Origin of the sequence: Variovorax paradoxus B4 (assembly GCF_000463015.1) — a bacterium.
Classification (GTDB): Bacteria; Pseudomonadota; Gammaproteobacteria; order Burkholderiales; family Burkholderiaceae_C; genus Variovorax; species Variovorax paradoxus_E.
In genome coordinates this window covers 5,263,356-5,705,523 of record NC_022247.1, presented here as the reverse complement: position 1 = coordinate 5,705,523, position 442,168 = coordinate 5,263,356, and the positions used below count along the sequence as shown (strand labels likewise).

Here is a 442,168-nt window from a genome sequence, read left to right as displayed (position 1 = left end):
GCGGCCTGCTCGGCGCGCCGCGCCACCGCGCTGCAGCGCAAGGAGATCGTGCGCTGCGCCGAGCTGATGGTGAAGGCCGCCCACCGCGGCGACCTGAACGACTACATGCAGGCCGACCGCGCGCTCGACTTCGTCAATCACCAGGCGAGCCACAACGATTCGGCGGTGAAGGCGGTGACCCCGCTCATCGTTCAGTGCCGGCGCTTCTGGTACGCGTACCAGCATGAAGGCGAGATCGTGGAAGGCGCGAATGCGCACCTCGAGCTGGCGCAGGGCATCGCGACCGGCGACGAGGCGGCCGCGATTGCCGGCGCCAACCGCCTGATGGACTACCTCGAGCTTTTCGCCCGCAAGATCATCGACAAATAGGCCGAAGGGCCTCGTCCGCTGCACCGGGGAACTACGCGTGATCCGGCGCGGCCTTCGGCGCATACTGGCCCGATGGCCGTCGCACCCCGCGCCCAACCCGAGGACTTCTTCACCACCGAAGAGTGGCAGTCGCTCACCACCCGCTCTTCATGGAAGGGCCTGTGGCTGGTGGCGCACTGCTGGGGCGTCATCGGCGCCGCGATGCTCGTGGGCATCGTCTGGCCGTGGACCGTGCCGCTCATGGTGCCGATCGTCGGCGCGCGGCAGCTGGGGCTCTTCATCCTCATGCACGATGCGGCGCATGCGGGCCTGCACCGCAGCCGCAGGGTCAACGACTGGGTGGGCCACTGGCTGTGCTCGTCCACGCTGCGCGACTACCGGCCCTATCACCTGCAGCACCACCGCTTCGTGCAGCAGACCGGGGACCCGGACCTCGTGCTGTCCGCGCCCTTCCCGATCACGCGCGATTCGATGTGGCGCAAGGTCGTGCGCGACCTGAGCGGCCAGACCTTCTACAAGCAGCGCTTCGGCCACATTGCCGAGGGCATCCGCCATCGCGCACCCGGCGAATCGGCCTGGAAGGCATTGGGGCGGGAACTGGCGAAAGACAGGCGCTTCCTCGTCGGCAACGGGCTCGGCTTCCTGGCCTTCGCGCTGGCCGGGTACGGGTGGGCGTGGCTCCTGATGTGGCTGCTGCCGATGGCCACCTGGCTGCCGCTCGTGAGCCGCGTGCGCAACATCGCCGAGCATGCGCTGGTGGCGCAGAACGAGGCCGATCCGCTGCGCCAGGCGCGCACCACGCACGCCGGCTGGTGCGAGCGCGCGCTGGTGGCGCCCTACTGGGTCAACTACCACTGCGAGCACCACATGTTCACCAGCCTGCCCTGCTGGCGCCTGCCGAAGGCGCACCGCCTGCTGCTGCGCCGGGGCGCCACCGCGCGCATGGAAGTGCAGCCCGGCTACCTGAGCCTGCTGAAGCGCGCCGCCTCGGCCCCGGCCGCCTAGCGGATCGCGGGCGTTGCCTCAGTCTTCGGCCGGCGCCGGTTCGGGCCCGGGCCAGCCCAGCAGCTCGGCCAGCCGCTGCACGATCCAGCCGGCCTCGGCCGCCGACACGCCGGCCTCGGGCGTGGCGAGCCCGGCATGGATGCGCCGCAGGATCTCGCTCTCGATCGGCACCTCGGTGTGGTGCTGGATCTGCGCGTGGCCCACGAGGTGGCTGGCGAGGTCTTCGCAGATCTCGTAGCGTTCGCGCACCACGCCGATCGGCTCCGAGAGGCGCTGGCGCGCATCGCTGTAGACCGCGAAGAACGAGGGCGGAATGAAGATCTGGTTGTCGTCGGACATCGCGGATTGGATTGATGGCTGTCCCAATGACAAAACGCGCCCGAGGGCGCGTTCGTCGTGGCTCTTGCGAGCCTGCGGGGGCTGGATCAGCCGCCCTTCTTGGCGCGCTTGCCGGGGTTCTTCTTGCTGCGCGTGGCGGTGCCGCGTTCCAGGCTGACCTTCTGGCCGCCACCGGACTTGGTCAGGGCGTAGCCGGGCATGGGCGTCGGCTTCGGGGTGGCAACGCGGTCGGCTTCGGTACGAATTTTCTTGGGCATGAAAAGCTCGGGTAAAAAAGTGATGTTCGAGGCTCAATTAGGCCACAGCGGGGATTTTGCCTGCCAGAAGCCGAAGCAACCGGCATGACAGGGTTTCTTTCAGAGCTCCAGCAGGCGCACTTTCACGCTCTTGCCCTTCACGCGGCCGCTCGAGAGCTTGCGTGCCGCTTCGGCCGCAATGGCGCGCTCCACGGCCACGTAGGTCGAGAACTCGTTGACGTTGATCTTGCCGATCTGGTCCTTGGCGTAGCCGCAATCGCCGGTCAGCGCGCCCAGCACGTCGCCGGCGCGGATCTTTTCCTTGCGCCCGCCCACGATCTGCAGCGTGGCCATGGGCGGCGCGAGCGGTGCGCCCTTGGCCGGCGTGAGCTCGGCCAGTTCGTGCCATTCGGATTCGCGGCCCTGCAGCTGCTCGATCTTGCCGACGCTGCCCATCTCGTCCATGCTGGCCAGGTTCAGCGCGAGGCCCTCGGCGCCGCCCTGCTGGCCCACGCGGCCGGTGCGGCCGATGCGGTGGATGTGGATTTCGGAATCGGGCGTCACGTCGACGTTGATCACGGCTTCGAGCTGCGCGATGTCCAGCCCGCGCGCCGCCACGTCGGTGGCCACCAGCACCGAGCAGCTGCGGTTGGCAAACTGCACCAGCACCTGGTCGCGCTCGCGCTGCTCCAGCTCGCCGAACAGCGCCAGCGCGCTGAAGCCCTGGCCCTGCAGCACCTCGACGAGGTCGCGGCACTGCTGCTTGGTGTTGCAGAAGGCCAGCGTGCTCACGGGGCGGAAATGGTCGAGCAAGAGGCTCACGGCATGCAGCCGTTCGCTTTCCTTCACCTGGTACCAGCGCTGGCGGATCTTGCTGCCTTCATGCTGTGCCTGCACCGTGATCTGCTGCGGGCTCTTCATGAACTGCTGCGCGAGCTTGGCGATGCCTTCGGGGTAGGTGGCCGAGAACAGCAGCGTCTGGCGCTCCTTGGGGCACTGGCGCGCCACCTTCACGATGTCGTCGAAGAAGCCCATGTCGAGCATGCGGTCGGCTTCGTCGAGCACCAGCGTGTTGAGTGCCTCGAGGTTCAGGTTCTCGCGCTCCAGGTGGTCCATGATGCGGCCCGGCGTGCCCACCACGATGTGCGCGCCGTGCTCCAGGCTGGCAATCTGCCCGCGCAGCGCGACGCCGCCGCAGAGCGTGACCACCTTGATGTTTTCCTCGGCGCGCGCCAGGCGGCGGATTTCGGTCGTGACCTGGTCGGCCAGTTCGCGCGTCGGGCACAGCACCATCGCCTGGATGGCGAAGCGGCGCGGGTTCAGGTTGGAAAGCAGCGCCAGCGCAAAGGCGGCGGTCTTGCCGCTGCCGGTCTTGGCCTGCGCGATCAGGTCCTTGCCGAGCAGCGCCGGCGGCAGCGCGGCCGCCTGGATCGCCGTCATCTGCGTGTAGCCGAGCTGCGTGAGGTTGGCCAGCATCTGGGGCGAGAGCGCCAGCGTGGCAAAGCCGTGGTCGGCCTGGGCCTGGGGGCCGCCGGCTGTGGAAGGGGATGTGGTCATCGTTTTGCAGCCGAACGGCCGCAACAAAAACAAAGGCCTCGCCAAGCGCCCGCCGCGGGGCGCTTGCCAAGGCCCTTCGTCCGTCGCGGATCAGCGGCGAGGTGCGTTGTTGTTGCCGGAGTTGGTCGGCGGCGGGCCGCGACGCTCCAGGTGGCGGAAGGTGATACGGCCCTTGGTCAGGTCGTAGGGCGAGAGTTCGAGCGACACCTTGTCACCCGCCAGGATGCGGATGTGGTGCTTGCGCATCTTGCCGCCGCTGTAGGCGATCAGCTGATGGCCGTTGTCGAGCGTCACGCGGTAGCGCGAGTCGGGCAGGACTTCGGTCACTGCGCCGTTCATTTCGATCAGTTCTTCCTTGGGCATGGGTGATTACCTCTGAATTCTCGTTCGATGTGTGTTGGAGATGAAGATGGGCGTGATTGTTTCAGCCCGCGCACGGCAAGGCGAGCGGCGCACGGCGGGGGTGGCGTTCGCGCACCCAGCCGAGGCCCTGGGCGACGGCATAGCGCGCCGCGGCGGCGTGGCTGGCAAAGCGCGGCGTGAAACGCATCACGCGGTCGTGCATGCCGCTGCCCCGGCCGGAGCGGATCGAGACGGACGCGGCGAAATTGCCGTCGTCCTGGTGGCGAATGAGCGGGGAAACAAGGTACTTGCCCACCGCGATACTGTGTTGAATGATGTCCATGAAGCCTTGGCACCGTGCGCAAGAAGTGTGCGCAAAATGCCGAAAAAATAATTGAAAACGGGCGTGGGCCGGCCGGAATGGCGCGGCGGACGCGCTATTCGCTTCAACAAGAACGAAGGCAGTGGTGGCAATCATGGGCGCCCGGTCTGGCGCTCCAACACACTGTGAAGCCGGCTGAAAGTGAAGGGGCCTGAAAAATCCAAGGGACAGTACAGGTCAGCCGGCGTAAGGACGAAGTGCTTCGTCGTGGTATCGAAACGAACCCGCCATTATAGCTTGACGGGCATGACAGTTGCTCGTCTTAAAAGCGAGCCCGGGCAGGATCGTGCCGCAAGGGACGGTCGCTCCTGCGATGCTTGCTATTGAAAACATAGCGAAACATGGTGCTGTCAGGCCGTCAGCGGTGATGTCGACGATGAAAGCGCGGCCCGCGACTTGTGGGCTGTGCGCAACATCAGGCCCAGTCCCGTGAGCTGGCAGGCTGCGCCGACCCAGCCCACTGCGCTCACGCCGACCAGTTCGATCACCGCGCCGCCCAGCGCCGAGCCTGCCGCGATGCCGAGGTAGACCGCCGAGGCGTTGAGCGACAGCGTCATCGGCGCGCGGTCCGGCGCCAGCCGGATCAGCCGCACCGCCTGCGCCGGGCCGAAGCCCCAGCCCGCGAAGCCCCAGAGCGCCGACAGCCCGACGACCAGCGGCAGCGCCAGGCCGCGCGGCAGCATCTGCGCCGAGAACGAGAGCCCGCCCAGGATCAGCACCAGCATCAGCGCGAAGCCCTGCGCCACGCGATCGGCACCGAAGCGGTCGGTGGCCCACCCGCCGGCCGCGGTGCCGATGGCGGCCGCCACCCCGATGGCGCAGAACACGGCGCTCACGCCCTCTGCGCCGAAGCCCAGCGTGCCCGCCAGGAACAGCGCGATGTAGGTGTAGAAGCTGAAGCCGCCGGTGGCCCACAGCGTGGTGGTCAGCAGCGCCGGCAGCACGCCGGGTTCGCGGGTCACCGAGAAGGACGGCATGCTGCGCGCGGCGGCCGATGCCGGTGCCCGGCCGCGCGGCAAACCGATGGCCAGGCCCCAGGTCGCCAGCGCCGCCACTGCGGCGATCAGCAGGTAGGCCGTGCGCCAGCCGCCCCAGCCCGCGATCCAGGCGCCCAGCGGCACGCCGAGCGCGACCGCCACCGTACCGCCGCCGGTCACGATGGCGAGCGCCCGGCCGCGCAGCGCCGGCGACACCATGGCCGCCGCCACTGCGCTCGCGGTCGGCAGGAACACGCCCGCCACCAGGCCCAGCGCAACCCGCGCCAGCGCCAGCTGGGCGAATCCCTGCGCCATCGAGGCGGCCAGCGTGAGGCCCGAGAAGGCCGCGAGGCTGGCGATCAAAAGGGGCCGCCGGCCGAAGCGTGCGCACAGCGCGGCCATCGGCGGTGAGCCGATGGCGTAGCTCAGCGCGAACAGCAGCACCAGCTGCCCGGCGCGCGTGGCGCTCACTTGCAGGTCGGCCGCCAGCGCCGGCAGCAGGCCGGCGACCATGAAGCTTTCGGTGCCGATGGCGAAGGCGCCGAGCGCGAGCCAGGCGAGGCCGAGGGGCAGGCGTTCTGCGGGCTGCGGCTGCGGGGCAATGCTGGAATCGGTGTTCATGGCGGGACTCCGGTGAGCGTGCTGAGGCCTTCAGAATAGGCTTGCAGGCGGCTCTTCAAAAGAACCACAATTGGCAAGATTCATGGATCCACTTTTTCGAGCTCGCCATCCGCCTGCCGGGCGCCGGCTCGCGCAATCTGCTGCGCGAGCTGCACCGTCAGCTGCGCGTCGCCATCCTCGACGGCCGGCTGCAGCCCGGCGCGCGCCTGCCCGCCACGCGCGCGCTCGCGCAGCGCCTGGGCGTGTCGCGCAACACCATGCTCGCGGCCTACGACCTGCTGCTGAGCGAGGGCTACCTGCTGGCGCGCCCCGGGGCCGGCACTTACGTGGCCGACACGCTGCCGCCGTCGCGCCGCGGCCGGCCTTCCCGCACGGGAAGCGCGGCGGGCCGGCGCGACCCGCGGCTGGTACCGCTGAACGTGCCCGGCGCCGACCTCGCGCCCACGCTGCAGCCCCAGCGGTCGCGCGACGACTTCCGCGTCGGCCTGCCCGACATCGGCGCCTTTCCCTTCGACATCTGGCGCCGCCTGTCCGACCGCGCGCTGCGGCGCCTGGCGCGCGAGCCGGCCGACTACGCCGACCCGCAAGGCCAGGCCGCATTGCGCGAGGCGATCGCAAAGCACGTGTCGTTCACGCGCGCGGTCGGCTGCACCGCCGGCGACATCGTGGTCACGGCCGGTGCGCAGCAGGCCTTCGGGCTGCTTTCGCGCATCCTCGTTGTGCCGGGGCGCACGGTGGTCGCGGTCGAGCAGCTCTTCTATCCCTCGCTGCGCGAGGCGATGACGGCCGCGGGCGCCAAGGTGGTCGCCGTGCCGACCGATGTCGAGGGCCTGTGCGTGGACCGCCTGCCGTCCGAGGCGCGCGTGATCTGCGTGACGCCCTCGCACCAGTTCCCCACCGGCGTCGCGATGTCGCCGCAGCGGCGCGCGGCGCTGCTGGCCTTCGCACGCGCACGCCATGCGGTCGTGATCGAGGACGACTACGACAGCGAATTCCGCTTCGCCGGCCGCCCGCTCGACGCGCTGCAGACGCTCGACCGCGCCGAGTCGGTCTTCTATGTCGGCACCTTCTCGAAGAGCCTGTTCCCCGCGCTGCGGCTCGGCTTCGTGGTCGCGCCGCCGTGGGCGCGCGCGGCGCTGGTGCGTGCGCGCGAGCTGGCCGACTGGCATGGCCCGGTGCTGGAACAGGAGGCGCTGGCCGCCTTCATTGCCGAAGGGCACCTGGCGCGGCACATCCGCAAGATGCGCAAGATCTACGGCGCGCGCCGCACGGCCTTGCTCCAAGCGCTGGTGCGCCATGGCGCAGGCCGGCTCGAAGCGATTCCGTCCAACGCGGGGCTGCACCTGTCGGCCTGGCTGCGCGGCGACACGCGGGCCGACACGGTGGTCGAGCGCGCCGCGGCAGCGGGCATCACGCTGCCGCCGCTGTCGCGCTTCGCGCTGGACCCGCAGGCACCCGGCGTGCCCAACGGCCTTGCGTTCGGCTACGGCCTGATCGGCGAATCGCAGATCGACGGCGCGGTCCGGCGGCTCGCGGCGCTGCTCTGAAGGGGCTTCAGCCGATCCCGAGCATCCGCCGGTTCGCGGCCACGTCCACGCCGCCCGCCGCGAAGTCGTCGAAGGCCCGGTCGGCCACGCGGATGATGTGGTCGGCGATGAAGGCGGCCCCTTCGCGCGCGCCGTCCTCGGGGTGCTTGATGCAGCACTCCCATTCGAGCACCGCCCAGCCGGGGAAGTCGTACTGCGCCATCTTCGAGAAGATGGCCTTGAAGTTCACCTGCCCGTCGCCCAGCGAGCGGAAGCGGCCCGCCCGGTTGATCCAGCTCTGGAAGCCGCCGTACACGCCCTGCTTGCCGGTCGGGTTGAACTCGGCGTCCTTCACGTGGAAGATCTTGATGCGCTCGTGGTAGTGGTCGATGTAGGCCAGGTAGTCGAGCTGCTGCAGCATGAAGTGGCTCGGGTCGTACAGCAGGCAGGCGCGCGGATGGTTGTTCACGCGCTCCAGGAACATCTCGTAGCTCACGCCGTCGTGCAGGTCTTCGCCCGGATGGATCTCGTAGCCCACGTCCACGCCCGCCGCGTCGAAGGCATCGAGGATCGGGCGCCAGCGGCGCGCGAGTTCGTCGAAGGCCTCCTCGATGAGTCCCGGCGGGCGCGGCGGCCACGAGTAGAGGTACGGCCAGGCCAGCGCGCCCGAGAAGGTGGCGTGCGCCGTGAGCCCCAGGTTGGCCGAGGCCTTGGCCGCGAAGTGCAATTGCTCCACCGCCCATTGCTGGCGCCGCACCGGGTCGCCGCGCACCTCGGGCGCCGCGAAGCCGTCGAAGCCCGCGTCGTAGGCCGGATGCACCGCGACCAGCTGGCCCTGCAGATGGGTCGACAGCTCGGTGATCTCGAGGCCGTGCCCGGCGAGCGTGCCCTTGACCTCGTCGCAGTAGGTCCTGCTCTCGGCGGCTTTCTTCAGGTCGAACAGGCGCGCGTCCCAGCTCGGGATCTGCACGCCCTTGTAGCCCAGCCCGGCGGCCCAGCCGGCAATGCCGTCGAGCGAATTGAACGGGGCTTCGTCCCCGGCGAACTGGGCCAGGAATATGGCCGGGCCCTTGATCGTTTTCATGGCTTGTCTTCCTTCTTGGTCGTGGCGGCGTTGAAAGCATACTTGGCGTGTCGTCCGACCCCGTGCGAGAGGCCAAAGCGTCACAATGGACTTTCCTTTTCGCACAGCACGCCCTGCTCGTCCCGCGATGCCGCAACCAGTTTCCGCCCGGCTGAAGATCGGCTTGTCCGCCTGCTTTTCCCATGCCGATCCGGCGCGTTCGCTCTTCACCAACAAGACGCTGCAGTACGTCGAGCAGTCCATCGCGCACTGGCTCATGTCGGCCGGTGCCATGGTGGTGATGGTGCCTTGCCCCACGGGTGAAACCGCCCGCGGCGACACCAAGCTCTCGCACTACGCCGAATGGCTCGACGGCGTCGTGATGCACGGCGGCGCCGACGTCTGGCCCGGCAGCTACGGCGAGGTGCCGCTCAAGGACGCATGGGTGGGCGACCGCATTCGCGACCTGTACGACCTGGCCTTGGTCGAGGCCTTTGAACAGGCCGGCAAGCCCATCTTCGGCGTCTGCCGCGGGCTGCAGCTGATCAACGTTGCCTTCGGCGGCACGCTCTACCAGGACATCGAGGCGCAGCACGAGCACCCCGAAACCGTCCGTCACCGCGACCCGGTGACCTACGACCAGAACTTCCACCAGATCGAGATCGTGGAGGGCACGCGCCTGGCCAAGCTCTATCCCGAGGTGAAGACCGCCAAGGTCAACAGCATCCACCACCAGGGCGTGAAAGACCTCGCGCCGGGTTTCGAGATCGAGGCCTGGAGCCTGCCCGACCGCGTGCCCGAGGCCATCCGCCGCAGCGCCGACAAGGGCCGCAGCTACATCGCCGCCACGCAGTGGCACCCCGAATTCCACAAGTACGGCAGCACCGAGACGGTGGACGACACGCCGATCCTGCACGACTTTCTGTGGGCTTGCGCCACCGCGAAGGTCGCGCCGCGTACCGTGCCGGATGCAGGGCACGGCCGGATCCGCGACCGCGCGGCGCGGGTGCTGCGCCAGGCGCTGCTGCGGCGCTGACGGGCGACGGACTGGCGATTGGCCGGCGCTGGCTAGCGCCGCTCGGAACGGTTCGTGTTGCCGCTGACGCCCGCATCGATGGTGCCGAACACCGTGACGCCGCTGCCCGACGACGAGGTGGCACGGTCGCTGTTGCCTGCCGACCCTGCGCCGGCGCAGCCCGCCGCCAGGGCGCCCATCGCGATGGCAAGAACAGCTGCAATGAATGGCTTCACGGAAAACTCCAGGCAATGGTGAGACTTGCGGCCACTATAGGCCGGCGCTTTTCCGGCCCTGTAACAACACACCCGCCGGCGGCAGGGTTGTTGTCGATCAGCGCGGATCGGTCGCCAGCAGCATCGCCACCATCGACTGCAGGTCCTGCCGCAGCCGCGCCGCGCCCGCTTCGTCCAGCGCCAGCGTGGCCTCGTCCATGTAGAGCTTGCGGTTGACCTCGACCTGGATGCTGTGCCGGTGCCCGGCCGGCCGGCCATGCCGGCGCACCAGTTCCACGCCCTTGTAGGGGTGGTTGTAGTCCACGCTGTAGCCGCGCGCGCGCAGGTGCTCGCAGATCCTTTGCGACAGCGCCGGGTCGGCGGTGCTGCCGTCGCGGTCGCCGATCACGAAGTCCGCATGCACGAGCCCCGGGAAATCGGTGGCATGGCTGCCCGCAATCGCCGGCATCGAGTGGCAGTTGATGTGGATGCTGTAGCCGTGCCGCGCATGCGCCGCGTCGATGGCCTCGGCCACCGCCGCGTGGTAGGGCCGCCAGCAGTTGTCGATGCGCCCGCGCACCTCGTCCACGCCGAGCAGCCGGTCGTAGATCGGCAGGCCCTCGTCGGTGAGCTTCCAGACCAGGCCCTTGCCGAGGCGCACCTTGGAAAGCACGCGCGGGTCGGTCGACAGGGGCTCGCTCCAGGGGCCGTCGAGCAGCGCGGTGTCCAGCTCGGTGGTGTCGCGGTTGGCGTCCAGGTAGCTGCGCGGAAAGTGCGCCTCGATCCACGCCGCGCCCATGGCGGGCGCAAAGGCATAGAGCTTCTCGACGTGCGTGTCCTCGGCCCGACGCAGCGTGGCCAGGTCGCACACGGGCCGGAAGTCCTCGGGGTAGACGGTGCCGCTGTGCGGCGAATCGAGCACCAGCGGCGTGTGCCCGGCGACGCTGGTCACCTGGGCGCGGGTTTGGATGAGCTTCAGAACAGGATGCATAGGCAGGCGAGATCAGTCCAATCGGATGCGGGCGAAGGCGGCGACTTTTTTCATCTTCTCGATCTCGCTGTCGATCTGCTTCGCGAACTCGGCCGGCGTGGTGCCCGACGCGTAGAGCCCCTGCAGCGCCAGGCGCTCGCGCACCGTGCTGTCCTTCAGCGCCGTGGCCACGGCCTGCTGCATGCGCAGCGCGATGTCGGCCGGCGTGCCGGCGGGCGCCACCAGCCCGAACCACGACGGATCGTTGTTGGCCGGATGGCCGAGCTCGCGGTAGGTCGGCACTTCGGGCAGCACGTCGAGCCGGCTGCTCCAGGACACGGCCAGCGCCTTCAGCTTGCCCGCCTTCACGTGCGGCAGCGACGAGGCCACCTGGTCGAAGTACACCGGCACCTCGCCCGCGAGCACGTCGTTGATGGCCGGGCCCGCACCGCGATAGGGGATGTGCACCATCGAGGTTCCGGTGCTGCTCTTGAAGAGTTCGCCCCACATGTGGCCGATGGTGCCGTTGCCCGGCGATGCGTACGACACCTTGCCCGGATTGGCCTTCAGGTACTTCACGAGTTCCGCGAAGCTGTTCACCGGCAGGACGCGCGGGTTGATGACGACCACGCCCGGCGCCTTCACCAGCTCGGTCACGGCGACGAAGCCCTTGACCGGGTCGTAGGGCAGCTTCTGGTACACGGCCGGGTTCACGCCGTGCGTGGAGAGCGTGGCCACGCCGAACGAGAGGCCGTCCGGCGCCGAGCGGGCCACTTCGGCCATGCCGATGGAGCCGCCGGCACCGGCGCGGTTGTCGATGACCACGGGCTGCTGGAGGATCTTGGCCAGCGGCTCCGACAGCACGCGCGCCGTGATGTCGGTGGCGCCGCCGGGCGGGAAGGGCACGATCATGCGGATCGGCTTGCCTTGCTGGGCAAAGGATATTCCAGGAGCGACAGAAACAGCGGCCAGGGCGGAAAGAAGATGACGACGTTGCATGGGGATTTTTCCAATGGGACGGAAGTAATGAAGCAAAAGTTGCTGCGTCACTTGAAGCAAAGGATAGACCAGCTAACATTCTGATTTGGAATGTTTTAATGGGCATCCCGCCATGTCGCTCCGCCGCCTCAATCCGCCGCTGAACCTGCTGCGCGCCTTTTCCACCGTGGTGCGCTTCGGCGGCGTCTCGCGCGCCGCCGAGGCGCTGCACCTGACGCAGGGCGCGGTCAGCAAGCAGGTGCAGGAGCTGGAGCGCTGGATCGGCGCGCCGCTGTTCGAGCGCAGCCGCAAGCGGCTGGCGCTCACGCCCGCGGGCGAGCGCTACGAGAAGGCCGTGCGCGCCGTGCTCGCGCAGCTGGAGGCGGCCACGCTGGAGTTCATCACCAGCGACGACGGCGGCGGCGCGCTGCATCTGTCCACCCTGCCCACCTTCGGCGCCAAGTGGCTGATTCCGCGCCTGCCCGATTTCCAGCGCCTGCATCCCCAGATCACGCTGCATTTCGTGCCCTTCGTGCACGGCTACGACTTCGAGCGGCCCGAACTCGACTGCGCCATCCTGTTCGGCGACGGCCACTGGCCCGGTGCGCGCTCGCACTACCTCGCGGGGCAGGACGTGGCGCTGATCGCGCCGCGCGCGGAGCTGGCCGAAGCCGCCATCCGCACGCCGCAGGACGTGGCGCGCTGCACCTTGCTGCGCCACGTGACGGTGCCGCAATCGTGGCTGCAATGGAGCGAGGCGCATGGCGTGCGCGGGCTCGATCCGCTCGCCGGCCCGCAGTTCGACCAGTTCCAGACCATGATCCGCGCGGTGATGGTGGGCATGGGCGTGGCGCTGGTGCCGCGCTGCCTGGTGCAGGACGAAATCGCCTCCGGGCTGGTCGACGAGCCGCTGCCGGGCGGCGGCTACCGCGGCGACCAGGGCTACTGGTTCTGCTACCCCGAGGGCCGCGGGCAACTGGCCACGCTCGACCACTTCCGCCGCTGGCTGCTGGCGGATGCCGATCGCAGCGCGGAAACGCCGCCGGCCCTCGCCTGACCGGCCCCGTGGGCTACTCGGGCTTGGCGCCCGAGGCCTTCACTGCGCCGCCCCAGCGCTGGATCTCGTTCGCCACGAAGCGGTCGAACTCGGCGCCCGTGGTGGGCGCGGGCTCGGAGCCCCGGTCGCGGATGAAGCGCGCCATCTGCTCGCTCTTCAGGATGTCGGTCACTTCCTGGTTCAGCCGCGCCGTGATCTCGCCCGGCGTGCCGCGCGGCGCCATCAGGCCGAGCCAGCCCACGGCCTCGAAGTCCCTGGTGCCGGCCACGCCGCTTTCGCGCACGGTGGGCACGTCGGGCAGCTGCGAGGAGCGCTTGGCCGAGGTCACCGCCAGCGCAATCGCCCTGCCCGCCTTGATGTGCGGCAGCGCGGCCGTCACCGAGTCGACCATCAGCGGAATCTGGTTGCCCAGGAAGTCCGACTGCGCCGGCCCGCTGCCGCGGTACGGAATGTGGGTGATGAAGACACGCGCGGCCGACTTGAACATCTCGCCCGACAGGTGCTGCGTGCCGCCGATGCCCGCGCTCGCATAGCTCAGCCTGCCGGGCTCGGCCTTGGCGCGCGCGGCCAGCTCGGCCATGCTGCGGATGCCGCTTTCGGGCGTGGCCAGGAACACCAGCGGCACCGTGGCGACGAGCGAGATGCCCACCAGGTCCTTGCGCGGGTCGAAGCCCGGCTTGGCGTAGAGCGTCTGGTTCACCGCCATCGCACTGCCGGCCACCACCAGCGTGTAGCCGTCGGGCGGCGAGCGCACCACGAAGTCGGTGCCGATGTTGCTGCCGGCACCGGCCTTGTTGTCCACGATCACCGGCTGGCCCAGCCGCTTGCCGAGCTGCTCGGCCAGCGCGCGCGCGAAGATGTCGGTGGCCTGCCCGGGCGGGAACGGCACCACCAGCTTCACGGGCCGGTCGGGCCACGCCGCGGCCTGCGCCAGGCCGGCCGTGCCGGCAAGCAGCAACGCCGCGGCGCCGGCAACCAGGCCGGCGGCGAAATGCCTGCGCCCCGCCCTCATGGCGCCGAGAGGTGCTTGCCCACGATGCCCGCGAGCTCGAACATCGTCACCTGGTCCTTGCCGAACACCGGCTTGAGCTTGGCGTCGGCATTGATCGCGCGCTTGTTGGCCGCGTCCTGCAGGCCGTTGGCCTTGATGTAGTCCCAGAGCTTCTTGATGACCTCGGTGCGCGCCACCGGTTCGGCGCCGATCACCGCGGCCAGCGAGTCGCTGGGCTTCAGGCCCGCACCGGGCTTGCGCGGCGCCGCGGCCTTCTTCGCGGCCGGCGCCTTCTTGGCGGCGGGTGTCTTCTTCGCCGCCACCTTCTTGGCCGCCGCGGTCTTGCCGGCGGCCGGCGCCTTGCCGAAGGTCTTGCGCGGCGGGAACTTGCTGCCGCCTTCGCGCGGCGCGAATTCGAAGGTCACCTTGCCCTCCTCGGCGTTCCAGGTCAGGAAGGCCTTGAAGGCGCGGCGCGTGCGCATGCTCACGAACTTGTCGAGCAGGTCGGTCTTGCCGGTGGCGAGCAGCTTTTCCATCTGCGCGCGCTCCACCGGCTGCTGCAGGATGATCTTGCCGGTCTTGAAGGTGCAGCTCGGCGTCGGCTGCGCGGTGGTGGGCACCGACTTCTCGCAGACGTAGTTGCTGCCGTGCTCGAACACCGGCGCGCCGCAGACCGGGCACGGGCCCACCGTGTCCTGCTCGCTGAAATCGACGATCTCGCCGGTGTCGGCGTTCTTGTCGTCGCCGAAGTCGAACTCCAGCTTCCAGTTCTTCGCCTCTTCGTCGTACTTGAGGACGATCTCGGACGTGAACGGCCAGCCGGCCTTGGAGCGAAAGCCCTCCAGCGGGCCGATGTGCTTGTCGCGCAGCAGCACTTCCGCCTCGGCCACCTCGAAGGTGCGCCCCGCCGGCGACTTGCCGAACGAGAAGCCGCAGGGTTCCTGCCCCGCCTTGCCGGTGCAGCTGTAGCGGCGGTAGTTCTCCTTCACCACGCCGCCGCAGTTGGGGCATGGGGTCGACAGCGTCGCGTAGTCGCCCGGCACGGTGTCGCGGTCGTATTCCTTCGCCTTCTTGACGATGTGCTGCGTCATCTCGGCGATCTCGCGCATGAAGGCGTCGCGGCTCAGCGCGCCCTTCTCCATCTGCGCCAGCTTGTATTCCCACTCGCCCGTGAGCTCGGCCTTGGAGAGTTCCTCCACGCCCAGGCCGCGCAGCAGCGTCATGAGCTGGAAGGCCTTGGCTGTCGGGATCAGCTCGCGGCCTTCGCGCAGCATGTACTTCTCGGTGATCAGGCCTTCGATGGTGGCCGCGCGCGTGGCTGGCGTGCCCAGGCCCTTCTCCTGCATGGCCTCGCGCAGCTCGTCGTCGTCGATGGTCTTGCCGGCGCCTTCCATCGCGCCCAGCAGCGTGGCTTCCGAATAGCGTGCCGGCGGCCGGGTCTTCAGCGCCTTCAGGTCGGCCGATTCGGTCTTCACCGTCTCGCCCGGCTTCACCACGACCAGGTTCTTGCCGTCCTTCTCGTCGTCGTCATTGATGGCTTCCTTGCCCCAGATGGCGAGCCAGCCCGGCTTGACCAGCACCTTGCCGTCGCTGCGGAAGGGGTACTTCTTGCCGCCGGTTTCCACCGTGCTGATGCGGGTGGTCACCTGGAATTCGGCGCTCGGGAAGAACACCGACAGGAAGCGGCGCACCACGAAGTCGTAGAGCTTCTGCTCGGCGTCGGAGAGGCCGCTCGGCGCCTGCAGCGTGGGAATGATGGCGAAGTGATCCGACACCTTGGCGTTGTCGAAGATGCGCTTGTTCGGCTTCACGTAGCTGCCGTCGACCGCCTGCTGCGCGAAGGGCGCCAGGTGCTTCATGCCGCTGGCGGCGAGCATCTTCATGGTGTCCTTCACCACCGGCAGGTAGTCTTCGGGCAGCGCGCGCGAGTCGGTCCGCGGATAAGTCAGCGCCTTGTGGCGTTCGTACAGGCTCTGCGCCAGCGCCAGCGTGGTCTTGGCCGAAAAGCCGAAGCGGCCGTTGGCCTCGCGCTGCAGCGAGGTCAGGTCGAACAGCATCGGCGAGGCCTGGGTGGTGGGCTTGCTTTCCTCGGTGACGGTGGCGGGCTTGCCGCGCGCCGCATCGGCAATCTCGCGCGCCTCGCGCTCGCTCCACACGCGGTCGGCGCGGATCTCCGCGTCGGCCGTGCCGTCGGGGCCCGGCGGCGGCTTCTTGAAGTTGGCGTCGAACCACTTGCCGGGGTACTGGCCGGCCTCGGCCTGGAACGCGCCGTGGATTTCCCAGTAGTCGCGGCTCACGAACTTGCGGATCTTCTCCTCGCGCTCGACCACCACCGACAGCGTGGGCGTCTGCACGCGGCCCACCGTCGTCAGGAAGAAGCCGCCGTCGCGCGAATTGAAGGCCGTCATGGCGCGCGTGCCGTTGATGCCCACCAGCCAGTCGGCCTCGGAGCGCGAGCGCGCGGCGTCGGCCAGGCCCTGCATCTGCTTTTCGGTGCGCAGCGCGTCGAAGCCGTCGCGGATGGCCTGCGGCGTCATCGACTGCAGCCACAGGCGCTTGACCGGCTTGTTCAGGCCGGTCTTGCCGCCCGCGTACTGCTCGATCAGCCGGAAGATCAGCTCGCCCTCGCGGCCCGCGTCGCAGGCGTTGATGAGTTGTGTCACGTCCTTGCGCTTGGCCTGCTTGACCACGGCGTTCAGGCGCGTCTTGGTCTTGTCGACCGGCTTCAGGTCGAAATGAGGCGGAATCACCGGCAGGTTCGCGAAGCTCCACTTGCCCCGCTTGACGTCGAACTCCTCGGGCGCCTGGATTTCGACCAGGTGGCCGACAGCGCTGGTCACGACATAGCTGTCGTTCTCGAAATGCTCGTCATGTTTGTCGAACTTGCCGGCCACCGGCGTGAGTGCACGGACGATGTCCTGTGCCACCGACGGCTTTTCTGCGATTACCAAAGTCTTTGTCATCTGAGGGCTCTCTATACTCTGCGGCTTCCCGCGTGTGCACACGCGCACACGCGCATGTGTGCATATTCAACCTAACAGACTTCGGCGATGCCTTCCAAATCCCCACAATTCGCCGGCCGCCGCATCCAGATGCGGCGTTCGGATGTCCACGGCAACGGCGTGTTCGCCGTGGACGACTTGGCCGAAGGCGAGACGCTGATCGAATACAAGGGCGAGGTCATCAGCTGGAAAGAGGCGCTGCGCCGCCATCCGCACGACCCGGCCCAGCCGAACCACACCTTCTACTTCCACATCGACGACGGGCGCGTGATCGACGGCAACGTCAAGGGCAACGCGGCCCGCTGGATCAATCATTCGTGCGAGCCGAACTGCGAGGCCGACGAGATCAATGGGCGCGTTTATATCAAGGCGCTGCGCAACATCGCCGCAGGCGAAGAGCTCAACTACGACTACGGCCTGATCATCGACGAGCCCTACACGCCGAAGCTGCTGTCCGAATTCCCCTGCTGGTGCGGCTCCGAGAGTTGCCGCGGCACGCTGCTGACGCCCAAGGACGAAGACGAGGAAAAGAAAAAGAAGAAAAAGGCCAAAAAGAAGGCCGACAAGAAAAAGGCCGAGAGGAAGGAAGCCAAGAAGGCGGACAAGAAAGCCGAAAAGAAGGCTGACAAGAAGTCCGAAAAAAAGAAGTCCGGGAAGGACGAGGCCGGCAAGGGCTGAGCATGGACACCAAGGCTGGCTGGTTCGAAGACCGGATCGCCGCGGCGGTGGCGCCGCTGCTGCCCGGCTTCGCGGTCGAGGCCGTGGTCGAGATCGATTCGACCAACACCGAGCTGATGCGCCGCGCGCGCGCCGGACGTGTCGCGCCGGTGCTGCTGGTGGCCGAGCGCCAGACCGCGGGGCGCGGCCGGCTCGGCCGGCCCTGGCAGAGCGCACAGCAGAGCGAAGAAAAAACCGCCGCCTCCCTCACCTTCTCGCTGGGCCTGCCGCTCGCGCCGCGCGACTGGGCGGGCCTCTCGCTGGCCGTGGGCGTGAGCGTGGCGGAAAGCCTCGATCCCTCGGGCGACGCCAAGGTTGCGCTCAAGTGGCCCAACGACCTGTGGGTGAACGACCGCAAGCTGGCCGGCATCCTGATCGAAACCGCCATGCCGCACACGGGCCGTGCCGATGTGCCGGCCCCGCCGCGCTACCTGGTGATCGGCATCGGCATCAACATCGGCCCGCGCGAGGCCGATGGCATGCGCACCCCGCCGGCCTGGCTGCGCCAGTGGCGCCCCGATGCCGCCGCGCCCGAGGTGCTGGCCGCGCTGGCCGCGCCGCTGGTGCGCAGCGTGCAGGTCTTCGAGGCGCAGGGCTTCGCGCCGTTTGCCGAACGCTTTGCCGCGCGCGACGCCTTGCGCGGCCGGGAGGTTCAGCTCAGCGACGGCAGCTTCGGCCTGTGCGAAGGCGTGGCCTGGGGCGGCGAGCTCCAGGTGCGCACGGCCGACGGGCTGCAGCTGGTCTCGAGCGACGAAGTCAGCGTGCGCCCGCGCGGCATGGCGTTCTGAGGCTGGCCATCATGAAGCTGCGCCTGGTGCTGATGGCCCTGCTCATCGCCAACCTCGGCTACTGGCTGTGGTCGCGCGGCGACCTTGCCGGCTTCGGCCTGGCGCCGGCGGGTTTCAACGAGCGCGAACCGCAGCGCCTCGCGCGCCAGGTGCATCCCGAGTGGCTCCAGATCCGCAAGGACGCCAAGAGCGCACCCTGAACGCGCTGCGTTTCAGGGCGCGGCTGCTTCGCCCTCGAAGCGCACCGTGAAGCGCGCCCCCGGCGGCTGCCGGCCCGGATGGGCGTCTTCCAGCTTCACCTGTGCATGGTGCTGGTTGGCGATCTCGCGCACGATCGGCAGGCCCAGCCCCGAGCCGTCGGCCTCGTTGCCGAGCACGCGGTAGAACGGCTCGAACACCAGCTCGCGGTCGGCCTCCGCAATGCCCGGCCCGTTGTCCTCCACCTGCAGCAGCACCACGTGGCCGAAGGGGTCGGCCAGCACGCGCGCGGTGATCACGCCGGGGTGCTCGGCCGTCGAGGGCGTGTAGTTGATCGCGTTGTCGAGCAGGTTGCGCACCAGTTCCTTCAGCAGGGTCTGGTTGCCTTCGATCACCACGCCGGGTGCGCCCGCCTCGGCGCCGTCGTAGCCCAGGTCGATGCGCTTCTCGATCGCGCGCGGCACCGCTTCGCGCACCACCTCGATGGTGAGCCGGGCCAGGTCGCAGGGCTGGCGGCCGGTGCCGGCGCCGGTGCTTTCGGCGCGCGCGAGCGAGAGCAGCTGGTTCACCGTGTGGGTGGCGCGCACGCTGGCGCGGCCGATCTGCTTGAGCGACTGCTTGAGCTCGTCGGCATTGGCGCCCTCGCGCTGCGCCAGGTCGGCCTGCATGCGCAGGCCCGCGAGCGGCGTCTTGAGCTGGTGCGCCGCATCCGCCAGGAAGCGCTTTTGCGTGTGGATCGAATCGTTGAGCTTGTCCAGCAGCTCGTTGACCGACGAGACCAGCGGCACCACTTCGAGCGGCACCGACGATTCGTCGAGCGGGCTCAGGTCGCCCGGGCGCCGCTCGCGGATGCGCGCCTCCACCACCGACAGCGGCTTGATGCCACGCACCAGCGCCAGCCAGATCAGCAGCACGGCCAGCGGCAGGATCGCGAACTGCGGCAGCAGCACGCCCTTGATGATCTCGGTGGCCAGCACCGACTGCTTCTCGCGCGTCTCGGCCACCTGCAGCAGCGCCGGTTCCGTGTCGCTGTCGGGGCCGGCGAGCCAGAGCGAGGCCACGCGAACCGACTTGCCGCGCATCTCGCCGTTGCGCAGCGTGACCACGCCGGGGACCGGGGGCTCGTCGGTGCTGGGGTGCGGCACGTCGGGTTCGCCGCTGAGCAGCGCGCCGTGGCTGTCGAGCACCTGGTAATAGACGCGGTCGGCGCCGTCGGCCCGCAGGATCTCGCGCGCCGGCTGCGGCAGCACGAACTGCGTCTGCCCCTGCTGCACCGTGACCAGCCGCGCCAGCGTCTGCACGTTGTATTCGAGCGCGCGGTCGAAGGGCGCATTGGCAATGCCCTGCGCCACCAGCCACGTCACGCCGATGCTCACCGGCACCAGCAGCAGCAGCGGCGTGAGCATCCAGTCGAGGATCTCGCCGAACAGGGAGCGCTGCGCGCGCTGAAAAAGTTTCAAAGGACTCGCCCCCGGAGGTCTTCGCGCACTACGTGTGGCGCGTCAAGGAATCTTCTCGAGGCAGTAGCCGAGGCCGCGAACCGTTGCAATGCGCACCGGCCCCTTCTCGATCTTCTTGCGCAGGCGGTGGATGTAGACCTCGATCGCGTTGAGGCTCACTTCCTCGCCCCATTCGCACAGGCGCTCCACCAGCTGGTCCTTGCTGACCAGGCGGCCCGCGCGCTGCAGCAGCACCTCCAGCAGGCCCAGTTCGCGCGCCGAGAGCTCGACCATCTTGCCGTCGATGGTGGCCACGCGGCCGGCCTGGTCGTACACCAGCGGGCCATGCTTGATCGTGTTGCTGGTGGCGCCCATGCCGCGCCGCGTGAGCGCGCGCACGCGCGCCTCGAGTTCCTGCAGGCTGAAGGGCTTGGCCATGTAGTCGTCGGCGCCGTGGTCCAGGCCCTTGACGCGTTCCTCCACGCTGTCGGCCGCGGTGAGCACCAGCACCGGCAGCTGCGAGCCGCGTGCGCGCAGCCGCTTCAGGATCTCGATCCCATGCAGGTTCGGCAGCCCGAGATCGAGGATCAGCAGGTCGAACTCGCTGTGCGTCATGAGCGCGGTGTCGGCCTGCGATCCGTTCGCCACATGGTCGACCGCCGCGCCCGAGGTGCGCAGGCTGCGCAGCAGGGCATCGGCCAGCACCTGGTCGTCTTCCGCAATCAGAATCCGCATAGCCACCTCCGGCCGGTTCGGGCGCCGCGCCGGCGCCGCGTTCACATATGTCTCCGTGGCCGAGTCTAGCCCCCCGTGTAGGCTTCCAGTCCGATGGTTACCACGGTGGCGACGTCGTTGCCCACGCTGGCGCGGAACTCGCGCTCGGCCTGCGTCACCGCGCTGCGGAAGGCGTCGAGCCACGCGAGGCCGTCGGTGGTGAAGAGCACGCGCCGCGCCCGCGCGTCGAGCGGGTCGGGCCCGCGCGTGACCAGGCCCCAGGCCTCGCACTGGTCCACCAGTGCGCCCATCGCCTGCTTGGTCATGCCGGCCCGCCCGGCCAGTTCGGTCAGGCGCGAGCCTTCGCGCGCCAGGTGCCGCGTGATGTGGACGTGCGCGGCGCTCACCTGGGCGCGCGCCGCGAGGTTCGACAGCGCCAGCGGCACGTCGACGTCGTGCGCCATGAGTTCGAGCACGCGCTCGTCGAAGCGGCGCATCGCATGGCCCAGCAGGCGGCCCAGGTGGGTCTGCCGCCAGGCGTCCGGATCGGTCGGAAAAGCGCTTTCGGCCATCGGCTAAATGGTAAAGCAAACTGACCAAAAAATGGGTTTACTCAAACCAACGAGCCTCTACACTACTGTTCAAGCATCCAGCCTGTAATTAAAAGCAGATGGACTGCAGTCACACACAAACCGTTGATTTTCAAGGAGATTTCTTCATGGACGCACTCGTCAAAGGCACCAGCATCTCGGTCGCAGGCAGCGAAAAGGCCAAGGCACTGCAGGCCGCGCTGGCGCAGATCGAAAAGCAGTTCGGCAAGGGCACGATCATGCGGCTCGGCGAGGGCGAGGCGCTCGAAGACGTCCAGGTGGTTTCCACCGGCTCGCTGGGCCTGGACATCGCGCTGGGCGTCGGCGGCCTGCCGCGCGGCCGCGTGATCGAAATCTACGGCCCGGAATCCTCGGGCAAGACCACGCTCACGCTGCAGGTCATCGCCGAGATGCAGAAGCAGGCCGGCACCTGCGCCTTCGTCGATGCCGAGCACGCGCTCGACGTGCAGTACGCCCAGAAGCTCGGCGTGAACCTGTCCGACCTGCTCATCAGCCAGCCCGACACCGGCGAGCAGGCGCTCGAAATCGTCGATTCGCTGGTGCGCTCGGGCGCCGTCGACCTGATCGTGGTCGACTCGGTCGCCGCCCTCACGCCCAAGGCCGAAATCGAAGGCGAAATGGGCGACTCGCTGCCCGGCCTGCAGGCCCGCCTGATGAGCCAGGCGCTGCGCAAGCTCACCGCCACCATCAAGAAGACCAACTGCATGGTCATCTTCATCAACCAGATCCGCATGAAGATCGGCGTGATGTTCGGCTCGCCCGAAACCACCACCGGCGGCAATGCGCTGAAGTTCTACGCCTCGGTGCGCCTGGACATCCGCCGCATCGGCACCATCAAGAAGGGCGACGAGGCCATCGGCAACGAAACCAAGGTCAAGGTGGTGAAGAACAAGGTGTCGCCCCCGTTCAAGACGGCCGAGTTCGACATCCTGTTCGGCGAAGGCATCAGCCGCGAAGGCGAGATCATCGACATGGGCGTGACCGCCAAGATCCTCGACAAGTCGGGCGCCTGGTACGCCTACAACGGCGAAAAAATCGGCCAGGGCCGCGACAACGCCCGCGAGTTCCTGCGCGAGAACCCCGAGCTGTCGCGCGAGATCGAGAACAAGGTGCGCGAGTCGCTGGGCATTCCGCTGCTGGCGGCCGATGCCAGCGCTCCCGCCCCCGAAAAGGCCGAGAAGCCCGCGAAGGCGGCCAAGGCCGACAAAGCCGACAAGGGCGAATAAGCAGGCGGGCACGCACGGAAGCGGCGCATGGCTTTCGGCGCCCCCTCCCTCAAAGGCCGCGCGCTGCGGCTCCTGAGCCAGCGCGAGCATTCGCGCGCGGAACTGGAGCGCAAGCTGGCAAAGCACGAAGAAGCGCCCGGCGAACTGGCGCGCGCACTCGACGAGCTGGCCGCCAAGGACTTCATCAGCGAGCCGCGCGTGGTGGCTTCGGTGCTGAACCAGCGCGCCGCCCGGTCGGGCGCGCTGCGGGTACGGCAGGAACTGCAGGCCAAGGGCATTGCGCCGGAAGCCATCGCGGCCGCCGTGGCCAGCCTTCAGGACACCGAAGTGGCGCGCGCCACGGCCCTGTGGCGCCGCCGTTTCGACGCACCGCCCGCCGATGCGAAGGAGCGCGCCAAGCAGACGCGCTTCCTGCTGGCGCGCGGCTTTTCGGGCGCGGTGGTGGCCAAGGTGCTCCGCAGCGATTTCGACGAAGACTGACGGCCGGCCCCCGCGGCCCCGGCCTGCCAGGGCCGCGGCGCTCAGAGCGCCAGCATCAGCTTCAGGTTCTGCACCGCGGCGCCGCTCGCGCCCTTGCCCAGGTTGTCGAGGCGCGCGATCACCACGGCGTGGCGGTGGTCCTCGTTCGGGAACACGCGGATCTCGAGATTGTTGGTGTCGTTGAGCGCCAGCGCGTCGAGCTTGCCGTCGTCGGTGGGCGGCAGCACCTTGATGAACTGCTCGGGCGTGTTGCTGCGCGCATAGTGCGCGGCCAGCGCGTCCTGCAGGTCGCCGGCCTTCGGCTTGCCGGGCAGCAGGTCGAGGTGCAGCGGCAGCTGCACCAGCATGCCCTGCTTGAAATTGCCCACCGAAGGAATGAAGACCGGCCGGCGGGTGAGGCCGGTGTACTTCATGATTTCAGGAATGTGCTTGTGCTTGAGGCCGAGCGCGTAGGTCTCGAAAAGCGGCGCTTCGCCCTTCTCGTAGGCCTCGATCATGGACCGCCCGCCGCCCGAATAGCCGCTCACGGAGGGCAGCGAAATCGGGAAGTCGGCCGGCAGCAGGCCGGCGTCGACCAGCGGGCGCACCATGGCGATGGCGCCCGTGGCATAGCAGCCCGGGTTGCCGACGCGGTCGGCCGCGGCCACGGCCTGCCAGTGGCCTTGCACCAGTTCGGGAAAGCCGAACACCCAGCCGGGCGCCACGCGGTGCGCGGTGGAGGCGTCGATGATCTTGGGCTTCTTGCCGGGCAGCTGGTCGATCAGCGCGACCGATTCGCGCGCCGCGTCGTCGTGCAGGCACAGCACCACCAGGTCGACGCCGGCCATCAGTTCGCGCTTGGCGGCCACGTCTTTTCGCAGCTCGGGCGCAATGCTCACGAGCTCGATCTGCGGCATCGACTGGAGCCGCTCGCGAATTTGCAAGCCGGTGGTGCCGGCTTCGCCGTCGATGAAAACCTTGGCCATATCGAAGTATGCGTGGAGGGGCTAGAAGAAAGTACGTATTGACCGCAAGGTCGCGTCGGGCATTGGTGCGCCGCACCATGATACAGTCCGCGGTTGTTCGCCGCCCCCAGCCGTCAGGCTGCCGTCGCCCGCGAACAACAGAGCCAAAGACGCCTCAGACCCCAGATCCCCCGTTCTCAACCTCCTCCTTCCGAGAGACATCCCTCATGAAGATTCACGAGTACCAAGGCAAGGAAATCCTTGCCAAGTTCGGCGTGCCGGTGCCGCGCGGCATCCCGGCCTATACGGTTCAGGAGGCGGTCGAGGCCGCCCAGAAACTTGGAGGCCCCGTGTGGGTCGTCAAGGCCCAGATCCACGCGGGTGGCCGCGGCAAGGGCGGCGGCGTCAAGGTGGCCAAGTCCATCGAAGACGTCAAGAAGCTCGCCGGCGAAATCCTCGGCATGCAGCTCAAGACCCACCAGACCGGCCCCGAAGGCCAGAAGGTGCGCCGCCTCTACATCGAAGACGGCGCCGACATCAACAAGGAATACTACGTCTCGGCCGTGACCGACCGCGCCACGCAGAAGGTCGCGTTCATCGCCTCGAGCGAAGGCGGCATGGACATCGAGGAAGTGGCCCACTCCTCGCCCGAGAAGATCATCACGGTGTTCGCAGACCCCGAAAAGGGCCTGACCGACGAACAGGCCAAGCAGATCGCCGACGGCATCGGCATGCCGGCCGACTCGACCGCGCAAACGGTCGACATCCTCAAGAAGCTCTACACCTGCTACATGGAGACGGACGCCTCGCTGGTCGAGATCAACCCGCTCAACCGTGACAGCAAGGGCAAGGTCATGGCGCTGGACGCCAAGTTCAACTTCGACAGCAACGCGCTGTTCCGCCACCCCGAGATCGTGGCCCTGCGCGACCTCGACGAAGAAGACGCGGCCGAAGTCGAAGCCTCCAAGTTCGACCTCGCCTACATCAGCCTGGACGGCAACATCGGCTGCCTGGTGAACGGTGCCGGCCTGGCCATGGCCACCATGGACACCATCAAGCTGTTCGGCGGCGAGCCGGCCAACTTCCTGGACGTGGGCGGCGGCGCCACCCCCGAGAAGGTCACCGAAGCCTTCAAGATCATGCTGAAGAACAAGAACGTGGAGGCCATCCTCGTCAACATCTTCGGTGGCATCATGAAGTGCGACACCATCGCCACCGGCGTGATCGCAGCCTGCAAGGCCGTGAACCTGCAAGTGCCGCTGGTCGTGCGCATGAAGGGCACCAACGAAGTCGAAGGCAAGAAGCTGCTGGCCGATTCGGGCCTGCCGATCATCAGCGCCGACACCATGGCGGACGCGGCCCAGAAGGTCGTCGCAGCAGTCAAGAAGGCCTAAGGAACAAGTCATGTCGATCTACATCAACAAAGACACCAAAGTCATCACGCAAGGCATCACCGGCAAGACCGGCCAGTTCCACACCGAGAAGTGCCAGGAATACGCGAACGGCAAGAACTGCTTCGTCGCGGGCGTGAACCCCAAGAAGGCCGGCGAGTCGATCTTCAACATCCCGATCTTCGGTTCGGTGAAGGAAGCCGCCTCGCAGACCGGCGCCACCGTGTCGGTGATCTACGTGCCGCCGGCAGGCGCGGCCGCCGCCATCTGGGAAGCCGTCGAGGCCGACCTGGACATGGCGATCTGCATCACCGAAGGCATCCCGGTTCGCGACATGCTCGAAGTGCGCAACAGGATGAAGGCCAAGGAAGCGGCCGGCGGCAAGAAGACCCTGCTGCTGGGCCCGAACTGCCCCGGCCTGATCACGCCCGACGAAATCAAGATCGGCATCATGCCCGGCCACATCCACCGCAAGGGCCGCATCGGCGTGGTCTCGCGCTCGGGCACGCTCACGTACGAAGCCGTGGCGCAGCTCACCGAAATCGGCCTCGGCCAATCGTCGGCAGTCGGCATTGGCGGCGACCCGATCAACGGCTTGAAGCACATCGACGTGATGAAGGCCTTCAACGACGATCCCGACACCGACGCCGTCATCATGATCGGCGAAATCGGCGGCCCCGACGAAGCCGACGCGGCCCGCTGGTGCAAGGAACACATGAAGAAGCCGGTGGTCGGCTTCATCGCCGGTGTCACCGCTCCTCCCGGCAAGCGCATGGGCCACGCCGGCGCGCTGATCTCGGGCGGTGCCGACACGGCCGATGCCAAGCTCGCCATCATGGAAGAGTGCGGCTTCACCGTGACGCGCAACTTCTCGGAGCTCGCAAAGCTGCTCAAGGCACAGCTCTAAACCGCCCCAGCAGTTTCTCCGCGCACCACGCAAAAAGAAAAAGCGCCCGCAATCTGGATTGCGGGCGCTTTTTTCACTACAACACAGTGGAACAAGAGACATGGAACTCCTTCAAAGCACCGACTTCTGGATCGGCCTGATCAAGATTGTCTGGATCAACATCATTCTTTCGGGCGACAACGCCGTGGTGATTGCCATGGCGGCCCGTTCGCTGCCGCCCGCGCAGCAGAAAAAGGCCGTGCTGTTCGGCTCGGGCGCGGCCGTGGTGCTGCGCATCGTGCTCACGGTGGTGGCGGCCAAGCTGCTGGCGCTGCCCTATCTGCAGATCGTCGGCGGCCTGCTGCTGCTGTGGATCGGCCTGCAGCTGCTGAGCGAAGAAGAAGAGGGTGATGGAGAAGCCAAGGAATACGGCAGCATGATGGCGGCCGTGCGCACCATCCTGCTGGCGGACCTGGTCATGAGCCTGGACAACGTGATTGCCGTGGCGGCCGCCGCGCAAGGCAACATGGTGCTCCTGGTGCTTGGCCTGGCCATCAGCATTCCGCTGGTGATCTTTGGCAGTACGCTCATGATCAAACTCATGGAACGCTTTCCGATCGTCGTCATGCTGGGCGCCGCCCTGATCGGCTGGGTCGGCGGCGAAACCATTGCAAGCGACGTCTCGCTGAAAGAGGTGCTGGTTGCAAACCCCTGGCTGCACTATGCGGCGGCAGCCGCCGGTGCATTGTTCGTGGTGGCCGCGGGCCGCCTGCTTCAGCGGCGCGCGCAGGCCGCGGCGGGGCGCTGAAACCGTCGCGCGTCGACGCTTCTGAAAATATATGGCAAGTGTCGGCGCGTCCCTTTTTTCTACCCGGCCCCATCTCGTGTGGGAGTTTGCGGCGCTGACCGACGTCGGGCGCGCGCGGGCCCACAACGAGGACGACCTGCGTGTCGACCCCGCGCTCGGCCTGGCGGTGCTGGCCGATGGCATGGGCGGCTACAAGGGCGGCGAAGTGGCCAGCGCCATGGCCGTCTCGCTGGTGCAAGCCAGCTTCGCGCGCTGGTTCGCGCAGGCCGGCTTGCAGGCGCCTGCGCGGGTGGTCCGGCGCGCCTTGCAGGCGGCCACCGACGAGGCCAACTCGGCCATCCTCGAGGCCGGCATGACCAATGCCGAACTCCAGGGCATGGGAACCACCCTGGTGCTGGCCGCCTTCCGGCCCCAGCGCGTGCTGGTCGGCCACATCGGCGATTCGCGCTGCTACCGCCTTCGCAACCACAAGCTCGAGCAGCTCACGCGCGATCATTCGCTGCGCCAGCAGCAGCTCGACGCCGGCGCCATCACGGCCGAAGAAGCGCTGATTTCACCGCACCGCAACCTGGTGACGCGCGCCATGGGCGTGGAGCCCCAGGTCGTGCTGGAAATGCACGAGCACACCGCGAGGCCCGACGATCTCTATATGCTCTGCTCCGACGGGCTCAGCGAGATGGTCCCGGATGCGCAGCTTTTCACGCTTTTGAATCACGATGTCGAGCTTCAGCAGAAAGCATCACTTCTGGTCGCCGTTGCCAACGACAATGGCGGCCGGGACAATATTTCAGTTGTCCTGGCAAGGGCGCGCGTCGGCAGCGCGCCTGAATAAGAACATCCATTCAGGGAGTCGGCAATGCCGAAGATGATCATTTCGATCGATGGCACTGTCATCGGGCAAATGGCGCTTGCCAAAGACCGGACCACGCTGGGGCGGCGCGCCTACAACGACATCGTGCTCGACAATCTTGCCGTCAGCGGCGAGCATGCCGTGCTGCACATGCGCGGTGGCGACGTCGAAATTGAAGATCTCAACAGCACCAACGGCACCTACGTCAATGCGATCGTCGTCCAGAAGCAGCAGAAGCTCAAGGACAACGACGTCATCGAGATCGGCGGCTGCCGCCTGCACTTCCGGGCGCGCGGCAGCCAGGCCAGCGAGGCCGGTTCGAAGCGCAATGCGCGCGGCGAGTACCCGGCTTCCGTCCCCCTCTCTGCCGCGCCCACCGAAGCCGGCGCGCTGCTCGAACTGGGCATGCCGGTGCTGCGCGTTCTTTCCGGCGCCGACCAGGGGCAGGAAGTGCCGCTGCAGAAGGTGGTCACCACCATCGGCAAGCCCGGCGTTGCGGTGGCGGTCGTCACGCGCCGCCGCCAGGGCTACATGGCTTCCGCCATCATGGGCGGCGTCACGCTCAACGGCGCTCCGCTCGGCGCCGACCCCGTCGAGCTGCAGGAAAGCGACGTGCTGGAACTCGGCGGCGCCACGCGCATGCAGTTCGTGCGCGTCTGATTCTCCCGGCGCGGAGCCAAGGGTGCAGCACCAGTGACCGCGCTGAGGCGCCACTGGCCGCGCATTGCCATCACCCTGCTGCCGGTCTTGCTGGCGCTGGCACATGCCACCGGCCTCTGGCGCCTGGATGCCATCGACCGGCTCGACCACCTGATCTACGACACGCGCCTGCGCGCCACCATGCCGGGCACGCTCGACTCGCGCATCGTGATCGTCGACGTCGACGACGCCAGCCTCACGCGGCAGGGGCAATGGCCCTGGGCGCGCGACAAGCTGGCCCGGCTCACCAGGGAACTCACCGGGCGCCAGCAGGTGGCGGTGCTCGGCTTCGACGTGATGTTCGTCGAACCCGACCGGAGCTCCGGCCTCGACAAGCTGCGCCACATCGCGCGCGGGCCGCTGCGCGAAATGCCGGGCCTGGCCGCGGAAATCGACCGGCTCGCCCCCACGCTCGACAACGACGCCGCCTTTGCCGCCGCCATGCAAGGCCAGCGCGTGGCGCTCGGCTACTACTTCACGCGCACCGAAAAGCCCGGCGCCAAGGGCCAGCTGCCGCCGGCCCCGGTGCTGCAGGCCGAGGCCTTTCCGCCGGGCCGCGGCTACGCCACGGGCTGGAACGGCTTTGGCGCCAGCCTGCCCGTGCTGGCCGCTGCCGCGCCCGCGGCGGGCTTTCTCAACACGCTGGTCATGTCGACCGGCGACGGCGTCATTCGCGCCGTGCCGCTCATCGCCCGCTATGAAGGCGACCGGGCGCGGCCCGGCTACTACGAGTCGCTGGGGCTCGCCGTCTACCGGCTCGCCAGCGGCACGCCGCCCGTGCGGCCGGCCTTTGCATCAGGCGGACCGGGCGGCGCCGCGCCGCGGCTCCAGTCATTGCTGGTCGGCGGCCTGCGCATACCCGTCAACGAAGCCGCTTCCATGCAGGTGCCGTTCCGCGGCCCCGGCGGCGCGCAGGGTGGATCGTTCCGCTACGTGTCCGCCGGCGACGTGCTCGAAGGGCGGCTCGCGCCGGGCGAGCTGAAGGACCGCATCGTGCTCGTCGGCGCCACCGCGCCGGGCCTGCAAGACCTGCGCGCCACCCCCGTGGGCGCCGCGTTTCCCGGCGTCGAGGTGCATGCCAACATCGTCTCGGCCATGCTCGACCACCGCCTGCTCGCGGTGCCCGACTACGCCCCCGGCTACGAAGTGCTCAGCGTGCTGGCCGCGGGGCTCGTGCTCGCGCTGGGCCTGTCGCTGCTGCCGGCCCCGCGCGCCGTGGTGCTTGCCATTGCCACGGTCGCGGCCCTCGTCGGCGTGAACGCCTGGCTCTACCAGCGCCACAGCCTCGTGCTGCCGCTCGCCTCCGCGCTGGCCATGGCGGCGCTGGCCTTTGCCTTCAACATGGGCTGGGGCTACTTCATCGAGTCGCGCGCGCGCCGCGGCCTGGTGCGGCTCTTCGGCACCTACGTGCCGCCGCAGCTGGTCGACGAAATGCTCGTCACCCCCGGCCGCTACAGCATGCGCGCCGAAAGCAAGCACATGACCGTCATGTTCTGCGACATGCGCGACTTCACCCGCCTGTCGGAGCAGATGGCCCCGGCCGAGCTGCAGGCTTTTCTCAACACCGTGTTCAACCGGCTCACCCACGTCATCAGCACCCACCGCGGCACCGTCGACAAATACATGGGCGACTGCGTCATGGCCTTCTGGGGCGCGCCCATCGACACCTCCGACCACGCCACCCTGGCCGTGCGCGCCGCGCTCGAAATGGCTGAGGCCGTGCGCGACATCAACAAGATCCACCGCACCACCGGGCGCCCCGAAATCAGCGTGGGCATCGGCATCAACAGCGGCGTCATGAGCGTGGGCGACATGGGCTCGGCCGCGCGGCGCAGCTACACCGTCGTTGGCGATGCGGTCAACCTGGCCTCCCGCCTCGAAGGCCTGAGCGTGCACTACGGCGTGGAGATCGTCGCCAGCGGCACCACCCGCGAACTCGCGCCCGGCTTCGTCTGGCAGGAGCTCGACAGCGTGCTCGTCAAGGGCAGGGCGCAGGCCGTGGCCGTGTTCACGCCGCTGGGTGCCGCCACTGAAGAAACCGAGGCGCCAACGCCTGCCGCACTGCAGCAATCCGCGCAGCTGCAGCGCTGGACCGAAGTGCTTGCCGCCTACCGCCGCCAGGACTGGGCGGTGGGCCGGAACTTGCTGGATCCGCTGCTGGCCGCGGATGCCAAAAAAGTCCTTTACCAGCTCTACGCACAACGATTAGCCTCCATGGCGTTGCGGCCCCAAGACCCCGAATGGGACGGCGCAACCCGGTTCGAAACCAAATGACGGCAGAAGACACAAGCAGAGGGTCTCTCACAATGCAGGTTCGCGTGCTGGGTTGCTCGGGCGCCATTGCCAAGGACTGCCGGACCACCTCGTTCCTGATCGACACCGACCTGCTCGTCGATGCGGGCACCGGCGTGGGCGACCTCACCCTCGAGGAAATGGCCAGCATCGACGACGTGGTGCTCACCCACAGCCACCTCGACCACATCGCCGCGCTCCCCCTCATGCTCGACGCCGTGGGCGGCCGCCGCACCCGCTCGCTGCGCGTGCATGCGCTGCGCGCCACCATCGAGGCGCTGCGCGCCCATGTGTTCAACAACGTCATCTGGCCCGACTTCGAGAGCATTCCCAGCCCCGAGGCGCCCTTCGTGAGCTTTCACGACATTGCGGTGGGCCAGGTGCTGCAGCTGGGCACCGCCGCCCCCAAGCGCATCGAGGTGCTGCCGGCCGTGCATACCGTGCCCGCCTGCGGCTTTGCCGTGAGCCGCGCCGAAGGCGGCGCCAACTGGGTCTTCACCGGCGACACCGAGCGCAACACCCCCTTCTGGGACCGCCTCAACGCCCTCGACGTGGCCATGCTCGTCATCGAGACCGCCTTCAGCAACCAGGAGCACGCCCTGGCGGAACGCAGCCTGCACCTGTCGCCCGGGGCGCTGGCCGACGAACTGGCGCATATCGATCCGGGCAAGAAGTTTCCGATCTACATCACCCACACCAAGCCTGCGGAAACCGAGGAGATCATGTGGCAGATCGAGCACCTGGCCGGGCACCAGGTGGCGGGGCTGGCGCAGCGGGATATTCGGTGGCTGAAGGCGGATGGGGTGCTGACTTTTTGAGTCGGTGGGCGCTGGAGTAGTGACAAATTTGTCACGACTCGTGGCATTTAGAAGCCAATTGTGTCGCTCAATGTAACTAGGATGAATGGAAAGTGCTCAGTTCCGGCGGCGTGGGGCCTCGAAACGGGGTGGCACAGATGCTGCGGAAGCTACTGCGCTCCGGGCTTGGTTCCCGGGCTCTACCAACCAACTTGGAGTTTTTGAATGAACCGTCGTTTGATTGCGCGTAACGTGCAAAAGGGTTTCACCCTTATCGAATTGATGATCGTTGTGGCGATCATTGGTATTTTGGCTGCTGTAGCTCTGCCCGCCTATCAAGACTATACCGTTCGTGCACGCGTTACCGAAGCACTGGTGATTGCATCTGGCGCCAAGGCAAACATCGCTGAAAATGCCGCCAATGGCGCGTCGCTCGATGCTGGCGTTGAGCCGATCGCTGCTGCTTCTGGCCTGAAAAACCTTTCGACGATGTCCACGGCAACGGCTAGTGGCGTGATCACTTTGGTGACCACTGCTGCCGCAAAGAGCTTGACTCTCACCCTCACTCCAACGTCGAACGGCGCGGCGTTAGTTAACGGCACATTGCCGGCCGGCCCGATTAAATGGACCTGCACGGTCACGGGGCAGGCGAATAACAAATACGTGCCGACCGAGTGCCGTATCTAAGCAAGCGGACCCGTGTAAAAAAGCCCCGAAAGGGGCTTTTTTGTTTGGTGAAAACAGGTGCAACACTTATTCTCGAAGATCTCGCTGGCTCCTTGTTGGACATTTCTAGGGGCTGCGCTACTCTCTTTTTGTTGGCTTCTTCCCAACCACACCCAACCTTGGACATCTTTTCATTCAGATGCCTGGGCCGCGAGCGTATGGGCTGTTGTCGCCTGCGTCGTTCTAAGCCGAGCACCACGTACTTTTAAATGGCATGGACTGCCTGCCTTCGTAGCCTTGATAACGATAGTTCCTGCATTGCAATTCTTTGTTGGTCTCTTGCCGTTCTCCGGCCAAGCTTGGATATCAACTACATATTTAATAGGTTTCTTGTCGGCACTATGGCTTGGTCAGCAATGGTATGTGTGGCAGCCGGTTCGGCTCGGAAATTTTTTATTCTTGGCAATTGGTATTGGTGCAACATTGTCAGTTGGATTGCAGCTCCAGCAATGGTTAGGGGTGGCGCGAGATGGCACCTTGGATGTCTGGGTAGCCAGCGACTCGGTCGGTGCGCGTCCATTTGCAAACATGGGGCAAGCAAACCAGCTCGCAACCCTGCTGCTTTGGGGGCTGCTTGCTTGCGGTTGGGCTCGATGGCAGAGATACATCAGATCTTCCATCGCGATTCTATTGGCTGTATTTCTGCTTTTCGGCTTGTCGCTAACTCAATCTCGCAGCGGCGCCTTAGGGGTGTTGGCAATGGTCATTGCCACTTGGCTGTGGCGCGGGCTATGGTGTGAGAAGAGAAAAATCGTTCCCGTTATGGTAACTGCATTGGCGGGTTTCTATGCGCTGTTCTTGTTGCTGATTCCGCTTCTAAGTCAAGAGTTAATGTTTGATGCTCCTGCGGCCCTAATGGATAGGGCTAATGGCGAGCTTAGACCAAAATTGTGGCTGCTACTTTTGGATGCGATCCAACATCATCCTCTTTCAGGCTATGGATGGAATGAAGTCGTTCGTGCGCAATTGCTAGTCGCCAACTCGCACCCTGTGCTCGGATATCCATTTTTTCAATCTCACAATTTATTTTTTGATTTTTTGATTTGGACGGGAATCCCAGTGGGGGTGTCAATAAGTGTCGTAATATTGGCTTGGGTCGAAATTGCGGCGCGACGTATAAGCGAGCCTCCGCAACTGTTCTATTTCCTGATGATTCTCGTAGTTGGTATCCATGCATTCTTCGAATTGCCACTTCACTACGCATATTTTCTACTGCCGGTGGGCGTGGCGATGGGGGCATTGAACGGGGGGCTGAGAATATGGGAGCTGAAACTGCCCGTGATCCTAGGAAAATTTCCAGTTGCGGTTGCCTTGGTGTTGGGCGTTGGATTGCTCGCTATAGTCATAAGGGATTATTTCGAGATCGAAGAAACGCATCTGTCAATGAGGCTTGAGCGATCAGGCATCGTGAATGCAAGAGGTCCGCGGTTGCCAGACGTCTGGATTTTGAATCAACTAATGGAGACTCAACGATTCATTAGATTCGAACCCTCTGTTGGTGCATCGATGGAGCAATTGAAGTGGGCTGAAGATATGGTGGCTCTTGTCCCAAGTCCGCGTGGATTCATAAAGGTTGCGATATTGTTTGGAATTAATCAAAGGCCGGAAGAATCAAAAAACTGGTTGCGACGAATGTGTCGAGTTGTCTCTCGGGAACAGTGTGCTGCCGGACCGGAAAAATGGTCGAGCGAGAAAAATAATTATCCCCAATTAAAAAATATTGACTGGCCTGTCCCATAGCGCACGCCGCTAAGCGAATTTCGAGAAAGCCAAGATCGCTACGAGCAGAGGTGAAGTTGAATTTTACTGAAATTCTTAGTTGGCCTCGCTCCAAAAAGCGGGCTACAGTAGTCTTGCTGGATATATTTCTGGCGCTCCTTTCCATGTGGCTGGCCTTTACTCTGCGGCTGGACGTTCTTCATCTGCCAATTGGAGTCGAATGGATTGCCTATATAATCTCGCCAATGCTTGCAGTGCCAATTTTTATAAAATTTGGCTTATACCGTGCAATTTTCCGTTATACGGGGATGGCTGCTATCCTTGCCACCAGTAGGGCAGTGGGAGTTTATGGATTGGCACTTGCGCCATGTATTTGGACGCTGTTTTATTGGGAGGGTCTTCCGCGAAGCTTAATTGTTCTGCAACCACTTGTTTTCCTGTTGCTTGTCAGTGCGAGTCGAGCACTTGGCTGGCAGTGGTTGCAAGGTGTCAATAAAAACCCGAGCAATGGTTTATTGATTTATGGAGCAGGTACGGCGGGGGCGCAAACCGCAGCCGCCTTAGTGGGGGCGCAACAGTACGTCTTGATCGGCTTTATCGACGATGACCCTGCTAAGCATGGGAGGACTATCAACGGAGTGCCAGTTTTTCCCTCGGCTAAGGTCGGGCGTGTTGTCGAGGAAAATTCCATCAGCGATATTCTTTTGGCGCTTCCTAGCGCAAGTCGTCAGAGGCGTAATCAGATTATTGGGCAACTGCAAGCACTGCCGGTTCGTATTCGTTCCTTGCCTGGTCTTGCAGATCTCGCAAGTGGGCGTGTGTCTGTAGATGATTTTCGCGATTTGGATATCGAGGACTTGCTGGGGCGGGAGCCTGTCCCCACAGATATAGAAGGAGCGCGGATTTTTAGTCTTTCAGGTCGCGTAGTACTTGTAACCGGCGCGGGTGGCAGTATCGGCGGAGAACTCTGTCGACAGATATCTCTTTCCAATCCGAGCAAACTCTTACTCGTCGACCATAGTGAATATGCGCTTTATCGCATTCATCAAGAGCTGTCTAACTCAAACCTCCAAAAGGACGGGGTAATCAAGATTTTGCCGTTGTTGGCCAATGTTTGCAATTTTGAGCGCATGGACGCTATATGTCGCATACATAAACCATCTGTTGTCTATCACGCCGCAGCTTATAAACACGTACCACTGGTCGAAGCTAACGGGAGTGAAGGTGTGATCAATAACGTCCTCGGGACTTTGAATATGGCGCATGCCGCCATTAATTCAAAAGTCGAGCGTTTCGTTCTGATATCCACCGATAAGGCAGTCCGTCCGACCAATGTGATGGGCGCCAGCAAGCGTATTGCAGAAATGGTTCTGCAGTCAATCGCCGACACGGGTGGCCACCCTTTCCATGAACTAACCAAAAGTCAGCCCGTTGTTGCGGGGAAGCGCTGTAATACATGTTTCTCGATGGTTCGTTTCGGTAACGTGCTGGGCTCGAGCGGCAGTGTTGTTCCTCTTTTCCGACACCAGATTTCTGAGGGCGGACCCATCACGGTTACGCATCCGGACGTCACACGTTACTTTATGACCATTTCGGAAGCCGTTCAGTTGGTCCTTCACGCAGGGGCGATGGCCGAAGGGGGTGATCTCTTTGTACTTGATATGGGCGAACCGGTCAAAATTCTGGACTTGGCTGCTCGAATGATTGCGCTGTCTGGACGCACGATACGCAATGCCGCCCGTCCAACCGGCGATATTGCTATTGCGTTCACCGGCTTGCGTCCGGGTGAGAAGCTGTATGAGGAACTGCTAATCGGAGAAAATCCACTGCCCACTCGACATCCTCGAATCATCCGCGCCCGGGAGGATTTCATGAAGTGGCCTGTCCTTAGCCAGCACTTGCAGGAGCTGCTGAGTGTGGCCCGAGACGGGAACGTTGAAATGATGAAAGATGCCTTGTGTACTCTGGTGCCCGGCTATGCCCCCGAGGGAGTTTCAATTGAATAGCGCGAGCTCAGCCGAAATCAAATTGGCGATCATTGGCCTGGGGTACGTCGGCCTCCCGCTCGCCGTTGCATTCGGTAAATTGATGCCTGTTCTCGGTTTCGATGTGGACACTCGTCGTATCGAGGATCTCCGGGTCGGCTATGACAGGACGCTCGAAACCGAGGCCTCAGACCTCAGTGCGGCGAAACTTTTCACGCCGACCTCGGATGTTGCTGATCTTTTTGGGTGCAATGTCTTCATTGTTGCGGTGCCCACTCCGGTCGATAGCGCCAACCGACCCGACTTGGGCCCGCTGCTGAGCGCCAGCGAGACAGTTGCGAGCGTCATGCCGTCGGGTGCGATCGTCATCTACGAATCGACCGTGTATCCGGGCGCGACCGAGGAAGTTTGCGTGCCGGTGCTTGAAAAAGTTTCGAACAAAGTCTTCAATCGCGATTTCTTCTGTGGCTACAGCCCCGAGCGCGTAAACCCGGGGGACAAGGTCAACACGCTGACTAAGATCAGAAAAATCACGAGCGGGAGCACTCCAGAGATTGCCGACATTGTCGATCGCCTCTACAGCCGTATCGTCACTGCGGGGACTTACAAGGCTGGCAGTCTCAAAGTTGCCGAAGCTGCAAAGGTCATCGAAAACACGCAGCGCGACTTGAACATTGCGCTGATGAATGAACTCTCCGTACTCTTTGAGCGGCTCGGCATCGACACCCTCGAAGTGCTCGAAGCCGCAGGCAGCAAATGGAACTTCCTGCCATTCCGTCCAGGCTTGGTCGGCGGCCACTGCATTGGCGTAGATCCCTACTACCTCACATACAAAGCGGAGCAGGTCGGCTACATCCCTCAAATCATTTTGGCGGGCAGACGTATCAACGACAACATGGCGCGTTATGCGGCCCGCAATACCATCAAGCTGATGCTGCAGGCGGGTATGGATGTAGCGCGCTGCAAGATTGGCGTGATGGGCATCACTTTTAAGGAAAACTGTCCCGACATTCGAAACAGCAAGGTTGTCGACTTGATACGCGAACTCCAAGCATGGGGCGCGCAAGTTGTCGTGGCCGATCCGTGGGCCAACGCAGAGGAGGTGCAAGCTGAATACAGCTTGAAACTCGATGTCATCGACGAGCACAACCCCGTCGATGCCTTGGTGGTTGCGGTGGGGCACGCTGAATATCGGGAGCTTTCGCCCCAGCTCTTGCGCCGCTATTGTCGGCACGATGCACCGGTACTGACCGACGTCAAATCGCTTTATGACCGACACGAGGCCGCACGCGCAGGCTTCATTGTGTTCAGGCTTTGAGGACTACATGAAAAGGAACTTCGCACTGATTGGCGCTGCGGGCTACATCGCGCCGCGACATATGCACGCGATCAAAGAAACGGGTAACACCCTCGCTGTTGCTTATGACATCAACGACTCGGTTGGCATCATCGACAGTCTCGCGCCTGATGCGGCATTCTTCACGGATTTCGAATCGTTCTATGAGTATGCCCATTGCTTGCGGCGTAGGCAGGCGACGGCGCTGGACTACGTCTCGATCTGCTCTCCAAACCACCTGCACCATCCGCACATCGCAGCGGGATTGAGGTTGGGATGTGACGTAATTTGCGAAAAACCACTGGTGCCGACGCCTAGCCTGCTCGATGAACTCTCGCTCGTCGAAAGCGAAACAGGGAAAAGCGTGTTTACAGTCCTTCAACTGCGCCACCATCAGGCCATCTTAAAGCTGCGCGACAAGGTTGCGAGCGCGCGGCCCGATACCAAATTTGACGTGGACCTTAGCTACATCACCTCTCGTGGAAAATGGTATGCCGCTAGTTGGAAGGGAGATCCACGCAAATCATTCGGTGTGGCCACAAATATCGGTGTGCACTTCTTCGACATGCTGCATTTCATCTTTGGGAAGCAGCAAGCCAGCGTGGTGCATTACAACGCTGAGCACAAGGCAGCCGGGTTTCTGGAATATGAGCGAGCGAGGGTGCGATGGTTTCTTTCCATTGACGCCAGTGATCTACCAGTGGAAGTCAAAGGCAAGACCACTTATAGATCCATCACGGTGGACGGCGAAGAACTGGAGTTTTCCGAAGGGTTCACGGACCTTCATACCATGAGCTACGTCGAGATCCTGGCGGGACGGGGATACGGGCTTGCCGATGCGAGGCAAGCGGTCGAAGCAGTAAATGCTATTCGCAACTCCAGGCCAAATCCGTCGCATGCAGAAAGACATCCTTTCACACAGAGGTTGCTCGCGTGAACTTGATCCATGCGACGGCCATCGTCGACGCTGGAGCGCAAATCGGGACGGGGACCCGCGTCTGGCATTGGGTGCACATCAGTGCAAGTGCAGTAATCGGAGATGATTGTTCGCTGGGACAGAGCGTCTATGTAGGCAACGATGTACATATTGGCCGCAACGTCAAGATCCAGAACAACGTCAGCGTATATGACGGAGTGACCCTGGAAGACGAGGTGTTCTGCGGTCCGAGTATGGTGTTCACGAACGTCTACAACCCTCGTTCAGGAGTGAGTCGCAAGAGCGAATATCGAAAGACGCTGGTGCGACGAGGTGCGACGCTCGGAGCGAACTGCACCATTGTCTGTGGGGTGACTATCGGCTGCTATGCATTCATCGGTGCTGGCGCTGTCGTGAACCGCAACGTGCCTGACTTTGCGTTGATGCTCGGCGTGCCTGCGCGGCCAGCAGGGTGGATGAGTCGTCACGGTGAGCGATTGAAATTCGTCGGTAGCACTGCAACCTGCGCCACTACCGGGGAGAAATACATGTTACGTGAGGGCTTGTGCGTACTGGTCGAGGCTTCACAATGAGAGAGAAGATGGAGTTTGTGGACCTCAAGGCTCAGTACAAGGCACTGAAAGTTCAGATCGACGAGCGTATTCAGCGCGTCCTCGATCATGGGCAATACATCATGGGCCCCGAGGTTGCCGAACTGGAGGGCAGGCTTACCGCGTTCACCGGTGCCAAGCATTGCATTACCGTGGCCAGCGGAACCGAGGCGCTCTTGATCTCGTTGATGGCATTGGGTCTGAAGCCCGGTGATGAGGTGATCACCACGCCATTCACTTTTGCCGCGACTGCCGAGGCAATTGTGCTGTTGGGAGGCAAGCCGGTATTCGTGGATATCGAACCGGACACCTGCAACATTGATGCGCAACTCATCGAAGCAAAGATTACGCGACGTACGCGCGCCATCATGCCGGTGAGCCTTTATGGGCAGTGCGCCGACATGGACGAGATCAATGCCACTGCCGCGCGCCATGGCTTGGCTGTGATCGAAGATGCCGCTCAAAGCTTCGGAGCTAACTACAAGGGGCGTAAGAGCTGCAATCTCAGCACTGTCGGATGTACGAGCTTCTTCCCGAGCAAGCCGCTGGGCTGCTATGGCGACGGAGGAGCAATCTTCACGACCGATGATGGGTTTGCGCAGGCATGCAGGGAAATCCGGGTGCATGGGCAGAGTGCGCGATATGTGCACACTCGAGTCGGTGTTGGTGGGCGAATGGATACGATCCAGTGCGCGGTGGTGCTCGCGAAACTCGAGCGGTTCGAATGGGAACTACAACGTCGTCGCAAATTGGGTGAGCGCTACAACGCCTTGCTTGCCAGCTCGGCCGTTGACTTGTTATCCGTTCGACCCGATCGCGACTGCGTCTGGGGTCAATACACGGTGTTCGTTGAGAAGCGAGCTGAAGTGCAAAGCGCGCTATTCGCGCGCGGTATCCCAACGGTAATCCACTATCCCAATCCGCTTCACACACAGCCGGCATACGCAGAGTATCGAACTGGGGAAGACGACTTTCCACATAGCGTCTCTGCGGGCTTGCGTGTCATGAGCCTTCCGATCAGTGCAGATTTGGATGAGGTAGATCAGCATCGAGTGGCGCAAGCTCTGATCGACGCCTCGTCGCGATGAAAAACTCTCCACGGTCAAAATCTTTTGTGCGCTCGACGCCTTTCGGTTGTGTGCTTGACTGATATGGCTTCGCGGCTGCGAGTCGATACGGCCTTGTACGGGACCGCGGTTCTTACAGATCGATTGATGGGGTTTCTGCTCCTGCCGCTGCTCACTGGTGGGATGAGCCCGTCCGATTACGGAGCTTGGACTCAGACCGCGGTCGCTGCTGGTCTGTTAGTTCCTTTGGTTCTATTTGCGAGCCCAACGGTCGCTGTGCGCTACTTCTCCGGGCAAGCGCTGGCGGCTGCGCGATGGCGGTTTTTCTTGCAGCTTGGTGCATTTGCCCTTTTGCTGCTCGCTGTATGCGTTGTCACGGGGTTTGCATGGCCGGCAATTTGGTCATCAATCGTCTTTGGCGGCCTCGAACATCAAAGCCTTGTACCCGTTCTCTTGACGTTACTAGCGGCTGAGGCGGCTATCGAGTTCAGTATTGGCTGGTTGCGTACGATTGGGCGGATCGGAGTGGTGGCGGCAGCGTTGGTCCTTCGGAGCGTGACACGTTATTTGGTCGTGTTTCTGCTGGTTGATGGTGCTCGGGGGGCGCTGATCAATTGGCTAGGTAGCTACGCGATCGTTCAAATAGTATTAGCGTCGGCGGTGTTGGCCGCGACTGCCTGGATCCTTCGATGCTCGCCTGGCATTGCACCGAAAGTTGCGCGATCACCGAAGCTCGGGGAACTATTGACCTTTGCTGGTCCGCTAACTGTTCTTGCACTGTTCACGTCGCTCAATAGCCTTCTTGATCGCTTCGTTCTGGTTCGATGGCTCGGCTTGGATGGTGTGGCCATTTATGCCGCAGCAGTTTCACTCTGTACAATCCCCGCGGCGTTCTATAGCGTCCTAGGCTTTACTCTTTTTCCAGAACTATCCCGCCAGTGGCATGGCCGGCGTCTCGAGGATGTGTCTAAGCTAGTGACACTGGCACTGCGCGTATTTCTGTTCTTTTGCCTCCCGACTGTCGCTATGCTTTTCGTTGGGGGTAGCTGGGCCCTACAGTTTTTGACGAATGAAGCATATCAGGCACCGCTTGAAGTGTTCCTATTTTTGGGATTGGCGGTCAGTGCATTTGGTATCTATCAAATTCTTCTCTACGTGTTGCTATTGGATGGAAGGAGCCTGCAGATACTATTGCTGGCAATACTAGCTACAGTTATCAACTTGGCATTAAATTACCTTTTGGCCAGTCGCTGGGGAATGTCCGGTGCCGCAGTGGCTGCCGCTACGTCGAATATTGTGATGGTCGTTGTAGCAATACACATTACTCGAAAGATCCTTCCGTGGAGCTTCCCGTGGCCTGATATTTTAGGAATCGGAGCAAGGGCTGCATTGGCTGCGATGCCATTTGCTGTATTTGCATTTTATGCTGTTCTTTCCGATTTTTTTGGCATGATCGCCATCATGCTAGGGGCGGTGTGTTATTTGATCTTTGATTGGGTTCATCCCGCCTCGATAGTACGTAGCATGTTGCGCCGATAAACATTTCTCCACTTATCCAATGATTCGCGACGCCTACGCTGAGCAATTCAATCTGACACGACATGATTACCTCGCCAGCCTCGACATGGTGACTTGGCTTCGGCACTATCACGTAGTGCGCGATCTACTAGCCGCTGCTCCGAAAGCAGTACTAGAGGTGGGGGCCGGCGATGGTGTAGTTCGGCGTTGCGTCCTACCGATGGTGGAGTCTTACACTGTGTTCGATATCAATGCGCGGCTTCAGCCTGACCATGTTGGGGATCTGAAAATCGGAGATCCCGCATTGACGCATCGGTTCGACGCGGTGGTCGCAACAGAGGTCATGGAGCATCTCCCATTTTCCGATTTTCCCGCTTGTCTCGCCAATCTTCATGCTTGGCTCCAACGCGGTGGCAGAGCTTTCGTATCTTTACCGCACAGAAAAAGTAGCTTCGCCGTCCTGACGCCTCGACAAAAATTTCGAACGTGGCGGTTCCCCAATGGGCTATTGAGCCTGAGCGAGGCATACAACCGGTTTATTCGTCGGCGCATCTGGATCGATCCGCATCATTGCTGGGAGATTGGTGACGGCCGTGTGAAATTTTTGGATGTGGAGCGATGTTTCGTCGAGGCCGGCTTCAGGCCTTTGAAATGTCTGGCTTTGCCCTATTGTGACTATTGGGTTCTGGCTAAAGCCGAAGAGGCATCCATGTGATGGAGCATCCGGATCTTCATGTTTTAATGCTCGCATATTTTTATCCGCCGTTGGGCGGGGCTGGTGTTCAGCGTTCTCTTAAATTCAGCAAATACCTTCCCCAGTTCGGGTGCTATCCTAGCGTTATCAGCAGTGAAAGTGGGGCTTACATTAATGACCCAAGTCTACTTGCTGAAGTGCCATCGAGCAGCACGATAATTCGGTTGCCCCATACGCCTATCGTGACCAAGCTCATGAAATGGAGGCAACGACCTGACAAGGGCGGACGATCGTCCAACCAACCCCTCTCTGGCTCTGCTCCCGCTTCTTCCGGCAGTTGGCGCCAAGCTTGGGGAGACACTGCGTTGAAGACGATTCGCTCTCTTCAATATCCGGATGACAAGGCAGCTTGGGGTAGTCAAGCGAGTCGGGTCGCAATGGAGTTGGTTAGGAAAAACCCTATAGACTTGATTTTTTCAACTTCACCACCAATTTCTGCTCACTTGGCTGCGATGCATGTTGCGCGACGTGCTAATTTGCCATGGGTGGCAGATTTTCGCGACCTTTGGACATCCAATCCAGCATATGACATGCCTGCATGGCGTCGCTCCTTAGATATAAGGCTCGAGAACAAGTTGTTGGCTTCGGCAGATGGCGTCATCACTGTGTCAGAGCATCTGGCGTCTATGCTTCGTATTCGTCGTCCATCTAAGGAGAAGGATACCGTTTTAGCCATAAGCAATGGCTATGACGAGGCCGATTTTTCGCATGCATTGCCATTACCTCGGAAATCAGAGACATTTCGAGTGGTGCATGCTGGCACTTTCTATGGGCATCAATCCCCAGATGAATTTTTGAACGGCGTAGAACGGCTCTTTCAACTTGAGCCGGAGGCACGCAAGCGACTTCGACTTCGATTCGTCGGAAATGTTGGAGCTAGGTTCGAACGGACGTTAAGCGAATTCAAGGCACGTCATCCTCAAGTGCTAGAGCTTACCGGGTACGTTGAACATCCTCGAGCGATTGCCGAGATGTTGGCCGCTGACGCTCTCTTGCTGGTCATCGGAGGAGATGCAAAATTAGCGGAAGGGGTGATGACTGGAAAGTTATTTGAATATCTTCGTGCGGGACGGCCGGTACTGCAGGTTGGTGCAGTTAATGGAGAGGCTGCGCGTCTTCTACAAAATACCGGCGCAGGAATTGCCGTAGCCGCGGACGATGCTGCAGAAATAGCAGCTGTTATTTCGCGCTGGGTGGCCGGCGCTGCGCCTAAGCCCCAACCCGCACGTGCCTCAATTTATGAAAGAAGAGCCCAAACTGCTCGGCTGAGCGAATTTCTGGCCACCGTTCATGAGCGTTTTCATGGACGAAATTGAACGAATTAAAAGCCGTTACGAAGAGCGCGATGCGAGCGCCAGGCTAACCGGTTTCTGGTCGATTAACAATCCAGCAATATTGCATATCGCGCAGGAGCGAGAACGAAGGGTGTTATCCATGCTGAATTCTCATTCGATTGATCTTTCTCCAATGCGCGTGCTTGACGTGGGATGTGGATTTGGTATCGAGTACCCGAACTACTTGCGGTGGGGTGCTAAGGCCGGAAATATATGGGGGGTCGATCTTAGCTTTGCGCGATTGCTGTATGCGCACCAGCGTTTAGGCATGCCAGTAGTGCAAGCATCAGGTGCTCGGCTTCCTTTTCCGGACAGAAGCTTCGATCTGGTCGCGCAGAGCGTGGTGTTCAGTTCCATCGTTGACGAATCCATTCGACGCGCAACCGCAGAGGAAATGGTTCGCGTGGTACGGCCCGGAGGCTACGTTCTTTGGTACGACGCATTTCGATCACGAGCCAGGGATCCACATTTTCGATGTGTGACTCGTAGGGAAATTGCGAATCTCTTCTTGGGTATTGACTGGTCCTTTGCCACGTTGACTAGCGATGTTGGCGTAAGTAATCGAGCACAACGTTGGCTCGGGGGGTGGTCCTTATCTTTAATCGACGCTTCCCGATTGCTGAGAACACACCTGCTCGGACTTGGGAAGAAAAAGTGAAAACGCATCTCTGCTTGATTGGGGATGCCGGAAGTATCCATTTACGGCGCTGGGCTCAAGCGATGGTTCAGCGTGATTTTCGTGTCAGCGTCATAAGTACCTCGGTCGCGTCGATCGAAGGGGCGGAGATCATTGTGCTGCCCCTCCCTCGGCGAGCTTGGGATTGGTTCTTGCGACTGGGTGCTCTGCGACGTGCGGTACGTTCGCTTGCACCAGATATCGTTCATGCGCACTATGTAACTAGCTATGGATTGTGGGGCGCCGCCAGCTCCGGACGGCCCTTGGTACTTACCGCATGGGGCAGTGACATACTTGTTACGCCCCGTCGGAGTCACGCCTTGCGGATTCTGACTGGCTGGATTTTGAGGCAGGCTTCGCTAATTACCGCGGATTCCCGTGATGTTCTAACTGAGATTGGACGGTATCGGCCAAGCGGGTCATTGCACGAGATTTTTTGGGGCGCTGATGTCACGCAGTTCCATCCGAACCCATCAGATCGCCGACCCGGATTTCATGTTGCGAGTATGCGAGCGTGGGAGGCCAACTACCAAATCGATGTAATAGTCGAGGCGTTTTCTAGATTCCTAGCGAAATCTCCACAGTGTGATGCGACGTTACACCTGTTCGGGGGAGGCAGCCAAGAAAATAGTTTGCACTCTTTGGTCGAGAGGCTTGGGATCAGCAAGCACGTCATCTGGCACGGCCTTCTTCCCCCGCACGCCTTAGCGCACGAACTTGCACTTTGTGATGTATCAATATCGGTCCCCCAAAGCGATGCGACATCGGTGTCCTTGTTGGAATCGATGGCCTGTTCGTTGCCGGCGATCGTCTCCGACCTTCCCGCGAACCGGCAGTGGATTGATGCTTCTGGAGGCTATGTCGTGCCGGTAGGTGATGTGGATGCCGTGGCCACATCACTATGCGAGGTTTTTGAGAACCCTGCCGTGCGAGAACAAAAGGGCGCATTCAATCGGAAGAAGATTGAAGAAGTCGGCTCATCGAATCAACAAATGGATCTGATGGCGGTGCTGTATGCCAGTCTTGGTCGGTGTCGAAAAAACGAACGCGTTACATCGGCTTCAGGAAAGCGATGAACTCCTTGAGTTGCAACTCTCGGATGCTGTCTGCATATGTGCAGCGGCGCGAGCTAAGCCAAGCTGATGCTCACTCTACAAGTGTGAGACCGGGGCTGTTGTTGTGAGAATTCTCTTGATCAATCACTATGCTGGCTCCCCTCTGCATGGCATGGAATACAGACCCTACTATCTAGCAAGAGAGTGGGTCAGGGCTGGTCATGAGGTGTGTGTGGTCGCCGCTTCCCATTCGCATGTGCGCAGAGTGCAGCCGCCAGTGGACGAGGGCGCTGTTGAGCAGTTGATTGACGGGATACGCTATTGCTGGCTGCCCACCCCAGCTTACGTGGGAAACGGTGTCAGCCGCCTTCGAAATGTCGGGTCTTTCGTAAGGCAGTTGTGGCGCGATGCCGCCGACTGGGTAACTAAAGTTCGACCTGATGTTGTGATCGCTTCCAGCACATATCCGATGGATTTTTGGGCCGCTCGGCGCATCGCTCGTTGTTGTGGGGCCAAGCTCGTCTACGAGGTGCACGACTTGTGGCCGGCCTCACTGATTGAATTGACCGGCATGTCCGCCTTCCATCCTTTTGCCTTGTTGTGTCAGAAGGCCGAGAACGACGCCTATCGCGACGCCGATGCCGTGGTTTCAATGCTGCCGAAGGTCGCCGAGCACATGCAGGCACACGGGCTAGACCTGCGGCGCCTGCATATTGTGCCGAACGGTATCGCGTTGGATGATTGGCAAGACGAAGGTGGCGAGCTCGAACCAGATTTGGCGGGGCAGTTGCGTGACTTCCAAAAGGCCGGAAAAACCATCGTGGGGTATGCGGGATCTCACGGAATGCCGAATGCGCTAGATACGCTTCTTGATGCAGCTACATTGCTGCGTGACCAGGCGATCGCATTCGTTCTTGTTGGCGATGGCCATGAAAAGCCAAGACTCGCGCGACGTGTCTTTGATGAGGGCCTGTCCAACGTCGCTTTATTTCCACCGATTGGAAAATCGCAGATTCCTTCCTTTCTTAGGAGGCTTGATATCGCCTATATCGGATGGAAGCGTGTATCGATTTATCGATTCGGCATTTCCCCGAATAAGCTCATGGACTACATGATGGCGGGATGTGCCGTCTTGCATTCTGCGGACGCGGGCAACGACCCGGTGGCAGAGGCAGAGTGCGGGCTGACCGTTGCCCCCGAATCGGCTACCGCCGTTGCCGAAGGAGTCAAGGCGCTTGCCGTATGTTCAGTTGAAGAGCGAGCCGCTATGGGAGCGCGCGGGCGGGCTTTCGTCATTTCCCGGCACAGCTATCGAATGTTGGCGCAGCAGTTTATTAATGCGGTTCACTCATCATGATGGATAAGGAGAGTCATGATGAGCTGTTGGGCGTTGTGCAACGCTATGCGCGCCGTCTCAGAGTTGATGGCAGGTACAGCATGCTTAAGTCTGATGTGTGGCATACAGTGCACGAACGACAGCGTGCCATGATTGTCCTGTTTTTAGCAATCGGATGGCTTGATCTGGAGAGAAGGCGACTGATTGAAGTGGGTAGCGGAAGCGGGGGCAACTTGCTCGAGCTCTTGCGCCTGGGTTTTGATCCCTCGAACTTGAGAGGCGTCGAGCTACTGCCTGAGCGCCATGCGCAAGCGCGCCGTTTGTTGCCTGAAGCCATCGCATTGCACCTCGGTGATGCCATGAAGCTCCCGGTCGATGCTGAGTCGCACGACGCCGTGCTGGTGTCGACCGTTTTTTCCTCGATCCTGGATGACGTGTTTCAGCAGCAGCTCGCAGACACTCTGTGGGATTGGGTGAAACCCGGAGGCGGGGTGCTCTGGTACGACTTTACTCTCAACAACCCGCGCAATCCCGATGTACGTGGCGTTCCATTGCACCGCGTGAGAGAGCTGTTTCCCCGTGGCCGCGTGGTGTCCCGGCGCGTTACCCTGGCGCCCCCTATTGCGCGCCGTGTTACACGTGTGCACCCCTCCCTTTACACCTTCTTCAATGCCATTCCGTTGCTGCGTACGCACGTGTTGGCGTGGATCGAGAAACCTTTACATTGACCGACCGCATCCATGCCGCCAGAACTTCCTTTCCTGCCTTTTGCATTGCCCGATACTGGTGAAGAAGAAATCGCAGAGGTTTCCGAGGCCATTCGTTCCGGCTGGATCACAACGGGGCCGAAGGCTAAGCGCTTCGAGCGGGACTTCGGCATGTTCCTTGGAGATACCCAGCTACATTGCATGGCTGTCAATTCTGCAACTGCGGGCCTTCACTTGGCCTTGGAGGCGCTCGGCGTTGGTCCAGGTGACGAAGTCATCACCACAACGCATACCTTTACCGCCACTGCAGAAGTAGTTCGTTATCTCGGTGCCGATGTGGTGCTAGTTGATGTCGACTGGCGCACGCTATGCATCGACGTGCGACAGCTCGAGGCGGCAATCACGACGCGCACTAAGGCAGTCATTCCTGTTCACTATGCCGGGCTCTCCGCGGACATGACTACGTTGATGGCAATTGCGTGTAAGCACGGGCTCAAGGTAGTGGAGGACGCTGCGCATGCACTCCCTACGACATCCGACGGTCGGCTTGTAGGAACACTTGATTCTGATATCACTGTGTTCAGTTTTTATGCCAATAAAACCATCTCTACCGGCGAGGGAGGCATGGTGGTGACTCGGGATACGAGTTTGGCCGAGCGTATCAAAGTCATGCGCCTGCACGGCATCAACAGAGATGCGTTCGATCGCTTCCGCTCGACCAAGCCTGCTTGGTACTACGAGGTGATTGCTCCCGGCTTTAAGTACAACATGACGGACATAGCTGCTGGAATGGGAATTGCGCAGCTCGCAAAGCTGCCGCGCTTCGTTGCGCGTCGGCAGTATCTGGCCGAGCGCTATGGCGAACGACTGGCTTCATTGCCGTTGTTGCTTCCCGCCTTACCTCCGCCCGGTGAAATACACGCATGGCATCTGTACGTCATCCGCCTTACGGAGGACGCGACCATATCGCGTGATGCCCTAATCCAAGCCTTGTCGGACAAGGGCATCGGGACCAGCGTGCACTACATACCGCTTCACCGCCAGCCTTACTGGCGCGATCGCTATGGGCTGAATGCGCAGATGTTTCCCCACTCGGAAGCCGCGTATCAGCGGATGCTCAGCATCCCTCTGTTTACCGCCATGGATGACTCAGACCAAGATCGGGTGATCGCGGCGCTGTACGAGCTATTGAGTTGAATGAAACTGATGGCTAAACGGGCATTCGACATCGGCATGGCACTGATGGCTTTGCTGGTCTTGTCGCCGATCCTCGCTGCCATAGCTATCTGGATCAAACTCGACTCGCCAGGCCCCGCGCTGTTCCGTCAGGAGCGGGTCGGCTTGGGCGGTAGGTGCTTCCAGATTCTCAAGTTCCGCACCATGCGGCAGTGCTCTGAGACGAATGGATCCCTGATCACGGTCGGCGAAGATGCACGTATTACACGAGCCGGGTCGGTCTTGAGGCGATACAAACTGGACGAGCTTCCGCAGTTCTTTAATGTGCTGCGCGGCGAAATGAGCGTGGTTGGCCCTCGGCCCGAGGTGCCGCGTTATGTCGCACTCTATTCATCGGACGTGAAGAGCATTGTCTTGAGTGTTCGGCCTGGCATTACCGATCCGGGATCCTTGGCGTTCAGAGAAGAGTCCTCACTGCTCGCGAAAGCGCCTGATCCGGAATCGCACTACGTAAATGTGGTCGTGCCGATCAAACTCGAGCATAGCATTCAGTACGTGCGTACGAGAAATTTCTGGAGTGACATCCAAATCATTGGAAGAACACTAGCAGCGATTTTTCGCGGATAGAACGAATCGCCATGCAAGCTGGGTCGAACCCGTCAGTCAATCAAATTGCTAGACTGAGAACGCGAATAGACGATCATCCGAGTTCTTGGCGTGCCGCTGGTGCGATCAACGCGCTGGAAGCCCCGCTTGCGAGCGATAGGCGTGCGTTAGGGCATATAGTCGAAAACCACTTCGACCCGCTGGTGCGACTTGACGGCACGGCCATCGACTTCGCCAGGAGAAAACTCCGCGGCCATGAAGGCCTCGCGTGCCACTTGCTCGAAGGCGGGAGGGAGTGTCGGCTCCTCGGCATCCACGCGCTGAACGCGACCTTGTTCGTCAATGAAGAGCGACAGAATGCCGACCAGCCGGGCGCTCACTATTTCACCGGGCGGAGGTTCGAGGACGATGGTCGTCTTGGGCATAGGCGGCATTGATAGCCTCTTGCGTGGCAAGTAGCTGTCGCTTTCAACCTCGACCATGACTGCGGGAGGAAGCGCGGCAGGCGGCGCGTTTGACGACCGCTCCTCCTCGGATGCGGATGCACGGCCGGACGTATGAACCACTTCGGCCGCCTGAAGGGACTCACGGGGCGGTAAAGGCAAAGGCGAGGGTGGCGCAGGAAGAAGGGGGACCGTTCGCACCCGCATGGAGGAGGCAGCGTCTCCGATCACACCCGTCGGCGCACCTTTCGGGGCGACAGGCGAAATTCGCGACGAAAGCACTGCGGCGTGAAGCGCCAACGAGAGCGCCGCGCTCACAAAAAGTACGTATCGCATCCTTGCCTGGCCCGGCGCATGCCGGGCCAAGACCGCTTTCATCGAAGTTCAGTCCACCAACTCGCGCCAGGAGGTTCTATGTACGCTGCCGGAGCCGGACGATGTCGCCACCGGCGGCGTCTCGATCACGTTGTCGCCATTGCTCTTCTGGTAAATGATGCGGGCATTGCCGTTGCTGTCCTGCACCCAGGTCATGCCCATGATCAGCCCGTCGGTGCTGAAGAGCCCGCCGGCCGGGTTGGTCGTGACAACGCCGCCATTGGCCACATTGAGGTAGTAGCGCCAGGCCGTGCCGCCCGACGCGCAGGCATCACCGTTCGGGATGGCGGTGGCAACCGACAGGGTGCTGAACTGCAGGCCCAGGTTGGTATTCACGCGTTCACGCGAATGCGGCAGGTCGATCCACCAACCGCCCTTGGTCGCCCAGTTGACCGACGTGTTGGATACCGAGGCCGATGTCGCAGTTGCCACAGGGCCATTCAACGTGAATGTCTGCCTGACAAAGTTTTCAGTGTCGGCGCGCACGTCGCTCCATCCGGTGGCGGTCAGCGTGTCCCTCACCGCGTAGATGCTTTGCTGCGTCGAATCCGCAATGTCTGACGAACCCAGGTACCGGCCCGTCGCAACCACGACCACCGGCTTGCCTGAAATCTCCACGGTTTCCGGTTTTGTGGTGATCGGTTGCGGCGTCGAGTCGTTGATCTGGAACTTGGCGAGCCGCATCGCTGCCCGGTTGGGTTGCAGGAGCCCGTCGATGTCGAAGCGCCAGAGGTTGCCTTGCTGATCGCCGCCGTAGAAGCGCTTGGCTGTGTTGTCGCTGGAGCTTTCGATCCAGGCGTTGATCTTTGCGAGGCCGCTCGGGTCGGTGCTGCTGCCGTCGCTGGTGGGAATGTCCAGCAGCAGGGCGCCGGTGTTGGCATTCAGAACGTAGAGGTGGCCTTTGCCGTCGCCATTGGTGTTGTTGTAGCCGGAAGCAAAGGCAACGATCCAGGTGCCGTCGCCGCGCTTTGCAATCACCGGGTTGCCAAAGCTCAGGCCCAGGTTGGGATCGGTGAACTCCCAAAGAGCCTTGGGATCGTTGGGGTCGGTGATGTCGAGTGCGTAGTAGCCGCGGCCGCCGCTGTTCAGGCCGCCAACAACAATGGTCTTCCAGGCGGTTCCAACCTTGATGTCGCCCATGACCGGTGCTCCGTCCACGGAGTATTGGTGCTTCGCTCCATAGCTCGTGTCGGCCATCTTGTAGAGGTTGGGCATGACCGTGCCCGGAACATAGGCCCAGAGTTCAGTGCCGCCCGCGCTGCCGGTGGCGGCCGAGAAGGCGTGCAGCATGCCGTCGTTCGAGCCAACGTACACCACGGGTGCGCGCGTTGACTGCGCCGTAACGAAATCGGCGTAGCCGGCGTCGGCGTAGCGGAAGGGCGGTTTTCCAACATAGACGGGGGCGCCGTTGATGATGTCGCCCAGCACATGTTCGCGTTTGCGATAAAGCGCGGCGATGCTGTTGTTGGAGCCGTCGACGCTGGCGGTTTCGTAGGTGCGTACGCCGCGCAGGTAGTTGACGAGGTTGGCACCATTGTTGGCCAGCGTCTTGTTGCTGTCAGAAAGCACCGAGCACTGCGCGGCAATGAGGGTCTGGCTGCAGAGATTGTCGAAGTAGCCCCTTTGTGCGGTGCTCAGGTTGCCGTATTCGAAGCTCTGGAGAGCCGAACCGTTGCTGAAGTAGATCCTGCGGTCAGAAGCAGCCGTCGCATCGAGTCTTGCCTGTGCAGACCACGTGGCGGTATTCGCAATGACGCCCGTTGAACCGTTGATTGCAAAGGCCTGCAGATCGCCGGTCCACAGCTGCGTGGTGTAGCTGGCCCGAAAGACCAGGTTGTTGTCACCGGCCACCAGTTGGAGCGAACTGGTCGATGCCGTAGCACCCGAGCCCGAGACCTGCTGCACCGACGTGACGACGCCGTTGATGGCTTCGCTCAGCGCACTGGCATTGAGTGCCGAGTAGTACTGGCCGCGGCCATTGACGGCTGCGTGCCACAGGTCGTCGACGTTGGTGGCATTACCGCCCTGACCGTCATCCAGGTCCGCGCCTTCGGGCACGGGCCAGCTCAAGCTGCCACTGGTCAGATCTACGTAGGAACCTGCGGTTTGGGTCAGGTAATTCTTGTCATAAGGCAAGGTGCCGCTCACGCCAAGGCCAATCGTGAACGAATTCATGTGCTGCCATGCGGCCTTGTCGCTTCCCACTGGGCGCACGATGTTGCTGCAGACATCCTGGCTGCTGCCGGAGCTGCTCGAAGTGCAATTGCCGAGCGCACTGGTGCGCAGGTCCGTCGCGAAGTAGTACTGGGCAACGTCGGCCAGCGTGTTGCCGGTACCGCCCGAGGTGGACGGTGTTTGGGTTGGCGTGCCTGTAATAGGGGCCTGGGCAACCGGCGTCGTGTTGGTTATGTCTGCCGGTGTAGACCATGCACTCCAGGCTCCTGCGACTGGATCCGAATAGACCGTTACGTCATCACCCTTGGCTGTCTGGTAGGTTGTGTTCGCGGTTCCGGTCGTGAAGCTGCTGCTGGCGGTGGGAGGGCCATTGCCTGTGAGCGACTCGGTCGGTGTCGCGGTGCTGATCCAGGCGGAAGTGACTGGCGTGCTGGTGCTTCTGGACGTCTCGACACCGTCGGTTGTCACTACCGTCTCGGAGTAGGACGAGGTTGCCGATTGAGGCGTTGTCCGGGTTCGGGTTTGCGTCTCGGTGTAGCGCTGATTCGTACGCGTGGTGACGGCATACCGTCCCCTGTTCGGATTGTTGGGCTTTGGCGTTGAGGAAATAGTGGTGGAGGTGCGCGTCCAGATCCTGGTTTGCGTCTGCGTGGACACCGAATCTCTCGTCAGCGCCTGGGTGTAGGGCGTCACGGTTGTGACGATGACTTGGGCGTCGTCCCGCATCGGGCGAGCCTCGGTACCGTCTTGCTGCCCGATCTCACTGGTACCGTTGAGCTTCAGGCCCTTGGTCTTGTTCCAGTAGCCGTCCGTCGAGAGGAGCGCATAGTTGCGTTGGCAGGAGTACTGGACCGGGTCGTAGCTCTGGTCAGGAGCTTTGTTCGCGAAGTACCGTCCCGCCTTGGACAGGGCCGAGCGCAACGGTGTCCACCCGTTTGGCGAGGCACTGTAGAGGCTGTTGTAGAAGTTTGTTTTTTGCGCCAGATCGAAATCTTTGACATCGCGAAAGTAGTTGTCGCCATCCACCGCGGTTCCATCACTGATTGTGCTGAAGCCAACGCGATAGCTCGAGTCGAGCGCCGCGATCGCCCGGCCCATGGCGGTACGCATCAACAGGTAGCGCTTGCGGTAGTACGAATACCAGTTGGCGTAGTTTTGAGCTTCGGCGGAAGCGCTGGTGACCGTCACCGGGTGAAAAAGACTGGTCGACGAGTTGGTCGAAGTCATGCATTCGTTGTAGAACGTGTTTCGAACGGCTCCGCTGCTGGTGTACGCCCAGCCCATCTTGGGTTGAGTGCCGCTGTATGTGTAATAGAGCCGGTTGTTCAGATTGACCGTTGAACTCGACGCGTCATAGCCATCGCTACGCGCTGCCGTAAAAACCGCATTGGGATAGGACGTTCCATCCGCGTTGAGCGGTGGCGAATAGGTCATCTCGGGGTCGTAAGCCACACCATTGCATTGTGCGGAGCGGTATCCATACTTGCCGCTGGACATTTGGTCCGGCATGTAATCATTGTCCATACTCCCCGAATCGTCCAGAACGAACAACAGGTTCGGCTTGGCTTGAACGGCAGGCAGCGTGGCCAGCGGCTGGTTCGACAGGTCTGTGGAGGCCGCCTCGACAACGGGGGCGAACAAACCCACCAGAAATGCACAGACCATCACCGCACAGCAGATGGCCTGCCTTTGGGGCTTTCGATCGAGGACAGGAGTGAGTCTATTTTTCATGGTGTTGGGTTTTCCGTCTGGCGCCGGATCGGCGCTCCCTCATCAGAAATGGACAATGGTTTCGGTGAAGCTGGCTGTGTTGCGCGCGCCCAGCACGCGCACCACGATGCGGTAGTACGGTCCGGATGCACCACCGGCAAAAGGCTGCTCGGCGTAGTTCATTTCGCCCTTCTTGGTCACGCTGGCACCGCTGCTCGAAATCGGCTTGGCGCAGCTGATGCTTGCATCCGTGAGGTAGTTGCCTGGTTTGGAGCAGAGCCTGAAGATGACGAAGCGTGCGTTGTTGTTGTTGATGGTGCCGGCATCCGCGGTCGTGACGGTGCAGCCGTTGTATGTGCCTGTCGTGGCGGACTGGCAGGTATTGCCATCCCAGTCGATCAGTTGGCGGTTGTTGCTGGCGGCAAGTTGCCGGCCGGTTACATCGATCGGCGGTTTTGCCGTGACCCCGTCGGCAGCAAGCTCCTGCGTGCTTGCGTAGTAGCCACTCGAAGCAGCGTCGGTGTTCAGGCTGGCGCTGTTGGCAGTCAACCAGTCAATGGCCTGGCGCGCGGCCTGGTCTGCGGACGAGGTGGCATCCTGCTTGAAACCCATGTTGCCGAGCAGGAGCGTGCTGGTATCTACCGAACGCACCAGCGCCAACGTTGCAAGCAAAAGCGCGACCAGGGTCAGCAGAGCAAAAAGCAGTGAGACGCCGCGCTGAGGGCTCTGGCGTCGGGAAAGATTCGATGGTCTGATTTGCATGGCGATGGCTCAGGAATTCCAGAGAACGTTGCGCAGCGGCACGATCGTGTCGTAGACCTTGAAGCGGTAGTGCTCCCATTCGGGGACGTGGCTCACCTTCAGTCCAAGGCACTTGCTGGCGCCATGGCAGGTCGTAGTGCCTGCGATGGTGGCGTTGGCACCGACATCCCACTGAGGCGCCCCCGCTGTGACGGTCTCCTTCTCGTACTGGTTGCTGCGCGCCACTACTGCAATACGAATCGCGAGCACTTGCAGCCAGCCGGCGTTGGTGGTGGGCGTGGAGTTGTCGTAAGTGTCGACAACGCCGTCGCCATTGGTGTCCTTGCCGTACATGGCCTGGACGTTGACGATCTGCGGATAGAGTTCCAATGGCGGGTCGGTCAGCGCTCCGTTCACAGGGGAGCGTTCGACCATCTGGAGGCTATTGGCGCTACTGACCGAGTAGCTGCGATAGACCATCGAACCCATGTTCAGCAGATAGCTGCCCGACGCGTATCCACTCGTCGGAAATATGCTGTTCTGGTTCCATTTGCTCGCAGCGGTGGCGGCGTGGGGTACGCGTGTAGGGCCCAGTGTCGTGGCTGGAGATGTTGTGTCATTGGTCACGCTGAACAGCGCGCAACCCATGCCGGTGCCTTGTATTTTTGGCACGGCGATCATCATGTTGCCGACCACGGCGCCGAATGAGGATGCCACCTCGAAGTAGTTGCTGGACTGCGGGTGGTCTTCCTTGAGGACCATGGGGGCCGAAAAGTTCGTGGTCCGGCCTTGCAAGACAGTGATCGTGTCCGGTGCGTTGGTGTCGGTTTCGGTGCCGTTGGTGATGACGATTGGGGCTAGCGGAAAGACGAACGACGCGCCGCCCGCGTCGTACTTTCCCGTCACCGGGCAGCCGAGTGCATCCGGGCTGGCCGCTGCACCGTAGCCCGCCATCTGCACATCGCGTTGAAGAGTGAAGAGCGACAACGCGCCATTGACCTGCGCATCGCTGCCCATGGTGATCGAGCGCTTCTTGCCTTCGGCGAGCGCGAGCACCTGGCTGATGACCAGCACTGTGAGCAGACCCAGGACAAGGCCGACCATGAGCTCGACCAGGGTGAAGCCCCGCTGGGAACGATGCTTGGAGAAGATGTATTTAGCGGTTCGCATCTCAGTGGTCCATGGCGCCATGCGCCTTCCGCGCCGCATGAAACGCGGCTTTAATTGCTGCTGCGGCGTCCGGCACAGAGGTCGGTTCAAACTTGGTGCGTTTAGCCCGTATCTCAGTGGGACCCGCGGCTCCACGAGCACCCCGTACTGTCGCCTGGGGCTTCGCGCCCTTGAGCACGCATCCTAGAGTTCGATGACGTGGGCCGCACGCCGATGTCGCCGCGCATTGGAGGCGATCATGGAAGTCATTCATTCCCGCTGCGCGGGCCTGGACGTTCACAAACAAACCGTGGTGGCGTGCGTGCGCATCGCTGGCGACGGCCCCCCGTTGCAGGAAGTGCGCACCTTTGCCACCACCACCTCGGCTCTGCTGAGCTTGTGCGACTGGCTCGACTCCTTCCAGGTCGAGGTGGTCGCCATGGAGGCCACCGGGGTGTACTGGAAGCCGGTGTGGCATGTGCTCGAAGGCCACTTCGAGCTGGTGCTGGCCAACGCCGCGCACGTGAAGAACGTGCCCGGGCGCAAGACCGACGTCAACGACTCGATGTGGCTGGCCGACCTGTTGGCCCACGGCCTGATCCGCGCCAGCTTCGTGCCCCCGGTGGCCGTGCAGGAGCTGCGCACGCTCACGCGCACGCGCAAGCAGCTCGTGCGCGAGAGGAGCGCGCACGCGCAACGCATCGAGAAGGTGCTCGAGGACGCCAACCTCAAGCTCAGCGTCGTGCTCAGCGACATCCTGGGCAAGAGCGCGCGCGCAGTGCTGCAGGCCATCATCGACGGCCAGGACGACCCGCAGCACCTGATCTCCTGCATCGGCCGCGTCAAGGCCAGTCGCGCCGAGTTGCTGGAGGCGCTGCGCGGGCGCGTCAGTACGCACCACCGCTTCATGCTCAAGCTGCACCTGAGCCATATCGACGCGCTGGACCAGGCCATCGCCGCCATCGAGAAGGAGGTGGGCCTGGGGCTCGAGCCGTTTCGACAAGCCGCCAAGCTCCTGAGCACCATGCCGGGCCTGAGCGCTGTCAGCGCCCACGTGATCGTGGCCGAGATCGGCATCGACATGTCGCGATTTGCCACGCCCGGCCACTTGCTGTCCTGGGCCTGCCTGTGCCCGCGCAACGACGAGAGCGCCGGAAAGCGCCGCTCCACCCGGCTGCGCCGCGGCGGCCAATGGCTCAAGACCACGCTGGTGCAGGCCGCCTGGTCCGCCGTGAGGGTCAAGGGCGGCTATCTGCAGGCGCAGTTCCATCGGCTGCGCGCCCGACGCGGCGCCAAGAAGGCCATCATCGCCGTGGCCGCCTCGATGCTCACCGCCGCTTGGCACATGCTGCGCGACGGCACCGAATGGCATGACCTCGGTGCCGCTCACTTCGACCGCGCCGACGCTCACAAAACCGCCAACCGCCTGATCCGACGACTTCAGCAAATCGGCTACGCGGTGCAACTCACTCCGGCTGGATAGGAAGCGTTTCATCCTAGTTCGCAGCCTTGGAGACGGTGGTGTGCGTGACGTACTGGTGCGTTTCGCCATTCGGCATCGTCCAGCTGATGGTGACGGCGACATCGCCAGAGCTTGCGTTGACGGTGACGGCGCCGGTTCCACGAGGCAGGCTGCTGCTGACCTTTCTCTGCCATTCGCTGCATCGAGCTTGGGAGGCGCAGCCGGTGCCGTCATAGCTCGCAAGATTGGTGAGGTCGGACCACATGCGTCCATTCAATTCGCTGGCCAGGTAGGTGGCATCGGCGCGCACCTTGGAATCGGTCTGCGCTCGCGTCATCGATGCCTGCAGGCCGACCAGCCCGAGCACGCCGAGCATGAAGATCAGCAACGCCACGAGCACTTCGATCAATGCGACGCCTCGAGCGTGCCGGGCCTCGCGGGGATCGCACCGCGCATGGCGGATTCGGCCGGGCGTACGCATGCGATTCACTCGGTTCAGCATTTGCGGGGATCCTTTGCCGTGCTGTCGACGATGGCCGGTTCGCACATGCGCACCGAGCCCGAGGGCGAGACAACGATGCGCAACGCGCGGGTGCCTGTAGTAGTTCCGGTCACGTCAATCTGGCCAATGGCATCGCTATTGGCAATGCGCCCAAAACCATTGAAGGTGACGCTCGTGCCCTCGGTCGATCCGTCTGCGGCTTGAACCGCCGCCACCGTGACTCTTCCGCCGGTGTCTCCGGCGGGACGTCCTGTAACGATCATGGGAGAACTGGTCGTCGACGGGGCGTCGGCGCAATGTCCGATCGGGGAATTCACGCTCACGATCCATGCGCCGCTGGCACCCGAGAGAGAGCAGTCATCGCTCAGCACTGCCGGGTCGTCGAGCGACACCAGCCAGAGCGACACATTCTGGTTGCGGCGCACAGCTTCGCCGCGCGCCAGTTGGAGCCCGTTTTGCAGCGAATCGGCAACGTTGCGAATGCGGGTGTTTTCCAGCCAAGTGCCGATGCTCGGCATGACGGCAAAGAGGATCAGCGCCAACACCGCGATGGTGACGATCAGTTCGACCAGAGTGAAGCCGCGTTGCCGCATGGTGATCGACATGGTTCGATCAGCAAGCGCTGCTGCTTGTAAGCCAGCACGATTGGGTTACGGTGCTGCCTTTGAACTGGGTGGTCGCGCGGTCGCCATTGTGGTTGAGGGTGTAGGTGTGTCCGACCGCTTGCCCCGCGCTTCCGGTGGCGGTGATGACGTAGTTCTGCTGGCTGTTCGAAGTCGAACAGGTGTAGCTGAAGTACTTGGCGCCGGAAGGCGTAAAGGCGGCCGCGGCATTGGCGGCGCAATTGGTTCCGGAAGGACCGTAGTTGCGGTTGTCCTGGTAGTACTGCTCCATCGTTGCCCGGTAGGCGGACAGTGTGTTGAATGCCTCCGGCAACTGGCCGCGGCGCACATAGTCGTTGTACGCAGGAATCGCGATCGAGGCCAGGATGCCGATGATCGCCACAACGATCATCACTTCAATCAGCGTGAAGCCGGACGAACCGCCCCGTGCCTGGACAGCGTGACGCAGATAGCTTGCTTGTTTCTTCAAGAGGACACCTTTCGGACCGATTCCGGGCCTTCCGCCAGAGGGCGGGCAACAGTTGCAGACAGCTGTCAAAGAATGTCTCTAATTGTGTTTTTCTGCAAAACCGCTCGTCTCCCACCTGCCGCCATTCGTCGGCCCGGCCGGTCGGCACAATCGGCGGAATGACTTCCCGCGCAGCGGCTGCCGAGGCGGTCGCTCTCCCATCTAAGGCCATCGGCGCCCTGCGTGCCGGGTTGGTCGCGTTCCCGTTTCTCTGCCCGCTCGTCGCCGGCCCTTCGGTCCAGGCCTGGCAGTTGCTGGCCACCTGGGTCTGCCTGGCGGGGATGCTTCTGGCCATTCCGGCCTCCGTGCCCGCGCGTGGCATCTGCGCCTGGCTGGGCGCCGGAGCGGCGGCGATCGTGCTTTTTTCCTCCCCGTACGCCACCGCCGCCGCATGGCTGCCCGCCGTGGTCGTGCTCGCCGCCATGGCGGCCGCGGCTTGCGTGGGGGCGGGCATGGCGCGCGGCGGGCCGGCCACGTCGGGGGTGCTGGCAGCGGGCGTACTCGCCGCCGGCCTCGTCAGCGCGGTTCTGGGCCTGCTCCAGTACTACGGCCTGGCCGAGCCGCTGGTACCCTGGACCACCACGCCCGCGTTGGGCCAGGCGTATGGCAACCTGCGCCAGCGCAACCAGTTCGCCACGCTGATCAGCATGGCGCTGGTGGCTGCCCTCTGGATCTACGCGGCGCAGCCGTCAGCGCGCATACGCCGCTGGCTGGTGGCGGCCGCGTTGCTGCTGCTGGTGGCCGCGGCGGCGTCCACCTCGCGCACCGGCCTGCTCCAGCTGCTGTCGATCGTGGGCGTTGCGGCGTTCATCGCGCGGCGGGAGCGCCGAGGTGCGGCCCTGGATGGTGCCGGCGCGCCGCCCTTCAGCCTGCCGCCGCCGCTGGTGCTGCTGGCGATGGTGCCGGTCTACTTCGCCATTGCCTGGCTGCTGCCGCAGCTGGCGGCGGGCGAGGTCGAGGGCATGATGCAGCGCCTGAAGGAGGGCGCGCCGGGCGACCACACGCGGATGATCCTCTGGCACAACGTGCTCTCGCTGATTGCCGCGCATCCGTTGACGGGGTGGGGCTGGGGCGAACTGGGCTTCGCGCACTACAGCACGCTGTACGACGGGGCGCGCTTCCCCGAGATCCTGGACAACGCGCACAACCTGCCGCTGCACCTGGCGGTGGAAATGGGCATTCCGGTGTCGGTGCTGATCTGCGGCGGCTTCCTCTGGATGGTGATGGCGGCAAGGCCCTGGCGCGAGCGCGATCCGGTGCGGCTCATGGCGTGGGGCATGCTGGGCGCGATTGCGCTGCACAGCCTGCTCGAATATCCGCTCTGGTACGGGCCGTTCCAGCTGGTGTTCGGGCTGTGCCTGGGCATGCTGTGGCCGGCGCGGGGTGCCGGCATGGCTTCGACGCGGCAGCGCTTCATGGCCCGGTGGCGCGAGCCGCCGGTCTTGTCTTCCATCGCGGCCGCGGTGCTGATGGCGGTGGTCGGCTATGCCACCTGGGACTACATACGCATCAGCCAGATCTACCTGCCGCGCGACGAGCGCCTGCCGGCCTATGAAGACGGCACGCTCGCCAAGGCCAGGAATTCATGGCTCTTCGCAAGACAGGTCGACTTTGCCGAACTGACGCTGACGGCAGTCACCCCGGCCAACGCCGCCGCGATGCATTCATTGGCCGAGCGCACGCTGCATTTCTCGCCCGAGCCGCGCGTGATCGTCAAGCTGATCGAGAGCGCCGAACTGATGGGGCGCGGCCAGGAAGCCCGCGATCAGGCGGAGCGTTTCCGCATCGCCTTTCCGGCGGAGTACGAGCGCTGGCTGAAGGGACTGCCCGTGGACAGGCTGGCGCCTTAGCCTTCAGGGCCTGCCAAGTAGCTCCCCGACTTGCCCCCATGCTTTTCCAGCACATGCACGTCGGTGATCCGCATGCCCCGGTCCACCGCCTTGCACATGTCGTAGACGGTGAGCAGTGCCACCTGCACGGCGGTGAGTGCTTCCATCTCGACACCCGTCGGCCCCACGGTCTCGACCGTGGCGGTGCACACCACCTGCGGCGCATTGCCTTTCTCGGCCAGCGCAAACGCCAGCGCCACGCGCGTGAGCGCCAGCGGGTGGCACAGCGGGATCAGGTCGCTGGTTTTCTTGGCCGCCTGGATGCCCGCGATGCGGGCGATGCCGAGCACGTCGCCCTTCTTGGCGGTACCCGATTCGATCAGCGCCAGCGTGGCGGGCTGCATCTCGATGCGGCCCGTGGCCACGGCCACGCGATGGGTGGCGGGCTTGGCCGCGACGTCGACCATGTGGGCCTGGCCCTGGGCGTCGAAATGGGTGAGGGAACTCATGTGTGAACGATCGGTGTGGAGGTGCATCATACGAGCCCGAGCCATGGACGAGGAATGCCGCGCTTGACTCCCTTTGCCACCAAGAAGACTTCTGCCGCGCCCGCTTTGCGGTCGCTCTGCGCTACCGTTTTAATAGCGTGCCAGGTTCTGCTGCCGGTTCCGGCCCGCGCGCAGCTGCAGGTGCTGCCAGGCTTGGGCGACGGCGGCGAAATGACGGCCAGTGCCGAGCGCCAGCTGGGCGACCAGATTGCGCGCGAGCTCTACCGCGACACCGACTACATCGACGACCCGGTGATCGCCGCCTACGTGCAGGACATCTGGCAGCGCCTGCTGGCCGCCGCACGCCAGCGCGGCGAACTCACGCCCGAGCTCGACGAGCGCTTTGCCTGGACCATCCTGCTGGGGCGCGACCGCAACATCAATGCCTTTGCGCTGCCGGGCGGCTACCTGGGCCTGAACATGGGCCTGATTGCCACGGTGGGCAGCCGCGACGAGCTGGCCACGGTGCTCGGGCACGAGCTGTCGCACGTCACGCAGCGCCACATCTCGCGCATCATGAGCCAGCAGGGCAGGCAGATGCCGCTGATGCTGGCCGGCCTGATCCTCGGCATGATCGCGGCCAGCAAGAGCCGCAATGCCGATGCGGGCCAGGCCGTGATGATGGGCAGCCAGGCGCTCTTCATGCAGAACCAGCTGAGCTTCTCGCGCGACATGGAGCGCGAGGCCGACCGCGTCGGCTTCGGCGTGATGACGCAGGCGGGCTTTGCGCCGCAGGGCGCGGCCGCCATGTTCGAAAAGCTGCAGTACGCCGCGCGCCTCAACGACAACGGCTCCTATCCCTACCTGCGCAGCCATCCGCTCACGTCGGAGCGCATCTCGGACATGCAGGGGCGCTTCCAGTTCCGCCTCGATGCGGCCCCGGCCATGCCGCTGGCCATGGACCACGCCATGATCGCCGCGCGCGCCCGCGTGCTCACGCGGCCGGGCGTCGACGTGCTGCGGCTGTGGGTCGATGCGGCCTCCAGCGGCGAGTTCGCGAAGAGCAGCGCGGCCCAGCAGGCCGGCACGCTCTACGCGGCGGCGCTGTCGGCCAAGGAGCTGCGCGACTTCCGGGCCGCGCGCGCCCTGGCCGAGCGCCTGACGGCGCGCACCGCCGAGGACGCCTCGGCCGCCAAGCTGGCGCGCTGGCTCAACGCCGAGATCGAGCTTGCCGGTGGAGGCGCCGCAAAGGCCGCCGGCCTGCTCGACGCCAAGTCGAAGGAACGTCCGGAGATGCTGCTCGCGGCCGATACCGCCGTGGCCACGCGTCAGCCCGCGCCGATGGTGCCGGTGCTGCGCGACTGGGTGGCCACGAATCCGCGCGACGCCACCGTCTGGCGGGCCCTGGCCAACCTGTACGGTGCGCAGAACGATGCCGTGCGCGCGGTGCGCGCCGATGCCGAGGCCAACGTCGCCATCCTCGACTACCCGGCCGCCCGGGACCGCCTCAAGGCCGCGCAGGAGCTGATCCGCAAGCCCGGCGCGCCCATCGACCATTACGAGGCGTCGATCATCGACACCCGCGCGCGGGCCGTGGAGGTGCTGGTGAAGCGGCAGGCCGAGGAGCCGCCGCTGAAGTGAGCGAGGAGCGCCCGCTGCCCGCCGCCGGCTCAGCGCTTGGAGAGCAGTCCGCCCAGCGCGGCTTCGATGACCAATCCAAGCAGCGAATAGATCAGCGAGCCGATCAGCGCCGCCACGAAGCCGCTCACGTGAAAACCGGTCAAGAGGCCCGATGCGGCCCAGAACAGCAGCGCGTTGATCACGAACAGGAACAGCCCGAGCGTGACGATGGTGACCGGCAGCGTCAGCACCACCAGCACCGGCCGGACGATCATGTTGAGCAAGCCGATGACGGCCGCGGCAATCAGCGCGGAGCCAAAGCTGCTGACCTGGACGCCGCTGTAAAGGTAGGCCACTGCCAGCAGCGCAACGGCGCTGAGCAGCCATTTGATGATGATGCGCATGCCGCAGGATACCGCAGCAGCCCCAAATGGCAACGAGCCCCGGCGCGTTGCCGCACCGGGGCTCGTTGGGAGGGGCGGTTCGCCCTTATTCGGCCAGTTCGTTCGCAAGCACCAGCAGCGCGCCCATGCCCATCACGGCGCCGGGAAAGGCCCAGCCCGATTGGCGCGGCGTCTGGTCGAGCGTGACCGGCTCCAGGTCGACGCCGATCTTGGGGCGGCGCGCATCGACCACGTGCGTGGCCGAATGCTCGCGCTTGAGCTGCTGCGTCAGTTCGGTCAGCGGGCCCTTGGCCAGCACCGGCGTCACCTGTCCGCCATTGCGCTCGAGCAGCGGCAGCAGCTGCGCCTGCACCTTGCTGAACCACTTGGCGCGCCAGTTCTCGCGCGCGCTGTGGCTCACCCACTTGCTGATGCGGTGGGTCATGCGCGGAGCGCACGCCACGAGCACCCAATGGCGCGCCACGACGCTGTTGGCGTCCGGAGCGAGTTCGGCGAACTGCTCGGCCGCATAGCCGGCATCGTCGACATACAGAATGACCTTTTCCATGGGTGCTCCTTCAAGTAGCTAGAGTGGCAGAGACCGGGCAGCAAGGGAAGAGCATTTTCGCTGATCCCCTGCTGGCGGCCATCAGCTCGACGTTGCGGCTTCTGCCGGCTTGTGGCGGGCCTGGCGCACGGCCACCCACTTGCCGACGGCCAGCACCAGCAGCGCGCCGGCAATGCCCGCGGCGTACCTGATGGTGTCGGTCTGCGGCAGCTTCGGCACCCAGGTCCAGGCTGCGGTGTTCGCCAGTGCGGGGTCGGACACCGCCATGGTGCCGGCAATCCAGCCCAGCAGCATGCCGCCGAGCGTGATGATGACCGGGAAGCGGTCCATCAGCTTGATGACCAGCTGGCTGCCCCAGACGATGATCGGGATGCTCACCAGGAGGCCGAAGATCACCAGCGGCATCTGGTGGGCCTGGCCGGCACCCTGCGCGGCACCGGCAATGGCAATCACGTTGTCCACGCTCATCACCAGGTCGGCCACGATCACGGTCTTGACCGCGCCCCACAGCTTGTCGCTGCTCTGGATGTTGCCGTGCGCGTCGTCATGGTCGGGCGCCAGCAGCTTGATGCCGATCCACACCAGCAGCGCGGCCCCGACCAGCTTGAGGAACGGAATGGCCAGCAGCGTGAGCGCGAAGAAGATCAATATCACCCGCAGCACGATGGCACCGGCCGTGCCCCACAGGATGCCCTTGGTGCGCTGCGCGGGCGGCAGCTTGCGGCAGGCCAGGGCAATGACGACGGCGTTGTCGCCACCGAGCAGGATGTCGATCATGATGATCTGACCGACCGCGACCCAGAATTCCGGGGTCATGAACTGTTCCATAGATTCCTCTTGTCTTCGCGCGGTCCGTCCATCCTGGGCTGGATGGCGCCGGTCCGGCGCATGCGTTGCATTTCGATCCATCCCGTGCGGGAATGGCCGAAGCGATGGCGAAGACCGGGCGATGACCGGGGATTCAGGAACGCTTCGACCAAACCTGCGCAGGTTCAAATCGAAGGTCTTGCTCGACAGCGCGCGCCCTGAGGGCACGTGTTGTCCGGCAGGCCGGAAGTGTTGTGCTTCGTATTGACGACCTGTCGATTGCCGCCGTGGTGCACGGCGGTTGGGAGCTACTCCCCTTCGTGAGCGGAATTAGAGCATCGAGACCCTGTTCTGGCAACCTCAAAATTTTTCGGCTTCAAAAAGAATGCTCTCGAAAGCCTTGTGATTACTGGTGCTGTCGCTACGTGTTTTGTAGCGCATATAACCTTCGACTGACGCGGGACATTGCCGGACTATGATCGCCGCTCGCTGTTTTTTCTCTCTTCATGGCCGCCATTCACATCACCGACATCGAGGCCGCCATCAACCATTGGCGCGAGAAGAGTCCTTCGCCCGACGGCATCACGCTGGCGCCGGAATTGCGCGCGCTCGCCGAGGTCTACGCGCTGATGGTGTTCCACCACGAGGACGAGGTCGACGAGTTCGGCTTCCCCGAAAAGGCCTGGGCCGCCTGGCTCGACTGGTACCACGGCACGCCCGACACCCCCTGCATCGCGATCTGCTCCACCAGCCAGGGCGACGACCTGTGCAAGGGCTGCGGCCGCAGCTTCGACGAGGTGCAGCACTGGCCCGCCATGACGCCGGCCGAAAAGCGCGTGACCTGGCGCCGCATCACCATGGAAGACTCGGCCTGGCGCTTCAACAAGTACGCGGAGCGTGCGCGCGAGGCCGAGCCCCCGCAATGGCCCGATGATCCCGCCGAGCCTCTCGGCCCCGACGACACCCCCTGAAAGAGGCCACCCCATGCGCCGCCTCGCCCAGGCACCGAACCTCGCGATCGCGGCCCTGTGGGTGCATGCGCTGCGGGAAGAGGGCGTGGAGGCGACGGTGCAGCGCGAATACCTGGGCGCCGTCATGGGCCAGCTGCCGCCCGACCAGTGCCTGCCCGAAATCTGGATCGACGACGAAGCGCAGTTCGAGCGCGCGCAGCAGGTGCTGCATGCGGCGCAGCATCGGCCGCAGCGCAACTGGCAATGCATCTGCGGCGAGCGCATCGAAGGCGGCTTCGAGCAGTGCTGGCACTGCGGCGCGCTGATGCCGGCGGTCTAGGGCTACTTCCAGCGCAAGAGCTCCACGTCGATGCTGTTCACGCCGTCGCCCAGCGTCAGCGTGTTCTCCTGGATCGTCGCCTGCAGCTGCATGCTGCGCTGCGCCAGCGCGGCCAGCGCCTGGGAGGCCTCCGTCGGCACCCGGTAGACCTGCAGGTTCTGCGGCCGCGTGAGCTTGTTCTCGATGCCGCGCCACCAGATCTCGGCGGCGTGGTTGAAGCAGTAGACGATCACCTCGTCCGCCTTGCCGCAGGCCTTGATGATGGGCTTGTCCTCGGGCTGGCCGACCTCGATCCAGAGCTTGGTTTCGCCCGTGAAGTCGCGCAGCCAGACATCGGGCTCGTCCACGTTCGACAGGCCGGCGCCGAAGGCCAGCGTGCCGTCGCCGTTGCACACGTCCTGCAGCTTGTGCGCGTTGAGCGCGAGCGCGACGAGCCGGATCATCATCCGCTCGTCGGTCTCGCTCGGATGGCGCGCCAGGGTCAGCGCATGGTCGGCGTAGTAGCCGTGGTCGATGTCGGCCACCGCGAGGGCGGCCTTGAAGATGGTGGATTTGAGGGCCATGGGTGCGCGAGTGTATGCGCCCCCACGGGCCGCGTCAGAACGCCACCGAGGCCTGCAGGTACAGCGTGCGCGGCGGGCCCACGTACTTGCCGCCGTTGTTGTCGACCGAGCGGTTGTAGTAGCGGCGGTCGAACAGGTTCTTGATGCCCACGGCCAGCTTCAGGTTGCTCATCGAGGGGCCGAAGTCGTAGCCGGCGCGCAGGTTCATGGTGGCGTAGCCCGGAATGTTGCCGAGCCGGCCGGTCGCGTCTTCCATCGTGACGTAGTTCGCGCCGTCGTCGGGCGAGCCCGGCGAGCGCTGCTTCGACTGCGCGTACACGTCGGCATTGAAGGTCCACGGCCCGCGCTCGTAGCGCGCGCCGAGCGTGGCCACCTGGCGCGAGTAGAAGGGCAGGTCGCGGCCGGCAAAGGCCCCGGCCTTGGCGATGGCCTGCGTGTAGGTGTAGGTCGCGGACACCGACAGGCCCTTGAGCGAATCGCTCAGGCTGCCGAGCTGGTAGCGCAGGGCCGACTCCAGGCCGCGGTGCCGCGTGGCGCCCAGGTCGGTCCACTGGCCGACGTCGCCGGTGATGGAGCGGGCCAGCTGCAGTTCCTTGTCGAAGTTGATGTTGAACAGCGTCAGCTCGCCGCTCCAGGCCTCGCCTTTGTAGTGCGTGCCGATCTCGTAGGTCTTGGCCTTCTCGGGGTGCAGGCCGCTGGTGGACTGCGCGAGCTGCGCGTACTGCTGCGGCCCGAACGACACGCCGGCGTTCGCGAACACCGACCAGCGCTCGGTCATGCGGTAGAGCACCGACAGCGTCGGCAGCACCTCGTTGGAATCGATCTTCGGATAGTTCGCGCCGGTGACCCGTCCGTTCGACAGGGTGAAGACGTCGTTGTGCGAGCGGATCGATTCGTAGCGCACGCCGGGCGTGACCGTCCAGTTGCCGAAGTCGATGCGGTCGTCGATGTAGACGGCGTGGGCAGTGGTGCCGCCCTTGCTGGATTGGTACGCGGGCTGGGCGAGGGCATAGGCGTCGAAGCCCGGGCTCGGCCGATAGTAGGCGCTGCGCGTCGCCACCTCGGAGGCCTCTTCCTTGAGGTAGCGCGCCCCGACGCTGATTTCCTGCACCACGCTGCCGGAGTCGATCAGGCGCGAGTAGCGCGGCTCGAAGGCGTAGGTCTTGTAGTTGCGCGGCGCGGTGGTCAGTCGCCGCTTGCCGGCATTGGCGCCGGTGCCTTCCTGTTCGAGGTAGCTGCTGCGGTAGGAATCCGTGTAGTAGCTCAGCATCTCGAACTTGTTCACGCCGTCGTCGTGCGTGTACTTGATCGAGCCGTCGGTGCGGCGCCCGGTGAATTCGTCGAACGGGCGGTCCGACTGGAACGGGGTGGCCGCGAACTGCGCGGTGGTCAGCCCGCCCGGCATGCGGCCCTTGCCCTCGAAGTGATGCAGCGTCACCGCGATGTCGTCGGTCTTCGACAGGCGGTAGGCGCCCTTGAGCATCAGGTCGTCGATGCTCGCGTGGTCGTTGCTCTGGCGAAAGCCGTCGCCGTGCGTGCCCGAATAGAGCAGCGCCAGACCGAGGCCGTTCTCGTTGGTGCCGCCGATGAACAGGGTGGGCGAGGTCTTGGTGCCGCCGCCGTGGCCCGCGCTCTCGACGCCCACGCCCACTTCGCCCGCGAACTGCTTCGGAATCGAGCGCGTCACGAAGTTGATGATGCCGCCCACGTTCTGCGGGCCGTAGCGCACGGAGCCCGCGCCGCGCACCACGTCGACCGCCTCCAGGCTGCCGAGCGACAACGGCGCCAGCGACAGCTGCGGCTGGCCGTAGGGCGCATAGGCCAGCGGCACGCCGTCCAGCAGGATGGTCGAGCGCGGCGACAGCCGCGAGGTGAGGCCGCGCACGCCCACGTTGAGCGAGATGTCGCTGCCGCCGGTGCCGTTGCTCTCCTGCACCTGCACGCCGGGAACCTGGCGCAGCGCCTCGCGCACGCTGGTGGCGCCGCTTTCCTGGATCTGCGTGCGCTCGATGATGCTGCGCGCGCCCGGGTGCTCGAGCACCTTGGTCTCGCTGGGCGTGCCGAGCCAGTCGCCCGTGACGGTCACCGCCTCCAGCGACTTCGCGCCGGATGCGGAGCCGGCCGGCTCGGCTTCGGCCGCCAGGCTCTGGAAACTGATGGGGAACAGCGCCATGACCAGGGCGGCGCATTTCTTTTGCTTGAACAAGGGTTCGTTCTCCTCGGATATCAAAAATCGATCGGTCGCCGCAACGTCCCGTTCAGGACGTCGTGCGCTTGTTGTCGTTGGAAGGGGCGATGCCGCGCGCCGCGGCGGCCACCGCGCGCCGCCGCCACCAGAGCCAGATGCCGCTCAGGCCCAGCCCGCCGAGCGCCAGGCCGAGCAGCGCCGTGACCGCCTGGTGCACCGGCCCGCCCAGCACGCCGGTGTGCAGCGGATAGATCACCACCACCGCGCCGTTGCCGGCGTCGAGCTCCTGCCAGCGGCGCACCGCCAGCACCTCGCCGGTCAGCGGATGCAGCCACACCGAGCTGATGCCGTTCGGATGCGGATCGTCGGCCAGCCGGAAGCGCACGCGCATCGGGCGGTTCGGCTTGGCCGGCACCTGCACATAGCCGATCGGCTGGCCCGGGAACACGCTCTTGGCGCGGGCGACGAGTTCATCGAGCGAAAGCCGGGCGCCGCTGGCCGTTCCCTTGGGAACCGTGGGCGGCTTGAGCGGCTCCTGGCCCATGGCGGCGGAAATGAAGTTGCCCAGGGGCCGCCACGCCATGTAGGCGCCGGTGAAAACCGACACTGCAATCAGCAGCCCGAGCACCGCGCCGCCGGTGCGGTGCAGGTCGAACAGCCCGCGCAGCAGGCCGCGGTTCAGCACGATGCGCAGCGAAGGCGGCCAGCGCGCGGGCCACCAGAGCACCACGCCGGTGATCAGCAGGAACAGATAGGCCAGCGCCACGAAGGCCAGGATGCCCTTGCCGGTGTCCTCCAGCAGCAGGCTGCTGTGCAGCTCGAAAAGCAGGTTGTAGGCGCCTTCGTGCGAGCCGCGGCGGCCTTGCTCCGCGCCGGTCGCGGGGTCGAGGTAGAGCGTGCCTTCCCAGGGGCCGCGCACCAGCACCCAGAGCGTCTCGCCGGGGTTGCGCGGCGGGCGCAGCGTGAAGCTGGTGTCGGGGCCGAACTCGGCCAGGATGCGCTGGCGCAGCGGCTCGAGCGGCAGTGCGGGCGCATCGCCAGCGCTTTGCGCCGCGAAGAAGGCGGGGTGCGCGTAGCGGTCGACCGGCAAGGCCACGACCAGCATTGCGCTAAGCAGTGCCGTCAGGGCCAGGACCGGGCCGAGCGTCAGGCCTGTCCAGCGGTGGATCTTGAGCCAGAGGCGTCTCAGGGGGGCGCGCAGCATGAACAACAGGGGCTTCGACAAAGCCCCGTCTGGGTTGTTGGCTGGCGCGCCGCATGCGGCGCGTTGGCTGGATGGGTGGGTGACACGAAGCAAACAGCCGCCCTGGGGCGGCTGGTGCATCGACGTGCGGGAACGCTAGATTCTACTGGCGAGCTCCGCCGCCTTGCCGGTGTAGCTGGCCGGCGTCATGGCAAGCAGCCGTTCCTTTTCTGCCTCTGGAATGTCGAGCGAGCGGATCAGCCCGTGCAGCGCCTCGGCCGTCACCGTCTTGCCGCGCGTCACTTCCTTGAGCTGCTCGTAGGCGCCCTGCACGCCGAAGCGGCGCATCACCGTCTGGATCGGCTCGGCCAGCACTTCCCAAGACGCGTCGAGGTCTTCGGCCAGCGCTTCTTCGTTGAGCTCCAGCTTGCCCAGGCCCGTGGCCAGGCTCGCGTAGGCCAGGGTGGCATAGCCGAAGGCCACGCCGATGTTGCGCAGCACCGTGCTGTCGGTGAGGTCGCGCTGCCAGCGGCTGATCGGCAGCTTCTCGCTCAGGTGGCGCAGCACCGCGTTGGCCAGGCCCAGGTTGCCCTCGGCATTCTCGAAATCGATCGGGTTGACCTTGTGCGGCATCGTCGAGGAGCCGATCTCGCCCTTCTTGAGCCGCTGCTTGAAGTAGCCCAGGCTCACGTAGCCCCAGATGTCGCGCGAGAAGTCGATCAGGATGGTGTTGGTGCGCGCCACCGCGTCGAACAGCTCGGCCATGTAGTCGTGCGGCTCGATCTGGATGCTGTAGGGCTGGAAGCTCAGGCCCAGGCCGAGCGGCGCCGGCGTTTCGATCACCTTGCGGCTGAACGCCTCCCAGTCGAAATCGGGCCAGGCCGCGAGATGGGCGTTGTAGTTGCCCACGGCGCCGTTCATCTTGCCGAGCAGCTGCACCGAGGCAATTTGCGCGCGCGCCTTCGAGAGCCGCACCGCCACGTTGGCGATTTCCTTGCCCACGGTGGTGGGGCTGGCGGTCTGGCCATGCGTGCGCGACAGCATCGAGACGCCGGCGAACTGGTGCGCCATTTCGCGCAGCTTGGCAATCAGCCCGTCGATGGCCGGCAGCATCACCTTCTCGCGTGCGGCCTGGATCTGCAGCGCATGGCTGGTGTTGTTGATGTCTTCGCTGGTGCAGGCGAAGTGCACGAACTCGGCGGCGGCCAGCAGCTCAGGCCGGGCTTCGAACTTGGACTTGATCCAGTATTCGACCGCCTTCACGTCGTGGTTGGTGGTTTTCTCGATGTCCTTGATGGCCAGTGCATCGGCCTCCGAGAAGTGGGAAACCAGCCCCAGCAGGTACTTGCGGGCGCCGCCCGTGAGGGGCTTGAACTCGGCAAAACCGCAGTCCGACAGCGCGATGAACCACGCCACTTCGACCTGCACGCGCCGGTGCATGTAGCCCTGTTCGCTCATCAGCGGGCGCAATGCCGCGAGTTTGGCCGCATAGCGGCCATCAAGTGGGGAGAGGGCGGAAACGGTGGAGAAGCTCATTCCCCGAATTTTAGGTGGCTTGGCGCCGATGCACGTTCGCCACGGATCGGGGCCCGCTCTTTTGCCCTTCCCCTAAAATGAACATGAACAAACGTTATCAAAGCAAGGGGAGAGAGCTTTCATGAAACTGATCGGATCGGCCGCCAGCCCTTATGTGCGCAAGGTGCGCGTGGTGCTGGCCGAAAAGCGGCTCGACTACCAGTTCGTGATCGAGGACGTCTGGGCTGCCGACACCGCCATCGCGCGCTCCAACCCGCTCGGCAAGGTGCCTTGCCTCATCATGGAAGGCGGCGAGGCGATGTTCGACTCGCGCGTGATCGTCGAATACCTCGACACCCTGTCCCCCGTGGGCAAGCTGATTCCCCAGCAGGGCCGCGAGCGCGCCGAGGTCAAGACCTGGGAGGCGCTGGCCGATGGCGTCATGGACGCCGGCGTGCTCTGGCGCCTGGAGGCCACCTGGACCGGCCGCAGCGACGGCGAGCGCAGCGCCGCCTGGATCGAGCGCCAGCGCGCCAAGGTCGAAGGCGGCATCGCGGCCATGGCCAAGGGGCTGGCCGACAAGCCCTTTTGCAGCGGCATTCACCTGAGCCTCTCGGACATCGCCGTGGGCTGCGCGCTGGGCTGGCTCGGGCTGCGCTTTCCCGAGATCGACTGGCGCAGCCAGCACTCCAACCTCGCAAAGTTGTACGACAAGCTGATGCTGCGGCCCAGCTTCATCGACACCCAACCATGAAAAAAGGCGCCTCAGGCGCCTTTTTCGATTCAGGGCGCCGGTGTTGCCGCGCCCCGCCCCTGAGGGGAAATACAAAAATGCTGCGAGGCGCCCCGACGCGAAGGAGGGAGGGAGGGAGGAGGAGAAGAATCGCCTCGGGATTTCGACCAGACAAGACGCCCAGAAGACCTCGCAACATGAAAAACTGGAAGGCATTGGCTGCCCTCGCTCGGTATGAGCACAGTGTGCCAGCCCGGTTCCCCCTCCAGTGGTAAACGTTTGTGACCGTTAGTTCACATTGGCAAGGCCGTCAGCTCCCGGCCGCGAGCTGGCTCTCGATGACCTTGACGAAGGCGCTTTCGTCGGGCGCCGTCATGCTGGACCAGGCCTGCACCACCTTGCCGTCCCGCCCGATGAGGTATTTGTAGAAATTCCACTTCGGCGTGGTGCCGGAGGCCAGCGCGAGCTGCTTGAACAGCGGGTTGGCATTGGCTCCACGTACCGACGACTTCGCGAACATCGGAAACTTCACGCCGAAGGTGCTTTCGCAGAAATCTGCAATTTCCTTGTTCGAACCCGATTCCTGCGAGAAATCGTTGGACGGAAAGCCCAGGACCACCAGCCCGCGCGAGCGGTATTTGCTGTCCAGCGCCTCCAGCCCCTTGTATTGCGGGGTAAAGCCGCAGAAGCTCGCGGTATTCACGACCAGCACCACCTTGCCGGCGTACTGGCACAAGGATTGTGGTTTTTCATCCTGCAACCGCGGGAAGGTGTGTTGCAGGATGGCCGGGCAGGCCGCGGCGGCAACGCCGTCGGCAGGGAGGGCAGGGGGCGCGGAGGGCGCCTGGGCGGCCGCCGTGCCAGCGGCGAACAGGCATGCGGCCAGGGCGGCGACCGGAGCGCAGCGCCTTGGCGCCGACCATCGGACAGGGATTCGCATAGGGGGCTCCTGGGACAAAAAGGTGTGCATTTCGCGTCATAAGACCGCGCTTATCCACACATCATCGCGCGTCTGTCATGGGTGCGCCAAACGGGCCGACTAAAATCGACGGCCTTAGAAAGACTTTGATGCTTTATCCGGAACTCTTCAGACAACTCGAATCTGTCCGCTGGGACATGGACAAGGACATTCCCTGGCAGTCGTTCGATGCTTCGCTGCTGTCGGAAGAGCAGGCGCAGACCATCAAGATGAACGCCATCACCGAGTGGGCGGCGTTGCCGGCCACCGAGATGTTCCTGCGCGACAACCGCCACGATAGCGATTTTTCCGCTTTCATGTCGATCTGGTTCTTCGAGGAGCAGAAGCACTCGCTGGTGCTCATGGAGTACCTGAAGCGCTTCAGCCCCCAGCATGCGCCCACCGAGCAGGAACTGCACGAGGTGCGCTTCGACTTCGACCCGGCCCCGCCGCTCGAAACCCTGATGCTGCATTTCTGCGGCGAAATCCGCCTCAACCACTGGTACCGCCGTGCCGCCCAGTGGCACACCGAGCCGGTCATCAAGCACATCTACACCACGCTGAGCCAGGACGAGGCCCGCCACGGCGGCGCCTACCTGCGCTACATGAGGCGCGCGATGGAAAAGTTCGGCGACGAGGCGCGCGCCGCCTTCACCAAGGTCGGCGTGCTGATGGCCAGCGCGCGCCGCACCGCCCAGGCGCTGCACCCGACCAACCTGCACGTCAACAAGTCGCTGTTCCCGAACGACACCATCCAGAGCCGCATGCCCGATCCCGACTGGCTCGAGCATTGGCTCGACAAGCAGATCAAGTTCGACGCGGTCTGGGAAAGCAAGGTCGGCGAACGCATCCTGCACAACCTGAGCCTCTTGATGAACCGCAGCTTCAAGACCGTGCAGGAGCTCAACCGCTACCGCAAGGAACTGGCCGCCACGCTCGGCCCCAAGCCCGAATACCAGGGCGCATAACGGCTGTCTGTCACAAACCCGGTGGGTCGCCCGTCTTGTGAGCATGGACGACCCGACCCTCGCCTTCAACAGCCGCCGCCGCCGCCTGCAGGGCATCGCCTACCGCATGCTCGGGTCCGTCGCGGAGGCCGAGGAAGTCGTGCAGGACGCCTGGCTGCGCTGGCATGAGGCCGACAAGGCCGCCTTCGACAGCGCCGAAGCCTGGCTGGTCACCGTGGTCACGCGCCTCTCGATCGACCGGCTGCGCGCCGCGAAGGTCCAGCGCGAGCACTACATCGGCCCCTGGATGCCCGAGCCCACGCTGACCGACGGGCCGGACACCCCGGAACAATTGCTCGAGCGCGCCGACAACATCTCCGTGGCCTTCCTGGCCGTGCTCGAGCGCCTGGCGCCCGAGGCGCGCGCGGCCTTCCTGCTGCGCGAAGTGTTCGACGCCGACTACGACGAGGTGGCCCGCACGCTGGGCAAGACCGAGGCCGCATGCCGGCAGCTGGTGCACCGCGCCAAGGCGCAGGTGCAGGAGGCGCGCCCGCGTTTCCAGGTGCCGCGCGAAACCCACCAGCGCCTGCTGCGTGCTTTCGCCGATGCGGCCGCGCGCGGCAGCCTGCAGGACCTGAAGGCGCTGATGGCGGAAGACGTCGAACTCATCGGCGACGGCGGCGGCAAGGTGCAGACCTTCAGCAAGATGCTGCGCGGCAGCCAGCGCCTCGCGCAGCTCTACTTCGCGCTCTGGCGCCGCATGGGCGCCTCGGTGCGCATGGAACTGGCGGAGATCAACGGCGAGCCCGGGCTCTTGCGCTTCATCGACGGCCAGCTGGAATCGGCCCAGACCTTCGAGATCGAGGGCGAGCGCATCGTGCGCATCCGCGCGCAGCGCAACCCCGACAAGCTGGCGCGCATCGCGCAGCATTTTTCCCCGAAATAATTCGCGCGGCGTGTCACAGGGCCGATGGCTGGCCCGTCTTCAACAGGTAGCAAGCAGATTTTTCATCTCAACCACCTGGAGTACATGCCATGAGCAACACCGCCCCCCGCCTCACCTGGTTCAAGATCGCCCCCAAGGCCTTCCAGGCCATGATCGCCGTCAACGGCGCCATCGAATCGTCCAGCCTCGGCAAGGTGCTGATCGACCTCGTCTTTGCCCGTGTCTCGCAGATCAACGGCTGCGCCTACTGCCTCGACATGCATGTGCGCGACCTCCGTCAGCAGGGCGAAGACTGGCAGCGCATCAACAGCCTGGCCACCTGGCGCGAAGTGAATTTTTTCAGCGAGCGCGAGCGCGCGGCCCTCGACTGGGCCGAAATGCTGACGCGCCTGCCGGACCATCACGAAGCCCGCGACGCCGAGTTCGAAGCCCTCCAGGCGCATTTCAGCGAACTCGAAATCGTCGAACTCTCGATCGCGATTGCGCAGATCAATGCCTGGAACCGCATGGGTGTGGGCATGCGCGTGCCGGTGGCGGCGAAGGCGATGCCCTGAGGCATCGGCTCCGGTACCGGCCGCGGCTTTCGAGAGGAGGTCGCTGTAGAATGCGACGAACTATTCATTGGAAAATTCAATGAGCGCCGCATCAAGGTCGATAGAGACCGGCGAGTCCGAACGGGCGGCCCTCGTCCGACAGGTGCTAGCCCAGGGACCAAGGCCCGTCGCCGAACTGTTGGCTCGCCTCCAGGTGAGCCAGGCAACTTTCTCTCGAACTATTCAGAAATTTGGTCGCGAAGTGATTCGGTTCAGGGAGCCCGGCGTGCGCACACCGCGGTATGCGCTCGTGCGAAGCGAACCTGTCCCCTCTCCCCAGCCCGTCTTTCGAGTGGGCGAGGACGGCCGGGTCACCGAGGTGGGCACCGTCACCTTCCTGCGTGGCGGCACCTGGGCTGATCTGGGCGGACCGGACAGCCGCTTTCACGAGGGGCTGCCGCCCGCAATGGCGTTCGCGGCACCGTCCGGCTACCTTGGAGCGCGCATTGCGAGGGCCGTGGCCGCGGAGATCGGCGTGCCGTCCTCGCTTCGGGACTGGTCTGACGACCACCGTGTGAAGTTCCTGTGCTCGGTCGGTTCGGACGTGGCGGGTTCGCTGATGTGGGGTGCGAGCTCGTTCGCTGCCCACATGGCCTCGCGGCAGGTCGCGCCGATCGCGGCCGCCGATATCCCCCGGGCCTACCAGGACCTGGCGAACGCCACCAGCCAGACGGGTGCCGGCAGCAGCGCGGGCGGCGAGCAGCCCAAGTTCACCTGCGAGACTGAGGCCCGTGGGCATCTCATCGTGAAGTTTGCCCGCGCCGGAACCCGGTCTTCGGAGATGCTCATCCTGGAAGAACTGGCATTGCGTGCGCTCGACGAAGCCGGGATCGAGGCAGCGCCAGCGCGCTATTTGGAGATCGGCGGATATGGCTTCCTCGAAGTCGAGCGCTTCGACCGCGTGGGGCGGTTCGGCCGGCGGGGAATGATCTCCGCAGGCGCGATTGATGACGAGCTGTTCGGGATGCGGGACAGCTGGCCGTCGTTCGCACAGCGCTGCGAGGAGGCTGGAATGCTCGGGTCGAGCGCGGTGCGGCAAGTCCTCGTCCTGACCGCCTTTTCGGAGCTGATTGGAAATGGGGACCGCCACTTCGAGAATCTCTCGCTGATGACCGACGAGCGCGGGCGGCCCGTTGACGTGGCACCCGCCTACGACATGCTCCCCATGATGTACGCGCCTGTGGGCGGCAGCATCGAGCCGGAGTTGCGGCTCGTCAGCCCTTCGTTCCAGTCGCTGGGTGCCAGGCCCGAGGTCTGGGAGCCGGCGTTTCAGGCCGCCCACGCCTTCTGGACGAAGGCCGCCGGGGATGACCGGCTGTCCAGGGCGATGCGCAAGATCAGCGCCGGCAACGCTCGGCAGGTGGCCGAGGTGGTTGCGCCGTTGCTTCCTGCGCGCGAGGAGCCGGTCGATCGACCGCGCTGAGACCGGGCAAGACTAGCGGCGCTCGACCACCATCGGTGCGATGCGCAGGCTCTCGCGCAGCTGCGTGACGGCCTCGCCGGCCGCGCTGCGCGAGGGGAAGGGTCCGGCCTGCAGGCGGTGCGTGCCGGCTTCGCTGAACACGCGCAGCTGCGGCGCCAGCGCGGGCAGGCCGCGGGCGGCCTGGTTCTGCAGGCTCTCCGCGCCGTCGCGCTCGCGGAAGGCGCCGAGCTGGACCCAGAAGCCCGCTGCCGCGGCGGACGATGAAGCGCGCGCCGCCGCCGCCGAGACCGCGATGGGCGCCGGCGCCGGTCCCGCGGGCGGCGCCATCGGCGCAAGGTCGGTGACCACGATCGCCTGGCGCGGCGATGGGACTTCCGGCGCGGGTGCCGGCGGCGCAGCCTGCGAGACCTGCTCGGCAGGCGCCATCGGCGTCTGCGGCACGACCGGCATCGTCGAGGCCGATGGTGCAGCGTTCATCGCCACCGGCGCCACCCAGGCCGAGGGCACGGGCACCGGCGCAGCCGCCTGCGACGCCGAGGCATACGCCGTCCCCGAATCGCGCCGCCACGCGCCTGTCCGGATGTCTTCGTTCGTGATGCGCTCGATCTCCACCGGCGCCACGCCGCGCAGCAGGTCGAGCTTGAGCGCCGCCGTGTAGCTCAGGTCGATGATGCGGCCGTCGACAAAGGGCCCGCGGTCGTTCACCCGCACGATCACCTCGCGCCCGTTGGCCGGATTGCGCACCCGCACGTAGCTGGGCAGCGGCAGCGTCTTGTGCGCGGCCGTCATGGCGTACATGTCGTAGGGCTCGCCGCTCGCGGTCGATACGCTGTGGAACTTGCGGCCGTACCACGAGGCAATGCCCGATTCGCGGAACGGCCGGTCGTCGGTGATCGGCTGGTAGGCCCGGCCCAGCACCGTGTAGGGCTTGCTGGTGCCGCCGCTGTTGCGGATGGCTTCGACGCGGGGCTCGGCATCCGGCACGCGGTCCAGGTCGGACGGGATGTTCGTGCCGGGGCCGTCGCGGCCGCCCAGTGCGCCGCCGCCGCTGCGCGTGCCGCTCGCGCAGCCCGCGAGAAGGACGGCGACGGCCACCGCGCAGGCCGCCAGCGCGGGGGTGGCGAGGGAGCGGGCGCGCTCAGCCAAATACCGCCTTCCACAGCGCCAGCATGGCATCGCGCTCGGCGGCCAGTGCGGGCGGGGTGACCTGGGTCGGTTCTTCATTGAGGCGCGCGCGATGCTGCACGCGCCGCAGTTCGCGGTACGCTGCGGCGGCGTTGCGGCCGACGCCTGCAGGCAGCAGACCGGCTTCTTCCGCCCGCACCAGCAGCGCGATGTTCCCGACGTTGGGAATCAGCTCCGGATGCTCGCCCGAGGCCGACAGCACCAGGAACTGCACCGCGAACTCGGCGTCCACCATGCCGCCGGGGCTGTGCTTGACGTCGAAGCGGTCGGCCTTCACCGGCCGCGCGCCGCGCAGCTTGTTGCGCATGGCGATGATCTCGGCCTTCAGCGCCTCGCGGTCGCGCGGCGCCACCAGCACGGCCTCGCGCACCTGGTCGAAGCGCGTGCCCAGCTCGGCGCTGCCGAGCACGAAGCGCGCGCGCGTCATGGCCTGGTGTTCCCAGGTCCATGCGGTATTGCTGCCGCGCCCCAATTGGTAGCGCTCGTAGGCTTCGAAGCTGGTGGTCAGCAGGCCCGAATTGCCGTTCGGCCTCAAGGCGGTGTCGATCTCGAACAGGTCGCCCTCGCGCGTCTTCACGGTGAGCCAGTTGATCAGCTTGCGCACGTAGGCCGCGTAGACCTCGCCCGCGCGCTCGTCGTCGTCTTCGTAGACGAACACGATGTCGAGGTCGCTGCCGTAGCCCAGCTCCTTTCCACCGAGCTTGCCGTAGCCGATGATGGCGAACTGCGGCAGCTCGCGGTGCCTGTTGCGCACATGCGGCCAGCACCAATGGGCCGTCACGCGCAGCGTGGTGTCGGCCAGCGCGCTCAGGTCGTCGGCCACCTGCTCCACCGTGAGCCGGCCGTCCACGTCGCGCGCCAGCGTGCGGAACACCTCGGCATGGTGGGCGTGGCGCAGCAGGTTCAGCAGGCGCTCTTCGTCGGCCTCGCCGGTGCGGCTGAGCGAGGCGTGGCGCGCCTCGAGCTCGCGCTCGAACTCGGCCGCCATGAAGCGGCCCGACAGCATTTCGTCGCTCGCGAGCTCGTCGATCACGCCCGGGTGCTGCATCAGGTAGCGTGCCGGCCACTTCGCGGCGCCCAGCAGCCGCAGCAGCCGTTCCTGCACCGCGGGCCGCTCGACCAGCAGCGCCAGGTAGCTTTCGCGCCGCAAGAGCGGCTCGATCCAGTCGGCCCAGCGCAGCGCGGCATCCACATGGCGCGGGGTTTGTCCGGGGCCGTCGCCATCGGGCTCCTTCAGCCAGTGTCCGGTGCGCTGCACCAGCTGGCGCAGCCGTGCCCGCGTTTCCTCGCGCAGGGCCAGCACGCGGGGCTGCTCGCACCAGTTGCGGATGCGGTCGGCAAAAGCCGGCGGCAGATCGTCGAGCAGGTCGGCCAGGTCGGTGGGCGCGGCCGCCTTCTTGCCGTTGCATTTGCCGTTGCAGGGCTTTTCGCCGCCGAGCAGCTTGTCGAATTCCTGCGCCACGAACTCGCGGTGCGTGTCGAGCTGCTCGAGGAATGCGCAGCAGCCGATGTCGCCCATGGTTTGCGCGATCCAGCGCAGGTCGTCGTCGGCCACCGGCAGCACGTGGGTCTGCTGGTCGTCCAGGTACTGGATGCGGTGCTCCACGCGGCGCAGGAACTCGTAGGCCGCGGCCAGCGTGTCGGCGGTTTCCTGCGGCATCAGGCCGGCGCGCGCCAGCCGCTGCAATGCGTCGAGCGTGGGGCGGGTGCGCAGTTCGGGGAACTGCCCGCCGCGCACCACCTGGAGCAGCTGCACGGTGAATTCGATCTCGCGGATGCCCCCGCGCGAGAGCTTGACGTCGTTGGCGCGCTCGGGCCGTCCGGCGCTGCGGCGGGCCGACTGCTCGCGGATCTGCCGGTGCAGCGTGCGCAGCGAATCGAACACGCTGTAGTCCAGGTAGCGGCGGAACACGAAGGGCAGCACCGTGGCGCGCAGGCCCTGCGCGAGGCCTTCCGTGACCACGTCGCGCGGCGCGACGACCCGGCTCTTCATCCAGGCAAAGCGCTCCCACTCGCGGCCCTGCACCTGAAAATACTCTTCGAGCGCGTCGAGCGACACCACGCTGGGCCCGGAATTGCCGTTCGGCCGCAGCGCAAGGTCGACGCGGAACACGAAGCCGTGCTCGGTGATGTCGCCCACCAGCGCATAGATGCGCTTCACGGCGCGCGAGAAATATTCCTGGTTCGAGAGGCGGCCGCGGCCATCGGCATCGCCGCGGGTCTCGCCGTCCAGGTCGTACAGGTAGATCAGGTCGATGTCGCTCGACACGTTGAGCTCGCGCGCGCCGAGCTTGCCCATGCCCACCACCCAGAGCTGCGCGCGCTGCCCCTCGGGGCCCAGGGGGGCGCCGTGCACCGCGTCGAGTTCCTGGCAGGCGTCGCGGCAGGCGACGTCGAGCGCGAATTCCGCGAGCTCGGTCACGGCGGTGGTCACCACGGCCAGCGGCGCCTGGGCATCGCAATCGAGGGTTACAAGCCGTTCCATCACCAGCTGCCGCACAATGCGCAGCGCATCGCCGACGCCGTCCCCGCGTTCGCGCAATGCCTCGTAGGCCTTCGACATCGACTCGCGCCGCGGCGCGCCAGGGGAAAGCAATGCAAGCTCGGCCGCATACCTGCGGCGCAGGCGCTGGACGAAGCGCGAATAGGAAGAGAACGCGACCTCGGTCGCTTCTGTCGATGGCGTGGCTGGCAACTGGTTCACACTGGTGTGGGTTTCCGTGGAACCCCTCTGAATGCTGGCGGTCATAATTCCGGACACAGCGCGATCCTCAATGAACGACACGGCGTCTTCCCCTTCACGTCTGCTCAAGATCACCGCTGCGACGGCGCGCTGGCTGTTGGGTTTACTGATCGCTGCATGGCTTCTGCTGGCACTGTCAGTGGTTGTCCTACACGCGTGGATTGTGCCGCGAATCGGCGATTACCGTGGCGCGCTCGAGGCACAAGCCAGCAAGGCCATCGGGGTACCCGTGCGCATCGGGTCGATCACCGCCCGTTCGGATAGTCTGTTTCCCGTCTTCGAACTGCGCGACGTGGTGCTGCACGATGCCCAGAAGCGAGAAGCCCTGCGCCTCGTGCGGGTGGTGGCGAGCGTGTCGCCGCGCTCGTTGTGGCGCCTCAATTTCGAGCAGCTCTACATCGAGGGGCCGCAGGTCGACGTGCGCCGCGACGCGCTCGGCAAGCTGCACGTGGCCGGCCTCCACATGTCCACCGACACCACCGGAGAGACCCGCGCCGCCGACTGGTTTTTCGCCCAGCGCGAGCTGGTGGTCGAGGGCGGGACCGTGCGCTGGACCGACGAGCAGCGCCAGGCCGAGCCCCTGCTGTTGACCGACGTGCGCTTTGTGGCGCGCAACAGCGCCCGGCGCCACGGCCTGCGGCTCGATGCCACGCCGCCGGTCGGATGGGGCGAGCGCTTCACGCTGCGCGGGCAGTTCCGCCAGCCGCTGCTGTCGGTGCGCTCCGGCCGCTGGCAGACGTGGGACGGCCAGGTCTATGCCGACCTGCCCTACATGGACGTCACCCGCCTCGGCCGCTATGTCTCCCTCGACGCCCGCATCCGCGAAGGCAACGGCGCGCTGCGCCTCTGGGCCGACGTGAAGAGGGGCCAGATCGTGGGCGGCGCAGCAGACCTCGGGCTCAACCGCATCGACGCCTCGCTGGGCCGGGGCCTGCAGCCGCTGGTGCTGCGCTCGGTGACGGGACGGCTTGCTGGCCAGCTGAACGACGAAAAGCTCGAGTTCTCGACCGCCGCCCTGCAGTTCGACACGGCCGACGGCATGCGCTGGCCCGGCGGCAACCTGTGGCTGCAGCATTCGCCCGCCAAGGGCCGCACGCCGGAGCAGGGCGCCCTGCGCGCCGACCGGCTCGACCTGGCTGCGCTGGCCCTCATTGCCGACCGGCTGCCGCTGGGCGATGCCACGCACCGCGTGCTCGATGCCTATGCGCCGCGCGGGCTGGTCGAGCGCATCGACCTGAACTGGCAAGGTTCGCTGGGCGCGCCCGAGCGCTACCAGGCCAAGGGGCGGGTCAGCGGCCTGCGCGTCGCGTCGCAGCCGGCTCCACCAGCGGCCACCGCCACCCCCGCCCCGCCGGCCACCGCAGCCAGACCCACTGGCGCTGCGCCTGGCTCCCAACGGCCGCACGCCGGCTCGCCCGGCCTGAGCGGCGCCACCATCGAGTTCGATGCCACGCACACCGGCGGCAACGCCGCCCTGTCGATGGCGCAGGGCACGCTCGAATTTCCGGGCGTGTTCGAGGAGCCGGTCATCCCCATCGACCGGCTCGCGGCCCAGCTGCAGTGGAAGCTCGACAAGGGCCATGCGCAATTGCAGGTTTCCAAGCTGCGCTTCGCCAATGCCGATGCCGACGGCGAAGCCGAAGCCGACTGGCGAACCAGCGATCCCGCCGTGTCCGCCGGGCGGGCGCTCTACCCCGGCGTGCTCGACCTGCAGGGCAAGCTGACCCGCGCCGACGGCACGCGCGTGTTCCGCTACCTGCCGCTCGAGATTCCCCAGCACACGCGCGACTACGTGCGCGATGCGGTCACGAAGGGCACGGCCAGCAGCGTCGACTTCCGCGTGCGCGGCGACCTGCACGACATGCCGTTCATGGACCCCAAGCAGGGCGAGTTCCGCATCGTGGCCAAGGTGGCCGACGTCAACTACGCCTATGTGCCGCCGACGTCGGCCATCGCCGCGTCGACGGCATCGAAGGCGCCGGCCTCGGCGGCCCGCAGCGGTGCGCCTGCGCCGGCCTGGCCCGCGCTCACCGGGCTCTCGGGCGAGCTGGTGTTCGAGCGCGCGGGCATGCTGGTGCGCAACGCGCGCGGGCGGCTGGCGGGCGCGACCGGCATCGAGGTGACCAAGGCCGAGGCGCAGATTGCCGACATGTCGCACCATGCCGCGCTGCTGCGCGTCGATGCCCAGGCCAAGGGGCCGCTCGGCGAACTGCTGCGCGTGGGTGCGCCGCTGGCCGGGGAAACCGGCGAGGTGCTGTCGCGCGCGCGCGCCACCGGCACGGCCGACTACCGCCTGCATCTCGAACTGCCGCTTGCCGAACTGGACGCGGCCAAGGTCCAGGCCAGCATCGCGCTGTCCGACAACGAGCTGCAGCTGGTGCCCGAGGCGCCGTCCTTCACCCATGCGAAGGGCGTCGTCGGCTTTACCGAAACGGGCTTTTCGCTGGCCGGGGTCAACGCCAGGCTGCTCGGCGGCGACGTTCGCGTCGAAGGCCGCGGCCGCTTTGCCGGGCCCAACCGCGAGGTGGCACTGAAGGCGCAGGGCACGGCAACGGCCGAAGGCCTTCGCGCTGCGCGCGAGGCCGAGTGGCTGGCGCGCATCGCGGCCAAGGCGAGCGGCAGCGCGCCTTACGCGGCCACCTTCTCGATGCGCGACGGCGCGCCGGAGTTCACGCTCACCAGCACGCTGCAAGGCCTGGCCCTGCAGCTGCCCGCTCCGCTCGTGAAGGCGGCGGACGAACAGATGCCGCTGCGCATCGAGAAGAAAGTGCTGCAGCGCGAAACCCGGGCGGGCGCCGCCGTGGCGGTGCAGGACCAGCTCTCGATGGAGCTCGGCCGCATCGGCGCCGTTCAGTATGTGCGCGACATCTCCGGCGCCGAGGCGCGGGTGCTGCGCGGAAGCATCGGCATCGGCCTTGCCGCAGGGGAGACCGCCAGCGTGCCCGACAAGGGCGTGCTGGCCAACGTCAACGTCGCGAAGCTCGACATGCCCGCGTGGCAGGCGCTGGTCGGCGACACCGGAGGCGGCGCGGCCGAAGCAGCGGGCGGCGCCGAGCGCCCCGAAGACGCGGAAATGGGCTACCTGCCCACGCGCATTGCGGTGCGCGCGCAGGAGCTCGGCATCGCAGGGCGCACGCTGCACAACGTGGTGCTCGGCGGCACGCGCGACGGCGCGCTCTGGCGCGCCAACATCGACGCCACCGAACTGAGCGGTTACGCCGAGTACCGCCACGCCCAGGCCGGGCGGCTCTATGCGCGGCTCGCGCGGCTCAAGATCGCGCCCACCGAGGCCAGGCAGGTCGAAACCCTGCTCGACGAGCAGCCGGGCACGCTGCCCGCGCTCGACATCGTCATCGACGACTTCGAACTGCTGGGCAAGCGGCTCGGCCGTGCCGAAATCGACGCCGTCAACCGCGGCGGCGCGGGCCGCGAATGGATGCTCAACAAATTGAGCTTCACCATGCCCGAGGCCAATTTTTCGGCCAAGGGCACCTGGGCCGCCGCACCGGGCGGCACGCCGGGGCGGGCAGAGCAGCGCCGCACGGCCATGACCTTCAGGCTGGACATCGCGGACGCGGGCGACCTGCTCACGCGCTTCGGCATGTCCGGTGTCCTGCGGCGCGGCAGCGGGCGGCTCGAAGGCGACGTCAACTGGCGCGGCTCGCCGTTCTCGCTCGACTATCCGAGCCTGAGCGGGCAGCTTCAGGTCAACGTCGAATCGGGCCAGTTCCTCAAGGCCGATCCCGGGCTCGCCAAGCTGCTCGGCGTGCTGAGCCTGCAGGCGCTGCCGCGCCGGCTCACGCTGGATTTCCGCGACGTCTTCAGCCAGGGCTTCGCCTTCGACTTCATCCGCGGCGACGCGAAGATCCACAACGGCGTCGCGAGCACCAACAACCTGCAGATGAAGGGCGTGAACGCGGGCGCGCTGATGGATGGCTCGGCCGACATCGTGCGCGAAACGCAGAACCTGCGCGTGGTGGTGGTGCCCGAAATCAACGCGGGCACGGCCGCGCTGGTCGCCACAGCGATCAACCCCGCGATCGGCCTGGGCACCTTCCTCGCGCAGTGGGTGCTGAGCAAGCCGCTTGCGGCCGCCGCCACGCAGGAGTTCCATATCGAAGGCACCTGGACCGACCCCAAAATAGCCAAGGTGCCACGATCCATCCTGCCGAACGTACCTGGCCTTCCCGCGGCGCCGGCCGGCGGGCAGGGCAAGAAAACGGAGACCACGCAATGAAAGTCGCAGCCATCCAGATGGTGTCGGCCATCGCCCGCGAAGCCAACCTCGCCCGCGCCCACGGCCTGCTCGCGCAAGCCGCCGCGGCCGGCGCCGAACTGGCGGTGCTGCCCGAGTATTTCTGCATGATGGGCGCGCGCGACACCGACAAGCTGGGCCTGCGCGAGTCCGCCGGCGCGGGCGCCGTGCAGGGCTTTCTTGCCGATGCGGCGCGCGAGTTCGGGCTCTGGATCGTGGGCGGCACGCTGCCCCTCGAAAGCGGTGACGCCGAGCACGTGTTCAACAGCTCGCTGTGCTATTCGCCCGCTGGCCAGTGCGTGGCGCGCTACGACAAGATCCATCTCTTCTTCTTCGACAACGGCACCGAGCGCTACGACGAGCGCCGCGTCATCGCGCCGGGCGCCGCCCCCGTGGTGTTCGACCTGCCCTCGCGCGACGGCCACCGCTGGCGCGTGGGCATGAGCGTCTGCTACGACCTGCGCTTTCCCGAGCTGTACCGCGCGCTCGCCAGGCAGGGCGCCGAACTGCTGCTGGTGCCCAGCGCCTTCACCCGCACCACGGGTGCCGCGCACTGGGAAGTGCTGCTGCGCGCGCGGGCCATCGAGAACCTGGCCTGGGTGGTGGCGCCCGCGCAGGGCGGCACGCACGAGAACGGCCGCCACACCTGGGGCCAGTCGATGGTGGTCGACCCCTGGGGCACGGTGGTGGCGCAGCAGGCCAGCGAAGAAGGCGTGGTGCTGTTCGACCTCGATGCCGGGCAGATCGAGCGCGTGCGCGCGCAGCTGCCCGTCTTGTCCCACTGCGTGCTCTAGATGGAGGAGGCCTTGGCTGTCGCACCGCCGCGGTGGGCGCTGTCGGCGTTTGCGCGCCTGCGCTCGCTCTGGCAGCGCTGGTTCCTCTGGCTGATCCTGGCCGTGCTGGTGTCGGCGCTGCTGGTCACTGTGGTCTGGCTCGCGGGGCGGCACGAGGTCGAGCAGGTGCAGGCGACACTCGACCGCGACACCGCCGATGCGGTTTCGGATCTTCGCATCGGCCTGCAGCGCAACGCCCAGAGCCTGCGCGCCACGCAGGCCTCGGGCCTGGACCGCACGCATTGGCCTGAAGCCGCGGCCTCCCTGCTGCGCGAGCACCGCGAGTGGATCCGGCTCGAATGGCGCGACGCCGCGCTGCGTCCGCTCGAAGCAGTGAACACGCCCTACCGCATGCGCCTGGTCGCCGACGAGAGCCGCGGCGCCGACCAGTCCGACGTGGGACTCGCCTGCGCGGCCGCGCGCAAGCTCGGTGCGCCGGCCTATTCGCCGAGCCACTACGTGCCGATACTCGGCGGAGGCGGCGTCGAGGTGATGGAGCTTTGCGTGCCGATCGACGCGGGCGGCTTCCTGGTGGCGAGCTACTCGCTGCGCGACACGCTCATCGAGCTGGTCGGCCACACGCTCACGCGCGGCCAGGAAGTGGCCTTTACCGAGGCCGACGGCACGCGCCTGGTGGCGCTCGGCACCTCGCGCCGCACGGGCACGCGCGTCTTCACCTCGCAACAGCTGATCGACCTGCCCGGTGCCGCGCTGATGCTGCGCGTCGACGGCTGGCGGGCCGCGCCCGATCTTTTTCCGAACGTGCTGACGGCGCTGGTCACGGCCATTTCGATTGCGCTGGTCTCGGTGCTGGTGCTGCTCGCGCGCGACACGCGCCGCCGGCTGCGCGCCGAACGCGACCTGGCCGACGCGCTGGCCTTTCGCAAGGCGATGGAAGACTCGGTCATCACCGGCCTGCGCGCACGCGACCTGCAGGGGCGCATCACCTACGTGAATCCCGCGTTCTGCGAAATGGTCGGCTTCAGCCCCGACGAACTGATGGCCGGCAGCGGCGAGGCCCTCGAAGCTCCCTACTGGCCGACCGAGCTCGCGCACGAATACCAGCAGCGGCAGGCCCGCCGGCTGGCCGGCGGCATGCCGCCGCGCGAGGGCTTCGAGTCGGTCTTCATGCGCAAGGACGGCACCCGGTTTCCGGTGCTCATCTTCGAAGCCCCGCTGATCAACGCGCAGCGCGTGCAGACCGGCTGGATGAGCGCCTTCATCGACATCAGCGAGCAGCGCCGCATCGAGGAACTCTCGCGCGCCAGCCAGGAGCGCCTGCAGGCCAGCGCGCGGCTTGCCACCGTCGGCGAGATGGCCTCGCTGCTGAGCCACGAGCTCACGCAGCCGCTGGCCGCCATCGCCAGCTATGCGACGGGGTCGCTCAACATGCTCGGGCCCCACGCCAAGGGCGAGCAGGCCGAAGTGGCCATGGCGGTGCGGCGCATTGCCGAGCAGGCCGATCGCGCCGGCCAGGTCATCCGCAGCGTGCACGACTTCGTGCGCCGCCGCGACCGCACGCGCGAGGCGGTGGCGCCGCAGGCGCTGATCGATGCGGTGCTGCCGCTGGTGCGGCTGCAGGCGCGCAAGCTCGGCGTGAGCATCGAGGTGGTGCTCGAAGACCGCTTGCCCGCGGCCGTGTGCGACCGCACGCTGGTCGAGCAGGTGCTGCTCAACCTGGCACGCAATGCCATGCAGGCCATGGACACGCCGGACCACGTGGGCGACCGCGTGCTGCGGCTGCGTGTGTCGCGCGTCGTCGCGGTCGGCGGCCCGGGCGCGGAGGACGCCCGGCGCTGGCTGGAGTTCTCCGTGGCCGACCTCGGCTGCGGCATCAGCGAAGAGGTGGCGGGCCGCCTCTTCACGCCTTTCTTCACCACGCGGGCCGACGGCATGGGCCTTGGCCTGAGCCTGTGCCGCACGGTGGTGGAGCAGCATGGCGGTGTGCTCATGTTCGAGCCCAACCGCCCCCGGGGCACCGTGTTCCGGTTTACCCTGCCGAGTACATGATTCACCCCCAGGCTTCGCGCTCGTTTTTGGAATTGAAATGCAACCGCTGATCGACGGTCTGATCTTCATCGTGGACGACGACGCCAGCGTGCGCGAGGCGCTGGCCTGGCTGCTGCGTTCGCGCCGCCTCGAGAGCGAGCACTTCGCGAGTGCCGAGGCCTTCGAGCTGCGCCTGGCCGAAGGCCCGCTGCCCGAGCAGCCGCTGTGCCTGCTGCTGGACGTGCGCATGCCCGGCACCAGCGGCCTGGTGCTGTTCGACCGCCTCGCGGAGCGCGGCCTGCTGGACGCCATGCCGGTGATCTTCCTGACCGGCCATGCCGATGTGCCGACGGCGGTGGATGCGGTGAAGCGGGGTGCCTTCGACTTCTGCGAGAAGCCGTTCTCCGACAACGCCCTGGTCGACCGCCTCGAGCAGGCGCTGGGCGCTTCGCTGCGGGCGCTGGAGGTGCGGCGCGTGCGGCGTGGCCTGGCCGGCCGCATCGCCGAACTCACCGACCGCGAGCGCGACGTGATGCGGCTCGTGGTCGAGGGCCTGCCGAACAAGCTGATTGCCGATCAGCTGGCGATCAGCGTGCGCACGGTGGAGGTCCACCGCGCGCGCGTGTTCGACAAGATGGAAGTGAAATCGGCGGTCGAGCTGGCCAACCGCCTGCGGGATCTCTAGGAGATCAGACCTTTTCCGCCACGAAGATCTCGACGCGGCGGTTCTGGGCCCGGCCTGCCGGCGTGCTGTTGTCGGCCAGCGGTTCGCGCGAGCCGCGGCCATCGGTGGTGATGGCCGTGGTCGAGACGCCGCGGCTCACCAGGTGGTTGCGCACGCTGTCGGCGCGGCTCACCGAGAGGCGCTCGTTGCCTTCCTCGCTGCCGGTGTTGTCGGTGTGGCCCACCACGCGCACGCTGGCCGCGGCGGCACTGCGCAGGCCTTCGGCCACCTTGTCGAGCACCTGGGCCAGGTTGCGCTTCACGTTGGCGCGGCCCACGTCGAACGACAGTTCGTTGGGAACCACGAAATGCAGCTGGTTGTCCGCGGTCTGCTCGATCACCACGCCCGTGCCCTTGGTCGAATTTTCCAGCTCGGTCTTGAGCGCCGCCAGGCGCGTGGTCCAGCTGTTGGCTGGCGCAGCCGCCTGGGCGGCCGGCGCGGCGGCCGATTCCGGCGCGGGCGATTGCGAGGCGCACCCCACAACGAACAATGCGGCCGCAGCCGCACCCGAAACAACAAGCTTCCTCATGAGTTTTTCCCTCTTTGTGAACATGAAACGATGACGATGGGCGCCGGCCGCTCCCGCACGGCCGGCTTTCTTTTTATTTATTTATTTATTTGTCCAATGATCCGGTCAGCCCCGCGGCGCGCGCTCGCCCACGTAGATTTCGACGCGGCGGTTCTGCGCCCGGCCGGCATCGCTGTTGTTGTCGGCCACCGGTTCGTGCGAACCGCGTCCCTCGATGCGGAAGGCCGCGGCACTCACGCCGCGCGCCACCAGGTAGTCGCGCGTGCTTGCGGCGCGGTCGACCGACAGCGGGTTGTTGATGGCGTCCGAGCCGGTGCTGTCGGTGTGGCCGATGATGCGCACCTCGGCGTTCGGGTTGTTGCGCAGGCCGCTCGCGAACTGGTCGAGCACCGGCGCGAAGTTGGGCTTGATGTTGGCGCGGCCCACGTCGAAGGAGACGTCGCTCGGGATCGCGAGCTTGAGCTCGTTGTTCGGGGTTTGCGTCACGGCCACGCCGGTGCCCTGGGTGGCGGCTTCCATCTGGCGCTTCTGGTTTTCCATGCGCTGCGACCACAGGTAGCCGCCGAGCGCGCCGGCTGCGGCGCCGACCACGGCACCCGTGCCGATGGCGCCGCGGTTGCCGCCGGTGGCGGAGCCGATGGCCGCGCCGCCCAGTGCGCCGATGCCGGCGCCGATGCCGGTGTTGCGCTGGGTGTCGGTCATGCCGCCGGCGCAGCCGGACAGGACGAGGGCGGCAGCGGTGGTGGCGAGTACAAACTTTTTCATGGCAATCCCTTTCAAGGTTGAATCAGGCGGGCCACAGCTTAGCCTCGGCAAGCACGCGATGGTACGGCCTTCCCAGCTTGCAGGAAAGAAGAAAACTTTCTCCAAAGGCCCGTGAATGCTGCGATGATTGCTACTAAAGTAATAGCTGATGGCCTGTTCTCCGACATTCCGCTGCGGCTTCTGGCTACGCAAGTAATTCACGCTTCGGGCGGGCGATCGGTCTTTTCGTCGGCTCCGTTGCCATCGGCGGCTTCGTCGTCGTGCAGTTCGCCCTTTTTTCGACCGGAAAACATGGTCCACCAGACGATCAATATGAACACGAGTCCGGCCCCAAGGGCTTCAAGCAAAATCAAACCCATGAGAAATGGACTCCAGTGGCTGGTTGGGCTCGCGATCGTAACAACGCTGGCCGGCTGCTCGATCGCCCCGCGCGCGCCCGACACGCCACCCCGCGCCGACGTTACGCCGCCGCGCGACCTCGGACCGCTGACCGGTTCGCTGGCCCATCCCAAGAGCCGGTGGGTGCCCGTCGGCTGGTCCGAGCTGCCGGGTTTCGGCGACGACCCGCTGCACGAAGCCTGGATTGCGCTGCTCGCCAATTGCGCGCGGCCCAACGCCGCCTTTGCGCCGCTGTGCCGCGACGTGCGCCAGCTGGCCATCGCCACGCCGGAGGAGCAGCGCCAGTGGATGACCGACAGGCTGCAGCCCTATCGCGTCGAGTCGCTCGCGGGCTCGAGCGAAGGCAAGCTCACGAGCTACTACGAGCCGGTGTACGAAGCTTCGCGCGTGCCCACTGCCACTTTCAGCGTTCCGATCTACCAGGCGCCGGACGGACTGGTCCCGCGCCGGCCCTGGTACACCCGGCAGGAAATCGAAACCCTGCCCGAAGCCCAGGCCGCGCTGCGCGGCCGCGAGATCGCATGGATGGCCGACCCCATCGACGCGCTGATGCTGCACATCCAGGGCTCCGGGCGCCTTCGCATCACCGAGGCCAACGGCATCCAGCGCACCGTGCGCGTGGCGTTCTCGGCCACCAACGAGCAGCCGTACAAGAGCGTGCAGCAATGGCTGATCGCCCAGGGCGTGGCCAAGGTCGGCAAGTGGCCCGACGACACCAAGGCATGGGCCGCGCAGAACCCGCAGCGCGTGACGCAGCTGCTGTGGAGCAATCCGCGCTATGTGTTCTTCCGCGAGGAAACCATGAGCGAGCTCGACGCTGCCTTCGGCCCGCGCGGCGCGCAGGGCGTGCCGCTGACGGCGGGGCGCTCCATTGCGGTCGACCGCGAGAGCATTCCGTACGGCACGCCGGTCTGGCTCGCGTCGAGCGGGCCGGCGGCGCAGCTGCAGAAGCTGGTGGTGGCGCAGGACACCGGCAGCGCCATCCTGGGGGCCGTGCGCGCGGACTACTTTGCCGGCACCGGTGCCGATGCGGGGCGCCTTGCCGCCAGCATGAACCAGCCGCTGCGCCTGTGGGCGCTGTGGCCCAAGCAGTAAGACTTAGGAAGTAAGCAGACTGTCATTCCGTATTCACGGCGATGTCATGGGCGGTTTCTAGCATGGGGTGTTTTTTTTCCAATACCCCACGAGATCCTCCATGTCAGACCGCATTGATTTCAACGACGAAGACTCCAACCGATCCGCCAATCCCACATTCGACAGCGTGCTGACCAGCCGGCTCAACCGGCGCGGCCTGCTGCTGGGCGGCGTCGGCTCTGCCGTGCTGACTGCCTGCGGCGGCGGCAGTGGCGGCGGCGTGGCATTCCCCATCATTCCCCCGGCACCTGCGCCGGCACCTGCACCAGCCCCCGGACCTGCGCCCGGACCGACCGAGAAACTCCTGGGCTTCGGCGCCGTATCCAAGAGCCTGGCCGACAGCGTGCTCATTCCCGCCGGCTACAGCGCCAGTGTCTTGTATGCCCTGGGCGATCCCTTGACCGGCGCCACGCCGGCCTATGCCAACGACGGCACCGACACCGGCTTCGAGAACCGCGGCGGCGACCACCACGACGGCATGGAGTGGTTCGGCCTGGGCGCCGACGGCAAGCGCTCCGACTCGAGCATCGATCGCGGCCTGCTCGCGGTGAACCATGAGGCAACCACCGACGAAACGCTTTCCTCGTTCTTCCTGCACGCCAACGGCGGCACCACCACACTGCCTCGCCCGGCAGCGGAAGTGGACAAGGAAACTGCCGTTCACGGCATCGCGGTCCTCGAAGTGCGCAAGGACGGCGCCGGCAAATGGAGCTACATCCAGGATTCGGCCTTCAACCGCCGCGTCACGCCCTTGACCGAGATCGACATCGCCGGCCCCGCGAAGGGCGACGCGCTGATGAAGACCAAGTACTCGCCCACAGGCGTGAAGACGCGCGGCACGCTCAACAACTGCGGCACCGGCAAGACGCCGTGGGGCACCTTCCTCACCGGCGAGGAGAACTGGTTCGGCTACTTCACCCGCGCCGCAGGCGACGATGCCGCGCGCGGCAACGATAAGAGCGTGACCTCGCTCAAGCGCTACGGCCGCAACGCCGGCGCGACCAGCCGCCACGGCTGGGAAACCGGCGGCGCTGACGACAAGTACCAGCGCTGGAACATCAGCAAGACCGGTGCTTCCGTCGACGGCACGGATGACTACCGCAACGAGATGAACGGCATGGGCTTCGTCGTCGAGTTCGACCCGTACAACAAGTCGAAGCTGGGCGTCAAGCGCACCGCACTGGGCCGCTATGCGCACGAGAGCATCGCCTTCAGCAAGCCGGTCGCGGGCCAGAAGGTGGCCTGCTACATGGGCGACGATGCGCGCAACGAGTACTTCTACAAGTTCGTTTCCGACGCGGTCTGGTCCGAGGCCGATGCCAACCCGGCCGATCCGCTCGCCACCGGCGCCAAGTACCTCGACCAGGGCACGCTCTACGTGGCGCGCTTCGATGCCGACGGCGCGGGCACCTGGCTGGAGCTGTCGCTGTCGAACCCGGCGGTGGCGGGCTTTGCCGGCTATTCGTTTGCGAACCTGGCCGACGTGGTGGTCAACGCGCGCCTCGCCGCCGACGCCGCGGGCGCCACCAAGATGGACCGCCCCGAGTGGTGCGCCACCAACCCGGCCAACGGCGAGGTCTACCTCACGCTGACCAACAATAGCAACCGGCGCATCGAGCCGGCCTCGTCCTCGCAGCTGGCCCCCGATCCGGCCAATCCGCGTGTCTACACCGACTTCAAGGGCGCGACGGCGCAATCCGGCAATCCGAACGGCCACATCCTGCGCATGGCCGATGCTGGCGGCAATCCGGCGAGCACCAGCTTCCGCTGGGACGTCTACGCCTTCGGCGCCGAGTCGGGCGCCAATGCCGACACGGTCAATCTCTCGAAGCTCACAGCCGACCAGGACTTCTCCAGCCCCGACGGCCTGGTGTTCAGCCGCTCGACCGGCATCTGCTGGATCCAGACCGACGACGGCGCCTACACCGACGTGACCAACTGCATGATGCTGGCCGCGCTGCCGGGCCAGGTCGGCGACGGCGCCAAGAAGACGCTGACCTACCAGCGCGCGGACAGCACGCAGTACACGGTCGACACCATGATCGGCAAGCAGCCGACGGCGGACACGCTCAAGCGCTTCCTGGTAGGCCCTTCGAGCTGCGAGCTCACCGGCCTCTGCGAAACGCCGGACGGCAAGGCGATCTTCGTCAACATCCAGCACCCGGGCGAAAGCACCAAGCAAGCCGACCTGACGGATCCCTCGAAGTACACCAGCCAGTGGCCTTCCAATGCGGGCTATGGTGCAGGCAAGCGCCCGCGCTCGGCAACCATCGTCATCACCAAGGATGACGGCGGACGCATCGGCAGCTGACGACGGCCGGCGATGAACCAGGCCGCCCACGCGGGTGGCTGGCTCACCCTTTGAACTGAAGCGGCGCTCCCGGCAACGGCAGCGCCGTTTTGTATCTGACCTGCTTGAGCGCAAAGCTCGACCGGATCTTCTCGATGCCCGGAATCGGCGTGAGCTGTTCCAGGATGAACTTCTCCAGTGCCGCCATGTCGGCCACCGCGATGCGGATCAGGTAGTCGCTGTCGCCCGTCATCAGGTAGCACTCCATCACCTCGTCATGCTCGGCAATGCGCTGCTCGAAGTCGGCGAGCGACTGCTTGCTCTGCGTCGTGAGGCTGATCGAGATGAACACGTTGAGCCCCAGGCCCAGCGCCTTGGCGCTTGCGAGCGCCACATAACGGTCGATCACGCCATTCGCCTCGAGCATCTTCACGCGCGCGAGGCACGGGGAGGGCGAGAGGTGCACGCGCCGCGCCAGTTCCACGTTCGACAGTGCGCCGTCGCGCTGCAGCTCGTCAAGGATGCGCAGGTCGATCGTGTCCAGTTGCATGAAATGCCGCCAAATAAAGAATTGCCGGAATTTTATGCTGCGATGCTCGCATGGGATTGGCTGCACCGGTAGCTAATTTGTCGCAGGGCGGCCTAAAGTGCCGGCATGAACGCCCCGATTTCCGCCGACCAGATGCGCGCGCTGCTGCTCGACACGCCGCTCTCGCACGACCCCGATCCCGCAGAGACCGCCGAATGGCGCGACGCCTTCCTGGCGCTGGCCCAGGCGCACGGGCCCCAGCGCGCCCGGCAGATGCTGGCGGAGCTCGCCCGCCTTGCGCGGCAGCAACGCATCGGCTGGCAGCCCGAGCTCGCGACGCCTTACGTCAACACCATTGCCGTGGAAGACCAGCCGCCGTTCCCGGGCGACCTCGCGGTCGAGGAAAAGCTCGCCTCCCTGATGCGGTGGAACGCGCTCGCGATGGTGGCCAGGGCCAACCAGGCCTATGGCGAGCTCGGCGGCCATATCGCCAGCTATGCGAGCGCGGCCGATCTGTTCGAGACGGGCTTCAACCATTTCTTCCACGCGCGCAAGGACTCGGGCGAAGGTGCGCACCGCGGCGACCTCGTGTTCTTCCAGCCGCACAGCGCACCCGGCGTCTATGCGCGTGCCTACCTCGAAGGCCGCCTCGGCGAAGAAGACCTGAAGCACTATCGCCAGGAACTGACAGCGCCCGCATTCACCGAAGGCAGCGGCGCGCGCGGCCTCAGCAGCTATCCGCATCCGTACCTGATGCCGGACTTCTGGCAGTTCCCGACCGGCTCGATGGGCATCGGCCCCATCAGCTCGATCTATCACGCGCGCTTCATGCGCTACCTCACGCACCGCAACCTGCTCGACTGCGAAGGGCGGAAAGTGTGGGGCGTGTTCGGCGACGGCGAGATGGACGAGCCCGAATCGATGAGCGCCCTGACGCTGGCCGCGCGCGAGAAGCTCGACAACCTCGTGTGGGTCGTCAACTGCAACCTGCAGCGCCTGGACGGCCCGGTGCGCGGCAACGGCCGCATCATCGACGAGCTCGAAAAGCTCTTCGCCGGCGCGGGCTGGAACGTCATCAAGCTGGTCTGGGGCAGCGACTGGGACGGCCTCTTCGCGCAGGACGCCAGTGGTGCGCTGGCGCGCGTGTTCGCCGAAACCGTCGACGGCCAGATGCAGACCTTCGCGGCCAAGGACGGCCGCTTCAACCGCGACAACTTCTTCGGCCAGAACCCCGAGCTCGCGCGCCTGGCCGAAGGCATGACCGACGAGCAGATCGACCGCCTGAAGCGCGGCGGCCACGACCTCGTGAAGATCCATGCGGCCTATGCCGCCGCTGCCGCCCACAAGGGCCGGCCCACCGTGATCCTCGCCCACACCAAGAAGGGCTACGGCATGGGCAGCGCCGCGCAGGGCAAGATGACCACCCACTCGCACAAGAAGATGGGCGACGTCGACCTGCTGGAATTCCGCGACCGCTTCAGCCTGCCGCTGACCGATGCGCAAGCCATTGCGATGGACTTCTACCGTCCGCCCGAAGACAGCGCCGAGATGCAGTACCTGCGCAGCCACCGCGCCGCACTCGGCGGTGCCATGCCGCGACGCGAGACCGCGTGCGAGGCGGTGCCCAAGCCCGACATCGCGAGCTACGCGCAGTTCGCCACCGCGGCGGCCGGCAAGGAAATGAGCACCACCATGGCCTTCGTGCGCATGCTGGGCAACCTGCTGAAGGACAAGGCGCTGGGCCCGCGCATCGTGCCCATCGTGGCCGACGAGGCGCGCACCTTCGGCATGGCCAACCTGTTCAAGCAGGTCGGCATCTATTCGAGCGTGGGCCAGCGCTATGCGCCCGAGGACATCGGCTCGGTGCTGAGCTACCGCGAAGCCACCGACGGCCAGATCCTCGAGGAAGGCATCAGCGAAGCCGGCGCCGTCGCCAGCTGGACGGCCGCGGCCACCAGCTACAGCGTGCACGGCCTCGCGATGCTGCCCTTCTACATCTACTACTCGATGTTCGGCTTCCAGCGCGTGGGCGACGCCATCTGGGCCGCGGCCGACCAGCGCGCGCGCGGCTTCCTGCTGGGCGCCACCTCGGGCCGCACCACGCTCGGCGGCGAAGGCCTGCAGCACCAGGACGGCAGCAGCCACCTCGTGGCCGCGACCATTCCCAACTGCAGGGCCTACGACCCCGCCTTTGCGGGCGAGATGGCGGTGATCGTCGATGCGGGCATCCGCGAGATGCTGGTCGAGCAGAAGGACGTGTTCTATTACGTCACGCTCATGAACGAGAACTACGCCCAGCCCGATGTGCCGCAAGGCGCGGAGGCCGGCATCCTGCGCGGGTGCTACCGCTTCGGCGTGTATGGGCCAATCTCGGGCAAGGCGAAGAAGAAGGTCACGCTGATGGGCTCGGGCGCCATCCTCACCGAAGTCGTCAAGGCCGCGCAGTTGCTGGCCGACGAAGGCATCGAGGCCGAGGTGTTCAGCGTCACGAGCTGGAGCGAGCTTGCGCGCGATGGTCTGGCCTCCGAGAAGCGCGCCATCGCGGGCGAAAAGGAAGTCGGCGTGCCGTTCATTGCGCAGCAGCTCGGCGCCGGCAAGGGCCCGATCGTTGCCGCCACCGACTACGTGCGCGCAGTGCCGGAGAGCGTGCGCGCCTTCCTGCCCGGAGGCCGTCGCTATCTCACGCTGGGCACCGACGGCTTCGGGCGCAGCGACACGCGCGCGGCGCTGCGGGAGTTCTTCGGGGTGGATGCGGCGAGCATTGCGAACGCGGCGCGGCACGCACTCGGCTGAGTCTTCCGGGGGGTGCCTTGTCGGTGCCTTGCCGCGCGGGCCTGCGTTAGAGTCGCAGGCCCCATCCCTTTCGCGCCCATGACCGCCCGCTTCCAATCCATCGCTCCCGGTGCCCGCCTCGCCGACCAGGTGGCCGACGCATTGGCCGCCGAAGTGCGCAGCGGGCGCCTGTCCGAGGGCGACCGCCTGCCGACCGAGAGCGCGCTGGCCGCGCAGTTCGGCGTGAGCCGCACGGTGGTGCGCGAGGCGGTGTCGCGGCTCAAGTCGCTGGGGCTGCTCGATTCGCGCCAGGGCAGCGGCGTGTACGTGCGCGCCGCGGGCGTGGAGCCGCTGCGCTTCGAGATGCCGCACGTGGCGTCGCGCGAAGCGGTGATCCAGATGGTCGAACTGCGCCGCGCGCTCGAGGCCGAGGTGGCCGCGCTCGCGGCCGAGCGCCGCACGTCCGACGACGTGCAGCGCATCCGCGCGGCCATCGACGCGCTGCATGCGGCCGTGGCCGCGGGCGGCAATGGCGCCGAGGAAGACGTGCGCTTTCACAGCGCCATCGCCGAGGCCGCGCGCAACCCGTTCCTGATCGGCACGCTGCAGTACCTGCGGCAGTTCCTGCACGGCGCCACGCGCGTCACGCGCGCCAACGAGGCGCGCCGTGCCGACTTCGCGCGCGAGGTGGCGCAGGAGCACGCCCGCATCGTCGAGGCCATCGAGGCCGGCGATGCGCTGCGGGCCCGCGAGGCGGCCAAGTCCCACATGGACAACGCGATCCGCCGCATCGAGCAGGCCGACCCCGCGTTCTGGCAGCAGGAGGGCGCGCAGCTCGCGCGGCCGCTGGTCGAAGGCTGGCCGGTCGGCAGCTGAGCCGCGACACACAAGGAAACCAAAAAGGCGCCGCAGACGGCGATGCCTTCGGGTTTACCCGAGGCAAAGCTCCGAAATCAAATTTGTATGATGACCTGACAAATAAGGCGGCAACCGCGCGCGAGCCAGCGGTGGCAAGGCCTCTTTTTCATCCAAAGCGGGACAACCCTTTTCATGACTTCCTCCACCCTTCCGGCGGGCGCAATGCCCGTGTCCGCCGATGCCGCGCTCGAGAAGCGCGCCTACGCCAAGGTGTTCTGGCGCCTCGTTCCCTTCCTGATGCTGTGCTATGTGGTCGCCTACCTCGACCGCGTGAACGTGGGCTTTGCCAAGCTCCAGATGGGACAGGACCTGGGCTTCAGCGAAACGGTGTTCGGCCTGGGCGCGGGCATCTTCTTCCTGGGCTACTTCCTGTTCGAGGTGCCGAGCAACCTGCTGCTCAGCCGCGTGGGCGCACGCATCTGGATTGCGCGGATCATGATCACCTGGGGCTTGCTGTCGGCATGCTTCGTGTTCGTGGAAACGCCGACCAGCTTCTACATCCTGCGCTTTTTGCTCGGCGTGGCGGAAGCGGGCTTCTATCCCGGCGTGATCCTGTACCTCACCCACTGGTATCCGGCGCACCGGCGCGCGCGCATCATCGCGGTCTTCATGTCGGCCATTCCGGTGGCGGGCATCTTCGGCAATCCGCTGTCGGGCTGGATCATGGACGCCTTCCACGGCGTGTCGTCGATGCAGGGCTGGCAGTGGATGTTCATCATCGAAGCCGTTCCGGCCGTGCTCGTGGGGGTGATGGTGCTGCTCTACCTGGACAACGGCATCCAGCATGCGCGCTGGCTCTCGCCCGAAGAAAAGAGCCTGCTGCAGCGCGAGGTCGAGCGCGACCAGGCGCATGGCGCCAAGGGGCCGCACTCGGTGGCCGCCATGTTCCGCGACATGCGCGTGTGGTGGATGGCGCTCATCTACTTCGCCTTCGTGATGGGCCAGTACGCGCTGACCTTCTGGCTGCCCACGCTGGTCAAGGCCACGGGCGTGAAGGGCAACCTGCACATCGGGCTCCTGAGCGCCATTCCGTTCATCTGCGCGATCGTCGCGATGAACCTCTTCGGCCGCAGCGCCGACCGCCGGCAGGAGCGCCGCTGGCACCTGATCGTGCCCGCGCTGATGGGCGCGGTGGGCTTCACGGTGGCCGCGTCGTACACGCAGAATACGGTCGTGTCGCTCGCATTCCTCTCGCTCGCCGCGGCCGGCGTGCTGACCTGCGCGCCGCTCTTCTGGTCGTTGCCCACCGCCTTTCTCTCGGGCACGGCGGCAGCGGCCGGCATTGCGGCCATCAACTCGGTGGGCAACCTCGCGGGCTTCGCGAGCCCGTACCTCATCGGCTATCTCAAGGACCTGACGGGCAGCACGCAGATCGGCATGTACGTGCTGGCCGGTGCGCTGGTGCTCGGGGCCATCGGCGTGTGGCTCACGCCCAAGCAACTCGTCAACCGTTGATCGAAAGAACCCCCACATGACTTCCAACACCAACACACCCGTCGTCGGCGTCGTGGGCCTCGGCGCCATGGGCAGCGGCATGGCGCAGTCGCTGCGCCGCGCGGGCCACGCGCCGCATGTGTTCGACGTGCGCTTGGACGTGGCCGAGGCCTTTGCGCGCGACGGCGGCGTGGCCTGCGACACGCTGGCCGCGCTCGGCGCGCAGTGCGACATCGTGGTTTCCGTGGTGGTCAACGCGGCGCAGACCGAGTCGGTGCTGTTCGGCGACGCCGCCACGCCCGGCTGCGCGGCGTCGATGAAGCCCGGCAGCCTGTTCGTGATGTGCTCCACCGTGGACCCGAACTGGTCGGTCGCGCTCGAGGCGCGCCTGGCCGCGCAGGGCATCCTGTACCTCGACGCGCCGATCTCCGGCGGCGCCGCCAAGGCCGCGAGCGGCCAGATGACGATGATGACCGCGGGCACCCCCGCGGCCTACGCAAAGGCCGGCGCCGTGCTCGACGCCATGGCGGCCAAGGTTTATCGTCTGGGCGACCGCGCCGGGGCGGGCAGCAAGGTCAAGGTCATCAACCAGCTGCTGGCCGGGGTGCACATTGCCGCGGCCGCCGAGGCCATGGCGCTGGGCCTGCGCGAAGGCGTGGACCCGGCCGCGCTGTACGAGGTCATCACGCACAGCGCGGGCAACAGCTGGATGTTCGAGAACCGCATGGCGCACGTGCTGGCGGGCGACTACGCGCCGCTGTCGGCCGTCGACATCTTCGTGAAGGACCTGGGCCTGGTGCTCGACGTGGCGCGCGCCAGCAAGTTTCCGCTGCCGCTGTCGTCCACCGCGCACCAGATGTTCATGCAGGCGTCCACCGCGGGCTTCGCGCGCGAGGACGACAGCGCGGTCATCAAGATTTTCCCCGGCATCGAACTGCCGGCCCCTGACAAGAAAGCCTGAAGAAGGAAGACAAGCACCATGAACATCCTCATCACCGGCGGCTGCGGCTTTCTCGGCGCGCGGCTCGCTCGCACGCTGCTTGCAGGCGGCCCGCTGGCATTGGCCGGCGGCGCGGCCCAGCCCATCTCGCGCGTCACGCTGGCCGACCGCGTGGCGCCGCCCGCCGACCTGCAGGCCGATGCCCGCGTGCAGTTCGTGCCGGGCGACCTGTACGAGCAGGCCGCCAACGGCACGCTGCCGCTGGCCGACACCCACGCGGTGTTTCATCTGGCCGCGGCCGTGAGCGGCGAATGCGAGGCCGACTTCGACCTGGGCATGCGCAGCAACCTGGACACCACGCGTGCGCTGCTCGATGCCTGCCGGCGCGCGGGCCATGCGCCGGTGTTCGTGTTCTCCAGCTCGGTGGCGGTGTTCGGCGATTCGCCCGAGCAGCGCCTGCCCGCGGTGATCGAGGACACCACGCTGCCCACGCCGCAGAACAGCTACGGCATCCAGAAGTTCATCGGCGAGCAGCTGGTGGCCGACTTCACGCGCAAGGGCTTCGTGCAGGGCCGCAACGTGCGGCTCATGACGGTCTCGGTGCGGCCGGGCCGGCCCAACGCCGCGGCCTCCAGCTTCCTGAGCGGCATGCTGCGCGAGCCGCTGGCCGGTGAGCGCGCGCGCTGCCCCGTCGCGCCCGAGACCGCGGTCGCGCTCGCATCGCCCGGCAACACCGTCGCGGGCATCGTGCGCGCGGCCACGGCCAGCGCCGCCGAATGGGGTGCACGCACCGCCGTGAACCTGCCGGCGCTGACCACCACCGTGCGCGAGATGGCCGATGCGCTCGAGCGCATCGCCGGCAAGGACGCCACCGGGCTGATCGACTGGGAACCCGACGCGGCCATCGCGAAGATCGTGACCAGCTGGCCCAGCCGCATCCATGCGGCGCGCGCCGAGGCGCTGGGGCTGAAGGCCGACGCAAGCTTCGACGCCATCCTGCGCGACTACGTGCGCGAGAACCCGCAGGCGGTGAAGCTGCCGGTGGCAGCAAAGGACTGAGCCATGGCCAAGTTAGTGCTCGGCTGCATTGCCGACGATTTCACAGGCGCCACCGACCTGGCCAACAACCTCGTGCGGGCCGGCATGCGCGTGGTCCAGGCCATCGGCGTGCCCGCCACGCCGCTCGATGCGGAAGTCGATGCGGTGGTGGTTGCGCTCAAGTCGCGCACCATCGCACCGGCCGAGGCCATCGCGCAATCGCTCGATGCGCTGCGCTGGCTGCAGGCGCAGGGTGCGCAACAGATCTACTTCAAGTACTGCTCCACCTTCGACAGCACGCCGCAGGGCAACATCGGCCCGGTGACCGAGGCGCTGATGGAGGCGCTGAAGTGCGACTTCACCATCGCCACGCCCGCCTTCCCCGACAACAAGCGCACCGTGTTCAAGGGCTACCTGTTCGCGGGCGACGTGCTGCTCAACGAGAGCGGCATGCAGAACCATCCGCTCACGCCCATGACCGACCCGAACCTCGTGCGCGTGCTGCAGGCGCAGTGCACGCGCAAGGTGGGGCTGATCGACCATGCGGTGGTGGCGCGCGGCGCGGCGGCCGTCACGGAGCGCATCGAGCAGCTCAAAGGCGAGGGCGTGTCGATCGCCATCGTCGATGCGGTGTCGAACGACGACCTGCTGCGCCTTGGCCCGGCGCTCGCGAAGATGCCGCTGGTCACGGCAGGCTCGGGCGTGGCCATCGGGCTGCCGGCCAATTTCGGCCTCGCGCCGTCGTCGCAAGCCAGCGCGTTGCCGGCGGCTGGCGGATTGCGCGCCGTGGTGTCGGGCAGCTGCTCGCTGGCCACCAACCGGCAGGTGCTCGACTTCATCCAGCGCGGTGGCGCGGCGCTGGCCGTGGATCCGCTGCGCATTGCCGCGGGCGTGGATGTCGCGGCCGAGGCGCTGGCCTGGGCCGCGCCGCTGATTGGCAAGCAGCCGGTGCTGGTCTATTCCACCGCCGAGGCTGGCGCCGTGAAGTCGGTGCAGGGCAAGCTCGGCGTCGGGGAAGCCGGCGCGATGGTCGAGCGCACCATTGCCGCCATTGCGCGCGGCCTGGTCGAGCGGGGTGTGCGCCAGCTGGTGGTGGCGGGCGGCGAAACCTCGGGTGCCTGCGTGCAGGCGCTGGGCATCGCGCAGATGCAGATCGGTCCGCAGATCGATCCCGGGGTGCCGTGGTGCCATGCGCGCACGGATGTTGAAGGCCTGCCTGTGCACATTGCGCTGAAGTCGGGCAACTTCGGAGGGGACGACTTCTTCACCAAGGCCTTTACAGTGCTGGCATGAGGTCCAACTCCGGTGTTAGCGCACTTGTCCTTTCGGGGCGTGCTCCCGCCGACGGGGCATGCGGCGAAGCGAATGTCCTCCGGCCTGCGGCCTCCCCCTTGATTTCGCTGCGCAAGGCACCCCATCGACGGGAGCGTTGGACAGAGCGGTCGGTGATCAGCGGTTCACCGGCAGCGTGCCCAGGTGCACAGGGCATCGGGTGCTCCCCGCAGCGAAATCAAGGAGGAGCCGAAGGCGGGGGACATTCGCGCAGGGGAGTACCCGGTGGCCTGTGCACACGTCCTGAATGCAATCCCAACAACGCACGGCAAATGAACTGACATGAAAGAAACCCAAGCCCGAGAAGAAATCTGCCGCGTCGGCCGCAGCCTGTTCGAGCGCGGCTACGTGCATGCCACCGCCGGCAACATCAGCATGCGGCTGGACGACGGTTTTCTCATCACGCCGACCGATGCCTGCCTGGGCTTTCTCGACCCGGGACGTCTGGCCAAACTCGATGCGCAGGGCCAGCAGACCGGTGGCGACCGCGCCAGCAAGACCATCGCGCTGCACACGCGCATCTACGCGGCCGCGCGCCGCTTCGATGCGCACACGGCCTGCGTGATCCACACGCACAGCACGCACTGCGTCGCGCTCACGCTGACGAATGCACCGGGCGACGAACTGCTGCCCGCGCTCACGCCGTATTTCGTGATGAAGGTGGGCCACGTGCCGCTCATTCCGTACCACCGCCCGGGCGCGCCCGAAGCGGCCGAGCTGGTGGCGCAGGCCATCGAGCGCCGGGGCGCGGCCGGCACGCCCATTCGCGCGGTGATGCTCGAACGCCTCGGCCCCAATGTCTGGCACGAGAGCCCGGCCGCCGCCATGGCCGTGCTCGAGGAACTCGAGGAAACCGCAAGACTCCAGCTGCTCGCCGGCCCCGCCAGGCCCGAGCCGCTCGGCAACGAACAGATCGATGAACTGCGCCGCACCTTCGGTGCGCGCTGGTAGCCAGTAGTAGTAAAAACACGCCATGCCCCAATTCGCAGCCAACCTCTCGATGCTCTATCCGGAGCTCGACTTCCTCGACCGCTTCGAAGCCGCCGCGAAAGACGGCTTCAAGGCCGTCGAATATCTTTTCCCCTACCCCTACGAGCGCCGCCAGATCGCGGCCCGCCTGAAGGACAACGGCCTGCAGCAGGTGCTCTTCAACGCCCCCCCGGGCGACTGGGACCGCGGCGAGCGCGGCCTCGCGTGCCTGCCTGGCCGCGACGCCGAATTCCGCGCAGGCATTGCCACCGCCATCGACTACGCGGTGGCGCTCGACTGCCCGCGCATCCACGTCATGGCGGGCCTGGTGCCCGAAGGCCTGGAGCGCGAGGCCGTGCAGCCCGCGTACGTGGACAACCTGCGCTGGGCCGCCGCCGAGGCGGCCAAGGCCGGCCGCGACGTGCTGATCGAACCCATCAACACGCGCGACATTCCACGTTTCTTCCTGAACCGACAGGACCATGCGCACGAAATCGTCGACATGGTGGGCGCGCCCAACCTCAAGGTGCAGATGGACCTTTACCACTGCCAGATCGTCGAGGGCGACGTGGCCATGAAGATCCGCAAGTACCTGCCCACCGGCCGCGTGGGCCACATCCAGATTGCCGGCGTGCCCGAGCGCCACGAGCCCGACATCGGCGAGCAGAACTATCCCTACCTGTTCGACGTGATCGACGAGGTGTCGGCGCAGTGCGGCTGGCAGGGCTGGGTCGGCTGCGAGTACCGGCCGAAGCGCGGCTCGGAACCCGGTGGCACCTCGGCCGGGCTGGGCTGGCTGCGGGCGTTGCAACAGCGCGCATGAAGCTCGAGTCGCTGCGCATTCCACTGCGGCTGCGAGGCTTTGCCGCGGGCGATGCGCAGGTCTTCGACGTCACGCTGGCCGGCGACAGGGTCGAGTCCGTCGTGCCGAGCGCGTCGCAGGCGCATGCACGCGGCACCTTGCTGAGTGCGCTGGTCGAGGCGCATGCGCACATCGACAAGAACTACACCGTGCAGGAGGCCGGCGCGGCCGAGGGCAACCTGTTCGCGGCCATCGAACGCATGGAGAAACACCGCGCGGGCTGGACCGGCGAAACGCTGCGACCGCGCATGGAGCGCGCGCTGCGTGAGGCCTGGCAATCGGGCACGCGCGCGCTGCGCACGCACATCGACTGGGTGCAGGGCGAGCCGCCCGCCGCGCTGGCGGTGTTCGAGGCCTTGCGCCATGAATGGCGCGGCCGCATCGAGCTGCAGTTCGTCTCGCTCACGCCGCTGGACCTGTTCGCCGATTTCGCGGCCGGCGAGCGCATTGCGCGCGAGGTGAAGCGCGCGGGCGGCACGCTGGGTGCCTTCGTCTATCGCAACGAAGGCCTGGTGCACAAGCTGGGCCGCGTGTTCGACCTCGCGCAGGAGTACGGCCTGGGCCTCGACTTCCATGTCGACGAGGGCCTGGACGCCGATGCGAGCGGCCTGCGCAGCATCGCGCAGCTGATGCGCGCGCGCGACTTCCGGCGCGGCGTGGTCTGCGGCCACTGCTGCTCGCTGGCCATGCAGGACGACGCCGTCGCCAACGAAACGCTGGCGCTGTGTGCCGGCGCCGGCATCCACATCGTCGCGCTGCCGACCACCAACCTGTATCTTCAAGGCGCCTGGAACCGCACGCCCGTGCCGCGCGGCATCACGCGCATCCACGAGGCGGCGGCACGGGGCTTGCGTGTGAGCCTGGCAACGGACAACGTGCAGGACGCCTTCTATCCCTACGGCAGCTACGACCTTCTGGAAACCTTCGGCCTTGGCGTGCAGATGGCGCACCTGGCGCCCGCGGGCGAATGGTTCGATGCGATCACCGTCAGCCCCGCGAAGGCGCTGGGTCTCGCGTGGGACGGGCGCATTGCGCCGGGCTGCCCGGCGGACCTGGTGCTGCTCGCGGCCACCGGCGAACATGAACTCGTCGGCCCGCGCGGGCGCCAGCGCACCGTGATCCGTGGCGGTCAAGCAATCCTGGAGCAAAAACAATGAGCATGGGCAAGCCAATGGCCAACTACGCCGCCGCCAAGCGCGTGGGCGATTTCGTCTTCATGAGCGGCGTGGTCGCGGTCGATCCGGCCACGCGCCGCGCCGTGGCCGGCTACGACGCCATTCCCGAGGAAGGCCGCACGACGCTGCAGGGCCTGGGCTATGCCACGGGCCAGATGTCGGTCGACATCTTCGAGGCGCCCATCGTGGCGCAGAGCTGGTTCGTGCTCGAGCGCATCCGCCAGATCGCGGCCGAGCACGGCGGCACCATGGAAGACGTGGTGAAGCTGGTGCAGTACTTCCGCCACCTGCCGCACTACGCCTTCTACAACCGCGTGCGCGGCCTGTTCTATCCGGTCGAGCCGCCGGTCAGCACGGTGGTCGAGGTGTCGCGCTTCCTGCCGGGCGACGAGGTGCTGGTGGAGGTGGAGGCCACCATGTACCTGCCGCAGCGCGCTACTTGACCCCTGCGCCTTTCAGCAGAAATTCGGTCACTTGCTCGATCAGGTAGCGCCGGTCCTTGTCGTCGCCGTCCTGCGCCACGTTGCGGAAGTAGGCGGCCTGGGTGGCGTGGTCGGCATAGAACTGCGTCACGGCCCAGATGTGGAACAGCACCAGCATCGGGTCGGCCTTGTCCATCAGGCCCTGGTTCATCCAGTTCCGGATCACGGCGGCGGCCTGGTCGGTGCGCTGCTTGCTCGTGTCCATCATGGTGTTGAGCACCGGCGCCCCGCGCATCATTTCGGCGGTGAAGATGCGCGAGCGCAGCGGGTGCTCGAAGGAGAACACCATCTTGCGGTGGATCAGGTCGCCCAGCACCTTGCGCGGGCCGAAGGCTTCGTCGGCGAAGCCGAACACCACGATCCAGTCGTTGAGGATGTCCTGCAGGATCTGCCGGTAGAGCGCTTCCTTGCTCTCGATGTAGTAGTGCAGCTGCGCCTTCGAGAGCCCGGCCTTGTCGGCAATGGCCTGGGTCGATGCACCGGCCAGCCCCTCGCTCGCGAACACCTCGATGGCGGCCTGGTTGATGAGGCCGAGCACCTGCGTGTACTTGCGCGAGCGGCCGCGCGTGGCGGGCGCCTCGCCGTCGCTTTCTTCGATGCTCACAGCTGAAGCACCAGTTCCCGGCCCTTGGCGCGCGAGCAGCACAAGGCCACCTTGTGGCGCCGCTCGCTGCCCGTGAGGCAGAAGTCGCGGTGCTCCGCGCCTTCGCCGTCGCCCTCGACCACGCAGGTGCCGCACAGGCCCTGCTGGCACGACACCGGGATGTCGATGCCGACTTCATGCAGCGCATCGACGGCGGTCTGGTCGGCGGCCACCGGCACGCTGATGCCGCGCTGCGCGAGCCTCAGCGTGAACGGCAGGCCGGTGCCCGTGTTCGCATCGGTCGGCGCGGCGAAGTATTCGGCGTGCAGCGTGTCCTCGGGCCAGTGCGCGGCCGCCTCGCGCACCGCATTCATGAAACCTCCGGGGCCGCAGACATACAGGTGCGTGTTCGGCGCGCGCTCGGCCAGCAGCGCATGCAGGTCGATGCGTTGCGAGGCGTCGCCCTGGTCGAGGTGCAGGCGCAGATGCGGCGCCAGCGCGGGGTTGTGCAGCGCGTCGGCAAAGGCCAGGTGCTCCTCGCCGCGCGCGAACACGCACAGCGTGAACGATGCGCCGCGCGCCGCGAGCGCCTGCGCCATGGCCAGCAGCGGCGTCATGCCGATGCCGCCGGCCATCAGCAGATGGTGCCCGGCCTCTTCGCGCAGCGGGAAGGTGTTGCGCGGCGCGCTGATCGCCAGCAGGTCGCCCTCGCGCACGCGCTCGTGCATCGAGGCCGAACCACCGCGGCTTTCGGCTTCGCGCTTCACGCCGATCACATAGGACGAGACGGCGTTCGATGGCGCGCGTGCCAGCGAGTACTGGCGCGAGAAGCCGCCGGGCATGTGCACGTCGATGTGCGCGCCGGCCTCGTAGCCCGGCAGCGCGCGGCCCCACGGGTGGGCCAGCTCGAAGGCCAGGATTTCCGGCGTCTCGCGCGAGATGCGTTCGACGCGGACGGTGAGCGTGCGTTCGAGGCTCATGGTGGGGTCTTCCTGCTAGATGCTCTGCAGCTTGCGCGCAACGCGTTCGATGAAATGGGTGCGGTCGCGCGCGGTGACGGCGTTCATGTCGTGCAGCTGCAGCCACGTCACCTTGCAGCGCCACGCGAACAGCGCCCGCAGCGCGCGCGTGAAGAGCCGCCGGCCCGGGTCGCCGATGACCATCACGAACCAGCGCGGCGAGCCGCCCGTGGTCACCACCGTCAGCCGCCGGATGTGCCGCATGCCCGACCTTGCGAGCTGTCCCTTGCGCTCTGCGGGCAGGAAGGCCACGCCCGGGAGCCACACGCGTTCCAGCCAGCCCTTGAGCATGGAGGGCGGCCCATGGAACCAGGTGGGGTAGACGAACACCAGGTGCTCGGCCCACAGCAGCGCTTCGACGTGCGGTTTCACGCGTTCGCGGATCAGTTCGGGGTTGTCGAGATAGGCGATGCGCTCTTCGCGCGTCAGCGTCGGGTCGAAGCCTTCGGCGTAGAGGTCGATGGCCTTCACGGGGTGCCGCGGTTCGAGCGCCTCGAGGGCGGTGCGGTAGAGCGCGTGGTTGAAGCTGTCAGGGTTCGGATGGCAGTGGACGACGAGCGTTTTCATGGTTGAGGGCCGGTTCGCTCAGGACTTGCAGTCGCTGGCGAGACGGGGTCAGAGCCCAAGGAGTGAAAGGCCGCGCGGAGCCTTATGGCAACCCAGGCGCCGGCATCTGACCCCGGCGCAAGCCCCGCGCGACCCACGGGAAGAAAAAAAGCGTGCTTACTTTCCAGCGAGCTTCTTGCGGACGTCGACACCCACGCCCTTGTTGACGAATTGCGTGGTCACGACCTTCGAGAGATCGATGTCGCCGGGCTTGTACAAGCCGGCCTTCACCATCTTGTCGTAGAAGTCCTTCACGCGGGCTTCGTCCATCGCGCCGATGCCCTTGGTGAGCGATTCGCCGCTGTCGACGATGCCCATCTTCTTCATCAGCTCGATGGAGCCCTGCGATGCGGCGACGGGCGAGTCGGGGTTGATCTTGGCGATCATCTCGTTGGCTGCCTTGTTGTCGCCATAGAGGTAGTTGTTCCAGCCGATGATCGAGGCCTCGACGAACTTGCGCACCGTCTCGGGCTTGGTCTTGACGAGGTCGGCGCGCGTCTCGACGGTGGTCGAGTAGGTCGAGAAGCCGTTGTCGGCCAGCAGCTGCACCACCGGGTCGAAGCCGGCCTGCGCCTTGATCGAGAGCGGCTCCGAGATGGCGTAGCCCTGCTGGATCGATTTCTTGTCGGCCAGGAACGGGCCCACGTTGAAGGTGTAGGGCTTGAGCTGCGAATCCTTGAAGCCGTGCTCCGACTTCATCCACTGCCAGAAGCTGAACTGGCCGTCCTTGCCGATGAAGGCCACGGGCGCCTTGGCCATGTCCTTGAAGGTGTCGAAGCCCTGGCCCGGGTGCGCGAACATGGCCTGCGGATCTTTCTGGAAGAAGGCCGCGACCACCACCGTGGGCACGCCGTTCTTCACGTTGTCGAAGGACTGCAGCAGGTTGCCGGTCATCAGGAAGTCGACCTTGCCGGCCGGCAGCATCGGCCGGTTGTTGACCATCGGGCCGCCCTGCTGGATCTCGACGTCGAGGCCGTATTTCTTGTAGGTGCCATCCACCAGCGCCTGGTAGAAGCCGCCGTGGCCGGCCTGTGCCTTCCAGTTGGTGGCGAACACCACTTTTTCCTGCGCCTGCGCGGCGAAGGCGGCGGCCGCGAGGGCGAGGCCGAGGGCGAGCGGACGGATTGTCAGAGCGGGAACGCGCATGGCAGTGGACTCCTGGGTTGAATGCGACGGGGTATTTTCATGTCAGCTCGCCATCGCGTGGAGGCGCTGCTGTTCAGGGCGTGTGCACAGGCCGCCGGGTACTTCCCTGCGCCCTGAAGGCCCCTTACGGAGACGAATCGAAGAACGGCTCTTCATGTCAACGCTCGACAGCCATATCGGAAGTCCAGCCACGCGTCTTGCCGGGGTTCATGAGCCCCATCGGATCGCTGCGCTTCTTGAACTCGATCTGCTGCGTGTCGATGGTCTTCATGCCGCCGTCCTCGATGGTCACGACATGCGGGTTGAAGATCTTGCAGCCGCCCTGCGACTCGATCTCGCGGATCACTTCGTACTGGTGGGCCTCGCCCTTCCAGCGCACCAGCAGGATGCCGAAGGTGGCGCATTCGCCGCCGGCCCGCGCGAAGTCCTGGTGCTGCAGAACATCGTCGCCGAAGATCTGCAGATGGCGTTCGACCACGGCCGGGTCGAAGGGCTGGGCGTAGGCCACCTGCAGGTAGGTCCAGCCGCGGTCGGCCTTGAGTGCCTGCAGCGTCGTGTGGTTGAACGCGCACTCGTAGGCGGGCGGCAGGCCGTCGGCGAGCAGTTCGGCCTCGGTGCCGGCGACCGAAATGGTGCCGCCTTGTGCGTCGGCCAGCGCACGAAAGTCCGCCATCGAACCGGGCGAGACCATCGCGAACGCCGCATGCCGGTCGCGCGGAAAGCGGTCGCGCATGGCCGTGTAGTAGGGCGAGAAGCGCGCCTCGACCGTCGAGAGCAGGAAGATGTCGAGCGTGGGCGCCTGCGCCGCGACGGCGAAGGACAGCGCTGCGCGATACGTTTCGAAGAGCACCGTGCAATGCACCCATTCGACAGCCGGGCTCAGCGCCACCTCCACGTCGAGGATCACGCCGTTGGTGCCGTAGGCGTGGTGCACCTGCTGGATCTCGTCGCCGTGCAGTTCGATCACGCGCGGCTCGCGCTCCACCGTCATGACGCGCGCGCGCAGCAGGTTGCCGGGGTCGCGCAGGATGCCGTGGCGGAACGAGCCGATGCCGCCGAAGCCGCCCGCGATGAAGCCGCCGATGGAGGCCGCGTGCCAGGTCGAGGGCCACATGCGCAGCGCCTGGCCGGTTTCGCGCGCCGCAAGGTCGATGTCATGCATGCGCGCGCCGGCCTCCACGCGGATGCGGTCCGGCTGGATGTCGAGCACGCGGCACATCTGCGTCACGTCGAGCACGATGCCGCCTTCGAGCGGCACGCACTGGCCGTAGTTGCCGGTGCCGCCCGCGCGCACGGTGAGCGGCAGCTTCCACTTGGCGGCCGCGGCCGCGGCCTGGCGCACATCGTCCTCGGTGCTGACCTTCACCACGAGGTCGGCCACGCAGCCCGCGAGCTGCGCTGTGAGGATGGGGCTGTACCAGTAGAAGTCCTTCGACAGCTGCTTGCGCTGGGCCGGCGCGGTGATGAGGTTGAGGCCGCGCAGGTCGGCGCGCACGGCGTCCCAATCGACGGCAGGCACGATGGTCCTAGCGTTCACGGCGCATTTCGCTTTCGTGCCAGTGGCCGAGCACCAGCCGCGACAGGGCTGCGAACACGATGAAGATCACGATGCCCAGCAGAGACACCAGCAGCAGCGCCGCGAACATCATCGGGATCTCGGTGCGGAAGCTCGATTCGAGGATGCGCGACGCCAGCCCCGTCTCCTTGCCCGCCGTGCCGGCCGTGAACTCCGCCACCACCGCGCCGATCAGGCTCAGGCCGCCCGCGATCTTCAGGCCCGCCATGAAATACGGCAGCGCGCTGGGGGCGAGCAGGTAGCGGAAGGTCTGCCACGGCGAGGCCTTGTAGAGCTGGAACAGGTCGCGCAGGTTGCTGTCGGCGCTTTTCAGGCCGATGACGGTGTTCGACAGGATCGGGAAGAAGGCCACGATCCAGGCGCAAAGCAGGAGCGCCGCCATGGTGCTCGATACGTAGATCAATATCAGCGGCGCGATCGCGATGATCGGCGTCACCTGCAGGATCACCGCGATCGGGAACAGGCCGATCTCCACCCATTTGAAGAGCGCGAAGGCAATGGCCAGCAGCACGCCGCCCACGATGGCCGCGCCGAGCGCGAGCAGCGTGAGCTTCACCGTGAACCACAGCGCGCTGGAGAGCGAGCCCCAGTTGTCGAACAGCGTGCGCAGGATCAGCGAAGGCGCGGGCAGGATGTAGTGCGGGATGTTGTTGGCGCGAACCATCCACTCCCACGCCAGCAGCAGCGCGATGACGATGCCCGCGGGCACCACGATGCGCAGCATCGACTCGCGCCGGCGCACCTTGTCTTCGTGCGCGCGCAGCGTGGCTTCGGAGGGCGCCATGTCCGCATCCGCGAGGGCGATGGGCTCAGTGATCGATGTCGACGCCATGCAGGGCTCCATGCAGGGATTGCGACACCGCCGTGCAGTGCGCGTTGTAGCGGCTCGAGGTGCGGAATTCTTCGCCGCGCGGGTAGGGCTCGTCGATGCGGATCTCGTCGATCACCCGGCCTGGGCGCGCGGCCATGACCACGATGCGGCTCGAGAGGTACACCGATTCGTACACGCTGTGCGTGACGAACACCACCGAGAAGCGGTGCTCGCGCCAGATCGCGAGCAGGTCGTTGTTGAGCTTGATGCGCGTCATCTCGTCGAGCGCGGCAAAGGGTTCGTCCATCAGCAGCAGGCGCGGATGCGTGACCAGCGCGCGTGCGATCGACACGCGCATCTTCATGCCGCCCGAAAGCTCGCGCGGGTACACGTCGGCGAAGCGCGAGAGGCCGACCATCTCGAGCACCTGCTGCACCACGGGCGCCGCCGCGTCGCGGCTCGTGCCGGCGAGCTTGAGCGGCAGCCACACGTTGTCGAACACCTTGGCCCAGGGCATGAGCGTGGGCTCCTGGAACACGAAGCCCAGGTCGCGGTCGCTCTGTGTCTTGCCCGTGTTGGCTCCCGACCAGTGCATGTCGCCCGAACTGAGCCGGGTGAGCCCGGCGATCAGCCGCAGCGCGGTGCTCTTGCCGCAGCCGGAGGGGCCGAGAAAACTGATGAAGTCGTGCTCGCCGATGTCGAGCGTCATGCCCTGCAGCGCGAGCGTGCCGTTGGCGAAGCGCTTGCTGACGTGGCGCAGGCTGACCAGCGGCGGCGTGGTGGATGGGGTGGGGCTTTCCATGGCGCGTTCCTTGGAGCGCAAGCCTAGCGCCAGGCGGGTTCGTTGGCGAGGCGCGACAGCGGGAAGCGGTCCACCTCGCGCAGCAGTTCGGCGAAGCGCCGCCCCACATGGTCGAGCACCGCGGCGCCCTTCTCGGCCGTGGCGCGCGTGGCATCGCCGGCCGCGCCCGCGGGATTGATGTCGTGCATCTGCCAGCCGAGCTTGCCGCTGGGCGTGATCGAGAGGAACCTGTTCTCGGCGGCCAGGTCTTCGGTCATCGAATGGAAGTTCTGGAACCGGTCGCGGCGCACGTCGTCGGGCGCGAGGTGCAGCATCACCGAGCTTTCGAGGTCGCCGGCATGGATGCCGTGCCGGCCTTCGTGCGCGGTGAAAAGCCCTTCGGGCAGGCCCAGCGTGTACCAGTTGGCGGCGACGACCATCATGTCGTGTTCTTCCCGCAGGTCGCGCGCCACGATGTCCATCACGCTCATCTGGCCGCCGTGGCTGTTGTAGAGCACCAGCTTGCGCACGCCGGCCTTCGCGACGCAGGCGCCGATGTCCTTCCACAGCGAAATCAGCGTGGTGGCCGAGACGGTGAGCGTGCCCGGATAGCGCGAATGCTCGTTGCTCTTTCCGTAGGCCACGGTCGGCAGGAACAGCACCGGCAGGTCGTCGGGCAGGTGCGGGAGGGTGGCGTGCACCATGCCGTCGATGGTGGCCGTGTCGGTCGACATCGGCAGGTGGGGCCCGTGCTGCTCGGTGGCGCCGACCGGCAGCACGGCGATGAGCCGTTCGCGGTCGAGGCGGGAGAACTCTTCGCTGGTCAGGTCGGACCAGAAGCGGCTGCGCAGGGGGACCGGATTCATCGTGGCATACCTCGTGGTGGCGGGCAGTAAGGGCGGGATGATGGTCTAAATTATCCGTTCGGTCAAAAAAAGGTGGCTTGGCAATAACCCCCATGTCACTGCCGCGTGAAATGCGGCGCCCACTTGATGGCGACCTTCCTTGGGCATATAAGTCATCCATGGTTCCTTGACTCGTCGCAAGACGGAAAGGGGGCGCTATGAAGAGACGCATCTACTGGCTGATGCCGGACCTGGCGAGCGCCAGGCAGGCGATGGACGATCTGGTGTGGGCGCGCATCGACGTTGCGCACATTCATTTCGCCGGACCGGAAGGCATGGACATGGCCGGGCTCCATGCGGCCAACGTGTGGCAGACCTCGGACCTCGTCCACGCCGCCAAGACCGGGGGGGTGGTGGGCAGTGCCTGCGGCATCGTCGTCGGCCTCGCGGCCGCGCTGCTGTTCCCGATCGTGGGCGACGGCCCCGAATGGGAAGTGGCTGTGCTGGTGGCCATCCTGGGTGGCGTGGTCGGCGCCTGGTCGGCCAGCATGATCGGCATTTCCATCCCGAGCCCCAGGCTGCAACGTTTCGAGGGCGCCATCGCGCAGGGGCAGATCCTGCTGATGGTGGACCTGCCGCGTTCGCGCGCGCGGGACATCGAGGCGCTGCTGCGGTCCGCGCATCCCGAAGCCCGGTTCGAGGGCGAAGAGCCGCAAGTCCCGGCGTTCCTCTGAAGCGCGCATGAGTCCTGAACCCATGCCGAGCCAAGGGAGCGCACATGATCATGGCTGTCGCCCTGTTGCTCATCGTGCTCGGCTCGGTGCTGTTTCACGTCTTCAATCCATGGTGGACGACGCCCCTTGCTTCGAACTGGCAGCTGATGGACGACACCCTGACCATCACGCTGGTGATCACGGGGATCTTCTTCGTCGCCATCAACGTGTTCGTCGCCTACATGCTGGTGCGCTTTCGCCATCGCGAGGGGCACCGTGCGGCGCATGAGCCCGAAAACAGGAAGCTCGAGCGCTGGCTGATCGGCGGCACCACCGTCGGCATCATGGCGCTGCTGGCGCCCGGCCTCGTGGTGTACGCGAACTACGTCAGGGAGCCGCACGACGCCCTCGTGCTGGAGGTGTTGGCCCAGCAATGGCAATGGCGCTTCCGCTTCCCGGGTGAGGACGGCAAGCTGGGCGCGACCGATGCGCGCTTCGTGAGCGCCACCAATCCGTTCGGGATCGACCCCGCCGACCCGCCCGGGCAGGACGACCTCCTGATCGCCGCCAACGAGGTGCATCTGCCGCTCGGCAAGCCGGTGCTGGTGCTGATGCGTTCGAACGACGTGCTGCACGACTTCTTCGTGCCGAACTTCCGTGCCCGGATGAACACGGTGCCGGGGCAGGTCAGCCGCTTCTGGTTCACGCCGACCGTCGCGGGCCGCTACGAAGCGCTTTGCGCGCAGCTGTGCGGCGTGGGCCATCCCAATATGCGCGGCTACGTGGTGGTGGAAGATCCGGCGAACTACAAGTCCTGGTACGCAGCGCTGCCGACCTTCGCCAAGTCGCAGGCCAAGGCGCCCGAGCCTCCGGCCGGCGCCGTGGCGGCCGGCGGCGGCACGCGCGTCGAACAGGGCCGCGCGCTGGCGGATGCCAAGGGCTGCGTGGCCTGCCACACGATCGACGGCAGCCCGCGCGTGGGGCCGACCTGGAAGGGCCTGCACGGCAAGACCGAAACCATGGCGGACGGCTCCACCGCGCTGGTCGACGAAGCCTATCTGCGCAGCTTCATCCGCGACCCGCAGGCCCGCCACGTGAAGGGCTTCCCGCCGGTCATGCCCAAGATCGAGTTGAGCGATGAAGAACTGGCCGCGCTGGTGGCCTATATCCAGAGTCTGGGCAGTCCGCCGGCGCAGGCTGCCGCCGAACAGAAGGCTCCGCGATGACTCCTCCTTCATCCATGGGGCACGCCGTGCCCCACACCGACGACGTCGGGCACCCCGCGCCGCAGAGTTTCCTGACCCGCTACGTCTGGAGCCAGGACCACAAGGTGATCGCGGTCCAGTACGCCTGCACCGCCATCGCGGTGGGCGTGGTGGGCGTGGTGCTGTCCAACCTGATGCGGCTGCAGCTCGGCTTTCCGGGCCAGTTCGAGTTCATCAACGCCGAGCGCTACTACCAGTTCGTGACCATGCACGGGATGATCATGGTGATCTACCTGCTCACGGCGCTGTTCCTCGGCGGCTTCGGCAACTACCTGATTCCGCTGATGGTGGGAGCGCGGGACATGGTCTTTCCCTACCTCAACATGCTGAGCTTCTGGGTCTACCTGCTGTCGGTGGTGGTCCTGATGGCGAGCTTCTTCGTCGCGGGCGGTCCCACCGGCGCGGGCTGGACGCTGTATCCACCGCAGTCGATCCTGCCCGGCACGCCGGGCCATGCGGGCGGCATCGTGCTGATGCTGGTGTCGCTGCTCATCTTCATCGTGGCGACCACGATGGGCGGCCTCAACTACGTGACCACCGTGCTGCAGGCGCGCTGCGAAGGCATGACGCTGCTGCGCATGCCGCTCACGGTGTGGGGCATCTTCGTGGCCACCATCCTCGCGCTGCTCGGTTTTCCGGCGCTGTTCGTCAGCGGCGTGATGCTGCTGCTCGACCGGACGCTGGGCACCAGCTTCTTCATGCCGGCGCTGGTGTCGATGGGCCAGGTGACGGGCTACAAGGGCGGCAGCCCGCTGCTGTTCCAGCACCTGTTCTGGTTCTTCGGCCATCCCGAGGTCTACATCGTCGCGCTGCCGGCCTTCGGCATCGTCTCCGACCTGATCAGCGTGCACGCGCGCAAGTGCATCTTCGGCTACCGCATGATGGTGTGGGCCATCGTCGCCATCGGCGCGCTCAGCGTGGTGGTGTGGGCGCACCACATGTTCGTGAGCGGCATGAATCCGTACTTCGGCTTCTTCTTCGCGACCACCACGCTGATCATCGCGGTGCCCACCGCGATCAAGGTCTACAACTGGATCCTGACGCTGTGGCGCGGCGACATCCACCTGACGGTGCCGATGCTGTTCGCGCTGGCCTTCCTGTGCACTTTCCTCATCGGCGGGCTCACGGGCCTGTTCCTGGGCAACGTCAGCGTGGACATCCCGTTGTCGGGCACCTATTTCGTGGTGGCGCACTTCCACATGGTGATGGGCGTGGCGCCGCTGCTGGTGGTGTTCGGCGGCATCTACCACTGGTTTCCCAAGGTCACCGGCCGCATGCTCGACGACCGGCTCGGCCGGCTGCATTTCTGGATCACCTTCCTCGGCACCTACCTGATCTATTTTCCGATGCACTACCTCGGCGTGCTGGGCATGCCGCGGCGCTACTACAACTTCGACGGCTACAAGTTCATCCCGCCCTCGGCATTCAGCCTGAACACGTTCATCACCGTGGTCGCGCTGATCGTCGGCGTGGCGCAGCTGCTGTTCATCGCCAATCTCGCCTGGAGCGCCTGGCGCGGCCGGCGGGCCGACGCCAATCCATGGCGTGCCGCCTCGCTCGAATGGCAGACGCCCGCCACGCCGCCGGGTCACGGCAACTGGGGCCCGCGGCTGCCGGTGGTCTACAGGTGGGCCTACGCCTATGGGGAGCCGGGGGCGGCGGAGGATTTCATCGCGCAGAACGCGCCGCCGGAAGCCGGGGCCGGGCAGCCCGAGCCGGAGGGCCAGAGCGAGGTCCGGGGAGCGTCGGCATGAGCGCAGCCACTGCCTTGAGCGCCCGCGGTGCCGACCGCGGCGGCCGTCCTCGCGATGCCCACGCGAGCGCGGCCAGCATCGGCCTGTGGGTCTTCATGGGCGTGGCCATCGCGCTGTTTTCCCTCTTCATCGTGGCCTACGTGGTGCGCATGAGCGGTGACGATTCGATGACGATCGCGCTGCCGTGGCAGCTCTGGCTCAGCTCGGCGCTGCTCGTGGCCGGCAGCGTGGCGCTGCAATGGGCCGGTGGCGCATCGCGCCGTCCCGGCCCGATGCGGGCCCGTCGCCTGCTGCTGGCGGGCGGCCTCTGCGCGGTGGGCTTCCTGGGCGCGCAGCTTTGGGCCTGGCAGGCGCTGCTGAGCGCGCAGGTGATGCCGGCCGGCAATCCGGCGGGCAGCTTCTTCTATCTGTTGACCGCCATGCACGGGCTCCACCTGGCGGGCGGGCTGGTCGGGTGGGCCTGGATGGCGAACGCCGCGTGGCCCGATCCGGCCAGGGCCGCATGGCGCATCGCGCTGTGTGCGCGCTACTGGCACTTCATGCTGGCGGTGTGGCTGGTGCTGTTCGCGCTGCTGGGCTGGGTGACGCCGGAGGTGGCGCGCTTCATCTGCGGCACATCCTGAGGAGGCATCTCGTGAACAACACCGCAACGATCGCAGCAACGCCCTTGAGTCCGACCCTCGCCGCCAGCGGCTGGCGCGGGCTGATTGCCGACTGGTCTTCCGATCGCCAGGCGTTCCACGTCTCGTGGGGCAAGGCGATGATGTGGATCTTCCTGCTCAGCGACACCTTCGTCTTCAGCTGCTTCCTGACCGGCTACATGACGGTGCGCGTCTCGACCACCGTGCCGTGGCCCAACCCGAGCGAGGTGTTCGCGCTCCATGTGGGGGGCGCCGACATCCCGCTGCTGCTGATCGCGATCATGACCTTCGTGCTCATCAGCAGCAGCGGCACGATGGCGATGGCCGTCAATTTCGCCTACCGCGGCGACCGCGTGAACGCCGCCGCGCTGATGCTCGTGACCGCGACCTTCGGCGAACTCTTCGTCGGCATGCAGGCCTTCGAGTGGTCCAAGCTGATCCTCGAGGAGGGCGTGCGGCCCTGGGGCAACCCGATGGGTGCGGCGCAGTTCGGCTCGGCCTTCTTCATGATCACGGGCTTTCATGGACTGCACGTGTCGGCCGGCGTGGTCTTCCTGTTCACGGTGGCCTTCAAGCTGATGCGCGGCGACTACGACAAGGCCGGCAACTACCAGATCGTCGAGATTGCCGGCCTGTACTGGCACTTCGTGGACCTGGTGTGGGTGTTCATCTTCGCGCTGTTCTATCTCTGGTGAGGACGACCATGAACCCCGTCTCAGGCCAGCAGCATCCGATCGGCCTCTACCTCAAGATCTGGGGGCTGCTGTTCGTGCTCAGCACGATGTCGTACCTGGTCGACTACTTCCATGTCGAAAGTTATCTGCGCTGGGCCCTGATCGTCGCCTTCATGCTGCTGAAGGCAGGGCTGATCGTCGCGGTCTTCATGCACATGGCCTGGGAGCGGCTGTCGCTGGTCTATGCCATCCTGGTGCCGCCCCTGTGCCTGCTGGTTCTGGTCGGGCTGATGGCGGCGGAGGGCGGCCACACCTTCCTGACGCGGCTGCAGTTCTTCCACTGAAGGCGTTGCGGCCGCTCAGCGCCGCACGATGTAGCGCGTGATCACCGGCGGTGTCTCGCCGACGTGGAACGCGAGCCGGCGTTCCCGCAGCACCATGTCGCTGGCCGTGGCGCGGTTGAAGCGGCGCAGGTGGTCGGTCCACGATTCGTCGACGATCTGCTCCACATAGCGGCTCGGCTGCGCAGTGTCGTGCAGCAGCTCCCAGCCGATGGCGCCCTGGCTCAGGCGCGCGCGGCGCGTCTGCTGCATCACGAGGTGGAAGGCCGCGGCGCGCGCCGGCTCGATGAGGTATTCGACCATGATCACCACGCGGCCGTCTTCCTGCGGCGCCTCGGCCGGCGGGCCGGCCGCCCAGCCCGCTTCGGCGGGACGGGTGTCGTCTTCGCCGACGCCGTCGGTCACCCAGCGCAGGGCCACCAGCATCAGCAGGGTGCCGCTGGCGGCGGCGATGGCGAGGCTCAGGTTCAGCGCCGTGACCGTGGCCACCTGGCCCCAGAGCGCTGCGCCGATCGCACTGGCACCCATGATCGCCATCTGGTAGGTCGACATGCCGCGCGCGCGCACCCAGTCGGGCAGCGCGAGCTGCGCCGACACCGAGAGCGAATTGGCCACCGTGATCCAGGCCATGCCGCCGAAGAACATCGCGGGCACCGCCACCCACGCGTTGGGCGCAAAGGCCATCACCGCGGTGGCGAGCGACTGCAGCACCGTGCCGCGCAGCACCAGCTGGTCGCGCCCCAGTGCCTGGCGCAGCCGCGGCAGGAACAGCACCGCGAGGATCGCGCCCGTGCCCATGGCGGCCAGCAGCAGCGTGAAGGTGCCGGCCCCGCCGCCCTTGAGATTGCGCGCCAGGAGCGGCAGCAAGGCGAGCAGGGCGGTCGAGTGGAAGAAGAAGATCGTGATGCGCGAGAGCACGGCCCGCATGCGATGCGACTGCCAGACGAACTGCACGCCCACGCGCATCGCGCTGATGAGCTTCTCGCGGCCCAGCGGATTGGGCGTGTGCTCGCGGCGCCAGCGCAGCACCACGAAGCCCGAGGCCACCGACAGCACCGCGTTGAGCGCAAACACCCACACGGTGCCCGCACTCGCGATCAGCACGCCCGCCGTGAGCGGCCCCACGATGCGCGAGGCGTTCATCGCAATGCCGTTGAGCCCGAGCGCCGCGGGCAGCTGCGGGCGGGGCACCAGCTCGGGCACGATGGCCGCGAACACCGGCCAGCGCAGCGCCAGCCCGATGCCGTTGGCGAAGGTGAGCGCCAGCAGCAGCGGCGCGGTCATCAGGTCGAAGGCCAGCGCCGCGCACAGCACGATGGCCGTGCCCGCCAGCCAGAACTGGGTGGCCACCAGCCAGCGCCGGCGGTCGAGGATGTCGGCCAGCGCCCCGCTCGGCAGGCCCAGCAGGAACACCGGCAGCGTGGAGGCCGACTGCACCAGCGCCACCCAGATCGGCGAGGTGGTCAGCGAGGTCATCATCCACGCCGCCGCCACGTCGTTCATCCACATGCAGATGTTGGCGATGAGCCAGGTGCTCCACAGCATGCGGAACACGGGCAGCCTGAGCGGCTCGAGCGCCGCCAGCTTCGGCGGCTGCGGCCGGGCCGGGGGAATGGGTGTCTCTTCGGGGGAAATCGGTGGCATGTCGCCCGATTGTGCCGATGCCGTCAGGGCCGGTCGGAAAACCGCGCGGTTTCCGCAGCGGATCTATCCCCTGTCGCTGCGCGCCAGGCGGTGTTCGAGCCGCCGCAGCATCGTGGTGAGCACGAGCGTCATCACCCAGTACACCACCGAGATCGCGAGGTACGGCTCCCAGTAGCGCGCATAGGCGCCCGCCACCGTGCGCGCGGCATAGGCCAGCTCGGCCAGGCCGATGGCCGAGACCAGCGAGGTGTCTTTCAGCAGCGCGATCGCGTTGTTGCCCAGCGGCGGCAGCATGCGCCTGAAGGCCTGCGGCAGCACCACGTAGCGCATCACCTGCATGGGCGTGAAGCCGATCGAGCGGCCGGCATCGAACTGCCCGCGCGAGATCGACTGGATGCCGGCGCGGAACACCTCCGAGATGTAGGCCGCCGAATTGAGCGTGAGCGCCACCACGCCGGAGATCAGCGCGCCATGCTCCTGCTTGAGCTCGCGCGCCAGGTCGCCGCTGATCAGGAGGCCGGTCGCCGGGTGGATGAACACCGGCATCACCGCAAAGTGGATCAGCAGGATCTGCACGAACAGCGGCGTGCCGCGGAAGAAGCTCACGTACACCGTGGCCGGCCAGCGCAGGAAGAAGCGCGCCATCCAGCTCCAGGGCGCATGGCGCGGCCGGGCGAGCCGCGCGAGCGCCAGGCACAGGCCCCAGCTCGCGCCCAGCAGCACGCACACCACCGTCATGCGCAGCGTCATCCAGGCGCCTTGCCAGAACAGGTCCTTGTATTCGACCAGGATGTCCCAGCGGAACCATCCGAACAACAGGATCGGCTGTTCCATCTACGACTCCCTCCCGCCCAGGCCGGACGCGCTCATCGGGCGTTCGGGTCCTTGTTGAACCACTTCTTGTAGATCGTGGCGTAGCTGCCGTCCGCGCGGATCGCGGCCAGGCCGGCCGTGAGCTTGTCGAGCAGCGCCTTGTCGCCCTTCTTCACGACGATGCCGAAGCCTTCCTCGGGGAAGGACTTGTCGTCGAGCGTCTTGAGCTCCGGGTTCTGCGCCACGCGGTAGGCGATCACGCCGTTGTCGCCCATGGCGGCATCGACGCCGCCGCCGGCCAGCTCGGAAATGATGAGCGGCGTGCTCTCGAAGCGGCGGATGTTGGGGTTGGTCTTGCCGAACTCGCGCGAGGCGATGTCGTCGGCCGTGGAGGCGCTCACCACCGCGATCTTCTTGCCGGCCAGGTCCTTCAGCGAGGCGACCGTGCTGCTCTTGGGCAGCGCGATCAGCTGGCGGGCCGCGAAGTACGGCGGCGTGAAGTCGTAGCTCTGCTTGCGCTTGTCGTTGATGGTGACGCCCGAGATCACGAGGTCGACGTCGCCGTTGTTGAGCGCGCCGAAGATGCCCGTGAACGGCGTGTTGACGACCTTGATCTTCAGGCCCTGCTGCTTGGCAATGGCGTTGATGATGTCGATGTCGAAGCCGACGATCTGCTTGTCCTTGTTCTCGAAGGCGAAGGGCGCGTAGGTGGCGCTGGAAGCCACGGTGAGTTCGCGGTTCTGGGCCTGGGCGCCGAAGGCGAGCGCGGCGGCGGCAAGGCCGAGCGCCAGGGCGCGGCGGATGGGGTTCATGGGAGTTTGTTCCTCTTGGTGCGCCGGCTGGCGGTGTTGTATGGGGCGGGCGGGAATTCTAGGTTGCAGCTAGCGTGCCAGATGCCCGAGCGGCCAGGCGCTGCTGGCTTTCACCTCGCCCAGCGAGAAGCTGGTGTGCAGGTCTTTCACGTTCGGCAGGTTCATGAGGTGCTGGCGCGCGAAGGCCGAGAAGCTGTCCAGGTCCTGCGCCACCACCTGCAGCTCGAAGGTGCCGGTGCCGCTGATGTAGTGGCAGGCCACCACCTCGGGCAGCTTGCGGATCGCGTCTTCAAGCTTGCGGGTGGCGTCGTTGGTGACGCGTTCGGTGTCCACGCGCACGAAAGCGAGCACGCCCAGCCCTATCTTGTGGCGGTCGATCTCGGCGTGGTAGCCCTTGATGAAGCCCGCCTCCTCCAGCGCGCGCACCCGGCGCCAGCAGGGCGCGGCCGACAGCCCCACGCGCTGCGCAAGCTCGGCGTTGGTGAGGCGGCCGTCGGCCTGCAGTTCTTGCAGGATTGCGAGGTCGAACTTGTCAATGCTTTCCATGGATGGCGATATTAAGCAAGATTCTTCCTGGAAGCTGCTTTTTTGGGGCACAGAACGCAAACACCTGTCGCGTGCCCCGGCATACACTTTGCGTGATCATGGGCTCGCGCCCTATCCGGGCACAGACCCACACCCCATCAGCCAGGCCCACACGGCCCTGCCACACGGAGACAGACAAACATGAACGCACCGCTGCCCGAGCACATTCGCCGCGCGCTGGAAACCGTCACGCTCGACGACAAATACAGCCTCGACTACGGCCGGGCCTTCATGAGCGGGGTGCAGGCGCTGGTCAAGCTGCCGATGCTGCAGCGCCTGCGCGACAAGCAGGCCGGCAAGAACACCGCGGGCTTCATCAGCGGCTACCGCGGCTCCCCGCTCGGCGGCTACGACCAGGCCCTGTGGAAGGCCAGCAAGTTCCTGAAGGAACAGAACATCGTCTTCCAGCCCGGCGTGAACGAGGAGCTCGCCGCCACGGCGCTCTGGGGCACCCAGCAGCTGGGCTTCTCGCCCGCGGGCACCAACAGGTTCGACGGCGTCTTCGGCATCTGGTACGGCAAGGGCCCGGGCGTGGACCGCTGCTCCGACGTCTTCAAGCACGCCAACATGGCGGGCACCACCGAATGGGGCGGCGTGATCGCGGTGGCGGGCGACGACCACATTTCCAAGAGCAGCACGGCCGCGCACCAGAGCGACCACATCTTCAAGGCCTGCGGCACGCCGGTGTTCTTTCCGACCAACGTGCAGGAAATCCTGGACCTGGGCATCCACGCCTTTGCCATGAGCCGCTTCTCGGGCATCTGGTCGGGCATGAAGACGATCCAGGAAATCGTGGAGTCGAGCGCCACGGCCATGATCGACCCGGACCGCGTCGAGATCGTCATTCCCACCGATTTCCAGATGCCGCCCGGCGGCCTGCACATCCGCTGGCCGGACCACGCGCTGGAGCAGGAAGCGCGCCTCATGCACTACAAGTGGTATGCCGCGCTCGCCTACATCCGCGCCAACCGGCTGAACCACAACGTGATCGAGGGCCCGAACGACCGCTTCGGCATCATGGCCAGCGGCAAGGCCTACAACGACACCCGCCAGGCCCTGATCGACCTGGGCCTGGACGACGCCACCTGCCGCCAGCTGGGCATCCGGCTGCACAAGGTGGGCGTGGTGTGGCCGCTGGAGGCGCAGCTCACGCGCGACTTCGCCACCGGCCTGCAGGAAATCCTGGTGGTGGAAGAAAAACGCCAGGTCATCGAATACCAGCTGAAGGAAGAGCTCTACAACTGGCGCGCCGACGTGCGCCCCACCGTGCTCGGCAAGTTCAACGAGCTCGACGGCGATTTCTCCGGCGGCGAATGGGCCATGCCCAACCCCACCGCCAACACGCTGCTGCGCGCCAACGCCGACCTGAACCCGGCGCTCATCGCCAAGGCGATTGCGCAGCGCCTGCGCAAGCTCGGCATCCTGGAGCAGGCCGGCGCCGACATGCGCGCGCGCATCGACGCCCAGATGGCCATCCTCGAAGCCAAGGAGCGCTCGATGGAGGTGCTCAAGCTGGGCGGCGTGCAGGGGGCCGACCGCCAGCCGTGGTTCTGCTCGGGCTGCCCGCACAACACCAGCACCGTGGTACCCGAGGGCTCGCGTGCCATGGGCGGCATCGGCTGCCACTTCATGGCCACCTGGATGGACCGCTCCACCATCGGCTTCACGCAGATGGGCGGCGAGGGTGTGCCGTGGGTCGGCCAGCAGCCCTTCACCACCGACCAGCACATCTTCGCGAACCTGGGCGACGGCACCTACTTCCACAGCGGCCTGCTCGCGATCCGGCAGAGCATCGCGGCCGGCGTGAACATCACCTACAAGATCCTCTACAACGACGCCGTGGCCATGACCGGCGGCCAGCAGGTCGGCGAGCGGCCCGAGGGCCACTCGGTGCTGCAGATCGCCGAGAGCCTGCATGCCGAGGGCGCCAAGAAGGTCGTCGTCGTCACCGACGAGCCCGAGAAGTACGAAGGCGTGAACATCCCCGGCGACCACGTGGCGGTGAAGCACCGCGACCTGCTCGAAGAGGTCCAGCTCGAATTCCGCAAGATCTCGGGCACCACGGCCATCATCTACGACCAGACCTGCGCCACCGAGAAGCGCCGCCGCCGCAAGCGGGGCACGGCCGTCGATCCGGCCAGGCGCGTGGTCATCAACGAGCTGGTCTGCGAGGGCTGCGGCGACTGCAGCGTGCAGAGCAACTGCCTGTCGGTCGAGCCGCTGGAAACCGAGTTCGGCCGCAAGCGCACCATCAACCAGAGCAGCTGCAACAAGGACATGAGCTGCCTCAAGGGCTTCTGCCCCAGCTTCGTCACGGTCGAAGGCGGGCAGCTCAAGAAGAAGGCCAGGGACAAGGCCGATTCGCCGCTCGCACTGGGCCCGCTGCCCGAGCCGGCCGTGCCGGTGCTGGCGCGGGACCAGGTGTGGGGCATCGTGGTGGCCGGCGTCGGCGGCACGGGCGTCATCACCATCGGCCAGCTGCTGGGCATGGCGGCGCACATCGAGGGCAAGGGCATCGTCACGCAGGACGCGGCCGGCCTCGCGCAAAAGGGCGGCGCCACCTGGAGCCATGCGCTGATCGGCGAATCGCAGGACGCGATCCGCACCACGCGCGTCGGCACCGCCGCGGCCGACCTGATTCTGGCGGCCGATCCGCTGGTGGCCGTCAACGCCGAAACCCTGGCGCGCATGCGCGAAGGGCGCACGCACGTGGCGCTCAACACGCACAGCACGCCCACGGCCGCCTTCGTGCGCAATGCCAACTGGGTGAATCCGCAGGACGACTGCGCGAACGAGATCGCGCGCGCCATCGGCGCCGATGCGCTCGGCACCTTCGATGCCGATGCCGCGGCCACCACGCTGATGGGCGACAGCCTCTATGCCAACCCCATGCTGCTGGGCTTTGCCTGGCAAAAGGGCTGGATCCCGCTGGCGCTCGAGTCGCTGATGCGCGCCATCGAACTCAACGCGGTGGCGGTCGAGAACAACAAGACCGCCTTCGCATGGGGCCGCCAGGCGGCCGCCCATCCGGACGAGCTGCAAAAGCGCCTGCGCCCGGGCCAGGTCATCGAGTTCAAGAAGCGCGAAACCGTCGAAAGCCTGGTGGCGCGCCGGGTCGAGTTCCTCACGGGCTACCAGAACGCGGCCTATGCCGGCGAATACCGGCAGTTCGTGGACAAGGTCCGGCAGGCCGAGTCGGCGCTGGGCAAGACCGCCCTGACCGAAACGGTGGCCCGCTACCTGTTCAAGCTCATGGCCTACAAGGACGAGTACGAGGTGGCGCGGCTGCACACCGACCGCAGCTTCCTCGACCGCGTCGAAGGCATGTTCGAAGGGCAGATGGGCAAGGATTTCAAGCTCAACTACCACCTCGCGCCGCCCATCATTGCGAAGAGGAACGCCAAGGGCGAGCTGCAGAAGCAGAAGTTCGGCCCCTGGATGCTCGCCGGCTTCAGGCTGCTGGCCCGGCTCAAGGGCCTGCGCGGCACGGCCCTGGACATCTTCGGGCGCACCGAAGAGCGCAGGACCGAGCGCGCGCTCATCGGCGAGTACCGCGCGAGCATCGAGGAGGTGGTTGCGGGCCTTGCCGCCGGGAACCATGCGCTGGCACTGGAAATTGCGAGCCTGCCCGAGCAGATCCGCGGCTACGGCCACGTGAAGGACCGCAACCTCGCCGCCGCCCGCACCCGCTGGAGCGAGCTGCTCGCCAAGTGGCGCCATCCGCAGCAGGCGCAGCGCGCCGCCGCCTGATTCTTCGAAAGGAAGCCGGCCCGCGGTGGCCGGCCAGCTCGCGCGGTTGCTACTGAAAAGAGAGCAAAGGACGCGCGGCTGGCGCCCCTGGAAAGCCCCGCCCCCCGCGCCGGATAAGCGCGCGGCGCGGGGCATTGCCACGAATACAATGCCCGCTGCTGTGCGCGGCCCACGCCGCTTCAAGCGCTGACTCGCGGCCTTTTCCTCGGGGCCGCGGAACCGCGGGCCCGGCCCGCGCTTCTGACATTCCTCTTCTCTCTGTTGGAGACTCTCTTGTTCATTTCCTCTGCTTTCGCCCAAACCGCGCCCGCTGCTTCCGGCGGTGGCGACATGTTGTCCTCGCTCGGCAGCATGCTGCCCCTGGTGCTGATGTTCGTGGTGCTGTATTTCGTCATGATCCGTCCGCAAATGAAGCGCCAGAAGGAAGCCCGCGCCATGATCGAAGCGCTGGCCAAGGGCGATGAGGTGGCAACGGCCGGCGGCGTGCTCGGCAAGATCACCTCGCTCGGCGACCAGTACCTTGGCCTCGAAATCGCCAACGGCGTGGAGATCAAGATCCAGCGCAGCGCTGTGGTCCAGGTCCTGCCCAAGGGCGCCGTCAAGCAGTAAGCCAAGCAATCAACGCGCGGCTCGGCCTTGCGCTTCGTGGCGCATGGCCTCAAGTCACGCCGGTGTCCCATCTCTAAAAAGTTTGTGAAAAGCGCGCGCTCATGAACCGTTATCCGGTCTGGAAGTACGCGATCATCGTGATCGTGCTGCTTGTGGGGTTGATCTACTCCCTGCCCAATTTCTTCGGCGAGGCGCCTGCCGTGCAGGTGTCCGCGGCCAAGTCGACCGTCAAGGTCGACGCAGCCACCCAGAGCCGGGTCGAGGAGGCGCTCAAGGCCGCCGGGCTCGCGCCCGACCTGCTCACGCTCGAGGGCGGTTCGCTGCGCGCGCGCTTCGCCACCCCCGACGAGCAGCTCAAGGCGCGCGACACGGTGCAGCGCACGCTGGTGCCCGATCCGGCCGATCCGCCCTATGTGGTGGCGCTGAACCTGGTCTCGCGTTCGCCGGCCTGGCTCACGGCGCTGCATGCGTTCCCGATGTACCTGGGTCTCGACCTGCGCGGCGGCGTCGACTTCCTGCTCCAGGTCGACATGAAGGGCGCCATCGACAAGAAGGCCGAGTCCTTCGCGAGCGACCTGCGCACCACTTTCCGCGACAAGGGCATCCGCGGCACCTCGGTGAGCCGCAACGGCCAGACGGTCGAGGTTTCGTTCCGCGATGCGGCCGCGCTGGAAGCGGCCAAGCGGCTGATCCAGGACCAGTTCCAGGACCTCTCCACCACCGACAGCCAGGACGGCAGCAACTGGCGCCTCGTGGCCACCATCAAGCCCGAAGCCGCGCGCCGGCTCCAGGACGCGGCGCTGAAGCAGAACATCACCACGCTGCACAACCGGATCAACGAGCTCGGCGTGGCCGAGCCGGTGATCCAGCAGCAGGGCCTCGACCGCATCGTGGTGCAGCTGCCCGGCGTGCAGGACACGGCCAAGGCCAAGGACATCCTGGGGCGCACCGCCACGCTCGAGATGCGCCTGGTGGACGAAAGCGCCGAAGGCCGCGCGGCCGAGCTGAGCGGCGGACCGGTGCCTTTCGGCTCCGAGAAATTCCTCGAACGCAACGGCCGCCCCGTGATCGTGAAGAAGCAGGTGCTCGTCACCGGCGAGAACCTCACCGACGCGCAGCCCGGCTTCGACCAGCAAAGCAACCAGCCCAAGGTCGACCTGACCATGGACGCCAAGGGCGGCCGGATCATGCGCGACGTGAGCCGCGAGAACTACAAGAAGCGCATGGCCATGCTGATCTTCGAGAAGGGCAAGGGCGAAGTGCTCACGGCCCCGTCGATCAACGGCGAGCTCGGCAACCGCTTCCAGATTTCCGGCTCGATGACGGTGGCCGAAGCCGCCGACCTCGCGCTGCTGCTGCGCGCCGGCTCGCTGGCCGCGCCAATGGAAATCATCCAGGAACGCACCATCGGTCCGAGCCTGGGCGCCGACAACATCGAGAAGGGCTTCAAGAGCGTGATGTATGGCTTCCTGGCCATCATGGTGTTCATGTGCGCCTACTACGCACTGTTCGGCCTGTTCTCGTCGATCGCGCTGGCCGTCAACCTGATGCTGCTGGTGGCCATTCTCTCGATGCTGCAGGCCACGCTCACGCTGCCCGGCATCGCGGCCATGGCGCTGGCCATTGGCGTGGCCATCGACTCCAACGTGCTGATCAACGAACGCGTGCGCGAGGAACTGCGCAACGGCGCCGCGCCGCAGGCGGCCATCCATGCCGGGTACGACCGTGCCTGGGGCACGATCCTCGACTCCAACGTGACCACGCTGATCGCGGGCATCGCCCTGCTGGCCTTCGGCTCGGGTCCGGTTCGCGGCTTCGCGGTGGTGCACTGCATCGGCATCGTCACGTCGATGTTCTCCGCCGTGTTCTTCTCGCGCGGCCTCGTGAACTTCTGGTACGGCCAGAAGAAGAAGCTCAAGACGGTGTCGATCGGCACGGTCTGGCGCCCCAAGACCGACGGCACTGCCGTGGCTGAAGGCAAGTAAAGGTCAAGGACAAGCGCCATGGAATTCTTCCGCATCCACAAGACCATCCCGTTCATGCGCCACGCGCTGGTGCTGAACATCGTCTCCTTCGTCACCTTCGCGCTGGCGGTGTTCTTCCTGCTGCACCGCGGGCTGCACCTGTCGGTGGAGTTCACGGGCGGCACCGTGATGGAGGTGGCCTACCAGCAGTCCGCCGACATCGGCAAGGTGCGCGAGGCCATCGGCAAGCTCGGCTATCCCGACGTGCAGGTGCAAAGCTACGGCACCTCGCGCGACGTGCAGATCCGCCTGCCGGCGCAAAAGGGCATGAACTCCGACCAGCAGAGCGCGCAGGTGATGCAGGCGCTCAAGACGGTCGATCCGTCGGCCACGCAGCGCGGCATCGAGGTCGTCGGCCCGCAGGTCGGCGAGGAGCTCACCACCAACGGGCTCAAGGCGCTCGGCATGGTGGTGGTCGGCATCATGATCTACCTGGCGATCCGCTTCGAATGGAAGTTTGCGGTGGCCACCGTGCTGGCCAACCTGCACGACGTGGTCATCATCCTCGGGTTCTTCGCCTTCTTCCAGTGGGAGTTCTCGCTCGCGGTGCTGGCGGCGGTGCTGGCGGTGCTGGGCTATTCGGTCAACGAGTCGGTCGTGATCTTCGACCGGGTGCGCGAGAATTTCCGGCGCTACCGCAAGATGAGCACGGTCGAGATCATCGACAACGCGATCACCTCGACCATCAGCCGCACCATCATCACGCACGGCTCGACGCAGCTGGTGGTGCTCTCGATGTTCTTCTTCGGCGGCCCGACGCTGCACTACTTTGCGCTGGCGCTGACCATCGGCATCCTGTTCGGCATCTATTCGTCGGCCTTCGTGGCGGCGGCCATCGCGATGTGGCTGGGCGTCAAGCGCGAGGACCTCGTCAAGGGCCCGACCAAGCGAGACGGCGGCTCCGAAGACGACCCGAACGCCGGCGCCGTGGTCTGATTGCGCCAGATCAGGGGAACGCACCGCGCAAGCCCGCAACCATGCCGCAGGTGATGCACACTTGTGCGGTTGCGCTTGCCGATGCAAGCTCTCGGTTTTCGCCGAAAAATAGAGTCCCGTTGGTCTTCCCGATCCATCAATGAGCATTGCGCGGTCCGCCTCCTCCCTGCAGCTCGCACGCGAGACGCGTGAGCGTTTCGTTCGTGCCACCGAGGGCGTCATCGTCCCGCTGGCGCAAGCGATACGGAACCGCCTGACGCAACAGGCTTCGGAAATCGGCAGTGCGCGCGCCATGCAGGAGAGCCGCGACGACTTCGTGGCGTTCCAGGGCCAGGCCTCGCAATGGGTGTCGCTCGCGCAGGCGGGTTGGCGCAGATCGGTGGGCGCCCCGGGTGCGGCGCCAGCCGCGTCGTCCGGCGCGAAGCTGCGGCTCGAACTCATCGATGACGATGCGATGGAGAGCAGCATCCTTTCGTCTCGCCTGGCGCAGCTGATTCATGACAAGGCCAGCTTCGAACTCAGCGACCTGCGGCTGCGCATCCAGTTTCTGGAGGGCACCAGCGAGCTCGACGCCCACGACGTGCTCAGGCCCGAAACCCTGGCCAAGCTGCTGGTGGACCAGTGGCTGGCGGCCGGCCTGAGCCGCACGCTGTGGGCGCGGGTGCAGGACACCGTGCAGCAGCAGCTCGTCGGCGTGGTCGTCAAGGCCTATGAAGACGCCAACGCCTTCCTGGTTTCCCAGGGCGTGATGCCCGAAATCGATCTCAAGAGCTTTGTCCGCCGCACCGGCAGCAGCAGCGGCGGCGGCAGTGCCACCGGACCGGCGACGATGCCGGCATCGCCCTACGCCGGCGGCGCGGCGCAGGCCGCGGGTGCCGTGCAGCGGCCGGGCAGCGCCGACACTTCCTCCCCGCAGGCAGGTGCTTTTGCGCCGTCCGCGCCGGCCTTCACCACGGGCGGCTCGCCGTTGATGGTCGCCCGCCAGCGCGCGCAGACGGCGCTGCTGAGCCTCAAGCGCTTCGTCGCCGCCCGCATCGGCGCGGAAACGCCGGCTTCGCCTTCGCCTTCGATGACGACGACGGGAATGGACGGCCATGCGGCCGCCGCGGGGTCCGCCCGCGCCGCCTCCAGGACCTTTGCCGGCGTGATCGCCGAGGCCGAGGCCGCCTACCGGGTGGCGGCCTCGCAGTACATGCAGGGGTCCGTGCCGGGCTCCGCGGATCAGGCCACCCTCATCCAGCAGACCGCCGTCGACCTTCGGCGGCGCAGCACGGAGCTCAAGAAAAGGGCGCCCACCACCGCCGACAAGGCCACGGTCGAGATCGTGGCGCTCATGTTCCAGGCCATCCTCGCCGAGGAGCGCATTCCTTTCTCGGCGCGCGTGTGGTTTGCGCGCCTGCAGATGCCGGTGCTGCGCGTGGCCATTGCCGAGCCCGAGTTCTTCGGCACGCTGCAGCACCCGGCGCGCATGCTGATCGACCGCATGGGCTCGTGCGTGATGGGCTTCGATGCCGCGGCCATCTCGGGCAGTGCGCTCGAGGGCGAGATCCGGCGCGTGGTGCAGGTGATCGAGCAGTATCCCGAAACCGGCCAGCGTGTCTTCAAGCTGGTGTTCGACGAGTTCGTGGCCTTCCTGAACCGCTATCTCACGCAAAGCGACGCCACCCAGCGCGTCATGAGCGTGGCGCAGCAGGTCGAACAGAAGGAAACGATGGCGATCCAGTACACCATCGAGCTGCGCAAGATGCTCAACGACATGCCGGTGCGCGAGGAGATCCGCGAGTTCCTCTTCAAGGTCTGGGCCGAGGTGCTGGCCATTGCCGCGCTGCGCTATGGCGCCCAGGGCGAGCAGACGGTGATGCTCAAGCGGGTGGCCTCCGAACTGGTGTGGGCGGCGAGCGCCAAGCCCAACCGCGCCGACCGCGCACGCGTGATCCAGGACCTGCCGCAGCTGCTGCAGCGCCTGCGCCTGGGCATGAACCTGCTGGGCATCATCGACGAGCCGCAGGAAGCCCACATCAAGGCCATCGGCGCCACCTTGTCCGACGCCTTCCTGTCGAAGACCGAAGCCATTCCCGCGGCCAAGATCGAGGCCATGGCCGAGCGCCTGGCGCATCTGGAAGATTTCGTCAGCGACGACGGCGGCGCCTCCAGCCTGCCGCTCGATGCAAACAGCATCGAACTGCTGCTGGGCGTGGATGCCGCCTCGATCGAGGTCGTGGCCGACACCGTGGGCGGCGTTCCGGCCGAAGACATGCTGGCGTGGGCCCACGAACTGGAGGTGGGCAACTGGTTCATGCTCGACCACAACGACCGCGTCAGCCAGGTGCAGTTCGTCTGGCGCAGCGACCGCAAGCAGCTGCACCTGTTCGCCTCGGCCGACGGCCGCAGCTTCCTGGTCCAGGTCGGCCGGCTGGCCAGCTACCTGCAGGCCGGCCTGCTGGTGCCGGCCGAGGAAGAAACGCTCACGGTGCGCGCCACGCGCGAGGCGCTGGCCAAGCTCGACGCCAACCCGGAGCGCCTGCTGAACTAGGCGCGCGCAGCCTAGTGCGCTGTACGCCCCTCGCGGCTTTCGCAGAGTTCGTCAAGCACCAGCGCGTCGGGCTCGATGCCGGTGCTCCAGTGCACCATCAGCACGATGATCTTGAGCTCGTCGAGCGCGACCGGATCGCCCGGCGCCGCCATGGCGCGCTCGATGACGATCTCGCGCAGACCGCAGGACAGCACGTTCGACGATTCGAGAAAGCCGATGAAGCCGAGGCAGTCGGCACCCAGGTGCTCCTGCTCGGCTTGCGAGTAGACCCGCATGGCGTCGTCCGATTGGGGCAGGGCCGCTTCGGGCGCGCCCCGCAGCGTGACCGTGGCCACGGCGTCGTCGTCGGCGCTTCGCTCGAGCTGCATGCCCTGCGTTGCAAGGCTCAGGCCGTCGAGCCAGTGCAGCGCATCGCGGATTTCTTCTGCCTCGAAGCCGTGGGCGCTGAGCTTGCGGCCCAGTTGTTCGGGTTCGGGGCAGGCATCGCCGCGCCAATAGTTTTCGTAGACAAACACGAGCACTTCGAACATGGGCCCAATATAGCCGAGGAAACCGTGGCTCGCCCCCAGGCTTCGTGCACTTCGTGTCATGCGCGCCAACCCCCTACCGGGGGCAACACCCGCGGCCCGGCAAAGCCGGTTCCGCGGTGTTTCACGAAAAAGCGGGCGCGGGCCCGGGCGTCAGCCGATGGCTGCTCTTTGAAACAGGCCGCCGGGCAGGCGCGCGACGTGGCCGTCGAGCTCGAGTTCGAGCAGCCTGGCCTGCAGCGCGGCGGCGCTCCAGCCGGTGCGCGCGCTCAGGGCGTCGAGACTCACGGGATCGAAGCCGAGGGCGTCCAGCAAGGGGTCTTCGCAAGCGGATGCGCCGCCGGCGTTCCCGTTCGCGGAAGCCGGCGTTGCCGCGCTGCCCGTGTGCAGCGACGGCAGCTGCTCGAGGATGTCGTTGACCGATTCGACCAGCTTCGCGCCCTGCCGGATCAGTGCATGGCAGCCGCGCGACTGCGGCGAATGGATCGAGCCCGGAATGGCGAACACTTCCTTGCCTTGCTCCGAGGTGAGCCGCGCGGTGATCAGCGAGCCCGATGCCAGCGCGGCCTCGACCACCAGCGTGCCGCGCGCCAGGCCGGCAATGAGGCGGTTGCGCTTCGGGAAATTCTGCGTGAGCGGAGGCGTGCCGAGCGGCAGTTCGCTCACGATCAGCCCCTGCAGCGTGATGCGGTGCGCCAGGTCGCGGTGCCGCGCGGGATAGACGCGGTCGAGGCCCGTGCCCACCACGGCCACCGTGGCGAGCCGCGGCGTGTCGCCGGCCGCATCGAGTGCGCCCTGGTGCGCGGCGCCATCGACGCCGAGCGCGAGCCCCGACACCACCGGCAGGCCCGCGTCGCCCAGCGCGCGCGCGAAGGCGCGGGCATTGGCCGCGCCCTGGGGCGTGGGGTTGCGGCTGCCCACCACCGCGATGCTGTGGCCGAGCTGGGTCAGGTCGAAGTCCGCGGCGCCGAGCACGTAGAGCATCAACGGCGGGTCGGCCATTTCGAGCAGCGAGGCAGGGTAGGCCGCATCGCCCAGCGTGACCAGGCGGCGCGTGGCGCCGTCACCGTGGCCCGGCTGCAGCCAGTGCCAGGTCTGGTCGACCTGGGCCTGCAGACCCTGGGGCGGCTGGTGCAAGGCATCGGCCTGCGCCGGCGACACCACCTGCCGCAGCGCCTCGCCCGTCTGCGCAAAGACGTTCTCGGGCAGGCCGAAGGCCGCCAGCAGCCGGCGCGCGGCGCCATCGCCGATGCCCGGCGTCAGTGAAAGCCGCAGCCAGCCTGCGAGTTCTGCTCGTTCCAAATGAAAGCGGAAAAAGAAAGCGGGTAAAAAAAGGAAAAGCGTCAGGGATTGACGAGGAAGTCGCCCGCACGCGGAGTGTCGGTGATCTCGAGCACCAGTGCGTAGGAAACCTTTTCGAACGGCCGGAACACCATCAGCAGGCCGATGCGTTCGTTGGGGAGCTTGATGGTTTCCTTGCGCGCGCCGGTCCGGTCGAGAATGGTTTCGCCGTTCTTCAGGATGGCCAGCACGTGGCCGCTGTCGATGCCGTCGCGGGTGCCCCTGTTGATGGCCACCACCTGGTTCTGGGCCGCGAACTGCACCGCGTTGCCATAGACCGAGATGATGCGGCCCTCGACCTGCGAGGAGGGGGCGCGCGGCACATAGCTCAGCAGCTGGCGCGGCGGTTCGGGCAGCAGGCGGTCGCCGGCGCGGATTTCCTCGCGCGCCGCGATGATGTCGATGCTGGCCGGCACCACGGTGATGACGTCCTTGTCTTCCGTGGTCTCGACCGTGGTCGATTCGCCACGCTTGAGCTGGGCCTTGCCCAGGTACTGCGCCTCATAGCCGAGGATTTCACCGGTTCCCGGGTCCTTCAGCGGCGTGGCGTTGCGGAACACGCGGAAATTCTTCAGCGGGCCCGGGGTTTCGAGCAGCGGCGTCTCCGCATTGCCGCGCGCATAGGCACGGTCGCCGCGCGACAGCAGGACCCGGCTGTCGTTGCCGGCGACGATGCGCGGCGCGGCCTGCAGCGTGTCGGCATCCACCACGATCGGTTCGCTGAGGAAGGGCTCGATGAGGCTCGGGTTGAGCGTGGGCAATGCCATGCCGGCCAGCGAATCGAAGCGCGTGCGCGGCGACAGCTTGATGGTGCCGCCGTCGGCGCTGCCGCCCGCGCCGCGGCGCATGGTCAGGCGCGCACGGCCGCCGGTCTTGTCCAGATAGAGGATCTGGCCCGGGTAGATGCGGTGCGGATTCGCGATTTCGCTGATGTTCATGCCCCACAGTTCCGGCCAGCGCCAGGGGCGCAGCAGGTAGAGGCGCGAGATGGCCCACAGCGTGTCGCCGGGCTTGACCGTGTATTCGTCCGGCGCGTTGGGCGCCAGTTCGCTCAGCGGAACGCCGTTCTGGGCGGTTTGCTGGGCGGTGGCGCGCTGCTGCGGCGTGACGGGATAGTTCTGCGCCCACGCCGCAGTGGTCGTGCCGCCGCTTATCACCGCAAGGGCTGCCAACGTGGCGAAAAGATGCGGGCGCTGGCGGACAGTGATTCGGAGCTTTTTCATGTCTGAATGGGTGAGCGTGCCACGTATCGGCACACATACGAATCTCACAATTTGCTACGAATTCTGCGCCCGAAGCCCTTTGGAGGGCAACGTTTTCAGGCGATCCGGACTCGCCGCGTCGCGGAATTGGCGAAAATAGCCACAACTTTCTCCCTGTTTCATGGCCAAACGAATCATTCTGAGTTACCCGGACAAGCGCCTGCACACGGTGGCCAAGCCCGTGCAGGGCGTCGATGCGCGCATCAAGGCCCTGGTGGCCGACATGCTCGAGACCATGTACGACGCCAGCGGCATCGGCCTGGCCGCGACCCAGGTCGACGTGCACGAGCGGCTGGTCGTCATCGACGTGTCCGAGGAGCGCAACGAGCCGCTGGTGCTCATCAACCCCGAAATTATCTGGGCAAGCGACGAAAAGGTGTTGAACGAAGAGGGCTGCCTCTCGGTGCCCGGCATCTACGACGGCGTCATGCGCTCCACCTCGGTCAAGGCCCAGGCGCTGGACGAGAACGGCGAACTGCGCACCATCGAGGCCGAAGGCCTGCTGGCCGTGTGCATCCAGCACGAGCTCGACCACCTGCTGGGCAAGGTGTTCGTCGAATACCTGTCGCCGCTCAAGCGCAACCGCATCAAGAGCAAGCTGCTCAAGCAGCAGCGTGAAGAAGCCAAAGAGGGCCGGGCATGAAAGTGCCCTCCCTGCGGTCCTGGGCACTCGGTCTTGCCGCCGGGCTGCTGCTGGCGGGCTGCGCCAGCGAACCCACGCGCATCGTTCCCGGCACCACCGCCGCCGAAACCCTGCAGCGCCTGGGCGCGCCCACGGGCCGCTACCCGCTCACCGGCGGCGGCGAACGCCTCCAGTATTCGCGCATGCCGGCGGGCTTCGAGGTCACCGACATCGACGTCGATGCCTCCGGCAAGGTCGTTTCCGTGACCCAGGTGCTCAGCGAGGCGCGCTTCGGCCACGACATCAAGGTCGACCAGTGGCGCCAGAACGACGTGCTCGCCTTCTATGGCCGGCCTTTTGAAACCAGCCGCGTCAGCTCGTTCGACGGCGTGGTCTGGACCTGGCGCTACAAGGCGGTGAACGAGCGCCGCATGCTCTATATCTACATCGACCCCACCGGCGTGGTCCGCCGCTATCACACGGGGGACGACCTCGCACTCGATCGGATCCGCGATTGACCCCGCTGAAGGTCGTTTTCGCGGGCACGCCCGAGTTCGCGCGCGTCGCGCTCGAAGCCATTGCCGCCGCCGGCCATGAGATCGCGCTGGTGCTGAGCCAGCCCGACCGGCCCGCGGGCCGCGGCATGAAGCTGCAGGCCTCGCCCGTCAAGCAATGCGCCGCCGCCCACGGCTGGCCGGTGGCGCAGCCGCGCAGCCTGCGGCTGGACGGCAAGTACCCGGAAGACGCCGCCGCCGCGCGCGAGTCGCTGCTGGCGGCCAGGCCCGACGTGATGGTGGTGGCGGCCTACGGCCTCATCCTGCCGCAATGGGTGCTCGACCTGCCGGCGCACGGCTGCCTCAACATCCACGCCAGCCTGCTGCCGCGCTGGCGCGGCGCGGCGCCCATCCACCGCGCCATCGAGGCCGGCGACGCGCAGACCGGCATCACCATCATGCAGATGGACGCCGGCCTCGACACCGGCGACATGCTGCTGCGCGAAGCCGTCGACATCGGCAGCGACAACACCGCGCGGCTGCACGACCGCCTGGCCGAGCTGGGCGGCCGGATGATCGTCCAGGCGCTGGCCGACATCGGCCGCCTCACGCGTACGCCGCAACCGGTCGAAGGTGTCACCTACGCCAGCAAGGTCGAGAAGCACGAAGCCCAGGTCGACTGGAACCAGCCCGCCGCCGCGATCGTGCGGCGGATCCGGGCCTTCGACCCGTTTCCGGGCGCCAACAGCCCGCTCGACGGCGAGACCATCAAGCTCTGGGCCGCGCACGCGGTGCCGGCCGAGGCCTCGGCCGCGCCGGGCACCCTGCTGGCCGTGACCGAAGCCGGCATTGCGGTGGCGGCGGCCGGCTCGGCGGTGATGCTCACCGAACTCCAGCGGCCCGGCGGCAAGCGCCTGGCCGTGGCCGACTTCCTGCGCGGCTTCGAGCTGAAGCCCGGGCAGCTGTTCGGCTGATGTTCTTTTCCCCGGCCATCCGCCGCCGCCCCGAATTCCGCGCCGGCATCCGCGACATGTCCTCGGCCGCGCTGGGCATCGGCGCCTGGGGCCTGATGACCGGCGTGGCCATGGTCAAGTCGAACATGAGCGTGCTGGAGTCGGTGGCCATGACGCTGCTGGTCTACGCCGGCAGCTCCCAGCTCGCGGCCATTCCGCTGCTGTTCGCGGGCGCGCCGGCGTGGGTGATCCTGGCCACGGGCTTTTGCGTCAACCTGCGCTTCGTGGTCTTCAGCCTGCATCTGCGGCCCTACCTCATGCACATGCCGCGCTGGCGCCGCATGACGCACGGGTACCTGACGGCCGACCTGAGCTACGCGCTCTTCACCAGGCAGTACGCGGCACCGCCGGCCACCCTCGCCGAGCAGCAGTCGCAAGAGGCCTACCTCACCGGCAACTACTTCGTGACCTGGTGCTCCTGGATGGGCATGAGCCTCCTGGGCATCGCGCTGGCCAATTTCATTCCGCAGAACTGGGGCCTGGGTTTTGCCGGCGTGCTGAGCCTGGTGGCGATCGTCTGCTCGATGGCCACCACGCGGCTGCGCGTGCTGGCCGCGCTGATCGCCGGCGCCACCGCGGTGGCGGCCCATGCCTTGCCGCTCAAGCTCAACATCGTCGTGGCCATTGGCGCCGCGGTGCTGCTGTGCTTCTGGCTCGAGAAGCAGTTCGGGCTCGACCCCGACGCGGAGGACGACAAATGAGCGGCATCACCGATCTGTGGACGATGGGCGTGATCGTCGGGCTGGCCGCGGTCACGGTGCTCACGCGCTGCTTCTTCTTCATCCTCGACCGGCCCTGGGGCCTGCCGGAGTGGGCGCACCGCGCGCTGCACTATGCGCCGGCCGCCGCGCTGGCGGGCGTGATCGCGCCCGAGATCGTGATGACCCAGGGCCACCTGATCACCACGCTGCACGACGCGCGCCTGTATGCGGCCGTGGTCGGCGCTGCCTATTACTACTGGCGGCGCGGCGTGCTCGGCACGATGCTGGCGGGCATGGCGGTGTACCTGCCCCTGCACCTCGGCCTGGGCTGGTAGCCGACGGCTGCCGCCGGACCTTTCCTTTCAGTCCAGCTTGACGCCGGCGGCCGCGATGATCTTGCCCCAGCGATCGCTCTCGGCCCGCGAGAGCTTGTAGAAATCCTGCGGCGTGCCCGGCAGGGCTTCGAAGCCGAACTCCGAGAACAGCTTCACCACCTTCGGTGCCTTCATCGCCTTGTGCAGTTCGCCGTTGATGCGCGCCACCGCTTCGGGCGGCATGCCGGCCGGGCCGATCAGGCCGTGGAACGCATAGGCGTTGACGTCGCTGAAGCCGGCTTCGACGAACGTGGGCACCTCGGGCAGTGCGCTCGCGCGCTGCGGCAGCGCGATGGCCAGCACCCGCACCTTGCCCGCCTTGATGATCGGCAAGCCCGAGGCCAGGTCGAGCATCATCGTGGGCACCTGGCCGCCCATCACGTCGGTCATGGCGGGCGCGGCACCCTTGTACGGCACGTGCGTGATGGTCAGGCCAGCCTTCTGCTTGAAGAGTTCCATCGCCATGTGGTGCGGCGAGCCGTTGCCGGGCGACGCATAGCTCACCTTCTCCGGGTTGGCCTTCACGTAGCGCACGAACTCGGCCACGTTCTTGGCGGGAAAGTCGGGATGCACCACCAGCGCCACGGGAAAGCGGCCGATGGCGCCGATGTAGGTGAAGTCGCTCGCGGGCTTGTAGGGCAGCTTGGCGAACATGTGCTCGTTGAAGAGCAGTGCCGCGTTCTCGGCCTGCATGATGGTGTAGCCGTCGGGCTTGGCCTGCATCAGCACCGAGACGCCGATGTTGGTCGACGCGCCGGGCCGGTTGTCGATGACGAGCGGCTGCCCGAGCGACGGCTGCATCGCCTCGGCCAGCGAGCGCGCCAGGTTGTCGGTGCCGCCGCCGGCCACGTAGGGCACGATCCATTTGACCGGCTGGCCCGGGTAGGCGGCGGGCTGCGCCGATGCGAAGGGGGTGGCCAGCGCGAGGGCCGCGGCCAGCAGGGGAATCATTCGCTTCATCGTCTCTTGTCTCCGTTGCTTGTTTTGAAATCTGTTCAGGTCATTCGCCGCGCAGCGTCTGCCACAGCTCGCGGTCGCGCTCCGCGGTCCACACCACGGGGTGCTCGATGCCGCGCAGTTCGTCGTACGCGCGCGAGACGTCGAAGGGCAGCACGTGCTGGAACACGGGCCAGCTGCCGAACCGCGGCACCATCGCCGCTTCTGTCCGCGCGAAGCAGCCCTTGAGCGTTTCGCCCGCGGCGATGCCGGTCTTCACGCTGTCGAGCAGCGCCCCGAGAAAGGCCTTGGTGAGCCCGATGGCCTCGGCGCATTCGGCTTCGCCCTGCAGCACGGCCCCGCGGCCCGGCACCAGCACGCGCGGCTTCAATGCGAGCACCGCATCGAGCGTGCCGGCCCAGTCGCCGATGTAGGCGTCGCCCGCGTAGACGCCGCAGTGGTTCTCCACCACGTCGCCCGAGAACAGCACGCCGCAGTCGGGCAGCCACGCGACCGTGTCGCCGCTCGAATGGCCGCGGCCCAGGGCCATCAGGCGAAGCTCGCGGTTCTGGCCGCGATGGGGGCCGAGCCAAAGGCTCATCTCGCCGTGGAAGCTCTGCGTCGGAAAGGTCAGGCCCGGAATCTCTTCGACGCCCGCGAAGAGGCGCGGGAAGCGGCCGACCTCCGAATCGAAATCGGCCTGGCCGCGCGTGCGGATCCAGTCCAGCGTGCCATTGCTCGCGATGATGGCCTCGACCTCGTCGAACGCGCTCGCGCCCATCACGCGCACCGCGTGGTAGTGCGTGAGCACGATGGTCCTGATGGGCTTGTCGGTCACCGTGCGGATGGCGGCCAGGAAGTCGCGCGCCATGCGCGGCGTGGGACGCGTGTCGATCAGCACCACCTGTTCGTCGCCGACGACGAAGCCGCAGTTCGGATCGAAGTCGCTGATGTAGCCATACACGTTGGGTGCGAGTTCGCGCAGTTGCGGCTTCTGCTCGCGCGTGTCGGAGGCCGAGGCAAAGGAGACGTTGGCGGTCATGGTGTGGTGGTTGTCGTGGGGTCTTCGGCCGCGGCGTGGATGCAGGCGAGCAGCACGGCCTGGTCGCCGCACTGGTTGGCCAGCAGCAGCACGAGGCGGGCGTTGAGGTCGGCGCTCTGCGCTTCGCCCAGGCCTTCGTGCGCGGCCAGCAAGGCGGCGTAGAAGCCGTCGGGGTCGGGGATGCGGGGCTCGGTGATCATGGGGCGTGGGGGTCGAGGGCGAGCGCCGTGCGCAGCGCCGTGGCGATCGCATGAGGCGTGGCGTGCGGCAGCGTCGCGGCGCGGTAGGCATCGGGCCGAACGAGGACGAAGCTGCCCGCGTCGTGGAGGCCGAGGTGGCGCGTGAGCTTCTCGTCGGCTTGCAGCGCCGGCAGCCCGCTGTCGCCGCCGATGGCCAGCAGGCGCAGCGGCAGCGACGCCGTGGCATCCATGGCCGCTTTGGCTGCGGCGCGCGTGGGTGCCAGCCACAGGCCCAGGCACTGCGTGCCCTCGGCCAGCAGCTGCATCAGCGTGGTCTCGCGGCCATCGGCCCGGCGCAGCGGAAGGTTCTGCACCGTACGGCCGCCTTCCGGCAACTGCGGCGCGGGCGGATAGTCGTTGGCGACCGACATGCGGCCGGTATTGACCAGGGCGCGCGCAAACGGATGGCGCGCCGCCAGCGCCACCACCGCGCGGCGCAGCGTGTGCTCGGCCGGCGAGCGCGGCGCGAGAAAACGCGCCGAGCGGCTGGTCACCTGCCGGTTCTGCTTCGCGGCGGGTTGCCGCTCCGCGTCGTAGCTGCCGAGCAGCGCATCGTTTGCCTGCCCTTGCGCGACCAGCGCCAGCTTCCAGCCGAGGTTCGCCGCATCCTGGATGCCGCTGTTGCCGCCGCGCGCGCCAAAGGGGCTCACCACGTGCGCGGCGTCGCCGATGAAGAACACGCGGCCGTGGCGGAAGCTGTCGAGCAGGTGGTCGCGGTAGCCGTAGGGGCCGATCCAGACGAACTCGAACTCCACGCCCGGCCCGAGCTGCTCGCGCAGCCGCGCGCCCGCCACCTCGGGCCGGCTGATGTGGGCGGTGTCGCAGTCCTCGGGCATCTGGTAGTCGATGCGCCAGACGCCGTCGGCCATCAGATGCTGCCAGACGCCGCGGCCTTCGTTGAAGGGCGCATCGACCCAGGTCCAGCGCTCGGTGGGCAGCGGCTTCTTGAAGCGCACGTCGCTGATGCACCAGCGGTCGGTGCTGCGCGAGGAATGCGCGTCGATGCCGAGCTGCGTGCGGATCGGGCTGTTGGCGCCGGTCGCGTCGATCAGCCGGTCGGCCTCGATCGTGTAGCTGCCTGCGGGCGTTTCGATGTCGATGCGCACGCCATCGCTCAAGGGCTCGACGCGCGTCACGCGGCTCTTCCAGCGCACATCGGTGAGCCCGAGTTCGAGGATGCGCTCGACCAGGAACCACTCGACGTAGAACTGCTGCAGGTTGATGAACGGCGGCTGCCTCGAGACGCTCTGTGCCTGCAGGTTGAAGTTGTAGACCTCCTGTTCGCCCGAGAAGGTGCGCCCGAACGACCAGGTGATGCCCTTGGCCGCGATGCGCTCGTAGATGCCCAGGCGCTCGAATATTTCGAGGCTCTTCTGCGCGTAGCAGATGCCGCGCGACGACGCGCCGCGCACGCCGACGGTGTCATCCTCGTCGAGCAGCACCGCGCGGATGCCGCGCTGCGCAAGATCGCAGGCCAGCGTGAGGCCGGAAGGTCCCGCGCCGACGATCACGATCGGGTGGCGAACGATTCCCGTACTACCCAGTTCCGGCGGTGGCGTGAAGGGCCAGACCGGCAACTCGTAGGCCGGCGCAAATGCAAAGGGTTCCATGTCTCTTCTACAGCGCGTGGGCGAATTCGGCGATGGCATCGGCCGCCTTGGGAATCAGCTCGGGTTGCCCCGCGAGATAGTGGTTGCCGCCCACGATGTCGACGTTGCGGATGCGCGCGCCGCCCGCGGCCATCCACGCATCGCGCGTGCTCGGGAAGGTCGACTGGTCGCCGGTGTAGGTCAGCAGCAGCGTGGGGCAGGTGGTGCGCGCGAGGTTGGCCGGCCCGTCGGCCTGCGAGCGCGAAGACCATTGCGAGAGGAACGCGGTGAGCGAGGTGGTGCGGCCCATCGCGTTGGCCGAATAGTTCACCTGGCGCGCGTCGCCCCACACGCTGCCCGGCAGGCGGTCGTTGGCGTCGAGCGACAGGTCCACGCAGCGCGGATCGGCATGCGTGCGATAGACGATGAAGGTCTGGTCGCGCGGCGCGCCTGGGGTGCTGCGCAGCAGCGCGAGGCGATCGACGCACCACTGCTCGATGCGGTCGAGCCGCGCCTTCTGCGCCGCACCGAAGTGCGCGAGAAAGCCGCGGTCGTAGGGCACGCGGTGGCGCGGGTCGTACATGTCGAGCTCGGGGTTCACCGAGAGGGGGTCGTGCTCGTCGGTGACCGACGGGTCGATCCAGTCGCGCATCAGCCGCGTGCGGCCCAGGTGCGCGGCGCACAGCGCGATGCCGTCCACCGGCGGCAGGTCGCTGGGGTGCAGGTGCGTGGGGTCGCCGTCGGGCAGGTGGGTGGCGGTGAGCTTCTCGGCCTGCGCCTGGTAGAAGCTCGCGAGCGCCGCGCCGCCGGAGTTGCCGACCAGGAACACCTTCTCGTAGCCGGCCGCGCGCAGGTACTGCACGCCGGCGCCCAGGTCCTGGATCGCGCGCTCCATCAGCAGCACGGTGTCGTTGCCCACGTAGCGCGAGTTCAGCCCCATGCAGCAGATGCCGCGCTCGGCCAGCGGGCCGATCAGGTAGTGGCCCATGAAGTTGCTGGTCGGATGCATCACGATGGCCGCGATCCTTTTCGGGCCCTGCGGCGCGCGAAAGGCGCCGAAGATGCGCGGGCGCAGCATCTGCAGGCCCGACTGGCTCTCCATCGACGCGCCGGGTTTCACGTCGATGACGGCGAGTTGCAGCTCAGACATGCGGCGCGCCCTTCGCTGCGTGCAGATCGGCCTTGCGCACGGTCCATGCATCGAGGTCCGCACGGGCGCGCAGCGCATGCGCCTCCATCTCGGCCTGCGGCACCGTCGGCGTGGTCAGCTCCACGCGAAGGCCGTTGGGATCGAAGAAGTAGATCGATTCGATGATGTGGTGGTCGGTCACGCCCAGCACTTCGACGCCCGCGCCTTCGAGCCGCGCCTTGGCGGCGAGCAGGTCGGCCACGGAATCGACCCGCAGCGCGATGTGGTTCACCCAGGCCGGCGTGTTGGGCGAAGGCAGCGCGGCGATGCCGTCGCCCAGGTCGAAGAAGGCGATGTACGAACCATCGCGCATCCGGAAGAAGATGTGCACGTAGGGGCAGTACTCGCCCGTGCTCGGCACGTGGTCGCTCTTGATGACGTGCGCGAGCGGCAGGCCCAGCAGGTCTTCGTAGAAGCGGCGGGTTTCCTCGCTGTCGCGGCAGCGCCAGGCGAAATGGTGCAGCCCGCGAACTGGCGGGGCCGCGTGGGCAGTCGTCGGCATGGCTTTGTCTCCGGTGAGCCGCTATTGGGCGATGCCGCGTCTTATGATGCAATCGAAATTAATTCATCGATTGATGAAATAACCATATGAATCTGACCCTGCGCCAGTTGCGCGCCTTCACTGCCGTGGCCGAGACCGGCAGCTTCACCGCGGCGGCGCAGCAGCTGCACCTCACGCAGTCGGCGCTCAGCGTGCTGGTGCGCGAGCTCGAGCGCGAGATGGGCGTGCAGCTGCTCGACCGCCACACGCGGCGCGTGCAGCTTTCGGAGGCCGGGCGCGAATTCCTGCCTTCGGTGCACCGGCTGCTTGGCGACCTCGCGGGCGCGGTGGCGGGCGTCACGGATTTGCGTGACAAGAGGAAAGGACTGTTGCGGCTTGCAGCGCCGCAGCTCATGGCCTGCACGCTGATGCCGCGCGTGATCGCGGTCTACCGCGAAGCGTTCCCCGACGTCGACGTGCGCCTGGCCGACACGCTGCCCGAGCACCTGCTGGCCGGCGTGAGGGCCGGCGACGTGGAACTCGCGGTGGGGCAGGACGTGGCCGTCGACGGCGCCGTCGAGCGCCGCACGCTGTTTCGCGACCGGCACTGGCTGATCTGCCCGCCCGGCCACGCCTTTGCGAAACGGCGCAAGGTGCGCTGGCACGAACTCGGCCCCTACACCTTCATTGCGCCCACGCGCGACTTCCGCCAGCGCGTGCTGCCCGAGCTGGCGCCGGCAGAGCGCGACTACATGCTGCGCCCCGGCACCCAGGAGGTGTCGTACATGACCACCGCGCTCGGCATGGTGGCCTCGGGGCTCGGGCTCACCGTGTGCCCGACCTATTCGGCGCCGCTGGTGCGCGCCCATGGCCTGCAGATGGTGCGGCTCGAATCGCCCGACTTCCACCGCGAGGTGTGCATCTACAGCGCGGCGCGGCGCAGCCTGTCGCCCGCCGCCGCGAGCTTCGTCGAGATCCTCGAGCGCTTTGCCAAGGCGCAGCCAAAGGGCTGAAAAGCATCGACGGGCCGCAAGAGGCGCATAGGGTGGCGCCGGGGCAAAACCTACAATGCAAGGCGACCTGTCTTCCACCACCTCCAGATCCATGAACGTCATTCGATTCACCGACCTCTGCGCGCAGGGCAAGGCCGCCGGCCAGCGCGTCTTCATCCGTGCCGACCTCAACGTGCCGCAGGACGATGCCGGCCGCATCACCGAAGACACGCGCATCCGCGCCTCGGTGCCCTGCATCCAGCTGGCGCTCGACGCCGGTGCCGCCGTGATGGTCACCTCGCACCTGGGCCGCCCCACCGAAGGCGAATTCAAGCCCGAGGACTCGCTCGCCCCCGTGGCCAGGCGCCTGGGCGAACTGCTGGGCCGCGAGGTTCCGCTGGTGGCCAACTGGGTCGACGGCGTCGACGTGAAGCCGGGCCAGGTCGTGCTGCTCGAGAACTGCCGCGTCAACAAGGGCGAGAAGAAGAACGACGAGGCGCTCGCCCGCAAGCTCGCCGCGCTCACCGACATCTACGTGAACGACGCCTTCGGCACCGCCCACCGCGCCGAAGCCACCACCTACGGCATCGCGCAGTTCGCCAAGGTGGCCGCCGCCGGCCCGCTGCTCGCGGCCGAGATCGACGCCATCACCAAGGCGCTGGCGCATCCCAAGCGCCCGCTGGTGGCCATCGTGGCCGGTTCCAAGGTCAGCACCAAGCTCACCATCCTCAAGAGCCTGTCGGCCAACGTCGACCAGCTGATCGTCGGCGGCGGCATCGCCAACACCTTCATGCTCGCGGCCGGCCTCAAGATCGGCAAGTCGCTGGCCGAGCCCGACCTGATCGACCAGGCCAAGGCGGTGATCGAATCCATGCGCGCGCGCGGCGCCGACGTGCCGATCCCGGTGGACGTGGTCACGGCCAAGACCTTCGCGGCCGATGCGCCCGCCACCGTCAAGGCCGCGAACGATGTGGCCGACGACGACCTGATCCTGGACATCGGCCCCAAGACGGCCGCGATCCTGGCCGCGCAATTGCGCGAAGCCGGCACCATCGTCTGGAACGGCCCGGTGGGCGTGTTCGAGTTCGACGCCTTCGCGGGCGGCACCAAGGCGATTGCCCAGGCCATTGCCGAGAGCAGCGCCTTCTCGATCGCCGGCGGCGGCGACACGCTCGCGGCCATCGCCAAGTACGGCATCGAAAAGCAGGTCGGCTACATCTCGACCGGCGGCGGCGCCTTCCTCGAAGTGCTCGAGGGCAAGACGCTCCCGGCTTTCGAGATCCTTGCCAAGCGTGCCGCGGGCTGATTTTTCGCGCCCGCACCGCGGTGTCCGCTTCCTGTAGTCACACAAAGTGTATACAGTAGCGGATACAAAATGGAGACCAGTTCAATGATCACGGATCGCCTTCCCCGCCACGCCACCAAGATCGTCGCCACGCTCGGCCCGGCGTCCAACACGCCCGAGCTGCTGGAGCAGATGATCCTGAACAAGGTCAGCGTGGTGCGGCTCAATTTCAGCCACGGCACCGCGCAGGACCACATCGACCGTGCCGCCATGGTGCGGGAGGCCGCGCGCAAGACGGGCCGCGAGGTGGCGATCATGGCCGACCTGCAGGGCCCCAAGATCCGCGTCGGCAAGTTCGCGCAGGGCAAGGTCTGGCTCGAGCCGGGGGCCAAGTTCGTGCTCGACGCCTCGCGCACCGAGCCCGGCGATACCGACGCGGTCGGCCTCGACTACAAGGACCTGCCGCGCGACGTGCGCCCCGGCGACAAGCTGCTGCTGAACGACGGCCTCATCGTGCTCACGGTCGACGCGGTGCGCGGCGAGGCGGTGCACACCACCGTGAAGCTGGGCGGCGAGCTCTCCAACAACAAGGGCATCAACAAGCAGGGCGGCGGCCTCACAGCGCCGGCGCTCACGGCCAAGGACATGGAAGACATCAAGACCGCGATGAGCTTCCAGGCCGACTACGTGGCGGTGAGCTTTCCCAAGAACGCCACCGACATGGAAATGGCGCGGCAGCTGTGCAACGTGGCCGCGGCCGAATTCGGCCACAAGCCGGGCCTGATCGCCAAGATCGAGCGTGCCGAGGCCATTCCCAAGCTGGAAGAAATCCTGCGTGCGAGCGACGGCATCATGGTGGCGCGCGGCGACCTCGCGGTGGAGGTGGGCAATGCCGCCGTGCCGGCGCTGCAGAAAAAGATGATCCGCATGGCGCGCGACATGGACAAGGTGGTGATCACCGCGACCCAGATGATGGAGTCGATGATCACCAACCCCGTGCCCACGCGTGCCGAGGTGAGCGACGTGGCCAACGCCGTGCTCGACGGCACCGACGCCGTGATGCTCTCGGCCGAGACCGCCTCGGGCCGCTACCCGCTCGAAACCGTGCAGGAGATGAGCCGCATCTGCGAAGCCGCCGAATCGGCCGAGGACAAGATGCTCGATGCCGACTTCAGCGGCAAGACCTACAGCCGCATCGACCAGTCGATTGCCATGGGGGCGCTGTTCACGGCCCACCATCTGGGCGCCAAGGCCATCGTCGCGCTCACCGAGTCGGGCTCCACGCCGCTGTGGATGAGCCGCCACCGCGCGCACATTCCGATGTACGCGCTGACCTCGCGGCTGGCCACGCAGCGCAGGATGGCGCTCTACCGCAACGTGCGCCCGCTGCTGATGGATTCGGAGAGCGACCGGGACACCGCGCTCGAGCAGGCCGAAGCCCACCTGAAGAAGCGCGGCATCGTGCAGACCGGCGACGTCTATGCGATCACCTGCGGCGAGCCGATGGGCGCCCCCGGCGGCACCAACATGCTCAAGATCTGCCGCGCCAGCTGAGCCCGCTCAGCCGTTGCGGAAGAGGAAGCTGTAGGCGTTGAGGGCGGGCACGCCGCCCAGGTGCGCATAGAGCACCTTCGAGCCGGCCGGGAATTCGCCCAGGCGCACCTTCTCGATCATCCCGTGCATCGACTTGCCCTCGTACACGGGGTCGGTCAGCATGCCTTCGAGGCGCGCGCAGAGGCGGATCGCTTCCAGCGTGCCTTCGTTGGGCAGGCCGTATTCGGGGCCGCCGAAGCGGCGGTCGAGCACCACGTCCTTGTCGGTGATGTCGCGGCCCAGCTCGACCAGTTCGGCCGTGCCCTTGGCAATGCGCACGATCTGCTCGAAGGTCTGCTGCGGCTTGGCCGAGGCGTCGATGCCGATCACGCGGTCGGCCCGGCCGTCAGCCGCGAAGCCCACCACCATGCCGGCCTGCGTGCTGCCCGTGACCGAGCAGGTCACGATGTAGTCGAACTTGAAGCCCAGCTCGGCCTCCTGCTGCCGCACTTCTTCCGCAAAGCCGACGAAGCCCAGGCCGCCGCGCGGATGCTCCGAGCAGCCGGCCGGAATCGGGAAGGGCTTGCCGCCGGCCTTGCGCACGTCGGCCATGGCCTCTTCCCAGCTCTTGCGGATGCCGATGTCGAAGCCCGCGCTGTCGAGCCGCACGTCGGCACCCAGGATGCGGGACATCTCGATGTTGCCGACGCGGTCGTACACCGCATCGGAATAGTTGACCCAGTTCTCCTGCACCAGCACGCACTTCAGGCCCAGGTGCGCGGCCACCGCTGCCACCTGCCGCGTCTGGTTCGACTGGATGCCGCCGATCGACACCAGCGTGTCGTAGCCGCCCTCGAGCGCCTCGGGAATCAGGTATTCGAGCTTGCGCGTCTTGTTGCCGCCGAAGGCCAGGCCGCTGTTGCAGTCCTCGCGCTTGGCGTAGAGCTGGACCTCGCCGCCCAGATGCGCACTCAGGCGCTTGAGCGGATGGATCGGCGTGGGGCCGAAGGTGAGGGCGTGGCGGGGAAATTTCTTGAGGTTCATCGATGTGCGCTCCAGGAAGGGGATGCCATCGATCGTAGAAAAAAGCCGTTGAAACGTGGTTGCAAACTTTGATGGAAATGCGAGTGAAAAAAAGACAAGATCGCTCTATCGAAGGTTTTTGGTTTGCAAAGAGACGAATGAGCACAACAAAGTTGCGTGCCACGCCGGCACAGGCGGCCGAAGCGGCGGCGGAACTCGACCGCACCGATCGCGCCATCCTGCGCGCCCTGCAGCGCGACGCCTCGGTGTCGAACGTGGCGCTGGCCGCCAAGGTCAATCTCAGCGCGCCCGCGTGCCTGCGCCGCGTGGAGCGGCTCAAGGCCGCGGGCCTCGTCAAGGGCATCGTGGCGCTGCTCGATGCCCAGGCGCTCGAGCTCGGCATGCTGGTGATGATCGGCGTGGTGCTCGACCGCTCGACGCCCGACTCCTTCGCCGATTTCGAGAAGGCCGCGCAAAAGGTCTCGGGCTGCCTCGAATGCCACGTGGTCACGGGCGAGTTCGACTACTTCATGCTCGTGCGAACGCGCGACAACGACAGCTTCAACCGGCTGCATGCCGAGCAACTGCTGTATCTGCCGGGCGTGCGGCAGATCCGGACTTTCGTGGTGCTCAAGCAGGTGCTGTCGACCACGCAGCTGCCCATCTAGGAGCGCCTGCGCCGCGTGTCAGTGCCGTCCCACAAGGGGGCTCGATAGAATTGCGGCAGTTTTCTCTCGTCTTTCCGCCTTCTTTTTCCCCTATTTCCGCGAGGTATTTCCCATGGCACTCGTCTCGATGCGCGAACTGCTGGACCACGCAGCCGCCAACGGCTACGGCATTCCGGCCTTCAACGTCAACAACCTCGAACAGGTCCAGGCCGTGATGGAGGCCGCCAAGGAAGTCGGCGCGCCCGTCATCCTGCAAGCCAGCGCCGGTGCCCGCAAATACGCCGGTGAAGCCTTCATCAAGCACCTGATCCAGGCCGCGATCGAGCAGTACCCGAACATTCCGCTGGTCATGCACCAGGACCACGGCCAGAGCCCGGCCATCTGCCAGGGCGCCATCGACCTCGGCTTCTCGTCCGTGATGATGGACGGCTCGCTCAAGGAAGACGGCAAGACGCCGGCCTCCTTCGACTACAACGTCGACGTGACCCGCAAGGTGGTCCAGCTGGCGCACAAGGTCGGCGTCACCGTCGAAGGCGAGCTGGGCTGCCTGGGTTCGCTCGAAACCGGCATGGCCGGTGAAGAGGACGGCATCGGCGCCGAAGGCGTGCTCGACCACTCGGCGCTCCTGACCGATCCCGAGGAAGCCGCCCAGTTCGTCAAGGCCACGCAGCTCGACGCGCTGGCCATTGCCATCGGCACCAGCCACGGCGCCTACAAGTTCACCCGCAAGCCCACGGGCGACATCCTGTCGATCTCGCGCGTGAAGGAAATCCACGCCCGCCTGCCCAACACCCACCTGGTGATGCACGGCTCGTCGTCGGTGCCGCAGGATCTGCTCGAGATCATCCGCAAGTACGGCGGCAACATGAAGGAAACCTACGGCGTGCCGGTCGAGGAAATCCAGGAAGCCATCAAGTTCGGCGTGCGCAAGATCAACATCGACACCGACATCCGCCTGGCCATGACCGGCGCGGTGCGCCAGTTCCTGGCCGAGAACCCCGAGAAGTTCGACGCCCGCGAATGGCTCAAGCCCGCGCGCGAGGCCGCCAAGCAGATCTGCAAGCAGCGCTACATCGAGTTCGGCTGCGAAGGCCAGGGCCCGAAGGTCAAGGGCGAGACGCTGCAGGTCGTCGCCGCCAAGTACGCCAAGGGCGAGCTCGCGCAAGAAGTCGTCTGAAACTTTTTTCGCGATTCGCAGGCCACCGTTCGCGGTGGCTTTTTTCTGCGCGCACAATCCGTTTTCCCCGTCACCCGTTTCCGCACAGCACTGCCCCATGACCACCGTCCACACCTCCTCCATCCAGAGCCTGCCCCTGCTTGCGCGCGGCAAGGTGCGCGACAACTACGCCGTCGGCGAAGACCGCATCCTGATGGTCGCGAGCGACCGGCTCAGCGCCTTCGACGTGATCATGGGCGAGCCGATTCCGGGCAAGGGCGAGATCCTCACGCAAATGGCGCTGTGGTGGTTCGACCGGCTCGGCCAGCTGTGCCCCAACCACCTGACGGGCGAAGCGCCCGAGAGCGTGGTCACGCCTGAAGAGGTGCCGCAGGTCACCGGCCGCTCGATGCTGGTCAAGCGCCTGAGGCCGATCCCGGTCGAGGCGGTGGTGCGCGGCTACCTGGCCGGCAGCGGCTGGAAGGAATACCAGGAAAGCCGCTCGGTCTGCGGCGTGCCGCTGCCCGAGGGGCTCACCAACGCCAGCAAGCTGCCGCGCCCGATCTTCACGCCCGCCGCCAAGGCCGCGGCCGGCGAGCACGACGAGAACATCAGCTACGACCGCGTGGTCGAAATCGTCGGCCCCAAGCTGGCGCAGCAGATCCGCGAGACCAGCCTCGAGATCTACGAAGCCGCCGCGCAGATCGCGCTGGGCAAGGGAATGATCATTGCCGACACCAAGTTCGAGTTCGGCCTGGACGAGGCCGGCACGCTGGTGCTGATGGACGAGGTGCTCACGCCCGACAGCTCGCGCTACTGGCCGGTCGAGGGCTACCAGGCCGCGCTGGCCGCCGGCACCAATCCGCCGAGCTACGACAAGCAGTTCGTGCGCGACTGGCTCGAAGCCACCAGGATCAACGGCAAGCCCTGGGACAAGACCCCGCCGGCGCCGCGCCTGCCGGCCGAGGTGATCGAGAAGACCGCGGCCAAGTACCGCGAAGCGCTGGAGCGGCTCACCGGCTGAGGAAAAGGGCGCGCCGCCTCAGCGGCTCGCCGAGTTCAGCGTTGCCACGGTGCGTCCGCCTGCATCGAGCAGCGCGAGCCGTCCCGGCCCGGCCAGGCGATAGGTCGCGGTGGTCTGCAGCGCCGAGATGAATTGCGCTTCGTTGGCACCGCGCACCGGGTCCGCACAGGCCATGCGGGTCGAGGCCAGCTGGCCGATGCGCAGCGTGATGCCGCTGCGCGTGAACGACCCCGACACGCGGTTGCAGCCGCCCGTTCCGCTGACGCGCCCGCTGTTGCGGTCGAACTGGATCTGCGCTTCGCCGCCGGGCGGCACGGGCTCGTCGCCCAACTGCACCAGGCGCCAGACCGGCCCTTCGATCGGCTCGTCGAGGCTGATGCCGCTGCCGCAGCCGGCCAGGGCGGCCGCCAGCAGTGCGGTCGCGAAAACGGGGAGCGCGATGCGGGCGCGGTGGCGGGCGGGGAGACGCATGGCCGGTTTGTCCTTCTCAATTGCAACAAGTTGAATCGTTGCCATCGTATGCGACGCCGCCCCGGCCCGCCAAGAGGTGTCCGCTCCCCCGCAATTTGCCGCCAGGCTCAGTTCAGCTCAGCACCACGCTGCTGAGGCGGCGGCGATAGGTGGCCACCACCGGATCGTCCGGCGGAATCTGCCCGTCCGCCACCTTCACCTTGGGCGGCTCGATCAGGTCGAGGACCGCGATGTAGGTCTTGCGCGCGAGTTCTTCGTTCCAGCTCTTGTCGCGCATCAGGATCTCGAGCAGCTCGTCCATGGCATCGGTCCACCGCTGCGCATCCATCAGCAGCTGCGCGCGGCCGAAGCGGGCGTCGAAGTCGCGCTTGCCGGCGGCAATGCGGGCGTCGAAATCGGCCAGGGTGGGCTCGGGGCCCGAGGCCGGCGCCGCAAAATCGATGGCATCCATCCAGCGCTGCAGCGAATCGAAGCGGCGCACCAGCGTGGTCCTGGCGATCACCGGCGCGAACGCCACCTTGGCGTCGTCGATGCGGCCCATCTGCAGCAGCAGCTTGACGCAGTCGAAGCGCGCGTCGTCGTTGGCCGGGTCGGTGGCCACCGCATGCTGCAGCCGCTCGAGCGCGCCCTCGGTGTCGCCTTCGGCCAGTGCTTCCTGGGCCGCGGCCTCCTGGGAGGCGGCTTCGACCTGCTCGGCGGCGGGCACGTGCTTGTCGAGGAATTCGCGGATCTTGTCGGCCGGAATGGCGCCGACGAAGCCGTCGACCGGCTGGCCGTCCTTGAACATCACGCAGAACGGGATGCTGCGCACGCCGAACATCTCGGACAGCTGCGACGAAATCTGCGGCACCTTGTCGGCGTCGAGCTTGGCCAGCGTGAAGCGCCCGGCGTACTCGGTTTCGAGCTTTTCGAGCACCGGGCCGAGCTGCTTGCACGGCCCGCACCATTCGGCCCAGATGTCGAGCAGCACCGGCGTGGCGACCGAGCCTTCGATCAGTTCAGCCTGAAAATTTTCGAGAGTGATGTCGATCATCGGGAACAACTGGGGGTGAAACGTAAAATTGGAACCATGAACGAAACCATTCAGGTCGGTGTAGTGATGGGCTCGAACTCCGATTGGGAGACGATGCGCAACGCGGTCGAGATTCTCCAGCAATTCGGGATCCAGCACGAAGCGAAGGTGGTCTCGGCCCACCGGATGCCCGATGCGCTCTTCGCGTATGCCGAAAGCGCCGCCGGGCGCGGGCTCGCCGCGATCATCGCGGGGGCGGGGGGCGCGGCCCATCTGCCGGGCATGCTGGCCGCCAAGACCACGGTGCCGGTGCTCGGCGTGCCGGTGGCCAGCCGCCACCTGCAGGGTGTCGATTCGCTCTACAGCATCGTGCAGATGCCCAAGGGCGTGCCGGTGGCCACCTTTGCCATCGGCAACGCGGGGGCGGCCAATGCGGCGCTGTTCGCGGTGGCCATGCTGGCGGTGAACGACCCGGCGCTGCGCACCCGGCTCGATGCCTTCCGTGCCGCGCAAACCGCCGCGGCCGAGGCCATGACGCTGCCGCCGCCGGTGGCGGATGCCGGCTCCGTGTCGCCCTTTTCGCCGCAGGGCGGGGGGGCGCTGTGAACGGCAACAACGGCCTTCCCATTCTTCCCGGCGCCACGCTCGGCGTGCTCGGCGGCGGCCAGCTGGGCCGCATGTTCGTCCACGCCGCCCAGCGCATGGGCTATTTCACGGCCGTGCTCGACCCCGACGCCGACAGCCCGGCCGGCCGCGTGAGCCACCACCACATCCACACCGACTACGCCGACGTCGACGGCCTGGCGCGGCTTGCGGGCCTGGCCGATGCGGTCACGACCGAGTTCGAGAACGTGCCGGCGCCCTCGCTGGAGAATCTGTCGGTGGCCCGGCCCGTGGCCCCCGATGCGGGCGCCATCGCCATCGCGCAGGACCGCATCGCCGAAAAGGCCCATTTCACGCGCTGCGGCGTGGCCTGCGCGCCGTACGCGGTCATCGAGACCGCGGCGCAGCTGGCCGCCGCCCCCGACGTGCTGCTGCCCGGGATCCTCAAGACCGCGCGCCTCGGCTACGACGGCAAGGGCCAGCAGCGCGTGTCCACGCGCGCCGAACTGGTCGACGCGTGGCAGGCCGCGGGCTGCGTGCCTTGCGTGCTCGAAAAGCTGCTGCCGCTCGAATTCGAATGCTCGGTGATCGTCGCGCGCGGCCGCGACGGGCAGCTGGTGCACTTTCCGCCCCAGCGCAACCTGCACCGGGACGGCATCCTGGCCGTGACCGAGGTGCATCCGCAGAACATGCCCAAGACCGTGGCGCAGGCGGCCATCAACTCGGCCAAGAGCATCGCCACCGGGCTGGACTACGTGGGCGTGCTGTGCGTGGAGTTCTTCGCGCTGGCCGACGGCTCGCTGGTGGTGAACGAGATGGCGCCCCGGCCGCACAACAGCGGCCACTACACCATGGAAGCCTGCGACGTGTCGCAGTTCGAGCTGCAGGTGCGCACCCTCGCGGGCCTGCCGCTGGCCGCGCCGCGCCAGCACAGCCCGGCGATCATGCTGAATCTGCTGGGCGACCTGTGGTTCACCGCGGGCGGCGACAAGCCGGTGGCGCCGCGCTGGAGCGAAGTGCTCGCGCTGCCCGGCGTGCATCTGCACCTCTACGGCAAGATCGAACCGCGCCGCGGCCGCAAGATGGGCCACCTGACCCTCACCGGCGCCACGCTGGAAAGCGTGCGCACCACGGCCTCCCAGGCCGCAACTGTGCTCGGCCTGCCGGCGCTGTCGGCGGCCGATCTCGCATGATCCTCGACGGCCAATCCCCCGAAGCCATTGCCGAGGCCGTGCGCGTGCTGCGCGCGGGCGGGCTGGTCGCGTTCCCGACCGAGACCGTCTATGGACTGGGCGCCGATGCCACCAGCGACATGGCGGTAGGCGGCATCTTCAAGGCCAAGGGCCGGCCGGCCGACCATCCGCTGATCGTCCACGTCGCGGCCGGCATCAAGGGCACCGAGGCGCTGTCGCGCTTCGCGCAGCCGTTGCCGCCCTTTGCGCAGAAGCTGGTGCAGGCCTTCTGGCCCGGTCCGCTGACGCTGATCGTCACGCGCCAGCCCGGCGTGGCGGCCGCGGCCGCCGGCGGGCAGGACACCATCGGTCTGCGCTGCCCCTCGCATCCGGTCGCGCAGGCCCTGCTCGAGGCCTGCGCCGAGCAGGGCGTGCCGGGGCTCGCGGGCCCGAGCGCCAACCGTTTCGGCCGCGTCAGTCCCACCACCGCGCAGCACGTGCACGACGAGTTCGGCGATGCGCTGCCGGTGATCGACGGCGGCGCCTGCGAGGTGGGCATCGAGTCGACCATCGTCGACTGCAGCCGCGGCGCGCCCGTGCTGCTGCGTCCGGGCCTGATCACGCGCGCGCAGATCGAGGCCGCCGCGGGCGAGCGCCTGAGCGACCGCGAGGTGCTCGAAACGCCCGATCCGCGCGCCTCCGGCACGCTGGAAGCGCACTACGCGCCGAACGCCAAGCTGCGGCTGATGGATGCCAAGGCCATCCAGGCCGGCCTCGACGTGCTCGGCCCGGGTGCGGCCCACATTGCGGTGTGGACGCGCGCCGAGGTGCGCAGCCATTCCCAGCGCGTGCTGCAGCGGCGCATGCCGGACGACGCGGTGGCGAGCGCGCACCAGCTGTTCGCGGTGCTGCGCGAGTTCGATGCGCAGGGCGTCAAGCTGATCTGGGTCGAGACGCCGCCCGACACGCCCGAATGGGAAGGCGTGCGCGACCGCCTTCATCGCGCTTCAATGGGCTAACCCCCAGGCTTCGCCCACTTCGTGTCGCTTCGCCCACCCCCTTGCAGGGGACAGTGCCAGTGGCCCGGCGTAGCCGGTTCCACGGCATTCCTGGAATAGGTCCTTCGAGGCCCTCGCTGGCTGCTAGCCGCCGGCGGCCAGCACGCCCTGGAAGAATCCTCGGGCGGAGGCCAGGCAGAACGGGGGCGCCAGGGTGCCGTGGTAGGCCAGGGTGACGGCCTGCGCCTTGTCGGCGTCGCTGCCGGGGGTGTTCTGCGCGAGGGTGCTCTTGGCCTGCGCGAAGCCGGCGCGCGCGGCGGAGTACGCGTCGGTGGTGCCCGAGTCCTCGAGGTCGACCACCGTCAGCGCCGCAGCGGGCATGCCCCGGGCGCGGAAGTAGCCGGCGGTGGCGCGGGTGCTCAGGAAATTCACGGTCGGATCGTTGGCGCCGCCGCACATGAGCACCGGCCGGGTCGGCAGCCAGTTGCGCAGATCGTTGGCGCGCGCCGCCTTGCGAAAGCCCACGGCCGGCCTGCAGTCCAGCGGCGAGGTTGTGCTCAGCGAGGCGGCCGTGGCGGGCAGCGCATTGCCCGGGCAGGGATTCGCCTGGATGTCGCCGGCCGCCTGCGTCAGGTAGCTCTGGCGGACGAGGTTGTTCGCGCCGTAGAAGATCGACAGCTCCGGGCTCACCGGGCCCGGCGTTGCACCGGCGGGAAACAGCGCGAGCTGCGGCAGCTTGCCGTTGGCATACAGCGTGGCGATGGGCGTCAGGCTGGGCAGCAGGGTGTCGATGCCGGTGGCGTACTGCGATTCGTAGATGTCGCTGGTGCTGCCGTAGACATCGCCGAACTGCTGCTGCCAGCTGGCCGAGAGCAGCGGCACGAAGAGCGTGCTGCCGAGCGCCGGCCAGCCCATGAAGGTGTAGTCCGCCAGCAGGCCGATGGCCGAAGGCGCCGAGAGCGGCGCCGACGCCGTCACCGCCCTGCCCGTGGCCTGCATCTCGCGGTGCGCCGCCATCGCCACGTAGCCGCCCTGCGAATAGCCGGTGATCAGCAGCGAGCCCGCGTCCGAGGCGTTGATGCCCGCGAAGGTCTTGCGCGCCGCGGTGAGCGCGTCGACCATGTCCTTGCCCTGCTGGTCGCCGTTGAGGTACGGGTGGTAGGCCAGCGTCGACTTGTCGTAGCCCGCGTAGTTGGGCGCCACCACGATGTAGCCCTGCGCCGCGAACATGGCGGCGATCGTGAGGCCTTCGCCGGCGGCCGGCTGCGTGGAGTCGGTCCATCTGGCAAGGTTGTAGTTGCGCGCGACGTTGGTGCCGTGCGCATACAGCACCACCGGCCGCGGCCCGTTGCAGGCCACGTCGGCGCCGGAGGGCAGCATGACCGCGGCGGTCGCGTTGGTGGCTTCGTTCTTGCCGCCGATGGTGCGGTACTCGAGATAGCGCACTTCGACCCCGCACTTGGGCGAGCCGGCCACCTGCAGCAAGGCCTTGCCCTGGTCGGTTGCCTGAAGGGTGGTCCTGAACTGGTCGGCCGACAGCTTCGCGGTCTGCTCGGGCGGGTCCGTGACGACCGAGCCGCGGCCAGTGTCGCCGGCCGGCGGTGGAAAGCCGATGCCGATGCCGCCGCCCCCCCCTCCACCGCCGCAGGCCGCCAGCAGCAGCGTGACGCCGCCGAGTGCCGCAATCTTGTGCAGCGGAGTGGAGAGTTGTCGTTGCGGCTTTTTCAAGGCATGGCTCCTGATGTTGTCGAATCGAACGGGCGCCCGATTCTGTGCAGCGCCATGGCCACGCGCAAGCGGCGTGTATACCTAGAGAAGTTTTCAGTACATGGCCGCCCCGCAGCGGCCGATGGCCGTCAGTTGTCCTGCGCCGCCCAGTCGACCAGTGCGTCGAACGCGGCGCGCGCAGCCCCGGCGTTCTCGCCGTTGGCAATCGCCACCAGCACGTAGCGGCGGCCGCTCGCACCGTGCACATAGCCGGCCACGCCGGCCGCATCGCGCAGCGAGCCGGTCTTCAGGTGGGCCGCGCCGCCCGAGCGCAGCGCGCGCTTCCTGAGCGTGCCGTCCACCCCCATGGCGGGCAGCGACGACACCAGCTCCGGCATCAGCGGCGAACGCCAGGCCACCTGCAGCATCCGGCCGAGCGCCGCCGCACTGATGCGCTCGTCGCGCGACAGGCCCGAGCCGTTGTCGAACACCGGCGGCGCCTCGCCGGTGCCGATGCGGTCGCGCCACCACTGGCCCAGCGCGCTGCGCGAGGCCTCGAAGCTGCCGCGGTTCTTCTGCGTGAGCCCGAGGGTGAGGAACAGCTGCTGCGCCATCACGTTGTTGCTGTACTTGTTGATGTCGCGCACCACCTCCGAAAGCGGCGGCGAGCCGAACTCGAACACCGGCTTGAGCCCGGCCGGCACCCGGCCGTCGCGCATCTGGCCGCCGACCCGGCCGCCCATCTCGGCCCACATGCCGCCAATGGCGCGCAGGCCGTAGGTGCGCGGGTCGGCATAAGCCACGGCCCAGCTCTTCTCGCCGCAGGCAGCCGGCAGGCCGCCCATGAACCGGATCCGGTTCGGGTCGCTGAAGTCGGGCCTGATCGCCGCGCGCCAGTCGCCGCATTCGCCGGGCGCGAGCGCCACCGTGGGCTGCATCGACACGCTGGCGAGCGGCGGCTCGTAGCTCACGCGCGCCAGCTGGCCGCCGCGCTCTGGCGTGAAGACCATGTTGACCGACTTGAAGTTGACCAGCAGCGCCTCGGGCGAGGCGTTGTAGGGCCGCAGCGGCTCGCCGTCGAAGGCGGCGGGGTCGTTCTCGATCGCGCCGTCGAAGGCGCTGCGGTCCAGCACGATGTCGCCGCTCACGGTGGTGATGCCCAGGCCCTGCACGCGCCGCAGCAGCAGCCAGGCCCGTTCCAGCACCAGCTTGGGATCGCCCTGGCCCTTGATGTAGAGGTTGCCGTTGAGCACGCCGTTGCTCACGGTGCCGTCGACATAGACCGGCGTGTTCCAGCTGTAGGCCGGCCCGAGCAGGTCGAGCGCGGCGTAGGTGGTGACCAGCTTCATGATCGACGCCGGGTTCACCGGCACCTGCGTGCGCCAGGCCAGGCGCGGCGGGCGCACGCCGTCGGCGTCGGCCACCAGCATCGTCACCGCGTCGCGCGGCACCTTGGCGCGCGCGAGGGCAGTCTCCACTTCGCCTGGAAAGGCCTGCTGTGCAAGGGCGCCCGGAACGGCCAGTGCGGTGAAGGACAGCGCGCAGGCGGTGCGAAGGAAGGAGAGACGAAGAAGACGCATCGTGCCGATTATCTCGGCGGAAAAACATGCAGTTGCGCGTGATACAGCAGCATCACCGTCTTGGCGTCGGCGATGCGCCCGTCCGCCACCATGGCCAGCGCCTCGTCGATGCCGAGTTCGAGCACCTCGATGTCTTCGCCCTCCTCGGCCAGGCCGCCGCCGTCGCCGATGCGCATCGACGGCTCGTATTCGGCCACGAAGAAGTGCAGCTTCTCGGTCACCGAACCCGGGCTCATGAAGGCTTCGAGGACCTTCTGCACCGCGCCCAGCCGCAAGCCCAGTTCTTCTTCCACCTCGGCGCGGATGCGCTCCTCGGGCGCCGCGTTGTCCAGCAGGCCGGCCGCCGCCTCGATCAGCAGGTCGTCATGCCCGTTGACGAAGGCCGGATAGCGGAACTGCCGCGTCAGCAGCACCGTGCGCTGCGCCAGGTTGCAGGGCAGCAGCGTGGCGCCGTTGCCGCGGTCGTAGGTCTCGCGGTGCATGCGCTGCCACTGGCCGTCGTTGCGCCGCCAGTCGAAGGCGGTGGTCTTGAGCGTGTACCAGTTGTCGGAAAGCAGGGTGACTTCGTGCACCCGGACGCGGTCGTGGAGGGTCATGGGACGCAGCTTAGGCGCAAATTCGTGCATAAACAAGAAAATTCGTGCAATCCTTGGTCCTGGCCGCTACCATCGCCAGATGCTCACCCGCCAGCGCAAGCAACACATCCTTTCGGTCCTGCAGCGCGACGGCAACGTCGTCGCCAAGTCGCTCAGCGAGGAGCTGGCGCTGTCGGAAGACACCATCCGGCGCGATCTGCGCGAGCTGGCCGCCGAGGGGCTGCTGCAGCGCGTGCACGGCGGCGCGCTGCCGATCGCCAGGGCCGAAGCCGACTTCGCGGGCCGCCTGCAGCTTGCGACCGCGGAGAAGGTGGCCATCGGCCGCGCCGCGGCACGGCTGGTACGGCCCGGACAGGTGGTCTTCATCGATGGCGGCACCACGGCCGTCCAGATGGCGCGGCACCTGCCGGCCAGCCTGCGCGCCACCGTGGTCACACACAGCCCGTCGGTGGCGGTCGAGCTGGCGGGCCACGCCGGCATCGAGGTGGTGCTGATCGGCGGGCGCCTCTTCCGGCATTCGATGGTGGCGGTGGGCGCCGCGGCCATGGACGCCATTTCGCGCATCCACGCCGACACCTGCTTCCTGGGCGTGACCGGCGTGCACGCCGAGGCCGGGCTGACCACCGGGGACGTCGAGGAGGCCGCGATCAAGCGCGCGCTCATGGCGGCCGCGGCCGAGACGGTGGTGCTGGCCTCGTCGGAAAAGATCGGTGCGGCTTCGGCCTGGGTCATCAACCCTGTCTCGGCCGCCACCAGCCTGCTGGTGTCGCCGGAAGCGCCGGCCGCCGCATTGGCGCCGCTGCGCAAGGCCGGGCTTGCCATCCTGCGCAGCGACGGCGGCTGATCGCCCGCATTGCCGGCCATTCGCCCCTGGCCGGCGCGGCCGCGGAGTGCCCTGGATAATCGGGGGATGCCCGCCATGCCCCGTTTCTCGCCCCGCACGCTCGGCATCGGCGCGGCCGTGGTCACCGTGCTGGTCTGGACCGCCTTCATCGTGATCGCCCGGGCTTCGGCCGCACGCTCGCTCACCCCGTTCGACCTGGCGCTGGCGCGCATTGGCGGTGCCAGCCTGGTGCTGGTGCCCTGGGGCGCCTGGATGGTCATGAAGGGGCTGCGGCAAAAGGACGGCACCGCGTCGTCGCTGTTCGGCCTGTCGCCGCTGTCGCTGCGCGTCACGGCCAGCGCCGGCATCTTCGGCGGCGTGGCCTACGCCCTGCTGGCCTACAGCGGCTTCTTCTTCGCGCCCGCGGGCCATGCCTCGGTGCTGATGCCCGGCAGCCTGCCGCTGTGGACCACGCTGCTGGCCGCCCTGGTGCTGCGCGACCGCATCACGCCGGGCCGCGCCTTCGGCCTCGCGCTGATCGTGGCCGGCGATCTGGTGGTCGGCGGGCGCAGCCTGCTGCATGCCTTCGACGGCGGCGAGGTCTGGAAGGGCGACCTGCTCTTCATGGCCGCGGCCTTCTGCTGGGCCTGCTACAGCGTGGTGGCGCGCCGCCACGGGCTGGACGCCGTGCGCGCGACCATCGCCATCACCGTGTTCGCGCTGCTGGCCTACGTGCCCGTCTACAGCCTGCTGGTGGCGGGCGGCGCGGTCGTGAGCCGCATCGGCTCCGCGCCCTGGGGCGAGGTGGCGTTCCAGATGCTGTTCCAGGGCGTCGGCTCGGTCGTCGTCTCGGGCATCACCTTCACGAAGATGATCCAGTACTTCGGGCCGGTGCGCAGCACCATGATCACCGCGCTCGTGCCCGGCCTCTCGGCCTTCGGCGCGGTGATCTGGCTCGACGAGCCGCTCCATTGGAACCTGATTGCCGGCCTGCTGCTGGTGACCGCCGGCATCCTGTTCGGCGTGCAGAAAGCAACAGCCGGTGGCCGCGCCGCTCCGCGGCCCGCGGTGCCGGCCACCGCCGCGGGGTGCCGCGATGCCTAGGCTCCTGGCTTTCGACACCAGTACCGAGCACCTGTCGGTGGCGGTGCGCCACGGCGAGCGCCTGTTCACGCACAGCGGGGCCGGCGGCGCGCAGGCGTCGAGCACGCTGATCCCGCTCATCCTGCAGCTGCTGGCCGAGGCCGGGCTCGAGCTGGCCGCGCTCGACGCCATCGCCTTCGGCCGCGGGCCGGGCTCCTTCACGGGCCTGCGCACCGCCTGCTCGGTGGCGCAGGGCCTGGCTTTCGGCGCCGGCGTGCCGCTGCTGCCGGTCGACACGCTGCTGGCCGTGGCCGAGGAAGCACGCCACGCCTTCGGCGCGCGCCAGGTGGTGGCGGTGCTCGACGCGCGCATGGACCAGCTCTATGCCGCGCGCTATGACTTCGATGGGGGCGGTGCGCTGGGCGGCGGCCTGGCCGACGAGCCGCTGCTGCTCGCGCCCGAAGCCCTCGAAGTGCCCGCCGGATGGTCGCTGGCCGGCAACGCCTTTGCCGCCTATGGACCTCGCCTGGCGCCGGCCGCGGCGCGCCACGAAGTGCTGCCGACGGCCACCGCCATGCTCCGGCTGGCGCCGGCGCTGCTGGCCGCGGGGCGCACGGTGGATGCGGCGCATGCCTGGCCGCTCTATGTTCGCGATAAAGTGGCGCAAACGACCGATGAGCGCGCTGCCATCAAGGCGGCCGCCCTGGCGGTTCCACCTGTTGCCAACACACCATGAGCGCCGTCCTTCAGCCCGTCGAAGCCCGCCTCGAACCGCTCACCGTCGAGCGGCTCGATGCCGTCTGCGCGGTCGAGCAGACGGCCTACAGCCATCCGTGGACGCGGGCCAACTTCATCGATTCGATGGCGGTCGGCTACCACTGCCAGTGTTTGCTCGCGCCAGTCTGCGTGCCGGACCTGGCCACGCCGGTGACCAGCCTCGGGGAAACGCTGATCGGCTATTTCGTCGCCATGAAGGGCGTGGACGAGGTGCACCTGCTCAACATCACCGTGGCGCCGGCCTTCCAGCGCCAGGGCTGGGCGCCGCTGATGCTCGAGGCGCTGACCGGATGGTCGCGCGCGCAAGGGGCGCAGTGGCTCTGGCTCGAGGTGCGCGAGAGCAACCGGCGTGCGCTCGACATCTACATGCGCCAGGGTTTCCGCAGCGTCGGCGTGCGCAAGGGCTACTACCCGGCCCATGAAGGCAAGCGTGAAGACGCGGTCGTCATGAGCCTGCGATTGAATGAATCAGGCTCTGCCTGGGGAGCCTTGCGATGAACGCGGTACAGACACTGAAGCTCGACGCCCGCCGGCGCGCGATGCTCGACGAGATGGGCGTGAAGGTCTGGTGGCCGATGCCCGAAACCGCCGAAGCCGCACCCGTTGCCGCGGCAGCGGCTGCGGTCGCCGCGCCGCCGCCGTCCGCCCGCGAGCAATCCGTGGCCGAAGCGCCGGCCGCTGCGCCCGCCCCGGCCGCAAGGCCTGCCGCAGCACCGGCCCCGGCGGCGCGCCCCGCGCCCGCGCTGCTCGCGCAGGGCGCCGCCGTGCTGGTCGACGCGCCGCGCCGCCTCTACGCCGAGGCCGCAGCCGAACCGGCCCAAGGCGGCTGGCTGGTGGTGGCCGACATGCCGCCCGAAGCCGACGGCCGCCACGGCGAGCCCTTTGCGGGCGATGCCGGCAAGCTGCTCGACAACATGCTGCGCGCCCTCAAGCTGCACGACGGCAAGACGCCGGTGCACCTGATGCGCACGCACCGCGGCGTGGGCGCCGGCCAGCCCGGCAGCCCGCGTCCCATGGACGAGGCTTTCGGGGAACATGCCGCCGCGCTGGCGCCGAGCCTGGTGCTCGCCATGGGGCCGCTGGCCGCCCAAAGCCTGATGCAAAGCACCGATCCGCTCGGCAAGCTGCGCGGCCGCGCGGTGCCGCTGCCCTCGGCCAACGGGGTGCCGGTGGTGGCCACCTACCATCCGGCCTACCTGCTGCGAAACCCGGCCGACAAGGCCCGTGCCTGGGCCGATCTCTGCCTGGCCGCTGAACAGCAAACACCGCCGAACTGAGGCGCGGCGGGCGGGTCCTTAAAATCGACCCCATGACTTTCCTCGACAAGCTGGCCACCGCACAGCAAAAAAACGGTTCGTTGCTCTGCGTGGGGCTCGATCCGGAGCCAGCCAAGTTTCCGGGGCAGCTCAAGGGCGACGCAAGCCGCATCTATGACTTCTGCGCGCGCATCGTCGACGCGACGGCCGACCTGGTCATCGCCTTCAAGCCGCAGATCGCCTATTTCGCGGCCCATCGCGCCGAGGCCCAGCTCGAACAACTGATGGAGCACATGCGCCGCAACGCGCCCGATGTGCCCGTGATCCTGGACGCCAAGCGCGGCGACATCGGCTCCACGGCCGAGCAGTACGCCATCGAGGCCTTCGAGCGCTACGGCGCCGATGCCGTGACCCTGTCGCCCTTCATGGGCTTCGACTCGGTGGCGCCCTACCTCAAGCACCAGGGCAAGGGCGCCTTCCTGCTCTGCCGCACCAGCAACCCCGGCGGCGCCGACCTGCAGGGCCAGCGCCTGGCGGACATCGAGGGCCAGCCCTTCCTTTACGAGCACGTTGCCAAGCTGGCGCAGGGCCCGTGGAACCTCAACGGGCAGCTCGGCCTCGTGGTGGGTGCGACCTACCCGGCGGAGATCGAGCGCGTGCGCGAACTCGCGCCGACGGTGCCGCTGCTGATCCCCGGCGTCGGGGCCCAGGGCGGCGATGCCGTGGCCACGGTGCGCGCCGGCTGGCGCCCCGATGCGCCGATCATCGTGAACTCGTCCCGCGCCATCATCTACGCCTCCTCGGGCGACGACTTTGCCGCCGCGGCGAAGAACGCCGCACGCACCACGCGCGACGCGCTGGAAGCCGCGAAGCCCTGAGAACCCTGTGGGTCAGGCGCGGCGCAGCCTGGTGAAGGCCTCGAATTCCCAGTTGCGCATGCCCAGCAGCAGCGTGTAGCCCTCGCGGTCCTTGGCGGCCAGCTTCTGGTCGGTCTGGTGCTGCTGCGCAAAGTCCTGCGCCACGCGCTGCAGGCGTTCGAGGAACGCGGGCGCGAGCGAGCGGCTGATCTGCCCGTGCACCAGCAGCAGCCCCTCGGCCGGGCCGTCGAAGCCGCCCGCGTAGTAGTCGAGCACCACGTTCTCGCGGAAGAACTCCATCACCGGGCCATGCGGCCGCCAGCGGAAGGTCTTGGCCAGCTTCAGCCGGTAGCGGTTCAGCGGGCGCAGCTCGATGATGCCGATGCGGTCCAGCTGTGCCAGGCAGCCGATGCACTCGGCCTCGCTGATCCGGTAGGCCGCCACGATCTGTTCCAGCGTCCACTGGCTCAGCACGCTGATGGCCACCAGCAGCAGCTTCTTGTCCTTGACCACCGCCTTTTCCTGCTCCTGCGTGAGCTCCTTCAGGAGCGGCTGGGCGTCGGCGACGCGGCGCGCCAGCTCGGCGAAGTCGATCTTGAGCGCACGGCAGATCGCGTCGACGCGCGACAGCGGCATGTCGCTCTTGGCCAGCATGCGCTTCACGCTGGATTCGGCCATGTCGAGCGAGCGCGCCAGGTCGGCGTAGGTCATGCGGGCGCTCTTGAGTTCGTTCTTGAGGGCTTGGACGAGGTCGACGGTGGTACTCATGGCGGCGTGGTTGTGAGGAAGGAGGTATTAAAAAAGGATACCGAAAGGTGTGAATTAGTGCCTCGTATCGATTCTCGATGCCTGTAGAGAGACTGGCAACTAAATTCCGCGGCTCGTACCCACCCACCACCGAGGACCGCCATGCCTTTGCCCACCCTCAGCCGCCGCGAGCGCGGATTGCTCTTCACCTTCGCGCTGCTCGCGCTGGTGGCCCTGTTCGGCCCGGCGCTGCCGGCGGCCGACGTGGCCATTGCCTCGGTGTTCGCCGACGACCGAAGCTGGCACGGCCTGCCCAACGCCATGGACGTCCTGAGCAACCTGCCCTTCGTGCTGATCGGTTTCTGGGGCCTGTACCGGCTCAACCGGATCGACCGGGCCCACCAGGAAGCACTGGCCCAGTTCCCGCTGGCGCCGCCGGCCAACGATCCGCCGGACAACACGCTCGACTGCGCCTGGCTCTTCTTCGCGGGGCTGGTCGCCACCGCCGCGGGATCGGCCTTCTTCCACCTGATGCCCGACGGCGCCCGGCTCGCGGCCGACCGCGCCGGCATGGCGGTGGCCTTCGCGGGGCTGATCGGCATTGCGGTCTGCGAGCGCGTGAGCCAGCGCGCCGGCTGGCCGGCCGCCTGGTTCGTGCTGATGGCCGGATTGCTCTCGGCGGAGGTGTTCCAGGAAAGCGGCAACGTGCTGCCCTGGGCCATCGTGCAGTTCGGCGGCATGGCGCTGGTGCTCACGCTCGCGCTGGCCGCGCCGATGCGCGGCGCGGTCGGGCTCAAGCTGGGCTGGGTGATCTGCTTCTATGCATTGGCCAAGGCCTTCGAGCTGGCGGACCACGCGATCTACGAGGCGACGCAGCAGGTGGTGTCCGGACACACCCTCAAGCACCTGACCGCATCGCTGGCGGGCCTGCCGGTGCTGGCGGCGCTGCGCAAGCTCGACATGAACTGGCGCGCGACCCTGCTGCGGCACAATCCCGACGCAGCCGCAATGACGGCATGAGGATGACATAGGCTCGCCCCCCGTCTTCGCGCACTTCGTGTCGCTGCGCCAACCCCCTACCGGGGGCAACACCTGCGGCCCGGCAGAGCCGGTTCCGCGGTGTTCCACGAAGAAGCGGGGACAGTGTGTGTAGATAACAAGAGGAGATGTTCCGAATGACAACCCCCGCCGCTGCTGCCACTGCCGCCACCGCGCCCCACGAAGCGAACGCCCACGCCAACCAGTTCGCCCTTCTCAAGCAGCGGCGCTTCGCGCCCTTCTTCTGGACCCAGTTCGCGGGCGCGGCGAACGACAACCTCTTCAAGTTCGCCTTCACCGTCATGGTGACCTACCAGCTCCAGCTGAGCTGGATGCCGCCGGCCATGGCGGGCCTGGCCATCGGCGCGCTGTTCATCCTGCCGTTCCTGCTGTTCTCCGCCACGGCGGGGCAGCTCACCGACAAGTTCGACAAGACGAAGATGATCCGCTTCGTCAAGAACCTCGAGATCGCGATCATGCTGCTCGCGGCCTGGGGTTTCGTCACGGCCGATGCGGTGGTGCTGCTGGGCTGCGTGTTCCTCATGGGCCTGCATTCCACGCTGTTCGGCCCGGTCAAGTTCGCCTACCTGCCGCAGGTGCTCGACGCGCGCGAGCTCACGGGCGGCAACGGCATGGTCGAGATGGGCACCTTCGTCGCCATCCTGCTCGGGCAGGTCGCGGGCGGGCTGCTGGTGGCGCTGCCGCAGGTCGGCCACGCCACGGTGGCGGTGGCCTGCGTGCTGCTGGCACTGGTCGGGCGCGGCGTGGCCCAGGCCATTCCGCGGGCGCCTGCCACCGACCCGGGGCTGGTGATCAACTGGAACCCGTTCAGCGAGACCTGGCGCAACCTCCAGCTCGCGCACGGCAACATCGTGGTGTTCCGCTCGCTCCTGGGCATCTCGTGGATGTGGTTCTTCGGCGCGGTGTTCCTGAGCCAGTTCCCCAGCTTCGCGAAGGAAGTGCTGCACGGCGACGAGCAGGTGGCCTCGCTGCTGCTGGTGGTGTTCTCGGTGGGCATCGGGGTGGGCTCGCTGCTGTGCGAGACGCTGAGCCGCCGGCAGGTGGAGATCGGCCTGGTGCCGCTGGGCGCCATCGGCATGAGCGTGTTCGCCATCGACCTGTACTTTGCGTCGCGTGCGCTGCCGCCGGTGGCGGTCATGGGGCTGGGCGCCTTCGTGGGCCAGGCCGCGCACTGGCGCGTGATGGCCGACCTGGCGCTGCTGTCGCTCTTCGCGGGGCTTTACAGCGTGCCGATGTACGCGCTGATCCAGCTGCGCAGCCAGCCCACGCACCGCGCGCGCATCATCGCGGCCAACAACATCCTCAATGCGCTGTTCATGATCGGCAGCTCGGTCATCGCGGGTGCATTGCTCGGCGCCGGCTTCACGATTCCGCAGATCTTCCTGTTCACCGGCATTGCCAACGCCGTGGTGGCGTTCTACATCTTCATGCTGGTGCCGGAATACCTGCTGCGCTTCATCGCGTGGATGCTGTCGCACTTCGTCTACCGCTTCGAGATCAAGGGCGACGAGCACATTCCCACCGAAGGCGCCGCGGTGCTGGTGTGCAACCACGTGAGTTTCATCGACGCGATATTGCTGATGGCCGCAAGCCCGCGTCCGATCCGCTTCATCATGGACCACCGGATCTTCAAGGTGCCGGTGCTCGGCTGGCTGTTCAGGCTGGCCAAGGCGATTCCCATCGCGCCGCAGAAGGAAGACCCGGCGGCCTACGAAGCGGCCTTTGCCAGGGCGCTGGGCGTGCTGCGCGAAGGCGACCTGCTGGCCATCTTCCCCGAGGGTGCCATCACGCGCGACGGCCAGCTGCAGCCCTTCAAGGGCGGCGTGATGAAGATCATCGAAAGCGCGCGCGCCGAAGGCATCGAGCCGCCGGTGATCCCGATGGCGCTGACCAACCTCTGGGGCTCGTACTTCAGCCGCATCGAGCTGCGCGGCGGCGAGAACGTGGCCATGGCCAAGCCCTTTCGCCGCGGCTTCTTCAGCCGCGTGGGGCTCCATGTCGGCCATGCCGTGCCGCCGGTCGAGGTGCGGCCGGAGGCGCTGCAGCAGCGCGTGAGCGGATTGCTGGCCGCGTAAGGCGCGGCTTTTCCGGCGCGCAAGGTGCCGGAAAGTATCTCTTCGAGATACCCGCAGCGGCTCAAACCGGAACTGGTCGAAGCATTCGAGTCCCGCGGTGCGGGAGCGAACCATCATTCGCTCACCTTCACTACGCCGCGAGGCACTCATGCAACCCTTCCCGTCCACCACCGTTTCGATCCAGCGCGATACGCGGGCCTGGCAGTTCCAGGCCTGGGCTTCCTTCGGGATCGCCGTGTTCCTGTGCGCCACCGGCCTGAGCTGGCTGCCGGGCGAGGCGCTGGACCGTGCGTTCATGGTGATGGGCTATGTGTTCTGCCTCAGCACCGCCTTCATGCTGGCCAAGTTCGTGCGCGACAGCCAGCACGCGGGCGCCGGCGGCACGGCGGGCCGCGACGTGCCGATGTGGCGCCTGGTGGTCTGGGGCAGCTTCTTCACCGCGATGGGCCTGACCGGCTGGGGGCTGGTCCGCATGGAGATCAACGACGCCTACAAGGCCTTCCTGGGCGTGAGCTGGCTGTTCCTGATCAGCTCGGCCTTCACGCTGGCCAAGACCCTGCGCGACCGCCACGAGGCCGACCTGATCGAAGCGCGGCTGCAAGGCTGCCGCGCCGCCCGCCAGGAAGCCGCGGCTGCCGGCTCGGCCGAATGAGCGCCGCCTTCTTCTTCATCATCAACCCACGAAAGACCGTCATGAAAAATCCGTTGCTGCGCTTCTGATCGCCGCCTGCACCGCGTTCGCGGGTGCCGCGCTGCCCCTTCATGCCCAGGCGCAGAGCGAGGCTTCGGCCGCACTCTCGCTGCTGCCGGTGGCCTCGGTCGTGGGTGCCGCTTCGGCGGTGGGCGCCTCTGCCACGGCCGTGGTTGCGCTGCCTGCCGCGCTCTCGGTGGGTGGCTCGATGCTCACGGTGGTGGCGGTCGAGGCCTCGGCCGATGGCACCGTCTACCTGCTGGCGCGCGCGTCGGATGGTGCGCGTGCCAGCGTCAAGGTGATGGGACGCGCCGCCAACGGCGTGTCGGCGGCGGTGGGCACGGGCGTCCTGGTCAGCGTGATCGGCAGCGGCGTCGTGCTGTCGGCCGCGGGCGAGGTGCTGGCCTTCGTGCCCAATGCCATCGGCCGCGCGCTGCTGCACAACGAGAGGCTGTCGTGAAGCGCGCGGTCTTCCCTGCGCTCCTGCTTGCGCTCGCGGTGGCGCTGCCGCTGCAGGCGCTGGCCGGCCGCTCCTGCGAGCAGGCCAGGCCGACCGCCGAACTGATCGTCAAGGGCATGCAGCTGGCGGAGCGCACCTCGCAGCAGCTCGATGCCGGCGGCGCGCGCGTCGTGCTGCTGGCGCGCGCCGGGCAGGACCTGGGCAAGTACGGCCTGCGCTATTCGCACCTGGGCATCGCCTACAAGACCGACGAGGGGCCATGGCGCGTGGTGCACAAGCTCAACCGGTGCGGCACCGCCGTCGCCGCGGTCTACCGCCAGGGGCTCGGAGAGTTCTTCCTCGACGACCTGTGGCGCTACGAGGCTGCCTGGGTCGTGCCTGCGCCTGCCGTGCAGGCGCAGCTGCTGGCCGCGCTCCACGAGCCGCCTGCGCGCATCGTGCGGCTGAACATCGCGCCCTACAGCATCGTGAGCTACGCCTGGGGCCAGAAGTACCAGCAGTCGAACCAGTGGGCGGTCGAGACGCTGGCCGCGGCGATGGAGCCCGCCACCATCGGCAGCCGCGCGCAGGCGCAGGCGTGGATGCAGTTCAAGGGCTACGAGCCGACCACATTGCGGCTCGGCCCGCTCACTCGCCTGGGCGGCCGCGTGGGCTCGGCCAGCGTGGCCTTCGACGACCATCCGAACGACAAGCGGTTCTCGGACCGCATCGAGACGGTGACGGTCGACTCGGTGTTCGCGTGGATGCCGCGCGCGGGGCTCGGCGCGGCGCCGGTGGCATTCAAGCTGCAATAAGAAATCCCTCTCTCACCGAAAGAATGAAATGAGCAAGTCATTGCGTCTGTCCGAAAAATGGTTTCGCCGCGGCCTCTGGCTCGTGGCGCTGGCGTTCGCGAGCTTCCTGATCGGGCTCGGCGGCGCCATCGTGGACGACCTGCCGCAGGTCGAACGGGCGCTCGAGCTCGATGACTTCATCGACCGCCCCGCGGCCGAGCCGCTGCGCAGCACCATCAAGGCGTCGGAGGCTACCGAGCTGCAGGCGACACGGCAGCTGGAGCAGGTCCGCCTGCAGCAGAGCGCCGCGCGGCAGGCGAGCGCCAACGCCCGCGAGACCTTCGGCAACTGGATCGCCACGCGGCGCGCCACCGCGCAGCCCGACCAGGACACGGAGCTGATCGCACGCACCAAGGCGCTCGATGCCTTCAAGCAGAAGGAAGACGAGGTCCAGCGCCAGGTGAATGCGCAGCAGCAGATCGTGCTCGACGCGCGGCAGGCCGAGCAGCGCGCCCGCGAGGCGCTGTCGCTGCTGGAGCGCGATGCTCGGGAAAAACTCGACGCCGAGTACCGCCGGGTCGAGCTGCGCGTGTTCGCCTACCGCCTTGCGCTCACGCTGCCGCTTCTGATCGTGGCCGGCTGGCTGTTCGCGAAAAAGCGAAAGAGCACCTACTGGCCCTTCGTCTGGGGCTTCATCTTCTTCGCGCTGTTCGCCTTCTTCGTCGAGCTGGTGCCCTACCTGCCGAGCTACGGCGGCTATGTGCGCTACGTGGTGGGCATTCTGGTCACGGTGCTCGTGGGCCGCTATGCGATCGTTGCGCTCAACGCCTACCTCGCGCGCCAGAAGCTCGCCGAGCAGCAGCCCGACCAGGTCCGGCGCGAGGAGCTCAGCTACGACGTCGCGCTCGCGCGGCTCGGCAAGGGCGTGTGCCCCGGCTGCGAACGCCCGGTGGACCTGAAGAACGACGAGATCGACTTCTGCCCGCACTGCGGCATCGGCCTGTTCGACCATTGCGGCCAGTGCGAGACGCGCAAGAGCGCGTTCTCGAAGTTCTGCCATGCCTGCGGTACATCCGCTGCGCCGCACGTGCCGCAGCTGGCGGCTGGCGGATCGGTTTCCGAGTCTGTGGATTCGTTCACGCCCGGCGGACCGCTGAAGCCGGCCGTGTAGCGGCGCCGCCGCATGCGCGTGCTACAACCGTCGGCTGCGGCACGCACGCGCGCTGCCGCGGTTTTCAGCCATCAACCTCGACGGAGCAGAAGCATGAGCATTTTCGGCAGCATCCTTTCCAAGATTTTCCCTTCCGCAAACGCCGCCCCCGCACCTGCTGCTCCGGCAGCTGCGGCGCCCGCAGGCGCACCCGCCGCCGCGGCACCGCCGCCCGCCATCACGGTGGTGGACGTCGAGGCCCTGCTCGACGGCATGCCCGGCGCGAGCAGCCTGAACTGGCGCACGTCCATCGTCGACCTGATGAAACTCCTCGGCCTCGACAGCAGCCTCGATGCGCGCAAGCAGCTCGCCGCCGAACTGAGCTACGGCGCCGACACCAGCGACAGCGCCAAGATGAACATCTGGCTGCATCGCCAGGTCATGACCAAGCTGGCCGCCAACGGCGGCAAGGTGCCGGCAGAACTGCGCGACTAGCTAAAGACGGCTTCTGCCGGAAAAGGCCATTTCCAGAAACACCGCGGAACCGGCTTTGCCGGGCCGCTGGTGTTGCCCCCGGTAGGGGGTGGGCGAAGCGACACGAAGTGCGCGAAGACTGGGGGCGAGCCTATTTATGTCCAACCCGCATCCACCACGTAATCTTGCGCGGTGCACATCTTCGAATCGTCGGCCGCCAGGAACAGCGCCATCGCGGCAATGTCCTCCGCCATCACGCGTCCCGGCAGGCATTGCGCCGCATCGATCTCTGCGGCCGACTCGGGCTTGACCCACAGCTTGATCTGCCGCTCGGTCATCACCCAGCCCGGCACGATCGAATTGACGCGGATGTTCTGCTTGCCCAGGTCGCGCGCCAGCGAGCGCGTGAGGCCGCGCGCGGCCGCCTTGCAGGCCTGGTAGACCGGGTAGCCCCGGCCCTTGATCATCCAGCTGATCGAGCCGAAATTGATGATCGAGCCGCCGCCCAGTGCGCGCATGTCGTCCGCCACCGCCTGCGCGGCAAAGAACTGGTGCTTGAAGTTGACGGCCACGAGGCGGTCGAAGTCCTCGCTCGTGACGTTGGCCATCTCGTGGCGCCGGTCGTTGGCGGCATTGTTGAGCAGCACGCCGATCGGGCCGAACTGCGCGCGTACCGCGGCGATGGTGGCCGCCAGTGCCGCCGTGTCGGTCACGTCGCATGCGATGAACAGTGCGGGCGTGTCGCCCTGCAGCTGCGCCGCGAGCGCGGTGCCGGCGGCCGTGTCGAGGTCGCAGAAGCCGACCTTCGCGCCCTGCGCATGGAAGGCCCGCACCAGTGCCTCGCCGATGCCGCTGGCCCCGCCGGAGACGAAGACGGTGCGGCCGGCCAGCGAGGGATAGCGGGCGGTGTAGGGCGAAAGTGGTGATGCGTTGGTCATGTGAATGCGGCAACTGCGATGGGGATGGGCGGCAAGCGTACCGGATGGGCGTGCCCCTGCCGCGCGCGGGGCCGCCGGCCGGCGTATGGCTTACGGCGAATGGCCGGCGCGGGCGCGCGTGGCTACGCTCCTTCTCCATGACGACGAACACGCTTCCCCGCCGCACCCTCCTTGGGTTCGCGCTTCTTCCCGCCGCTCTGGCGGTGCGCTCCGTGCGCGCCCAGGCGGCTGCGTCCGTGCAACTCTTCAAGGTGGTCTCGCCGCGCGACGAGGTGATCGTGGGCGCCGATGCGGCGCAGCTGGGCCCGGGTTCCAACCCCGCCGTGGAGCGGCTGGCCGCGCAGCTCGCGGCCAAGGGTCAGCTCACGCTGTGGCAATACGCCTCGCACAAGGACGCGAGCGGCGCGCTGGTGCAGGCGCCGCTCAGGCAGATCGTGGTCTTCAGGACCGAGCTGCTGCGCATCGAGCCCTACGCCACGCCGCTCGCGATCCAGCCGCCGAAATAGCCTTGCCCCGCCGCGTCAGACGCCGCGCGCGCGCTCCGACTTGAAGCGTGCGCGGAATTCCGTGAAGGTGCCCGCCTCGAGCGATTCGCGGATCTCGCGCATCAGGTTCAGGTAGTAGTGCAGGTTGTGGATGGTGGCGAGCATCGGCCCGAGCATCTCGGCGCAGCGGTCGAGGTGGTGCAGGTAGGCGCGGCTGAAGCCTTCGCGCCCGCCGTCGTTCCACGCCACGCCCGAGGTGCCCGCGCACGCATGGCAGGTGCAGCTCGGGTCGATGGGCTGCGGATCGTTCTTGTGGCGCGCATTGCGCATCTTCAGGTCGCCGAAGCGCGTGAACAGCGTGCCGTTGCGCGCATTGCGCGTGGGCATCACGCAGTCGAACATGTCGACGCCGTCGGCCACGCCCTGCACCAGGTCTTCGGGCGTGCCCACGCCCATCAGGTAGCGCGGCTTGTTCGCGGGCAGCCGGTGCGGCGTGTGGCCCATGATGTGCAGCATCTCTTCCTTGGGCTCGCCCACGCTCACGCCGCCGATGGCATAGCCCGGAAAGTCCATGTCGACCAGCGCGGCCAGCGACTCTTCGCGCAGGTTCTCGAACATGCCGCCCTGCACGATGCCGAACAGCGCGTTGGGGTTCTGAAGCCGCGCGAACTCGTGCTGGCAGCGCTTGGCCCAGCGCAGGCTCAGCTCCATCGAGATGCGCGCCTCGGCCTCGGTCGTGATGTGGCCCTTGGTGTCGTAGGGCGTGCACTCGTCGAACTGCATCACGATGTCGCTGTTGAGGATGGTCTGGATCTGCATCGAGACCTCGGGCGTGAGGAACAGCTTGTCGCCGTTGACGGGCGAGGCGAACTTCACGCCCTCCTCGCTGATCTTGCGCATCGCGCCCAGCGACCAGACCTGGAAACCGCCCGAGTCGGTGAGGATCGGCTTGTTCCACTTCTCGAAGGGGTGCAGCCCGCCGAAGCTGGCCATCACGTCGAGGCCGGGACGCATCCACAGGTGGAAGGTGTTGCCCAGGATGATCTGAGCGCCCATTTCCTCGAGGCTGCGCGGCATCACGCCCTTGACGGTGCCGTAGGTGCCCACGGGCATGAAGATCGGCGTCTGCACCACGCCATGGTTGAGCGTGAGCGTGCCGCGGCGTGCGTGGCTCGCGGGATCGGTCTTGAGAAGTTCGAACTTCAGGCGCGGCAGGGACGTGGTGGCGGTCATTTCTGGGGGGCGGCGCCGGCGTCCGGCAGCAGCATCAGGATGGTACGGTTGAAATCCTCGACGGCGAGCAGGCGGCCCTGCCGGTCGACGGTGATGCCGGTGGGGCGGCCCATCGGGCGCATGCCGGGTTTGGGGCTCCAGCCGGCGAGCCATTCGATCGGCTTGCCCGACGGCAGGCCGCGCGCATCGAGCTTGTAGCCCACCACGCGGTGGCCGGGCGGCTGGTGGCCGCGCCAGGCGACCAGCAGCTGGCCCGCGAAGCGGCTGTCCGCGGGCCCGGTGATCATCTGCAGCGGCGCGACGTGCGCGGGCCAGAGCATCAGCGGTGCCTCGGTGGCCTTGCAGTCGTGCCGGTTCTCGTAGCCGCGCGCGGGCCGCCGGTTGCCTACGCAATAGGGCCAGCCGTAGTCGCGCCCGGCCTGCAGCCGGTTCAGCTCTTCGGGCGGCTGGCCGACGTCTTCGTAGTCGATGGAATTCTCGCCCTGCAGCACGGTGCCCCTGGCGGGGCCGTCCTGCAGCACGGTCAATGCGACCGAATTGCGCAGGCCGGTGGCAAAGGGCTTGAAGCTCTGCAGCTTGTAGTCCGGCCCGGCGAGCACGGCTTCGTACACGGTGGCGCGCGGCTTCGGCCCGGCCAGGTCGGGGCAGGGCAGCGCGTATTGCTTCGACGACGCATCGCGGCAGGCATCGGAGTCGGAGCCGACATTGACGTAGAGCCGCCCGCCCGGTCCGAAGGCCAGTTCCTTGAGCGGATGCGTGCCGTCGCCCGGCAGGCCGTCGAGCACCGTCTCGCGCTGCAGCGCGCCGCCGGGCGGAGGGATCGGCGTGCGCCAGATCGTGCCCGACTCGCCGACGTAGATCTTTCCGTCGGGTCCGGCGACGAGGCCCAGGGGCCGGTCGAGCTGCTCGGCCAGCACGCTGAAGCGCGCACGGCGCGGCGCGGAGCCCTCGGTGGGCAGCACCATCTCGAGCAGGCGGCCCCGGCGCGGCTCCCACGATCCCATGTCGACGACCCAGTAGCGGCCCGGCGCCACCTCGAGGATGCGCCGGGGCGCACGCAGGCCCTGGGCCTCGTCGGCCAGCAGCGCGACGCAGGTGCCTGCGGGGCTGCCGATGTCGAGCCGCGCATAGCCTCCGCAGAGCCCCTGCGGCGTGTAGCCGCGTGCATGGACGGCCACCGGCAGCAGCAGCGCGCATCCGAATGCGAACGCGGCCAGCGAGGAACGGATGGCGCTGGTTTTCACGTGGAAGCGCGCGCCAGCAGCATGGCGTCGCCGTAGCTGAAGAAACGGTAATGCTGCGCGATGGCGTGGGCATAGAGCGCCATCACGCGCTCGTAGCCCGCAAAGGCCGAGACCAGCATCATCAGCGTGCTCTTCGGCAAATGGAAGTTGGTCACCAGCAGGTCGACGTGCTCGAACGCGAACCCCGGCGTGATGAAGATGCGCGTGTCGCCCGTGGCCTCGCCGCTCTTGGCCCACGATTCGAGCGTGCGCACGGTGGTGGTGCCGACCGCGACCACCCGGCCGCCGCGCGCCTTGCACTCGGCGATGGCGCGCTGCGTGGCCTCGGGCACTTCGTAGCGCTCGGCGTGCATCGTGTGGTCGGCGATGTTCTCGGTCTTGACCGGCTGGAAGGTGCCGGCGCCCACATGCAGCGTGACGCTGGCGCGCTGCACGCCGCGGGCTTCGAGTTCGGCCAGCAGGCCTTCGTCGAAATGCAATGCGGCTGTCGGCGCGGCCACCGCGCCGGGCACGCGCGCGAACACGGTCTGGTAGCGGCGCTCGTCGTCGACCGAATCGGTGTGCGTGATGTAGGGCGGCAGCGGCACGTGGCCGCAACGGGCCATCAGTGCATAGGGATCTTCGCCCGCGTCGCTCTCGAAGCCGAAGCGGAACAGCGCGCCATCTTCGTCCGGCCAGCGGCCCAGGAGCGTGGCGTGAAAGCCGCCCACCATCTCCAGCATCGTGCCCACCGGCGGCTTCTTGCTGACCTTCATGTGCGCCACCACTTCGTGGCCCTGCAGCACGCGCTCGACCAGCAGTTCGAGCTTGCCGCCGGTCGGCTTCTCGCCGAACAGGCGCGCCTTGACCACGCGCGTGTCGTTGAAGACCAGCAGGTCGCCCGCGCGCAGCAGCGAGGGCAGGCTCTTGAAGATGCGGTCGGCCGGGGTGCTGCCTGTGCCGTCGAGGAGACGGGAGGATGTGCGTTCAGGAGCCGGGTGTTGTGCCACCAGCTCGGGTGGCAGGACGAAATCGAAGTCGGAAAGCGTGAAGGCGCGCATGGTGCTTGAGGGCCGGACGGGCCCGTGCCAAGGAGGCGTGGAAAGTAGAACGTGGCCGGAGCCGGGCAGAATTGTCCCATGCCCGCTTCCGTGAAGTCCGTGCCGCCCGAAAAGACCACAAGCCCGCCCGCCGCCGCCCCGGCCGCGCCCGGTGCCGGGCTGAGCGCCGTGCAGCGCGCGCTGCGCAAGCTCGGCCTGGTGCGCGACATCGACTTCGCGCTCTACCTGCCGATGCGCTACGAAGACGAGACGCGCATCGTGCGCCTGGCCGACACGCGCGACGGCGACATGGCGCAGGTCGAGGGCTTGGTGACCGAATGCGAGGTGGTGTTCCGCCCGCGCCGGCAGCTGATCGCCACCATCGACGACGGCAGCGACACCTGCCAGCTGCGCTTCTTCAACTTCTATCCCTCGCAGCAGAAGCAGCTGGCCGTTGGCGCGCGTGTGCGCGTGCGGGGCGAGATGCGCGGCGGCTTCGTCGGGCGGCAGATGATGCATCCCACCGTCAAGGCGGCCGGCACGGCATTGCCGCAGGCGCTGACGCCGGTCTACTCGACCATTGCGGGCCTCCCGCAGCCGGTGCTCCGGCGCGAGGTGCGCTCGGGCCTGGCGCGCGCGGTGCTCGACGAGACGATTCCCGTGCAGATCGGATGGCGCGGCGCCTGGGACCTGCGCAGTTCGCTGACCTTCCTGCACTACCCGACGCCCGACGTGGCCATGGCCACGCTCGAAGACCACAGCCATCCGGCATGGCAGCGCATCAAGGCGGAGGAACTGCTCGCACAGCAGCTCTCGCAGTTGCAGGCGCGGCTGGAGCGCGCAGCGCAGCGTGCGCCGATGCTGCCTTCCTCGGCCGAGCCGCAGGCGAGCTCGCTGCATGCGCAGTTGCTCGCGGTGTTGCCCTTCGGCCTGACCGGCGCGCAGCAGCGCGTGGGCGAGGAAATCACGCGCGACCTCCGCCGCGAGATCCCGATGCACCGCCTGCTGCAGGGCGACGTGGGCTCGGGCAAGACCGTGGTGGCGGCGCTCGCGGCGGCGCGCTGCATCGACGCGGGCTTTCAGTGCGCGCTGATGGCGCCGACCGAAATCCTCGCGGCCCAGCACTTCGGCAAGCTGGTCGGCTGGCTCGATCCGCTGCTGGCCGAACGCGGCCTGCGCGTGGCCTGGCTCACCGGCAGCCAGAAGAAGAAGGAGCGCGACGCGATGTCCGCCGCGGTCGAGAGCGGCGAGGCGGCCTTGGTCATCGGCACCCATGCCGTGATCTCGGAGAAAGTGCGTTTCAAGAACCTCGCATTGGCGATCATCGACGAGCAGCACCGTTTCGGCGTGGCGCAGCGCCTTGCGCTGCGCGGCAAGGCCGTGGGCCATCTCGAGCCGCACCTGTTGATGATGAGCGCCACGCCGATCCCGCGCACGCTGGCGATGAGCTACTACGCCGACCTGGACGTTTCCACGCTCGACGAGCTGCCGCCGGGCCGCACGCCCATCGTCACCAGGCTGGTGGCCGACCACCGGCGCGACGAGGTGATCGACCGCATCCAGGCGCAGATCGCCCAGGGCCGGCAGGTCTACTGGGTCTGCCCGTTGATCGAGGAAAGCGAGGCGGTCGACCTGCGCAACGCCACCGAGACGCGCGACGAGCTGGCGGATGCGCTCGGTACGGCCGTCAACGTCGGGCTGCTGCATTCGCGCATGCCCACGGCCGAAAAGCAGGCGGTGATGGCCGCCTTCACGGCCAACGAGATCCAGGTGCTGGTGAGCACCACGGTCATCGAGGTGGGCGTGGACGTGCCGAACGCATCGCTGATGGTGATCGAGCATGCCGAGCGCTTCGGGCTCTCGCAGCTGCACCAGCTGCGCGGCCGCGTGGGGCGCGGTGCTGCGGCCTCGGCCTGTGTCTTGCTCTACGCGCCGGGCGACAGCGGCCGGGTCGGCGAAGCGGCCCGGGCCCGGCTCAAGGCCATGGCCGAAACCGGCGACGGCTTCGAGATTGCGCGGCGCGACCTCGAGATCCGCGGCCCGGGCGAATTCCTGGGCGCGCGCCAGTCGGGCGCGCCGCTGCTGCGCTTTGCCGACCTGACGACCGACGTGATGCTGCTCGACTGGGCGCGCGAACTGGCGCCGCTGATGCTCGACAAGCACCCGGACCTGGCCCAGCGCCACATCGATCGCTGGCTCGGCACCAAGGCCGAGTACCTGAAAGCCTGAACGCGCTCGCTCAGGCGGCGGGGCGGCGCGTGAAGGCCAGCAGCAGCCCGAAGCCGACCATCATGCCGCCGCTCACCTTGTTGAACCAGCGCATCGCGCGGCTGCCGTTGGCGAGCCGGCGCATGCGCGCGCCCAGCATCGCGTAGAGCGCGATCGCAACCACCTCGAGCAACAGGAAGGTCGTGCCCAGCAGCAAGTAGCTGGTGGCATAGGCCCCCGGCACCACGAACTGCGGAAAGAAGGCCGTGAACACCAGGATCGCCTTGGGATTGCCCGCCGCCACGGTGAACTCCTGGCGCACCAGCGCGCGCATCGAGGGCGGCGCTGCCGCGTCCGATGCCTGCGTCTCGGCCGCCGGCGCCGGGGCGCGCAGCAGGCGGATGCCGATCCACACGAGGTAGGCGGCGCCGATGTACTTGATGACGTCGAAGGCCAGCTCCGACGCGACCAGCACCGCGCCCATGCCCAGGCCCGCGATGGCGATCATGATGGCGAAGGCCGCGAGGCGCCCGCCGGCCGCGATGACCGCCGGCGAAACGCCGTGGCGCGCGCCGTTGGTGACCGACAGCAGGTTGTTGGGGCCGAAAGCCATGTTGATGGCGAAGCAGGCCGGCAGGAACAGCAGATAGGTGGACAAGGTCATGGCGGCACCGGTGTCGATGGGGCCACCATTATCCGCAGGCCGACCCCGGACAATGCCCGGTCACGGACGCTTGCGCATAATTGACGCAAGCTATGACTCTTACCGAACTCAAATACATCGTCGCAGTAGCCCGCGAACGGCACTTCGGCAAGGCGGCCGAGGCCTGCTACGTCTCCCAACCCACTCTTTCGGTGGCCATCAAGAAGCTCGAGGACGAACTCGAGGTCAAGCTTTTCGAGCGCAGCGCGGGCGAAGTCACCGTCACGCCGCTCGGCGAGCAGATCGTCCAGCAGGCGCAGAGCGTGCTCGACCAGGCCGCCAGCATCAAGGAAATCGCCAAGCGCGGGAAGGACCCGCTGGCCGGCCCGCTGAACCTTGGCGTGATCTACACCATTGGCCCGTACCTGCTGCCCGACCTGGTGCGCCAGGTGATTGCGCGCACGCCGCAGATGCCCCTGGTGCTGCAGGAGAACTTCACCGCCAAGCTGCTCGAGATGCTGCGTGCCGGCGAGATCGACTGCGCGATCATGGCCGAGCCCTTCCCCGACACCGGCCTTGCCATGGCGCCGCTCTACGACGAGCCCTTCATGGCGGCGCTGCCCACGAAGCACAAGTTCGCCGACCGCGAGTCGATCACTTCGGAAGAGCTGCAGAACGAAACCATGCTGCTGCTCGGCACCGGCCATTGCTTTCGCGACCACGTGCTCGAGGTGTGCCCCGAGTTCGCGCGCTTCTCGAGCAACGCCGAGGGCATTCGCAAGAGCTTCGAGGGCTCGTCGCTCGAGACCATCAAGCACATGGTGGCGTCGGGCATGGGCGTGACGCTGGTGCCGCGCCTGTCGGTGCCGGCCGAAGCGCTCAAGCCCAAGGTCAAGGGACGCAAGGAGCCCGAGCAGATGGTGCGCTACCTGCCGGTGCGCGACGCGCACGACCGCGATCCGCCGACGCGGCGCGTGGTGCTGGCCTGGCGCCGCACCTTCACGCGCTACGAGGCGATCGCGGCCTTGCGCAACGCGATCTATGCGTGCGAGCTGCCGGGTGTCAAACGGCTGTCGTAGAAATACGCGCACTTGGTCTGCGCGGCGGCCGTTCGGATTCATTCATCGCCGGGATAGAGTGACGCTGTTGCGAAGCCGCGGGTCGGCTTTCAGAATCAACGGCGTCCCGCAAACTTGAAGAAGGAATTCTCCGCCATGGCCAAAGCATCGAAGAAAACATCGTCGTCCTCTTCGCCCGGCAAGGTGCCCAAGAAGGGCGGCGCCCTGGTGGCGCAAGAATCCGGCAGCCGCAATGCGCCCATCATCAACATCGGCATCGAGCGCCAGGACCGCGCCGCCATTGCCGAGGGCCTGAGCCGCGTGCTGGCCGACACCTACACGCTCTACCTCACGACCCACAACTTCCACTGGAACGTGACGGGGCCGCACTTCAACTCGCTGCATGCGATGTTCATGGGCCAGTACACCGAGCTCTGGGGCGCCACCGACGTGCTCGCGGAACGCATTCGCGCCCTTGGTCACTACGCGCCGGGCTCCTACGCCGAGTTCAGCAAGATCGCCACCGTGCCCGACGTGCCCCAGACCCCGCCGAAGGCGATGGAGATGGTGCGCATCCTGGTCAAGGGCCACGAAACCGTGTCGCGCATCGCGCGCGAATTCATCCCCGTGGCCGAAGAGGCCGGGGACGACCCGACGGCCGACATGCTGACCGCGCGCTGCACCGTGCACGACCAGACCGCCTGGATGCTGCGTTCGCTGCTCGAGGACTGAGGGCCCGAGCCCGGGAACCCAGGAGCGGCACAATGGCCGCTCTTTTTTTGTCCGCCGCATGCTTGCCCGCCGTTTTGCGCTCTATCTCGACCTGATCCGCTGGAACCGCCCCGCCGGCTGGCTGCTGCTGCTCTGGCCCACGCTGGGCGCACTCTGGTTTGCGGCCGGGGGCTGGCCGGGCTGGCATCTGCTGGCCGTGTTCGTGCTGGGCACCATCCTGATGCGCAGCGCGGGCTGCTGCATCAACGACGTGGCCGACCGCGACTTCGACCGCCATGTGAAGCGGACCGCGCAGCGGCCGGTGACCCGCGGCGCGGTGTCGGTCAGGGAGGCGCTGGTGCTGGGCGCCGTGCTGGCGCTCCTGGCCTTCGGGCTGGTGCTCACGACCAACCGGCCCACCATCCTGTGGTCGTTTGCGGCGCTGGCCATCACGCTGGCCTATCCGTTCGCCAAGCGCTTCGTGTCGGTTCCGCAGGCGGTGCTCGGCATTGCCTTCAGCTTCGGCATTCCGATGGCTTTTGCCGCGGTGCAAGCCACGGTCCCGGTGTTTGCCGCCTGGCTGCTGGCCGGCAACCTGTTCTGGGTGCTGGCCTACGACACCGAGTACGCGATGGTCGACCGCGACGACGACCTCAAGATCGGCATGAAGACCTCGGCCATCACCTTTGGCCGCTTCGACGTGGCGGCCGTCATGGCGAGCTACGGCGTCTTCCTGGCCGTCTGGGCGTGGGCGGGCGCGAGCCGGGGCCTGGGGTCCGTGTTCTTCGCCGCCATCGGCATCGCCGTGGCGCAGGCCGCCTGGCACTGGCGGCTGATCCGCGAGCGCACCCGCGACGGCTGCTTCAAGGCCTTCCGGCTGAACCACTGGCTGGGCTTCACCGTGTTTGCCGGCATCGCGGCCGGCTACGCGCTGAAATAGATCGGGCGATCGGCGGGGCCGCTCAGGCCTTGCCGAATTCGTCGCCCAGCTCGGCGGCGCGCTTCTGCGCCGCGCGGATGGCGGCCTTGAACTTCGCCTTGACGTCGGCGCCCTCGAGCGAGGTGAGGGCCGCATGGGTCGTTCCGCCCTTCGACGTCACGCGTTCGCGCAGCACCGACGGCGGCTCGGTGGCGCTGTGCGCGAGTGCCGAAGCCCCGGTGAAGGTGCCGATGGCCAGCCGCTGGGCCTGGTCGAGCGGCAGGCCCATCTCGACGCCGGCTTCGGTCATTGCCTCGATGAAATAGAACACATAGGCGGGGCCGGAGCCGGACATGGCCGTCACCGCATCGAGCGCGGCTTCGTCGTCGACCCAGAGCAGTTCGCCGGTCGGCGCCAGCAGCTGCCCGACCAGGGCGCGGTCGGCGGCGTCCACCGCGGATCGCGCATAGAGGCCGGTCATGCCCTGGCCCACCAGTGCCGGTGTGTTGGGCATGGCGCGCACCACGCGTTCGCTGCCGAGCCAGCGCGCAATGCTGCCCGACGGAATGCCCGCTGCCACGCTCAGGTGCAGTGCGTTTGCTGCGAACGCGCGCACCGGGCCGGCGGCTTGCGCGAAAGTCTGCGGCTTGACTGCCCACACCACCACGGCGCAGCGCGAAAGGGCGTCGCTGGCCTCGGCGTGGGCGGCAATGCCGAAGGCTTGCGCGAGCTTGGTGCGGGCCTCCTCGAAAGGCTCGACCACCTCGAAGGCGCCGGCGGGCGTACCCTGCTTGATAAGGCCGCCGATGATGGCGCTGGCCATGTTGCCGCCGCCGATGAAGGCGATCGGAGGGAGCGGCGGCGGTGCGGTGCGGGGCAGGAAGGTGACGGCGATGGTCATGGTCGGTCGGTGTATTCGAATGCCGCGAACTGGGTTGTCTGCAGCGGGTTGAAATTGTCGTCGCTCACGACCACCAGCATGCGCTTGCCATCCGGCAGCGGCGGCCCCCAGCACATGCCTTCGGTGTTGTCGAGGCGCGAAAGGCCCAGCAAGGCAAAGTCGGCGACCAGGGTCTTCGCCGCGGCGCGGTGGTTGCCCGCGGCGAGCGCGTCGACAGCCAGCACGTCGGAAGCGTTGCGGGTATCGATCTCGTAGAGGCGCAGCGAGTTTCCGGCGCCGGTGGCATAGGCGCGCTCCAGCACCAGCATGCGGTCGGCGCCGAGCATCAGGATCTCGCTGATGCCGTTGTCCGCATGGCTGCCGGGAATCAGCGGCCGCAGCGGGATCGCATCGGGAACATAGGCAATCTGGCGCGTGGCCTGGCCGGTCTCCAGATCGACCCGGGTCAGCCGGCAGGGGCCGCCCGGCGCACGCGTGGTGGGAACCGGGCCGTCCTGGATCAGCGCGTTTTCCATGGCGAGCCAGGCGTGGCGGCCGTCGGGCGTCAGCGCCAGGCCCTCGAAACCCAGGTTGTCGCGCGGGCCGCGGCGCTGCGCCGGGTCGGGGTTGAACATGGCGGGCAGGGCGAACTCGCGCAGCAGGCGGCCGTCGCGCGCGGACTCGGACAAGGCCGGGCCGAATCCCCGTCCCACGTCGCCTTCGCTCGTCCAGAGCAGGGTACCGGCGCCCGGGCGCAGGCGCAGCGATTCGGGGTCCGGAACCGGGGTCCCCGGCTCGGCACGGCGCCGTGCGGGCCAGGGGCCGCCGCCCGGACGTTGCAGCTGCACGACACTCTTCGGTTCGGGCGGCTCGACCCAGGGAGGCGCCCATTGCGCCACATAGAAACGCGCAGGATTCAGGTCGGATCGATCGTCACTGAGCAGCAGGTACTCACTTCTTTCCGCGTCGTACTCGATGCCGGAGAGGCCGCCGGCTGTGGTGCCCTGTATATTCAGCCGGTGCGGCCAGTACGCCTCGGCCAGGCGGCGCAGCCGTCCCGGCGACGCCGGCGGAATGGCCGGGCTGCTGCAGCCGCCCAATCCCCATCCTCCCAGGCCCGCCGCAATGGCGGCCGTGCCGGCCAGCAGCCGGCGGCGCATGGGCGATGCGGGGGCGGATCGAGGGTCTGGAACAGGGGTGCGCACGCCGCCAAGTCTAGTTCCAGTCCATTTCGATCTCAGAAGGCAGTTGACATGCCTTGGCCTGCGTGCAACAATCGCAGGCTTCGCTTCAAAAAAGGCGAAGCTTTCAGCCCAAAGCGGAAGTGCCTCGAGTGGTTCGGGGTGCGGACGACGGGCCCAAGACTGACCGCAGCGTTTCCCTCCCGGAGGCGCATCGGTACAAGTTGGGAACTACTAGCAATGATCCAAACTGAATCCCGGCTCGAAGTGGCCGACAACACAGGCGCGAAGTCCGTCCTGTGTATCAAGGTGCTCGGTGGCTCCAAGCGGCGTTATGCCAGCGTGGGCGACGTCATCAAGGTGAGCATCAAGGAAGCCGCTCCGCGTGGTCGCGTCAAGAAGGGCGAGATCTACAGCGCAGTGGTGGTCCGCACCGCCAAGGGCATCCGTCGCGCCGACGGCTCGCTCGTCAAATTCGATGGCAACGCAGCCGTGTTGCTCAACGCCAAGCTGGAGCCGATCGGCACCCGCATCTTCGGACCGGTGACGCGCGAGCTGCGCACCGAAAAGTTCATGAAGATCGTGTCGCTGGCCCCCGAAGTTCTCTAAGGACAACAACGCCATGAACAAGATTCGCAAAGGCGACCAGGTCATCGTGTTGGCCGGGCGCGACAAAGGCAAGCGCGGCACCGTCTCGCTGCGCAAGGATGACTCGCACCTCGTCGTCGAGGGCGTGAACATCGTCAAGAAGCACGCCAAGCCGAACCCCCTCAAGGGTACGACCGGCGGCATCGTCGAGAAGATCATGCCCATCCACCAATCCAACGTGGCGATCTTCAATGCCGCGACCGGCAAGGCCGATCGCGTGGGCATCAAGATCACCCAGGGTGCTGACGGCAAGCGCGTGGCTGTTCGCGTCTTCAAGTCCAGCGGCGACGAAATCAAGTTCGCCTAAGAGGTACTCACATGGCACGTCTCCAACAACACTATCGCGAAAAGATCGCGAAAGACCTGACGGAAAAGTTCGGCTACAAGTCGCCGATGCAGGTCCCCCGCCTCACCAAGATCACGCTCAACATGGGCGTGGGTGAAGCTGTCGCCGACAAGAAGGTCCTGGACAACGCAGTTGCCGACCTGACCAAGATCGCCGGCCAGAAGCCCGTGGTCACCAAGTCGAAGAAGGCCATCGCCGGTTTCAAGATCCGCGAGAACCAGCCGATCGGCTGCATGGTCACGCTGCGTGGCGTGCAGATGTATGAGTTCCTGGACCGTTTCGTGACCATCGCGCTGCCGCGTGTTCGCGACTTCCGCGGCATTTCCGGCCGTGCGTTCGACGGCCGTGGCAACTACAACATCGGCGTCAAGGAACAGATCATTTTCCCCGAGATCGAATACGACAAGGTCGATGCCCTGCGCGGTCTCAACATCAGCATCACGACGACGGCCAAGACCGACGAAGAAGCCAAGGCGCTTCTCGCTGGTTTCCGTTTCCCGTTCAAGAACTGAGGCGAACCGTGGCTAAACAATCCCTGATCCAACGCGAACTCAAGCGCGACAAGCTGGTCGCCAAGTACGCTGCGAAGCACGCGGAACTGAAGGCAATTTCCAACGACGTGAAGAAGAGCGACGAAGAGCGCGCTGCTGCCCGCCTGGGCCTGCAAAAGCTCCCGCGCAACGCGAACCCCACGCGCCAGCGCAACCGTTGCGAAATCACCGGTCGCCCCCGTGGCACCTTCCGTCAATTCGGTCTGGCACGCGCCAAGATCCGCGAACTGGCCTTCAATGGCGACATCCCCGGTGTCACCAAGGCCAGCTGGTAAGCCAGGCAGGAGCAAACAACATGAGCATGAGTGATCCCATTGCCGACCTGCTGACGCGTATCCGTAACGCGCAGATGGTGGCGAAGCCCACTGTGTCGGTCCCGTCTTCCAAGGTGAAGATTGCGATCTCGCAGGTCCTGAAGGACGAGGGCTATATCGACGGTTTCCAGGTCAAGACCGAAGACGGCAAGTCCGAACTCGTCATTACCCTGAAGTACTACGCTGGCCGCCCGGTCATCGAGCGCATCGAGCGCGTGAGCCGCCCCGGCCTGCGCGTCTACAAGGCCAGTGCTTCCATTCCGCAAGTCCAGAACGGCCTCGGCGTCGCGATCGTCACGACCCCCAAGGGCGTGATGACCGACCGCAAGGCGCGCGCTACCGGCGTCGGTGGCGAAGTGCTGTGCTACGTCGCCTAACCGAGACATCGAGGAGTAACTGAAATGTCCCGAGTAGGAAAAATGCCGATCACCATCCCCGCAGGCGTGGATGTGTCGATCAAGGAAGACCAGATCAGCGTCAAGGGTACGGGCGGCACGCTCAACCTGGCACGCAATGCACTGGTCAAGATCGTCAGCAATGACGGCAAGCTGAATTTCGAGCCCGCCAACGAGTCGCGTGAAGCGAACGCGATGAGCGGCACGATCCGTCAGCTGGTGAACAACATGGTGGTTGGCGTGACCAAGGGCTTCGAGAAGAAGCTCAACCTGGTCGGCGTCGGCTACAAGGCTGCAGCGTCCAACAACAAGCTGAACCTGCAAGTCGGTTATTCGCACCCGGTCAACATCGACATGCCGCAAGGCATCACGGTGGCCACCGCGACCCCGACCGAAATCGTGATCAAGGGTGCTGACCGTCAGCGCGTTGGTCAAATCGCCGCTGAGATCCGCGCTGTTCGTCCGCCTGAGCCTTACAAGGGCAAGGGCATCCGTTATTCGGACGAGAAGATCGTGATCAAAGAGACCAAGAAGAAGTAAGGGGCAGCAAAATGATGTTGACCAAAAAAGCACAGCGTCTTCGCCGCTCGCGCCAGACCCGCATTCGCATCGCGACGCAGGGCGTGGCCCGTCTGACGGTGAACCGCACCAACCTGCACATCTATGCCACCGTCATCTCCGACGACGGCACCAAGGTGATCGCCACCGCATCGACGGCCGAAGCCGAAGTGCGCGCTGCGCTCGGCGGCTCGGGCAAGGGCGGCAATGCCGCCGCTGCAACGGCCATCGGCAAGCGCATCGCTGAAAAGGCGAAGGCTGCCGGTGTCGAGAAGGTTGCCTTCGACCGCGCTGGTTTCGCGTACCACGGCCGCGTCAAGGCGCTGGCCGACGCTGCCCGCGAAGCCGGCCTGCAGTTCTAAACGGACACGAGATTCAAAATGGCAAAGATTCAAGCAAGAACGCAGAACGAAGGCCCTGAAGACGGTTTGCGCGAGAAGATGATCGCGATCAACCGCGTCACCAAGGTGGTGAAGGGTGGTCGTATCCTCGGTTTCGCAGCGCTCACCGTCGTGGGCGACGGCGACGGCCGCGTCGGCATGGGCAAGGGCAAGTCCAAGGAAGTGCCCGCTGCTGTGCAGAAGGCGATGGAAGAAGCCCGTCGCAACCTGGCCAAGATCTCGATCAAGAACGGCACGCTGCATCACCGCGTGACGGGCCATTGGGGCGCTGCCTCGGTGGTCATGATCCCGGCCCCGAAGGGTACCGGCATCATCGCCGGCGGCCCGATGCGCGCCGTGTTCGAAGTCATGGGCATCACCGACATCGTGGCCAAGAGCCACGGTTCGTCGAACCCCTACAACATGGTTCGCGCCACGCTCGACGGATTGAAGAACTCGACGACCGCGTCCGAAGTGGCTGCCAAGCGTGGCCTGACCGTCGAAGAAATCTTCGCCTGAGCGCAAGCAATCGGAAGAGCATTCAAATGACGACGCAACAACAAACCCTCAAGGTGCAATTGGTCAAGAGCCCGATTGGCACCAAGGAATCGCATCGCGCGACCGTGCGTGGCCTCGGCCTGCGCAAGCTCAACAGCGTGAGCGAGCTGCAGGACACCCCGGCGGTGCGCGGCATGATCAACAAGATCAGTTATCTGGTCAAAGTTCTGTAAGAGAGACTGATATGGAACTCAATGGCATCAAGCCGGCGGATGGCGCCAAGCACGCCAAGCGCCGTGTCGGCCGCGGTATCGGCTCCGGTATCGGCAAGACCGCAGGTCGCGGTCACAAGGGTCAGAAGTCGCGCGCAGGCGGTTTCCACAAGGTCGGCTTCGAAGGCGGTCAAATGCCGCTGCAGCGTCGCCTGCCCAAGCGTGGCTTCAAGTCGCACCTGCTGAAGTTCAACGCCGAAGTCACGCTGACTGCCCTCGAGCAGCTCGGCCTGGCTGAAGTGGATGTCCTGGCGCTCAAGCAAGCCGGCCTCGTGGGCCAGCTCGCCAAGGTCGTCAAGATCGTCAAGACCGGTGAACTCACCAAGGCCGTCAAGCTGACGGGCGTGGGTGCAACCGCTGGTGCCAAGGCTGCGATCGAAGCAGCCGGCGGCAGCGTCGCCTGATCACACTGGACTGAAAGAAGTTCTTCGTGGCAACTAACGCGGCAACGATCGCAAAGACAGGCAAGTTCGGCGACCTGCGTCGCCGGCTCGTCTTTTTGCTGCTCGCGCTCGTGGTCTATCGGATCGGCGCGCACATTCCTGTGCCGGGCATCAACCCGGACCAGCTGGCGGCGTTGTTCCAGGGCCAGCAGGGCGGCATCCTGAGCCTGTTCAACATGTTCTCGGGCGGGGCGCTGTCGCGCTTCACCGTGTTCGCGTTGGGGATCATGCCGTACATCTCGGCGTCGATCATCATGCAGTTGATGACCTACGTGATTCCGACCTTCGAGCAATTGAAGAAGGAAGGCGAGGCGGGTCGCCGCAAGATCACGCAGTACACGCGCTACGGCGCGCTCGGCCTGGCCCTGTTCCAGTCGTTCAGCATTGCAGTGGCGCTCGAGTCGTCGGCCGGACTGGTCATCGCCCCCGGTTTCGGCTTCCGCCTGACCGCCATGGTGAGCCTCACGGCAGGCTCGATGTTCCTCATGTGGCTCGGCGAGCAGATCACCGAACGCGGCCTGGGCAACGGCATCTCGATCCTGATCTTTGCAGGTATCGCGGCCGGCCTGCCCGCAGCCATCGGCGGCCTGGCTTCGCTGGTGACGACCGGTGCGATGAACCCGATCATCGCGCTCTTCATCATCGCGGTCGTGGTGCTGGTCACCTACTTCGTGGTGTTCGTCGAACGCGGCCAACGCAAGATCCTCGTGAACTATGCGCGGCGCCAGGTCGGCAACAAGGTCTATGGCGGCCAGTCGTCGCACCTGCCCTTGAAGCTGAACATGGCCGGCGTGATTCCGCCGATCTTCGCCTCGTCGATCATCCTGCTGCCCGCAACGGTGGTCGGCTGGTTCAGCACCGGCGAAGGTGGTTTCGGCTGGATCAAGGACATTGCCGGCGCGCTGCGTCCGGGCGAGCCGATCTACGTGCTGCTGTACGCTGCCGCGATCGTTTTCTTCTGCTTCTTCTACACGGCACTCGTGTTCAACAGCAAGGAAACGGCCGACAACCTGAAGAAGAGCGGTGCATTCATTCCGGGCATTCGTCCGGGTGACCAGACCGCTCGCTATATCGACAAGATTCTGGTTCGCCTGACGTTGGCCGGCGCGGTGTACATCACCTTCGTCTGCCTGCTGCCCGAGTTCCTGATCCTGAAGTACAACGTGCCGTTCTACTTCGGTGGTACCTCCCTGCTGATCATCGTGGTCGTCACGATGGACTTCATGGCCCAGGTGCAAAACTACATGATGTCCCAGCAGTACGAATCGCTGCTGAAGAAGGCCAACTTCAAGACATCGTAGGGCTGTGAGTTTCAGTATTGAGAATTTGGGTATGGGCGGTGTACCGCCACGTTAAACAGTTTTAGGAGAATGAAATGAGAGTTTCGGCTTCGGTCAAAACCATCTGCCGTAATTGCAAGGTCATCCGCCGTAAAGGTGTGGTGCGTGTGATTTGCACCGACCCGCGCCACAAGCAGCGCCAGGGTTGATTGAAGAGTATTAGAGGACGCACATGGCACGTATTGCTGGCATCAACATCCCGCCGCACAAGCACGCTGAAATCGGCCTGACCGCCATCTTCGGCATCGGTCGCACCCGCGCCCGTCAAATCTGCGAAGCGAGCGGCATCGAATATTCGAAGAAGATCAAGGACCTGACTGACGCCGATCTCGAAAAGATCCGCGACCAGATCGCCTTGTTCACCATCGAAGGCGATCTGCGTCGCGAGACGACGATGAACATCAAGCGTTTGATGGACATCGGCTGCTATCGCGGCTTCCGTCACCGTCGCGGCCTGCCGATGCGCGGCCAGCGCACGCGCACCAACGCCCGCACCCGCAAGGGTCCGCGCAAGGCTGCGCAGTCCCTGAAGAAATAAGGATAGACCAGCATGGCTAAAGCACCTGCAAACAACGCCGCACAGCGCGTTCGCAAGAAGGTTCGCAAGAACGTTGCGGACGGCATCGCCCACGTGCATGCCTCGTTCAACAACACCATCATCACGATCACCGATCGCCAGGGCAACGCCCTGTCGTGGGCTTCGTCGGGTGGCCAGGGCTTCAAGGGCTCGCGCAAGTCGACCCCGTTCGCTGCGCAGGTCGCTTCCGAAGTGGCCGGCCGTGCTGCTGTCGAACAAGGCATCAAGAACCTCGACGTCGAGATCAAGGGCCCCGGCCCCGGTCGCGAATCGTCGGTGCGCGCACTGGCTGCGCTCGGCATCCGGATCAATTCCATTGCCGACGTGACGCCCGTTCCGCACAACGGCTGCCGTCCCCAGAAGCGTCGCCGCATCTGAGCGTCAGTCCGCAAGGCGCAGCCGGCTTTTGAGCGGCTGCGCATTTGTTTTTTTACTAAGCCCACCGCCATCCGCGTCTTCGCCGATGGCTCCCGCAGGCAACTGCGGCAGATGACACAAAGGAAAAATCGTGGCACGCTACCTCGGCCCCAAGGCCAAACTTTCCCGCCGTGAAGGCACCGACCTGTTCCTGAAGAGCGCCCGCCGCTCCATTCAAGACAAGGCCAAGTTCGATTCCAAGCCCGGCCAGCACGGCCGCACTTCGGGTCAGCGTACCTCCGACTACGGCCTGCAGCTGCGCGAAAAGCAGAAGGTCAAGCGCATGTACGGCGTGCTCGAGAAGCAGTTCCGCCGCTACTTCGAAGAAGCCGACCGCCGCCGTGGCAACACCGGCGCCAACCTGCTGTTCATCCTCGAATCGCGCCTGGACAACGTCGTCTACCGCATGGGCTTCGGCTCGACGCGCGCCGAAGCACGCCAGCTCGTGTCGCACAAGGCGATCACGGTGAATGGCCAATCGGTCAACATCCCGTCGTACCTGGTGAAGACCGGCGACGTGATCGCCGTTCGCGACAAGTCGAAGAAGCAGACCCGCATTGCCGAAGCGCTCCAGCTCGCCCAGCAAGTCGGTATCCCGGCCTGGGTCGAAGTGAACGCCGACAAGGCCGAAGGTACCTTCAAGAAGGTGCCCGATCGCGACGAATTCGCAGCCGACATCAACGAATCGCTGATCGTCGAACTCTATTCGCGTTGATTTTTTTGTTCCCGCGCACGTCGTGTGTGCGGGAGACAAGTTTTTGTTGTTCACGTTCCTGCCCCGTGCCTTGCTGCGGGTCAGGTGCTTCACCAGCCTTACCGGTGTAACGAGCCGGGGGTATTGAGAGGAAGTCTGCATGCAAACCACCCTGCTGAAACCCAAGACCATCCAGGTCGAGCAACTTGCCGCCAACAAGGCCAAGGTGACGCTCGAGCCTTTCGAGCGCGGCTACGGCCACACGCTCGGCAACGCGCTGCGCCGCGTTCTGCTGTCGTCGATGGTCGGTTATTCGGCCACTGAAGTCACGATCGCCGGCGTTCTGCACGAGTACTCGTCGATCGACGGCGTGCAGGAAGATGTCGTCAACATCCTGCTGAATCTCAAGGGCGTGGTGTTCAAGCTCCACAACCGCGACGAAGTCACGCTGAGCCTGCGCAAGGACGGCGAAGGCCCGGTGCTGGCATCGGACATCCAGACCCCGCACGACGTCGAGATCATCAACCCCGACCACGTGATCGCGCACCTGTCGCAAGGCGGCAAGCTCGACATGCAGATCAAGGTCGAAAAGGGTCGCGGCTACGTGCCTGGCACGATGCGTCGCTACGCCGACGAGCCGACCAAGTCGATCGGCCGCATCGTCCTGGACGCCTCGTTCTCGCCCGTCAAGCGTGTGAGCTACACGGTCGAAAGCGCCCGTGTCGAACAGCGTACCGACCTGGACAAGCTGCTGGTCGAGATCGAGACCAACGGTGCGATCACCGCCGAAGACGCCGTGCGCGCCTCGGCTAAAATCCTGGTCGAACAGCTGGCCGTGTTCGCGCAGCTCGAAGGCGGCGAACTGGCTGCATTCGATGCGCCGGCACCGCGCAGCGCACAGCAATTCGATCCGATCCTGCTGCGCCCTGTCGACGAGCTCGAACTCACCGTGCGTTCGGCCAACTGCCTGAAGGCCGAAAACATCTACTACATCGGTGACCTGATCCAGCGCACCGAGAACGAGCTGCTCAAGACCCCGAACCTGGGTCGCAAGTCGCTCAACGAAATCAAGGAAGTGCTTGCCTCGCGCGGCCTGACCTTGGGTATGAAGCTTGAAAGCTGGCCGCCGGCCGGTCTCGACAAGCGTTGATTTTTTGATGAAGAAGTGGGCCCACGAGGGCCCGTGCACCGGGCAGTACCTGATACGGCTGTCTGTTTAATAAAGTAAAGGAAAGCACCATGCGTCACGGACACGGACTCCGCAAACTCAACCGCACCAGCTCGCACCGCCTTGCGATGCTGCAGAACATGATGAATTCGCTCATCGAGCACGAAGTCATCAAGACCACGGTCCCCAAGGCCAAGGAACTGCGCCGCGTCATCGAACCGATGATCACGCTCGCCAAGAAGCCCACGGTTGCCAACAAGCGCCTGGCCTTCGACCGCCTGCGCGACCGCGACAGCGTCGTGAAGCTCTTCGGCGAACTCGGCCCGCGTTTCGCAGCGCGTCCGGGCGGCTACACCCGCATCCTGAAGATGGGTTTCCGCGTTGGCGACAATGCACCCATGGCGCTGGTCGAACTGGTCGACCGTCCTGAAATTAAAGAAGAAGCCGCCGAGCAAGGCGCTGCTGAATAAGGTATAATTCCATCTTGCCGCGCGATGGAGCAGCCTGGTAGCTCGTTGGGCTCATAACCCAAAGGTCGCAAGTTCAAATCTTGCTCGCGCAACCAATTTAAAAGGCCCTTTGAATTTCAAAGGGCCTTTTTTCTTTGGGTCGATGGATCCGCCCATGAAAATGCCCTCGCGAAGAGGGCTTTTTCATTTGTGCCGCGCAGGCGGCTTCTTTCGTACGGCTAGTCCGGAATGACCGCCGTGACCTCGATCTCGACCTTTGCGCGGTGCTCGACCAGCGCTGCCACCTGCACGCAGGTCATGGCCGGGAAGTTGCGCCCCATCGCGTCGCGATACACCGGGCCGAGCTCGCCGAGCCGGCGGCTGTACTCGTCGCGATCGGTCACATACCAGGTCATGCGCACCATGTGCTCGGGACCGGCGCCGGCTTCGCGCAGCACTTCGGCAATGTTGCGCAGCGCCAGGCCGCACTGCGCGATGAAGTCGTCCGACTCGAACTGCTGCTGCGCATTCCAGCCGATCTGGCCGCCGACGAACACCATGGTGCCGCGCGCGGCCACGCCATTCGCATAGCCCTTGGGGGGCAACCAGCCTGGGGGCTGCAAGAGTTTGTTCATCATGATGTGGTGTCGTTGAGTTGTCTCAGTTTGAATCGCTGGAGCTTGCCGGTCTCGGTGCGCGGCAGCACCGTCACGAACTCGATCTCCCGCGGGTATTTGAACGGTGCGATGGTGGCCTTCACATGGTCCTGCAGCGCCTTGACGAGCGCCGCATCGCCTTCATGGCCGGGCTTCAGCACGCAGAAGGCCTTCACGATCATGCCGCGGTCGGCATCGGGCTTGCCGATCACGCCGCACTCGGCCACGGCCGGGTGCTTGAGCAGCGCATCCTCGACCTCGGGCCCGCCGACGTTGTAGCCGGCGGTGATGATCATGTCATCGGCGCGTGCCTGGTAGAAGAAGTAGCCGTCGTCGTCCTGCACGAACGAGTCGCCGGGGTAGTTCCAGCCGTCCTTCACGTAGTCGACCTGGCGCGGATCGTCGAGGTAGCGGCAGCCCACGGGACCCTGCAGCGCCAGCTTGCCGACCTTGCCGCGCGGGACTTCGTTGCCCTGGTCGTCCACCACCTTGGCGGTGAAGCCGGGCACCACCTTGCCCACCGCGCCGCGGCGCACCTGGTCGCCAGCTGCGGAAATGTAGATGTGGAACACCTCGGTGCCGCCAATGCCGTCGAGCATCTCGATGCCGGTGGCTTCCTTCCACAGCTGCCGCGTGGCGTCGGGCAGTGCCTCGCCGGCGCTCACGCAGATGCGCAGGCTCGGCGCGCCGTGCTGCCGGACGAAAGGCGCCATCTGGCGATAGAAGGTGGGTGCCGTGTAGCAGATGGTCGCACCGACTTCGTTGATGAGCTTCACGAGACCTTCGGGCGTGAAAGGTGCATCGGCAAAGTACACCGAGGCACCGGCCCACATTGGAAACACCAGCAGCCCGCCGAGCCCGAAGGTGAAGGCCAGCGGCGGCGAACCGATCACGATGTCGTCGCTGCGCGCCTGGAGCACGTGGCGCGGCCAGGTTTCGCACATCGCGAGCACGTCGCGGTGCGTGGTGACCGGTGCCTTGGGCTTGCCCGTGGTGCCGGAGGTGAACGCGAGCAGGGCGATATCGTCCGATGCCGTGGGGCAGGCGGTGAACACGCCGCTCTTGCCCGCCGCGCGTGCCGACAGTGAATCGGGCGCATCGGGCTTGTTGAACGCAACCACGGACGCGAGCACGGGATGTTCCCGCTGCGCCAGCACGAGCTCGTCGAGCAGGCGTCCGTCGCACAGCGCCGCCACCGGGCGCGCCTTCTCGATGATTTCGCCCAGCTCCTTCGCGCGCAGCAGCGGCATGGTGGCAACGGCGATCAAACCGGCCTTCACCACTGCGAGCCACGACAAGGCCATGGCCACGGAATTGCCGCCGCGCAGCAGCACGCGGTTGCCGGGCAGGAGGCCCAGGTCTTCGGTCAGCACCTGCGCGATGCGGTTGACTTCGACGGCGGCCTGCGAATAGGTCAGCGTGCCGGCGGGTGAACGCAGCATCGGCCTGTCGCCGAAGCCCTTGGCGGGCGCCTTGTCCAGGAGCTCCTCGACGAGGTTCAGCTGGTCGGGCAGCTGCAGCTCCGGGAGGTCGTAGCGGAAGACCGGCAACTGCTCGGCGGGCGGCAGGCGGTCGTGAACGAAGCGGTCGACTTGGGCAGACACGGTGTTTATCCCCGCAAAACGGATTTGCCGATGATCAGTTGTTGAACTTCCGTCGCGCCTTCGTAGATGCGCAGCGAGCGGATGTCGCGGTAGAGGCTCTCAATCTTCGTGCCAACCTTCACGCCGAGGCCGCCGTGCATCTGCAGCGCCATGTCGATCACGCGGCTCGCGTTCTCGGTGGCGCACATCTTGGCCATGGCCGCTGCGGCGGATACGTCGCCCACCGCGGGTGCGCCGCGCCGTTCGGCATCGTCGCGCATCCATGCGGCGCGGTAGGTGAGCAATGCGGCGCTGTCGATCAGCGCGGCCATCTCGCCGAGCTTGGCCTGCGTGAGCTGGAAGTCGGCGAGCGTCTGGCCGAACATGCGCCGGCCCTTCGCATGCGCAATGGCTTCGGCGAGCGCGCGGCGCCCCATGCCGAGCGCAGCCGCGGCAACCGACGCACGGAAGATGTCGAGCGTGCGCATCGCGAGCTTGAAGCCGCCGTTGAGTTCGCCGAGCTGCGCCGTGCGCGGCACGATGCAGTTCTCGAAGCGCAGCGTGGCGAGCGGGTGCGGCGCCATCACGTCGATGTGTTCGGAAGTGTCGAGGCCGGACGCCGTCGCATCGACGATGAACGCCGTGATGCCGCGCGTGCCGCCCGCGGGATCGGTCTTGGCGAACACGCAATAGAAGTCGGCGATGCCGCCGTTGCTGATCCAGGTCTTCGTGCCGTGGAGGCGCCAGCCATCGGTGGTGGGTTCGGCGCGCATCGCCATCGCAGCCACGTCGGAGCCCGCATCGGGTTCGCTCAGCGCGAAGGCCGCGATCTTCTCGCCCTTGCCCACGGCCGCGAGGTACTGCGATTGCTGCTCGGGGGTGCCCGCCAGCGTGATCGCGCCGCTGCCCAGCCCCTGCATCGCGAACGCGAAGTCGGCCAGCGGCGAGTGATAGCCGAGCGTCTCTCGCAGCAGCACCAGCGCGCGCGAATCGAGGCGCTCCAGCGCGCCGCCTGCGCTGCCGGGCACGGCATAGCGCAGCCAGCCGCCGTCGCCGAGGCGGCGCACCCATTCGCGGCAGGCCGCGCGGTCGTCGCGTTCATCGACCTCCTGCGCGGCGCACCAGGGCAGCAGGTCGCTCGCGAGCGTGCGATGCGCTTCATCGAAGAACGGCAGCGCGAGGTGCGTTGTCGAAGGCGGTGCGGGAACCTTGGTCATCATGGCTCAATCCCCGCCGAACACGGGTTTGCGCTTGGCCGCAAACGCTTCGTAGGCGCGCTTGAAGTCCTCGGTCTGCATGCAGATCGCCTGCGCCTGCGCTTCGGCCTCGATGGCCTGGTCGATGGTCATCGACCATTCCTGCGACAGCATGGTCTTGGTCATGCCGTGCGCGAAGCTCGGGCCCTCGGCCAGTTCGCGCGCCACCTTGGTGGCGGCCTCGAGCAATGCGTCGCTTTCGTGCAGCGCATTGAAGAAGCCCCAGGCCTGGCCCTCCTGCGCCGTCATCGCGCGGCCGGTGAACAGCAGCTCGGAAGCGCGGCCCTGGCCGATCACTCGCGGCAGCAATGCGCAGGCGCCCATGTCGGCGCCGGCGAGGCCCACGCGCGTGAACAGGAAGGCGGTGCGCGTGGCGGGCGAGCCGTAGCGCAGATCGCAGGCCAGCGCGATCATCGCGCCGGCACCGGCGCACACGCCGTCGATGGCGCCGACGATCGGTTGCGGGCAATGGCGGATGGCCTTCACCAGGTCGCCGGTCATGCGCGTGAACTCGAGCAACTCCGGCATGCGCATGCCGGTGAGCGGGCCGATGATCTCGTGCACGTCGCCACCCGAGCAGAAGTTGCCGCCCGCGCCGGTCACGACGATCACCTTCACGTCGGTCGCGTAGGCCAGCGCGCGGAACAGGTCGCGCAGCTCGGCATACGAATCGAACGTGAGCGGGTTCTTTCGCTCGGGCCGGTTCAGCGTGATGGTGCCGACGCCCGCTTCGTAGTGCCATGCGAAGTGCTTCGCCACGTAAGGCGCCCTGGCCTCGAATTGCGCGTGCATGGGATTGCCCGCGCCGATGTAGTGCTTCATTCGGCCTCCGCCATCTGGCTGTGTGAGTGTTGCTTGACCTTGCCGAGCAGCTTGTGGAGCTGCGCGATCTCCTTGGCGCTGAGGCCCGCGAAGGCATCGACGATCCAGTCTTCGTGCTGCTGGGCCATCTCGTTGAAGAGCTTGCGGCCGCGCGCGGTGAGCCGCACGCGCCAGGCGCGGCGATCGCCCTCGACGTTGATGCGCTCCACCAGCCCTTCGGCCACGAGCTGGTCGGTGATGCCGGTCACGTTGCCGCCCGTCACCATCATGCGGCGCGAGAGCTCGTTCATCTTCAAGCCATCGGGCGAACGCTCGAGCTGCGACATCAGGTCGAAGCGCGGCAGCGTGGTGGCGAACTGCGAGCGCAGTTCGTTGCGCACCTGCTTCTCGATCAGCTGGGTGCAGGTGAGCAGCCGCAGCCAGAGGCGCAGGGCCTCGGGGTGCTCGCTGTGGGCGCGTGCTTCGAGGTCCATGTCAGTGGCGCCCGGCCGCCCGAAGGCACTGACGCGCCCCCTCGGGGGGCAGCGATACGCGAAGCGATGAGCGTGGGGGGTTCATTTCAGTGCGTCTCCTCGCTATTCTGGGTGGCAAGCGCGGTGGCCGCCATCTGCTGCTGCTTGGCGATCTCGCGGTAGAGCTGGTCGCGCCCGCTCAGGTATTGCTTGGGCCAGTCGACGTCGCGGCTTTGCAGCTTGGCGGCCTCGTGCAAGGTCCACGCGGGGTCCGCGAGATGCGGGCGGGCGATGGCGCAGAGGTCGGCGCGGCCCGCGGCGATGATGCTGTTGGCCTGGTCCGCGTCGGTGATGGCGCCGACCGCGATGGTCGAGATGCCGACCTCGTTGCGGATGCGGTCCGAGAACGGCGTCTGGTACATGCGGCCATACACCGGCTTGGCGGCGCGCGTGGTCTGGCCGGAAGACACGTCGATGAAATCGGCGCCGGCTTCCTTGAAGAGGCGCGCCACCACGACCGCGTCGGCGTCGGTGTTGCCGCCGGGCGCCCAGTCGTGCGCCGAGATGCGCACGCTCATCGGCTTGTCTTGCGGCCACACGGCGCGCATGGCGCGGAACACCTCGAGCGGGTAGCGGCAGCGCGCTTCGATGTCGCCGCCGTATTCGTCGGTGCGCAGGTTGGTCAGCGGGCTGATGAAGGCCGACAGCAGGTAGCCGTGCGCGCAGTGCAGCTCGAGCCAGTCGAAGCCGCATTCGGCGGCCCGACGGGTGGAATCGACGAACTGGTCGCGCAGCGTGTCCATCTCGGCGCGCGTGATCGCGGCGGGCAGCTGGTTCTGTTCGCCGTAGGGCAGTGCGCTGGCGCCGAGCACCGGCCAGTTGCCGTCCTCGAGCGGCTCGTCGGTGCCTTCCCAGCCCACGCGCGTCGAACCCTTGGGGCCGCTGTGGCCGAGCTGCATGGCGATCTTCGCGCTCGACTGCGTGTGGACGAAGTCGACGATGCGCTTGAACGCCGCTTGCTGCGTGTCGTTGTAGAGGCCGGTGCAGGCCGGCGTGATGCGGCCTTCGGGCGTCGGGCTCGTCATCTCGACGAACACCATCGCGGCGCCGCCGAGCGCACGTGCGCCCAGGTGCACCAGCAGGAAGTCCTGCGGAACGCCATCGACCGCGCTGTAGGTGGCCATCGGCGACACCAGGATGCGGTTCTTCAGCGTGAGCCCGCGCACCCTGTACGGCATCAGCATCGGCGCCACGGCCTTGCCGCCGGCCAGCCACTGCTCGTAGCCGCCCAGCCATTGCGTGTCGCGCACGCGCAGGTTCTCGTGGCTGATGCGCTGCGAGCGCGTGAGCAGCGAATACGCGAACTGCTCGATCTGCATGCCGGTGTAGCGCGGCACGTTCTCGAACCATTCGGTGGAATTGCGCGCGGCGTTCTGTATCTTGAGCACCTCGACGCTGCGGCGCGCCTCGTAGCCCTCGAGCACATGGTCCACGGTGCCGCCGCGCTCGAACTCGTTCGCGAGGTCGATCGCATCCTCCAGCGCGAGCTTGGTGCCCGAGCCGATCGAGAAGTGCGCCGTGTGCGCCGCGTCGCCCATCAGCACCACGGGGACCGAGCGCCCCTCGACGTCGATGCGGTGCGTCCAGTGCTCGCACACCACGCGCGGAAAGCGGATCCAGTTGGCCGAGCCGCGCAGGTGCGTGGCGTTGCTGATCAGCGCGTGGCCGCCCAGGTACCTGGCGAACAGCTTCTCGCAGAAGGCGATGGCTTCGGGCTGCTCCATCTGGTCGAGGCCGTGGGCCTTCCACACCGCTTCGGGCGTCTCGACGATGAAGGTCGAGGTCTTGTCGTCGAACTGGTAGGCATGGGCCTGGAACCAGCCATGCTCGGTCTGTTCGAAGGCGAAGGTGAAGGCGTCGAAGGTCTGGTGCGTGCCGAGCCACACGAAGCGGCAGTTGCGCAGGTCGATGTCGGGCTTGAACACGTCGGCATAGCGCTGGCGGATGCGGCTGTTGAGGCCGTCGCTCGCAATCACCAGGTCGGCGTTGTACTGGGCGGCGATCGCCTGGTCATCGGTGGCGTCGGTTTCGAAGACCAGATTCACGCCGAGCGCGAGGCAGCGCTCCTGCAGGATGTTCAAGAGCCGCTTTCGGCCGATGCCGCAGAAGCCGTGGCCGCCCGAGCGCACCTGCCGGCCCTTGAAGAACACCTGGATGTCGTCCCAGTGGTGGAACTCATGGCCGATCAGCGCCGCGGTTTCCGCATCGGCCGCGGCCAGGTTGGCGAGCGTCTGGTCGCTGAGCACCACGCCCCAGCCGAAGGTGTCGAAGGGGCGGTTGCGCTCCACCACGGTGATGTCGAGCGCGGGGTTGCGCGCCTTCATCAGCAGCGCGAAGTAGAGGCCCGCGGGACCGCCGCCGATGCACAGGATGCGTTGAAGGTCCATGGCGGGTGTGGCGGAAAGGCCGGCGGTGAGGCTGTTCATGATTGAATAGTTTAAGCATAAACATTTTGCTGTCAACGGGGTTGCTACCACAGCCCCCAGCCCTCCTGTTGCGCGGCGTCATGCAAAAAACTGAAAAAATCAATACCATGGCTCACCATGCAAAGCTTGATACCCAAGATCGAGTCGCAGCTTGCGTCGCTGCCCGTGCCCATCGCGCTGGAACTGCCTGATGGTCGGAGAGTTGCCAAGCCGGGGTCGCGCGTCACCCTGGCGTTCAGCGAGTGGTCGGCGCTGGCCAAGCTGGCGGCGCACCAGGTGGGGGCCATTGGCGAGGCCTACGTGGAGGGCCGGGTCCAGATCGAAGGCGCGATGCGCGACCTGGTCGATGCAACGGTCGGCATGCTGCCCGGCAACCCGGCAGAGACCAACACCACGTGGTGGACCCGCCTGCTGCGGCTGGCCAAGTCCCACAGCGCGCATTCGCTGAACAAGGATGCGGAGCAGATCCAGTTCCATTACGATGTTTCCGACGATTTCTACGCGCTGTGGCTCGACCCGCGGCGGGTGTATTCGTGCGCCTATTTCCGCACCCCCGAGCTGACGCTGGCGCAGGCCCAGGAGGCCAAGCTGGACCACATCTGCCGCAAGCTGATGCTGCAGCCGGGCGAGCGTTTTCTCGACATCGGCTCCGGCTGGGGTGGGCTGCTGCTGTGGGCGGCGGAGCATTACGGCGTCGACGCCACCGGCATCACCCTGTCGAAGAACCAGCATGCGCACGTGCAGCGGCTGATCGAGGAAAAGGGCCTGCAGGGCCGTGTGAGGGTGGAGCTGCGCGACTACCGCGAGCTTTCCGCCGACGCGCCCTTCGACAAGATCTCATCGGTCGGCATGTTCGAGCACGTGGGCGCGGCCAACATGCCCACCTACTTTCGCAAGATCCATTCGCTGCTGAAGCCCGGCGGCCTGGTGCTGAACCACGGCATCACCTCGGGCCAGCTCGACTACCGGCAGCTGGGCGCGGGCATGGGCGATTTCATCGAGAAGTACATCTTTCCGGGCGGCGAACTGCTGCACGTCACGCACGTGTTGCGCGAAACGGCCGCGTCGGGCCTGGAGATGGTCGACACCGAGAGCCTGCGCCCGCACTACGCGCGCACGCTGTGGGCCTGGTCCGACGCGCTCGAGGCGCAGCTCGACACGGCCCGCGAGGTGCTCGCGCATGCGGGCGGGCGGCAGGGCGAGAATGCCGAGCGCATTCTGCGGGCCTACCGCCTCTATCTGGCGGGCTCGGCCATGAGCTTCGAACAAGGCTGGATCTCACTGCACCAGATGCTTGCCACCAGGCCCGACGGCAGGGTCGAACATGGTGTTTTGCGCGGTTCGCAATCGGTGTACCCTTTTGCCCGTGACTACATCTACAAGTGAGTGAGAACAATCATGCTGTACCGATTCCAGTCCCGCGCTTCCCCTGACTTCGTGATGCTCGAGGTGCATGTACGCCAGCTGTTTGACATCGTCGGCAAGGCGCCCGCGCCCAAGGGCATCATTACCCTCGAGCAGATTCCCGCCGCCATCGCCGCGCTCGAATCCGCACTGGCACGCGAGGCCAGCAATCCGCACAACTACGACGACTATGCGGTCGAAGGCCACGCCAACGAGGCCGAGAAGCAGCACGTGGGCCTGCACCAGCGCGCAGCCCCGCTGCTCCACATGCTCAGGGATTCCCTGGCCGATAAAAAAGACGTGACCTGGAAGACCTGAGCGTCTGTCTTCTCATTTCAAGAAGCGCCGTGGAACCGGCTTCGCCGGGCCGCAGGCGCTGCCCCCTGCAAGGGGGGAGAAGCGACACGAAGTGCGCGAAGCCTGGGGGTTAGTCCACTTTTGCGCCGGAGTCCTTCACCACCTTCGCCCACTTCACGTGCTCGCTGGCAATCAGCTTGGTGAAGTCGGCCGGTGAATTGCCGCTCGGAATGGCGCCCTGGGCGAGCATCTTTTCCTTGATGGCGGGCGTGCCGAGCGACTTGGCCACTTCCTGCTGGATCCGGTTCACGATCTCGGGCGAAGTGCCGGCCGGCGCCAGCAGGCCGAACCACGAACTCGCCTCGAAGCCCTTGAGCGCCGGGCCGCCTGCTTCCTCGACCGTCGGAATGTCGGGCAGCGCGGGCGAACGCTTTGCGCTGGTCACGGCCAGGGCCGTGAGCTTGCCGCCCTTGATCTGCGCCATCGAGGAGGGCAGGTTGTCGAACATCACGTCGGCGTTGCCGCCCACCATGTCCAGCAGCGCCGGGCCCGAGCCCTTGTACGGGATGTGGGCCATGAAGGTGCCGGTCATGCTCTTGAAGAGTTCGCCCGCCAGGTGGATCGAGGTGCCGCTGCCGCTCGAGGCCATGTTGAGCTTGCCCGGGTTGGCCTTGGCGTACTTGATGAAGTCCTGCACGTTGTGGATGTTCAGCGCCTTGGCCTTGTCGGCGTTCATCTCCATGACGTTCGGAACGGCCGCCACCAGCGTGATCGGCACGAAATCCTTGATCGGATCGAACGGCAGCTTGGGATAGAGCGCGCGGTTGATGCCGTGCGTGCCGACCGTGCCCATCAAGAGCGTATAGCCGTCGTTCGGCGCGCGCGCCACGATCTCGGCGCCCACGTTGCCGCCCGCGCCCGCACGGTTGTCGACGATGAACTGCTGCCCGAACGCCTTCGACAGCTCGGGCGCGATGGCGCGCGCCAGGATGTCGGTGGTGCCGCCGGCCGCGAAGGGCACGACGATGCGCACCGGCTTGTTCGGCCAGGTGTTCTGGGCCCAGGAAGGGGTGGACGCGAGGGCGATGGCTGCGGCGGAAGCGGCAAGCGCAGCGCGGCGGTTCGTCTTGAAATTTGAAGAAGTCATGCGGGCGTTTGTACAGGGGAACCACCGCGCGCGTGGCGGGTAAAAACCCCGTGGGAACGCCGGTTATGCCACCTGCATCCGCTGCGCGAAGCGTTCGCTGCGAAAACGCTCCAGCACGAAGTCGATGAACACGCGCGTCTTCGCGGGCAGCAGCTTCTTGCTCGGGTAGTAGAGCCAGACCGCGCCCGCGTCGAAATGCCACTCGGGCAGCAGGCGCACCAGCTCGCCGCTGCAGAGGCCGCGTTCGACGAAGGGCATCGGCAGCATGGCGACGCCGAGGCCCATCAGCGCGGCATGCGCGATCGCTTCGGGGTCGTTGAAGATCGCGCGCGGCCGCGGCAGCTCCACCGTGGTTTGGTCGCCGCTCGCGTGCTGCAGCGTCCAGCTGCGAAGCCGGCCGGTGGGCGAGGAGCGACGCAGCAGCGCGTCGAGCTGCGCCAGTTCCGCAGGCTGCGCCGGCAGTGCGCGCCCTGCCAGATAGCTGGGCGCGGCCACCGCCACCACATGGATGCGCGCCAGTTCGCGCGCCACCACGCCGGGCGACAGCTCGATGCCGCCGCCGATGGCCGCGTCGAAGCCTTCGCCCACCAGGTCCACCTGCTGGTTGTCGAAGTGCCAGTCGGGGAGGATGGACGGATAGCGGGCCAGAAAGTCGCCCATCATCGGCAGCACATGCTCGCGGCCGAAGGCCTGGCCCATGCTCACCTTGAGCGTGCCGGCGGGCTGGCCGTCGTCCTTGGAGAGGCCGGCCACCGCGTCCTGCAGCGTGGCGAGCGCCCCGCCGATCTGGCCCAGGAAACGCTCGCCGCCCTCCGTCAGCGTCAGGCGGCGGGTGCTGCGCTGGAACAGCCGCACGCCCAGGCGGGTTTCGAGCCGCGCGACGTTCTTGCTGACCGCGGCCGGCGTGAGTCCGAGCCGGCGGGCGGCGGCCGAGAAGCTGCCGCTTTCGGCGCTCTGCACGAAGGACTGGAGGTGATTGAGCGGTTCCATGGGCCTATTTTCAACCAAGAGTTGAATCTGATTGGACCGATTGATGGCTACCGGAACAGTAATGAAATCCCGACACTGAAGGTCTTCCACCTCACAACACACAGGAAACCATCACCATGGCTCTCAGCAAATCCATTTCCCCCGTGCTCGCGGGCAAGGTCGCTTTCGTCACCGGCGGTTCGCGCGGCATCGGTGCCGCCATCGTGCGCCGCCTGGCCGAGGACGGCGCCGCCGTTGCCTTCAGCTATGCCAGCTCGAGCGCCCCGGCCGACGAGCTCGTGCGCAGCCTCGAGGCCGAAGGCGGCCGCGCGCTGGCGCTGAAGATCGACAGCGCCGATGCCGCAGCGCTCACCGCCGGCATCGACGAGGCCGCGCGCAAGCTCGGCCGCATCGACGTGCTGGTCAACAACGCCGGCGTCTTCCTGCCTGGCACCATCGACGATTTCTCGCTCGAGGATTTCGACCGCACGCTGGACATCAACGTGCGCGCCGTGTTCGTTGCGGCCAAGGCTGCCGTGCGCCACATGGGCGAAGGCGGCCGCATCATCAATATCGGCAGCACCAACGCCGAGCGCATGCCCTGGCCCGGCGGCAGCGCCTATGCGATGAGCAAGTCGGCGCTCAAGGGACTGGTGCAGGGCCTGTCGCGCGACCTCGGCCCGCGCGGCATCACGGTCAACAACGTGCAGCCCGGCCCGGTCAACACCGACATGAACCCGGTCGATGGCCCGAACGCCGCCGCGATGCACGGCTTGATGGCGCTGGCCCGCCATGCGCGCCCCGAGGAAATCGCCGGCATGGTGGCGTACCTCGCAAGCCCCGAGGCCGCCTTTGTGACGGGCGCCAGCCTCAACATCGACGGCGGCTTTGCGGCCTGATGGCTATCCGGCGCGCTGGACGGCGGCAATGAGCTTGTCCAGGGTCGCATCGAGGCGGGCGAGCTCGTCGGCCTCGATGCCCTCGAACAGCACGGCCTCGCGCTGCCGGCCCAGCACCCCGACGGTTTCGTGCAGCGCCTTGCCCGCCGCCGTGAGGTAAAGCCGGCTGCGGCGCCGGTCGGTGGGGTCGCCCAGGGGCTGCACGCGCTTGTGGCGCTTCAGGCCGGCCAGGGCGCGGCTCACCGCCATCTTGTCGAGCCCGGTGAGATCGGCGATCTGCGTGGCATTGAGCCCCGGCTGCGCGCCGAGCACCGCCATGGCACGCCATTCGTTGAGCGTGAGGTGGTGTTCGCGGCCCACCCTTTCGTGAAAGGGCCGCGCCGTGAGGTTGACCACCCGCACCAGCTTGAAGAACAGCGGGTCCATGGCGCGGCGGCTCAGCCCAGCAGTTTTCTCGCCGCGGCCGCGATGGCTTCGGGGCCGACGCGCGATTGCGCCTCCAGCACCGACGCATAGCCGACCGGAATGCGCGGCGCGCCGAGCCGCGCCACACGGCAGCCCGTGGCCTCCGCGGCGCTGGCGGCAATCTCCGCGCCGAAGCCCGCCACCTGCACCGCCTCGTGCACCACCAGCAGCCGCCGGGTGCGCGCGCACGACGCGAGCACCGTCTCGCGGTCCCAGGGCCAGAGCGTGCGCAGGTCGATCAGGTCGACCGCCATGCCTTCGGCCGCCAGCGCGTCGCAGGCCGCGGCACAGGCCTGCATCTGCCGGCTCCAGCTCACGAGCGTGAGCGCGTTGCCTTCGCGCACGCGCCGCGCCTTGCCGAGCGGCACGGCAATGTCTTCGTTCACCTCGCCGCGCAGGCCCCACAGCGTCTTGTGCTCGATGTAGACCACCGGGTCGCCGCACTGCAGCGCAGCGCGCAAGAGGCCGTAGTTGTCCTGCGGTGTCGACGGGCTCACCACCACCACGCCCGGCAGGTGCGCGAACCAGGCCTCGAGCGACTGCGAATGCTGCGCGGCCGAGGCGTCCCAGATGCCGCCGGGCATGCGCGCCACCAGCGGCACGCGGCCCTGGCCGCCGAACATGAAGCGGTTCTTGGCGGCCTGGTTCACCAGCTCGTCCATGCCGCAGAGCGCGAAGTCGACCACCCGCATCTCCACCACGGGCCTGAGGCCCGCGAGCGCCATGCCCACGCCGGCGCCCATGATCGCGGCCTCGCTGATCGGCGTGTCGATCACGCGCTCGGCGCCGAAGGCCTGCTGCAGGCCCTTGTACTGGCCGAAGATGCCGCCGCGGCCCACGTCCTCGCCGAGCACCACCACGCGCGGGTCGGCCTGCATCTCGCGCTGGATTGCGAGCACGGCGGCTTCGGAATAGCTCAGGTCGAGCCCGCCGCCGGGCCGCCCCAAGGCGGGCTGCGCCCCTCGGGGGCAGCGAGGACACGCCAGTGCCGAGCGTGGGGGCCTTGTTCATGTCCATTGGCCTGCCCCGGTGGTTTGCACGTCGGTGAAGGCAGCACCGGGCTCGGGCCAGGGCGCCGCCTCGGCGATGGCCAGCGCGGAATCGACCTCGTCGCGCGCGGCATTCTCGATGGCATCCAGCGTCGCGGCGGCCACGCCCATGTCCAGCAGGTGCCCACGCGCCCGCGCGATCGGATCGGTTTCGAGCGCGGCGGCCAGTTCGGCCGGATCGCGGTAGGCCGCGAGGTCGACCGACACATGCCCCTTCACGCGATAGGTCAGCGCATGCAGCAGCCGCGGCCCGCCGCCGCCGCGCACTTCGGCGACCAGCCGCGCGGCGGTTTCGTGCACCGCGAACACGTCGTTGCCGTCGACCTGCGTGGCCGCGATGTCCATCGACGCGGCGCGTGCCGACGCGCCGTCGCCCGCCGTCATCGGCCCGCTCGCGGTGGTGGCGCTCCAGCGGTTGTCCTCGCAGACGAAGAGCACCGGCAGCGCGTACACGCGCGCCCAGTTCAGCGCTTCGAGGAAAGGGCCGCGATTGATCGCGCCGTCACCGAAGAAGCAGACCGTGATGTCGTCACTTTTCCTCAGCAGCTTCTGCGCATGCGCCGCGCCCACCGCAATCGGCAGCCCCGCGGCCACCACGCCGTTCGCGCCCAGCATGCCGACCGAGAAGTCCGCGATGTGCATCGAGCCGCCCTTGCCGCCGTTGAAGCCGGTGGCCTTGCCGAACAGCTCGCACATCATGCGGGCGAGGTCGGCGCCCTTGGCCAGCGTGTGGCCGTGGCCGCGGTGCGTGGAGGTGAGGTAGTCGCTCGTGCGCAGATGCGCGCAGACGCCCGCGGGCACCGCCTCCTGGCCGGTCGAAAGGTGCAGCGGCCCGCGCACCTTGGCGGCGCCGGCGGCTTGCTGGCCATAGGCGCTCACGCCGCCCTGGCTGGCGGTTTCGGCGGCGTTTTCGAAGGCGCGGATGCGCACCATGGTGCGGTACAGCGCCGTGCCGCTGCTGCGGCCTGAATTGCTCGGATCCATCTTGTCTCCAGCGCCGTTGACATGGGCGTTCCGGCAAAAATCGTATCAAGCGTGACGACATGGCGTCACAGTGCTTACCCCTTGCGGTCCCTGGACGAGGGCGGTCTGAGAATGATTCTCAAGTGCATCAGTAGAATAGCGCCCCCGTTCGCACGATTCTTTCTCCGGGTGCTGCTCGCGTCGAGCGATGCAGCGCCCGCCCTGCCTTTCTCCATGCACAAGTTTTTACTGGCAACGCCTCTCGCGCTCGCGGTGACTCTTTCTCACGCGCAAGCCACCGATCCCGCCGCCGATGCGCGCGGGCAGCTCGGCACCGTCACGGTGGAATCCAGTTCGACCACCGGGTTCGTCGCCAATACCGTGGAGGCCGGCACGTTCCGCGGCGCCAACATCATGGACGTGCCCGCCACGGTCAACACCGTCACGCGCGACGTGCTGGAGCTGCAGGGCGCGGCCAGCATCTACGAGGCGCTGCGCAACACGGCCGGCGTGACGCGCCAGCAGAACGGCGGCGACACCTTCGACCAGCTCGTGATCCGCGGCATCGCGGTGGAGAACCGGACGAACTACCGGCTCAACGGCTCGCTCGCGATTCCCAACATCTCCGAGATTCCCATGGAGAACAAGGAGCGCGTCGAGGTGCTGAAGGGCGCATCGGCGCTCTACTACGGCTTCACCACGCCGGCGGGCATCGTCAACCTTGTGACCAAGCGCGCCGGCAGCGCGCCCGTGAGCACGGTGGGCCTCACGTTCGACGACCGCGGCTCGGCGCAGGCGCTGGTCGACCTCGGACGGCAGTTCGGCGACCAGACGCAGTACGGGCTGCGCATCAACGCGGCCGGCGGGCGCATCGGCTCCAACATCGACGACGTGGACGGCCACCGCAGGTTCGTGTCGGCCGCGTTCGACTGGCGCGTCAACAGCCGGCTCACGCTGAAGGCCGACATCGAGAACTACCGCAAGCGCATCACCGAGCAGGCCGGCATCACCCGGCTGGCGGCCGTCAACGGCGTGATCGCCCTGCCCGCCGTGCCCAACCCCGACAAGCTGCTCGGGCCGCCGTGGGCCGTGTTCGACGCCGAGGTCACCAACACGCAATTGCGCGCCGACTATTCGCTCGGCGACAACTGGGCGCTGACCGTGGAAGCCGGCCACTCCGAGGCCGAGCGCGACCGCCGGCTTGCAAGCTTCGGCAACTACAACGTACTGACCGGTGCCGGCCGCATCACCGGCAACGACCAGAGCCTGAAGCAGAGTTCGGACCTGCTGCGCACCGAACTGTTCGGCAGCTTCTCGACCGGCAGCGTGCAGCACGAACTCACGCTCGGCGCCGCGCGCAGCAAGAAGACGCAGGACCCGATCTTCCAGCGCAACTACGGCGGCGCAAGCACGGTGCAGAACCTGTACAACCCGGTTTCCATCGGCTATTTGCCGCTGACGGCGCGGCCGACCCGGCCCACCACCGGCGCCCAGGAGAGCGAGGAGCTCGGGCTCTATGCGCTCGACCGCATCACCTTCTCGCCGCAGTGGCAGCTGGTGGCCGGCCTGCGCCGCACCCATTACGAGAGCACGCAGGGCGCCAGCGCCACGATCCCGTCGATCGCCTACGACGTGCGCAAGACCACGCCGCTCGCTGCGCTGAGCTACAAGTTCACGCCCGCGCTGGTGGCATACGTCTCCTATGCGCAAGGTGTCGAGGAAGGCGAGATCGCACCCGCCGGCACCGCCAACCAGAACGCCCACATGCCGCCCGGCGTGAGCAAGCAGAAGGAAATCGGCCTGCGCTGGCTCACCGATGGCGGCATGCTGCTGTCGGGCGCGCTGTTCGACATCGAGCGCCCCGGCGCCTACACCAACAGCGCCAACACCTTCGTGGCCGATGGGCGCCAACGCTACCGCGGGCTCGAAGTCTCGGCACAGGGCCGCCTGACGCGCGAGCTCGCCTGGCAACTGTCGGCCCAGTCGCTCGACGCCGAGTTCCGCGGCATCAACGCGCAATACAACGGGAAGATGCCCGAGAACACCGCCAGGCAAACGGCCAGCGCCTTCCTCTCGTACGACATTGCCGCAGTGCCGGGCCTCTCGGTCAACGCGGGCGCCTATTACACGGGGCGTCGACCGGTGGACGACCTGAACCAGGCCTTCATCGGCGGCAACACCATCTTCGGCCTGGGCGCGCGCTACGTGACGCAGCTGTTCGGCAAGCGCACGCTGTGGCAGGTCAACGTCGACAACGTGGCCGACAAGCGCTACTGGGCGGCGGCCGGCACGCGGCTGGCCGTGGGCGCGCCGCGCAGCATCAAGGCCACGCTCAAGGTCGACCTTTGAACGAATCCGCAACAAGACGGCAGCGGCCCTGCACATCCTTCGGCGTTTTTCCATGGCTCTCCTGAGACGGTTCTGGTTCCAGGTCCACTGGTTCATCGGCATCACGGCCGGAAGCGTGCTCGTCGTGATCGGGCTGAGCGGTGCGGTGCTCTCCTTTCGCGCCGAGATCGTCGACGCGATCAATCCCGAACTGCGCCACATCCCCAATCCGGCCGGCGCGGCGGCGCTGCGGCCCGCGGCGCTCGCGGCGCAGGTGCAGGCGGCGCAGCCGGCACTGCGCATCGCCGCGCTCACGGTGTTCGCCGAACCCGGGCGGCCGGCGCGCGTCAACTTCGCGCCGCCCGAAGGCCAGCGCCAGGGCGAGGTCCGGCTGGTCGATCCCTGGACCGGCGCGCTGCTGCCCGTGCCCACGGGCGAGGCCTTCTTCGAGTTCGCCGAGCACCTGCATCGCTGGCTGCTGCTGCCGCGCGACGCGGGAAAGCCCGTCACCGGCACCCTGGCCGCGGGCCTGCTGATTCTTGCGCTGTCGGGCCTCTACCTGCGCTGGCCGCGCCGGCCGCTCGCATGGCGCGCCTGGTTGAAGCTGGACTTCGCGCTGACCGGCCGCGCGTTCCTCTGGAACCTGCATGCGGTGGCCGGCACCCTCGCGTTGCTGGCGTACCTGGCCTCGAGCCTCACGGGCATCTACTGGGCCTTCGATGCCGTGCGCACGGTGGTCGACAACGCCGCCGGCGAAGGGCGCGTGGTTCGCGCGCAGGGCATGCAGGCCGGCAGCGCGCCCGCCAAGGCGCAGGCGGCGCCCGACCTGCAGCGGGTATGGCAATCCTTCCTCGAGGAAACCGGCGGCGACTGGAGCCAGGCCACGCTGCGCCTGCCGGCGCGCAGCGCATCACAGGTGGAAGTGACCTACCTGCGCGCCCATCCCGAACACGAACGCGCACGCAACCGCGTCTACCTCGATGCCGCCACCGGCGAACCCACCCGGCACCGGCGCTATGCCGACAAGGCGCTGGCCGGCCGGCTGGTCAACAGCATCTATCCGATGCACATGGGCACCTACTGGGGATTGCCGGGCCGCATCGTGATGCTGCTCAGCAGCCTGGGCCTGGCGCTGTTCGCGGTCACGGGGTGGATGCTCTACCTCGGGCGCCGCCGCACGAAGCGGGCCGTGCGCGAGGAGCGCACACGGCTGAGCCCCCGGCTGCAGCCGCACGGGCCCGGCGCCGAGCCGGTGCTGCTCACCTTTGCGAGCCAGACCGGCCAGGCGGAGCGCATCGCACTGCAGACGGCCGCGGTGCTGCAATCGGCCGGCGTCGCGGTGGTGCTGCAGCCGCTGGTGCGCCTGAGCGTGGATGCGCTGCGGCGCTACCGCAAGGTGCTGCTGGTGGCCAGCACCTTCGGCGATGGCGATCCGCCGGACAGCCTGCGCGCCTTCGCGCGCCAGTTCGCGCGCCAGACCGGTTCCGGCCTGCAGCACGTGCACTACGGCTTGCTCGCATTGGGAGACAGGCACTACGCCAACTTCTGCGGCTTCGGCAGGGCGCTGGACCACCACCTGCGCGGCCACGGCGCGCAGGCACTGTTCCCGATGATCGAAGTGCACAACGGCGATGCCGGTGCGCTGGCCCGCTGGCAGCAGTCGCTGGCCGAAGCCTTCGGCGTGCTGCAGCCCGGTGCATGGAAGGCGCACGCACCGAAGGCGGCTCTTTTCGAGCCCTGGCGCCTCGTGCGGCGGACCCTGCTCAATGCCGGCAGCCAGGGCGATCCGCTCTTCGAGATCGAGCTCGCGCATCCCGGCGCGGGCGCCTGGGCGCCGGGTGCGCTCGTTGAACTGCTGCCGCGGCAGCCCGGCCACGCCGTCGAACAGTCCCTGCGCCGTGCCGGGCTCGACGGGCGAACGCCCGTGCGCTGCGATGGCCATGAGCGAACGCTCGAAGATGCGCTGGCTCGCAGCATGCTTCCCGCCGTACCGGCGGCCAGCGCGCAGGCAATGGCCGACACGCTGCTGCCGCTCGCGCCGCGGCGCTATTCGGTGGCCTCGATCGCGGCCGACGGCTGCGTGCAGCTGCTGGTGCGCCAGGCCCGCCACGCGGATGGCATGGGCGTGGCCTCGGGCTGGCTGACCGACGGGGCGCCGCTGGACACAGCGGTTGAGCTCCGCCTGCTGCCCAATCCTGCTTTCGCACGCGTCGACGATGAGGCACCATGCGTTTTCATCGGCAATGGCTCCGGCTTTGCCGGCCTGCGCGCGCATCTTCGCGAGCGCGTGCGGCGGGGCCACGCGCGCAACTGGCTGGTGTTCGGCGAGCGGAACGCCGCGCACGATGCCTTCTGCGCCCAGGAGATTGCGCAATGGCAGGCGGCCGCGGCGCTCGAGCGCGTCGACCTGGTGTTCTCCCGCGACCAGGCCGAGCGCCTGTATGTGCAGCACCGGCTGCGCGAGGCGGCCGGCCTGCTGCGCCAATGGGTGGCCGAGGGTGCGGTGATCTACGTCTGCGGCAGCCTCGAAGGCATGGCGCCGGGCGTCGACCTGGCATTGCGCGAGGTGCTGGGCGGGCCGGCCTGCGACGCGCTGGTGGCAGAGGGCCGCTACCGGCGCGATGTCTACTGAGCGGCTTCCCGCAGGCACTGCGCAAACTGCGCGGCGGCTGGCGGGCTGGCGCGCGGCTTGCGCAGGAGAAGGCCCACTTCGCGGTGGAAGGTGAGTTCGCCGAGCGAGAGCATGCGAACGCCTGCAGGAAGGGGAAGGTGCGCCTCGACCAGCGGAACGAGGGCAACGCCCAGCCCCTTGGACGTCATGTGGATGAGCCCGGGGATCTCGTCCAGTTCGATGGAATCCCTGACCGCGATGCCTTCGCGCCGAAGGAATCTTTCCACCATGCGGCCGCCGAACGATGCGCGGTCGTAGCGCAGGAAGGGCTGCTCCTGGATGAGAACGCGCCAATCCTTTCCCGGCAATTTCCTGGGCGCGATGAGCACGTACGGCTCCTGCACCAGCGATTGCCACGTCAGCTCCGGAAGGATGCCGAACGGCGGCCGGATGATCACCGCCGCATCGATCGCGCCCGAGTCGAGCTCGTCCATCAGCCGCATCGACACGCCGGGCGACACATGGACGCGCAGCAGCGGCAGTTCCTTGCGCAGACTTGCAAGCGCCCGCGCGACCAGCGTCGACTGCGTCGAGGCAATGGCGCCGATCCGCAGCAGCCCGCCGTTCGCGGCGTCATGGGGAAGCTCGCCGAGCTTGGCGTAGAGCGCGCAGATTTCCTCTGCCCGCGCCAGCGTCGTCTGGCCGGCCGCATTCAAGGTGGCGGAGCGCCCGGTCCGCTCGAAGAGCTCGAATCCCAGGGCTTCCTCGAGCCGCTTGACCTGGCTGCTGACCGCCGACTGCGTCAGGCCGATCCGCTCTCCCGCAGCGGCAAAGGTGCCATGGCGGCAGACGGCGATGAAGGTTCTGAGTTCGTTGATCATGAACCGAGCATCTCAAGAATCGATGCATGGTTCAATGATTCATCGCTTCGGATCATGCCCGGCGCGCACTATCGCGCTTCGTATGCTTCCATCGGCTTGTCGCTGGGACTGGCCCAGGCGGCCTTCGTCAAGGCGCTGGCCGGCAGCCCGACCTTCGAGTTGTGGGGAGGAATGGGCTGCATGAACCACTTGTCGTAGAGCCGCGCGGCTTCTCCGCTCCTGGCCAGCGACACCACGCTCTGGTCGACGAGCTTCTTGAACGCGGGGTCGCCCTTCGCAAGCATGATCGCGATCGGCTCGACGCTGAGAACCTGGTCGAGCAGCTTGTACTGCGCCGGCTCCCTGCTCTTGGAGATCAGCGTGGCAAGGATCTGGCCATCGGCCGCGAAGCCATCCACCCGGCTCGATTCGAGCAGCAGGAAGCCTTCGCTGTTGTCCTTGGCGAGCACTTCCGCGATTTCGCCCGCACCCTCGCGCTTGAGCTTTCTGAGGAGCTGGACGGACGTGGTGCCAGTCGTTGCGGCCACCGCCTTGCCGGAGAATTGGGCGGGCGACACGATGCCGGAGGCCGCCTTCACGGCAATGCGAACCCCTTCGACGTAGAGCGTGGGCGCAAACGCCACGTCTTTCTGGCGCGCCGTGTTGTTGGTCGTGGTGCCGCATTCGATGTCGACGGTGCCGTTCTGTACCAAAGGAATGCGATTCTGCGGCGTGACCAGCTGGTACTTCACGTTGATCTTCTCGATCTGCAGCGCCTTGCCGATGTCCGCAATGACACGCTCGCAGACCTCGACGTGAAAGCCTGTGTAGCTGCCCGGCCCCAGCGTGAAGGACATGGCGCCCGAGGCGTCGCGCACACCCATGGTGATGGCGCCGGACTCCCTGATCTTCTTCAAGGTGTCGGTTTGCGCACTGGCGCTTGCGACGGACAGCAGCAGTGCTGCGGCAGCCGCGGCTGCAGGAAGGCGTCGTGTTTCACGCGACGCATTCAGACGGCGAACAGCGAATCGAGATTCGCGAACGACTTCATCTCGATGGCATTGCCTGACGGATCGAGGAAGAACATCGTCGCCTGTTCGCCCGGCTCGCCCTTGAAGCGGATGTAGGGCTCGATCACGAAGCGGGTCTGGCGCGCGACCAGCTTGTCGGCCAGCGCCTGCCATTGGTCCATCGGGAGGATGGCGCCGAAGTGGCGCACCGGCACGTCGTGGCCGTCGACCGCGCTGCTGGCCTTGTGGCCGCATTCACCCGGCGCCAGGTGCGCGACGATCTGGTGGCCGTAAAAGTCGAAGTCGACCCACTCGGGCGCGCTGCGGCCCTCGGGGCATCCGAGCAGATCGCCGTAGAAGGCGCGGGCTTCGGCAATGTCGCGAACGGGGAAAGCCAGGTGGAACGGAATTCTCGCGGGGGATGCATTCATGGGGGCCATCGGTCTGTGAGTTCAGGATGGCCCGGACTTTAAGCAGCGCACCTCATAACCGAAAACGATATATTTTCTTGCTGAGCATCGATTTTCTCGATGCTCGATCCACCCGAGAGGCAGGCGCGTTCCCCCGGGAATTCCCGGGTGCCCAGCGCGTGGCCACGATGGGATAGTTAGTTCGCCCTTCAAACTAACTAATTTCTTACACGGCATTTCTTGCCGGGCACACCCTTCCAAGGAGAGACATCCATGCAACTCAAGCACACCCTGGCCGCCATGGCCTTCGGCCTTTCTGCCGTGGGCGCAGTGGCCCAGACCGTGGTCGGCGTGAGCTGGTCCAACTTCCAGGAAGAGCGCTGGAAGACCGACGAGGCCGCGATCAAGGCGCAGCTCGAGAAGCTCGGCGCCAAGTACATCAGCGCCGACGCGGGCGGCTCGCCCGAGAAGCAGCTGGGCGACATCGAGGGGCTGATGTCGAAGGGCGCCAAGGCGCTCATCGTGCTGGCCATGGACAAGGACGCGATTCTTCCCGCCGTCACCAAGGCCACGCGCCAGAAGGTGCCCGTGGTGGCCTACGACCGGCTGATCGAGGCGCCCGGCGTCTTCTACATCACCTTCGACAACGTCGAGGTCGGCCGCATGGAGGCGCGCGAGGTCTTCAAGGTCAAGCCCAAGGGCAACTACGTGATCATCAAGGGCTCGCCGAGCGACCCGAACGCCGACTTCCTGCGCGCGGGCCAGCAGGAGGTGCTGGACGCCGCGGTGAAGAAGGGCGACATCAAGATCGTCGGCGACGAATACACCGAAGGCTGGAAGCCCGAGGTCGCGCAGAAGAACATGGAGCAGATCCTCACCAAGAACGCCAACAAGGTCGACGCGGTGGTGGCTGCCAACGACGGCACGGCCGGCGGCGCGGTGGCCGCGCTCACGGCCAAGGGCCTGCGCGGCATTCCGGTGTCGGGCCAGGACGCCGACTTCGCGGCGCTCAACCGCATTGCGCTGGGCACGCAGACCGCGACCATCTTCAAGGACTCGCGCGAACTCGGCCGCGAAGCCGCCAGCGCAGCCATCGCGCTGTCGCAGGGCAAGCCGGTCGAAAAGTCCGCGCCCTGGAATTCCGGGCCGAAGAAGATCTCGCTGTCGTCGCGCCTGCTCACGCCGGTGCCGATCACGCGCGACAACCTCGACGTGGTCGTGAAGGCCGGCTGGATCAAGAAGGACGAGCTCTGCAAGGGCGTCCAGGCTGCCAGCGCGCCCGCGGCCTGCAAGTAGCAAGAAGAGCGAGCGGGCGCGAAGAAGCGCCTCCAACCCGCGCAGCACTGCCATGTCCGGCCGGCCCACGGGCCCGCCCGGGAGGCCGCCGCGCACCTGTTGTTCCTTCGAGAGGGTCTGAAAAAATGAGCAATCAAACGCCAGGCTGGTGGCGCCGCACGGGCGTCGACCTGCGGCTGCTGCTGATGAGCGTGCTGCTGATCGCCATGGGGGTCGTCTTCAATGTGATGTCGGGCGGCGTGTTTCTTTCGCCCGAGAACCTCTACAACGTGGCGCAGCAGACGGCCGTGGTGGGCATCGTCTCGACGGTGATGGTGCTGGTCATCGTGGCGCGCCACATCGACCTGTCGGTCGGGTCGGTGATGGGCTTCGTCGGCGTGCTGATCGCGTACCTGCAATACACATCGGGCTGGTCGTGGCCCACCGCCTGCCTGGCGGGCCTTGCAGTGGCGCTGCTTGTGTCGATCTACCAGGGCTGGCTCACGGCGATGCTGGGCGTGCCCTCGTTCGTGGTCACGCTCGGCGGGCTGATGTCGTTCCGCGGCGCCGCCTTCCTGGTGGCCGACGGCAAGACGCAGCCCGTGAACGACGAATTTTTCCAGCGCCTGGGCGGCGGCTACGACGGCGGCATCGGCACCACCATGACCTGGATCCTCGCGGCCTTCGTGGCGGTGGTGCTGTTCGCGCGCATGCTGCAGAAGCGCCGTGCGCGCGCGCACCACGAGATGCCCAACGAGCCGCTGTGGCTCGAGGTGCTGCTGACCGCGGTGCCCGCGGCCGTGGTGTTCGTCTTCGCGGCAGTCATGAACAACTACCAGATCGCCTCGAAGGACGCGCCGCAGGGCCTGCCGATCCCGGTGCTGATCTGGGCCGTGGTGGCGATCGTGCTGTCGTTCATCGTGCACCGCACGCGCTTCGGCCGCTACGTGTTCGCGATGGGCGGCAACCCCGACGCGGCGGCGCTGGTGGGCATTCCGGTCAAGCGCGTCACGCTGATGCTGTTCGCATTGCTTGCGGTGCTGGTGACGGTGGCGGCCATCGTGTCGATTGCGCGGCTGAACGCGGGCACCAATTCGCTCGGCACGGGCATGGAGCTGTACGTGATCGCGGCGGCCGTGATCGGCGGCACGGCGCTCGCGGGCGGCACCGGCTCGATCTTCGGCTCGGTGCTGGGTGCGCTCATCATGCAGTCGCTCGACAGCGGCATGCTGCTGCTCGACGTGCCCATCGGCAAGCGCATGGTGATCATCGGGCAGGTGCTGATCGTGGCCGTAGTGTTCGACGTGCTGTACCGGCGCAAGTTCGGGGAGAACTAGAGATGAAAGTGCGTTGGACAGAGCGGTCGTTGATCGCAAGATCAATAGCGGCGTGCCCTCGTGCGCAGGGCATCGGGTGCTCCCCGCAGCGAAATCAAGGAGGAGGCCGCAGGCCGGGGGACATTCGCGGAGGGGCGTACCCGGTGGCCTGTGCACGCGCCCTGAGCATCGGAACCCAGGGCGCAAGAAGCCCTTTCCACGGCACACCGCAAAAGGAATTCAAATGACCACGGTCGACACCTCGAAGCCCCTGGTCGAACTGAAGGAGATCCGCAAGGCCTTCGGCGGCGTGAAGGCCGTGGACGGCGTGAGCATCAACCTCCATCCGGGCGAAGTGGTTGCGGTGCTCGGCCACAACGGCGCGGGCAAGTCCACGCTCATGAAGATGCTCGCGGGCGCCTACCCGGTCGATTCGGGCGACACGCTGATCGCTGGCGAGAAGGTCCACATCCGCACGCCCGCCGAGGCGCAGGCGCTCGGCATCGAGACCATCTACCAGACCCTCGCGCTGGCCGACAACCTCGACTCCGTATCGAACCTCTTTCTCGGCCGCGAGAAGATGACGCGCTGGAACACGCTCGACGACCACTTCATGGAAGTGCAGGCGCGCAAGGTGTTCCAGCGCCTGAACAAGAACTTCACCAACATCCGCATTCCGGTGCGCCGCCTCTCGGGCGGGCAGCGGCAGGTGGTGGCGATCTCGCGCGCGCTGTACTTCAATGCGCGCATCCTGATCATGGACGAGCCTTGCGCCGCGCTCGGCCCCGAAGAGACTGCGATGGTCGGCGGCCTCGTGAAGCAGCTCAAGGCCGACGGCGTCGGCATCTTCCTGATCACGCACGACATGCCCGACGTGTTCTCCTTGAGCGACCGCGTCGCGGTCATGAAGAACGGCAAGCTGGTCGGCACCTACCGCACCGCGGTCGTCACCGAGGATGAAGTGCTCGGCATGATCATCGCCGGCAAGCGCCCCGAAGGAAAAGAGCAGGCCCACAGGTGAGCGAAGGCAGGGTGGCCCCATGACCATCGGCGACCAGCAGCTGTTGAAGCGCATGAACCGCAGCGTGCTGCTGCGGCTCTTGCGGGCCCGGCCCGGACTCTCCCGCGCGCGGCTTGCAAGCGAGAGCGGGCTCACGAAATCGACCGTGAGCCTGCTGGTGCGCGAACTGCTCGACGAAGGCTGGCTCAGCGAAGCGGGCACCACCGTCGCCGATGGGCTGGGACGGCCTTCGACGCCGCTGCAGATCAACGTCGGGGTGCGCGCATTGATGGGCGTCGAGATCGCCGTCGAGACGGTGCGCCTGGCCTGCGTCTCGCTGCAGGGCGACGTGCTGCATGCCGATACGCAGGCGCTGGCCGACAGCGCACCGGCCGGCGCGTGCGCGCAGGTCGCGCGCATGGCCGCGGCAGCGCACGGGCAGCTGAACGCACTGGGGCTGCGCCTGTCGAGCATCGGCGTCTGCGTGCCCGGCGCGGTGGACGACTGCACCGGCGTGGTCCGCTTCGCGCCCAACCTCGGCTGGCGCAACGTGAGCCTGCTGCCCGCGCTGGAAGAAGCCTTTGCCGCGGCGGGGCTGCCGGGCGTCACGGTGCAGCTGCAGAACGACGCCGATGCCGCCGCGCTCGGCGAGTACGAGTTCTCCGGCGGCGAGAGCGCGGACCCGCTGATCTTCGTGAGCTGCGACGTGGGCGTGGGGGCCGGCGTGGTGCTGAACGACCGCCTCTTCACGGGCGCGCAAGGCATGGCGGGCGAGATCGGCCACACCATCCTGCAGATCGACGGGCCGCTGTGCTCGTGCGGGCGCCGAGGCTGCGCCGAGGCCTTCTTCGGCTCGCGCGCGCTGGAACGCGAAGCGCCCGGTGCGGCGCATGCGGCTGCGTTCTTCGGCGTGCTGCTGCAGAACCTGTGGGTCACCTTCGATCCGCGCGCCATCGTGCTCGGCGGCAAGTCCTGCACCGGCCATCGCGGCCTGGCGCAAGCGGCCTTCGAGATGGTCGAGCGCCATGCCGACGCCGCCGGCATGCCCGCGCCCGATCTGCGCATTGCACGCTATGGCGAGCTTGCACCCGCCGTGGGCGCCGCCGCGCTCGCGCTGCACGAGTACCTCCGGCCGCTGCAGCCCGATGCGCGCGCGCGCCGGGCTCGCGCCGCGCGCGACGAATACCGAATACCTTCTGTTTAAAAGATCGCCGGCAAAGCCGCGGCGAGTCCGCTGTTGCACGGCGACATGCGCAAACCGCCTACGCGCATCGCTGTGGCCATGGCCTAGGTTCAAGAAAAAACCTGGAGCTCCATGCCATGCCCGATGCCGCCGCGCGCGTTCGTGCGCCTTCTTCTGCGCTGCTGAACATCACCGCCGTTGTCATCGGCCTCGCAGGCCTGGCCCTGGGGGCGGCAGGCGCGTGGCTCGTCGTGCTCGGCGGCTCGTGGTACTACCTGGCTGCGGGGCTCGGCCTGATCGTTGCCGCGGTGCTGCTTCCGCGCGGCAGCGGTGCAGGCCTCTGGGTCTATGCGGCCGTGGTGGCGCTCACGCTGGTCTGGGCCCTGTGGGAAGTGGGATTCGACTGGTGGCCGCTGGCGGCGCGCGGCGATGTGTTCTTCGTGCTCGGCGTGTTCCTGCTCACGCCCTGGGTGGCGCGCGCGCTCGGGCGCCGCAGCGCCGCGGGCCTGGCACCCGCGCGCGGCTTCCTCGGCGTGGTGCTGCTGGCCTTCCTGGCCGCCGCGGTGTTCTCGTGGACGCGCGATCCGACGCGCATGCAAGGCACCATGCCGCCGGCCACAGCGCCCGTGGCAGCCGCAGCGGGCGCCGCACCGGCCCCGGCGAAGGACGACTGGACGGCCTACGGCGGCAACGGACTGGGCCAGCGCTATTCGGCGCTCGACCAGATCACGCCGGCCAATGTCGGCGAGCTGCAGGAGGCGTGGCACTTTCGCACCGGCGACGTGCGCGGCCAGAGCGGCGACCCCGAGGAGACGACCTTCGAGGTCACGCCGCTGAAGATCGGCGAGCGGCTTTTTCTTTGCACGCCGCACCAGTCGGTGGTGGCGCTGAACGCGACCACCGGCGAGCAGCTCTGGCGCTACACGCCCGAGATCCGGCGTCCGCTGGCCTTGCAGCACCTGACCTGCCGCGGTCTGTCCTACGACCCGGGCCGCGCGGTGCGGCCCGCGCCGGCCGCGGCTGCTTCGCCTGCGCCTTCATCGTCGCCGTCCACTGCGGGCGGCGACTGCGACGCCAAGCTCTTCATGCCCACGGCCGACGGCCGCGTCATTGCACTCGACCCCGGGAGCGGCAGGCCCTGCATGCGCTTCGGCAGCGGCACGGGCCAGATCGACCTCTGGAAGAACATGCCCAACGTGAAGCCCGGCTCCTACTACTCGACCTCGCCGGTGGTGGTGACGCGCTCGCTCGTCATCGTGGGCGGCACGGTGCTGGACAACGTCTCGACCCAGGAGACCTCGGGCGTGATCCGGGCCTTCGACATCGACACCGGCGCATTGGTGTGGAACTGGGACTCGGGCAACCCGGACGACACCGCGCCCATCGCGGCCGACCGCAGGTACACGGCCAACTCGCCGAACAGCTGGTCGATCTCCAGCGTGGACGAGGCGCTGGGGCTGGTCTACGTGCCCACCGGCAACCAGCCGCCCGACCAGTGGGGCGGGAAGCGCACCGAAGGCGCGGAGCGCTACTCGTCCTCGGTGGTGGCGCTCGACCTGGCCACCGGCCGCGTGCGCTGGAGCTTCCAGGCCGTGCACCACGACCTCTGGGACTACGACGTGCCCTCCCAGCCCAGCCTCGTCGACCTGCGCATCGGCAGCGAGACGGTGCCCGTGCTCGTGCAGCCCACCAAGCAGGGCGAGCTGTTCGTGCTCGACCGCCGCGATGGCAAGCCCGTGATCAAGGTTCACGAACGGCCCGCGCCGCAGGGCCCTGCCGCGGGCGACCACACCTCGCTGACGCAGCCCGTGTCGGAGCTGTCCTTCGATCCGCCCGCGCTCACGCCGGCCGACATGTGGGGCGGCACCGTGTTCGACCAGCTGGCCTGCCGCATCGCCTTTCACCGGCTGCGCCACGAAGGCCGCTACACGCCGCCGTCGACCGAGGGTTCGCTGATCTACCCCGGCAACTTCGGCGTCTTCAACTGGGGCGGCGTGGCAGTCGATCCCGGGCGGCAGATGGCGTTCACCACGCCGGCTTCGCTGGCCTTCGTGTCGAAGCTCATTCCGCGCGCCGACGACACCTCGCTCTACGTGCAAGGCAAGAACCGGCCCGACGACAGCCTGCCCGCGCTCAACGAGAACTTCGGCGCGCCGTTCGCGGTCCAGCTCAGCGCCTTCACCTCGGTGTTCGGCCTGCCGTGCCAGGCGCCGCCCTGGGGCCACGTGGCCGGGACCGACCTGCGCACCGGCCGCGTGGTGTGGAAGCACAAGAACGGCACCGTGCGCGACAGCTCGCCGCTGCCGCTGCCCTTTGCGATGGGCGTGCCCAGCCTCGGCGGGCCGATGATGACGGCCGGCGGCGTGGCCTTTCTTTCGGGCACGCTCGACTACTACGTGCGCGCCTACGACGTCGCCAACGGCAAGGAGCTCTGGCGCAGCCGCCTGCCTGCGGGCGGGCAGGCCACGCCGATGAGCTACCGCGGCAGCGACGGGCGCCAGTACGTGGTGGTGGCCGCGGGCGGCCACGGCTCGCTGGGCACGCGCACCGGCGACCACGTGATCGCCTACGCGCTGCCGAAGCGTTGAGCGTTCAGTCCGGCGCGCGCGGCGTGCCCTTGTCCTCTTCGCGCCAGTCGCGCAACCGCCGGTACAGCGTGCCGCGCGACACGCCCAGTTGCCGTGCTGCCTGCGACACGTTGCCGCCCTGCGCCGCGAGCGTGTCCTCGATCAGTTTGCGGCTGTGCTCGCGCAGGGTTTCGCCCGGCGGCGGGTCCACCTGCACGTGGTGGGAGACGGCCGCCTGCGCATGCTCGTCCGCCGCCAGCGCCTCGACGGCCGTTGCAGGCTCGATGGACAACATCGCGCCGTTTTCGCCGGGCATTGCCACCGCATGCCTGAAATCCGCGCCGTCCGCTGCTGCCTTCAACCGCGCCTGCACCCAGACGCCGAGGCCGCTCGAAAGGCGCAGCGGCTGCGCGGCTTCGCGCCTTTCGAGCCGCAGCAGGCTGGCGAGGTCGTGGCCCAGCATCGATTCGACATCGCGTTCGCAGGCCTCTTCGGGCAGGCGCCCGATCAGCCGCGCGCCGGCGCCATTGAGCCAGGCGATGGTGCCGTCGGGCGCCACGCCGGCCAGCGCTTCCATCGGCGTGCCCAGCAGGCTGGGGCTGGCCTGGAAGCGCAGGATCAGGTGATCGCGCGACTGCGCCTGCAGCAGGCGGTTCTCGATGGTCGTGGCATAGAGCGCCACCATCGAGGCCGCGTCGAAGCCGAAGCGCCGCGCTTCCATCGTGATGTCGAGCACGCCCGCAAGCCGGCCCGCCACGTCGCGGATCGGGGCCGCGGCGCATTGCATCTGCGACAGCACGTCGAAGTAGTGCTCCGCGCCGTCGACGGTGCAGGCCTGCCCGGTGGTCGCCACGATGCCCGGCGCCGTGGTGCCGACGATGCGCTCGGAAATGTTCACGCCCACGCGCGCGGTCTTGCGCAGCACCGGCTGGTGCGCCGCGGCCGGCTGGTGCGTGACGTGCACCACCACGCCGTCGCCGTCGGTCAGGATCACGCGGCAGTCGGTGCCTGCGAGCGCGCTTTCCATGCTCGCGAGTTCCTGCCGCGCCACCTCGAGCAGCTCGCGGTTGCGCGCCAGCGTGGCGTGCAGCCGGCTTGGCGTGACCGCATCGAAAGGCACGATGCGCTGGCGGTCGCTGTGGTTTCGGGTGCAGCGCAGCCAGGACTGGATCACCGCTTCGCCGACCAGGCCCGAAGGCCGAACGCCTTCCTCGAAGAACTGCTGCCGCGCGAGCGCCACGCGCTGCGCCGGCGTGCTGGAAAAAAGTTGGCGCGGCGCGGTTGCCGTGCCCAGCCGTTCGAAAGCCATGCTGTTCGCCGCTCCTCGAAATGGGGAATCAGGAAAGGGAGATCGCTGCCCCTGTCGAATGTGTTCCGCAATGGAACAGCGCCGGACTGGGGAAATCCCGAGGGTGAACGCGAGTGCGGCGCGAACGATCCTTGCGGCACAAAGGAGACCCACGATGAAAAAGATCCACTCCGGTTTGCTTGTGCTCGCCGGTGCATTGCTGTGCCTGGGCAGCTCGCCCGTCGCGGCGCAGGCCTCGGCCGCCAAGCAGGTGAACGGCGACTTCATTCGCGCCAACGCGGCCCAGAAGAAGACGCCCGACTGGCCGAGCTACGGCCTGGACTACGCCGAGTCGCGCTTCAGCAAGCTCGACCAGGTGAACGCCGGCAACGTGAAGCAGCTGGGCCTCGCCTGGTCCTACAACCTCGAGTCCACGCGCGGCGTCGAGGCCACGCCGCTGGTGGTGGACGGCGTCATGTACGTCACCGCGTCGTGGAGCGTGGTGCATGCCATCGACACGCGCACCGGGCAGAAGCTCTGGAGCTTCGATCCGCAGGTCGATAAATCCAAGGGCTTCAGGGGCTGCTGCGACGTGGTGAACCGCGGCGTCGCGCTGCACGAGGGCAAGGTCTACGTGGGCGCCTACGACGGCCGGCTGATCGCGCTCGACGCCGCCACGGGGCAGAAGGTCTGGGAAAAGAACACCATCGAGGGGCAGAAGGGCTCCTACACCATCACCGGCGCGCCGCGCGTCTTCAAGGGCAAGGTCATCATCGGCAACGGCGGCGCCGAGTACGGCGTGCGCGGCTACGTCACGGCCTACGACGCGAAGACCGGCGAGCAGAAGTGGCGCTGGTTCGTGGTGCCGGGCGATCCGGCCAAGCCCTTCGAGGACGAATCGATGGCGCGCGCCGCCAAGACCTGGGACCCTTCGGGCAAGTACTGGGAAGCCGGCGGCGGCGGCACTGCGTGGGACAGCTTCGCCTTCGACCCCGAGCTCAACCTGATGTACGTGGGCACCGGCAACGGCTCGCCCTGGGCGCACAAGAAGCGCAGTCCCAAGGGCGGCGACAACCTCTACCTCGGCTCGGTGGTGGCCCTGAACCCCGACACCGGCAAGTACGTGTGGCACTACCAGGAGACGCCGGGCGACAACTGGGACTACACCTCCACCCAGTCGATGATCCTGGCCAACGTCACGTTAGGCGGCAAGGCGCGCAAGGTGCTGCTGCATGCGCCGAAGAACGGTTTCTTCTTCGTCATCGACCGCACCAATGGCAAGTTCATCTCGGCGAAGAATTTCGTCGACGTGAACTGGGCCACGGGCTACGACAGGAACGGCCGCCCCATCGAGATCGCCGCCGCACGCCAGAACGACAAGCCCGGCGACAGCATCCCCGGCCCCTTCGGCGCGCACAACTGGCACCCGATGTCGTTCAACCCGCAGACGGGCCTGGCCTACCTGCCGGCGCAGAACATTCCGATCAACCTGATGGACGACAAGGACTGGAAGTTCGACCAGAACGCACCCGGCCGCCCGCATGCCGCGCTGGGCTGGAACACCGCCATGTTCGCCAACGCCGAGCCGCCCAAGAGCAAGCCCTTCGGCCGCCTCGTCGCCTGGGACCCGGTGGCGCAGAAGGAAGCCTGGGGCGTGGACTACGTCTCGCCCTGGAACGGCGGCACGCTCACCACCGCCGGCAACCTGGTGTTCCAGGGCACGGCCGACGGGCGCCTGGTGGCCTACAACGCGAAGACCGGCGAGAAGCTCTGGGAGACGGCCACCGGCACCGGCGTGGTGGCCGCGCCCACCACCTACATGGTGGACGGCAAGCAGTACGTGTCGGTCGCGGTGGGCTGGGGCGGCGTGTACGGCCTCGCGCAGCGCGCCACCGAGCGGCAGGGCCCGGGCACGGTCTACACCTTTGCAGTGGGCGGCACCGCGAAGATGCCCGACTTCGTGCAGTACCGCATGGACAAGCTGGTGCAGGGCGTGAAGTACGACCCCGCCAAGGTCCAGGCCGGCACCATGCTCTACGTGAGCAACTGCGTGTTCTGCCACGGCGTGCCGGGCGTGGACCGCGGCGGCAACATTCCGAACCTCGGCTACATGGATGCGGCCTACATCGAGAACCTCGACAAGTTCATCCTCAAGGGCCCGGCCATGGCGCGCGGCATGCCCGACTTCACCGGCAAGCTCTCGGGCGACGACATCGAGAGCATCAAGGCCTTCATCCAGGGTACGGCCGACGCGATCAGGCCGAAGTGAGGCACGGCGCGGGCCGGTCAGCCCGCGAGCCGCAGCTCCTGGATCAGGCCCGCCACGTTGCCCACCTGCAGCTTGTCGTAGATCGACTGGATGTGGTTGCGCACGGTGGCGGGCGAGCGGTTCAGGATGGCCGCAATGTCCTTGTGCGTGTCGCCGCGGGCCAGCAGCTCGGCAATGGTGTGCTCGCGCGACGTCAGGCTGTCGGCCAGGCAGCGCCTGCGGCTCTTGAGGAACAGCAGGCGCTGCTCGACGTGGTGCGTGACCACGACCGCCCGTCCGCTGTAGCGCGCATGGCCGCCGAGGAAATGCTTCAGCAGCGCATCGGGCAGGGTCCGCCCGTGCCAGGACGGCCACTCGGCCTTCAGCGTCGCCTCGAAAGGACGGTCGGCGTGATAGAGCACGCCGCGCAGGTCGCCGATGGCGGAGCCGCCCGGCGCCTGGCCGCCGCTCTCCAGCCGGTCGAGGTGCACGATGCGGTTGAGCGCCAGCGCCTGCATCACGTGCGGCGCCAGGCTGGCGAGCAGCTGCCGTTCGTTCTCGGTGCCGTGCGCATCCGGGTCCGAGCGGAACAGGCTGAGCCAGTGCACGAAATTCGTCTGCGGATGCACGTCCGAGCTGATGAAGAAATTGGACTGCTCGAAGCGCTCGCCATATGCGCGCAGCTGCGCCTGGTCCTTGCGATGGAACCAGGCATTGGCGTTGAACGAGAGCGTCGACTTCGGCCGCTTGCCGACTTCCACCGCGGCGGTGTCGAGGTGCTTCACCTCTTCGTAGGCCGCCAGCATTTCCACCGGCTGGTTGTGCAGATGGATGGTGTGGATGTCGATGCCGCTGTCGGTGCGGGTGGCGGTGCCCCACATCGACGAGTCGAAGGCCAGCACCGGCTTGATGAGATCGAGCGCGGCATCCTGGAAGGCGTCGATCGGCAGCTCGTGCGAGAGCCGGTAGAGCCGCAGCAGCAACTCGCTGAAGTCGTGCAGGGCGGCTGGCCTGGTCATCGTCGAAGTTTTCCATCGCGCCTGCGCAGCGCGCATCCCATGTTCCGGTGATTCCATCCTGCGGCCCGCCGGCGGATTTCAAGAATGATGCATTTGCATCATTTTTTTTGGAAAAGTGAAAGCTATTGTTTGCGGACCCCGGATGGTCCGGGGCTTTCAACCTTTTCGAAGAGCCCACCGATGCCCTCTCTCACCCGCAAGATTCCCCATGCGCTGTCCGTTGTCACCCTGGCGCTGCTCGGCGCGTGCGGCGGAGGGGGCGCAGGAGGCGGCGGCGGGTTCAGCTTCATCCCGCCGGCTTCGAGCGGCGGCGACCCGCCCGCGGCGGCCGGCACCACCTTGAGCGGCACCGTCGCCACCGGCGCGGCATTTGCCGGCGCGGTGCTCACGGTGTTCGACCAGACCGGTGCCAAGGTCTGCGAAGTGACCACCACGCCCGAAGGCAGCTACAGCTGCTCGCTGCCCGCGGGCACCAAGGCGCCGCTGGTGATCCAGGCCGTGCGCGACGACCTCACCCTCTACAGCACCACCGCCAGCACCGCCACCGGCACCACCAACGTGACGCCGCTGACCACCATCGTCGTGGCGCAGCTCGCGCCCAACGGCGACCCGGCCAAGCTGGCCGCGGCGATCCAGGCCGACGCCGGCGCCGTCACGGCGGGATCGATCGGCGACCAGGTGGCCAAGCTGCTGGCCGCGCTGCAGCCGCTGCTGACCGCGCTCGATGCGAGCATCGATCCGATGAGCGGCGAGTTCCAGGCCAACGGTACCGGCCAGGACCGCGTGCTGGACGCGCTCAACGTGTCGGTGCGCCCCGACGGCACGGCATCCAACATCGAGATCACGGTGAAGGCGCTGCCCGCCGGCGAAGACAGCCCGCCCGTGTCCATCGTCTTTCGCAGCGGCGACGCCACCATTGCGGCGCTGCCCGCCATCGATGCCGCAACGCTGGTGCAGCCGCCCACGCCGGCCATGGTGCAGGCGCTGCTCGATCGCATCAATGCCTGCTATGCGCTGCCGCTCGCACAGCGGGTCGACAGCCCCATCGAGGCAGACGGCAATGCCTACGGCAGCGCCGCCAACGTGGTGGCGCCGGCCTGCCGCACGCTGTTCGTGAACGACGATCCGGCCAGCTTCGTGGCGGCCGGCGCGCCCATCGGCCGCGTGAGCAGTGGTGCGCGCCGCTCGTTCGAAAGCCTGTTCCGCTCCGGCCCCACCAACCTGAAGCACGACCGCGGCAACTTCGAATACTTCCACAAGAACGGCGATGTTGCGCTCACCTACCGCTGGACCGACGTTCTGGGCAACACCGACAACGACGTCTTCAACGCGAAGATCGTGGACGGCGCGCTGAAGCTCACCGGCAACAGCAACACCTACCGCGCCTTCGTGCGCCCGCAGCTCGACAAGAAGGACTTCCTGAAGCACCAGAACCTGGTGTTCCACTCGGTCGGCTACGCCGTTTCGGTCGACAACGTGCGCGACGGCAATGGCGACCCGGTTCTTTCGAAGGTGGTGGCAACGACCGCATCGCTGCCGGGCAAGGAACTGGTGCTGGTGCCCAAGGCCGGCCTCAACTCGCTGGTGCTCACCCCGGACGGCACGGCCGGTTCGGCCCTGAACTCGGCGGTGTGGCGCATGTCCGCACGCTACCTCGACCCGGCCCAGCCCGGCAGTCCGAGCGATTTCGACAACGCCAACCTCTTTGCCACGCCGGCGTACACCGACGAGGAACTCGGCAAGATCGCCGACCAGTCGGTGTGGAAGCTCGAATTCTTCCGCGCCGACGGTGCCACGCCGAACGTGGTGCAGTACGTGCGCACCTTCTCCCGCGTGCCCACCATCGCGGAAGCCGTGCAGACGCCCATGGTGGAGCTCACGCCCGCCCTGCGTGCCGAGGTGCTCGCGGAAAGCCTGGGCAGCCCGCGCGGCATCGTCTTTGCGGCCCCGACGCCTTCGGAGCCCAACAACGTCGACTTCAGCGCCGACGGCGGCCTCGACGGATGGACGGTTCCGGCCGGTGCGCTCGCGCCCACCTCGTTCAGCGTCTTCGGCAGGGCCCCGGGCGCTGGCGGCGCCCGCTTCAGCGAAACCGTCACCGTGCGCAGCACCGCGCGCAAGGCCATGGTCTATTGCCAGCCGGTGAGCGGCAGCGACACGCACTGCGTGCCGGCCGGCAACAGCAGCTGGCAGTACGCCCAGGGCTCCTCGATCAGCACCTTCGGCTTCACGGCCCGCACCGCGCGCCAGGTCGACGTGCGCAAGAACTTCGAGGCGTGGACGGTCACGCTTCCCTGATTTTTCCTGCTGTCACGCCATGAAAAAAGCCGCCGGACCCGAGGGCCGGCGGCTTGTTTTTCAGAGCGCGGGAAAAATCAGTCGGCGTACACGCCGGCAGCCTTGATGATCGGGCCCCACTTGGCGATCTCGGCCGAGACGAACTTCTTGTGCTCGGCCGGTTCCGTGCGCTTGTCGGCGATGATCACGGCGCCCAGTGCCTCTTCGCGCTTGACGAAGCCCGGGTCCTTCATGGCGGCCTTGATGGCTTCGTTGAGCTTCTTCAGCACCGGTGCCGGTGTGCCCTTGGGCGCGTACACGCCGTGCCAGATCGAGACCTCGAAGTCCTTCAGGCCCGATTCGGCCAGCGTCGGCAGGTCTTTGAGGGCCGGCGTGGTCAGGCGCTTGCTCGTGGTCACGGCGTAGGCCTTGACCTTCTTGGCCTCGATCTGCGACGTGGTGTTGGTGGTCTGGTCGCACAGCAGGTCGATCTGGCCGCCCAGCAGGTCGGCGATGGCCGGCGCGGTGCCCTTGTAGGGAACCGGCGTCATCTCGACCTTGAGCGCGCTCTGGAACAGCAGGCCGCACAGGTGCGACGCAGCGCCCAGGCCGGCATTGCCGAGGTTGATCTTGCCCTTGTTGGCAGCGATCCAGGTCGTCAGCTCCTTGTAGTTGTTGGCGGGCAGGGTGGGCTTGCCGATGAGCGTCATCGGCACTTCATTGACCATGCCGAGGTATTCGAAATCGTTCTCGACGTTGAACGGCAGCTTGCGGTAGAGCGCCGGCATCGTCGACATGCCGATGTGGTTGAGCAGCAGCGTGTAGCCGTCCGGTGCGGCGCGGGCCACCTTGGCGGTGCCGATGGAGCTGCCGGCGCCGGCGGTGTTGTCCACCACGATCGTCGTGCCCAGGGTCTTTTGCAGGGCTTCGGCCAGATCGCGGGCCACCCGGTCGGTGGGGCCGCCGGCGGAGAAAGGCACTACCAGCGTGACGGTCTTGCCTGCGGGGAACTCCTGGGCGTAGACGCCGGCGGCGGCAGCGGCGAACGCCGTGAATGCAAGCAGTTTCTTCATGAGTGTCTCTCGGGTTGGTGAATTGCAGAAACGGCCGCGATCATAAGGGCTGACCATGACCTGACAAATAGCGAATAGCCCTTAGGCATGGGCCGAAATCCGCCCCTTCCTGGGGCATGATGCGCGCTCGCAAGTCGCGCCTGGGGAGGCGCGGAGAAAAACCACAACACCGCAGGCCTTCAGGCCGCATCGAGGAGGAAATTCCAATGGATCCATGGGTCTATCCGCGCGAGCGCTGGCTCGGCAACATCACGCTCTGGCTCGGCCTGCTGGTCTGGGTGCTGCTGGTCCTGGGCACCCTGGGCATCGCGCTCGTCTATGTGCTGCTCGGCTTCATCGCCTACGTGTTCGCACAGTCGGCCGTCATCGCCTGGATCAAGGGCACGGCCGTGAAGCTCTCGCCCACCCAGCTGCCCGAGCTGCACGCCCGCTTCCAGGCCTGCTGCGGCCATCTCGGCATCGAGAACCCGCCCGAGGCCTACCTGCTGCACGGCGACGGCATCTTCAATGCCTTTGCCACCCGCTTCTTCGGCCGCAACTTCGTGGTGCTGCTGTCCGACGTGGTCGGCGCCATGGAAGCCCAGCCCGACGGCATCAACTTCTACATCGGCCACGAGCTGGGCCACATCCGGCGCGGCCACCTCACGGGCCACATCTGGCGCGCCCCGGTGCTCTGGCTGCCGCTGCTCGGCGCCGCCTATTCGCGGGCCCAGGAATACACCTGCGACCTGCACGGCGCCGCCTGCTGCAAGCAGCCCGACTCCGCGCCCCGCGCGCTCGTGGCGCTGGCCGCCAGCGCGCAGCAGTGGCGCCACGTCGACCTGCAGCGCTACGCCGACCAGTCGACCGGCAACAGCGGCTTCTGGGCCTCGTTCCATGAACTGATCGCCGGCTATCCCTGGCTCACCAAGCGTGTCGCGCGCGCCATCGACCCGGGCGCGAAGCTGCCGAGCCGCAATCCGGTGGCCTATGTGCTCGCGGTCTTCGTGCCGTACACCGGCCGTGCCGGCGGCGGCGCGCTGGCGCTCCTGGTGGTGGTGGCCATCATCGGCGTGCTGGCTGCCGTGGCCCTGCCGGCCTACCAGCAATACCAGTCGCGCGCGGTCGTCTCGCAAGCCTGGTCCGAAGCTGCACCGGTGCGCGAAGCGCTCGGCAACTACTACAAGCAGAAGGAAGAGATTCCCGATTCCCTCGCCGCCGCCGGCGCGCCCGAAACCCTGCCCGGCGGCTCGGAGCTGACGCTCGACCCGGACACCATGGTGGTCGAAGCGGTGCTTCCAAAGGTGAAGGGCACGCTGCGCATGGAGCCCTCGGCCACCGACGACGGCATTGCCTGGAACTGCGTGGCCGGCGACGACCTGCCGGAGAAGGCTCTGCCGGCCACTTGCCGGAAATAGCGGCAGGCATGTCGTAAGAGAAGGTTGCCGCCCGTCGAACTGTCCGACAGGCGGACCCGGCGGGCGCCGATGCGCGCCACGGGGGTGGGCTCTAGCCTGGATATTTCGCGAGTAGAAGGTCGGCAGCCCTGAGCCGGGATGCGTTGTTATTGGTATCTGATGCCAAGAACATGCAACTCGAGAACAGGACTGCCAGTGCCAAAGTGTACCGATGTGCCAGTGAGATTTTGCAAGGTTGGGCGTCGCGTCGTGGAGGCGGCGTTTGACGGCGGAGATATCGTCAGCGACGGTGGTGCGGTACTGCTCAAGCAAGTCGATGAGCGCATCGGCTTGACGCGCGCGGCGGCGCGCGTGTTCGCTGACGCACGGCGCAAGGCCAGCGTGCGTCACGACATTCGCAGTCTGCTCGCGCAGCGCGTGTACGGCTTGTGTTGTGGCTGGGAAAGTGTTTCGCAGCACAACACGCTGCGCCATGACCTGGCGCACCAAACGGCGGTAGGTCGTGTCGTTGAGCTGGCCTCGGCGCCGACGTTGAGCCGGTTGGAGACTTCGGCCACGAGCGAGCATGCCGCGGCGTTGCACGCTGTTTTGTTGGATCAATTCATCGCTAGCCGCATGACGACCCCCGACGAACTCGTGCTCGACATCGATGCCACGCACATCCCGCTGTACGGTGACCAGGAAGGCGCGCACTTCCACGCCCACTACGACAACTACTGCTACTTGCCGCTGTACATCTTCTGTGGGCAAGACATGCTCGCGTGCGTGCTGCGCCCGAGCTGGCGCGATCCGGCCAGCGTGCTCAGCGCGTTGATCAAGCTGATCGCGCGACGGCTGCGCCAGGCGTGGCCCGGCGTGCGGCTCGTGGTGCGCGGCGACTCCGGCTTCTGTCGCCCGAAGGCGCTGCGCCGCTTCGACGCCTGGGGCATTGACTACATCGTGGGCCTGCAGAAGAACTCCGCCTTGCTTGAACGCGTGGCCATCGCTGAACACGCGCTGGCCGAGCAGTACGAAGCCGTCGGCACGAAGCAGCGCCTGATCGGCGAGTTCCGATATGCAACGCGCAGCTGGGAGCGTGAGCGGCGCGTCATCGCGCGGCTGGAGCACGGCGCGCAAGGGCGCAATCCACGCTTCGTGGTCACGAGCCTGGAAGCGGGAGACGCCAAGTCGCTGTACGAGGACTTGTACTGCGCCCGCGGTGAGGCCGAGAACCGCATCAAGGAAGCGCAGATCGACCTGTTCGGTCGCCGCGGCAGTTGTCGCCGCTTCGCGTCCAACCAGATGCGCCTGCTGTTGGCTGCGCTGGCCTACACCTTGATGATCAACCTGCGCCGGCTGGCCCTTCAAGGCACGCAGTTGGAACGCGCGTGCACCGCCACCATCCGCGTCAAGCTGCTCAAGATCGGCGCCGCCGTGCTGCGCAATACCCGTCGCATCCGCCTGCTGCTGGCCTCGCACCACCCGCTCAAGCACGTCTTCCTCACGGCCGCTCGCGCACTGGCTCCATAGATCGCGTCGAGTGCTGTCCCCGGCACGTCGACAAACAACGGGGGTAAGGGGGCACTGCGTCTTCAGCCCCAGCAATGCGGCTGAAATCTCACTCATCGCGGTTGTATCGCGCGCTTCGCGCCCTACATTGATCAACTGCCATCGCGACACGTCACTCGCGAAATATCCAGGCTAGGGTGAAGTTTCATTGCCATCGAGAAAAACCACCTTCAAGGAGTGACTCATCCATGCCCACCATCTCTTCTTCACTGGACGGAATGAAGATTGCCGTCCTCGTGGCGGACGGTTTCGAGCAGGTCGAAATGACCGAGCCGCGCAGGGCGCTCGACCATGCCGGCGCGCAGACGCAGATCGTTTCGCCGCTCGACGGCAGCGTGCGCGCCTGGAAGCGGCTCGAGCCCGCCGACGCCTTCGAGGTCGACGTGCCGCTCAAGAACGCCAATGCCGACGATTTCGACGCGCTGCTGCTGCCCGGCGGCGTTGCCAACCCCGACGCGCTGCGCATCAACCAGAAGGCCGTGGCCTTCGTGCGTGCCTTCGTCGAGTCGGGCAAGCCCATCGCCGCCATCTGCCATGGCCCATGGACGCTCATCGATGCCGGTGGCGTGAAGGGCCGCAAGGTGACCTCGTGGCCTTCGCTGCGCGCCGACCTGCACAACGCCGGCGCGAAGTGGATCGACAAGGAGGTGGTGGTCGACCACGGCCTGGTGACGAGCCGCAGGCCCGGCGGCCTGCCCGCCTTCATCCGCGAGATGACGACGATGTTCGAGCTGGCGCACGAGGTGGCAATTCACTGAGCGTGCGGCGGTGCAGCGCGCACGCGGATGGGGCCGCGCGTTTCCGGTACGCTCCCCTCCCATGGCGGCATCCCCTTCGTTCGAGCGCGCGCAGCACTTGCCCGGAAATTTCGCATGGATCGCGGCGGCGGTCGAAGCGGCGCTGTTCGCGGTGAGCATGGCGGTGCAGCTGCTGCCTTCCTCGCCGCACAGCGAGCAGATGCGCGGCGTGTATGCGCAAGCGGGCGTATGGGTTCCGCTGCTGTCGCGTGTCGTGACGGTGTGGCTGCTGGCTGCCACGCTGGCGTGGTGCCATGCGCGCAAGGCGCTCGACGAGCGCGGGGCGGCCCGCATCGCGCAGCTTCGCCACCCCGCCGGCCGCTTTGGCGCCGTGTTCCTTGCGGCGATGGTCGTCAACATCCTTGCATTGACGCCGCTGTTCTACCAGGCGCAGGTGCTCTTCATGCCGGGTGGCCCGCTGCACGAACGCGTCGACATGTACGGCTTGCGCTCGATCATGGCCACGTCGGTGCTGGTCCAGTCGGTCATCCAGATGCTCGTGCTCGTCGCGAGCGTGTGGCTGGCCGCCCGTTTCGCGCTGCGCGAGCGCAGCACTGCGCTCGCGGACGCATCGCCCGGCGCGGCGGACGAGGGCGCAGGCGCGGCAACGCCTCGCCGCGCGGTGGCACTCGTGGCTGCTGCGACCTTCGTCTCGCTGCAGATGTGGATCGGCAACGTCGCAAGCGGCTGGGTCGGCACGTCGAGGGACTCGGAGGTGGTGCCGCTTCTTCTCGGCTGGTTCGCGGTGCCGCTGCTGGTCTGTGCGCTGGCGTTCTGGGGTGGGTGGCTCGGCGCCGCGCCAGGGCCTGCGCAACGCGTCCCTTTCGGGCCGTGGCTGCCGCGGTGTCGACCTTCGTGCTGCTGCAGATGGTCTGCGCCGGCCTTGCGATCGGCGGGCTGCTGTGGATCGCGAGCTTCTCGGGCAGCAGCGGCGGCAGCCGCCTTGTGGCGCTCGCCGTCGCGATGGCGGCGATCTACCTGGTGCTGCTGGTGGTGGCGATGCGCACGATCACGCGCCGGTTCTACCGCCGCTACTTGTAGCTGCGCGCGTCCTCGATCACCTTGCCGTCGTTCGGCAGGGTGCCCGGCGCCACCAGCTCGATGGTGCCGCGCAGCTTGGTCACTTCGCGCACCGCATCGGCAATGCGCGCATCGAGCCCGGCCGGTGCACCCGCGCATTCGAGCCTGAAGGTCATCCGGTCGTCGCCCATTTCGCCCGAGACCACGAGACGCGCGCGCTGCACTTCCGGAAAGCGCCGCGCGATCTCCGCCACCTGCGAGGGGTGCACGAACATGCCGCGCACCTTGGTGGTCTGGTCGGCGCGGCCGAGCCAGCCCTTGATGCGCTTGTTGGTGCGGCCGGTGGGGCAGGTGCCCGCGAGCACGGCGGAAAGGTCGCCGGTGCCGAAGCGCACCAGCGGATAGTCGGGGTTGAAGGTGGTCACCACGATCTCGCCGACCTCGCCATCGGGCACCGGGTCGCCGGTGCCGGGGCGCACGATTTCGACCAGCACGCCCTCATCGATCACCAGGCCTTCGCGCGCGCTGGTTTCGTACGCGATCAGGCCCAGGTCGGCCGTCGCGTAGCACTGCGTGCCCTGCACGCCGTGCGCGGCGATCCAGTCGTGCAGGCTCGGAGGAAAGGCTTCGCCGGAAACAAGCGCCTTGGTGAGCGAGGGCAGCTTCAGGCCCTTCTCCTCGGCCTTTTCCAGCAGGATCTTGAGGAAGCTCGGCGTGCCCGCATAGCCTTCGGGCTTCAGGTCGACCATGGCTTCGAGCTGCTGCTCGGTCTGGCCGGTGCCGCCCGCGAACACGGTGCAGCCCATGGCGCGTGCGCCGCTTTCCATGATGGAGCCGGCGGGCGTCATGTGGTAGCTGAAGCTGTTGTGGATGAGCTCGCCGCCGCGAAAGCCCGCGGCATGCAGCGCACGCGCGGTGCGCCAGTAGTCGCGCGCCTCGCCCTCGGGTTCGTAGATGGTGCCGGGGCTCGCGAACACGCGCGGCATGCGGGTGCCGCGGCCGATGGTGGAAAAGCCGCCGAAGGGGTCGTCCGCGCGGCGCTGTTTCTGCAGCTCGAGCAGTTCAGTCTTGCGCGTGACGGGCAGCTTTGCGAGTGCTTCGCGCGTGGTGATGTCAGCGGGCTTCACGTCGTCGAGGATCTTTGCAAACGCGGGCGCGGCGGTCTGGGCCTGTGCGATCTGCTTCGGCAGCGCGGCCAGCAGGTCGCGCTCGCGTTCGGCGGGGTCGCGGATCTCGAGGGCGTCGTAGTGGTCGGTCATGGATTCAATGCCCTTCTTCATGGGATGGCGAGCGCAGCGCAGCGGGTCATGCCAACCACCTTTTCCGGCGCTTGTAGCTCTTGACATCGCGGAAGCTCTTGCGGTCCGCACCGCCGACGCCAAGGTAGAACTCCTTCACGTCCTCGTTCTCGCGCAGGCTCCTGGCCTCGCCGTCCATCACGATGCGGCCGTTCTCCAGGATGTAGCCATAGTCGGCGTAGCGCAGCGCCATGTTGGTGTTCTGCTCGGCCAACAGGAAGGTCACGCGTTCCTTGGTGTTGAGGTCCTTCACGATCTCGAACACCTCCTCGACGATCTGCGGCGCGAGGCCCATCGAGGGCTCGTCGAGCAGCACCATGGTCGGGTTGGCCATCAGCGCGCGGCCGATCGCGCACATCTGCTGCTCGCCGCCCGATGTGTAGGCGGCCTGCGAAGTGCGCCGCGTCTTCAGCCGCGGGAAGTACGCATACACCTTCTCCAGCGTCTCCGCGATCGCCGCCTTGCCGTCCTTGCGCGTGTAGGCGCCGGTCATCAGGTTGTCCTCGATGGTCAGGTGGGCGAAGCAGTGCCGGCCTTCCATCACCTGGATCAGGCCGCGCTTGACCAGCTCGGAGGGCGACAGCGCCTCGATGCGCTCGCCGCGCAGCTCGATGCTGCCCTTGGTCACCGCGCCTCGCTCGCCGGCCAGCAGGTTGGACACCGCGCGCAGGGTGGTCGTCTTGCCGGCACCGTTGCCGCCCAGCAGCGCCACGATGCCGCCCTCGGGCACCACGAGCGAGACGCCCTTGAGCACCAGGATCACGTGGTTGTAGATGACCTCGATGCCGTTGACGTTGAGGACGATGCTGGGTGAACTCATGGTGCTTCCAGGGACTGGCGAAGGCTGGGGTGGGCTTAGCTCTGGCAGTCGGCGGGCGTGCGTGCCGTGAGCTTCTTCTCGGCCGCGTACTTGGCCGCGGTCGACTTCACGAGCGGCTTGATGATCTGCTCGTCGGCCTGCAGCCAGTCGGACGTGAACTTCCACGCCTTGCCGTCCCAGGTGTGGATGCGCGCCCAGGCCGCGCCCATGTGGTCGGTGCACGAGGTGCTGATCGGGCGCATCACGCCGGCGAAGCCCAGGCCGTCGAGCTTGGCCTGTGTGAGGTTGAGGTTCTCGAGCCCCCAGCGCACCTGCTCGCCCGTCATGACCTTGCCCTTGCCGAAGCGCTCCTGCGCGGCGCGGATGCCTTCCACGCCGAGCATCGCGCTCATGGCGCCGCGCATGTAGAGCACCTGTCCCACTTCTTCCTTCGGGCCGGTGCCCTGGTTCTTGTCGTGCAGCATCGAGACCACGTCCTTCACGAGCTTGGACTGCGGCTCGGCGCCGTGCTGCATGGTCACGGCGTTGTAGCCCTTGGCGCCGTCGCCCACGTCCTTCACGTCGGGTTCGGCGCCGGCCCACCACACGCCGTACATCTTCTCGCGCGCATAGCCGGTGGCCTGTGCTTCCTTGAGCGCGGTCGAGTTCATCACGCCCCAGCCCCACAGCAGCACGTAGTCGGGCCGCGCCTGGCGCACCTGCAGCCAGGTGGCCTTCTGCTCGACGCCCGGCGCCGTGACCGGCAGCAGCTGCAGGTCGAAGCCATGCATCTTCGCGCGCTCCTGCAGCAGCGGGATCGGCTCCTTGCCGTAGGGGCTGTCGTGATAGATCAGCGCGATCTTCTTGCCCTTGAGCTTGTCGAGGCCGCCTTCCTTCTTGGCGATGGCCTGGATGATCGCGTCGGCCGCCACCCAGTAGGTGCCGGCGATCGGGAAGTTCCACTTGAACACCGTGCCGTCGGCGCTCTCGCTGCGACCGTAGCCCACGGTCACCACGGGGATCTTGTCGATGGGCGCCTTCTCGGTGATCGCGAAGGTCGCGCCGGTGGACAGCGGCTGCACCAGCGAGGCGCCGCCGCCCTTGCCCTTCAGGCGCTCATAGCATTCCACGCTGCGCGCGGTGTCGTAGCCCGTTTCGCATTCCTCGAAGGAGAGCTTCACGCCGTTGATGCCGCCGCGCGCGTTCACCAGCTTGAGGTAGTCGACGTAGCCGTTGGCCCAGGGCGTTCCGTTCGGCGCATAGGCGCCGGTGCGGTACGACAGCACGGGGATGAACTGCTCCTTGGCCTGCGCGAACGCAGGGGCCGCGCCTGCCAGCGCGGATGCGGCGGCCACGGCGAGTGCGAGTGATTTCAGCTTCATGGTTGTCTCCTGGTTTTGTATGGGAAAGTCACGCTCAAAAAAAAAATGGGGGCGCAATCAATGAGGGAAGGGCCACAGGCGCAGCTTCTGCTTGCCCGTGGACCACAGCTTGGCCAGCCCGTGCGGCTCGACGATCAGGAACCACACGATGAGGCCGCCGAAGATCATCAGCTCCGCATGCGCGATGCCGACGGTCGAGATCTGCGCGCCGAACCAGCCGGCAATGACCGGCAGCGCCTGGTTCAGCACGATCGGCAGCACGGTGATGAAGGCCGCGCCGAAGAAGGCCCCGGTGATCGAGCCGAGCCCGCCGATGATCACCATGAAGAGCAGTCGGAACGACTGGTCGACCGAGAACGCCGCCGGCTCCCAGGCGCCGAGGTAGACGAAGGCCCAGAGCGCGCCGGCCACGCCGATGATGAACGAGCTGACTGCGAAGGCGCTGAGCTTGGCGTACATCGGACGGATGCCGATCACGGCGGCCGCCACGTCCATGTCGCGGATGGCCATCCACTCGCGGCCGATGGCGCCTCGCACCAGGTTCTTGGTCAGCACGGCGACCACCACCAGCACCACGAGGCACAGCAGGTACTTGCTCGCGGCGCTCTCGATCGGCCAGCCGAAGACCTGCAGATTCGACACCGACACCGATCCCGAGGGCGTGTCGAGCGTGAACCACTTGATGCGCAGGAACATCCAGTCGCTGAAGAACTGCGCAGCCAGCGTGGCCACCGCGAGGTAGAGGCCCTTGACGCGCAGGCTGGGCAGCCCGAACAGGATGCCGAACAGCGTGGCGCACAGGCCGCCCAGGATCAGCGCGGGAATCAGCGGCAGCCCGGGGAAGCGCACGAAGAAGTTGTAGGCCCCGTAGGCACCCACCGCCATGAAGGCGCCCGAGCCCAGCGAGATCTGGCCGCAGTAGCCCACCAGCACGTTCACGCCCAGCGCCGCCAGCGAGATGATCACGAAGGGGATCAGGATCGCGCGCATCAGGTAGTCGCTGGCCAGGAAGGGCACGACCGCGAACGCGAAGATCAGCACCAGGCCGATCGCCACGCGGTCCTGCAGGATCGGAAAGACCTGCTGGTCGGCGCGATAGCTGGTCTTGAACTGGCCGTTTTCCCTGTAGAACATGTTCAGACCCGATCAATGATTTTTTCGCCGAAGAGGCCCTGGGGCCGGAACAGCAGGAACACCAGCGCCAGCACGTAGGCAAACCAGATCTCGATGCCGCCGCCCACGTACGGGCCCAGGTACACCTCCGAGAGCTTCTCGCCGACGCCGATGATCAGCCCGCCGATGATGGCGCCCGGCACCGAGGTGAGGCCCCCGAGGATCACCACCGGCAGCGCGCGCAGCGCCACCGTGGTGAGCGAGAACTGCACGCCGAGCTTGCTGCCCCAGATCATTCCGGCCACGAGTGCCACCACGCCGGCCACGCACCACACGATGACCCAGATGCGCGTGAGCGGAATGCCGATCGACTGCGCGGCCTGGTGGTCGTCGGCCACCGCGCGCAGTGCGCGGCCGGTGCCGGTCTTCTGGAAGAACAGCGAGAGCAGCGCCACCAGCGCGGCCGCGATCGCGGCGGCGTAGAGGTCTTCCTTGTTGATCAGGATGCCGCCCTCGAACACCTTGTCGAGCAGGAAGATCGGATCCTTCGGCATGCCGATGTCGATCTTGTAGATGTTGCTGCCGAACAGGGTCTGGCCTGCGCCGTCGAGGAAGTAGGCAATGCCGAGCGTGGCCATCAGCAGCGTCGCGCCTTCCTGGTTGACCAGGTGGCGCAGCACCAGCCGCTCGATCAGCCACGCCACCGCGAACATCACCAGCCCGGCCACCGCGAAGGCCGCGACGTTGGCGAACCAGCGGCTCTCGATGCCGGTCCACATCGGGATCCATTCGGCAAAGCGCGCCATCGCGAGCGCGGCGAACAGCACCATCGCGCCCTGCGCGAAATTGAACACGCCCGAGGCCTTGAAGATCAGCACGAAGCCGAGCGCCACCAGCGAATACAGCATGCCCACCATGAGGCCGCCGAAGAGGGTTTCGAGAAAGAAGGCCATCAGTGTTCGACCCCCAGGTAGGCGCGGATCACGTTCTCGTTGCTGCGCACTTCGTCCGGCGTGCCGTCGCCGATCTTCTTGCCGTAGTCGAGCACCACCACGCGGTCCGAGATGTCCATCACCACGCCCATGTCGTGTTCGATCAGCACGATGGTGCTGCCGAATTCGTCGTTCACGTCGAGGATGAAGCGGCTCATGTCCTGCTTCTCCTCCACGTTCATGCCGGCCATCGGCTCGTCGAGCAGCAGCACCTGCGGCTCCATGGCGAGCGCGCGGCCCAGGTCGACGCGCTTCTGCAGGCCGTAAGGAAGCTGGCCGACCGGCGTCTTGCGGTGCGCCTGGATCTCCAGGAAATCGATGATCTGCTCGACGAACTCGCGGTGCTTCGTTTCCTCGCGCTCGGCCGCGCCCCAGCGGATCGCCTGCTGGAAGAGGTTGGATTTCATGCGCAGGTTGCGCCCCGTCATGATGTTGTCGAGCACGCTCATGCCCTTGAAGAGCGCCAGGTTCTGGAAAGTGCGCGCCACGCCCATCTCGGCCACCTGGCGCGAGTTCATGTGCTTGAAGGTGTGGCCGCGGAAAGTGATGGAGCCCTGCTGCGGCCAGTAGACGCCGTTGATGCAGTTGAGCATCGAGCTCTTGCCCGCGCCGTTGGGCCCGATGATGGCCCGCACCTCGTGCTCGCGCACGTCGAAGCTGATGTCCGTGAGCGCCTTCACGCCGCCGAAGCTCAAGGAGATGTTCTGCACGTCGAGGACGACGTCGCCGACTTTTCTGTTGCTGCTCATGCGGCCGCCTTCACGATGGGGAAGGTCCTGGCCTCGACGATCTTCAGCGTGGCATTCACCACGCCCGTGCGTCCGTCCTCGAACTTGACCTGGGTCTCGATGTACTGCTCGGTCTTGCCGCCGTAGAGCGCGCTGACCAGCACCGCGTATTTCTCGGCGATGAAGCCGCGCCGCACCTTGCGCGTGCGGGTGAGTTCGTCGTCGTCGGGGTCAAGCTCCTTGTGCAGCACCAGGAAGCGCGCGATCTGCGTCTCGCCCATGCCGTCCTCGCTCGCGAGGTCGGCGTTCACCTTGGCAATGCATTCGGCGATGAGCGCCAGCACCTCGGGCTTGCCGGCCAGATCGACGTAGCCGCCGTAGGCGAGGCCGCGGCGCTCGGCCCAGTTGCCCACCGCCTCGAAGTCGATGTTGATGGCCGCGCAGACCTCGTCGCGCCCGTTGCCGAAGCACACGGCTTCCTTGATCTGCGGGAAGAACTTGAGTTTGTTCTCGATGTAGTTGGGCGCAAAGATCGCGCCGCTCGCGAGCTTGCCCACGTCCTTCGCGCGGTCGATGATGCGCAGGTGGCCCTCGCTGTCGAGCACGCCGGCATCGCCGGTGTGGAAGTAGCCGTTGGCGTCGAGCACCTCGGCCGTGGCGTCGGGGCGCTTGTAGTATTCCTTGAGCACCGACACGCCGCGCACCAGCACCTCGCCGTCGTCCGCAATCTTGAGTTCGATGCCCGGCGCCGCGGTGCCCACCGTCTGCAGCTTGACCTTGCCGTCCTGCTGCAGGCACACATAGGCGCAGGTCTCGGTCTGGCCGTAGAACTGCTTGAGGTTGACGCCGATCGAGCGGTAGAAGCGGAACAGGTCGGGCCCGATGGCCGCGCCGGCCGTGTAGGCCACGCGGATGCGGCTCATGCCCAGCACGTTGCGCAGCGGCCCGTAGATCAGCAGATTGCCGAGGCCGTACATCAGCCGGTCGCCCATGCTCACGGGCGCGCCGTTGAGGATGTCCGCGCCCACGCGCTGCGCAAGCGCCATGAACTTCGCATACAGCCAGCGCTTCGGAGCCGCCGCGTCTTCCATGCGGATCGACACGGCCGTGAGCAATCCTTCGAAGGTGCGCGGCGGCCCGAAGTAGTAGCTCGGGCCGATCTCGCGCATGTCGTTCATCACCGTCTCGGTCGACTCGGGGCAGTTGAGCGTGAAGCCGCCCACCAGCCACTGCGCCACCGAGAACAGGTGGTCGCCGACCCAGGCCATCGGCAGGTAGCTCATGATGTTGTCGCCGGGGCCGAGCCTGTCGGTCTCCACGCCGCCGCGGCCCGCCGCGATGAAGCTCGCATGCGTCTGGCACACGCCCTTGGGCCGGCCGGTGGTGCCCGAGGTGTAGAGGATCACGCCGACGTCGGTGGCCTCGCCGCTCGCGACCGCGCGGTCGTAGTAGCCGACGTGGGTCTTGTCGAATTCGCGGCCCAGCTCGCGCAGCTGCTCGTAGCTCATGAGCCCGGGCTGGTCGTAGTGGCGAAGGCCCCTGGGGTCGTCGTAGATGATGTGGCGGATGCCGTGCTGCTGGTCCTTCTGCAGCTCGCGGCACTCGAGCAGCTTGTCGACCTGCTCCTGGTCCTCGACGATCACGAAGTCGATGGCTGCGTCCTGCAGCATGAAGACCATCTCGCTGGCCACCGCGTCCTGGTAGAGCGGCACCGGCACGCCACGCAGGCTCTGCGCCGCGAGCACCGCCATGTACAGGTGCGGGCGGTTGGCACCCACGATGGACAGGTTGTCGAAGGGTTTGAAGCCCAGGCTCGCGAGGCCGCAGGCCATTTCGCGCACCTCCTGCGCCACGGCGCTCCAGCTCCATGTTTGCCAGATGCCGAGATCCTTCTCGCGGATGGCGGGCGCCTGGGGCTGGGCCTGCGCATGCGCAAGCAGCAGACGGGGAAAGGTGGGGGCGGTGGTTTGCACAGTGGGCGGATCGTAGGCCCCACTTTGACGCCATGTTGTCGTTCCAACGACAATCCTAGGGACACTACTCCCCGGAGTTTCCCGATGCCTCACGGCAACCTCAATCAACACAACGTGCTGGGTGGTTCTATCAAGGACCGCGTTCGCCCCCCTAGCGCCGCCGAGCTCGACGGCATTCCCTGGCTGCCCACGCTCACACCGGCCGAGCGCCGCCGCGCCGAAGCCGCGCTGGTGGTGGGCGAAGCCGAGGTCGGCGACCTGGTCTGCCGCGTCGGCCGCTCGCCCACCTACTGGTTCGGCGTGGTCGAGGGCCTGCTCAAGATGAGCAACGACAACGCCGACGGCGGCTCCGTCACCTACACCGGCGTGCCGCCCGGCGGCTGGTTCGGCGAAGGCACGGTGATGAAGCGCGAGCCCTACCGCTACAACATCCAGGCGCTGCGGCGCAGCGTGGTGGCGGGCCTGCCGATCGAGAGCTTCCACTGGCTGCTGGACCATTCCATCGGCTTCAACCGCTTCGTGATGAACCAGCTCAACGAGCGGCTCGGCCAGTTCATCGCGGCGCTGGAGATCGACCGGCTCAACAACCCCGACGCGCGCGTGGCGCGCAACCTGGTGTCGCTGTTCAACCCGGTGCTCTACCCCGGCGTGGGCGAGGTCTTGCGCATCACGCAGCAGGAACTGGCCTACCTGGTCGGCCTGTCGCGCCAGCGCGTGAACGAGGCGCTCAACGGCCTGTCGGCAGAGGGGTTGATCCGCGTGGAGTACGGTGGGCTGCGCGTGCTCGACCTGCCGGGCCTGCGCGCGACCGCGATGTCGAACAAGAAAAACAACCGCTCACCGGAAACGGAAAATCCATGACCCTCAAAGACCAGCTCCAGGTCGTGCCCGCGAATGCGCAAGCGGCCTTCATTCCGCCGCCCGAGGCGCCAAAGGCCAGGGCCGAAGACACCGGCCCGACGCTCGAGGAAGCCATCGCGCGCAACGAGGCGCTCGCCGAGAAGATCGATGCCCTCGACGCCGTGCTGGCCAAGCCGCTCGCCGAGATCCTTGCCGAGCGCGAGAGGGCCGACGAGGCCGCGCTGGCCTGGGACCGTTTCGGCGCGATGTGGATGCTCTCGCAGCGCGCCATGCGCCGCGTGGCGCTCGACCTGGCGGCGCAGCTCGGCGTGAGCGAGGAAGAAGTCGTGGCGCGTGCGATGACCCATGCCAACGCGGTGCTCAACGGGGCCGACGAGGTCGATCTCGGCGGCACCATCGCGCCCGCACAGCTGCAGCACATCGCGCGCCATCGCAACTTTCTTCGCAAGCAATTCCGTAACGGCTGAGCCCCAAGGCCTCTCGATACCCCTTAACCTCCCGCCTTCGTTCCAGAAAGACCTTTCTCCGATGACCGCTTCTCACCTCACCCTCATCACCGGCGCCTCGCGCGGCCTGGGCCGCGCCATGGCCGAACAGCTGCTGCAGGCCGGCCACATGGTGCTCGGCATTTCGCGCAGGCCGGAGCCGCAACTCGCGGAGCTGGCGCAAAAGGCCGGCGCCGAACTCATCCAGTGGGAGCAGGACCTCTCCGACCCGGTCGCCGCATCGGCCCGCCTCTCGGCCTGGCTCAAGACGCTCGACGGCCAGCGCTTCGACAGCGTGACCCTGATCAACAACGCCGGCACTGTCGGCAACCCCGCGCCCCTGGCGAGTGCCGTCGAAGCCGAACTGTCGCTGGCGCTGCGCATCGGCCTCGAGGCGCCGATGCTGCTGACGGCCGCCTTTCTGGGCGCCACCCGCGAATGGCGGGGCGCGCGCAAGGTGCTGAACATCTCGTCGGGCCTGGGCCGCAATGCCATGGGCAGCCAGGCGCCCTACTGCGCGGCCAAGGCCGGCATGGACCACTTCTCGCGCGCCGTGGCGCTCGAGGAGGCCGCTGCGCCGAACGGCGCGCGCATCGTCTCGCTCGCACCCGGCGTGATCGACACCGACATGCAGGTGCAGCTGCGCGGCGCATCGGCCGAGAAGTTTCCGGACCGCACGCGCTTCGTGAGCATGAAGGAGGAAGGCCGGCTCGACAGCCCCGCCACCGCCGCGGCCAAGGTGCTCAAGTACCTGGCGCGCCAGGACTTCGGCCACAACCCCGTGGCCGACGTGCGCGATCCGGCCTGAGCGCCAGCAAGGCGAGCACACCATGGCCACCGCAAAGTCGATCGACACCGGCGACTACAAGCTCTTTCCGTCGCCGAGGAACGTGCACCGCGTCATCTTCGAGCACCAGGTCTTCGTGCCGTATCCGTACGCGCTGATCGTGATGGACGAGTTCTACTTCAAGGGCCGCTACAGCCTGTTCTCCGCCTGCCGCCTCAGCGACGGGAAGATGGGGCAGGTGGCGACCTTCGAACTCGCATCGGACGTCGACATCTTCGACAAGAAGTTCGCGCCGGACTGATCCGGCGCTGACCTACTGCATCGCGAACCGGTCGCGCTGCGCCTGCGCGCATTCGCCCATCACGGCCAGCGCGCGCTCCACCGTCGGTGTGCCCAGAACGAAGGGGTTCGCGGCCGGCGCGGGCTGCTGCCGCAGGGCGGCGAGCTTGGCTTGCGAGCCGTCGATGTTCGAATGGTTCGACAGCAGCACGTCGACACGCTGGCTCTGCGCGATAGCGCCCATGCGCTGCGTGGCGCCGATGTAGGCGTCCAGCCGCGGCACGTCCTTGCCGAAATTGAAGCCCGTGCCGCCCCAGAGCATCGCGCGGTGCCTGCGCCCGCCCGTGCTCACGTCGAACACGGGCGAGATCGTGCCCATGGTGTGGCCCGGCGTGAGGTACAGCGTGACGCTGGTGTCGCCGAGCGTGATGCGGTCGCCGTCCTTCGCCGAGATGTCGCGCTTGGGCGGCGCGCCCCAGATCGGCGTCGCGAATTCGAGCCTGGTCTCGGTCATGGTCCAGTCGGCCTCGCTCATCACCACGCGCGCGCGGTACTTCTGCGCGAGGTAGCCGGCACCGCCGTAGTGGTCGCCGTGGCCATGCGTCACGATCACGTACTTGATCTGCGCCGGGTCGAGCCCCAGCCTGCGCATGCCGCCTTCGATCAGCGACGCGGCCTCGGCCTGGGTGTTGAGCGCATCGATCAGGATGATCCCCTGCGAGGTCTTGATCGCCCAGGCGCTGACCCAGTCGGCGCCCACGAAGTACAGGTTGTCGAAGGCCTGGCCCGGCGGCGGCGCGGGCCGGTTGATGAAACCGGTGAGGCTCTTGTCGAGCGCGTCCTGCGGCGGCCGGGCGGCGGGGGCGGGTTGGCACAGGGTCAGCAGGGCCCTGAGGTCGGTGCCGGCCGCGCGCGTGGCGGTCGCCACATGGGTCGCCACGCTGGCCTCCGACGGCGCGGCGGCCAGCCGTGCGGTGGTGCCGGTCGAGGTCTGCGCGCAGCCCTGCGCCAGGGCGACAACCGCTGCCAGGGCGGTTGTCTTCAGCAGAAGGGCGTTCTTCGAATTCTTGCGCTGTGCTGCCATCGGTGTCTCCGTGCCGTCGCTGCGGCCTGTGGTGGAGACGCCATTCTGCGACGCCGGGCGCTTATTCGATGGTCGCGCCCGAGGCTTGCACGATGCCCTTCCACTTCTCGTAGTCGGTCTTCAGCAGCGTTTCGAACTGTTCGGGCGTCATGCTCTGCGGCTCGGCGCCCTGCGCGACGATGGCGGCCTTCATCTCGGGCGTGGCCAGCAGCTTGTTGACTTCGGTATTCAGCGTGGCGATCACGTCCTTCGGCGTCTTGGCCGGCACGAAGAGGCCGTACCAGGTGGACACGTCGAAGCCCTTGTAGCCGAGCTCGGCCACGGTGGGCGTATCGGGCAGCGAGGTGCTGCGCTTGGCCGAGGTCACGGCCAGCGGGCGCAGCTTGCCCGCCTTGATCTGCGCCAGCGCCGAGGGCACCGACGACACCATCAGGTCGACGTTGCCCGCGAGCACGTCCATCATGGCCGCGTTGGAGCCCTTGTAGGGCACGTGGCGCATCTTGATCTGGGCGGCGCCGTTGAAGATCTCGCCGGCCAGGTGGATGGTGGTGCCGTTGCCCGGCGAGCCGTAGGTGACGGTGTCGGGCGCGGCGCGCGCGGCTTTCACCACGTCGTCGAGCGTCTTGAACTTCGAGCTGGCCTGCGTGACGATCACCACCGGCGTGTAGGCCACGTGGGCCACGGCCGTGAGGTCCTTCACCGGGTTGTAGCTCAGGTTCTTGTAGAGCCAGGGCGCGACGACCATGTTGTCCTTCTGGCCCATCACGATGTCGTAGCCCGTGGGCGCGGCGCGCGCGGCCTCGGCAATGCCGATGGTGCCGCCGGCGCCGCCGCGGTTGTCGGGCACCACGGTCCAGTGGTTGGCCTCGGTGAGCTTCTGCGCGACCAAGCGCGCCAGGATGTCGGTGCCGCCGCCGGGCGGGAAGGGCACGACCATGCGAATGGGCTTGGCGGGGTAGGACTGTGCCTGCGCAGGGGCGGTGAAGGCCAGGGGAAGTGCCAGCGCGAGGGCCAGCGTGCCGAAGTGTCTGCGGATCATGGGTTTGCTTGTCTCTTTGTCTGAGCGATTCGGGGTTGCAGCAGTCGTGGATGGCGGTCACTGCACCGGGGGTGCAGTGTGCCGGAAGCGGGGCCGTGCGGATTCTTCATTCGCGATGGGTCCCATATCGGCCGGCGGGGTATTTTCCGATGGATTGACAGCGGCCCGCCAACGCCCAATACTCCACCAAATGGTTGAGTATTTTTGGCTCGCCCGCCGCGCTTCCACTGCGCGATGGGCTTCACAGGAGACTCTCATGCTCGGAAACATCGACGCGGTGGCCAATCTCGCGGTGAAGGACCTCGCTGTGGCGCGCCGTTTCTATGAAGACACGCTGGGCCTGGCGCAGGTCGATGCCGAGGGCGACGAGGTGATCGTCTACCGCAGCGGCAACTCCCGCATCAACGTGTACCGCTCGGCCTTCGCGGGCACCAACCAGGCCACGGCCGTGACCTGGCCGGTCGATGGCGACATCGAGCGCCTCGTGGCCGCGCTCAAGGCCAAGGGCGTGCGCTTCGAGCACTACGACATGCCGGGCGCAAAGCTCGAAGGCGACGTCCATGTCATGGGCGACATGAAGGTCGCATGGTTCAAGGACCCGGACGGCAACATCCTCAACCTCATCAACGAGTGAGGATGCCCCCGGGCCGAACCCGGTTCAGCCGAAGTTCTTTGCCGCGAAGTCCCAGTTCGCCAGCTTGGCCAGGAAGGTCTCCACGAACTTCGGGCGCAGGTTGCGGTAGTCGATGTAGTAGGCGTGCTCCCAGACGTCCACCGTCAGCACCGGGGTGTCGCCGGTGGTCAGCGGCGTGCCCGCGGCACCCATGTTCACGATGTCCAGCGAGCCGTCGGCCTTCTTCACCAGCCAGGTCCAGCCCGAGCCGAAGTTGCCCACGGCCGACTTCACGAACGCTTCCTTGAAGGCGTCGTAGCTGCCCCACTTGGCATCGATGGCCTTGGCCAGCGCACCGCTCGGAGCGCCGCCGCCCTGGGGCTTCATGCAGTTCCAGAAGAAGGTGTGGTTCCAGATCTGGGCGGCGTTGTTGTAGATGCCGCCGCTGGACTTCTTGACGATCTCCTCGAGCGTCATCGATTCGAATTCGGTGCCCTTTTGCAGGTTGTTGAGGTTCACCACGTAGGCATTGTGGTGCTTGCCGTAGTGGTACTCGAGGGTTTCCTTCGAGTACTCGGGTGCCAGCGCGTCGAGGGCGTAGGGCAGGGGTGGCAGGGTGTGTTCCATGGTGGGTTTTTCCTTTCGGGTTTAGAAATCGAATCGGATCAAGGCGCGCTCTTCGGGCTCACCTGGTAGGCGCAGCGCCGCGCGCCCGCGAGCACGTGCTCGACGCGGCTCACGCTCACGCCGGGCCCCAGCACCTCGTCGAAGAGCTGCAGTTCGCTGCGGCACAAGCCCGTGCAGGCCCGCGCCGCGGTGCAGATGGGGCAATGGTTCTCGATGAAGAGGAAGCCGTCGCCCTCGGACCGGAACTCGGCCATGTAGCCCTCGCGGCTGCGGATGTCGGCCAGCCGCTCGAGCTTGTCCCGGAGGCTGCGCGCGCCGCGCATGGCCTCGCGGTAGTTGGCGCGCATGGCCTCCTCGCGCGCGCCGATGAGCCGGTCCATGCCCTTCTCGCCGAACACGCTGATGACGGCGCTGATCATCTGCACCGTCATCTCGGCATGCGTGTCGGGAAAGCGTGCGTGGCCGGCGCCGGTGAGGCGCCATATCTGCGTGGGCCTGCCGCGGCCCGCGGGACGGCTCTCGGCATCGACCAGGCCCTCGGCCTGCAGCTTCACCATCTGCTGGCGCACGGCCTCCACCGTGACGTCGAGCACCTTGGCGATGTCGGGAATGCCGAGCGCGCCGCGGGTCTTGAGCGTGGACAGGATGCGGTCCGCCGGCTGGTGCGGCATCCAGCCGGGCTTGGCGTCGAGCGGGCGCGTGGTCATCTTTCTTATTCAAAGAAGTTGCTTTGATTATCAAGCGGCGGCCGAGGTGTTGTCGAGCACTTTGAAAAGGAGGGGACGTCTTTACGGTTTCTTTATGCGCCCCCGCCGACTCTGTTCCCCGTTTTTACGGGCGCCTGCCGAGACTCGAGTCCTTGTTTTCGCTTGAGGAGTGATGAATGGACTTCGTCTGGATGGGCGCCTTGCTGGCGCTGTGGGCCGTGGTGGCGGCCATGGCCGTGGGGCTGGACCGGCTCGGCGCGCCGAAGAACGCGGCGGCATCGGCGCAAGGGGACGCATCGTGATCGGCCTCGAAGCGCTCTATGGCTTCGGTGCGCTGGTGGCCGTGGTCCTGTTCGCGTACCTCGTGTTCGCGCTGATCTGTGCCGAGGAGTTCTGAGATGACTTCCTCCGCCTGGGGCCTGTTGGCTCTTTTCCTGGTCGCACTGCTGGTGCTGGCCTGGCCTGTCGGCAGATTCCTTGCCGCGCTCTGCAGCGAGCGCGTGCCGCGCTGGATGCAGCGCGTCGAGGCACCGCTCTACAAGATCGCCGGCACCAAGCCTGAGCAATCGATGCACTGGCTGCGCTACGCGCTCGCGCTGCTGGCCTTCAATGCCGTGGGCGCTCTTTTCGTCTACACCCTGCAGCGCCTGCAGGGCTGGCTGCCGCTCAATCCCGCGGGCATGACGGCCGTGTCGTCTGACTCGGCCTTCAACACCGCGGTGAGCTTTGTATCGAACACCAACTGGCAGGGCTACGCCGGCGAGTCGACCATGAGCTATCTCACGCAGATGCTCGGTCTCGCGGTGCAGAACTTCTTGTCGGCCGCCACCGGCATCGCGGTGGCCTTCGCACTGGTGCGCGGCTTCGCGCGCCGCGGTGACGGCAAGGGCCTGGTCGGCAACTTCTGGGCCGACGTCACGCGCATCACGCTGTGGGTGCTGGTGCCGGTCGCGTTCGTGCTCGCGCTGTGCCTTGCGGGGCAGGGCGTGATCCAGAACTTCGACGCCTACAAGACCGTGGACACGATCGAGACCACCGCCTTCCAGCAACCGAAGCGCGGCGCCGACGGCCAGCCGCTGAAGGACGCCGCCGGTGCCCCGGTGCTGGAAGACGCCACCACCAGGACGCAGGCGCTGGCCATGGGCCCGGTCGCTTCGCAAGAGGCCATCAAGATGCTCGGCACCAACGGTGGCGGCTTCTTCAATGCCAACTCGGCGCACCCGTACGAGAATCCGACCGCGCTCAGCAACCTGCTGCAGATGCTTGCGATCTTCCTGATCCCGGCGGCGCTGTGCTTCACCTTCGGCCGCGTGGTCGGCGACATGCGCCAGGGCTGGGCCGTGCTTGCCGCGATGACGATCATGTTCGTCATCGCCGTGATCGTGATCACGCCCTCGGAGCAGGCGGGCAACCCGCTGCTCGGTTCGCTCGGTGTCGACCAGATGTCGAGCGCGCTGCAGAGCGGTGGCAACATGGAAGGCAAGGAAGTGCGCTTCGGCATCGATGCCTCTGCGCTTTTTGCCGCCATCACCACGGCCGCCTCGTGCGGTGCGGTGAACGTCATGCACGACTCGCTCACGCCGTTGGGCGGCATGGTGCCCATGGTGCTCATGCAGCTCGGCGAAGTGGTGTTCGGCGGCGTCGGCACCGGCCTCTACGGCATGCTGATCTTCGCGATGCTCGCGGTGTTCATCGCGGGCCTGATGATCGGGCGCACACCCGAGTACCTCGGCAAGAAGATCGAGGTGCGCGAGATGAAGCTGATCTCCATCGCGATCCTGGTCACGCCGATTCTCGTGCTGGCCGGCACCGCCGTGGCCGTGGTCGCAGGCGCCGGCAGGGCCGGCATCGCGAATCCCGGCGCGCATGGATTCTCGGAGATCCTCTACGCGCTGACCTCGGCCGCCAACAACAACGGCAGCGCCTTCGCGGGCCTCTCGGCCAACACACCCTTCTACAACGGGCTGCTAGGCTTCGCGATGTGGCTCGGCCGTTTCGGCGTGATCGTGCCGGTGCTGGCCATTGCCGGCGCGCTCGCGGCCAAGAAGCGCCTGCCCGTCACCGGCGGCACGCTGCCCACGCACGGCCCGCTGTTCGTCTCTTTGCTGATCGGCACCGTGCTGCTGGTCGGCCTGCTCAACTACGTGCCGGCGCTCGCCCTCGGGCCGATCGTCGAACACCTCGTGCTCTGGAAATAAGGAGCGCACCATGACTGCCAAAACCAAAACATCTCTTTCGCTGTTCGATGCAGCGCTGGTCAAGCCCGCCCTTTGGGGCGCCTTCGCCAAGCTGAACCCGCGCACGCAGTGGCGCAATCCGGTGATGTTCATCGTCTACATCGGGAGCATCCTCACGACGCTGCTCTGGGTGCACGCGCTGAGCTTCCCGGGCGACACCGGCATGAAGCCCGCCTTCGTGCTGGCCATCACCATCTGGCTGTGGTTCACCGTGCTGTTCGCCAACTTCGCGGAAGCCTTGGCCGAGGGCCGCAGCAAGGCGCAGGCCGCCTCGCTGCGCGGCCTGCGCAAGGACACCTGGGCCAAGAAGCTCAAGGAGCCCCATCACGGCGCGGCGTTCCTGCCGGAGCAGGCGCCCAACCTGCGCAAGGGCGATGTGGTGCTGGTGGAAACTGGCGATGTGATCCCGCTCGACGGCGAAGTGATCGAAGGCGTGGCCTCGGTCGACGAGAGCGCCATCACCGGCGAATCGGCGCCCGTGGTGCGCGAATCGGGTGGCGACTTCTCGGCCGTGACCGGCGGCACGCGCGTGCTGTCCGACTGGCTGGTGGTGCGCATCTCGGTGAACCCGGGCGAGTCGTTCCTCGACCGCATGATCGGCATGGTCGAGGCGGCCAAGCGCCACAAGACGCCCAACGAGATCGCGCTCACCATCCTGCTGGTCGCGCTCACCCTGGTGTTCCTGATGGTCACCGTCACGCTGCTGCCGTTCTCGGTGTTCAGCGTGGAAGCCGCGGGTGCGGGCACCGTGGTGTCGCTCACCGCATTGGTGGCGCTGCTGGTGTGTCTGATTCCCACCACCATCGGCGGCCTGCTCTCGGCGGTGGGCGTGGCCGGCATGAGCCGCATGATGCAGGCCAACGTGATCGCCACCTCGGGCCGCGCGGTGGAAGCCGCCGGCGACGTCGACGTGCTGCTGCTCGACAAGACCGGCACCATCACGCACGGCAACCGCCAGGCCAGCGCCTTCCTGCCCGCGCCCGGCGTGCCGAAGGGCCGCCTCGCGCGTGCCGCGATGCTCGCCTCGCTGGCCGACGAGACGCCCGAAGGCCGCAGCATCGTGGAGCTCGCGCGCCGCGACGGCCTGGAGGTTGCCGCCGTCGAAGGTGCCCGCTTCGTGCCCTTCACCGCGCAGACCCGCATGAGCGGCGTCGACCTGCCGGCCGCACCCAACAGCCTCGACACCGACGCCATCCTGCTGCGCAAGGGCGCGGTCGATGCGATCCGCCGGCATGTCGAATCGCTGGGCGGCAGCGTGCCCGCCGAGATGCTGCGCGCGTCCGAGGAAGCGGCGCGCCGCGGCAGCACGCCGCTGGCCGTGGCCGAGGGCAACCGCGTGCTCGGCGTGGTTGAGCTCAAGGACATCGTCAAGACCGGCATCAAGGAACGCTTCGCCGAGCTGCGCCGCATGGGCATCAAGACCGTGATGATCACCGGCGACAACAAGCTCACGGCCGCGGCCATTGCGGCCGAGGCCGGCGTCGACGACTTCCTGGCCGAAGCCACGCCCGAGGACAAGCTGGCGCTCATCCGCCAGTACCAGTCCGAAGGCCGCCTGGTCGCGATGACCGGCGACGGCACCAACGACGCGCCCGCCCTCGCGCAGGCCGATGTGGCCGTGGCCATGGGCAGCGGCACGCAGGCCGCGAAAGAGGCCGGCAACATGGTCGACCTGGACTCGAACCCGACCAAGCTGCTCGAGGTGGTGGAGACCGGCAAGGCGCTCTTGATGACGCGCGGCTCGCTCACCACCTTCTCGATCGCGAACGACGTGGCGAAATACTTCGCGATCATTCCGGCGATCTTCGTCTCGACCTATCCGCAGCTCGGCGCGCTCAACGTGATGCGGCTCGCGAGCCCGTCGTCGGCGATCCTGTCTGCCGTGATCTTCAACGCGCTGGTCATCGTGTTCCTGATTCCGCTCGCGCTCAAGGGCGTGCGCTACCGGCCGGTGGGTGCTGCCGCGCTGCTGCGCCGCAACCTGGCCATCTATGGCCTCGGCGGCCTGCTCGTTCCCTTCATCGGCATCAAGCTGATCGACTGGCTGCTGGTCGCAGTCCATCTGGTCTGAGGAGACTTCCATGAACAACAATGGCAACATCATTCGTCCCGCCCTCGTGCTCTTCGCGCTGCTGAGCGCGCTCACCGGCCTGGTCTATCCGCTGGCCGTCACCGGCGCCGCCAAGGCGCTGTTTCCGTCGCAGGCGGCCGGCAGCCTGGTCGTGCGCAACGGCACCACCGTGGGCTCCAGCCTCATCGGCCAGAACTTCAGCGATCCGAAGCACTTCTGGGGCCGGCCATCGGCCACCGCGCCGCAGCCCTACAACGCGAGCGCTTCGGGCGGTTCGAACCAGGGACCGCTCAACCCGGCACTGGCCGATGCGGTCAAGGCGCGCATCGAGGCGCTGCGCGCCGCCGACCCGGGCAATACCGCGGCTGTGCCGGTCGACCTGGTCACGGCCTCGGCCAGCGGGCTCGACCCCGACATCAGCCCCGCCGCCGCGCAGTATCAGGCGGCGCGCGTGGCGCGCGTGCGCGGCCTGCCGGTCGAGCAGGTGAAGGCGCTGGTCGCCAGCCACACGCAGGCGCCGCTCTGGGGTTTTCTGGGCGAGGCGCGGGTCAATGTGCTGGCGCTCAATCTCGCGCTCGATGAAGGCGCGCCGATGCGCTAACCTGCGCAGCCACCGCCATGCCCGACGCCCGCCCCGATCCCGACGCCCTGCTTGCGCAACTGCGCAGCGACGAGGCGCGCGCGCTGCGCGGCAAGCTGCGCATCTACTTCGGCGCCAGCGCCGGCGTCGGCAAGACCTGGGCCATGCTCAGCGCGGCGCAGCGCGAGCACGCGACGGGGCGCGACGTGCTCGTCGGCGTGGCCGAGACCCACGGCCGCAGCGAAACCGCGGCATTGCTCGCGGGGCTCGACGTGCTGCCGCTGCGCGAGCTGGACTATCGCGGCCGCAAGCGGGCCGAATTCGATCTCGACGCCGCCCTCGCGCGCAAGCCGGCGGTGCTGCTGGTCGACGAACTGGCGCACACCAATGCGCCCGGATCCCGTCATGCCAAGCGCTGGCAGGACGTGCAGGAGCTGCTGGCCGCGGGCATCGAGGTCTGGTCGGCGCTCAACGTGCAGCATCTGGAAAGCCTCAACGGCACCGTCGGCGCCATTACCGGCGTGCGCGTGAACGAGACCGTGCCCGACACCGTGCTCGACGAGGCCGACGAGGTGGTGCTGGTCGACGTCACGCCGGACGAGCTCGCGGCGCGGCTGGCTGCCGGCAAGGTCTACCTGCCCCAGCAGGCCGAGCGCGCGGCGCAGAACTTCTTCCGCAAGGGCAACCTGATCGCGCTGCGCGAGATTGCGCTGCGCCGCACCGCCGAGCACGTGGAAGACGACGTGCGCGGCTGGCGCGTCGAGCAGTCGGGCGCGGCCGGCCGCAATGGAAAGGATGGGCAGGGCGGCGGACTGCAGGCGTGGAACACCTCGGGCGCGATCCTCGCGTGCGTCGGGCCGCACGAGGGCGCCGCGCAGACGGTGCGCACCGCGGCGCGGCTTGCGGGCCAGCTTAACGTGCGCTGGCATGCGGCGTACGTCGAGACGCCGCGGCTGCAGCGGCTCGCCGCCGAGGAGCGCGACCGCATCCTCGCGGTGCTCAAGCTTGCCGAGGAACTGGGCGCGGCCACCGCGGTGCTCACCGGCTCCGACGTGGCGGAGCAACTGGCCGAACAAGCGCGGCGGCTCAACTGCGCAACGCTGGTGCTGGGGCGCCCGGAGCCGGCCACCGGCTGGCGCCGCTGGTGGCCCGCCACGCCGATGCCGCTGCCGCGCGCGCTGGCCCGGCGCGCGCCCGCGCTCGACATCATGGAAGTCGGGCGCGCCGACAGCTCGCGCCGCTTGTCGCGCGCTCCCATCGCCGGCACACGCGCCGACGACGACGACCACGAGAAGGCGCCCGTCCATTGGCCGGGCTACGCGTGGGCCACGGCCGCCAGCGTCGCGCTCACGCTGGTCTGCACGCCGCTGGCCCGCGTGCTGGAGCTGTCCAACATCGTGATGCTGTTCATGCTGGGCGTGGTTGGCGTGGCCATGCGCTTCGGCCGCGGGCCCTCGGCGCTCGCAGCGCTGCTCAACGTGGCGGCGTTCGACTATTTCTTCGTGCCGCCGCGGCTGTCGTTCGCGGTCAGCGACGTGCAGTACGTGCTGACCTTCGCGATCATGCTCGGCGTGGGACTGCTCGTGGGCCAGCTGATGGCGGGGTTGCGCTTTGCGGCCGGCGTGTCGACCAGCCGCGAGCGGCGGGCACGCTCGCTGTTCGAGCTCACGCGCGAACTCTCGGCCGCGCTGGAGAGCACGCAGGTGGTGGCACTGGGCGCCGCCGCGGTGCAGGGGCACTTCGGCGGCCATGCGCTGGTGCTGGTCACCGATGCGGCCGACCAGCTCGTGCTGCCGAAGAGCCCGCCGGAGGGCTTCGATGCGCAGGTGGCCGACTGGGCCTTCCGCCACGGCCAGCCCGCCGGCCTCGCCACCGCCACGCTGGCGGCGCAGCCCTGGCACTACGTGCCGCTGCAGGCGCCGATGCGCGTGCGCGGCGTGCTCGCGCTGTCGCCGGCGCAGCCGCGCTGGCTGCTGATTCCGGAGCAGGCGCAGCAGCTCGATACGCTGGCGCGGCAGATCGCGATTGCGCTGGAGCGCGTGCACTATGTGGAGGTGGCGCAGCAGGCGGTGGTCGAGATGGAGTCGGAGCGCCTGCGCAACGCGCTGCTCGGCGCCATTTCGCACGACGTTCGCACGCCGCTCACCGCATTGATCGCGCTGGCCGAATCATTGCAGACGCTGCCGCCCGAAGCGCACGCCGAGGCGGCGCGCGCCATCGTGGCGCAGGCGCATGAGCTGCACGCGCTGGTCAACAACCTGCTCGACATGGCACGGCTCGAAAGCGGCATTGCGGGCGGCGCGGTGAACCTGCGGCGCGACTGGCAATCGGTGGAAGAGGTGGTCGGCTCGGCCATCCGCGCGGCGCGCCCCGCGCTCGGCAATACCATGGTGCAGACCGCGCTCGAGCCCGGGCTTCCGCTGGTCGAATTCGATGCCGTGCTGATCGAGCGCGTGCTGGTCAACCTGATCGAGAACGCCACCAAGTACGGCGCGCCGCCCATCGTGGTCGGCGCGCGGGCCGAGACCGGCACGCTGGTGCTTACGGTGCGCGACCACGGCCCGGGCCTGCCCGCCGCGCTCCTGGGCCGCGAGCAGAAGCTGTTCGACAAGTTCACCCGCGGCGAAACCGAGTCGGCCACGCCGGGCGTGGGCCTGGGCCTGGCGATCTGCCGGGCCGTGGTGAGCGCGCATGGCGGCGAGATTGCCGCGGCCAATGCGCAGGGCGGCGGTGCAGAATTCACGGTCACCCTGCCGCGCCGGGAGCCACCGGAACCGGCCGAAGAAGCACAACTCTGAACCCATGCCATCGCCCACCGCCATCGTGATCGAGGACGAGCCGCAGATCCGGCGCTTCGTGCGCGGCGCGCTCGAGGCCGAGGGCTGGCTGGTGCACGAGGCCGGCACGCTGCGCGATGGCCTTGCGGCGGCTGGCACGCGCCAGCCCGACCTGCTGGTGCTCGACCTCGGCCTGCCCGACGGCGATGGCGTGTCGCTGATCCGCGATGTGCGGGGCTGGTCGGCCGTGCCGATCATCGTGCTGTCGGCGCGCAGCGACGAGGCCGACAAGATCGCCGCGCTCGATGCCGGCGCCGACGACTACCTGACCAAGCCCTTCGGCACCGGCGAACTGCTGGCGCGCGTGCGCGCCAACCTGCGCCGCCCGCGCGCAGCGGGTGGTGGCAACGACGAGCCCGCGGACGCCCTGTTCCGTTTCGGCGAGGTCGAGCTGGACCGCGCCGCGCGCATCGTGCGCCGCGCCGGCGCGGAGGTGCATCTCACGCCGACCGAGTACCGATTGCTTTCAGTGCTCGTCGCCAACGCCGGCCGCGTGCTCACGCAGCGCCAGCTGCTGCGCGAGGTGTGGGGCCCGTCGCACACGGACCAGAGTCACTATCTGCGCATCTACATGGGGCATCTGCGGCAGAAGCTGGAAGCCGATCCGGCGCAGCCGCGGCATCTGCTGACGGAAACGGCCGTGGGGTATCGGCTGGTGGTTTAGCTGGCGGGCGCCGCGCTTTGTCGGGGGCACAGAGCCCTCACTCCAGCCCTCTCCCGGAGGGAGAGGGGACAAGACCGAATGCACGGCGTCGGGCTGTGTGTTTCTCCCTCTCCCTCTCCCTCCGGGAGAGGGCTGGGGTGAGGGCAGCGGCATTCACGCCGCGACGCCCTTGTTGGGGTTGAGCAAGAACTTCTCGCCAGTCGCCTGCTTCCCATACACGCCGATCGCATCGAGCTGCAGCGCTTCGAACAAGGAAACCTCCCGCGTGTAGTGGCTCGCAAACGTGGTCTTCAATTCAGCCACGACCCGCGCCCGCAGCCGCTGCACGCCTTCATCCCCGAGCTTCTGCAGGAACGGAAACAGCAGCCACCCGCCCATGCCCCACGCCATGCCGAAGTTGCGAACGAACTCCGTCGGCGAGCGGTCGAGGCCGCCGTAGATGTAGACCTGCTTGTGCGTGGTCGAGCCGTAGCGGCTGTATTCCTTGGCGGTGCGGTTCAGCGCCGCTTCCATGCAGCCGAGGATCTGTCCCGCGAGCTTGCCGCCGCCCGTGGCATCGAAGGCCAGCGTGGCGCCGGTCTCGACCAAGGCCTGCGTCAGGTCTTCGAGGAAGGTGGGCGAGCTCGTGCTGCACACGTACTTCGCGCCGATGCCGCGCAGCAGCGCCTCCTGCTCGGGCTTGCGCACGATGTTGACCAGCGCAATGCCGTCCTTCTGGCAGATCTTGTTGAGCATCTGGCCCAGGTTGGATGCGGCGGCCGTGTGCACCAGCGCCTTGTGTCCTTCGCGCCGCATCGTCTCGACCATGCCCAGCGAAGTGAGCGGGTTCACGAAGCACGATGCGCCTTCGGCCGGCGCCGTGCCCGCTGGCAGTTCCAGGCACTGGGCCGCGGCCACAGCGCGGTACTGCGAATACATCGCGCCGCCGATCGCGGCCACCGTCTTGCCCAGCAGCGCCTGCGCCGCGGGCGACGAACCGGCCTTGACCACCACGCCGGCACCTTCGTTGCCGACCGGCATCGACTGGTCCAACCGCCCGGCCATGGCCGGCATGGCGCGCTCGGGCACCGTGGCCGTCACGATGGGCCGCTCGGGCGTGCCGGAGACCTTGGCGGTGCCGATGTCGGCCGCGCCGAACAGCAGGCCCAGGTCCGACGGATTCATTGGCGACGCTTCGACGCGGATCACGACTTCGTGTGCCTGCGGTTCAGGAATCGGCTCGTCGTGCAGCGAGAGTTCGAGTTCGCCGTTCGCGCGGATGAGGGAGCGCAGTTGCAGTGCCATGGATGAGCCCCTTGTGGCCTCGTGAAAGAGGCGAGTTCGAAGGTGGCCCAGGGCCACGGGGCGGCCAGTATAGGAGCGGTGCGCGAAAGCTGCAGACGCCTTCAGGACACCGCAGGAATCACCGGCGCATGGGCCAGCGCATGGCCCATCTTCTTCGGGTCGAGGCGGTCGATGTAGCGCGGAATGTTGCGCCACAGCGTGTGGTAGCCGTAGCCGCCGCGGAACATCTCGAGGCGCGCGCTCTCCTTGTCCCGGCCCTGCACCGCCATGCGGTAGGCCGCCGCGACCACGCCGGTGCGGTCGGCGCCGTGCATGCAGTGGATCAGCACCGGCCCCTGCTTCTCGGCCTCGCGGATGGCCACCAGCGCGCGCAGCACCTTGGCGTCGTCGATCGACCAGGTGTTGATCGGCACGCGCACCAGGCGGATGCCGCTGCCCGCGAACACCTTCCGGTCGTCGTTGAAGGAGCGCAGGCTCACGATGGTGCGGATGCCCAGCGCCTTCAGCGCCGCCACGTTGGCGACGCGCGGCTGCGCGCTGCGGTACAGCGTGGGCGTGATGCGGTGCAGGTTCTCGACCCCGAGCGTGTCGAGCGGATCGGCCCAGTGCCCGGGGCGCGGCGCGGCGTGCGCCGCGGCGTCGCTGCTGTTCCTGCGCTTGTGGCTTCTCGCGCTCATTTCGCGCGCCGCCAGTGCCGCGTCACCAGGATCAGCAGGGCCACCGCCAGGCCGCCCCAGTAGTCGACCGGCGCGCCCCAGATCCAGTGCTTGTGCCAGAACGCATCCACCGCATTGAAGCGCGCCCAGCCGAACGCCGGGTTGATGATGAACCACAGGAAGTCTTCGCAGACCCAGAACACGATCAGGCCCGCCACGGCCAGCCCCGCGTCGCGCCACGTCCAGCGCCCGTTGAAGGCCAGCGGCGCGAAGAACACCAGCACCATGAAGGTGAAGACCCAGGCGTGGTAGCCCGTCATGGCGCGCCCGCCCCAGAAGATGTCGAGCCAGATGCTGTTCTCGATGCGCCAGGTGGGCAGCGAGGTGGCCCAGCCGGCGCCGCCTTCGATCTGGATCTCGGCGTTGGCAAAGAAGAAGGCCATCACCGCCACCCATGCCAGGTAGCCGAGCGTGCGGGCCACGCCCGTCTTTTCCACAGCGCCCGTCATGCGGCTTCGCCCAGCACGTGGCGCAGCACCGCGGCCGCCGCGCGCGGCTTGCCGAGCACGCGGCTGCGCTCGGCCATGGCCGCCAGCTTGGCGGGGTCGGCCATCAGCCGCGCCACCTTGTAGTCGAGACCGATGGTGTCGTAGGCGAGCCAGCCCGCGCCCTCTTCCATCAGGAAGCCGGCGTTGTGCTCTTCCTGCCCCGGAATCGGCGAGATCAGCAGCATCGGCTTGCCGAGCGCGAGGCACTCCGACACGGTGAGCCCGCCGGGCTTGGTCACGACGAGGTCGGCCGCGGCCATGAGCTTGTGCATCTCGTTCGTGAAGCCGATGGCGACCACGCGCCCCGGGTGGCGGGCGGCCAGGGCCTGGAGCCTGCCGAGGGCCTCGGCGTTGCGGCCGGCCACGGCAATCACCTGGAAGCCGCTGTCGCCGCCGAGCGAAAGCACGCGCTCGACCATGCTCGCCAGATCCCCGACGCCCGCGCCGCCCGAGGCCATCAGCAGCACGGGCCGCGCGGGGTCGAGGCCGAGCGCCGTGGCGCAGGCATTGCGCGCGAGCGCCGGCGCGTCGGGTTCGGAGAAAGCGGGCATCACCGGAATGCCCGTCACGTGGATGCGCTCCGCGGGAATGCCGCGCGCTTGCAGCCTGAAGGCCACTTCTTCCGTCGCGGCCAGGTAGCCCGCCATGCCCGGCACCAGCCACATGTTGTGCAGGTCGTAGTCGGTGATCTGCAGCCACACCGGGTAGTCGATGCGGCCGCGGTTGCGCTCGCGCATCAGCAGCTCGGCGGGCAGGAAGTGGGTGCAGATCACGGCGTCGGGCTTCTCGCGGCGTATTTCGCGCACCAGGGCGCCGGTGCTCAGCCGCTCGATGCCGCGGCGCAGGCGCTGCGAAGTCGAATGGTGCGGCGTGGCATCGGTGCGCTGGTGCAGGTACGACCACAGCTCGGGCGCGCGGTTCACGAGCTGGATGTACCAGTCGGTGTAAACCTTCCGGAAACCGCCGGCCACATGGGCCATGGCATCGATGTGGACTGCCGTGTGCGGCGGGGTCGATTGCACGGCGGCTTCGAGGGCTTGCGCTGCGCGCACGTGGCCGTTGCCGGCGCTCACACTGAGGATCAGGATTTTGGTCATGCGGGTGGGGGCCGTCGGCGGGCCATTGGCGCGCATTATCCCCATGCATTGCGACACATCCCGCAGGCGGCGTCCATCAGCGAAAATGCCGCTGCGCACCGCTTCACCGGGCGTGACCCGCCCCCAACCGACCGCGCCCCCGCATGACCGACGCCACTGCCCCGATCCGCCTCAACAAACGCATGGCCGAGCTCGGCCTCTGCTCGCGCCGCGAGGCCGATGAGTGGATTGCCAACGGCTGGGTGAAGGTGAACGGCAAGCCGGCCGAAATGGGCGTGAAGGTCATGCCGGCGGACCGCATCGAGGTCGACAAGGCCGCCAAGGGCCAGCAGGCGAACCAGGTCACCATCCTGATCAACAAGCCCATCGGCTACGTGAGCGCGCAGGCCGAAGATGGCCATGAGCCGGCGGTGACGCTGTTCACGCCGCAGAACCGCTGGGCCGAAGACAACACGCGCTTCTTCTTCAACCCCCAGCAACTGCGCGGCCTTGCGCCGTGCGGGCGGCTCGACATCGATTCGATCGGCCTGCTGGTGATGACGCAGGACGGGCGCATCGCGCGCCAGCTGATCGGCGAAGACTCGGTGATGGAGAAGGAGTACCTGGTGCGCGTGGCCTATCACGGCCTGGGCCAGCCCGCGCCCACCGGGCAGCTGGTGCGCATGGACGACGACGATCCCGTCACGACCAATGTGCAGGCGGTCTTTCCGCCGGCGATGCTCGCCAGGCTGCGCCACGGCCTGAGCCTCGACGGCCAGCCGCTCAAGCCGGCGCGGGTCGAATGGCAGAACCCCGAGCAGCTGCGCTTCGTGCTCACCGAGGGCAAGAAGCGCCAGATCCGCCGCATGTGCGAGCTGGTCGGCCTGAAGGTGGTGGGCCTGAAGCGCGTGCGCATCGGCAAGGTGATGCTCGGCAACCTGCCCGTCGGGCAGTGGCGCTACCTCGGTCCGCACGAGAAGTTCTGAGTCTTCGCCGATGGCCGTGGTGCTGAGCCAGCGCGCACTGAACCGGGCCACGCTGGCGCGGCAGATGCTGCTGCAGCGGCGCAGGGCGACGGCCGCGCAGGCCATCGAAAAGCTGGCGGGGCTGCAGGCGCAGGCGCCGAACCCGCCTTACATCGGTCTGTGGAGCCGGCTCGAAGGCTTTCGCCGCGAGCAGTTGACCGAAGCCCTGAAGAAGCGCCGCGTCGTGCGCATGTCGACGATGCGCGCGACCCTGCACCTGATGGCCGCATCGGATGCGCTGGCCTGGCGGCCGCTGCTCGAACCCGTGCATCAACGCGGATTGCAGGGCAGCAGCCATGCGCGGGCGCTCGAAGGCATCGACCGTGCGGCGGTGGTGCAGGCGGGCCGGGCGCTGCTGCGCGAAGGCCCGCTCACCAGCTCCGAACTCGGCCAGGCACTCGCGGCGCGCTGGAAAGACCGCGAGCCCGCCTCGCTCGCCGCACTCATCCGCAACAACCTGCCGCTGGTGCACCTGCCGCCCGCGGGCAGCTGGAACTCGCACCAGGGCGCACGGCTGCAGCCCATCGCACAGTGGCTCGGCGAATCCGCCGCCGATGCCGCGGCCGCCACGCAGGACGACCTGCTGCTGCGCTACCTGGCGGCCTTCGGCCCCGCTACGCTCGCCGATGCCGGCGCGTGGTCGGGCCTCACGGGCTGGAAGGCCGTGGCCGAGCGCCTGCGGCCGCAGCTGCGCATATTCATCGGCGAGCAGGGCCAGGAACTGTTCGACCTGCCGCGCGCGCCGCGCCCCGGGCCGGACGCGCCCGCGCCGCCGCGCCTCGTCGCCGAATGGGACAACCTGCTGCTCTCGCATGCCGACCGCAGCCGCGTGATGAGCGAGGCGCACCGCGCCCGGGTGTTCACCGTCAACGGCATCGTGCGCGGCACGGTGCTGCTCGACGGTTTCGTCGCGGGCGTCTGGAAGATCGAGCGCGCGAAGAACACGGCCAAGGTGGTGCTGGAGCCCTTCACCCGCTGGTCGAAGGCCGACCGGCTCGGCGTGCAGGAAGAGGCCATGCGCCTGCTGGCCTTCGCAGCGGACGGCGAGGGCGAGCGGCACGAAGTCCGCGTGCTAAGCCCCGCCTAAGACTGCGCCTCTACGCTGCGCCGCGGCGCAGGGCACGACCGATCATCCCGATCACGTGCTACCTTGCCGCCCAAGGAGTCGCCGCAATGCGTGTGCTGCTGGTGGAAGACGACGAGATGATCGGGCGCAGCCTGAAGCAGGCGCTCGAGGGCGCGGGCTGGTCGGCCGACTGGGTGCGCGACGGCGAACTGGCGCAAAGCGCGCTCGGCGACGGCGGCTACACCTGCGTGCTGCTCGACCTGGGCCTGCCGCGGCAGGACGGCACCGAGGTGCTGCGCCGCGCCCGCGAGCGCGGCGATGCCACGCCGGTGCTGGTGCTCACCGCGCGCGACGGCCTGGACGACCGCATCCACAGCCTCGACCTGGGCGCCGACGATTACCTGCTCAAGCCCTTCGAATTCCGCGAGCTGCTCGCGCGCATGCGGGCCGTGGTGCGCCGGCGCGACGGCGCCGCGCATTCGCTGATCGGCGGCAGCACGCTGCAGCTCGACCTGACCACGCGCGAGGTGCTGGTCGACGGCGCGCGCGAGGCGCTCACCGCGCGCGAGTTCGCGCTGCTGCACGCATTGCTCGAGCGGCCCGGCGCCATCCTCTCGCGCGAGCAGCTCGAGAACCGCATCTACGGCTGGGGCGAGGAAGTGACCAGCAACGCCATCGACGTGCTGATCCACGGCATGCGCCGCAAGCTCGGCGCCGATTCGATCCGCAACGTGCGCGGGCTTGGCTGGCGCGTGGCGGCATGACGGCCGCGCGCGGCCGCTGGTGGCGCCCGCGCTCGCTGCGCACGCAGCTCCTGTTCTGGCTCGTCACGCTGCACCTGGCGGCGGCGGCGCTCACGGCGTGGTTCACCTTCGTGGCCTATGGCGACCTGGTGCACAACGCGCTGGACGAACAGATGCGGCTGGTGGCCGATTCCTATGCGGGCAGCGGCCAGTCCAGGACCCCGCGTCCGCTCGACGGCAATGCCGCCCTCGTACGCGGCGCCTTCGTGGTCCAGATATGGAGCGCCGACGGCAGCACGCTGCGCGCGAGCTCCTGGCCGCCGCTGGCCGTGGTGCCGCTGCAGCCGCGGCCGGGTTTCAGCGATGCGGGCGCCGATGTGCCCACGCCTTCGCGCTGGCGCGTGTTCACGGCCGAACCCGCGCCGCGCGCCGACCAGCCGCGCGTGCAGGTGCTGCAGAACGAAGACTACCGCCGGCGCCGGGCGCTGCGCCGCGCGCTGCTCGAAGGCCTGCCCATCGCGCTGCTGCTGCCGCTGGCCTTGCTGATCCTCTGGCTCATCGTGTCGGCGGCTTCGCGCTCGCTGCGCGCGGTGGCGCGCGACGTGGCCTCGCAGGACGAGCGCAGCCCCACCGACCTGTCGCTGGCGCGCGTGCCGGAGGAGATCGCACCGCTGGTCCAGGCCTTCAACCACCTGCTGTCGCGCGTGCGCAGCGCCTTCGCCACGCAGCGCCGCTTCGTGCAGGACGCGGCCCACGAGCTGCGCACGCCGATGGCCGCGATCGGCCTGCAGATCGAGAACCTGCGCGCGCACGTGCCCGCCGGCGAGGCCACCGAGCGCTTCAACCAGCTCGAGGCCGGCGTCACCCGCGCGCAGCACCTGATCGAGCAGCTGCTGAGCCTCTCGCGGCAGGATGCGCCGGGCCGTCCCGCGTCGCGCGAGCCGGTCGACATCGAGACCCTGCTGCGCGAGAGCGTGAGCCAGCTGATGGTGCTGGCCGACGCGCGCCGCGTGGACATCGGCTTCGAGGGATCGATCGCGCCCATGGTGCAGGCGCCCGCCGCCGAACTGCGCAGCGTGTTCGACAACCTGATCGACAACGCGCTGCGCTATGCGCCCGAAGGCGGCGTGGTCGACGTGCGGCTGCACCAGGTCGACGGCCATGCGGTGGTCGACGTGCTCGACAACGGCCCGGGCATTCCGGTCTCGTCGATCGGCCGCGTGTTCGACCGCTTCTTTCGCGTGCCGGGCGCTCCGGCCGGCGGCAGCGGGCTCGGGCTGGCCATTGCACGCACGGCCGCCGAGCGCCATGGCCTGCGCATCGAGCTGCGCAACCGCGATGAAGAAGATGACGGCGGGCCGGGGCTGCTGGCGCGGGTGCACCTGCCGCCGGCGTCGTCGGCATCAGCGCCGCTCACGCCGAGCTAATTTCCTGCTCACGGCCCGCTCAGACCGGCTGCCTAGAGTGCATCCAGGCCCTGACACGCGCAGTTCGCGCGATGGCACGCGGCCGGAGACAAACCATCCAGGAGCACACACCATGCGCACTTCCCTCAAGCTTCTTGCCCTTGGTTCCGTTGCCGCGTTCGCGGCGCTCGGTGCCGTGAATGCATCGGCCGAGACCACCGACGGCTCGGACTACCACCCGCTGCAGATGAATTCGCCCGAGAACCCCGACGTGCAGGCCGGCGCGATGGCCGCCGCGCGGCCCAGCGGCACCGAGTCCATCGGCCAGTCGACCAGCGCGCCGGCCATGAACTCGATGATCGCGGTGTCCGACGTGCAGGCCGGCGCCTATGCGGCCTCGCACCCGACGGGCACGGAATCGATCGGGCAGTCGACCTCGCTGCCGCTCGTGCGGTCGGCCAGCGGCAGCTGATCGATCGCCCGGCGTTTTTTCAGTCGTCGTTGTTGCCGAGCAGCGCGCGGTAGATCAGCGCGCCGATGATCGCGCCCACGATGGGCGCGACCCAGAACAGCCACAGCTCCGACACCGCGTACGACGGGCCGAACAGCGCCGGGCCGGTGCTGCGCGCCGGATTGACCGAGGTGTTGGTCACCGGAATGGAGATCAGGTGGATCAGCGTGAGGCACAGGCCGATGGCCAGGCCCGCGAAGCCGCCGGCCGCGCGCTTGGCGGTGGCGCCGAGGATCACGATCAGGAACACGGCGGTCATCACCACCTCGCACACCAGCGCAGCGGTCATGCCGTACTTGCCGGGCGAGTGCTCGCCGAAGCCGTTGGTGGCGAAGCCGCCGATGTCGGCCCCGGGCTTGCCGGTGGCAATCAGGTAGAGCACGCCGGCCGCGGCAATGGCGCCCAGCACCTGCGACACGATGTAGCCCGCGAGCTGGGAGGCCTTGAACCGCCCCGCGGCCGCAAGGCCGATCGACACGGCAGGATTGAAATGGCCGCCCGAGATCGGACCGAGCGCATAGGCACCGGTCACCACCGTCAGGCCGAACGCCAGCGAGACGCCAAGAAAGCCGATGCCCAGGTTGTTGGGAAAGGCCGCCGCCAGAACCGCGCTCCCGCAGCCCCCCAGCGTGAGCCAGAAAGTACCAATGAACTCGGCCGACAATTTTTTGTAGGTGCTATGTTCCATCTGCTCCATCCATCCAGAAGTTGAAAAATTTGCGAGGCCCCGGGGCCATGCGCGGGCGGATTCTAGGAACGTAAACAGCATGCGTCACGCATGTTGTTGCACCTGGCGGAACCTGTTCACAGTTCAGCGGTCTTTTGTTTCTGACACGCGTTGCGTAAACAGCTAAAGGGCCTCGTCAGGGCGTGACGACGATCTTGCCGAAGGCGCCGCGTGCGAGGTGGTCGAGCGCATCGGGCAAGGCATCGAACGCGTATTGCGCCGCGATCACGGGCTCGAGCGCATTGACGTCGACGGCGCGCACCAGGTCTTCGAGCGCGCGGCGATGGCCCACGCCAATGCCCTGTACCGTGATGCGGCCGAGCACCATCGCGTAGTACGAAGCGCTGAGCGTCTCGCCGCCGAGCATGCCGATGATCGACACGCGCCCGCCCTGCGCCACCGCCTGGAGCGAACGATCGAGGTTCGGCCCGCTCGCGAGTTCGAGCACGTGGTCGGCGCCGCGGCCCTGCGTGAGCCGGCGCACTTCGGCTGGCCAGTCGCCCTCGCGCCTCAGCACCTCGGAGGCGCCCAGCGCCAGCGTCTGCGCGCGCTTGTCCTCGCTGCCCGAGACCACGATGGCGCGCGCGCCATGCAGCCGCGCGAGCTGCACGCCGAACAGCGCCACGCCGCCGGTGCCATGGACCAGCACGGTCTGGCCGGGCCGCAGCGCGCCGGTCTCGGCCAGCGCGAACCAGGCCGTGAGGCCGGCGCACGGGAGCGTGCTGGCTTGCGCGAAATCGAGCGTGGCCGGCGCGGCCACGGCCCAGGCCGCGTCGATCAGCACGTGCGAGGCCAGCATGCCCGGGCCGGGGCCGCCCATCGGCACGGCCTCGGCCGGCCAGTGGCTGTCGATCCAGCCGCCCCAGAAGGTGTTGACCACGCGGTCGCCCACGGCCAGGCGCTGCACGCCAGGGCCCGCGGCCACCACCGTGCCGGCCATGTCGGAGCCGGGCGTGAAGGGCATGTCGAACGTCATGCCCATGCCGTCGCGGATCATCAGGAGGTCGCGGTAGTTGAGCGACACCGCGCCCACCTCAACGAGGATCTGGCCCGGACCGGGCGTGGGCAGCCGCAGCTCCACCTGTTCGAGCTGCTCGCGGCCGAAGGAAGAAAGTTGCCAGCGCCTGAGCGTCCTGCTTGCCTGCATGAAAAAGCCTCCACGAAAAAGGAGCCTTCATGCTATTGGCGAGTTGATCTATCCAGTGGAGGATAATTTTCAACTTCATGGCGCCTGAAAGTATCCAATGAGTCCACGCCTGCAGGGCATCGAAGAGTTCGTGGCCGCGGTGGAGGCCGGCAGCTTCGCGCGTGCGGCAGAGCGGCTGCACGTCACGCGCTCCGCGGTGGCCAAGTGCATTGCGCGGCTGGAGGCGCGGCTGGGCACGCGGCTCTTCCTGCGCACCACGCGCAGCCAGAGCCTCACCGAGGAAGGCCACGGCTACTACGAGCGCTGCCGGCGCGTGCTGGCCGAGCTCGATGCCGCCGAAGCCACGACCGACGCCGCCCGCAGCACCGCGGCCGGGCTGGTGCGCCTGAGCATGCCGGCCATGCTGGGGCGCCTGAAGGTCGGGCCGCTGCTGCTGGCGCTGGCGCGGCGGCATCCGGGGCTGTCGCTGGAGCTTTCCTTCAACGACCGGCGCGTGGACCTGGTCGAAGACGGGCTGGACCTGGCCATCCGCAGCGGCGAGCTGGCCGACAGCGCCGAGCTGGTCGCGCGGCCGGTCGGCGTGCAATGGATGGTGCTGTGCGCTGCGCCCGCCTACCTGGCCGAACGCGGGCGCCCCGGCAGCGTGGCCGCACTCGGCGCTTCGTCCTCGACCTCGTCCTTGCACGAGGCGGTGCTCTACGCCCGCGATGGACAGATCTCGCCCTGGCGCTTTCGCGACGCCGAAGGCCGGCTGGTCGAAGTGGCGCTGCCCTCGCGGCTGCGCTGCGACAGCGCCGAAGTGCTGCTCGAAGCCGCCGTCGGCGGCATGGGGCTGGCGCGCCTGCCGGCCTGGCTCGCGGCCGACGCGCTGGCGGCCGGCACGCTGGTGCGCGTGTTCGAGGAGCCACGGCCTTTCGGCTTCGAGCTCAACGTCATCCGCTCGCGAAGCCGCTACCTGCCCCACAAGACACGCGTGGTGGTCGACTGGCTGGCCGAGCACCTGCCGCCGCTTCTGGCGGCCCGCTGAGCGGCTTTGCCCGCTATCCTCTCGTCGCCTTTCATCATTCAGTCACTCATTCATTTACCGGAGAACGCATGCGCCCCTTTGCCCTCAGGAACGTCGCAGTCCTTGCCGCATGCGCGGGCGCCATGGCCTTGCTTTTTTCTCCGGGCGCCGCGGCGCAGGGCACGGTGAATGCGCTGTGCAGCACCGACGCGGGCTGGTGCGAAGCGGCGGCCACGGCCTTCACGCGCGAGACCGGCATCCGGGTGCAGCAGGCGCACAAGGGCACCGGCGAAATCGGCGCCCAGCTGCGCGCCGAGGCGGCCAACCCCAAGACCGACATCTGGTGGGGCGGCACCGGCGATCCGTTCCTGCAGGCCGCCGAGCAGGGCCTGCTCGAAGCCTACCGGCCGGCCTACATCGACGACCTGCACGACTGGGCGGTGCGCCAGTACGCCATGTCGCAGAACATGGTGGGCGGCTTCTACACCAGCGCCATCGGCTTCGGCTTCAACACCGAGCTGCTCAAGCGCAAGAAGCTGCACGAGCCCAAGTGCTGGGCCGACCTGGTCAAGCCCGAATACCGGGGCGAGATCGAGATCTCGCATCCGGCCTCGAGCGGCACGGCCTACACCATCATCGCGGGCCTGGTGCAGCAGATGGGCGAGGACGCCGCCTTCGACTATTTGAAGAAGCTGCACCGCAACGTCACCAGCTACACCCGCAGCGGGCAGGCGCAGGCGCCCAACGTCGCCAAGGGCGAGGTGGCCGTCGGCGTGAGCTTCATCTTCGGCTTCGAGCGCTGGCGCTACGACAAATTTCCGGTCAAGACGGCCGCACCCTGCGAGGGCACGGGCTACGAGGTGGGCGGCATCGCGCTGGTCAAGGGCGCGCGCAACAAGGAGAATGCGAAGCGCTACTACGACTGGCTCATGAGCCCGGCCGGCCAGGCGATCGGCGGGCAGGTCGGCAGCCTGCAGTCGCCCGCCAACAAGACCTTCAAGCCCGATGCGCGCATTCCGTCGATGAGCGACGTGAAGCTCATCAAGTACGACTTCGAGAAATACGGCAGGGCCGCCGAGCGCAAGCGGCTGATCGACCGCTGGACCCGCGAGGTCGAGTCCCAGGCCAGATAAGGCCCGCGCAGGGCTTCACGCCGCCGCAAGAATCGGGGCCTATTGTTTTTCGGGGCGCAAGCCCCAACTCGCAGAGTTGGTAAGCCGGGCGCCCGGTGGCGGCCGTCCGGCTTAGAATTTTTTGGCTTCGACATTTCATCTTTCCCATGGCTGATTCTTCCAATACGAAACTCCCGTTCCAGGCCGAAGTCGCGCAACTGCTGCACCTCGTCACGCATGCGCTCTACTCGAACAAGGAAATCTTCCTGCGCGAGCTGATCTCGAACGCATCGGACGCCTGCGACAAGCTTCGCTTCGAGGCGCTCGACCACCCCGAGCTGTACGAGGACCAGTCCGAGCTGGACGTGCGCCTTTCCTTCGACAAGGCCGCGCGCACCATCACCATCACCGACAAGGGCATCGGCCTGTCGCGCCAGGAAGCCATCGAGAACCTCGGCACCATCGCCAAAAGTGGTACCAAAGACTTCGTGAGCAAGCTCAGCGGCGACCAGAAGGCCGATGCGCAGCTCATCGGCCAGTTCGGCGTGGGCTTCTATTCGGGCTTCATCGTGGCCGACAAGATCACCGTCGAATCGCGCCGCGCGGGCCTGCCGGCCGAGCAGGGCGTGCGCTGGGTGAGCGCCGGCGCGGGCGACTTCGAGGTGGCCGACATCACGCGGCCCGAGCGCGGCACCCGCATCACGCTGCACCTGCGCGACGACGCCGACGAATACCTCAACGCCTGGAAGCTCAAGCAGATCGTCGGCAAGTACTCCGACCACATCTCGCTGCCCATCCTCATGGAAAAGGAGGAGTGGAAGGAAGGCGAGAACGACCAGCCCGGCGACATGGTCAAGACCGGCGAATGGGAAACGGTCAACAAGGCCAACGCCCTCTGGAGCCGCCCCAAGAAGGACATCACGCCCGAGCAGTACGAAGAGTTCTACAAGGCCGTCAGCCACGACTACGAGGCGCCGCTCGCCTGGAGCCACAACCGCGTGGAGGGCAGCACCGAGTACACGCAGCTGCTCTACATCCCGTCGAAGGCGCCGTTCGACCTGTGGAACCGCGACAAGAGCGCGGGCGTCAAGCTCTACGTGAAGCGCGTCTTCATCATGGACGACGCCGAGGCGCTGCTGCCCAGCTACCTGCGATTCGTGAAGGGCGTGATCGACTCGTCCGACCTGCCGCTCAACGTGAGCCGCGAGCTGCTGCAGGAAAGCCGCGACGTGAAGGCCATCCGCGAAGGCAGCACCAAGCGCGTGCTCGGCATGCTCGAAGACCTGGCGAAAAAGCAGAAGACCGCGCCCGAAAGCGCCGAAGGCAAGATCGACGTGGGCTCCGGCGAATCGGTGCCCGCACCCGACCCGACCGAAAGCGCGGCCGACGTCACCGACGTGGTCGACAAGAAAGCCACGCCCGCCGCCGAGGCGGCGGCCGAGTACGCCGACGAATCCGGCAAGTACGCCAGGTTCTATGCCGAGTTCGGCGCCGTGCTCAAGGAAGGCCTGGGCGAAGACTTCGGCAACCGCGACCGCATCGCCAAGCTGCTGCGCTTCGCCTCCACCACGAGCGACGCGGTGAGCGTGAGCTTTGCCGACTACAAGGCGCGCATGAAGGAAGGCCAGGACGCGATCTACTACATCACGGCCGACACGCTCGCCGCCGCAAAGAACAGTCCGCAGCTCGAGGTCTTCAAGAAGAAGGGCATCGAGGTGCTGCTCATGACCGACCGCGTCGACGAGTGGGCGCTCAACTACCTCACCGAGTTCGACGGCACGCCGCTGCAGAGCGTGGCCAAGGGCGCGGTCGACCTGGGCAAGCTGCAGGACGAGGCCGAGAAGAAGGCCGCCGAGGAAGCCGCCGAATCCTTCAAGCCGCTGCTCGAGAAGCTCAAGGAAGCGCTCAAGGACAAGGCCGGGGACGTGCGCGTGACCACGCGCCTGGTCGATTCGCCGGCCTGCCTGGTGGTGCAGGACGGCGGCATGAGCACGCAGCTCGCGCGCATGCTCAAGCAGGCCGGCCAGCCGGCACCTGACCTGAAGCCGGTGCTCGAAGTGAACGCCGAGCACGCGCTCGTGAAGAAGCTCGACGGCTCGGCGCACTTCGACGATCTTGCGAACATCCTTTTCGACCAGGCGCTGCTGGCCGAAGGCGGCCTGCCGGCCGATCCCGCGGCCTACGTGAGGCGCGTCAACGCGCTGCTGGTGTGAACGCCCGGCCGCGCATCGCCCGTGCAGCCGCCGCCGTTGCGGCGGTGCTGCTCCTGGTGCTGGTGAGCGGCTGTTCGCACTATCACATCGGCATTCCGCTGGTGCCCGGGCTCTCGCTCGGGCTCGGCGCCACCAGGGACGGCAATTTCTCCGTCGGGCTCAACACCGGCTGGGGCCCGCTCGGCGCGGGCGTGGCGGTCAACGACACCGGCGTGGTGGCCGGCACGGCCGGCGTGGGTGTGGGCGTCGGCGTCGGGCCCATCGGCACCGGCGTGGGCGTTGGCAAGAGCGTGGTGCTGCACGATCCGAATGCGGGGAAAACCGGGTATGCGCCCGCGGGCGGCGCCGCGCCGGTCACCACGGCGGCCGCTGCGGGAGCGTCGCCTGTCGCTCCCGTGGCGCCGATCCCGCCGGGTGCATTGCCCGCTGCGCCGGTCACGGTCACCAAGGGCGGTGTGACCAGGCCGGTCGCAGCTCCCGCGCCGCAACCGCAACCTTCGGCGACGCGCGTGTCCTTCCGCCCGCCCGCCAATGCCGCCGCCGCCGTTGCGGCCGGCAGCCTCGGCACGCCGGGCAATCCCGTCGCGCCCTGATGGCCGTTGCCCGCGGCGCTGCGCTGGAGACCGCTCCTTGGAACTCAAGCAATGGCGATGCTTCGTCACGCTCGCCGAGATCGGCAACATCCGTCGCGCCGCCTCGCTGCTCGCCATCTCGCAGCCCGCGCTCAGCGTGCGGGTCCAGCGGCTCGAGGAGGCCCTGGGCTTTGCGCTCTTCGATCGCCAGGCGCGCGGCGTCCGGCTGACGGAACAGGGCGCACGCCTGCTGCCGCACGCCAGGCGCCTGTTGTCGCGCGCCGCCGAAACCGATGAAGCCGCGCGCGCCATCGGGCGTGGCGCCTTCGACCGGCTGGAGATCGGCGTCACGCCCATCGCGGCGCTGTCGTTCTTTCCCGATGCCATGCGTGCCTTTTCGGCCGCGCACCCGGGCGTGGTGCTGGCGCTCACCGAAGGGCTGTCGGATGAACTCGAGGAGGCCGTGGCGCACCGCAGGCTCGACCTGGCGGTGGTGCACCCACCGTCCTCGCGCGACGACCTCGTGGTGCGCGAGGTGGCCCGCGACCACTTCGTGGCCGTGATGCCGGCCGGCCATCCGCTCGCGGGCGCCGGGCGCATCGCGGCGGCCGACCTGCGCCAGCAGACGCTGGTCGGGGTGCGGCGGGACATCGGGCCGGTGGTGTTCGACCGCATCGCCGCCTACCTTGCGCGCGCCGGCATCACCACGCAGGTCAACCAGTGCGCGAGCTCGTCGATCTCGCTCGTGGGGCTGGTTGCGGCCGGTGCGGGCATCGGGCTGGTGGTGGAATCGCTCGCCTGCATTGCGCGGCCCGACATCCGCTTCGTTGCGCTGTCCGACGACCCGCCGAGCCTCGGCTATGCGATGTGCCACCGGCCCGACCTGCCGGCGGAACTGCAGGGCGCGTTCATGCAGGCTTTCCATGCGCCCAAGGCGGGCGCCGGCGTACGGCCCGAGCTATGAGGCGCTGGCGCTGGTCGCGGATTCGGGCAGGAAGCGCTCGCCCGGCGTGAGCGGCGCGTGCCGGTAGCTCGCCGGCGTACGGCTGAGCTTCACCGGCGCGCCGATGCCGCGGTAGCCGCCCTCCATCTCGACCACCATTTCGCGATGCGCGGTGTGCGGATGCTGGAGCGCCGCATCCACCGGCAGCACCGGCGCGGCAGGCACGCCCGCGGCCATCAGCTGCTCGACCAGCGCACGGCCGTCGAACGCGGCCATGGCCGCTTCCAGCTGCTGCTTGAGCCCTGCGCGGTGCACCGAGCGCGCGCCGGCCGTGCGGTAGAGCGGATCGTCGGCCAGCCCGGGCAGGCCGATGCAGCGGCACAGGCTGGCGAACTGGCGGTCGTTGCCCACCGCCACGAACACCGGGTCGGTGCCCGTGGCCAGCGCGTCGTAGGGATAGATGTTGGGATGCGCGTTGCCGGTGCGGCGCGGCGCGGTGCCGTCCATGAACCAGTTGGCCGCATGCGGATGCAGCAGCGAGAGCCCGCTGTCGTACAGCGCCGCCTCCACGAACTGGCCGCGCCCGCTGCGCTGGCGCTCCTGCAGCGCGAGCAGCACGCCGATCACCGCATTGAGCCCCGTCACCATGTCGACCACCGGCAGGCCCACGCGCAGCGGGCCGCCGTCGGCCTCGCCGTTGATGCTCATGATGCCGGTCATGGCCTGCACCGCGGCGTCGTAGCCGGGCAGCGCGCCCAGCGGGCCGTCGGCGCCGAAGCCCGAGACGCGGCACCACACGAGGCGCGGAAAACGCGCCGAGAGCGCCTCGTAGCCGATGCCCCAGCGCTCCATGGTGCCGGTCTTGAAGTTCTCGATCAGCACGTCGGCCTCGGCGACGAGTGCGAGCAGTGCTTCACGGCCTTCTTCCGTGGAGAAATCCAGGTGCTGCACGCGCTTGTTGCGGTTCAGGCCGTGGTAGTAGGAAGCCACGCCGTCCTTGAAGGGCGGGCCCCAGGTGCGCGTGTCGTCGCCCTGCGGCGGCTCGACCTTGAGCACGTCGGCCCCGTGGTCGCCGAGGATCTGACCGCAGTACGGTCCGCCGAGGATGCGCGAGATGTCGAGGACGCGGATGCCTGCGAGGGCACCTTGGGGGTGTGTCATTTCGGTGTTCCGTGCTTTTGTGTGTTGGGGCTTTTGCTTTTGTTTGTTTGTTCAGGGCGCGTGCACAGGGCACGCCGCTGGTGTACCGCTGATCAACGACCGCTCTTTCTAACGCTCCCGTCGTCGGGAGCGCGCCCCGAACAACAAGGCAACAAGGCGCAAATCAATCCAGCTGCGCGCCCGACTTCTTCACGACGTCCTTCCACTTGGCCGACTCGCTCACGATGAACTGCCCGAGCTTCTGCGGCGAGGTGTCGGCCGAGGCCTCGAGGCCCTGCGCCGCGAACATCTGCTTGACCTTGGGCGAGTTCAGCACTTCGGCGAAGGCCTGGTTGAGCCTGGCCACGCGGTCCGTGGGCGTGCCGGCCGGCGCCACGATGCCGAAGAACACGCTCACGTCGTAGCCCTTGTAGCCCTGCTCCGAAATCGTCGGCACCTCGGGCAGCGCCTGCGAGCGCGCGGCCGTCGCCACGCCCAGCGCGCGCAGCTTGCCCGCCTTCACGTAAGGCAGCGCGGTGAGGATGTCGGTGAAGGTCATGCTGACCTGGTTGCCGAGCAGGTCGTTGAGCGCGGGACCGGTGCCCTTGTAGGGGATGTGCTGCAGGTCGGTGCCGGCCACCGAATTGAACAGCACGCCCGCCAGGTGCGACGATGCGCCGTTGCCCGACGACGCATAGCTGAGCTTGCCGGGGTTGGCCTTGGCATAGGCGACGAGTTCGCGCACGTCCTTCACCGGCAGCGCAGGGTTCACCACCAGGATGTTCGGCAGGTAGCCGACCTGGATCACCGGCGCGAAGCTCTTGACCGGGTCGTAGCTGATCTTGCGGTAGAGGCTCGCGTTGATGGCGAGCGGGCCCGAGGTGCCGAACAGCAGCGTGTGGCCGTCGGCTTCGGCGCGCGCCACGTAGTCGGCGCCGATGTTGCCGCCCGCGCCTGCGCGGTTCTCCACGATCATCGGCTGGCCGAGGCGGTCCTTCATCTCGGCCGCCAGCGTGCGGGCCATCGCGTCGGTCGGGCCGCCGGGCGGGAAGGGCACGACCAGCATCAGGGGCTTGGCGGGGAAGGGGCTCTGGGCTTGCACGCCGGGCGCTGCGGTCAGCAGCGCGGCGCAAGCGGCCAGGGCCGCGAAGAAGTGGGTGAGGTGTCGCAAGGTGATGTCTCCGTTTTTCTGTCGTGAATCAGGCCGTGGCCCTGGCGGTGCGCGTGGTGGCGCTGTTCCAGTCCGCGGGCATCGCGTCGGGCGCGAGCGGGTCGCGCGGCAGCACGCGGTGCAGCAGCACCAGCTGGGCCCAGCGCAGGCGCGGGGCCGAACCGCTGCGCGCCGCCTCCCAGGCCATCGCGATGCTGCTCGTGCAGTGGTAGAGCGCCGAGGCGGCCTGGCGCGCCAGCACGTCGCCGCCTTCGCGGGCGGCCGTCTCGGCCAGCGCGGCGGCACGCGCCAGTGCATCGCGCAGCGCCTTCGCAAAAGCCGGTGCCAGTTCCGCATCGGCGAGCAGCTTCTCGCAGTGCGCGCGCAGCACCGGCAGCGAGCCCTCGCGCTTCACGGCGCGGATCACGTCCAGCGCCACGATGTTGCTCGTGCCTTCCCAGATCGAGCCCAGGTGCGCATCGCGCACAAGCCGCGGGTCGCTCCATTCCTCGATGTAGCCGCAGCCGCCGCGCACTTCCATGGCATCGCCCGTGACCTTGCGCGCGTCGCGGCAGGCTCGGAACTTGATGAGCGGCGTGAGGATGCGCAGCAGTGCGTAGGCATCGGGCTCGCCGGCATCGGAGCGCGCGAGCGCCAGCGCGGTCTGGCACACCATCGTGCGCGCCTGCTCGGCCGGCAGGCGCAGCTTGTCGAGCTGGCGCTGCATCAGCGGCATCTGCTCGAGCGTGCGGCCGAAGGCGCGGCGCTCGGAGGCGATGTACTCGGCCTCGGCCACCGCGCGTCGCATCAGGCCGGCGGCACGCACGCCGTTCGACAGGCGCGAGTTGTTGACCATGTCGGCCATCTGCACGAAGCCGCGGCCTTCCTCGCCCACCAGGTACGCGACGGCGCCTTCGAGGCGGATTTCGCCGCTGGCCATCGAGCGCGTGCCCAGCTTGTCCTTCAGGCGAATGATGCGGTAGTGGTTGAGGCTTTCGTCTTCGAGCCGGCGCGGCAGCAGGAACAGCGACACGCCCTTCATGCCGGGCAGGCCGTTGTCGGCGCGCGCGAGCACCATCGCGAAGTCGGCATCGGGGTTGGAGCAGAACCACTTGTCGCCGGTGATGCGCCAGCTGCCATCGGCCTCCTGCCGCGCCATCGTCGCGGTGGCCGCGATGTCGGAGCCCGCGGCCTGCTCGGTCATGAACATCGCGCCCTGCGCGAGCTCGTCGAAGTCCAGCGAAGTCAGGCGCGGCAGGTAGCGCGCCACCAGCTCGGGGCTCGCGAACTTCTTGAGCGTGCGCGTGAGCGAGTCGGTCATCGACACCGGGCAGCACAGGCCGAACTCGGCCTGCACGAAGAGATAGGTCAGCACGTACTTGACCAGCGGCGGCATCTTGCCCTTCCAGCCCAGCGTCTCGTCGCGGTGCGACATGGCGGCCAGGCCGAATTCGCTGAGCGCGAGGCGTTCCATCTCCACGTAGGCCGGGTGCTTGACGACCTTCTGCTCGTCCAGGCCGGTGCGGGTGCGCTGCTTCAGCGTGGGCGGGTTGCGGTCGGCGGTGCCGGCCAGGTCGTCGAGCAGACCGCCCGCGAGGCCGCCCAGGCGCTCGAAGTGCGGCTGCATGTGGGCCAGCAGGTCGCCGGGCAGGTAGAGCGCGAGCAGGGTGTGCAACTCGGCGTCGGTGCTGAACAGGTTCTGGCCGTGGCGGTCGGGAATCGGGTGCGCGTGCGCAGCGGTGGCGTCGTTCTGGGCCATGCGTTTGTCTCCTGGTTCGCCGCATTGTTGGTTTCCAGACGATCCGTGTCTAATATCGAATTGGTCTTGTTCGATTCGATTTGCCTATTCATGGAACTGCGACACCTGCGCTACTTTTCCGTGCTGGCCGAGGAGCTGCACTTCGGGCGCGCCGCGCGGCGCCTGTCGATCTCGCAGCCGCCGCTGTCGGTGGCGATCCGCCAACTCGAGGAGTCGGTGGGTGCGCGGCTGTTCGAGCGCAACAGCAAGGAGGTGCGGCTCACGCATGCGGGCGAGGCGCTGCGCATCTCGGCGCGGCGGCTGCTCCTGCAGGCGGAAGAGGCGGCGCTCGAAGCACGCGACGTGGCCGCAGGCTCGGCGGGGCGGCTGCGCATCGGCTTCGTCGGTGCGATGCTCTACCGTGGCTTGCCGCAGGCGCTGCGTGCGTTCCAGGCAAGGCATCCGGCGGTGCGCATCACGCTCGCCGAACTCAATTCGGGCGTGCAGATCGCCGAGCTGCTGCACGACCGGCTCGACCTGGGCTTCGTGCACACCAGCCGCATGCCGCCCGAGCTGCAGCACCGGCTGCTGCTGTCCGAGCCTTTCGTGTGCTGCCTGCCTGCGGGCCATGCGCTGGCGCGCAAGCGCGTGCTCGCGCCGGCCGACCTGCGCAGCCAGCCCTTCGTGCTGTTCTCGCGCGAGGCCTCGCCCGACTACCACGAGCGCATCCTGTCGATCTGCGCCGACGCCGGTTTCCTGCCCGAGGTGCGGCACGAGGTGCGCCACTGGCTCGCGGTGGTCTCGCTGGTGTCGCAGGGCATGGGCGTGGCGCTGGTGCCGCAGGCCATGCGGCATTCGGCCCTGCGCGGGGCGGTGTTCCGGCCACTCGACCGCGCGGTGGCGCAATCGGAGGCTCATGGCGTGTGGCGCAGCGGGCCGCCGAACGTGCTGGTCGAGCGGTTGCTGCAGGGCGTGGCGGAAAGCCTCGCGGCCGAGGCCCGTTCTCAGGCGTAGAGCGGCGCTTCCGCCATTTGCTCACACTGCTCCTGCAGCACGAGGATCTGGCCCTTCCAGTAGTCGCTGGAGCCGAACCACGGAAAGTTGATCGGGAAGATCGGGTCTTCCCAGCGGCGCGCGAGCCAGGCGCTGTAGTGGATGAGCCGCAGGGTGCGCAGCGGCTCGATCAGCGCGAGTTCGCGGCGGTCGAATTCGCGGAACTGCTCGTAGCCGTCGAGCAGCCCCGAGAGTTGCGAGGTGCGCTGCGCGCGCTCGCCCGACAGCAGCATCCAGAGGTCTTGCACCGCGAAGCCGGTGCGCGCATCGTCCAGGTCGACGAAGTGCGGGCCGCCGCCGGGCCGGTCGGTGGGTGTCCACAGGATGTTGCCGGGATGCACGTCGCCGTGGAGGCGCAGCTTGCGCGGCTTGAAGTCGGAGGCAGGGGCGTTCACCGCCAGTGCCGTGGCGGCAATCATGTCCAGCGCTTCGTTGCAGGCCTTTTCCCAGTCGCGCTGCACGTCGAGCGGTACCTTGTCGTTGGCCAGCAGCCAGTCGCGCGAGGCGATGCCGAAGGTCTGCAGGTCGAGCGGGGGCCGGGCCTCGAAGGGCCTGGCGCCGCCCACGGTGTGGATGCGCGCGAGAAAGCGGCCGACCCATTCGAGCACTTCGAAATCGTCCAGCTCCGGCGCGCGGCCGCCGCGGTAGGGGCTCACGCTGAAGGCAAAGCCGCCGTGGCGGTGCAGCGTGGCGCCGTCGAAAACCAGCGGCGCCACGGCGGGCACTTCGGCCGCGGCCAGTTCGAGCGAGAAGCCGTGCTCCTCGAGGATCTCGGCTTCGCTCCAGCGCTCGGGCCGGTAGAACTTGACCACCACGGCACTGCGGTCTTCCAGGAACACCTGGTAGACCCGGTTCTCGTACGAGTTCAGGCCCGTGAGCCGGCCGTCGCCGTGCAGGCCGAGCGTTGCCAGAGCGTCCAGCACCACGTCGGGCGTGAGGCTCTCGTAAGGATGGGTATTCGCGGGCGCTGCGGGGGAAAGGGTCATGCAGCGATTGTCGCTACCCCGGCCCCCGGAATGTCAGAGGCCGCCCGGTTGTTTGTAAAGCGAAAGGATATGGCCGACGCGCGGGTCGCCCTTGCCGGCCAGCACCTGCGCGTAGGCGGCCTGCACCGCTTCGCCGCCGTGGTGGTGCTCGGCGCGCAGCCAGGGGTTCCTGGCATCGGTCACGGTGGCAAGGAAGTGGTGCCATGCGGCCACCATGCGCCGGCCGAATTCGTCTGCGCCCCACTCGGCGGTGCGCTTCTTGATCTGCGCCGGCGCGAAGAACAGCGTGGCGCGCGGACCGGCCAAGTCCTTGCCCGCGCCCCTGGACGCGAGCTGCTCGACGTGCGTGCCGCCGATCGAGCAGCTGTACTTGAGGTTGGAGAAGCGCGCGTGGATCGCGTTGCGCAGGCCGGCGTTGCCGGCGAAGTCCACATAGACGCAGGGCGCGTCGGCCGCGATGCCGTCGAGCGCGTCGTAGGTGACCAGGCGGTGGTAGCAGCCCAGGCTTTCGCAGAAGGCCACGTTGGCGGGCGAGGTCAGGCCGATCACCTCGATGCCTTCGCGCTGGTGCAGCTGGAAGGCGGTGCCATAGGCCGTCTTGCTCGATGCGCTCGACAGCAGCATGGTGTTCGCGCCGAAGAAATCGTTGTCCGCCATGAAGTCGTCGATCAGCCACGAGGTGATGAACAGCGGGCGCAGCAGCGCCTGCACGTCTTCGGTGTCCGCGGTGTAGAGCGGGTCTGCGTTGCAGCGGAAGTACTGGTTGTAGACCGCGGGCAGCTCGGCGCGGTGCGGGGCGGCGTCGGTGAAGCGCCCGGGCGAGAGGCGGTCGGGGCTCAGCACGGCGCTCGACGACATCGGCCAGTAGCCGTAGAGCCGCTCGCCCACCGCCACGCCCGGGTGCTGCGACTGCACCACGCTGGCGAAGCCCCACACCGGGATGCTGCCCCAGCCTTCTTCCCCGGACGGGAAGAACTGCCAGTAGCTCATCGCATCGCCGAAGGCGGCGTAGGTGATGTTGTTGGAGGTGAGCGCAAAGAAGTCGATGCGCACGCGCACCTGGCCGTCGGCCAGCGGCTGGTCGGTGGCGGTGTGCAGTCGCGTGGTGGCGAGTTCGCCCTTGCGGATCAGGAGGCTGGTGGTGGTGCTCATGGTGTCGATCTCCACGGTGGTGCGAGTTGCGGGTGGCGCGTGCTGCAGTCACATTAGCCAAGCTTGATGAAAGGCGCTATCGCGTTTCCCTTTTCCGGGTCACCCGCGAGACAACGCCGGCCATGAAAAAAGCGCCCCGGCTTGTGGCCGGGACGCTTTTCTTTTTTTCTGCGCTGGGCGCGGAATCAGGCGATCGAGAGTTCGACGTCGATGTTGCCGCGCGTGGCGTTCGAGTACGGGCAGACCTGGTGAGCCGTGTCGACCAGCTTCTGCTTCTGTTCGGTGTCCAGGCCGGGCAGCGTGATGGCCAGCTTCACGGCGATGCCGTAGGCGGCGCCGCCATTCGTCGGGCCAAGGGAAACGCTGGAGTCGATGGCCACGTCCTCGGGCACCTTCACGCCGATCTTCGGGCCGACCGCCTTCATCGCGCCGATGAAGCAGGCGGCGTAGCCGACCGCGAACAGCTGCTCGGGGTTGGTGCCGGGCTTGCCCGAACCGGGCGAGCTGAGCTTGACGTCGATGGCGCCGTCGCTGGACTTGCCCGCGCCTTCGCGGCCGCCGACGGTGTGGGCTTCAGCGGTGTAGAGAACCTTGTCGAGCTTGGTGGTCATGGTGATTCCTTTGATGATGATGGAGGGGGGAGGTGAAATAGCTTCTCTCTCTTTTTTCGATCGAAGCGGGGGAGAAAACTGATATGTCTATGCCTGTCAGACTGCCTTCTTGATGCGATCGCGCAGCGACTGGATCTGCTGGGTGAGCGAAATGAGTTCCGGCACAGAACATTGGGCGGCAGCCATCAGGCATTCGGGCACATTGGCCGCACGGGCCTTGAGCCTGCGGCCAGCGGCAGTCAGCGTGATGTGCACGCGGCGTTCGTCGGCCACGTCTCGCACCCGGGCCACATAGCCGTTGGCTTCGAGCCGTTTGAGCAGCGGCGTCAGCGTGCCGGAATCGAGCGACAGGCGTTCGCCGAGCTCGGAGACCGTGGGGCCGTCTTGCTCCCAGAGGGCGAGCATGACGAGGTATTGGGGATAGGTGAGCTGCAGCTTTTCCAGGACCGGCTTGTAGAGGCGGGTCATGGCCAACGAGGCGGAATAGACGGCGAAGCAGAGCTGGTTGTCCAGCTTGAGCATTTCGTCTGTGGCTTGTGTGGTGCTGCGCATGGCTGGAATTGTAGTGCGCAATTGAATTGTGTGCAATGTAATTATTTTGGGTTCTGTTTTTGGTTTGGTTTTCGGGGCCGGGATTCCGCCCGGCGGCGGACTCACTTTCTTTTGGCGAAGCAAAAGAAAGTGAGTCGCCCGCCGGGGCGAGACCCGGCCCCCGAAGCCCAAAAAAACCTACCCCCGAAACCTCTTCCGAGTCAACGCCAAAGCCACCCAGAAAGCCGCAACCGCATACACAGCCAGCACCCCCGCATGCAGCCACCAGTCGGCCGGCCACTGGTCCATGAACAGCGGCCGCACCAGCGCCACCGCATTGGTCAACGGCAGCCACGCCGCCACGGCGCGCACGGCGGAAGGCAGTTGCTCCAGGGGAAAGAACACGCCGCTCAGGAACATCATCGGCGTCATGAACAGCGTGAAGTAATAGGTGAAGAAGTCGTAGCTCTTGGCAAGCGCATTGAAGATCAGTGCGATCGACGAGAAGGCGATGCCGGCACCGGCCAGAATCATCCACGCGACGATCAGCTTCGGACTGTGGCTGATGCCCAGCCCGAGCATCACGAACAGGATCGCGGTCACAGTGAAGATCGACTTGAACGCCGCCCACAGCATCTCGGCCAGCACGATGTCGTCGAGCCCCACGGGCGCGTTCATGATGCCGTCCCAGGTCTTCTGCACCTGCATGCGAGAGAACGCCGAATACAGCGCCTCGAAGCTCGCGGCATTCATCGCGCTCATGCAGATCGAGCCGCTCGCGAGGAACAGGATGTAGGGCACCTTCACGCCGTCCACCGCCACCTGCCCCACCAGCGCGCCCATGCCGTAGCCGAAGGCCACGAGCCAGATCAATGGCTCCGCGATGTTGCCGATCAGGCTCGGTATCGCGAGCTTGCGCCACACCAGCAGGTTGCGCAGGAACACGGGCCACCAGCGCAGCGAGATCTCGGGCGGGCGCCACACGGAACGGGCCGGCGGCGATGCCGCGGCAGAAGAAGGGCTTGCAGTCGTCGTATTCATGATCGTCGTGGTCTAGCCGTCTTCGCGGATCTGCCGACCCGTGAGCTTGAGAAAAAGGTCTTCGAGGTTCGCGGGCCGGTGGAAGGTGCGCAGGCCGCCACGCTGCGTGAGCGCATCGAGCAGCCGCCGTGCGTCCTGCGTGTAGAAGAACACCGTCTCCCCGCTCACCTCGACACGCGCCGCCATCGCCCTCAGCTCCGGCGACTCGGCCAGAGAGAGCGCGCCGTTGCCGTACACCTCGACCACGTCGGGCTCCAGGTGCTCGGCGATCAGGTCGCGCGGGCGGCCCTCGGCGATCTTGCGGCCGTGGTCGAGCACCAGGAGGCGCGAGCACAGGCGCTCGGCCTCGTCCATGAAGTGCGTGGTCAGCAGGATCGACTTGCCCTGCTGCAGCAGCACCTGCAGGCGTTCCCACATCAGGTGGCGCGCTTGCGGATCGAGCCCGGTGGTGGGCTCGTCGAGCAGCAGCAGCTTGGGATCGTTCACCAGCGCGCGCGCCAGCGAGAGGCGCCGCCGCATGCCGCCCGAGAGCTCGCCCGGCTTTGCATCGGCCTTGTGCGAGAGCGCCGCGAACTCGAGCAGCTGCGGCACGCGCTCGCGCACCTGCGCCTTGCTGAAGCCGAAGTAGCGGCCGTACACCACGAGGTTCTCGGCGCAGCTGAAGTCGGGGTCCAGCGTGTCGAACTGCGTCACCACGCCGAGCTGCGCCTTGATGGCCAGCGCGTCGCGCGGCATCTGCAGGCCGAGCGCGCAGATGTCGCCACCATCGGGCGTGGTGAGGCCCAGGCACATGCGGATGGTGGTGGTCTTGCCGGCACCGTTCGGGCCGATCACGCCCAGGCATTCGCCGGGCGCGATCTCGAACGACAGGTCGTCCACGACCGTGGTGCTGCCGTAGCGCTTGCAAAGGTGGCTGGCGTGGAAGAGAGGGGCGGAGGAAGAGGAAGAGGAAGAGGAGGGCACGCGGCCATTCTGACGCAGGCCCGCGATGCGTGCCGGCAGCGATTCAACCGATGGACAGGCGGCGCGGGTTCGGAGCAAGCAGTTGCCGGCACAATCCACGCCCATCGGCGTGTTCTCGCCGTGCTCGTATGTGCATATCGCGGGAGGCCCAAGGATGCTTCGTTTCCTGTTGGCGCTGGCTGCGCTGTCGGCGGCTCTGCTGCTCGGCGCCTGCGCGCCTTTCCATCGGCCGCTCGCGGCGGCGGACCGGGCCGGGGTCCGCGAGGTCGACGTGCGCGTGGTCGTCGCGCAGGAGAGCTTCATGTTCTCGGCGCAGGCGCCCGGCGTGAGCGCGGCCACCGGCGGCGGGCTGATCGGCGCGCTGATCGACTCGTCGGTGCAGCAGTCGCGGCAGAAGGAGATGAGCGCCGAGGTGGGTGCCATCGTCGGCCCATTGCTCGACTACGACTACCGCGTCGAAGCCGGCCTGGCTTTCGGCGAGCTGCTGAACGCGCCCAACGCGTTTGCGCTGAAGGTCGCTTCGTCGCAGGTGCTCGCGGGCATGCCGCCGAAGGCCGAGCATGAGGCGCGCATCGCGGCCACGAAGACCGGCCCCGCCTACCTCGTGCTGCTGCTGCAGTACGCGCTGGAGCCGGGGCTCGGCGCCTTCACCACGCGGACCACGGCGTTGCTCTGGCAAGCCGGCAACAGCGAGCCCTCCTATCGTTCCGCCATCATCTTCCAGACGCCGATCGGCGGCGGAACGCGCGCCACGGTGCTGCGCCGCCTGACCGCCAACGACGGCCGGGTGATCAAGGCCGTGATGCGCGATTCGGTCCGGCAGACGCTGCGCGTGCTGGGCATGGACCTGGCCGGCGCGCGTTCCGGCGCGGTGCGGACCGCGCGCTTCAACGTCAACGGCGCATGGGTCACGCTGGCCGGGCACAGCTTCGACGAGCAGCCCGGGCGTGTCGTGTTCCGCGACCAGGATGGCGCGATGTACTCGGTCCGGAGCACTGCGCCATGAAGAAGCTGCATCCGCACCGCGTCGGCACGGCCCTGTTCGTGCTCTGCGCCATGCCCGGCCTCTCCCACGCGCTGACCGAGAGCGAGCCGCTCGACATGGTCTATGAACAGGCGCCGGAACCGGCGCAGCGGCCCAACGGCCCGTCGGCGGAGTCGCTGCGCGCGCCGCAGGGCTGCACGCTCTATCTGCCGGCGATCGAGGATGCGCGCAGCAACCAGGTCCACGCGGGCCATCTCACGCTGATGATGCCGACGGTCCATGCCACGCCAAGGTCGGTGCAGTCGCTGCGCAGCGGCGATGCGGGTGCATGGACGCGCGACGCGCTGCTGTCGACGCGGCGCTACGGTTTGCGCACCGTTGCCGGCGCGCCGCTGTCGTCCGCCGCCGCGCGCCAGGCCACGGCCGTGGTGGCGCTGCGCCTGGCCCATGCATGGTCCGCGGGGCTCAACCTCGTGTCGCACGTGGTGCTCAAGGCCAGCTATTCCCTGCCCGGCGGCGAGGTCGCCACGCGGCTGTACCACGGCATGGGCACGCGCGCCAACTGGGCCAGCGGCAATGGCGAATTCATGTCGGTGCTGAACCTCGGCATGGAAGAGGCGGTGCGCGGCATTGCGGCGGATGCCGCGGCGCTGTGCGAGGGCCGGCCGCTGCCCGCGCCCGCCGCCGGGCAATAAATAGATAGACGGCTGCCTACATCCGAAGGCCGCTGAACTCGGTTTTCATCCAGTCGATGAAAGCCCGCGTGCGGGCCGGCAGCAGCCGCGCGTTCGGATAGATCACGCTCACCGGGCGCGGTGGCGGTTCGAAGTCTTCGAGCACCAGCTTCAGCCGTCCCTGCGCGACATGCGGCAGCACCTGGTAGGAGAAGAAGGTGCCGAAGCCCATGCCCGCGGCGCAGGCCTCGATGGCCGGGGCGAGGTGGTTGAACTCGAGGCGGCAGCTCGGCGTCACGCTGACGGTCTTGCCGCGGTCGTGGAACACCCACTGCGGCGGCGCGTCGACCCGGCCGCGCACGCAGGGTGCGCCATGGAGATCGCGCGGATGCTGCGGCGTGCCGTGGCGCGCGAGATAGCCGGGGCTCACCGCCACCACGCGCCGGATGGTGCCGAGCGTCTGCGCCACGAGCGAGGAATCCGCGAGCGGGCTGATGCGGATGCCCACGTCGATGCCTTCCTCCAGCAGGTTCACCGTGCGGTCGTGCAGCAGCACGGTGCAGCGCACCTTGTCGTGGCGCTGCATGAAGCGGGTGATGGCCGGCGCCACGTACATGTGGCCGAACAGCACCGGCGCGGTGATGGTGAGCTGGCCCGCGGGCTCGCGCGCCTCGGCCTTGAGCGCGAGGTCCGCGGCATCGGCCGCCAGCAGCACCTCGCGCGCGCTCGGCAGGTAATGGCGGCCCTCCTCGGTGAGAGAGAGGCGGCGCGTGGTGCGGTGGAACAGGCGCACGCCCAGGTGCGCCTCCAGCGCGGCGAGCGCGCGCACCACCGCGGGCAGCGAGGTGCCGAGCGCCTCGGCGGCGCGGGTCAGGCTGCCCTGGTCGGCAATCTGCACGAAGGTCTGCATGGCCTTGAAACGATCCATGGCGCGATTAAACCGGATTAAGCCGAATAACGCAGCAGTCAAATGCAAGAACGGCTATTCCTTCATTCAGCGCAAGAGAGAAGAATCCGGGTCACGCCCACTTCACATTCCAGAGGACCTCCCATGAATGCCATCGCTTCCCCTCCCGTACAACCCATCAAGCTCTACGGCAGCGCCATCTCGGGCCACGTGCACCGGGTGCGGCTGTTCCTCTCGATGCTCGGCCTGCCCTTCGAGGTCGTCGAGCTCGACCTGAAGAAGCGCGACAACCGCACGCCCGAGTTCCTGGCGCGCAACCCTTTCGGCCAGGTGCCGGTGATCGAGGACGGCGAAACCACGCTGGCCGATTCCAACGCGATCCTGGTCTACCTCAACGAGCGCTATTCGGCCGACCCGGCGCGCTGGATGCCGCGCGACCCGGTGGGCGCGGCGCGCGTGCAGCGCTGGTTCTCGGTGGCCGCGGGGCCGCTGGCCTACGGGCCGGCCGCCGCACGCGTCATGGCCCTGTTCGGCCTGGCCGCCGATCCCGCCGAGACGGTGACGCGTTCGCATGCGCTGCTCGCGGTGATGGAGATCCATCTCGGGCAGCAGCCCTTCCTGGCCGGGCCCGCGGCCACGCTGGCCGACATCGCGAACTATGCCTATGTGGCGCATGCGCCCGAAGGCCGCGTGTCGCTCGATGCGTATCCGCAGGTGCGCGCCTGGCTCGCGCGCGTGGAGGCCCTGCCCGGCTTCGTGCCGATGGTGCGCACGCCGGTCGGACTGGCGGCGGCGACTGAATCATGATCGCCGCGCCTTTCCACGCCGGCGAGCGCGCGCTGCAAACCCAGACGGGTTGGCGCGAGCGCATGGAGGCCGCGGGGCCGCGCGTGATCCGCGACTACATGCCCGACCAGCACCGCGAATTCTTCGCGCAGCTGCCGTTCCTCGTGGTCGGCAGCCTCGATGCCGACCTGCAGCCCTGGGCCAGCGTGCTCGCGGCGCCCGCGGGCTTCGCGCATTCGCCCGATGCCACGCACCTGCGCGTCGATGCGCTGCCGGCAACCGGCGATCCGCTGGCCGGGCAGCTCGCGCAAGGCGCCGCGCTCGGCCTGCTGGGCATCGAGCCGCACACGCGGCGGCGCAACCGCATGAACGGCACGGTCGAGGCGCTCGATGCCCGCGGCTTCATGGTCGCGGTGCAGCAGAGCTTCGGCAACTGCCCGCGCTACATCCAGGCGCGCGAGCCGGCGTTCGTGCCACCGCGCGGCGATGCGGCACCCGTCCAATGGCTCGACACGCTCGACCTCGACGCGCAGCGGCTCATCGGCAGCGCCGACACGCTGTTCATCGCCACGGCGTATCCGGACGATGCGGCCGCGGGCGACGAGGCCGATGCGCGCTCGCACGGTGTCGACGTGTCGCACCGCGGCGGCCGGCCCGGCTTCGTTCGCGTCGACGAAGGCGGCGTGCTCACGGTGCCCGACTTCAACGGCAACCGCTTCTTCAACACGCTGGGCAACCTGGTGGCCCATCCGCGCGCGGGCCTGCTGTTCATCGACTACGACAACGGCGATCTCCTGCACGTGGCGGCCACCGCGGAGCTGGTGCTCGACGGCCCCGAGATCGCCGAGTTCGAAGGCGCCGAGCGGCTGCTGCGGCTGCATGTGGAGCACGCACTGCGCCGGCCCGCCGCCTTGCCGCTGCGCTGGGGCGACGCTGCGCTGTCGCCGCACCTCGAAGGCACCGGACGCTGGGCTGCCGCGCGCGCCTGAGCGGCCTTCGCGCTCCCGTCAATGAAAGACGGGAATGCGCGCGGCGACCGAAGGCCGGTAGTGCCAGCCGCGTTCATGCATCGCCGCAAGATCGGGCGTGCGATGCAGCACGGCCTCGAGCCCTGCGGCGGCCAGCGTGCAGGCCAGCGCCTGGCCCGGGCAGGCATGTATGCCGTGGCCGAACCCCAGCATGCGGCGCCGTGCGCGCACGAGGCTGAAGCGCTCGGGCTCGGGGTTGAGCGCCGGATCGCGGTTGGCCGCGGCCAGCACGAGCAGCACCGCATCGCCTGCCGCCAGCGGCGTGCCCGCGAGAGTGACGGACTCGGCCACGAAGCGCCGTGTGTTGTGCACCGAGGGGTCGTGCCGTGCCGTCTCTTCCACGATCGCCTGCAGCCCGCCCCGGGTCGGCGCGGCCTGTTGCAGCGACGGTTCGCGCATCACCGCGATCAGGCTGTTGCCCAGCAGGCCGGCCGTCGCATCGCAGGTCTGCGAGAGCAGGCCGACGAGGTTTGCGAGCAGCGCGCGCGAGAGCGGCGCGCTGGCTTCGCCTTCGGCGAGCACGGCCGCGAGCAGTGTTCCTTGGCGCGGCGGCGTGCCTGCGGCCAGCGCCTCGAAGCGCGCCATGAGTTCGCCCGCGGCGGCGCTGGCGTCTTGCAGCTGCTCTGCCGTGGACAGCGGCGACAGGCAGGCGACGAAATCGCGCATCCACCGGTCCACCTGCGGCAGCGCCTCATCGTCAAAGCCCAGCAGGTGCGCGACGGCTCGCACCGGCATGGAGAACAGCGCGTCCGACAAAGGCTGCACCGGCACGCCATGCGCGACCCGCAATGCCGCCGTGCGGACGGCTCCCAGGTCCAGCCCGGCCAGCGCACGCTGCAGCGCAGGCCGATGGGCCTGGTGCGCCGTGCCGTCGTTCATGCGCACGAGATGGCCGAACACCTCGCCCGCCGCGCTGCCCGCAATGGCGCGCGGCACCGGTTCGGCCGCCGGCCGCACGCGCAGCGCGCCGTGCGCGAGCAGCAGCGATTCGATCACCTCAGCGCGGCTCGCGACCCACAGGCGCAGCGCCTCGTTCCACGCGAGCGGCGGCCCCGCGCGCAGCGCGGCATAGAAGGGATACGGATCGGCATGCGTGACGGCTGCGACCGGGTCGAGGGGCATGCCGTCGGAGGAGGGCGTGGAGCTTGTGTTCATGGCGCGCAGTGTGCCGCCGCTGCCGCCGTCACACTTCGGCCGTGAACGAAGTGTGGGATGCGGCGGCGTCTTAGGATCGGCGCATGGACACGACCCCTTCTTCCTCCGCTTCTTCATCGAACGCCGACATGCAGCTGGCCCGCCTGGCCGGCGCCATCGCCGAGCCCGCGCGCGCCCGCATGCTGAGCTGCCTGATGGACGGCCACGCGCGCACCGCGACCGAGCTGGCCGCCGTGGCCGAGGTGGCCGCGTCCACCGCAAGCGCGCACCTCGCGCGCCTCAGGCAGGAGCGACTGGTCGAGCTGCTCGTGCAGGGCAAGCACCGCTACTTCCGGCTGGCGGACGACAACGTGGCGGCCGCGCTCGAAAGCCTGATGGTGGTGGCCGGCGCGCCGCACGCTGCGGCGTTCAAGCCCGGCACGCCGAGCCGCCTGCGCGCCGCGCGCACCTGCTACGACCACATGGCCGGCACGGCCGGCGTCGCGCTGCACGACCGGCTGCATGCGCAGGGCTGGCTCAGCGGACTGCAGAGCGGTTCGTACGAACTCACGCCCGAAGGCGCGATCGCGCTGGAGAGCCTGGGCGTGGAGGTGGACGCGGTGCGCCGCTCCCGCCGGCGTTTTGCCTGCGCCTGCCTCGACTGGAGCGAGCGCCGCCCGCACCTGGGCGGCGCGCTCGGCGCGGCGTGGCTCCAGCTGTCGCTGCGCCGCGGCTGGGTGCGCCAGGAGCTCGACGGCCGCGCGCTGGCACTCACGCCCAGGGCGCAGCGCGAGATGCCCGAGCTCTTTGCCTGAAGGCGCGCGCTCAGGCTTTCAGCTTGAGGAGATAGATCATCGGCCCGGCCATTGCCAGGTCCAGGTCGAGGAAGCTCTCGAAATCCTTGCCTGCCATCCAGTACGCATCCCAGTTGTTGCGCTTGATGGTCTTCTGCCAGATGTCGGCCGTGGTGGCGCGGTGCACGGCCTCGAGCAGCACGGCCTTGCGGTCCGCCGGGACCTTCTTGCCGGTGAGCACGCCGCGCCAGTTGGCCAGGTCGGCGTCCACGCCCTGCTCGCGCACCGAGGGAATGCCCAGGAACGGCCGCTTCGACGACACGCCGATGGCGCGCAGCGTGCCGTTGGACAGGCCCGCGCTGAATTCGCTGAAGCCCGAGATGCCCGCCACCGCCTTGCCGGTGGCAAGCGCTTCCACCACCTGCGCGCCGCCCGGGTACGGCTGGTAGACCAGGCCCGCGGTGCTGCCGGCCACGCGGGCCAGCATGCCGGCGTACATGTGGTCCACGCCGCCGGCCGAGCCGCCCGCGATGACGGTCTTGGCTGCATCGGCGCGCAACTGGGCGATCAGGTCCTTGGGCGTCTTGATGGGCGAATCGGCCTTCACGGCCACCACCTCGTAGTCGCTGGTGAGGCGCGCGACCGGCGCCACCTGGGCCATGGTGACGGCCGGCTTCTGCAGCGCCACCGCGCCGACCATGACCATGCCGCTCATCAGCAGGGTGTCGGGGTCGGCGTCGTATTTCTCGACGTACTTGGCCAGGCCGATGGTGCCGCCCTTGCCGCCGATGTTCTCGTAGACCACCTCGCCCGCCGCGCCCGAGGCCAGCAGCGCCGCGCCGAGCGCGCGGCCGGTCTGGTCCCAGCCGCCGCCTTCGTTGGCCGGAATCACGATGCGCAGCCTGGAAACGAGTTGCGGCTCGGCCGCGCCAGCCAGGCGGGGCCACAGCAGTGCATGCCCGGCCCCGGCAGCGGCGGCCGCGCCCGCCATCCATGCATTGAAGTTGCGGCGAGAAAGCTTCCCGGGCGACGAACGAGGCATTTTGTTTCCAGTTGTGAGAAAGGTTTCCGGATGATGTCCGCGAAATGCGTCGCCCACCTACCTTCGAAGGTAGGTGAAAACCCTAGGCAGGCCCGGCTGTTACTGGAATGCGACCTCCGCGAAGCTGCGCAGTTTGCGGCTGTGCAGCCGGGTCGAACCCTGCTCGCGCAGGATGTCGATGGCCCGCATGCCGATGCGCAGGTGCTGCTCCACGCGCTCGCGGTAGAAGTGGTTGGCCATGCCCGGGAGCTTGATCTCGCCATGCAGCGGTTTGTCGCTCACGCACAACAAAGTGCCGTAGGGCACGCGAAAGCGGAAGCCGTTGGCCGCGATGGTGGCGCTTTCCATGTCGAGCGCCACGGCCCGGCTCTGGCTGAAGCGGCGCTGCGGCTGGTTGCCCGGCAGCAGCTCCCAGTTGCGGTTGTCGGTGCTCGCCACCGTGCCCGTGCGCATGATCTTCTTCAGGTCGGGGCCCGTGTAGCGCGTGACGTCGGCCACCGCTTTCTCCAGCGCGAGCTGGATTTCCGAGAGCGCCGGAATCGGCACCCACAGCGGCAGCTCCTCGTCGAGCACATGGTCCTCGCGCACATAGGCATGCGCCAGCACGTAGTCGCCGAGCTGCTGCGCGTTGCGCAGGCCGGCGCAGTGGCCCAGCATCATCCAGGCGTGCGGGCGCAGCACGGCGATGTGGTCGGTGATGGTCTTGGCATTGGCCGGGCCAACGCCGATGTTCACCATGCTGATGCCGCTGCAGTCTTCGCGCACCAGGTGGTAGGCCGGCATCTGCGGCAGGCGCGGCGGCGCCGTGCCCTGGCTGCCGTCGAGCAGGCCGCCGTAGCCGGTGCTGGCGCCGGCGGCCAGCCCGCGCCGGCGCGTGATCACGTTGCCGGGCTCGATGAAGGCGACGTATTCGCTCTTTTCATCGGCCATGGCCTCGTGGCCCAGGCGCACGAACTCGTCGATGTAGAACTGGTAGTTCGTGAACAGAACGAAATTCTGGAACCACTCGGGCGCGGTGCCGGTGTAGTGCCGCAGCCGATGCAGCGAGTAGTCCACGCGCGCGGCCGTGAAGAGCGACAGCGGCTGCGCCTCGCCCGCCTGCGCCTCGTAGGTGCCGTTGGCGATGCCGTCGTCCATCACGCCCAGGTCGGGCAGGTCGAACACGTCGCGCATCAGCGCGCGGCGCTCCTCGCTCATCGTGCCTTCGATGTGGTCGTTCTCGGCAAAGGAGAAGTGGATGGGAATCGGCTGCGTGCTGGTGCCCACCTCGATCTCGACCTGGTGGTTCTCCAGCAACAGGCGGAACTGGTCGAGGTAGTAGCGCGAGAACAGGTCGGGCCGCGTCAGCGTGGTCTCGTAGCGGCCCGGGCCGGCGACGAAGCCGTAGCTCAGGCCCGCGTTGGCCGGCGGCGTGTGGCGCGAGACGGTGTGCGTGTGCACCCGCACGAACGGGTAGCAGGCCCGCACCCGGCCCGGCAGCGCCTCCCCGGCCACGAAACGCAGCATCGATTCCCGCAGATGCGCCAGGCCGCCCTGGTAGATGGACTTGACCTGTTCGAGCGCCGCGGCGGCGTCGTTGAAGCGGGCGGGAGCGACGAAAGTGGGCATGTAGGGCATGACGGCATTGTGCAATGCGGCCGTGCCGGCCGCTGCCCCCGCAACAGGCTCAGGCGAGAAGACAGGCGAGCACCTTGGCCAGCATGTCGTTCACATCGGCCGCCTGCACCGCGCCCGGCAGTTCGACGTCGCCGTGCATCACGAACACCGGCTTGCCCCACTTGAGCCCCATCGCCATTTCCGACAGCGTGCCCATGTTGCCGCCGATGGCGACCAGGCACACGCCGCTGCGCGCGATGATGCCGTTGCGCATCTCGCCCATGCCGGTGGGAATGGCCACGCTGAGCCATTCGTTGGCGTTGCGGTCGTCGTCCTCGGGCAGGATGCCCACGGCGATGCCGCCGGCCTCGGCGGCGCCGCGCGAGGCCGCGGCCATCACGCCGCCGCGCCCGCCGCAGATCACCGCCATGCCCGCGCCGGCCAGCGCATGCGCCACGGCGTAGGCCGCCCCGCATTCGGCCGGGCCGCCGTCGCCGGGGCCGAGGATGGCCACCGGCTGGCGGTGGCGCGCCGGCCCCGATTGCTTCTGAGCCAGGCGCGCCAGCGCCTCAATGACCGGCGCCGGCAGCACCGCGCTCGCGCCTTCGCGTAAGGACATCGCCCACTCCCATCACGATCACACACACCACCATCAGTACCAGCGACAAGGCCGCTGCCACCGCGAAATCAGAACCACCGTCGCCCACCTGCGCGAGCAGCATCAGCGGCAGGATGTTGAGCTGCGTGCCCACCAGCGCCAGCGCCGTGCCATAGGTGCCCATCGCAATCGCGGCCACCATGCAGGCGTTCGACAGCACCGAGGGCATCACCTCGGGCACCACCGTGTCCCGGAAGGCCCGGGCACGCGAAGCGCCCAAGGTGCGTGCCGCCTGTGCCGGGCGCAGGTCGAGGTTGGCGAACACCGGGTACAGCGACAGCGCCACGCGCGGGATCAGGTAGTAGGCATAGGCGAAACCCAGGCCCGAGACGCTGTAGATCCAGCTGCCGATGGCCGCCGGGTCGCCGCCCAGCCCCGCGAGCAGCTGCGTCACGAAGCCCGCGCGCCCGAAAGCCAGGATGAAGCCATAGGCGATCACCAGGCCCGAGAAGGCCAGCGGCAGGCCCAGCAGGGCCATCATCCACTGGCGCCGGCCCTCGGGCTGGCGCGCGAGTTCGATGGCGATGCAGGTGCCCACCAGCGCCGAGATCGCGCCCGCCGCGAGGCCGAGGCCCAGCGTGTTGCGCAGCGCGCCCAGGAACAGCGGGTTGCCGAACAGCCGCCCGAAGGCACTGCCGCCGTCGCCGAAGGCCTCGGGCAGCAGGGCCGCCAGCGGCACCGCGAAGAACAGCGCCATGAAGGCCCAGGCGGGCCAGGCGCCAAAGCGTCGCATCACGGCCTGCCTACTTGCCCAGCGCGGCTTGCGCCCAGAGCTTGTCGACTTCGGCCTTGCGCTCCGAGGCCTTCACCACGTCGAGCGGGCGGATCTGCGGCGCGGCCGGCATCTTGGCCGCGACATCGGCGGAGAGCGGCGTGCCCGGCACGGCAGGCCGCACGAAGCCCTGCGCGAACAGCGACTGGCCGGCCTCGCTCATGATGAAGTTGAGCCACAGCTTGCCGGCATTGGGGTTGGGGCCGTTCTTCACCAGGCTGATGGCATACGGCGCGGCCACGCTGGCCTCCTTCGGAATCACCACCTCCACGGCATCGCCCATGCCGTCGACATGCTTGGCCTTGAGGCCGTCGTTCTCGTAGCTGATCCACACCGGGATCTCGCCCTTGAGGAACTTGGCGTACGGCGTGGTGCCTTCCACGCGCAGCACGTTGCCGGCCGAGTGCAGCTTGCCCAGGTAGTCGGTGCCGGGCTGCACGTTGTCGACGCTGCCGCCGTTGGCATAGGCCGCGGCAAAGGTCAGCACCTGGCCGATGCCGGTGGAGCGCGGGTCGAGGTAGACCACCGTGCTCTTGAACTCGGGCTTGAGCAGGTCGGCCCAGCCGGTCGGCACGTTCTTCACCAGCTTCTTGTTGACCAGGAAGGCGATGTTGAGCGTGTGGATGGTGAACCAGCGGCCCTCGGCCTCGCGGAACACGGGCGGCAGCTTGTCGAAGTTCACGGGCTTGAAGGGCGCGACCACGTCCTTCTTCGCGGCGTCGACGGCCGAGGCGGCGAAGTAGTAGGCGGTGTCGGCCTGCGGGCGGCGCTTGGTCTTTTCGAGCGCGACCACGGTGGCGGCCGAGCCGATGTCGTTGTAGGTCAGCTCGATCTCGGGATAGCGCTTCTTGAAGTCGCGGAACAGCGACTTCCAGTTGGCCCATTCGGGGCCGGTGTCGAAGGAGACGCACAGGCCTTCCTTCTGCGCCTCGGCATAGAGCGCCTTCTCGCCCGCGTAGAGCTCGGGGCCGTCGAAGGCGAAGGCGGTGCGGGCGGCGAGGGTGGCCAATGACAGTGCGGGCAGTGCGCCGGCGGCCTGGATCAGATGTCTGCGTTGCATGGGGTGGCTCCTTGGAAGGAAAAAAGATCAGTGATCGAGCAAACGGAGGTGTTCGGGCGCGATGGCAATCGCTTCGGCGGCGGGTCTTGCCGATTCGGCGAGGAAGGGCTTGGGTGCGCCCGCCACCTCGAAGTCGTAGCGCGTGAGCGCGCCCAGGTAGCGCTGCGCGCCGGTGCGGCCCGCGAGGCGGTTGATGCTGCCGACCGGCGGATCGGCCCGGATGTGCTCGGGCCGCACCAGCACCTGCACCGCGCTGCCGGCCGTGCGGCGGCCCGTGGGTGCGGCGAGTTCGGCAAAGCCGAGGTCCAGCCGGTCTGGCGCGCTGACCTTCGCGGGCAGGATCGTCGAGAGCCCGACGAACTCCGCCACCGCGCGGCTCGCGGGGTTCTCGTAGATGTCGCGCGGCGTGGCGATCTGCAGCAGCCGGCCATCCTTGAGCATGGCCACGCGGTCGGCCATCACGAGCGCCTCTTCCTGGTCGTGCGTGACCAGCAGCGTGGTCGCGTTGAAGCGCTGCTGGATCGACCGGATCTGGTCGCGCAGGTGGCCGCGCACGCTGGCGTCGAGGGCCGAGAGCGGTTCGTCGAGCAGCAGCGCACGCGGGTCGATGGCCAGCGCGCGGGCCAGGGCCACGCGCTGCTGCTGCCCGCCCGAGAGCTGCGCGACGGCACGCTGCGCGTATTCGCCCAGCCCCACGATGTCGAGCAGTTCCTGCGCACGGCGGCGTCGTTCGGCCACGGCCACCTTGCGCAGCTTGAGCCCGTAGGCCACGTTGTCGAGCACGCTCAGATGCGGAAACAGCGCATAGCTCTGGAACACCATGCCGATGTGCCGCTGGTGCACCGGCGTGCGCGACATGTCCGCGCCGTCGAGCGCGATGCGGCCGCTGTGGCCCGTCTCCAGGCCCGACACCAGCTTGAGCAGCGTCGACTTGCCCGAGCCGCTGGGCCCGATCACCGCCACCAGCTCGCCGGTGCGCACGTCGAGCGACACGTCGTGCAGGCCGTGCGTGCTGCCGGGATAGTTGTAGCTGACGTTGTCGAGGAGGAGGCTCATGCGCGTTGCTTCACAAGGGAGGAAGAAAGAAGCGCCGACGCGCTCGCCAGCACCAGCAGGATCACCGTGGCCGCACAGGCGAAACCGGTCGCGCCATAGAAGGCCTGCAACAGCACCACCGGATAGGTGCGGTTCTGGAAGCTCGTGAGCAGGTTCGACAGCCCGAACTCGCCCACCGAAATGGCCGCGACCATCACCAGCCCGCTGATCAGGCTTTGCCGCAGGCTCGGCAGCACGATGCCGGTGAACTGCTGCCAGCCCGAGGCGCCGAGCGTGGCGGCCGCCTGCTCGAGCCGGCCGAGGTCCAGGTGGCGCAGGTCGCTCAGCAGCGTGTTGGTGAGGTAGGGCAGCGTGAGGATCGCGTGCGCCGCGATCAGGAGCGGCATCGAGCCCAGCCAGGGCGCGAGGTCGGTGTTGAACACGATCATGTAGCCGAAGGCCAGCGTGATGGTCGGCACCGCGACGGGGGTGGCGCTCACGATGCGCGCCGCCAGGCTGCTGCCGCGCCGGGCGCCGTGGTACAGCGCATGGGCCAGCGGCAGCGCCAGCACGGTGTTGATCGCGCAGGCCGACATGGCCACCACGAGGCTGCTCACGAAGGCCTTGCGGAACGAGGTGTCGAGCCAGAGGTCGAGGTACCACTGTCCGGTGATGCCCGTGGGCAACAGCGTGTTGGTCCAGTTGCCGCCGAAGCTGCCGATCAGCAGCAGGGCGATCGGCAGCAGCAGGTACAGGCCGTAGAAAAGCGAGATGCCGCGAACCAAGGTGATGTCTCCCGATGTCTTGCGCAGCCGGCATACTTTCCGAGTGCGCTACTTCTTGCGCACGGCCGGTTGCCGCGCTCCAGCGAATTCTAGGAAGCACATGCGTACTTATGGGTGAAAGCTGGATGACGACGCTTGAGCAATCGGAAAGTGTTTTTCACGGAGCTTTCATCGACCGGAGCCATGCATGAAGCGCGACTGCCCCACCATCCAGGAACTGCTGGCCTTCGACGCCGTGGCGCGCCACCAGAGCATCACGCTCGCGGCCGGCGCCCTGTGCATCACCGTGAGCGCGGTCAGCAAGCAGATCGCGGGGCTCGAGGCCTTCCTGGGCCGCGAGCTGCTGCAGAAGAACGGCCGCGGCGTGCAGCTCACGCCGCAGGGGCGGGTGTACTGGCAGAAGATCTCGGGCGGCCTGCGCGCCATCGAGACCGCGACCTTCGAGGCGCGCTCGGGCGATGCCGGCGCCGGCCTGCTCACGCTCGCGAGCGTGCCCACCTTCCTCACCAAGTGGCTCATCCCGCGCCTGCCGGCCTTCAGCCAGAAGAGCCGCCATGTGATGCTGAGCTTCAGCCGCCACCTGGAGCCCAGCGACGGCATCCCGGCCGGCGTCGATGCCGCCATTCGCTACGGCCCCGACGGCTGGCCCGGCGTGGTGTCCGAATACATCGCGGGGCGCGAGTTCGTGCTGATCGCGGCGCGCGCGCTGGTCGAGAAGCGCCATCGCATCGCGCAGCCGGCCGACGTCGTCGCCCACACGCTGCTGCACCACGAGGGCGCGCCCACCGCCTGGCGCGAGTGGGCCGCGCAGCACGGCGTGCCCGAAGTGCAGACCGTGGCCGGGCCGCGCTTCGCGCAGTATTCGGCGCTGATCCAGGCGGCGCTCAGCGGCCTGGGCATCGGGCTGGTGCCGAAGCTGCTGGTGCAGGAAGAACTGGCCGAGGGATCGCTGCTGAGCCCCTGTGGCGCGCCGGTGCGCGTGGACCAGGGGCACTACCTCTGCTATCGGCCGGACCGGCTCGACCTGCCGGCCTTCGCGGCGTTTCGGGAGTGGCTTCTGAAGGAAGGCGTGGCTTCGCGCGGCGCGCAAGCATGAAGCGGCAGCCTTCGCTAACCTCTGGGCCGAACAGACAACCAAGGAAATGAATCGATGAAAGTCGCAGTCATGGGCGCCGGCGCAGTCGGCTGCTACTACGGCGCCATGCTGGCGCGCGCGGGCCACGAGGTGGTGCTGATCGGCCGGCCTTCGCACGTGGAGGCCATTCGTGCCAACGGGCTGCGGCTGGAGACGAAGGCCTTCGACGAGCAGGTGCGGCTCGGCGCGAGCACCGAGGCCGGCGCGGTGCAGGGCGCGGACCTGGTGCTGTTCTGCGTGAAGTCCACCGACACCGAATCGGCCGCGGCGCAGATCAGGCCGCATCTCTCGCCCGCTGCGCTGGTGCTCACGCTGCAGAACGGCGTCGACAACGACGAGCGCGTGCGCTCGGTGCTGCCGTCCAGCGAGGTGGCTGCCGCCGTGGTCTACGTGGCCACCGAGATGGCCGGCCCGGGCCACGTGAAGCACCACGGCCGCGGCGAGCTGGTGATCGCGCCTTCGCGCAGCAGCGAACAGGTTGCGCAGCACTTGATGGCCGCCGGCGTGCCCACGCAGATTTCCGGCAACGTGCGCGGCTCGCTCTGGGCCAAGCTGGTGCTGAACTGCGCCTACAACGCGCTGTCGGCCGTGTCGCAGCTGCCCTACGGCGAACTCGTGAAAGGCGTGGGCGTGGCCGATGTGATCCGCGACGTGGTCGCCGAATGCCTCGCCGTGGCAAAGGCCGAGGGTGTCGCGATTCCGGGCGACACCGACGCGGCCGTGCGCGGCATTGCGCAGTCGATGCCCTCGCAGTATTCATCGACCGCGCAGGACCTCGCACGCGGCAAGCCCAGCGAGATCGACCATCTCAACGGCTTCGTCGTGCGCCGCGGCGAGGCGCTGGGCGTGCCCACGCCCGCCAACCGCGTGCTGTTCGTGATGGTGAAGCTGCTCGAAACCAAGCAGCGTTAGCCGGGCATGGGTTCGCGCATGGTGACAAACTCTTCGGCCGCCGTCGGGTGGATGCCGATGGTGCTGTCGAACAGCGCCTTGGTCGCGCCCGCGCGCATCGCCACGGCAAAGCCCTGCACCACCTCGCCCGCATCGGCGCCCACCATGTGCAGGCCGACCACGCGGTCGCTGGCCCTGTCGACCACCAGCTTCATGAAGGTGCGCTCGCTGCGGCCCGACAGCGTGTGGCGCAGCGACTTGAATTCGCTCGAGAACACCGCCACGTCGCCGAACTTCGCACGCGCGTCGAGCTCGGTGTAGCCGCAGGTGCCGATGTTGGGGTGCGTGAACACGGCCGTCGGAATGAACTCGTAGTCGAGCCGGCGCCGGCCCTTGCCGAACAGCTCGTCGACCACGACCATCGCCTCGGCCAGCGCCACCGGCGTGAGCTGCACGCGCGTGGACACATCGCCCACCGCGTAGATCGACGGCACCGAGCTGCGGTAGTGCGCATCGACCGCGATGGCGCCGCGCTCGTCGAGCTTCACGCCTGCCGCTTCGAGGCCGAGCCCCTGGGTGTTGGGCACGCGGCCGGTCGCAAAGAGCACCGTGTCGGCTTCGATCTGCTGGCCGCGCGCGAGCGTGACCGTGAGCCCGTGCGCCCCGCGCGTGATCGAGGTGGCCTCGCAGTTCAGTCGCACGTCGACGCCCGCCTTGCCCATCTCGTGGGCGAGGAACTGCCGCACGTCGTCGTCGAAGCCCGTGAGCAGGTGCGCGCGGCGGTGCAGCTGCGTCACCTGGGCGCCCAGGCCGTTGAAGATCGATGCGAACTCGCAGGCGATGTAGCCGCCGCCCACCACCAGCAGGCGCTTGGGGAACGGGTCGAGGTCGAACATCGCGTCGGAGATGGCGATGTGCTCGCGGCCCGGAATGTCGGGCACGTAGGGCGTGCCGCCGGTGGCCACCAGCAGATGGCGCGCCGTGTGGCGCTTGCCGTCGACCTCGACCGTGTGGCCGTCGAGCAGCTGCGCCCAGCCGCTGACCAGCACCACGCCGGAATTCTTCAGCAGCGAGGCATACACGCCGTTGAGCCGCGAGATCTCCTTCGCGCGCTGCGCCTTGAGATGCGCCCAGTCGAATTTCGGCGCCTGCGGCAGCTGCCAGCCGTAGCCCGCGGCTTCCTCGAAGGATTCGGCATAGCCGGCTGCGTAGCTGTAGAGCTTCTTCGGAATGCAGCCCACGTTGACGCAGGTGCCGCCAAGGTCGGCCGCCTCGGCCAGGGCCACGCGCGCGCCCTGCTGGGCCGCCATGCGCGCGGCGCGCACACCGCCGCTGCCGCCGCCGATGACGAAAAGATCGAAGTCGAATGTGGGCATGGAAAAGACTCTCCTTGGCGGCGACTGTAGCCGCCGGCCAAGGGCCCCGCTTGCGGCGGGGCTTGCGCGGTGCGATGGCGCTGCTGCGCCGCCGCACCTCGAAGGTTCAGCGCTGGTCCGGAGAGGTCCACAGCCGGCGTGGGTCGTCGCCGCCGCGTTGGCCCGGCTGAGGCTGAGGCTGGGGCGGCTGCGGTGAAGGCGCGAAGCCGCGCTGCTGCTGGATGGCGCGCACCTGCGCCTCCTGCGCCTGGCGCATCGCGTTCTGCTGGGCCTGTTGTTGCGCCTGGGCCTGCTGCTGTGCCTGTGCGGCGCGTTGCTGCATCTCCTGCTGCTGGCGCAGCATCTGTTGCTGGGCCAATGCCTGCTGCTGTGCCGCGCGCTGTTGCTGTTGCATCTGCTGCATCTGTTGCTGCTGGGCTTGCGCCTGGGCTGCGCGCTGCTGCATTTCCTGCTGCTGCCGCAGCGCCTGTTGCTGCTGGATCTGCATCTGCTGTTGCTGTTGCTGTTGCTGTTGCTGTTGGCGCTGTTGCCACTGATGATCCTGTGCGCCGCGCTGCTGCCACTCCTGCTGCTGGCGCAAGCCCTGCTGGCGCTGCCATTCCATTTGCTGTTGTTGCTGCTGCTGTTGTTGCTGCATCGCCTGAACCTGCTGCGCCTGCTGCATCTGCTGGGTTCGCCGCGCCTGCTCGTAGCGAAATTCCTGCTGCTCGCGCGCCATCAACTGCGTCGGTGGCGGCACCGCGGCCGGCCGGCCGAAGCCGCCGCCGAAGTTGTGCATCGGGATGCCCGGCGCCGGCGCGACCGGCACGCGCGCGAAGCGGTCGTCCGGCAGCCGCACCAGGTCGCGCCGGCCGAAGGGGCCGCGGCCGAAGCGGTCGGCCGGCAGCACGGTCACGGCGCCCGCCATCTGCTGGTTGGCGTAGAAGTCGTTGCGCAGCTCGGCCTGCCGGTTCCGGTAGGCCGCCATGCGGTTCACCTGGTCGAGGTAGCGCTGGCTCGCGCGATAGCCGGGCCGCCATGCCTCCCCGGGGGCCAGCGGGAACCAGCCCACGCCGCTGCGGCCGTTGCCGATCTGCAAGGCGGCATTGGCGCCGCTGCCGCCCACGAAGCCGACCAGTGCGGGCGAATACACGGGCCGTGCGGCCGGCCGCCCCGGCACCCAGGCCCAGCGCGGCCCCACGCGTGCCCAGCGGCCATAGTGGAAAGGCGCAAAACCCCAGGGCGCGGCGTCGACCCAGGTCAGGCCCCAGGGCGCGATGTTGACCCACTGGCCGTCGCGGTAGGGCGCCCAGTCGGCGTCCAGGTTGCGCGGGAACCAGACGTCGCCGTAAGTCGGGTCGCTCTGCCAGTCGCCGTAGGCGTCGAGCTGCTGGTAGCCGACGACCTCGCGCGACACATAGCGTGCGGAGATCGACTGGTCCTCGATGCGGTTGCGCTCGGCCACCCAGGCGTCGAAGCTGCCGTTCTGCGCCGGTGCGCCGCCCACCGCGGCAAGGTTGCGGCCCGACACGGTGAGTTGCTGCCGAGCGCCCAGCGATTGCGATTCGCCGTTCTCGCCATGCAGCGTGACGCGGCCCGCAGCCACCGCGATCCAGGTGGTGCCGGCGGCGGGGTCGGCCGCCACGCGGTATTCGCCGGGCGCGTCGATCACGACCGCGAGGTTGCCGGTGTCCACTTCGACACGCTGGCCCGCAAGGTCGTCGCGCACGCGCAGCTGCAGGTTGCCCTGGTTCGCGGTGAGGCGCACGGTGTCGTCGTCGAGTTCGGAGAATTCGACATGCGTCTGCCCGTCCATCCGCAGCGCCGCCGAGCCGATGTGAACTTCGGCGCGTGCATTGCGGTCGGTCCAGAGCCGGTCGCCGGTGGTGATGGGGCGGTTGGGCTGCGCGTCGTACCAGCTGTCTTCGCCGGCGGGCGCGAAACTCACCGTGCCCTGCTGCAGGTTCAGGCGCGCCACGCGTCCCGGTGGGTCCTGCTGTGCGCTGGCTGCCGCGCCGAGGCACAGCAGCGCCAATCCGAGCAGCCATCGGTGCAATGGCCGGTGAAGATCAGGAAAGGCGGGGCGGTTCATGGGTTTGTCTCTGGTTCCCGGGGCCGGATGAAAGCGATGGATATGTAACGCGCGAGAATCCGCTGCCGCTGTCAGCGCACGTCCCCTGCTTGGTGAAGCGCACGCACATTCGGCAACCGCTTGTAATCGAGGACTCGGCATGAAAAACAACAAGAACGCCTGTGCGTCGGGCGAACTTCGCTACCGAAACAATAGCGCGGCGCGATGGATGGCGGCGCTCGCGTCCGCCGCAATGGCCGTAGCCGCCGGGCCCGCGGGCGCGCAGCTTGCGCGCAAGCCTTCCTACTACCAGCAGCAGAACAACAAGGCCGCCCCGGAAGGCGCCGCCATGCCATCCCGCGCGCGCCCGGCCGCGCCCGCGTCGCTGCCGATGCTGCGCAGCCGCGGCGACTTCGACACCCTGGCCCGCGTGTACGACGCCGGCACGCCGATGCAGCTGGCCCACGTCCTGTTCGCCGTCGACCGCCAGGCCAGGCCCGTGCGCACCTACTACATCGACACGCCGCGCTACCAGCTGCACGTGCGCTTCGTGCGCGACACCGGGCTCGCGCCGCGCGCGGGCAAGCGCGAGATCGACCGCAACTACCTCGTGCCCGATCGCCGCTTCCTGTTCGGCACGCTGAGCTGGCAGCAGAACATCGGCAGCTTCACCTACGAGTTCTGGGAAGGCGACCGGCTCACCCCCGCGCTGCTGCGCCAGGCCGATGCGCAGGTGAAGGCCAGCTTCTTCGCGCCCGTGAAATTCAAGACCAACTCCACGCTGCACGAACGCGTCGCGACCGAGGCGGGCATCGACTTCGTCAGCCAGGAGGCGCTGATCCGCGAGCAGCCCTACATGCCGATGAATCTGGGTACGGCCACCGGCCGCGTGCGCATCGTGGACGAGGCCTCCGGTGCGAATGCGCTGAACGCGCTGCTGCCCGACGACATCGCCGTGCTGCGCCAGGTGCCGATCAGCCTGCCGCCGGTGGCCGGCGTGCTGACCGAGCGGCCATCAACCGCGCTTTCGCACGTCAACCTGCTGGCCAAGGGCTGGGGCATTCCCAACGCCTATGTGCGCGATGCCGCGGCCGTGTTGCGCGAGCACGCGGGGCAGTGGGTGGCACTCAAGGTGGCTGCGTCGGGCTACCATGTGCGCCGCCTTGCACCGGAAGAAATTGCGGCGCTGCCGCCGCGCAATGTGCGCGCCGCGGCCATCGGCGCGGTGCCCGGCAGCGCAAGGGCCGCCAGGCCCGACCTGAACGAAACGCGCCTGCTGCCGCTCGCATCGCTGCGCGCGCGCCACAGTGCGCAGTGCGGTTCCAAGGCCGCCAACCTTGGCGCCGTGCTGGCCGCGCGCATTCCGTCCACCACGGTGCCCGATGGCTTCTGCATTCCCTTTGCGCACTACGACCGCTTCATGCGCACGAACGGCCTGGCCGAGCGCATCGCGCGCATGCGGCAGCAACCCGGCTTTGCGGGCGATCCGCAGATCCGGCAGAAGGCGCTGGCGCAACTGCGCGACCAGATCGTGCAGTGGCCCGTCGATGCGGCCAGTGCGGCGGCGTGGCGCGCCGCATGGCAAACGCAGCTCGGCGGCGGCGGCGTGTTCGTGCGCAGCTCGTCCAACTCCGAAGACCTGCCCGGTTTCAGCGGCGCGGGGCTCTACACCACGGTGCCCAACGTCAAGACCGGCGACGCGCTCGAACTCGCGGTGAAGAGGGTCTGGGCCTCGGTGTTCAACCCCGAAGCCTGGGAGGCGCGCAGCGCCGCGGGCTTCGGCGCCGAATCGGTGCTGATGGGCGTGTTCGTGCAGACGGCCATCGACTCCGCCAACGCCGGCGTGATGATCACGCGCGACCCCTTCGACGCCGGCCACCCGCACGTCACCTACATCTCGGCCAAGCGCGGCATCGGCATTCGCGTGGTGGAGGGGCAGCGCGTGGCCGAGCAGGTGATGTACTCGAGCTGGTCCAAGGCGATCCAGGTGCTGAGCCGCTCGGCCGAAGAGACGGCGCTGCAGCTCGACAAGGACGGCGGCGTGAAGGAAGTGCCGGTCGAGGCCGGCCGCACCGTGCTGACGGACGAACTGGTGCTGCGCCTTGCCAATGCCGGCGCGGCCGTGAAGCGCGCTTTCGGCGGCGTCGACCAGGACATCGAATGGGCCACGGTGGGCGACCGCATCGTGCTGCTGCAGGCGCGTCCCTATGTGGAGCGGCGCCGCTGAGTCCGCAGGCTACTTGTAGAGCAGCTGCGGCAGCCACAGCCCGATCTGCGGCCAGATGTAGAGCAGCACGATGGCCAGCACCTGGATGCCCATGAAAGGCAGCATGCCCAGGAAGATCTGGTTCAGCGTCACGTGCGGCGGGCTCACGCCCTTCAGGTAGAACGCCGCCATGGCCACCGGCGGGCTCAGGAATGCGGTCTGCAGGTTCAGCGCCACCAGGAGGCCGAAGAACAGCGGATCGACGCCGAAATTGTCGAGCAGCGGAATGAAGATCGGCATGAAGATCACGATGATCTCGGTCCATTCCAGCGGCCAGCCCAAAAGGAAGATGATGACCTGGCTCAACACCAGGAACTGCACCTTCGTGAGGTTCATGCCCAGCACCCACTGCTCCACCAGCGCCTGTCCGCCGAGCAGCGCGAACGCGGCCGAGAAGATGGCCGAGCCCACGAAGAGCCAGCACACCATGGCCGAGGTCTTGGCGGTGAGGAATACCGACTCCTTCAGCACCGCGAGATTGAGCCGGCGGTAGGCCGCGGCCAGCAGCATGCCGCCCAGGGCGCCCATGGCCGCCGCCTCGGTGGGCGTGGCAAGGCCCAGCACGATCGAGCCGAGCACCGAGAGAATCAGCAGCACCAGCGGGAAGAACGAGGCCAGAAGCATCTTGAAGATCTCGAGCCGCGCAAAGCTCAGGAACAGATAGAACAGCGTGACCATCGCGCCGAAGATGGCGAAGGTGACCCACCACCAGGTGGGCGCCGGGCGTACCGAGGCGCCTTCTGCCGCCGGTGCGGTAGCGGCGGGCGGTTGCGCCGGGGCCGCTTCGGCCGGCGCGGCAGATGCGCCCGGCGGTTCCGCAAGCGGGCCGGAAGAGGGCGCGTCCCCCGAAGGCGGCTCCTGCAGCCCGCCCTCGGCCGGTGGTTCCTGGAGCCCGCCGGTGGAGGGCGGCTCCTGCAATCCGCCCGCGCTCGCGCCTTCCGCCGCACCGCCGCTGCGCGTGGCGCCGATCTCCTCGATGTCGTAGCGCGCCTGCGCCTCGACCGTGGTCACGGCCTTGTAGCTGAAGCCGGCAAGCAGAAGAAAGATCAGGCCGGGCATCGCGACGATGCCCAGCTGCCGCAGCACGTGCGAGAACGGCACGCCGGCATTGCGCCGGCCCTTGAGCAGTCCGACGACCGCATGCGCGGCGGGGCTGTCGGCCAGGCGCTGCGAGAGCGGCGGCAGCGGCACGACGCGCTCGGCCTGCGACAGCGGCGGTGCCCATTTCGGCTTGAGCCGCGCGATGATGATCACGTACACCACGTAGAGCGAGGCGAGCATCAGCCCCGGAAAGAACGCGCCCGCATACAGCTGCACCACCGAGACGCCCGCCGTGGCGCCGTAGACGATCAGCAGCACCGAGGGCGGAATCAGGATGCCGAGGCACCCGCCCGCCGTGATCGCGCCCGCGGCCAGCGGCACGCTGTAGCCTGCGCGCAGCATCGCCGGCAGGGCCAGCAGGCCCATCAGCGTGACCACCGCGCCCACGATGCCCGTGGCGGTGGCAAAGATGGTGCATGTGACCAGCGTGGCCACGGCCAATGCGCCCGGCAGCCGCGCGAGCGCCAGGTGCAGGCTCTTGAAAAGCGACTCGATGAGGTTCGCGCGCTCCACCAGGTAGCCCATGAAGACGAACAGAGGCACTGCAATGAGCACGTCGTTGGCCATGGTCTTGTAGGCCGCCTGCACCATCAGGTCGAGCGTGCGGTGCCAGTCGCGGTCGTAGGCCAGCCAGGTGAAGAGCATGCCCATGCCCATCAGTGTGAAGGCGGTGGGAAAGCCCAGCATGATCGCCACCACCACCAGCGAGAGCATCAGCAGGCCCAGGTGGCCGTTGGTGATGGTGTCGGCGCTCAGCAGCACTGTTGCCGCACCGATCACGATCAGCGCCATGAACGACAGGCCGAACCAGAGTTCGCGGCGGATCATCGCGCAGCCTCCTTGGCAGCCACCACGCGGTCGAGCGCGGCGATGTCTTCGTCCTTCACGTGCACCATCTCCTTGAGCTTCTCGACGTCCACCTCTTCCACGTCCTGTTCGCGCGAGGGCCAAGCGCCGCTCTGGATGCACTGCACGCAGCGGATGATCTCGACCAGCCCCTGCAGGAGCAGCGTGAAGCCGGCGAGCGGAATGACGTACTTGAACGGGTAGAGCGGCAGCGGCTCGGCCGAGAAGGTCTGCTCGCGGATGGCGAGCGATTCGCCCGCGTAGATCCAGCCCGCCCAGGTCAGCGCGACGATGCCCGGCAGGAAGAAGATGATGTAGAGCACCAGGTCCACCAGCGCCTGCGTGCGGGGCCGGAAGAACCCGTAGAGCACGTCGCCGCGCACATGGCCGTTCTTCGAGAGCGTGTACGCACCGGCCGTCATGAACATGGCCCCGTACAGCATGATCTGCGCGTCGAGCACCCATGCATGCGGGTGGTTCAGCACATAGCGCGAGAACACCTCCCAGCTGATCAGCAGCGTGAGCAGCAGTGCGCACCACGCGAAGGTCTTGCCGATCCAGGTCGAGAACCTATCGACGGCCAACAGGAAAGATTGCATCGGGAAGAACTCCTCGCTGCGGTCGCCGCAGCACGGGCAGGCAAGAAAAGAGGGCACCGAACGGGTGCCCTCGGGTCACCGGGTCGGTGTCAGGACTTCTTCGCCTGCGAACCGAAGTAGTGGTTGTAGGCCATCTTGAAATCGACCGTGTAGTCGTTGTGCCACTGGCCGGCGCGTTCCGCAAAGGCTTTTTGCGAGTCGAGCACCTTCTTGAACATCGGGTTCTCTGCGGCCTTCTTGGCAATGGTCTTGTCCCACGAGGCAAGCTGCGCGCGCAGGATGGCGTCGGGCGTCTTGTAGAACTTGACGCCGGCCTTCTTGAGCTCGATGTAGTCCTGCGAGTTGCGCTCGATGGCCTTCCAGCTCATGTCCGCGCTGGCCGCCTGCACCGCGTAGTCGATGATCGACTTGAGCTCGGCCGGCAGCGCCGCGAGCTTGCCCTTGTTGAAGAGAATCTCGAACTGCTCGCCCGACTGGTGGAAGCTCTGCAGCATGCAGTTCTTGGCGACGTCGGGAAAGCCCAGCACGCGGTCGCTCGAGGCGTTGTTGAACTCGGCCGCGTCGATCAGGCCGCGGTCCAGCGCCGGCACGATCTCCCCGCCCGGCAGCGGGTTCACGGCCGTGCCCATGTCGGTGAACACGTCGACCGCCAGGCCCACGGTGCGGAACTTGAGGCCCTTCATGTCCTCCACGCGGGCCACCGGCTTCTTGAACCAGCCCAGCGGCTGCGTGGGCATGGGGCCGTAGAGGTAGGACACCACGTCGAGGTTCAGGCTCTTGTAGATCTCCTCGATCAGCGCCTTGCCGCCGCCGTAGTTGTGCCAGGCCAGCACCATGTTGGCGTCCATGCCGTAGCCGGGGCCCGAGCCCCAGAGCGCGAGCGCGGAGTTCTTGCCGTACCAGTACGCCACCACGCCATGGCCGCCGTCGAGCGTCCCCTTGGCGACCGCGTCGAGCAGCTGGAAGGCGGGAACGACGGAGCCCGCGGGCAGGACTTCGATCTTCAGGCGGTTGCCCGCCATGTCGTTGACCTTCTTCGCGAAGTCCTGCGCATATTCGTGGAAGATGTCCTTGGCCGGCCAGGTGCTCTGGAAGCGCAGCGAGGTGGTCTGGGCCATGCTGACCATCGGCGCCGACATGGCGCCTGCGGCCACGGCCGCGCCCTTGAGAAGGCTGCGGCGGCGAGGCGATTTGCTGTCTGTCATGTTGTCTCTCTCCATACAATTTCTGACCGAAGAAACCCTGCCCGCCTCTTGGCGTGATGTTCGGCAGGCCCATCCGCATCTTTGGCGCGCTGGAATATGCGACAAACAGGGTTTTCACGAACTGGTGAAAAATTCCATCATCCGGCGTGGACGCCGAGCAACGTAAAGACGGCTGTTGCCCGTGAAGTAACCCTATTGATCAGAAGGACGCAGAGAGATGACTGAACCCGTTGGGGAAAAGGGCTATGCCGGCGACGTGACGCCCGAGCAGGCCGCGCAGTGGATGGCCAGCGGCGAGGCCGTGCTGGTCGATGTGCGCACCGACGCCGAGCGCGAATGGGTCGGCTACGTGCCCGGTGCCGTGCCGCTGGCCTGGAAGCAGTGGCCGGGCATGGCGCTCAACCCGGCCTTCGACGGCGGCATCCGCGCCGCGGGCGAGGACGGCAACAAGAAGCTGGTGCTGCTGTGCCGCAGCGGCGTGCGCTCCATCGCCGCCGCCCGGCGCGCCACCGAACTGGGCCTGGAAGCCTACAACATCCTCGAAGGCTTCGAGGGCAATCCGGACGAGAGCGGCCACCGCGGGCAGATCGGCGGCTGGCGCAAGCGCGGGCTGCCCTGGAAGCAGAGCTAGATTCAGGTACGGATTCGGGCTCAGTTCGGGGCGCGATCCCGCCGATGGGGTACGCGGCGAAGCGAATGTCCCCCGGCCTGCGGCCTCCTCCTTGATTTCGCTGCGCAAGGCACCCCATCGACGTGACCGTTATGCGGAGGGGGGTACCCGGTGGCCTGCGCACGCGCCCCGAACACCGGCGCCCTGAATAAAAACCCGAGAGAAACAAAAAGGCCCACCGAAACCAGTGGGCCTTTTTGTTGCAGCGGCGAGCGAATCAGCTCACAGCGCCGGAATGCGCAGCTTCTGCCCCGGGTAGATCTTGTCCGGATGGCTCAGCATCGGCTTGTTCGCCTCGAAGATCGCGTTGTACTTGTTGGCGTCGCCGTAGTACTTCTTCGAGATGGCCGACAGCGTGTCGCCCTTCACCACGTCGTGGTACTGGGCCGGTGGTGCGGGCGGGGCGACCAGGTTGTTGTCGACGCTCGTCACATTGGCCACGTTGCCCGCGGCAAGCGCGGCTTTTTCGCTCGCTTCCTGCGAAGGCGCCTGGCCGGCCAGGGTCACCACGCCGCTGCTGGCGGTGTAGGTCACTTCCAGGCCCGTGAGCCCGAGATTCTGCGTCTCGATGTAAGTCTTGATGGCCGCCGCGGCCTTGGTGTTGGCGTCCGGCTCGGCCGCCTGGGCCGACGATCCGCCGAACAGTTTTTCGCCTGCTTCCTTGATGAAACTGAGCAATCCCATGAATTTCTCCTTGTGCCGTGGTGGATGGAACTGGCGAATGTAGCGGCGCAATGGCATGTACCGGCGTAGGCCCGCGCCGCGTGTGTCAAAGACGTGCCAGCATGAATAACAACAAAGTCGCAATAATCCCGCCCATGGCATCCCCCTTCCTCGCGATCGACATCGGCAATACCCGCCTCAAATGGGCTCTCTACGATGCGGCGCATCCGGGAGCTGCGCTGCAGGCGCATGGTGCGGAGTTTCTCGACCACATCGAACGGCTGGCCGATGGCCCTTGGGCCGACCTGCCCGCGCCCGGCTCCATGCTGGGCTGCGTGGTGGCCGGCGACGCGGTGCGCCGCCGCGCCGAGGAGCAGATCGTCGAGCGCTTCGATTGCGCGCCGCGCTGGGTGGTGTCCAGCGCGGCCGAAGCCGGCATCGTCAACGGCTACGACCATCCGACCCGGCTGGGCGCCGACCGCTGGGTGGCGATGATCGGCGCGCGCCACCGGATGCTGGACGCGGGCCCCGCGCGGCCGATGGTGGTGGTGATGATCGGCACCGCCGTGACGGTCGAGGCCATCGACGCCAGCGGCAAGTTCCTGGGCGGCCTGATCCTGCCGGGCCACGGCATCATGCTGCGCGCGCTGGAGTCGGGCACGGCGGGCCTGCATGTGCCGACCGGCGAGGTGCGCGAATTCCCCACCAACACGAGTGACGCGCTCACCAGCGGCGGCACCTATGCCATTGCCGGCGCCGTCGAGCGCATGGTGCAGCACGTGCGCTCGCATTGCGGCGCCGAGCCCGCCTGCTACATGACCGGCGGCGCGGGCTGGAAGATGGCGCCCGTCATGAATGGGGACTTCGAGCTGGTCGAGAGCCTGATCATGGACGGGCTGCTGGTGATTGCCCGCGAGCGGGCCGCGGGATGGACCTGAAAAAGCTCAGGGGCGCATGAGCGCTTCGGCCACGGCCTGGAATGCCGGCAGCGTCAGCGGATCGTTGTCCGCATTGGCCGCCACCGGGTGCGCGGCGTAGCGCACGATCACCATTTCCGCCTTCGGATCGACGTAGATGCTCTGGCCGTGGATGCCGCGCGCCATGTAGGCGCCATGCGGGTTGTGCGTGACCCACCACATGTTGCGGTACGACCAGCCCGGCAGCAGCGCATAGCCGGCCTTGGCGAACCTGGCGGGGTCGCCGCCGCGTGTGATGTCTTCGACCACCGCCTTTGGAATGGCCTGCAGCCCGTTGGGCGCGCGCCCGCCGTCGCGCATGGTCTCGCCGAAGCGCGCGAGGTCGCGCAGCACGGTATTGAGCCCGCCGCCGCCCGACTCGGTGCCGATGCGGTCGACCATGAAGTAGGCGTCCTGCTCGGCGCCGATGCGGCGCCAGATCTTCTCGCTCAGCAGGTCGGCCAGCGACCGGTTGCTGGCGCGGCGCAGGATCCAGGCGAGCACCTCGGCATTCACCGTCTTGTAGGCAAAGGCGGCGTCGTGCGCGCCCTCCTTCTTCTTCAGCGTCGCGAGAAATTCGTAGAAGGACTTCGGGCCCGCGTAGTTCGGGCCCTGCGCCAGCATGCCGCCGGCGCGTGCATAGTCCCAGATTTCGGCCTTCGGGTCCGCGTAGTTTTCCGAGTAGTGCACGCCGATGGTCATGTCCATCACCTGGCGCACCGTGGCGTCGCCATAGGCCGTGTCCTTGAGTTCTGGCAGGTAGCGGGTGACCGGCACCGACGGGTCGAGCCTGCCTTCGTCCGCGAGGATGGCCGCCAGCGTGCCGACGAAGGACTTGGTGACCGACATCGCGATGTGCGGCCGCTCGGGCGTGAGCGCGCCGAAGTACCTCTCGTAGACCACGCGGCCGCGGTGCAGCACCAGGATGCCGTCGGTGTAGGTGCGCGGAATCATCTGGGCGAAGGTCAGCGTCTCGTCGCTGCCGGCATTTCCCAGGGGCTTGAAGGTGACGGCCTCGATGTCGCTGCGCGGCGCCGCCGGAAGCGGGCTGGCCGCGCTGCTGCCGCGCCACACGTTGGCGGTGGGCACGGTTTCGCGCACATGCGAGAAGCTCCAGCGCGTGCGCGGAAACACGCCGCCGGCCGGGTCGTCGAAGGTGATCAGCCTGTCGGGCGGGGGCGGAAAGCCCTTCATCCACCCCAGGGCCCCGACCGAGGTGGCCGTGGGATCGGGCGGCGTGGCGGGCGCGGGCGTCTGGGCGCAGGAGGTGGTGGTGTTCACGGCGAACAGTGTGAAGGCAGCGGCGAGCGCCGTGCGTTTGAAAAGGTCATCAGCGGCCGCTGAAGCGCGCGGGCCGCCGCTCGACGAAGGAGCGCACGCCTTCGGCTGCGTCTTCGCTGTTCGACAGGCGCTTCTGCGTCTCGATGAATTCCGACACGGCCGCAAGCGGGCCGTGTTCCACGGCCTTGATCACGTTGAGCCGCGTGGCCACCACCGCCAGCGGGGCTTGTGCCGCGATGCGCTGCGCGATGGCCAGCGCCGCGTCGAGCTCCTGCCCGGCCGGCACCACCTTCTGCACGAAGTGGAGCCGGTAGGCTTCGGCGCTGTCGAACTCGTCGGCCGTCAGCAGGTGCAGCATGGCATTGCCCACGCCCGCGCGCTCGGCCATGCGCAGCGTGGCGCCGCCCGTGGCCATGATGCCGCGCTGCACTTCCATCTGCGAGAAGCGACAATTGTCGGCCGCCACCACGATGTCGGCACCCAGCATCAGTTCGATGCCCACCGTGAAGCAGATGCCCTTCACCGCCACCACCATCGGCTTGGTGCGGCGGCGGTAGTCGGGCAGGCCGAAGTCGTGCGGCTCCACCAGCCCGGCCGGAATGGCCTTCTCGCCGCGCTTCATGTACTCGGTGACCGCCGGCAGGTCGAGGCCCGCCGTGAAATGGTCGCCGAAGGCATGCAGCACGCCCACGCGCAGCGTCGGGTCGTCGTCGAGCCGGGTGTAGGCCTCGGCCAGCTGCCTGAACATCGGCGGCGTCCAGCCGTTGCGCTTGGCGGGGCGGTTGATGCCGATCAGCAGCACGTGATCGATCACCTGGGTGTCGATGCAGCCTTCCGCAGGCGGCGTGGTGGGTGTCACGGTCATGGCGCTTGTCTCCTTTGTTGTTCCTGGCTTGCGCGCTCAGTACGTATAGACGCCGCGTCCGGTCTTGCGGCCCAGCTGGCCGGCCGCCACCATCTCCTTCAGCAGCGGGCACGGCCGGTACTTGGAGTCGCCGAACTGTTCGAGGTACACCTCCATCACGGCCAGGCACACGTCCAGCCCGATCATGTCGGCCAGCGCCAGCGGGCCGATGGGCTGGTTGCAGCCCAGCTTCATGCCGGCATCGATGTCCTCGGCCGTGGCGATGCCTTCGGACAGCACGAAGAAGGCCTCGTTGATCATCGGCACCAGGATGCGGTTGACCACGAAGCCCGGCGCGTTCTTCACCGTGATCGGCGACTTGCCCAGCTTCTCGGCCAGCGCCTTGACGGCATCGTGCGTGGCGTCGCTCGTGAGGTAGCCGCGGATCAGCTCCACCAGCGCCATCATCGGCACCGGGTTGAAGAAGTGCATGCCGATGAAGCGGTCGGCGCGCGAGGTGGCGGCCGCGAGCTGGGTGATCGAGATCGACGAGGTGTTGGAGGCAATGATCACCTCGGGCGCCACCAGTTCGTCGACCTGCTTCAGGATCTTGAGCTTGAGCGCGTGGTTCTCGGTGGCGGCCTCGATCACCAGTTGCGCGCCCTTCAGGTCGTCGTAGTTGGTCGAGCCCTTGATCAGTGCGAGCGCCGCGGCCTTCTGCTCGGCCGTGAGCTTCTCTTTCTTGATCAGGCGGTCGAGGCTGCCCGACACGGTGGCCAGGCCCTTGTCGACCGCCGCCTGGGCGACATCGATCATCACCACGTTGACGCCCGACACCGCGCAGGCCTGCGCGATGCCGTTGCCCATTGTTCCGGCACCGATGATGCCGACGGTCTGGATAGTCATGAGAAAACTCCTTGAAGAACAAAAAAAAGGAAAGGGGGAGCGGGTGGGGCGCCAGGCCGCCACCGCGGCAGGAGATCGATTGTGAAGCAGCCCCGCCGGGCCGCCGTTGCCGCGCGTGACACGGGTGGCCCGCGGGTGGCTTACAGTGCGGCGATTGCTTTTTCTTCTCTCTTTCCGATCCCGACCATGACCACCCTCGGCACCCCTCTTTCCCCCTCCGCCACCCGCGTGATGCTGCTCGGCTCCGGCGAACTCGGCAAGGAGGTGCTGATTGCCCTGCAGCGCCTCGGCGTAGAGACCATCGCGGTCGACCGCTACGAGAACGCGCCCGGCCAGCAGGTGGCCCACCACGCGCGCACCATCACCATGAGCGACCCCGAGCAGCTCAAGGCGCTGATCGAGGCCGAGAAGCCGCAGCTCGTGGTGCCCGAGATCGAGGCCATCGCCACGCCGATGCTGCAGCAGCTGGAGGACGCGGGCGTGGTGCGCGTCATTCCCACGGCCCGCGCCGCCCGCCTCACGATGGACCGCGAAGGCATCCGCCGCCTGGCCGCCGAGACGCTGGGCGTGCCGACCAGCCCCTACAAGTTCTGCGACTCGCTGGCCGAGCTGCAGGCGGCGATCGACGGGGTGGATGGAAAAGGAATTGGGTACCCCTGCATCGTCAAGCCCGTGATGAGCAGCTCCGGCAAGGGCCAGAGCAAGATCGACGGCCCGGCCGACGTGCAGAAGGCCTGGGACTACGCCATGGCCGGCGGCCGCGTGAGCCACGGCCGCGTGATCGTCGAAGGCTTCATCGACTTCGACTACGAGATCACGCTCCTGACCGTGCGCGCCAAGGACGCGGCCGGTGCGGTGCAGACCCAGTTCTGCGAACCCATCGGCCATGTGCAGGTCAGCGGCGACTATGTGGAAAGCTGGCAGCCGCACCCCATGGCGACGGCCGCGCTGCAGAAGGCGCAGCAGATCGCGCAGGCCGTCACGTCCGATCTTGGTGGCCAGGGGTTGTTCGGCGTCGAGCTGTTCGTGAAGGGCGACGAGGTCTGGTTCAGCGAAGTGAGCCCGCGTCCGCACGACACCGGCATGGTGACCATGGCCACGCAATGGCAGAACGAATTCGAGCTGCATGCCCGCGCCATCCTCGGCCTGCCGGTGGACACCTCGCTCAAGAGCCCGGGCGCCAGCGCGGTGATCTATGGCGGCGTCGACGCCGCCGGCATCGCCTTCGACGGCGTGGCCGACGCCTTGCAGGTGCCCGGCAGCGACATCCGCCTGTTCGGCAAGCCCGAGAGCTTTGCGAAGCGCCGCATGGGCGTGGCGCTGGTGCATGCGGCCGACACCGGCACCGCCCGCAAGCTCGCGAAGGAAGCCGCCTCGCGCGTGAAGCCGCGCAAGGCCTGAGCGGCACGAGCCCCAGCACAGCCCCAGCACAGCCAGTTTTCGCAAGCCGCGCCGGGAGCGCACGGGCATCGTGCGGATGAGATCGGGCGAACGCCACCCGACCCCACCGGAGACACCATGCTGCACCCCCAGGCGCGCGCCTTGCTCGACTTCATCGAGGCGCGCGGCATCCCGCCGACCCACACGCTTTCGCCGGCCGAGGCGCGCGCCTTCTATCGCGAGCGGCGTGCCGCCACGCAACCCGAGCCCCCGCCGGTCGCCGAAGTTCGCGACCTGAAGGCCGAGGGGCCGCACGGCACCATCCCGATGCGCCTCTATCGTCCGCTGGGCACCTCCGCCCATGCCGCGCTGCCGGTGCTCGTGTACTTCCACGGTGGTGGCTGGGTCATCGGCGACCTCGACACGCACGACGTGCTGTGCCGCTCGTTCGCCAACGGCGCGGGCTGCGCGGTCGCGTCGATCGACTACCGCATGGGGCCGGAGCATCGCTTCCCGGCCGCGGTCGACGACGTGCTGGCCGCCACCCGCTGGGTGCGTCGCGAGGCCGACTCGCTCGGTCTCGATGCAGGCCGCCTCGCGGTGGGCGGCGACAGTGCGGGCGGCAACCTGGCGGCGGTGGCGGCCATTGCCGCGCGCGATGCCGGCGACCTGCCCATCGCCTTCCAGCTGCTGATCTATCCCGCCACCGACATGCGCCGCGGCCATCCCTCGCACCAGGCCAATGGCCAGGGCTACCTGCTGACCCGCGACACGATGACCTACTTCCACGATCACTACATCGAGGACGCCGGGAGCGACCTCGACTGGCGCGCATCGCCGCTGCTGCACGCCGATCTCTCGGGCCTGCCGCCCGCGCTGGTGCTCACGGCCGGCTACGACCCGCTGCGCGACGAAGGCATGGCCTACGCCGAGGCATTGACCGCCGCCGGCAACCGCGCCGCGTACGTCTGCTTCGAGCGCCAGATCCACGGCTTCATCACCATGGGCAAGGTGCTCGACGAGGCCGATACGGCCGTTGCGCTGTGCAGCGCCGAACTCCGCCGCGCGCTGGCGCCGGCCTAGGGAAAGTCCCCGCGCAAATGCACGCCGCGCAGCCGGCCCTCGCCGCTACGATCCAGCCAACGCAACGCCGGCCCCTGGCCGACGGCGGCCCGATGCAGGAGACAGACACCATGCAGCGAACGAAGACGGCGCCGCCGGAAAGCGGCGGCGCGCAGCGCGGGGAGCGCCTGATGTGGCTCACGCACCAGCGCGTGTTCTACGCCGGGCTGCTCGGGGCCGCCGCCGAGCGCACGATGGGCGGGCACGGCGTGTACGTGTCGCCCGCGGGCGCGCCGCCGAACCGCCTGCGCATCGGCGGGGGCGCCTGGCAGACGGGCGAACTGCTGGTGGTGCCGCCACAGGTGCCGCACCGGGTGGAAAGCGCGCATCCGCTCGTCTTCAACCTGCTGATCGAATCGGAGTCGGTCGATCCCGCCCGCATGCCGGCCTTCATGCAGCACTGCGGGCCGGTCGATGCACCGGTCTTCGTGCGGCACATGCGCGATGCCCATGCGCACCTGCTCGCCGCGTCGGGCCGCGGCATGAACTTCGACGGCTTCGATTTCGATGCCCTGTTCTTCGGCGAGCCACTGGCACCGCGTGCGCTCGATGCGCGCATCCGCAAGGTCATCGACGCCATCAACGCCGACCCGGCCGCACCCACTTCGGCCGAAGACTGCGCGGCTTCGGTGCATCTTTCCTTCTCGCGCTTCCTGCATCTGTTCAAGCAGGAAACCGGCATGGCGTTTCGCGCCTTCCGCGCCTGGAAGCGCGCGCGCAGCCTGCTGCGCTACGTGCGCCAGGCCAGCACGCTGACCGACATCGCGCTGGACACCGGCTACCCCGACTCGACGCACTTCAGCCATTCGATCCGCCAGGTCTACGGCCTGAAGCCCAGCGACATCCTGGCCGGCTCGCGCCGCCTCGCGCTGCACGACGCGGCCGGCGGCCTCAGGCAGTAGGCGCGAAGAGGCCCCATGCAGATCCTCCAACTCCTGCTGTCGGGCATTGCGCAAGGTTGCATCTATGGGCTGATCGCACTGGGCTTCGTGCTGATCTACAAGGCCACCGAAACCGTGAGCTTCGCGCAGGGCGACCTGATGATGCTCGGCGCCTTCGGCGCGTTTGCCGGCATGTCGCTGTTCGGCTTGCCGTTCTGGCTCGCGGCCATCCTTGCGGTGGTGGCGATGGCGGCCTTCGGCGTGCTGCTCGAGCTGGTGGTGATCCGCCCGATCCTCGGGCAGCCGCAATTCTCGATCGTGATGCTCACCATCGGCATCGCCTACGTGGCGCGCGGGCTCATCACCATGGTGCCGGGCATCGGCACCGACACCCACACGCTGCCGGTGCCCTACAAGGACCAGATCTGGAAGCTGGGCGGGCTGGTGGTCAACCTCGAACAGCTCGCGATCATCATCGCCACCGCCATCCTGTGCGGCCTTTTGTTCGCGATGTTCCGCTACAGCAAGCTGGGCATCGCGATGCAGGCCTCGTCGCAGAACCAGCTCGCGGCGTACTACATGGGCATTCCGGTGAAGCGCCTGAATGGATTGGTGTGGGGGCTCGCGGCGGCGGTTGCCGCCATTGCCGGCATGCTGCTCGCGCCCATCACCTTCGTGCACGCGAACATGGGTTTCATCGGGCTCAAGGCCTTTCCGGCCGCGGTGGTGGGTGGCTTCGGCAGCCTGCCGGGCGCGATCGTCGGCGGGCTGGTGATCGGCATCGTCGAATCGTTCGCGGGCTTCTACCTGCCCGACGGCTTCAAGGACACGGCCCCGTACATCGTGGTGCTGCTGATGCTGATGATCAAGCCCAACGGCCTGTTCGGCGAGAAGCTGCGCAAGAAGGTGTAGACGCATGTGCCCCCACGCTCGTCACTTCGTGTACTCGCTGTCCCCCGAGGGGGCGCAGGTCCGCCTTGGGGCGGCCCGGCGACGGACCTGACCCATGCGCTTCATCTTCAAGACCAGCTACGACCAGGACATCCGCCTCGCGCGGCACGGCGGGCATGTGTTCTGGTACGGCCTGCTGGTCGCGTTCCTCATCGTCGCGCCATGGGCGATCGACGAGTACTGGCTCGCGCAGCTGACCTTCGTGCTGATCTACGGCATCGTCGGCTTGGGCTTGATGCTGCTGGCGGGCTTCACGGGGCAGTTCTCCATCGGGCATGCGGCGTTCCTCGGTGCTGGCGCCTACACGCAAGGCGTGCTGACCAACCTGGGCGTGCCGTTCCCGATTGCTCTGCTGGCGGCCGCGGCGCTGTCGGCGGCGGTGGGCGTGGTGGTCGCGCTGCCGGCCTTGCGCGTGAAGGGCATCTACCTGGGCATCGCCACGCTGTCGTTCGGCTTCATCGTCGAGGAAGTGTTCGCGCGCTGGGAGAGCGTGACGGGCGGCAACGCGGGGCTGCATGTGAAGTCGCCGCAGCTCTTCGGCTGGTCGCTCGGGTCGGGCAACGGCTTCTACTTCTTGTGCCTGGTGGTGGCGGTGCTCAGCACGCTCGGCATCCTGAACCTGCTGCGTTCGCCGACCGGCCGCGCCTTCGTCGCGATTCGCGATTCGGAGATCTCGGCGCAGAGCATGGGCATTCACCTTGCGCGCTACAAGACGATGTCGTTCGCGATCTCGGCCGCGCTCGCGGGCCTGGGCGGCGCGCTGTATGCGCACAAGCTGAGCTTCATCTCGCCGGACCAGTTCAACATCCTGCAGTCGATCGACCTGCTGCTGATGGTGGTGATCGGCGGCCTGGGCTCGGTGCATGGTGCATTCCTGGGCGCGATCTTCCTGATTGCGATGCCGCAGCTGATCTCGATGGGCAAGGACTGGCTGCCGGCCGTGATCGGCCAGGCGCCGGGGCTGCAGGGGCTGGTGTACGGCGTGGTGCTGATCGCGTTCGTGCTGTTCGAGCCGCTGGGGCTGTATGGCCGCTGGCTCAAGATCCGTACCTGGCTGCAACTCTTCCCGTTCTACCGCAAGGGGCTGTTCAAGCGGCAGAAGTCGTTCACCAAGTCGGACCGATTGAGATGACGAGCAGCAGCGGCGACATTCTTCTTTCGGCCAAGGACCTGAGCGTGCGCTTCGGCGGCGTGCTCGCGGTCAACAAGGTGAGCTTCGATGTGCGCCGCGGCGAGGTGTTCACGCTGATCGGCCCGAACGGCGCGGGCAAGACGACGGTGTTCAACCTGATCAGCCGGATCTACACGCCGACGATGGGCGAGATCATGTGGCATGGGGATACGTCGGGGCCGCTGGCGCTGACGCAGCAGGCGCCCCATGCGATTGCGGCGCTCGGCATTGCGCGCACTTTCCAGAACATCGAGCTGTTCGAACATGCCACTGTCCTTCACAACCTGCTGATCGGCCGTCACACGCACCGGCAGACGGGGTTCTGGAGCGAGGTGTTCTTCACGCCCGCCACGCGGCGCGCGGAGATTGCGGCGCGCGAGAAAGCGGAGCAGGTGATCGACCTGCTGGACTTGCAGCATCACCGCGACTCGATGGTGGCCGGCCTGCCGTACGGCGTGCGCAAGGTGGTGGAGCTCGCGCGTGCGCTGTGCACCGAGCCCAAGCTGCTGCTGCTCGACGAGCCGTCGTCCGGGCTCAACGTCGAGGAGACGGCGGACATGGCGTTCTGGATCCAGGACATCCAGCATGAGCTGGGAGTCTCCGTGCTGATGGTCGAGCACGACATGTCTCTGGTGTCGAAGGTGTCGGATCGCTTGCTGGCCATGAACATGGGCGAGGTGCTGGCGACTGGCACTCCGCGCGAGGTGCAGGCGGATGCGCGGGTTGTCGAGGCTTACCTTGGGACTGTGGATGACGTGAGCAGCTTGAGGAGGGTGGCGGCGTGAATGTCCTGTTCGCTGCTTCGTTGGAGGCGCCCGGTATGCGGTGCGGCGCGGTCGCCCCCACTGTGCCGGCCGCTTCGCGGCTCCCCTGCGGTGCTCGCGTTTTGCGGAGGCTCGCAGAACTCGCTTCGCTCAAACAGCTGCGAGCCCTGATCCGCGAAACGCTGCGCTCCCCGCCCTTGTCAAACCCTCGAGGGACAACGCCATGACCGACGTCGTCCTCCAGCTGCTCAACGTCGAAAGCGCCTACGGCCCCATCAAAGCCATAAGAGGCGTGAGCCTGAAAGTCAGGCAGGGCGAGATCGTGACGGTCCTTGGCTCCAACGGCGCAGGAAAAACAACGATCCTGAAAACGATCTCCGGAATCATCGACCCCCGAAAAGGCAGCATCGAATTCCAGGGCAAGGACATCACCGCCAAGGATCCGGCCCACATCGTGCAGCAGGGCCTGAGCCACGTGCCCGAAGGCCGCGAGGTGTTCCCGCTGCTGTCGGTGAGAGACAACCTGCTGATGGGTGCCTACACCCGCAAGGACCGCGACGGCGTGGCGCGCGACATGGAGAGCGTCTATGCCTACTTCCCCATCCTGCGCGAGCGCGCCACGCAGGATGCCGGCCTGCTCTCGGGCGGCCAGCAGCAGATGCTCGCCATCTCGCGCGCCATCATGGCCGCGCCGCATCTCATCCTGCTCGACGAGCCCAGCCTCGGCTTGAGCCCCAAGCTGACGAAAGAGATCTTCGAGATCGTCGTGCGCATCAACCGCGAACGCGGCACCACCATCCTGCTTGTGGAGCAGAACGCCAACATGGCGCTCAACGCCTCCGACCACGGCTACGTGCTCGAGAACGGCCGCATCGTCATGGAAGACACCTGCGAACGCCTGCGCGAGAAGGAAGACATCAAGGAGTTCTACCTGGGCGTCAAGGACGACGGCGTGCGCGGCGAGCGGCGCTGGAAAAAGAAGAAGACCTGGAGATGAGGAGCGCATGACCACCCCCGCCCTGCGCGCCCCCGCCGGCCTCTGGGACCTGGCGCATCTGCAGCCGAGTCCGGGGATCGTCGTGCCGGGCGACACCATCCCGGCCGTTTTCTGGAAGGCCGTGGAGCTGCGCGCCGACAAGGTCTGGATGCGGCAGAAGGAATTCGGCATCTGGCGCGCCTGGACCTGGCGGCAAACCGCCGAGGCCGTGCGCGAGATTGCGGGCGGCCTGCTGGCGCTCGGCTTCGGGCCGGGCGAGTGCGCGTCGATCCTTGCCAATACCGTCATCGAATGGGTGCTGTGCGATGTCGCCGTGCTCAGCTGCGGCGGCGTGTCCAACGGCATCTATCCCACCGACGCGGCCTCGCAGGTGCACTACCTCTGCGAGGATTCGCGCACCACCGTGCTCTTCGTCGAGGACGACGAGCAGCTCGACAAGGCGCTCGAAGTGCGCGCGCAACTGCCGATGCTGCGCAAGATCGTCGTGTTCGACATGGAAGGCCTGCGCGATCTCGACGACCCCGGTGTCGTCAGCCTGGACGCACTGCGCGCACTCGGCCGCGATCACCTGCAGGCCCATCCGCAGGCGCTGGATCAGCGCATTGCCGAGTGCCGTCCCGAAGACCTCGCGATCCTGGTCTACACCTCGGGCACCACCGGCAAGCCCAAGGGCGCGATGCACAGTCACCGCGGGCTGGTCTACACCATGCGCGGCTACAACACCCTGCTGGCGCAGGGCGAGGGCGACGAGCGCATGTGCTTCCTGCCGCTGTGCCACATCGCCGAGCGCATGGGCGGCGAGTACTTCGCGATGTACACCGGCTCGATCCTCAACTTCGTCGAGAACCCGGAGACGGTGCCCGAGAACGTGCGCGAGATTTCGCCCACCGTCTTCACCGCCGTGCCGCGCGTGTGGGAGAAGTTCTATTCGGGTGTGATGATCGCGCTGAAGGAAGCCAGCCGGCTGCAGCAGGCCGCCTACGGCTGGAGCATCGGCGTCGGCCGGCAGATTGCCGAGCGCGTGCTCCAGGGCCAGCCGGTGGGCGCTTGGCTGCGCTTCAAGTTCCGCCTGGCGCGCTGGCTGGCGCTGGACAACGTGCGCAAGCTCATCGGCATCCACCGCGCGCGCTTCCTCGTCACCGGCGCGGCGCCGATCTCGCCCGAGCTCGTGCGCTGGTACCTTGCGCTGGGCGTGCCCATGCTGGAGGTCTGGGGCATGACGGAATCGTGCGGCGCCTCCACGGGCGTGCCGCCGTCGCGCATCATGCCGGGCTCGATCGGCCCGGCCACCAGCTACAACGAGGTTCGCCTCGATCCCCAGACCGGCGAAATCCTGGTGCGCGGCCCCAATGTCTTCATGGGTTACCTCAACCTGCCGGAGAAGACCGCCGAGACCATCGACGCCGACGGCTGGCTGCACACCGGCGACGTGGGAACGGTCGACGCGGGAGGGTATTTCCGCATCACCGACCGCATGAAGGACATCATCATCACGGCAGGGGGGAAGAACATCACGCCGAGCGAGCTGGAGAACGAGCTCAAGTTCAGCCCCTACATCACCGACGCAGTGGTGATCGGCGACAAGAAACCCTACCTGACGGTGATCGTCATGATCGACCAGGAGAACGTCGAGAAGTTTGCGCAGGACCACGATGTGCCGTTCAGCAACTACGAAAGCCTGACGCGTGCGCAAGAGGTGCTCGACCTGATCCAGGGCGAGATCGACCGTGTCAACGCCAGGTTTGCGCGGGTCGAGCAGATCAAGAAGTTCTTCCTGCTCGAAACCCAGTTGAGCGCCGAGGACGAAGAGCTCACGCCGACGATGAAGCTCAAGCGCAAGCTGGTCCAGGCCAAGTACGCCGAGCGCATCGACGCCATGTATCGCTGATTCATTTTTCGTCAACCCGAGGAGACAACCCCATGAAGCTCAAGACAGTGACGACCCTGGCCGTGCTGGGCCTGGTTGCAACGTTCGCGTCCGCGCAGCAACAGGGCGTGAGCAAGGACGAGATCCGCATCGGCACCATCCAGGACCTGTCGGGTCCGCTCGCGGGCTTCGGCAAGCAGGCGCGCAACGGCATGCAGCTGCGCGTGGACGAACTCAACGAGCAGGGCAACATCAACGGCCGCAAGCTCAAGCTCTTCGTGGAGGACTCGGGCTACGACCCGAAGAAGGCCGTGCTCGCGGCGCAGAAGCTGGTCAACCAGGAAAAGATATTCATCATGGCCGGCCACATCGGCACGGCGCAGAACATGGCGGCCATGCCGGTGCAGTTCGAGAAGAACATCGTCAACTTCATGCCGATCACGGCGGCGCGCGAGATGTACGAGCCGCTGAACCGGCTCAAGTATTCGTTCGCGGCCACCTACTACGACCAGATCCGCCTGGCCCTGCCCAAGATGATCAAGGAGAAGGGCGCCAAGAAGGTCTGCACCATCTACCAAGACGACGAGTTCGGCCTCGAGGTGCAGCGCGGTGCAGAGGCGGGCCTGAAGACCGCCGGCATGGAGCTCGCCGAAAAGACATCCTTCAAGCGCGGCGCCACCGACTTCAGCTCCCAGGTCGCCAGGATGAAGGCCGCCAACTGCGACCTCGTGGTGCTCGGCACCATCATCCGCGAGACCATCGGCACCGTGGGGGAGTCGCGCAAGACCGGCTTCAACCCGACCTTCCTGGGATCGAGCGCGTCCTACACCGACCTGATCCACAAGCTCGGCGGCAAGGCGATGGACGGCATCTACGCCACCATGACGGTGCAGAACCCCTACACCGACGAGCAGTCGCAGCCGCTGCGCTTCTGGGCCAACAAGTACAAGACCAAGTTCAACGAAGACCCGACGGTGTTCTCGGTGTATGGCTACGTCATCATCGATTCGTTCATCAAGGCGGCGCAGAAGGCCGGCCCGAACCTGACGACCGACAGCTTCATCAAGGCCATGGACAGCATGACCTTCGAGCCCGACATGTTCGGCAGCCCGAAGAGCAGCTACACCGCCACCAAGCGCCTGGGCAACGACCAGTCCCGTTTGTCCCAGATCAAGGATGGGAAATGGGTCGTGGTCTCCGACTATGTGACGCCGTAATTGGCTCTCCCCCATGCTCCGCGCACTTCGTGTCGCTTCTCACACCCCCTCGCCGGGGGCAACGCCAGCGGCCCGGCGTAGCCGGTTCCGCGGCGTTCCCCGATGAGGATGCGCAGGCCGAGGCGGGTTTATATTTGCGGCGAACTCCCGTGACGAGTACGCAATGCCCCAGTATTGGTTGATGAAATCCGAGCCCGACGAGGTCTCGATCGACGACGCGCTTGCCGCACCCGGCGCCACCGTGGCGTGGACCGGCGTGCGCAACTATCAGGCACGCAACTTCATGCGCGACGGCATGAAGGTCGGCGACGGCGTGCTGTTCTATCACTCGAGCTGCCCCGAGCCCGGCATCGCGGGCATTGCGCGCGTGGCCTCGGGCATCAAGCCCGACCCGACGCAGTTCGACCCGAAGTCGCCCTACTACGATGCGGCCTCGAAGAAGGACGATCCGCGCTGGCTGCTGGTCGATGTGCAGGCGGTGCGCAAGACGCGCCTGCTCGCGCTGCCCGAGCTGCGCGCCAGACCCGAGCTGGCCGACCTGGTCGTGCTGCGCAAGGGCAACCGGCTGTCGATCACGCCGGTCGAGCCCGCGCACTGGCGGGTCATCGAGGAGATGCTGGGCTGAATCAGTCAGCCCACGCGCTGCAGGATCGGAAACAGCTTGCCCAGGCCGTCGGCCATGACCTCGACCGCGAGCGCCGCGAGGATCAGGCCCATGAGCCGCGTCATGATGTTGATGCCGGTCTTGCCGAGCACGCGCGCGATCGGCTGCGCGAGCGAAAACGCCAGCGCGGTGGCCAGCGCCACCACCACGCCGTAGCCCACCAGCAGCCCGAGCTCCCACAGGTGCTGCGTCTTGTCGGCATAGATCACCACGGTGGAGATCGTGGCTGGCCCGGTGAGCAGCGGAATGGTGAGCGGCACCACCGCGATGGAGGCGCCCATGGAGGCCTTGACCTCGGTGGCGCGCAACTCCTCGACGTTGGTCTTGCTCTCGGCCGGCTTCGCATTGAGCATCGACAGCGAACTCATGAGCAGCAGCAGGCCGCCGCCCACCTGGAAGCTGGCAATCGAGATGCCGAAGAACGCCAGCAGCTGCAGCCCGATCAGCGCGCTGACCGCAATCACCACGAAGGCGCTGAAGGCCGACATGCGCACGGTGTGCCGGCGCTGTGCATCGGAATAGCCCTGCGTGTAGTGGATGAAGAAGGGCACGATGGCCAGCGGGTTGACGATGGCCACCAGCGTGACCAGCGGCTTGATCAGGTCCATCGAGGTGCTCATTTCTACCTCCCTCCGGCCACGTCCAGCAGGGCCATGGTGGTGTAGCTCGCTTCGGCGGACAGCAGCCACAGGATCGCGCCGGCAATTTCCTCCGCGCTGCCGGTGCGCTGCATGGGCACGGTGGGCGCCAGCTCGAAGGCCCGGTCGGGCATGCCGCCGGAGGCGTGGATCTCGGTGTCGATCAGGCCCGGGCGCACGGCGTTGACGCGGATGCCCTCGGCGGCCACTTCCTTGGCCAGGCCGATGGTGAAGGTGTCGATGGCGCCTTTGCTGGCTGCGTAGTCGACGTACTGGCCGGGCGAGCCCAGCCGCGCGGCGGCGCTGGAAACATTGACGATGGCGCCGCCCGATCCACTGTGCCGGGTGCTCATGCGCCGCACCGCCTCTCGCGCGCAGATGAAACTGCCGATCACGTTGATGCGGAACATGCGTTCCAGGCGTGCCACGCTCATTTCGTCGACGCGGGCCTGAACGTCGACCACCCCGGCGTTGTTGACCAGCGCCGTGAGGCGGCCGAGCCTCGCATCGACCTTCTCGAACATGGCGAGCACCTGGGCCTCGTCGCCCACGTCGGCCTGCACGGCCATGGCGGTGCCGCCGCCTGCGCGGATGGCGCGCACCACCTCGTCGGCGGCGAGCGAGTTGCTCGCGTAATTGACGGCCACCGCGTAGCCGCGCTGTGCCGCCAGCAGGGCGGTGGCGGCGCCGATGCCGCGGCCGCCGCCCGTGATCAAGAGCACCTGGTCCAAAACCCACCTCCTGCAGAGAAACTGCGTGTCAGTTAAAACCGTCGGCTTGGATTACATCATCGGGGGCATGCGCATGAGCACCAGCAAGACGATTGACTATTACTTTGCGCCACAGAGCCCGTGGACCTATCTGGGGCATTCCCGCTTTGCGGCGATTGCCGCGGCCGCCGGCGCCACGGTGCGCGTGCGGCCGATCGACCTGGGCAGCGTGTTCCCGGTGTCGGGCGGGCTGCCGTTGGGCAAGCGCGCGCCGCAGCGCCAGGCGTACCGGCTGGTCGACCTCGCACGCTGTTCGCGCCACCTCGGCCTGCCGCTGAACACCAGGCCGAAGTTCTTTCCGGTGGCCAGCGACGACGCGGCCCGGGTCATCATCGCGGTCGACATGCACGACGGCACCGAGGCCGCCATGCGCATGTGCGCGGCGGTGTTCGCGGCCGTGTGGGTGCAGGAGCGCAACATCGGCGACCCGAAGGTGCTCGATTCGCTGGTCGTCGAATGCGGGCTGTCGCCCAAGCGCGCGGAGCAGTCGCAGAGCCAGGCGGTGCAGGAGCGTTACGAGGCTTACACGCAGGAGGCCATCGACATCCAGGTGTTCGGTGCGCCAAGTTATGTCATCGATGGCGAGATATTCTGGGGCCAGGACCGGCTCGACTTCGTCGAGCGGGCGCTGCGCCCGTAATCCGCCATTCTTTTCAGTTGCCATCAAGGAGCAAGACAACATGGGTCAATTCATCGATCTGAAAGCCAAGGACGGCTTCACCTTCCCGGCCTACGTGGCCGAGCCGGCGGGCAAGCCGCGCGGCGCGGTGGTCGTGGTGCCGGAGATCTTCGGCGTCAATTCGCACATCCGCTCGGTGGCCGACGGCTATGCGGCGGACGGCTACCTGGCGGTGTCGCCTTCGACCTTCCATCGCGTGAAGCCCGGCGTCGAGCTCGGCTACAGCGAGGAAGACATGAAGGCCGGCTTCGCGCTGAAGACCGCGGTCGAGGCGCTGCCCGCGCCCGGCGTGCTGCAGGACATCGAGGCCGCCATTGCCTATGCCTCCAAGGCCGGCAAGGTGGGCATCGTGGGCTATTGCTGGGGCGGCCTGCTGGTCTGGCGCGCCGCCAGCCTGGTTCCGGGGCTTGCTGCCGCGGCGCCGTACTACGGCGGCGGCATGACCACGCCGGAAGAAACCGCGCGCCAGCCCAAGGTGCCGGTGCTCGCGCATTTCGGCAACCAGGACCACTGGATCCCGCTGGGCACCATCGAAGCCTTCAAAAAGGCACATCCCGAGGTGGAGGTGCACGTCTACGAATCGGGCCACGGCTTCAACTGCGACCAGCGCGGCTCCTACAACGCCGAGGCCGCCAAGCTGGCACGCGCGCGCACGCTCGAGTTCTTCGCCAGGCACGTCGGCTGAGCGCGGCAAGGCCCGGCGTCCCGGGCCTTGCCCTATTTCTTCTTTTGCGAGCCCGGCCCCGTGCCGACGCGGGTCTGGAGAAAGTCGAGCAGCGCACGCAGCGCGGCGCTGTTGTGGCGCCGCTGCAGATAGGCGGCCGAGAGCCACATGTCCTTGCGCGCATAGCCCTGCAACACCGGCACCAGCTCGCCATGGTCGATGTGCGATTGCACGAGGATCGAGGGCAGGTAGAGCACGCCGAAGCCGCGCATCGCGACCCGGATCAGCGGCGCGCCCTCGGTGCAGTCCATGCGGCTCTTCACCGGCACGTCCAGCGGCTCGCCGCCGTCGTCGAAGCGCCAGACCGGCTGGGCGCCCAGCAGCGAATGCGTGAGCGCCTCGTGTCCCGCGAGCTCGCGCGGATGCTCGGGCTTGCCGTGCTTCTTCCAGTACACCGGCGAGGCGCAGACGACCATCTCCATGAGCATCAGCTTGCGCACGATCAGGTTGGCGTCCGCGACCGGGCCGCTGCGGATGTCGACGTCGATGCCTTCTTCCGCGAGGTCCACCGCGCGGTTGGTCAGCTGCAGGCTGATGCTCACCTCCGGGTAGTAGCGCATGAAGTCGGCCAGCAGGCTCGGAAACTCGCCGTTGCCCATGCCGTGCGGCGCCGAAATCCGCAGCCGGCCGCCGGGCTGCCTGGCGCGCTCCTGCAGCTCGGCCTGCGTGAGCTCCACCATTTCCAGCACCGGGGTGCTGCGTTCGAGCAGCAACTGCCCGGCATCGGTCAGGCTCACGGAGCGCGTGGAGCGGTTGAGAAGACGCACGCCGAAGCGCGTTTCGAGTTCCGCCACGTACTTGCTGACCGTCGCTTTCGACATGTCGAGCTTCTTGGCCGCGTGCGAGAAGCTGCCATGCGAGGCCACTTCCCGGAAGGTTCTGATCAGATCGAGACTGTCCATGTCAAAGCGCCCATTGTTTCCGTTCCATGACCGGCCTGCCTCGATTTTCCGGGAAGACCGCCTTTTGCAGCCGCCGACGCGCTTTTGATCGAGTGCATGCCGCGAGGGTGTGATTGTTTCAATAGAGGAAACACGGTGTCTCTGTTCCATGCGTTTTACAGAAGCCGTTCAGTTGGAAACTCACCGCACAGGTGAGCGAACGAGCGAGCCTGGTGGACGAACCATCCAACGAACACAAGGAATTGAAAATGAAGACCTCGCACATCCTCGCCGCCGCTGCCCTGACCCTGCTGGCCGCCACCGGCGCTCAAGCTGAAACCTACGAAGGCGTGAACACCGCCGTCTCGACCAAGAGCCGCGACGAAGTCAACGCCGAAGCCGTGCGCACCGCATCGGCTCCGAACCAGAACGTGACCCGCGGTTCGCGCGGCCCGGAAACGGTCGCCGTGTCGAAGGACCGTGCGCTCGTCGAAGCCGAAGCCGTCCGTACGGCCTACGCTCCCGACCAGAACGTGACCGGCGGCTCGCGCGTCAACAGCAAGGTCATCTCGACGATGGCCCACCCGATGGACGCACGCGTTCAAGCCCAGCAAGGCTCGGGCGCCGTCGCCAAGTAAGACCGGCGAAACCGCTGCCCCTCGTGGGCAAGCAAAAAGGCCACGCATGCGTGGCCTTTTTGCTTTGAGCGGGCGGGTTCGAGGCCCTCAGCGCGTGCGCGCCAGGTAGCGCTTGCGCCAGAACACCAGCACCAGCAGCAGCGCGATGACCAGCATCGCCATCATGGCAATCCAGAAGCCGTCCGCCTTGTGCACCAGCGGAATGAACTCGAAGTTCATGCCGAAGATGCCGGCGATGAGATTGAGCGGCAGGAAGATGGCGGTCAGCACGGTGAGCACCCGCATGATGTCGTTGGCGCGGTGGCCTTGCACGCTGAAATGCATCTGCACCGCGGTTTCCGCGTTCTGCTCGAGCCGGTGCACGTGGTGCACTACCCGCTCGATGTGCTCGAGCACGTCGCGGCTTCGCACCATGATCAGTTCCCGCTCGCGCTGCTCCGCCTCGCCCTTGGCAGGAGGCAGCGTCTCCAGCGAGTCGATCCAGTCCTGGATGGCCGCGCGCTGGTCTTCGCAGATTTCGTCCAGATGGTGCAGCGACTGCCGGGCTTCCATCAGTGCGCCCCAGTTGGTGAAGCGGCTGCGCGGATCGATCAGCTCGGTCTGCCAGTGATCGAGCTGGCGCGTGAGTTCGCGGCGCATGTCCAGGTAGCCGTCGACGATCTGGTTGATGACGCGCAGCATCAGGTCGGCGGTGCCGGTCGGCACGCGGGCCGAGGTGGCGCGCACGTCGAGCGCCGGGGCGCCATGGTCGTCGGGCGATCCGGCGGCGAGCAGCCGGGCGGCAAAGGCGTCGCGCACCGCGCCGTCCTCGGGGTGCACCGACAGCAGCACGCGGTCGAACACCGCGAAACCCACCGGGCGGGTGTCGACCCGGCGCAGTACGGGAGGGCCGCGGCGCAATGGCGCGGGAAGGGGCGGCTCGCCGCCCGTGGTGCCCTTGCCGTTGCCCAGCGCCGCCTGGCCAGGCCCGCTCGAGAGGCGCCGGAACACCAGCACGTCGTATTGCGAGGTGTAGTCGTAGTGCGACGGCAACTGGTCGTTGAGCAGGTCCGCCACATGCAGGTCGACCAGCTGTGTCAGGCAGAGCGACTGCAGGATCTGCTGGACCTCGGGCAGCGAGGCGCGGAATTCCTCGCGCGTGAGCGAAATCCAGAGATAGCCTTGCGCGGCGCAGGCCCCGGGCAGCGCGAGGGGGGCCAGCGCCGGGTGCTCGCTCACCCGCGAGCGGTTGATTTCGAAGATGCGCATGCGCTATTGTTTTTGTAGCAAACGCACGGCGTCGAGCGCAAAGTAGGTGAGCACGCCATCGGCGCCGGCGCGCTTGAAGGCGAGCAGGCTTTCGAGCACCACCGCGTCGTGGTCGAGCCAGCCGTTCTGGGCGGCCGCCTTGAGCATCGCGTATTCGCCGCTCACCTGGTAGGCGAAGGTCGGCACGTGAAATTCGTCTTTCACGCGGCGCACGATGTCCAGGTACGGCATGCCGGGCTTGACCATCACCATGTCGGCGCCTTCGGCAATGTCGAGCCCGACCTCGCGCAGCGCCTCGTCGCTGTTGCCCGGGTCCATCTGGTAGACCTTCTTGTTGCTCCTGCCGAGCGTCGCGGCCGAGCCCACGGCATCGCGGAACGGGCCGTAGAAGGCGCTCGCGTACTTGGCGCTGTAGGCCATGATGCGGGTATGGATGTCGCCGCGGGCCTCCAGCGCCGTGCGGATCGCGCCGATGCGGCCGTCCATCATGTCGCTGGGCGCCACGATGTCGACGCCAGCTTGCGACTGTGTGAGCGCCTGCTTCACCAGCACTTCAACGGTGGCGTCGTTGAGGATGTAGCCCGTGTCGTCGAGCAGGCCGTCCTGCCCGTGGCTGGTGTAGGGGTCGAGCGCCACGTCGGTCATCACGCCGAGTTCCGGAAAGCGCGACTTGAGCGCGGCGACCACCCGGGGAATCAACCCGTCGGGATTGAAGGCCTCGTCGCCCGCGGGGGTCTTGAGGCTGGCATCGATCACCGGAAAGAGCGCCATCACCGGGATGCCGGCCTCCACGCACTGCTCCGCCACCGGCAGCAGCAGGTCGAGGCTCAGGCGATCCACGCCAGGCATCGAAGGCACGGCGTCGCGTTTTTTCTCGCCTTCCTGCACGAATACCGGGTAGATGAGGTCGTGCGCCGTCAGCGCATGCTCCCTGACCAGGTTGCGGGTGAAGCTATCGCGGCGCAGGCGGCGCGGCCGGCCTGCGGGGTACATGGCAAAGGAAGATGGCGTCATAGGCGGAAAATTGTGCCTGAAGCCTTCCTTCGTGCGCTGGGCGATGGTCCAAGAGTTGTCCGACAACCGCTCAGGCGGGTAGCTCGAAGGTTCTCTTTTTTTGCGTGGAGTTGTCAAAGAATCTGGCCCGGGCCGCTTGAAACTTTGTTTCGCCTTTGTTAAATTCAAAAGCGGGCGGTTTACCGCTCCCCGCTTTTCCTCCCTGAGCGGGTGCCTTGATGTGTGACAGCAAAAGGGCTTCCCAGCCCGACGTGAAGACGTCGGGCTTTTTTTTGTCCGCTGCATCCGCAATGGCGGTGAAGCCCGGCCGGCATGGCGCGGCCGGCCACTAAACTGGCCCCATGCTCTGGGTTAAATCTCTTCACATCGTCTTCATTGCAAGCTGGTTCGCGGGGTTGTTCTACCTCCCCCGGATCTTCGTCAACCTGGCGATGGTGCCGCCCGAGTCCGTGGCCGAACGCGAGCGCTTGCTTCTGATGGCGCGCAAGCTTTTGCGCTTCACGACCTTCCTGGCCATTCCGGCGCTGGGTTTCGGCCTCTGGCTCTGGCTGGGCTATGGCATCGGGCGCGGCCCCGGCAACGGCTGGATGCATGCCAAGCTGGCGCTGGTGCTCGCAGTGATCGGATATCACCATGCCTGCGGCGCGCTGCTGCGCCGTTTCGTGGCCGGAGGCACGCAGCGCAACGACCGCTGGTATCGCTGGTTCAATGAACTGCCGGTCCTGCTGCTGCTCGGCATCGTGGTGCTGGTGGTCGTCAAGCCGTTCTGAGCCCGAAAGCCACGGTGGAGACGCAGCACAAAACCGCCGCGCTGCCCCTGGCGCTCGCCTATGCGGCGCTGATCGTCTATGCCAGCCTGTACCCGTTTGCCGACTGGCGCGACCAGGGCATTGCGCCGTGGGCCTACCTGTCGGCGTCGTGGCCCAAGTACTGGACGGGCTTCGATTTCGCGGTCAACGTGGGCGGCTACGTGCCGTTCGGCTTCCTGTGTGCGCTGGCGGCGCTGCGAACAAGGCACGACGCGAGCGTCTGGCGTGCGGTGCTGCGCGCAACGGTGGCCGGCGCAGCCGTGGCATTCGCGATGGAAACGCTGCAGAGCTATCTCCCCGCGCGCATTCCTTCCAATGTCGACCTGGGCCTGAACACCTCTGGCGCGCTGCTGGGCGCCCTGCTGGCGGCCGGGCTGGAGCGGCTCGGCGCAGTCGCGCACTGGAGCCGCACGCGTTCGCAGTGGTTCGTCGACGACTCCCGCGGCGCGCTGGTGCTGCTCGCGCTGTGGCCCCTGGCGCTGCTGTTCCCGGCCGCCGTGACCTTCGGGCTCGGCCAGGTGTTCGAGCGGCTCGAAGTCGCGATTTCGGAGTGGCTGCTCGACACGCCCTTCATCGACTGGATGCCGCTGCGCCAGTTCGAACTGGAGCCGCTGGTGCCCGCCGTCGAGCTGCTGTGCGTGATGCTCGGCGCCCTGGTGCCGTGCCTGCTGGCTTTCATGGTGACGCGCACGGTCGCCCGGCGTGCCGTGCTGCTGCCGCTCACGCTGCTGGCGGGCATCGGCGCCTCGGCGCTGTCGGCGGCGTTGAGCTACGGCCCCGAGCACGCATGGGCCTGGCTGGGCCTGCCGGTGCAGGTCGGTATCGCAACGGCACTCGTTGCCGGTGTGCTGCTGCTCGGAGCGCCGCGCCGGCTGTGCGCGGCCTTGCTGCTGGTGGGCCTGGTGATCCAGCTGAGCCTGCTGAACCAGGCACCCGAGAGCGCGTATTTCGCACAGACCCTCGCCACCTGGGAGCAGGGGCGCTTCATTCGCTTCCACGGCCTGGCACAGTGGCTGGGATGGCTCTGGCCGTTCGCGGTGCTCGCCTATGTGGTGGCCACGCTGTCGCGCCGGGGGCGGCCGGCAGGCTGATGGTGATGGCCGGCGGCGGGCGTCACTAAAATCCCCCGATGCCCACTTCCTCTTCCGCCGCGCCGCGCGGCTACTACGGTCGCCACATCTTCTTCTGCCTGAACGAGCGCAAGAACGGGGAAGACTGCTGCGCCCTGCACAACGCCCAGGAAGGTTTCGACCGCTGCAAGGCGAAGGTCAAGGAGGCGGGGCTGGCCGGCCCCGGCAAGGTGCGCGTCAACAAGGCGGGCTGCCTCGACCGTTGCGCTGGTGGACCGGTGGCGGTGGTCTATCCCGAAGCGGTCTGGTACACCTTCGTCGATGCCGACGACATCGACGAGATCGTCGAGTCGCATCTGAAGAATGGCCAGGTCGTCGAGCGCCTGTTGCTGCCTCCCGATGTCGGCCGCTGAACTTTTGGCGAGATCCCGCGCTCGTACCGTGCACCCATGCCCTCGAGGCCGGGCAGTTCCATTCCTCGCACCATGAATTCCCAGACCGAAAAGATCCGCCTCCAGGGCGCCGCCGGCGTCATCGAGGTGCAGCGCAATCAGCCGTCCGATGCCGCGCGCGGCATCGCCGTGATCGCCCATCCGCATCCGCTGTTCGGCGGCACCATGGACAACAAGGTGGTGCAGACCCTGGCGCGCGCGTTCGTCTCCTGCGGCTGGACCGCGGTGCGCTTCAACTTCCGCGGCGTGGGTGCGAGCGAAGGCGTGCACGACGAGGGGCGCGGCGAGTGCGAGGACATGCTGAACGTCGTTGCCCAGCTCGCGCCCGAGGGCCCGCTGGCCATTGCCGGCTTTTCGTTCGGCGCCTTCGTGGCCAGCTGCGCAGCCGAAAAGCTCTGGGCTGCCCGCGACGTGCGGCAGCTCGTGCTCGTTGGAACGGCGGCTTCGCGCTTCTCCGTGGCCACGCTGCCGGCCGAGGCGCACGAGCGCACGCTGGTGGTCCACGGCGAGGCCGACGACACGGTGCCGCTGGCGGCGGTCATGGACTGGGCGCGGCCGCAGTCACTCCCTGTCACGGTTATTCCGGGGGGCGGCCATTTCTTTCACGGACAATTGCCGCTCCTCAAAAGTCTGGTTGTCCGCCATCTTCGCGCAGGCATCGCATGAAAAGCCTCACGGGCTTGTGTTTTCGTCTCCTCCCCATCTCTCCCATGAATCGTTTTCTTGACGCGTTTCGCGCGCTGGTGCTGGGCGCCGCCGCATCGGTTTGCATGATTGCCGCTGCCCAGGTGCCGGCGCCGCCCGAAATTGCCGCGCGCAGCTACCTGCTGCTCGATGTCACGGCCAACCAGATCCTCGCGCAGAAGGACATCGACAGCCCGGTCGAGCCGGCGTCGCTCACCAAGCTGATGTCGGCCTACATCGTGTTCGACGCGCTGCGCGCCAAGAAGATCACGCTGACCCAGACGATGCCGGTCAGCCAGCGCGCCTGGAAGATGCCCGGCTCGCGCATGTTCATCGATCCCAAGATGCAGGTGCCGGTCGAAGACCTGATCAAGGGGCTCATCGTGCAGTCGGGCAACGACGCCACCGTGGCGCTGGCCGAAGGCGTGGGCGGCACCGTGGAGCATTTCGTCGAGCTCATGAATGCGCAGGCCAAGGCGCTGGGAATGAAGAACACGACCTACAAGAACCCCGAAGGCCTCACCGCGCCCGGCCACACCACCACGGCGCGCGACCTGAGCATCCTCGCGACGCGCCTGGTGCGCGACTTCCCGGAGGAAGCCAAGTACTACGCGATCAAGAAATACCGCTACCCGGGCACGCCGTCGACCAACGACACCAACCGCAACCTGCTGCTGTTCCGCGACCCGACCGTCGACGGCCTCAAGACCGGCCACACCGAAGCGGCCGGCTACTGCATGATCGCCACCGCCAAGCGCGACTTCCCCAACCTGACCGGCGGGCGCCGGCTGCTGTCGATCGTGCTGGGCACCTCGGGCGAAACCGTGCGCGCGAACGAGTCGCAAAAGCTCCTGAACTGGGGCTATACCGCCTACGACGCGGTGCGCCTGTTCGATGCCGGCCAGCCGGCCGCCACACCCGCGGTCTGGAAGGGCAAGGCCAACACGCTCAAGCTGGGCCGCCCGGAAGCCATCGTGGTCGCGGTACCGGCCGGTACCGCCAACAAGATCAAGACCCAGGTGGCGCGCCCCGATCCACTGGTGGCGCCGTTCACCAAATACCAGCCGGTGGGCTCGCTCAAGGTGACCCTGGACGACCAGCCCCTGGCGGACGTGCCGCTGGTGGCGCTGGAAGGCGTCGAGCAGGCGGGCGTCCTTGGCCGCGCCTGGGATGCCGTGCGGCTCTGGATCAAGTGATGCCCGCGCATGGCAATTGCTGACGGCGGGGCGGACTGCTATACTCGTGGGCTTTTCGGAATTTTCCGAAGGGTTTCACGTTTTCGTTATTCCCGGTTTCCTTGCCTTGCGTCACGACAAGGCAGGGGCGGCTTCACAGCCAGGGCCGGGTTGTTTTGGGACTAATTCATTCATGCCAACCATCAATCAACTGGTGCGTCAGGGTCGAACGGTCGAAAAGATCAATTCGAAGAGCCCTGCCATGCAGAACTCGCCGCAACGCCGCGGTGTCTGCACCCGCGTCTACACCACGACGCCCAAGAAGCCCAACTCGGCGCTTCGTAAGGTTGCCAAGGTCCGTCTGACCAATGGCTTCGAAGTCATCTCCTACATCGGCGGCGAAGGCCACAACCTGCAGGAACACAGCGTCGTGCTGGTTCGCGGCGGTCGTGTCAAGGACTTGCCCGGTGTCCGCTACCACATCGTGCGCGGTTCGCTCGACCTGCAAGGCGTGAAAGACCGCAAGCAGTCGCGCTCCAAGTACGGCGCGAAGCGTCCCAAGAAGGCTTAAGCCTTCTTCTTGTCGTAAGAAGCAAACAAACGGTGTTCGGTTGCCTTGGCGGGCACATCGAACGAAGTGACCCAATGTCGGGTCGAGTAAGTGAGAGTCCGGAATGGCTCTCGCGGTATCGGAAACGATGCCAACTGAAGCAAAGAGGTTAGAAAAATGCCACGTCGTCGCGAAGTCCCCAAACGTGAAATCCTGCCGGATCCCAAGTACGGCAATGTCGAGCTGTCGAAGTTCATGAACGTGATCATGGAAGGCGGCAAGAAGGCGATCGCCGAGCGCATCATTTATGGCGCGCTCGACTTCATCGAAAAGAAGAACCCTGACAAGGACCCGCTCGAAGCTTTCACCGTTGCCATCAACAACGTGAAGCCGATGGTCGAAGTCAAGTCGCGCCGCGTCGGTGGTGCGAACTACCAGGTGCCGGTCGAAGTGCGTCCCGTGCGCCGTCTGGCGCTCTCGATGCGCTGGATCAAGGAAGCCGCTCGCAAGCGCGGCGAGAAGTCGATGGCCCTGCGTCTGGCCAACGAACTGATGGAAGCCACGGAAGGCCGTGGCGGTGCCATGAAGAAGCGCGACGAAGTGCACCGCATGGCAGAAGCCAACCGGGCATTCAGCCACTTCCGCTTCTAAGAATCAAACTTCGCTTGGGCGTTGGGTGTTGAGTGTCGGGCGACGTCGCCCGTGCTCAAGGCCCAGCGCTCAACGCATTTAACCCGAAAGTAAATCATGTCCCGCAAGACCCCCATCGAGCGCTACCGCAACATCGGCATCTCCGCGCACATCGACGCCGGCAAGACCACGACGACCGAGCGCATCCTGTTCTACACCGGTGTGAACCACAAGATCGGTGAAGTGCACGATGGCGCCGCCACGATGGACTGGATGGAGCAGGAGCAGGAGCGTGGCATCACGATCACCTCGGCTGCCACCACCTGCTTCTGGAAGGGCATGGCCGGCAAGTTCGACGAACACCGCATCAACATCATCGACACCCCCGGCCACGTGGACTTCACGATTGAAGTCGAGCGCTCGATGCGCGTGCTGGACGGCGCCGTCATGGTGTACGACGCGGTCGGCGGCGTGCAGCCCCAGTCGGAAACCGTCTGGCGCCAGGCCAACAAGTACAAGGTTCCGCGCCTTGCGTTCGTCAACAAGATGGACCGCACCGGCGCCGACTTCCTGCGCGTGCGCCAGATGATGGTGGACCGCCTGAAGGCCAACCCTGTCGTGATCCAGATCCCGATCGGTGCCGAAGAGCACTTCCAGGGCATCGTCGACCTCGTGAAGATGAAGGCGATCATCTGGGACGAGGACAAGGGCGTGACCTTCACCTACGGTGAAATCCCCGCGAACCTGACCGACGTCTGCAACGAATACCGCGAAAAGCTCGTCGAAGCCGCTGCCGAAGCGAGCGAAGAGCTGATGAACAAGTACCTCGAAGGCAACGAGCTGACCGAGGAAGAAATCAAGAAGGCCATCCGCCAGCGCACCATCGCCGGCGAGATCCAGCCGATGCTGTGCGGCTCGGCCTTCAAGAACAAGGGCGTGCAGGCCATGCTCGACGCCGTCGTCGAATACATGCCGGCACCGACCGACATTCCCCCGGTCAACGGCCTCGACGAAGACGAAGCGCCCGTCACCCGCAAGGCTGACGACAACGAGAAGTTCTCGGCGCTCGCGTTCAAGCTGATGACCGACCCGTTCGTGGGCCAGCTGACCTTCGTGCGCGTCTACTCGGGCGTGCTGACCAAGGGCGACAGCGTTTACAACCCGGTGCGCGGCAAGAAGGAGCGCATCGGCCGTATCGTGCAGATGCACGCGAACAACCGCGAAGAAGTCAACGAAATCCGCGCCGGCGACATCGCCGCCTGCGTGGGCCTGAAGGAAGTCACCACGGGCGAAACCCTGTGCGACCCCGCGGCCATCGTGACGCTCGAGCGCATGGTGTTCCCGGAATCGGTGATCTCGCAGGCCGTCGAGCCCAAGACCAAGGCCGACCAGGAAAAGATGGGCATCGCCCTGCAGCGCCTCGCTCAGGAAGACCCGTCGTTCCGCGTCAAGACCGACGAGGAATCGGGCCAGACCATCATCGCCGGCATGGGCGAGCTGCACCTCGAAATCATCGTGGACCGCATGAAGCGCGAGTTCGGCGTGGAAGCCAACGTGGGCAAGCCGCAGGTGGCTTACCGCGAAACGATCCGCAAGACCGTCGAAGAAGCCGAAGGCAAGTTCGTTCGCCAGTCGGGCGGCAAGGGCCAGTACGGCCACGTCGTGCTCAAGCTCGAGCCGCAGGAAGCCGGCAAGGGCTTCGAGTTCGTCGACGCCATCAAGGGCGGCGTGGTTCCTCGCGAATACATCCCCGCGGTGGAAAAGGGCGTTGTGGAAGCGCTGACGCAGGGCGTGCTGGCGGGCTACCCCGTCGTCGACGTCAAGGTCACGCTGCACTTCGGCTCGTACCACGACGTGGACTCGAACGAAATGGCGTTCAAGATGGCCGCGATCTTCGGTTTCAAGGAAGGCGCCCGCAAGGCCAACCCCGTGATCCTCGAGCCGATGATGGCCGTGGAAGTCGAAACCCCCGAAGACTACGCCGGCAACGTGATGGGCGACCTCTCGTCACGCCGCGGCATGGTGCAGGGCATGGACGACATGATCGGTGGCGGCAAGTCCATCAAGGCTGAAGTGCCGCTGTCGGAAATGTTCGGCTACTCGACCACGCTGCGTTCGATGTCGCAAGGCCGCGCCACGTACACGATGGAGTTCAAGCACTACGCCGAAGCCCCCCGTAACGTTGCCGAAGCCATCGTGGCTGCTCGCGCTAAGTAAGTTTTCAAGAATGCAGGGCCCCGCAGTGCGTGGCCCTCGTTGTCTGCGATCCGGTGCCGCCGCGTTCCCGTGCGAGGCGAACCAGCAATCGGGTGCAGACATAAAACCAATACACGGGAATGCTCTTTCAAGGATTGAAAAATGGCAAAAGGTAAATTCACCCGCACCAAGCCGCACGTGAACGTGGGCACGATCGGTCACGTTGACCACGGCAAGACCACGCTGACGGCGGCGATTGCCACCGTTCTGTCGGCCAAGTTCGGCGGCGAAGCCAAGGCCTACGACCAGATCGACGCGGCGCCCGAAGAAAAGGCCCGCGGCATCACCATCAACACCGCCCACGTCGAGTACGAAACGGCCAACCGCCACTACGCCCACGTCGACTGCCCCGGCCACGCCGACTACGTCAAGAACATGATCACCGGTGCCGCCCAGATGGACGGCGCCATCCTTGTGTGCTCGGCCGCCGACGGCCCCATGCCCCAGACCCGCGAGCACATCCTGCTGGCGCGCCAGGTGGGTGTGGGCTACATCATCGTGTTCCTGAACAAGTGCGACATGGTGGACGACGCCGAACTGCTCGAGCTCGTCGAAATGGAGGTGCGCGAACTGCTCGACAAGTACGAGTTCCCGGGCGACGACACCCCCATCATCCACGGCTCGGCCAAGCTCGCCCTCGAAGGCGACAAGGGCCCGCTGGGCGAGCAGGCCATCATGAAGCTGGCCGACGCCCTGGACACCTACATCCCGACGCCCGAGCGCGCCGTGGACGGCACCTTCCTGATGCCCGTGGAAGACGTGTTCTCGATCTCCGGCCGCGGCACCGTGGTGACCGGTGCTGTCGAGCGTGGCGTGATCAAGGTTGGCGAGGAAATCGAGATCGTCGGTATCCGTCCGACCGTCAAGACCACCTGCACCGGCGTGGAAATGTTCCGCAAGCTGCTGGACCAGGGCCAGGCTGGCGACAACGTCGGCGTGCTGCTGCGCGGCACCAAGCGCGAAGAAGTCGAGCGCGGCCAGGTGCTGTGCAAGCCCGGCTCGATCAAGCCGCACACGCACTTCACCGCCGAGGTGTACGTGCTGTCCAAGGACGAAGGCGGGCGTCACACGCCGTTCTTCAACAACTACCGTCCGCAGTTCTACTTCCGCACGACGGACGTGACCGGCGCGATCGAGCTGCCCAAGGACAAGGAAATGGTCATGCCCGGCGACAACGTCAGCATCACCGTGAAGCTGATCAACCCGATCGCGATGGAAGAAGGCCTGCGCTTCGCCATCCGCGAAGGCGGCCGCACCGTGGGTTCGGGCGTCGTGGCAAAGATCCTCGACATCTAAGCCATACGCAAAGGAATCACCATGGCTACCAAGCAAAAAATCCGCATCCGCCTGAAGGCGTTCGACTACAAGCTGATCGACCAGTCGGCGGCCGAAATCGTTGATACCGCCAAGCGCACCGGCGCGATCGTCAAGGGCCCCGTGCCCCTGCCGACCCGCATGAAGCGTTTCGACATCCTGCGTTCGCCGCACGTCAACAAGACCTCGCGCGACCAGCTCGAGATCCGCACGCACCAGCGCCTGATGGACATCGTCGACCCGACCGACAAGACCGTGGACGCGCTGATGAAGCTCGACCTGCCGGCCGGCGTGGACGTCGAAATCAAGCTGCAGTAAACCGGCCTCGCGCTGCGTTTCCTGAAAAGCCCGCTTGCAGAAATGCAAGCGGGCTTTTTTTATTTGTCTCCCGACTGTGGCATCCTCGCGCACCGGTATTCTTCGGGGCCAACAAGGGCCGGGGCTGAAACGAGGGCAGTACAAGCTATGAGCTACAAGAGCACTTCTGCATGGATCGCGGCATGCGTCGCCGTGACGTTGCTGGCCGGCTGCGGTGGCGGCGGCGGCGGGGGAGGTGGTGGCGGCCTGGCCGGCTTCCCGCTGCCGGTGGCGGGTCCGGTGACCCTGAGCGGCACGGCCACCTATGAAGCCGTGCCGAATCCGAGCGGCACCCTGGCCTATGCCAACGCCGCCCCCAAGCCCGTGCGCGGGGCCATGGTGGAGGTGCTCAATGCAGCAACATCTGCGCAACTGGCCACGGCAACCACCGACGACACCGGCGCCTATGCGGTGTCCGTGCCCGCAAACACGATGATCGCGGTGCGGGTCAAGGCCCAGCTGGTTCGAAGCGGCCCGGGCGCAAGCTGGGATGTGACGGTGCGCGACAACACGCGCTCCGGCGGCCTGTACACCATGCAGAGCCCTGCCTTCTCGTCCGGTGCGGTCGCCTTGGTGCGCGACCTTTACGCACCGTCGGGCTGGGGCGGTTCGAGCTACACCGAGGACAGAGTGGCGGCACCTTTCGCCATACTCGATACGGTCTACACCGCGATGCAGAAAGTGGCGTCGGTTGCGCCTGCAACGGCGTTTCCGGTGTTGCGCGTGTTCTGGAGTCCCAACAATGCGCCATCCTCGGGCAGTATCGCGGCCGGGCAGATCGGCACCACCTTCTTCGTCGACAGAGGCAGCAACGGCCGTGAAATCTACGTGCTGGGCAAGGAAGACGTCGATACCGATGAATACGACACCTCGGTGATCGCTCACGAATGGGGGCACTACTACCAGTCTTCCTTCAGCCGCGACGACTCGATGGGCGGAGACCACAGTCAGAGCCAGCGCACCGATCGCCGGCTCGCCTTTTCGGAGGGCTGGGGCAACGCCTGGTCGGGCATCGCGCTGGGGCGCCGGAACTATGTCGATTCGGCCGGCGCGCAGCAGGCGTCCGCGCGGGAGAGCATCAACATCGATCTCTCCGCCGGTGCGGCAACCGTGCCGGGCTGGTACCGCGAGACGTCGATCCAGTCGATTTTCTGGAACCTCAACCAGCAGGTGGGCTTCAAGCCGATCCACGACACGCTGACCGGCTTCCAGTTCAGGAGCGGTGCGGCCGTCACTTCGATCCATCCCTTCTCGGCGGCCTTCAACGCGACCGCTCCGGGCAGCGCTCCGGCTCTGGCCGCCTTGCTTGGCGGGCAGAGCATCAACGCGACGGACAACGATCCGTTCGGCGGTGCGGAAACGAACGACGGCGGAATTCCGGTCACGATCCCGATGTACAGGGTGGCGACCGTGGGCGGCGCCGTGACCCAGACCTGCGTCTCCAACGACGCCGGCACGGGCAACAAGCTCGGCAACTTCTCCTACGTTCGCTTCAGCGCGCCCGCCAACCGCAGCTACCAGATCGTCGTGAACGGCGGTCCGCCGGGATCCAATCCCGATTTCGACATCTTCAGGGGCGGACTGATTGCCCGGACCGGCAATACGGTCAGCCTGTCGGCTGGTGAGTACGTTCTTGCAGTGACGGACCTCAGCAGTCTCGACGCATGCTTCAACGTCTACGTCTCCATTCAGTAGCAAGAAAGGCCGCCATGAACATCCGTTCGAATTCGATGATGGCTCTCGCGTGCCTCGCACTGGCAACGCTGTCGGCGCCGGCCGCGGCAGACGGCGAGTCCGCGCCGCGCGGCGCCAGGCATCCGGCGTCGCAGCGGCATTCCGCCCCGATGACCACGGCGCCGCAGAAGCCCGGCGGCGCTGGCGTCAAGCTCGAATATCGCCTCGATGCCACGCCGCAGCTGGGCCAGGCCACGCCTGTCGTGCTGCAATTCGACGGCGTGACCGAGGCCGACGGGGCCACGGTCCGCCTGAGCGCCGACAAGGGGCTGACGCTCCAGGGAAGCAGCACCATCGCGTTGCCGGCCGGCAAGCGGACCACGGCCACCGTCATCGTGGTGAGCGAGGCCGAGGGGCTGGCCTATCTCAATGTGTTCATCAAGCAGGGCGGCGCCTCGAGCGCGGTTTCGGTCCCCATCCAGACCGGCACGGCTGCGCCGGCCTTGAAATCCAGCGGCGAAATGAAGTCCACGCCGGGTGGCGACAGCATCATCACGATGCCCGTCAAATAGGGCAAAAGTAGGTAAAAAGCAGGCAAAAACGGAGGGCAAGCGCCCTCCGGGCCGCTCCGCAATGCTGCTTGCACTGCGCCCGCATCGCGGGCTATAATCGCTGGCTCTGCCCTTCGTGCGTCCATTTGGGTGCCGCGAGAGCAGAGATTTATCAACCTTCTTTCGCAGGTCGGGAAACTGGCCAAACGCTGTCGCCAATTGAAGTGGCAGCGGCGAGGGGAGTTTCCATTTTTGGAGAAAACAAATGAGTCTGAGCAACTCCCTCGGGTTGCTGGGCCGCAAGGTGGGGATGATGCGTCTCTTCACCGATGACGGGGACGCAGTTCCTGTCACGGTGGTGGATGTGTCCAACAACCGTGTGACCCAGATCAAGTCGCAAGAGACCGACGGCTACGTCGCACTGCAAGTGACGTTCGGTTCGCGCAAGGCATCGCGCGTGACCAAGCCCCAAGCCGGCCACCTCGCCAAGGCGGGTGTCGAAGCTGGTGAAATCATCCGCGAATTCCGCGTGACCGCCGATACCGCAGGCCAGCACAAGGCTGGTGGCGTCATCGCCGCGAGCAGCGTGTTCTCGGTGGGCCAGAAGGTCGACGTGCAAGGCACCTCGATCGGCAAGGGCTACGCCGGCACCATCAAGCGCCACAACATGAGCTCGCAACGCGCGTCGCACGGCAACAGCCGTTCGCACAACGTTCCCGGCTCGATCGGCATGGCACAAGACCCTGGTCGCGTGTTCCCCGGCAAGCGCATGACGGGCCATCTGGGCGATGTCACCAAGACCACCCAGAACCTCGACGTCTTCCGCATCGACGAAGCGCGTCAACTGTTGCTCATCAAGGGCGCGATCCCGGGTTCGAAGGGTGGCTTCGTCACCGTGCGTCCCGCCATCAAGGCCAAGCCGCAAGCGGCTGAAGGAGCGAAGTAATGCAACTCGAACTCCTGAACGAACAAGGCCAGGCCGCGTCGAAGTACGACGCCCCCGAAACCGTGTTCGGCCGTGACTACAACGAAGACCTGGTCCACCAGATCGTCGTTGCATTCCAGGCCAACGCCCGCCAAGGCACGCGCGCCCAGAAGGACCGCGAGCAGGTCAAGCACTCGACCAAGAAGCCTTTCAAGCAAAAGGGAACGGGCCGCGCCCGTGCCGGTATGACGTCCTCGCCGCTGTGGCGCGGGGGTGGCCGGATTTTCCCGAACATGCCTGACGAAAACTTCTCGCAGAAGATCAACAAGAAGATGTACCGCGCCGGCATGGCCGCCATCTTCTCGCAGCTCGCTCGCGAAGGCCGTCTGGCCGTGGTGGATTCGCTGACCGTGGACTCGCCCAAGACGAAGCCGCTGGCAGCCCGTTTCAAGGCAATGAATCTCGAGTCCGTGCTCGTGATCGCCGAAGAAGTCGACGAAAACCTGTACCTTGCCTCGCGCAATCTGGTGAACATTCTCGTGGTCGAACCCCGCTACGCCGATCCGGTGTCGCTGGTCCACTACAAGAAGGTGCTGGTCACCAAGGGTGCCGTCGACAAGCTCAAGGAGATGTTCGCATGAGCCGCGTGAACCCTACCGCCGCTGAACGTACGTTCGAAGAAGGCCGCCTGATGGCGGTGCTGGTCGCCCCGATCGTGTCCGAAAAGGCAACGATGGTCGGCGAGAAGTCGAACGCTGTCACTTTCAAGGTGCTGCAAGACGCCACCAAGCCCGAGATCAAGGCCGCTGTCGAACTGATGTTCAAGGTCGAAGTCCAGGGCGTGTCGGTGCTCAACACCAAGGGCAAGACCAAGCGCTTTGGCAAGTCCATCGGCCGCCGCGACAACGTTCGCAAGGCCTATGTGACGCTGAAGCCCGGTCAAGAGCTCAACCTCGTCGGGGAAGGCGCTTAATCATGGCCGTCATCAAGATGAAACCCACTTCGCCGGGCCAACGCGGCGCGGTGAAGATCTCGCGGGATCACCTCTTCAAGGGTGCTCCTCACGCGCCTCTGCTGGAACCCCAGTTCCAGAAGGCCGGCCGTAACAACAACGGCCACATCACGATCCGTCATCGTGGCGGCGGTGCCAAGCACCACTACCGCGTTGTCGACTTCGTGCGCAACAAGGACGGCATCCCGGCCAAGGTCGAACGCATCGAATACGACCCGAACCGTACCGCCCACATCGCTCTGGTCTGCTACGCCGACGGCGAGCGCCGCTACATCATCGCCCCGCGCGGTCTTGAGGCTGGTGCAACGCTGCTGAGCGGTTCGGAAGCCCCGATCCGCGCCGGCAACACGCTGCCGATCCGCAACATTCCGGTCGGCTCGACGATCCACTGCATCGAACTGCAACCTGGCAAGGGTGCGCAGATCGCGCGTTCGGCCGGCACGTCGGCCACGCTGCTGGCTCGCGAAGGCGTCTACGCCCAGGTCCGCATGCGTTCGGGTGAGGTGCGCCGCATCCACATCGAATGCCGCGCCACCATCGGTGAAGTCGCGAACGAAGAGCACAGCCTGCGCCAACTCGGCAAGGCCGGTGTGAAGCGTCACATGGGTATTCGCCCGACCGTTCGCGGTGTGGTGATGAATCCTGTCGACCACCCGCACGGTGGTGGCGAAGGCAAGACCGGCGAAGGCCGCCATCCTGTCGACCCATGGGGCAACCTGACCAAGGGCTACCGTACCCGTAACAACAAGCGCACGCAGGTCTTCATCGTGTCGCGCCGCAAGAAGTAAGGGATAGCAAATGACTCGCTCTCTCAAAAAGGGTCCGTTTGTTGACCATCACCTCGTGGCCAAGGCCGACAAGGCTGTGACGACGAAGGACAAGAAGCCGATCAAGACCTGGTCGCGCCGCTCGATGGTTCTGCCCGAGTTCATCGGTCTGACCATTGCCGTGCACAACGGCAAGCAGCACGTGCCTGTCTACATCACCGACCAGATGGTCGGCCACAAGCTCGGCGAATTTGCGCTCACGCGCACGTTCAAGGGGCACCCCGCGGACAAGAAAGTCCAGAAGAAGTAAGGAACGACCATGTCTGAAACACGTGCAGTCCTCCGCGGTGTCCGCCTCTCGGTCGACAAGGGCCGTCTGGTCGCTGACCTGATCCGCGGCAAGAAGGTTGATCAAGCGCTCAACGTTCTGCAATTCACGCAGAAAAAGGCCGCTGTGATCATCAAGAAGGTGCTCGAGTCGGCAATTGCCAACGCCGAGCACAACGATGGCGCCGATATCGACGAACTGAAGGTCAAGACCATCTACGTCGAACAGGGCGCAACGCTCAAGCGCTTCACGGCGCGAGCCAAGGGTCGCGGTAACCGCATCAGCAAGCCCACGTGCCATGTGTACGTGACGGTTGGCAACTAAGAACGCCTGGAAGAAATATGGGACAGAAAATCCATCCGACCGGCTTCCGCCTTGCGGTTACCCGTAACTGGTCCAGCCGCTGGTACGCAAGCGACCGCGATTTCGCGGGCATGCTGGCCGAAGACATCAAGGTTCGCGAATACCTCAAGAAGAAGCTGAAGAACGCTTCGGTGTCGCGCGTCATGATCGAGCGTCCCGCCAAGAACGCACGCATCACGATCTACTCGGCTCGTCCGGGCGTCGTGATCGGCAAGAAGGGCGAAGACATCGAGAACCTCAAGCGCGAACTGGGCAAGCAGCTCGGCGTGCCGGTGGCAGTGAACATCGAAGAAGTGCGCAAGCCTGAAATCGATGCCCAGCTGATCGCCGACAGCATCACGCAGCAGCTCGAAAAGCGGATCATGTTCCGCCGCGCCATGAAGCGCGCCATGCAGAACGCCATGCGTCTGGGTGCCCAGGGCATCAAGATCATGTCGGCTGGCCGCCTGAACGGCATCGAAATTGCCCGTACCGAGTGGTACCGCGAAGGTCGCGTGCCCCTCCACACGCTGCGCGCCGACATCGACTACGGCACCTCGGAAGCCAAGACCACCTACGGCGTCATCGGCGTCAAGGTCTGGGTCTACAAGGGCGACACGCTGGGTCGCAACGACCTGCCGGCCGTCGAAACGCCGCGTCCCGACGACGAGCGTCGTCCGCGTGGTCCGCGCCGCGACGGCCGCCCGGGTGGCGACCGTCCGGGTTCGGACCGTCGTGGTCCTGGCCCGCGCGCCGGTGCCCGTGGCCCGATCGGTGGCAACACCGCCCCGGCCGACGGCAGCGACAAGCCCGCAGAAGCCACTGGTGCCGCTCCCGCAGCACCGGGTGCAGACTCGAAACCCGCCGTTAAGCGCGTCCGCAAAGCCGCGCCAGCTGCAGCAGCTGACGGTGCCAAGACCGAGTGATCGGTCTTAGAACTACGGAGTATTAAAAATGCTGCAACCTGCACGCAGAAAGTTCCGCAAGGAACAAAAGGGCCGCAACACCGGCATCGCAACCCGGGGCAACTCGGTTGCCTTCGGTGACTTCGGTCTCAAATGCACCGACCGCGGCCGCCTCACGGCGCGCCAGATCGAAGCCGCTCGCCGCGCGATTTCGCGTCACGTGAAGCGCGGTGGCCGTATCTGGATCCGCGTGTTCCCGGACAAGCCGATCTCTACCAAGCCCGCCGAAGTGCGGATGGGTAACGGTAAGGGCAACCCCGAGTACTACGTCGCTGAAATCCAGCCTGGCAAGATCGTGTTCGAGATCGTCGGCGTGCCCGAAGAACTCGCCCGCGAAGCGTTCCGCCTGGCCGCCGCCAAGCTTCCGCTGCGTACGACGTTCGTCGCGCGCCAGCTCGGCGCCTGAGAGGAGAACATCCATGGCAACACGTAAGAAAAAAGAAACCGCGGCTCCGGCCAAGGTGACCAAGGCTGCAACCCTGCGCACGAAGGACGTCGCAGCGCTGCAAACCGAAGTCAAGGAACTGCAGAAGGCCCATTTCGGCCTGCGCATGCAGAAAGCCACGCAACAGCTGTCGAACACCTCGACGCTGCGCGTGACGCGCCGCGACATCGCGCGCGCCAAGACCATTCTTGCTCAGAAGCAGCAAGAAACCCAAGCCGCCAAGTAAGGAGTGAACATGACGGAAGCTAAAAAATCCCTCAAGCGCACCTTGATCGGCAAGGTGGTCAGCGACAAGCGTGCCAAGACCGTGACCGTGCTGGTCGAGCGCCGTGTGAAGCACGAGCTCTACGGCAAGATCGTGGCCAAGACGAGCAAGTACCACGCCCATGACGAAAAGGGCGAGTACAAGCTGGGCGACACCATCGAGATCACGGAAAGCCGTCCGATCTCGAAGACCAAGAACTGGGTCGTGACCCGCCTGGTCGAGAAGGCCGTGCTGGTCTGATCACGGGTTGATCGGCCTTGCAAGAGGCGACCCATCCGGAAACGGCCCACAATGTGGGCCGTTTTTCTTTTTCAGGAGCACTCAGATGATCAAAGTCGGCGACACCCTTCCTTCGGCAACCCTGCAGGAATATTCCGAGGTCGAAGGCGAAGGCTGCAGCATCGGCCCGAACCCGGTGGACGTGAGCAAGGCCACGGCCGGCAAGACCATTGCGCTGTTCGCGCTGCCCGGTGCCTTCACGCCGACCTGCTCGGCCAAGCATGTGCCCGGCTATGTGCAGCACTTCGACGACTTCAAGGCTGCCGGCGTGGACGAGATCTGGTGCGTGAGCGTGAACGACGCCTTCGTGATGGGTGCCTGGGCGCGCGATCAAAAAACCGGCACCAAGGTGCGCATGCTGGCCGACGGCAGCGCCGACTTCGCCAAGGCGACCGGCCTCACGCTCGACCTGACCGGCCGCGGCATGGGTCTGCGCAGCAATCGCTATTCGATGCTCGTGAAAGACGGCAAGGTCGCCTCGCTCAACGTCGAGGCACCGGGCAAGTTCGAGGTCAGCAACGCAGAGACGCTGCTGGCCCAGGCCCGCGGCTGACTAGAGATCCACCTTGAGGTAGTGCGCGCCCGCAATCGGGTTGTGATAGTAGGGCGGCACTTCCTCGAAATCCAGGTCTTCGTAGAGTGCGCGGGCCGACTCCATGTCGTCCAGCGTGTCGAGCAGCACACAGGCATAACCCGCGCCGCGCGCGGCGTCGAGGATGGCTTCGGCGAGCTGCCGCCCGACGCCCAGCCCGCGAAAGCCGGGCCGCACGAACAGGCGCTTCATCTCCGCGGCATTGGCGTAGTCGGCATTGTCGAGCGGGCGCAGGGCGCAGCAGCCGGCCACGTGCGCCACCGTTCCATCGGGGCGCAAGAGGGTCGGCGTCTGTTGTCCGGCCGCCTCCTTGATATGCGCCTCATCGACCAGCGCGAGCAGCAGCGCGCCGCGCGGCTCGGCGTAATCGCCCGGCAAGCCGGCCACTTCCCCGTCGAAGTTCTGGAAGCACAGGTCGATGCCCAGCGAGGCGGCGTAGTCGCGGAAGATCGCGCGCGCGGCATCGATCTCATGGGCTTCGTCGGGCGTCAGAAGCACGACGGCCGGCGTGTCGGCCAGCGGCAGGGGGCGTGAAACCGAGAAGCTCATACGCGCAGCAGCGATGAAATCCGGTGCGCCAGGCCTGCGCATGCGGGCCGTGCCGGGCGCTGCCGCTCGATGCGTGCTCGGGGGAGAGGGGCGGACGCTGCGGCCTGCATGGCGGCCACGGAGGAGTCGGTCATCGAGGAGGCAAGGTGCGCAAGAAGCTGCGGAAGACGCAGATTAGCAAAGTCCGGGCCGCAGCATGCATCGGGTTGTTGCTATACGCCCCGCTACGCTGCCCCTGCGCCCCGTGCTGCAGAAACAAAAAAAGCGCTGCCGAAGGGAGCGCCTTTGTGGATCCGGGGATGGGGATCAAGCCTCCGCGAGCAGTTTCTCGATCAGCTTGTGGAGTTCGGCGAAATCGGGCTCGCCCACGTAGCGCTTCACGATCTCGCCCTTCTTGTTGACCAGGTAGGTGGTGGGCGTGAGCTTCACGTCGCCCCAGGCCTGCGCCACGCTGCCGGTGTTGTCGATCGCCACCTTGAACGGCAGCTTGCGGGTTTCGGCAAAGTTGACGACGTAGCTCGGCGGGTCGTAGCTCATGGCCACTGCCAGCGTGTCGTAGCCCTTCGACTTGTACTTGTCGTAGGTGGCGATGACCTTGGGCATTTCAGCCACGCAGGTCACGCAGCTCGTGGCCCAGAAGTTCACCAGGGTGACCTTGCCCTTCAGGTCGTCGGTGCTTTTCTTGCTGCCGTCGAGCAGCACGAAGGTCGAGGCCGGTGCCGCGGTGGCGCCGGAGCCGAAGTACACCCCCACGCCAGCGGCCAATGCAAGGGCGACTGCGGCGACGGCGATGTATTTTTTCATGGCAGCGGATGGAGAGGGGCCGGGCGATTTTAGTTCCGCCGGCCGGATCGTGCCGGGGCGCCTCCGCGCGGCTCGATAATGGCTTTCCGATGCCATCGTCCGATTCCCGTTTTCGGCCCCTGCTGGCCGCAGCCGCCGCGCTCGTGCTTGCCGCCTGCAGCCCCACCTTCAACTGGCGCGAGGTGCCGGTTGCCGATGACGGCCTGGTCGTCCTGCTGCCCTGCAAGCCGGACCGCGCCGATCGCGCCTTGCCGCTCGGCGCCGAGTCCGTGCAGGTCGACATGGCGGGCTGCGAAACGGGCGGTGCGACCTTCGCCGTGGCCCACGCGTCCGCCAGCGGTCCGGCGCAGGCCGAGGCCTGGCTCAAGGCGTGGCGCGCTGCCACCCGCAGTCAGCTGGGCGAGGCGCAGATGACCGAAGCCCCCGCTGCACTGAAACGCGCGACCGCCGTGCCCGCACCGGTGCGGCTCGACGCCCAGCCGCCGCGCCAGGGCGCCGCACCGGTCCAGGTGCTCTGGTTCGCCCAGTCGAAGAAAGACGGCAGTGTCTCGCTCTACCAGGCCACCGTGCTCGGTCGGCCTTCTGCGCCCGAGGCGGCCAATACCTTCTTCGAGGGCCTGCGCCTCCCATGAGCGGCAGCCTGCTTGCCGGACGGCGGCGGATCGCCACCGTCTTCCTGGCCTTTGCCTTCGCCTATTTCTTCTCGACGCTGGTGCGTGCCATCACGGCCACGCTGTCGCCTGCGCTCACCGCCGAGTTCGGACTCGAATCGCGCGATCTTGGATTGCTCGCGGGCGGCTATTTCCTGGGTTTCGCGTTCACGCAGCTGCCCATGGGCACCTGGCTCGACCGCCATGGGCCCAAGCGCGTGATCGTCAGCTTCCTGTCCGCCGCGGTGGCCGGCTGCCTGCTGTTCTCGGTGGCCACGCATTTCTGGCTGTTGCTGGCGGCGCGCGTGCTGACCGGCGTCGGCGTGAGCGCCTGCCTGATGGCGCCGCTCACCGGCTATCGGCGCTGGCTGACGCCGCCCATGCAGCTGCGCAGCAACTCGTGGATGCTGATGGTGGGCTCCTTCGGCCTTGTCGGCGCGACCTTGCCGGTGCAGTGGCTCATGCCCTACCTCGGCTGGCGGCCGTTGTTCTGGCTCCTGGCGGCGGGCGTGCTCGTGTCGATGGCGCTGATCGCATGGGCCGCGCCGGCGTGGCATGGCACCGCCGCCCAGGAAAAGAGTCAGGACGAGGGCAGCTATGCGGCCGTATGGCGCGATCCCTTCTTCCGCAAGCTCGCGCCGATCGGGTTCTTCAACTATGGCGGCTTCGTCGCGATGCAGACGCTCTGGGTCGTGCCGTGGCTCACGCGCGTGGCGGGCCACACCCCGCAGGAGGCCGCCGGCGCCCTGTTCTGGATCAGCATCGCGCTGCTCGCGACCTATTGGCTCTGGGGCGTGGTCAATCCGCGGCTCGCGCACCGCGGCATTTCCGCCGCCCGGCTCCTGGGTTGGGGAATGCCGCTCGGGATGCTGGTGCTTGCTCTTGTTTTGATAGCTGGTCCCGCGGCGGGGACGGTGGCCTGGGTGATTTTCCTGTGCGTCTCCACCGTTGTCACGCTGGCCCAGCCCGCCGTCGCCCTGGCCTTGCCGACGGCGCTCGCGGGCCGCGCGCTGTCGGCCTACAACCTGGTGGTCTTTGCAGGCGTATTTGTCGTGCAGTGGGGCATCGGCTTGCTGATCGACCTGTTCGCCAGCGCCGGGCTCGATCCGGTGGCCTCGTTCCGTGCGGCCCTGTCCGTTTTCCTGGCCTGCTGCGTTATGTCGTATGTCTACTTCCTTTGGGCGCCCCCGCATAATCGGAGCGTAGTTCCCCGACCCGCATGAACAGCATCCTCATCATCGCCCACTCACCGTTCGCGCAGGCGCTGCGGCGGTGCGCGCTGCATGTGTTCCCCGATTGCGAGCAGGCCGTCGTCGCACTCGACGTGCTGCCCAACGTATCGCCCGAAGAAACGCTGGCTGCCGCCCGCATCACGCTCGCGCAGCAGCTCAATGCACCGCGCTCGCAGGTGCTGGTGCTGGCCGACGTGTTCGGCGCAACGCCCTGCAACGTGGCCCAGAAACTGGTGGACGGCGTCCGCTCGCGGCTGGTGGCAGGCGTCAATCTGCCGATGTTGCTGCGTGCGGTGACCTACCGCCACGAACCGCTCGAAACGCTGGTGCAGCGCGCCATCGCGGGCGGCACCGCGGGTGTCATGCAGGTGGCCGTCGCGGCACCCCAGAATCAGGCGAAGAGAAAGCACAGTGATCAAGAAATCCGTGACCATCAGCAATAAGTTGGGCCTGCATGCGCGTGCATCGGCCAAGCTGACCAAAATCGCAGGCAGCTTTCCTTGCGAGGTGTGGCTCTCGCGCGGCGACCGCCGCATCAATGCCAAGAGCATCATGGGCGTCATGATGCTTGCGGCCGGGCTCGGCTCGACCGTCGAGCTCGAAACCAACGGCCAGCAGGAGGAAGAGGCAATGGACGCCATCATCCAGCTGATGAACGACAAGTTCGGCGAAGGCGAATGAATGTGGCCCCCGCGCTCCCGCACCGCGTGTCGTCGCTGCCCCCCGAGGGGGCTCGGCCGCCTTGGGGCGGCCCGGCGGCGGCCGGTGTGCCCCCCACGCTCCGCACTGCGTGTCGTCGCTGCCTTCGGCGGCGGCCGATGACCTTCGGCAGGCGCCCATGACCTTCGCAGTCCACGGCCTCCCTGTTGCCCGTGGCATTGCCATTGGCCGCGCGGTGCTGGTGGTGTCGAGCCGCATCGACGTGGCCCACTATTTCATCAAGCCCGAGGAGATCGACACCGAGATCGACCGGGTGCGCACGGCCCGCAACGCCGTGGCCGACGAGCTCGCCAAGCTGCAGACCAACGTGGCGCTGATGGGCCCGAACGATGCGCCGCACGAGCTCGCGGCGCTGCTCGAAGTGCACCAGATGCTGCTGCAGGACGAAGCGCTCACCGGCGGCGTGAAGCACTGGATCACCGACCGGCTCTACAACGCCGAATGGGCCCTGACCACGCAGCTCGAAATCATCGCGCGCCAGTTCGACGAGATGGAGGACGAGTACCTGCGCGAGCGCAAGGCCGACCTCGAGCAGGTGGTCGAACGGCTGCTGCACCGCATGAAAGGCACGGCCGCGGTGCTCGCGCCGAGCCCGCCGCGCCGCAAGCGCCCCGCTGCCGAGGACGATGACGACCCCACCGCGGGCGACGGCATCGATGCGCCGCTGGTGCTGATTGCGCATGACCTTTCGCCGGCCGACATGCTCCAGTTCAAGAAGAGCGTGTTCGCCGGCTTCGTGACCGACGTGGGCGGGCGCACCTCGCACACCGCCATCGTCGCGCGCAGCATGGACATTCCGGCCGTGGTGGGCGCGCGCACCGCGAGCCAGCTGGTGCGCCAGGACGACTGGGTGATCATCGACGGCGATGCCGGCGTGGTGATCGTCGACCCCTCGCCGATCATCCTGGCCGAGTACGGCTTCAAGCAGCGGCAGGGCGATCTGGAGCGCGGCCGGCTCGCGCGGCTGCGCCACAAGCCCGCGGTGACGCTCGACGGCCAGCGCGTGGATCTGCTCGCCAACATCGAGATGCCCGAGGACACCGTCGGCGCCGTCAAGGCCGGCGCGGTGGGTGTCGGGCTGTTTCGCAGCGAGTTCCTTTTCATGGGCCGCGAGTCGCAGCGCCAGACCCGCCTGCCCGACGAGGAAGAGCAGTACCAGGCCTACAAGCGTGCCGTCGAGGGCATGCAGGGCATGCCGGTCACCATCCGCACCATCGACGTGGGCGCCGACAAGCCCATCGACGGCAAGGTGGCCAGCAAGCAGGAGCACCTGAACCCCGCGCTCGGCCTGCGCGCCATTCGATGGAGCCTGGCCGATCCGGCCATGTTCCTCACGCAACTGCGCGCCATCCTGCGTGCGGCGGCGCACGGCGAAATCCACCTGCTGATTCCGATGCTCGCGCACGTCAGCGAGATCCGCCAGACGCTGTCGCTGATCGACTTCGCGCGCTCGGAACTCGACAGCCGCGGTGCCGTGTACGGCAAGGTGAAGCTCGGCGCGATGATCGAGATTCCCGCCGCCGCGCTCACGCTCAAGACCTTCCTGAAGTACTTCGACTTCCTGTCGATCGGCACCAACGACCTGATCCAGTACACGCTGGCCATCGACCGGGCCGACGAAGCCGTGGCCCACCTCTACGACCCGGCCCACCCCGCGGTGCTGAAGCTCGTGGCCGACACCATTGCCGAATGCCGCCGCCAGGGCAAGAGCGTGGCGGTGTGCGGCGAAATGGCGGGCGACGTGGCCTTCACGCGCCTCTTGCTCGGCCTGGGATTGCGCAGCTTCTCGATGCATCCTTCGCGCATCCTCGCCGTCAAGCAGGAAGTGCTGCGCGCCGACACCAGCAAGCTCGAAGTCTGGGCGAAGGGCGTGCTCGAGTCGGACGATCCGGCGTCGGTCCTCGCCGGAAGTTAGTTCTTAGCTATTCAATTCGCTCGAAGGCAGGGCGGAATCGAAATAAAACGAAACACGCCGAAACTGCGGCGAAAGGACTTGCCGCGCCGCGGCAAGCACCATCAGGTCTCCTCTTCCACCACAGAAAGGCCTGATCATGAAATCTCTCTCCCTGACCCAAGTCGTTGCCATCGGCTCCTTCGCGCTGCTCGCTGCAGCCGGCGCCAAGGCTGAATCCTACGAAGGCGTCCAGCCGCTCACCTCGGCAAAGAGCCGCGCCGAAGTCAACGCCGAGGCCGCTCGCGAGGCTTCCGCACCGGACCAGAACGTCGTGCGCGGTTCGCGCGGCGCCGAGACCATGGCCGTTTCCAGGGACCGCGCGGGCGTCGTCTTCGAAGCCATGCGCACCGCCGCCGCACCCGACCAGAACGTGACCTCGGGCTCGCGCGTGAACAGCAAGGTCGTCTCGACCATGCAGAACCCCGTCGATGCACGTGCCGCAGCGGCCGGCAACAGCAACAAGCTCTAAGACCCACGCCCACAGGGCACCCCTGGGGCCGCAAGGAACATCATGAAACACTGGATCAAACGCACTCTCTTCGGTTTCGCCGGCCTTGCGGTGGTGGCGGGCAGCATTGCCGGCTGCGCCGGTCATCGACACGGCTGGGGCGGCGGCGACTCCGCCGAGTTCCGCACGAAGATGGTCGAGCGCGTCGGCAGCAAGCTGGAACTCGACGCTTCGCAGAAGCAGAAGCTCGCCGTGCTGTCCGAGAAGCTGCAGGCACAGCGCGAAGCCATGCGCGGTGCAGGCGGTTCGGGCGATCCGCGTTCGCAGTTCAAGGCGCTGTTCGCGGGCAACAAGCTCGACCAGGCCGCCGCCACGCGGCTCGTCGACGAGAAGACCGCGGCCGTGCGCAACGGCAGCCCGGAGATCATCGCGGCCGCCGCCGATTTCTTCGACAGCCTGAATGCAGCGCAGCAGCAGAAGGTGCGCGACTTCATGGATCGCGGCGGCCGCCGCTGGGGCCATCATGGCTAGGCTTGGCTCACTCCCAGGCTTTGCGCACTTCGTGTCGCTTCGCCAACCCCCTGCAAGGGGGCGATACCTGCGGCCCGGCGAAGCCGGTTCCGCGGTATCCCACGACCAGGCAGTGCCAGCGGCGGGCGGCGTGCGCATGCTGCTGCGTGTGGAAGGCGTGGTGGTGCTCGCCGCATCGCTGGCCGCCTACGCGCAGTTCGGTGCCGGCTGGGGTGTGTTCGCGCTCTGGCTGCTGGCACCCGATCTCGCGATGCTGGGCTATCTGGCCGGGCCGCGCATCGGCGCCGCCTTCTACAACGCCACGCATTCTTACCTCGGCGCCATCGTGCTGCTGGCCGTCGGCGCGCTCGCGGCCATCCCGTGGGCCGTGACCGGCGGCCTGATCTGGTGCGCCCACATCGGCCTCGACCGCGCGCTCGGCTACGGCCTCAAGTACGGCGCGGGCTTCGGCTCGACGCACCTGGGCCGCATCGGACGGGCCGATCCGTGGTGAGCGCAGCGAAGGCCGCGCGGTGGCGCGCCTTGCAGCGGACGGAAACGGCGGTGCAATGCCCGCGGGCCTGATCGTCAGCCAATTGTTCGCCAGGAGGCACAATCCCGCCATGCCGCGCATCCTGCTGATCGACGACGACGAACATCTCGCCGCGCCGCTGACCACCTACTTCGCCCGCTTCGGCTACACGCTGGAGAACGCGGTGCGCCCGAGCGAAGGGCTCGCCAAGCTGCGTGCGGGCCCGTACGACGCGGCGATTCTCGACGTGATGCTGCCCGAGATGGACGGCTTCGCGCTGTGCCGCGAGATCCGCAAGGAGAGCGACATTCCCATCGTGATGCTCACCGCGCGCGGCGAGGTGATGGACCGCGTGGTCGGCCTCGAGCTGGGCGCCGACGACTACGTGCCCAAGCCCTTCGAGCCGCGCGAGCTGGTGGCGCGCGTGCAGACCATCCTGCGCCGCCAGCGCAGCACGCCGGCGGCCGCCAACGGCAACGGCAACGGCACGCAGCACCGCGTGTTCGACGGGCTGTCGATCGACCTCGACCGGCGCCAGGTGCTGCGCCACGGCGAGCGCGTCGAGCTCACCGGCACCGAGTTCGAGCTGCTGGCGCTGCTGGCGGCCGAGCCCGGCAAGGTGTTCAGCCGCGACGACATCCTGAACCGCCTGCGCGGCCATGAAGCCGAGCTCTACACCCGGGCGGTCGACATCGTGGTGAGCCGCCTGCGCAAGAAGCTCGAGCCGCTGGATTGCATCAAGACGCTGCGCAACGCCGGCTATGCGCTGGCCGTGGCGCGCAGCGAGCCCGCATGAGGCTTCGGCGGCGGGGTTTCCGCGAGGCATTGCGCGAGATCGCATGCCGCCGCGAAGAGCTGCACAGGCAATGGCACGCGCAGTGGCACGAAAAGGTGCAGGGCAAGCGCCGCTGGCGCCGCTCGCTGCGCATCCGGCTGGTCATGATGTTCGTGATGCTGGCGCTGGTGATGGCGGCCGTGTTCATGGGCGGCATGAAGAAGTCCTTTTCCACCGGCTGGGCCGAGGCCGCCAAGCCGATGCTGGTCGACTATGCCGACCGGCTCGTCGCCGAGATCGGCACGCCGCCCGACGTCGCGCGCGCGCAGGCGCTGGTGAACCGGCTGCCGATCACGATCCGCATCACCGGTCCCAAGGTCAACTGGGACTCGAACCCCGGCGGCGTCCAGAGCCGCGGCGGCTGGATGCATGACCGCGACGAGGAGCCGTGGAGCGACAAATGGTTCATCCGCCCCACGGCCGACGGTCATCGCGTCATCTTCGGCTGGTCGCCCAGGCTCTGGCAGCTCGCGCCGCGCGTCGTCGGCTGGGCCACGCTCTGCGCGCTGCTGCTGCTCATGGTGCTGGGCTATGCCTATGTCAGCCGGCTGCTGCGGCCGCTGATCGACATCCGCGAAGGCGCGCAGCGCTTCGGCCGCGGCGAGTTCATGCAACCGATCCCGATCCGCCGCAACGACGACCTCGGCGACCTTGCGGAGCACATCAACACCATGGCCGACGACATCCAGGCCATGCTCGATGCCAAGCGCGGGCTGCTGCTGGCGTTGAGCCATGAGCTGCGCTCGCCGCTCACGCGCGCCCGGCTCAATGCCGAGCTGCTGCCGGTCACGCCCGAAAGCCAGGCCGAGCGCGAGGCGCTGCTGCGCGACCTCAACGAGATGCGCGACCTGATCAGCGACCTGCTCGAGAGCGAGCGGCTCGCGAGCCCCCACGTGGCGCTGCAGCGCGAGCCTGTGGACCTGGCGGCGCTGGTGCGCGAAGTCGCGGCCGAGATGCCGGGCGCCCAGCACGTGCATCTGGATCTTGCCGAGGGATTGCCCCCCCACGCCGTCGACCGCATGCGCATTCGCCTGCTGGTGCGCAACCTGCTGGACAACGCCTTGCGCTACAGCACCGATGCGCCCCGTCCGCCCTGCGTGGCGCTGCGCGCCGTGGTCGACGGGCCGGCGCAGGGGGTGGAGATCGAGGTCCGCGACCACGGCCCCGGTGTCGACGAGGCCCAGCTCGAACGCCTGACCGAGGCGTTCTACCGCACCGACGGCGCGCGCCAGCGTGCCACCGGCGGCGTCGGGCTGGGCATGTACCTTTGCCGGCTGATCGCGGAGGCACACGGCGGGAGCCTCGCGGTGCGCAACGCGAATCCGGGCCTGCGGATCGTCGTCCGTCTGGCCTGACCGGCCACCGGACCGGGCTGGGTGCCGGCGCGGTGCTGTCGCCTGCGCTACGGGCTGCAGCGCCGCGCGCCGCTAGCATGGCGCCGCAACAACGACCTTTCCAAGGAGACCTCCCATGGCCCCAACGCCCGTCAATCACCAGGTCAGGCTCGCCAAGCGGCCCGAGGGCGCGGCAACGCGCGAACACTGGCAGTTCACGACCGAACCGGTCGGCGAACCCGCCGACGGCGGCGTGCTGGTCAAGACGCTCTCGCTCTCGCTCGACCCCGCCATGCGCGGCTGGCTCAACGATGCCAAGAGCTACATCGCGCCGGTGGAAATCGGCGCCGTGATGCGCGCGGGCGGCATCGGCCGCGTCATCGCCTCGAAGAACCCGGACTTCGCGGTCGGCGACACGGTCTACGGCACGCTGGGCGTGCAGGAATACATGCTCGTTCCCAAGGAGGAGATCAAGCGCAGCGGACTCGCCAAGATCGACCTGCGCGCGGGCATCATCCACCAGTGGCTCAACGTGCTCGGCATGCCGGGCATGACCGGCTACTTCGGGCTGATGGACGTGGGCCAGCCCAAGGCGGGCGAAACCGTGGTCATCTCCGGTGCCGCGGGCGCCGTGGGGCAGACGGTCGGGCAGCTGGCCAGGATCAAGGGCTGCCGCGTGGTCGGCATCGCCGGCGGGCAGGCCAAGTGCGACTGGGTGGTGAAGGAGCTGGGCTTCGACGCCTGCATCGACTACAAGGCCGGCGCCGCTGCCGTGCGCGACGGCCTCAAGGCGCACTGCCCCAAGGGCGTGGACATCTACTTCGACAACGTCGGCGGCGAGATCCTCGACGCGGTGCTGGCGCGGCTCGCGCGCAAGGCCCGCGTGATCATCTGCGGTGCCATCAGCCAGTACAACAACGCCAACAGCATGCCCGCGGCCGGCCCGCGGAACTACCTGAGCCTGCTGGTGAACCGCGCGCGCATGGAAGGCATCGTGGTGTTCGACTATGCAGACCGCTTCCCCATTGCCGTGGCCGAACTCGCCGGCTACCTCAAGGATGGCCGCATGAAGAGCAAGGAGGATGTGGTCGTGGGGCTCGACACCTTCCCCGAGGCGCTGAACCGACTCTTCAGCGGCGAGAACTTCGGCAAGCTGGTGCTGCAGGTGGCCGAGGCCTGAGCGCAGGCGTCGAACGGCTGGCCGCAAGCCGGGCCCCGGCGACAACCCAGGTCTCTCTCCGGGGGGCGCTGCGGTTCAGCCTTCGTCGGGCCGCATCGGGATGTCGCCCATCGCATCGTCCTCGCGCAGGCTGCGCGCGGCCTTCAGCAGTTCGATCGACAGGCCGCCGCCCTGGCCGGCGAAGCCCTTGGCAACGCCTTCCAGCGCCGTTGCGAGGCCGGTTTCGCCGTCGGCGCGCGCGTCCATGCTGATGTTGAGCACCCGCGCCGCCATCTGGCGGTAGGTGATGGCGCCCGCGCCCTCGAGTGCGGCCACCAGGTCGAGGTACAGCGCCAGGTTCAGGTCGAACACCAGCTTGGGCGTGACCTCGAAATCTTCGTTCTTGTTCTTGTCTTCCATGAGTGGGGGCTCCTTTTTTCCTGAACCTCCACTCTAGCCATAAAAACGCGCGGCTCCGTCGGACAGGAACCACTCAGCGGGCGCGCGTGCCCATGACGGCCGCCGAGATGATGAGCAGGGCGGCCAGCGCGATGGTCCAGGTCAGCGGCCGGCCGGTCACGAGCAGCAGCAGCGCCGTCGAGCCCAAGGGAGTGAGATAGCTCAGGATGCCGATGCGCCGCGGGTCGCCGCGCTTGAGCGCCATGTCCCACACGAAGAAGGCCGCGCCGAGCGGGCCGAGGCCGCACAGCACGAGCAGCAGCCAGTCCTTGCCGGACAGCGCGACCGGCGCTTCGAGCACGGCATGGCAGGCCAGCGAGAGCACCCCCGAGACCAGCCCGAACAGGCCAATGGCCGAGGTCGGAAAGGCCGCCACGCGCTTCGTCCACAGCGAATAGCTGGCCCAGATGAAGGCCGAGCCCAGCGCCGGCAGGAAACCCCAGTAGCCTTGGAGCGCGCTTGTGCCGCCGCCGCTGCGCGTGCCGAGGATGGCGACCGCCGCGCCCGCGAAGCCCAGCAGGGCTGCCACCACGTGCAGCGGCCGCAGCGACACGCCGGGCAGCAGCACCGGCGCGAGCACCACCATGAACAGCGGCCACAGGTAGTTGACGAGGTTGGCCTCGACCGGCGGTGCGTGCCGCAGCGCGATGAACAGCAGGAAGTGGAAACCGAACAGGCCGTAGACGCCCAGGGCCAGCGCGCGCGGCGGCACGCGCCAGGCCGCGCGGTCGCGCAGCACCAGCGGCCAGCTCGGCACGCTGCCGATGATCAGCGCGAGCCCGGTCAGAAGGAACGGCGGCAAGTGCGAGAGGGCGGTGCCGAGCGAGGCGAGCGTGGCCCAGAGCGCGATCGCGAGCAGGGCGTGGAAGGTGGGCGACATGAACAAAGAGGCTAACCCGGCCGGCCGTCGCGCAGCGCCGGTGCGTCGTCGCGAAACGACGGTCTTGCCGTCAGGAGTCGAGCCGGCGCAGCGCGGCGGTGAGCGCCGAGGGTGAGCGGTAGCCCGTGCGGCGCGCGGTTTCCGCGACGCCGACGCCTTCGAGCCGCAGTTCGCGCGCATGCGCCAGCCGCAGCCGGCGCAGCCAGTGCATCGCGCTCATGCCCTGTTCCTCGCGGCAGCGCTGCGCGAGCTGGCTGGGGCTCAGGCAGGCGACCGTGGCCAGGTCGGCGACCGTGAGCGGCTCGTGCCACCGGGCCCTGGCCCACGCCGCGAGCGCCGGCCACTCGATGCGACGGCGACGCTTGTGCGGCAGGGAAGGCGCGGGGCTCCAGGCTTCCAGCAACAGCGCGGGGCCCTGCTGCAGCGCGAGCGCGAACTGCTGCGGCTGCTTCATGCAGTGCGCGAGATAGCGCGCCAGCGCATGCAGCTGCGGCAGGTCGGCCGGCGCGCGCTCGGCACACCGGGCCCAGCGCGCATGCGTGGTGTCGAGCACGAGGCACATGCTGCCGCTGCCGCGCGCTTCGAAGTCGTGCCGGTCGCCCGGCGCGACCACCTGCGCCTGGCCGGCGCCGACGCCGGCACCGCGGCCCTCGACCTCGATCTCCAGCACGCCCTCGAGGCCGATCAGCACCTGGAAGTGGTCATGCGCATGGCTGCCGCGCGAGGCGCCGTAGTTGCGCAGCGAAAGGGTGGGCGTGGCGGGCTGGGGCATGAAGAGGGGCTATTGTCCTGCGGCGCTCCCTGCCTGTCACCCCAGCCGCAGCAGCAGCGCCGAGGCCGCGCACACCAGCAGGAACGGGATGCTGATGCGATGGAACTCGCGCAGCCCGTGCGGCAACTTGGCCAGCCGCAGCGCGATCAGGTTGGCCAGCGAGCCCAGCACGCAGCCGAAGCCGCCCACGCTCACGCCGGCGGCGAGCGCGGGCAGGTCGCGCACATGGCCGTCGAGCAGGATTGCCGCGGGCACGTTGCTGATGAGCTGCGAGGCGACGATGGCGGCGAGGTAGGCGCGCCATCCTTCGGTAATGGGCCAGAGGTTCAGCAGCGATTGGACCGCCGGCAGCTCGGCCAGCTGGCGCAGGTCAACGAACATCAGCGCAATGATCGCGAGCAGCGTCCAGTCGATGTCTCGCAGGACGCGCGGATACGACACCAGGAACACCGCGAACACCACGCCCAGGCCTGCCAGCAGCCAGTGCCGGTCGAGCGCGACCACGAAGCCGACGAACAGAGCTCCCGCCAATGCCAGCAGTCGCGGCTGCACCGGCGCGGCTTCGGTCTCGGGCTTGAGCGCGATGGGCGTGCGCGGCACCAGCAGCCAGGCCGCCGCGAAGAGCCAGAACAGCATCACGGCCACGGTCGGCAGCATCATCCCCGTGAAGGCGACGAAGCTCTCGCCCGAGCGATGCCACAGATAGAGGTTCTGCGGATTGCCGATGGGCGTGAGCGCAGAGCCCGCATTGACCGCCAGCGCCTCGAGCACCACCAGCCGCGCGAGCGGCAGGTGGGCCTGGTTGGCGAGCACGCGTGTCAGCGGCACCAGCAGGAACAGGCTCACGTCGTTGGTCACCAGCGCGGACAGGAACGCCGCGCTGGCGGTCAGCAGCAGCGCCAGGCTGCGCTGGTTGTGCGTGCGCGCGAGCAGGCGCTGCGCGGCGGCCTGCAGCATGCCGCTTTTCTCCACCCCCTGCGTGATCGCGAGCAGTCCGGCCAGCGCCCCCACGGTCTGCCAGTCGACCAGCTTCAGCCAGTCCATCGGCGCGCGCGGGCGCAGGAAGGCGAACAAGAGCGCGACGGCAGCCAGCAGCCACAGCAGGCCGTTGCCGCCGCCCTGCTCGGACGGCGCTGCCGCCTGTGCTTCAGCGGCCGGCAAGTTCACGCAGTTCGCGCTTGAGCACCTTGCCGATGGCGCTGCGCGGCAGTTCGTCGATGAAGCTCAGGCGCGCCAGGCGCTGGGTTTTTCCGAGCTGGGCGTTGGCCCATCGCAGCAGTGCGTCGGCGGCGGTGCCGTCGCCCTCGCGGCGCACCACGAAGGCCACCGGCGTCTCGCCCCACTGCTCCGAAGGCACGCCGATCACCGCCACGTCGGCCACGGCCGCATGGCCGCGCAGCACCGCTTCGAGATCGCTCGGATAGATGTTGAAGCCGCCGCTGATGATCATGTCCTTCTTGCGGTCGAACAGCGTCAGGAAGCCGTCGGCATCGAAGCGTCCGACGTCGCCGGTGCGGATGAAGCGCTTGCCGGTGGCATCGAACCACTCGGCCTCGCGCGTCTTGTCGGGCTGGCGGTGGTAGCCGGTCATCATGCCGGCCGAATGGCCCACCACCTCGCCGGCCAGTTCGATGTTGCCGCGCGGGATCTCGTTGCCGTCCTCGTCGATCAGGCGGATGTCGCTGCCTTCGGCCGGGCAGCCGACCGTGTGCAGCTTGTTCGGGTACAGGTGCGCTTCGAGGATGCAGGTGCCGCCGCCCTCGGTCATGCCGTAGAACTCGATCAGCCCGCCGGGCCAGCGCTTGAGCACGTCGGCCTTGAGTGCGGCGCTGAAGGGCGCGCTGGTGCTGAACTTGAAACGGAACGACGAGAGGTCGTGCGCGTCGAAGCGCGGGTGCGCCATCAGGCGCTGGTACTGCACCGGCACCAGCATGGTGTGCGTGACGCGGCGCTGCTGGGCCAGCTGCAGGTAGCCGAGCGCGTCGAACTTGGGCATCAGCACCACGCAGCCGCCGAAGGCGAGGGTCGGGAAGAACACCACCAGCGTGGTGTTGGAATAGAGCGGCGTCGACAGCAGCGTGACGGTGTCCGGGCCATACCCGTACTTGGCGCCGCGCTGCACATGGGCCCAGCGCATGCCGTGGCCCTGCACGATGCCCTTGGGCTCGCCGGTGGTGCCCGACGAATAGATGATGTTGAAGGGCCAGGAAGGCTGCGCTTCGACGGCGCGCGGCTGCGTGCCGGCCGGGGCCAGCCAGCGCTCGAGGCCCTGCCCGGCGGCGGAGCCGTCGAGCGCCACGCGCGGGATGCCGCCTTCCTTCACGGGGCCGACGACCTCGGCCGCCGAGGCGTCGGTGAAGAGAATGCGTGCATCGGCATCCTCGATCATGCGCGCCAGGCTGGCCGGCGTGGACCCGGGCGCCAGCGGCGCGACCGCGACGCCCGCGCGCAACGCGCCAAGGAACACCGCCGCATAGTTCACCGAGGAAGCCGCGCAGACCGCGATGGCATCGCCGGGCTGGAGCCCGTCGCGCTGCAGGCTGGCCGCGACGCGGTCCATCAGCGCGTCGAGCGCGCCATAGTTCAGTGCCTGTTGCGCGTCCGCGAGCGCGGCGTGGCCGGGGGTGTGCTGCGCATGGAGGCGAACCAGGTCGGCGATGGCGCCGAAGCCGCGCTCCATGGCAGTTCGAATGGCAGGGTGCGTTTGCAAAATCGATCCTTCGTCTTGGCCAGACAGCAGGATAGCGAAGACCCCGGCCTGGCGGTGAGCCGCACGCGACGGGCGGGGCCCTACGCCGCGCGCAGGGTGCGGCGCGACCGCCGCGCCGGCTTGTCCTGGCGCGCCCACTCAGCCTGCTCGATCAGGCGGCCGAGCTCGACCACGGCCGGGCTGCGCTCCCCGGCATCGCCTTCGCTGTAGGCCAGAGTGAAGTCCAGCATCGGCAGCGCGGGCAGGCCGTCGCGCTCGTCCAGCACCGCCATGCCCGGGCGCAGGTTGTCGCGGGTGAACGTGGCTACCGCGAGGCCGCTCAGCGCGACCGTGCGCAGGTCCTGCAGGCTGTGCGAGCTGAAGGCGCCGTGCCAGGGGATGCCGGCCTTGTTCAGCGCATCGATGCTGACCTGGCGGCACACGCAGGGCGTTGGCGAATAGGCCAGCGGCAGCGAGGCATCGTCGGAGCGCTCGAAGCCCTCGGCCGCGGCCCACACCATCGGCAGGCGCCGAAGCAGCGCTCCTTCGACCGTGCCCGAGACCGACACCACCACCGCCAGGTCGAGTTCGCGCTCGCGCACCATCGTGGCCAGGTCGAGCGTCAGGCCCACGCTCACTTCCAGCCTCACGTTGGGGCAACTGCGCGAGAACTGGCGCAAGAGCTGCGGCAGGCCCTCGCTCATGAAGCTCTCGGGCACGCCGAAGCGCACCGTGCCTTCGATGGGCGAGCAGCGGAAGTGCCGCGTCAGCGCGTCCTGCGCCTGCAGGATGCGTTCGGCATGGCGCAGGAAGTCCTCGCCGTCGGCGGTCAGGCTGAGGCGCCGCGTGGTGCGGTGGAACAGCGGGCGTCCGACCCGTTCCTCCAGCCGGCGGATCTGGTGGCTGACCGCCGATTGCGTCAGGTGCAGTTGCTCGGCGGCGCGGGTGAAGCCATTGGCCTGGTGGACGGCGATGAAGGCCTGCAGGAGGCCGGTGTCGAAGCTCATGGCCGTCAGATTAATGAATTCGATCGTTGAATCAAAGGAATTTTCATCATTTGCGTAATGAAACAAGGGTCTTGAGAATGCCTGGAACCTCCCGTTCCCACCTTCTCTTTCACGACCCGCCGATGTCCTCTTCCGCCCCCCGCCATCCCACCCTCGCGCTGGCCGCCATCTGCCTGGCGGCGCTGATGTTCGGCCTGGAGATTTCCAGTGTGCCGATCATCCTGCCGGTGCTGGAGGCGCGGCTGCACGCCGATTTCCAGGACCTGCAATGGATCATGAACGCCTACACCATCGCCTGCACGACGGTGCTGATGGCCACCGGTACCTTGGCCGACCGCTACGGACGGCGTCGCATGTTCGCGTTCACGGTGCTGGCCTTCGGCATGGCCTCGCTGCTGTGCGGCCTGGCGCCCAGCACGCCGATGCTGATTGCCGCGCGCTTCCTGCAGGGCATGGCGGGCGGCGCGATGTTCATCTGCTCCATTGCGATCCTGTCGCACCAGTTTCCCGACGGCAAGGCGCGCGGCCGCGCCTTCGCGATCTGGGGCGTGGTGGCCGGCATCGGCCTGGGTTTCGGACCGGTGGTGGGCAGCGCGATCATTGCGCTGGCCAGCTGGCACTGGGTCTTCCTCGCGCATGCGCCGCTGGCGCTGCTGGGGCTGGCGCTGATCATGGCCGGCGTGACGGAGTCTCGCGATCCACTGGCCAGGCAGCAGAAGCTGGACCTGGCGGGCATCGTCACGCTGACCATCGCGGTGCTCGGGCTCACCTGGTTGATCACGCAGGGCGGCGGCCTGGGCTGGACCAGCCCGGCCGCGCTGGGCCTGATGGCCGTGTCGGTGGTGGGCCTCGTGGCCTTCGTCGCGGTCGAGCGCTTCCATCCGCACCCGATGTTCGACTTCGCGGTATTCCGCATCCGCGACTTCTCGGGCGCCATCCTCGGTTGCATCGGCATGAACTGCAGCTACTGGCCGTTCATGATCTACCTGCCGCTGTACTTCTCCGCCGGCCTGGGCTACGGCACGACCACCGTCGGGCTGGCGCTCCTGGTCTACACGGTGCCTTTCCTGGTGATGCCGCCGATCGCGCAATGGCTGCTGCTGCGCTACCAGGCGCGCTTCGTGATTCCCGCCGGGCTGTTCCTGATCGGCCTGGGCTTCATGTCGATGAAGTGGGGCAGCGGCCTCGCGCATCTGGGCGGCTGGACGGTATTGCCCGGTGCGCTGATCGCCGGCATCGGCCTGGGCCTGACCACCACGCCCGCGACCAACATGACCACCGCCTCGGTGCCCGCCCATCGCGCCGGCATGGCCTCGGGCATGGACGTCAGCGCGCGCCTCATCTCCCTGGCCATCAACATCGCGGTGATGGGCCTGGTGCTGGTGGCGGGGATCCTGGCCGCGCTGCGTGCGACGCTGGGAACGACGCTGGATGCGGCGCGGCTGCGCGCATTGGCCGAGCAGCTCGCGGGAGGGGACGTGGCGGGCGCGCAGCAAGCGTTGGCGACGCTGGCCCTGCCGGATGCCTCCGCTGCGCTCCTGCAGGCCGCCATGACCCATGGCTTCGGATGGGTCATGCTGTACGGCGGGCTCGGCGCCTGGCTGACTGCGGTGCTCAGCTTCGCGGTGTTCGGCCGCCGGCAGGCTCCGGCCGCGCGGGACGCCTCGCCTCGGATGGCCGGCGGGCGCTGATGGGCGTTGGTTCTCTCAGACGCCGGCGGCGTGCGCCTGCTGGTCCGCGTGGTAGCTCGAGCGCACCATCGCGCCCACGGCCGCGTGGCTGAAGCCCATCTTGTAGGCCTCTTCCTCGAACATCTTGAAGGTGTCGGGGTGCACGTAGCGGCGCACCGGCAGGTGCGAGCCCGACGGCGACAGGTACTGGCCGATGGTCAGCATGTCGATGTCGTGGGCGCGCATGTCGCGCATCACCTGAAGGATCTCTTCGTCGGTTTCCCCCAGGCCCACCATGATGCCGCTCTTGGTCGGCACGTCGGGGTGCAGCGCCTTGAACTTCTTCAGCAGGTTGAGGCTGAACTGGTAGTCGCTGCCGGGGCGCGCTTCCTTGTAGAGGCGCGGCGCGGTCTCGAGGTTGTGGTTCATCACGTCCGGCGGCGCGGCCTTGAGGATTTCGAGGGCGCGGTCGTCGCGGCCGCGGAAGTCGGGCACCAGGATCTCGATCTGCGTCATCGGCGAGAGCTCGCGGATGTTCCTGATGCAGTCGACGAAATGCTGGCTGCCGCCGTCGCGCAGGTCGTCGCGGTCGACGCTGGTGATCACCACGTACTTCAGGCGCAGCTTGGCGATGGTCTTCGCGAGGTTGAGCGGCTCGTCCTTGTCGAGCGGGTCGGGGCGGCCGTGGCCCACGTCGCAGAACGGGCAGCGGCGCGTGCACTTGTCGCCCATGATCATGAAGGTGGCCGTGCCGTTGCCGAAGCATTCGCCGATGTTCGGGCACGAGGCTTCTTCGCAGACCGTGTGCAGGTTGCTCTCGCGCAGGATCTGCTTGATCTCGTAGAAGCGCGTGGTGGGGCTTCCGGCCTTCACGCGGATCCACTCGGGCTTCTTGAGCACCTCGCCCTGCTGCACCACCTTGACGGGGATGCGCGAGAGCTTGGCCGCGGCCTTCTGCTTGGCCAGCGGGTTGTAGTTTTCGGCGCTTTGCGCGTCGCGGACGACTTCTGTGGTGCTCATTGGATTGCTAAGGCGCCAGGTAGGTGGTGAGCTTCTGGCTCAGGACCCGGGCGGCTTCTTCCCATGTGGTTTGGACCCCGATTGTAGAAAGATCGACCGTTTGCAGCCCCGCATAGCCACAAGGGTTGATGCGCGAGAAGGGTTCGAGGTCCATCTCGACGTTGAGCGCCACGCCGTGGTAGGTGGCGTGGCGGCTTACCTTGATGCCGAGCGCGGCGATCTTGCCGAGGCCGCGAAACGGGTCGCCGGCGGGCAGCGGGCCGGTCAGCGCGGCATGCGAAAAAGGGTCGTCGAGCCGCACGTAGATGCCCGGCGCACCCGCCACGCGGTGGCCCGTCACGCCGAAATGGGCCAGCGTGCGCAGCACCGATTCCTCGATGCGGTAGACGTATTCCTTCACGAAGTAGCCCGCGCGCCGAAGATCGATCAGCGGGTAGGCCACCACCTGGCCCGGACCGTGGAAGGTGACCTGGCCGCCGCGGTCGGTCTGCACGACGGGGATCGAGCCGGGGTTCAGGATGTGGTCCTGCTTGCCCGCAATGCCCTGCGTGAAGACCGGGGCGTGTTCGCACATCCACAGCGCATCGGGCGTCTCGGGCAGGCGCTCGAGCGTGAACTGCTTCATCGCGCCGTAGGTGGCGGCGTAGTCGGCTGGGCCGAGCCATTTCAGTTCGATGCCCGTGCGCATGGCGTGCTCGGCGCTCACTGCCTCAGAGAACGACCTTGACCATCGGATGGCCCGAGAGCGCGCGGTAGAGATCGTCGAGCTGCTCGCGGCTGGTGGCGGTGACGGTGATCGTCACGCCGAGGTAGTTGCCCGCCTTGCTGTCGCGCAGCTCGATGGTGGTGGCGTCGAAGACCGGATCGAAGCGTTCGGCAATCTGGGTGATGGCGTGCACGAAGCCATCGGCCTTGGCGCCCATGACCTTGATCGGGAACTGCGAGGGGTACTCGATCAGCGATTCCTTGCGCGGATCGGGAACGTGAACGGTAGCGGTTTCGATCTTGTCGTTGGTGTCGGTCATGCGGGAACTCCTTGCGTTTGCGCGTTGTGCAGCTTGGCCTTCTGGTAGGCCGCGTACAAGGCTTGATAGATGGGGCCGGGGCGGCCATTTCCAATCACCTGGCCATCGAGCGTCACGACCGGCAGCACCTCCTTGCTGGCTGACGAAAGCAGCAGCTCGTCGGCACCGAACACCTCGTCGCGGGAAATGCGGCGCAGCGCAAACGGGATGCCGCACTCGGCGCACAGGCGTTCGAGCAGGCCGTAGCGGATGCCGGTCAGCACCAGGTTGTCCTTGGGCGGTCCGACGAGGCCGCCGTCCTTGGCGATCCACACATTGCTGGACGATGCCTCGCTGAGCCATTCGTCCCTGAACATGATGGTCTCGGCCGCGCCGGCCTCGACGCTGATCTGCCGCGCCAGCACCGCACCCAGCAGGCTGGTGCTCTTGATGTGCGCCTTCTGCCAGCGGAAGTCGGCCGCGCTCACGCAGGCCACGCCCTTGGCGCGCACGGCATCGGCCACCGGCGGCAGCGGATTCACCATCACGAACACGGTCGGGCGCACACCCTTGGTCATGGCATGATCGCGCGGCGCAACACCGCGGGTAATTTGAAAGTACACGGCCTGGGGCGCATCGCCGCCCGGCTCGATGAGCCGCATCACGATGTCGCGCCACTGGGCGAGCGTGAGTGGATTGGCAATCTGCAGCTCGGCCAGCGAGCGATCGAGCCGGGCCATGTGTTCATCGAAGCAGAAGGGCTGGCCTGCGTAGACGGGGACGACTTCATAGACGCCGTCGCCGAAGATGAAGCCGCGGTCGAGGACGCTGACGCGTGCGTCTTTGAGTGCGGTGTATTCGCCGTCGAGGTAGCAGAGCGTGGAGGGGAGTGCGGCGGTAAGAGGGTGCATGCTGGAATTATGGTTGCGCGCGCCAGGTCGGGTTCTCGTCAGCCAACGAAGCCTCGATTTGCAAACGCGACAGCTCAGGCGGCCGGACGGGCTGGGTTTTTACTTATAATCAATGGCTTTGTAGAAATTCTGGGTCGTCATCCGGGCTTCATTCGAAATGAAAACAATCGCCCGAAAAGATGAGGAAGTCGCTGAAGACCTCGACGCAGAATACAAGCCGTTGACCGCCGATGAGGCGCGTGAACTGCGTGCAAGGCATCCCTCGATTTCCCCCTGGTGGGTCATCGCGGGGCAGTTGGTTGTCGGTCTGCTGGTGGCTTTGGCCGCCTGGGGACTGACGGGGAGGCAAAATCTGGGATGGTCCGCCGCTTACGGTGCGATCGCAGTGGTCATTCCTGCTGCGGTGTTTGCACGCGGGCTGACCGGCCGGTTTTCTTCCCTGAATCCGGGCACTGCGGTGGTTGGATTCTTCCTGTGGGAAATGGTCAAGATGGCCTTGTCGATTGCGATGTTGTTCGCAGCGCCAAGGCTGATAACGGCGCTGAGCTGGCCAGCAATGCTGATCGGTTTGGTGGTGACAATGAAGGCGGCCTGGTTGGCGGTGATGTTCTCGCCCCGGCGCCGGCAACATAGAGACGAGTAACTGAATGGCTGCTGAAAACGCTGCGGAACATGGTCAGACCGCGGGTGAATACATCATTCACCACTTGACGCACCTGCAAAGCTCCAAGCCTGGGGGTGTTGCGGATTTTTCGGTTTTCAATTTCGACTCGCTCTTTTTCTCGATCGCACTCGGCATTCTGGGTTGCTGGCTGCTCTGGCTGGCTGCCCGCAAGGCTACTTCGGGCGTTCCCGGCCGTTTTCAAGCGGCCGTCGAACTGCTGGTGGAAATGGTCGACCAGCAAGCCAAGGGCATCGTCCACAACGCCACCAGCCGCAAGTTCGTTGCCCCGCTGGCGCTCACGATCTTCGTCTGGATCTTCCTGCTGAATGCAATGGACCTGTTCCCGGTCGATTTGTTCCCGGCGATCTGGGCCAAGATCTTCGGCATCGCCGGCGAAGACCCGCACCATGCCTATCTGCGCGTCGTGCCCACGGCCGACCTCTCGGTGACAATGGGCATGTCGGTTGCCGTGCTGCTGGTCTGCCTCTACTACAACATCAAGATCAAGGGCCTGGGCGGCTGGGTGCACGAGCTCTTCACTGCGCCGTTCGGCAACCACTGGGCGCTGTATCCGTTCAACTTCGCAATGCAGATGATCGAGTTCGTCGCCAAGACCGTCTCGCACGGCATGCGGCTGTTCGGCAACATGTACGCCGGCGAACTGATCTTCCTGCTGATCGCGCTGATGGGCGGTGCCTGGTCGCTGTCGGCCACCGGCATCGGCCTGGCCATCGGCCACATCATCGCGGGCACGGCCTGGGCCATCTTCCACATCCTGATCATCACGCTGCAGGCGTTCGTGTTCATGATGCTGGCGCTGGTCTACATCGGCCAGGCCCACGATCACCACTGATCATCCGTTTTCGTTTTCGTTTTTTGTTTTCTCTTCAACCAAAGTCCTCTAGGAGTCATCATGGAAGTTATTAGCTTTGTTGCACTGGCCGCCGGCCTGATCATCGGTCTGGGCGCTGTGGGCGCATGTATCGGCATCGGCATCATGGGCAGCAAATACCTCGAGTCGGCCGCACGTCAGCCCGAACTCATGGGTGAACTTCAAACCAAGATGTTCCTGCTGGCTGGTCTGATCGACGCCGCTTTCATTATCGGCACCGGTATCGCGCTGTGGTTCGCAACGGCCAACCCGTTCCTGGCTCAGATCGCCAACCTGCCGAAGTAAGTCTTTCTCGTCGGACCCGTGTCGTCGTTCCCCTCTGTGGAATGGCTTCGCATTCAATCCCAAAGAGAGGGTGAAAAGTGAGCATTACCGGTACCCTGATCGTTCAGATGATCGTGTTCCTGATCCTGGTCGGGTTCACGATGAAGTTCGTGTGGCCGCCGATCGCGAAGGCGCTGGACGACCGCGCTGCGAAGATCGCCGAAGGCCTCGCTGCCGCCGACAAGGCCAAGTCCGAACTCTCCGCCGCCAACAAGCGCGTGGAAGCCGAACTGGGCCAGGCACGCAACGAGTCCGCGCAACGTCTTGCCGACGCCGAACGTCGCGCCCAGGCCATCGTTGAAGAGGCCAAGGCCCGCGCGACCGAAGAAGGCAACAAGATCGTTGCGGCTGCCCGCGTCGAAGCCGACCAGCAGGCACTGAAGGCGCGCGAAGCACTGCGCGAACAAGTCGCGGCACTGGCTGTCAAGGGCGCAGAGCAGATCCTGCGCAAGGAAGTGAATGCGGGCGTTCACGCCGATTTGCTCGCCCGCCTGCAGACCGAACTCTGATAGAAGCCATGGCAGAACTCGCCACCATTGCACGCCCCTACGCCGAGGCGCTTTTCAAGGCCTCGTCGTCCGACGTCGCCGGCACCAGCGTCTGGCTCGACAAGATGGCCGCCATCGCGGCCAATCCGCAGCTCCAGCAGTTCGCCGACAACCCCAAGGCCACGGCCGAGCAGGTTCTCGGCGTGGTCGCCGGTGTCTTCGGTGCGCCACTGGCCGCCCATGCCCAGAACTTCCTGGGTGCGCTCCTGGACAACGGTCGTTTCTCGGTGCTGCCGGAAATTGCGAAGCAGTTCCGGGCACTGGCCAACGCGAAGAGCGGTTCGTCCGACGCCGTGGTCTACAGCGCCTTCCCGATCGACGCCGCGGCCCTGGCCAGTGTGGCGGCCGCGCTCGAAAAGCGTTTCGGTCGCAAGCTCCAGGTCACGGTCCAGCAAGAGCCGGAACTGATCGGCGGCATTCGTGTGGTGGTCGGCGACGAGGTGCTCGACACCTCCGTCAAAGCGCGCCTTGAACAAATGAAAGTTGCGCTGGCGGCCTGACGGTCTTCAGCCCTCTACTTGTAGCCTCAAAGAAAGAAGGAAAGAGTCATGCAACTCAATCCCGCAGAAATTTCCGAACTGATCAAGAGCCGCATCGAGGGCCTCGGAGTCAGCGCCAACATCCGCAACGAGGGCACCGTGGTTTCGGTGACCGACGGCATCGTGCGCGTGCACGGCCTGTCCGACGCGATGCAGGGCGAAATGCTCGAGTTCCCGCCCACGGCAGACGGCACGCCGTCGTTCGGCCTGGCGCTGAACCTCGAGCGCGACTCGGTCGGCGCCGTGATTCTGGGCGAGTACGAGCACATCTCCGAAGGCGACACCGTCAAGTGCACGGGCCGCATCCTGGAAGTGCCGGTCGGCCCCGAACTCATCGGCCGCGTGGTGAATGCACTGGGCCAGCCGATCGACGGCAAGGGCCCGATCAACGCCAAGATGACCGACGTGATCGAAAAGGTTGCGCCGGGCGTGATCGCCCGCAAGTCGGTCGACCAGCCGATGCAGACCGGCCTCAAGTCGATCGACTCGATGGTGCCGATCGGCCGCGGCCAGCGCGAACTGATCATCGGCGACCGCCAGACCGGCAAGACCGCCGTGGCGATCGACGCGATCATCAACCAGAAGGGTCAGAACATGACCTGCGTCTACGTTGCGATCGGCCAGAAGGCTTCGTCGATCAAGAACGTGGTGCGCGCACTGGAACAGGCCGGCGCGATGGACTACACCATCGTGGTGGCCGCATCGGCCTCCGAATCGGCGGCCATGCAGTACGTGTCGGCCTACTCGGGCTGCACGATGGGCGAATACTTCCGCGACCGCGGCGAAGACGCGCTCATCGTCTATGACGACCTCTCCAAGCAGGCCGTGGCTTACCGCCAGGTTTCGCTGCTGCTGCGCCGCCCGCCAGGCCGCGAAGCCTACCCCGGCGACGTGTTCTATCTCCACAGCCGCCTGCTCGAGCGCGCAGCCCGCGTGAACGCCGACTACGTCGAAGCCTTCACCAAGGGGGCCGTCAAGGGCAAGACCGGTTCGCTGACCGCACTGCCGATCATCGAAACGCAGGCCGGCGACGTGTCCGCCTTCGTTCCGACCAACGTGATCTCGATCACCGACGGCCAGATCTTCCTGGAAACCAACCTGTTCAACGCCGGTATCCGCCCCGCCATCAACGCCGGTATCTCGGTGTCGCGCGTGGGTTCGTCGGCCCAGACCAAGGTCATCAAGGGCCTGTCGGGCGGTATCCGTACCGACCTGGCCCAGTACCGTGAACTGGCTGCGTTCGCGCAGTTCGCTTCCGACCTCGACGAAGCCACCCGCAAGCAGCTCGACCGCGGCGCCCGCGTGACCGAACTGCTGAAGCAGGCCCAGTACAGCCCGCTGCCGATCTCGCTGATGGGCGCCACGCTGTTCGCGGTGAACAAGGGCTTCATGGACGACCTCGAGATCAAGAAGGTGCTGTCGTTCGAACACGGCCTGCACCAGTTCCTGAAGTCCAGCCATGCTGCGCTGCTCGACAAGATCGAAAAGGCCAAGGCGCTCGACAAGGACGCCGAAGCCGAGCTGACCGCCGCCATCACGGCGTTCAAGAAGTCGTTCGCCTGATCGGCCGGACAAGGAGCACTCATGGCAGCTGGTAAGGAAATCCGCGGCAAGATCAAATCGGTGGAAAACACCAAGAAGATCACCAAGGCCATGGAAATGGTCTCGGTTTCCAAGATGCGCAAGGCGCAAGAGCGCATGCGTGCCGCCCGCCCCTACAGCGAGAAAATCCGCAACATTGCGGCCAACCTGGGCAAGGCGAATCCCGAGTACACGCACGCGTTCATGAAGAAGAACGAGGCCAAGGCCATCGGCTTCATCATCGTGACGAGCGACAAGGGCTTGTGCGGCGGCCTGAACACCAACCTGCTGCGTGCCGTCACCGGCAAGCTGCGGGAAGCGCAGGCTGCGGGCGTTGCCATCGAGTCGGTGGCCATCGGCAACAAGGGACTGGGCTTCCTGAACCGCATCGGTGCGCGCGTGGTGGCCCATGTCACCCACCTGGGCGACACGCCGCATCTCGACAAGCTCATCGGGCCGGTCAAGACGCTGCTCGACGCCTATGCGGAAGGCAAGCTGTCGGCCGTGTACCTGTGCTACACCAAGTTCATCAACACGATCAAGCAGGAGCCGCTCGTCGAGCAGCTGCTGCCGCTGGCCGCGGACTCGCTGCAGGTCGAGGCTGGCCAGCATTCGTGGGACTACATCTACGAGCCCGATGCGCAGAGCGTGATCGACGAGCTGCTGGTGCGCTATGTGGAGTCGCTGGTCTACCAGGCCGTGGCCGAGAACATGGCCTCCGAGCATTCGGCGCGCATGGTGGCCATGAAGGCCGCAACCGACAACGCCGGCAATGTGATCGACGAACTGAAGCTGGTCTACAACAAGACCCGCCAGGCAGGCATCACCAAGGAGCTGTCTGAAATCGTGTCCGGCGCCGCTGCTGCGGCCGGCGTCTGATCGCCGGGAAACTGGTCATACCAAAAGAGGGTGCCGGCCCGTCCGGCATTCTTGCAAAAGCGGCCCGCGATGGCACAAGGACGCTTCTGCAAGAACCTGTCGCAACATTATTGAGATCCAGAAGGAAACGCCATGGCTGAAGGAAAAATTGTCCAATGTATCGGCGCCGTGGTCGACGTGGAGTTCCCGCGTGACCAGATGCCCAAGGTGTATGACGCCTTGAAATTCGAAGGCGGCGGGCTGACCCTCGAAGTCCAGCAGCAGCTCGGCGACGGCGTGGTGCGCACCATTGCACTCGGTTCGTCCGACGGCCTGCGCCGCGGCCTGATCGTGACCAACACCGGCGCACCCATCACGGTGCCCGTCGGCAAGGCCACGCTGGGCCGCATCATGGACGTGCTCGGCCGTCCGATCGACGAGCGCGGCGAAGTGAGCCAGGATCTCACCGCATCGATCCACCGCAAGGCGCCTGCGTACGACGAACTGTCGCCTTCGCAAGACCTGCTGGAAACCGGCATCAAGGTGATCGACCTCGTGTGCCCGTTCGCCAAGGGCGGCAAGGTGGGCCTGTTCGGCGGCGCCGGCGTGGGCAAGACCGTGAACATGATGGAACTCATCAACAACATCGCCAAGGCTCACTCGGGCCTGTCGGTGTTCGCCGGTGTGGGTGAACGTACCCGCGAAGGCAACGACTTCTATCACGAGATGGCCGACTCCGGCGTCGTGAACCTCGAGAAGCTCGAGGACTCGAAGGTGGCCATGGTGTACGGCCAGATGAACGAGCCCCCGGGCAACCGTCTGCGCGTGGCGCTGACCGGCCTGACCATCGCCGAGTCGTTCCGCGACGAAGGCCGCGACGTGCTGTTCTTCGTGGACAACATCTACCGCTACACGCTGGCCGGTACCGAAGTGTCGGCTCTCTTGGGCCGCATGCCTTCCGCCGTGGGCTACCAGCCGACGCTGGCCGAGGAAATGGGCCGTCTGCAAGAGCGGATCACGTCGACCAAGGTCGGCTCGATCACCTCTATCCAGGCCGTGTACGTGCCGGCCGACGACTTGACCGACCCGTCGCCCGCCACCACCTTCGCCCACCTGGACTCCACCGTGGTGCTGTCGCGCGACATCGCTTCGCTCGGTATCTACCCCGCCGTGGATCCGCTGGACTCGACCTCGCGCCAGCTCGACCCGAACGTGGTCGGCGAAGAGCACTACAACGTGGCCCGCGCCGTGCAGGGCACGCTGCAGCGCTACAAGGAACTGCGCGACATCATTGCGATTCTGGGCATGGACGAACTGGCACCGGAAGACAAGCTGGCCGTGGCCCGCGCCCGCAAGATCCAGCGTTTCCTGTCGCAGCCGTTCCACGTGGCCGAAGTGTTCACGGGTTCGCCCGGCAAGTACGTGCCGCTGGCCGAAACCATCCGCGGTTTCAAGATGATCGTGAACGGCGAAGCCGACCACCTGCCGGAACAAGCGTTCTACATGGTGGGCGGGATCGACGAAGCGTTCGAAAAGGCCAAGAAGGTCGCTTAAGAAGGAATCACCATGGCAGGCACCATTCATGTGGACGTGGTCAGCGCGGAAGAGTCGATCTTCTCGGGCGAAGCCAAGTTCGTCGCGCTGCCCGGTGAAGCCGGTGAGCTCGGCATCTACCCGCGCCACACCCCGCTGATCACGCGCATCCGTCCGGGTGCGGTGCGCATCGAAACGGCCGATGGCGGCGAAGAGTTCGTCTTCGTGGCCGGCGGCATTCTCGAAGTGCAGCCCAACACCGTCACCGTGCTGTCCGACACCGCGATCCGCGGCAAGGACCTCGACGACGAGAAGGCCAACCAGGCCAAGGCGGCTGCCGAGGAAGCGCTCAAGAACGCCAAGACCGACATCGACATCGCGATGGCGCAGTCGGAACTGGCCGTGATGGCAGCGCAGCTTGCTGCGCTGCGCAAGTACCGCCAGAAAAAGTAAGCAAACAAGAGAGAAGAAGCGAATTCTTCGCTCCACGAAAAGCCGCCTCCGGGCGGCTTTTTTGCGTGTGCGCCCGGCATGGGCTCACTCTTGGAGGTGCAAGTCCTCCCGTAAGTTGATCATAGCGAACGAAGCGAAGCGCAACTGCGCAACTGCGCGAGGGCGACCGAGTGTGGAGAGGAAGCGTGGAGCGAAGCTGCGAGCCGATGGACAAGAACTGGATAGAAGGCGACGCCGAGCAGGGCGAGCGGGGACGTAACCGCGAAGCTCTCGTGATCAAGGCTCAGGCGGTGTAGATCCGGCGATTGTGCGGCGAAGGAGTGCGTTCTTACCTGGGGAGGCCTCGCCCTGCGGGTGAAAGCCCGACGCCGAATGGTGGAGCGAGGGGTCAGCAGAGGCCGTAGTAGTCGGCGGCCGCCCGCCAAGGGCGCAAACCCCGACGAAGGGCCAAACGAGAAGGAGTGTTGAGTCGACATGTCGATGCCGGCATCATCCCCTTGCCGCGACACTGTTCTCATCCAGACCGCCCGGTGCGGACCGGCATGCCGGGTGGTGTGGGAGGGGGCCGGTCTCTGTTGACCGGCCCCTATCCCGATCCGGCGTTCTCGCATAAAGCCATCTTCGATCTGAACTTGGTCGAAGTTCGGCCTTGTCCGGCTGAAGCTGCGCCCCTAGTATTCGCCTTCGCCCGGCCTGCACCCGTTGCGGGCGGCGGGCAAAAAGAATACCGGAGACAAAGCGCGTGGCACCCTGGAGTGGCATCACTGCGGACGAGATGCGGTTGCTGGAGACCACCTTCTGGTCGGCCGGCGGCTCGCGCCATGCCATGGCCGAGCAGCTCGGCTTCTCCAAGAGCAAGGCCAATGCGCTGATCGCCGGCCTGGTCGACCAGGGCCTGCTGGCCGAAGCAGGCCTGCAGCGCTCCTCGGGCGGCCGTCGCGCCGAAAACCTGCAGCTGCATGCCGGCCTGGGCGTGCTCGTGGGCATCGACATCGGCGCCACCAGCCTCGACGTCGCGGTGCTGCGCCCCGACCTCACGCTGCTCGCGCAGCACGATGAACCCGCCGACGTGCGCGAAGGCCCGGCCGTGGTGCTGGCGCGGGTGCGTGTGCTGATGCGCGAACTGCTCGAACGCTGCGGCTACGGCGCGAGGGACGTGATCGGCATCGGCATCGGCGTGCCCGGGCCGGTGAATTTCGAGATCGGCCAGCTCGTGAATCCGCCGCTGATGCCGGCCTGGGACAGCTTCTCGATCCGCGACTACCTGCGCGAGGACTACGCGGCGCCTGTCTTCGTCGACAACGACGTGAACCTGATGGCGCTCGGCGAGCTCTGGCGGCTGAAGCGCTCGCTGAACAACTTCCTCGTGATCAAGATCGGCACAGGCATCGGCTGCGGCATCGTCTGCCATGGCGAGGTCTATCGCGGCGCGGCCGGCTCGGCCGGCGACGTGGGCCACATCTGTGTCGACCAGGACGGCCCGCGCTGCCATTGCGGCAACGTCGGCTGCGTCGAGGCCATGGCCGCGGGGCCGGCCATCACGCGCATGGCCGTGCAGGCGGCCGAGGCCGGCGAAAGCGCCATGCTGGCCGAGTGCCTGCGCGTGCATGGCCGCATCGATGCCGTCGACGTGGGCCAGGCAAGCCGCGCCGGCGATACGGCCGCGAACGGCATCATCCAGCGTGCGGGCAACCTCATCGGCCAGATGCTGGCGTCGGTGGTGAACTTCTTCAATCCCTCGCATGTGTTCATCGGCGGCGGCATCACGCGCATCGGGCCGCTGTTCCTGGCGGCCGTGCGGCAGAGCGTGTACCAGCGCTCGCTCGCGCTCTCCACGCGGCACCTGGAAATCCAGTACACGCCGCTGGGCGTGCAGGGCGGCCTGGTGGGTGCCGGCGTGCTCGCGATGCACGAAACACTGAAGGTCCGTGGAGTGGCGCCATGACGGCGGAAGCACAAACCAAGGGAAGCGTCGCGGTCGAATTCGACGGCGTGGTGAAGGCTTTCGGCCCGGTGCAGGTGCTGCACGGCGTGAGCTTCTCGCTGGCGCCCGGCCATGTGTACGGCCTGCTCGGCGAGAACGGCGCGGGCAAGTCCACGCTGATGAAGATCCTCTCGGGCTACGAGCCGCTCACCGGCGGCACGCTGCGCATCAACGGCCAGCCGCAGCAGTTCACGAGCTCGCGCGACGCGGAGGCGCTGGGCATCGTGCTGATCCACCAGGAGTTCAACCTCGCGGAAGACCTGAGCGTGGCGCAGAACATCTTCCTGGGCCATGAAAAGAAGAAGGGCTGGCTGCTCGACGACGCCGCGATGGAACGCGATGCCGCCGCCGCACTCGCCGCCGTCGGGCTGCAGGTCGATCCGCGCACCAAGGTTCGCAGGCTCATCGTGGCGGAGAAGCAGCTCGTCGAGATCGCGAAGGCCATTGCACGCCGCGCGCGTCTTCTGATCATGGACGAGCCGACGGCCACGCTGACCCCGGGCGAAACCGAGCGGCTCTTCAAGCTCATCGCGCAGCTGCGCGCCGATGGCGTGACCATCGTCTACATCTCGCACAAGCTCGACGAAGTGGAGCAGGTGACCGACGAGGTGATCGTGATGCGCGACGGCCGCTTCGTGGCGCGCGCGCCCACGTCCGAGGTCACGCGCCACCAGATGGCCAATCTCATGGTGGGCCGCGAGCTCGCCGACCTGTATCCGCCGCGCGACCTGGTGGTGGCCGCCGATGCGCCCGCCATGCGCGTGCGCAACTTCAGCGTGCCAGGCTGGGCGCAGGACGCGAGCTTCGACGTGCGCCCCGGAGAGATCCTCGGCTTCGCGGGCCTGGTCGGCGCGGGCCGCACCGAACTGTTCGAAGGCCTGCTGGGTCTCAGGCCGGCGAGCGGCGAGGTGGAGATGCTTGGCAAGCCGGTGCCGAACCACAAGGGCTGGCGCAGTCCGCGCGACGCCGCGAAGCACGGTCTCACCTACCTCAGCGAGGACCGCAAGGGCAAGGGCCTGCACGTGAACTTCGGCCTGCGCCAGAACCTCACGCTGATGGCGCTCGAACGCTTTGCGAAGCCCTGGCTCCAGCCCGACGCCGAACGCGGCGCGCTGGCCGAGGCCGTGAAGGACTACGGCATCCGCACCGGCTCGCTCGACGTGCGCGCATCGTCTCTCTCGGGCGGCAACCAGCAGAAGCTCGCGCTCGCCAAGGTGCTGCAGCCGAAACCGAAGGTGGTGGTGCTCGACGAGCCCACGCGCGGCGTCGATATCGGCGCCAAGCGCGACATCTATTTCCTGATCCAGCGACTCGCCCGCGAAGGGCTCGCGGTGATCGTCGTCTCGTCGGAGCTGATGGAACTCATCGGCCTGTGCCACCGCGTGGCGGTGATGCGCGCGGGCCGCCTCGTTGCCACGCTGGACGCAGACCATTTGACAGAAGAGGAGCTCATCGCTCATGCCACCGGAACAGCAGACACCCATGCCGCAGCCTGAAGCCGCGCAACACCGCAGCCAGGGCAAGCCGCGCTGGGCCGAGCACCTGCACGGGCTCGGCCCGGTCATCGGCCTGGTGCTGCTGTGCATCGGCGGCACGCTGCTGAACAGCGATTTCGCGACCGTCGACAACGCCATGAACGTGCTCACGCGCACGGCCTTCATCGGCATCATCGCGGTGGGCATGTGCTTCGTGATCATCTCCGGCGGCATCGACCTGTCGGTGGGCTCGATGGCGGCGCTCATCGCGGGCAGCGTGATCATGTTCATCAACTGGGCCGGTCCCGCCTCGGGCTCGCCGCTGATGGCGGTGGTGATGGGGGCGGTGCTCGCGGTGGTGCTGGGCGCGCTGTTCGGCCTGGCGCACGGGCTCCTGATCACCAAGGGGCGCATCGAGCCCTTCATCGTCACGCTGGGCACGCTCGGCATCTTCCGCGCCTACCTCACGTACTTTGCCGACGGCGGCGCGCTCACGCTCGACAACGATCTGTCGGACCTCTATGCGCCGGTGTACTACGCAAGCCTGGCGGGCATCCCGGTGCCGGTGTGGGTGTTCGTGATCGTCGCGATCATCGGCGGCGTCATTCTGAACCGCACGGCCTACGGGCGCTACGTGCAGGCCATCGGCTCCAACGAGCAGGTCGCGCGCTATGCGGCGGTGGACGTGGACCGCGTGAAGATCCTCACCTACGTGCTGCTCGGCGTGTGCGTGGGCATTGCCACGCTGCTGTACGTGCCGCGCCTCGGATCGGCCTCGCCGACCACGGGCCTGCTGTGGGAGCTCGAAGCGATTGCCGCGGTGATCGTCGGCGGCACGGCGCTCAAGGGCGGCGCGGGCAGCATCACGGGCACGGTGATCGGCGCCATCCTGCTCTCGGTCATCAGCAACATCCTGAACCTCACCAGCATCATCAGCGTGTACCTCAACGCCGCGGTGCAGGGCTTCGTGATCATCATCGTCGCGTTCCTCCAGAGAGGGCGCCGCTAGTGCGTTCCCGTTCCGTTCCACCAACCACAAGGAGACATCCAGCATGACAAGCTTCACACGTCGCATCGCACTCACGGCCGTTGCGGCCGCGGCGCTCGCGAGCCTGCCCGCACTCGCCGCCGAAAAAGTGAACCTCGGCGTTTCGATTCCGGCGGCCACGCACAGCTTCATGGGCGGCATCAACTACTGGGCCAACCAGGCGAAGAAGGATCTGGAGAAGGAACACAAGGACCTGAAGATCACGATCAAGACCGCGGCCAACGCGCCCGAGCAGGCGAACCAGCTGCAAGACCTCTCGACCGTCACCAAGATCAACGCGCTTGTGGTGTTCCCGTTCGAATCCGCCGCGCTGACCAAGCCGGTGGCGCAGGTCAAGGCCAAGGGCGCCTACGTGACCGTGGTCGACCGCGGCCTCACCGACACCAGCGCGCAGGATGCGTACGTGGCCGGCGACAACACCGCCTTCGGCCGCATTCCGGCCGAGTACATCGTGAAGCAGCTCGGCGGCAAGGGCAACGTGGTTGCGCTGCGCGGCATTGCCACCACGCTGGACAACGAGCGCATGGACGCCTTCAACGCGGTGCTCAAGGGCAGCCCCGACATCAAGCTGCTCGACGCCAAGTACGCCAACTGGAACCGCGACGATGCGTTCAAGGTCACGCAGGACTACCTCACGCGCTTCAAGAACATCGACGCCATCTGGGCGGCCGACGACGACATGGCCGTGGGCGTGCTCAAGGCCATCGAGCAGGCCAAGCGCGACGACATCAAGATCATCTTCGGCGGCGCGGGCGCCAAGGGCATGGTCAAGACCATCATGGACGGCAAGGACAAGCGCATCGGCGCCGACGTGAGCTACTCGCCCAAGTTCATCTACGACGCGATCAAGCTCACGGCCGAAGCGCGGCTGAAGGGCGAGAAGCTGCCCGCGACGACGATCATTCCTTCGGTGCTGATCACCAAGGAAAACGCCAAGGACTTCTACCACCCCAATTCGCCGTTCTAAGGTGACCGAGATCGCTTCCCGCAAGCTGCGCTGCGCCATGGTCGGCGGCGGCCGCGACGCCTTCATCGGCGCCGTGCACCGCAACGCCATGGCGCTCGACGGACAGATCGAGCTGGTGGCCGGCGCGCTGTCGTCGAGCGCGGAGAAGGCGCGTGCCTCGGGGCGCGACCTGCACCTGGCGGACGACCGCAATCACGGCGACTGGCCGTCGCTCTTGGCCGACGAGCTGAAGCGCCCGCTGGAAGAGCGCATCGACTTCGTCTCCATCGTCACGCCCAACCACGTGCACTTTCCGGTCGCGCAGGCTTTCGTGGAAGCCGGCTTCCACGTGGTGTGCGACAAGCCGCTGGTGCACACGCGCGCGCAGGCCGACGCGCTGGTCGCGGCCGTGAAGAAGCAGGGCACGCTGTTCGGCGTGACCTACAACTACACCGGCTACCCGATGGTGCGGCAGGCGCGCGAGATGGTCCGTTCGGGCCAGCTCGGCGAACTGCGCAAGGTGGTGGTCGAATACAACCAGGGCTGGCTTGCGAGCCAGCTCGAAGGCGCCGGCAACAAGCAGGCCGACTGGCGCACCGACCCCGCAAGGAGCGGCGCGGCCGGCGCCATCGGCGACATCGGCTCGCACGCCGAGAACCTGGTCGCCAGCGTCACCGGCCTGGAGATCGAGAGCCTGTGCGCCGACCTGAGCGCGCTGGTGCCGGGCCGCATGCTCGACGACGACGGCAGCCTGCTGCTGCGCTTCAAGGGCGGCGCGCGCGGCGTGCTGATTGCTTCGCAGATCAACACGGGCCTGGAGAACGACCTGCGGCTGCGCGTCTCGGGCACGCTCGGCACGCTCGAGTGGCGGCAGGAGCAGCCGAGCCAGCTGGTGCACCTGCCGCACGACGGGCCGAAGCGGATCCTCACGCGCGGTTCGCCATGGCTGTGCGAGGCGGCGCAGCGCGCCAGCCGCCTGCCGGCCGGCCATCCCGAAGGCTTCATCGAGGCCTTTGCCAACATCTATGCCGGCATCGTGGCGGACATCCGCGCACGGAATGCGGGCCAGCAGGCCGATGCCATCGCGGCCGACTACCCGCGCGTGGAAGACGGCGCGCGCGGCGTGCGCTTCATCGAGCGCACGGTGGCGTCGGCCCAAAGCGAATCAAAATGGACGCCCTGGTAGGGCCGCGGGCTCGCTTGCGCGAGTTCCAGGCGCACCGCATCGGGCGTCCATGACATTTTCTTCTTTCGAGAACCCGCCGCTTTCGAATCCGCAGCCCTGGCTTCGCGCCCTGGGCCGGCGGTGCCGCGCGCTCTGGCCGCTGAAGCTGGTCGGCAACACGGTCGCGACCGCGGGGTTCTTCCCGCTGTATTTCTGGGTCATGAAGAACGCCGGCCAGCCCTGGACGCTGCCGCTCACCGCGTTCGACCGGCTGATCGCCTTCTGGCCGGCGCTGCTGTCGGTCTATCTTTCGCTCTGGCTCTACATTGCGCTGCCGGTGTTCCTTGCCAAGGACAGGCGGGAGCTCTGGAGCTTTGCGCTGGGCTGCGCCTTCATGACCGGCATTGCGCTCGTGGTGTTCTGGTTCGTGCCCACGGCCATCCCGAACTTCAGCATCGACACCAGCCCGGGCACCTCGCTGCATTTGCTGAAAACCGTCGATGCGGCCGGCAACGCGTTTCCGTCGCTGCACGTGTCGTTCTCCGTGTTTGCCTGCGTGGTGCTCGCGCGGCAACTGCGCGAGGTGGCTGCACCCGCGTGGATTCGCGCTCTCAACATCGCGTGGGCCGTGGCCATCGTCTATTCGACGATGGCGGTGCGCCAGCACGTGCTGGTCGACGTGCTCGGCGGGCTGGCGCTGGGCATCGGCTTCGGGCTGGCCTCGCGCCCCCGCAAGGCCGTGGCGGCGGCGGCGGCGGTGCAGGCACGGCCGGCGTAGGCCGATTGCGCTATTCCATCCGCGCGCCGCGTGCGGTAGAACCCGGGCATCGTTTTCTTCGAACCGACGCGGAGCCCGCCATGAAGATTCGCCTGTCCACCATTGCCCTCTTCATGCTGGCCTGCAGCACGACCGTGCCCGCGCTGGCCATCGACTATCCCGCGCGCAAGCCCGGCCTCTGGGAGATGAAGATGGGGGACGGCGCCGGCGGCGCCAACAGCGCGCCGGCGCAGACCATCCAGCAATGCATCGACGCCGCCACCGACCAGGCGCTGCGCGACATGGGGCAGGGCATGGGCAAGGACGCCTGCTCGAAGCAGGAGATGCGCAGGGAAGGCGGCACGCTGGTGATCGATTCCGTGTGCAGGATGGGCACGACCACCGCCACCAGCCACGCGGTGGTCACGGGCGACTTCGGTTCCAGCTACCGGATGGAAAGCAGCTCGACCTACAAGCCGCCGATGATGGGCAAATCCAGCGGGAGCTTCGTCATGGAGGCGAAGTGGGTCGGCCCGTGCAAGGCCGGGCAGAAACCCGGCGACATGATCATGGGAAACGGCATGAAGATGAACGTCGTCGACATGATGAAGGGCCAGCCGAAGAAATAGCTAGCCCATCAGGCTCACGTGCGCCGACACCACGCGCCAGCCCTCCGGCAGGCGCGCCCAGGTCTGGCTCTGGCGGCCCGTGCGGTCGCTGCCCGTGCGCCTGAACTCGACGTTCGCGACCGCAAAGTCCTGCCCGAAGGTGGTGATGGCCCTGGCGGTGATCTCGCGCTCGAGGTTGACCGCGGGCCGGCCCTGGCGGAACGCGCGTATCGCGTCGTAGCCGTAGAGGTTCTCGCTCGCGCCGTAACGCAGCGTGTGCGGCGAATCCCAGAAGAGCCTGTCGAGCACCGGCACGTCGTTGGTGACGAGCGCGCGCTCGTACTCGGCGAATGCGGACTCGACTTCGGCGAGCACGGCGGGCAGGTTGATGTCGGTCATGGAAACGGTCATGGCTTGCATTACTTTCCGCCCCAGTGCACGAAGCGCCGCTCCGCCACCAGGAACACGAGGTTCATCACGTAGCCGAGCAGGCCCGCCGCGAAGATCGAGGCGTACATGTCGGGCATGTCGAAAATGGTTTGCGCATTCATGATGCGCTGGCCGAGGCCATCGGTGGAGCCGATGAACATCTCGGCCACGATCACGATCACCAGTGCGATCGATACGCCGGAGCGCATGCCGACGAACACCTGCGGCATCGATTCGAGCAGGATCACGTCGGTCAGCACGCGCCAGCGCGGCGCGCCCATCACCTTGGCCGCGAGCTGGCGCTGCTTGCGTGCGCTCATCACGCCGTAGGCAACGTTGAACAGGATGGCCAGCGCCGCGCCGAAGGCCGCGACCGCGATCTTGGTGGCCTCGCCGACGCCGAACAGCACCAGGAACAGCGGGAACATGGCCGAGGCCGGCGTCGAGCGGAAGAAGTCGATCGCGAACTCGATCGATTCGTAGATCTTCTCGTTCGACCCCAGCACGATGCCGAGCGGCACCGCGATCACGAGCGCAAGGCCGAAGGAGGTGACGGTGCGCACGATGGTCTTGAAGAAGTCGCCCCACAGCGTGCCGTGCGCAAGGCCGTTCCAGAAGGCCGCGAGCGCCTCGAGCGGCGAGGGCAGCAGCACCGGGTCGACCGCGCGCGTCGCATGCACGAAGGCCCAGAGGCCGATCAGCGCGGCGATGCCGAACAGCGGGCGCAGGCGGGCGCCGAAGGCGTTGGCGCGATGGGCGAGGCTCATGGCTTGCGCACCTCCCGCTGGAACACGTCCAGCGCGCGGGTCTTGGTGGCGATGAAGGCCGGCGTGATCGTGGTGTCGGCCGTGCGCGGGCGCGCCACGTCGAAGGGCAGGTTCTCGGCCACGCGCGTGGGCCGCTTGGTCAGCAGCAGCACCTCGTCGGCCAGCAGCACGGCCTCGTCGAGGTCGTGCGAGACCAGCAAGGTGGTGGTCCGGCGTTCGACCAGCACCTTCTGCAGCCGCTCGCGCAGGAACATCACCATCTCGTAGTCGAGCGCGGAGAAGGGCTCGTCGAGGAACAGCACCTCGGGGTCGACCACCAGCGCCCGCATGATCGACACCAGCTGCTGCTGGCCGCCCGACATCTGGTAGGGGTAGCGCTGCAGGTCGAGCTTGACGTCGAAGCTCTCCATCAGCCTGTCCATGCGCCGCTGCTGCTCCACCTTCGACAGGTTCAGGTACTGCAGCGGGTAGCGGATGTTGTCGATCGCGCGCAGCCACGGGAACACCGCCTCGCGGTAGTTCTGGAACACGTAGCCGATGCGCGTCTCGCGCGCTTCCTTGCCCTCGAACAGGATCTGCCCGCTGTCGCACGGCAGGATGCCCGCGATCATGTTGATCAGCGTGCTCTTGCCGCAGCCGTTGGGGCCGAACACCGACATGATCTTTCCCTTCGGAATGTCGAGGTCGAAGTTGTCGTAGATGGTCGCGTCCTGGAAGCGCTTGGTCAGCCCGCGGATCGTGATGTGCGTGCCCTTCGGATACCAGCGGTGCGAGGCGCCGGCGTCCGCGGCCTCGGGCGCGGCGGTGCCGATCGGCAGATGGGTGCCCATGGTGCGCATCAGAAGGCCCGCACCAGCGCCTTGCCGTCGATCCTGTCCTTGACCACGCCCAGTTCGGTGCCGATGTCCAGGAACTTCTGGAAGTCGCCCACGTCGGCGGGGGCCATGTCCCTGGCCATCACGATGCGCGGCAGCGGCACGGTGGCGGCCAGCTCGGGCGGCACCTTCATGCCCTGCACCAGGTAGCCGCGCGCGCTGCTGTCGGCCTGCGCCTCCTTCACGCCGCGCGCCCACGCGGCGGCGAAGCGCCTGGCCACGTCGGGCTTGTCGGCCATGAACCTGCCCGACATCACGGCGCCGGCCGCGAAGGCCGAGGCGCTCTTGTTGCCCAGCAGGTAGGTGGAGATCACGCCGGCCTCGATGCGCTTGCCGATCTTCTGCGCGACCATGATGGTGGCCGACGGCTCGAGCGTGTAGCCGCCGTCGAAGTTGCCCGACTGCAGCGCGCCCAGGTGCACGCCGATCTGCTGCTCCTGGATCGTGAAGTCCTTGCCTTCGGCCAGGCCCACCTTCCTGAGCACCGCGCGCGCCGCGCCGATGTTGGCGGGGCCGGGCGCCGAGAACAGCTTGAAGCCGTTCCTGAAATCCTTCAGCGTCCGCGCCGGGCTGTCGGCCTTGACGACGAACTGCTCGATCACGTGCTGCGCGTTCTGCCCGTTGAGCGAGATGTACTTCAGCGTGTTGGGCCGGCGCGATTCCATGTTGGCGCCTTCGAGCGTCACCAGGTTCACCGCCGCGTCGATGCCGTTCGACACCAGCGCCTGCACGGTCAGCGGGTGGCTGGTCATGGGCACCTCCTCGATCTCCAGGTCGGCCTCCTTGAAGTAGCCGCGGTTCACGGCCACGTAGAACGGCAGCGCCGCGCTCGAGGGGAACACGCCGACCTTGATCCTGTCGGCCGCCTGGGCCGGCAGCACCGCGAACGCGGCGAGGACGAAGGCCGCGGCGCCGGCGAGGCGGGCGGTGGCGCGAAGGGGCGCGGCGAAGAAAGGCGCAGGGCGTGGCATCGTGGGAATCTCCGGAACGGGGTGGCGGGGTCAGGGCGGGGTCAGGGCAGGATAGGCAAGCGGATCGAAGAAGGAGCTGCCGGCGCGGTACACGCGCGCGGCCGACATGTCGGGCGGCGCGCCGTCTTCCACCGCGCCTTCGAAGGTGAGCTCGAGCTGCACGCCGCTCGGGTCGTAGACGAACAGCTGCCACAGCGTGGTGCCGGGCACGAGGAATTCGCGCCAGTCCAGCCCCGCGGCGCGAAAGCGCGCGACATAGGCGTGGTAGCCCGAGCAGGCCAGCGACACATGGTCGATGGCACCGCTGCCGTGCGGCACCTGGCCGCCCGGGCCCAGCGCCGGGCCGCCGGCATAGACGTGGATGATGGCCTGCCCGCCCGGCTGTCCGCAGGCCAGCCATGCGCCGGGGTAGCCGAAGTCGGGCCGCGCGATCTCGCGCAGGCCGATCACGCCGGTCCAGAAGGCGCGGGTGCGGCCGAGGTCGGCGGTCTTGATTGCGAGATGGAAGAGGCCGTGCGTGATGGCGGCGTTGGTTGCTGTCATGGCGCAGGCACCGGTTCGCGCTGGCCCAGCGACACGTCGCGGAACAGGGTGGAAAGGTCGCCGAGGAACGCGGGCCCGGTCTTCCAGCGCGTTCCGGCCACCGGATCGGCGCCGGCCAGCATGGTGTCGGTGGCCGTGATCGACAGCGCCATCGCGAAGCGGATGCGCTCGCGCCGCGCGGCGTCCACCAGCGCCAGCCAGCCGCGCGGCGCCCGGCGGCCGGCGCGGATCTCGCGCTCGAGGATCAGCGCGGCGGCGCAGGCGTCCTCCATGGCCTGGGTCGCGCCCTGGCCCAGCGTGGGTGCCATGCCGTGGGCGCTGTCGCCCAGGTACATCACGTTGGAATCGGCTTCGCCGAACAGCACGTCGGACTCCTGCATGCGGGCCCAGTGGCTGTGCGGCAGGTTTGCGCACATGGCGTCCATCAGCCATTGCACCTGTGCGCTCGGCGCACCCTGCGCGGGCTGGTAGGTGGCACGCATCGTGGCTTCGGTCTTCCATTCGTCGCGCAGCGGCGCGCCGGGTTCGACCGGGTAGGTCGCCGCGATGTAGACATGCCCCGGCGGCACGCGGAAGGCCAGCAGCCGGTGCGGGCCATTGAACCACTGGCCGTAGTCGTCGATCAGGCCGGCGCTGGTGTCGGGCACCAGCGTGCGCAGGATCGCCACGCCCACGTGGCGCGGCTCGGGCAGGCCCGAGAACGCGGCGCGGGTGGCGGAGTAGCGGCCGTCCGCGCCGACCAGCAGGTCGATGTCGTCGATGCGGTGCTCGACGCCGCCCTGGAGGTAGCGCACGGCGGTGCGTCCGCCGCCGCCCGTGGCCGCGGCGATAGACGCGATCTCGCAGCCATACCGGATCGCCGCGCCCGCGCCTTCGCGCAGCACGCGGTAGAGCGCCGACCAGCGGATGCGGATGCCGGGGTTGTCCGCCACCTGCGACAGCGGCAGGTCGAACAGCACCGTGCCGTCGGTCAGCGCGATCTGCCAGTGCTTCCACGGCAGGCTCGCGGCCTCGACCTCGGCGGCCAGCGCCGCGTCGCACAGGCGCAGCGCCTTGACCGCGTTGGGGCCCACGTTCAGGCCGGTGCCGGCCTCGGAGTGGTCGTCGGGGCCGACGCGCTCCAGGCAATGCAGTTCGACGCCGGGCAGCGCGGCGAGCCGGCGGGCCAGGATGGCGCCGGCCACGCCGGCACCGATGATCACGATCTTCATGCGGATGAGCTCTCGCTGAGAGGCGCCGCCGCGGCAGGCGCGCGACGCCGGTGTTGCCAGGAGCGGCGTTGTTCGAAGGCGTGGCCGGTGGCGTACATGGTGGGTGCGGGCACCTGCAGGATGCGTACCAAGTCCGCGCCGGCGTCGGTTTGCGGGCGTGCCGTCATGCCGCGTGCGCGATCACCGCGACCAGTCCGCCGCCGTCCGGCCCCTGGTGCTCGGCGCCCCCCGAAACGAAGATGCGCGCGTCGCCCAGCACACCGGCCACCATGCCGCCGACCGCGCCGCGGATGTGGCGCTGGGCATTGATGTCGGTGTCGTCGAGCATGGTGTGGCGCGCGCCGCGCACGTGGCCACGGCGGTCGGGCTCGCACTTGACGAACACCGCCGCCACCCGCGCCGCATCGGCCGCGCCCAGCTGGGGCGCCGCGTTCATGCCCAGCGGCCGCAGCGCCTCGGCCACCGCGCCGATGTCCAGCGCGTCGCGCATCGGTGCGCAGGCCATGCGCAGCGTGCCTTCCCATGCCGCGCTGTGGCCGAGCACGATCACCTCGTTGGCCTCGACCTCGACGCCCGACGAAATGCTCGCGCGGCGGCAGAAGCGCTCGAAGTCGACCAGCATCGCGGCTTCCAGCGCCGGGTCGTCGGGCAGCTCGCCCAGGGCGATCGCCACGCCGAAAGCGCCGGCGGCGCGCGCCGCCGCCATCGAGCGGCCCGAGTCGGCGGTCAGCACCGTGTGGCCGGCCGCGGCGGCCGCCTGGGCGCGCGCGGCCGTCACGCAGGGGCACTTGACCTGCACGAAGGCCACGTCCTCGGCGCGGGCGATGCCGGCGCCGCGCATCGCCTCGCGCACCGCGGCGGCCACCGACGCCACCTGCGCCCAGCGCCCGACATGCTGCGCGGGCAGCGGCGCGCTGACGGCCGTGCCGATCGCGAGCGCGCCCGGGCCGGGCCCGGCGGCCGCGTCCGCGGCGGGCCGCCCGCTGCGGGCGAACACCACGTAGTGCGGGCTCAGCACACCCTCGGTGCCGCCCGACAGGATGCAGGGCAGCTCGCGCAGCAGTTCGGCGGCCGGCCGGCCCAGGCGCGCGGCCAGCAGGCTCATCAGCGTCTGCGTGAAGTAGCCGCGCGTGAAGTCGTTGACGCCGCCATTGCCTTCGGTCTTGCCGATCACTGCCACCACCTGCGCGGGCTCGATCGCGCCCTCGTCGAACAGCGCGGCGAGCGCCGAGAGATCGCCCGGATGCGCCATCGGCAGCCGGTGCACGGCCAGGCGCGGGCGCGTGGCGGCCTGCGTCGGCGCGGTGCCTGGGGGGAGGAGGGTGGAGGCGTTCATGGATGCTGCGGTGCAACAGATGAGCGCAGTATGGGCAGCCGGGGTGCAAACCTCCAGCGCAATGTTTCGCTCGGACCGAGCGCAAATTGTGTGCAGTGGGCGATTCGCCGCGTTCGCGGCCGCGCGCCCGCAGGCCGCTCAGCCCGGCAGCGCCGCCAGCCGGTTGACCAGCGTTTCCATGAACGACAGCGTGGCGATCGGCAGCATGCGGCCGGCGCGCGCCGCCAGCACCAGCTGGCTGTGCGCCAGCGCCCGGTCCGACAGCGGGATCGACACCAGCTCGCCGCGCCGCACCTCGTTGAGCGTGCCGATCTGGAACTGGAAGCTGATCGCGCCCGTCTGCCGCGTGAACTCCTTGAGCGTCTGCACGGTGCTGGCCTCCAGCGCGACCTGCAGCGCGATGCGCGAGCGCGCCATCACGTCGTCCAGCAGCCGGCGGCTGCCGAACGACCGGTCGCCCAGCGCCACGGTGTACTTCTGGCAATCGGCCAGCCGCAGCGTGGCGCGCTTCGCCAGCGGGTGGTCGGGCCGCAGCATCGCGCACAGCGGCTGCGCGATCGCGCTGATCACGCGCAGCGTCTCCGACGGCTGCGGGTCGTGCACCAGGATCAGTTCGACATCGTCGGCCATCAGCGACGCGGCCAGGTTGCCCGTCACGCCCGAGACGATCTGGAACTGCACGCCCGGGTGCGTCTGCTGGTAATGCGCGATGGTGCCGGGGATCAGGTCGGTCGCGACCGATTCGGCGCAGCCGATGCGCACCGTGCCGCGCACCAGCCCGCGCAGCTGCTCGATCTGCGACTCGGCCGAGCGCATGTCGGCCATGCTGCGCCGCACCGCGGTGATCAGCACCTCGCCCGCTGCCGTGAGGCGCACGCCGCGCGGCAGGCGCTCGAACAGCGGCGTGCCGATGTCGGACTCGATCTCGAGGATCTTGCGGTTGAGCGCCGTCGAGGCCACGTGCAGCTTCTCGGCCGCCTTGCGGATCGACCCCGCGCGCGCGACGGCATCGAGGTAGACGAAGTGGCGAGGCGGATGCAGCATGGGTGTGGCGAAGATTGTTCCACAGGGCCTTCGGCACGCGGACTGTCGCGCCGGCCTACGATGTCGGGCCATGACCGCGCCGCTGCCCCACAGTTCCGCTTTGCGCCCTGGCGACCTCGTGGTGGCGCGGCCCGAGGGCCTCTACTGCCCGCCCGGCGACTTCTACATCGACCCCTGGCGGCCGGTGGCGCGCGCCGTCATCACCCATGCGCACTCCGACCACGCGCGCGCCGGCCACGGCCACTACCTCGCGCACACCGACAGCGCCGGCACGCTGCGCACCCGCCTTGGCGACGACATCGCGCTGCAGACGCTGCCGTATGGCGAGGCGATCGGGCACCACGGCGTGCGCATCTCGCTGCATCCGGCCGGCCATGTGCTGGGCTCGGCGCAGGTGCGGCTCGAACACGGCGGCCGCGTGTGGGTGGCCTCGGGCGACTACAAGACCGAGCCCGACGGCACCTGCGCGCCCTTCGAACCCGTGCCCTGCGACACCTTCATCACCGAGTCGACCTTCGGCCTGCCGATCTACCGCTGGCCCACGCAGGCGGCGCTGTTCGCCGAGATCGACGCCTGGTGGCGCGCCAACGCCGAGGCCGGCCGCGCATCGGTGCTGTTCTGCTATGCCTTCGGCAAGGCGCAGCGCATCCTGTATGGCGTGGACGCCTCCATCGGGCCGATCGTGGTGCACGGCGCGGTCGAGCCGCTCAATGCGGTGTACCGCGCCGCGGGCGTGGCCTTGCCGCAGACCCTGCGGGTGACCGATGCGGGCGTCGATGCCGCGCTGCTCAAGCGGGCGCTGGTGCTGGCGCCGCCCTCGGCCCAGGGAACGCCATGGATGCGCCGCTTCGGCCATCATGCCGACGCCTTCGCGAGCGGCTGGATGCAGCTGCGCGGCACGCGCCGCCGGCGCGGCGTGGACCGCGGCTTCGTGATGTCGGACCACGCCGACTGGCCCGGTCTGCAGCAGGCCATCGCGGGCACGGGAGCCGAGCGGGTGTTCGTCACCCACGGCAGCGTGGCGGTGATGGTGCGCTGGCTCAGCGAGAACGGATTGGAAGCGCAGGGCTTCAGGACCGAGTACGGCGACGAAGATGACGAGCAAACTCCCTCCCCTTCCCGGGGGAGGGCCGGGGAGGGGGCAAGCGGGCGCCCGATGCGGACGCGGCCAGCCCCCATCCCGACCTTCCCCCCGAAGGGGGAAGGAGCAAAGCCATGAAGGATTTCGCGGCGCTCTACCGCGAGCTCGACGCGAGCACCTCGAGCCTTGCCAAGCAGGCCGCGCTGCAGCGCTACCTGCGCGAGGCCGATCCGGCCGATGCGGCGTGGGCCGTGTACTTCCTGGCCGGCGGCAAGCCGCGCCAGCTCGTGCCCACCAAGCTGCTGCGGCTGCTCGCGCAGGAAGCGGCGGGCCTGCCCGAATGGCTGTTCGACGAGAGCTACGAGGTGGTCGGCGACCTGGCCGAAACCATCGCGCTGCTGCTGCCGCCGCCCACCGAGGCGCACGACCTCGGCCTGGCGCGCTGGGTCGAGGAGCACCTGCTGCCGCTGCGGGAGGCCGGCAAGGCGGCGCCCGACGAACTGCCCGCGCGGCTGCGCGCGCAGTGGCGCCAGCTCGCGGCCGAAGAGCGGCTGGTGTACTTCAAGCTCATCACCGGCGCCTTCCGCGTGGGCGTGTCGAAGCTGCAGGTCACGCAGGCGCTCGCGGGCGTGGGCGGCATCGATCCCAAGCGCGTGGCGCAGCGCCTCATGGGCTACACCCACATCGGCGGCCGCCCGCGGGCGGAAGACTACCGCGCGCTGATCGCGCCGGAGTCGGGCGCGGAGCAGGTACAGAAGACCAGCGGGCAGCCCTACCCGTTCTTTCTTGCGCATGCGTTCAACCTGCCGCTCGAGCAGTTCGATGCCGTGCTCGGTCCGCCGGCCGGCTGGATCGTCGAATGGAAGTGGGACGGCATCCGCGCGCAGCTGGTCAAGCGCGCGGGCGTCGCCTGGCTGTGGTCGCGCGGCGAGGAACTGGTGACCGAGCGCTTTCCCGAGCTGGCCGTGCTGGGCGATGCGCTGCCCGACGGCACGGTGCTCGACGGCGAGATTGCCGTCTGGCGCGACGACAGGGTGCAGCCCTTCGCGGAGCTGCAGAGGCGCATCGGCCGCAAGACGCTGGGCGCGAAGCTGCTGCGCGAGATCCCGGTGGTGCTGCTGGCCTACGACGTCCTCGAATGGGAAGGGCGCGACCTGCGCGCGCTGCCGCAGTCGCAGCGCCGGCTGCTGCTCGACGAACTCGTCACGCGCATGCCGCACCCGTCGCTGCTGCCGAGCCCGATGCTCACCGGCATCGAATGGAGCGACTTCGCACGCCAGCGCGAAGCGGCGCGCAGCATGGGCGTGGAAGGCATGATGCTCAAGCGCCGCGACGCGCAGTACGGCGTGGGCCGCACCAAGGACGTGGGCGTGTGGTGGAAGTGGAAGATCGATCCGCTCAGCATCGACGCCGTGCTTGTCTACGCACAGCGCGGCCACGGCCGGCGCGCGAGCCTCTACAGCGACTACACCTTCGCCGTCTGGGACGGCCCGCCCGAGCAGGAAGGCCGCAAGCTCGTGCCCTTTGCCAAGGCCTATTCGGGCCTCACCGACGCCGAGATGGCGCGCGTGGACGCGATCATCCGCAAGACCACCGTCGAGAGCTTCGGCCCGGTGAAGAGCGTCAAGCCCACGCTGGTGTTCGAGCTGGGTTTCGAAGGCATCGCGCGCAGCGCGCGCCACAAGAGCGGCATCGCGGTGCGCTTTCCGCGCATGCTGCGCTGGCGCGAAGACAAGCCGGTGGCGGAAGCCGACACCCTGCAGACGCTGGCCGCGCTGCTGCCGTCATGACCGCGCCGCCTGACCCCGCATTTCTCCCTCCCCTCCCGGGGGAAGGCCGGGGTGGGGGTAAGCGGCGTATCAAGAGCCAGCCGCCTGTGCTCGAAGGCCGCGAGCCCCCATCCCGGCCTTCCCCCGGAAGGGGAAGGAGCAAGGCAGCAGCAGTCAAGGCGGCGCTCGACGCGTGGTTTGCAGCGCGCGGCTGGAAGCCTTTCAAGTTCCAGCGCGACGTATGGAAGGCCGTGGCCGCGGGGCGCTCCGGGCTGCTGCATGCGACCACCGGCGCAGGCAAGACCTACGCGGTGTGGCTCGGCGCGCTGCAGGCGTTCTCGTCTGCGCCGCCGCCGCCCTCGCGCAGCGGAAAGACCACGCCGCCGCCGCTCACCGTGCTCTGGATCACGCCCATGCGCGCGCTCGCGGCCGACACGCTGCGCGCACTGCAGCAGCCGCTCGAAGCGATGGATGCCCAGGGCATCGACGTGCACCGCTGGAGCGCCGGCGCGCGCAGCGGCGACACCTCGTCGGCCGAGCGCAGCGCGCAGAACGAGCGCCTGCCGACCGTGCTCGTCACCACGCCCGAGAGCCTTTCGCTGTTGCTCGCGCGCGCCGATGCGGGCGAGGTGCTGGGCCGCGTGAAGATGGTGGTGGTCGACGAATGGCACGAGCTGCTCGGCAACAAGCGCGGCGTGCAGGTGCAGCTGGCGCTCGCGCGGCTCAGGCGCTGGAATGCGGGGCTCGCGGTGTGGGGCATGTCGGCCACGCTCGGCAACCTGCAGGAGGCCATGCACGCCTTGCTGGGCCGAGAAGATGGCCGTCAAGAGGGCGTGCTGGTGCAAGGCGCGGTGCCCAAGAAGCTGGTGGTCGATTCGCTGCTGCCCGGCCGGGCCGAGCGCTTTCCGTGGGGCGGCCACCTGGGTCTCACGATGCTGCCGCAGGTGCTCGACGAGATTGCCGCCAGCAGCACCACGCTGGTGTTCACCAACACGCGCTCGCAATCGGAGATCTGGTACCAGGCGATGCTCGAGGCGCGGCCCGAATGGGCCGGCATCATCGCGCTGCACCACGGCTCGCTCGACCGCGCGGTGCGCGAGTGGGTCGAGCGGGGCCTGAAGAACGGCGAGCTCAAGGCGGTGGTCTGCACCTCGAGCCTGGACCTGGGCGTGGACTTCCTGCCGGTCGAGCGCGTGCTGCAGATCGGTTCGCCCAAGGGCGTGGCGCGGCTGCTGCAGCGCGCGGGGCGCTCGGGCCATGCGCCGGGCCGGCCGTCGCGCATCACGCTCGTGCCCACGCACAGCATCGAGATGGTCGAAGGCGCCGCGGCGCGCGCGGCCATCGCGGCCGGCCACATCGAGGCGCGCCACACGCCGGTGCAGCCGCTCGACGTGCTGGTGCAGCATCTGGTGACCGTGGCGCTCGGTGGCGGCTTCGTGCCCGACGACCTGTATGCCGAAGTGCGCGGCACCGCCGCCTATGCGGATCTGTCGCGCGAGAGCTGGGCGTGGTGCCTGGCCTTCGTGTCGCAGGGCGGGCCTTCGCTGGCCGCGTATCCCGACTACCGCCGCGCGGTGCCTGATGCAGAGGGCGTCTGGCGCGTGCCGGACGCGCGGCTCGCGCGGCGCCACCGCATGAACATCGGCACCATCGTGAGCGACGCGAGCATGGCGGTGCAGTACATGGGCGGCGGAAAGATCGGCAACGTCGAGGAGAGTTTCGTTGCGCGCATGAAGCCGGGCGACTGCTTCCTGTTCGGCGGCCGGATGCTCGAGCTCGTGCGCATCCACGACATGACGGCCTGGGTGCGGCGCGCCACCGGCAAGCGCGCCGCAGTGCCGCGCTGGAGTGGCGGGCGCATGCCGCTGTCGACCACGCTGGCCGATGCGGTGGTGCAGCAGCTCGCGCTGGCCGGCGAGGGGCGCTATCCATCGCCCGAGCTGCAGTGCGTGCGGCCGCTGCTCGAGATCCAGCAGCAATGGTCGGCCCTGCCCACGCCGCAGACCCTGCTGGCCGAAACGCTCGCCACGCGCGAAGGCTCGCACCTGTTCCTCTACCCCTTCGCGGGGCGCCACGTGCACCTGGGGCTTGCCAGCCTGCTGGCCTGGCGCGTGGCGCAGCACGAGGCGCGCACCTTCTCCATCGCGGTGAACGACTACGGCTTCGAGCTGCTCAGCGCCACGCCGGTCGACTGGCCCGCGCTGCTGCCGCAGGCGCTGCGCCTGCTCCAGGGCGAGGATGCGCATGCCACGCTGCTGCACGAGGTGCTGGCCTCGCTCAACGCAGGCGAACTGGCGCAGCGCCGCTTCCGCGAGATTGCGCGTGTCTCGGGGCTGATCTTCCAGGGCTATCCGGGCGAGAAGCGCAGCAGCAGGCAGCTGCAGGCCTCGTCCTCGCTGTTCTGGGAGGTGTTCCGCAAGTACGACCCGGCGAACAAGCTGCTGCTGCAGGCCGAGCAGGAGCTGCTCGCGCAGGAACTCGAAATCGGCCGCCTGAGTGCCGGCCTCGCGCGCATGGCCACTCAACAGCTGGTGCTGAAGCCGCTCGAGCGGCCCACGCCGTTCTCGTTCCCGCTCATGGTCGAGCTGTTCCGCGAGAAGCTGTCGAACGAGAACGTGGCCGACCGCATTGCGCGCATGGTCGAGCAGCTCGAAAAGGCCGCCGGCGGCGTGGTCACGGCCGGGGGGGTGGAGCGCGTGAAGAGCACGCTCGCGTTCGGGCAGGAAGGGCCCGGCAAGCCGCCGGCCACGCCGCGCCGGGAGCGCAGGTCGCGATCACGGCCGTCACGGCCCTTGCCGCCGCTGTGAGCCGTTCAGTTCAACCCGCGCCGTGCGCCTTGACCCAGCGCACGATGTCCGCCGCGCCCATGGCGCCGGCCTGGCGCGCCACTTCGCGGCCGCCGCGGAACAGCGCCAGCGTCGGAATGCTGCGGATGTTGAAGCGCGCGCCAAGGGTCGGCACCGCCTCCGTGTCGACCTTGGCCAGCCGCACCTGCGGTTCGAGCTGGGCCGCGGCCTGCTCGTAGCCCGGTGCCATCTGGCGGCACGGGCCGCACCAGGGTGCCCAGAAGTCCACCAGCACCGGGATTTCATTGCGTGCAATGTGGCGGTCGAAGGTCTTTTCGTCCGGCAGCGCGGTGGAATGGCCGGTGAAGAGCGCGCGGTGGCAGTTGCCGCAGTCGGGCGCACTGCCCAGCTGCGCCGCGCGCACGCGGTTGGTCGTGTGGCAGTGCGGGCAGACGATGTGCAGCGAAGGCGTTTCGGTCATACCGGGGAACTGGGGCCTGCGGGGTGAATTGCAAGACGGCCGCCCGCCCGCGCTTCTTTTGCGACACTCGTTGCCCGTGACTGCTTCGAATCTTCTTTCCGCGTCGGCGCTCCCGGTCCAATGGGCCGGGGAACTGTTGCATCTGTTGCCCGAGCACGCCGTCTGGTGGCCCGACGGCCGCGTGCTGTTCATTGCCGACCTGCACATCGGCAAGGCCGCGACCTACCGCGCGCTGGGGCAGCCGGTGCCGGGCGGCACCACGCAAGAGAACCTGGCGCGGCTCGACGCGCTGATCGCGGCCCATGGGCCGCAGCGCATCGTGTTCCTTGGCGATTTCCTGCATGCGGCGCAGGCGCGCACGCCCCGGGTGCTGGCGGCGCTTGCCGCCTGGCGCGCCACGCATGCCTCCATCGGCATGGTCCTGGTGCGGGGCAACCACGACAGCCGCGCGGGCGATCCGCCCGCCGCACTCGGCATCGACGTGGTCGACGAGCCTTATCTGCTCGGGCCTTTTGCCTGCTGCCACCATCCGCAGGCGCATGCCACGCATTTCGTGCTCGCGGGGCACCTGCATCCCGTGTGCAGGCTGCATGGACCGGGGCGCGACAGCGTGCGGCTGCCGTGTTTCGCGAGCGACGCGCAGCAGGCGGTGCTGCCGGCTTTTGGCGAGTTCACGGGCGGGTGGCTGATGGAGCGCGCACCGGGGCGGCGCTTCTATGCGGTGGGCGGAGAAAGCGTGTGGGCGCTGCCGCCATCGGAGCAAGAGGTTTAGCTCCTTCCCCTCCGGGGGAAGGTTGGGATGGGGGCTGGCAGAGCGTGCCCAATGCCAACGCCGCTTGCCCCACCCGGCCTCCCCCGGAAGGGGAGGGAGAAATTCAAAGGACGACGGGCTCGTCGGGCAGTTCGTTGGTGTCGGGCTCGTTCTCGGCCAGCGGAAAGTGCGCCACCAGCAAGGCCGACATTTCTTCCAGCGCCTGCGTGAGCCCGTCCTCGAAGCGGCCTTCGCGGAACGCCGCGCCCATGCGCTGCGCCATCGCGGCCCACTCGGCATCGTCGACGCGCGCATCAATGCCGCGGTCGGCCACGATCTCGATCGCATGCTCGGCCAGCAGCAGGTAGACGAGCACGCCGTTGTTGTGCGCGGTGTCCCACACGCGCAGCTTGCCGAACAGCGTGACGGCGCGTTCCTTGGGAGCCGCATGGCGCCACAGGTAGGACAGCGGCAGGCCGGCCTCGACGCAGAGGCAGATTTCGCCGCTGTGGCGGCGCTCGCTTGCGCGCACGCGTTCGGCCAGGCGTTCCAGTGCATCGGCGGGCAGCGCGCGGCGAACCGCGGCCTCGTCGACCCAGCTGTGGCGCCAGATGCGGCCGAGCTTCGAGAGGAAAGTGGGGGCTGCCATGTTCACCAGTTCCCGGAGGCACCGCCGCCGCCGAAATTGCCGCCGCCGCCGGAACTGAAACCACCGCCGCCACCGCCCCCGCCGCTGCTCCAGCCCCCGCCGCCGCCGCCGCCACTGCTCCAACCGCCTCCGCCCGGCCGGACTGCGCCCGAAAGGAACGAGACCACGAGCGCGACCAGCCCGGCGATCACCGCGATGGCCACGCTGGTGGTGAGGAAGAAGGCGATCACGCCGATGCCGCCGCCCATGAGGACCGAACCCAGCTTCTTGCCCACGATGGCGCGAACGATGGGCGCGCCCACGAAGACCGCGACGAACAGGAAGATCGCGAGGTTCTCCCAGTCGAAGTCGCCGCCCTGCGAACGGCCGCTGTTGCCGCTGCGCGCAGGCTCGGGCAGCGGCTCGCCGTCGACCAGGCCGATGAGCCGGTCCACCGCCGCATTCAGGCCGCCCGCGAAATCGTTGTTGCGAAAGCGCGGCTTCATCTCTTCGTCGATGATGCGGCTTGCCGCGAGGTCGGGCACCGCGCCCTCGAGCGCCTTGGCGGTCGCGATGCGCATCCTGCGGTCGTCCTTGGCCACGATCACGAGCAGGCCGTCGCCGACGTTCTTGCGGCCGATCTTCCAGGCATCGCCGACGCGCTGGGCGTAGCTCTCGATGTCCTCGGGCGCCGTGGTCGGCACCATCAGCACGACGATCTGCGAGCCCTTGCGCTGTTCGAAGGCGGCGAGCTTGGTGTCGAGGCCTGTTCTCTGCGCCGCGTCGAGCGTGCCGGTCTGGTCGATCACCCGCGCCGTGAGCGCGGGCACCGGCAGCAGGCCCTGCGCCCATGCCGTTGCCGCAAGGCCGCCCCATGCGGCCGCCGCCAGCAGGACGGTGGCCAGCGCGCGGCGGAAGAGGGCAAGGGCCATCAGGGGGCGTCTTACTTTTTAGGTGTACTGAAATCGACCGTCGGCGGCGTCGAGATCTGCGCTTCGTTCTGCACCGAGAAGTTGGGCTTGGGCTGGTAGCTGAAGATCTTGGCCGTGATGTTGGTCGGGAAGCTGCGGGTCAGCACGTTGTACTCCTGCACTGTCTGGATGTAGCGGTTGCGCGCCACGGTGATGCGGTTCTCGGTGCCTTCGAGCGTCACGCGCAGGTCGCGGAAGGCCTGGTTGGCCTTCAGTTCCGGATAGCGTTCTGCCACCACCATGAGCCGCGAGAGCGCCGAGGAGAGCTCGCCCTGCGCCTGCTGGAACTTGTTGAAGGCCTCGGGGTTGTTCAGCGTCTCGGGCGTGACCTGGATCGAGGTGGCCTTGGCGCGCGCCTCGATCACCTTGGTGAGCGTGTCCTGCTCGAAACTGGCCTCGCCCTTGACGGTGGCCACGATGTTGGGCACCAGGTCGGCGCGCCGCTGGTACTGGTTGAGCACCTCGCTCCAGGCCGATTTGCTGGCCTCGTCGAGCGACTGGAACTGGTTGTAGCCACAGCCGCTCAGCGACAGGACGGCCGCGAGAATCAAGAGCCAGCGCTTCATCATCATTTGCATTACCTCCGCAGAAGAGCCGGAAGTTAGCATAGATGTCTTCATGCCCCTTGATCCACTTCAAGCCCTGCAGGCCGCAAACCGTGCGGTGCGGCCCGTTGCCGCGGCGGTGAACGGCACGTTGCTGATCGCGGGTGCGACCGGGGCCCTGGGGCAGGAGCTGCTGCGGCGGCTCGCGGGCCACCACCGTTTCGCCCATGCCCGCGTGCTGGCCCGCGAGCCCATTCGCGACGGCCTGCGTGGCGTGGAGACTTTCCTGTGCCCGGAGCTGCCGATCGCGCAGTGGGCGCTGACATCGGCCGACACCGCCGTCGTCGCCTTCGACCCGCCGCGGCTCTACCACGACCGCGAACGCGCGCTCTGGGTGCCGCAGCCTTCGGACCTGCCCGAGCTCGCGCGCTGGCTGCGCGCCTGCGGCGTGCGGACGCTGGCCATCGTGCAGCCGCACGACCAGGGCAAACTGCCCGAGGCGCTCAAGCGCGGGCTCGCGAGCCTCGACGAGCAGGCCGTGGTCGCCAACGGCTTCGACCGCGTGATCCTCGTGCGTTCGGCGCGCAAGCCGCTCCATGCGAAGTTCGCCAACCCCGCCGAAAGACTCGCGGCCTGGATGCTGTCGATCGCGCGCTTCATGGTGCCGAGCAGCGAGCAGCCGGTGCGCGCATCGAAGGTGGCCGAGCTGGTCGACCTGGCGCTGCGCATCGCGCCGCCGGGCGTGCACGTGGCGGCGCCCGAGCTGGTGTGGGAGTCCGCGCAGGGCGACATGCAGGCCGTGGCCCGCCGCTGGCTCCAGCCCGAGGCCCCGGCCCCGCAGCCCTAGCCGAAACGCAGCGAGCGCAGCCCCACGGTACGGTCGACCCAGACGACAGCCACCAGCGTGACCACGATGCTCACCGTCGACACGGCCGCAGCCGTCGGGTCGAAGTCCCAGCGCAGGTAGTCGAACAGCTGCAGCGGCAGTGTCGTCATGCCGATGCCCTTGAGCAGCAGCGACATGTTGAACAGGTCGAACGAGATCACGAATGCGAACAGCGCGCCCGTGATGATGCCGGGCTTGATCAGCGGCAGCGTCACGCGCACGAAGGCCCGCCACGGCGAAGCGCCGAGGCTGCGCGCGGCCTGCTCCAGCGAGCCGTCCTGGTTGTAGAGCGACGACGCGACGTTGGTGAACACGTAGGGCAGCGTGACCAGCACGTGGCCCACCAGCAGCCCGAACATCGTGCGCGTGCCGACGCCGCTCGCGTACAGGAAGAACAGCAGCGCGATCGCCGTGAGGATCTCGGGCAGCATGAGCGGCAGCATCAACAGCATGCGCAGGCCCTCGCGCAGCCGCGTGGCATGGCGCACCACGTAGAGCGCGCCGGCCACGCCGATCACGGTCGAGCACACGGTCGCGATGGCCGCCACCTGCAGCGAGGTGCCGATGGCGCGCATGAAGGCCTCGTTGGCGAACAGCGCGCCGAACCAGCGCAGCGAGATGCCCTGCGGCGGAAAGGTCAGGAACTCGCCTGCGTTGAGCGACATCAGCACGATCACCGCGATCGGCAGCAGCAGGAACACGTAGACCGCGCCGACGTACGCCAGGCCCACGGCATCGGCCGCGCGCGTGGCCAGGGGTTTGCGCTTCGTTCTCATTGCAGGCCTTTCATGAAGCGACCGGTGAGGCGGGCATAGACCCACACCGCCACCATGCCGCAGGCCGAGAGCACCAGCGCCTGCGCCGCGCCGGCGGGCCATTGGAAGTTGTCGATCAGGTTCTGCACCACCAGCACCGACATCGTCTTGACCTGCGCGCCGCCCAGCATCACCGGCGTCACGTAGGCGCTCAGCGTGAGCACGAACACGAGGACGGTGCCGGCCTGGATGCCGGGCCACGACATCGGAAGAACGAGCCGCCAGAACACCTTGAGCCGGGAGGCGCCGAGCGAGCGCGCGGCCTGCTCCAGCGTCGGGTCGATGCTCTGGATCACGCCCACCAGCGGCAGGATCATGAACGGCAGGAACACATGCACCAGCGCGATGGTCACGCCCAGGCGGTTGTTCATGAGCTGCAGGCCGGTCTCGACCAGCCCGAGATCGATCAGCACGCGGTTGATCACGCCGTTGCCCGACAGCAGGATCAGCCAGCCGAAGCTGCGCACCACCACGCCCACCAGCAGCGGCGACAGCACCAGCACATACAGCAGGCTGCCCCAGCGCGAACGCGAGCGCGCGAGGTGGTAGGCCACGGGGTAGCCCAGCAGCAGGCAGATGGGCACGGTCGTCGCGCCGAGCACAAGCGTGTCGGCCAGCACGCCGAGGATGTAGCCGTCGCCGAGCGCATGGGCGTAGTTGGCGAGCGTGAAGCCCGCGCCATAGGGTGCCCCCGCGGCCGTGGGCCGCAGGCTCATGGCGATGATGTTCAGGTAGGGCAGCACCAGGAACACGCCGATCAGCACCAGCGCGGGTGCGATCAGCCAGAACGCGCCGCGTCCCGGGCGCGCCTTGCGCCGGGCGCTGCTGCGCGGCGGCGCTTCGGCCGTCATCACGGCGCTCATGGCGCGGCCGAGATGATCCAGGCGTGGCCCGGGTCGAAGGCAAAGGCCGCCTGCGCGCCGGCGTCCATGCGCCGGCCCGGCGAGGTCTGCACCAGCAGGCCCTGGCCACCGGCGCACTGCACCGTGTGCTCGACCGTGCTGCCGAGGAAGTAGGCCGACTGCACGCGTCCTGCGTAAGGCCCGTCGTTGCGGAAGCGGATCGCCTCGGGGCGGATCGTCACGTGCACCGGCTGCCCTGTCGCAAGGGGCTGGTCGTGGCTTGCCGGCACGCTGCCGAGCGCGGTGCTCACGCGGTAGGTGGGATACGGACCGGGTTCGTCGGTCAGGCCTTCGACGCTGCCTTCGATCAGGTTCGAGCGGCCGATGAAGCGCGCCACTTCCACGCTGCGCGGGCGCATGTAGATCGCCTCGGGAACGTCGAACTGCAGCAGCTTGCCGCCGAGCATCACGGCCACGCGGTCGGACATCACCATCGCTTCCGACTGGTCGTGCGTGACGTAGAGCGTGGTGATGCCCACGCGCTTCTGCAGTTCGCGGATGAACACGCGCATGTCCTCGCGCAGCACCGCGTCGAGGTTCGCGAGCGGTTCGTCGAGCAGCAGCAGGCGCGGCTCGATCACCAGCGCGCGCGCCAGCGCCACGCGTTGCTGCTGGCCGCCCGAGAGCTGGCGCGGATAGCGCTCGGCCAGGGCGGTGAGCTGCACCATCGCGAGCACGTCGTCGATGCGGCGCCTGCACTCGGCCTTGCCGATGCCGCGCATCTCCAGGCCGAACGCCAGATTGCGCCACACCGTCAGGTGCGGAAACAGCGCGTAGTTCTGGAACACCATGCCGATGTCGCGCTTCTCGGGCGGCAGGTCGGTGATGTCCTCGTCGTTCAGGCGCACGCGGCCTTCGTCGGGAAACTCGAACCCGGCCACGCAGCGCAGCGTGGTCGTCTTGCCGCAGCCGCTCGGGCCCAGCAGAGAGATGAATTCGCCTTCCTCGGTCTGGAGGTCGAGGTGCGCGATGGCCGGCGCGGGTGCGTTGTCGAAGTGCTTGCGCAGACCGTCGAGCGACACCCGCGTGGTGCGGCGGCCCGTGGCAGCACGCGCGAGGGTGGCCTCGCTCACTTCATCTCCCGGTTCCAGCGGTCGGTGATGGCCGCGACCTGCGGGTTCACCTTGGCCCAGTCGAACTGGAAGATCGACTTCATGCGGTCCCCGCTCACCGGCACGTCCTTGGCGAGGTCGGACGGGAGCTTCGAGCGGGTGTTGGTCGGCGAGGTGAAGAACTCCTTGGCCATCATTTCCTGCACGTCGGGGCGCAGGATGAAGTCGAGGTACTTGTAGGCCTCTTCCTTGGCCGGCGCATTCTTCAGTACGTTGAACGACTGTTCGAAGGCCAGCACGCCCTCGGTGGGCACCACCATCTCCACGGGCACGCCCTTTTTCTGCAGGGCCACGATCTCGGGGAAGTCGATCACCGCCACCGTCACGTCGCCGCGCGTGAGCATGGTCGACAGCGTGCCGCTCCAGTCGGCCTGCGTGAACGGCAGGAGCTTCTTGATCTCGGTGAAGGCGCGGTCGATCGCGTCCTGCGAGCCGCCGTAGAGCTTGGCCGTCATCAGAAGGAACAGCATCGCGGCCGTGTTGCCGATCTGGTAGAGGCCGATCTTGCCCTTGAACTCGGGGTTGCTCCACAGGTCCGACCACGACTTGGGCGGCGTCTTCACCAGGTCCTTGCGGTAGCCGATGCCGATGGTCGAGACAATGCCGCGCACCCCGTTGTCCTCGGCATTGCGCAGGATCGGGTACACGCTTGCGAGGTTGGGCACCTTGGCCGCGGGAATGGGCTCGAAGTAGCCTTCGGCACGCACCAGGCTCGCGATGTTCTCGTTGACCATCAGGATGCTGTAGGGCGGCTTCGCGACGCCGGCTGCGCGCAGGTTGGCCACGAAGTTCTTGCCCAGGCCCACGTCGAGCGTGGTTTCCACGCCGGCCGCTTTCATGAACGTGGGCATCAGGTCGGAGCGCCAGAATTTTTCCCAGCGGCCGCCGTAGGTGTTGACGACGAGGTTCTGCGCGGCGAAGGACATGCCCGGCATCGCGAGCGCGGACATGCCGGCTGCGGCGGCCATGGCTTGCAGGCAGTCGCGGCGGGAGAAGGCTTTCATGGTGAGTCCTGGGAAGAAAGGAAATGAAGAAGAGGCTGGTCAGGCGTTCGCCGGCTTGCGGTAGGCGTAGTTCTTGTCGAGCCGCTCGAGCAGGTACTCGCCGTAGGTCACCGGCTCGTAGCGGGGCGGATGCTGCGCGTCGGTGCAGGTCGGCAGGCATTCGATCAGTGCGTCCATGCCGGGGTCGAGAAAGTAGGGCAGCGAATAGCGGTCGCCGCCCGAGCGGTTGATGACGCGGTGCGGCGTGGACACGAAGCGGTCGTTGGTCCAGCGCGCGAGCATGTCGCCGACGTTGAGCACGTAGGTGTCCGGAATCGGCGGCGCCTCGATCCAGTCGCCGCCGCGCGGGCGCACCTGCAGGCCCCCGGAGTCGTCCTGCGCGAGCAGCGTGACGATCCCGTAGTCGGTGTGGGGAGCCGAGCCCATCTGGTCGTCTTCGACCGGCGGCTGCGGGGGATAGTGCAACGCGCGCAGGAAGGTGGTGGGGTGGTCGAAGTGGTGGTCGAGCGCGGTGGCCTCCAGGCCCAGGCTCATCGCGACCAGGCGCACGATGTAGCGGCCGAGCGCGTCGACCTCGCTCACGTACTGCGTCATGGCAGGCTTGAAGCCCGGCAGCCACCCGGGCCACTGGTTCGGCCCCTGCATCGGCAGGCCGGCGAGAAGGCCCGCGTCGTCCGGCGGCAGCTCGTGCATGAGCATCAGCGACTCGCTCATGTTGGGCCGGGTGACCCTGGCCACCGAAGAGGTCACGATGGTCGAGGTGGCCATGCCCATGTAGCCGCGATGGAAGGCGTTGATCGCGAGGGAGCGCTTCTGCTCGAGGGTGGAGGCGTGGAACTCGCGCGAGGCCGCAAAGGCCGCATCGCGCGTGGCGCGCCGCACGGTGTGGCCCGCGATGTAGGCAAAGCCGATGGTGCTCAGCGCTTCGTGGAGCTGCAGGGCCGCCTTCCTGGCAGCGGGGACGGCCGGGTCGAGGTTGCCGCCGAGGTCGACAAGGGGAATGGAGTTCAGCATCGGGTGTCAGCGAGTCGGGTTGACGGAAGAACGGAGCTCGCCGCGCCATCGGCCCAGCAGCTCGTGCGAGTCCATGACCAGCCCCAGATGCAGCGACACCATCGCGAGCGCCGCGCCTTCCAGGTGCGCATCGGTGCCGCGCACCAGGTCGCGCAGCACGATCACGCGGTAGTTGCGGTTGTTGGCGTCGAAGGCCGTGTTGAGCACGCAGCAGTCCGTGAAGCCGCCGTTGAGCACCACCGTCTCGATGCGCTGGTTGCGCAGCAGGAAGTCGAGGTCGGTCGGGTAGAAGGCCGAGAGGCGCCGCTTGCTGTCCACGCGCATGTCGCCGGGCGCCACGCGCGTGACCCATTCGGTCCACTTCGAGCCTTCGATGGCGTGCGCGTCGGCGTTCGGAATCGGGCCCACGTGCAGCGGAAAGGTGCGGCGCCAGGCGGACGGAATGCCGTGGACGTCGTCCACGCCGCCGGGCCGCAGCACCGACCTGATGTGCACGATGCGCACGCCCAGCGCGCGCGCCGAATCATGAAAGCCGTCGATGGGCGCCACCACGTCGCGCGCCCGCGGGGCGGGGCAGGGGCAGTCGGGGCTGTCGTCCAGGTGGCCGCGGTGCATGTCGATGGACACCACCGCGGTGGTGGCCGGGTCCAGGTAGTCGGCGAACTGCACCGCGTCGAGCTCGCGCTCCTCGTTGTAGACCCAGGCCTTCATCGGCGTTCTTCCCGCACATAGGGTTGGCCCAGCGCACCGGGCTCTTCGTCGGCGCCGCGCCGCGAGAGCGCGACCCACACCATCACCCCGAGCGTCACCGCATAGGGCGTCATCATCACGAAGTACTGCGGCAGCTGCACGCCGGCCGCCGCGAGCTGCGGGATCAGCGCCTCGATGCAGCCGAACAGCAGCGCGCCCACGAGCGCCTTCCACGGCGACCAGCGCGCGAAGATCACCAGCCCCACCGCGATCCAGCCGCGCCCGCCGGTCATGCCCGCGATCCACAGCTTGGTGCTGACCACCGAGATGTAGGCGCCTGCCAGTCCCACCAGCGCCGAGCCCGCGAGCACCGCGGCCAGCCGCCACACGGTGACGCGGATGCCGGCCGCATCGGCCGCCTGCGGGTTCTCGCCCACCGCGCGCAGCCGCAGCCCGGCCGAGGTGCGCGAGAGAAACCACGCCACCGCGAGGAAGATCGGCAGCGTGAGCCAGACCATTGCGTTCTGCTCGAACAGCCGGCCGGCGCCGGGCAGGAGCGACAGCGGCCACAGCGCCATCGCGCCGATGCCTCCGGTGGCATGGTTGGTCCATTCGGCGAGCGAGCCGACCAGCGCCGTGAGGCCCTGGCAGAAGAACACCAGCGCGAGCCCCGCGATCACCTGGTTCACGCGCAGCCAGATCACCATCACCGCGAACAGCAGCGACACCGCGCTGGCCGCGAGCATCGCCAGCACCAGCGACACGGCCGGCTGCCCCATGGCGATCTGCGCGCCGATGCCCGCGAGCGCGCCCACGAGCATGAGGCCTTCGGCGCCGAGCGACAGCACGCCCGCGCGCTCGCTGATGATCAGGCCCAGCGCCGCGAGCGCATAGGGCACCGCGAAGTCGGGCGTGCTCGCGAGCCAGTTCAACACGATGCCGCCGCTCATTGCACTGCCTCCCCACCCACGCGGCGCAGCCGATGGCGAATGAAGAAATCGCTCGACGCCACGCACACCACGATGATGGCCTGGATCAGCTGCACCATCGAGAACGGCACCTGGTAGAACACCTGCAGGCTGCGGCCGGTGACGAACAGGGCCGCCACCAGCAGCGCCACCACGGTGGCCGCGAGCGGGTTGTTGCGCGCAAGAAAGGCAATCAGGATGCCCGAGAAGCCGTACCCCTGGTAGAAGGCCTGCGTGAGCCGCCCTTCCTGCCCGGAGGCCACCGCCAGGCCCGCGAGCCCGGCCATCGCGCCTGAGAGCAGCACGGCGCCGTAGATGGTGCGGCGCACCGGCACCCCATTGGCATGCGCCACGCGCGGATTGGCGTCGACGAAGCGCAGGTACAGCCCGGCGCGGCTCACGCCCACCAGCCACCATGCGAAGAGCGCCACCACGGCCGCGAGCACGATGGCGCTGCTCACGCCGGCGCCCAGTTCGGGCAGCCGCTCGAAGATGCGGAACTGCGGCGAGTAGGGGAAGTTGTCCTTCGGATCCTTCCAGCTGCCATAGACCAGGTGCAGCAGGAAGTTGGCCGCCATGTAGTTGAGCATCAGCGTGGAAATGATCTCGTTCACGCCGAGCCGGATCTTCAGCCACGCCGGCCCCAGCACCCAGAGCAGCCCGCAGCCGATGGCGGCCGCGAACATCAGCGGCAGGCGCAGCGGCTCGGGTCCGATCTGCCACATCGAGACGGCCGTCGCGCCGATGGCGCCCCAGATCATCTGGCCCTCGAGCCCCAGGTTCCAGAAGCGCGCGCGAAACGCCAGCGAGCCGGCCAGGCCCACGAGGATCATGGGTGCGGCCTGGAACAGCACGGCGCGAAAGTTCTGGCCGTCGAAGAAAGTCTGCATCACGAACTCGTTGGCGAGCTCGTCCGCGGGAACGCCGGCCGCCACCAGGATGGCGGCGGAAATCGCAAGGCCCGCAAGGAGCGCCGCCGCAAGGATCAGCGCCTGCCGCCGCCATCCCATGTGCTGGCGGATCTCCAGCGCATAGCGCCGGCGCGCCAGCGGCTGGCGCCGCGCCCGGAGCGCGGCATCCGGATCGGTCTGCGCCGGCTGCGCGATGGCCGCGAGCGTGGCGTCAACCATGGTCCACCATCGCCTGCCCGATCGCCTGCCGGTCGGCGGGCTGCGCGAACTCGCCGGCAATGCGCCCGCGCGTCATCACGCCCACGCGGTCGGCCAGCTGCAGCACCTCGTCGAGGTCTTCGCTGATCAGCAGCACCGCGGCGCCGCCGTCGCGCGCGGCGCGCAGGCGCGCATGCACCTCGGCGCTCGCGCGCACGTCGAGCCCGCGGCTCGGGCTGTGCGCGAGCACCAGCGAGGGCGCCTTGCCGAACTCGCGCGCGAGCACCAGCTTCTGCGCATTGCCGCCGGACAGCAGCGCGGCCTTCTGCGCCACCGAGCGCACCCCCAGCACATCGAAGGCGCGCACCGCTTCCTGCGTGTCGTCCTGGATGCGCCCGCGCCGCAGATGCCAGGCCGGGCCGTAGCGGCCGGTGTGCACGCGGCCGATGGCGTAGTTCTCGGCCACCGAAAGGCCACCGGCCAGCGCGAGCCCGTAGCGGTCGGCCGGGATCGCGGCAATGCCCACGTTGCGGCGCTCTGGTGCACTCATGGCCTTGAGGTCGCCGTGGCCGCTCAGGTGGATCTCGCCTTCGAGCGCACCGCCGGCATCCGGCAGGCCCATGATGGCGCCGGCCAGCTCGCCCTGTCCGTTGCCGCCGACACCGGCCAGGCCGTAGATTTCGCCCGCATGCAGTTCGAGCTCGACGCCGTCGAGCACGCGGCGGCCCTCGGGCGATGCCGCCGAGCGCAGGCCGCGCACCGTGAGCCGCACCGGGCCGCGCGGCGACTTCGCAGCCTGAAAACCCTGCGTGGCAATCGATTCGCCCACCGTGAGCTTCACGAGTTCGGCCACCGAGGTGGCGCCCGGCTCCAGCGTGGCCACCGTGCGGCCGCCGCGCATCACCGTCACGCGGTCGGCGTAGGTCTTCACGTCGGCCATCTTGTGCGTGACCAGCACCACGGCAGAGCCGCCGCGCGCGAGGCCTTGTACCGTCTGCAAGAGGCGCGCGGCCTCCTGGTCGGTGAGCACCGCGGTGGGCTCGTCGAGAATCAGGATGCGCGCGCCCGCCAGCAGCACCTTGAGAATCTCGACGCGCTGCTGCTCGGCAATCGAGAGCGCGTCGATGCGCTTCGATGGATCGATCTCGAAGCCCAGCTCCGAGGCCTTGTTGCGGATGTCGCGCGAGATCTCGCGCAGGCGCTCCCCGTGGCTCTGGAACTCGGCCGGCACCGGCGCGGTGAGCAGGATGTTCTGCGCCACCGTGAACGGCCGCACCAGCTTGAAATGCTGGTGGACCATGCCGATGCGGTGCCTGGCCGCATCGCGCGGTCCGGCAAAGCGCACCACGTTGTCGTCCACCAGCAGCCGGCCTGCCTCCGGCGCATAGAGCCCGGCCGCGATGTTCATCAGCGACGACTTGCCCGCGCCGTTCTCGCCCAGGAGCGCATGCACTTCGCCCCAGCGCGCTTCGAAGTGCGCGTCGGTCAGTGCCGCAAAGCCGTCGAAGGACTTGCGGATGCCGGTGAGCTCGAGCGCGTTGGGCATTGGCGTTGCCTTCTTTTCTTACTTCTGCGTCACCACGCCCTTGACGAACCAGTCCATCTTCCAGAGATCGGCATCCGACAGCACCGCGCCCTTGGCCACGCGCTCCTTGCCGTCGCGGTCGGCGAGCGGACCGGCGTAGACCTGCTTGCCCTTCATGATGGCGTCGCGCTCGGCCGTGATCTGCGCGGCCTTGTCCTTGGGCACCGCGGGGCCGAAGCCCGCGATGTCGGTGCCGCCGTCCTTCATCTCGATGAAGGCGCCGTACTGGCCGGGCTTCCAGTTGCCGGCCATGATCTTCTTGAGCTCGGGCGTCAGAAAGCGGTCCCACACCCACACCGACGAGCACAGCGTGGCCTTGGGCGCGAACTGGCGCAGGTCGCGGTGGTGGCCGGTGCCGTACACGCCGCGCTCCTGCGCCACGATCTGCGGCGTGGGCGAGTCGACGTGCTGGCCGATCACGTCGGCGCCCTGGTCGATCAGCGCGGCCGCGGCGGCGCGTTCCTTCACCGGGTCGTTCCAGGCGCCGGTGTAGATCACGTTGACCGTGGCGTTGGGGTTCATCTTCTGCGCACCGAGCGCGAAGGCGTTGATGGTCCAGTTCACCACGCCGAAGGGGTTGGCCGCGACGAAGCCGAGCTTGCCGGTCTTGGAGGCCGCGCCCGCGGCCATGCCGCAGAGATACTGGCTCTCGTAGGTGCGGCCGTAGAAGGATTCGAGGTTGCTGCCGTTGGTGGTGCCCGAGCCGTTGAGAAAAGCCACGCCGGGGTACTTGGCGGCCAGGTCCTTGAAGCTGTCGGAGTATCCGAAGGCGGTGCCGATCACGATGTTGGCGCCGCGCTGGATGAACTTCTCGGCCGCAGGCTTGATGGCCGATGCGTCTTCGGGCACGTTCTCGACGAACTGGATCTTCTGGCCGATCTCCTTCTCGACCTTCACGCGCGCTTCGTCGAAGGCCTGCGTCCAGCCGCCGTCGTTCTTCGGGCCGAAGTAGAGCATGGCGATCTTCGGCTTGTCCTTGAGCGTGAAGCCGTCGGCGGCCACGGCGGGCAGCGTGAACAGCGCGCCGCCGGCCGCGAGCGCCATGGCAAGGCCGGAGGTGAAGCCGTGAGTGGGAATGCGCAGCATGGAGCGACCTTTCGTGGGAAGCGTGTCGAGGGAGAGGGAAGGAAGAAGGAAGGGCGCGCCGCGTGCGTCACATCATGAAGTTGATGCGAAACACGTTGCCCTCGGGGTCGAGCAGCACCGACTGGTACCAGTTGTAGTAGGTGACGTACGGCGGCTTCACCAGCGTGGCGCCGGCGTCGAGCGCGACGGGCACCATGCGGTCGACGTCGTCCTTGCTGTCGACGTCGATGTTCAGCAGGAACTTCACGCCGGGTGTGTCGGAAAATTCGGCCAGGTGCAGCAACTCGTAGGCCTCGAGCGCGTTGAAGCCGAGGCTCGACTTGCCGGTGTCGAGCCCGCGAAAGATCGGCGATCGAATGGCCTCGATCTCTGGGAAGCCGAACACGCGCTGGTAGAAGCCGCTGAGCGCGACCACGTCCTTCGCAAAGACGTTCACGTAGGAGAGATGGGCCATGCTCAAGCCACGGCCTTGGTGCCGCCGAAGGTCGTCTGCTTGACGAATTTCGACGTGAGATGGTCGCCCGATGAAATGGGCGCGTACTTCGGCTGCTCGCCCGGTGCCAGGCAGCTCGGCAGGCACTCGACCATCGCGTCGTAGTTGGGCTGGTGAAAGAACACCAGCGACTGGCGGCGGTTGGTGCTGGCCACCTCGAAGGGCGGGTTGACCACGCGGTGCAGCGTCGACACCCACTGGTCGTTGGTCCACTGCATCATCAGGTCGGCAATGTTGACCACCAGGCCGCCCTGCACCTGCGGCACGTCGACCCACTGGCCCGCCTTGTTGAACACCTGCAGGCCCTTGTCGTCGGGCAGCACGATGGTGAGGCTGCCATAGTCGCTGTGCGCGCCCGCGCGCAGCTGGCCCGGCAGCGGCGCTTCGCGCTGCGGCGGATAGCTCAGCACGCGGAACATGCTGATGTGCCGGTCGATCTTGTCGTCGAAGAACGGCTCGGGCAGCGCAAGGCCGAGCGCGAAGATGCGCATCAGCGAGCGCGAGAGATCGCTCATCGCCTCGAAGTAGCTTTCATAGGCCTCGCGGAAACCGTCGATCGGCGGCCAGCTGTTGGGCTCGAAGTGCGGGCCGGCGGCAGGGCCGCGGTGGTAGTCGTCGTCCGGCACGTGGGAGGGGCCGATGGAAAACGATTCCTTCAGATCGCCGGGCGCGGCTTCTTCCAGGCTGTACGAAAGCCCTTCTTCGCCGACCGCGCTGTAGCCGCGCACCGCGTCTTCGCGCGGCCGGTCGACCTTGCGCTTCTCGGCCAGCGGCATGTCGAAGAACTGGCGCGAGAGCTGCGACACGCGCGCGATCAGCTCGGCGGGAATGCCATGGTTGGTGATGACGAGAAAGCCGATGCTGCGGCAGGCCTCGTCGACCTTTGTCGCAACCCCCGCCTTGCCTTCGGCCGTGCCGGCGAAGTAGGGCGCGAGATCGATGATGGGTACGGACAGCAGTGTGGTCATGTGTCGGTCCTCGTGCTTGGCATGCCTTTCGCCATGCAACGTCTGTGCCAGTTGGACCAAATGGACAAAACGCGTTGGCCGCGTCAGCATGGTGCGTGCCGGCGGCGCCCCGAGGCCGTCCTGGCGCAACGCGATGCACCGCGGCCTTACAGTGGTGCGCGTTGAAAGAATCAGCAATCGACGAAGCGAGGGAAGATGCCGAAGACCAAGGCGCTGGCCGCAGCCAGCAGCACGAAGAAGATCCCGGCCAAAAAAAGCCCGGTGACCATCCCGGTGAAGAGCCCGGCGCGCAAGCGCGCCAAACCCGCCGTGCGCAGCGCATCCGCGGTGAGCCGCAGGCTGCGCCAGATCGAGGACAAGCGCAGCGCCATCCTCGGCGCCGCGCTGGGCCTGTTCTCGCGCTTCGGATTGCATGGCACTTCGATCGACCAGGTGGCGGCGCGCGCCGATGTGTCCAAGAGCAACCTGCTCTACTACTTCGCGAACAAGGAGGAGCTGTACGTCAACGTGCTGCGCGACCTGCTCGCACTGTGGCTCGAGCCGCTGCGCGGCTTCAGTGCCGAGCAGGACCCGGGCGAAGCCATCGGCGGCTACATCCGCCGCAAGCTCGTGGTCTCGCGCGACCGGCCCGATGCATCGCGCCTGTTCTGCCTCGAAATGATCCAGGGCGCACCGCTCCTGCGCGACGAACTCGACCGCGAGCTGCGCACGCTGGTGGAGCGCAAGTCGGAGGTCATCCGTTCATGGATCGCAGCCGGCAAGCTCGCCCCGGTCGATCCGCACCACCTGATCTTCGCGCTCTGGGCCATCACGCAGCACTATGCGGATTTCGGCGTGCAGGTGCAGGCGCTGACGGGGCATACGCTGGAAGACGCGGCCTTCTTCGAGCAGACGGTGGAGAACGTGCAGCGCATCGTGCTGCAAGGAATCACGCCGCGTTAGGGACTTGCTCCCTCTCCCTCCGGGAGAGGGGAGAAGACGGGAGAGAGGGAAAAAAGAAGAGTCAGTGCGGCGGCGCCGCGATCTCGTGATACCGCCGATCGAAGTAGATGAGACTCTGCGCCGCGCCACCCATGGCAATCGCCAGCGCCTCGCAAAACAGCACGTCATGCGTACCCGCACTCGTAGCCTGCACCACGCGGCAGTCGAACGAGGCCGCGGCATCTTCGAGCACCGGCGAGCCCGTGGCCTTGCGGCTCCAGCGGCCCGCGGCAAAGCGCTCGTCCATCGGCGTCTTGCCGCCGAACAGGCCCGAGAGCGCTTGGTGCCCTGCGGCCAGCACGTTCACGCAGAGCACGCGGTTGGCCGTGAACGCGGGGTACACCGAGGCCGAACGGTTCAGGCACACCAGCAGCATCGGCGGCTCGTCGGTCACGCTGCACACGGCCGAGGCCGTGAAGCCGGCGCGGCCGGCCGGGCCGTCGGTGGTGATGATGTTGACCGCCGCGCCCAGCCGCGCCATGGCGTTGCGGTAGTCGGCCTTGGGCAGCGCGGGCGGCGCGCCGCTCGGCATGACGTGGTTGGATGCCATTGCGTTCAGCAGCATGAGGAGAAATTTCCGTGACGGGCTTCAGGCCAGGATGCAGGCTTCGTCGAAGGCGAGCCGCGGCAGGCGGCCGAACACCTTGGCCGGATCGCCATGGCCGAGGTTGATCAGGAAGTTGGCGCTCCAGTCGGTGCCCTCGAAGAACGCGGCGTCGACCTTCGCCTTGTCGAAGCCCGACATCGGCCCGGCGTCGAGCCCCACCGCGCGCGCGGCGAGCAGCAGGTAGGCCGCCTGCAGGCTGGCGTTGCGAAAGGCGGTTTCGTGCGCGGCCTCGGGGCTGCCGGTGAACCAGCTGCGCGCGTCGGCATGCGGGAACAGCGTGGGCAGCTTGTCGTAGAACCTGCGGTCCCACGCGGCAATCACCGTGACGGGAGCCGCCATGGTCTTGTCGAGGTTGCCCTTGGAAAGCGCCGGCGCGAGGCGCTGCTTGCCTTCGGGCGTGCGAACGAACACGAAGCGCGCGGGCGAGCAGTTGGCCGAGGTCGGTCCCATGCAGGCCAGCGCGTAGATCCGGCGGACCTGCGCGTCGGTCACGGGCTCGGCAGTCCAGCCGTTGTGGCTGCGCGCCTCGGTAAAAAGAAGTGCCAGTGCGGCATCGTCGAGGGCTGGGGTCTTGGTCATGCGAGAACGCCGGGTGCGCTGACCCGGGTGAGAAAGTCGAGCAGGCTGCGGTTGAAGGCGCCGGCCTCGGTCACGCTGTGCGCGTGGCCGCCGTGCGGCATGAAGTGGAGCGTGACGTCGTGCAGGCCATCGGCCAGGCGCTGCGAGCAGGTCCACGGCACCAGGGCGTCGTCCATGGCGGCGGCCACCAGCGAGGGCACGGAGATGTCGCCAAGGCGCGCGTCGACGTCGAAGGCACGCAGCGCGCCGATGCGTGCGCGCATGTTGGCTTCGCCCGGGAAGTGCGCAAACGCATGGTCGACCTCGTCGGCCACGCGCTGCGCATGTTCCGCGCACCAGGCGGCGGGGTACAGGAAGATCGGCTGCGCTTCGACATACGCGCGCGGGCCGCAGGCATCGAGCAGCGCGAGCCGCGCATCGAAGCAGCGTGCCGAATGCGGATTGGGCTTCGACCACGCATTGACCAGCACCAGGCTTGCCACGCGCGAGGGCTCGTCGAGCGCCAGCTGCAGGCCGACGAGCCCGCCCAGCGCATGGCCCACCAGGTGGCAGCGCGGCGTCGACGTGGCGTCGAGAATCCGCACCACGTCGCGTGCCATGTCGGCGATGGCGTAGCCCGCGTTCAGCGCGGCGGGGCTGCGGCCCGTGCCGCGCTGGTCGTACGCAATCACGCGATGGCCCGCTTCGACCAGCGCGCCAAGCTGCGGTTGCCAGAAGGCGGCCGAACCGCCGAGGCCCGACGACAGCAGCACCGCCTCGCCGTCGGCCGGCCCATGCACTTCGTAGTGCAGCGGCATGCTCAGGCCTTGTTGCCGACGTGGGCGATCGACGCGATCTCGACCAGCGCATCGGGCTTCACCAGGCCGCACTGGATGCAATAGCGCGCGGGCTTGGTGCCCGGAAAGAACTCGGCGTACACCGCGTTGACCTTCGCGTAGTCGGCCCAGTCCTTGATCATGATCATGTTGAAGGTCACGTCGTCCATGGTGCCGCCGGCCGTCCTGATCACGTTCTGGATCGTCTCGAGCACGTGGCGCGTCTGCGCGGAGGCGTCGCCCACGTGGACCACGTTGTTGTCCTTGTCGAAGGGCAGCGTGCCCGACACGTAGACGATGCCGTCGGCCATGGTGCCGGGCACGAACGGGGCGATCGGGGTGGTGGTTCCGGCCGGGATGATGGCTTGCTTGGGCATGGGAGCTCCTTCCTGTGGGTTGAACGATGGAATCAGGCGGCGAGCGCAAGGCTCGGCGCGGGCTGCCCGGCGGCGGCCGGCGCGAAGCTGCGCACGAAGTCATCGACGGTGGAGACCCAGCCGAAGAAGGTCTCGACGTTGTAGACCGATGCCTTCTGGATGGCCGCGCCGCCAAGCTCGTGCGTGGCGTCTTCCAGCATCACGGCGAAGTACTCGAGGTGGAAGGCATCGCGCAAGGTCGACTCCACGCACACGTTGGTCGCGATACCGGTGAACACCAGGTGGCGGATGCCGCGTGCGCGCAGCGTGCTGTCGAGCGTGCTGTTGAAGAAGCCGCTGTAGCGCGTCTTGGGCACCACGATGTCGCCGGGCTGCGGCTTCATCTCGGCAATGAGCTCGTAGTCCCAGCCGCCCTTGGCGAGGAACTTGCCCTGCAGCTCGGGCCTGGCGCGCATGGTCTTGAGCGCGTTCGACTTGTGCCAGTTGGGCGAGCCCGGCCCGCCGGCTTCGACGTAGGCGGCGTCCCAGCCGTTCTGCAGGAACACCACCAGCATGCCGGCCGCACGCGCCGCCGCAATGGTGCGCGCGATGTTGGCAATGGTGCCCTGCGCACCGGAAATATCGAAGCCGGCCGAATCGACATAGCCGCCGATCGAGGCATAGGCGTTCTGCATGTCGACCACGATCAGCGCCGAGTCGGTGGCATGCAGCGCGAGCGGCTCGGGCCGCGCGGGCAGCACCTGCGGTGCCGGGGCGCCGGGCAGGCGCGGCGCGCCGACGGGGGTGTTCGATGTGAGGGTGGTGTTGCGTGCTGGAGTGCTCACGTGACGCTCCTGCTCAGGCCGCAAGGCGCTCGGGTTCGGCCTGCGACGGCACGGGGCTCTGCACGTGCGCGCGGCTTCTCATCAGCGGCTGGATGCGTTCGCCGAAGGCCTCCACGCCCTGCACGAAGTCGTCGAAGGTCAGCAGCACGCCCTCGGTGCCCGGCACCTCGGCCATCTCGTCGAGCAGGCGCGCGACGGTGGCGTAGGAGCCGACCAGCGTGCCCATGTTGATGTTGACGGCCGAGGTCGGGTCGGTCATCTGGCGCACGTTGGTGTCGGCGCCCGACTTGGTGTCGGCCGCGCCCTGCTGGCCCAGCCAGGCAATGGCCTCGTGGTCGGCGCCGGCCTTGTAGTGCTCCCACTTGGCCCGCGCGGCCTCGTCGGTTTCGTCGGCAATCACCATCATCAGCACGTAGGTGGTGACGTGGCGGCCCGTTTTGCGCGTGGCCTCGATGAGCTTCTCGGCCGCGGGCGCAAAGGCCTTGGGCGTGTTCACGCCCTTGCCGAAGCAGAAGTTGTAGTCGGCGTACTTGGCCGAGAAGTCCATGCCCGCATCGCTCTGGCCCGCGCAGATCACCTTCATGTCGGCCTGCGGCCGGGGGCTCAGGCGGCAGTCGTCCATCTTGAAATGGTCGCCCTTGAAGTCCGACTGGCCGGTGCCCCAGAGGTCGCGCAGCACCTGGATGTATTCGGAGAGGTACTGGTAGCGCGTGCCGAAGAACTGGTCGCCAGGCCACATGCCCATCTGCGAATACTCGGGCCGCTGCCAGCCGGTGACGAGGTTGAGGCCGAAGCGGCCGTTGGAGATGGAATCGATGGTCGACGCCATGCGCGCGACGATGGCCGGCGGCATCACCAGCGAGGCGGCGGTGGCAAAGAGCTTGATCTTCGTGGTCACCGCCGCGAGCCCGGCCATCAGCGTGAACGATTCGAGGTTGTGGTCCCAGAACTCGGTCTTGCCGCCAAAGCCGCGCAGCTTGATCATGGAAAGCACAAAGTCCACGCCGTAGCGCTCGGCCGCCAGCGTGATCTCCTTGTTGAGTTCGAAACTGGGCTTGTACTGCGGCGCGTTCTCGGAGAGCAGCCAGCCGTTGTTGCCGATGGGAATGAAGATGCCAACGTTCATGCAGAAGCTCCTGTTGCGGGTTCGCAAAGCCCTATGCATGGCCCGTGCCAATTCAGGAAGTCGTTTGAAATCAACAACTTGACTGTATTTGAATGTTTTAGTTTGACCATTTGGTCCAAAGTGGAGCAAGCGAACCGTCCGCCCTGCGGCAGCACGGTGCGCCGCAAGGCCAAAGCGGTGCAGCCCCCGCGTCATGGATCGCGCGGCAAAATCACCCCATGTCCAAGACTCCACTCCGCGCCGCCGCGGCCATCGGCGGCACTGCCGACGACATCGAAGCGGCCTTCTACGAAGCGCTGCAGCGCGGCGACATCGATGCCCTGATGGCGTGCTGGGCCGACGAGGACGAGGTGTTCTGCGTGCATCCCGGCGGCCCCCGGCTGGTGGGTGCCACCGCGATCCGCGCGGCCTTCGAGCAGATGTTCGGCAACGGCGCCATCCATGCGACGCCGGCGCGCGTGCGCAAGATCGAGTCGCTGGCGAGCGCGGTGCACAACGTGCTGGAGCGCATCGAGGTGCTCACGGCCGAAGGGCCCAAGCATGCCTTCGTGCTGGCCACCAACGTCTATCACAAGACCGTCGAAGGCTGGCGCCTGGTGGCGCACCATGCAAGCCCCGGCAGCGCGCGCGAGCCCAGCGAGGCGAACGATCTGCCCCAGACCCTGCACTGAAGCGACGCAATGCCCGCCGCCGCCTCATCTTCATCCACCTTGCATGCGGCCATGGGCTACATGGCGCCGCGCTGGCTGCCCGGCGGTAACCTGCAGACCATCTGGCCGGCGCTCTATGCCCGCCGTTTCGACGGGTCGGCGCCGGCGTACCGCCGCGAGCGCTGGACCGCGCCCGACGGCGACTTCATCGACGTCGATTTCGCCGATGCGGCCTTGCCCGGCCCGCAGCCGCTGCTGGTGCTGTTCCACGGGCTGGAGGGCTCCTCCCGCAGCCACTATGCGGAAGCTTTCGCGGCCTTTGCCGCCGGGCAGGGCATGGCCTACGCGGTGCCGCATTTCCGGGGCTGCAGCGGCGAGATGAACCTGGCGCCGCGCGCCTACCACTCGGGCGACTACGAGGAGATCGGCTGGATCCTGCAGCGCATGCACGACCAGCACGCGCTCCATGGCGGCGGCCCCGTGCTGGCCGTGGGCGTCTCGCTCGGCGGCAATGCGCTGCTGCGCTGGGCCTGCGAGGCCGGCGACACGGCCCGCGACTCGGTGAATGCGGTGGCCTCGGTGTCTGCGCCGCTCGATCTGGCGGCCGGCGGCGCCGCCATTGGCCGCGGCTTCAACCGGCTGGTCTACACCCGCATGTTCCTGGCGACCATGAAGCCCAAGGCGCTGGCCAAGCTGGCGCAGTTTCCCGGCCTGTTCGACCGCGAGCAGCTGCTTGCGGCGCGGGATCTCTACGCCTTCGACGACGTGTTCACCGCACCGCTGCACGGCTTTCGCAACACCGACGACTACTGGGCCCGGGGCTCGTCCAAGCCGCACCTGAGCGCGATCCGCGTGCCCACGCTGGTGGTGAATGCGCTCAACGATCCGTTCATTCCGGCATGGAGCCTGCCCGGCCCCGACGAGGTCGGCCCGTACGTCACGCTGTGGCAGCCCGCGCATGGCGGCCACGTGGGCTTTCCGCTCGGGCTGCCGCCCGGCCATGTGCGCGACATGCCCGAGCGCGTGGGCGGCTGGCTGGCCGGGTTTGCACCATCCAATCCGCCGCAGGCGCGAGCACAATAGCTTTCATGGACGACATCGTTAAACAGGCGCTCGCCAAGTGGCCCAACGTGCCGCACTGCTACGGCTGGCTCGGCCTGGACGCGCGCGGCAACTGGTACATGCGCGACGACGGCACGCAGGCCGAGGGCCCTTTCCCCACGTCCAAGGGCTCGATGCTGCGGCACGAGAAGCTGATCGACTTCATCCAGCGCAACTACGACCACGACGACGAGGGCCAGTGGTTCTTCCAGAACGGCCCCCAGCGCGTGTACGTCGAACTGGAGGCCGCGCCTTTCGTCTGGCGCATTGCCGACGACAACGGCTTTGCCGTCACGGCCCACACCGGGCAGGCGGCGGGCGACATCTCGGCCTGCCTGCTCGACGAGCAGGGCCGCCTCTTCCTTGCCGCGCCCATCGGGCTCGGGCTGGTCCATACGCAGGACGTGGGCCTTGCCGCCGAAGCCGTGGAGCAGGGCCTGTGGACGCCCGAGCCGGTGCACGCGGGCGACCTTCCGCAGCGCTTCGACCATGTGCTGAGCCCGGCGGCGAGCCGGCTTGCCATGCTATTAAAAGAATAGCTGAGTTGGCGGCGGACATGAAAAAGCCGGCTCGAAGCCGGCTTTTTCTTTGGGCGTGGCCCGGTTACTTGCTTGCAGCCGCTGCGGGCGCCGAAGCGGCGCCGTCGGCGGGTGCCGCTGCCGCTGCGGGACGCTCGGGCACCGCGAACTTGGCGCCGCCGGCATTGGCCATGTAGACCACGGCACGGCCGATTTCGAGGTCTTCGAAGTCGCCGCCGCCCTGGGCCGGCATGGCGCCCTTGCCATGCAGGGCATGGTCGAGCAGCGTTTCGTAGCCCTGGCCGATGCGCGGGCCCCAGGCTGCGGCGTCGTTCAGGTGCGGAGCGCCGGGAATGCCGGGCGCGCCGTGGCAGGCCGCGCACTGCGCCTTGAAGACGGCATCGCCGGCAGCGAGCGGGCGGTTGGCGTCGCGGATCTCGATGGCGCCGACCTTCTTGAGCCGTTCGGCCACTTCGCGGTCGCGCGTGTCCTGCGACACGCCGTAGAGCGACATGTTGTCGCCCTCGGACGTGCCCGCGGGCTTGTTGGCCGAAACCACATAGGCCACAAGGCCCACGATGATCAGGATGGGTGCGACGAAGGAGAAAAATACCGCCAGCAGCAGTTGCTTCGGGTTCTTGATCGGGCCGGTGTGGGCGTCTTCTGTGGCCTGGTAGTGCGGGTCTGCGCTCATTGGCGTCCTCAATAACGGGGGCTCGTCGGGGGGCTTTTTCGAATCAACCGGCGATTATAGAGAGGCCCTCCGCCCAAAGGACGCAAGGCCGCTCTCCGTCCGTCGCGCGAAAGCCTCAGCCCTTGCTGCCCGGGGTGGCCCAGCCGCCGCCGAGTGTCTTGTAGAGCGTGACCTGGTTCTGCAGCTGCAGCAGGCGCGTGGTGACCGCCGATTGCTGCGCCGTGTAGAGCGAGCGCTGCGCATCGAGCAGGTCGAGCGCGCTGGCAATGCCGTTGCGGTAGCGCATGTCCGAGAGCCTGAAGCGCACGGCCTCGGCATCGGCCTGCGCGCGCTGCGCACGCACCTGCTCGCCCAGCGTGGCGCGGCCGGCCAGGGCATCGGCCACTTCGCGGAACGCGGTCTGGATCGACTTCTCGTACTGGGCCACGGCAATCTCGCGCCCGGCCTTGGCCGAGTCGAGCGTGGCCCGGTTGCGGCCCGCGTCGAAGATCGGCAGCGTGACCGACGGCGCGAACGACCAGGCCTTGGAGCCGCTGTCGAACAGGCCCGAGAACTCGCTGCTCGCGGTGCCCAGCGTGGTGGTCAGCGAGACGCGCGGGAAGAAGTTCGCGCGTGCCGCGCCGATGTTGGCGTTGGCCGCAATCAGCTGCTGCTCGGCGGCGCGGATGTCGGGCCGCTCGGCCAGCAGGTCGGAGGGCAGGCCCGCCGGCACGTCGGGCATCGGCTTGACGCTGTCCAGCCCCTTGATGCCGCCCGCGGTGGCGTCGGCCGGAACCGGCGCGCCCAGCAGCAGGGCGAGCGCGTTCTCGTCCTGCATGCGCGTGCGCTGCTGCTGCGCATACGAGGCGCGCGCGGTTTCGGCCAGCGAGTTCGCGGCCTGGAAGTCGAGCTCGGACGACACGCCGTTGTCGAAGCGCATCTTGGTCAGGCGCACCGATTCCTCGCGCGTGACCAGCGTCTGGCGCGTGAGTTCGAGCAGCTCGTCGTCGGCAATCAGCGTGAGCCAGCCGGTGGCCACCGCCGCGATCAGGCTCACCTGCGCGGCCTTGCGCGATTCCTCGGTGGCCAGGTACTGCGCCAGCGCCTGGTCCTTCAGCGCGCGGATGCGGCCGAAGAAGTCGATTTCCCAGGCGGTGACGCCCAGGTTGACGCTGTACTGCGACGACACGCTGCCCGCGCTGCTGTCGAAGGCCTGGTACGGGTTGGGGCTCGAGCGCGAGCCGCTGCCCGTGAGGCCCAGCGCCGGGAACAGCGCCGAGCGCTCGATCTGGAACTGCGCGCGCGCCTGCTCGATGTTGAGCACCGACACGCGCAGGTCGCGGTTGTTCGCGAGCGCGGTGCGGATCAGGCCGTTCAGCCGTGCATCGGTGAAGAAGTCTTCCCAGGCCACGGCCGCCGCGGCCTGGCCGGCCGGCTGCGCCGGGTCGCCCGGGTAGGTGGTGGGCACCGGCGCCGCCGGGCGCTCGTAGGTCGGAATCAGCGAGCAGCCGGCCAGCAGCATTGCCGCGGCCAAGGCTGTGGGAATCAGTTTCTTAGTCATGTGCTTTTTCTTCCGTGATGCCGGCTGCTTCCGCGTGCCGCTTGTCGGCTTCATGCTGGCGCGCACTGCCCTTGAACAGGCTGCGCACCACCACGAAGAACACCGGCACGAAGATCACGGCCAGCGCCGTGCCCGTCACCATGCCGCCGAGCACGCCCGTGCCGATGGCGCGCTGGCTGGCCGAACCGGCCCCCGAGGCGAGCACCAGCGGCACCACGCCCAGGCCGAAGGCCAGCGAGGTCATGATGATCGGGCGGAACCGCAGGTGGGCCGCGGCCAGCGCCGATTCGATGATGCCCTTGCCCTGCGCCTGCAGGTCCTTCGCGAACTCGATGATCAGAATCGCGTTCTTCGCCGAGAGGCCGATGATGGTGATCAGCCCCACCTGGAAGTACACGTCGTTCGAGTAGGCGCGCAGCATCGTCGCCAGCAGCACACCCAGCACGCCCAGCGGCACCACCAGGATCACCGACAGCGGAATCGACCAGCTCTCGTACAGCGCGGCCAGGCACAGGAACACCGCCAGGATCGCGAAGCCGTACAGGATGATGGCCTGCGAACCCGCGAGCTTTTCTTCGCGCGACTGGCCCGTCCATTCGAAGCCGAAGCCCTGCGGCAGCTGCCCGGCGAGCTTTTCCATCTCGGCCATGGCGGCGCCCGTGCTGAAGCCCGCGGCGGCGTCGCCGCTGATGCGGATTGCGGGATAGCCGTTGTAGCGCACCGTCTGCGTGGCGCCCTTGACCCACTTGGTGGTCGCAAAGGCCGACAGCGGCACCGGCTGGCCCTTCGTGTTGCTGGCGTTCAGCTTGAGCAGGTCGTCGGGCTGCATGCGTGCCGGCGCATCGGCCTGCACCACCACGCGCTGCAGGCGGCCGCGGTTCGGGAAGTCGTTGATGTAGCTCGAACCCAGGCCCGTCGACAGCGTGGCGTTGATCGCGTCGAAGGTCACGCCCAGGGCGTTGGCCTTGTCGCGGTCGATGTCGATCTGCAGCTGCGGCGCGTCTTCCAGGCCGTCGGGGCGAACCTGCGACAGGATCTTGCTCTGCCCGGCCATGCCCAGCAGCTGGTTGCGCGCGTTGATCAGCGCCTCGTGGCCCGCGCCCGCGCGGTCCTGCAGCCGGAAGCTGAAGCCGCTGGCATTGCCCAGTTCAGGAATGGGCGGCGGGCTCAGCGGGTAGATGAACGCGTCGCGGATGCCCGAGAGCGCACCGAAGGCGCGGCCCGCCAGGGCGCTGGCCGAATGGGCCGGGTCCTTGCGCTCTTCCCAGTCCTTCAGCGTCACGAAGGCAAGGCCCGCGTTCTGCCCCTGGCCCGAGAAGCTGAAGCCCATCACGCCCACCATGCTCTGCACTTCGGGCTGCTTCAGGATGAAGCCCTCGACCTGCTGCATGACCGACAGTGCGCGCTCCTGCGTCGCGCCCGGGGGCAGCTGCACATTCACGATGATGTTGCCCTGGTCTTCCGCCGGCAGGAACGAACTCGGCAGCCGCAGGTAGGTGAACACCACCGCGCCGATGATCGCCAGGTAGATGATCAGGTAGCGCGCGGCGCGACGCAGGATGCGCGCGACCACGCTTTCATAGCCCTTGGCCGTGCGCGTGAAGCCGCGGTTGAACCAGCCGAAGAAGCCGGTCTTCTCATGGTGGTGGCCGGCTTCCACGGGCTTGAGCAACGTGGCGCACAGCGCCGGCGTGAGCGACAGCGCCATGAAGGCCGAGAAGGCGATCGAGGTCACCATCACCGCCGAGAACTGGCGGTAGATGTTGCCCGTGGAGCCCGCGAAGAACGCCAGCGGCACGAACACCGAGATCAGCACCACGGTCACGCCGATGATGGCGCCCGAAATCTGCTTCATGGCCTTGCGCGTGGCTTCGAGCGGCGACAGCCCCTCTTCGCTCATGATGCGCTCGACGTTCTCCACCACCACGATGGCGTCGTCCACCACGATGCCGATCACCAGCACCATGCCGAACATGGTCAGCACGTTGATCGAGAAGCCCATTGCGAGCAGCATGGCGAAGGTGCCCAAGAGCGCAATCGGCACCACGATGGTCGGGATGATCGTGTAGCGCCAGTTCTGCAGGAACAGGAACATCACCACGAACACCAGCGCAATGGCTTCCAGCAGCGTCTTGACCACTTCGGTGATGGAGATCTGCACGAAGCGCGAGCTGTCGTACGGAATGTCCCACTTCACGCCCTGCGGGAAGAAGCGCTGGAGCTCCGCCATCTTGGCGCGGATCGCCTTGGCCGACTGCAGCGCGTTGCCGTTGGGCGTGGGCTGCACGCCAATACCCACTGCCGGCACGCCGTTCAGGCGCGCCGACGTGGCATACGACTGGCCGCCGAGTTCCACCCGCGCCACGTCCTTCAGCCGCACGGTCGAGCCGTCGGTGTTGGCGCGCAGCACGATGTTCTGGAACTGCTCCACGTTGGCGAGCTGGCCGTTCACCACCACCGTGGCCGCAATGGCCTGGCCGGGGATGTTGGGCAGGTCGCCGAGGGTGCCCGAGGACACCTGGGCGTTCTGCGCGCGAATCGCGTTGTTCACGTCCGTGGCCGACAGGTTGAAGCCCTGCAGCTTGTTCGGATCGATCCAGATGCGCATCGCGTTTTCAGAGCCGAACAGCTGGGCCTGGCCCACGCCGACCACGCGCTGCAGTTCGGGCACCACGTTGCGCGCGGCATAGTCGCCGAGCGCCACCGGGTCGAACTGCGGATTGTCCGAGGACAGCATCACGAACATCAGGAAGTTGTTGCGCGACTTGTCCACGCGCACACCCTGCTGCGTCACGGCGGCCGGCAGGCGCGGCGTGGCGCGGGAGAGCCGGTTCTGCACGTCCACCTGCGCCAGGTCGGGGTTGGTGCCGGCCTCGAAGCTGATGGTGATGGTGCCGGTGCCGTCGGCCTGGGCCACCGATTCCATGTAGATCAGGCCCGGCGAGCCGTTCATCTCGCGCTCGACGACGGACAGCACGCTGTCCTCCAGCGTCTGGGCCGAGGCGCCGGGGTAGGCGACGTTGATCACGATGGCCGGCGGTGCCACCGGCGGGTACTGCGAGATCGGCAGCTGGGTAATTGCCACACCGCCCATCACCAGGATGAACAGCGCGATCACCCAGGCGAAGATCGGTCGGTCGATAAAGAATTTGGCCATGCGGGCGCGCTCCTGATTACTTCTTCTCGGCCGTGGCAGGCGCCGGACCGCTCGCTGGCGCCGCCGCGGCAGACGCCGCCGGCGCTGCCGGTTGTGCCGCGCCGTTGGGCGCGGGCTTCTTCCATGGCACCGCCTTCACCGGCGTGCCGGGCGGCATCATCTGCAGCTTCTGGAAGCCGTCGACCATCACCTGCTCGCCGGCCTTCAGGCCATCGAGCACCACCCACTGGTTGTCCTTGGCGGCGCTGATCTTCACCGTGCGCTGGCTGATCTTGCCGTCGGCGCTCACCACCGACACCGTGTCGCCCTGCTGCGTGCGCGTGACGGCCTGCTGGGGAATCGTGATGGCGTTGCTGGCCTGCGCCTGCTCCAGCCTCACGCGCACGTACAGGCCGGGCAGCAGCTCGCCCTTCGGGTTGGGCACCTCGGCGCGCAGCGTGACCTGGCCGGTGGTCGAATCCACCGTCAGGTCGGAGAACAGCAGCTTGCCGGGCAGCGCGTAGTCGGTGCCGTCTTCCAGCACCACGTTCACGCTGGCCGCTTCTTCGCCGCTGGCGCGCTTGTACTGGCCGGCAGCCAGTGCGCGGCGCAGCTTCAGCACGTCGGACGCCGATTGCGTGAAGTTCACGTACACCGGGTTGATCTGCTGCACCACGGCCAGCTCGGTGGCGTCGCCCTGGCCCACCAGCGCGCCCTCGGTCACCAGCGCGCGGCCGATGCGGCCCGAAATGGGCGAGGTCACGTCGGCGTAGCCCAGGTTGATCTTGGCCGTCTGCACCGCGGCGCGGCCCGCGGCCACGTCGGCCTCGGCCGTCTTTTGCGAGGCCACGGCCGTCGCGTATTCCTGCTTGCTCACCGCATTGGCCTCGACCAGCGGCTTGTAGCGGTCGGCCAGTGCCTTCGCCTGCACGGCGTTGGCCTCGGCGCGCGCCAGCGTGGCCCGCGCGTTCTGCGCGGCGGCCACCAGCGGTGCCGGGTCGATGCGGAACAGCAGCTGGCCGGCCTTCACGTCGCTGCCTTCGCGGAATTCGCGCTTCAGCAGGATGCCCGAGGCGCGGGCGCGAACCTGCGCCACGCGCGAGGCTTCGAGCCGGCCCGGCAGTTCGGTGACCAGGCCCACGTCGGTGGGCGTGGCGACCACCACGCCCACCTCGGGTGCGGGCCGGGCGCCGCCGCCGGCCGCGCCACCCGGGCCGGCCGGCGCATCGCCCTTGGAACAGGCCGCGAGCACCAACACCACAGCAGCGGCCACGATCGCGAGGCGCGGCGAGAACGACGATTGACGCGAAACATGCAGGAGAGGCATGCGAATCCTTTGAAGCAAAGACGGGAGATGGCGCGTTCGCGGAGCGAACACAGAAAGCCAGCATAAACAGCCGGGCCATCGGGGAAGCCCGGTAGTTTACATACATTCATGGATGTATAGTGACAGTATCGAATGGCCCTACGCATCGGAAAGGGCTTGGCTTTACAAATTGGGAGACTGGGTGGCACGTCGTACGAAGGAAGAGGCACTGGCCACGCGGAATCGGTTGCTCGATGCCGCGGAGCTGCTGTTTCAGGCGCAAGGCGTCTCGCAGACCTCGCTGCAGCAGATTGCGCAGCAGGCCGGGGCCACGCGCGGCGCCATCTATTGGCACTTCAAGGACAAGGCCGACCTCTTCAACGCGATGATGGAGCGCGTCATCCTCCCGCTGGAGGCCGGCCCCAGGGCCGCCGCCGCGGCGGCGGGCATCGACGACGACCCGCTGGCCGAGATCGAGGAGGGCATGGTGCATGCCCTGACCCTCATGACCACCGACCCCCAGGTGCGCCGCGTGTTCGACGTGGCCACCCACAAGGTCGAATACACGCACGACATGGCCTCGGTGCAGCAGCGCCACCTGGATGCGCGCAACGCCTGCGTGAGCGATTTCGAAAAAGCCCTGCACCTGGCCGCGCGGCGCGACCACATCAGGCTGCCCGTGCCCGGCGACGTGGCGGCCCAGGGCCTGCACGCCTTGCTGAGCGGGCTCATCCAGAACTGGCTGCTCGACCCCACCGCCTTCGAGCTGGTGTCCGCCGGCCGGCGCACCTTCCGCGTTTACCTGGCCGGGCTGGGCTTTGTGCGGAACTCGCCGGCGGGCATCGGGAACGAAGCCGAAGAAATCGCCGCCTGATGGGCGATAATGCGAGGCTCCGGTTCTGCCGGAGCCCAGATTTCTCGCTGTATTTCAACGGATAGAATTCGGCCCTCCGAAGGCTGAGATCCAGGTTCGATTCCTGGCGGCGGGACCAGATAGCAAGCCGGACACTTTCAAAGGTGTCCGGCTTTTTTTGTTTTCTCCTCTGGGGAATGTGGTTCTGTTGCCCGATTGGTACCGAGGAAACTTGACTCAATCCGATGGTGGTTGGGGTGCCGATGAGGTAGGGGGCTCGGCCGATTCCTCCCCATCTTCTGGCGCGGTGTCGGATGCCGAGCACCAGGAGGCGCATCGAGTTCGAGACCTGGAGACGCAACGATGGCGAAGGGATCTCACAAGCGGTCGGGCGATGAGTTGGGTTTTCTTGTCGAGCATGTCTCGGGCCTCAGGGCCACGGAGAAGATGGCACACAGCGAACGCGCCGTCGAGAAGCAGGCCGACGAGTTCGCCAAATTCTTCTATGGCCAGGACCATCGCGACTTCGGTGAAATCCGCGCAAGGCAGATCGTGCTCGAAGAGGCTCGGTTCGACGAGGTTCCGCGTCACGCGGTGTGGACGCTCGGCTCCAGGCTTCGGTGTCTGCGGCTGACAAAGGAAAGTACCGCAACCGCGTCGAGCCACGCGCTGAAGCTCATGGAGCTTGGCGGGAAACTGATCCGCGGCAGCTTGAGGAATGACGAGCACGCGGAGCTGCTGATCTCCGCATTCGTGCAAGGCGTGGCCCTGGGGCTCTACCGGCTGGCGAAGATCGACATCTCCACCGTGTTGGAGGGCGTGGGTTTCTGGCGACGCTGCGAGCTGGCCAGCATCCACCAGGTAGGCGTTGATCGCGGCCAGCGGATTCGTGCGCAGGGTGATCGAAAGCCGAGTTGGTAGCTCGTCTGCGGCGCAGGCCAACGACCCGTCCTCAATCAAGTACCCCTGCGCTCATAGCCAACTCCTTCCGCCACTGATCCAGCAGCCGGGCATCCAGCCGGCCAGAAGAAGACGCGCCGCAACACTGCGTTACATTGGTGCCCAAAGAGGTGGAGGTGACGTATGGCGGGATGGTTGAGCACGCTGAAGAAAGAACTCACAGGCGAGACCGGCGAGGTGGCCCATGCGCCCCAGCGGGCGTGGTCGCCTCAGGTATTCGAGGACATCGAGTGGCGCCGCTTCGAGGCGTTGTGCGAAACGCTGTTTGGGCAGGCCGGCGTACGTACGGAGAGCCAGTCTCATGGCGCGGACGGCGGCGTCGACATCTGGCTTTATTCGGCACACAGCCCGAAGCCAATGATCGTTCAATGCAAGCACTGGCGCCGCAAGCCAGTCGGCGTCCAGCAGTTGCGCGAGTTCTTCGGTGTGCTCAAGGCCAACGACCTGCAGTACGGCACCTTCGCCACAAGCTCGACATTCACTGACGACGCGTTGGTCTTCGCCAAGGCCAATGGCATCAACGCACAAGATCAATCAGGTCTGCTGCGCCTCATTGGCACGCGCACGCCCGAGCAGCAGCAGGCACTGCTCGCAGTTGCCTACGAAGGCGAGTACTGGAAACCGACCTGCGTGAACTGCGGCGTGAAGATGGCGGAGAGAAAGCCCAAGGAGGGCGGCACACCGTTCTGGGGCTGCATGAACTACGGCAAGACGCGTTGCCGCTTCAAGCTCTACACGGTGTCCGCTCGGTAGCTGAATGACAGGGCTCGCATTGCGCGAGCGAGGTGGCTTCTGACCTGCCCGCCTATCCTTTCCCCCCCTTGCGCCGCCCCGCCCGCACAGGCACCTCATCCACGATGAGCTGCGACGCCTCCACGTCCTTCCACAGCTGGTCGCGCCGCGCCAGCGCCTGCGACACCGCCTCGTGCCGCAGCTGGGCCACGGCGGACACCAGCGCATTGCAGACAAAGAACGCCGCGGTGTAGGAATCGAACGGCGATGCGTTGGACGTGCGCACCTGCACCCGGTGGTGGGCCAGCGCGGCCAGCGGCGCGGTGGCGCTGTCGGTGATGGCCAGCACCTGCGCGCCCGCTTCTCGAAAGCGCCGCGCCACGTTCACCGGCCCGCTGGAATAGCGGCGGATGCTGAAGGCCAGCAGGGCGTCTTCGGGCTGGATCCACAGCAGCTGGTCGGTGGCGGTGACTGCGCCCGCGCCCAGCTCGTGCACGCCGGGGCGGCACATGTTGAGGTGCAGGGCCAGCCAGGCGGCCACGGGCGCGCTGTTGATCTGCGCCAGCACGAAGAGGCGACCCTTGCCTTTGGCAATGCGCGTGGCCATGGCCTCGAACGCCGCCATGTCCAGGCCGTCACGGGTGGCGGTGATGTTGTGCTGGTCGTGCAGCAGGGCGTCGTCCACGCACTGCTGCAGGCTGCGCTGCGTGCCGATGGTCACGGGGGCGCGCTGCCCGGCCGTCTGCAGCAGCGCGGTCACTTCCGCGCGCGCTTCGCGCTGCGCCTCGGCATAGCTCGCGTAGCCCAGCTTGGCGAACAGCCGCACCACGGTGGAGGCGCTGGTGCCGTTGTGCGCGGCCAGGGCGGTGGCGGATTCCAGCAATGCGTGCGGATAGTCGCGCCCCAGGGCCTCGGCCAGGGCGCGTTCGCTGGCCGTCAGCTCGCGGCCCTGGCGGGCCAGGCGCTCGGTGAGCAAGCCTGTCGATTCTTGCAATGATAATTTCATTGATGCCTCTTTTATGAAAAAAGTATTGCAAACACCGGCAACGCGTGCAACACTGCGGCCCAAATTTCACCCCGGCGCCGCGGGGTTCATGGAAGGACGAAGATGCAGGATACCCTTGAAGAGAGCCGCTCGCAGCTGCGAGCCCGCCTCCTGGACTGGCTGGCCGGCCAGGGGCAGGCCATGCAAGATCTGTTGCAGAAAGTGGTCGACATCGACAGCGGCAGCCGCAACGAAGCGGGCGTGACCGCCGTGGCCACGGCGCTGCGCGAGCGCCTGGAGGCGGCCGGCGTGGCCGTGCAGTTCGAGCCCGTGCCGGGCTATGGCGTGCTGCTGCATGCCCAGGTGCCCGGGCCCGCCGAGGGCGCGCCCATCCTGCTCATGGGGCACATGGACACCGTGTACCCGGCCGGCACCGCGGCACGCCGGCCCTTCCGCGTGGAAGACGGGCGCGCCTACGGTCCCGGCGTGGCCGACATGAAGTCGGGCCTGGTGATGAACGTGTTCGTGGCCGAGGCCTTCGCGCGCTGCGGCGGGCTGAAGGCGCCGCTGCAGCTGTTCTTCTCGTGCGACGAAGAGATCGGCTCGGCCGCCACGCGCGACCGCATCATGGCCAAGGCGCGCGGCGCGCGGGCGGTGCTGAACGCCGAGCCGGGCCGCGTCAGCGGCAATCTCGTCACCAGCCGCAAGGGCTCGATGGTGGTGGAGTTCGAGGTCGAGGGCGTCGCCGCCCATGCGGGCATCAACCACGCGGCCGGCGCCAGTGCCATCGAGGCGCTGGCCCGCAAGATCCTCGCGCTGCATGCGCTGACCGATCCGGCCACGGGCGTGACCGCCAACGTGGGCGTGGTGCACGGCGGCATCGTGCCCAACATGGTGGCGCCGCATGCCAAGGCCGAGCTGGACATGCGCTTCACGTCGGAAACGGACCCGGACGAACTGCTCGCGAAGGTGCGCGGCATCGTCGAGGAAGAGTCCGTGCCGCGCACCAAGGGGCGCGTGACCGGATCGCGACGCACCATGCCCATGAAGCCCACGCCCGACGAGCTGCTGGCGCTCTACCAGCACGGTGCCCGGGCCCTGGGCTTCGAGGTGCAGGGAGAGTTCACGGGCGGCGCGGCCGACAGCGGCCTGACCGCCTCGGTGGGCGCGCCCACGCTGTGCGGCACCGGCCCCGTGGGCGGGCACGCGCACACCGAGCGCGAGTACTGCGAGCTCGCCACCTTCGTGCCGCGCGCCCAGGCCGTGGCGCTGGCCATCCTGGACCACCCCTGATTCTTTTGCCTTCGAGAGCCGATTCCATGCACCCCACACAACCCACTCGTCGCCACATCCTCAACGCCGGCCTGGGCCTTGGCCTCGCGGGCCTGGCGCCGCTGGCGGCACACGCCGACGACAAGTTCCCCTCGCGCCCCATCACGCTCGTGGTGCCGTTCCCTCCGGGCGGGTCGGTGGACATCATGGCGCGCCAGTATTCGGAGCCGCTGTCGAGCGCGCTGGGCGTGCCCATCGTGGTGGAGAACCGCGCCGGTGCGGGCGGCTCGGTGGCGTCGCAGATGGTGGCGCGCGCCAAGCCCGACGGCTACACGCTGGTGGTGTCGTCGCAGAGCAGTCACCTGGCCAACCCGCTCACGCAGCCCAAGGTGGGCTATGACCCCATCAAGGATTTCGAGAACATCGCCATCCTGGGCCGCCAGCCCAATGCGCTGGTGGTGCATTCGAGCCTGCCCATCAAGAGCTTCAAGGAGTTCATCGACTACGCGAAGAAGAACCCCGGCAAGCTCAACTACGGCAGCGGCGGCGTGGGCAGCATGGGCCAGCTCAACGTGGAGATGCTCAAGGCCGCCACGGGCGTGTTCACCACGCACATCCCCTACCGCGGCGGCACGCCGCTGATCACGGCCGTGCTGGCCAACGAGGTGCAGTTCATTCTCGACAACCTGGTCATCATGCTGCCGCACGTGCAGGCCGGCAGGGTGCGCGCGCTCGCCGTGGCGGCCGACAAGCGCCTGCCGCAGCTGCCCGACGTGCCCACCATGGCCGAAGTGGGCTACCCCCAGCTCAACCTCACGTCGTGGACGGGGCTGGCCGCCCCGGGCGGCACGCCGGACGCCATCGTGCAGACGCTGTACAAGGCCGTGCGCCAGGTGGCCACGTCGCCGGCCATGCAGGCCAGCCTCAAGGAGCGCGGCGTGATCGCGCCCGAGGAAATGACGCCTGCCGCCTTCGAGAAGATGATGTCCGAGCGCCTCGTCAAGTTTGGCGAGGTGGTGCGCAAGGCGGGGATCACGGCCGAGTAGCCAGCAAGCCCGCGAGCCGGGGGCGCGGCGCTACGCGTCGAGCGCTCCCGCGTGCGCCCCGCGCCACCTGAAGCAGGCCTCGCGCACCTCGTCGACCAGCGCCGCCAGCGGCTTCGGCGCCGCGCTCCCTTCGGCGCGCTGGATCACGAAGCGCGCGGGCGGCAGCGGCGGCAGAAAGCTGCCCGGCGGAATGGAGCGCAGGATGGGCGGCATGCCCGAGGGCGTCAGCACGGTGATCGCCAGGCCGGCGGCCGCGGCGGCCACCAATGCGCCCGAGCCCTGCGCGGTCAGCACGACCTGCCAGTTCGTCGTTCCGTGCCCGGCCAACGAGGCAAGCGCGGCTTCGCGGAACGGACAGGGCTCCGAGAGAAAAGCCAGCGGGGCGGGCGCGTCGGGGTCGAGCAGCGCCTTTGTCGAAAAAGCCCAGACCAGCGGCTCCATCCAGAGCGTTTCGGTGTCGCTTCCGGCGTCGCAGACCGTTCCGACCATCAGGTCGAGCGAGCGCTGCCGCACCTGTTTGGCCAGCACCGTGCTGATGCCGCAGGTGATTTCCACATGCACGTCGGGCCTGCGCTGGCGAAAGCCCGCGAGCGCGGCGAACAGCCATCCGCTAGGGAACCCCTCCGAGCATCCGAGGCGCAGCGTGGCCGGCGCATGACGGGGCGCCGCGAGCCTGGAGACCGCCTGCTGCTGCAGGTTGAGGATGCTCCTGGCATAGCTCAGCAGCACGCTGCCCTGGGCTGTGAGCTGCAGCGACCGGGTGGTGCGGTCGAAGACGCGGCAGCCCAGCTGCTCTTCGAGCCGCCGGATCTGCGCGCTCACGGCCGATTGCGTCAGGTGCATGGCGTCGGCCGCCCGGGTCACGCTGCCGTGGTCGGCCACCGAGACGAAGGCGCGCAGCTGTTGGGAGTCGAGCATGGGTTTCAGTGAAGTTTGTTCTGAATGGCTGCAAATTATGTTGCTTGTGTGCAGGGTCTGTGCTGCCTAGCCTCGGCGTTCCGAACCACTCACCCCCGCACGCCATGAAAGAACTGCTTTACATCGAGACCTCGCCCAGGAAGACGCGTTCCGCCAGCATCGAAGTGGCCGGCGCCTTCATCGACGAAGTGACGCGCATCCACCCGGCCTGCCATGTCACCACCCTGAACCCGTGGACCATGCAGCTGCCCGAGCTGTCGCAGGACATGCTCGACGCCAAGTACGCCGGCATCAACGGCGTGCCGTTGAGCGACGCCCAGCAAACGGCCTGGGACGAGGTGCGTCGCGTCGCCGCGCCTTTTCACGCCGCGGACCACATCGTGCTGGCGATGCCGCTGTGGAACTTCGGCATTCCCTACAAGCTGAAGCACCTGATCGACGTGGTGTCGCACAAGGACGTGCTGTTCCGCTTCGACGCCTCGGGTCTCTCGGGCATGCTCCAGACCCGGCGGGCGACGGTGGTGTGCGCGAGGGGCCTGGACTACCCGCTGGGAAAAGACGGCTCCGCGCACGCGCTCGACTTCCAGCTGCCCTACATCGAGACCTGGCTGCGCTTCATCGGCGTGCGCGAGGTGCGCTCCGTGGTGGTCGAGAAGACGCTGATGGGGCCGGAAGTCGATGCCGATGCGAGAGCCGAGGCCAGGCGCCGCGCTGTGGAGCTTGCCGAGGGGCTCTGAGGGGCTCTGGGCGGCCGGTTGCAGGGCCATGCGGACCCTGACACCATGGCCGCATGACCACCTACCAACTCCACTACTGGCCCACCATCCAGGGCCGCGGGGAATTCGTGCGGCTCGCGCTCGAGGCGGCCGGTGCGGACTATGTCGACGTGGCGCGGCTGCCCGAATCGAAGGGCGGCGGGGAGTCCGCACTGGGCGACCGGCTCGACGACCCCGACATCGTCCGCCCCTCCTTCGCGCCGCCGTTCCTGATCGACGGCGACATCGTCGTGGGACAGACCGCGGCCATCCTGCTGTACCTCGGGCCGCGGCTGGGCCTCGCGGGCGTCGGCGAATCCGACGGCCTGTGGACGCACCAGCTGCAGCTCACCATCGCCGACGTGGTGGCCGAGGCGCACGACACGCACCACCCGATTTCCACCGGCGCCTACTACGAGGACCAGCGCGATGCGGCCGTGCAGCGCGCGCGGGCCTTCCGCGAGGAGCGGATTCCCAAGTTCCTGAACTGGTTCGAGCGCGTGCTGCGGCGCAACCCCGCGGGGTCGTCGCACCTGGTGGGTGATGTGCTGACCTATGCCGACCTGTCGCTGTTCCAGCTGGTCGAAGGCCTGCGCTATGCGTTCCCGAAGGCCGCGGCCCGGGCGCTGGCCGCCACGCCGGCGGTCGAGAAGCTGCACGACAACGTCCGGCGCCGCCAGCGCGTGCACGACTACCTGCAAAGCCCGCGCCGCATCGCGTTCAACGAGTACGGGATCTTCAGGCGCTATGCGGAGCTGGATGGCTGAGGGTCACGCGGGCTTGCCGCTCGCGCCGACGAACGGAATCGCGTGCTCGACGGTGTCCCAGATGAAGCGGCCCGAGGGACTCTGCTGCTCCTCGACGATGTGCGCCACCAGCCCCGCGGCGCGCGAGATCACGGCGAAGCCGCGCATCACCCCGGTGGGCACGCCGATCTCGCCCAGCAGCGCGGCCACCGCGCCGGTCGCGTTGATGGTGATGGGGCGCCCGGCCATGGCATCCACCGCGGCGGACAGGCGCTCCAGCGCCCGCACCTTGTGGCCGGCCAGTTCGGGCTCGGCGCGCGCCATGTCGAGCAGCTTGTAGGCGCGCGGGTCCACGGGCTTGTGCAGGTGGTGGCCGAAGCCGGGCACCGGGCTCCTGAGACCTTTGTAGTGGCGCGCGATCTCCATCGCCTCGGCATCCGGGTCGGCGGCGGCGCCGATGCGGTCGAGCAGCCCGGCGCAGTTCTCCATGGTGCCCACGAACGAACTGCCCACCGCCAGCAGCCCGGCCGAGACGGCGCCCTGCAGGTTCTCGGGCGCGCTCATGTAGATCAGGCGCGTGGCAATGGCGCTGGGCGTGAGGCCGTGCTCCATCAGCACCACCAGCACCGCATCGGTGATGCGCAGGTCCACGCCGCGCGGCGTGCGGTTCAGGATCTGCATCAGCATCACCTCGGTGAAGGTCTTCTTGCCGAGCAGGTCTTCGACCAGGTCGGCCTCGCGGTAGTGCAGGCTGGTGAGCGTGTGGGTGCACAGGCGGGTGACGGGCGTTCCGGAGGTGGAAGTCATGGCGTGGTCTCTTTCGTTCAGGATGTGGCGGTGGCCGCCGTGGCGAGTTCGCGCACGGCGCTCTTGAGCACCTTGCCCACGGGTGAGCGCGGCAGGGCCTCGTGGAAATGGATGTGCTTGGGCGTCTGCACGGGGCCCAGGCGCTCGCGCACGAAGGCGATCAGCTCGGCCTCGGTGGCGTGGCGGCCGGGGCGCAGCTGCACGGCGGCCTGCACCGCCTCGCCCCACTTGTCGTCGGGGACGCCGAACACGGCGCACTCGTGCACGGCCGGGTGCTGGCCCAGCGCGTTCTCCACGTCCACCGGGTACACGTTGAAGCCGCCCGTGATGACCATGTCCTTCAGGCGGTCCTTCAGGTAGAGGTAGCCGCGCTCGTCGATCAGGCCCCGGTCGCCGGTGTGCAGCCAGCCGTCCACCAGCGTCTCGGCGGTCTTTTCGGGCAGGCGCCAGTAGCCGGTCATCAGCAGGTCGCCGCGCGCCACCACTTCGCCCACTTCGCCAGCGGGCAGCAGCCGGCCGTCCGGCGCCATGATGGCCACGTCGCTGAACCAGGCGGTGCGGCCCACGGCGGCCCAGTTGCGCTCGTCCTCGAAGTCCTCGGGAAGCATCACGGTGAGGATCTGGGGTGCCTCGGTCTGGCCGTACGTGGTGCCCAGCACCGGGCCGAAGAATGCGCGCACCTCGCGGATCTTTTCCGAAGGCATCGGCGCGCCGCCATAGATCAGCCGGCGCAGGCGCGGGAAGTCGGCGCGCGATGCGCCCGGCAGCGCCATCAGCATGTAGACCAGCGTGGGCGGCATGAAGCAGGTCGTGCCGCCGCGCTCGCGGAAGGCCGTGCGCACGGCCTCGGCGCCGGCCGCGGGCAGCACCACGTGGCAGCCGCCCTGCGCGAGGATGGGCAGCACGTAGGTCGACGTGCCGTGCGTGATCGGCGCCGCCACGACATAGCGCTCGTGCGCGTCGAAGCCCCAGGCGTGGATCTGGTTGGCGATGTTGGCCAGCCATGCGCGGTATGGCTGCATCACGCCCTTGGGCGCGCCGGTGGTGCCGCCGGTGAACTTGATCGCCTGCGTGGCGTCCGGCGGCAGCGCGAATGATGGGCGCGGTGCGCCCGCGTGCCGGGCCGCCAGCGCCGCGATGGTGGCTTCGTGCTGCGGCGCCGTGCCGGTATGGATGCGCGCGCCGGGCGCACCGTCGAGCAGTTCGGCGCAGGCGCCGTCGAGCACGAGGATCGAGGGTTCGGTGGCATCGACGATGCGGCGGATCTCCGGCCGCGTGCTCTGCGGATTCAGCGGCACCCAGACCTTGCCGCAGGCCAGCACCGCGAGCAGCGCGGCGATGTGCTCCGCGCTGTTCTTCGCGCAGATGGCCACGCGGCTTTGCGGCGCGGGGTCGAGTGCGACCAGCGCGGCCGCCAGCGCCGCCACCTGGGCGGCCAGCGCCTCGTAGCGGAGGGTGCCCTCGGGGGCGTCGATGGCAATGTTGTCGGGCCAGCGCGCCGCGGCGCGCCAGAAGAAGTCGATGGGAAACATGGGTCGGTGTGCTCCTGTACGGGCTCTCTTGTCGTCGTCACTCGGCCTTGGCGCCGGACGCCTTCACCACGTCGCGCCAGCGCGTGATCTCGGCCGCGGCAAAGCTGCGCATCTGCTCGGGCGTGCCGGGTTCGGGCGAAGCGGCCAGGTCCTGCAGGCGCTGGCGCACGTCGGGCGCGGCCAGCACCTTGCCGAGCGCGGCATTCAGGCGGTCGATCACGGGGCGCGGCGTGCCGGCGGGGGCCGCCAGGCCGAACCACGACTGCACGTCGAAGCCCGGATAGCCCGACTCGGCCAGCGTGGGCACGTCGGGCAGCAGCGGCGAACGCCGGGCGCTGGTGATCGCGAGCGCGCGCAGGCGCCCGCCTTGCACGTGCGGCAGGGCCGACGGCGTGTTGTCGAACATCGACTGCACCTGGCCGCCCAGCAGGTCGGTGACCGCGGGCGCGCTGCCGCGGTAGGGCACGTGCAGCATGTTGAGCCCGGCCTGCATCTTGAACATCTCGCCCGACAGGTGGATGGAGGAACCGCTGCCGGACGACGCGAAGGTGATGCCCTCCTTCGACTCCTTGGCGAAGCGCACGTACTCGGCGACGTTCTTCACGGGCAGCGACGGATTCACCACGAGGATGTTGGGGATCTTCGCGATCAGGCCGATGGGCTCGAAGTCCTTGACCGGGTCGTAGCCCAGCTTGCCGTAGAGCGAGGCGTTGATGGTGTTCGCGATGGTGTAGACGTAGAGCGTGTAGCCGTCGGCGGGCGCGCGGGCGACGTACTCGGCGCCCACGTTGCTGTTGGCGCCCGTGCGGTTGTCCACCAGCATGGGCTGGCCGAGCTGCTCGCCCAGCTTGATGGCGACGAGGCGCGCGATCACGTCGGTGGCGCCGCCGGCGGCGTAGCCGACCACGAGCTTCACGGGCTTGGACGGCCAGGGGGCGCCGGGCTGCGCCTGCAGCGGCAGCGCGGCGCTGCAGGCGAGGGCGGCGGCAAACGCCAGCCACTGCCGGCGGGGTGCGGAATACGAGGTCACTTCTTGTCTCCAGTTGGTATGCAATGCCTGTCGCGGGCCGCGTCCTGCCGTGCTGCGGCACACTGCGCGATGGCTCCGTCGACCGAGAAATTCTTCCGCATGCCTTCCCGAACCGTGAACAAGAACGTCCGCCAGCCGGACGTTTCGGCCGGCGCCGTGGCCGCGCGCACCCCCGGCACCGAGCCCGGCGACGACCCCGGCAGCCGCACGCTGCGGCGCGGCCTGCAGCTGCTGGACGCCGTGCTGGCCAGCGGCCGCGAAGGCCTGCGCGTGGTCGACCTGTGCCGCGCGGCGGGGCTGGAGCGCGCCACGGTCCACCGCCTGCTGGCCACGCTGGTGGAGAGCGGCTATGCCGCGCAGCGCGGGCGCTTTCGCTATGTGGCGGGGCCGCGGCTTGCGGCCATGGCACAACCCGCCGGCATGCCCAACATGGCGATGCGACTGCGTCCGGTGCTGGAACGCGTGAGCGCGGCCTGCGGCGATGCGGCTTTCGCCATCGTGCGCGAAGGCCCCGCGTCGCACTGCATCGCACGCCATGTGGGCACGCATCCGGTACAGATCCTGGTGATCCAGGTGGGCACGCGCCAGCCGCTCGGCGTGGGCGCGGCGGGCCTGGCGCTGCTGTCGGCGTTGCCCGATGACGAGGTGAATGCCGCCGTCGCCGCCAATGCGCTCGTCCTGGGCCGCTACGGCGGCATGACGCCCGAGC

440 protein-coding genes and 2 tRNA genes (2 of these 442 only partly in view) are annotated in these 442,168 nt (G+C 67.4%); 251 read left to right on the top strand and 191 right to left on the bottom strand.

The genetic code is table 11. The annotated features are described in order from the left end of the window. Together VAPA_RS26640 and VAPA_RS26635 are read left to right on the top strand one after the other, a co-directional pair. Positions 1-369, top strand: partial view of a GntR family transcriptional regulator gene (locus VAPA_RS26640; protein ID WP_021013099.1) — the 3' portion only. Its footprint begins 300 nt before the window's first position; 369 of the gene's 669 nt are visible here — the last part of the coding sequence; its start codon lies off the left edge, out of view; it ends in the stop codon at positions 367-369. Between the two features lie 72 nt (positions 370-441). Beyond that, the gene (locus VAPA_RS26635) at positions 442-1,374 is read left to right on the top strand and encodes a fatty acid desaturase family protein (RefSeq protein WP_021013098.1); all 933 of its coding nucleotides are present in this window, start codon (positions 442-444) and stop codon (positions 1,372-1,374) included. Between the two features lie 18 nt (positions 1,375-1,392). Here VAPA_RS26635 and VAPA_RS26630 read toward each other — a convergent pair whose 3' ends face one another. From VAPA_RS26630 to VAPA_RS26610, 6 genes are all read right to left on the bottom strand, one after another. Further along, positions 1,393-1,713, bottom strand: coding sequence for a hypothetical protein (locus VAPA_RS26630; RefSeq protein ID WP_021013097.1), 321 nt, complete (start codon positions 1,711-1,713; stop codon positions 1,393-1,395). 86 nt (positions 1,714-1,799) lie between these two features. Next, the gene (locus VAPA_RS34945; protein WP_021013096.1) at positions 1,800-1,970 is read right to left on the bottom strand and encodes a hypothetical protein; all 171 of its coding nucleotides are present in this window, start codon (positions 1,968-1,970) and stop codon (positions 1,800-1,802) included. 99 nt (positions 1,971-2,069) lie between these two features. Continuing rightward, positions 2,070-3,506 (bottom strand): ATP-dependent RNA helicase DbpA, encoded by a 1,437-nt coding sequence (gene dbpA, locus VAPA_RS26625; RefSeq protein WP_021013095.1) that lies wholly within the window; start codon positions 3,504-3,506, stop codon positions 2,070-2,072. Positions 3,507-3,596: 90 nt separating this feature from the next. Further along, positions 3,597-3,869 carry a translation initiation factor IF-1 gene (gene infA / locus VAPA_RS26620; RefSeq protein ID WP_015867950.1) on the bottom strand — a complete coding sequence of 91 codons (273 nt, stop codon included), beginning with the start codon at positions 3,867-3,869 and terminating at the stop codon, positions 3,597-3,599. 61 nt (positions 3,870-3,930) lie between these two features. Further along, a complete protein-coding gene (locus VAPA_RS26615) occupies positions 3,931-4,191 on the bottom strand; it encodes a hypothetical protein (RefSeq protein WP_021013094.1) in 261 nt (86 codons plus the stop codon). A 389-nt stretch (positions 4,192-4,580) separates the two neighbouring features. Continuing rightward, on the bottom strand, positions 4,581-5,828 hold the full coding sequence (locus tag VAPA_RS26610; RefSeq protein WP_021013093.1) for an MFS transporter: 1,248 nt from the start codon (positions 5,826-5,828) through the stop codon (positions 4,581-4,583). A gap of 41 nt (positions 5,829-5,869) precedes the next feature. Between VAPA_RS26610 and pdxR the strand changes: the two genes are divergently transcribed. Further along, on the top strand, positions 5,870-7,375 hold the full coding sequence (gene pdxR, locus VAPA_RS26605) for a MocR-like pyridoxine biosynthesis transcription factor PdxR (RefSeq protein ID WP_021013092.1): 1,506 nt from the start codon (positions 5,870-5,872) through the stop codon (positions 7,373-7,375). Positions 7,376-7,382: 7 nt separating this feature from the next. Here the strand turns inward: pdxR and VAPA_RS26600 are convergent, their stop codons facing one another. After that, positions 7,383-8,438 (bottom strand): sugar phosphate isomerase/epimerase family protein, encoded by a 1,056-nt coding sequence (locus tag VAPA_RS26600; protein ID WP_021013091.1) that lies wholly within the window; start codon positions 8,436-8,438, stop codon positions 7,383-7,385. 127 nt (positions 8,439-8,565) lie between these two features. Between VAPA_RS26600 and VAPA_RS26595 the strand changes: the two genes are divergently transcribed. After that, on the top strand, positions 8,566-9,453 hold the full coding sequence (locus tag VAPA_RS26595) for a gamma-glutamyl-gamma-aminobutyrate hydrolase family protein (protein WP_021013090.1): 888 nt from the start codon (positions 8,566-8,568) through the stop codon (positions 9,451-9,453). 32 nt (positions 9,454-9,485) lie between these two features. Here VAPA_RS26595 and VAPA_RS26590 read toward each other — a convergent pair whose 3' ends face one another. The 3 genes from VAPA_RS26590 to VAPA_RS26580 form a co-directional block, all read right to left on the bottom strand. Continuing rightward, complete coding sequence (locus VAPA_RS26590) at positions 9,486-9,668, bottom strand: hypothetical protein (RefSeq protein WP_041946264.1); 183 nt, start codon at positions 9,666-9,668, stop codon at positions 9,486-9,488. Between the two features lie 97 nt (positions 9,669-9,765). Continuing rightward, the gene (locus VAPA_RS26585; RefSeq protein ID WP_021013089.1) at positions 9,766-10,638 is read right to left on the bottom strand and encodes an N-formylglutamate amidohydrolase; all 873 of its coding nucleotides are present in this window, start codon (positions 10,636-10,638) and stop codon (positions 9,766-9,768) included. A 12-nt stretch (positions 10,639-10,650) separates the two neighbouring features. Next, the gene (locus VAPA_RS26580) at positions 10,651-11,616 is read right to left on the bottom strand and encodes a tripartite tricarboxylate transporter substrate binding protein BugE (RefSeq protein WP_021013088.1); all 966 of its coding nucleotides are present in this window, start codon (positions 11,614-11,616) and stop codon (positions 10,651-10,653) included. A 112-nt stretch (positions 11,617-11,728) separates the two neighbouring features. Here VAPA_RS26580 and VAPA_RS26575 point away from each other — a divergent pair, with 112 nt between their 5' ends. After that, positions 11,729-12,652 carry a LysR substrate-binding domain-containing protein gene (locus tag VAPA_RS26575; protein WP_021013087.1) on the top strand — a complete coding sequence of 308 codons (924 nt, stop codon included), beginning with the start codon at positions 11,729-11,731 and terminating at the stop codon, positions 12,650-12,652. A gap of 13 nt (positions 12,653-12,665) precedes the next feature. Here VAPA_RS26575 and VAPA_RS26570 read toward each other — a convergent pair whose 3' ends face one another. Together VAPA_RS26570 and VAPA_RS26565 are read right to left on the bottom strand one after the other, a co-directional pair. After that, on the bottom strand, positions 12,666-13,664 hold the full coding sequence (locus tag VAPA_RS26570; RefSeq protein ID WP_021013086.1) for a tripartite tricarboxylate transporter substrate binding protein: 999 nt from the start codon (positions 13,662-13,664) through the stop codon (positions 12,666-12,668). Further along, positions 13,661-16,606 carry a DNA topoisomerase III gene (locus VAPA_RS26565; RefSeq protein ID WP_021013085.1) on the bottom strand — a complete coding sequence of 982 codons (2,946 nt, stop codon included), beginning with the start codon at positions 16,604-16,606 and terminating at the stop codon, positions 13,661-13,663. Before VAPA_RS26565 ends, VAPA_RS26570 begins: the two co-directional genes overlap by 4 nt. 87 nt (positions 16,607-16,693) lie before the next feature. Between VAPA_RS26565 and VAPA_RS26560 the strand changes: the two genes are divergently transcribed. Genes VAPA_RS26560 through VAPA_RS26550 form a run of 3 tightly spaced genes read left to right on the top strand, consistent with a single transcriptional unit; the run spans position 16,694 to position 18,350 of the window. Next, complete coding sequence (locus VAPA_RS26560) at positions 16,694-17,323, top strand: SET domain-containing protein (protein ID WP_021013084.1); 630 nt, start codon at positions 16,694-16,696, stop codon at positions 17,321-17,323. Between the two features lie 2 nt (positions 17,324-17,325). Next, positions 17,326-18,150: a biotin--[acetyl-CoA-carboxylase] ligase gene (locus tag VAPA_RS26555; protein WP_021013083.1), complete on the top strand. Its 825-nt coding sequence runs from the start codon at positions 17,326-17,328 to the stop codon at positions 18,148-18,150. Positions 18,151-18,161: 11 nt separating this feature from the next. Further along, positions 18,162-18,350, top strand: a complete 189-nt coding sequence (locus tag VAPA_RS26550; RefSeq protein ID WP_021013082.1) for a hypothetical protein — start codon at positions 18,162-18,164, stop codon at positions 18,348-18,350. Positions 18,351-18,362: 12 nt separating this feature from the next. Here VAPA_RS26550 and VAPA_RS26545 read toward each other — a convergent pair whose 3' ends face one another. The 3 genes from VAPA_RS26545 to VAPA_RS26535 all read right to left on the bottom strand — a co-directional run bounded on the left by VAPA_RS26545 (position 18,363) and on the right by VAPA_RS26535 (position 21,073). After that, the gene (locus tag VAPA_RS26545) at positions 18,363-19,808 is read right to left on the bottom strand and encodes a sensor histidine kinase (protein WP_021013081.1); all 1,446 of its coding nucleotides are present in this window, start codon (positions 19,806-19,808) and stop codon (positions 18,363-18,365) included. Between the two features lie 42 nt (positions 19,809-19,850). Beyond that, entirely contained in the window at positions 19,851-20,522 is a 672-nt protein-coding gene (locus VAPA_RS26540) for a response regulator (RefSeq protein WP_021013080.1), read from the bottom strand. A 65-nt stretch (positions 20,523-20,587) separates the two neighbouring features. After that, positions 20,588-21,073: a MarR family winged helix-turn-helix transcriptional regulator gene (locus tag VAPA_RS26535; protein ID WP_021013079.1), complete on the bottom strand. Its 486-nt coding sequence runs from the start codon at positions 21,071-21,073 to the stop codon at positions 20,588-20,590. A gap of 146 nt (positions 21,074-21,219) precedes the next feature. On the opposite strand from VAPA_RS26535, the gene recA reads away from it, so the two are divergent. Together recA and recX are read left to right on the top strand one after the other, a co-directional pair. Next, positions 21,220-22,338 (top strand): recombinase RecA, encoded by a 1,119-nt coding sequence (gene recA, locus VAPA_RS26530; protein WP_021013078.1) that lies wholly within the window; start codon positions 21,220-21,222, stop codon positions 22,336-22,338. A gap of 27 nt (positions 22,339-22,365) precedes the next feature. Further along, a complete protein-coding gene (gene recX / locus VAPA_RS26525; protein ID WP_021013077.1) occupies positions 22,366-22,818 on the top strand; it encodes a recombination regulator RecX in 453 nt (150 codons plus the stop codon). Between the two features lie 41 nt (positions 22,819-22,859). Here the strand turns inward: recX and argC are convergent, their stop codons facing one another. Continuing rightward, complete coding sequence (argC, locus tag VAPA_RS26520) at positions 22,860-23,783, bottom strand: N-acetyl-gamma-glutamyl-phosphate reductase (RefSeq protein ID WP_021013076.1); 924 nt, start codon at positions 23,781-23,783, stop codon at positions 22,860-22,862. Positions 23,784-23,989: 206 nt separating this feature from the next. Here argC and sucC point away from each other — a divergent pair, with 206 nt between their 5' ends. From sucC to VAPA_RS26435, 23 genes are all read left to right on the top strand, one after another. Then, on the top strand, positions 23,990-25,156 hold the full coding sequence (sucC, locus tag VAPA_RS26515; protein WP_015867931.1) for an ADP-forming succinate--CoA ligase subunit beta: 1,167 nt from the start codon (positions 23,990-23,992) through the stop codon (positions 25,154-25,156). Between the two features lie 10 nt (positions 25,157-25,166). Beyond that, a complete protein-coding gene (gene sucD / locus VAPA_RS26510; RefSeq protein ID WP_021013075.1) occupies positions 25,167-26,060 on the top strand; it encodes a succinate--CoA ligase subunit alpha in 894 nt (297 codons plus the stop codon). 100 nt (positions 26,061-26,160) lie between these two features. After that, on the top strand, positions 26,161-26,847 hold the full coding sequence (locus VAPA_RS26505; RefSeq protein ID WP_021013074.1) for a TerC family protein: 687 nt from the start codon (positions 26,161-26,163) through the stop codon (positions 26,845-26,847). 31 nt (positions 26,848-26,878) lie between these two features. Further along, on the top strand, positions 26,879-27,679 hold the full coding sequence (locus VAPA_RS26500) for a Stp1/IreP family PP2C-type Ser/Thr phosphatase (RefSeq protein ID WP_021013073.1): 801 nt from the start codon (positions 26,879-26,881) through the stop codon (positions 27,677-27,679). 24 nt (positions 27,680-27,703) lie between these two features. Then, positions 27,704-28,357 (top strand): FHA domain-containing protein, encoded by a 654-nt coding sequence (locus VAPA_RS26495; protein WP_021013072.1) that lies wholly within the window; start codon positions 27,704-27,706, stop codon positions 28,355-28,357. Positions 28,358-28,390: 33 nt separating this feature from the next. After that, the gene (locus VAPA_RS26490; protein WP_021013071.1) at positions 28,391-30,670 is read left to right on the top strand and encodes a CHASE2 domain-containing protein; all 2,280 of its coding nucleotides are present in this window, start codon (positions 28,391-28,393) and stop codon (positions 30,668-30,670) included. A gap of 32 nt (positions 30,671-30,702) precedes the next feature. Further along, positions 30,703-31,506 (top strand): 3',5'-cyclic-nucleotide phosphodiesterase, encoded by an 804-nt coding sequence (locus VAPA_RS26485; protein WP_021013070.1) that lies wholly within the window; start codon positions 30,703-30,705, stop codon positions 31,504-31,506. Between the two features lie 204 nt (positions 31,507-31,710). Beyond that, complete coding sequence (locus VAPA_RS26480; protein ID WP_021013069.1) at positions 31,711-32,172, top strand: pilin; 462 nt, start codon at positions 31,711-31,713, stop codon at positions 32,170-32,172. Positions 32,173-32,469: 297 nt separating this feature from the next. Further along, positions 32,470-33,951: a PglL family O-oligosaccharyltransferase gene (locus VAPA_RS34135; protein ID WP_155248097.1), complete on the top strand. Its 1,482-nt coding sequence runs from the start codon at positions 32,470-32,472 to the stop codon at positions 33,949-33,951. A gap of 50 nt (positions 33,952-34,001) precedes the next feature. Continuing rightward, positions 34,002-35,936 carry a polysaccharide biosynthesis protein gene (locus tag VAPA_RS26475; protein ID WP_021013067.1) on the top strand — a complete coding sequence of 645 codons (1,935 nt, stop codon included), beginning with the start codon at positions 34,002-34,004 and terminating at the stop codon, positions 35,934-35,936. Then, entirely contained in the window at positions 35,929-37,233 is a 1,305-nt protein-coding gene (locus VAPA_RS26470) for a nucleotide sugar dehydrogenase (protein ID WP_021013066.1), read from the top strand. Before VAPA_RS26475 ends, VAPA_RS26470 begins: the two co-directional genes overlap by 8 nt. A 7-nt stretch (positions 37,234-37,240) precedes the next feature. Beyond that, entirely contained in the window at positions 37,241-38,188 is a 948-nt protein-coding gene (locus VAPA_RS26465; protein WP_021013065.1) for a Gfo/Idh/MocA family protein, read from the top strand. Continuing rightward, the gene (locus VAPA_RS34130; RefSeq protein ID WP_021013064.1) at positions 38,185-38,760 is read left to right on the top strand and encodes an acyltransferase; all 576 of its coding nucleotides are present in this window, start codon (positions 38,185-38,187) and stop codon (positions 38,758-38,760) included. Before VAPA_RS26465 ends, VAPA_RS34130 begins: the two co-directional genes overlap by 4 nt. Positions 38,761-38,768: 8 nt before the next feature. Next, positions 38,769-39,866, top strand: a complete 1,098-nt coding sequence (locus VAPA_RS26460; RefSeq protein ID WP_041946263.1) for a DegT/DnrJ/EryC1/StrS family aminotransferase — start codon at positions 38,769-38,771, stop codon at positions 39,864-39,866. A gap of 63 nt (positions 39,867-39,929) precedes the next feature. Further along, entirely contained in the window at positions 39,930-41,384 is a 1,455-nt protein-coding gene (locus tag VAPA_RS34125; RefSeq protein WP_021013062.1) for a lipopolysaccharide biosynthesis protein, read from the top strand. A 19-nt stretch (positions 41,385-41,403) separates the two neighbouring features. Further along, positions 41,404-42,078, top strand: a complete 675-nt coding sequence (locus tag VAPA_RS34120) for a class I SAM-dependent methyltransferase (RefSeq protein ID WP_021013061.1) — start codon at positions 41,404-41,406, stop codon at positions 42,076-42,078. 344 nt (positions 42,079-42,422) lie between these two features. Next, entirely contained in the window at positions 42,423-43,433 is a 1,011-nt protein-coding gene (locus tag VAPA_RS34115; protein ID WP_196232533.1) for a glycosyltransferase, read from the top strand. Then, complete coding sequence (locus tag VAPA_RS34110) at positions 43,420-44,109, top strand: class I SAM-dependent methyltransferase (RefSeq protein WP_021013059.1); 690 nt, start codon at positions 43,420-43,422, stop codon at positions 44,107-44,109. The genes VAPA_RS34115 and VAPA_RS34110 overlap by 14 nt, the downstream gene beginning before the upstream one ends. Continuing rightward, positions 44,037-45,203, top strand: coding sequence for a glycosyltransferase (locus VAPA_RS34105; protein ID WP_329604092.1), 1,167 nt, complete (start codon positions 44,037-44,039; stop codon positions 45,201-45,203). Before VAPA_RS34110 ends, VAPA_RS34105 begins: the two co-directional genes overlap by 73 nt. Positions 45,204-45,354: 151 nt before the next feature. After that, positions 45,355-46,539 carry a glycosyltransferase family 4 protein gene (locus VAPA_RS26450; RefSeq protein WP_329604091.1) on the top strand — a complete coding sequence of 395 codons (1,185 nt, stop codon included), beginning with the start codon at positions 45,355-45,357 and terminating at the stop codon, positions 46,537-46,539. A gap of 128 nt (positions 46,540-46,667) precedes the next feature. Continuing rightward, a complete protein-coding gene (locus VAPA_RS26445) occupies positions 46,668-47,246 on the top strand; it encodes a class I SAM-dependent methyltransferase (protein WP_230558936.1) in 579 nt (192 codons plus the stop codon). Positions 47,247-47,258: 12 nt separating this feature from the next. Continuing rightward, positions 47,259-48,422, top strand: coding sequence for a DegT/DnrJ/EryC1/StrS family aminotransferase (locus VAPA_RS26440; protein ID WP_021013055.1), 1,164 nt, complete (start codon positions 47,259-47,261; stop codon positions 48,420-48,422). 9 nt (positions 48,423-48,431) lie between these two features. Then, positions 48,432-49,028 carry a sugar transferase gene (locus VAPA_RS26435; RefSeq protein ID WP_021013054.1) on the top strand — a complete coding sequence of 199 codons (597 nt, stop codon included), beginning with the start codon at positions 48,432-48,434 and terminating at the stop codon, positions 49,026-49,028. 146 nt (positions 49,029-49,174) lie between these two features. Here VAPA_RS26435 and VAPA_RS34940 read toward each other — a convergent pair whose 3' ends face one another. The 4 genes from VAPA_RS34940 to VAPA_RS26415 form a co-directional block, all read right to left on the bottom strand. Then, positions 49,175-49,432, bottom strand: a complete 258-nt coding sequence (locus VAPA_RS34940) for an energy transducer TonB (RefSeq protein ID WP_021013053.1) — start codon at positions 49,430-49,432, stop codon at positions 49,175-49,177. A 402-nt stretch (positions 49,433-49,834) separates the two neighbouring features. Then, positions 49,835-53,731 (bottom strand): pilus assembly protein, encoded by a 3,897-nt coding sequence (locus VAPA_RS34100; protein ID WP_021013052.1) that lies wholly within the window; start codon positions 53,729-53,731, stop codon positions 49,835-49,837. A 42-nt stretch (positions 53,732-53,773) separates the two neighbouring features. After that, a complete protein-coding gene (locus tag VAPA_RS26420; protein WP_021013051.1) occupies positions 53,774-54,472 on the bottom strand; it encodes a hypothetical protein in 699 nt (232 codons plus the stop codon). A gap of 9 nt (positions 54,473-54,481) precedes the next feature. Continuing rightward, positions 54,482-55,621, bottom strand: coding sequence for a PilW family protein (locus VAPA_RS26415; protein WP_041946261.1), 1,140 nt, complete (start codon positions 55,619-55,621; stop codon positions 54,482-54,484). A 238-nt stretch (positions 55,622-55,859) separates the two neighbouring features. Between VAPA_RS26415 and VAPA_RS26410 the strand changes: the two genes are divergently transcribed. Then, positions 55,860-57,083, top strand: coding sequence for an IS110 family RNA-guided transposase (locus tag VAPA_RS26410; protein WP_021003967.1), 1,224 nt, complete (start codon positions 55,860-55,862; stop codon positions 57,081-57,083). 13 nt (positions 57,084-57,096) lie between these two features. Here the strand turns inward: VAPA_RS26410 and VAPA_RS26405 are convergent, their stop codons facing one another. The 3 genes from VAPA_RS26405 to VAPA_RS26395 form a co-directional block, all read right to left on the bottom strand. Further along, positions 57,097-57,462: a type IV pilus modification PilV family protein gene (locus VAPA_RS26405; RefSeq protein ID WP_230559046.1), complete on the bottom strand. Its 366-nt coding sequence runs from the start codon at positions 57,460-57,462 to the stop codon at positions 57,097-57,099. Between the two features lie 95 nt (positions 57,463-57,557). Further along, on the bottom strand, positions 57,558-58,169 hold the full coding sequence (locus tag VAPA_RS26400; protein ID WP_021013048.1) for a GspH/FimT family pseudopilin: 612 nt from the start codon (positions 58,167-58,169) through the stop codon (positions 57,558-57,560). 7 nt (positions 58,170-58,176) lie between these two features. Continuing rightward, positions 58,177-58,656, bottom strand: coding sequence for a type IV pilin protein (locus VAPA_RS26395; protein ID WP_021013047.1), 480 nt, complete (start codon positions 58,654-58,656; stop codon positions 58,177-58,179). 158 nt (positions 58,657-58,814) lie between these two features. Between VAPA_RS26395 and VAPA_RS26390 the strand changes: the two genes are divergently transcribed. Then, positions 58,815-60,545 (top strand): PglL family O-oligosaccharyltransferase, encoded by a 1,731-nt coding sequence (locus tag VAPA_RS26390; RefSeq protein WP_021013046.1) that lies wholly within the window; start codon positions 58,815-58,817, stop codon positions 60,543-60,545. Here the strand turns inward: VAPA_RS26390 and moaC are convergent. Continuing rightward, positions 60,542-61,033 carry a cyclic pyranopterin monophosphate synthase MoaC gene (moaC, locus tag VAPA_RS26385; RefSeq protein WP_021013045.1) on the bottom strand — a complete coding sequence of 164 codons (492 nt, stop codon included), beginning with the start codon at positions 61,031-61,033 and terminating at the stop codon, positions 60,542-60,544. The two genes, VAPA_RS26390 and moaC, sit on opposite strands and share 4 nt — an antisense overlap. 54 nt (positions 61,034-61,087) lie before the next feature. On the opposite strand from moaC, the gene VAPA_RS26380 reads away from it, so the two are divergent. After that, complete coding sequence (locus VAPA_RS26380; RefSeq protein WP_021013044.1) at positions 61,088-62,653, top strand: M48 family metalloprotease; 1,566 nt, start codon at positions 61,088-61,090, stop codon at positions 62,651-62,653. A 29-nt stretch (positions 62,654-62,682) separates the two neighbouring features. Here the strand turns inward: VAPA_RS26380 and VAPA_RS26375 are convergent, their stop codons facing one another. From VAPA_RS26375 to VAPA_RS26365, 3 genes are all read right to left on the bottom strand, one after another. Further along, complete coding sequence (locus VAPA_RS26375) at positions 62,683-63,036, bottom strand: phage holin family protein (protein WP_021013043.1); 354 nt, start codon at positions 63,034-63,036, stop codon at positions 62,683-62,685. A gap of 85 nt (positions 63,037-63,121) precedes the next feature. Further along, on the bottom strand, positions 63,122-63,583 hold the full coding sequence (locus tag VAPA_RS26370) for a hypothetical protein (RefSeq protein ID WP_021013042.1): 462 nt from the start codon (positions 63,581-63,583) through the stop codon (positions 63,122-63,124). 81 nt (positions 63,584-63,664) lie between these two features. Further along, positions 63,665-64,411, bottom strand: coding sequence for a TerC family protein (locus VAPA_RS26365; RefSeq protein ID WP_021013041.1), 747 nt, complete (start codon positions 64,409-64,411; stop codon positions 63,665-63,667). 485 nt (positions 64,412-64,896) lie between these two features. On the opposite strand from VAPA_RS26365, the gene VAPA_RS26360 reads away from it, so the two are divergent. Both VAPA_RS26360 and VAPA_RS26355 read left to right on the top strand, forming a co-directional pair. Continuing rightward, positions 64,897-65,361, top strand: coding sequence for a DUF3717 domain-containing protein (locus VAPA_RS26360; protein WP_021013040.1), 465 nt, complete (start codon positions 64,897-64,899; stop codon positions 65,359-65,361). A 13-nt stretch (positions 65,362-65,374) separates the two neighbouring features. Further along, positions 65,375-65,680 (top strand): putative signal transducing protein, encoded by a 306-nt coding sequence (locus VAPA_RS26355; RefSeq protein WP_021013039.1) that lies wholly within the window; start codon positions 65,375-65,377, stop codon positions 65,678-65,680. A 2-nt stretch (positions 65,681-65,682) separates the two neighbouring features. Here VAPA_RS26355 and VAPA_RS26350 read toward each other — a convergent pair whose 3' ends face one another. The 4 genes from VAPA_RS26350 to purB form a co-directional block, all read right to left on the bottom strand. Next, positions 65,683-66,243: a YaeQ family protein gene (locus tag VAPA_RS26350; protein WP_021013038.1), complete on the bottom strand. Its 561-nt coding sequence runs from the start codon at positions 66,241-66,243 to the stop codon at positions 65,683-65,685. 34 nt (positions 66,244-66,277) lie between these two features. After that, entirely contained in the window at positions 66,278-68,416 is a 2,139-nt protein-coding gene (locus VAPA_RS26345) for a TonB-dependent receptor family protein (RefSeq protein WP_051255410.1), read from the bottom strand. An 85-nt stretch (positions 68,417-68,501) separates the two neighbouring features. Further along, entirely contained in the window at positions 68,502-69,635 is a 1,134-nt protein-coding gene (locus tag VAPA_RS26340; protein ID WP_021013036.1) for a PepSY-associated TM helix domain-containing protein, read from the bottom strand. 135 nt (positions 69,636-69,770) lie between these two features. Then, positions 69,771-71,150: an adenylosuccinate lyase gene (purB, locus tag VAPA_RS26335; RefSeq protein WP_021013035.1), complete on the bottom strand. Its 1,380-nt coding sequence runs from the start codon at positions 71,148-71,150 to the stop codon at positions 69,771-69,773. A gap of 121 nt (positions 71,151-71,271) precedes the next feature. On the opposite strand from purB, the gene VAPA_RS26330 reads away from it, so the two are divergent. Then, positions 71,272-71,883 carry a glutathione S-transferase N-terminal domain-containing protein gene (locus VAPA_RS26330; protein WP_021013034.1) on the top strand — a complete coding sequence of 204 codons (612 nt, stop codon included), beginning with the start codon at positions 71,272-71,274 and terminating at the stop codon, positions 71,881-71,883. 289 nt (positions 71,884-72,172) lie between these two features. Here VAPA_RS26330 and VAPA_RS26325 read toward each other — a convergent pair whose 3' ends face one another. Next, positions 72,173-72,802 (bottom strand): glutathione peroxidase, encoded by a 630-nt coding sequence (locus tag VAPA_RS26325; protein WP_021013033.1) that lies wholly within the window; start codon positions 72,800-72,802, stop codon positions 72,173-72,175. Positions 72,803-72,930: 128 nt separating this feature from the next. On the opposite strand from VAPA_RS26325, the gene VAPA_RS26320 reads away from it, so the two are divergent. The 4 genes from VAPA_RS26320 to VAPA_RS26305 all read left to right on the top strand — a co-directional run bounded on the left by VAPA_RS26320 (position 72,931) and on the right by VAPA_RS26305 (position 76,729). Beyond that, entirely contained in the window at positions 72,931-73,788 is an 858-nt protein-coding gene (locus tag VAPA_RS26320; protein WP_021013032.1) for a ferritin family protein, read from the top strand. Positions 73,789-73,831: 43 nt separating this feature from the next. Beyond that, on the top strand, positions 73,832-74,713 hold the full coding sequence (locus tag VAPA_RS26315; RefSeq protein ID WP_021013031.1) for an RNA polymerase sigma-70 factor: 882 nt from the start codon (positions 73,832-73,834) through the stop codon (positions 74,711-74,713). Positions 74,714-74,802: 89 nt separating this feature from the next. Beyond that, complete coding sequence (locus tag VAPA_RS26310) at positions 74,803-75,267, top strand: carboxymuconolactone decarboxylase family protein (protein WP_021013030.1); 465 nt, start codon at positions 74,803-74,805, stop codon at positions 75,265-75,267. 331 nt (positions 75,268-75,598) lie between these two features. Beyond that, positions 75,599-76,729 (top strand): HipA domain-containing protein, encoded by a 1,131-nt coding sequence (locus tag VAPA_RS26305; protein ID WP_196232532.1) that lies wholly within the window; start codon positions 75,599-75,601, stop codon positions 76,727-76,729. A gap of 12 nt (positions 76,730-76,741) precedes the next feature. Here the strand turns inward: VAPA_RS26305 and VAPA_RS26300 are convergent, their stop codons facing one another. Both VAPA_RS26300 and glnE read right to left on the bottom strand, forming a co-directional pair. Then, positions 76,742-77,875, bottom strand: a complete 1,134-nt coding sequence (locus VAPA_RS26300; RefSeq protein ID WP_041946259.1) for a septal ring lytic transglycosylase RlpA family protein — start codon at positions 77,873-77,875, stop codon at positions 76,742-76,744. Beyond that, positions 77,868-80,663 carry a bifunctional [glutamate--ammonia ligase]-adenylyl-L-tyrosine phosphorylase/[glutamate--ammonia-ligase] adenylyltransferase gene (gene glnE, locus VAPA_RS26295; RefSeq protein ID WP_021013027.1) on the bottom strand — a complete coding sequence of 932 codons (2,796 nt, stop codon included), beginning with the start codon at positions 80,661-80,663 and terminating at the stop codon, positions 77,868-77,870. Before glnE ends, VAPA_RS26300 begins: the two co-directional genes overlap by 8 nt. A gap of 25 nt (positions 80,664-80,688) precedes the next feature. Between glnE and VAPA_RS26290 the strand changes: the two genes are divergently transcribed. From VAPA_RS26290 to VAPA_RS26275, 4 genes are read left to right on the top strand one after another with little or no spacing between them, the layout of a single operon-like run. Continuing rightward, entirely contained in the window at positions 80,689-84,894 is a 4,206-nt protein-coding gene (locus VAPA_RS26290) for a YhdP family protein (protein WP_021013026.1), read from the top strand. Further along, a complete protein-coding gene (locus tag VAPA_RS26285) occupies positions 84,891-85,706 on the top strand; it encodes a carbon-nitrogen hydrolase family protein (RefSeq protein ID WP_021013025.1) in 816 nt (271 codons plus the stop codon). Before VAPA_RS26290 ends, VAPA_RS26285 begins: the two co-directional genes overlap by 4 nt. Continuing rightward, the gene (locus VAPA_RS26280; RefSeq protein WP_041946258.1) at positions 85,707-87,755 is read left to right on the top strand and encodes a two-component system sensor histidine kinase NtrB; all 2,049 of its coding nucleotides are present in this window, start codon (positions 85,707-85,709) and stop codon (positions 87,753-87,755) included. A 37-nt stretch (positions 87,756-87,792) separates the two neighbouring features. Further along, positions 87,793-88,419 (top strand): response regulator transcription factor, encoded by a 627-nt coding sequence (locus VAPA_RS26275; RefSeq protein ID WP_021013023.1) that lies wholly within the window; start codon positions 87,793-87,795, stop codon positions 88,417-88,419. A gap of 4 nt (positions 88,420-88,423) precedes the next feature. Here VAPA_RS26275 and VAPA_RS26270 read toward each other — a convergent pair whose 3' ends face one another. The 3 genes from VAPA_RS26270 to VAPA_RS34935 form a co-directional block, all read right to left on the bottom strand. After that, positions 88,424-88,987, bottom strand: a complete 564-nt coding sequence (locus tag VAPA_RS26270; protein ID WP_021013022.1) for an OmpA family protein — start codon at positions 88,985-88,987, stop codon at positions 88,424-88,426. Between the two features lie 105 nt (positions 88,988-89,092). Continuing rightward, positions 89,093-89,752, bottom strand: a complete 660-nt coding sequence (locus VAPA_RS26265; RefSeq protein ID WP_021013021.1) for an OmpA family protein — start codon at positions 89,750-89,752, stop codon at positions 89,093-89,095. 197 nt (positions 89,753-89,949) lie between these two features. Next, on the bottom strand, positions 89,950-90,111 hold the full coding sequence (locus VAPA_RS34935; protein ID WP_196232531.1) for a hypothetical protein: 162 nt from the start codon (positions 90,109-90,111) through the stop codon (positions 89,950-89,952). On the opposite strand from VAPA_RS34935, the gene mltA reads away from it, so the two are divergent. Continuing rightward, on the top strand, positions 90,110-91,246 hold the full coding sequence (mltA, locus tag VAPA_RS26260; RefSeq protein WP_041946257.1) for a murein transglycosylase A: 1,137 nt from the start codon (positions 90,110-90,112) through the stop codon (positions 91,244-91,246). The two genes, VAPA_RS34935 and mltA, sit on opposite strands and share 2 nt — an antisense overlap. Before the next feature lie 100 nt (positions 91,247-91,346). Beyond that, positions 91,347-93,596, top strand: a complete 2,250-nt coding sequence (locus VAPA_RS26255; protein WP_021013019.1) for a PhoX family protein — start codon at positions 91,347-91,349, stop codon at positions 93,594-93,596. 43 nt (positions 93,597-93,639) lie between these two features. On the opposite strand, the gene VAPA_RS26250 is transcribed toward VAPA_RS26255, so the two are convergent. Beyond that, positions 93,640-94,125, bottom strand: coding sequence for an Lrp/AsnC family transcriptional regulator (locus tag VAPA_RS26250; RefSeq protein WP_021013018.1), 486 nt, complete (start codon positions 94,123-94,125; stop codon positions 93,640-93,642). Between the two features lie 105 nt (positions 94,126-94,230). On the opposite strand from VAPA_RS26250, the gene mdeB reads away from it, so the two are divergent. From mdeB to VAPA_RS26200, 10 genes are all read left to right on the top strand, one after another. After that, positions 94,231-96,897: an alpha-ketoglutarate dehydrogenase gene (gene mdeB / locus VAPA_RS26245; protein WP_021013017.1), complete on the top strand. Its 2,667-nt coding sequence runs from the start codon at positions 94,231-94,233 to the stop codon at positions 96,895-96,897. Positions 96,898-96,975: 78 nt separating this feature from the next. Beyond that, a complete protein-coding gene (locus VAPA_RS26240) occupies positions 96,976-97,752 on the top strand; it encodes a FadR/GntR family transcriptional regulator (RefSeq protein ID WP_021013016.1) in 777 nt (258 codons plus the stop codon). 174 nt (positions 97,753-97,926) lie between these two features. After that, positions 97,927-99,249, top strand: coding sequence for an MFS transporter (locus VAPA_RS26235; protein WP_021013015.1), 1,323 nt, complete (start codon positions 97,927-97,929; stop codon positions 99,247-99,249). Further along, positions 99,188-100,189 carry an L-threonate dehydrogenase gene (ltnD, locus tag VAPA_RS26230; RefSeq protein WP_268977787.1) on the top strand — a complete coding sequence of 334 codons (1,002 nt, stop codon included), beginning with the start codon at positions 99,188-99,190 and terminating at the stop codon, positions 100,187-100,189. Before VAPA_RS26235 ends, ltnD begins: the two co-directional genes overlap by 62 nt. Before the next feature lie 18 nt (positions 100,190-100,207). Beyond that, positions 100,208-101,227 (top strand): D-erythronate dehydrogenase, encoded by a 1,020-nt coding sequence (gene denD, locus VAPA_RS26225; protein WP_021013013.1) that lies wholly within the window; start codon positions 100,208-100,210, stop codon positions 101,225-101,227. Positions 101,228-101,230: 3 nt separating this feature from the next. Next, the gene (otnK, locus tag VAPA_RS26220; protein WP_021013012.1) at positions 101,231-102,499 is read left to right on the top strand and encodes a 3-oxo-tetronate kinase; all 1,269 of its coding nucleotides are present in this window, start codon (positions 101,231-101,233) and stop codon (positions 102,497-102,499) included. Positions 102,500-102,820: 321 nt separating this feature from the next. Then, positions 102,821-103,489: a class II aldolase/adducin family protein gene (locus VAPA_RS26215; RefSeq protein WP_021013011.1), complete on the top strand. Its 669-nt coding sequence runs from the start codon at positions 102,821-102,823 to the stop codon at positions 103,487-103,489. A 22-nt stretch (positions 103,490-103,511) separates the two neighbouring features. Then, a complete protein-coding gene (gene otnI, locus VAPA_RS26210) occupies positions 103,512-104,330 on the top strand; it encodes a 2-oxo-tetronate isomerase (RefSeq protein WP_021013010.1) in 819 nt (272 codons plus the stop codon). Continuing rightward, complete coding sequence (locus tag VAPA_RS26205; protein WP_021013009.1) at positions 104,327-105,526, top strand: amidohydrolase family protein; 1,200 nt, start codon at positions 104,327-104,329, stop codon at positions 105,524-105,526. The genes otnI and VAPA_RS26205 overlap by 4 nt, the downstream gene beginning before the upstream one ends. Continuing rightward, a complete protein-coding gene (locus tag VAPA_RS26200) occupies positions 105,523-105,987 on the top strand; it encodes a RidA family protein (protein ID WP_021013008.1) in 465 nt (154 codons plus the stop codon). Before VAPA_RS26205 ends, VAPA_RS26200 begins: the two co-directional genes overlap by 4 nt. Here the strand turns inward: VAPA_RS26200 and VAPA_RS26195 are convergent. From VAPA_RS26195 to VAPA_RS26160, 8 genes are all read right to left on the bottom strand, one after another. Next, positions 105,980-106,630, bottom strand: a complete 651-nt coding sequence (locus VAPA_RS26195; protein ID WP_021013007.1) for a TetR family transcriptional regulator C-terminal domain-containing protein — start codon at positions 106,628-106,630, stop codon at positions 105,980-105,982. The genes VAPA_RS26200 and VAPA_RS26195 overlap by 8 nt on opposite strands. After that, positions 106,627-107,589, bottom strand: coding sequence for a PDR/VanB family oxidoreductase (locus VAPA_RS26190; protein ID WP_021013006.1), 963 nt, complete (start codon positions 107,587-107,589; stop codon positions 106,627-106,629). The genes VAPA_RS26195 and VAPA_RS26190 overlap by 4 nt, the downstream gene beginning before the upstream one ends. 15 nt (positions 107,590-107,604) lie before the next feature. Beyond that, positions 107,605-108,195 carry an NAD(P)H-dependent oxidoreductase gene (locus VAPA_RS26185; RefSeq protein ID WP_021013005.1) on the bottom strand — a complete coding sequence of 197 codons (591 nt, stop codon included), beginning with the start codon at positions 108,193-108,195 and terminating at the stop codon, positions 107,605-107,607. 156 nt (positions 108,196-108,351) lie between these two features. Then, on the bottom strand, positions 108,352-109,380 hold the full coding sequence (locus VAPA_RS26180) for an ABC transporter substrate-binding protein (protein ID WP_021013004.1): 1,029 nt from the start codon (positions 109,378-109,380) through the stop codon (positions 108,352-108,354). 157 nt (positions 109,381-109,537) lie between these two features. Continuing rightward, the gene (locus VAPA_RS26175) at positions 109,538-110,917 is read right to left on the bottom strand and encodes an FAD-binding oxidoreductase (RefSeq protein WP_041946256.1); all 1,380 of its coding nucleotides are present in this window, start codon (positions 110,915-110,917) and stop codon (positions 109,538-109,540) included. Beyond that, complete coding sequence (locus tag VAPA_RS26170; RefSeq protein ID WP_196232530.1) at positions 110,907-111,788, bottom strand: ABC transporter permease; 882 nt, start codon at positions 111,786-111,788, stop codon at positions 110,907-110,909. Before VAPA_RS26170 ends, VAPA_RS26175 begins: the two co-directional genes overlap by 11 nt. Then, entirely contained in the window at positions 111,766-112,569 is an 804-nt protein-coding gene (locus tag VAPA_RS26165) for an ABC transporter ATP-binding protein (protein ID WP_021013001.1), read from the bottom strand. Before VAPA_RS26165 ends, VAPA_RS26170 begins: the two co-directional genes overlap by 23 nt. A gap of 23 nt (positions 112,570-112,592) precedes the next feature. After that, positions 112,593-113,414: a creatininase family protein gene (locus tag VAPA_RS26160; protein ID WP_021013000.1), complete on the bottom strand. Its 822-nt coding sequence runs from the start codon at positions 113,412-113,414 to the stop codon at positions 112,593-112,595. Between the two features lie 197 nt (positions 113,415-113,611). On the opposite strand from VAPA_RS26160, the gene VAPA_RS26155 reads away from it, so the two are divergent. From VAPA_RS26155 to VAPA_RS26130, 6 genes are read left to right on the top strand one after another with little or no spacing between them, the layout of a single operon-like run. Beyond that, entirely contained in the window at positions 113,612-114,127 is a 516-nt protein-coding gene (locus tag VAPA_RS26155) for a hypothetical protein (RefSeq protein ID WP_021012999.1), read from the top strand. Positions 114,128-114,171: 44 nt separating this feature from the next. Further along, entirely contained in the window at positions 114,172-115,332 is a 1,161-nt protein-coding gene (locus VAPA_RS26150) for a cytochrome c oxidase subunit II (protein ID WP_021012998.1), read from the top strand. A gap of 26 nt (positions 115,333-115,358) precedes the next feature. Further along, entirely contained in the window at positions 115,359-117,125 is a 1,767-nt protein-coding gene (gene ctaD, locus VAPA_RS26145) for a cytochrome c oxidase subunit I (protein WP_041946621.1), read from the top strand. Further along, a complete protein-coding gene (locus VAPA_RS26140; protein ID WP_021012996.1) occupies positions 117,122-117,748 on the top strand; it encodes a cytochrome c oxidase subunit 3 family protein in 627 nt (208 codons plus the stop codon). The genes ctaD and VAPA_RS26140 overlap by 4 nt, the downstream gene beginning before the upstream one ends. A gap of 11 nt (positions 117,749-117,759) precedes the next feature. After that, entirely contained in the window at positions 117,760-118,461 is a 702-nt protein-coding gene (locus tag VAPA_RS26135; RefSeq protein ID WP_021012995.1) for a heme-copper oxidase subunit III family protein, read from the top strand. 8 nt (positions 118,462-118,469) lie between these two features. Further along, positions 118,470-118,784, top strand: a complete 315-nt coding sequence (locus VAPA_RS26130) for a cytochrome C oxidase subunit IV family protein (protein ID WP_021012994.1) — start codon at positions 118,470-118,472, stop codon at positions 118,782-118,784. 15 nt (positions 118,785-118,799) lie between these two features. Here the strand turns inward: VAPA_RS26130 and VAPA_RS26125 are convergent, their stop codons facing one another. The 4 genes from VAPA_RS26125 to VAPA_RS26110 all read right to left on the bottom strand — a co-directional run bounded on the left by VAPA_RS26125 (position 118,800) and on the right by VAPA_RS26110 (position 122,596). Beyond that, positions 118,800-120,425: an MFS transporter gene (locus VAPA_RS26125; protein WP_021012993.1), complete on the bottom strand. Its 1,626-nt coding sequence runs from the start codon at positions 120,423-120,425 to the stop codon at positions 118,800-118,802. Between the two features lie 63 nt (positions 120,426-120,488). Beyond that, positions 120,489-121,259 carry an amino acid ABC transporter permease gene (locus VAPA_RS26120; protein WP_021012992.1) on the bottom strand — a complete coding sequence of 257 codons (771 nt, stop codon included), beginning with the start codon at positions 121,257-121,259 and terminating at the stop codon, positions 120,489-120,491. A gap of 32 nt (positions 121,260-121,291) precedes the next feature. Next, positions 121,292-122,050, bottom strand: a complete 759-nt coding sequence (locus VAPA_RS26115) for a basic amino acid ABC transporter substrate-binding protein (RefSeq protein ID WP_021012991.1) — start codon at positions 122,048-122,050, stop codon at positions 121,292-121,294. 69 nt (positions 122,051-122,119) lie between these two features. Beyond that, positions 122,120-122,596, bottom strand: coding sequence for an Lrp/AsnC family transcriptional regulator (locus VAPA_RS26110; protein ID WP_021012990.1), 477 nt, complete (start codon positions 122,594-122,596; stop codon positions 122,120-122,122). A gap of 180 nt (positions 122,597-122,776) precedes the next feature. On the opposite strand from VAPA_RS26110, the gene VAPA_RS26105 reads away from it, so the two are divergent. From VAPA_RS26105 to VAPA_RS26085, 5 genes are all read left to right on the top strand, one after another. After that, positions 122,777-126,385, top strand: a complete 3,609-nt coding sequence (locus tag VAPA_RS26105) for an indolepyruvate ferredoxin oxidoreductase family protein (RefSeq protein ID WP_021012989.1) — start codon at positions 122,777-122,779, stop codon at positions 126,383-126,385. Between the two features lie 273 nt (positions 126,386-126,658). Then, positions 126,659-126,994 (top strand): preprotein translocase subunit YajC, encoded by a 336-nt coding sequence (gene yajC, locus VAPA_RS26100; protein ID WP_018905224.1) that lies wholly within the window; start codon positions 126,659-126,661, stop codon positions 126,992-126,994. A gap of 101 nt (positions 126,995-127,095) precedes the next feature. Continuing rightward, complete coding sequence (secD, locus tag VAPA_RS26095) at positions 127,096-128,979, top strand: protein translocase subunit SecD (protein ID WP_021012988.1); 1,884 nt, start codon at positions 127,096-127,098, stop codon at positions 128,977-128,979. Positions 128,980-128,997: 18 nt separating this feature from the next. Beyond that, complete coding sequence (gene secF / locus VAPA_RS26090) at positions 128,998-129,954, top strand: protein translocase subunit SecF (protein ID WP_021012987.1); 957 nt, start codon at positions 128,998-129,000, stop codon at positions 129,952-129,954. A gap of 139 nt (positions 129,955-130,093) precedes the next feature. Further along, positions 130,094-132,487 carry a DUF1631 family protein gene (locus tag VAPA_RS26085; RefSeq protein ID WP_021012986.1) on the top strand — a complete coding sequence of 798 codons (2,394 nt, stop codon included), beginning with the start codon at positions 130,094-130,096 and terminating at the stop codon, positions 132,485-132,487. An 11-nt stretch (positions 132,488-132,498) separates the two neighbouring features. Here VAPA_RS26085 and VAPA_RS26080 read toward each other — a convergent pair whose 3' ends face one another. The 3 genes from VAPA_RS26080 to VAPA_RS26070 form a co-directional block, all read right to left on the bottom strand. After that, positions 132,499-133,017, bottom strand: a complete 519-nt coding sequence (locus VAPA_RS26080) for a Smg family protein (RefSeq protein ID WP_021012985.1) — start codon at positions 133,015-133,017, stop codon at positions 132,499-132,501. Positions 133,018-133,167: 150 nt separating this feature from the next. Next, entirely contained in the window at positions 133,168-134,316 is a 1,149-nt protein-coding gene (gene dprA / locus VAPA_RS26075) for a DNA-processing protein DprA (protein WP_021012984.1), read from the bottom strand. 41 nt (positions 134,317-134,357) lie between these two features. Further along, on the bottom strand, positions 134,358-135,578 hold the full coding sequence (locus VAPA_RS26070; protein ID WP_021012983.1) for a LysM peptidoglycan-binding domain-containing protein: 1,221 nt from the start codon (positions 135,576-135,578) through the stop codon (positions 134,358-134,360). A gap of 160 nt (positions 135,579-135,738) precedes the next feature. Between VAPA_RS26070 and def the strand changes: the two genes are divergently transcribed. Genes def through VAPA_RS26045 form a run of 5 tightly spaced genes read left to right on the top strand, consistent with a single transcriptional unit; the run spans position 135,739 to position 138,782 of the window. Continuing rightward, positions 135,739-136,260, top strand: coding sequence for a peptide deformylase (gene def / locus VAPA_RS26065; protein WP_041946255.1), 522 nt, complete (start codon positions 135,739-135,741; stop codon positions 136,258-136,260). Then, the gene (locus VAPA_RS26060) at positions 136,257-136,757 is read left to right on the top strand and encodes a hypothetical protein (RefSeq protein ID WP_021012981.1); all 501 of its coding nucleotides are present in this window, start codon (positions 136,257-136,259) and stop codon (positions 136,755-136,757) included. Before def ends, VAPA_RS26060 begins: the two co-directional genes overlap by 4 nt. Next, the gene (gene fmt / locus VAPA_RS26055) at positions 136,754-137,707 is read left to right on the top strand and encodes a methionyl-tRNA formyltransferase (RefSeq protein ID WP_080666835.1); all 954 of its coding nucleotides are present in this window, start codon (positions 136,754-136,756) and stop codon (positions 137,705-137,707) included. Before VAPA_RS26060 ends, fmt begins: the two co-directional genes overlap by 4 nt. Next, positions 137,707-138,447 carry an AzlC family ABC transporter permease gene (locus VAPA_RS26050; protein WP_021012979.1) on the top strand — a complete coding sequence of 247 codons (741 nt, stop codon included), beginning with the start codon at positions 137,707-137,709 and terminating at the stop codon, positions 138,445-138,447. The genes fmt and VAPA_RS26050 overlap by 1 nt, the downstream gene beginning before the upstream one ends. Next, on the top strand, positions 138,444-138,782 hold the full coding sequence (locus tag VAPA_RS26045; protein ID WP_021012978.1) for an AzlD domain-containing protein: 339 nt from the start codon (positions 138,444-138,446) through the stop codon (positions 138,780-138,782). Before VAPA_RS26050 ends, VAPA_RS26045 begins: the two co-directional genes overlap by 4 nt. Before the next feature lie 27 nt (positions 138,783-138,809). Here the strand turns inward: VAPA_RS26045 and VAPA_RS26040 are convergent, their stop codons facing one another. The 6 genes from VAPA_RS26040 to VAPA_RS26015 are packed head-to-tail and all read right to left on the bottom strand — an operon-like array spanning position 138,810 to position 144,318. Next, on the bottom strand, positions 138,810-139,781 hold the full coding sequence (locus tag VAPA_RS26040; protein WP_021012977.1) for a Bug family tripartite tricarboxylate transporter substrate binding protein: 972 nt from the start codon (positions 139,779-139,781) through the stop codon (positions 138,810-138,812). A 40-nt stretch (positions 139,782-139,821) separates the two neighbouring features. Then, positions 139,822-140,799 (bottom strand): MBL fold metallo-hydrolase, encoded by a 978-nt coding sequence (locus VAPA_RS26035; RefSeq protein WP_021012976.1) that lies wholly within the window; start codon positions 140,797-140,799, stop codon positions 139,822-139,824. Continuing rightward, on the bottom strand, positions 140,796-140,999 hold the full coding sequence (locus tag VAPA_RS26030; RefSeq protein ID WP_021012975.1) for a DUF2783 domain-containing protein: 204 nt from the start codon (positions 140,997-140,999) through the stop codon (positions 140,796-140,798). The genes VAPA_RS26035 and VAPA_RS26030 overlap by 4 nt, the downstream gene beginning before the upstream one ends. Continuing rightward, positions 140,996-142,648, bottom strand: a complete 1,653-nt coding sequence (locus VAPA_RS26025) for an FAD-dependent oxidoreductase (RefSeq protein ID WP_021012974.1) — start codon at positions 142,646-142,648, stop codon at positions 140,996-140,998. The genes VAPA_RS26030 and VAPA_RS26025 overlap by 4 nt, the downstream gene beginning before the upstream one ends. Before the next feature lie 7 nt (positions 142,649-142,655). Beyond that, on the bottom strand, positions 142,656-143,777 hold the full coding sequence (locus VAPA_RS26020) for an alpha/beta hydrolase (protein WP_021012973.1): 1,122 nt from the start codon (positions 143,775-143,777) through the stop codon (positions 142,656-142,658). Further along, entirely contained in the window at positions 143,770-144,318 is a 549-nt protein-coding gene (locus VAPA_RS26015; protein WP_021012972.1) for a VOC family protein, read from the bottom strand. The genes VAPA_RS26020 and VAPA_RS26015 overlap by 8 nt, the downstream gene beginning before the upstream one ends. Positions 144,319-144,404: 86 nt before the next feature. Here VAPA_RS26015 and VAPA_RS26010 point away from each other — a divergent pair, with 86 nt between their 5' ends. From VAPA_RS26010 to pyk, 3 genes are all read left to right on the top strand, one after another. Then, a complete protein-coding gene (locus VAPA_RS26010; RefSeq protein WP_021012971.1) occupies positions 144,405-145,310 on the top strand; it encodes a LysR family transcriptional regulator in 906 nt (301 codons plus the stop codon). A 91-nt stretch (positions 145,311-145,401) separates the two neighbouring features. Then, positions 145,402-146,595, top strand: coding sequence for a phosphoglycerate kinase (locus tag VAPA_RS26005; RefSeq protein ID WP_021012970.1), 1,194 nt, complete (start codon positions 145,402-145,404; stop codon positions 146,593-146,595). 84 nt (positions 146,596-146,679) lie between these two features. Continuing rightward, complete coding sequence (gene pyk, locus VAPA_RS26000; protein ID WP_021012969.1) at positions 146,680-148,128, top strand: pyruvate kinase; 1,449 nt, start codon at positions 146,680-146,682, stop codon at positions 148,126-148,128. A 6-nt stretch (positions 148,129-148,134) separates the two neighbouring features. Here the strand turns inward: pyk and VAPA_RS25995 are convergent, their stop codons facing one another. Beyond that, the gene (locus VAPA_RS25995) at positions 148,135-149,151 is read right to left on the bottom strand and encodes a 1-aminocyclopropane-1-carboxylate deaminase (protein WP_021012968.1); all 1,017 of its coding nucleotides are present in this window, start codon (positions 149,149-149,151) and stop codon (positions 148,135-148,137) included. A 137-nt stretch (positions 149,152-149,288) separates the two neighbouring features. On the opposite strand from VAPA_RS25995, the gene VAPA_RS25990 reads away from it, so the two are divergent. The 3 genes from VAPA_RS25990 to VAPA_RS25980 all read left to right on the top strand — a co-directional run bounded on the left by VAPA_RS25990 (position 149,289) and on the right by VAPA_RS25980 (position 151,978). Continuing rightward, positions 149,289-149,798 (top strand): Lrp/AsnC family transcriptional regulator, encoded by a 510-nt coding sequence (locus VAPA_RS25990; RefSeq protein WP_021012967.1) that lies wholly within the window; start codon positions 149,289-149,291, stop codon positions 149,796-149,798. A 112-nt stretch (positions 149,799-149,910) separates the two neighbouring features. Further along, entirely contained in the window at positions 149,911-150,975 is a 1,065-nt protein-coding gene (gene fba, locus VAPA_RS25985) for a class II fructose-bisphosphate aldolase (RefSeq protein ID WP_021012966.1), read from the top strand. A 97-nt stretch (positions 150,976-151,072) separates the two neighbouring features. Next, positions 151,073-151,978: a phosphoribosylaminoimidazolesuccinocarboxamide synthase gene (locus tag VAPA_RS25980; protein WP_021012965.1), complete on the top strand. Its 906-nt coding sequence runs from the start codon at positions 151,073-151,075 to the stop codon at positions 151,976-151,978. An 18-nt stretch (positions 151,979-151,996) separates the two neighbouring features. Here VAPA_RS25980 and VAPA_RS25975 read toward each other — a convergent pair whose 3' ends face one another. Together VAPA_RS25975 and VAPA_RS25970 are read right to left on the bottom strand one after the other, a co-directional pair. Further along, positions 151,997-152,449, bottom strand: coding sequence for an META domain-containing protein (locus VAPA_RS25975; RefSeq protein WP_021012964.1), 453 nt, complete (start codon positions 152,447-152,449; stop codon positions 151,997-151,999). 112 nt (positions 152,450-152,561) lie between these two features. Continuing rightward, on the bottom strand, positions 152,562-153,482 hold the full coding sequence (locus tag VAPA_RS25970) for a tetratricopeptide repeat protein (protein ID WP_021012963.1): 921 nt from the start codon (positions 153,480-153,482) through the stop codon (positions 152,562-152,564). A 36-nt stretch (positions 153,483-153,518) separates the two neighbouring features. Here VAPA_RS25970 and purE point away from each other — a divergent pair, with 36 nt between their 5' ends. Genes purE through VAPA_RS25955 form a run of 3 tightly spaced genes read left to right on the top strand, consistent with a single transcriptional unit; the run spans position 153,519 to position 156,255 of the window. Then, complete coding sequence (gene purE / locus VAPA_RS25965; protein ID WP_021012962.1) at positions 153,519-154,067, top strand: 5-(carboxyamino)imidazole ribonucleotide mutase; 549 nt, start codon at positions 153,519-153,521, stop codon at positions 154,065-154,067. Further along, complete coding sequence (locus VAPA_RS25960; protein ID WP_021012961.1) at positions 154,064-155,257, top strand: 5-(carboxyamino)imidazole ribonucleotide synthase; 1,194 nt, start codon at positions 154,064-154,066, stop codon at positions 155,255-155,257. Before purE ends, VAPA_RS25960 begins: the two co-directional genes overlap by 4 nt. Further along, a complete protein-coding gene (locus VAPA_RS25955; protein ID WP_041946254.1) occupies positions 155,254-156,255 on the top strand; it encodes an L-threonylcarbamoyladenylate synthase in 1,002 nt (333 codons plus the stop codon). Before VAPA_RS25960 ends, VAPA_RS25955 begins: the two co-directional genes overlap by 4 nt. Positions 156,256-156,378: 123 nt before the next feature. Here the strand turns inward: VAPA_RS25955 and VAPA_RS25950 are convergent, their stop codons facing one another. From VAPA_RS25950 to VAPA_RS25940, 3 genes are all read right to left on the bottom strand, one after another. Continuing rightward, a complete protein-coding gene (locus VAPA_RS25950) occupies positions 156,379-157,962 on the bottom strand; it encodes an alpha/beta hydrolase family protein (protein ID WP_021012959.1) in 1,584 nt (527 codons plus the stop codon). A 128-nt stretch (positions 157,963-158,090) separates the two neighbouring features. Further along, on the bottom strand, positions 158,091-159,521 hold the full coding sequence (gene dacB, locus VAPA_RS25945; protein WP_021012958.1) for a D-alanyl-D-alanine carboxypeptidase/D-alanyl-D-alanine endopeptidase: 1,431 nt from the start codon (positions 159,519-159,521) through the stop codon (positions 158,091-158,093). A gap of 8 nt (positions 159,522-159,529) precedes the next feature. Then, positions 159,530-160,117 carry an NUDIX hydrolase gene (locus tag VAPA_RS25940; protein ID WP_021012957.1) on the bottom strand — a complete coding sequence of 196 codons (588 nt, stop codon included), beginning with the start codon at positions 160,115-160,117 and terminating at the stop codon, positions 159,530-159,532. Positions 160,118-160,196: 79 nt separating this feature from the next. Here VAPA_RS25940 and VAPA_RS25935 point away from each other — a divergent pair, with 79 nt between their 5' ends. The 6 genes from VAPA_RS25935 to pyrF all read left to right on the top strand — a co-directional run bounded on the left by VAPA_RS25935 (position 160,197) and on the right by pyrF (position 164,934). After that, entirely contained in the window at positions 160,197-160,961 is a 765-nt protein-coding gene (locus tag VAPA_RS25935) for a DeoR/GlpR family DNA-binding transcription regulator (protein ID WP_021012956.1), read from the top strand. Between the two features lie 66 nt (positions 160,962-161,027). After that, complete coding sequence (locus VAPA_RS25930) at positions 161,028-162,044, top strand: DMT family transporter (protein ID WP_041946253.1); 1,017 nt, start codon at positions 161,028-161,030, stop codon at positions 162,042-162,044. Continuing rightward, on the top strand, positions 162,037-162,759 hold the full coding sequence (gene tsaB, locus VAPA_RS25925) for a tRNA (adenosine(37)-N6)-threonylcarbamoyltransferase complex dimerization subunit type 1 TsaB (RefSeq protein ID WP_021012954.1): 723 nt from the start codon (positions 162,037-162,039) through the stop codon (positions 162,757-162,759). Before VAPA_RS25930 ends, tsaB begins: the two co-directional genes overlap by 8 nt. Further along, positions 162,756-163,298: a ribosomal protein S18-alanine N-acetyltransferase gene (gene rimI / locus VAPA_RS25920; protein ID WP_021012953.1), complete on the top strand. Its 543-nt coding sequence runs from the start codon at positions 162,756-162,758 to the stop codon at positions 163,296-163,298. Before tsaB ends, rimI begins: the two co-directional genes overlap by 4 nt. Then, positions 163,295-164,077, top strand: a complete 783-nt coding sequence (locus VAPA_RS25915; RefSeq protein WP_021012952.1) for a uracil-DNA glycosylase family protein — start codon at positions 163,295-163,297, stop codon at positions 164,075-164,077. Before rimI ends, VAPA_RS25915 begins: the two co-directional genes overlap by 4 nt. A 32-nt stretch (positions 164,078-164,109) precedes the next feature. Then, positions 164,110-164,934: an orotidine-5'-phosphate decarboxylase gene (pyrF, locus tag VAPA_RS25910; protein ID WP_021012951.1), complete on the top strand. Its 825-nt coding sequence runs from the start codon at positions 164,110-164,112 to the stop codon at positions 164,932-164,934. A gap of 12 nt (positions 164,935-164,946) precedes the next feature. Here the strand turns inward: pyrF and VAPA_RS25905 are convergent, their stop codons facing one another. Further along, complete coding sequence (locus VAPA_RS25905) at positions 164,947-165,681, bottom strand: helix-turn-helix domain-containing protein (protein ID WP_021012950.1); 735 nt, start codon at positions 165,679-165,681, stop codon at positions 164,947-164,949. A 141-nt stretch (positions 165,682-165,822) separates the two neighbouring features. On the opposite strand from VAPA_RS25905, the gene VAPA_RS25900 reads away from it, so the two are divergent. From VAPA_RS25900 to VAPA_RS25870, 7 genes are all read left to right on the top strand, one after another. Beyond that, complete coding sequence (locus tag VAPA_RS25900; RefSeq protein WP_021012949.1) at positions 165,823-166,680, top strand: hypothetical protein; 858 nt, start codon at positions 165,823-165,825, stop codon at positions 166,678-166,680. A 155-nt stretch (positions 166,681-166,835) separates the two neighbouring features. Then, positions 166,836-168,794, top strand: a complete 1,959-nt coding sequence (locus tag VAPA_RS25895) for an MFS transporter (protein ID WP_021012948.1) — start codon at positions 166,836-166,838, stop codon at positions 168,792-168,794. A gap of 148 nt (positions 168,795-168,942) precedes the next feature. Then, positions 168,943-169,446: a YiaA/YiaB family inner membrane protein gene (locus VAPA_RS25890; RefSeq protein WP_021012947.1), complete on the top strand. Its 504-nt coding sequence runs from the start codon at positions 168,943-168,945 to the stop codon at positions 169,444-169,446. A gap of 64 nt (positions 169,447-169,510) precedes the next feature. Then, complete coding sequence (locus VAPA_RS25885) at positions 169,511-169,945, top strand: hypothetical protein (RefSeq protein ID WP_041946252.1); 435 nt, start codon at positions 169,511-169,513, stop codon at positions 169,943-169,945. Beyond that, on the top strand, positions 169,942-170,739 hold the full coding sequence (locus VAPA_RS25880) for a DUF2145 domain-containing protein (protein WP_021012945.1): 798 nt from the start codon (positions 169,942-169,944) through the stop codon (positions 170,737-170,739). The genes VAPA_RS25885 and VAPA_RS25880 overlap by 4 nt, the downstream gene beginning before the upstream one ends. Positions 170,740-170,767: 28 nt before the next feature. After that, positions 170,768-171,889, top strand: a complete 1,122-nt coding sequence (locus tag VAPA_RS25875; protein WP_021012944.1) for a zinc ribbon domain-containing protein — start codon at positions 170,768-170,770, stop codon at positions 171,887-171,889. Between the two features lie 93 nt (positions 171,890-171,982). After that, the gene (locus VAPA_RS25870) at positions 171,983-172,363 is read left to right on the top strand and encodes a DUF3597 domain-containing protein (protein ID WP_021012943.1); all 381 of its coding nucleotides are present in this window, start codon (positions 171,983-171,985) and stop codon (positions 172,361-172,363) included. A 134-nt stretch (positions 172,364-172,497) separates the two neighbouring features. Here VAPA_RS25870 and VAPA_RS25865 read toward each other — a convergent pair whose 3' ends face one another. Further along, entirely contained in the window at positions 172,498-173,280 is a 783-nt protein-coding gene (locus tag VAPA_RS25865; protein ID WP_021012942.1) for an SDR family NAD(P)-dependent oxidoreductase, read from the bottom strand. 137 nt (positions 173,281-173,417) lie between these two features. Between VAPA_RS25865 and VAPA_RS25860 the strand changes: the two genes are divergently transcribed. Continuing rightward, on the top strand, positions 173,418-173,786 hold the full coding sequence (locus tag VAPA_RS25860) for a hypothetical protein (protein ID WP_230558934.1): 369 nt from the start codon (positions 173,418-173,420) through the stop codon (positions 173,784-173,786). A 15-nt stretch (positions 173,787-173,801) separates the two neighbouring features. On the opposite strand, the gene tgt is transcribed toward VAPA_RS25860, so the two are convergent. Genes tgt through queA form a run of 3 tightly spaced genes read right to left on the bottom strand, consistent with a single transcriptional unit; the run spans position 173,802 to position 177,282 of the window. Then, positions 173,802-174,998 (bottom strand): tRNA guanosine(34) transglycosylase Tgt, encoded by a 1,197-nt coding sequence (tgt, locus tag VAPA_RS25855; RefSeq protein WP_021012940.1) that lies wholly within the window; start codon positions 174,996-174,998, stop codon positions 173,802-173,804. Continuing rightward, complete coding sequence (locus tag VAPA_RS25850; protein WP_021012939.1) at positions 174,995-176,242, bottom strand: PQQ-dependent sugar dehydrogenase; 1,248 nt, start codon at positions 176,240-176,242, stop codon at positions 174,995-174,997. The genes tgt and VAPA_RS25850 overlap by 4 nt, the downstream gene beginning before the upstream one ends. Then, positions 176,239-177,282 (bottom strand): tRNA preQ1(34) S-adenosylmethionine ribosyltransferase-isomerase QueA, encoded by a 1,044-nt coding sequence (queA, locus tag VAPA_RS25845; RefSeq protein WP_021012938.1) that lies wholly within the window; start codon positions 177,280-177,282, stop codon positions 176,239-176,241. Before queA ends, VAPA_RS25850 begins: the two co-directional genes overlap by 4 nt. 78 nt (positions 177,283-177,360) lie before the next feature. On the opposite strand from queA, the gene recG reads away from it, so the two are divergent. Next, positions 177,361-179,490, top strand: coding sequence for an ATP-dependent DNA helicase RecG (gene recG / locus VAPA_RS25840; protein WP_021012937.1), 2,130 nt, complete (start codon positions 177,361-177,363; stop codon positions 179,488-179,490). A 10-nt stretch (positions 179,491-179,500) separates the two neighbouring features. Here the strand turns inward: recG and VAPA_RS25835 are convergent, their stop codons facing one another. Further along, positions 179,501-180,133, bottom strand: a complete 633-nt coding sequence (locus VAPA_RS25835; protein WP_021012936.1) for a LysE family translocator — start codon at positions 180,131-180,133, stop codon at positions 179,501-179,503. 92 nt (positions 180,134-180,225) lie between these two features. Between VAPA_RS25835 and VAPA_RS25830 the strand changes: the two genes are divergently transcribed. The 3 genes from VAPA_RS25830 to ubiA all read left to right on the top strand — a co-directional run bounded on the left by VAPA_RS25830 (position 180,226) and on the right by ubiA (position 182,821). Beyond that, on the top strand, positions 180,226-181,191 hold the full coding sequence (locus VAPA_RS25830) for a LysR substrate-binding domain-containing protein (RefSeq protein ID WP_021012935.1): 966 nt from the start codon (positions 180,226-180,228) through the stop codon (positions 181,189-181,191). Between the two features lie 135 nt (positions 181,192-181,326). Next, complete coding sequence (locus VAPA_RS25825) at positions 181,327-181,902, top strand: Dps family protein (RefSeq protein ID WP_021012934.1); 576 nt, start codon at positions 181,327-181,329, stop codon at positions 181,900-181,902. A gap of 58 nt (positions 181,903-181,960) precedes the next feature. After that, positions 181,961-182,821 carry a 4-hydroxybenzoate octaprenyltransferase gene (gene ubiA, locus VAPA_RS25820; RefSeq protein ID WP_021012933.1) on the top strand — a complete coding sequence of 287 codons (861 nt, stop codon included), beginning with the start codon at positions 181,961-181,963 and terminating at the stop codon, positions 182,819-182,821. Between the two features lie 22 nt (positions 182,822-182,843). Here the strand turns inward: ubiA and proC are convergent, their stop codons facing one another. Next, entirely contained in the window at positions 182,844-183,701 is an 858-nt protein-coding gene (proC, locus tag VAPA_RS25815) for a pyrroline-5-carboxylate reductase (protein ID WP_021012932.1), read from the bottom strand. Continuing rightward, on the bottom strand, positions 183,698-184,840 hold the full coding sequence (locus VAPA_RS25810) for an esterase-like activity of phytase family protein (protein WP_021012931.1): 1,143 nt from the start codon (positions 184,838-184,840) through the stop codon (positions 183,698-183,700). Before VAPA_RS25810 ends, proC begins: the two co-directional genes overlap by 4 nt. A gap of 261 nt (positions 184,841-185,101) precedes the next feature. Here VAPA_RS25810 and rplN point away from each other — a divergent pair, with 261 nt between their 5' ends. From rplN to VAPA_RS25725, 18 genes are all read left to right on the top strand, one after another. Continuing rightward, the gene (gene rplN, locus VAPA_RS25805; protein ID WP_009124801.1) at positions 185,102-185,470 is read left to right on the top strand and encodes a 50S ribosomal protein L14; all 369 of its coding nucleotides are present in this window, start codon (positions 185,102-185,104) and stop codon (positions 185,468-185,470) included. A 13-nt stretch (positions 185,471-185,483) separates the two neighbouring features. Beyond that, positions 185,484-185,816 (top strand): 50S ribosomal protein L24, encoded by a 333-nt coding sequence (rplX, locus tag VAPA_RS25800; RefSeq protein ID WP_021012930.1) that lies wholly within the window; start codon positions 185,484-185,486, stop codon positions 185,814-185,816. Between the two features lie 11 nt (positions 185,817-185,827). Beyond that, entirely contained in the window at positions 185,828-186,367 is a 540-nt protein-coding gene (gene rplE, locus VAPA_RS25795; RefSeq protein WP_013544114.1) for a 50S ribosomal protein L5, read from the top strand. 8 nt (positions 186,368-186,375) lie between these two features. Further along, a complete protein-coding gene (rpsN, locus tag VAPA_RS25790; protein WP_021012929.1) occupies positions 186,376-186,681 on the top strand; it encodes a 30S ribosomal protein S14 in 306 nt (101 codons plus the stop codon). A gap of 20 nt (positions 186,682-186,701) precedes the next feature. Beyond that, positions 186,702-187,097: a 30S ribosomal protein S8 gene (rpsH, locus tag VAPA_RS25785; protein WP_021012928.1), complete on the top strand. Its 396-nt coding sequence runs from the start codon at positions 186,702-186,704 to the stop codon at positions 187,095-187,097. A gap of 24 nt (positions 187,098-187,121) precedes the next feature. Next, positions 187,122-187,655 (top strand): 50S ribosomal protein L6, encoded by a 534-nt coding sequence (rplF, locus tag VAPA_RS25780; RefSeq protein WP_009124809.1) that lies wholly within the window; start codon positions 187,122-187,124, stop codon positions 187,653-187,655. A gap of 14 nt (positions 187,656-187,669) precedes the next feature. After that, complete coding sequence (rplR, locus tag VAPA_RS25775) at positions 187,670-188,035, top strand: 50S ribosomal protein L18 (protein ID WP_021012927.1); 366 nt, start codon at positions 187,670-187,672, stop codon at positions 188,033-188,035. A gap of 18 nt (positions 188,036-188,053) precedes the next feature. Beyond that, positions 188,054-188,572 (top strand): 30S ribosomal protein S5, encoded by a 519-nt coding sequence (gene rpsE / locus VAPA_RS25770; RefSeq protein ID WP_015867795.1) that lies wholly within the window; start codon positions 188,054-188,056, stop codon positions 188,570-188,572. A gap of 26 nt (positions 188,573-188,598) precedes the next feature. Beyond that, positions 188,599-188,784, top strand: coding sequence for a 50S ribosomal protein L30 (gene rpmD / locus VAPA_RS25765; RefSeq protein ID WP_009124818.1), 186 nt, complete (start codon positions 188,599-188,601; stop codon positions 188,782-188,784). 11 nt (positions 188,785-188,795) lie between these two features. Continuing rightward, positions 188,796-189,227: a 50S ribosomal protein L15 gene (gene rplO, locus VAPA_RS25760; RefSeq protein ID WP_021012926.1), complete on the top strand. Its 432-nt coding sequence runs from the start codon at positions 188,796-188,798 to the stop codon at positions 189,225-189,227. Positions 189,228-189,253: 26 nt separating this feature from the next. Further along, complete coding sequence (secY, locus tag VAPA_RS25755; protein ID WP_021012925.1) at positions 189,254-190,567, top strand: preprotein translocase subunit SecY; 1,314 nt, start codon at positions 189,254-189,256, stop codon at positions 190,565-190,567. Positions 190,568-190,641: 74 nt separating this feature from the next. Then, positions 190,642-190,755, top strand: a complete 114-nt coding sequence (gene rpmJ / locus VAPA_RS34095; protein WP_013544106.1) for a 50S ribosomal protein L36 — start codon at positions 190,642-190,644, stop codon at positions 190,753-190,755. Positions 190,756-190,778: 23 nt separating this feature from the next. After that, positions 190,779-191,144, top strand: a complete 366-nt coding sequence (rpsM, locus tag VAPA_RS25750; protein ID WP_013544105.1) for a 30S ribosomal protein S13 — start codon at positions 190,779-190,781, stop codon at positions 191,142-191,144. Between the two features lie 12 nt (positions 191,145-191,156). Further along, on the top strand, positions 191,157-191,561 hold the full coding sequence (gene rpsK, locus VAPA_RS25745) for a 30S ribosomal protein S11 (protein WP_009124825.1): 405 nt from the start codon (positions 191,157-191,159) through the stop codon (positions 191,559-191,561). Between the two features lie 130 nt (positions 191,562-191,691). Beyond that, positions 191,692-192,315 carry a 30S ribosomal protein S4 gene (rpsD, locus tag VAPA_RS25740; protein WP_013544104.1) on the top strand — a complete coding sequence of 208 codons (624 nt, stop codon included), beginning with the start codon at positions 191,692-191,694 and terminating at the stop codon, positions 192,313-192,315. A 139-nt stretch (positions 192,316-192,454) separates the two neighbouring features. Next, on the top strand, positions 192,455-193,444 hold the full coding sequence (locus VAPA_RS25735; RefSeq protein WP_009124827.1) for a DNA-directed RNA polymerase subunit alpha: 990 nt from the start codon (positions 192,455-192,457) through the stop codon (positions 193,442-193,444). Positions 193,445-193,533: 89 nt separating this feature from the next. After that, complete coding sequence (gene rplQ / locus VAPA_RS25730; protein ID WP_015867792.1) at positions 193,534-193,932, top strand: 50S ribosomal protein L17; 399 nt, start codon at positions 193,534-193,536, stop codon at positions 193,930-193,932. An 18-nt stretch (positions 193,933-193,950) separates the two neighbouring features. Beyond that, a tRNA-Met gene (locus VAPA_RS25725) sits at positions 193,951-194,027 on the top strand. A gap of 123 nt (positions 194,028-194,150) precedes the next feature. Here the strand turns inward: VAPA_RS25725 and VAPA_RS25720 are convergent. The 6 genes from VAPA_RS25720 to VAPA_RS25695 form a co-directional block, all read right to left on the bottom strand. Then, positions 194,151-194,549, bottom strand: coding sequence for a RidA family protein (locus VAPA_RS25720; RefSeq protein ID WP_041946251.1), 399 nt, complete (start codon positions 194,547-194,549; stop codon positions 194,151-194,153). Further along, a complete protein-coding gene (locus VAPA_RS25715) occupies positions 194,546-196,171 on the bottom strand; it encodes an AMP-binding protein (protein ID WP_021012923.1) in 1,626 nt (541 codons plus the stop codon). Before VAPA_RS25715 ends, VAPA_RS25720 begins: the two co-directional genes overlap by 4 nt. 5 nt (positions 196,172-196,176) lie before the next feature. Beyond that, complete coding sequence (locus tag VAPA_RS25710; RefSeq protein WP_021012922.1) at positions 196,177-197,370, bottom strand: acyl-CoA dehydrogenase family protein; 1,194 nt, start codon at positions 197,368-197,370, stop codon at positions 196,177-196,179. 3 nt (positions 197,371-197,373) lie between these two features. Beyond that, positions 197,374-198,228 (bottom strand): enoyl-CoA hydratase family protein, encoded by an 855-nt coding sequence (locus VAPA_RS25705; RefSeq protein WP_021012921.1) that lies wholly within the window; start codon positions 198,226-198,228, stop codon positions 197,374-197,376. Then, positions 198,225-198,701: a MarR family winged helix-turn-helix transcriptional regulator gene (locus VAPA_RS25700; protein WP_021012920.1), complete on the bottom strand. Its 477-nt coding sequence runs from the start codon at positions 198,699-198,701 to the stop codon at positions 198,225-198,227. Before VAPA_RS25700 ends, VAPA_RS25705 begins: the two co-directional genes overlap by 4 nt. An 86-nt stretch (positions 198,702-198,787) precedes the next feature. Beyond that, on the bottom strand, positions 198,788-201,127 hold the full coding sequence (locus VAPA_RS25695) for a bifunctional salicylyl-CoA 5-hydroxylase/oxidoreductase (protein ID WP_021012919.1): 2,340 nt from the start codon (positions 201,125-201,127) through the stop codon (positions 198,788-198,790). A gap of 156 nt (positions 201,128-201,283) precedes the next feature. Here VAPA_RS25695 and VAPA_RS25690 point away from each other — a divergent pair, with 156 nt between their 5' ends. Both VAPA_RS25690 and VAPA_RS25685 read left to right on the top strand, forming a co-directional pair. Beyond that, on the top strand, positions 201,284-202,552 hold the full coding sequence (locus VAPA_RS25690; protein ID WP_021012918.1) for an SAM-dependent methyltransferase: 1,269 nt from the start codon (positions 201,284-201,286) through the stop codon (positions 202,550-202,552). Between the two features lie 12 nt (positions 202,553-202,564). Next, complete coding sequence (locus tag VAPA_RS25685) at positions 202,565-202,888, top strand: DUF1840 domain-containing protein (protein ID WP_021012917.1); 324 nt, start codon at positions 202,565-202,567, stop codon at positions 202,886-202,888. Between the two features lie 109 nt (positions 202,889-202,997). On the opposite strand, the gene VAPA_RS25680 is transcribed toward VAPA_RS25685, so the two are convergent. Both VAPA_RS25680 and VAPA_RS25675 read right to left on the bottom strand, forming a co-directional pair. Next, entirely contained in the window at positions 202,998-204,014 is a 1,017-nt protein-coding gene (locus tag VAPA_RS25680) for a Bug family tripartite tricarboxylate transporter substrate binding protein (protein WP_021012916.1), read from the bottom strand. A 63-nt stretch (positions 204,015-204,077) separates the two neighbouring features. Then, a complete protein-coding gene (locus VAPA_RS25675) occupies positions 204,078-205,004 on the bottom strand; it encodes a LysR family transcriptional regulator (protein WP_021012915.1) in 927 nt (308 codons plus the stop codon). 116 nt (positions 205,005-205,120) lie between these two features. Between VAPA_RS25675 and VAPA_RS25670 the strand changes: the two genes are divergently transcribed. Further along, complete coding sequence (locus VAPA_RS25670; RefSeq protein ID WP_021012914.1) at positions 205,121-205,882, top strand: SDR family oxidoreductase; 762 nt, start codon at positions 205,121-205,123, stop codon at positions 205,880-205,882. Positions 205,883-205,885: 3 nt separating this feature from the next. Here VAPA_RS25670 and VAPA_RS25665 read toward each other — a convergent pair whose 3' ends face one another. The 3 genes from VAPA_RS25665 to VAPA_RS25655 are packed head-to-tail and all read right to left on the bottom strand — an operon-like array spanning position 205,886 to position 208,380. Continuing rightward, positions 205,886-206,308 (bottom strand): MarR family winged helix-turn-helix transcriptional regulator, encoded by a 423-nt coding sequence (locus tag VAPA_RS25665; protein WP_021012913.1) that lies wholly within the window; start codon positions 206,306-206,308, stop codon positions 205,886-205,888. 11 nt (positions 206,309-206,319) lie between these two features. Further along, positions 206,320-207,294 carry an alpha-ketoacid dehydrogenase subunit beta gene (locus VAPA_RS25660; RefSeq protein WP_021012912.1) on the bottom strand — a complete coding sequence of 325 codons (975 nt, stop codon included), beginning with the start codon at positions 207,292-207,294 and terminating at the stop codon, positions 206,320-206,322. 60 nt (positions 207,295-207,354) lie between these two features. Further along, on the bottom strand, positions 207,355-208,380 hold the full coding sequence (locus tag VAPA_RS25655) for a thiamine pyrophosphate-dependent dehydrogenase E1 component subunit alpha (protein WP_021012911.1): 1,026 nt from the start codon (positions 208,378-208,380) through the stop codon (positions 207,355-207,357). 213 nt (positions 208,381-208,593) lie between these two features. Between VAPA_RS25655 and VAPA_RS25650 the strand changes: the two genes are divergently transcribed. Together VAPA_RS25650 and VAPA_RS25645 are read left to right on the top strand one after the other, a co-directional pair. Then, complete coding sequence (locus VAPA_RS25650) at positions 208,594-210,708, top strand: TonB-dependent siderophore receptor (protein WP_041946618.1); 2,115 nt, start codon at positions 208,594-208,596, stop codon at positions 210,706-210,708. A gap of 52 nt (positions 210,709-210,760) precedes the next feature. After that, positions 210,761-213,319: a PepSY domain-containing protein gene (locus VAPA_RS25645; RefSeq protein ID WP_021012909.1), complete on the top strand. Its 2,559-nt coding sequence runs from the start codon at positions 210,761-210,763 to the stop codon at positions 213,317-213,319. Here VAPA_RS25645 and VAPA_RS25640 read toward each other — a convergent pair. The 3 genes from VAPA_RS25640 to VAPA_RS25630 all read right to left on the bottom strand — a co-directional run bounded on the left by VAPA_RS25640 (position 213,313) and on the right by VAPA_RS25630 (position 215,608). Beyond that, complete coding sequence (locus tag VAPA_RS25640) at positions 213,313-214,179, bottom strand: LysR family transcriptional regulator (protein ID WP_021012908.1); 867 nt, start codon at positions 214,177-214,179, stop codon at positions 213,313-213,315. The two genes, VAPA_RS25645 and VAPA_RS25640, sit on opposite strands and share 7 nt — an antisense overlap. Positions 214,180-214,247: 68 nt before the next feature. Next, positions 214,248-215,075 (bottom strand): amino acid ABC transporter substrate-binding protein, encoded by an 828-nt coding sequence (locus VAPA_RS25635; protein ID WP_021012907.1) that lies wholly within the window; start codon positions 215,073-215,075, stop codon positions 214,248-214,250. 92 nt (positions 215,076-215,167) lie between these two features. After that, on the bottom strand, positions 215,168-215,608 hold the full coding sequence (locus tag VAPA_RS25630) for a VOC family protein (RefSeq protein ID WP_413470478.1): 441 nt from the start codon (positions 215,606-215,608) through the stop codon (positions 215,168-215,170). A 243-nt stretch (positions 215,609-215,851) separates the two neighbouring features. Here VAPA_RS25630 and xylF point away from each other — a divergent pair, with 243 nt between their 5' ends. The 5 genes from xylF (at position 215,852) to VAPA_RS25605 (ending at position 222,940) form a co-directional block, all read left to right on the top strand. After that, complete coding sequence (gene xylF, locus VAPA_RS25625; protein ID WP_021012905.1) at positions 215,852-216,874, top strand: D-xylose ABC transporter substrate-binding protein; 1,023 nt, start codon at positions 215,852-215,854, stop codon at positions 216,872-216,874. 125 nt (positions 216,875-216,999) lie between these two features. After that, a complete protein-coding gene (locus VAPA_RS25620) occupies positions 217,000-218,190 on the top strand; it encodes a sugar ABC transporter permease (protein ID WP_021012904.1) in 1,191 nt (396 codons plus the stop codon). A gap of 223 nt (positions 218,191-218,413) precedes the next feature. Further along, on the top strand, positions 218,414-219,190 hold the full coding sequence (locus VAPA_RS25615) for an ATP-binding cassette domain-containing protein (protein WP_021012903.1): 777 nt from the start codon (positions 218,414-218,416) through the stop codon (positions 219,188-219,190). Positions 219,191-219,209: 19 nt separating this feature from the next. Continuing rightward, complete coding sequence (locus tag VAPA_RS25610; protein WP_021012902.1) at positions 219,210-220,373, top strand: ROK family transcriptional regulator; 1,164 nt, start codon at positions 219,210-219,212, stop codon at positions 220,371-220,373. A 116-nt stretch (positions 220,374-220,489) separates the two neighbouring features. After that, positions 220,490-222,940 carry a membrane-bound PQQ-dependent dehydrogenase, glucose/quinate/shikimate family gene (locus tag VAPA_RS25605; RefSeq protein ID WP_021012901.1) on the top strand — a complete coding sequence of 817 codons (2,451 nt, stop codon included), beginning with the start codon at positions 220,490-220,492 and terminating at the stop codon, positions 222,938-222,940. Between the two features lie 4 nt (positions 222,941-222,944). On the opposite strand, the gene VAPA_RS25600 is transcribed toward VAPA_RS25605, so the two are convergent. Next, the gene (locus VAPA_RS25600; protein ID WP_021012900.1) at positions 222,945-224,228 is read right to left on the bottom strand and encodes a helix-turn-helix domain-containing protein; all 1,284 of its coding nucleotides are present in this window, start codon (positions 224,226-224,228) and stop codon (positions 222,945-222,947) included. Between the two features lie 154 nt (positions 224,229-224,382). On the opposite strand from VAPA_RS25600, the gene VAPA_RS25595 reads away from it, so the two are divergent. After that, positions 224,383-226,476, top strand: coding sequence for a PQQ-dependent dehydrogenase, methanol/ethanol family (locus VAPA_RS25595; RefSeq protein ID WP_021012899.1), 2,094 nt, complete (start codon positions 224,383-224,385; stop codon positions 226,474-226,476). A 17-nt stretch (positions 226,477-226,493) separates the two neighbouring features. On the opposite strand, the gene VAPA_RS25590 is transcribed toward VAPA_RS25595, so the two are convergent. Further along, the gene (locus VAPA_RS25590; RefSeq protein ID WP_021012898.1) at positions 226,494-227,474 is read right to left on the bottom strand and encodes a helix-turn-helix transcriptional regulator; all 981 of its coding nucleotides are present in this window, start codon (positions 227,472-227,474) and stop codon (positions 226,494-226,496) included. Positions 227,475-227,654: 180 nt separating this feature from the next. Between VAPA_RS25590 and VAPA_RS25585 the strand changes: the two genes are divergently transcribed. Then, positions 227,655-229,772 (top strand): carboxypeptidase-like regulatory domain-containing protein, encoded by a 2,118-nt coding sequence (locus VAPA_RS25585; RefSeq protein WP_021012897.1) that lies wholly within the window; start codon positions 227,655-227,657, stop codon positions 229,770-229,772. 77 nt (positions 229,773-229,849) lie between these two features. Here VAPA_RS25585 and VAPA_RS25580 read toward each other — a convergent pair whose 3' ends face one another. Next, positions 229,850-230,824 (bottom strand): tripartite tricarboxylate transporter substrate-binding protein, encoded by a 975-nt coding sequence (locus VAPA_RS25580; RefSeq protein ID WP_021012896.1) that lies wholly within the window; start codon positions 230,822-230,824, stop codon positions 229,850-229,852. Between the two features lie 206 nt (positions 230,825-231,030). On the opposite strand from VAPA_RS25580, the gene VAPA_RS35555 reads away from it, so the two are divergent. The 3 genes from VAPA_RS35555 to VAPA_RS25565 all read left to right on the top strand — a co-directional run bounded on the left by VAPA_RS35555 (position 231,031) and on the right by VAPA_RS25565 (position 234,527). Next, positions 231,031-232,221 (top strand): M48 family metalloprotease, encoded by a 1,191-nt coding sequence (locus VAPA_RS35555; protein ID WP_021012895.1) that lies wholly within the window; start codon positions 231,031-231,033, stop codon positions 232,219-232,221. 195 nt (positions 232,222-232,416) lie between these two features. Next, positions 232,417-233,730, top strand: a complete 1,314-nt coding sequence (locus VAPA_RS25570; RefSeq protein ID WP_021004967.1) for an IS1380 family transposase — start codon at positions 232,417-232,419, stop codon at positions 233,728-233,730. 227 nt (positions 233,731-233,957) lie between these two features. Continuing rightward, complete coding sequence (locus VAPA_RS25565) at positions 233,958-234,527, top strand: type 1 glutamine amidotransferase domain-containing protein (RefSeq protein ID WP_021012893.1); 570 nt, start codon at positions 233,958-233,960, stop codon at positions 234,525-234,527. Positions 234,528-234,947: 420 nt separating this feature from the next. Here the strand turns inward: VAPA_RS25565 and VAPA_RS25560 are convergent, their stop codons facing one another. Continuing rightward, positions 234,948-235,265 (bottom strand): hypothetical protein, encoded by a 318-nt coding sequence (locus VAPA_RS25560; protein WP_041946249.1) that lies wholly within the window; start codon positions 235,263-235,265, stop codon positions 234,948-234,950. A gap of 132 nt (positions 235,266-235,397) precedes the next feature. Between VAPA_RS25560 and VAPA_RS25555 the strand changes: the two genes are divergently transcribed. Continuing rightward, complete coding sequence (locus VAPA_RS25555) at positions 235,398-235,607, top strand: hypothetical protein (RefSeq protein ID WP_041946248.1); 210 nt, start codon at positions 235,398-235,400, stop codon at positions 235,605-235,607. Here the strand turns inward: VAPA_RS25555 and VAPA_RS25550 are convergent. Genes VAPA_RS25550 through VAPA_RS25520 form a run of 7 tightly spaced genes read right to left on the bottom strand, consistent with a single transcriptional unit; the run spans position 235,598 to position 243,871 of the window. Beyond that, the gene (locus VAPA_RS25550) at positions 235,598-236,845 is read right to left on the bottom strand and encodes a phenylacetate--CoA ligase family protein (protein ID WP_021012892.1); all 1,248 of its coding nucleotides are present in this window, start codon (positions 236,843-236,845) and stop codon (positions 235,598-235,600) included. The genes VAPA_RS25555 and VAPA_RS25550 overlap by 10 nt on opposite strands. Positions 236,846-236,891: 46 nt before the next feature. Then, positions 236,892-237,704, bottom strand: a complete 813-nt coding sequence (locus tag VAPA_RS25545) for an ABC transporter ATP-binding protein (RefSeq protein ID WP_021012891.1) — start codon at positions 237,702-237,704, stop codon at positions 236,892-236,894. Positions 237,705-237,739: 35 nt separating this feature from the next. Beyond that, on the bottom strand, positions 237,740-239,065 hold the full coding sequence (locus VAPA_RS25540; protein ID WP_021012890.1) for an ABC transporter substrate-binding protein: 1,326 nt from the start codon (positions 239,063-239,065) through the stop codon (positions 237,740-237,742). A gap of 57 nt (positions 239,066-239,122) precedes the next feature. Further along, positions 239,123-240,199 (bottom strand): branched-chain amino acid ABC transporter permease, encoded by a 1,077-nt coding sequence (locus VAPA_RS25535; protein WP_021012889.1) that lies wholly within the window; start codon positions 240,197-240,199, stop codon positions 239,123-239,125. A gap of 2 nt (positions 240,200-240,201) precedes the next feature. After that, entirely contained in the window at positions 240,202-241,131 is a 930-nt protein-coding gene (locus VAPA_RS25530; RefSeq protein WP_021012888.1) for a branched-chain amino acid ABC transporter permease, read from the bottom strand. Beyond that, entirely contained in the window at positions 241,131-241,919 is a 789-nt protein-coding gene (locus VAPA_RS25525; RefSeq protein ID WP_021012887.1) for an ABC transporter ATP-binding protein, read from the bottom strand. Before VAPA_RS25525 ends, VAPA_RS25530 begins: the two co-directional genes overlap by 1 nt. After that, positions 241,916-243,871, bottom strand: coding sequence for an AMP-dependent synthetase/ligase (locus VAPA_RS25520; RefSeq protein WP_021012886.1), 1,956 nt, complete (start codon positions 243,869-243,871; stop codon positions 241,916-241,918). Before VAPA_RS25520 ends, VAPA_RS25525 begins: the two co-directional genes overlap by 4 nt. Before the next feature lie 84 nt (positions 243,872-243,955). On the opposite strand from VAPA_RS25520, the gene VAPA_RS25515 reads away from it, so the two are divergent. The 4 genes from VAPA_RS25515 (at position 243,956) to VAPA_RS25500 (ending at position 246,305) form a co-directional block, all read left to right on the top strand. After that, the gene (locus tag VAPA_RS25515) at positions 243,956-244,732 is read left to right on the top strand and encodes a Crp/Fnr family transcriptional regulator (protein WP_021012885.1); all 777 of its coding nucleotides are present in this window, start codon (positions 243,956-243,958) and stop codon (positions 244,730-244,732) included. After that, positions 244,729-245,199: a hypothetical protein gene (locus tag VAPA_RS25510; protein WP_021012884.1), complete on the top strand. Its 471-nt coding sequence runs from the start codon at positions 244,729-244,731 to the stop codon at positions 245,197-245,199. The genes VAPA_RS25515 and VAPA_RS25510 overlap by 4 nt, the downstream gene beginning before the upstream one ends. A 61-nt stretch (positions 245,200-245,260) precedes the next feature. After that, positions 245,261-246,025 carry an SDR family NAD(P)-dependent oxidoreductase gene (locus tag VAPA_RS25505; RefSeq protein ID WP_021012883.1) on the top strand — a complete coding sequence of 255 codons (765 nt, stop codon included), beginning with the start codon at positions 245,261-245,263 and terminating at the stop codon, positions 246,023-246,025. A gap of 22 nt (positions 246,026-246,047) precedes the next feature. After that, positions 246,048-246,305 (top strand): hypothetical protein, encoded by a 258-nt coding sequence (locus VAPA_RS25500; protein ID WP_021012882.1) that lies wholly within the window; start codon positions 246,048-246,050, stop codon positions 246,303-246,305. A gap of 12 nt (positions 246,306-246,317) precedes the next feature. On the opposite strand, the gene VAPA_RS25495 is transcribed toward VAPA_RS25500, so the two are convergent. Both VAPA_RS25495 and VAPA_RS25490 read right to left on the bottom strand, forming a co-directional pair. Next, positions 246,318-247,367 carry an MBL fold metallo-hydrolase gene (locus VAPA_RS25495; protein ID WP_021012881.1) on the bottom strand — a complete coding sequence of 350 codons (1,050 nt, stop codon included), beginning with the start codon at positions 247,365-247,367 and terminating at the stop codon, positions 246,318-246,320. 61 nt (positions 247,368-247,428) lie between these two features. Continuing rightward, complete coding sequence (locus tag VAPA_RS25490) at positions 247,429-248,406, bottom strand: Bug family tripartite tricarboxylate transporter substrate binding protein (RefSeq protein ID WP_021012880.1); 978 nt, start codon at positions 248,404-248,406, stop codon at positions 247,429-247,431. 256 nt (positions 248,407-248,662) lie between these two features. Here VAPA_RS25490 and VAPA_RS25485 point away from each other — a divergent pair, with 256 nt between their 5' ends. Next, positions 248,663-249,040 (top strand): VOC family protein, encoded by a 378-nt coding sequence (locus VAPA_RS25485; protein WP_021012879.1) that lies wholly within the window; start codon positions 248,663-248,665, stop codon positions 249,038-249,040. 24 nt (positions 249,041-249,064) lie between these two features. On the opposite strand, the gene VAPA_RS25480 is transcribed toward VAPA_RS25485, so the two are convergent. Together VAPA_RS25480 and VAPA_RS25475 are read right to left on the bottom strand one after the other, a co-directional pair. Then, entirely contained in the window at positions 249,065-249,646 is a 582-nt protein-coding gene (locus VAPA_RS25480; RefSeq protein WP_021012878.1) for a superoxide dismutase, read from the bottom strand. A gap of 38 nt (positions 249,647-249,684) precedes the next feature. Further along, positions 249,685-250,353 carry a helix-turn-helix transcriptional regulator gene (locus VAPA_RS25475; RefSeq protein ID WP_021012877.1) on the bottom strand — a complete coding sequence of 223 codons (669 nt, stop codon included), beginning with the start codon at positions 250,351-250,353 and terminating at the stop codon, positions 249,685-249,687. 176 nt (positions 250,354-250,529) lie between these two features. On the opposite strand from VAPA_RS25475, the gene VAPA_RS35455 reads away from it, so the two are divergent. From VAPA_RS35455 to kdpE, 7 genes are read left to right on the top strand one after another with little or no spacing between them, the layout of a single operon-like run. Continuing rightward, positions 250,530-250,655 carry a hypothetical protein gene (locus tag VAPA_RS35455; protein ID WP_268977785.1) on the top strand — a complete coding sequence of 42 codons (126 nt, stop codon included), beginning with the start codon at positions 250,530-250,532 and terminating at the stop codon, positions 250,653-250,655. Then, positions 250,652-250,750: a K(+)-transporting ATPase subunit F gene (gene kdpF, locus VAPA_RS25470; RefSeq protein ID WP_018905139.1), complete on the top strand. Its 99-nt coding sequence runs from the start codon at positions 250,652-250,654 to the stop codon at positions 250,748-250,750. The genes VAPA_RS35455 and kdpF overlap by 4 nt, the downstream gene beginning before the upstream one ends. 1 nt (position 250,751) lies before the next feature. Next, positions 250,752-252,551: a potassium-transporting ATPase subunit KdpA gene (gene kdpA / locus VAPA_RS25465; protein WP_021012876.1), complete on the top strand. Its 1,800-nt coding sequence runs from the start codon at positions 250,752-250,754 to the stop codon at positions 252,549-252,551. A gap of 10 nt (positions 252,552-252,561) precedes the next feature. Beyond that, positions 252,562-254,661 (top strand): potassium-transporting ATPase subunit KdpB, encoded by a 2,100-nt coding sequence (gene kdpB / locus VAPA_RS25460; protein WP_021012875.1) that lies wholly within the window; start codon positions 252,562-252,564, stop codon positions 254,659-254,661. A 10-nt stretch (positions 254,662-254,671) separates the two neighbouring features. Next, positions 254,672-255,262: a potassium-transporting ATPase subunit KdpC gene (gene kdpC, locus VAPA_RS25455; protein WP_021012874.1), complete on the top strand. Its 591-nt coding sequence runs from the start codon at positions 254,672-254,674 to the stop codon at positions 255,260-255,262. A 17-nt stretch (positions 255,263-255,279) separates the two neighbouring features. Further along, complete coding sequence (locus VAPA_RS25450) at positions 255,280-258,039, top strand: DUF4118 domain-containing protein (RefSeq protein WP_021012873.1); 2,760 nt, start codon at positions 255,280-255,282, stop codon at positions 258,037-258,039. A gap of 4 nt (positions 258,040-258,043) precedes the next feature. Next, a complete protein-coding gene (kdpE, locus tag VAPA_RS25445) occupies positions 258,044-258,742 on the top strand; it encodes a two-component system response regulator KdpE (RefSeq protein ID WP_021012872.1) in 699 nt (232 codons plus the stop codon). 153 nt (positions 258,743-258,895) lie between these two features. On the opposite strand, the gene VAPA_RS25440 is transcribed toward kdpE, so the two are convergent. From VAPA_RS25440 to VAPA_RS25425, 4 genes are all read right to left on the bottom strand, one after another. Further along, complete coding sequence (locus tag VAPA_RS25440; RefSeq protein WP_021012871.1) at positions 258,896-260,026, bottom strand: zinc-binding dehydrogenase; 1,131 nt, start codon at positions 260,024-260,026, stop codon at positions 258,896-258,898. Between the two features lie 101 nt (positions 260,027-260,127). Then, on the bottom strand, positions 260,128-260,703 hold the full coding sequence (locus tag VAPA_RS25435; protein WP_021012870.1) for a tyrosine-protein phosphatase: 576 nt from the start codon (positions 260,701-260,703) through the stop codon (positions 260,128-260,130). Then, the gene (locus VAPA_RS25430; RefSeq protein WP_021012869.1) at positions 260,700-261,191 is read right to left on the bottom strand and encodes a hypothetical protein; all 492 of its coding nucleotides are present in this window, start codon (positions 261,189-261,191) and stop codon (positions 260,700-260,702) included. The genes VAPA_RS25435 and VAPA_RS25430 overlap by 4 nt, the downstream gene beginning before the upstream one ends. Continuing rightward, positions 261,188-262,327, bottom strand: coding sequence for an MGDG synthase family glycosyltransferase (locus tag VAPA_RS25425; RefSeq protein ID WP_196232529.1), 1,140 nt, complete (start codon positions 262,325-262,327; stop codon positions 261,188-261,190). The genes VAPA_RS25430 and VAPA_RS25425 overlap by 4 nt, the downstream gene beginning before the upstream one ends. A gap of 143 nt (positions 262,328-262,470) precedes the next feature. Between VAPA_RS25425 and VAPA_RS25420 the strand changes: the two genes are divergently transcribed. From VAPA_RS25420 to VAPA_RS25400, 5 genes are all read left to right on the top strand, one after another. Further along, positions 262,471-263,292, top strand: coding sequence for a pseudouridine synthase (locus tag VAPA_RS25420; RefSeq protein WP_021012867.1), 822 nt, complete (start codon positions 262,471-262,473; stop codon positions 263,290-263,292). Between the two features lie 10 nt (positions 263,293-263,302). Further along, positions 263,303-264,418 (top strand): winged helix DNA-binding domain-containing protein, encoded by a 1,116-nt coding sequence (locus VAPA_RS25415; RefSeq protein ID WP_021012866.1) that lies wholly within the window; start codon positions 263,303-263,305, stop codon positions 264,416-264,418. Positions 264,419-264,504: 86 nt separating this feature from the next. After that, positions 264,505-265,161: a response regulator gene (locus VAPA_RS25410; RefSeq protein ID WP_021012865.1), complete on the top strand. Its 657-nt coding sequence runs from the start codon at positions 264,505-264,507 to the stop codon at positions 265,159-265,161. After that, on the top strand, positions 265,158-266,567 hold the full coding sequence (locus VAPA_RS25405) for a sensor histidine kinase (protein WP_021012864.1): 1,410 nt from the start codon (positions 265,158-265,160) through the stop codon (positions 266,565-266,567). Before VAPA_RS25410 ends, VAPA_RS25405 begins: the two co-directional genes overlap by 4 nt. Before the next feature lie 112 nt (positions 266,568-266,679). Beyond that, entirely contained in the window at positions 266,680-267,018 is a 339-nt protein-coding gene (locus VAPA_RS25400; protein ID WP_021012863.1) for a hypothetical protein, read from the top strand. A 19-nt stretch (positions 267,019-267,037) separates the two neighbouring features. Here VAPA_RS25400 and aqpZ read toward each other — a convergent pair whose 3' ends face one another. Continuing rightward, positions 267,038-267,745 carry an aquaporin Z gene (aqpZ, locus tag VAPA_RS25395; RefSeq protein ID WP_041946246.1) on the bottom strand — a complete coding sequence of 236 codons (708 nt, stop codon included), beginning with the start codon at positions 267,743-267,745 and terminating at the stop codon, positions 267,038-267,040. Positions 267,746-267,920: 175 nt separating this feature from the next. Further along, entirely contained in the window at positions 267,921-268,931 is a 1,011-nt protein-coding gene (locus VAPA_RS25390) for a zinc-dependent alcohol dehydrogenase family protein (RefSeq protein ID WP_021012861.1), read from the bottom strand. A 97-nt stretch (positions 268,932-269,028) separates the two neighbouring features. Here VAPA_RS25390 and VAPA_RS25385 point away from each other — a divergent pair, with 97 nt between their 5' ends. The 5 genes from VAPA_RS25385 (at position 269,029) to VAPA_RS25365 (ending at position 274,798) form a co-directional block, all read left to right on the top strand. Then, the gene (locus tag VAPA_RS25385; protein WP_021012860.1) at positions 269,029-269,958 is read left to right on the top strand and encodes a LysR family transcriptional regulator; all 930 of its coding nucleotides are present in this window, start codon (positions 269,029-269,031) and stop codon (positions 269,956-269,958) included. A gap of 68 nt (positions 269,959-270,026) precedes the next feature. Further along, positions 270,027-271,070: an ABC transporter substrate-binding protein gene (locus VAPA_RS25380; RefSeq protein WP_021012859.1), complete on the top strand. Its 1,044-nt coding sequence runs from the start codon at positions 270,027-270,029 to the stop codon at positions 271,068-271,070. A gap of 146 nt (positions 271,071-271,216) precedes the next feature. After that, a complete protein-coding gene (gene htpG / locus VAPA_RS25375; RefSeq protein WP_021012858.1) occupies positions 271,217-273,262 on the top strand; it encodes a molecular chaperone HtpG in 2,046 nt (681 codons plus the stop codon). Beyond that, a complete protein-coding gene (locus tag VAPA_RS25370; protein WP_021012857.1) occupies positions 273,259-273,855 on the top strand; it encodes a hypothetical protein in 597 nt (198 codons plus the stop codon). Before htpG ends, VAPA_RS25370 begins: the two co-directional genes overlap by 4 nt. A gap of 37 nt (positions 273,856-273,892) precedes the next feature. Continuing rightward, positions 273,893-274,798 (top strand): LysR family transcriptional regulator, encoded by a 906-nt coding sequence (locus tag VAPA_RS25365; RefSeq protein ID WP_021012856.1) that lies wholly within the window; start codon positions 273,893-273,895, stop codon positions 274,796-274,798. Here the strand turns inward: VAPA_RS25365 and VAPA_RS25360 are convergent. The 3 genes from VAPA_RS25360 to VAPA_RS25350 all read right to left on the bottom strand — a co-directional run bounded on the left by VAPA_RS25360 (position 274,793) and on the right by VAPA_RS25350 (position 278,826). Then, a complete protein-coding gene (locus tag VAPA_RS25360; protein ID WP_021012855.1) occupies positions 274,793-275,938 on the bottom strand; it encodes a CaiB/BaiF CoA transferase family protein in 1,146 nt (381 codons plus the stop codon). The two genes, VAPA_RS25365 and VAPA_RS25360, sit on opposite strands and share 6 nt — an antisense overlap. Positions 275,939-276,101: 163 nt before the next feature. Next, a complete protein-coding gene (locus VAPA_RS25355) occupies positions 276,102-277,088 on the bottom strand; it encodes a Bug family tripartite tricarboxylate transporter substrate binding protein (RefSeq protein ID WP_021012854.1) in 987 nt (328 codons plus the stop codon). Between the two features lie 28 nt (positions 277,089-277,116). Then, entirely contained in the window at positions 277,117-278,826 is a 1,710-nt protein-coding gene (locus VAPA_RS25350; protein WP_021012853.1) for an acyl-CoA dehydrogenase family protein, read from the bottom strand. Between the two features lie 90 nt (positions 278,827-278,916). On the opposite strand from VAPA_RS25350, the gene VAPA_RS25345 reads away from it, so the two are divergent. After that, entirely contained in the window at positions 278,917-279,819 is a 903-nt protein-coding gene (locus VAPA_RS25345) for a LysR family transcriptional regulator (protein WP_021012852.1), read from the top strand. On the opposite strand, the gene VAPA_RS25340 is transcribed toward VAPA_RS25345, so the two are convergent. The 6 genes from VAPA_RS25340 to VAPA_RS25315 all read right to left on the bottom strand — a co-directional run bounded on the left by VAPA_RS25340 (position 279,810) and on the right by VAPA_RS25315 (position 285,181). Then, the gene (locus tag VAPA_RS25340) at positions 279,810-280,844 is read right to left on the bottom strand and encodes a serine/threonine protein kinase (protein ID WP_021012851.1); all 1,035 of its coding nucleotides are present in this window, start codon (positions 280,842-280,844) and stop codon (positions 279,810-279,812) included. The genes VAPA_RS25345 and VAPA_RS25340 overlap by 10 nt on opposite strands. Before the next feature lie 33 nt (positions 280,845-280,877). After that, a complete protein-coding gene (locus tag VAPA_RS25335; RefSeq protein WP_021012850.1) occupies positions 280,878-281,996 on the bottom strand; it encodes a DUF2855 family protein in 1,119 nt (372 codons plus the stop codon). 185 nt (positions 281,997-282,181) lie between these two features. Further along, positions 282,182-282,607, bottom strand: coding sequence for an organic hydroperoxide resistance protein (locus VAPA_RS25330; RefSeq protein WP_021012849.1), 426 nt, complete (start codon positions 282,605-282,607; stop codon positions 282,182-282,184). Positions 282,608-282,703: 96 nt separating this feature from the next. Further along, positions 282,704-283,159 carry a MarR family winged helix-turn-helix transcriptional regulator gene (locus VAPA_RS25325; protein ID WP_021012848.1) on the bottom strand — a complete coding sequence of 152 codons (456 nt, stop codon included), beginning with the start codon at positions 283,157-283,159 and terminating at the stop codon, positions 282,704-282,706. A gap of 177 nt (positions 283,160-283,336) precedes the next feature. After that, on the bottom strand, positions 283,337-284,179 hold the full coding sequence (locus tag VAPA_RS25320) for an ABC transporter permease (protein WP_021012847.1): 843 nt from the start codon (positions 284,177-284,179) through the stop codon (positions 283,337-283,339). A 12-nt stretch (positions 284,180-284,191) separates the two neighbouring features. Further along, entirely contained in the window at positions 284,192-285,181 is a 990-nt protein-coding gene (locus tag VAPA_RS25315) for an ATP-binding cassette domain-containing protein (protein ID WP_041946615.1), read from the bottom strand. A 115-nt stretch (positions 285,182-285,296) separates the two neighbouring features. On the opposite strand from VAPA_RS25315, the gene VAPA_RS25310 reads away from it, so the two are divergent. Next, complete coding sequence (locus VAPA_RS25310) at positions 285,297-286,148, top strand: hypothetical protein (RefSeq protein ID WP_021012845.1); 852 nt, start codon at positions 285,297-285,299, stop codon at positions 286,146-286,148. Next, the gene (locus tag VAPA_RS25305) at positions 286,145-286,822 is read left to right on the top strand and encodes a hypothetical protein (RefSeq protein WP_021012844.1); all 678 of its coding nucleotides are present in this window, start codon (positions 286,145-286,147) and stop codon (positions 286,820-286,822) included. The genes VAPA_RS25310 and VAPA_RS25305 overlap by 4 nt, the downstream gene beginning before the upstream one ends. 16 nt (positions 286,823-286,838) lie before the next feature. Here VAPA_RS25305 and VAPA_RS25300 read toward each other — a convergent pair whose 3' ends face one another. Then, a complete protein-coding gene (locus VAPA_RS25300; protein WP_041946245.1) occupies positions 286,839-287,729 on the bottom strand; it encodes a LysR family transcriptional regulator in 891 nt (296 codons plus the stop codon). 123 nt (positions 287,730-287,852) lie between these two features. On the opposite strand from VAPA_RS25300, the gene VAPA_RS25295 reads away from it, so the two are divergent. Together VAPA_RS25295 and VAPA_RS25290 are read left to right on the top strand one after the other, a co-directional pair. Further along, complete coding sequence (locus VAPA_RS25295) at positions 287,853-288,515, top strand: glutathione S-transferase family protein (RefSeq protein WP_021012842.1); 663 nt, start codon at positions 287,853-287,855, stop codon at positions 288,513-288,515. Next, entirely contained in the window at positions 288,512-289,483 is a 972-nt protein-coding gene (locus tag VAPA_RS25290) for a pyridoxamine 5'-phosphate oxidase family protein (protein ID WP_021012841.1), read from the top strand. Before VAPA_RS25295 ends, VAPA_RS25290 begins: the two co-directional genes overlap by 4 nt. An 18-nt stretch (positions 289,484-289,501) precedes the next feature. Here VAPA_RS25290 and VAPA_RS25285 read toward each other — a convergent pair whose 3' ends face one another. After that, positions 289,502-290,677 carry a cytochrome P450 gene (locus VAPA_RS25285; RefSeq protein ID WP_230558933.1) on the bottom strand — a complete coding sequence of 392 codons (1,176 nt, stop codon included), beginning with the start codon at positions 290,675-290,677 and terminating at the stop codon, positions 289,502-289,504. Positions 290,678-290,760: 83 nt separating this feature from the next. Between VAPA_RS25285 and VAPA_RS25280 the strand changes: the two genes are divergently transcribed. Continuing rightward, positions 290,761-291,471: an ArsR/SmtB family transcription factor gene (locus VAPA_RS25280; protein WP_021012839.1), complete on the top strand. Its 711-nt coding sequence runs from the start codon at positions 290,761-290,763 to the stop codon at positions 291,469-291,471. A 10-nt stretch (positions 291,472-291,481) separates the two neighbouring features. Here the strand turns inward: VAPA_RS25280 and VAPA_RS25275 are convergent, their stop codons facing one another. The 7 genes from VAPA_RS25275 to VAPA_RS25245 form a co-directional block, all read right to left on the bottom strand. Continuing rightward, positions 291,482-292,492, bottom strand: a complete 1,011-nt coding sequence (locus VAPA_RS25275) for a Bug family tripartite tricarboxylate transporter substrate binding protein (protein WP_021012838.1) — start codon at positions 292,490-292,492, stop codon at positions 291,482-291,484. Positions 292,493-292,591: 99 nt separating this feature from the next. Then, complete coding sequence (locus VAPA_RS25270; RefSeq protein ID WP_021012837.1) at positions 292,592-294,109, bottom strand: AMP nucleosidase; 1,518 nt, start codon at positions 294,107-294,109, stop codon at positions 292,592-292,594. 49 nt (positions 294,110-294,158) lie between these two features. Continuing rightward, the gene (locus VAPA_RS25265) at positions 294,159-294,707 is read right to left on the bottom strand and encodes a TIGR00725 family protein (protein ID WP_041946243.1); all 549 of its coding nucleotides are present in this window, start codon (positions 294,705-294,707) and stop codon (positions 294,159-294,161) included. Continuing rightward, positions 294,658-295,479: an ABC transporter permease gene (locus tag VAPA_RS25260; RefSeq protein WP_021012835.1), complete on the bottom strand. Its 822-nt coding sequence runs from the start codon at positions 295,477-295,479 to the stop codon at positions 294,658-294,660. The genes VAPA_RS25265 and VAPA_RS25260 overlap by 50 nt, the downstream gene beginning before the upstream one ends. 10 nt (positions 295,480-295,489) lie before the next feature. Continuing rightward, positions 295,490-296,578 (bottom strand): extracellular solute-binding protein, encoded by a 1,089-nt coding sequence (locus VAPA_RS25255; protein WP_021012834.1) that lies wholly within the window; start codon positions 296,576-296,578, stop codon positions 295,490-295,492. Positions 296,579-296,605: 27 nt separating this feature from the next. Then, on the bottom strand, positions 296,606-297,634 hold the full coding sequence (locus VAPA_RS25250) for an ABC transporter ATP-binding protein (protein ID WP_021012833.1): 1,029 nt from the start codon (positions 297,632-297,634) through the stop codon (positions 296,606-296,608). Next, positions 297,631-298,398: an ABC transporter permease gene (locus VAPA_RS25245; protein ID WP_021012832.1), complete on the bottom strand. Its 768-nt coding sequence runs from the start codon at positions 298,396-298,398 to the stop codon at positions 297,631-297,633. The genes VAPA_RS25250 and VAPA_RS25245 overlap by 4 nt, the downstream gene beginning before the upstream one ends. Positions 298,399-298,585: 187 nt before the next feature. Between VAPA_RS25245 and VAPA_RS25240 the strand changes: the two genes are divergently transcribed. After that, positions 298,586-299,494, top strand: a complete 909-nt coding sequence (locus tag VAPA_RS25240; protein ID WP_021012831.1) for a LysR substrate-binding domain-containing protein — start codon at positions 298,586-298,588, stop codon at positions 299,492-299,494. A gap of 54 nt (positions 299,495-299,548) precedes the next feature. Further along, positions 299,549-300,445: a ketopantoate reductase family protein gene (locus VAPA_RS25235; RefSeq protein ID WP_021012830.1), complete on the top strand. Its 897-nt coding sequence runs from the start codon at positions 299,549-299,551 to the stop codon at positions 300,443-300,445. On the opposite strand, the gene gorA is transcribed toward VAPA_RS25235, so the two are convergent. Further along, the gene (gene gorA, locus VAPA_RS25230; RefSeq protein WP_021012829.1) at positions 300,442-301,800 is read right to left on the bottom strand and encodes a glutathione-disulfide reductase; all 1,359 of its coding nucleotides are present in this window, start codon (positions 301,798-301,800) and stop codon (positions 300,442-300,444) included. The two genes, VAPA_RS25235 and gorA, sit on opposite strands and share 4 nt — an antisense overlap. Positions 301,801-301,906: 106 nt before the next feature. Continuing rightward, positions 301,907-303,871: a DUF6600 domain-containing protein gene (locus VAPA_RS25225; protein WP_021012828.1), complete on the bottom strand. Its 1,965-nt coding sequence runs from the start codon at positions 303,869-303,871 to the stop codon at positions 301,907-301,909. Between the two features lie 139 nt (positions 303,872-304,010). Here VAPA_RS25225 and VAPA_RS25220 point away from each other — a divergent pair, with 139 nt between their 5' ends. Then, the gene (locus VAPA_RS25220; RefSeq protein WP_021012827.1) at positions 304,011-306,077 is read left to right on the top strand and encodes a PEP/pyruvate-binding domain-containing protein; all 2,067 of its coding nucleotides are present in this window, start codon (positions 304,011-304,013) and stop codon (positions 306,075-306,077) included. Between the two features lie 9 nt (positions 306,078-306,086). Here the strand turns inward: VAPA_RS25220 and VAPA_RS25215 are convergent, their stop codons facing one another. From VAPA_RS25215 to VAPA_RS25205, 3 genes are all read right to left on the bottom strand, one after another. Continuing rightward, positions 306,087-308,045 carry a TRAP transporter large permease gene (locus VAPA_RS25215; protein WP_021012826.1) on the bottom strand — a complete coding sequence of 653 codons (1,959 nt, stop codon included), beginning with the start codon at positions 308,043-308,045 and terminating at the stop codon, positions 306,087-306,089. After that, entirely contained in the window at positions 308,042-308,662 is a 621-nt protein-coding gene (locus tag VAPA_RS25210) for a TRAP transporter small permease subunit (RefSeq protein WP_021012825.1), read from the bottom strand. The genes VAPA_RS25215 and VAPA_RS25210 overlap by 4 nt, the downstream gene beginning before the upstream one ends. 89 nt (positions 308,663-308,751) lie before the next feature. Next, the gene (locus tag VAPA_RS25205) at positions 308,752-309,867 is read right to left on the bottom strand and encodes a TRAP transporter substrate-binding protein (RefSeq protein WP_021012824.1); all 1,116 of its coding nucleotides are present in this window, start codon (positions 309,865-309,867) and stop codon (positions 308,752-308,754) included. Positions 309,868-310,084: 217 nt separating this feature from the next. On the opposite strand from VAPA_RS25205, the gene VAPA_RS25200 reads away from it, so the two are divergent. Continuing rightward, positions 310,085-310,498 carry a rhodanese-like domain-containing protein gene (locus tag VAPA_RS25200; protein ID WP_021012823.1) on the top strand — a complete coding sequence of 138 codons (414 nt, stop codon included), beginning with the start codon at positions 310,085-310,087 and terminating at the stop codon, positions 310,496-310,498. Between the two features lie 261 nt (positions 310,499-310,759). On the opposite strand, the gene lysM is transcribed toward VAPA_RS25200, so the two are convergent. Continuing rightward, positions 310,760-311,221, bottom strand: a complete 462-nt coding sequence (gene lysM, locus VAPA_RS25195; protein WP_021012822.1) for a peptidoglycan-binding protein LysM — start codon at positions 311,219-311,221, stop codon at positions 310,760-310,762. A gap of 134 nt (positions 311,222-311,355) precedes the next feature. Here lysM and VAPA_RS25190 point away from each other — a divergent pair, with 134 nt between their 5' ends. Beyond that, positions 311,356-312,138, top strand: a complete 783-nt coding sequence (locus VAPA_RS25190; protein ID WP_021012821.1) for a type III pantothenate kinase — start codon at positions 311,356-311,358, stop codon at positions 312,136-312,138. A 6-nt stretch (positions 312,139-312,144) separates the two neighbouring features. Here the strand turns inward: VAPA_RS25190 and VAPA_RS25185 are convergent, their stop codons facing one another. From VAPA_RS25185 to VAPA_RS25175, 3 genes are read right to left on the bottom strand one after another with little or no spacing between them, the layout of a single operon-like run. After that, on the bottom strand, positions 312,145-313,446 hold the full coding sequence (locus tag VAPA_RS25185; protein WP_051255406.1) for a serine hydrolase domain-containing protein: 1,302 nt from the start codon (positions 313,444-313,446) through the stop codon (positions 312,145-312,147). Between the two features lie 40 nt (positions 313,447-313,486). Next, a complete protein-coding gene (locus VAPA_RS25180) occupies positions 313,487-314,302 on the bottom strand; it encodes a crotonase/enoyl-CoA hydratase family protein (protein ID WP_021012819.1) in 816 nt (271 codons plus the stop codon). 36 nt (positions 314,303-314,338) lie between these two features. After that, positions 314,339-315,187 carry a 3-hydroxybutyryl-CoA dehydrogenase gene (locus VAPA_RS25175; RefSeq protein WP_021012818.1) on the bottom strand — a complete coding sequence of 283 codons (849 nt, stop codon included), beginning with the start codon at positions 315,185-315,187 and terminating at the stop codon, positions 314,339-314,341. Positions 315,188-315,373: 186 nt separating this feature from the next. On the opposite strand from VAPA_RS25175, the gene purT reads away from it, so the two are divergent. From purT to VAPA_RS25125, 10 genes are all read left to right on the top strand, one after another. Further along, a complete protein-coding gene (purT, locus tag VAPA_RS25170; protein WP_021012817.1) occupies positions 315,374-316,588 on the top strand; it encodes a formate-dependent phosphoribosylglycinamide formyltransferase in 1,215 nt (404 codons plus the stop codon). Between the two features lie 117 nt (positions 316,589-316,705). After that, positions 316,706-317,650 (top strand): alpha/beta hydrolase, encoded by a 945-nt coding sequence (locus tag VAPA_RS25165; protein WP_021012816.1) that lies wholly within the window; start codon positions 316,706-316,708, stop codon positions 317,648-317,650. Between the two features lie 110 nt (positions 317,651-317,760). Next, complete coding sequence (locus VAPA_RS25160) at positions 317,761-318,591, top strand: helix-turn-helix domain-containing protein (RefSeq protein ID WP_021012815.1); 831 nt, start codon at positions 317,761-317,763, stop codon at positions 318,589-318,591. A gap of 15 nt (positions 318,592-318,606) precedes the next feature. Next, on the top strand, positions 318,607-319,482 hold the full coding sequence (locus tag VAPA_RS25155; protein ID WP_021012814.1) for a branched-chain amino acid ABC transporter permease: 876 nt from the start codon (positions 318,607-318,609) through the stop codon (positions 319,480-319,482). A 94-nt stretch (positions 319,483-319,576) separates the two neighbouring features. Then, on the top strand, positions 319,577-320,653 hold the full coding sequence (locus tag VAPA_RS25150; protein ID WP_021012813.1) for a branched-chain amino acid ABC transporter permease: 1,077 nt from the start codon (positions 319,577-319,579) through the stop codon (positions 320,651-320,653). Further along, on the top strand, positions 320,650-321,477 hold the full coding sequence (locus tag VAPA_RS25145; RefSeq protein ID WP_021012812.1) for an ABC transporter ATP-binding protein: 828 nt from the start codon (positions 320,650-320,652) through the stop codon (positions 321,475-321,477). The genes VAPA_RS25150 and VAPA_RS25145 overlap by 4 nt, the downstream gene beginning before the upstream one ends. Positions 321,478-321,679: 202 nt before the next feature. Beyond that, entirely contained in the window at positions 321,680-322,453 is a 774-nt protein-coding gene (locus tag VAPA_RS25140; protein ID WP_021012811.1) for an ABC transporter ATP-binding protein, read from the top strand. A gap of 7 nt (positions 322,454-322,460) precedes the next feature. After that, positions 322,461-324,341 carry an AMP-dependent synthetase/ligase gene (locus tag VAPA_RS25135; protein WP_021012810.1) on the top strand — a complete coding sequence of 627 codons (1,881 nt, stop codon included), beginning with the start codon at positions 322,461-322,463 and terminating at the stop codon, positions 324,339-324,341. Positions 324,342-324,373: 32 nt separating this feature from the next. After that, a complete protein-coding gene (locus VAPA_RS25130; protein WP_021012809.1) occupies positions 324,374-325,537 on the top strand; it encodes an ABC transporter substrate-binding protein in 1,164 nt (387 codons plus the stop codon). A gap of 163 nt (positions 325,538-325,700) precedes the next feature. After that, positions 325,701-326,162 (top strand): EVE domain-containing protein, encoded by a 462-nt coding sequence (locus tag VAPA_RS25125; protein ID WP_021012808.1) that lies wholly within the window; start codon positions 325,701-325,703, stop codon positions 326,160-326,162. Between the two features lie 5 nt (positions 326,163-326,167). Here VAPA_RS25125 and VAPA_RS25120 read toward each other — a convergent pair whose 3' ends face one another. Together VAPA_RS25120 and VAPA_RS25115 are read right to left on the bottom strand one after the other, a co-directional pair. Then, the gene (locus VAPA_RS25120; RefSeq protein ID WP_015867683.1) at positions 326,168-326,821 is read right to left on the bottom strand and encodes a MarC family protein; all 654 of its coding nucleotides are present in this window, start codon (positions 326,819-326,821) and stop codon (positions 326,168-326,170) included. A 2-nt stretch (positions 326,822-326,823) separates the two neighbouring features. Beyond that, positions 326,824-327,570, bottom strand: a complete 747-nt coding sequence (locus VAPA_RS25115) for an SDR family oxidoreductase (protein WP_021012806.1) — start codon at positions 327,568-327,570, stop codon at positions 326,824-326,826. A gap of 73 nt (positions 327,571-327,643) precedes the next feature. Here VAPA_RS25115 and VAPA_RS25110 point away from each other — a divergent pair, with 73 nt between their 5' ends. After that, positions 327,644-328,249, top strand: a complete 606-nt coding sequence (locus VAPA_RS25110; RefSeq protein WP_041946613.1) for a 2-hydroxychromene-2-carboxylate isomerase — start codon at positions 327,644-327,646, stop codon at positions 328,247-328,249. 40 nt (positions 328,250-328,289) lie between these two features. Beyond that, positions 328,290-328,973 (top strand): dienelactone hydrolase family protein, encoded by a 684-nt coding sequence (locus VAPA_RS25105; RefSeq protein ID WP_021012804.1) that lies wholly within the window; start codon positions 328,290-328,292, stop codon positions 328,971-328,973. 32 nt (positions 328,974-329,005) lie between these two features. On the opposite strand, the gene VAPA_RS25100 is transcribed toward VAPA_RS25105, so the two are convergent. Beyond that, positions 329,006-329,914, bottom strand: coding sequence for a LysR family transcriptional regulator (locus VAPA_RS25100; RefSeq protein ID WP_021012803.1), 909 nt, complete (start codon positions 329,912-329,914; stop codon positions 329,006-329,008). Positions 329,915-330,162: 248 nt separating this feature from the next. Between VAPA_RS25100 and VAPA_RS25095 the strand changes: the two genes are divergently transcribed. Beyond that, complete coding sequence (locus VAPA_RS25095) at positions 330,163-330,531, top strand: hypothetical protein (protein WP_021012802.1); 369 nt, start codon at positions 330,163-330,165, stop codon at positions 330,529-330,531. An 87-nt stretch (positions 330,532-330,618) separates the two neighbouring features. On the opposite strand, the gene VAPA_RS25090 is transcribed toward VAPA_RS25095, so the two are convergent. Together VAPA_RS25090 and hemB are read right to left on the bottom strand one after the other, a co-directional pair. Continuing rightward, complete coding sequence (locus VAPA_RS25090) at positions 330,619-331,779, bottom strand: magnesium transporter CorA family protein (protein ID WP_021012801.1); 1,161 nt, start codon at positions 331,777-331,779, stop codon at positions 330,619-330,621. A gap of 3 nt (positions 331,780-331,782) precedes the next feature. Continuing rightward, positions 331,783-332,793: a porphobilinogen synthase gene (hemB, locus tag VAPA_RS25085; protein ID WP_021012800.1), complete on the bottom strand. Its 1,011-nt coding sequence runs from the start codon at positions 332,791-332,793 to the stop codon at positions 331,783-331,785. A gap of 341 nt (positions 332,794-333,134) precedes the next feature. Here hemB and VAPA_RS25080 point away from each other — a divergent pair, with 341 nt between their 5' ends. The 23 genes from VAPA_RS25080 to VAPA_RS24970 all read left to right on the top strand — a co-directional run bounded on the left by VAPA_RS25080 (position 333,135) and on the right by VAPA_RS24970 (position 350,196). After that, the gene (locus VAPA_RS25080; RefSeq protein ID WP_021012799.1) at positions 333,135-333,563 is read left to right on the top strand and encodes a CopD family protein; all 429 of its coding nucleotides are present in this window, start codon (positions 333,135-333,137) and stop codon (positions 333,561-333,563) included. Positions 333,564-333,577: 14 nt separating this feature from the next. Then, positions 333,578-334,693, top strand: coding sequence for a VanZ family protein (locus VAPA_RS25075; RefSeq protein ID WP_021012798.1), 1,116 nt, complete (start codon positions 333,578-333,580; stop codon positions 334,691-334,693). Positions 334,694-334,731: 38 nt separating this feature from the next. Continuing rightward, positions 334,732-335,085: a (2Fe-2S) ferredoxin domain-containing protein gene (locus VAPA_RS25070; RefSeq protein WP_021012797.1), complete on the top strand. Its 354-nt coding sequence runs from the start codon at positions 334,732-334,734 to the stop codon at positions 335,083-335,085. Positions 335,086-335,157: 72 nt separating this feature from the next. Beyond that, entirely contained in the window at positions 335,158-335,790 is a 633-nt protein-coding gene (locus VAPA_RS25065; RefSeq protein ID WP_021012796.1) for an alpha/beta hydrolase, read from the top strand. Between the two features lie 44 nt (positions 335,791-335,834). Continuing rightward, the gene (locus tag VAPA_RS25060) at positions 335,835-337,004 is read left to right on the top strand and encodes a D-alanyl-D-alanine carboxypeptidase family protein (RefSeq protein ID WP_041946242.1); all 1,170 of its coding nucleotides are present in this window, start codon (positions 335,835-335,837) and stop codon (positions 337,002-337,004) included. Positions 337,005-337,176: 172 nt separating this feature from the next. After that, a complete protein-coding gene (gene rpsL, locus VAPA_RS25055) occupies positions 337,177-337,554 on the top strand; it encodes a 30S ribosomal protein S12 (protein WP_013543948.1) in 378 nt (125 codons plus the stop codon). Between the two features lie 156 nt (positions 337,555-337,710). Then, positions 337,711-338,184, top strand: coding sequence for a 30S ribosomal protein S7 (rpsG, locus tag VAPA_RS25050; RefSeq protein WP_013543947.1), 474 nt, complete (start codon positions 337,711-337,713; stop codon positions 338,182-338,184). Positions 338,185-338,280: 96 nt separating this feature from the next. Beyond that, positions 338,281-340,380: an elongation factor G gene (gene fusA / locus VAPA_RS25045; RefSeq protein ID WP_021012794.1), complete on the top strand. Its 2,100-nt coding sequence runs from the start codon at positions 338,281-338,283 to the stop codon at positions 340,378-340,380. A gap of 141 nt (positions 340,381-340,521) precedes the next feature. Continuing rightward, complete coding sequence (gene tuf / locus VAPA_RS25040) at positions 340,522-341,715, top strand: elongation factor Tu (RefSeq protein ID WP_021005418.1); 1,194 nt, start codon at positions 340,522-340,524, stop codon at positions 341,713-341,715. Positions 341,716-341,736: 21 nt separating this feature from the next. After that, positions 341,737-342,051 (top strand): 30S ribosomal protein S10, encoded by a 315-nt coding sequence (gene rpsJ, locus VAPA_RS25035; protein WP_007838118.1) that lies wholly within the window; start codon positions 341,737-341,739, stop codon positions 342,049-342,051. A gap of 147 nt (positions 342,052-342,198) precedes the next feature. Continuing rightward, complete coding sequence (locus VAPA_RS25030) at positions 342,199-343,785, top strand: hypothetical protein (protein ID WP_021012793.1); 1,587 nt, start codon at positions 342,199-342,201, stop codon at positions 343,783-343,785. 14 nt (positions 343,786-343,799) lie between these two features. Beyond that, complete coding sequence (locus VAPA_RS25025; RefSeq protein ID WP_021012792.1) at positions 343,800-344,336, top strand: hypothetical protein; 537 nt, start codon at positions 343,800-343,802, stop codon at positions 344,334-344,336. A gap of 244 nt (positions 344,337-344,580) precedes the next feature. Further along, the gene (rplC, locus tag VAPA_RS25020) at positions 344,581-345,261 is read left to right on the top strand and encodes a 50S ribosomal protein L3 (RefSeq protein ID WP_021012791.1); all 681 of its coding nucleotides are present in this window, start codon (positions 344,581-344,583) and stop codon (positions 345,259-345,261) included. Then, the gene (gene rplD, locus VAPA_RS25015; protein ID WP_013543942.1) at positions 345,261-345,881 is read left to right on the top strand and encodes a 50S ribosomal protein L4; all 621 of its coding nucleotides are present in this window, start codon (positions 345,261-345,263) and stop codon (positions 345,879-345,881) included. The genes rplC and rplD overlap by 1 nt, the downstream gene beginning before the upstream one ends. Next, on the top strand, positions 345,878-346,213 hold the full coding sequence (rplW, locus tag VAPA_RS25010; protein WP_007838129.1) for a 50S ribosomal protein L23: 336 nt from the start codon (positions 345,878-345,880) through the stop codon (positions 346,211-346,213). Before rplD ends, rplW begins: the two co-directional genes overlap by 4 nt. 2 nt (positions 346,214-346,215) lie before the next feature. After that, positions 346,216-347,040 carry a 50S ribosomal protein L2 gene (gene rplB, locus VAPA_RS25005; protein ID WP_015867666.1) on the top strand — a complete coding sequence of 275 codons (825 nt, stop codon included), beginning with the start codon at positions 346,216-346,218 and terminating at the stop codon, positions 347,038-347,040. A 10-nt stretch (positions 347,041-347,050) separates the two neighbouring features. After that, positions 347,051-347,329: a 30S ribosomal protein S19 gene (gene rpsS / locus VAPA_RS25000; protein ID WP_007838132.1), complete on the top strand. Its 279-nt coding sequence runs from the start codon at positions 347,051-347,053 to the stop codon at positions 347,327-347,329. A 9-nt stretch (positions 347,330-347,338) separates the two neighbouring features. Beyond that, on the top strand, positions 347,339-347,671 hold the full coding sequence (gene rplV / locus VAPA_RS24995) for a 50S ribosomal protein L22 (protein ID WP_007838134.1): 333 nt from the start codon (positions 347,339-347,341) through the stop codon (positions 347,669-347,671). A gap of 17 nt (positions 347,672-347,688) precedes the next feature. Beyond that, positions 347,689-348,615: a 30S ribosomal protein S3 gene (rpsC, locus tag VAPA_RS24990; RefSeq protein ID WP_015867665.1), complete on the top strand. Its 927-nt coding sequence runs from the start codon at positions 347,689-347,691 to the stop codon at positions 348,613-348,615. Between the two features lie 28 nt (positions 348,616-348,643). Beyond that, on the top strand, positions 348,644-349,060 hold the full coding sequence (gene rplP / locus VAPA_RS24985) for a 50S ribosomal protein L16 (RefSeq protein ID WP_021012789.1): 417 nt from the start codon (positions 348,644-348,646) through the stop codon (positions 349,058-349,060). A gap of 55 nt (positions 349,061-349,115) precedes the next feature. Further along, positions 349,116-349,325, top strand: coding sequence for a 50S ribosomal protein L29 (gene rpmC, locus VAPA_RS24980; protein ID WP_041946241.1), 210 nt, complete (start codon positions 349,116-349,118; stop codon positions 349,323-349,325). 9 nt (positions 349,326-349,334) lie between these two features. Then, positions 349,335-349,604 (top strand): 30S ribosomal protein S17, encoded by a 270-nt coding sequence (gene rpsQ / locus VAPA_RS24975; RefSeq protein ID WP_015867662.1) that lies wholly within the window; start codon positions 349,335-349,337, stop codon positions 349,602-349,604. An 85-nt stretch (positions 349,605-349,689) separates the two neighbouring features. Further along, positions 349,690-350,196 carry a peroxiredoxin gene (locus VAPA_RS24970; protein ID WP_021012787.1) on the top strand — a complete coding sequence of 169 codons (507 nt, stop codon included), beginning with the start codon at positions 349,690-349,692 and terminating at the stop codon, positions 350,194-350,196. On the opposite strand, the gene VAPA_RS24965 is transcribed toward VAPA_RS24970, so the two are convergent. After that, positions 350,197-350,784 (bottom strand): GNAT family N-acetyltransferase, encoded by a 588-nt coding sequence (locus VAPA_RS24965; protein WP_021012786.1) that lies wholly within the window; start codon positions 350,782-350,784, stop codon positions 350,197-350,199. 306 nt (positions 350,785-351,090) lie between these two features. Further along, positions 351,091-351,588: a TlpA disulfide reductase family protein gene (locus tag VAPA_RS24960; RefSeq protein WP_021012785.1), complete on the bottom strand. Its 498-nt coding sequence runs from the start codon at positions 351,586-351,588 to the stop codon at positions 351,091-351,093. 89 nt (positions 351,589-351,677) lie between these two features. Here VAPA_RS24960 and VAPA_RS24955 point away from each other — a divergent pair, with 89 nt between their 5' ends. From VAPA_RS24955 to VAPA_RS24905, 11 genes are all read left to right on the top strand, one after another. Beyond that, positions 351,678-352,220 carry a hypothetical protein gene (locus VAPA_RS24955; RefSeq protein ID WP_021012784.1) on the top strand — a complete coding sequence of 181 codons (543 nt, stop codon included), beginning with the start codon at positions 351,678-351,680 and terminating at the stop codon, positions 352,218-352,220. Further along, entirely contained in the window at positions 352,217-353,461 is a 1,245-nt protein-coding gene (locus tag VAPA_RS24950; protein WP_021012783.1) for an MFS transporter, read from the top strand. The genes VAPA_RS24955 and VAPA_RS24950 overlap by 4 nt, the downstream gene beginning before the upstream one ends. Beyond that, positions 353,458-353,913 carry a PTS sugar transporter subunit IIA gene (locus VAPA_RS24945; protein ID WP_021012782.1) on the top strand — a complete coding sequence of 152 codons (456 nt, stop codon included), beginning with the start codon at positions 353,458-353,460 and terminating at the stop codon, positions 353,911-353,913. The genes VAPA_RS24950 and VAPA_RS24945 overlap by 4 nt, the downstream gene beginning before the upstream one ends. Next, positions 353,882-354,151: an HPr family phosphocarrier protein gene (locus VAPA_RS24940; RefSeq protein WP_041946240.1), complete on the top strand. Its 270-nt coding sequence runs from the start codon at positions 353,882-353,884 to the stop codon at positions 354,149-354,151. The genes VAPA_RS24945 and VAPA_RS24940 overlap by 32 nt, the downstream gene beginning before the upstream one ends. A gap of 157 nt (positions 354,152-354,308) precedes the next feature. After that, positions 354,309-356,105 carry a phosphoenolpyruvate--protein phosphotransferase gene (gene ptsP, locus VAPA_RS24935; RefSeq protein ID WP_021012780.1) on the top strand — a complete coding sequence of 599 codons (1,797 nt, stop codon included), beginning with the start codon at positions 354,309-354,311 and terminating at the stop codon, positions 356,103-356,105. A 136-nt stretch (positions 356,106-356,241) separates the two neighbouring features. Beyond that, positions 356,242-356,613 carry a hypothetical protein gene (locus tag VAPA_RS24930; protein ID WP_021012779.1) on the top strand — a complete coding sequence of 124 codons (372 nt, stop codon included), beginning with the start codon at positions 356,242-356,244 and terminating at the stop codon, positions 356,611-356,613. Positions 356,614-356,655: 42 nt separating this feature from the next. Continuing rightward, positions 356,656-357,123, top strand: a complete 468-nt coding sequence (locus tag VAPA_RS24925) for a Spy/CpxP family protein refolding chaperone (protein WP_021012778.1) — start codon at positions 356,656-356,658, stop codon at positions 357,121-357,123. Between the two features lie 112 nt (positions 357,124-357,235). Further along, entirely contained in the window at positions 357,236-357,616 is a 381-nt protein-coding gene (locus tag VAPA_RS24920) for a DUF4260 domain-containing protein (protein ID WP_230558932.1), read from the top strand. Between the two features lie 109 nt (positions 357,617-357,725). Further along, positions 357,726-358,430 carry a response regulator transcription factor gene (locus tag VAPA_RS24915; RefSeq protein WP_021012776.1) on the top strand — a complete coding sequence of 235 codons (705 nt, stop codon included), beginning with the start codon at positions 357,726-357,728 and terminating at the stop codon, positions 358,428-358,430. Next, entirely contained in the window at positions 358,427-359,824 is a 1,398-nt protein-coding gene (locus VAPA_RS24910) for a HAMP domain-containing sensor histidine kinase (RefSeq protein WP_021012775.1), read from the top strand. The genes VAPA_RS24915 and VAPA_RS24910 overlap by 4 nt, the downstream gene beginning before the upstream one ends. 115 nt (positions 359,825-359,939) lie before the next feature. Beyond that, positions 359,940-360,983, top strand: a complete 1,044-nt coding sequence (locus VAPA_RS24905) for an NADP-dependent oxidoreductase (protein WP_021012774.1) — start codon at positions 359,940-359,942, stop codon at positions 360,981-360,983. 75 nt (positions 360,984-361,058) lie between these two features. Here VAPA_RS24905 and VAPA_RS24900 read toward each other — a convergent pair whose 3' ends face one another. The 6 genes from VAPA_RS24900 to VAPA_RS24875 form a co-directional block, all read right to left on the bottom strand. After that, complete coding sequence (locus VAPA_RS24900) at positions 361,059-361,382, bottom strand: hypothetical protein (protein WP_021012773.1); 324 nt, start codon at positions 361,380-361,382, stop codon at positions 361,059-361,061. 73 nt (positions 361,383-361,455) lie between these two features. Next, positions 361,456-362,301, bottom strand: coding sequence for a DMT family transporter (locus VAPA_RS24895; protein WP_041946611.1), 846 nt, complete (start codon positions 362,299-362,301; stop codon positions 361,456-361,458). A gap of 70 nt (positions 362,302-362,371) precedes the next feature. Continuing rightward, on the bottom strand, positions 362,372-363,073 hold the full coding sequence (locus tag VAPA_RS24890; RefSeq protein WP_021012771.1) for a helix-turn-helix transcriptional regulator: 702 nt from the start codon (positions 363,071-363,073) through the stop codon (positions 362,372-362,374). A 36-nt stretch (positions 363,074-363,109) separates the two neighbouring features. Continuing rightward, positions 363,110-364,240, bottom strand: coding sequence for an SLC13 family permease (locus VAPA_RS24885; RefSeq protein ID WP_041946238.1), 1,131 nt, complete (start codon positions 364,238-364,240; stop codon positions 363,110-363,112). Continuing rightward, on the bottom strand, positions 364,221-365,753 hold the full coding sequence (locus tag VAPA_RS24880; RefSeq protein WP_021012769.1) for a class I adenylate-forming enzyme family protein: 1,533 nt from the start codon (positions 365,751-365,753) through the stop codon (positions 364,221-364,223). Before VAPA_RS24880 ends, VAPA_RS24885 begins: the two co-directional genes overlap by 20 nt. 110 nt (positions 365,754-365,863) lie before the next feature. After that, a complete protein-coding gene (locus VAPA_RS24875; RefSeq protein WP_021012768.1) occupies positions 365,864-366,769 on the bottom strand; it encodes a LysR family transcriptional regulator in 906 nt (301 codons plus the stop codon). A 122-nt stretch (positions 366,770-366,891) separates the two neighbouring features. Between VAPA_RS24875 and VAPA_RS24870 the strand changes: the two genes are divergently transcribed. After that, the gene (locus VAPA_RS24870) at positions 366,892-368,460 is read left to right on the top strand and encodes an MFS transporter (RefSeq protein ID WP_021012767.1); all 1,569 of its coding nucleotides are present in this window, start codon (positions 366,892-366,894) and stop codon (positions 368,458-368,460) included. 15 nt (positions 368,461-368,475) lie between these two features. On the opposite strand, the gene lipA is transcribed toward VAPA_RS24870, so the two are convergent. Genes lipA through VAPA_RS24850 form a run of 4 tightly spaced genes read right to left on the bottom strand, consistent with a single transcriptional unit; the run spans position 368,476 to position 371,374 of the window. Beyond that, the gene (lipA, locus tag VAPA_RS24865) at positions 368,476-369,459 is read right to left on the bottom strand and encodes a lipoyl synthase (RefSeq protein WP_021012766.1); all 984 of its coding nucleotides are present in this window, start codon (positions 369,457-369,459) and stop codon (positions 368,476-368,478) included. 7 nt (positions 369,460-369,466) lie between these two features. Then, on the bottom strand, positions 369,467-370,147 hold the full coding sequence (gene lipB / locus VAPA_RS24860; protein WP_021012765.1) for a lipoyl(octanoyl) transferase LipB: 681 nt from the start codon (positions 370,145-370,147) through the stop codon (positions 369,467-369,469). A gap of 22 nt (positions 370,148-370,169) precedes the next feature. Next, positions 370,170-370,484: a DUF493 family protein gene (locus VAPA_RS24855; protein ID WP_021012764.1), complete on the bottom strand. Its 315-nt coding sequence runs from the start codon at positions 370,482-370,484 to the stop codon at positions 370,170-370,172. Beyond that, on the bottom strand, positions 370,481-371,374 hold the full coding sequence (locus VAPA_RS24850) for a D-amino acid aminotransferase (RefSeq protein ID WP_021012763.1): 894 nt from the start codon (positions 371,372-371,374) through the stop codon (positions 370,481-370,483). Before VAPA_RS24850 ends, VAPA_RS24855 begins: the two co-directional genes overlap by 4 nt. Positions 371,375-371,531: 157 nt before the next feature. On the opposite strand from VAPA_RS24850, the gene VAPA_RS24845 reads away from it, so the two are divergent. The 16 genes from VAPA_RS24845 to VAPA_RS24765 all read left to right on the top strand — a co-directional run bounded on the left by VAPA_RS24845 (position 371,532) and on the right by VAPA_RS24765 (position 386,770). Further along, a complete protein-coding gene (locus VAPA_RS24845) occupies positions 371,532-372,017 on the top strand; it encodes an ATP synthase subunit I (protein ID WP_021012762.1) in 486 nt (161 codons plus the stop codon). 4 nt (positions 372,018-372,021) lie between these two features. Then, complete coding sequence (gene atpB / locus VAPA_RS24840; RefSeq protein ID WP_021012761.1) at positions 372,022-372,891, top strand: F0F1 ATP synthase subunit A; 870 nt, start codon at positions 372,022-372,024, stop codon at positions 372,889-372,891. A 60-nt stretch (positions 372,892-372,951) separates the two neighbouring features. Then, on the top strand, positions 372,952-373,215 hold the full coding sequence (gene atpE / locus VAPA_RS24835) for a F0F1 ATP synthase subunit C (protein ID WP_007830191.1): 264 nt from the start codon (positions 372,952-372,954) through the stop codon (positions 373,213-373,215). Between the two features lie 77 nt (positions 373,216-373,292). Next, positions 373,293-373,763 (top strand): F0F1 ATP synthase subunit B, encoded by a 471-nt coding sequence (locus tag VAPA_RS24830; protein ID WP_007830193.1) that lies wholly within the window; start codon positions 373,293-373,295, stop codon positions 373,761-373,763. A gap of 8 nt (positions 373,764-373,771) precedes the next feature. Then, positions 373,772-374,302: a F0F1 ATP synthase subunit delta gene (locus VAPA_RS24825; RefSeq protein WP_021012760.1), complete on the top strand. Its 531-nt coding sequence runs from the start codon at positions 373,772-373,774 to the stop codon at positions 374,300-374,302. Between the two features lie 48 nt (positions 374,303-374,350). Next, positions 374,351-375,904, top strand: a complete 1,554-nt coding sequence (gene atpA / locus VAPA_RS24820) for a F0F1 ATP synthase subunit alpha (protein WP_021012759.1) — start codon at positions 374,351-374,353, stop codon at positions 375,902-375,904. A gap of 21 nt (positions 375,905-375,925) precedes the next feature. After that, positions 375,926-376,801: a F0F1 ATP synthase subunit gamma gene (gene atpG / locus VAPA_RS24815; RefSeq protein WP_021012758.1), complete on the top strand. Its 876-nt coding sequence runs from the start codon at positions 375,926-375,928 to the stop codon at positions 376,799-376,801. A gap of 132 nt (positions 376,802-376,933) precedes the next feature. Then, positions 376,934-378,334 (top strand): F0F1 ATP synthase subunit beta, encoded by a 1,401-nt coding sequence (gene atpD, locus VAPA_RS24810; RefSeq protein ID WP_021012757.1) that lies wholly within the window; start codon positions 376,934-376,936, stop codon positions 378,332-378,334. A gap of 12 nt (positions 378,335-378,346) precedes the next feature. Continuing rightward, entirely contained in the window at positions 378,347-378,766 is a 420-nt protein-coding gene (locus tag VAPA_RS24805) for a F0F1 ATP synthase subunit epsilon (protein WP_021012756.1), read from the top strand. A 775-nt stretch (positions 378,767-379,541) separates the two neighbouring features. Continuing rightward, the gene (locus VAPA_RS24795) at positions 379,542-380,711 is read left to right on the top strand and encodes an ROK family protein (protein WP_041946237.1); all 1,170 of its coding nucleotides are present in this window, start codon (positions 379,542-379,544) and stop codon (positions 380,709-380,711) included. Then, the gene (locus tag VAPA_RS24790) at positions 380,708-382,246 is read left to right on the top strand and encodes a sugar ABC transporter ATP-binding protein (protein WP_021012753.1); all 1,539 of its coding nucleotides are present in this window, start codon (positions 380,708-380,710) and stop codon (positions 382,244-382,246) included. The genes VAPA_RS24795 and VAPA_RS24790 overlap by 4 nt, the downstream gene beginning before the upstream one ends. Then, entirely contained in the window at positions 382,233-383,234 is a 1,002-nt protein-coding gene (locus VAPA_RS24785; RefSeq protein ID WP_021012752.1) for an ABC transporter permease, read from the top strand. Before VAPA_RS24790 ends, VAPA_RS24785 begins: the two co-directional genes overlap by 14 nt. Before the next feature lie 43 nt (positions 383,235-383,277). Continuing rightward, a complete protein-coding gene (locus VAPA_RS24780) occupies positions 383,278-384,240 on the top strand; it encodes a substrate-binding domain-containing protein (RefSeq protein ID WP_021012751.1) in 963 nt (320 codons plus the stop codon). 37 nt (positions 384,241-384,277) lie between these two features. Beyond that, the gene (locus VAPA_RS24775; protein ID WP_021012750.1) at positions 384,278-385,405 is read left to right on the top strand and encodes a Gfo/Idh/MocA family protein; all 1,128 of its coding nucleotides are present in this window, start codon (positions 384,278-384,280) and stop codon (positions 385,403-385,405) included. Between the two features lie 49 nt (positions 385,406-385,454). Beyond that, positions 385,455-386,162: a phosphatase PAP2 family protein gene (locus VAPA_RS24770; RefSeq protein ID WP_021012749.1), complete on the top strand. Its 708-nt coding sequence runs from the start codon at positions 385,455-385,457 to the stop codon at positions 386,160-386,162. Positions 386,163-386,242: 80 nt separating this feature from the next. After that, positions 386,243-386,770: a DUF3617 domain-containing protein gene (locus VAPA_RS24765; protein ID WP_021012748.1), complete on the top strand. Its 528-nt coding sequence runs from the start codon at positions 386,243-386,245 to the stop codon at positions 386,768-386,770. Here the strand turns inward: VAPA_RS24765 and hpxZ are convergent, their stop codons facing one another. From hpxZ to VAPA_RS24725, 8 genes are all read right to left on the bottom strand, one after another. Continuing rightward, entirely contained in the window at positions 386,771-387,160 is a 390-nt protein-coding gene (gene hpxZ / locus VAPA_RS24760; protein ID WP_230558931.1) for an oxalurate catabolism protein HpxZ, read from the bottom strand. It lies immediately after the preceding gene. 8 nt (positions 387,161-387,168) lie between these two features. Then, positions 387,169-387,945 carry an ABC transporter permease gene (locus tag VAPA_RS24755; RefSeq protein WP_021012746.1) on the bottom strand — a complete coding sequence of 259 codons (777 nt, stop codon included), beginning with the start codon at positions 387,943-387,945 and terminating at the stop codon, positions 387,169-387,171. Further along, positions 387,942-388,784: an ABC transporter ATP-binding protein gene (locus VAPA_RS24750; protein WP_196232527.1), complete on the bottom strand. Its 843-nt coding sequence runs from the start codon at positions 388,782-388,784 to the stop codon at positions 387,942-387,944. The genes VAPA_RS24755 and VAPA_RS24750 overlap by 4 nt, the downstream gene beginning before the upstream one ends. Further along, entirely contained in the window at positions 388,784-389,791 is a 1,008-nt protein-coding gene (locus VAPA_RS24745) for an ABC transporter substrate-binding protein (protein ID WP_021012744.1), read from the bottom strand. Before VAPA_RS24745 ends, VAPA_RS24750 begins: the two co-directional genes overlap by 1 nt. Before the next feature lie 30 nt (positions 389,792-389,821). After that, positions 389,822-390,334 carry a VOC family protein gene (locus tag VAPA_RS24740; protein WP_021012743.1) on the bottom strand — a complete coding sequence of 171 codons (513 nt, stop codon included), beginning with the start codon at positions 390,332-390,334 and terminating at the stop codon, positions 389,822-389,824. Beyond that, the gene (locus VAPA_RS24735; protein ID WP_021012742.1) at positions 390,331-391,545 is read right to left on the bottom strand and encodes an FAD-dependent oxidoreductase; all 1,215 of its coding nucleotides are present in this window, start codon (positions 391,543-391,545) and stop codon (positions 390,331-390,333) included. The genes VAPA_RS24740 and VAPA_RS24735 overlap by 4 nt, the downstream gene beginning before the upstream one ends. A 163-nt stretch (positions 391,546-391,708) precedes the next feature. Further along, positions 391,709-392,881 (bottom strand): cyanuric acid amidohydrolase, encoded by a 1,173-nt coding sequence (gene atzD, locus VAPA_RS24730; protein WP_021012741.1) that lies wholly within the window; start codon positions 392,879-392,881, stop codon positions 391,709-391,711. A 138-nt stretch (positions 392,882-393,019) separates the two neighbouring features. Beyond that, complete coding sequence (locus tag VAPA_RS24725; protein ID WP_021012740.1) at positions 393,020-393,925, bottom strand: LysR family transcriptional regulator; 906 nt, start codon at positions 393,923-393,925, stop codon at positions 393,020-393,022. A 70-nt stretch (positions 393,926-393,995) separates the two neighbouring features. Between VAPA_RS24725 and VAPA_RS24720 the strand changes: the two genes are divergently transcribed. The 3 genes from VAPA_RS24720 to VAPA_RS24710 are packed head-to-tail and all read left to right on the top strand — an operon-like array spanning position 393,996 to position 399,582. Continuing rightward, on the top strand, positions 393,996-395,144 hold the full coding sequence (locus VAPA_RS24720; RefSeq protein WP_021012739.1) for a ligase-associated DNA damage response exonuclease: 1,149 nt from the start codon (positions 393,996-393,998) through the stop codon (positions 395,142-395,144). Continuing rightward, positions 395,141-396,796 carry an ATP-dependent DNA ligase gene (locus VAPA_RS24715; protein ID WP_021012738.1) on the top strand — a complete coding sequence of 552 codons (1,656 nt, stop codon included), beginning with the start codon at positions 395,141-395,143 and terminating at the stop codon, positions 396,794-396,796. The genes VAPA_RS24720 and VAPA_RS24715 overlap by 4 nt, the downstream gene beginning before the upstream one ends. Then, positions 396,793-399,582, top strand: coding sequence for a ligase-associated DNA damage response DEXH box helicase (locus VAPA_RS24710; protein WP_041946235.1), 2,790 nt, complete (start codon positions 396,793-396,795; stop codon positions 399,580-399,582). The genes VAPA_RS24715 and VAPA_RS24710 overlap by 4 nt, the downstream gene beginning before the upstream one ends. A 10-nt stretch (positions 399,583-399,592) precedes the next feature. On the opposite strand, the gene trxC is transcribed toward VAPA_RS24710, so the two are convergent. After that, entirely contained in the window at positions 399,593-400,042 is a 450-nt protein-coding gene (gene trxC, locus VAPA_RS24705; protein WP_021012736.1) for a thioredoxin TrxC, read from the bottom strand. 76 nt (positions 400,043-400,118) lie between these two features. Here trxC and pdeM point away from each other — a divergent pair, with 76 nt between their 5' ends. Beyond that, positions 400,119-400,814, top strand: a complete 696-nt coding sequence (gene pdeM / locus VAPA_RS24700) for a ligase-associated DNA damage response endonuclease PdeM (RefSeq protein ID WP_041946605.1) — start codon at positions 400,119-400,121, stop codon at positions 400,812-400,814. Positions 400,815-400,917: 103 nt separating this feature from the next. Here the strand turns inward: pdeM and VAPA_RS24695 are convergent, their stop codons facing one another. Genes VAPA_RS24695 through VAPA_RS24685 form a run of 3 tightly spaced genes read right to left on the bottom strand, consistent with a single transcriptional unit; the run spans position 400,918 to position 402,964 of the window. Then, entirely contained in the window at positions 400,918-401,442 is a 525-nt protein-coding gene (locus VAPA_RS24695) for a TPM domain-containing protein (protein ID WP_021012734.1), read from the bottom strand. Positions 401,443-401,444: 2 nt separating this feature from the next. Next, a complete protein-coding gene (locus tag VAPA_RS24690) occupies positions 401,445-402,353 on the bottom strand; it encodes a TPM domain-containing protein (RefSeq protein WP_021012733.1) in 909 nt (302 codons plus the stop codon). An 11-nt stretch (positions 402,354-402,364) separates the two neighbouring features. Next, the gene (locus VAPA_RS24685) at positions 402,365-402,964 is read right to left on the bottom strand and encodes a LemA family protein (protein ID WP_021012732.1); all 600 of its coding nucleotides are present in this window, start codon (positions 402,962-402,964) and stop codon (positions 402,365-402,367) included. Between the two features lie 46 nt (positions 402,965-403,010). Here VAPA_RS24685 and VAPA_RS24680 point away from each other — a divergent pair, with 46 nt between their 5' ends. Beyond that, on the top strand, positions 403,011-403,784 hold the full coding sequence (locus VAPA_RS24680; protein ID WP_021012731.1) for a Rossmann-fold NAD(P)-binding domain-containing protein: 774 nt from the start codon (positions 403,011-403,013) through the stop codon (positions 403,782-403,784). Here the strand turns inward: VAPA_RS24680 and VAPA_RS24675 are convergent. The 12 genes from VAPA_RS24675 to VAPA_RS24620 all read right to left on the bottom strand — a co-directional run bounded on the left by VAPA_RS24675 (position 403,781) and on the right by VAPA_RS24620 (position 415,569). Continuing rightward, positions 403,781-404,599: an ABC transporter permease gene (locus VAPA_RS24675; RefSeq protein WP_021012730.1), complete on the bottom strand. Its 819-nt coding sequence runs from the start codon at positions 404,597-404,599 to the stop codon at positions 403,781-403,783. The genes VAPA_RS24680 and VAPA_RS24675 overlap by 4 nt on opposite strands. Continuing rightward, positions 404,596-405,501 carry an ABC transporter permease gene (locus tag VAPA_RS24670; protein ID WP_230558930.1) on the bottom strand — a complete coding sequence of 302 codons (906 nt, stop codon included), beginning with the start codon at positions 405,499-405,501 and terminating at the stop codon, positions 404,596-404,598. Before VAPA_RS24670 ends, VAPA_RS24675 begins: the two co-directional genes overlap by 4 nt. Then, entirely contained in the window at positions 405,498-406,613 is a 1,116-nt protein-coding gene (locus VAPA_RS24665; RefSeq protein ID WP_021012728.1) for an ABC transporter ATP-binding protein, read from the bottom strand. Before VAPA_RS24665 ends, VAPA_RS24670 begins: the two co-directional genes overlap by 4 nt. Further along, positions 406,610-407,656 carry an ABC transporter substrate-binding protein gene (locus VAPA_RS24660; protein ID WP_021012727.1) on the bottom strand — a complete coding sequence of 349 codons (1,047 nt, stop codon included), beginning with the start codon at positions 407,654-407,656 and terminating at the stop codon, positions 406,610-406,612. Before VAPA_RS24660 ends, VAPA_RS24665 begins: the two co-directional genes overlap by 4 nt. Before the next feature lie 39 nt (positions 407,657-407,695). After that, entirely contained in the window at positions 407,696-408,670 is a 975-nt protein-coding gene (locus tag VAPA_RS24655; RefSeq protein ID WP_021012726.1) for an isopenicillin N synthase family dioxygenase, read from the bottom strand. Positions 408,671-408,676: 6 nt separating this feature from the next. Further along, the gene (locus VAPA_RS24650; RefSeq protein ID WP_021012725.1) at positions 408,677-409,381 is read right to left on the bottom strand and encodes a cysteine hydrolase family protein; all 705 of its coding nucleotides are present in this window, start codon (positions 409,379-409,381) and stop codon (positions 408,677-408,679) included. Beyond that, positions 409,378-410,310, bottom strand: a complete 933-nt coding sequence (locus tag VAPA_RS24645) for an ABC transporter permease (RefSeq protein WP_021012724.1) — start codon at positions 410,308-410,310, stop codon at positions 409,378-409,380. Before VAPA_RS24645 ends, VAPA_RS24650 begins: the two co-directional genes overlap by 4 nt. Beyond that, positions 410,307-411,458, bottom strand: a complete 1,152-nt coding sequence (locus tag VAPA_RS24640; RefSeq protein ID WP_041946234.1) for an ABC transporter permease — start codon at positions 411,456-411,458, stop codon at positions 410,307-410,309. Before VAPA_RS24640 ends, VAPA_RS24645 begins: the two co-directional genes overlap by 4 nt. Beyond that, the gene (locus VAPA_RS24635) at positions 411,451-412,983 is read right to left on the bottom strand and encodes an ABC transporter ATP-binding protein (protein ID WP_021012722.1); all 1,533 of its coding nucleotides are present in this window, start codon (positions 412,981-412,983) and stop codon (positions 411,451-411,453) included. Before VAPA_RS24635 ends, VAPA_RS24640 begins: the two co-directional genes overlap by 8 nt. An 18-nt stretch (positions 412,984-413,001) precedes the next feature. Then, on the bottom strand, positions 413,002-414,108 hold the full coding sequence (locus tag VAPA_RS24630; protein WP_021012721.1) for a BMP family ABC transporter substrate-binding protein: 1,107 nt from the start codon (positions 414,106-414,108) through the stop codon (positions 413,002-413,004). A 67-nt stretch (positions 414,109-414,175) separates the two neighbouring features. After that, the gene (locus tag VAPA_RS24625) at positions 414,176-414,562 is read right to left on the bottom strand and encodes a VOC family protein (protein ID WP_021012720.1); all 387 of its coding nucleotides are present in this window, start codon (positions 414,560-414,562) and stop codon (positions 414,176-414,178) included. A 2-nt stretch (positions 414,563-414,564) separates the two neighbouring features. After that, the gene (locus VAPA_RS24620) at positions 414,565-415,569 is read right to left on the bottom strand and encodes an isopenicillin N synthase family dioxygenase (RefSeq protein ID WP_021012719.1); all 1,005 of its coding nucleotides are present in this window, start codon (positions 415,567-415,569) and stop codon (positions 414,565-414,567) included. Between the two features lie 195 nt (positions 415,570-415,764). On the opposite strand from VAPA_RS24620, the gene rutR reads away from it, so the two are divergent. Next, positions 415,765-416,511, top strand: coding sequence for an HTH-type transcriptional regulator RutR (gene rutR, locus VAPA_RS24615; protein WP_021012718.1), 747 nt, complete (start codon positions 415,765-415,767; stop codon positions 416,509-416,511). Between the two features lie 61 nt (positions 416,512-416,572). Here the strand turns inward: rutR and rutF are convergent, their stop codons facing one another. From rutF to rutA, 6 genes are read right to left on the bottom strand one after another with little or no spacing between them, the layout of a single operon-like run. After that, positions 416,573-417,115, bottom strand: coding sequence for an NADH-dependent FMN reductase RutF (gene rutF, locus VAPA_RS24610; protein ID WP_021012717.1), 543 nt, complete (start codon positions 417,113-417,115; stop codon positions 416,573-416,575). Between the two features lie 24 nt (positions 417,116-417,139). Further along, the gene (locus tag VAPA_RS24605) at positions 417,140-417,736 is read right to left on the bottom strand and encodes a malonic semialdehyde reductase (RefSeq protein ID WP_021012716.1); all 597 of its coding nucleotides are present in this window, start codon (positions 417,734-417,736) and stop codon (positions 417,140-417,142) included. Continuing rightward, positions 417,733-418,533 carry a pyrimidine utilization protein D gene (gene rutD / locus VAPA_RS24600; RefSeq protein ID WP_041946233.1) on the bottom strand — a complete coding sequence of 267 codons (801 nt, stop codon included), beginning with the start codon at positions 418,531-418,533 and terminating at the stop codon, positions 417,733-417,735. The genes VAPA_RS24605 and rutD overlap by 4 nt, the downstream gene beginning before the upstream one ends. Positions 418,534-418,535: 2 nt before the next feature. Then, the gene (gene rutC / locus VAPA_RS24595; RefSeq protein ID WP_021012714.1) at positions 418,536-418,928 is read right to left on the bottom strand and encodes a pyrimidine utilization protein C; all 393 of its coding nucleotides are present in this window, start codon (positions 418,926-418,928) and stop codon (positions 418,536-418,538) included. 32 nt (positions 418,929-418,960) lie between these two features. Continuing rightward, positions 418,961-419,752 carry a pyrimidine utilization protein B gene (gene rutB / locus VAPA_RS24590; protein WP_021012713.1) on the bottom strand — a complete coding sequence of 264 codons (792 nt, stop codon included), beginning with the start codon at positions 419,750-419,752 and terminating at the stop codon, positions 418,961-418,963. A 13-nt stretch (positions 419,753-419,765) separates the two neighbouring features. Next, a complete protein-coding gene (gene rutA, locus VAPA_RS24585) occupies positions 419,766-420,878 on the bottom strand; it encodes a pyrimidine utilization protein A (RefSeq protein ID WP_021012712.1) in 1,113 nt (370 codons plus the stop codon). A 218-nt stretch (positions 420,879-421,096) separates the two neighbouring features. On the opposite strand from rutA, the gene VAPA_RS24580 reads away from it, so the two are divergent. From VAPA_RS24580 to VAPA_RS24570, 3 genes are read left to right on the top strand one after another with little or no spacing between them, the layout of a single operon-like run. Then, the gene (locus VAPA_RS24580) at positions 421,097-421,549 is read left to right on the top strand and encodes a YybH family protein (protein WP_021012711.1); all 453 of its coding nucleotides are present in this window, start codon (positions 421,097-421,099) and stop codon (positions 421,547-421,549) included. A 51-nt stretch (positions 421,550-421,600) separates the two neighbouring features. After that, on the top strand, positions 421,601-422,611 hold the full coding sequence (locus VAPA_RS24575; RefSeq protein WP_041946600.1) for a YheT family hydrolase: 1,011 nt from the start codon (positions 421,601-421,603) through the stop codon (positions 422,609-422,611). A 5-nt stretch (positions 422,612-422,616) separates the two neighbouring features. Beyond that, positions 422,617-423,168 carry a DUF2946 family protein gene (locus VAPA_RS24570; RefSeq protein ID WP_021012709.1) on the top strand — a complete coding sequence of 184 codons (552 nt, stop codon included), beginning with the start codon at positions 422,617-422,619 and terminating at the stop codon, positions 423,166-423,168. A 64-nt stretch (positions 423,169-423,232) separates the two neighbouring features. Here VAPA_RS24570 and VAPA_RS24565 read toward each other — a convergent pair whose 3' ends face one another. The 4 genes from VAPA_RS24565 to VAPA_RS24550 form a co-directional block, all read right to left on the bottom strand. Beyond that, positions 423,233-423,841 (bottom strand): c-type cytochrome, encoded by a 609-nt coding sequence (locus VAPA_RS24565; protein ID WP_021012708.1) that lies wholly within the window; start codon positions 423,839-423,841, stop codon positions 423,233-423,235. A 115-nt stretch (positions 423,842-423,956) separates the two neighbouring features. Next, positions 423,957-425,381: an efflux transporter outer membrane subunit gene (locus VAPA_RS24560; protein WP_021012707.1), complete on the bottom strand. Its 1,425-nt coding sequence runs from the start codon at positions 425,379-425,381 to the stop codon at positions 423,957-423,959. Continuing rightward, positions 425,374-428,538, bottom strand: a complete 3,165-nt coding sequence (locus tag VAPA_RS24555) for an efflux RND transporter permease subunit (protein WP_021012706.1) — start codon at positions 428,536-428,538, stop codon at positions 425,374-425,376. The genes VAPA_RS24560 and VAPA_RS24555 overlap by 8 nt, the downstream gene beginning before the upstream one ends. Positions 428,539-428,554: 16 nt before the next feature. After that, a complete protein-coding gene (locus tag VAPA_RS24550; RefSeq protein WP_021012705.1) occupies positions 428,555-429,844 on the bottom strand; it encodes an efflux RND transporter periplasmic adaptor subunit in 1,290 nt (429 codons plus the stop codon). A gap of 181 nt (positions 429,845-430,025) precedes the next feature. Here VAPA_RS24550 and VAPA_RS24545 point away from each other — a divergent pair, with 181 nt between their 5' ends. The 4 genes from VAPA_RS24545 to VAPA_RS24530 all read left to right on the top strand — a co-directional run bounded on the left by VAPA_RS24545 (position 430,026) and on the right by VAPA_RS24530 (position 432,389). Then, positions 430,026-430,697 carry a TetR family transcriptional regulator gene (locus VAPA_RS24545; RefSeq protein WP_021012704.1) on the top strand — a complete coding sequence of 224 codons (672 nt, stop codon included), beginning with the start codon at positions 430,026-430,028 and terminating at the stop codon, positions 430,695-430,697. A 43-nt stretch (positions 430,698-430,740) separates the two neighbouring features. Then, positions 430,741-430,815 (top strand) — tRNA-Arg (locus VAPA_RS24540). Between the two features lie 224 nt (positions 430,816-431,039). Continuing rightward, positions 431,040-431,597, top strand: a complete 558-nt coding sequence (locus VAPA_RS24535; protein ID WP_021012703.1) for a hypothetical protein — start codon at positions 431,040-431,042, stop codon at positions 431,595-431,597. Positions 431,598-431,771: 174 nt separating this feature from the next. Beyond that, on the top strand, positions 431,772-432,389 hold the full coding sequence (locus VAPA_RS24530; protein WP_230558929.1) for a restriction endonuclease: 618 nt from the start codon (positions 431,772-431,774) through the stop codon (positions 432,387-432,389). Between the two features lie 52 nt (positions 432,390-432,441). Here VAPA_RS24530 and VAPA_RS24525 read toward each other — a convergent pair whose 3' ends face one another. Next, positions 432,442-433,374 carry a MurR/RpiR family transcriptional regulator gene (locus VAPA_RS24525; protein ID WP_021012701.1) on the bottom strand — a complete coding sequence of 311 codons (933 nt, stop codon included), beginning with the start codon at positions 433,372-433,374 and terminating at the stop codon, positions 432,442-432,444. A 102-nt stretch (positions 433,375-433,476) separates the two neighbouring features. Here VAPA_RS24525 and VAPA_RS24520 point away from each other — a divergent pair, with 102 nt between their 5' ends. Together VAPA_RS24520 and VAPA_RS24515 are read left to right on the top strand one after the other, a co-directional pair. Further along, positions 433,477-434,646: a M20 family metallopeptidase gene (locus tag VAPA_RS24520; RefSeq protein ID WP_021012700.1), complete on the top strand. Its 1,170-nt coding sequence runs from the start codon at positions 433,477-433,479 to the stop codon at positions 434,644-434,646. Between the two features lie 26 nt (positions 434,647-434,672). Further along, positions 434,673-435,671: a Bug family tripartite tricarboxylate transporter substrate binding protein gene (locus tag VAPA_RS24515; RefSeq protein ID WP_021012699.1), complete on the top strand. Its 999-nt coding sequence runs from the start codon at positions 434,673-434,675 to the stop codon at positions 435,669-435,671. Between the two features lie 30 nt (positions 435,672-435,701). Here the strand turns inward: VAPA_RS24515 and VAPA_RS24510 are convergent, their stop codons facing one another. Continuing rightward, entirely contained in the window at positions 435,702-436,589 is an 888-nt protein-coding gene (locus tag VAPA_RS24510; RefSeq protein ID WP_021012698.1) for a LysR family transcriptional regulator, read from the bottom strand. Between the two features lie 104 nt (positions 436,590-436,693). Here VAPA_RS24510 and VAPA_RS24505 point away from each other — a divergent pair, with 104 nt between their 5' ends. Both VAPA_RS24505 and VAPA_RS24500 read left to right on the top strand, forming a co-directional pair. Continuing rightward, complete coding sequence (locus tag VAPA_RS24505; protein ID WP_021012697.1) at positions 436,694-437,326, top strand: FMN-dependent NADH-azoreductase; 633 nt, start codon at positions 436,694-436,696, stop codon at positions 437,324-437,326. 53 nt (positions 437,327-437,379) lie between these two features. Then, entirely contained in the window at positions 437,380-438,111 is a 732-nt protein-coding gene (locus VAPA_RS24500) for a glutathione S-transferase (protein WP_021012696.1), read from the top strand. A 3-nt stretch (positions 438,112-438,114) separates the two neighbouring features. On the opposite strand, the gene VAPA_RS24495 is transcribed toward VAPA_RS24500, so the two are convergent. The 3 genes from VAPA_RS24495 to VAPA_RS24485 are packed head-to-tail and all read right to left on the bottom strand — an operon-like array spanning position 438,115 to position 441,459. Beyond that, positions 438,115-438,897: a citryl-CoA lyase gene (locus VAPA_RS24495; protein WP_021012695.1), complete on the bottom strand. Its 783-nt coding sequence runs from the start codon at positions 438,895-438,897 to the stop codon at positions 438,115-438,117. Between the two features lie 17 nt (positions 438,898-438,914). Continuing rightward, the gene (locus tag VAPA_RS24490) at positions 438,915-440,429 is read right to left on the bottom strand and encodes a class I adenylate-forming enzyme family protein (RefSeq protein ID WP_021012694.1); all 1,515 of its coding nucleotides are present in this window, start codon (positions 440,427-440,429) and stop codon (positions 438,915-438,917) included. Between the two features lie 37 nt (positions 440,430-440,466). After that, entirely contained in the window at positions 440,467-441,459 is a 993-nt protein-coding gene (locus VAPA_RS24485) for a tripartite tricarboxylate transporter substrate binding protein (RefSeq protein ID WP_021012693.1), read from the bottom strand. A gap of 99 nt (positions 441,460-441,558) precedes the next feature. Between VAPA_RS24485 and VAPA_RS24480 the strand changes: the two genes are divergently transcribed. After that, positions 441,559-442,168 carry the 5' portion of an IclR family transcriptional regulator gene (locus tag VAPA_RS24480; RefSeq protein ID WP_021012692.1) on the top strand. Its footprint extends 230 nt past the window's final position, so the window shows 610 of its 840 coding nt (coding positions 1-610); its start codon is at positions 441,559-441,561; its stop codon lies off the right edge, out of view.

What these genes read in the sequence shown, in the direction of transcription:
- VAPA_RS26635 (WP_021013098.1), top strand. Translation starts at nt 442, where the DNA reads ATGGCCGTCGCACCCCGCGCCCAACCCGAGGACTTCTTCACCACCGAA.
- VAPA_RS26630 (WP_021013097.1), bottom strand. Translation starts at nt 1,713, where the DNA reads ATGTCCGACGACAACCAGATCTTCATTCCGCCCTCGTTCTTCGCGGTC.
- VAPA_RS34945 (WP_021013096.1), bottom strand. Translation starts at nt 1,970, where the DNA reads ATGCCCAAGAAAATTCGTACCGAAGCCGACCGCGTTGCCACCCCGAAG.
- dbpA (WP_021013095.1), bottom strand. Translation starts at nt 3,506, where the DNA reads ATGACCACATCCCCTTCCACAGCCGGCGGCCCCCAGGCCCAGGCCGAC.
- infA (WP_015867950.1), bottom strand. Translation starts at nt 3,869, where the DNA reads ATGCCCAAGGAAGAACTGATCGAAATGAACGGCGCAGTGACCGAAGTC.
- VAPA_RS26615 (WP_021013094.1), bottom strand. Translation starts at nt 4,191, where the DNA reads ATGGACATCATTCAACACAGTATCGCGGTGGGCAAGTACCTTGTTTCC.
- VAPA_RS26610 (WP_021013093.1), bottom strand. Translation starts at nt 5,828, where the DNA reads ATGAACACCGATTCCAGCATTGCCCCGCAGCCGCAGCCCGCAGAACGC.
- VAPA_RS26600 (WP_021013091.1), bottom strand. Translation starts at nt 8,438, where the DNA reads ATGAAAACGATCAAGGGCCCGGCCATATTCCTGGCCCAGTTCGCCGGG.
- VAPA_RS26595 (WP_021013090.1), top strand. Translation starts at nt 8,566, where the DNA reads ATGCCGCAACCAGTTTCCGCCCGGCTGAAGATCGGCTTGTCCGCCTGC.
- VAPA_RS26585 (WP_021013089.1), bottom strand. Translation starts at nt 10,638, where the DNA reads ATGCATCCTGTTCTGAAGCTCATCCAAACCCGCGCCCAGGTGACCAGC.
- VAPA_RS26580 (WP_021013088.1), bottom strand. Translation starts at nt 11,616, where the DNA reads ATGCAACGTCGTCATCTTCTTTCCGCCCTGGCCGCTGTTTCTGTCGCT.
- VAPA_RS26575 (WP_021013087.1), top strand. Translation starts at nt 11,729, where the DNA reads ATGTCGCTCCGCCGCCTCAATCCGCCGCTGAACCTGCTGCGCGCCTTT.
- VAPA_RS26570 (WP_021013086.1), bottom strand. Translation starts at nt 13,664, where the DNA reads ATGAGGGCGGGGCGCAGGCATTTCGCCGCCGGCCTGGTTGCCGGCGCC.
- VAPA_RS26565 (WP_021013085.1), bottom strand. Translation starts at nt 16,606, where the DNA reads ATGACAAAGACTTTGGTAATCGCAGAAAAGCCGTCGGTGGCACAGGAC.
- VAPA_RS26560 (WP_021013084.1), top strand. Translation starts at nt 16,694, where the DNA reads ATGCCTTCCAAATCCCCACAATTCGCCGGCCGCCGCATCCAGATGCGG.
- VAPA_RS26555 (WP_021013083.1), top strand. Translation starts at nt 17,326, where the DNA reads ATGGACACCAAGGCTGGCTGGTTCGAAGACCGGATCGCCGCGGCGGTG.
- VAPA_RS26550 (WP_021013082.1), top strand. Translation starts at nt 18,162, where the DNA reads ATGAAGCTGCGCCTGGTGCTGATGGCCCTGCTCATCGCCAACCTCGGC.
- VAPA_RS26540 (WP_021013080.1), bottom strand. Translation starts at nt 20,522, where the DNA reads ATGCGGATTCTGATTGCGGAAGACGACCAGGTGCTGGCCGATGCCCTG.
- VAPA_RS26535 (WP_021013079.1), bottom strand. Translation starts at nt 21,073, where the DNA reads ATGGCCGAAAGCGCTTTTCCGACCGATCCGGACGCCTGGCGGCAGACC.
- recA (WP_021013078.1), top strand. Translation starts at nt 21,220, where the DNA reads ATGGACGCACTCGTCAAAGGCACCAGCATCTCGGTCGCAGGCAGCGAA.
- recX (WP_021013077.1), top strand. Translation starts at nt 22,366, where the DNA reads ATGGCTTTCGGCGCCCCCTCCCTCAAAGGCCGCGCGCTGCGGCTCCTG.
- argC (WP_021013076.1), bottom strand. Translation starts at nt 23,783, where the DNA reads ATGGCCAAGGTTTTCATCGACGGCGAAGCCGGCACCACCGGCTTGCAA.
- sucC (WP_015867931.1), top strand. Translation starts at nt 23,990, where the DNA reads ATGAAGATTCACGAGTACCAAGGCAAGGAAATCCTTGCCAAGTTCGGC.
- sucD (WP_021013075.1), top strand. Translation starts at nt 25,167, where the DNA reads ATGTCGATCTACATCAACAAAGACACCAAAGTCATCACGCAAGGCATC.
- VAPA_RS26505 (WP_021013074.1), top strand. Translation starts at nt 26,161, where the DNA reads ATGGAACTCCTTCAAAGCACCGACTTCTGGATCGGCCTGATCAAGATT.
- VAPA_RS26500 (WP_021013073.1), top strand. Translation starts at nt 26,879, where the DNA reads ATGGCAAGTGTCGGCGCGTCCCTTTTTTCTACCCGGCCCCATCTCGTG.
- VAPA_RS26495 (WP_021013072.1), top strand. Translation starts at nt 27,704, where the DNA reads ATGCCGAAGATGATCATTTCGATCGATGGCACTGTCATCGGGCAAATG.
- VAPA_RS26485 (WP_021013070.1), top strand. Translation starts at nt 30,703, where the DNA reads ATGCAGGTTCGCGTGCTGGGTTGCTCGGGCGCCATTGCCAAGGACTGC.
- VAPA_RS26480 (WP_021013069.1), top strand. Translation starts at nt 31,711, where the DNA reads ATGAACCGTCGTTTGATTGCGCGTAACGTGCAAAAGGGTTTCACCCTT.
- VAPA_RS26465 (WP_021013065.1), top strand. Translation starts at nt 37,241, where the DNA reads ATGAAAAGGAACTTCGCACTGATTGGCGCTGCGGGCTACATCGCGCCG.
- VAPA_RS26460 (WP_041946263.1), top strand. Translation starts at nt 38,769, where the DNA reads ATGGAGTTTGTGGACCTCAAGGCTCAGTACAAGGCACTGAAAGTTCAG.
- VAPA_RS34125 (WP_021013062.1), top strand. Translation starts at nt 39,930, where the DNA reads ATGGCTTCGCGGCTGCGAGTCGATACGGCCTTGTACGGGACCGCGGTT.
- VAPA_RS34120 (WP_021013061.1), top strand. Translation starts at nt 41,404, where the DNA reads ATGATTCGCGACGCCTACGCTGAGCAATTCAATCTGACACGACATGAT.
- VAPA_RS34110 (WP_021013059.1), top strand. Translation starts at nt 43,420, where the DNA reads ATGGACGAAATTGAACGAATTAAAAGCCGTTACGAAGAGCGCGATGCG.
- VAPA_RS26450 (WP_329604091.1), top strand. Translation starts at nt 45,355, where the DNA reads ATGGAATACAGACCCTACTATCTAGCAAGAGAGTGGGTCAGGGCTGGT.
- VAPA_RS26445 (WP_230558936.1), top strand. Translation starts at nt 46,668, where the DNA reads ATGATTGTCCTGTTTTTAGCAATCGGATGGCTTGATCTGGAGAGAAGG.
- VAPA_RS26440 (WP_021013055.1), top strand. Translation starts at nt 47,259, where the DNA reads ATGCCGCCAGAACTTCCTTTCCTGCCTTTTGCATTGCCCGATACTGGT.
- VAPA_RS26435 (WP_021013054.1), top strand. Translation starts at nt 48,432, where the DNA reads ATGGCTAAACGGGCATTCGACATCGGCATGGCACTGATGGCTTTGCTG.
- VAPA_RS34940 (WP_021013053.1), bottom strand. Translation starts at nt 49,432, where the DNA reads ATGCCCAAGACGACCATCGTCCTCGAACCTCCGCCCGGTGAAATAGTG.
- VAPA_RS34100 (WP_021013052.1), bottom strand. Translation starts at nt 53,731, where the DNA reads ATGAAAAATAGACTCACTCCTGTCCTCGATCGAAAGCCCCAAAGGCAG.
- VAPA_RS26420 (WP_021013051.1), bottom strand. Translation starts at nt 54,472, where the DNA reads ATGCAAATCAGACCATCGAATCTTTCCCGACGCCAGAGCCCTCAGCGC.
- VAPA_RS26415 (WP_041946261.1), bottom strand. Translation starts at nt 55,621, where the DNA reads ATGCGAACCGCTAAATACATCTTCTCCAAGCATCGTTCCCAGCGGGGC.
- VAPA_RS26410 (WP_021003967.1), top strand. Translation starts at nt 55,860, where the DNA reads ATGGAAGTCATTCATTCCCGCTGCGCGGGCCTGGACGTTCACAAACAA.
- VAPA_RS26400 (WP_021013048.1), bottom strand. Translation starts at nt 58,169, where the DNA reads ATGTCGATCACCATGCGGCAACGCGGCTTCACTCTGGTCGAACTGATC.
- VAPA_RS26390 (WP_021013046.1), top strand. Translation starts at nt 58,815, where the DNA reads ATGACTTCCCGCGCAGCGGCTGCCGAGGCGGTCGCTCTCCCATCTAAG.
- moaC (WP_021013045.1), bottom strand. Translation starts at nt 61,033, where the DNA reads ATGAGTTCCCTCACCCATTTCGACGCCCAGGGCCAGGCCCACATGGTC.
- VAPA_RS26380 (WP_021013044.1), top strand. Translation starts at nt 61,088, where the DNA reads ATGCCGCGCTTGACTCCCTTTGCCACCAAGAAGACTTCTGCCGCGCCC.
- VAPA_RS26375 (WP_021013043.1), bottom strand. Translation starts at nt 63,036, where the DNA reads ATGCGCATCATCATCAAATGGCTGCTCAGCGCCGTTGCGCTGCTGGCA.
- VAPA_RS26370 (WP_021013042.1), bottom strand. Translation starts at nt 63,583, where the DNA reads ATGGAAAAGGTCATTCTGTATGTCGACGATGCCGGCTATGCGGCCGAG.
- VAPA_RS26365 (WP_021013041.1), bottom strand. Translation starts at nt 64,411, where the DNA reads ATGGAACAGTTCATGACCCCGGAATTCTGGGTCGCGGTCGGTCAGATC.
- VAPA_RS26360 (WP_021013040.1), top strand. Translation starts at nt 64,897, where the DNA reads ATGGCCGCCATTCACATCACCGACATCGAGGCCGCCATCAACCATTGG.
- VAPA_RS26355 (WP_021013039.1), top strand. Translation starts at nt 65,375, where the DNA reads ATGCGCCGCCTCGCCCAGGCACCGAACCTCGCGATCGCGGCCCTGTGG.
- VAPA_RS26350 (WP_021013038.1), bottom strand. Translation starts at nt 66,243, where the DNA reads ATGGCCCTCAAATCCACCATCTTCAAGGCCGCCCTCGCGGTGGCCGAC.
- VAPA_RS26345 (WP_051255410.1), bottom strand. Translation starts at nt 68,416, where the DNA reads ATGGCGCTGTTCCCCATCAGTTTCCAGAGCCTGGCGGCCGAAGCCGAG.
- VAPA_RS26340 (WP_021013036.1), bottom strand. Translation starts at nt 69,635, where the DNA reads ATGCTGCGCGCCCCCCTGAGACGCCTCTGGCTCAAGATCCACCGCTGG.
- purB (WP_021013035.1), bottom strand. Translation starts at nt 71,150, where the DNA reads ATGAGCTTCTCCACCGTTTCCGCCCTCTCCCCACTTGATGGCCGCTAT.
- VAPA_RS26330 (WP_021013034.1), top strand. Translation starts at nt 71,272, where the DNA reads ATGAAACTGATCGGATCGGCCGCCAGCCCTTATGTGCGCAAGGTGCGC.
- VAPA_RS26325 (WP_021013033.1), bottom strand. Translation starts at nt 72,802, where the DNA reads ATGCGAATCCCTGTCCGATGGTCGGCGCCAAGGCGCTGCGCTCCGGTC.
- VAPA_RS26320 (WP_021013032.1), top strand. Translation starts at nt 72,931, where the DNA reads ATGCTTTATCCGGAACTCTTCAGACAACTCGAATCTGTCCGCTGGGAC.
- VAPA_RS26315 (WP_021013031.1), top strand. Translation starts at nt 73,832, where the DNA reads ATGGACGACCCGACCCTCGCCTTCAACAGCCGCCGCCGCCGCCTGCAG.
- VAPA_RS26310 (WP_021013030.1), top strand. Translation starts at nt 74,803, where the DNA reads ATGAGCAACACCGCCCCCCGCCTCACCTGGTTCAAGATCGCCCCCAAG.
- glnE (WP_021013027.1), bottom strand. Translation starts at nt 80,663, where the DNA reads ATGACCGCCAGCATTCAGAGGGGTTCCACGGAAACCCACACCAGTGTG.
- VAPA_RS26290 (WP_021013026.1), top strand. Translation starts at nt 80,689, where the DNA reads ATGAACGACACGGCGTCTTCCCCTTCACGTCTGCTCAAGATCACCGCT.
- VAPA_RS26285 (WP_021013025.1), top strand. Translation starts at nt 84,891, where the DNA reads ATGAAAGTCGCAGCCATCCAGATGGTGTCGGCCATCGCCCGCGAAGCC.
- VAPA_RS26280 (WP_041946258.1), top strand. Translation starts at nt 85,707, where the DNA reads ATGGAGGAGGCCTTGGCTGTCGCACCGCCGCGGTGGGCGCTGTCGGCG.
- VAPA_RS26275 (WP_021013023.1), top strand. Translation starts at nt 87,793, where the DNA reads ATGCAACCGCTGATCGACGGTCTGATCTTCATCGTGGACGACGACGCC.
- VAPA_RS26270 (WP_021013022.1), bottom strand. Translation starts at nt 88,987, where the DNA reads ATGAGGAAGCTTGTTGTTTCGGGTGCGGCTGCGGCCGCATTGTTCGTT.
- VAPA_RS26265 (WP_021013021.1), bottom strand. Translation starts at nt 89,752, where the DNA reads ATGAAAAAGTTTGTACTCGCCACCACCGCTGCCGCCCTCGTCCTGTCC.
- mltA (WP_041946257.1), top strand. Translation starts at nt 90,110, where the DNA reads ATGAGAAATGGACTCCAGTGGCTGGTTGGGCTCGCGATCGTAACAACG.
- VAPA_RS34935 (WP_196232531.1), bottom strand. Translation starts at nt 90,111, where the DNA reads ATGGGTTTGATTTTGCTTGAAGCCCTTGGGGCCGGACTCGTGTTCATA.
- VAPA_RS26255 (WP_021013019.1), top strand. Translation starts at nt 91,347, where the DNA reads ATGTCAGACCGCATTGATTTCAACGACGAAGACTCCAACCGATCCGCC.
- VAPA_RS26250 (WP_021013018.1), bottom strand. Translation starts at nt 94,125, where the DNA reads ATGCAACTGGACACGATCGACCTGCGCATCCTTGACGAGCTGCAGCGC.
- mdeB (WP_021013017.1), top strand. Translation starts at nt 94,231, where the DNA reads ATGAACGCCCCGATTTCCGCCGACCAGATGCGCGCGCTGCTGCTCGAC.
- VAPA_RS26240 (WP_021013016.1), top strand. Translation starts at nt 96,976, where the DNA reads ATGACCGCCCGCTTCCAATCCATCGCTCCCGGTGCCCGCCTCGCCGAC.
- VAPA_RS26235 (WP_021013015.1), top strand. Translation starts at nt 97,927, where the DNA reads ATGACTTCCTCCACCCTTCCGGCGGGCGCAATGCCCGTGTCCGCCGAT.
- denD (WP_021013013.1), top strand. Translation starts at nt 100,208, where the DNA reads ATGAACATCCTCATCACCGGCGGCTGCGGCTTTCTCGGCGCGCGGCTC.
- otnK (WP_021013012.1), top strand. Translation starts at nt 101,231, where the DNA reads ATGGCCAAGTTAGTGCTCGGCTGCATTGCCGACGATTTCACAGGCGCC.
- VAPA_RS26215 (WP_021013011.1), top strand. Translation starts at nt 102,821, where the DNA reads ATGAAAGAAACCCAAGCCCGAGAAGAAATCTGCCGCGTCGGCCGCAGC.
- otnI (WP_021013010.1), top strand. Translation starts at nt 103,512, where the DNA reads ATGCCCCAATTCGCAGCCAACCTCTCGATGCTCTATCCGGAGCTCGAC.
- VAPA_RS26205 (WP_021013009.1), top strand. Translation starts at nt 104,327, where the DNA reads ATGAAGCTCGAGTCGCTGCGCATTCCACTGCGGCTGCGAGGCTTTGCC.
- VAPA_RS26200 (WP_021013008.1), top strand. Translation starts at nt 105,523, where the DNA reads ATGAGCATGGGCAAGCCAATGGCCAACTACGCCGCCGCCAAGCGCGTG.
- VAPA_RS26190 (WP_021013006.1), bottom strand. Translation starts at nt 107,589, where the DNA reads ATGAGCCTCGAACGCACGCTCACCGTCCGCGTCGAACGCATCTCGCGC.
- VAPA_RS26185 (WP_021013005.1), bottom strand. Translation starts at nt 108,195, where the DNA reads ATGAAAACGCTCGTCGTCCACTGCCATCCGAACCCTGACAGCTTCAAC.
- VAPA_RS26180 (WP_021013004.1), bottom strand. Translation starts at nt 109,380, where the DNA reads ATGCGCGTTCCCGCTCTGACAATCCGTCCGCTCGCCCTCGGCCTCGCC.
- VAPA_RS26170 (WP_196232530.1), bottom strand. Translation starts at nt 111,788, where the DNA reads ATGGCGTCGACATCGATCACTGAGCCCATCGCCCTCGCGGATGCGGAC.
- VAPA_RS26165 (WP_021013001.1), bottom strand. Translation starts at nt 112,569, where the DNA reads ATGGAAAGCCCCACCCCATCCACCACGCCGCCGCTGGTCAGCCTGCGC.
- VAPA_RS26160 (WP_021013000.1), bottom strand. Translation starts at nt 113,414, where the DNA reads ATGAATCCGGTCCCCCTGCGCAGCCGCTTCTGGTCCGACCTGACCAGC.
- VAPA_RS26155 (WP_021012999.1), top strand. Translation starts at nt 113,612, where the DNA reads ATGAAGAGACGCATCTACTGGCTGATGCCGGACCTGGCGAGCGCCAGG.
- VAPA_RS26150 (WP_021012998.1), top strand. Translation starts at nt 114,172, where the DNA reads ATGATCATGGCTGTCGCCCTGTTGCTCATCGTGCTCGGCTCGGTGCTG.
- VAPA_RS26140 (WP_021012996.1), top strand. Translation starts at nt 117,122, where the DNA reads ATGAGCGCAGCCACTGCCTTGAGCGCCCGCGGTGCCGACCGCGGCGGC.
- VAPA_RS26130 (WP_021012994.1), top strand. Translation starts at nt 118,470, where the DNA reads ATGAACCCCGTCTCAGGCCAGCAGCATCCGATCGGCCTCTACCTCAAG.
- VAPA_RS26125 (WP_021012993.1), bottom strand. Translation starts at nt 120,425, where the DNA reads ATGCCACCGATTTCCCCCGAAGAGACACCCATTCCCCCGGCCCGGCCG.
- VAPA_RS26120 (WP_021012992.1), bottom strand. Translation starts at nt 121,259, where the DNA reads ATGGAACAGCCGATCCTGTTGTTCGGATGGTTCCGCTGGGACATCCTG.
- VAPA_RS26115 (WP_021012991.1), bottom strand. Translation starts at nt 122,050, where the DNA reads ATGAACCCCATCCGCCGCGCCCTGGCGCTCGGCCTTGCCGCCGCCGCG.
- VAPA_RS26110 (WP_021012990.1), bottom strand. Translation starts at nt 122,596, where the DNA reads ATGGAAAGCATTGACAAGTTCGACCTCGCAATCCTGCAAGAACTGCAG.
- VAPA_RS26105 (WP_021012989.1), top strand. Translation starts at nt 122,777, where the DNA reads ATGAACGCACCGCTGCCCGAGCACATTCGCCGCGCGCTGGAAACCGTC.
- secD (WP_021012988.1), top strand. Translation starts at nt 127,096, where the DNA reads ATGAACCGTTATCCGGTCTGGAAGTACGCGATCATCGTGATCGTGCTG.
- secF (WP_021012987.1), top strand. Translation starts at nt 128,998, where the DNA reads ATGGAATTCTTCCGCATCCACAAGACCATCCCGTTCATGCGCCACGCG.
- VAPA_RS26085 (WP_021012986.1), top strand. Translation starts at nt 130,094, where the DNA reads ATGAGCATTGCGCGGTCCGCCTCCTCCCTGCAGCTCGCACGCGAGACG.
- VAPA_RS26080 (WP_021012985.1), bottom strand. Translation starts at nt 133,017, where the DNA reads ATGTTCGAAGTGCTCGTGTTTGTCTACGAAAACTATTGGCGCGGCGAT.
- VAPA_RS26070 (WP_021012983.1), bottom strand. Translation starts at nt 135,578, where the DNA reads ATGAAAAAGCTCCGAATCACTGTCCGCCAGCGCCCGCATCTTTTCGCC.
- def (WP_041946255.1), top strand. Translation starts at nt 135,739, where the DNA reads ATGGCCAAACGAATCATTCTGAGTTACCCGGACAAGCGCCTGCACACG.
- VAPA_RS26060 (WP_021012981.1), top strand. Translation starts at nt 136,257, where the DNA reads ATGAAAGTGCCCTCCCTGCGGTCCTGGGCACTCGGTCTTGCCGCCGGG.
- VAPA_RS26050 (WP_021012979.1), top strand. Translation starts at nt 137,707, where the DNA reads ATGTTCTTTTCCCCGGCCATCCGCCGCCGCCCCGAATTCCGCGCCGGC.
- VAPA_RS26045 (WP_021012978.1), top strand. Translation starts at nt 138,444, where the DNA reads ATGAGCGGCATCACCGATCTGTGGACGATGGGCGTGATCGTCGGGCTG.
- VAPA_RS26040 (WP_021012977.1), bottom strand. Translation starts at nt 139,781, where the DNA reads ATGAAGCGAATGATTCCCCTGCTGGCCGCGGCCCTCGCGCTGGCCACC.
- VAPA_RS26035 (WP_021012976.1), bottom strand. Translation starts at nt 140,799, where the DNA reads ATGACCGCCAACGTCTCCTTTGCCTCGGCCTCCGACACGCGCGAGCAG.
- VAPA_RS26030 (WP_021012975.1), bottom strand. Translation starts at nt 140,999, where the DNA reads ATGATCACCGAGCCCCGCATCCCCGACCCCGACGGCTTCTACGCCGCC.
- VAPA_RS26025 (WP_021012974.1), bottom strand. Translation starts at nt 142,648, where the DNA reads ATGGAACCCTTTGCATTTGCGCCGGCCTACGAGTTGCCGGTCTGGCCC.
- VAPA_RS26020 (WP_021012973.1), bottom strand. Translation starts at nt 143,777, where the DNA reads ATGTCTGAGCTGCAACTCGCCGTCATCGACGTGAAACCCGGCGCGTCG.
- VAPA_RS26015 (WP_021012972.1), bottom strand. Translation starts at nt 144,318, where the DNA reads ATGCCGACGACTGCCCACGCGGCCCCGCCAGTTCGCGGGCTGCACCAT.
- VAPA_RS26010 (WP_021012971.1), top strand. Translation starts at nt 144,405, where the DNA reads ATGAATCTGACCCTGCGCCAGTTGCGCGCCTTCACTGCCGTGGCCGAG.
- VAPA_RS26005 (WP_021012970.1), top strand. Translation starts at nt 145,402, where the DNA reads ATGAACGTCATTCGATTCACCGACCTCTGCGCGCAGGGCAAGGCCGCC.
- pyk (WP_021012969.1), top strand. Translation starts at nt 146,680, where the DNA reads ATGATCACGGATCGCCTTCCCCGCCACGCCACCAAGATCGTCGCCACG.
- VAPA_RS25995 (WP_021012968.1), bottom strand. Translation starts at nt 149,151, where the DNA reads ATGAACCTCAAGAAATTTCCCCGCCACGCCCTCACCTTCGGCCCCACG.
- VAPA_RS25990 (WP_021012967.1), top strand. Translation starts at nt 149,289, where the DNA reads ATGAGCACAACAAAGTTGCGTGCCACGCCGGCACAGGCGGCCGAAGCG.
- fba (WP_021012966.1), top strand. Translation starts at nt 149,911, where the DNA reads ATGGCACTCGTCTCGATGCGCGAACTGCTGGACCACGCAGCCGCCAAC.
- VAPA_RS25980 (WP_021012965.1), top strand. Translation starts at nt 151,073, where the DNA reads ATGACCACCGTCCACACCTCCTCCATCCAGAGCCTGCCCCTGCTTGCG.
- VAPA_RS25975 (WP_021012964.1), bottom strand. Translation starts at nt 152,449, where the DNA reads ATGCGTCTCCCCGCCCGCCACCGCGCCCGCATCGCGCTCCCCGTTTTC.
- VAPA_RS25970 (WP_021012963.1), bottom strand. Translation starts at nt 153,482, where the DNA reads ATGATCGACATCACTCTCGAAAATTTTCAGGCTGAACTGATCGAAGGC.
- purE (WP_021012962.1), top strand. Translation starts at nt 153,519, where the DNA reads ATGAACGAAACCATTCAGGTCGGTGTAGTGATGGGCTCGAACTCCGAT.
- VAPA_RS25955 (WP_041946254.1), top strand. Translation starts at nt 155,254, where the DNA reads ATGATCCTCGACGGCCAATCCCCCGAAGCCATTGCCGAGGCCGTGCGC.
- dacB (WP_021012958.1), bottom strand. Translation starts at nt 159,521, where the DNA reads ATGCGTCTTCTTCGTCTCTCCTTCCTTCGCACCGCCTGCGCGCTGTCC.
- VAPA_RS25940 (WP_021012957.1), bottom strand. Translation starts at nt 160,117, where the DNA reads ATGACCCTCCACGACCGCGTCCGGGTGCACGAAGTCACCCTGCTTTCC.
- VAPA_RS25935 (WP_021012956.1), top strand. Translation starts at nt 160,197, where the DNA reads ATGCTCACCCGCCAGCGCAAGCAACACATCCTTTCGGTCCTGCAGCGC.
- VAPA_RS25930 (WP_041946253.1), top strand. Translation starts at nt 161,028, where the DNA reads ATGCCCGCCATGCCCCGTTTCTCGCCCCGCACGCTCGGCATCGGCGCG.
- tsaB (WP_021012954.1), top strand. Translation starts at nt 162,037, where the DNA reads ATGCCTAGGCTCCTGGCTTTCGACACCAGTACCGAGCACCTGTCGGTG.
- rimI (WP_021012953.1), top strand. Translation starts at nt 162,756, where the DNA reads ATGAGCGCCGTCCTTCAGCCCGTCGAAGCCCGCCTCGAACCGCTCACC.
- VAPA_RS25915 (WP_021012952.1), top strand. Translation starts at nt 163,295, where the DNA reads ATGAACGCGGTACAGACACTGAAGCTCGACGCCCGCCGGCGCGCGATG.
- pyrF (WP_021012951.1), top strand. Translation starts at nt 164,110, where the DNA reads ATGACTTTCCTCGACAAGCTGGCCACCGCACAGCAAAAAAACGGTTCG.
- VAPA_RS25905 (WP_021012950.1), bottom strand. Translation starts at nt 165,681, where the DNA reads ATGAGTACCACCGTCGACCTCGTCCAAGCCCTCAAGAACGAACTCAAG.
- VAPA_RS25900 (WP_021012949.1), top strand. Translation starts at nt 165,823, where the DNA reads ATGCCTTTGCCCACCCTCAGCCGCCGCGAGCGCGGATTGCTCTTCACC.
- VAPA_RS25895 (WP_021012948.1), top strand. Translation starts at nt 166,836, where the DNA reads ATGACAACCCCCGCCGCTGCTGCCACTGCCGCCACCGCGCCCCACGAA.
- VAPA_RS25890 (WP_021012947.1), top strand. Translation starts at nt 168,943, where the DNA reads ATGCAACCCTTCCCGTCCACCACCGTTTCGATCCAGCGCGATACGCGG.
- VAPA_RS25875 (WP_021012944.1), top strand. Translation starts at nt 170,768, where the DNA reads ATGAGCAAGTCATTGCGTCTGTCCGAAAAATGGTTTCGCCGCGGCCTC.
- VAPA_RS25870 (WP_021012943.1), top strand. Translation starts at nt 171,983, where the DNA reads ATGAGCATTTTCGGCAGCATCCTTTCCAAGATTTTCCCTTCCGCAAAC.
- VAPA_RS25865 (WP_021012942.1), bottom strand. Translation starts at nt 173,280, where the DNA reads ATGACCAACGCATCACCACTTTCGCCCTACACCGCCCGCTATCCCTCG.
- VAPA_RS25860 (WP_230558934.1), top strand. Translation starts at nt 173,418, where the DNA reads ATGACGACGAACACGCTTCCCCGCCGCACCCTCCTTGGGTTCGCGCTT.
- tgt (WP_021012940.1), bottom strand. Translation starts at nt 174,998, where the DNA reads ATGACCGCCACCACGTCCCTGCCGCGCCTGAAGTTCGAACTTCTCAAG.
- queA (WP_021012938.1), bottom strand. Translation starts at nt 177,282, where the DNA reads ATGCGCGCCTTCACGCTTTCCGACTTCGATTTCGTCCTGCCACCCGAG.
- recG (WP_021012937.1), top strand. Translation starts at nt 177,361, where the DNA reads ATGCCCGCTTCCGTGAAGTCCGTGCCGCCCGAAAAGACCACAAGCCCG.
- VAPA_RS25835 (WP_021012936.1), bottom strand. Translation starts at nt 180,133, where the DNA reads ATGACCTTGTCCACCTATCTGCTGTTCCTGCCGGCCTGCTTCGCCATC.
- VAPA_RS25830 (WP_021012935.1), top strand. Translation starts at nt 180,226, where the DNA reads ATGACTCTTACCGAACTCAAATACATCGTCGCAGTAGCCCGCGAACGG.
- VAPA_RS25825 (WP_021012934.1), top strand. Translation starts at nt 181,327, where the DNA reads ATGGCCAAAGCATCGAAGAAAACATCGTCGTCCTCTTCGCCCGGCAAG.
- ubiA (WP_021012933.1), top strand. Translation starts at nt 181,961, where the DNA reads ATGCTTGCCCGCCGTTTTGCGCTCTATCTCGACCTGATCCGCTGGAAC.
- proC (WP_021012932.1), bottom strand. Translation starts at nt 183,701, where the DNA reads ATGACCATCGCCGTCACCTTCCTGCCCCGCACCGCACCGCCGCCGCTC.
- VAPA_RS25810 (WP_021012931.1), bottom strand. Translation starts at nt 184,840, where the DNA reads ATGCGCCGCCGGCTGCTGGCCGGCACGGCCGCCATTGCGGCGGGCCTG.
- rplN (WP_009124801.1), top strand. Translation starts at nt 185,102, where the DNA reads ATGATCCAAACTGAATCCCGGCTCGAAGTGGCCGACAACACAGGCGCG.
- rplX (WP_021012930.1), top strand. Translation starts at nt 185,484, where the DNA reads ATGAACAAGATTCGCAAAGGCGACCAGGTCATCGTGTTGGCCGGGCGC.
- rplE (WP_013544114.1), top strand. Translation starts at nt 185,828, where the DNA reads ATGGCACGTCTCCAACAACACTATCGCGAAAAGATCGCGAAAGACCTG.
- rpsH (WP_021012928.1), top strand. Translation starts at nt 186,702, where the DNA reads ATGAGCATGAGTGATCCCATTGCCGACCTGCTGACGCGTATCCGTAAC.
- rplF (WP_009124809.1), top strand. Translation starts at nt 187,122, where the DNA reads ATGTCCCGAGTAGGAAAAATGCCGATCACCATCCCCGCAGGCGTGGAT.
- rplR (WP_021012927.1), top strand. Translation starts at nt 187,670, where the DNA reads ATGTTGACCAAAAAAGCACAGCGTCTTCGCCGCTCGCGCCAGACCCGC.
- rpsE (WP_015867795.1), top strand. Translation starts at nt 188,054, where the DNA reads ATGGCAAAGATTCAAGCAAGAACGCAGAACGAAGGCCCTGAAGACGGT.
- rpmD (WP_009124818.1), top strand. Translation starts at nt 188,599, where the DNA reads ATGACGACGCAACAACAAACCCTCAAGGTGCAATTGGTCAAGAGCCCG.
- rplO (WP_021012926.1), top strand. Translation starts at nt 188,796, where the DNA reads ATGGAACTCAATGGCATCAAGCCGGCGGATGGCGCCAAGCACGCCAAG.
- rpmJ (WP_013544106.1), top strand. Translation starts at nt 190,642, where the DNA reads ATGAGAGTTTCGGCTTCGGTCAAAACCATCTGCCGTAATTGCAAGGTC.
- rpsM (WP_013544105.1), top strand. Translation starts at nt 190,779, where the DNA reads ATGGCACGTATTGCTGGCATCAACATCCCGCCGCACAAGCACGCTGAA.
- rpsK (WP_009124825.1), top strand. Translation starts at nt 191,157, where the DNA reads ATGGCTAAAGCACCTGCAAACAACGCCGCACAGCGCGTTCGCAAGAAG.
- VAPA_RS25735 (WP_009124827.1), top strand. Translation starts at nt 192,455, where the DNA reads ATGCAAACCACCCTGCTGAAACCCAAGACCATCCAGGTCGAGCAACTT.
- rplQ (WP_015867792.1), top strand. Translation starts at nt 193,534, where the DNA reads ATGCGTCACGGACACGGACTCCGCAAACTCAACCGCACCAGCTCGCAC.
- VAPA_RS25720 (WP_041946251.1), bottom strand. Translation starts at nt 194,549, where the DNA reads ATGATGAACAAACTCTTGCAGCCCCCAGGCTGGTTGCCCCCCAAGGGC.
- VAPA_RS25710 (WP_021012922.1), bottom strand. Translation starts at nt 197,370, where the DNA reads ATGATGACCAAGGTTCCCGCACCGCCTTCGACAACGCACCTCGCGCTG.
- VAPA_RS25705 (WP_021012921.1), bottom strand. Translation starts at nt 198,228, where the DNA reads ATGAAGCACTACATCGGCGCGGGCAATCCCATGCACGCGCAATTCGAG.
- VAPA_RS25700 (WP_021012920.1), bottom strand. Translation starts at nt 198,701, where the DNA reads ATGGACCTCGAAGCACGCGCCCACAGCGAGCACCCCGAGGCCCTGCGC.
- VAPA_RS25695 (WP_021012919.1), bottom strand. Translation starts at nt 201,127, where the DNA reads ATGGACCTTCAACGCATCCTGTGCATCGGCGGCGGTCCCGCGGGCCTC.
- VAPA_RS25690 (WP_021012918.1), top strand. Translation starts at nt 201,284, where the DNA reads ATGCAAAGCTTGATACCCAAGATCGAGTCGCAGCTTGCGTCGCTGCCC.
- VAPA_RS25685 (WP_021012917.1), top strand. Translation starts at nt 202,565, where the DNA reads ATGCTGTACCGATTCCAGTCCCGCGCTTCCCCTGACTTCGTGATGCTC.
- VAPA_RS25680 (WP_021012916.1), bottom strand. Translation starts at nt 204,014, where the DNA reads ATGACTTCTTCAAATTTCAAGACGAACCGCCGCGCTGCGCTTGCCGCT.
- VAPA_RS25675 (WP_021012915.1), bottom strand. Translation starts at nt 205,004, where the DNA reads ATGGAACCGCTCAATCACCTCCAGTCCTTCGTGCAGAGCGCCGAAAGC.
- VAPA_RS25670 (WP_021012914.1), top strand. Translation starts at nt 205,121, where the DNA reads ATGGCTCTCAGCAAATCCATTTCCCCCGTGCTCGCGGGCAAGGTCGCT.
- VAPA_RS25665 (WP_021012913.1), bottom strand. Translation starts at nt 206,308, where the DNA reads ATGGACCCGCTGTTCTTCAAGCTGGTGCGGGTGGTCAACCTCACGGCG.
- VAPA_RS25655 (WP_021012911.1), bottom strand. Translation starts at nt 208,380, where the DNA reads ATGGATCCGAGCAATTCAGGCCGCAGCAGCGGCACGGCGCTGTACCGC.
- VAPA_RS25650 (WP_041946618.1), top strand. Translation starts at nt 208,594, where the DNA reads ATGCACAAGTTTTTACTGGCAACGCCTCTCGCGCTCGCGGTGACTCTT.
- VAPA_RS25645 (WP_021012909.1), top strand. Translation starts at nt 210,761, where the DNA reads ATGGCTCTCCTGAGACGGTTCTGGTTCCAGGTCCACTGGTTCATCGGC.
- VAPA_RS25640 (WP_021012908.1), bottom strand. Translation starts at nt 214,179, where the DNA reads ATGATCAACGAACTCAGAACCTTCATCGCCGTCTGCCGCCATGGCACC.
- VAPA_RS25630 (WP_413470478.1), bottom strand. Translation starts at nt 215,608, where the DNA reads ATGGCCCCCATGAATGCATCCCCCGCGAGAATTCCGTTCCACCTGGCT.
- xylF (WP_021012905.1), top strand. Translation starts at nt 215,852, where the DNA reads ATGCAACTCAAGCACACCCTGGCCGCCATGGCCTTCGGCCTTTCTGCC.
- VAPA_RS25620 (WP_021012904.1), top strand. Translation starts at nt 217,000, where the DNA reads ATGAGCAATCAAACGCCAGGCTGGTGGCGCCGCACGGGCGTCGACCTG.
- VAPA_RS25615 (WP_021012903.1), top strand. Translation starts at nt 218,414, where the DNA reads ATGACCACGGTCGACACCTCGAAGCCCCTGGTCGAACTGAAGGAGATC.
- VAPA_RS25610 (WP_021012902.1), top strand. Translation starts at nt 219,210, where the DNA reads ATGACCATCGGCGACCAGCAGCTGTTGAAGCGCATGAACCGCAGCGTG.
- VAPA_RS25605 (WP_021012901.1), top strand. Translation starts at nt 220,490, where the DNA reads ATGCCCGATGCCGCCGCGCGCGTTCGTGCGCCTTCTTCTGCGCTGCTG.
- VAPA_RS25600 (WP_021012900.1), bottom strand. Translation starts at nt 224,228, where the DNA reads ATGGCTTTCGAACGGCTGGGCACGGCAACCGCGCCGCGCCAACTTTTT.
- VAPA_RS25595 (WP_021012899.1), top strand. Translation starts at nt 224,383, where the DNA reads ATGAAAAAGATCCACTCCGGTTTGCTTGTGCTCGCCGGTGCATTGCTG.
- VAPA_RS25590 (WP_021012898.1), bottom strand. Translation starts at nt 227,474, where the DNA reads ATGACCAGGCCAGCCGCCCTGCACGACTTCAGCGAGTTGCTGCTGCGG.
- VAPA_RS25585 (WP_021012897.1), top strand. Translation starts at nt 227,655, where the DNA reads ATGCCCTCTCTCACCCGCAAGATTCCCCATGCGCTGTCCGTTGTCACC.
- VAPA_RS25580 (WP_021012896.1), bottom strand. Translation starts at nt 230,824, where the DNA reads ATGAAGAAACTGCTTGCATTCACGGCGTTCGCCGCTGCCGCCGCCGGC.
- VAPA_RS35555 (WP_021012895.1), top strand. Translation starts at nt 231,031, where the DNA reads ATGGATCCATGGGTCTATCCGCGCGAGCGCTGGCTCGGCAACATCACG.
- VAPA_RS25565 (WP_021012893.1), top strand. Translation starts at nt 233,958, where the DNA reads ATGCCCACCATCTCTTCTTCACTGGACGGAATGAAGATTGCCGTCCTC.
- VAPA_RS25550 (WP_021012892.1), bottom strand. Translation starts at nt 236,845, where the DNA reads ATGACCGACCACTACGACGCCCTCGAGATCCGCGACCCCGCCGAACGC.
- VAPA_RS25545 (WP_021012891.1), bottom strand. Translation starts at nt 237,704, where the DNA reads ATGAGTTCACCCAGCATCGTCCTCAACGTCAACGGCATCGAGGTCATC.
- VAPA_RS25540 (WP_021012890.1), bottom strand. Translation starts at nt 239,065, where the DNA reads ATGAAGCTGAAATCACTCGCACTCGCCGTGGCCGCCGCATCCGCGCTG.
- VAPA_RS25535 (WP_021012889.1), bottom strand. Translation starts at nt 240,199, where the DNA reads ATGTTCTACAGGGAAAACGGCCAGTTCAAGACCAGCTATCGCGCCGAC.
- VAPA_RS25530 (WP_021012888.1), bottom strand. Translation starts at nt 241,131, where the DNA reads ATGGCCTTCTTTCTCGAAACCCTCTTCGGCGGCCTCATGGTGGGCATG.
- VAPA_RS25525 (WP_021012887.1), bottom strand. Translation starts at nt 241,919, where the DNA reads ATGAGCAGCAACAGAAAAGTCGGCGACGTCGTCCTCGACGTGCAGAAC.
- VAPA_RS25515 (WP_021012885.1), top strand. Translation starts at nt 243,956, where the DNA reads ATGCCTCACGGCAACCTCAATCAACACAACGTGCTGGGTGGTTCTATC.
- VAPA_RS25510 (WP_021012884.1), top strand. Translation starts at nt 244,729, where the DNA reads ATGACCCTCAAAGACCAGCTCCAGGTCGTGCCCGCGAATGCGCAAGCG.
- VAPA_RS25505 (WP_021012883.1), top strand. Translation starts at nt 245,261, where the DNA reads ATGACCGCTTCTCACCTCACCCTCATCACCGGCGCCTCGCGCGGCCTG.
- VAPA_RS25500 (WP_021012882.1), top strand. Translation starts at nt 246,048, where the DNA reads ATGGCCACCGCAAAGTCGATCGACACCGGCGACTACAAGCTCTTTCCG.
- VAPA_RS25495 (WP_021012881.1), bottom strand. Translation starts at nt 247,367, where the DNA reads ATGGCAGCACAGCGCAAGAATTCGAAGAACGCCCTTCTGCTGAAGACA.
- VAPA_RS25490 (WP_021012880.1), bottom strand. Translation starts at nt 248,406, where the DNA reads ATGATCCGCAGACACTTCGGCACGCTGGCCCTCGCGCTGGCACTTCCC.
- VAPA_RS25485 (WP_021012879.1), top strand. Translation starts at nt 248,663, where the DNA reads ATGCTCGGAAACATCGACGCGGTGGCCAATCTCGCGGTGAAGGACCTC.
- VAPA_RS25480 (WP_021012878.1), bottom strand. Translation starts at nt 249,646, where the DNA reads ATGGAACACACCCTGCCACCCCTGCCCTACGCCCTCGACGCGCTGGCA.
- VAPA_RS25475 (WP_021012877.1), bottom strand. Translation starts at nt 250,353, where the DNA reads ATGACCACGCGCCCGCTCGACGCCAAGCCCGGCTGGATGCCGCACCAG.
- VAPA_RS35455 (WP_268977785.1), top strand. Translation starts at nt 250,530, where the DNA reads ATGGACTTCGTCTGGATGGGCGCCTTGCTGGCGCTGTGGGCCGTGGTG.
- kdpA (WP_021012876.1), top strand. Translation starts at nt 250,752, where the DNA reads ATGACTTCCTCCGCCTGGGGCCTGTTGGCTCTTTTCCTGGTCGCACTG.
- kdpB (WP_021012875.1), top strand. Translation starts at nt 252,562, where the DNA reads ATGACTGCCAAAACCAAAACATCTCTTTCGCTGTTCGATGCAGCGCTG.
- kdpC (WP_021012874.1), top strand. Translation starts at nt 254,672, where the DNA reads ATGAACAACAATGGCAACATCATTCGTCCCGCCCTCGTGCTCTTCGCG.
- VAPA_RS25450 (WP_021012873.1), top strand. Translation starts at nt 255,280, where the DNA reads ATGCCCGACGCCCGCCCCGATCCCGACGCCCTGCTTGCGCAACTGCGC.
- kdpE (WP_021012872.1), top strand. Translation starts at nt 258,044, where the DNA reads ATGCCATCGCCCACCGCCATCGTGATCGAGGACGAGCCGCAGATCCGG.
- VAPA_RS25440 (WP_021012871.1), bottom strand. Translation starts at nt 260,026, where the DNA reads ATGGCACTGCAACTGCGCTCCCTCATCCGCGCGAACGGCGAACTCGAA.
- VAPA_RS25435 (WP_021012870.1), bottom strand. Translation starts at nt 260,703, where the DNA reads ATGAGCGCGAGAAGCCACAAGCGCAGGAACAGCAGCGACGCCGCGGCG.
- VAPA_RS25430 (WP_021012869.1), bottom strand. Translation starts at nt 261,191, where the DNA reads ATGACGGGCGCTGTGGAAAAGACGGGCGTGGCCCGCACGCTCGGCTAC.
- VAPA_RS25425 (WP_196232529.1), bottom strand. Translation starts at nt 262,327, where the DNA reads ATGACCAAAATCCTGATCCTCAGTGTGAGCGCCGGCAACGGCCACGTG.
- VAPA_RS25420 (WP_021012867.1), top strand. Translation starts at nt 262,471, where the DNA reads ATGACCGACGCCACTGCCCCGATCCGCCTCAACAAACGCATGGCCGAG.
- VAPA_RS25415 (WP_021012866.1), top strand. Translation starts at nt 263,303, where the DNA reads ATGGCCGTGGTGCTGAGCCAGCGCGCACTGAACCGGGCCACGCTGGCG.
- VAPA_RS25410 (WP_021012865.1), top strand. Translation starts at nt 264,505, where the DNA reads ATGCGTGTGCTGCTGGTGGAAGACGACGAGATGATCGGGCGCAGCCTG.
- VAPA_RS25405 (WP_021012864.1), top strand. Translation starts at nt 265,158, where the DNA reads ATGACGGCCGCGCGCGGCCGCTGGTGGCGCCCGCGCTCGCTGCGCACG.
- VAPA_RS25400 (WP_021012863.1), top strand. Translation starts at nt 266,680, where the DNA reads ATGCGCACTTCCCTCAAGCTTCTTGCCCTTGGTTCCGTTGCCGCGTTC.
- aqpZ (WP_041946246.1), bottom strand. Translation starts at nt 267,745, where the DNA reads ATGGAACATAGCACCTACAAAAAATTGTCGGCCGAGTTCATTGGTACT.
- VAPA_RS25390 (WP_021012861.1), bottom strand. Translation starts at nt 268,931, where the DNA reads ATGCAGGCAAGCAGGACGCTCAGGCGCTGGCAACTTTCTTCCTTCGGC.
- VAPA_RS25385 (WP_021012860.1), top strand. Translation starts at nt 269,029, where the DNA reads ATGAGTCCACGCCTGCAGGGCATCGAAGAGTTCGTGGCCGCGGTGGAG.
- VAPA_RS25380 (WP_021012859.1), top strand. Translation starts at nt 270,027, where the DNA reads ATGCGCCCCTTTGCCCTCAGGAACGTCGCAGTCCTTGCCGCATGCGCG.
- htpG (WP_021012858.1), top strand. Translation starts at nt 271,217, where the DNA reads ATGGCTGATTCTTCCAATACGAAACTCCCGTTCCAGGCCGAAGTCGCG.
- VAPA_RS25360 (WP_021012855.1), bottom strand. Translation starts at nt 275,938, where the DNA reads ATGACACACCCCCAAGGTGCCCTCGCAGGCATCCGCGTCCTCGACATC.
- VAPA_RS25350 (WP_021012853.1), bottom strand. Translation starts at nt 278,826, where the DNA reads ATGGCCCAGAACGACGCCACCGCTGCGCACGCGCACCCGATTCCCGAC.
- VAPA_RS25345 (WP_021012852.1), top strand. Translation starts at nt 278,917, where the DNA reads ATGGAACTGCGACACCTGCGCTACTTTTCCGTGCTGGCCGAGGAGCTG.
- VAPA_RS25340 (WP_021012851.1), bottom strand. Translation starts at nt 280,844, where the DNA reads ATGACCCTTTCCCCCGCAGCGCCCGCGAATACCCATCCTTACGAGAGC.
- VAPA_RS25335 (WP_021012850.1), bottom strand. Translation starts at nt 281,996, where the DNA reads ATGAGCACCACCACCAGCCTCCTGATCCGCAAGGGCGAACTCGCCACC.
- VAPA_RS25330 (WP_021012849.1), bottom strand. Translation starts at nt 282,607, where the DNA reads ATGACCACCAAGCTCGACAAGGTTCTCTACACCGCTGAAGCCCACACC.
- VAPA_RS25325 (WP_021012848.1), bottom strand. Translation starts at nt 283,159, where the DNA reads ATGCGCAGCACCACACAAGCCACAGACGAAATGCTCAAGCTGGACAAC.
- VAPA_RS25320 (WP_021012847.1), bottom strand. Translation starts at nt 284,179, where the DNA reads ATGAATACGACGACTGCAAGCCCTTCTTCTGCCGCGGCATCGCCGCCG.
- VAPA_RS25310 (WP_021012845.1), top strand. Translation starts at nt 285,297, where the DNA reads ATGCTTCGTTTCCTGTTGGCGCTGGCTGCGCTGTCGGCGGCTCTGCTG.
- VAPA_RS25305 (WP_021012844.1), top strand. Translation starts at nt 286,145, where the DNA reads ATGAAGAAGCTGCATCCGCACCGCGTCGGCACGGCCCTGTTCGTGCTC.
- VAPA_RS25300 (WP_041946245.1), bottom strand. Translation starts at nt 287,729, where the DNA reads ATGGATCGTTTCAAGGCCATGCAGACCTTCGTGCAGATTGCCGACCAG.
- VAPA_RS25295 (WP_021012842.1), top strand. Translation starts at nt 287,853, where the DNA reads ATGAATGCCATCGCTTCCCCTCCCGTACAACCCATCAAGCTCTACGGC.
- VAPA_RS25290 (WP_021012841.1), top strand. Translation starts at nt 288,512, where the DNA reads ATGATCGCCGCGCCTTTCCACGCCGGCGAGCGCGCGCTGCAAACCCAG.
- VAPA_RS25285 (WP_230558933.1), bottom strand. Translation starts at nt 290,677, where the DNA reads ATGAACACAAGCTCCACGCCCTCCTCCGACGGCATGCCCCTCGACCCG.
- VAPA_RS25280 (WP_021012839.1), top strand. Translation starts at nt 290,761, where the DNA reads ATGGACACGACCCCTTCTTCCTCCGCTTCTTCATCGAACGCCGACATG.
- VAPA_RS25275 (WP_021012838.1), bottom strand. Translation starts at nt 292,492, where the DNA reads ATGCCTCGTTCGTCGCCCGGGAAGCTTTCTCGCCGCAACTTCAATGCA.
- VAPA_RS25270 (WP_021012837.1), bottom strand. Translation starts at nt 294,109, where the DNA reads ATGCCCTACATGCCCACTTTCGTCGCTCCCGCCCGCTTCAACGACGCC.
- VAPA_RS25265 (WP_041946243.1), bottom strand. Translation starts at nt 294,707, where the DNA reads ATGTCCTTACGCGAAGGCGCGAGCGCGGTGCTGCCGGCGCCGGTCATT.
- VAPA_RS25260 (WP_021012835.1), bottom strand. Translation starts at nt 295,479, where the DNA reads ATGCGACGCTTTGGCGCCTGGCCCGCCTGGGCCTTCATGGCGCTGTTC.
- VAPA_RS25255 (WP_021012834.1), bottom strand. Translation starts at nt 296,578, where the DNA reads ATGCAACGCAGACATCTGATCCAGGCCGCCGGCGCACTGCCCGCACTG.
- VAPA_RS25250 (WP_021012833.1), bottom strand. Translation starts at nt 297,634, where the DNA reads ATGAGCCTCCTCCTCGACAACGTCAGCTACAACTATCCCGGCAGCACG.
- VAPA_RS25240 (WP_021012831.1), top strand. Translation starts at nt 298,586, where the DNA reads ATGAAGCGCGACTGCCCCACCATCCAGGAACTGCTGGCCTTCGACGCC.
- VAPA_RS25235 (WP_021012830.1), top strand. Translation starts at nt 299,549, where the DNA reads ATGAAAGTCGCAGTCATGGGCGCCGGCGCAGTCGGCTGCTACTACGGC.
- gorA (WP_021012829.1), bottom strand. Translation starts at nt 301,800, where the DNA reads ATGCCCACATTCGACTTCGATCTTTTCGTCATCGGCGGCGGCAGCGGC.
- VAPA_RS25225 (WP_021012828.1), bottom strand. Translation starts at nt 303,871, where the DNA reads ATGAACCGCCCCGCCTTTCCTGATCTTCACCGGCCATTGCACCGATGG.
- VAPA_RS25220 (WP_021012827.1), top strand. Translation starts at nt 304,011, where the DNA reads ATGAAAAACAACAAGAACGCCTGTGCGTCGGGCGAACTTCGCTACCGA.
- VAPA_RS25215 (WP_021012826.1), bottom strand. Translation starts at nt 308,045, where the DNA reads ATGATCCGCCGCGAACTCTGGTTCGGCCTGTCGTTCATGGCGCTGATC.
- VAPA_RS25210 (WP_021012825.1), bottom strand. Translation starts at nt 308,662, where the DNA reads ATGCAATCTTTCCTGTTGGCCGTCGATAGGTTCTCGACCTGGATCGGC.
- VAPA_RS25205 (WP_021012824.1), bottom strand. Translation starts at nt 309,867, where the DNA reads ATGACAGACAGCAAATCGCCTCGCCGCCGCAGCCTTCTCAAGGGCGCG.
- VAPA_RS25200 (WP_021012823.1), top strand. Translation starts at nt 310,085, where the DNA reads ATGACTGAACCCGTTGGGGAAAAGGGCTATGCCGGCGACGTGACGCCC.
- lysM (WP_021012822.1), bottom strand. Translation starts at nt 311,221, where the DNA reads ATGGGATTGCTCAGTTTCATCAAGGAAGCAGGCGAAAAACTGTTCGGC.
- VAPA_RS25190 (WP_021012821.1), top strand. Translation starts at nt 311,356, where the DNA reads ATGGCATCCCCCTTCCTCGCGATCGACATCGGCAATACCCGCCTCAAA.
- VAPA_RS25180 (WP_021012819.1), bottom strand. Translation starts at nt 314,302, where the DNA reads ATGACCGTGACACCCACCACGCCGCCTGCGGAAGGCTGCATCGACACC.
- VAPA_RS25175 (WP_021012818.1), bottom strand. Translation starts at nt 315,187, where the DNA reads ATGACTATCCAGACCGTCGGCATCATCGGTGCCGGAACAATGGGCAAC.
- purT (WP_021012817.1), top strand. Translation starts at nt 315,374, where the DNA reads ATGACCACCCTCGGCACCCCTCTTTCCCCCTCCGCCACCCGCGTGATG.
- VAPA_RS25165 (WP_021012816.1), top strand. Translation starts at nt 316,706, where the DNA reads ATGCTGCACCCCCAGGCGCGCGCCTTGCTCGACTTCATCGAGGCGCGC.
- VAPA_RS25160 (WP_021012815.1), top strand. Translation starts at nt 317,761, where the DNA reads ATGCAGCGAACGAAGACGGCGCCGCCGGAAAGCGGCGGCGCGCAGCGC.
- VAPA_RS25155 (WP_021012814.1), top strand. Translation starts at nt 318,607, where the DNA reads ATGCAGATCCTCCAACTCCTGCTGTCGGGCATTGCGCAAGGTTGCATC.
- VAPA_RS25150 (WP_021012813.1), top strand. Translation starts at nt 319,577, where the DNA reads ATGCGCTTCATCTTCAAGACCAGCTACGACCAGGACATCCGCCTCGCG.
- VAPA_RS25145 (WP_021012812.1), top strand. Translation starts at nt 320,650, where the DNA reads ATGACGAGCAGCAGCGGCGACATTCTTCTTTCGGCCAAGGACCTGAGC.
- VAPA_RS25140 (WP_021012811.1), top strand. Translation starts at nt 321,680, where the DNA reads ATGACCGACGTCGTCCTCCAGCTGCTCAACGTCGAAAGCGCCTACGGC.
- VAPA_RS25135 (WP_021012810.1), top strand. Translation starts at nt 322,461, where the DNA reads ATGACCACCCCCGCCCTGCGCGCCCCCGCCGGCCTCTGGGACCTGGCG.
- VAPA_RS25130 (WP_021012809.1), top strand. Translation starts at nt 324,374, where the DNA reads ATGAAGCTCAAGACAGTGACGACCCTGGCCGTGCTGGGCCTGGTTGCA.
- VAPA_RS25125 (WP_021012808.1), top strand. Translation starts at nt 325,701, where the DNA reads ATGCCCCAGTATTGGTTGATGAAATCCGAGCCCGACGAGGTCTCGATC.
- VAPA_RS25120 (WP_015867683.1), bottom strand. Translation starts at nt 326,821, where the DNA reads ATGAGCACCTCGATGGACCTGATCAAGCCGCTGGTCACGCTGGTGGCC.
- VAPA_RS25110 (WP_041946613.1), top strand. Translation starts at nt 327,644, where the DNA reads ATGAGCACCAGCAAGACGATTGACTATTACTTTGCGCCACAGAGCCCG.
- VAPA_RS25105 (WP_021012804.1), top strand. Translation starts at nt 328,290, where the DNA reads ATGGGTCAATTCATCGATCTGAAAGCCAAGGACGGCTTCACCTTCCCG.
- VAPA_RS25100 (WP_021012803.1), bottom strand. Translation starts at nt 329,914, where the DNA reads ATGGACAGTCTCGATCTGATCAGAACCTTCCGGGAAGTGGCCTCGCAT.
- VAPA_RS25095 (WP_021012802.1), top strand. Translation starts at nt 330,163, where the DNA reads ATGAAGACCTCGCACATCCTCGCCGCCGCTGCCCTGACCCTGCTGGCC.
- VAPA_RS25090 (WP_021012801.1), bottom strand. Translation starts at nt 331,779, where the DNA reads ATGCGCATCTTCGAAATCAACCGCTCGCGGGTGAGCGAGCACCCGGCG.
- hemB (WP_021012800.1), bottom strand. Translation starts at nt 332,793, where the DNA reads ATGACGCCATCTTCCTTTGCCATGTACCCCGCAGGCCGGCCGCGCCGC.
- VAPA_RS25080 (WP_021012799.1), top strand. Translation starts at nt 333,135, where the DNA reads ATGCTCTGGGTTAAATCTCTTCACATCGTCTTCATTGCAAGCTGGTTC.
- VAPA_RS25070 (WP_021012797.1), top strand. Translation starts at nt 334,732, where the DNA reads ATGCCCACTTCCTCTTCCGCCGCGCCGCGCGGCTACTACGGTCGCCAC.
- VAPA_RS25065 (WP_021012796.1), top strand. Translation starts at nt 335,158, where the DNA reads ATGAATTCCCAGACCGAAAAGATCCGCCTCCAGGGCGCCGCCGGCGTC.
- VAPA_RS25060 (WP_041946242.1), top strand. Translation starts at nt 335,835, where the DNA reads ATGAATCGTTTTCTTGACGCGTTTCGCGCGCTGGTGCTGGGCGCCGCC.
- rpsL (WP_013543948.1), top strand. Translation starts at nt 337,177, where the DNA reads ATGCCAACCATCAATCAACTGGTGCGTCAGGGTCGAACGGTCGAAAAG.
- rpsG (WP_013543947.1), top strand. Translation starts at nt 337,711, where the DNA reads ATGCCACGTCGTCGCGAAGTCCCCAAACGTGAAATCCTGCCGGATCCC.
- fusA (WP_021012794.1), top strand. Translation starts at nt 338,281, where the DNA reads ATGTCCCGCAAGACCCCCATCGAGCGCTACCGCAACATCGGCATCTCC.
- tuf (WP_021005418.1), top strand. Translation starts at nt 340,522, where the DNA reads ATGGCAAAAGGTAAATTCACCCGCACCAAGCCGCACGTGAACGTGGGC.
- rpsJ (WP_007838118.1), top strand. Translation starts at nt 341,737, where the DNA reads ATGGCTACCAAGCAAAAAATCCGCATCCGCCTGAAGGCGTTCGACTAC.
- VAPA_RS25030 (WP_021012793.1), top strand. Translation starts at nt 342,199, where the DNA reads ATGAGCTACAAGAGCACTTCTGCATGGATCGCGGCATGCGTCGCCGTG.
- VAPA_RS25025 (WP_021012792.1), top strand. Translation starts at nt 343,800, where the DNA reads ATGAACATCCGTTCGAATTCGATGATGGCTCTCGCGTGCCTCGCACTG.
- rplC (WP_021012791.1), top strand. Translation starts at nt 344,581, where the DNA reads ATGAGTCTGAGCAACTCCCTCGGGTTGCTGGGCCGCAAGGTGGGGATG.
- rplD (WP_013543942.1), top strand. Translation starts at nt 345,261, where the DNA reads ATGCAACTCGAACTCCTGAACGAACAAGGCCAGGCCGCGTCGAAGTAC.
- rplW (WP_007838129.1), top strand. Translation starts at nt 345,878, where the DNA reads ATGAGCCGCGTGAACCCTACCGCCGCTGAACGTACGTTCGAAGAAGGC.
- rplB (WP_015867666.1), top strand. Translation starts at nt 346,216, where the DNA reads ATGGCCGTCATCAAGATGAAACCCACTTCGCCGGGCCAACGCGGCGCG.
- rpsS (WP_007838132.1), top strand. Translation starts at nt 347,051, where the DNA reads ATGACTCGCTCTCTCAAAAAGGGTCCGTTTGTTGACCATCACCTCGTG.
- rplV (WP_007838134.1), top strand. Translation starts at nt 347,339, where the DNA reads ATGTCTGAAACACGTGCAGTCCTCCGCGGTGTCCGCCTCTCGGTCGAC.
- rpsC (WP_015867665.1), top strand. Translation starts at nt 347,689, where the DNA reads ATGGGACAGAAAATCCATCCGACCGGCTTCCGCCTTGCGGTTACCCGT.
- rplP (WP_021012789.1), top strand. Translation starts at nt 348,644, where the DNA reads ATGCTGCAACCTGCACGCAGAAAGTTCCGCAAGGAACAAAAGGGCCGC.
- rpsQ (WP_015867662.1), top strand. Translation starts at nt 349,335, where the DNA reads ATGACGGAAGCTAAAAAATCCCTCAAGCGCACCTTGATCGGCAAGGTG.
- VAPA_RS24970 (WP_021012787.1), top strand. Translation starts at nt 349,690, where the DNA reads ATGATCAAAGTCGGCGACACCCTTCCTTCGGCAACCCTGCAGGAATAT.
- VAPA_RS24965 (WP_021012786.1), bottom strand. Translation starts at nt 350,784, where the DNA reads ATGAGCTTCTCGGTTTCACGCCCCCTGCCGCTGGCCGACACGCCGGCC.
- VAPA_RS24960 (WP_021012785.1), bottom strand. Translation starts at nt 351,588, where the DNA reads ATGAAAAAATACATCGCCGTCGCCGCAGTCGCCCTTGCATTGGCCGCT.
- VAPA_RS24955 (WP_021012784.1), top strand. Translation starts at nt 351,678, where the DNA reads ATGCCATCGTCCGATTCCCGTTTTCGGCCCCTGCTGGCCGCAGCCGCC.
- VAPA_RS24950 (WP_021012783.1), top strand. Translation starts at nt 352,217, where the DNA reads ATGAGCGGCAGCCTGCTTGCCGGACGGCGGCGGATCGCCACCGTCTTC.
- VAPA_RS24945 (WP_021012782.1), top strand. Translation starts at nt 353,458, where the DNA reads ATGAACAGCATCCTCATCATCGCCCACTCACCGTTCGCGCAGGCGCTG.
- ptsP (WP_021012780.1), top strand. Translation starts at nt 354,309, where the DNA reads ATGACCTTCGCAGTCCACGGCCTCCCTGTTGCCCGTGGCATTGCCATT.
- VAPA_RS24930 (WP_021012779.1), top strand. Translation starts at nt 356,242, where the DNA reads ATGAAATCTCTCTCCCTGACCCAAGTCGTTGCCATCGGCTCCTTCGCG.
- VAPA_RS24925 (WP_021012778.1), top strand. Translation starts at nt 356,656, where the DNA reads ATGAAACACTGGATCAAACGCACTCTCTTCGGTTTCGCCGGCCTTGCG.
- VAPA_RS24915 (WP_021012776.1), top strand. Translation starts at nt 357,726, where the DNA reads ATGCCGCGCATCCTGCTGATCGACGACGACGAACATCTCGCCGCGCCG.
- VAPA_RS24910 (WP_021012775.1), top strand. Translation starts at nt 358,427, where the DNA reads ATGAGGCTTCGGCGGCGGGGTTTCCGCGAGGCATTGCGCGAGATCGCA.
- VAPA_RS24905 (WP_021012774.1), top strand. Translation starts at nt 359,940, where the DNA reads ATGGCCCCAACGCCCGTCAATCACCAGGTCAGGCTCGCCAAGCGGCCC.
- VAPA_RS24900 (WP_021012773.1), bottom strand. Translation starts at nt 361,382, where the DNA reads ATGGAAGACAAGAACAAGAACGAAGATTTCGAGGTCACGCCCAAGCTG.
- VAPA_RS24895 (WP_041946611.1), bottom strand. Translation starts at nt 362,301, where the DNA reads ATGTCGCCCACCTTCCACGCCCTGCTCGCGATCGCGCTCTGGGCCACG.
- VAPA_RS24890 (WP_021012771.1), bottom strand. Translation starts at nt 363,073, where the DNA reads ATGCCCCAGCCCGCCACGCCCACCCTTTCGCTGCGCAACTACGGCGCC.
- VAPA_RS24880 (WP_021012769.1), bottom strand. Translation starts at nt 365,753, where the DNA reads ATGGAGCGCGGCTTCGGCGCCATCGCCGACCTGGTTCGCCTCCATGCG.
- VAPA_RS24875 (WP_021012768.1), bottom strand. Translation starts at nt 366,769, where the DNA reads ATGAGCTTCGACACCGGCCTCCTGCAGGCCTTCATCGCCGTCCACCAG.
- VAPA_RS24870 (WP_021012767.1), top strand. Translation starts at nt 366,892, where the DNA reads ATGTCCTCTTCCGCCCCCCGCCATCCCACCCTCGCGCTGGCCGCCATC.
- lipA (WP_021012766.1), bottom strand. Translation starts at nt 369,459, where the DNA reads ATGAGCACCACAGAAGTCGTCCGCGACGCGCAAAGCGCCGAAAACTAC.
- lipB (WP_021012765.1), bottom strand. Translation starts at nt 370,147, where the DNA reads ATGCGCACGGGCATCGAACTGAAATGGCTCGGCCCAGCCGACTACGCC.
- VAPA_RS24855 (WP_021012764.1), bottom strand. Translation starts at nt 370,484, where the DNA reads ATGACCGACACCAACGACAAGATCGAAACCGCTACCGTTCACGTTCCC.
- VAPA_RS24850 (WP_021012763.1), bottom strand. Translation starts at nt 371,374, where the DNA reads ATGCACCCTCTTACCGCCGCACTCCCCTCCACGCTCTGCTACCTCGAC.
- VAPA_RS24845 (WP_021012762.1), top strand. Translation starts at nt 371,532, where the DNA reads ATGAAAACAATCGCCCGAAAAGATGAGGAAGTCGCTGAAGACCTCGAC.
- atpB (WP_021012761.1), top strand. Translation starts at nt 372,022, where the DNA reads ATGGCTGCTGAAAACGCTGCGGAACATGGTCAGACCGCGGGTGAATAC.
- atpE (WP_007830191.1), top strand. Translation starts at nt 372,952, where the DNA reads ATGGAAGTTATTAGCTTTGTTGCACTGGCCGCCGGCCTGATCATCGGT.
- VAPA_RS24825 (WP_021012760.1), top strand. Translation starts at nt 373,772, where the DNA reads ATGGCAGAACTCGCCACCATTGCACGCCCCTACGCCGAGGCGCTTTTC.
- atpA (WP_021012759.1), top strand. Translation starts at nt 374,351, where the DNA reads ATGCAACTCAATCCCGCAGAAATTTCCGAACTGATCAAGAGCCGCATC.
- atpG (WP_021012758.1), top strand. Translation starts at nt 375,926, where the DNA reads ATGGCAGCTGGTAAGGAAATCCGCGGCAAGATCAAATCGGTGGAAAAC.
- atpD (WP_021012757.1), top strand. Translation starts at nt 376,934, where the DNA reads ATGGCTGAAGGAAAAATTGTCCAATGTATCGGCGCCGTGGTCGACGTG.
- VAPA_RS24805 (WP_021012756.1), top strand. Translation starts at nt 378,347, where the DNA reads ATGGCAGGCACCATTCATGTGGACGTGGTCAGCGCGGAAGAGTCGATC.
- VAPA_RS24795 (WP_041946237.1), top strand. Translation starts at nt 379,542, where the DNA reads ATGCGGTTGCTGGAGACCACCTTCTGGTCGGCCGGCGGCTCGCGCCAT.
- VAPA_RS24790 (WP_021012753.1), top strand. Translation starts at nt 380,708, where the DNA reads ATGACGGCGGAAGCACAAACCAAGGGAAGCGTCGCGGTCGAATTCGAC.
- VAPA_RS24785 (WP_021012752.1), top strand. Translation starts at nt 382,233, where the DNA reads ATGCCGCAGCCTGAAGCCGCGCAACACCGCAGCCAGGGCAAGCCGCGC.
- VAPA_RS24780 (WP_021012751.1), top strand. Translation starts at nt 383,278, where the DNA reads ATGACAAGCTTCACACGTCGCATCGCACTCACGGCCGTTGCGGCCGCG.
- VAPA_RS24775 (WP_021012750.1), top strand. Translation starts at nt 384,278, where the DNA reads ATGGTCGGCGGCGGCCGCGACGCCTTCATCGGCGCCGTGCACCGCAAC.
- VAPA_RS24770 (WP_021012749.1), top strand. Translation starts at nt 385,455, where the DNA reads ATGACATTTTCTTCTTTCGAGAACCCGCCGCTTTCGAATCCGCAGCCC.
- VAPA_RS24765 (WP_021012748.1), top strand. Translation starts at nt 386,243, where the DNA reads ATGAAGATTCGCCTGTCCACCATTGCCCTCTTCATGCTGGCCTGCAGC.
- hpxZ (WP_230558931.1), bottom strand. Translation starts at nt 387,160, where the DNA reads ATGACCGTTTCCATGACCGACATCAACCTGCCCGCCGTGCTCGCCGAA.
- VAPA_RS24755 (WP_021012746.1), bottom strand. Translation starts at nt 387,945, where the DNA reads ATGAGCCTCGCCCATCGCGCCAACGCCTTCGGCGCCCGCCTGCGCCCG.
- VAPA_RS24750 (WP_196232527.1), bottom strand. Translation starts at nt 388,784, where the DNA reads ATGCGCACCATGGGCACCCATCTGCCGATCGGCACCGCCGCGCCCGAG.
- VAPA_RS24745 (WP_021012744.1), bottom strand. Translation starts at nt 389,791, where the DNA reads ATGCCACGCCCTGCGCCTTTCTTCGCCGCGCCCCTTCGCGCCACCGCC.
- VAPA_RS24740 (WP_021012743.1), bottom strand. Translation starts at nt 390,334, where the DNA reads ATGACAGCAACCAACGCCGCCATCACGCACGGCCTCTTCCATCTCGCA.
- VAPA_RS24735 (WP_021012742.1), bottom strand. Translation starts at nt 391,545, where the DNA reads ATGAAGATCGTGATCATCGGTGCCGGCGTGGCCGGCGCCATCCTGGCC.
- atzD (WP_021012741.1), bottom strand. Translation starts at nt 392,881, where the DNA reads ATGAACGCCTCCACCCTCCTCCCCCCAGGCACCGCGCCGACGCAGGCC.
- VAPA_RS24725 (WP_021012740.1), bottom strand. Translation starts at nt 393,925, where the DNA reads ATGCTGCATCCGCCTCGCCACTTCGTCTACCTCGATGCCGTCGCGCGC.
- VAPA_RS24720 (WP_021012739.1), top strand. Translation starts at nt 393,996, where the DNA reads ATGACCGCGCCGCTGCCCCACAGTTCCGCTTTGCGCCCTGGCGACCTC.
- VAPA_RS24715 (WP_021012738.1), top strand. Translation starts at nt 395,141, where the DNA reads ATGAAGGATTTCGCGGCGCTCTACCGCGAGCTCGACGCGAGCACCTCG.
- VAPA_RS24710 (WP_041946235.1), top strand. Translation starts at nt 396,793, where the DNA reads ATGACCGCGCCGCCTGACCCCGCATTTCTCCCTCCCCTCCCGGGGGAA.
- trxC (WP_021012736.1), bottom strand. Translation starts at nt 400,042, where the DNA reads ATGACCGAAACGCCTTCGCTGCACATCGTCTGCCCGCACTGCCACACG.
- VAPA_RS24695 (WP_021012734.1), bottom strand. Translation starts at nt 401,442, where the DNA reads ATGGCAGCCCCCACTTTCCTCTCGAAGCTCGGCCGCATCTGGCGCCAC.
- VAPA_RS24690 (WP_021012733.1), bottom strand. Translation starts at nt 402,353, where the DNA reads ATGGCCCTTGCCCTCTTCCGCCGCGCGCTGGCCACCGTCCTGCTGGCG.
- VAPA_RS24685 (WP_021012732.1), bottom strand. Translation starts at nt 402,964, where the DNA reads ATGATGATGAAGCGCTGGCTCTTGATTCTCGCGGCCGTCCTGTCGCTG.
- VAPA_RS24680 (WP_021012731.1), top strand. Translation starts at nt 403,011, where the DNA reads ATGCCCCTTGATCCACTTCAAGCCCTGCAGGCCGCAAACCGTGCGGTG.
- VAPA_RS24675 (WP_021012730.1), bottom strand. Translation starts at nt 404,599, where the DNA reads ATGAGAACGAAGCGCAAACCCCTGGCCACGCGCGCGGCCGATGCCGTG.
- VAPA_RS24670 (WP_230558930.1), bottom strand. Translation starts at nt 405,501, where the DNA reads ATGAGCGCCGTGATGACGGCCGAAGCGCCGCCGCGCAGCAGCGCCCGG.
- VAPA_RS24660 (WP_021012727.1), bottom strand. Translation starts at nt 407,656, where the DNA reads ATGAAAGCCTTCTCCCGCCGCGACTGCCTGCAAGCCATGGCCGCCGCA.
- VAPA_RS24655 (WP_021012726.1), bottom strand. Translation starts at nt 408,670, where the DNA reads ATGCTGAACTCCATTCCCCTTGTCGACCTCGGCGGCAACCTCGACCCG.
- VAPA_RS24650 (WP_021012725.1), bottom strand. Translation starts at nt 409,381, where the DNA reads ATGAAGGCCTGGGTCTACAACGAGGAGCGCGAGCTCGACGCGGTGCAG.
- VAPA_RS24645 (WP_021012724.1), bottom strand. Translation starts at nt 410,310, where the DNA reads ATGAGCGGCGGCATCGTGTTGAACTGGCTCGCGAGCACGCCCGACTTC.
- VAPA_RS24640 (WP_041946234.1), bottom strand. Translation starts at nt 411,458, where the DNA reads ATGGTTGACGCCACGCTCGCGGCCATCGCGCAGCCGGCGCAGACCGAT.
- VAPA_RS24635 (WP_021012722.1), bottom strand. Translation starts at nt 412,983, where the DNA reads ATGCCCAACGCGCTCGAGCTCACCGGCATCCGCAAGTCCTTCGACGGC.
- VAPA_RS24630 (WP_021012721.1), bottom strand. Translation starts at nt 414,108, where the DNA reads ATGCTGCGCATTCCCACTCACGGCTTCACCTCCGGCCTTGCCATGGCG.
- VAPA_RS24625 (WP_021012720.1), bottom strand. Translation starts at nt 414,562, where the DNA reads ATGGCCCATCTCTCCTACGTGAACGTCTTTGCGAAGGACGTGGTCGCG.
- VAPA_RS24620 (WP_021012719.1), bottom strand. Translation starts at nt 415,569, where the DNA reads ATGACCACACTGCTGTCCGTACCCATCATCGATCTCGCGCCCTACTTC.
- rutR (WP_021012718.1), top strand. Translation starts at nt 415,765, where the DNA reads ATGCCGAAGACCAAGGCGCTGGCCGCAGCCAGCAGCACGAAGAAGATC.
- rutF (WP_021012717.1), bottom strand. Translation starts at nt 417,115, where the DNA reads ATGCTGCTGAACGCAATGGCATCCAACCACGTCATGCCGAGCGGCGCG.
- VAPA_RS24605 (WP_021012716.1), bottom strand. Translation starts at nt 417,736, where the DNA reads ATGACCAAGACCCCAGCCCTCGACGATGCCGCACTGGCACTTCTTTTT.
- rutD (WP_041946233.1), bottom strand. Translation starts at nt 418,533, where the DNA reads ATGCCGCTGCACTACGAAGTGCATGGGCCGGCCGACGGCGAGGCGGTG.
- rutC (WP_021012714.1), bottom strand. Translation starts at nt 418,928, where the DNA reads ATGCCCAAGCAAGCCATCATCCCGGCCGGAACCACCACCCCGATCGCC.
- rutA (WP_021012712.1), bottom strand. Translation starts at nt 420,878, where the DNA reads ATGAACGTTGGCATCTTCATTCCCATCGGCAACAACGGCTGGCTGCTC.
- VAPA_RS24580 (WP_021012711.1), top strand. Translation starts at nt 421,097, where the DNA reads ATGTCCAAGACTCCACTCCGCGCCGCCGCGGCCATCGGCGGCACTGCC.
- VAPA_RS24575 (WP_041946600.1), top strand. Translation starts at nt 421,601, where the DNA reads ATGGGCTACATGGCGCCGCGCTGGCTGCCCGGCGGTAACCTGCAGACC.
- VAPA_RS24570 (WP_021012709.1), top strand. Translation starts at nt 422,617, where the DNA reads ATGGACGACATCGTTAAACAGGCGCTCGCCAAGTGGCCCAACGTGCCG.
- VAPA_RS24565 (WP_021012708.1), bottom strand. Translation starts at nt 423,841, where the DNA reads ATGAGCGCAGACCCGCACTACCAGGCCACAGAAGACGCCCACACCGGC.
- VAPA_RS24560 (WP_021012707.1), bottom strand. Translation starts at nt 425,381, where the DNA reads ATGACTAAGAAACTGATTCCCACAGCCTTGGCCGCGGCAATGCTGCTG.
- VAPA_RS24555 (WP_021012706.1), bottom strand. Translation starts at nt 428,538, where the DNA reads ATGGCCAAATTCTTTATCGACCGACCGATCTTCGCCTGGGTGATCGCG.
- VAPA_RS24550 (WP_021012705.1), bottom strand. Translation starts at nt 429,844, where the DNA reads ATGCCTCTCCTGCATGTTTCGCGTCAATCGTCGTTCTCGCCGCGCCTC.
- VAPA_RS24535 (WP_021012703.1), top strand. Translation starts at nt 431,040, where the DNA reads ATGGCGAAGGGATCTCACAAGCGGTCGGGCGATGAGTTGGGTTTTCTT.
- VAPA_RS24525 (WP_021012701.1), bottom strand. Translation starts at nt 433,374, where the DNA reads ATGAAATTATCATTGCAAGAATCGACAGGCTTGCTCACCGAGCGCCTG.
- VAPA_RS24520 (WP_021012700.1), top strand. Translation starts at nt 433,477, where the DNA reads ATGCAGGATACCCTTGAAGAGAGCCGCTCGCAGCTGCGAGCCCGCCTC.
- VAPA_RS24515 (WP_021012699.1), top strand. Translation starts at nt 434,673, where the DNA reads ATGCACCCCACACAACCCACTCGTCGCCACATCCTCAACGCCGGCCTG.
- VAPA_RS24510 (WP_021012698.1), bottom strand. Translation starts at nt 436,589, where the DNA reads ATGCTCGACTCCCAACAGCTGCGCGCCTTCGTCTCGGTGGCCGACCAC.
- VAPA_RS24505 (WP_021012697.1), top strand. Translation starts at nt 436,694, where the DNA reads ATGAAAGAACTGCTTTACATCGAGACCTCGCCCAGGAAGACGCGTTCC.
- VAPA_RS24500 (WP_021012696.1), top strand. Translation starts at nt 437,380, where the DNA reads ATGACCACCTACCAACTCCACTACTGGCCCACCATCCAGGGCCGCGGG.
- VAPA_RS24495 (WP_021012695.1), bottom strand. Translation starts at nt 438,897, where the DNA reads ATGACTTCCACCTCCGGAACGCCCGTCACCCGCCTGTGCACCCACACG.
- VAPA_RS24490 (WP_021012694.1), bottom strand. Translation starts at nt 440,429, where the DNA reads ATGTTTCCCATCGACTTCTTCTGGCGCGCCGCGGCGCGCTGGCCCGAC.